This is a genomic window from Cupriavidus sp. HE11, from assembly GCF_056097175.1.
In genome coordinates this window covers 1,931,133-2,385,655 of sequence record NZ_CP184464.1, presented here as the reverse complement: position 1 = coordinate 2,385,655, position 454,523 = coordinate 1,931,133, and the positions used below count along the sequence as shown (strand labels likewise).

Annotated in this window: 413 protein-coding genes, 2 tRNA genes, 7 pseudogenes and 3 riboswitches (2 of these 425 cut by a window edge); of the genes and pseudogenes, 162 read left to right on the top strand and 260 right to left on the bottom strand. The window is 66.0% G+C overall.

All coding sequences use genetic code 11. From position 1 onward, the window contains the following. Nucleotides 1-2,598, bottom strand: partial view of a DUF3683 domain-containing protein gene (locus tag ACOABP_RS11070; RefSeq protein ID WP_474225024.1) — the 5' portion only. Its footprint begins 1,377 nt before the window's first position; the window shows 2,598 of its 3,975 coding nt (coding positions 1-2,598); the start codon lies at nt 2,596-2,598; the stop codon falls past the left edge of the window. 200 nt (nt 2,599-2,798) lie between these two features. Beyond that, entirely contained in the window at nt 2,799-3,377 is a 579-nt protein-coding gene (locus tag ACOABP_RS11065; RefSeq protein ID WP_474225023.1) for a YqaA family protein, read from the bottom strand. Between the two features lie 256 nt (nt 3,378-3,633). Between ACOABP_RS11065 and ACOABP_RS11060 the strand changes: the two genes are divergently transcribed. The 9 genes from ACOABP_RS11060 (at nt 3,634) to ACOABP_RS11020 (ending at nt 13,626) form a co-directional block, all read left to right on the top strand. Further along, the gene (locus ACOABP_RS11060) at nt 3,634-4,128 is read left to right on the top strand and encodes a (2Fe-2S)-binding protein (protein WP_474225022.1); all 495 of its coding nucleotides are present in this window, start codon (nt 3,634-3,636) and stop codon (nt 4,126-4,128) included. A 12-nt stretch (nt 4,129-4,140) separates the two neighbouring features. Beyond that, entirely contained in the window at nt 4,141-6,525 is a 2,385-nt protein-coding gene (locus tag ACOABP_RS11055; RefSeq protein WP_474225021.1) for a xanthine dehydrogenase family protein molybdopterin-binding subunit, read from the top strand. Between the two features lie 15 nt (nt 6,526-6,540). Then, a complete protein-coding gene (locus ACOABP_RS11050; protein WP_474225020.1) occupies nt 6,541-7,341 on the top strand; it encodes an FAD binding domain-containing protein in 801 nt (266 codons plus the stop codon). 556 nt (nt 7,342-7,897) lie between these two features. Then, entirely contained in the window at nt 7,898-8,794 is an 897-nt protein-coding gene (locus tag ACOABP_RS11045; protein ID WP_474225019.1) for an AAA family ATPase, read from the top strand. Between the two features lies 1 nt (nt 8,795). Further along, nucleotides 8,796-10,055: a vWA domain-containing protein gene (locus ACOABP_RS11040; protein ID WP_474225018.1), complete on the top strand. Its 1,260-nt coding sequence runs from the start codon at nt 8,796-8,798 to the stop codon at nt 10,053-10,055. Then, the gene (locus ACOABP_RS11035) at nt 10,046-10,630 is read left to right on the top strand and encodes a CoxG family protein (RefSeq protein WP_474225017.1); all 585 of its coding nucleotides are present in this window, start codon (nt 10,046-10,048) and stop codon (nt 10,628-10,630) included. Before ACOABP_RS11040 ends, ACOABP_RS11035 begins: the two co-directional genes overlap by 10 nt. After that, nucleotides 10,603-11,652, top strand: a complete 1,050-nt coding sequence (locus ACOABP_RS11030; RefSeq protein WP_474225016.1) for an XdhC family protein — start codon at nt 10,603-10,605, stop codon at nt 11,650-11,652. The genes ACOABP_RS11035 and ACOABP_RS11030 overlap by 28 nt, the downstream gene beginning before the upstream one ends. Next, on the top strand, nt 11,649-12,254 hold the full coding sequence (locus ACOABP_RS11025; RefSeq protein WP_474225014.1) for a nucleotidyltransferase family protein: 606 nt from the start codon (nt 11,649-11,651) through the stop codon (nt 12,252-12,254). Before ACOABP_RS11030 ends, ACOABP_RS11025 begins: the two co-directional genes overlap by 4 nt. A gap of 203 nt (nt 12,255-12,457) precedes the next feature. Continuing rightward, a protein-coding gene (locus ACOABP_RS11020) for an IS3 family transposase (RefSeq protein WP_474224667.1) occupies nt 12,458-13,626 on the top strand; the annotation gives its coding sequence in 2 pieces (ribosomal slippage) (nt 12,458-12,725 and nt 12,725-13,626; 1,170 coding nt in all). A gap of 47 nt (nt 13,627-13,673) precedes the next feature. Here ACOABP_RS11020 and ACOABP_RS11015 read toward each other — a convergent pair. Genes ACOABP_RS11015 through otsB form a run of 3 tightly spaced genes read right to left on the bottom strand, consistent with a single transcriptional unit; the run spans nt 13,674 to nt 17,762 of the window. Further along, nucleotides 13,674-15,068 carry an alpha,alpha-trehalose-phosphate synthase (UDP-forming) gene (locus ACOABP_RS11015; protein WP_066739538.1) on the bottom strand — a complete coding sequence of 465 codons (1,395 nt, stop codon included), beginning with the start codon at nt 15,066-15,068 and terminating at the stop codon, nt 13,674-13,676. A 31-nt stretch (nt 15,069-15,099) separates the two neighbouring features. After that, entirely contained in the window at nt 15,100-16,965 is a 1,866-nt protein-coding gene (locus ACOABP_RS11010) for a glycoside hydrolase family 15 protein (protein WP_474225013.1), read from the bottom strand. Continuing rightward, nucleotides 16,962-17,762: a trehalose-phosphatase gene (gene otsB / locus ACOABP_RS11005; protein ID WP_474225012.1), complete on the bottom strand. Its 801-nt coding sequence runs from the start codon at nt 17,760-17,762 to the stop codon at nt 16,962-16,964. Before otsB ends, ACOABP_RS11010 begins: the two co-directional genes overlap by 4 nt. A gap of 188 nt (nt 17,763-17,950) precedes the next feature. Between otsB and ilvA the strand changes: the two genes are divergently transcribed. After that, nucleotides 17,951-19,486 carry a threonine ammonia-lyase, biosynthetic gene (gene ilvA, locus ACOABP_RS11000; RefSeq protein WP_474225011.1) on the top strand — a complete coding sequence of 512 codons (1,536 nt, stop codon included), beginning with the start codon at nt 17,951-17,953 and terminating at the stop codon, nt 19,484-19,486. A gap of 8 nt (nt 19,487-19,494) precedes the next feature. Then, the gene (gene queF / locus ACOABP_RS10995) at nt 19,495-20,328 is read left to right on the top strand and encodes an NADPH-dependent 7-cyano-7-deazaguanine reductase QueF (RefSeq protein ID WP_474225010.1); all 834 of its coding nucleotides are present in this window, start codon (nt 19,495-19,497) and stop codon (nt 20,326-20,328) included. 66 nt (nt 20,329-20,394) lie between these two features. Here the strand turns inward: queF and ACOABP_RS10990 are convergent, their stop codons facing one another. Continuing rightward, nucleotides 20,395-21,819, bottom strand: a complete 1,425-nt coding sequence (locus tag ACOABP_RS10990) for a carbohydrate porin (RefSeq protein WP_474225009.1) — start codon at nt 21,817-21,819, stop codon at nt 20,395-20,397. Nucleotides 21,820-22,068: 249 nt separating this feature from the next. Between ACOABP_RS10990 and ACOABP_RS10985 the strand changes: the two genes are divergently transcribed. From ACOABP_RS10985 to ACOABP_RS10955, 7 genes are all read left to right on the top strand, one after another. After that, complete coding sequence (locus ACOABP_RS10985) at nt 22,069-22,743, top strand: TetR/AcrR family transcriptional regulator (protein ID WP_474225008.1); 675 nt, start codon at nt 22,069-22,071, stop codon at nt 22,741-22,743. A gap of 20 nt (nt 22,744-22,763) precedes the next feature. After that, entirely contained in the window at nt 22,764-23,735 is a 972-nt protein-coding gene (locus tag ACOABP_RS10980; protein WP_474225007.1) for an HlyD family secretion protein, read from the top strand. Beyond that, nucleotides 23,732-24,763, top strand: coding sequence for an ABC transporter ATP-binding protein (locus tag ACOABP_RS10975; protein WP_474225005.1), 1,032 nt, complete (start codon nt 23,732-23,734; stop codon nt 24,761-24,763). The genes ACOABP_RS10980 and ACOABP_RS10975 overlap by 4 nt, the downstream gene beginning before the upstream one ends. Next, nucleotides 24,760-25,974, top strand: a complete 1,215-nt coding sequence (locus tag ACOABP_RS10970; protein WP_474225004.1) for an ABC transporter permease — start codon at nt 24,760-24,762, stop codon at nt 25,972-25,974. The genes ACOABP_RS10975 and ACOABP_RS10970 overlap by 4 nt, the downstream gene beginning before the upstream one ends. Before the next feature lie 17 nt (nt 25,975-25,991). Next, entirely contained in the window at nt 25,992-27,464 is a 1,473-nt protein-coding gene (locus tag ACOABP_RS10965; RefSeq protein WP_474225003.1) for an efflux transporter outer membrane subunit, read from the top strand. A 127-nt stretch (nt 27,465-27,591) separates the two neighbouring features. Further along, nucleotides 27,592-27,933, top strand: a complete 342-nt coding sequence (locus tag ACOABP_RS10960; RefSeq protein WP_474225002.1) for a hypothetical protein — start codon at nt 27,592-27,594, stop codon at nt 27,931-27,933. Between the two features lie 10 nt (nt 27,934-27,943). Beyond that, entirely contained in the window at nt 27,944-28,882 is a 939-nt protein-coding gene (locus ACOABP_RS10955) for a M12 family metallopeptidase (RefSeq protein WP_474225000.1), read from the top strand. Between the two features lie 63 nt (nt 28,883-28,945). Here the strand turns inward: ACOABP_RS10955 and ACOABP_RS10950 are convergent, their stop codons facing one another. The 3 genes from ACOABP_RS10950 to ACOABP_RS10940 all read right to left on the bottom strand — a co-directional run bounded on the left by ACOABP_RS10950 (nt 28,946) and on the right by ACOABP_RS10940 (nt 32,408). Then, a complete protein-coding gene (locus ACOABP_RS10950) occupies nt 28,946-30,145 on the bottom strand; it encodes a pyridoxal phosphate-dependent aminotransferase (protein WP_474224999.1) in 1,200 nt (399 codons plus the stop codon). Nucleotides 30,146-30,226: 81 nt separating this feature from the next. Next, nucleotides 30,227-31,072 carry a beta-keto acid cleavage family enzyme gene (locus ACOABP_RS10945; RefSeq protein WP_474224998.1) on the bottom strand — a complete coding sequence of 282 codons (846 nt, stop codon included), beginning with the start codon at nt 31,070-31,072 and terminating at the stop codon, nt 30,227-30,229. 10 nt (nt 31,073-31,082) lie between these two features. Further along, complete coding sequence (locus ACOABP_RS10940) at nt 31,083-32,408, bottom strand: aspartate aminotransferase family protein (RefSeq protein WP_474224997.1); 1,326 nt, start codon at nt 32,406-32,408, stop codon at nt 31,083-31,085. A gap of 183 nt (nt 32,409-32,591) precedes the next feature. On the opposite strand from ACOABP_RS10940, the gene ACOABP_RS10935 reads away from it, so the two are divergent. Further along, nucleotides 32,592-33,500, top strand: a complete 909-nt coding sequence (locus tag ACOABP_RS10935) for a MurR/RpiR family transcriptional regulator (protein ID WP_474224996.1) — start codon at nt 32,592-32,594, stop codon at nt 33,498-33,500. Nucleotides 33,501-33,506: 6 nt separating this feature from the next. Here ACOABP_RS10935 and ACOABP_RS10930 read toward each other — a convergent pair whose 3' ends face one another. The 5 genes from ACOABP_RS10930 to ACOABP_RS10910 all read right to left on the bottom strand — a co-directional run bounded on the left by ACOABP_RS10930 (nt 33,507) and on the right by ACOABP_RS10910 (nt 39,041). Beyond that, nucleotides 33,507-34,424, bottom strand: coding sequence for a glutamate/aspartate ABC transporter substrate-binding protein (locus tag ACOABP_RS10930; protein WP_474224995.1), 918 nt, complete (start codon nt 34,422-34,424; stop codon nt 33,507-33,509). A gap of 155 nt (nt 34,425-34,579) precedes the next feature. Next, complete coding sequence (locus tag ACOABP_RS10925; protein WP_474224993.1) at nt 34,580-35,929, bottom strand: MFS transporter; 1,350 nt, start codon at nt 35,927-35,929, stop codon at nt 34,580-34,582. 106 nt (nt 35,930-36,035) lie between these two features. Continuing rightward, complete coding sequence (locus ACOABP_RS10920) at nt 36,036-36,245, bottom strand: DUF2783 domain-containing protein (protein ID WP_474224992.1); 210 nt, start codon at nt 36,243-36,245, stop codon at nt 36,036-36,038. Between the two features lie 36 nt (nt 36,246-36,281). Further along, complete coding sequence (locus ACOABP_RS10915) at nt 36,282-38,036, bottom strand: FAD-dependent oxidoreductase (protein WP_474224991.1); 1,755 nt, start codon at nt 38,034-38,036, stop codon at nt 36,282-36,284. A 45-nt stretch (nt 38,037-38,081) separates the two neighbouring features. Next, nucleotides 38,082-39,041 carry an MBL fold metallo-hydrolase gene (locus tag ACOABP_RS10910; RefSeq protein ID WP_066739561.1) on the bottom strand — a complete coding sequence of 320 codons (960 nt, stop codon included), beginning with the start codon at nt 39,039-39,041 and terminating at the stop codon, nt 38,082-38,084. 253 nt (nt 39,042-39,294) lie between these two features. Between ACOABP_RS10910 and ACOABP_RS10905 the strand changes: the two genes are divergently transcribed. Together ACOABP_RS10905 and ACOABP_RS10900 are read left to right on the top strand one after the other, a co-directional pair. After that, on the top strand, nt 39,295-40,074 hold the full coding sequence (locus ACOABP_RS10905) for an IclR family transcriptional regulator (RefSeq protein ID WP_474224990.1): 780 nt from the start codon (nt 39,295-39,297) through the stop codon (nt 40,072-40,074). Continuing rightward, nucleotides 40,071-40,868 carry an IclR family transcriptional regulator gene (locus ACOABP_RS10900; RefSeq protein ID WP_474224989.1) on the top strand — a complete coding sequence of 266 codons (798 nt, stop codon included), beginning with the start codon at nt 40,071-40,073 and terminating at the stop codon, nt 40,866-40,868. The genes ACOABP_RS10905 and ACOABP_RS10900 overlap by 4 nt, the downstream gene beginning before the upstream one ends. A gap of 22 nt (nt 40,869-40,890) precedes the next feature. Here ACOABP_RS10900 and ACOABP_RS10895 read toward each other — a convergent pair whose 3' ends face one another. The 15 genes from ACOABP_RS10895 to ACOABP_RS10825 all read right to left on the bottom strand — a co-directional run bounded on the left by ACOABP_RS10895 (nt 40,891) and on the right by ACOABP_RS10825 (nt 57,162). Continuing rightward, nucleotides 40,891-41,850, bottom strand: a complete 960-nt coding sequence (locus ACOABP_RS10895; protein WP_474224987.1) for a D-2-hydroxyacid dehydrogenase family protein — start codon at nt 41,848-41,850, stop codon at nt 40,891-40,893. Between the two features lie 141 nt (nt 41,851-41,991). Continuing rightward, the gene (locus ACOABP_RS10890) at nt 41,992-43,734 is read right to left on the bottom strand and encodes a SulP family inorganic anion transporter (RefSeq protein WP_474224985.1); all 1,743 of its coding nucleotides are present in this window, start codon (nt 43,732-43,734) and stop codon (nt 41,992-41,994) included. 231 nt (nt 43,735-43,965) lie between these two features. Next, a complete protein-coding gene (locus tag ACOABP_RS10885) occupies nt 43,966-44,775 on the bottom strand; it encodes a carbohydrate ABC transporter permease (protein WP_474224984.1) in 810 nt (269 codons plus the stop codon). Beyond that, the gene (locus ACOABP_RS10880) at nt 44,772-45,656 is read right to left on the bottom strand and encodes a carbohydrate ABC transporter permease (protein WP_474224983.1); all 885 of its coding nucleotides are present in this window, start codon (nt 45,654-45,656) and stop codon (nt 44,772-44,774) included. The genes ACOABP_RS10885 and ACOABP_RS10880 overlap by 4 nt, the downstream gene beginning before the upstream one ends. 103 nt (nt 45,657-45,759) lie before the next feature. Further along, nucleotides 45,760-47,046 (bottom strand): ABC transporter substrate-binding protein, encoded by a 1,287-nt coding sequence (locus ACOABP_RS10875; protein ID WP_474224981.1) that lies wholly within the window; start codon nt 47,044-47,046, stop codon nt 45,760-45,762. Nucleotides 47,047-47,065: 19 nt separating this feature from the next. Then, the gene (locus tag ACOABP_RS10870; protein WP_474224979.1) at nt 47,066-48,070 is read right to left on the bottom strand and encodes an ABC transporter ATP-binding protein; all 1,005 of its coding nucleotides are present in this window, start codon (nt 48,068-48,070) and stop codon (nt 47,066-47,068) included. A gap of 45 nt (nt 48,071-48,115) precedes the next feature. Continuing rightward, a complete protein-coding gene (locus tag ACOABP_RS10865; protein ID WP_066739585.1) occupies nt 48,116-48,883 on the bottom strand; it encodes a DeoR/GlpR family DNA-binding transcription regulator in 768 nt (255 codons plus the stop codon). A 104-nt stretch (nt 48,884-48,987) separates the two neighbouring features. After that, nucleotides 48,988-50,436, bottom strand: a complete 1,449-nt coding sequence (locus ACOABP_RS10860; protein WP_474224977.1) for a PepSY domain-containing protein — start codon at nt 50,434-50,436, stop codon at nt 48,988-48,990. Nucleotides 50,437-50,446: 10 nt separating this feature from the next. Beyond that, nucleotides 50,447-52,582, bottom strand: coding sequence for a TonB-dependent receptor (locus ACOABP_RS10855; protein WP_474227814.1), 2,136 nt, complete (start codon nt 52,580-52,582; stop codon nt 50,447-50,449). A 120-nt stretch (nt 52,583-52,702) separates the two neighbouring features. Then, nucleotides 52,703-52,965, bottom strand: a riboswitch (cobalamin riboswitch). Between the two features lie 109 nt (nt 52,966-53,074). Then, nucleotides 53,075-53,824: an amino acid ABC transporter ATP-binding protein gene (locus tag ACOABP_RS10850; RefSeq protein WP_474227813.1), complete on the bottom strand. Its 750-nt coding sequence runs from the start codon at nt 53,822-53,824 to the stop codon at nt 53,075-53,077. A 28-nt stretch (nt 53,825-53,852) separates the two neighbouring features. Next, entirely contained in the window at nt 53,853-54,506 is a 654-nt protein-coding gene (locus ACOABP_RS10845) for an amino acid ABC transporter permease (protein ID WP_474224975.1), read from the bottom strand. 86 nt (nt 54,507-54,592) lie between these two features. Further along, the gene (locus tag ACOABP_RS10840) at nt 54,593-55,387 is read right to left on the bottom strand and encodes a transporter substrate-binding domain-containing protein (protein ID WP_474224974.1); all 795 of its coding nucleotides are present in this window, start codon (nt 55,385-55,387) and stop codon (nt 54,593-54,595) included. Between the two features lie 516 nt (nt 55,388-55,903). Beyond that, the gene (locus ACOABP_RS10835; protein ID WP_066739604.1) at nt 55,904-56,143 is read right to left on the bottom strand and encodes a DUF2789 domain-containing protein; all 240 of its coding nucleotides are present in this window, start codon (nt 56,141-56,143) and stop codon (nt 55,904-55,906) included. Between the two features lie 40 nt (nt 56,144-56,183). Beyond that, on the bottom strand, nt 56,184-56,381 hold the full coding sequence (locus ACOABP_RS10830; protein WP_474224972.1) for a hypothetical protein: 198 nt from the start codon (nt 56,379-56,381) through the stop codon (nt 56,184-56,186). Nucleotides 56,382-56,463: 82 nt separating this feature from the next. Further along, nucleotides 56,464-57,162 (bottom strand): hydrolase, encoded by a 699-nt coding sequence (locus ACOABP_RS10825; protein ID WP_474224971.1) that lies wholly within the window; start codon nt 57,160-57,162, stop codon nt 56,464-56,466. A 238-nt stretch (nt 57,163-57,400) separates the two neighbouring features. On the opposite strand from ACOABP_RS10825, the gene ACOABP_RS10820 reads away from it, so the two are divergent. From ACOABP_RS10820 to arsH, 5 genes and pseudogenes are all read left to right on the top strand, one after another. Beyond that, a complete protein-coding gene (locus tag ACOABP_RS10820) occupies nt 57,401-57,730 on the top strand; it encodes an ArsR/SmtB family transcription factor (RefSeq protein ID WP_474224970.1) in 330 nt (109 codons plus the stop codon). A 3-nt stretch (nt 57,731-57,733) separates the two neighbouring features. Further along, a complete protein-coding gene (locus ACOABP_RS10815) occupies nt 57,734-58,222 on the top strand; it encodes an ArsI/CadI family heavy metal resistance metalloenzyme (RefSeq protein ID WP_474224969.1) in 489 nt (162 codons plus the stop codon). 66 nt (nt 58,223-58,288) lie between these two features. After that, a pseudogene (arsB, locus tag ACOABP_RS10810) lies at nt 58,289-59,343 on the top strand (ACR3 family arsenite efflux transporter). A 9-nt stretch (nt 59,344-59,352) separates the two neighbouring features. After that, nucleotides 59,353-59,775, top strand: coding sequence for an arsenate reductase (glutaredoxin) (gene arsC / locus ACOABP_RS10805; RefSeq protein WP_474224968.1), 423 nt, complete (start codon nt 59,353-59,355; stop codon nt 59,773-59,775). Beyond that, nucleotides 59,772-60,536 (top strand): arsenical resistance protein ArsH, encoded by a 765-nt coding sequence (gene arsH / locus ACOABP_RS10800; protein ID WP_474224966.1) that lies wholly within the window; start codon nt 59,772-59,774, stop codon nt 60,534-60,536. Before arsC ends, arsH begins: the two co-directional genes overlap by 4 nt. Before the next feature lie 401 nt (nt 60,537-60,937). Here arsH and ACOABP_RS10795 read toward each other — a convergent pair. From ACOABP_RS10795 to ACOABP_RS10780, 4 genes and pseudogenes are all read right to left on the bottom strand, one after another. Next, nucleotides 60,938-61,321 (bottom strand): annotated as a pseudogene (locus ACOABP_RS10795) (sodium:solute symporter family transporter); the annotation flags it as partial. 641 nt (nt 61,322-61,962) lie between these two features. Continuing rightward, entirely contained in the window at nt 61,963-62,382 is a 420-nt protein-coding gene (locus ACOABP_RS10790) for a hypothetical protein (protein WP_474224964.1), read from the bottom strand. Beyond that, complete coding sequence (locus ACOABP_RS10785; RefSeq protein WP_474224963.1) at nt 62,379-63,035, bottom strand: VENN motif pre-toxin domain-containing protein; 657 nt, start codon at nt 63,033-63,035, stop codon at nt 62,379-62,381. The genes ACOABP_RS10790 and ACOABP_RS10785 overlap by 4 nt, the downstream gene beginning before the upstream one ends. 325 nt (nt 63,036-63,360) lie before the next feature. Beyond that, on the bottom strand, nt 63,361-67,428 hold the full coding sequence (locus tag ACOABP_RS10780) for a DUF637 domain-containing protein (RefSeq protein WP_474224962.1): 4,068 nt from the start codon (nt 67,426-67,428) through the stop codon (nt 63,361-63,363). 152 nt (nt 67,429-67,580) lie between these two features. Here ACOABP_RS10780 and istA (ACOABP_RS10775) point away from each other — a divergent pair, with 152 nt between their 5' ends. Further along, nucleotides 67,581-69,101: an IS21 family transposase gene (gene istA / locus ACOABP_RS10775; RefSeq protein WP_474224628.1), complete on the top strand. Its 1,521-nt coding sequence runs from the start codon at nt 67,581-67,583 to the stop codon at nt 69,099-69,101. After that, complete coding sequence (gene istB / locus ACOABP_RS10770) at nt 69,091-69,879, top strand: IS21-like element helper ATPase IstB (RefSeq protein WP_066736875.1); 789 nt, start codon at nt 69,091-69,093, stop codon at nt 69,877-69,879. Before istA (ACOABP_RS10775) ends, istB (ACOABP_RS10770) begins: the two co-directional genes overlap by 11 nt. Here istB (ACOABP_RS10770) and ACOABP_RS10765 read toward each other — a convergent pair. From ACOABP_RS10765 to ACOABP_RS10735, 7 genes are all read right to left on the bottom strand, one after another. After that, nucleotides 69,806-71,326 carry a hypothetical protein gene (locus ACOABP_RS10765; RefSeq protein ID WP_474224961.1) on the bottom strand — a complete coding sequence of 507 codons (1,521 nt, stop codon included), beginning with the start codon at nt 71,324-71,326 and terminating at the stop codon, nt 69,806-69,808. The two genes, istB (ACOABP_RS10770) and ACOABP_RS10765, sit on opposite strands and share 74 nt — an antisense overlap. Then, nucleotides 71,323-72,855 (bottom strand): site-specific integrase, encoded by a 1,533-nt coding sequence (locus tag ACOABP_RS10760; RefSeq protein WP_474224959.1) that lies wholly within the window; start codon nt 72,853-72,855, stop codon nt 71,323-71,325. Before ACOABP_RS10760 ends, ACOABP_RS10765 begins: the two co-directional genes overlap by 4 nt. A 207-nt stretch (nt 72,856-73,062) precedes the next feature. Further along, nucleotides 73,063-73,842, bottom strand: coding sequence for an IS21-like element helper ATPase IstB (gene istB / locus ACOABP_RS10755; RefSeq protein WP_474224958.1), 780 nt, complete (start codon nt 73,840-73,842; stop codon nt 73,063-73,065). Next, complete coding sequence (istA, locus tag ACOABP_RS10750; protein ID WP_474224957.1) at nt 73,839-74,852, bottom strand: IS21 family transposase; 1,014 nt, start codon at nt 74,850-74,852, stop codon at nt 73,839-73,841. Before istA (ACOABP_RS10750) ends, istB (ACOABP_RS10755) begins: the two co-directional genes overlap by 4 nt. A 70-nt stretch (nt 74,853-74,922) precedes the next feature. Then, the gene (locus ACOABP_RS10745) at nt 74,923-76,086 is read right to left on the bottom strand and encodes a tyrosine-type recombinase/integrase (protein ID WP_474224955.1); all 1,164 of its coding nucleotides are present in this window, start codon (nt 76,084-76,086) and stop codon (nt 74,923-74,925) included. Nucleotides 76,087-76,221: 135 nt separating this feature from the next. Then, nucleotides 76,222-76,776, bottom strand: coding sequence for a single-stranded DNA-binding protein (locus ACOABP_RS10740; RefSeq protein WP_474224954.1), 555 nt, complete (start codon nt 76,774-76,776; stop codon nt 76,222-76,224). Nucleotides 76,777-76,993: 217 nt separating this feature from the next. Then, a complete protein-coding gene (locus ACOABP_RS10735) occupies nt 76,994-78,244 on the bottom strand; it encodes an MFS transporter (protein ID WP_474224953.1) in 1,251 nt (416 codons plus the stop codon). 397 nt (nt 78,245-78,641) lie between these two features. Between ACOABP_RS10735 and uvrA the strand changes: the two genes are divergently transcribed. Beyond that, nucleotides 78,642-81,506, top strand: coding sequence for an excinuclease ABC subunit UvrA (uvrA, locus tag ACOABP_RS10730; protein ID WP_474224952.1), 2,865 nt, complete (start codon nt 78,642-78,644; stop codon nt 81,504-81,506). 57 nt (nt 81,507-81,563) lie between these two features. Here uvrA and ACOABP_RS10725 read toward each other — a convergent pair whose 3' ends face one another. Then, nucleotides 81,564-83,240 (bottom strand): Na/Pi cotransporter family protein, encoded by a 1,677-nt coding sequence (locus ACOABP_RS10725; RefSeq protein ID WP_474224951.1) that lies wholly within the window; start codon nt 83,238-83,240, stop codon nt 81,564-81,566. A 145-nt stretch (nt 83,241-83,385) separates the two neighbouring features. Next, a complete protein-coding gene (locus tag ACOABP_RS10720) occupies nt 83,386-83,958 on the bottom strand; it encodes an adenine phosphoribosyltransferase (protein ID WP_474224950.1) in 573 nt (190 codons plus the stop codon). A 119-nt stretch (nt 83,959-84,077) separates the two neighbouring features. Between ACOABP_RS10720 and ACOABP_RS10715 the strand changes: the two genes are divergently transcribed. Further along, nucleotides 84,078-84,656: a DJ-1/PfpI family protein gene (locus ACOABP_RS10715; protein ID WP_101680002.1), complete on the top strand. Its 579-nt coding sequence runs from the start codon at nt 84,078-84,080 to the stop codon at nt 84,654-84,656. Nucleotides 84,657-84,701: 45 nt separating this feature from the next. Further along, entirely contained in the window at nt 84,702-85,118 is a 417-nt protein-coding gene (locus ACOABP_RS10710; RefSeq protein WP_066739661.1) for a ribbon-helix-helix domain-containing protein, read from the top strand. 27 nt (nt 85,119-85,145) lie between these two features. Here the strand turns inward: ACOABP_RS10710 and ACOABP_RS10705 are convergent, their stop codons facing one another. Further along, entirely contained in the window at nt 85,146-87,125 is a 1,980-nt protein-coding gene (locus tag ACOABP_RS10705; protein ID WP_474224949.1) for a monovalent cation:proton antiporter family protein, read from the bottom strand. A 149-nt stretch (nt 87,126-87,274) separates the two neighbouring features. On the opposite strand from ACOABP_RS10705, the gene ACOABP_RS10700 reads away from it, so the two are divergent. The 11 genes from ACOABP_RS10700 to ACOABP_RS10650 all read left to right on the top strand — a co-directional run bounded on the left by ACOABP_RS10700 (nt 87,275) and on the right by ACOABP_RS10650 (nt 96,787). Beyond that, on the top strand, nt 87,275-88,258 hold the full coding sequence (locus ACOABP_RS10700) for a KpsF/GutQ family sugar-phosphate isomerase (RefSeq protein WP_474224948.1): 984 nt from the start codon (nt 87,275-87,277) through the stop codon (nt 88,256-88,258). A gap of 3 nt (nt 88,259-88,261) precedes the next feature. Next, nucleotides 88,262-88,891: an LPS export ABC transporter periplasmic protein LptC gene (gene lptC, locus ACOABP_RS10695; RefSeq protein WP_474224947.1), complete on the top strand. Its 630-nt coding sequence runs from the start codon at nt 88,262-88,264 to the stop codon at nt 88,889-88,891. Between the two features lie 64 nt (nt 88,892-88,955). Then, entirely contained in the window at nt 88,956-89,600 is a 645-nt protein-coding gene (lptA, locus tag ACOABP_RS10690) for a lipopolysaccharide transport periplasmic protein LptA (RefSeq protein WP_474224946.1), read from the top strand. A 23-nt stretch (nt 89,601-89,623) separates the two neighbouring features. Then, entirely contained in the window at nt 89,624-90,424 is an 801-nt protein-coding gene (gene lptB, locus ACOABP_RS10685; protein WP_066739674.1) for an LPS export ABC transporter ATP-binding protein, read from the top strand. Between the two features lie 177 nt (nt 90,425-90,601). Further along, nucleotides 90,602-92,083 (top strand): RNA polymerase factor sigma-54, encoded by a 1,482-nt coding sequence (locus ACOABP_RS10680; protein WP_474224944.1) that lies wholly within the window; start codon nt 90,602-90,604, stop codon nt 92,081-92,083. A gap of 50 nt (nt 92,084-92,133) precedes the next feature. Beyond that, nucleotides 92,134-92,487: a ribosome hibernation-promoting factor, HPF/YfiA family gene (gene hpf / locus ACOABP_RS10675; protein WP_066739680.1), complete on the top strand. Its 354-nt coding sequence runs from the start codon at nt 92,134-92,136 to the stop codon at nt 92,485-92,487. 499 nt (nt 92,488-92,986) lie between these two features. Beyond that, the gene (gene ptsN / locus ACOABP_RS10670; protein WP_066739687.1) at nt 92,987-93,442 is read left to right on the top strand and encodes a PTS IIA-like nitrogen regulatory protein PtsN; all 456 of its coding nucleotides are present in this window, start codon (nt 92,987-92,989) and stop codon (nt 93,440-93,442) included. A gap of 68 nt (nt 93,443-93,510) precedes the next feature. After that, nucleotides 93,511-94,482 (top strand): HPr(Ser) kinase/phosphatase, encoded by a 972-nt coding sequence (gene hprK, locus ACOABP_RS10665; RefSeq protein WP_092603200.1) that lies wholly within the window; start codon nt 93,511-93,513, stop codon nt 94,480-94,482. Between the two features lie 196 nt (nt 94,483-94,678). Next, nucleotides 94,679-95,023 (top strand): PsiF family protein, encoded by a 345-nt coding sequence (locus ACOABP_RS10660; RefSeq protein ID WP_474224943.1) that lies wholly within the window; start codon nt 94,679-94,681, stop codon nt 95,021-95,023. Nucleotides 95,024-95,162: 139 nt separating this feature from the next. Continuing rightward, nucleotides 95,163-96,077, top strand: coding sequence for an RNase adapter RapZ (gene rapZ, locus ACOABP_RS10655; protein ID WP_474224942.1), 915 nt, complete (start codon nt 95,163-95,165; stop codon nt 96,075-96,077). A gap of 56 nt (nt 96,078-96,133) precedes the next feature. Then, complete coding sequence (locus ACOABP_RS10650) at nt 96,134-96,787, top strand: LON peptidase substrate-binding domain-containing protein (protein WP_474224941.1); 654 nt, start codon at nt 96,134-96,136, stop codon at nt 96,785-96,787. 76 nt (nt 96,788-96,863) lie between these two features. Here ACOABP_RS10650 and mutY read toward each other — a convergent pair whose 3' ends face one another. The 3 genes from mutY to mutM all read right to left on the bottom strand — a co-directional run bounded on the left by mutY (nt 96,864) and on the right by mutM (nt 101,317). Beyond that, entirely contained in the window at nt 96,864-98,015 is a 1,152-nt protein-coding gene (mutY, locus tag ACOABP_RS10645) for an A/G-specific adenine glycosylase (RefSeq protein ID WP_474224940.1), read from the bottom strand. Nucleotides 98,016-98,086: 71 nt separating this feature from the next. Next, a complete protein-coding gene (locus ACOABP_RS10640; RefSeq protein WP_474224939.1) occupies nt 98,087-100,030 on the bottom strand; it encodes a dynamin family protein in 1,944 nt (647 codons plus the stop codon). A 381-nt stretch (nt 100,031-100,411) separates the two neighbouring features. Continuing rightward, nucleotides 100,412-101,317 carry a bifunctional DNA-formamidopyrimidine glycosylase/DNA-(apurinic or apyrimidinic site) lyase gene (mutM, locus tag ACOABP_RS10635; protein WP_474224938.1) on the bottom strand — a complete coding sequence of 302 codons (906 nt, stop codon included), beginning with the start codon at nt 101,315-101,317 and terminating at the stop codon, nt 100,412-100,414. A 271-nt stretch (nt 101,318-101,588) separates the two neighbouring features. Here mutM and ACOABP_RS10630 point away from each other — a divergent pair, with 271 nt between their 5' ends. The 7 genes from ACOABP_RS10630 to pth all read left to right on the top strand — a co-directional run bounded on the left by ACOABP_RS10630 (nt 101,589) and on the right by pth (nt 107,754). Beyond that, entirely contained in the window at nt 101,589-103,406 is a 1,818-nt protein-coding gene (locus ACOABP_RS10630; RefSeq protein WP_474224937.1) for a tetratricopeptide repeat protein, read from the top strand. Nucleotides 103,407-103,585: 179 nt separating this feature from the next. Beyond that, complete coding sequence (locus ACOABP_RS10625; RefSeq protein WP_474224936.1) at nt 103,586-104,200, top strand: outer membrane lipoprotein LolB; 615 nt, start codon at nt 103,586-103,588, stop codon at nt 104,198-104,200. Between the two features lie 8 nt (nt 104,201-104,208). Further along, a complete protein-coding gene (gene ispE, locus ACOABP_RS10620; protein ID WP_474224934.1) occupies nt 104,209-105,087 on the top strand; it encodes a 4-(cytidine 5'-diphospho)-2-C-methyl-D-erythritol kinase in 879 nt (292 codons plus the stop codon). A 65-nt stretch (nt 105,088-105,152) separates the two neighbouring features. After that, nucleotides 105,153-105,229 (top strand) — tRNA-Gln (locus tag ACOABP_RS10615). Between the two features lie 95 nt (nt 105,230-105,324). Next, nucleotides 105,325-106,278 carry a ribose-phosphate pyrophosphokinase gene (locus ACOABP_RS10610; protein WP_066739710.1) on the top strand — a complete coding sequence of 318 codons (954 nt, stop codon included), beginning with the start codon at nt 105,325-105,327 and terminating at the stop codon, nt 106,276-106,278. Nucleotides 106,279-106,442: 164 nt separating this feature from the next. Continuing rightward, a complete protein-coding gene (locus tag ACOABP_RS10605) occupies nt 106,443-107,054 on the top strand; it encodes a 50S ribosomal protein L25/general stress protein Ctc (protein ID WP_092603182.1) in 612 nt (203 codons plus the stop codon). A 103-nt stretch (nt 107,055-107,157) separates the two neighbouring features. Beyond that, nucleotides 107,158-107,754, top strand: a complete 597-nt coding sequence (pth, locus tag ACOABP_RS10600; RefSeq protein ID WP_474224933.1) for an aminoacyl-tRNA hydrolase — start codon at nt 107,158-107,160, stop codon at nt 107,752-107,754. Between the two features lie 120 nt (nt 107,755-107,874). On the opposite strand, the gene ACOABP_RS10595 is transcribed toward pth, so the two are convergent. From ACOABP_RS10595 to ACOABP_RS10575, 5 genes are all read right to left on the bottom strand, one after another. Further along, nucleotides 107,875-108,135: a YfhL family 4Fe-4S dicluster ferredoxin gene (locus ACOABP_RS10595; protein WP_066739904.1), complete on the bottom strand. Its 261-nt coding sequence runs from the start codon at nt 108,133-108,135 to the stop codon at nt 107,875-107,877. Nucleotides 108,136-108,201: 66 nt separating this feature from the next. Then, a complete protein-coding gene (gene coaD, locus ACOABP_RS10590; RefSeq protein ID WP_066739714.1) occupies nt 108,202-108,687 on the bottom strand; it encodes a pantetheine-phosphate adenylyltransferase in 486 nt (161 codons plus the stop codon). A gap of 237 nt (nt 108,688-108,924) precedes the next feature. Further along, nucleotides 108,925-109,557, bottom strand: coding sequence for a 16S rRNA (guanine(966)-N(2))-methyltransferase RsmD (rsmD, locus tag ACOABP_RS10585; protein WP_474224932.1), 633 nt, complete (start codon nt 109,555-109,557; stop codon nt 108,925-108,927). 73 nt (nt 109,558-109,630) lie between these two features. Beyond that, the gene (locus tag ACOABP_RS10580) at nt 109,631-110,995 is read right to left on the bottom strand and encodes a M16 family metallopeptidase (RefSeq protein ID WP_474224931.1); all 1,365 of its coding nucleotides are present in this window, start codon (nt 110,993-110,995) and stop codon (nt 109,631-109,633) included. Nucleotides 110,996-111,017: 22 nt separating this feature from the next. Then, complete coding sequence (locus ACOABP_RS10575) at nt 111,018-112,553, bottom strand: M16 family metallopeptidase (protein ID WP_474224930.1); 1,536 nt, start codon at nt 112,551-112,553, stop codon at nt 111,018-111,020. A gap of 60 nt (nt 112,554-112,613) precedes the next feature. On the opposite strand from ACOABP_RS10575, the gene ftsY reads away from it, so the two are divergent. Then, complete coding sequence (gene ftsY, locus ACOABP_RS10570) at nt 112,614-113,957, top strand: signal recognition particle-docking protein FtsY (protein WP_474224928.1); 1,344 nt, start codon at nt 112,614-112,616, stop codon at nt 113,955-113,957. Nucleotides 113,958-114,065: 108 nt separating this feature from the next. On the opposite strand, the gene ACOABP_RS10565 is transcribed toward ftsY, so the two are convergent. Genes ACOABP_RS10565 through ACOABP_RS10555 form a run of 3 tightly spaced genes read right to left on the bottom strand, consistent with a single transcriptional unit; the run spans nt 114,066 to nt 115,883 of the window. Further along, on the bottom strand, nt 114,066-114,497 hold the full coding sequence (locus tag ACOABP_RS10565; RefSeq protein ID WP_474224927.1) for a hypothetical protein: 432 nt from the start codon (nt 114,495-114,497) through the stop codon (nt 114,066-114,068). A gap of 32 nt (nt 114,498-114,529) precedes the next feature. Continuing rightward, nucleotides 114,530-115,177 (bottom strand): maleylacetoacetate isomerase, encoded by a 648-nt coding sequence (gene maiA, locus ACOABP_RS10560; RefSeq protein WP_474224925.1) that lies wholly within the window; start codon nt 115,175-115,177, stop codon nt 114,530-114,532. A gap of 4 nt (nt 115,178-115,181) precedes the next feature. Continuing rightward, nucleotides 115,182-115,883, bottom strand: a complete 702-nt coding sequence (locus tag ACOABP_RS10555; RefSeq protein WP_474224924.1) for a fumarylacetoacetate hydrolase family protein — start codon at nt 115,881-115,883, stop codon at nt 115,182-115,184. Nucleotides 115,884-116,058: 175 nt separating this feature from the next. Between ACOABP_RS10555 and ACOABP_RS10550 the strand changes: the two genes are divergently transcribed. The 5 genes from ACOABP_RS10550 (at nt 116,059) to ybiB (ending at nt 121,316) form a co-directional block, all read left to right on the top strand. Continuing rightward, nucleotides 116,059-116,694, top strand: a complete 636-nt coding sequence (locus ACOABP_RS10550) for an ANTAR domain-containing response regulator (protein WP_474224923.1) — start codon at nt 116,059-116,061, stop codon at nt 116,692-116,694. A gap of 459 nt (nt 116,695-117,153) precedes the next feature. After that, complete coding sequence (locus ACOABP_RS10545) at nt 117,154-118,464, top strand: CmpA/NrtA family ABC transporter substrate-binding protein (protein WP_474224922.1); 1,311 nt, start codon at nt 117,154-117,156, stop codon at nt 118,462-118,464. Nucleotides 118,465-118,565: 101 nt separating this feature from the next. After that, nucleotides 118,566-119,435: a nitrate ABC transporter permease gene (ntrB, locus tag ACOABP_RS10540; protein ID WP_474224921.1), complete on the top strand. Its 870-nt coding sequence runs from the start codon at nt 118,566-118,568 to the stop codon at nt 119,433-119,435. A gap of 14 nt (nt 119,436-119,449) precedes the next feature. Beyond that, the gene (locus tag ACOABP_RS10535; RefSeq protein ID WP_066739743.1) at nt 119,450-120,253 is read left to right on the top strand and encodes an ABC transporter ATP-binding protein; all 804 of its coding nucleotides are present in this window, start codon (nt 119,450-119,452) and stop codon (nt 120,251-120,253) included. Nucleotides 120,254-120,326: 73 nt separating this feature from the next. Continuing rightward, complete coding sequence (ybiB, locus tag ACOABP_RS10530; RefSeq protein ID WP_474227812.1) at nt 120,327-121,316, top strand: DNA-binding protein YbiB; 990 nt, start codon at nt 120,327-120,329, stop codon at nt 121,314-121,316. Nucleotides 121,317-121,365: 49 nt separating this feature from the next. On the opposite strand, the gene ACOABP_RS10525 is transcribed toward ybiB, so the two are convergent. After that, the gene (locus ACOABP_RS10525) at nt 121,366-122,238 is read right to left on the bottom strand and encodes a pirin family protein (protein ID WP_474224920.1); all 873 of its coding nucleotides are present in this window, start codon (nt 122,236-122,238) and stop codon (nt 121,366-121,368) included. A 354-nt stretch (nt 122,239-122,592) separates the two neighbouring features. On the opposite strand from ACOABP_RS10525, the gene rpoH reads away from it, so the two are divergent. Further along, complete coding sequence (gene rpoH / locus ACOABP_RS10520; protein WP_474224919.1) at nt 122,593-123,528, top strand: RNA polymerase sigma factor RpoH; 936 nt, start codon at nt 122,593-122,595, stop codon at nt 123,526-123,528. A 105-nt stretch (nt 123,529-123,633) separates the two neighbouring features. Here rpoH and ACOABP_RS10515 read toward each other — a convergent pair whose 3' ends face one another. The 5 genes from ACOABP_RS10515 to ACOABP_RS10495 form a co-directional block, all read right to left on the bottom strand. Continuing rightward, a complete protein-coding gene (locus tag ACOABP_RS10515) occupies nt 123,634-124,248 on the bottom strand; it encodes an SCO family protein (RefSeq protein ID WP_474224918.1) in 615 nt (204 codons plus the stop codon). Nucleotides 124,249-124,343: 95 nt separating this feature from the next. Continuing rightward, on the bottom strand, nt 124,344-125,270 hold the full coding sequence (gene cyoE, locus ACOABP_RS10510) for a heme o synthase (RefSeq protein ID WP_474227811.1): 927 nt from the start codon (nt 125,268-125,270) through the stop codon (nt 124,344-124,346). A gap of 8 nt (nt 125,271-125,278) precedes the next feature. Continuing rightward, entirely contained in the window at nt 125,279-126,382 is a 1,104-nt protein-coding gene (locus ACOABP_RS10505; protein ID WP_474224917.1) for a COX15/CtaA family protein, read from the bottom strand. 72 nt (nt 126,383-126,454) lie between these two features. Further along, complete coding sequence (locus ACOABP_RS10500; protein WP_474224916.1) at nt 126,455-127,090, bottom strand: SCO family protein; 636 nt, start codon at nt 127,088-127,090, stop codon at nt 126,455-126,457. A gap of 47 nt (nt 127,091-127,137) precedes the next feature. Then, entirely contained in the window at nt 127,138-127,857 is a 720-nt protein-coding gene (locus ACOABP_RS10495; RefSeq protein WP_474227810.1) for an SURF1 family protein, read from the bottom strand. A gap of 99 nt (nt 127,858-127,956) precedes the next feature. Between ACOABP_RS10495 and ACOABP_RS10490 the strand changes: the two genes are divergently transcribed. Then, a complete protein-coding gene (locus ACOABP_RS10490; protein WP_066739763.1) occupies nt 127,957-128,166 on the top strand; it encodes a twin transmembrane helix small protein in 210 nt (69 codons plus the stop codon). 176 nt (nt 128,167-128,342) lie between these two features. Here ACOABP_RS10490 and ACOABP_RS10485 read toward each other — a convergent pair whose 3' ends face one another. From ACOABP_RS10485 to ACOABP_RS10450, 8 genes are all read right to left on the bottom strand, one after another. Beyond that, a complete protein-coding gene (locus ACOABP_RS10485) occupies nt 128,343-129,203 on the bottom strand; it encodes a cytochrome c oxidase subunit 3 (RefSeq protein WP_474224915.1) in 861 nt (286 codons plus the stop codon). 96 nt (nt 129,204-129,299) lie between these two features. Further along, nucleotides 129,300-129,515 (bottom strand): DUF2970 domain-containing protein, encoded by a 216-nt coding sequence (locus ACOABP_RS10480; protein WP_474224914.1) that lies wholly within the window; start codon nt 129,513-129,515, stop codon nt 129,300-129,302. An 11-nt stretch (nt 129,516-129,526) separates the two neighbouring features. Beyond that, entirely contained in the window at nt 129,527-130,126 is a 600-nt protein-coding gene (locus ACOABP_RS10475) for a cytochrome c oxidase assembly protein (protein ID WP_066739774.1), read from the bottom strand. Nucleotides 130,127-130,199: 73 nt separating this feature from the next. After that, on the bottom strand, nt 130,200-130,346 hold the full coding sequence (locus ACOABP_RS10470; protein ID WP_197497556.1) for a cytochrome oxidase small assembly protein: 147 nt from the start codon (nt 130,344-130,346) through the stop codon (nt 130,200-130,202). A gap of 70 nt (nt 130,347-130,416) precedes the next feature. Continuing rightward, nucleotides 130,417-132,048, bottom strand: coding sequence for a cytochrome c oxidase subunit I (gene ctaD / locus ACOABP_RS10465; protein WP_066739775.1), 1,632 nt, complete (start codon nt 132,046-132,048; stop codon nt 130,417-130,419). 42 nt (nt 132,049-132,090) lie between these two features. Next, nucleotides 132,091-133,356 (bottom strand): cytochrome c oxidase subunit II, encoded by a 1,266-nt coding sequence (coxB, locus tag ACOABP_RS10460; RefSeq protein WP_474224913.1) that lies wholly within the window; start codon nt 133,354-133,356, stop codon nt 132,091-132,093. Continuing rightward, entirely contained in the window at nt 133,353-133,934 is a 582-nt protein-coding gene (locus ACOABP_RS10455; RefSeq protein WP_474227809.1) for a DUF2244 domain-containing protein, read from the bottom strand. The genes coxB and ACOABP_RS10455 overlap by 4 nt, the downstream gene beginning before the upstream one ends. A 264-nt stretch (nt 133,935-134,198) precedes the next feature. Then, on the bottom strand, nt 134,199-135,137 hold the full coding sequence (locus tag ACOABP_RS10450) for a methyltransferase domain-containing protein (protein ID WP_156546108.1): 939 nt from the start codon (nt 135,135-135,137) through the stop codon (nt 134,199-134,201). Between the two features lie 102 nt (nt 135,138-135,239). Here ACOABP_RS10450 and ACOABP_RS10445 point away from each other — a divergent pair, with 102 nt between their 5' ends. Next, the gene (locus ACOABP_RS10445) at nt 135,240-135,983 is read left to right on the top strand and encodes a ComF family protein (RefSeq protein ID WP_474224912.1); all 744 of its coding nucleotides are present in this window, start codon (nt 135,240-135,242) and stop codon (nt 135,981-135,983) included. A 51-nt stretch (nt 135,984-136,034) separates the two neighbouring features. Then, nucleotides 136,035-136,505: a tRNA (uridine(34)/cytosine(34)/5-carboxymethylaminomethyluridine(34)-2'-O)-methyltransferase TrmL gene (gene trmL / locus ACOABP_RS10440; protein ID WP_066739782.1), complete on the top strand. Its 471-nt coding sequence runs from the start codon at nt 136,035-136,037 to the stop codon at nt 136,503-136,505. 60 nt (nt 136,506-136,565) lie between these two features. Here the strand turns inward: trmL and ACOABP_RS10435 are convergent, their stop codons facing one another. The 5 genes from ACOABP_RS10435 to ACOABP_RS10415 form a co-directional block, all read right to left on the bottom strand. After that, nucleotides 136,566-137,549, bottom strand: coding sequence for a Bug family tripartite tricarboxylate transporter substrate binding protein (locus tag ACOABP_RS10435; RefSeq protein ID WP_474224911.1), 984 nt, complete (start codon nt 137,547-137,549; stop codon nt 136,566-136,568). A gap of 29 nt (nt 137,550-137,578) precedes the next feature. After that, entirely contained in the window at nt 137,579-138,604 is a 1,026-nt protein-coding gene (locus ACOABP_RS10430; protein WP_474224909.1) for an NAD(P)H-dependent glycerol-3-phosphate dehydrogenase, read from the bottom strand. A gap of 144 nt (nt 138,605-138,748) precedes the next feature. Beyond that, nucleotides 138,749-139,267, bottom strand: a complete 519-nt coding sequence (gene secB / locus ACOABP_RS10425; RefSeq protein WP_066739790.1) for a protein-export chaperone SecB — start codon at nt 139,265-139,267, stop codon at nt 138,749-138,751. A gap of 195 nt (nt 139,268-139,462) precedes the next feature. Beyond that, nucleotides 139,463-139,720: a glutaredoxin 3 gene (grxC, locus tag ACOABP_RS10420; protein WP_066739793.1), complete on the bottom strand. Its 258-nt coding sequence runs from the start codon at nt 139,718-139,720 to the stop codon at nt 139,463-139,465. Between the two features lie 85 nt (nt 139,721-139,805). Continuing rightward, the gene (locus tag ACOABP_RS10415; RefSeq protein ID WP_249640892.1) at nt 139,806-140,219 is read right to left on the bottom strand and encodes a rhodanese-like domain-containing protein; all 414 of its coding nucleotides are present in this window, start codon (nt 140,217-140,219) and stop codon (nt 139,806-139,808) included. Nucleotides 140,220-140,363: 144 nt separating this feature from the next. On the opposite strand from ACOABP_RS10415, the gene gpmA reads away from it, so the two are divergent. The 3 genes from gpmA to ACOABP_RS10400 all read left to right on the top strand — a co-directional run bounded on the left by gpmA (nt 140,364) and on the right by ACOABP_RS10400 (nt 143,776). Further along, on the top strand, nt 140,364-141,110 hold the full coding sequence (gene gpmA / locus ACOABP_RS10410) for a 2,3-diphosphoglycerate-dependent phosphoglycerate mutase (protein WP_066739801.1): 747 nt from the start codon (nt 140,364-140,366) through the stop codon (nt 141,108-141,110). A gap of 205 nt (nt 141,111-141,315) precedes the next feature. Beyond that, on the top strand, nt 141,316-142,926 hold the full coding sequence (locus ACOABP_RS10405) for a S41 family peptidase (protein WP_066739804.1): 1,611 nt from the start codon (nt 141,316-141,318) through the stop codon (nt 142,924-142,926). 97 nt (nt 142,927-143,023) lie between these two features. Continuing rightward, nucleotides 143,024-143,776, top strand: a complete 753-nt coding sequence (locus tag ACOABP_RS10400; RefSeq protein ID WP_474224908.1) for a HesA/MoeB/ThiF family protein — start codon at nt 143,024-143,026, stop codon at nt 143,774-143,776. Nucleotides 143,777-144,102: 326 nt separating this feature from the next. Here ACOABP_RS10400 and bfr (ACOABP_RS10395) read toward each other — a convergent pair whose 3' ends face one another. From bfr (ACOABP_RS10395) to ACOABP_RS10350, 10 genes are all read right to left on the bottom strand, one after another. Continuing rightward, nucleotides 144,103-144,582 carry a bacterioferritin gene (gene bfr, locus ACOABP_RS10395; RefSeq protein ID WP_066739810.1) on the bottom strand — a complete coding sequence of 160 codons (480 nt, stop codon included), beginning with the start codon at nt 144,580-144,582 and terminating at the stop codon, nt 144,103-144,105. Between the two features lie 158 nt (nt 144,583-144,740). Further along, nucleotides 144,741-145,046: a (2Fe-2S)-binding protein gene (locus ACOABP_RS10390; RefSeq protein ID WP_474224907.1), complete on the bottom strand. Its 306-nt coding sequence runs from the start codon at nt 145,044-145,046 to the stop codon at nt 144,741-144,743. Nucleotides 145,047-145,272: 226 nt separating this feature from the next. Then, entirely contained in the window at nt 145,273-147,030 is a 1,758-nt protein-coding gene (gene ptsP / locus ACOABP_RS10385) for a phosphoenolpyruvate--protein phosphotransferase (RefSeq protein WP_474224906.1), read from the bottom strand. 49 nt (nt 147,031-147,079) lie between these two features. Further along, a complete protein-coding gene (locus tag ACOABP_RS10380) occupies nt 147,080-147,349 on the bottom strand; it encodes an HPr family phosphocarrier protein (RefSeq protein ID WP_066739816.1) in 270 nt (89 codons plus the stop codon). Further along, on the bottom strand, nt 147,318-147,773 hold the full coding sequence (locus tag ACOABP_RS10375) for a PTS sugar transporter subunit IIA (RefSeq protein ID WP_066739820.1): 456 nt from the start codon (nt 147,771-147,773) through the stop codon (nt 147,318-147,320). The genes ACOABP_RS10380 and ACOABP_RS10375 overlap by 32 nt, the downstream gene beginning before the upstream one ends. Nucleotides 147,774-147,900: 127 nt before the next feature. Further along, complete coding sequence (gshB, locus tag ACOABP_RS10370) at nt 147,901-148,854, bottom strand: glutathione synthase (protein WP_474224905.1); 954 nt, start codon at nt 148,852-148,854, stop codon at nt 147,901-147,903. A 99-nt stretch (nt 148,855-148,953) separates the two neighbouring features. Continuing rightward, nucleotides 148,954-150,249, bottom strand: coding sequence for a glutamate--cysteine ligase (gene gshA / locus ACOABP_RS10365; RefSeq protein ID WP_474224903.1), 1,296 nt, complete (start codon nt 150,247-150,249; stop codon nt 148,954-148,956). A 537-nt stretch (nt 150,250-150,786) separates the two neighbouring features. Next, entirely contained in the window at nt 150,787-152,322 is a 1,536-nt protein-coding gene (amt, locus tag ACOABP_RS10360) for an ammonium transporter (RefSeq protein WP_474224902.1), read from the bottom strand. Between the two features lie 32 nt (nt 152,323-152,354). Next, complete coding sequence (locus ACOABP_RS10355) at nt 152,355-152,693, bottom strand: P-II family nitrogen regulator (RefSeq protein ID WP_066739826.1); 339 nt, start codon at nt 152,691-152,693, stop codon at nt 152,355-152,357. A gap of 64 nt (nt 152,694-152,757) precedes the next feature. Next, nucleotides 152,758-153,564 (bottom strand): TorF family putative porin, encoded by an 807-nt coding sequence (locus ACOABP_RS10350; protein WP_474224900.1) that lies wholly within the window; start codon nt 153,562-153,564, stop codon nt 152,758-152,760. Between the two features lie 524 nt (nt 153,565-154,088). On the opposite strand from ACOABP_RS10350, the gene ACOABP_RS10345 reads away from it, so the two are divergent. From ACOABP_RS10345 to ACOABP_RS10335, 3 genes and pseudogenes are all read left to right on the top strand, one after another. Then, on the top strand, nt 154,089-154,352 hold the full coding sequence (locus tag ACOABP_RS10345; RefSeq protein WP_066739835.1) for an accessory factor UbiK family protein: 264 nt from the start codon (nt 154,089-154,091) through the stop codon (nt 154,350-154,352). Between the two features lie 84 nt (nt 154,353-154,436). After that, nucleotides 154,437-155,992, top strand: a pseudogene (locus ACOABP_RS10340) (YifB family Mg chelatase-like AAA ATPase). A 5-nt stretch (nt 155,993-155,997) separates the two neighbouring features. Beyond that, on the top strand, nt 155,998-156,474 hold the full coding sequence (locus tag ACOABP_RS10335) for a hypothetical protein (RefSeq protein WP_474224899.1): 477 nt from the start codon (nt 155,998-156,000) through the stop codon (nt 156,472-156,474). On the opposite strand, the gene ACOABP_RS10330 is transcribed toward ACOABP_RS10335, so the two are convergent. Together ACOABP_RS10330 and ACOABP_RS10325 are read right to left on the bottom strand one after the other, a co-directional pair. After that, complete coding sequence (locus tag ACOABP_RS10330; protein ID WP_474224898.1) at nt 156,465-157,118, bottom strand: LysE family transporter; 654 nt, start codon at nt 157,116-157,118, stop codon at nt 156,465-156,467. The genes ACOABP_RS10335 and ACOABP_RS10330 overlap by 10 nt on opposite strands. Nucleotides 157,119-157,210: 92 nt before the next feature. Next, entirely contained in the window at nt 157,211-157,747 is a 537-nt protein-coding gene (locus tag ACOABP_RS10325; RefSeq protein ID WP_474224897.1) for a hypothetical protein, read from the bottom strand. Between the two features lie 242 nt (nt 157,748-157,989). Between ACOABP_RS10325 and ACOABP_RS10320 the strand changes: the two genes are divergently transcribed. From ACOABP_RS10320 to ACOABP_RS10310, 3 genes are all read left to right on the top strand, one after another. Beyond that, nucleotides 157,990-158,484, top strand: coding sequence for a thioredoxin fold domain-containing protein (locus ACOABP_RS10320; RefSeq protein ID WP_474224896.1), 495 nt, complete (start codon nt 157,990-157,992; stop codon nt 158,482-158,484). Between the two features lie 138 nt (nt 158,485-158,622). After that, nucleotides 158,623-159,159 carry a TlpA disulfide reductase family protein gene (locus ACOABP_RS10315; RefSeq protein WP_474224895.1) on the top strand — a complete coding sequence of 179 codons (537 nt, stop codon included), beginning with the start codon at nt 158,623-158,625 and terminating at the stop codon, nt 159,157-159,159. A 162-nt stretch (nt 159,160-159,321) separates the two neighbouring features. Beyond that, on the top strand, nt 159,322-161,433 hold the full coding sequence (locus ACOABP_RS10310; RefSeq protein ID WP_474224894.1) for an ATP-dependent helicase: 2,112 nt from the start codon (nt 159,322-159,324) through the stop codon (nt 161,431-161,433). A gap of 41 nt (nt 161,434-161,474) precedes the next feature. Here the strand turns inward: ACOABP_RS10310 and cmdF are convergent, their stop codons facing one another. The 4 genes from cmdF to ACOABP_RS10290 form a co-directional block, all read right to left on the bottom strand. After that, entirely contained in the window at nt 161,475-163,079 is a 1,605-nt protein-coding gene (gene cmdF, locus ACOABP_RS10305) for a tyrosine 2,3-aminomutase (RefSeq protein ID WP_474224892.1), read from the bottom strand. A gap of 185 nt (nt 163,080-163,264) precedes the next feature. Then, the gene (locus ACOABP_RS10300; protein ID WP_066739915.1) at nt 163,265-164,587 is read right to left on the bottom strand and encodes a sigma-54-dependent transcriptional regulator; all 1,323 of its coding nucleotides are present in this window, start codon (nt 164,585-164,587) and stop codon (nt 163,265-163,267) included. Between the two features lie 23 nt (nt 164,588-164,610). After that, a complete protein-coding gene (locus ACOABP_RS10295; RefSeq protein ID WP_474224891.1) occupies nt 164,611-166,620 on the bottom strand; it encodes a sensor histidine kinase in 2,010 nt (669 codons plus the stop codon). 130 nt (nt 166,621-166,750) lie between these two features. Continuing rightward, nucleotides 166,751-168,040 (bottom strand): dicarboxylate/amino acid:cation symporter, encoded by a 1,290-nt coding sequence (locus tag ACOABP_RS10290; RefSeq protein ID WP_474224890.1) that lies wholly within the window; start codon nt 168,038-168,040, stop codon nt 166,751-166,753. Nucleotides 168,041-168,496: 456 nt separating this feature from the next. Between ACOABP_RS10290 and ACOABP_RS10285 the strand changes: the two genes are divergently transcribed. The 7 genes from ACOABP_RS10285 (at nt 168,497) to ACOABP_RS10255 (ending at nt 174,213) form a co-directional block, all read left to right on the top strand. Further along, a complete protein-coding gene (locus tag ACOABP_RS10285; protein ID WP_066739868.1) occupies nt 168,497-168,817 on the top strand; it encodes a (2Fe-2S) ferredoxin domain-containing protein in 321 nt (106 codons plus the stop codon). Between the two features lie 99 nt (nt 168,818-168,916). Next, complete coding sequence (locus tag ACOABP_RS10280) at nt 168,917-169,561, top strand: alpha/beta hydrolase (RefSeq protein ID WP_474224888.1); 645 nt, start codon at nt 168,917-168,919, stop codon at nt 169,559-169,561. Nucleotides 169,562-169,604: 43 nt separating this feature from the next. Next, a complete protein-coding gene (locus ACOABP_RS10275; protein WP_066739872.1) occupies nt 169,605-170,810 on the top strand; it encodes a D-alanyl-D-alanine carboxypeptidase family protein in 1,206 nt (401 codons plus the stop codon). 31 nt (nt 170,811-170,841) lie between these two features. Then, nucleotides 170,842-171,150 carry a DUF493 family protein gene (locus tag ACOABP_RS10270; protein WP_066739874.1) on the top strand — a complete coding sequence of 103 codons (309 nt, stop codon included), beginning with the start codon at nt 170,842-170,844 and terminating at the stop codon, nt 171,148-171,150. A gap of 4 nt (nt 171,151-171,154) precedes the next feature. After that, nucleotides 171,155-172,348, top strand: coding sequence for a class I SAM-dependent rRNA methyltransferase (locus ACOABP_RS10265; protein ID WP_474224886.1), 1,194 nt, complete (start codon nt 171,155-171,157; stop codon nt 172,346-172,348). A 377-nt stretch (nt 172,349-172,725) separates the two neighbouring features. After that, the gene (locus ACOABP_RS10260; RefSeq protein ID WP_474224884.1) at nt 172,726-173,703 is read left to right on the top strand and encodes an NAD(P)H-dependent flavin oxidoreductase; all 978 of its coding nucleotides are present in this window, start codon (nt 172,726-172,728) and stop codon (nt 173,701-173,703) included. A gap of 30 nt (nt 173,704-173,733) precedes the next feature. Further along, on the top strand, nt 173,734-174,213 hold the full coding sequence (locus ACOABP_RS10255) for a YbaN family protein (protein ID WP_474224883.1): 480 nt from the start codon (nt 173,734-173,736) through the stop codon (nt 174,211-174,213). 33 nt (nt 174,214-174,246) lie between these two features. Here the strand turns inward: ACOABP_RS10255 and ACOABP_RS10250 are convergent, their stop codons facing one another. The 7 genes from ACOABP_RS10250 to ACOABP_RS10220 form a co-directional block, all read right to left on the bottom strand. Next, nucleotides 174,247-175,497 carry a phenylacetate--CoA ligase family protein gene (locus ACOABP_RS10250; protein WP_474224882.1) on the bottom strand — a complete coding sequence of 417 codons (1,251 nt, stop codon included), beginning with the start codon at nt 175,495-175,497 and terminating at the stop codon, nt 174,247-174,249. 19 nt (nt 175,498-175,516) lie between these two features. Next, a complete protein-coding gene (locus tag ACOABP_RS10245; RefSeq protein WP_474224881.1) occupies nt 175,517-176,332 on the bottom strand; it encodes an ABC transporter ATP-binding protein in 816 nt (271 codons plus the stop codon). A 76-nt stretch (nt 176,333-176,408) separates the two neighbouring features. Next, nucleotides 176,409-177,746 (bottom strand): ABC transporter substrate-binding protein, encoded by a 1,338-nt coding sequence (locus ACOABP_RS10240; RefSeq protein WP_474224880.1) that lies wholly within the window; start codon nt 177,744-177,746, stop codon nt 176,409-176,411. Between the two features lie 53 nt (nt 177,747-177,799). Then, nucleotides 177,800-178,876, bottom strand: coding sequence for a branched-chain amino acid ABC transporter permease (locus ACOABP_RS10235; RefSeq protein WP_474224879.1), 1,077 nt, complete (start codon nt 178,874-178,876; stop codon nt 177,800-177,802). A 12-nt stretch (nt 178,877-178,888) separates the two neighbouring features. Further along, on the bottom strand, nt 178,889-179,803 hold the full coding sequence (locus ACOABP_RS10230) for a branched-chain amino acid ABC transporter permease (RefSeq protein WP_474224878.1): 915 nt from the start codon (nt 179,801-179,803) through the stop codon (nt 178,889-178,891). A gap of 18 nt (nt 179,804-179,821) precedes the next feature. Further along, on the bottom strand, nt 179,822-180,787 hold the full coding sequence (locus ACOABP_RS10225; protein ID WP_474224877.1) for an ABC transporter ATP-binding protein: 966 nt from the start codon (nt 180,785-180,787) through the stop codon (nt 179,822-179,824). A 17-nt stretch (nt 180,788-180,804) separates the two neighbouring features. Next, nucleotides 180,805-182,769, bottom strand: a complete 1,965-nt coding sequence (locus ACOABP_RS10220) for an AMP-dependent synthetase/ligase (RefSeq protein WP_474224876.1) — start codon at nt 182,767-182,769, stop codon at nt 180,805-180,807. Nucleotides 182,770-183,009: 240 nt separating this feature from the next. On the opposite strand from ACOABP_RS10220, the gene ACOABP_RS10215 reads away from it, so the two are divergent. Next, on the top strand, nt 183,010-183,690 hold the full coding sequence (locus ACOABP_RS10215; protein ID WP_474224875.1) for a Crp/Fnr family transcriptional regulator: 681 nt from the start codon (nt 183,010-183,012) through the stop codon (nt 183,688-183,690). Nucleotides 183,691-184,162: 472 nt separating this feature from the next. On the opposite strand, the gene ACOABP_RS10210 is transcribed toward ACOABP_RS10215, so the two are convergent. The 4 genes from ACOABP_RS10210 to ACOABP_RS10195 form a co-directional block, all read right to left on the bottom strand. Next, nucleotides 184,163-185,017 carry a 3-hydroxybutyryl-CoA dehydrogenase gene (locus tag ACOABP_RS10210; RefSeq protein WP_474224874.1) on the bottom strand — a complete coding sequence of 285 codons (855 nt, stop codon included), beginning with the start codon at nt 185,015-185,017 and terminating at the stop codon, nt 184,163-184,165. 71 nt (nt 185,018-185,088) lie between these two features. Beyond that, the gene (locus ACOABP_RS10205) at nt 185,089-185,526 is read right to left on the bottom strand and encodes an HIT family protein (protein ID WP_474224872.1); all 438 of its coding nucleotides are present in this window, start codon (nt 185,524-185,526) and stop codon (nt 185,089-185,091) included. A 100-nt stretch (nt 185,527-185,626) separates the two neighbouring features. Next, nucleotides 185,627-188,914: a fused isobutyryl-CoA mutase/GTPase IcmF gene (icmF, locus tag ACOABP_RS10200; RefSeq protein WP_474224871.1), complete on the bottom strand. Its 3,288-nt coding sequence runs from the start codon at nt 188,912-188,914 to the stop codon at nt 185,627-185,629. 301 nt (nt 188,915-189,215) lie between these two features. Further along, complete coding sequence (locus ACOABP_RS10195; RefSeq protein WP_474224870.1) at nt 189,216-189,554, bottom strand: DUF2917 domain-containing protein; 339 nt, start codon at nt 189,552-189,554, stop codon at nt 189,216-189,218. A 178-nt stretch (nt 189,555-189,732) separates the two neighbouring features. Between ACOABP_RS10195 and ACOABP_RS10190 the strand changes: the two genes are divergently transcribed. Then, nucleotides 189,733-191,133 carry an aminotransferase-like domain-containing protein gene (locus ACOABP_RS10190; RefSeq protein WP_474224869.1) on the top strand — a complete coding sequence of 467 codons (1,401 nt, stop codon included), beginning with the start codon at nt 189,733-189,735 and terminating at the stop codon, nt 191,131-191,133. On the opposite strand, the gene ACOABP_RS10185 is transcribed toward ACOABP_RS10190, so the two are convergent. The 4 genes from ACOABP_RS10185 to aptA form a co-directional block, all read right to left on the bottom strand. Further along, a complete protein-coding gene (locus ACOABP_RS10185) occupies nt 191,134-192,543 on the bottom strand; it encodes an amino acid permease (protein WP_474224868.1) in 1,410 nt (469 codons plus the stop codon). It lies immediately after the preceding gene. Nucleotides 192,544-192,714: 171 nt separating this feature from the next. Beyond that, the gene (locus ACOABP_RS10180) at nt 192,715-193,590 is read right to left on the bottom strand and encodes a hypothetical protein (RefSeq protein ID WP_474224867.1); all 876 of its coding nucleotides are present in this window, start codon (nt 193,588-193,590) and stop codon (nt 192,715-192,717) included. A 316-nt stretch (nt 193,591-193,906) separates the two neighbouring features. Further along, on the bottom strand, nt 193,907-195,424 hold the full coding sequence (locus tag ACOABP_RS10175) for a CoA-acylating methylmalonate-semialdehyde dehydrogenase (RefSeq protein WP_474224866.1): 1,518 nt from the start codon (nt 195,422-195,424) through the stop codon (nt 193,907-193,909). A 31-nt stretch (nt 195,425-195,455) separates the two neighbouring features. Beyond that, entirely contained in the window at nt 195,456-196,787 is a 1,332-nt protein-coding gene (gene aptA, locus ACOABP_RS10170) for an omega-aminotransferase AptA (protein ID WP_474224864.1), read from the bottom strand. A 305-nt stretch (nt 196,788-197,092) separates the two neighbouring features. On the opposite strand from aptA, the gene ACOABP_RS10165 reads away from it, so the two are divergent. Further along, nucleotides 197,093-198,538, top strand: coding sequence for an aminotransferase-like domain-containing protein (locus tag ACOABP_RS10165; protein ID WP_474224863.1), 1,446 nt, complete (start codon nt 197,093-197,095; stop codon nt 198,536-198,538). Nucleotides 198,539-198,553: 15 nt separating this feature from the next. Here the strand turns inward: ACOABP_RS10165 and ACOABP_RS10160 are convergent, their stop codons facing one another. From ACOABP_RS10160 to leuC, 4 genes are all read right to left on the bottom strand, one after another. After that, a complete protein-coding gene (locus ACOABP_RS10160; protein WP_474224862.1) occupies nt 198,554-199,141 on the bottom strand; it encodes an acyloxyacyl hydrolase in 588 nt (195 codons plus the stop codon). Nucleotides 199,142-199,697: 556 nt separating this feature from the next. Next, complete coding sequence (locus ACOABP_RS10155; protein WP_474224861.1) at nt 199,698-200,576, bottom strand: alpha/beta fold hydrolase; 879 nt, start codon at nt 200,574-200,576, stop codon at nt 199,698-199,700. Between the two features lie 12 nt (nt 200,577-200,588). Next, on the bottom strand, nt 200,589-201,233 hold the full coding sequence (leuD, locus tag ACOABP_RS10150) for a 3-isopropylmalate dehydratase small subunit (RefSeq protein WP_474224860.1): 645 nt from the start codon (nt 201,231-201,233) through the stop codon (nt 200,589-200,591). A gap of 13 nt (nt 201,234-201,246) precedes the next feature. After that, entirely contained in the window at nt 201,247-202,662 is a 1,416-nt protein-coding gene (gene leuC / locus ACOABP_RS10145) for a 3-isopropylmalate dehydratase large subunit (protein WP_474224858.1), read from the bottom strand. A 138-nt stretch (nt 202,663-202,800) separates the two neighbouring features. Here leuC and ACOABP_RS10140 point away from each other — a divergent pair, with 138 nt between their 5' ends. Further along, nucleotides 202,801-203,718: a LysR family transcriptional regulator gene (locus ACOABP_RS10140; RefSeq protein ID WP_474224857.1), complete on the top strand. Its 918-nt coding sequence runs from the start codon at nt 202,801-202,803 to the stop codon at nt 203,716-203,718. 112 nt (nt 203,719-203,830) lie between these two features. Then, a complete protein-coding gene (gene dmeF / locus ACOABP_RS10135) occupies nt 203,831-204,829 on the top strand; it encodes a CDF family Co(II)/Ni(II) efflux transporter DmeF (protein ID WP_474224856.1) in 999 nt (332 codons plus the stop codon). Nucleotides 204,830-204,841: 12 nt separating this feature from the next. On the opposite strand, the gene ACOABP_RS10130 is transcribed toward dmeF, so the two are convergent. The 8 genes from ACOABP_RS10130 to ACOABP_RS10095 form a co-directional block, all read right to left on the bottom strand. After that, on the bottom strand, nt 204,842-205,825 hold the full coding sequence (locus ACOABP_RS10130) for a quinone oxidoreductase family protein (protein ID WP_474224855.1): 984 nt from the start codon (nt 205,823-205,825) through the stop codon (nt 204,842-204,844). 71 nt (nt 205,826-205,896) lie between these two features. Then, nucleotides 205,897-206,340: a GNAT family N-acetyltransferase gene (locus ACOABP_RS10125; RefSeq protein WP_066730745.1), complete on the bottom strand. Its 444-nt coding sequence runs from the start codon at nt 206,338-206,340 to the stop codon at nt 205,897-205,899. Between the two features lie 368 nt (nt 206,341-206,708). Beyond that, nucleotides 206,709-206,783 (bottom strand) — tRNA-Cys (locus ACOABP_RS10120). Between the two features lie 142 nt (nt 206,784-206,925). Continuing rightward, the gene (bfr, locus tag ACOABP_RS10115; RefSeq protein WP_474224854.1) at nt 206,926-207,405 is read right to left on the bottom strand and encodes a bacterioferritin; all 480 of its coding nucleotides are present in this window, start codon (nt 207,403-207,405) and stop codon (nt 206,926-206,928) included. Between the two features lie 212 nt (nt 207,406-207,617). Next, nucleotides 207,618-208,073, bottom strand: a complete 456-nt coding sequence (locus ACOABP_RS10110; protein ID WP_474224853.1) for a PA2169 family four-helix-bundle protein — start codon at nt 208,071-208,073, stop codon at nt 207,618-207,620. Nucleotides 208,074-208,260: 187 nt separating this feature from the next. Continuing rightward, nucleotides 208,261-208,857 carry a GTP cyclohydrolase II gene (ribA, locus tag ACOABP_RS10105; protein WP_474224852.1) on the bottom strand — a complete coding sequence of 199 codons (597 nt, stop codon included), beginning with the start codon at nt 208,855-208,857 and terminating at the stop codon, nt 208,261-208,263. A gap of 183 nt (nt 208,858-209,040) precedes the next feature. After that, the gene (locus ACOABP_RS10100; RefSeq protein ID WP_474224851.1) at nt 209,041-209,862 is read right to left on the bottom strand and encodes a hypothetical protein; all 822 of its coding nucleotides are present in this window, start codon (nt 209,860-209,862) and stop codon (nt 209,041-209,043) included. A gap of 301 nt (nt 209,863-210,163) precedes the next feature. Then, nucleotides 210,164-211,273, bottom strand: a complete 1,110-nt coding sequence (locus ACOABP_RS10095; RefSeq protein ID WP_474224850.1) for a 4-hydroxyphenylpyruvate dioxygenase family protein — start codon at nt 211,271-211,273, stop codon at nt 210,164-210,166. Between the two features lie 251 nt (nt 211,274-211,524). Here ACOABP_RS10095 and ACOABP_RS10090 point away from each other — a divergent pair, with 251 nt between their 5' ends. The 4 genes and pseudogenes from ACOABP_RS10090 (at nt 211,525) to ACOABP_RS10075 (ending at nt 215,714) form a co-directional block, all read left to right on the top strand. Further along, nucleotides 211,525-212,358, top strand: a complete 834-nt coding sequence (locus tag ACOABP_RS10090; RefSeq protein WP_474224849.1) for a shikimate dehydrogenase family protein — start codon at nt 211,525-211,527, stop codon at nt 212,356-212,358. A 56-nt stretch (nt 212,359-212,414) separates the two neighbouring features. Further along, nucleotides 212,415-213,740: an MFS transporter gene (locus ACOABP_RS10085; protein WP_474224848.1), complete on the top strand. Its 1,326-nt coding sequence runs from the start codon at nt 212,415-212,417 to the stop codon at nt 213,738-213,740. A 42-nt stretch (nt 213,741-213,782) separates the two neighbouring features. Further along, nucleotides 213,783-214,847: a porin gene (locus ACOABP_RS10080; protein ID WP_474224847.1), complete on the top strand. Its 1,065-nt coding sequence runs from the start codon at nt 213,783-213,785 to the stop codon at nt 214,845-214,847. Nucleotides 214,848-214,980: 133 nt separating this feature from the next. After that, nucleotides 214,981-215,714 (top strand): annotated as a pseudogene (locus ACOABP_RS10075) (LysR family transcriptional regulator). Between the two features lie 45 nt (nt 215,715-215,759). Here ACOABP_RS10075 and ACOABP_RS10070 read toward each other — a convergent pair. Next, nucleotides 215,760-216,527 (bottom strand): IclR family transcriptional regulator domain-containing protein, encoded by a 768-nt coding sequence (locus ACOABP_RS10070; RefSeq protein WP_066730723.1) that lies wholly within the window; start codon nt 216,525-216,527, stop codon nt 215,760-215,762. 146 nt (nt 216,528-216,673) lie between these two features. Between ACOABP_RS10070 and ACOABP_RS10065 the strand changes: the two are divergent. Beyond that, nucleotides 216,674-217,516, top strand: a pseudogene (locus ACOABP_RS10065) (sugar phosphate isomerase/epimerase family protein); the annotation flags it as partial. Between the two features lie 11 nt (nt 217,517-217,527). Here the strand turns inward: ACOABP_RS10065 and ACOABP_RS10060 are convergent. From ACOABP_RS10060 to glmU, 3 genes are all read right to left on the bottom strand, one after another. Beyond that, complete coding sequence (locus ACOABP_RS10060; RefSeq protein ID WP_474224846.1) at nt 217,528-218,418, bottom strand: DMT family transporter; 891 nt, start codon at nt 218,416-218,418, stop codon at nt 217,528-217,530. Between the two features lie 223 nt (nt 218,419-218,641). After that, a complete protein-coding gene (gene glmS, locus ACOABP_RS10055) occupies nt 218,642-220,480 on the bottom strand; it encodes a glutamine--fructose-6-phosphate transaminase (isomerizing) (protein WP_474224844.1) in 1,839 nt (612 codons plus the stop codon). Nucleotides 220,481-220,492: 12 nt separating this feature from the next. Beyond that, the gene (gene glmU, locus ACOABP_RS10050) at nt 220,493-221,857 is read right to left on the bottom strand and encodes a bifunctional UDP-N-acetylglucosamine diphosphorylase/glucosamine-1-phosphate N-acetyltransferase GlmU (RefSeq protein WP_474224843.1); all 1,365 of its coding nucleotides are present in this window, start codon (nt 221,855-221,857) and stop codon (nt 220,493-220,495) included. Between the two features lie 266 nt (nt 221,858-222,123). On the opposite strand from glmU, the gene ACOABP_RS10045 reads away from it, so the two are divergent. Continuing rightward, entirely contained in the window at nt 222,124-222,948 is an 825-nt protein-coding gene (locus ACOABP_RS10045) for a DUF6279 family lipoprotein (RefSeq protein WP_474224841.1), read from the top strand. An 80-nt stretch (nt 222,949-223,028) separates the two neighbouring features. Here the strand turns inward: ACOABP_RS10045 and ttcA are convergent, their stop codons facing one another. The 3 genes from ttcA to ACOABP_RS10030 all read right to left on the bottom strand — a co-directional run bounded on the left by ttcA (nt 223,029) and on the right by ACOABP_RS10030 (nt 225,366). Further along, entirely contained in the window at nt 223,029-224,000 is a 972-nt protein-coding gene (gene ttcA / locus ACOABP_RS10040; RefSeq protein ID WP_474224840.1) for a tRNA 2-thiocytidine(32) synthetase TtcA, read from the bottom strand. 133 nt (nt 224,001-224,133) lie between these two features. After that, on the bottom strand, nt 224,134-224,532 hold the full coding sequence (locus ACOABP_RS10035; RefSeq protein ID WP_066730711.1) for a dihydroneopterin aldolase: 399 nt from the start codon (nt 224,530-224,532) through the stop codon (nt 224,134-224,136). Nucleotides 224,533-224,556: 24 nt separating this feature from the next. Further along, nucleotides 224,557-225,366 carry an SDR family oxidoreductase gene (locus tag ACOABP_RS10030; protein WP_474224839.1) on the bottom strand — a complete coding sequence of 270 codons (810 nt, stop codon included), beginning with the start codon at nt 225,364-225,366 and terminating at the stop codon, nt 224,557-224,559. A 16-nt stretch (nt 225,367-225,382) separates the two neighbouring features. Between ACOABP_RS10030 and ACOABP_RS10025 the strand changes: the two genes are divergently transcribed. Together ACOABP_RS10025 and ACOABP_RS10020 are read left to right on the top strand one after the other, a co-directional pair. Further along, the gene (locus ACOABP_RS10025) at nt 225,383-226,561 is read left to right on the top strand and encodes a class I SAM-dependent methyltransferase (RefSeq protein ID WP_474224838.1); all 1,179 of its coding nucleotides are present in this window, start codon (nt 225,383-225,385) and stop codon (nt 226,559-226,561) included. Between the two features lie 20 nt (nt 226,562-226,581). Next, nucleotides 226,582-226,776, top strand: a complete 195-nt coding sequence (locus ACOABP_RS10020; RefSeq protein ID WP_474224837.1) for a DUF2905 domain-containing protein — start codon at nt 226,582-226,584, stop codon at nt 226,774-226,776. A gap of 331 nt (nt 226,777-227,107) precedes the next feature. On the opposite strand, the gene ACOABP_RS10015 is transcribed toward ACOABP_RS10020, so the two are convergent. The 4 genes from ACOABP_RS10015 to ACOABP_RS10000 form a co-directional block, all read right to left on the bottom strand. Continuing rightward, nucleotides 227,108-228,349 (bottom strand): multifunctional CCA addition/repair protein, encoded by a 1,242-nt coding sequence (locus ACOABP_RS10015; RefSeq protein ID WP_474224836.1) that lies wholly within the window; start codon nt 228,347-228,349, stop codon nt 227,108-227,110. A 2-nt stretch (nt 228,350-228,351) separates the two neighbouring features. Beyond that, complete coding sequence (locus ACOABP_RS10010; protein WP_474224835.1) at nt 228,352-229,041, bottom strand: glutathione S-transferase family protein; 690 nt, start codon at nt 229,039-229,041, stop codon at nt 228,352-228,354. Nucleotides 229,042-229,242: 201 nt separating this feature from the next. Then, complete coding sequence (locus tag ACOABP_RS10005; protein ID WP_474224834.1) at nt 229,243-230,265, bottom strand: complex I NDUFA9 subunit family protein; 1,023 nt, start codon at nt 230,263-230,265, stop codon at nt 229,243-229,245. Between the two features lie 96 nt (nt 230,266-230,361). Further along, on the bottom strand, nt 230,362-232,329 hold the full coding sequence (locus tag ACOABP_RS10000) for a lytic transglycosylase domain-containing protein (protein ID WP_474224832.1): 1,968 nt from the start codon (nt 232,327-232,329) through the stop codon (nt 230,362-230,364). 101 nt (nt 232,330-232,430) lie between these two features. Between ACOABP_RS10000 and ACOABP_RS09995 the strand changes: the two genes are divergently transcribed. Then, nucleotides 232,431-233,075 (top strand): 5-formyltetrahydrofolate cyclo-ligase, encoded by a 645-nt coding sequence (locus ACOABP_RS09995; protein WP_474224831.1) that lies wholly within the window; start codon nt 232,431-232,433, stop codon nt 233,073-233,075. Nucleotides 233,076-233,117: 42 nt separating this feature from the next. Here ACOABP_RS09995 and ACOABP_RS09990 read toward each other — a convergent pair whose 3' ends face one another. From ACOABP_RS09990 to ahcY, 5 genes are all read right to left on the bottom strand, one after another. Beyond that, on the bottom strand, nt 233,118-233,888 hold the full coding sequence (locus ACOABP_RS09990; RefSeq protein ID WP_474224830.1) for a Mut7-C RNAse domain-containing protein: 771 nt from the start codon (nt 233,886-233,888) through the stop codon (nt 233,118-233,120). Nucleotides 233,889-233,954: 66 nt separating this feature from the next. Then, nucleotides 233,955-234,317: a TfoX/Sxy family protein gene (locus ACOABP_RS09985; RefSeq protein ID WP_474224829.1), complete on the bottom strand. Its 363-nt coding sequence runs from the start codon at nt 234,315-234,317 to the stop codon at nt 233,955-233,957. 4 nt (nt 234,318-234,321) lie between these two features. Then, the gene (metF, locus tag ACOABP_RS09980; protein WP_066730695.1) at nt 234,322-235,152 is read right to left on the bottom strand and encodes a methylenetetrahydrofolate reductase [NAD(P)H]; all 831 of its coding nucleotides are present in this window, start codon (nt 235,150-235,152) and stop codon (nt 234,322-234,324) included. Nucleotides 235,153-235,198: 46 nt separating this feature from the next. Continuing rightward, nucleotides 235,199-235,546 carry a phage holin family protein gene (locus tag ACOABP_RS09975; RefSeq protein ID WP_066730693.1) on the bottom strand — a complete coding sequence of 116 codons (348 nt, stop codon included), beginning with the start codon at nt 235,544-235,546 and terminating at the stop codon, nt 235,199-235,201. A gap of 140 nt (nt 235,547-235,686) precedes the next feature. Then, entirely contained in the window at nt 235,687-237,105 is a 1,419-nt protein-coding gene (gene ahcY, locus ACOABP_RS09970) for an adenosylhomocysteinase (protein ID WP_066730690.1), read from the bottom strand. A 144-nt stretch (nt 237,106-237,249) separates the two neighbouring features. Next, nucleotides 237,250-237,322, bottom strand: a riboswitch (S-adenosyl-L-homocysteine riboswitch). Between the two features lie 101 nt (nt 237,323-237,423). Here ahcY and thiD point away from each other — a divergent pair. Together thiD and ACOABP_RS09960 are read left to right on the top strand one after the other, a co-directional pair. Then, nucleotides 237,424-238,254 carry a bifunctional hydroxymethylpyrimidine kinase/phosphomethylpyrimidine kinase gene (gene thiD, locus ACOABP_RS09965; RefSeq protein ID WP_474224828.1) on the top strand — a complete coding sequence of 277 codons (831 nt, stop codon included), beginning with the start codon at nt 237,424-237,426 and terminating at the stop codon, nt 238,252-238,254. 18 nt (nt 238,255-238,272) lie between these two features. Continuing rightward, on the top strand, nt 238,273-238,737 hold the full coding sequence (locus ACOABP_RS09960; RefSeq protein WP_474224826.1) for a PGDYG domain-containing protein: 465 nt from the start codon (nt 238,273-238,275) through the stop codon (nt 238,735-238,737). Nucleotides 238,738-238,748: 11 nt separating this feature from the next. On the opposite strand, the gene ACOABP_RS09955 is transcribed toward ACOABP_RS09960, so the two are convergent. The 7 genes from ACOABP_RS09955 to thiC all read right to left on the bottom strand — a co-directional run bounded on the left by ACOABP_RS09955 (nt 238,749) and on the right by thiC (nt 246,227). Beyond that, nucleotides 238,749-239,234 (bottom strand): PaaI family thioesterase, encoded by a 486-nt coding sequence (locus tag ACOABP_RS09955; protein ID WP_474224825.1) that lies wholly within the window; start codon nt 239,232-239,234, stop codon nt 238,749-238,751. A 189-nt stretch (nt 239,235-239,423) separates the two neighbouring features. Further along, nucleotides 239,424-240,592 (bottom strand): IS3 family transposase gene (locus ACOABP_RS09950; RefSeq protein ID WP_474224667.1). Its coding sequence is split into 2 segments (ribosomal slippage): nt 239,424-240,325 and nt 240,325-240,592, totalling 1,170 coding nucleotides; the frame shifts between segments, so codons are not numbered across the junction. A 191-nt stretch (nt 240,593-240,783) separates the two neighbouring features. Continuing rightward, a complete protein-coding gene (locus tag ACOABP_RS09945) occupies nt 240,784-241,914 on the bottom strand; it encodes a thiamine phosphate synthase (protein WP_474224823.1) in 1,131 nt (376 codons plus the stop codon). Next, a complete protein-coding gene (locus tag ACOABP_RS09940) occupies nt 241,911-242,759 on the bottom strand; it encodes a thiazole synthase (RefSeq protein ID WP_474224822.1) in 849 nt (282 codons plus the stop codon). Before ACOABP_RS09940 ends, ACOABP_RS09945 begins: the two co-directional genes overlap by 4 nt. Before the next feature lie 8 nt (nt 242,760-242,767). After that, the gene (thiS, locus tag ACOABP_RS09935) at nt 242,768-242,965 is read right to left on the bottom strand and encodes a sulfur carrier protein ThiS (protein ID WP_066730677.1); all 198 of its coding nucleotides are present in this window, start codon (nt 242,963-242,965) and stop codon (nt 242,768-242,770) included. A gap of 12 nt (nt 242,966-242,977) precedes the next feature. After that, nucleotides 242,978-244,186: an FAD-dependent oxidoreductase gene (locus ACOABP_RS09930; RefSeq protein ID WP_474224821.1), complete on the bottom strand. Its 1,209-nt coding sequence runs from the start codon at nt 244,184-244,186 to the stop codon at nt 242,978-242,980. Nucleotides 244,187-244,349: 163 nt separating this feature from the next. After that, the gene (gene thiC, locus ACOABP_RS09925) at nt 244,350-246,227 is read right to left on the bottom strand and encodes a phosphomethylpyrimidine synthase ThiC (RefSeq protein WP_474224819.1); all 1,878 of its coding nucleotides are present in this window, start codon (nt 246,225-246,227) and stop codon (nt 244,350-244,352) included. Nucleotides 246,228-246,352: 125 nt separating this feature from the next. Further along, nucleotides 246,353-246,455: riboswitch (TPP riboswitch) on the bottom strand. 175 nt (nt 246,456-246,630) lie between these two features. On the opposite strand from thiC, the gene ACOABP_RS09920 reads away from it, so the two are divergent. After that, nucleotides 246,631-248,334, top strand: a complete 1,704-nt coding sequence (locus ACOABP_RS09920) for an acyl-CoA dehydrogenase family protein (RefSeq protein ID WP_474224818.1) — start codon at nt 246,631-246,633, stop codon at nt 248,332-248,334. Between the two features lie 176 nt (nt 248,335-248,510). Next, nucleotides 248,511-250,052: a methyl-accepting chemotaxis protein gene (locus tag ACOABP_RS09915; protein ID WP_474224817.1), complete on the top strand. Its 1,542-nt coding sequence runs from the start codon at nt 248,511-248,513 to the stop codon at nt 250,050-250,052. An 80-nt stretch (nt 250,053-250,132) separates the two neighbouring features. On the opposite strand, the gene ACOABP_RS09910 is transcribed toward ACOABP_RS09915, so the two are convergent. Continuing rightward, on the bottom strand, nt 250,133-251,815 hold the full coding sequence (locus ACOABP_RS09910; RefSeq protein WP_474224816.1) for a GMC family oxidoreductase: 1,683 nt from the start codon (nt 251,813-251,815) through the stop codon (nt 250,133-250,135). Nucleotides 251,816-252,049: 234 nt separating this feature from the next. Here ACOABP_RS09910 and ACOABP_RS09905 point away from each other — a divergent pair, with 234 nt between their 5' ends. Continuing rightward, nucleotides 252,050-253,453, top strand: a complete 1,404-nt coding sequence (locus ACOABP_RS09905; protein WP_474224815.1) for a coniferyl aldehyde dehydrogenase — start codon at nt 252,050-252,052, stop codon at nt 253,451-253,453. A gap of 34 nt (nt 253,454-253,487) precedes the next feature. Here ACOABP_RS09905 and ACOABP_RS09900 read toward each other — a convergent pair whose 3' ends face one another. Then, a complete protein-coding gene (locus ACOABP_RS09900) occupies nt 253,488-254,375 on the bottom strand; it encodes a Kdo hydroxylase family protein (RefSeq protein WP_474224813.1) in 888 nt (295 codons plus the stop codon). Between the two features lie 137 nt (nt 254,376-254,512). Then, on the bottom strand, nt 254,513-255,676 hold the full coding sequence (metK, locus tag ACOABP_RS09895) for a methionine adenosyltransferase (RefSeq protein WP_066730659.1): 1,164 nt from the start codon (nt 255,674-255,676) through the stop codon (nt 254,513-254,515). Between the two features lie 268 nt (nt 255,677-255,944). On the opposite strand from metK, the gene ACOABP_RS09890 reads away from it, so the two are divergent. The 4 genes from ACOABP_RS09890 to ACOABP_RS09875 all read left to right on the top strand — a co-directional run bounded on the left by ACOABP_RS09890 (nt 255,945) and on the right by ACOABP_RS09875 (nt 259,496). Further along, nucleotides 255,945-256,838, top strand: a complete 894-nt coding sequence (locus tag ACOABP_RS09890) for a lysophospholipid acyltransferase family protein (RefSeq protein ID WP_474224811.1) — start codon at nt 255,945-255,947, stop codon at nt 256,836-256,838. After that, complete coding sequence (locus ACOABP_RS09885; protein ID WP_474224810.1) at nt 256,835-257,728, top strand: lipid A biosynthesis lauroyl acyltransferase; 894 nt, start codon at nt 256,835-256,837, stop codon at nt 257,726-257,728. Before ACOABP_RS09890 ends, ACOABP_RS09885 begins: the two co-directional genes overlap by 4 nt. Before the next feature lie 14 nt (nt 257,729-257,742). Further along, a complete protein-coding gene (dapF, locus tag ACOABP_RS09880; protein WP_474224809.1) occupies nt 257,743-258,609 on the top strand; it encodes a diaminopimelate epimerase in 867 nt (288 codons plus the stop codon). 77 nt (nt 258,610-258,686) lie between these two features. After that, the gene (locus ACOABP_RS09875; protein ID WP_474224808.1) at nt 258,687-259,496 is read left to right on the top strand and encodes a polyphosphate kinase 2 family protein; all 810 of its coding nucleotides are present in this window, start codon (nt 258,687-258,689) and stop codon (nt 259,494-259,496) included. A 33-nt stretch (nt 259,497-259,529) separates the two neighbouring features. Here ACOABP_RS09875 and ACOABP_RS09870 read toward each other — a convergent pair whose 3' ends face one another. Together ACOABP_RS09870 and pyrE are read right to left on the bottom strand one after the other, a co-directional pair. After that, nucleotides 259,530-260,858, bottom strand: a complete 1,329-nt coding sequence (locus tag ACOABP_RS09870; RefSeq protein WP_474224807.1) for a DUF3734 domain-containing protein — start codon at nt 260,856-260,858, stop codon at nt 259,530-259,532. 58 nt (nt 260,859-260,916) lie between these two features. Further along, nucleotides 260,917-261,594, bottom strand: a complete 678-nt coding sequence (pyrE, locus tag ACOABP_RS09865; RefSeq protein ID WP_474224806.1) for an orotate phosphoribosyltransferase — start codon at nt 261,592-261,594, stop codon at nt 260,917-260,919. 30 nt (nt 261,595-261,624) lie between these two features. On the opposite strand from pyrE, the gene ACOABP_RS09860 reads away from it, so the two are divergent. Further along, nucleotides 261,625-262,401 carry an exodeoxyribonuclease III gene (locus ACOABP_RS09860; RefSeq protein ID WP_474224805.1) on the top strand — a complete coding sequence of 259 codons (777 nt, stop codon included), beginning with the start codon at nt 261,625-261,627 and terminating at the stop codon, nt 262,399-262,401. A gap of 46 nt (nt 262,402-262,447) precedes the next feature. Here the strand turns inward: ACOABP_RS09860 and ACOABP_RS09855 are convergent. Next, nucleotides 262,448-262,543, bottom strand: a pseudogene (locus tag ACOABP_RS09855) (type II toxin-antitoxin system MqsA family antitoxin); the annotation flags it as partial. A 112-nt stretch (nt 262,544-262,655) separates the two neighbouring features. Between ACOABP_RS09855 and argC the strand changes: the two are divergent. After that, nucleotides 262,656-263,603, top strand: coding sequence for an N-acetyl-gamma-glutamyl-phosphate reductase (gene argC / locus ACOABP_RS09850; RefSeq protein ID WP_474224803.1), 948 nt, complete (start codon nt 262,656-262,658; stop codon nt 263,601-263,603). 110 nt (nt 263,604-263,713) lie between these two features. Here argC and ACOABP_RS09845 read toward each other — a convergent pair whose 3' ends face one another. Beyond that, a complete protein-coding gene (locus ACOABP_RS09845) occupies nt 263,714-264,646 on the bottom strand; it encodes a M48 family metallopeptidase (RefSeq protein ID WP_474227808.1) in 933 nt (310 codons plus the stop codon). A 116-nt stretch (nt 264,647-264,762) separates the two neighbouring features. Here ACOABP_RS09845 and ACOABP_RS09840 point away from each other — a divergent pair, with 116 nt between their 5' ends. Further along, nucleotides 264,763-266,043 carry a muropeptide transporter gene (locus ACOABP_RS09840; RefSeq protein WP_066735066.1) on the top strand — a complete coding sequence of 427 codons (1,281 nt, stop codon included), beginning with the start codon at nt 264,763-264,765 and terminating at the stop codon, nt 266,041-266,043. A gap of 35 nt (nt 266,044-266,078) precedes the next feature. Here ACOABP_RS09840 and ACOABP_RS09835 read toward each other — a convergent pair whose 3' ends face one another. The 6 genes from ACOABP_RS09835 to argB form a co-directional block, all read right to left on the bottom strand. Further along, nucleotides 266,079-266,897 carry an acyl-CoA thioesterase gene (locus ACOABP_RS09835; protein WP_474224802.1) on the bottom strand — a complete coding sequence of 273 codons (819 nt, stop codon included), beginning with the start codon at nt 266,895-266,897 and terminating at the stop codon, nt 266,079-266,081. Nucleotides 266,898-267,029: 132 nt separating this feature from the next. Next, on the bottom strand, nt 267,030-267,641 hold the full coding sequence (gene metW / locus ACOABP_RS09830; RefSeq protein ID WP_474224801.1) for a methionine biosynthesis protein MetW: 612 nt from the start codon (nt 267,639-267,641) through the stop codon (nt 267,030-267,032). Then, complete coding sequence (gene metX, locus ACOABP_RS09825) at nt 267,638-268,810, bottom strand: homoserine O-succinyltransferase MetX (RefSeq protein ID WP_474224800.1); 1,173 nt, start codon at nt 268,808-268,810, stop codon at nt 267,638-267,640. Before metX ends, metW begins: the two co-directional genes overlap by 4 nt. A gap of 288 nt (nt 268,811-269,098) precedes the next feature. After that, nucleotides 269,099-269,755, bottom strand: coding sequence for a nucleoid occlusion factor SlmA (slmA, locus tag ACOABP_RS09820; RefSeq protein WP_474224798.1), 657 nt, complete (start codon nt 269,753-269,755; stop codon nt 269,099-269,101). Further along, nucleotides 269,752-270,801 carry a pyrimidine 5'-nucleotidase gene (locus tag ACOABP_RS09815; RefSeq protein ID WP_474224797.1) on the bottom strand — a complete coding sequence of 350 codons (1,050 nt, stop codon included), beginning with the start codon at nt 270,799-270,801 and terminating at the stop codon, nt 269,752-269,754. The genes slmA and ACOABP_RS09815 overlap by 4 nt, the downstream gene beginning before the upstream one ends. A gap of 71 nt (nt 270,802-270,872) precedes the next feature. Further along, the gene (gene argB, locus ACOABP_RS09810) at nt 270,873-271,790 is read right to left on the bottom strand and encodes an acetylglutamate kinase (protein WP_066735077.1); all 918 of its coding nucleotides are present in this window, start codon (nt 271,788-271,790) and stop codon (nt 270,873-270,875) included. A gap of 156 nt (nt 271,791-271,946) precedes the next feature. On the opposite strand from argB, the gene ACOABP_RS09805 reads away from it, so the two are divergent. Continuing rightward, the gene (locus ACOABP_RS09805; RefSeq protein ID WP_474224796.1) at nt 271,947-272,168 is read left to right on the top strand and encodes a cysteine-rich CWC family protein; all 222 of its coding nucleotides are present in this window, start codon (nt 271,947-271,949) and stop codon (nt 272,166-272,168) included. 63 nt (nt 272,169-272,231) lie between these two features. Beyond that, a complete protein-coding gene (locus ACOABP_RS09800; protein WP_066735047.1) occupies nt 272,232-273,173 on the top strand; it encodes a LysR family transcriptional regulator in 942 nt (313 codons plus the stop codon). A 55-nt stretch (nt 273,174-273,228) separates the two neighbouring features. On the opposite strand, the gene ACOABP_RS09795 is transcribed toward ACOABP_RS09800, so the two are convergent. Continuing rightward, nucleotides 273,229-273,720: a copper chaperone PCu(A)C gene (locus tag ACOABP_RS09795; protein ID WP_474224795.1), complete on the bottom strand. Its 492-nt coding sequence runs from the start codon at nt 273,718-273,720 to the stop codon at nt 273,229-273,231. 204 nt (nt 273,721-273,924) lie between these two features. On the opposite strand from ACOABP_RS09795, the gene ACOABP_RS09790 reads away from it, so the two are divergent. Together ACOABP_RS09790 and ACOABP_RS09785 are read left to right on the top strand one after the other, a co-directional pair. Next, entirely contained in the window at nt 273,925-275,298 is a 1,374-nt protein-coding gene (locus tag ACOABP_RS09790; RefSeq protein WP_474227807.1) for an ATP-binding protein, read from the top strand. Then, nucleotides 275,298-275,933, top strand: a complete 636-nt coding sequence (locus ACOABP_RS09785) for a response regulator transcription factor (RefSeq protein ID WP_474224794.1) — start codon at nt 275,298-275,300, stop codon at nt 275,931-275,933. The genes ACOABP_RS09790 and ACOABP_RS09785 overlap by 1 nt, the downstream gene beginning before the upstream one ends. A 28-nt stretch (nt 275,934-275,961) precedes the next feature. Here ACOABP_RS09785 and ACOABP_RS09780 read toward each other — a convergent pair whose 3' ends face one another. Beyond that, nucleotides 275,962-276,288: a hypothetical protein gene (locus ACOABP_RS09780; RefSeq protein ID WP_474224793.1), complete on the bottom strand. Its 327-nt coding sequence runs from the start codon at nt 276,286-276,288 to the stop codon at nt 275,962-275,964. Between the two features lie 311 nt (nt 276,289-276,599). Between ACOABP_RS09780 and ACOABP_RS09775 the strand changes: the two genes are divergently transcribed. After that, nucleotides 276,600-277,157: a YcnI family copper-binding membrane protein gene (locus ACOABP_RS09775; protein WP_474224792.1), complete on the top strand. Its 558-nt coding sequence runs from the start codon at nt 276,600-276,602 to the stop codon at nt 277,155-277,157. Nucleotides 277,158-277,270: 113 nt separating this feature from the next. On the opposite strand, the gene hslU is transcribed toward ACOABP_RS09775, so the two are convergent. The 4 genes from hslU to ACOABP_RS09755 all read right to left on the bottom strand — a co-directional run bounded on the left by hslU (nt 277,271) and on the right by ACOABP_RS09755 (nt 281,536). Further along, complete coding sequence (gene hslU, locus ACOABP_RS09770) at nt 277,271-278,602, bottom strand: ATP-dependent protease ATPase subunit HslU (protein ID WP_474224791.1); 1,332 nt, start codon at nt 278,600-278,602, stop codon at nt 277,271-277,273. Between the two features lie 19 nt (nt 278,603-278,621). After that, nucleotides 278,622-279,158 (bottom strand): ATP-dependent protease subunit HslV, encoded by a 537-nt coding sequence (gene hslV, locus ACOABP_RS09765; RefSeq protein WP_066735031.1) that lies wholly within the window; start codon nt 279,156-279,158, stop codon nt 278,622-278,624. Between the two features lie 241 nt (nt 279,159-279,399). After that, a complete protein-coding gene (locus ACOABP_RS09760; protein ID WP_474224790.1) occupies nt 279,400-280,386 on the bottom strand; it encodes a tripartite tricarboxylate transporter substrate-binding protein in 987 nt (328 codons plus the stop codon). Nucleotides 280,387-280,624: 238 nt separating this feature from the next. Beyond that, nucleotides 280,625-281,536, bottom strand: coding sequence for an alpha/beta fold hydrolase (locus tag ACOABP_RS09755; protein WP_474224789.1), 912 nt, complete (start codon nt 281,534-281,536; stop codon nt 280,625-280,627). Nucleotides 281,537-281,686: 150 nt separating this feature from the next. Between ACOABP_RS09755 and ACOABP_RS09750 the strand changes: the two genes are divergently transcribed. From ACOABP_RS09750 to ACOABP_RS09725, 6 genes are all read left to right on the top strand, one after another. Further along, nucleotides 281,687-282,220 carry a Fur family transcriptional regulator gene (locus tag ACOABP_RS09750; RefSeq protein WP_474224787.1) on the top strand — a complete coding sequence of 178 codons (534 nt, stop codon included), beginning with the start codon at nt 281,687-281,689 and terminating at the stop codon, nt 282,218-282,220. 49 nt (nt 282,221-282,269) lie between these two features. After that, the gene (locus ACOABP_RS09745; protein WP_474224786.1) at nt 282,270-283,379 is read left to right on the top strand and encodes a CobW family GTP-binding protein; all 1,110 of its coding nucleotides are present in this window, start codon (nt 282,270-282,272) and stop codon (nt 283,377-283,379) included. A gap of 621 nt (nt 283,380-284,000) precedes the next feature. Beyond that, nucleotides 284,001-284,420 (top strand): RNA polymerase-binding protein DksA, encoded by a 420-nt coding sequence (gene dksA, locus ACOABP_RS09740; protein WP_008642844.1) that lies wholly within the window; start codon nt 284,001-284,003, stop codon nt 284,418-284,420. 217 nt (nt 284,421-284,637) lie between these two features. Further along, nucleotides 284,638-285,828 (top strand): GTP-binding protein, encoded by a 1,191-nt coding sequence (locus ACOABP_RS09735; RefSeq protein WP_474224785.1) that lies wholly within the window; start codon nt 284,638-284,640, stop codon nt 285,826-285,828. Beyond that, nucleotides 285,761-286,261, top strand: a complete 501-nt coding sequence (locus ACOABP_RS09730) for a hypothetical protein (protein WP_474224784.1) — start codon at nt 285,761-285,763, stop codon at nt 286,259-286,261. The genes ACOABP_RS09735 and ACOABP_RS09730 overlap by 68 nt, the downstream gene beginning before the upstream one ends. Before the next feature lie 108 nt (nt 286,262-286,369). Further along, nucleotides 286,370-288,562 (top strand): TonB-dependent receptor, encoded by a 2,193-nt coding sequence (locus ACOABP_RS09725; RefSeq protein WP_474224783.1) that lies wholly within the window; start codon nt 286,370-286,372, stop codon nt 288,560-288,562. A 243-nt stretch (nt 288,563-288,805) separates the two neighbouring features. Here the strand turns inward: ACOABP_RS09725 and ACOABP_RS09720 are convergent, their stop codons facing one another. From ACOABP_RS09720 to ACOABP_RS09605, 24 genes are all read right to left on the bottom strand, one after another. After that, nucleotides 288,806-289,357: a GNAT family N-acetyltransferase gene (locus tag ACOABP_RS09720; RefSeq protein WP_474224782.1), complete on the bottom strand. Its 552-nt coding sequence runs from the start codon at nt 289,355-289,357 to the stop codon at nt 288,806-288,808. Between the two features lie 2 nt (nt 289,358-289,359). Then, on the bottom strand, nt 289,360-290,295 hold the full coding sequence (locus tag ACOABP_RS09715) for an MBL fold metallo-hydrolase (RefSeq protein ID WP_474227806.1): 936 nt from the start codon (nt 290,293-290,295) through the stop codon (nt 289,360-289,362). A gap of 5 nt (nt 290,296-290,300) precedes the next feature. Continuing rightward, on the bottom strand, nt 290,301-290,552 hold the full coding sequence (locus ACOABP_RS09710) for a DUF1289 domain-containing protein (RefSeq protein ID WP_474224781.1): 252 nt from the start codon (nt 290,550-290,552) through the stop codon (nt 290,301-290,303). Continuing rightward, nucleotides 290,549-291,055, bottom strand: coding sequence for a YbaK/EbsC family protein (locus ACOABP_RS09705; RefSeq protein ID WP_474224780.1), 507 nt, complete (start codon nt 291,053-291,055; stop codon nt 290,549-290,551). Before ACOABP_RS09705 ends, ACOABP_RS09710 begins: the two co-directional genes overlap by 4 nt. 18 nt (nt 291,056-291,073) lie before the next feature. Beyond that, nucleotides 291,074-292,006, bottom strand: a complete 933-nt coding sequence (locus ACOABP_RS09700; protein WP_474224779.1) for a hydroxymethylglutaryl-CoA lyase — start codon at nt 292,004-292,006, stop codon at nt 291,074-291,076. A gap of 68 nt (nt 292,007-292,074) precedes the next feature. Continuing rightward, nucleotides 292,075-293,016, bottom strand: a complete 942-nt coding sequence (locus tag ACOABP_RS09695) for a 2-hydroxyacid dehydrogenase (RefSeq protein ID WP_474224778.1) — start codon at nt 293,014-293,016, stop codon at nt 292,075-292,077. A gap of 282 nt (nt 293,017-293,298) precedes the next feature. Beyond that, nucleotides 293,299-295,350 carry an acetyl/propionyl/methylcrotonyl-CoA carboxylase subunit alpha gene (locus ACOABP_RS09690; RefSeq protein WP_474224777.1) on the bottom strand — a complete coding sequence of 684 codons (2,052 nt, stop codon included), beginning with the start codon at nt 295,348-295,350 and terminating at the stop codon, nt 293,299-293,301. Between the two features lie 66 nt (nt 295,351-295,416). After that, nucleotides 295,417-296,457, bottom strand: a complete 1,041-nt coding sequence (gene bioB, locus ACOABP_RS09685) for a biotin synthase BioB (RefSeq protein WP_066734976.1) — start codon at nt 296,455-296,457, stop codon at nt 295,417-295,419. Nucleotides 296,458-296,494: 37 nt separating this feature from the next. Further along, nucleotides 296,495-297,244 (bottom strand): dethiobiotin synthase, encoded by a 750-nt coding sequence (gene bioD, locus ACOABP_RS09680; RefSeq protein ID WP_474224776.1) that lies wholly within the window; start codon nt 297,242-297,244, stop codon nt 296,495-296,497. Further along, a complete protein-coding gene (bioF, locus tag ACOABP_RS09675; RefSeq protein ID WP_474224775.1) occupies nt 297,241-298,461 on the bottom strand; it encodes an 8-amino-7-oxononanoate synthase in 1,221 nt (406 codons plus the stop codon). The genes bioD and bioF overlap by 4 nt, the downstream gene beginning before the upstream one ends. Next, nucleotides 298,451-299,821 (bottom strand): adenosylmethionine--8-amino-7-oxononanoate transaminase, encoded by a 1,371-nt coding sequence (gene bioA / locus ACOABP_RS09670; RefSeq protein WP_474227805.1) that lies wholly within the window; start codon nt 299,819-299,821, stop codon nt 298,451-298,453. Before bioA ends, bioF begins: the two co-directional genes overlap by 11 nt. Nucleotides 299,822-300,202: 381 nt before the next feature. Next, nucleotides 300,203-300,991, bottom strand: coding sequence for an enoyl-CoA hydratase/isomerase family protein (locus ACOABP_RS09665; RefSeq protein ID WP_474224774.1), 789 nt, complete (start codon nt 300,989-300,991; stop codon nt 300,203-300,205). A gap of 23 nt (nt 300,992-301,014) precedes the next feature. Next, nucleotides 301,015-301,941 (bottom strand): dienelactone hydrolase family protein, encoded by a 927-nt coding sequence (locus ACOABP_RS09660; protein WP_474224773.1) that lies wholly within the window; start codon nt 301,939-301,941, stop codon nt 301,015-301,017. Between the two features lie 46 nt (nt 301,942-301,987). Beyond that, nucleotides 301,988-303,595, bottom strand: a complete 1,608-nt coding sequence (locus tag ACOABP_RS09655) for a carboxyl transferase domain-containing protein (RefSeq protein WP_474224772.1) — start codon at nt 303,593-303,595, stop codon at nt 301,988-301,990. Nucleotides 303,596-303,665: 70 nt separating this feature from the next. Beyond that, the gene (locus ACOABP_RS09650) at nt 303,666-304,100 is read right to left on the bottom strand and encodes a YchJ family metal-binding protein (protein ID WP_474224771.1); all 435 of its coding nucleotides are present in this window, start codon (nt 304,098-304,100) and stop codon (nt 303,666-303,668) included. Then, the gene (locus tag ACOABP_RS09645) at nt 304,097-304,783 is read right to left on the bottom strand and encodes an HAD family hydrolase (RefSeq protein ID WP_474224770.1); all 687 of its coding nucleotides are present in this window, start codon (nt 304,781-304,783) and stop codon (nt 304,097-304,099) included. Before ACOABP_RS09645 ends, ACOABP_RS09650 begins: the two co-directional genes overlap by 4 nt. Further along, the gene (locus ACOABP_RS09640) at nt 304,780-305,439 is read right to left on the bottom strand and encodes a DsbA family protein (protein WP_474224768.1); all 660 of its coding nucleotides are present in this window, start codon (nt 305,437-305,439) and stop codon (nt 304,780-304,782) included. Before ACOABP_RS09640 ends, ACOABP_RS09645 begins: the two co-directional genes overlap by 4 nt. A 51-nt stretch (nt 305,440-305,490) precedes the next feature. Beyond that, a complete protein-coding gene (locus ACOABP_RS09635) occupies nt 305,491-306,621 on the bottom strand; it encodes an acyl-CoA dehydrogenase family protein (RefSeq protein WP_291451543.1) in 1,131 nt (376 codons plus the stop codon). Nucleotides 306,622-306,633: 12 nt separating this feature from the next. After that, the gene (locus ACOABP_RS09630; protein ID WP_474224766.1) at nt 306,634-307,314 is read right to left on the bottom strand and encodes an SDR family oxidoreductase; all 681 of its coding nucleotides are present in this window, start codon (nt 307,312-307,314) and stop codon (nt 306,634-306,636) included. 43 nt (nt 307,315-307,357) lie between these two features. Beyond that, on the bottom strand, nt 307,358-308,548 hold the full coding sequence (locus tag ACOABP_RS09625; RefSeq protein ID WP_474224764.1) for an acetyl-CoA C-acetyltransferase: 1,191 nt from the start codon (nt 308,546-308,548) through the stop codon (nt 307,358-307,360). A gap of 42 nt (nt 308,549-308,590) precedes the next feature. Then, nucleotides 308,591-309,262 (bottom strand): carbonate dehydratase, encoded by a 672-nt coding sequence (can, locus tag ACOABP_RS09620; protein ID WP_474224762.1) that lies wholly within the window; start codon nt 309,260-309,262, stop codon nt 308,591-308,593. After that, a complete protein-coding gene (aceK, locus tag ACOABP_RS09615) occupies nt 309,259-311,070 on the bottom strand; it encodes a bifunctional isocitrate dehydrogenase kinase/phosphatase (protein ID WP_474224760.1) in 1,812 nt (603 codons plus the stop codon). Before aceK ends, can begins: the two co-directional genes overlap by 4 nt. A 110-nt stretch (nt 311,071-311,180) precedes the next feature. Further along, nucleotides 311,181-312,362 (bottom strand): isovaleryl-CoA dehydrogenase, encoded by a 1,182-nt coding sequence (locus ACOABP_RS09610; protein WP_066734889.1) that lies wholly within the window; start codon nt 312,360-312,362, stop codon nt 311,181-311,183. Between the two features lie 136 nt (nt 312,363-312,498). Then, complete coding sequence (locus ACOABP_RS09605) at nt 312,499-312,924, bottom strand: MerR family transcriptional regulator (protein WP_474224758.1); 426 nt, start codon at nt 312,922-312,924, stop codon at nt 312,499-312,501. A 179-nt stretch (nt 312,925-313,103) separates the two neighbouring features. Between ACOABP_RS09605 and ACOABP_RS09600 the strand changes: the two genes are divergently transcribed. Continuing rightward, nucleotides 313,104-314,180, top strand: a complete 1,077-nt coding sequence (locus ACOABP_RS09600) for an MBL fold metallo-hydrolase (protein ID WP_474224757.1) — start codon at nt 313,104-313,106, stop codon at nt 314,178-314,180. 21 nt (nt 314,181-314,201) lie between these two features. Here ACOABP_RS09600 and ACOABP_RS09595 read toward each other — a convergent pair whose 3' ends face one another. From ACOABP_RS09595 to argS, 5 genes are all read right to left on the bottom strand, one after another. Continuing rightward, the gene (locus ACOABP_RS09595; protein ID WP_474227804.1) at nt 314,202-315,029 is read right to left on the bottom strand and encodes a helical backbone metal receptor; all 828 of its coding nucleotides are present in this window, start codon (nt 315,027-315,029) and stop codon (nt 314,202-314,204) included. Continuing rightward, nucleotides 315,029-315,826: an SDR family oxidoreductase gene (locus ACOABP_RS09590; protein ID WP_474224756.1), complete on the bottom strand. Its 798-nt coding sequence runs from the start codon at nt 315,824-315,826 to the stop codon at nt 315,029-315,031. Before ACOABP_RS09590 ends, ACOABP_RS09595 begins: the two co-directional genes overlap by 1 nt. 158 nt (nt 315,827-315,984) lie before the next feature. Beyond that, entirely contained in the window at nt 315,985-316,623 is a 639-nt protein-coding gene (locus ACOABP_RS09585; protein ID WP_474224755.1) for a thiol:disulfide interchange protein DsbA/DsbL, read from the bottom strand. 113 nt (nt 316,624-316,736) lie between these two features. After that, on the bottom strand, nt 316,737-317,474 hold the full coding sequence (locus ACOABP_RS09580; protein WP_474224753.1) for an SPOR domain-containing protein: 738 nt from the start codon (nt 317,472-317,474) through the stop codon (nt 316,737-316,739). A gap of 54 nt (nt 317,475-317,528) precedes the next feature. Then, a complete protein-coding gene (gene argS / locus ACOABP_RS09575) occupies nt 317,529-319,349 on the bottom strand; it encodes an arginine--tRNA ligase (RefSeq protein ID WP_474224752.1) in 1,821 nt (606 codons plus the stop codon). 185 nt (nt 319,350-319,534) lie between these two features. On the opposite strand from argS, the gene ACOABP_RS09570 reads away from it, so the two are divergent. Continuing rightward, nucleotides 319,535-319,855: a DUF1840 domain-containing protein gene (locus ACOABP_RS09570; protein ID WP_474224751.1), complete on the top strand. Its 321-nt coding sequence runs from the start codon at nt 319,535-319,537 to the stop codon at nt 319,853-319,855. A gap of 344 nt (nt 319,856-320,199) precedes the next feature. Here ACOABP_RS09570 and ACOABP_RS09565 read toward each other — a convergent pair whose 3' ends face one another. Next, entirely contained in the window at nt 320,200-320,619 is a 420-nt protein-coding gene (locus ACOABP_RS09565) for a DUF883 family protein (RefSeq protein ID WP_474224750.1), read from the bottom strand. A 72-nt stretch (nt 320,620-320,691) separates the two neighbouring features. Next, a complete protein-coding gene (locus ACOABP_RS09560) occupies nt 320,692-320,856 on the bottom strand; it encodes a DUF1328 domain-containing protein (protein ID WP_066734861.1) in 165 nt (54 codons plus the stop codon). A 282-nt stretch (nt 320,857-321,138) separates the two neighbouring features. Between ACOABP_RS09560 and ACOABP_RS09555 the strand changes: the two genes are divergently transcribed. Beyond that, nucleotides 321,139-322,530 carry a sensor histidine kinase gene (locus ACOABP_RS09555; protein ID WP_474224749.1) on the top strand — a complete coding sequence of 464 codons (1,392 nt, stop codon included), beginning with the start codon at nt 321,139-321,141 and terminating at the stop codon, nt 322,528-322,530. A 69-nt stretch (nt 322,531-322,599) separates the two neighbouring features. Here the strand turns inward: ACOABP_RS09555 and ACOABP_RS09550 are convergent, their stop codons facing one another. The 5 genes from ACOABP_RS09550 to ACOABP_RS09530 form a co-directional block, all read right to left on the bottom strand. Next, a complete protein-coding gene (locus ACOABP_RS09550) occupies nt 322,600-323,007 on the bottom strand; it encodes a response regulator (RefSeq protein WP_474224747.1) in 408 nt (135 codons plus the stop codon). 70 nt (nt 323,008-323,077) lie between these two features. Continuing rightward, nucleotides 323,078-323,710 carry a response regulator gene (locus ACOABP_RS09545; protein ID WP_061956399.1) on the bottom strand — a complete coding sequence of 211 codons (633 nt, stop codon included), beginning with the start codon at nt 323,708-323,710 and terminating at the stop codon, nt 323,078-323,080. Between the two features lie 315 nt (nt 323,711-324,025). Further along, nucleotides 324,026-324,415, bottom strand: coding sequence for a hypothetical protein (locus ACOABP_RS09540; protein WP_474224745.1), 390 nt, complete (start codon nt 324,413-324,415; stop codon nt 324,026-324,028). A 327-nt stretch (nt 324,416-324,742) separates the two neighbouring features. Beyond that, nucleotides 324,743-327,490 (bottom strand): methionine synthase, encoded by a 2,748-nt coding sequence (gene metH, locus ACOABP_RS09535; RefSeq protein WP_474224743.1) that lies wholly within the window; start codon nt 327,488-327,490, stop codon nt 324,743-324,745. 36 nt (nt 327,491-327,526) lie between these two features. Beyond that, nucleotides 327,527-328,591 (bottom strand): homocysteine S-methyltransferase family protein, encoded by a 1,065-nt coding sequence (locus tag ACOABP_RS09530; protein ID WP_474224742.1) that lies wholly within the window; start codon nt 328,589-328,591, stop codon nt 327,527-327,529. Nucleotides 328,592-328,831: 240 nt separating this feature from the next. On the opposite strand from ACOABP_RS09530, the gene ACOABP_RS09525 reads away from it, so the two are divergent. Then, nucleotides 328,832-329,224: a rhodanese-like domain-containing protein gene (locus ACOABP_RS09525; protein ID WP_474224741.1), complete on the top strand. Its 393-nt coding sequence runs from the start codon at nt 328,832-328,834 to the stop codon at nt 329,222-329,224. A gap of 71 nt (nt 329,225-329,295) precedes the next feature. Here the strand turns inward: ACOABP_RS09525 and ACOABP_RS09520 are convergent, their stop codons facing one another. The 4 genes from ACOABP_RS09520 to ACOABP_RS09505 form a co-directional block, all read right to left on the bottom strand. After that, on the bottom strand, nt 329,296-329,553 hold the full coding sequence (locus ACOABP_RS09520) for a BTH_I0359 family protein (protein ID WP_061956410.1): 258 nt from the start codon (nt 329,551-329,553) through the stop codon (nt 329,296-329,298). Between the two features lie 214 nt (nt 329,554-329,767). Next, a complete protein-coding gene (gene pcaD / locus ACOABP_RS09515) occupies nt 329,768-330,598 on the bottom strand; it encodes a 3-oxoadipate enol-lactonase (protein ID WP_474224739.1) in 831 nt (276 codons plus the stop codon). Nucleotides 330,599-330,644: 46 nt separating this feature from the next. Beyond that, the gene (locus tag ACOABP_RS09510) at nt 330,645-331,643 is read right to left on the bottom strand and encodes a DUF3108 domain-containing protein (protein WP_474224737.1); all 999 of its coding nucleotides are present in this window, start codon (nt 331,641-331,643) and stop codon (nt 330,645-330,647) included. 25 nt (nt 331,644-331,668) lie between these two features. Next, nucleotides 331,669-332,553, bottom strand: coding sequence for an IclR family transcriptional regulator (locus tag ACOABP_RS09505; protein ID WP_474224736.1), 885 nt, complete (start codon nt 332,551-332,553; stop codon nt 331,669-331,671). A 114-nt stretch (nt 332,554-332,667) separates the two neighbouring features. Here ACOABP_RS09505 and ACOABP_RS09500 point away from each other — a divergent pair, with 114 nt between their 5' ends. The 6 genes from ACOABP_RS09500 to rfaE2 all read left to right on the top strand — a co-directional run bounded on the left by ACOABP_RS09500 (nt 332,668) and on the right by rfaE2 (nt 338,412). Next, nucleotides 332,668-333,648, top strand: a complete 981-nt coding sequence (locus ACOABP_RS09500; RefSeq protein ID WP_474224735.1) for a fumarylacetoacetate hydrolase family protein — start codon at nt 332,668-332,670, stop codon at nt 333,646-333,648. A gap of 163 nt (nt 333,649-333,811) precedes the next feature. After that, nucleotides 333,812-334,636 carry an enoyl-CoA hydratase/isomerase family protein gene (locus ACOABP_RS09495; RefSeq protein WP_066734830.1) on the top strand — a complete coding sequence of 275 codons (825 nt, stop codon included), beginning with the start codon at nt 333,812-333,814 and terminating at the stop codon, nt 334,634-334,636. A 52-nt stretch (nt 334,637-334,688) separates the two neighbouring features. Then, complete coding sequence (locus ACOABP_RS09490) at nt 334,689-335,606, top strand: PhaM family polyhydroxyalkanoate granule multifunctional regulatory protein (RefSeq protein WP_474224733.1); 918 nt, start codon at nt 334,689-334,691, stop codon at nt 335,604-335,606. A 62-nt stretch (nt 335,607-335,668) separates the two neighbouring features. Continuing rightward, nucleotides 335,669-336,847 (top strand): patatin-like phospholipase family protein, encoded by a 1,179-nt coding sequence (locus tag ACOABP_RS09485; protein WP_474227803.1) that lies wholly within the window; start codon nt 335,669-335,671, stop codon nt 336,845-336,847. Nucleotides 336,848-336,980: 133 nt separating this feature from the next. After that, the gene (locus ACOABP_RS09480; RefSeq protein ID WP_066734823.1) at nt 336,981-337,826 is read left to right on the top strand and encodes a ferritin family protein; all 846 of its coding nucleotides are present in this window, start codon (nt 336,981-336,983) and stop codon (nt 337,824-337,826) included. A gap of 91 nt (nt 337,827-337,917) precedes the next feature. Then, on the top strand, nt 337,918-338,412 hold the full coding sequence (gene rfaE2, locus ACOABP_RS09475; RefSeq protein WP_066734821.1) for a D-glycero-beta-D-manno-heptose 1-phosphate adenylyltransferase: 495 nt from the start codon (nt 337,918-337,920) through the stop codon (nt 338,410-338,412). Between the two features lie 48 nt (nt 338,413-338,460). Here the strand turns inward: rfaE2 and ACOABP_RS09470 are convergent, their stop codons facing one another. From ACOABP_RS09470 to ACOABP_RS09460, 3 genes are all read right to left on the bottom strand, one after another. Beyond that, complete coding sequence (locus ACOABP_RS09470) at nt 338,461-339,255, bottom strand: SPOR domain-containing protein (RefSeq protein ID WP_474224731.1); 795 nt, start codon at nt 339,253-339,255, stop codon at nt 338,461-338,463. A 63-nt stretch (nt 339,256-339,318) separates the two neighbouring features. Then, entirely contained in the window at nt 339,319-340,146 is an 828-nt protein-coding gene (locus tag ACOABP_RS09465; RefSeq protein WP_474224729.1) for a type III pantothenate kinase, read from the bottom strand. After that, nucleotides 340,143-341,021 carry a biotin--[acetyl-CoA-carboxylase] ligase gene (locus ACOABP_RS09460; protein ID WP_474224728.1) on the bottom strand — a complete coding sequence of 293 codons (879 nt, stop codon included), beginning with the start codon at nt 341,019-341,021 and terminating at the stop codon, nt 340,143-340,145. The genes ACOABP_RS09465 and ACOABP_RS09460 overlap by 4 nt, the downstream gene beginning before the upstream one ends. 153 nt (nt 341,022-341,174) lie before the next feature. On the opposite strand from ACOABP_RS09460, the gene ACOABP_RS09455 reads away from it, so the two are divergent. Genes ACOABP_RS09455 through ACOABP_RS09435 form a run of 5 tightly spaced genes read left to right on the top strand, consistent with a single transcriptional unit; the run spans nt 341,175 to nt 346,189 of the window. Beyond that, the gene (locus ACOABP_RS09455) at nt 341,175-342,305 is read left to right on the top strand and encodes an MlaE family ABC transporter permease (RefSeq protein WP_474224727.1); all 1,131 of its coding nucleotides are present in this window, start codon (nt 341,175-341,177) and stop codon (nt 342,303-342,305) included. Then, nucleotides 342,302-343,162 (top strand): ABC transporter ATP-binding protein, encoded by an 861-nt coding sequence (locus ACOABP_RS09450; protein WP_474224726.1) that lies wholly within the window; start codon nt 342,302-342,304, stop codon nt 343,160-343,162. The genes ACOABP_RS09455 and ACOABP_RS09450 overlap by 4 nt, the downstream gene beginning before the upstream one ends. Beyond that, a complete protein-coding gene (locus ACOABP_RS09445) occupies nt 343,162-344,103 on the top strand; it encodes an MlaD family protein (RefSeq protein ID WP_474224724.1) in 942 nt (313 codons plus the stop codon). The genes ACOABP_RS09450 and ACOABP_RS09445 overlap by 1 nt, the downstream gene beginning before the upstream one ends. Before the next feature lie 44 nt (nt 344,104-344,147). Next, complete coding sequence (locus ACOABP_RS09440) at nt 344,148-344,855, top strand: ABC-type transport auxiliary lipoprotein family protein (RefSeq protein ID WP_474224723.1); 708 nt, start codon at nt 344,148-344,150, stop codon at nt 344,853-344,855. Nucleotides 344,856-344,905: 50 nt separating this feature from the next. Beyond that, complete coding sequence (locus ACOABP_RS09435; RefSeq protein WP_474224722.1) at nt 344,906-346,189, top strand: VanZ family protein; 1,284 nt, start codon at nt 344,906-344,908, stop codon at nt 346,187-346,189. Nucleotides 346,190-346,226: 37 nt separating this feature from the next. On the opposite strand, the gene pcp is transcribed toward ACOABP_RS09435, so the two are convergent. The 9 genes from pcp to ACOABP_RS09390 all read right to left on the bottom strand — a co-directional run bounded on the left by pcp (nt 346,227) and on the right by ACOABP_RS09390 (nt 353,704). Beyond that, complete coding sequence (gene pcp, locus ACOABP_RS09430; RefSeq protein ID WP_066734792.1) at nt 346,227-346,886, bottom strand: pyroglutamyl-peptidase I; 660 nt, start codon at nt 346,884-346,886, stop codon at nt 346,227-346,229. 10 nt (nt 346,887-346,896) lie between these two features. Beyond that, nucleotides 346,897-347,847, bottom strand: a complete 951-nt coding sequence (locus ACOABP_RS09425; protein ID WP_474224720.1) for a DUF979 domain-containing protein — start codon at nt 347,845-347,847, stop codon at nt 346,897-346,899. A gap of 3 nt (nt 347,848-347,850) precedes the next feature. Continuing rightward, the gene (locus ACOABP_RS09420; protein ID WP_474224719.1) at nt 347,851-348,597 is read right to left on the bottom strand and encodes a DUF969 domain-containing protein; all 747 of its coding nucleotides are present in this window, start codon (nt 348,595-348,597) and stop codon (nt 347,851-347,853) included. A 54-nt stretch (nt 348,598-348,651) separates the two neighbouring features. Continuing rightward, entirely contained in the window at nt 348,652-349,392 is a 741-nt protein-coding gene (pxpA, locus tag ACOABP_RS09415; RefSeq protein WP_092600375.1) for a 5-oxoprolinase subunit PxpA, read from the bottom strand. A 36-nt stretch (nt 349,393-349,428) separates the two neighbouring features. Continuing rightward, entirely contained in the window at nt 349,429-350,448 is a 1,020-nt protein-coding gene (locus tag ACOABP_RS09410) for a 5-oxoprolinase subunit C family protein (protein WP_474224717.1), read from the bottom strand. Further along, entirely contained in the window at nt 350,445-351,095 is a 651-nt protein-coding gene (gene pxpB / locus ACOABP_RS09405; protein ID WP_474224715.1) for a 5-oxoprolinase subunit PxpB, read from the bottom strand. Before pxpB ends, ACOABP_RS09410 begins: the two co-directional genes overlap by 4 nt. A 343-nt stretch (nt 351,096-351,438) precedes the next feature. Continuing rightward, nucleotides 351,439-352,428 (bottom strand): lipoyl synthase, encoded by a 990-nt coding sequence (gene lipA / locus ACOABP_RS09400; RefSeq protein ID WP_066734777.1) that lies wholly within the window; start codon nt 352,426-352,428, stop codon nt 351,439-351,441. A gap of 66 nt (nt 352,429-352,494) precedes the next feature. Beyond that, on the bottom strand, nt 352,495-353,214 hold the full coding sequence (gene lipB / locus ACOABP_RS09395) for a lipoyl(octanoyl) transferase LipB (RefSeq protein ID WP_474224712.1): 720 nt from the start codon (nt 353,212-353,214) through the stop codon (nt 352,495-352,497). Between the two features lie 121 nt (nt 353,215-353,335). Continuing rightward, a complete protein-coding gene (locus ACOABP_RS09390; protein ID WP_474224710.1) occupies nt 353,336-353,704 on the bottom strand; it encodes a DUF2917 domain-containing protein in 369 nt (122 codons plus the stop codon). 194 nt (nt 353,705-353,898) lie between these two features. Here ACOABP_RS09390 and ACOABP_RS09385 point away from each other — a divergent pair, with 194 nt between their 5' ends. After that, nucleotides 353,899-354,855: a transcriptional regulator GcvA gene (locus ACOABP_RS09385; protein WP_066734750.1), complete on the top strand. Its 957-nt coding sequence runs from the start codon at nt 353,899-353,901 to the stop codon at nt 354,853-354,855. Here the strand turns inward: ACOABP_RS09385 and ACOABP_RS09380 are convergent. The 7 genes from ACOABP_RS09380 to ACOABP_RS09350 all read right to left on the bottom strand — a co-directional run bounded on the left by ACOABP_RS09380 (nt 354,852) and on the right by ACOABP_RS09350 (nt 362,999). Then, nucleotides 354,852-355,967 carry a tyrosine recombinase XerC gene (locus ACOABP_RS09380; protein WP_474224708.1) on the bottom strand — a complete coding sequence of 372 codons (1,116 nt, stop codon included), beginning with the start codon at nt 355,965-355,967 and terminating at the stop codon, nt 354,852-354,854. The two genes, ACOABP_RS09385 and ACOABP_RS09380, sit on opposite strands and share 4 nt — an antisense overlap. A gap of 16 nt (nt 355,968-355,983) precedes the next feature. Continuing rightward, entirely contained in the window at nt 355,984-356,655 is a 672-nt protein-coding gene (locus ACOABP_RS09375) for a DUF484 family protein (protein ID WP_474224706.1), read from the bottom strand. Nucleotides 356,656-356,718: 63 nt separating this feature from the next. After that, nucleotides 356,719-357,861 carry a rod shape-determining protein RodA gene (gene rodA, locus ACOABP_RS09370; RefSeq protein WP_474224704.1) on the bottom strand — a complete coding sequence of 381 codons (1,143 nt, stop codon included), beginning with the start codon at nt 357,859-357,861 and terminating at the stop codon, nt 356,719-356,721. A 13-nt stretch (nt 357,862-357,874) separates the two neighbouring features. After that, on the bottom strand, nt 357,875-360,253 hold the full coding sequence (mrdA, locus tag ACOABP_RS09365; protein ID WP_474224702.1) for a penicillin-binding protein 2: 2,379 nt from the start codon (nt 360,251-360,253) through the stop codon (nt 357,875-357,877). 44 nt (nt 360,254-360,297) lie between these two features. Next, a complete protein-coding gene (mreD, locus tag ACOABP_RS09360) occupies nt 360,298-360,810 on the bottom strand; it encodes a rod shape-determining protein MreD (RefSeq protein WP_066734734.1) in 513 nt (170 codons plus the stop codon). Beyond that, nucleotides 360,807-361,817 (bottom strand): rod shape-determining protein MreC, encoded by a 1,011-nt coding sequence (gene mreC / locus ACOABP_RS09355; RefSeq protein WP_474224700.1) that lies wholly within the window; start codon nt 361,815-361,817, stop codon nt 360,807-360,809. The genes mreD and mreC overlap by 4 nt, the downstream gene beginning before the upstream one ends. 138 nt (nt 361,818-361,955) lie before the next feature. Further along, entirely contained in the window at nt 361,956-362,999 is a 1,044-nt protein-coding gene (locus tag ACOABP_RS09350) for a rod shape-determining protein (protein WP_019450345.1), read from the bottom strand. An 840-nt stretch (nt 363,000-363,839) separates the two neighbouring features. On the opposite strand from ACOABP_RS09350, the gene gatC reads away from it, so the two are divergent. The 5 genes from gatC to gatB all read left to right on the top strand — a co-directional run bounded on the left by gatC (nt 363,840) and on the right by gatB (nt 368,839). Further along, a complete protein-coding gene (gene gatC / locus ACOABP_RS09345) occupies nt 363,840-364,139 on the top strand; it encodes an Asp-tRNA(Asn)/Glu-tRNA(Gln) amidotransferase subunit GatC (protein WP_066734730.1) in 300 nt (99 codons plus the stop codon). A 52-nt stretch (nt 364,140-364,191) separates the two neighbouring features. Continuing rightward, a complete protein-coding gene (gatA, locus tag ACOABP_RS09340; protein WP_474224697.1) occupies nt 364,192-365,691 on the top strand; it encodes an Asp-tRNA(Asn)/Glu-tRNA(Gln) amidotransferase subunit GatA in 1,500 nt (499 codons plus the stop codon). Between the two features lie 28 nt (nt 365,692-365,719). Next, nucleotides 365,720-366,190, top strand: coding sequence for a hypothetical protein (locus tag ACOABP_RS09335; RefSeq protein ID WP_474224695.1), 471 nt, complete (start codon nt 365,720-365,722; stop codon nt 366,188-366,190). A gap of 26 nt (nt 366,191-366,216) precedes the next feature. After that, nucleotides 366,217-367,305 carry a dienelactone hydrolase family protein gene (locus ACOABP_RS09330; protein WP_474224693.1) on the top strand — a complete coding sequence of 363 codons (1,089 nt, stop codon included), beginning with the start codon at nt 366,217-366,219 and terminating at the stop codon, nt 367,303-367,305. 79 nt (nt 367,306-367,384) lie between these two features. Continuing rightward, on the top strand, nt 367,385-368,839 hold the full coding sequence (gatB, locus tag ACOABP_RS09325; protein ID WP_474224691.1) for an Asp-tRNA(Asn)/Glu-tRNA(Gln) amidotransferase subunit GatB: 1,455 nt from the start codon (nt 367,385-367,387) through the stop codon (nt 368,837-368,839). Between the two features lie 100 nt (nt 368,840-368,939). Here the strand turns inward: gatB and ACOABP_RS09320 are convergent, their stop codons facing one another. The 14 genes from ACOABP_RS09320 to ACOABP_RS09255 all read right to left on the bottom strand — a co-directional run bounded on the left by ACOABP_RS09320 (nt 368,940) and on the right by ACOABP_RS09255 (nt 388,789). Beyond that, complete coding sequence (locus ACOABP_RS09320) at nt 368,940-369,917, bottom strand: transglutaminase family protein (protein ID WP_474224689.1); 978 nt, start codon at nt 369,915-369,917, stop codon at nt 368,940-368,942. Beyond that, nucleotides 369,914-372,616: a circularly permuted type 2 ATP-grasp protein gene (locus ACOABP_RS09315; RefSeq protein WP_474224687.1), complete on the bottom strand. Its 2,703-nt coding sequence runs from the start codon at nt 372,614-372,616 to the stop codon at nt 369,914-369,916. Before ACOABP_RS09315 ends, ACOABP_RS09320 begins: the two co-directional genes overlap by 4 nt. 57 nt (nt 372,617-372,673) lie before the next feature. Beyond that, the gene (locus tag ACOABP_RS09310) at nt 372,674-376,096 is read right to left on the bottom strand and encodes a transglutaminase family protein (RefSeq protein ID WP_474224685.1); all 3,423 of its coding nucleotides are present in this window, start codon (nt 376,094-376,096) and stop codon (nt 372,674-372,676) included. A gap of 97 nt (nt 376,097-376,193) precedes the next feature. Continuing rightward, nucleotides 376,194-376,892 (bottom strand): tetratricopeptide repeat protein, encoded by a 699-nt coding sequence (locus ACOABP_RS09305; protein ID WP_474224683.1) that lies wholly within the window; start codon nt 376,890-376,892, stop codon nt 376,194-376,196. Between the two features lie 202 nt (nt 376,893-377,094). Continuing rightward, a complete protein-coding gene (locus ACOABP_RS09300; RefSeq protein WP_474224681.1) occupies nt 377,095-377,391 on the bottom strand; it encodes a hypothetical protein in 297 nt (98 codons plus the stop codon). Nucleotides 377,392-377,432: 41 nt separating this feature from the next. Beyond that, on the bottom strand, nt 377,433-378,128 hold the full coding sequence (gene kdpE / locus ACOABP_RS09295) for a two-component system response regulator KdpE (protein WP_474224679.1): 696 nt from the start codon (nt 378,126-378,128) through the stop codon (nt 377,433-377,435). 1 nt (nt 378,129) lies between these two features. Next, nucleotides 378,130-380,979 (bottom strand): DUF4118 domain-containing protein, encoded by a 2,850-nt coding sequence (locus ACOABP_RS09290; protein ID WP_474224677.1) that lies wholly within the window; start codon nt 380,977-380,979, stop codon nt 378,130-378,132. A gap of 312 nt (nt 380,980-381,291) precedes the next feature. Then, nucleotides 381,292-381,909, bottom strand: a complete 618-nt coding sequence (kdpC, locus tag ACOABP_RS09285; protein ID WP_474224675.1) for a potassium-transporting ATPase subunit KdpC — start codon at nt 381,907-381,909, stop codon at nt 381,292-381,294. A gap of 15 nt (nt 381,910-381,924) precedes the next feature. After that, on the bottom strand, nt 381,925-384,156 hold the full coding sequence (kdpB, locus tag ACOABP_RS09280; protein ID WP_474224673.1) for a potassium-transporting ATPase subunit KdpB: 2,232 nt from the start codon (nt 384,154-384,156) through the stop codon (nt 381,925-381,927). Between the two features lie 15 nt (nt 384,157-384,171). Next, nucleotides 384,172-386,016, bottom strand: a complete 1,845-nt coding sequence (gene kdpA / locus ACOABP_RS09275) for a potassium-transporting ATPase subunit KdpA (RefSeq protein ID WP_474224671.1) — start codon at nt 386,014-386,016, stop codon at nt 384,172-384,174. Beyond that, the gene (kdpF, locus tag ACOABP_RS09270; protein WP_066734673.1) at nt 386,016-386,105 is read right to left on the bottom strand and encodes a K(+)-transporting ATPase subunit F; all 90 of its coding nucleotides are present in this window, start codon (nt 386,103-386,105) and stop codon (nt 386,016-386,018) included. The genes kdpA and kdpF overlap by 1 nt, the downstream gene beginning before the upstream one ends. Continuing rightward, on the bottom strand, nt 386,105-386,275 hold the full coding sequence (locus ACOABP_RS09265) for a hypothetical protein (protein WP_474224669.1): 171 nt from the start codon (nt 386,273-386,275) through the stop codon (nt 386,105-386,107). The genes kdpF and ACOABP_RS09265 overlap by 1 nt, the downstream gene beginning before the upstream one ends. A 164-nt stretch (nt 386,276-386,439) precedes the next feature. Beyond that, a protein-coding gene (locus ACOABP_RS09260) for an IS3 family transposase (protein ID WP_474224667.1) occupies nt 386,440-387,608 on the bottom strand; the annotation gives its coding sequence in 2 pieces (ribosomal slippage) (nt 386,440-387,341 and nt 387,341-387,608; 1,170 coding nt in all). A gap of 209 nt (nt 387,609-387,817) precedes the next feature. After that, the gene (locus ACOABP_RS09255) at nt 387,818-388,789 is read right to left on the bottom strand and encodes a magnesium and cobalt transport protein CorA (protein WP_474224665.1); all 972 of its coding nucleotides are present in this window, start codon (nt 388,787-388,789) and stop codon (nt 387,818-387,820) included. A gap of 261 nt (nt 388,790-389,050) precedes the next feature. Between ACOABP_RS09255 and minC the strand changes: the two genes are divergently transcribed. The 4 genes from minC (at nt 389,051) to ACOABP_RS09235 (ending at nt 392,551) form a co-directional block, all read left to right on the top strand. Next, a complete protein-coding gene (gene minC, locus ACOABP_RS09250; protein WP_474224663.1) occupies nt 389,051-389,899 on the top strand; it encodes a septum site-determining protein MinC in 849 nt (282 codons plus the stop codon). A gap of 50 nt (nt 389,900-389,949) precedes the next feature. Then, nucleotides 389,950-390,762 carry a septum site-determining protein MinD gene (gene minD, locus ACOABP_RS09245; RefSeq protein WP_066734666.1) on the top strand — a complete coding sequence of 271 codons (813 nt, stop codon included), beginning with the start codon at nt 389,950-389,952 and terminating at the stop codon, nt 390,760-390,762. Nucleotides 390,763-390,779: 17 nt separating this feature from the next. Then, entirely contained in the window at nt 390,780-391,034 is a 255-nt protein-coding gene (minE, locus tag ACOABP_RS09240; protein WP_008645119.1) for a cell division topological specificity factor MinE, read from the top strand. Nucleotides 391,035-391,423: 389 nt separating this feature from the next. After that, on the top strand, nt 391,424-392,551 hold the full coding sequence (locus tag ACOABP_RS09235) for a porin (protein ID WP_474224661.1): 1,128 nt from the start codon (nt 391,424-391,426) through the stop codon (nt 392,549-392,551). Between the two features lie 12 nt (nt 392,552-392,563). On the opposite strand, the gene ACOABP_RS09230 is transcribed toward ACOABP_RS09235, so the two are convergent. Further along, nucleotides 392,564-393,370 (bottom strand): response regulator transcription factor, encoded by an 807-nt coding sequence (locus ACOABP_RS09230; RefSeq protein ID WP_474224659.1) that lies wholly within the window; start codon nt 393,368-393,370, stop codon nt 392,564-392,566. A 192-nt stretch (nt 393,371-393,562) separates the two neighbouring features. Here ACOABP_RS09230 and ACOABP_RS09225 point away from each other — a divergent pair, with 192 nt between their 5' ends. Further along, nucleotides 393,563-394,285 (top strand): response regulator transcription factor, encoded by a 723-nt coding sequence (locus tag ACOABP_RS09225; RefSeq protein ID WP_474224657.1) that lies wholly within the window; start codon nt 393,563-393,565, stop codon nt 394,283-394,285. Nucleotides 394,286-394,373: 88 nt separating this feature from the next. Here the strand turns inward: ACOABP_RS09225 and ACOABP_RS09220 are convergent, their stop codons facing one another. Together ACOABP_RS09220 and ACOABP_RS09215 are read right to left on the bottom strand one after the other, a co-directional pair. Continuing rightward, the gene (locus ACOABP_RS09220) at nt 394,374-395,363 is read right to left on the bottom strand and encodes a Bug family tripartite tricarboxylate transporter substrate binding protein (protein WP_474224655.1); all 990 of its coding nucleotides are present in this window, start codon (nt 395,361-395,363) and stop codon (nt 394,374-394,376) included. Nucleotides 395,364-395,539: 176 nt separating this feature from the next. Beyond that, a complete protein-coding gene (locus ACOABP_RS09215; protein ID WP_474224653.1) occupies nt 395,540-395,818 on the bottom strand; it encodes a hypothetical protein in 279 nt (92 codons plus the stop codon). Nucleotides 395,819-395,881: 63 nt separating this feature from the next. Here ACOABP_RS09215 and ACOABP_RS09210 point away from each other — a divergent pair, with 63 nt between their 5' ends. After that, nucleotides 395,882-397,225: a M20/M25/M40 family metallo-hydrolase gene (locus ACOABP_RS09210; protein WP_474224652.1), complete on the top strand. Its 1,344-nt coding sequence runs from the start codon at nt 395,882-395,884 to the stop codon at nt 397,223-397,225. A 60-nt stretch (nt 397,226-397,285) separates the two neighbouring features. On the opposite strand, the gene ACOABP_RS09205 is transcribed toward ACOABP_RS09210, so the two are convergent. Next, a complete protein-coding gene (locus tag ACOABP_RS09205; RefSeq protein WP_474224650.1) occupies nt 397,286-398,503 on the bottom strand; it encodes an MFS transporter in 1,218 nt (405 codons plus the stop codon). Nucleotides 398,504-398,752: 249 nt separating this feature from the next. Here ACOABP_RS09205 and ACOABP_RS09200 point away from each other — a divergent pair, with 249 nt between their 5' ends. Next, nucleotides 398,753-399,571, top strand: coding sequence for an AraC family transcriptional regulator (locus ACOABP_RS09200; RefSeq protein WP_474227802.1), 819 nt, complete (start codon nt 398,753-398,755; stop codon nt 399,569-399,571). Nucleotides 399,572-399,613: 42 nt separating this feature from the next. Here the strand turns inward: ACOABP_RS09200 and ACOABP_RS09195 are convergent, their stop codons facing one another. Together ACOABP_RS09195 and ACOABP_RS09190 are read right to left on the bottom strand one after the other, a co-directional pair. Beyond that, nucleotides 399,614-400,861 (bottom strand): M20 aminoacylase family protein, encoded by a 1,248-nt coding sequence (locus ACOABP_RS09195; RefSeq protein ID WP_474224648.1) that lies wholly within the window; start codon nt 400,859-400,861, stop codon nt 399,614-399,616. Between the two features lie 224 nt (nt 400,862-401,085). Further along, a complete protein-coding gene (locus tag ACOABP_RS09190) occupies nt 401,086-401,934 on the bottom strand; it encodes a fumarylacetoacetate hydrolase family protein (RefSeq protein WP_474224646.1) in 849 nt (282 codons plus the stop codon). Between the two features lie 235 nt (nt 401,935-402,169). Here ACOABP_RS09190 and gstA point away from each other — a divergent pair, with 235 nt between their 5' ends. After that, nucleotides 402,170-402,796 carry a glutathione transferase GstA gene (gstA, locus tag ACOABP_RS09185; RefSeq protein WP_474224644.1) on the top strand — a complete coding sequence of 209 codons (627 nt, stop codon included), beginning with the start codon at nt 402,170-402,172 and terminating at the stop codon, nt 402,794-402,796. Nucleotides 402,797-402,824: 28 nt separating this feature from the next. On the opposite strand, the gene ACOABP_RS09180 is transcribed toward gstA, so the two are convergent. The 7 genes and pseudogenes from ACOABP_RS09180 to ACOABP_RS09150 all read right to left on the bottom strand — a co-directional run bounded on the left by ACOABP_RS09180 (nt 402,825) and on the right by ACOABP_RS09150 (nt 409,215). Next, a complete protein-coding gene (locus ACOABP_RS09180; RefSeq protein WP_474224642.1) occupies nt 402,825-403,610 on the bottom strand; it encodes an oxygen-binding di-iron domain-containing protein in 786 nt (261 codons plus the stop codon). Nucleotides 403,611-403,742: 132 nt separating this feature from the next. Further along, on the bottom strand, nt 403,743-404,396 hold the full coding sequence (locus tag ACOABP_RS09175) for a glutathione peroxidase (protein WP_474224640.1): 654 nt from the start codon (nt 404,394-404,396) through the stop codon (nt 403,743-403,745). A 106-nt stretch (nt 404,397-404,502) separates the two neighbouring features. Continuing rightward, nucleotides 404,503-405,993 carry an MDR family MFS transporter gene (locus ACOABP_RS09170; RefSeq protein WP_474227801.1) on the bottom strand — a complete coding sequence of 497 codons (1,491 nt, stop codon included), beginning with the start codon at nt 405,991-405,993 and terminating at the stop codon, nt 404,503-404,505. A gap of 328 nt (nt 405,994-406,321) precedes the next feature. Then, nucleotides 406,322-406,762 carry a CBS domain-containing protein gene (locus ACOABP_RS09165; protein ID WP_474224638.1) on the bottom strand — a complete coding sequence of 147 codons (441 nt, stop codon included), beginning with the start codon at nt 406,760-406,762 and terminating at the stop codon, nt 406,322-406,324. A 187-nt stretch (nt 406,763-406,949) separates the two neighbouring features. Next, entirely contained in the window at nt 406,950-407,648 is a 699-nt protein-coding gene (locus ACOABP_RS09160; protein WP_474224636.1) for a DEAD/DEAH box helicase, read from the bottom strand. Nucleotides 407,649-407,943: 295 nt separating this feature from the next. Next, a pseudogene (locus ACOABP_RS09155) lies at nt 407,944-408,771 on the bottom strand (DUF72 domain-containing protein); the annotation flags it as partial. Nucleotides 408,772-408,882: 111 nt separating this feature from the next. Then, entirely contained in the window at nt 408,883-409,215 is a 333-nt protein-coding gene (locus ACOABP_RS09150; protein ID WP_474224634.1) for a nucleotide pyrophosphohydrolase, read from the bottom strand. Between the two features lie 126 nt (nt 409,216-409,341). On the opposite strand from ACOABP_RS09150, the gene ACOABP_RS09145 reads away from it, so the two are divergent. Together ACOABP_RS09145 and ACOABP_RS09140 are read left to right on the top strand one after the other, a co-directional pair. After that, the gene (locus ACOABP_RS09145) at nt 409,342-410,001 is read left to right on the top strand and encodes a methyltransferase family protein (protein ID WP_474224632.1); all 660 of its coding nucleotides are present in this window, start codon (nt 409,342-409,344) and stop codon (nt 409,999-410,001) included. Nucleotides 410,002-410,783: 782 nt separating this feature from the next. Further along, nucleotides 410,784-411,227 carry a hypothetical protein gene (locus tag ACOABP_RS09140; RefSeq protein WP_474224630.1) on the top strand — a complete coding sequence of 148 codons (444 nt, stop codon included), beginning with the start codon at nt 410,784-410,786 and terminating at the stop codon, nt 411,225-411,227. 339 nt (nt 411,228-411,566) lie between these two features. Here the strand turns inward: ACOABP_RS09140 and istB (ACOABP_RS09135) are convergent, their stop codons facing one another. The 5 genes from istB (ACOABP_RS09135) to dnaA all read right to left on the bottom strand — a co-directional run bounded on the left by istB (ACOABP_RS09135) (nt 411,567) and on the right by dnaA (nt 420,090). Then, on the bottom strand, nt 411,567-412,355 hold the full coding sequence (istB, locus tag ACOABP_RS09135) for an IS21-like element helper ATPase IstB (protein WP_066736875.1): 789 nt from the start codon (nt 412,353-412,355) through the stop codon (nt 411,567-411,569). Then, nucleotides 412,345-413,865 carry an IS21 family transposase gene (istA, locus tag ACOABP_RS09130; RefSeq protein WP_474224628.1) on the bottom strand — a complete coding sequence of 507 codons (1,521 nt, stop codon included), beginning with the start codon at nt 413,863-413,865 and terminating at the stop codon, nt 412,345-412,347. Before istA (ACOABP_RS09130) ends, istB (ACOABP_RS09135) begins: the two co-directional genes overlap by 11 nt. Nucleotides 413,866-414,200: 335 nt before the next feature. Further along, a complete protein-coding gene (gene gyrB / locus ACOABP_RS09125; protein WP_474224626.1) occupies nt 414,201-416,726 on the bottom strand; it encodes a DNA topoisomerase (ATP-hydrolyzing) subunit B in 2,526 nt (841 codons plus the stop codon). A gap of 184 nt (nt 416,727-416,910) precedes the next feature. Then, nucleotides 416,911-418,026: a DNA polymerase III subunit beta gene (dnaN, locus tag ACOABP_RS09120; protein ID WP_066734617.1), complete on the bottom strand. Its 1,116-nt coding sequence runs from the start codon at nt 418,024-418,026 to the stop codon at nt 416,911-416,913. Between the two features lie 330 nt (nt 418,027-418,356). Beyond that, nucleotides 418,357-420,090, bottom strand: coding sequence for a chromosomal replication initiator protein DnaA (gene dnaA / locus ACOABP_RS09115; RefSeq protein ID WP_474224624.1), 1,734 nt, complete (start codon nt 420,088-420,090; stop codon nt 418,357-418,359). An 862-nt stretch (nt 420,091-420,952) separates the two neighbouring features. On the opposite strand from dnaA, the gene rpmH reads away from it, so the two are divergent. The 11 genes from rpmH (at nt 420,953) to ACOABP_RS09060 (ending at nt 429,573) form a co-directional block, all read left to right on the top strand. After that, entirely contained in the window at nt 420,953-421,087 is a 135-nt protein-coding gene (gene rpmH, locus ACOABP_RS09110; protein ID WP_008650850.1) for a 50S ribosomal protein L34, read from the top strand. A gap of 142 nt (nt 421,088-421,229) precedes the next feature. Then, nucleotides 421,230-421,676 (top strand): ribonuclease P protein component, encoded by a 447-nt coding sequence (rnpA, locus tag ACOABP_RS09105; protein ID WP_474224621.1) that lies wholly within the window; start codon nt 421,230-421,232, stop codon nt 421,674-421,676. A gap of 8 nt (nt 421,677-421,684) precedes the next feature. Continuing rightward, a complete protein-coding gene (gene yidD / locus ACOABP_RS09100; RefSeq protein WP_474224619.1) occupies nt 421,685-421,984 on the top strand; it encodes a membrane protein insertion efficiency factor YidD in 300 nt (99 codons plus the stop codon). 21 nt (nt 421,985-422,005) lie between these two features. Then, the gene (gene yidC, locus ACOABP_RS09095) at nt 422,006-423,682 is read left to right on the top strand and encodes a membrane protein insertase YidC (protein WP_474224617.1); all 1,677 of its coding nucleotides are present in this window, start codon (nt 422,006-422,008) and stop codon (nt 423,680-423,682) included. Between the two features lie 127 nt (nt 423,683-423,809). Beyond that, the gene (tam, locus tag ACOABP_RS09090; protein WP_474224615.1) at nt 423,810-424,580 is read left to right on the top strand and encodes a trans-aconitate 2-methyltransferase; all 771 of its coding nucleotides are present in this window, start codon (nt 423,810-423,812) and stop codon (nt 424,578-424,580) included. A gap of 94 nt (nt 424,581-424,674) precedes the next feature. Further along, complete coding sequence (locus ACOABP_RS09085) at nt 424,675-425,448, top strand: CHAD domain-containing protein (protein ID WP_474224613.1); 774 nt, start codon at nt 424,675-424,677, stop codon at nt 425,446-425,448. Nucleotides 425,449-425,494: 46 nt separating this feature from the next. Beyond that, entirely contained in the window at nt 425,495-426,922 is a 1,428-nt protein-coding gene (gene mnmE, locus ACOABP_RS09080; protein WP_474224611.1) for a tRNA uridine-5-carboxymethylaminomethyl(34) synthesis GTPase MnmE, read from the top strand. Further along, nucleotides 426,919-427,428 carry a hypothetical protein gene (locus ACOABP_RS09075; RefSeq protein WP_474224609.1) on the top strand — a complete coding sequence of 170 codons (510 nt, stop codon included), beginning with the start codon at nt 426,919-426,921 and terminating at the stop codon, nt 427,426-427,428. The genes mnmE and ACOABP_RS09075 overlap by 4 nt, the downstream gene beginning before the upstream one ends. A gap of 101 nt (nt 427,429-427,529) precedes the next feature. Next, nucleotides 427,530-428,117, top strand: coding sequence for a TetR/AcrR family transcriptional regulator (locus ACOABP_RS09070; protein ID WP_474224608.1), 588 nt, complete (start codon nt 427,530-427,532; stop codon nt 428,115-428,117). Nucleotides 428,118-428,209: 92 nt separating this feature from the next. Beyond that, the gene (locus ACOABP_RS09065; RefSeq protein WP_474224606.1) at nt 428,210-428,770 is read left to right on the top strand and encodes an OB-fold protein; all 561 of its coding nucleotides are present in this window, start codon (nt 428,210-428,212) and stop codon (nt 428,768-428,770) included. Between the two features lie 221 nt (nt 428,771-428,991). Further along, a complete protein-coding gene (locus ACOABP_RS09060) occupies nt 428,992-429,573 on the top strand; it encodes an Sbal_3080 family lipoprotein (protein ID WP_474224604.1) in 582 nt (193 codons plus the stop codon). Between the two features lie 32 nt (nt 429,574-429,605). Here ACOABP_RS09060 and ACOABP_RS09055 read toward each other — a convergent pair whose 3' ends face one another. From ACOABP_RS09055 to ACOABP_RS09040, 4 genes are all read right to left on the bottom strand, one after another. Beyond that, complete coding sequence (locus ACOABP_RS09055) at nt 429,606-431,618, bottom strand: methyl-accepting chemotaxis protein (protein WP_474224602.1); 2,013 nt, start codon at nt 431,616-431,618, stop codon at nt 429,606-429,608. Between the two features lie 282 nt (nt 431,619-431,900). Beyond that, entirely contained in the window at nt 431,901-432,875 is a 975-nt protein-coding gene (locus ACOABP_RS09050) for a M14 family metallopeptidase (protein ID WP_474224600.1), read from the bottom strand. Between the two features lie 87 nt (nt 432,876-432,962). Beyond that, a complete protein-coding gene (locus ACOABP_RS09045; RefSeq protein WP_474224598.1) occupies nt 432,963-433,943 on the bottom strand; it encodes a Bug family tripartite tricarboxylate transporter substrate binding protein in 981 nt (326 codons plus the stop codon). 132 nt (nt 433,944-434,075) lie between these two features. After that, nucleotides 434,076-435,011 carry a LysR family transcriptional regulator gene (locus ACOABP_RS09040; RefSeq protein WP_474224596.1) on the bottom strand — a complete coding sequence of 312 codons (936 nt, stop codon included), beginning with the start codon at nt 435,009-435,011 and terminating at the stop codon, nt 434,076-434,078. Between the two features lie 106 nt (nt 435,012-435,117). Between ACOABP_RS09040 and ACOABP_RS09035 the strand changes: the two genes are divergently transcribed. Next, nucleotides 435,118-435,948: a MerR family transcriptional regulator gene (locus ACOABP_RS09035; protein ID WP_474224594.1), complete on the top strand. Its 831-nt coding sequence runs from the start codon at nt 435,118-435,120 to the stop codon at nt 435,946-435,948. Between the two features lie 66 nt (nt 435,949-436,014). On the opposite strand, the gene ACOABP_RS09030 is transcribed toward ACOABP_RS09035, so the two are convergent. The 4 genes from ACOABP_RS09030 to ACOABP_RS09015 all read right to left on the bottom strand — a co-directional run bounded on the left by ACOABP_RS09030 (nt 436,015) and on the right by ACOABP_RS09015 (nt 440,416). Beyond that, the gene (locus ACOABP_RS09030; protein ID WP_474224592.1) at nt 436,015-436,887 is read right to left on the bottom strand and encodes a metal-dependent hydrolase; all 873 of its coding nucleotides are present in this window, start codon (nt 436,885-436,887) and stop codon (nt 436,015-436,017) included. Next, entirely contained in the window at nt 436,884-437,885 is a 1,002-nt protein-coding gene (locus ACOABP_RS09025) for an alpha/beta fold hydrolase (RefSeq protein ID WP_474224590.1), read from the bottom strand. Before ACOABP_RS09025 ends, ACOABP_RS09030 begins: the two co-directional genes overlap by 4 nt. Beyond that, nucleotides 437,882-438,775: an SDR family NAD(P)-dependent oxidoreductase gene (locus ACOABP_RS09020; RefSeq protein WP_474224588.1), complete on the bottom strand. Its 894-nt coding sequence runs from the start codon at nt 438,773-438,775 to the stop codon at nt 437,882-437,884. Before ACOABP_RS09020 ends, ACOABP_RS09025 begins: the two co-directional genes overlap by 4 nt. A gap of 75 nt (nt 438,776-438,850) precedes the next feature. Further along, nucleotides 438,851-440,416: a flavin-containing monooxygenase gene (locus ACOABP_RS09015; protein ID WP_474224586.1), complete on the bottom strand. Its 1,566-nt coding sequence runs from the start codon at nt 440,414-440,416 to the stop codon at nt 438,851-438,853. Nucleotides 440,417-440,786: 370 nt separating this feature from the next. On the opposite strand from ACOABP_RS09015, the gene ACOABP_RS09010 reads away from it, so the two are divergent. The 7 genes from ACOABP_RS09010 (at nt 440,787) to ACOABP_RS08980 (ending at nt 449,111) form a co-directional block, all read left to right on the top strand. Beyond that, nucleotides 440,787-441,389 carry a hypothetical protein gene (locus tag ACOABP_RS09010; RefSeq protein WP_474224584.1) on the top strand — a complete coding sequence of 201 codons (603 nt, stop codon included), beginning with the start codon at nt 440,787-440,789 and terminating at the stop codon, nt 441,387-441,389. A 19-nt stretch (nt 441,390-441,408) separates the two neighbouring features. Then, nucleotides 441,409-443,004 carry a GMC family oxidoreductase gene (locus ACOABP_RS09005; protein ID WP_474224582.1) on the top strand — a complete coding sequence of 532 codons (1,596 nt, stop codon included), beginning with the start codon at nt 441,409-441,411 and terminating at the stop codon, nt 443,002-443,004. Nucleotides 443,005-443,218: 214 nt separating this feature from the next. Further along, a complete protein-coding gene (locus tag ACOABP_RS09000) occupies nt 443,219-444,160 on the top strand; it encodes a TetR/AcrR family transcriptional regulator (protein ID WP_474224580.1) in 942 nt (313 codons plus the stop codon). Between the two features lie 222 nt (nt 444,161-444,382). Beyond that, the gene (locus ACOABP_RS08995) at nt 444,383-445,279 is read left to right on the top strand and encodes a DUF1571 domain-containing protein (RefSeq protein WP_474224578.1); all 897 of its coding nucleotides are present in this window, start codon (nt 444,383-444,385) and stop codon (nt 445,277-445,279) included. A gap of 226 nt (nt 445,280-445,505) precedes the next feature. After that, nucleotides 445,506-446,894 carry a DUF2957 domain-containing protein gene (locus ACOABP_RS08990; RefSeq protein WP_474224576.1) on the top strand — a complete coding sequence of 463 codons (1,389 nt, stop codon included), beginning with the start codon at nt 445,506-445,508 and terminating at the stop codon, nt 446,892-446,894. A 60-nt stretch (nt 446,895-446,954) separates the two neighbouring features. Continuing rightward, nucleotides 446,955-448,238, top strand: coding sequence for a DUF2957 domain-containing protein (locus ACOABP_RS08985; protein WP_474224574.1), 1,284 nt, complete (start codon nt 446,955-446,957; stop codon nt 448,236-448,238). A gap of 21 nt (nt 448,239-448,259) precedes the next feature. Continuing rightward, entirely contained in the window at nt 448,260-449,111 is an 852-nt protein-coding gene (locus tag ACOABP_RS08980; RefSeq protein WP_474224572.1) for an OmpW/AlkL family protein, read from the top strand. Between the two features lie 80 nt (nt 449,112-449,191). On the opposite strand, the gene ACOABP_RS08975 is transcribed toward ACOABP_RS08980, so the two are convergent. The 3 genes in view from ACOABP_RS08975 to ACOABP_RS08965 are tightly spaced (at most 39 nt apart) and all read right to left on the bottom strand, a layout consistent with a single transcriptional unit that may run on beyond the window. After that, on the bottom strand, nt 449,192-450,670 hold the full coding sequence (locus tag ACOABP_RS08975) for an efflux transporter outer membrane subunit (protein ID WP_474224570.1): 1,479 nt from the start codon (nt 450,668-450,670) through the stop codon (nt 449,192-449,194). 2 nt (nt 450,671-450,672) lie between these two features. Further along, a complete protein-coding gene (locus ACOABP_RS08970; RefSeq protein WP_474224568.1) occupies nt 450,673-453,828 on the bottom strand; it encodes an efflux RND transporter permease subunit in 3,156 nt (1,051 codons plus the stop codon). A gap of 39 nt (nt 453,829-453,867) precedes the next feature. Next, nucleotides 453,868-454,523 carry the 3' portion of an efflux RND transporter periplasmic adaptor subunit gene (locus ACOABP_RS08965; protein ID WP_474224566.1) on the bottom strand. The gene runs 604 nt beyond the window's last position, so the window shows 656 of its 1,260 coding nt (coding positions 605-1,260); its start codon lies off the right edge, out of view; its stop codon occupies nt 453,868-453,870.

Below are 454,523 nucleotides of genomic sequence, written 5' to 3'. Positions count from 1 at the left end.
CGTGGCGCACACGGGCTTGCACTTGCCGCAGCGCAGGCAGTCCTTGACGCTGTCGGCAATGGCGCCGATGTCGCTCTGCTGCATGATGATGGACTCGTGCCCCATCAGGCCGAACGACGGCGTGTACGCGTTGCGCAGGTCGGCGCCCGGCAGCAGCTTGCCCTTGTTGAAGCGGCCCTGCGGGTCCACGCGCTGCTTGTACTCGCGGAATTCGCCGATCTCGTCCTCGGTCAGGAATTCGAGCTTGGTGATGCCGATGCCGTGCTCGCCCGAAATCACGCCGTCCAGCGAACGCGCCAGGTCCATGATGCGGGCCACCGCGCGGTGCGCGTCCTGCAGCATGTCGTAGTCGTCCGAGTTGACGGGCAGGTTCGTGTGGACGTTGCCGTCGCCGGCGTGCATGTGCAGCGCCACGAACACGCGGCCGCGCAGCACCTGCTTGTGGATCTTCTGGGCCTCGTCCAGGATCGGCTTGAACTCGCCGCCGTTGAAGATCTTGCGCAGTTCGGCGCGGATTTCGTTCTTCCAGCTCACGCGGATCGTGCGATCCTGCATCAGGTGGAATACCGTGGCGTCAGGCTGGCTCTGCAGGCGCTGCTCGAAGGCCGGACCCAGCAGGCCCAGGCCGTGGCCGATCAGCGACGCACGGGCCGACTGCAGCGGCGTATCGAGATGGTCCTGCAGGTAGCGCCAGCGCGCGCGGATCTCGCGCATCAGCGTCAGCGCATGCTGCACGCGGTCTTCCAGCAGCTCGGCGCTCGGAATCTCGTTGGCATCGTCGCTGCGGCCCAGCGGCAGGTTGCCGCGCGCGAAGAACGCTTCCAGCTCGTCCAGCAGCTTGAGCTTGTTCTTGGTCGACAGTTCGATGTTGATGCGCTCGATGCCGTCCGTGTACTCGCCCATGCGGGGCAGCGGAATCACCACGTCCTCGTTGATCTTGAAGGCGTTGGTGTGGCGCGCGATGGCGGCCGTGCGCGAGCGGTCGAGCCAGAACTTCTTGCGGGCCTCGGGGCTCACGGCGATAAAGCCTTCGCCGCTCTTGCCGTTGGCCATGCGGATCACTTCCGAGGTGGCGCGCGCCACGGCGTCTTCGTCGTCACCGACGATATCGCCAATCAGCACCATCTTCGGGAAGGCGTTGCGCTTGCTCTTGGTGGCGTAGCCCACCGCGCGCAGGTAGCGTTCGTCCAGATGCTCCAGGCCGGCCAGGATGGCGCCGCCCTCGCGCTTCGACTCCGCATCGAGGAAATCCTTGATCTCGACGATGCTGGGGATGGCGTCGCGCGGCTGGCCGAAGAACTCCAGGCACACCGTGCGGATGTGCTTCGGCATGCGGTGCAGGATCCAGCGCGCGCTGGTGATGATGCCGTCGCAGCCTTCCTTCTGCACGCCGGGCAGGCCGGCCAGGAACTTGTCGGTGACGTCCTTGCCCAGGCCTTCCTTGCGGAACTTGCGGCCCTCGATGGCGAGCGTCTCGGTGCGCAGTACCTTCTCGCCCGGGCGGCGGTTGCCGTCCGACCACTTCAGTTCGAACGTGGCCACGGGCACGTCATGGATCTTGCCCAGGTTGTGGTCCATGCGGGTGATCTCGAGCCAGTTGCCCTCGGGATCGACCATGCGCCACCACGCCAGGTTGTCCAGCGCCGTGCCCCACAGCACGGCCTTCTTGCCGCCCGCGTTCATCGCCACGTTGCCGCCGATGCACGATGCATCGATCGACGTCGGGTCCACCGCGAACACCAGGCCGGCCTTGTCGGCGGCGTCGGCCACGCGGCGCGTCACCACGCCGGCGCCCGAGAAGATCGTCGCCACCTTGTGCGGCACGTTGGGCAGGTCGGTCATCTCGACCGCATCCAGCTGCTCCAGCTTCTCGGTGTTGATGACGGCCGAGAACGGCGTCAGCGGCACGGCGCCGCCGGTGTAGCCGGTGCCGCCCCCACGCGGGATGATGGTCAGGCCCAGCTCGAAGCAGCCCTTGACCAGCCCGGCGATCTCGTCCTCGGTGTCCGGGGTCAGCACCACGAACGGGTATTCCACGCGCCAGTCGGTGGCGTCGGTCACGTGCGACACGCGCGACAGGCCGTCGAACTTGATGTTGTCCTTCTGCGTCACCTTGCCCAGCACGCGCTGGGTGCGCTTGCGCAGCGCATAGGCATCGGCAAATTCCTGCTTGAACGATTCGATCGCCTGCTTGGCGAACGCGACCAGCTGCTCCACACGGTGCGAACGGTCTTCGGCGGCGGGCTCGGCGTGCTCGGCACGGTCGGCGGCGCGGCGCTTCTCGATTTCGCTCAGGCGGTGGTGCAGCGCGCTGACCAGCATCTGGCGGCGCTTGGGGTTCTCGAGCAGGTCGTCCTGCAGGTAGGGATTGCGGCGGACCACCCAGATATCGCCCAGCACCTCGTAGAGCATGCGGGCCGAACGGCCGGTACGGCGTTCGCCGCGCAGTTCGTCGAGAATGCGCCAGGCTTCTTCGCCCAGCAGACGGATGACAATCTCGCGATCCGAAAACGACGTGTAGTTATAGGGGATCTCACGCAGGCGCGGAGGGGCGTCCTGCGTGGCGAGCTTGGCATCGAGCACGAGTGGGGCGTTCATGGGCGGGACCGCTTCGAAGCTGCGCACGGGGACGGTGCGCGATTTTCGTCATTAAAGGGCGATTGTACTTCAACGCCCAGTTTCGCCGCACCGCAGCAAGGCCGATTTGGGGAATAACCCCTGAAAATGTCCGGGATCAGCATGGATTGCATGCAATTTCACGCATTTCGGGCATTTCCGGGCTGTCGCCGGAAGGCCGGTCAGAACCACTGCCGGATCGCCTCGCCCACGCCATGCCAGAAGGAATCGGGGATCCAGAGCAGGCTGGCGGTCATCGCCAGGTAGCGCAGGAACTTGCCGATCGCCATATAGAACAGGCTTTGCCAGAACGGCATCCGCAGCCAGCCGGCCAAAGTGCACAGTGGATCACCAATGCCAGGCAACCACGAAAACAGCATCGTGGGCGGGCCATAACGGCGCATCCACCGGAAGTACCTGGCGTCCAGCCGGGGCTTGTGCCGCTTGCGCGGGTGCGTGCGGTGCTCGGCGTGTTCGCGCTCGTGCTCGTGCTCCTGGCGCCGTTGGCGGTAGCGCACCACCGCCAGCTTGGCAGCGTATCCGAGCCACCAGTCGATGGCGCCGCCCAGCGTGTTCCCGACCGTCGCCACCAGGATCGCCGGCCAGAACATGTGCGGATTGAGCTTGATATAGCCGAACACGGCCGGCTCCGAACCCAGCGGCAGCAGCGTGGCCGACACCAGGCTGACCACGAAAATGGCCGGCAGCCCTACCTTGGGCAGGGCTACGGTCTCGAACAGCCAGTCAATGAAGGCTTCCATGCGTGGGGACGTTGGACAGGCCGCTCAGGGCAGGGGAACCCGCATGGCAGCACCGAAGGTTTTGTGATTTACTTTTAGAGCCTGAGGCGGCGGATCGTTCATTCCGCCGCAAGACCGGGCAAACCCGGCAGCACCAATATCACGAAATAGCCGTCTCAACCAAGCGGCAGTACCGCGTCGTGGCCCGTCCCGCGCAGTCTACATTCGGGGATCGGCGGAGCTGGCCATGCGCGCACCACCCCACATGGAGACAAGCATGGCGATTCCGATCCGCCTGACGGTCAACGGCAAGCCCGTTGACGCGCAGGTCGAACCCAATACCCTTCTGGTCCAGTTCCTGCGCGAGCAGCTTCGCCTGACCGGCACCCACGTGGGCTGCGACACCGCCCAGTGCGGGGCCTGCACCGTCCATCTGGACGGCCGCGCCGTGAAGTCCTGCAACATGCTGGCAGTCCAGGCGGACGGGGCCAGCGTGACCACCATCGAGGGCCTGGCGGCCAACGGCGAGATGCATCCGATGCAGCAGGCGTTCCGCGAATGCCATGGGCTGCAGTGCGGCTTCTGCACGCCGGGCATGGTGATGGCAGCCACCTCGCTGCTCGAGCAGCAGCCCCACGCCGACGCCCAGGCCATCCGCCAGCAGCTCGAAGGCAACCTGTGCCGCTGTACCGGCTACCACAACATCGTGCGTGCGGTGCAGCAGGGGCAGGCCGCCATGCAGGGCGACCGCACCACGGTCAGCGCCGAATAAGGGAGGCCCGTCATGAACGCACCCGAAAAGCACCCGTTCATCGGCACGCCCGTGCGCCGCAAGGAGGATTACCGCTTCCTGACCGGCAATGGCCAGTACACCGACGACGTCACGCTGCCGCACCAGAGCTACGGCTACTTCGTGCGCTCGCCGCACGCGCATGCCCACATCCGCACCATCGATACGGCCGAAGCACTGGGCTCGCCCGGCGTGATCGCCGTGCTGACCGGCGACGACATGGCCGGCGACAAGGTGGGCGGCCTGCCCTGCGGCTGGCTGATCCACAGCATCGACGGCTCGCCGATGAAGGAGCCGCCCCACCCCGCCCTGGCCCACGGCAAGGTCCGCCATGTGGGCGACCAGGTGGCACTGGTCATCGCCGAAACGCTGCAGCAGGCACGCGATGCGGCTGAGAAGGTCGTGGTCGACTACGACGAACTGCCCGCCGTGGTCAGCCCGGCCGATGCCGCGGCTGCCTCCACGCTGGTCCACGACGACGTGCCGGCCAATACCTGCTACACCTGGGGCCACGGCGACAAGGCCGCCACCGACGCGGCATTCGCAAAGGCCGCCCACGTGACCACGCTGGAGATCGTCAACAACCGGCTGATCCCGAACGCCATCGAGCCGCGCGCCGTCAACGCCAGCTATACCCGCCAGGACGACAGCTACACGGTCTACGTGGCAAACCAGAACCCGCACGTGGAACGCCTGCTGATGGGCGCCTTCGTGCTGGGGCTGCCCGAATCGCGCCTGCGCATCATCGCGCCGGACGTGGGCGGCGGCTTCGGCTCGAAGATCTTCCTCTACCCGGAGGACGTGGCGCTGACCTGGGCATCGAAGAAGATCGGCCGCCCGGTCAAGTGGACGGCCGAACGGTCGGAGTCGTTCCTGACCGACGCGCACGGCCGCGACCACGTGACCAAGGCCGAACTGGCGCTCGATGCCGACGGCAAATTCCTGGCAATGCGCGTGCACACGGTCGCCAACATGGGCGCGTACCTGTCCACCTTCGCCAGCAGCGTGCCGACGATCCTCTACGCCACGCTGCTCGCCGGCCAGTACGCCACCCCGGCCATCTACGCCGAAGTCCAGGCCGTGTTCACGAACACGTCGCCCGTCGATGCCTATCGCGGCGCGGGCCGGCCCGAGGCCACCTATGTGGTGGAACGCCTGGTCGAGGCGGCCGCGCACGAAACCGGCACCGACCCCGCCACGCTGCGCCGCAAGAACTTCATCCGCAGCTTCCCGTACGCCACGCCCGTGGGCCTGACCTACGACACCGGCGACTACGAGCCCTGCCTGGCGCGGGCCGAGGAACTGGCCGACGTGGCCGGCTTCCCGGCGCGCCGCGACGCCGCAAAGCAGCGCGGCAAGCTGCGCGGGCTTGGCTACTCGTGCTACATCGAGGCCTGCGGCCTGGCCCCGTCGAACATCGCCGGGGCGCTGGGCGCCCGCGCGGGCCTGTTCGAAGTGGGCGAGATCCGCGTGCATCCCACCGGCACCGTGACCGTCTTCACCGGATCGCACAGCCACGGACAAGGCCACGAGACCACGTTCGCGCAGATCGTGGCCGACCGGCTCGGCATTGCCATGGACGCCGTGGAAATCGTGCATGGCGACACCGGGCGCGTGCCGTTCGGCATGGGCACCTACGGCTCGCGCTCGCTGGCCGTGGGCGGATCGGCCATCATGAAGGCGCTGGACAAGATCGAGGCCAAGGCCAAGAAGATTGCCGCTCACCTGCTGGAAGCGTCCGATGCGGACATCGAGTTCCAGGACGGCGTGTTCCGCGTGGCCGGCACCGATCGCACCAAGACGTTCGGCGAGGTGGCGCTGACCGCCTACGTGCCGCACAACTATCCGCTCGACAAGCTCGAACCGGGCCTGAACGAGAACGCGTTCTACGATCCCACCAACTTCACCTATCCGTCCGGCGCCTATATCTGCGAGGTCGAGGTCGACCCCGACACGGGCGAGTCGCACGTCGTCAAGTTCACGGCGGTGGACGACTTCGGCAACGTGATCAACCCGATGATCGTCGAGGGCCAGGTCCACGGCGGCATCGGCCAGGGCCTGGGCCAGGCGATGCTGGAGCAGTGCATCTACGACCCCGACAGCGGCCAGTTGCTGACCGGCTCCTATATGGACTACGCCATGCCGCGCGCCGGCGACCTGCCGGACTTCACGGTGGAGACCGCCAGCGGCACGCCCTGCACGCATAACCCGCTGGGCGTCAAAGGCTGCGGCGAGGCCGGCGCCATCGGATCGCCCCCGGCGTTCATCAACGCGCTGGTGGACGCGCTGTCGCCGCTGGGCGTGCGCGATGTGCAGATGCCCGCCACGCCGCACCGCGTGTGGCAGGCCATCCAGGCTGCCCAGGGCAGCGCCGCATAACGGAAGGAGACGACCATGTACGCATTCCAGTACGAACGCGCCACGGACGCCGCTTCCGCCGTGGCAAAGCTGAAGGCCGATGGCGACGCCAAGTTCCTGGCTGGCGGCCAGAGCCTGCTCGCTGCCATGAAGCTGCGCCTCTCGGCGCCGTCGACCCTGGTCGACATCGCGCGCATTCCGGGCATCGCCGATATCACGGTGCAGGGCGACGAGCTGGTGATCGGCGCCGCCGCGCGCCACGCCGACGTGGCCGCCAACGCCGAGGTCATGCGCCGCATTCCGGCGCTGGCGGCGCTGGCGTTCGGCATCGGCGACCGGCAGGTGCGCGCGATGGGCACGATTGGCGGATCGCTGGCCAACGACGATCCGGCCGCCGACTATCCGGCGGCCGTGCTCGGCCTGAACGCCACCGTCGTCACCGACCGCCGCAGCATCGCCGCCGACAACTTCTTCAAGGGCCTTTACGAAACCGCGCTGGCCCCTGACGAACTGATCACGGCCGTGCGGTTCCCGGTGCCCGAGCGGGCCGCCTACATCAAGTTCCGCAACCCGGCATCGCGCTTCGCGCTGGTTGGCGTGATGGTGGCGCGCACCGGCCAGTCGGTACGGGTGGCGGTGACCGGCGCGGCCGACAGCGTGTTCCGCGCCCCGGCGCTGGAGCAGGCGCTGACGGCCAGCTTCACCGTGGCGGCGGCACGTGCGGTGAAGGTCGATCCGTCGGGCCTCAATGGCGACCTGCACGCTTCGCCCGAGTACCGTGCGCACCTGATCCCGGTGCTGACGGCCAGGGCGGTGGAACAGGCACTGAAGGGATAGGCATTGCTACGTGCCTGCGCCCCTCTCCTGCCTGCGGGAGTGGGGCCAGGCGAGAGCTCGACCTGTCAGGCGCCACCGTGCCGGATCACACCGACGGCTGCGTCCGCCGCTTTGGTTTGCCCCCCTCTCCTGCCTGCGGGAGTGGGGCCAGGCGAGAGAGCTCGACCTGTCAGGCGCCGCCGTGCCGGATCACACCGACGGCTGCGTCCGCCGCTTTGGTTTGCTCCCCTCTCCCGCAAGGCGGGAGAGGGGCCGGGGGAGAGGGCACGGCCTGTCAGGCGCCGCCGTGCCGGATCACACCGACGGCTTCGTCCGCCGCTTTGGTTTGCTCCCCTCTCCCGCAAGGCGGGAGAGGGGCCGGGGGAGAGGGCACGGCCTGTCGGGCGCCACCGTGCCGGATCACACCGACGGCTTCGTCTGCCGCTTTGGTTTGCTCCCCTCTCCCCATGAGGGGAGAGGGAGCCGAGACACTACTGTCTGCGTTCATCTGGGCGCAGTTGGCGGCGGTGGCCGTTAAACAACCACGAGCTTCGTTAATTTGCTTGCTGCTGTGACAATGCTCCCGACTTCCATCGACCAGACCCTTGCCCGGCTCGAAGCCCAGCAGTACTTTGCCGATCGCGAGACCGCCACCGTGCTGTACCTGGCCCTGCGCATGCAGCGGCCGTTGTTCCTGGAAGGTGAGCCCGGCGTGGGCAAGACGGCGCTGGCGCAGGCCATGGCCGGCATGCTCGGCACGCGCCTGCTGCGCCTGCAGTGCTATGAGGGGCTCGATGCCGCCAGCGCGCTCTACGAGTGGGACTACCCGCGCCAGATCATGGCGCTGCGGCTGGCCGAAGCGCGCGGCGAGCGGCCCGAACAGCAATCGCTCTATCACGACGACTACCTGCTCAAGCGGCCGCTGCTCGAAGCGCTGCTGCCGGACCCCGCCAGTCCCGATGTGCCGCGCGTGCTGCTGATCGACGAGATCGACCGCGCCGACGAGCCGTTCGAGGCCTTCCTGCTCGAAGTGCTGTCCGAGTACCAGGTGTCGATTCCCGAAATCGGCGTGATCCGCGCCGAGCGGCCGCCGCTGATCGTCATCACGTCGAACCGCACCCGCGAGGTTCATGACGCGCTCAAGCGCCGCTGCCTGTACCAGTGGATGGGCTACCCTGGCCGCGACCGGGAGCTGCAGATCGTGGCCGCCCGCGCACCCGAGGCCGCGGTGGCGCTGCAGCAGCAGGCGGTGGACTTCATTCACCGGCTGCGCGGCATCGACCTGTTCAAGGCGCCGGGCATCGCCGAGGCCATCGACTGGTGCCGGGCGCTGGCCGCACTGGGCGTGACCGAACTCGATCCGCAATCGGTGCGCAACACGCTGGGCGTGCTGCTCAAGTACCAGGACGACCTGGCGCGGGCCGATGGCCCCACCATCGCGGAACTGCTGGCCGGCGCCGCGCCGGCGGGCTGACATGAAGCCGGACATGCTGCAGGACGTGCCGCCCCGCCCCATCGCATTGCCGATGCTGGCGCGCAACGTCACCCACTTCACGCGGCTGTTGCGCGATGCCGGTTTTGGCCTGTCGCCCGCCCATGCCGTCGACGCGCTGGAGGCACTGCGCCATGTCGATATCGGCGCGCGCAGCGAAGTGCGTGCCGCGCTGGCCGCGCTGATGCTGTCCGGCCCCGACCAGCGGCCGCTGTTCGATGCCGCTTTCGACCTGTTCTGGCGCGACCCCGACTGGGAAGGCAAGCTGCGCGCGATGCTGCTGCCGCGCGTGGATGCCGGGGCGCCCCCGCCCAGGCGCAGCAATCGCCTGGCCGATGCGCTGGCGGCCCGCCAGCCGGCCGCGGCAAGACCAGACCAGCCGATGCGCGAGGAGCGCTTCACGGCGCCGCTGACGTTCTCGGACCGCGAGCGACTCGCGAGCCGCGACTTCGAGACGCTCTCGGCCGACGAGTGGCGCGCCCTGCAGCATCTGGTGCGCACGCGCCGCGCCCACCTGGCGCTGCAGCGCACGCGCCGGCTGCGGCCTGCCATGTGCGGCACCCGTGCCGACCTGCGCGCCAGCGCACGGCTGGCCGTGCGCCAGCATGGCGAATGGCTGCGCTGGAAGTACCGCAAGCACGCCGAGCGCAAGCCGCCCGTGGTGCTGCTGCTCGACATCTCGGGCTCGATGAGCCAGTACTCGCGCGCCGTGCTGTACTTCTGCCACGCGCTGATGCAGTCGCGCGAGCGCATGCACGTGTTCCTGTTTGGCACGCGGCTGACCAACGTCACCCGGGCGCTGCGCGAACGCGACCCCGACGATGCCGTGACCCTGATCACCGAACAGGTGCGCGACTGGGCCGGCGGCACCCGCATTGGCGCGGCGCTGGCGGCCTTCAACCGGCAGTGGGCGCGCCGCACGCTATCTGGCCGCGCCACCGTGCTGTTCGTCAGCGATGGCATCGACCTGGAGCACATCGACCTGCTGGAACGGGAGATGGCCCGGCTGCGCCGCTTCGCGCACCGCATCGTGTGGCTCAACCCGCTGCTGCGCTACGCGGGCTTCGCGCCGCAGGCCCGGGGCATCCAGGCCATCCTGCCGCATGTGGACGCGCTGCGCCCGGCACACAACCTCGACAGCCTGCTGGCGCTGGAAACCCTGCTGGCGGACACCGGCCGGCCGCCGCCCATGCCACCGGACAGACCAACCGCCCCCCGACAAGGAAATCCGCCATGGAAATGAACCAGACCCAGCGCCTGCCCGTGCCGCAAGAGGTGGCATGGGAGGCGCTGAACGACATCGCCCTGCTCAAGCAATGTATTCCCGGATGTGAGAGCATCGAGCCCGATGGCGAAAATGCCTACCAGCTTGCGCTGACCGCCGCCGTGGGGCCGGTCAAGGCGCGCTTCAAGGGACGCATGGCCCTGCAGGACATCCAGGCGCCGCAAAGCTACACGATCCAGTTCGACGGACAGGGTGGCGCGGCCGGCTTCGGCAAGGGGTCCGCCAAGGTCACGCTGGCCCCCGAAGGCGACGAGACGCTGCTCACGTACGTGGTGCAGGCGCATGTGGGCGGCAAGATCGCGCAGATCGGCTCGCGCCTGGTGGATGCCGCCGCGCGCAAGATGGCCGATGCATTTTTCGCGCGCTTCACAGAGGCCGTGGGCGGCAGCCCTGGCGATGCGCAAGCGCCGGACAGTGACAACAACGACAACACCCAGAGCAACGGGGCCACCGGAGACGGCGACGAAGGCGGTGGCGAGGATCAGACGAAGAAGCGGAAAAGATCATGGACAGCGTGGATCTCGAAGTCCTGAAGAGCAGCGTGAAGTGGCAGCACGAAGGACACAACGTATTGCTGGTGACGGTGGTCAGGACATGGGGCTCGTCGCCCCGGCCTGAAGGCGCGATGCTGGCGGTGCGCGACGACGGCCTTGTGGTCGGCTCGGTCTCGGGCGGATGCATCGAGGACGACATCATTTATCGCGTACACAAGGAAGGCATCAAGGCGACACGCCCCGAAGCCATGAAGTACGGCATCAGCGCCGAGGAGGCGCATCGCTTTGGCCTGCCTTGCGGCGGCACCATCGAACTGGTGGCCGAGCCGCTGGCGCCGCACAGCGGCATTGCCGAGCTGCTGCAGGCCGTGGAAGGCGGCCGGCTCGTGGCACGCTCGCTGGACATGGCCAGCGGCCGGGCCACGCTTGGCCATGCCGTGGCAACCGACGGCCTGACGTTCGACGGCCAGACGCTGCTGACCATCCACGGGCCGCGCTATCGCATGCTGGTGATCGGCGCGGGCCAGTTGTCGAAGTACCTGTGCCAGATTGCCGTGGGCCTGGGCTTCCAGGTCACCGTCTGCGATCCGCGCGAGGAATACACCGAGACGTGGGATATCCCCGGCGTGACAATGGTGCGCACGATGCCCGACGACACGGTCGAGGCGATGAAGCTCGACGAGCGCTGCGCGGTGATCGCGCTCACGCACGACCCCAAGCTGGACGACCTGGCGCTGATGGAAGCGCTGCGCACGCCCGCGTTCTACGTGGGTGCGCTGGGGTCGCGCCGCAACAACCAGGCGCGGCGCGAGCGGCTCAAGGAGTTCGACCTGACCGACCTGCAGCTTGCCCGGCTGCACGGCCCGGTAGGCATCTACATCGGCAGCCGCACGCCGCCCGAGATCGCGATCTCGATCCTGGCCGAGGTGGTGGCCGCCAAGAACCACGTATCGCTGCCCGACATCCTGCAGGTGGAAGGCGCCAAGGCCGCCCGCGAAATCGCGGCCGGCGAAGCCGAGTGTCCGATTCTGCCCGGCGGTGTCCCCGCCGCCCAGTCATGAGCAAGTCCACCCGCGCCCCGCTGATCCTGAGCGACCTGCCCACCGGCATCCTGCTGGCCGCCGGCTTCGGCCGGCGCTTCGACCCCGCCGGCCTGCGCAACAAGCTGCTCGAAACGCTGCCCGATGGCCGCACCGTGGCCTGGCGCAGCGCGCGCACGCTGGCGGCCGGGTTGCCCAACTCGATTGCCGTGGTGCGTCCCGGCATGCCGGAGCTGGCCGAGGAACTGCGTCGCGGCGGCTGCAAGGTAGTGGAAGCCCCGGAGGCCGAGGCCGGCATGGGCGCGGCACTGCGCGCGGGCGTGGCGGCCTGTGCCGATGCGCGCGGCTGGGTGGTGGCACTGGCCGACATGCCGTGGCTGTCGATGGAACTGGTGCGCGCGGTGGCCCTGACGATCACCTCGCGCGACACCATTGCCGCGCCGTGGCGCGACGGCCAGCGCGGCCACCCGGTGGGATTCGGTGCGGCGTGGAAAGACGAACTGCTGAAGCTCGACGGCGACGAGGGCGCGCGGGCCCTGCTGAAGTCACAGCCGGTCACGCGCATCCTGACCGAGGACGACGGCGCGTTCCGGGATATCGACCTGCCAAAGGATCTTCACTGACTGGCAGTCTTCGCCCCTCTCCCGCCTGCGGGAGAGGGGCGGGAGAGAGGGCGGGCCGCTCCAAATGCGACGGGTCGGCAAGCAGAACCTCAACGCCCTCTCCCCCAACCCCTCTCCCATTGCATGGGAGAGGGGAGTGTAGTGGTCCAATTTCCTCAGACAGGTCGATAGGTGGAAAATCACGATCGACGAGGAAAGACGACATGACAAAGCAACGCCGCAAGTTTGACGCTGCCTTCAAGCTGGAGGTAGTCCGGATGATCCGGGATCAGGGCCTATCGGTCGCCGAGGTTTGCCACACGATGGCGATTGGCGAGACCGCCTTACGGCGCTGGCTGGTCCAGTACGACCTTGAAGTGGCTGGCGGCAAGGGAGTGGGCAAGCCGCTGACGCCTGAGCAGCAGCGCATTCGCCAGCTCGAAGAGGAAAACCGCCGCCTGAAGGAGGACAACCTGATCCTAAAAAAGGCATCGGCCTTCTTCGCCCGCGAACTCAAGTGATCTATCGAGTGGTTAGCGGATTGCAGAAGGAGGCGATCGCCATCAGTCGGGCATGCCGGGTGCTGGGCGTGAGCCGGGCGGGGTATTACGCGGCCGGGCGAGAGCCTGCCACCAAGGAGAAGGCCTTGCGGCAGGCGGTGTATGTGCGGGCGGCGTTCGAGGCCAGCGGACGTACCTACGGCAGCCGGCGCGTGGCGCAGGATTTGGACAGGCAGGGGGTGAAGATCGGGCGCTATCGGGCCCGCACGCTGATGCGCCAGGAGAATCTGCACCCGGTGTGGAAGCGCAAGTTCGTGGCGACGACTGACAGCCGGCATGGCAGGCCGGTGGCGCCGAACGTGCTGAGCAGGCAGTTCAGGCCCGCACAGCCCAACCGGGCCTGGGTGTCGGACATCACGTATGTGCGCACGGGGGAAGGCTGGTTGTATCTGGCGGTGGTGTTGGACCTGTATTCGCGCAAGGTAGTGGGCTGGGCCAGCGCAGCGGCCATGCCCGCCGCGCTGGTGGCGTCGGCCTTGAAGATGGCCATCCTGCAGCGCAATCCGGCGCCCGGACTGATAGTGCATTCGGACCGGGGCAGCCAGTATGCAAGCGAGGAGTACCAGGGATTGCTGGCGCGCCACGGCCTGGTTTGCAGCATGAGCCGGGCCGGCGATTGCTGGGATAACGCTGTAGCAGAACGCTTCTTCCTGAACCTGAAGATGGAGCGCGTCTGGCAGAGGCGGTACGTCGACCGGGCCGAAGCCCGGCGCGACATCACGCAGTACATCGTGGGTTTCTACAACCCGGTGCGCTTGCATTCGACACTGGGCTACACGTCGCCAACAGACTACGAGGACAAGTTCCAACAGACCACCCTAATACCTGTCTGAAAAAACTTGACCACTACAGAGCAACATCAATCGGGGTAACTACGCCATCAGCCCCCCTCCGTCTCCATCAGCGCCCGCAGGTACTCGCTGCTCCACCAGTGCACGTCCTGCAGCCGGATACGTTCCAGCAGCTTCTGGTGGCGGGCGCGGCGTTCGGACAGCGGCATGTGCAGCGCCTGCTGGATGGCCTGCGCGGTGGCGCGGGTGTCGTACGGGTTCACCAGCAACGCTTCCTTCAGCTGCTCGGCGGCGCCGGCGAAACGCGACAGTACCAGCACGCCCGGATCGTCGGGGTCCTGCGCGGCAATGTATTCCTTGGCCACCAGGTTCATGCCGTCGCGCAACGGCGTGACCAGCGCCACGCAACTCGCGCGGCACAGGCCCGGCAGCCGCCGGCGCGATGTGGACCGATGGATATACCGCACCGGCATCCAGTCGAGCTCGCCGTATTCCCCGTTGATGGCCCCGGTAATGCCTTCCATCTCGCGGCGCAGGTCGGCGTAGGCATCCACCGATTCGCGCGACGGCGCGGCAATCTGGATCAGCGTGGCACTCGACCGGTTTTCGGGGTACTCGGCCAGCAACGTCTGGTACGCCTTGAGCCGTTGCGGCAGGCCCTTCGAATAGTCGAGCCGGTCGATACCCAGCAACAGCCGGCGGCGCGCGTACTGGCCGCGCATCATCTCGTAGGTTTCCACCGCCTCGTCGCCGCGTCCGAGTTCGGCAAATTCGTCGACATCGATGCCGATCGGGAACGCCTGCGCGCGCACCGTCCGGTGGAATGCGCGGAAGCGGTACTCGCCCATCGGCTCCGCGCCGGCCTCGCCCTGCACATAGCGCGAGAAATGGTCCAGGTCGGCCTGGCTCTGGAAGCCGAGCAGGTCGTAGGCAAACAGCGCGCGCATCAGCCATTCGTGCTGCGGGATGGCTGCCAGGATCAACGGCGGTGGCAGCGGCACGTGCAGGAAGAACCCGATGCGCTGGCCGCAGCCGATGGCACGGAGTTCAGCCGCCAGCGGGATCAGGTGGTAGTCGTGGATCCAGATCACGTCGTCTGGCTTCAGCAGCGGCGCCAGCTTGCGCGCGAACAGCTGGTTCACGCGGCGGTAGGCGTTGAGATTGCCACCGGCATCGAAGTCCGCCAGGTCCACGCGGTAGTGCAGCACCGGCCAGAGCACGCCGTTGCTGTAGCCCAGGTAGTACGCGTCATGATCCTCCCGGCACAGGTCCACGGTGGCCAGCGTCACGTTGCCCGCCTGCACCTGGTGCATCTCGCCCTCGCCGGGCGTGCCGCCCTGCGCGGTTTCCAGCACCTTGCCGCTCCAGCCGAACCAGAGGCCGCCCGTCTTGTTGAGCGCTTCGGAAAGCGCCACGGCCAGCCCGCCCGCCGCGTGGTTGCGGGGGTCCGCGACCCGGTTCGATACCGCTACTAGTCTGCCCATATATCGCTTGTTGTTGTTGCAAGTCCTTTCTTCAGATCACGGTGTCCCAGGGTGCCGACAACCGCATGGCACCGTTGATCAGGCCGACCATCGAATAGGTCTGCGGGAAGTTTCCCCACATCTCTCCGGTGACCGGGTGAGTGTCTTCCGACAGCAATCCCAGCGGATTGCGCGCGGCCAGCATGGCCTCGAAAATCTCGCGCGCCTCCTCGCGCCGCCCGATGCGCGCCAGCGCGTCGATGCGCCAGAAGGTGCAGATATTGAATGCCGTTTCGGGCTTGCCGAAATCATCGGGCGCCTCGTAGCGCCGCATGTACGGGCCGTCGCACAACGACTCTTCCAGCGCCTTCACCGTGGACACGAAACGCGGGTCCTTCGGGTCAATGAAATTGACCTCGGCCATCAGCAGCACGCTGGCGTCGAGCTCCTTGCCGCCAAAGCTCTCGGCAAACGCCTGGCGCTTCTCGTTCCACGATTCGTCCAGGATGCGCTGCTTCATGTGGTCGGCATGGTCGTGCCAGTAGGCGGCGCGCGCGGGATGTTCGAGCTTTTCGGCGATCTTCGCCAGGCGGTCGCACGCCACCCAGCTCATCAGCGCCGAGGACGTGTGGATACGTGCCCGCGTACGCAACTCCCACATGCCCGCGTCGGGCGTGCCGAACACGCGCACGGCCTGCTCGCCCACGTCCTCCAGCCGGCGGAACTCGGCGGGGCCGCCGCGATAGAGCAGCCGGTGATCGTGAAAGGCCTGCGCGGCGGCCAGCACCACGTTGCCGTAGACGTCGTGCTGGAAGTGCTCCTGCGCCTGGTTGCCCACGCGCACGGGCCCCATGCCGCGATAGCCGCCCAGGTGATCGAGCATGCTTTCCGGCAGCTCGCGTTCGAGCCCGATGCCGTAGAGCGGCTGGATATGCCCGTCCTGCGACTGCATCACCACGTTGGACAGCCAGCGCAGATAGTCCTCCATGGTGCCGACTTCCGACAGGCTGTTCAGCGCACGCACCACGAAAAACGCGTCGCGCAGCCAGCAGAAGCGGTAGTCCCAGTTGCGGCCGCTGCCCGGTGCCTCGGGGATGCTGGTGGTCATCGCGGCCACGATCGCGCCGGTTTCCTCGTAGAGCGACATCTTCAGCGTGATGGCTGCGCGGATCACGGCATCCTGCCATTCGCGCGGCACGGCCAGCCGGCGGCTCCAGAGCCGCCAGTACAAGGTGGTTTCCTGTTCGAAGTCGCGGGCGATGTCGTCCACCCCATGCGTGAGCGTCTCGTCGGGACCGAGTATGAAGTTGTAGCCGCGCGTGACCAGGAACGGCGTGTTCGACAGCACGTAGGCCAGCGGCGCGTCGGTGGTCAGGCGCAGCGTCATGTCGTCGCCGACAAAGCGCGCATGGCTGCTGCCGCGCGTCACCTGCGGCTTGATGCGGCCCCAGTTGAAGCGGGGCGCCACCGTCACACGCACGCGCGGCGCGCCCCGGATCGGGCGGATGCGTCGCACCAGCGTCAGCGGGCGGAAGTAGCGGCCCAGCCGGAAGAAGCGCGGGCAGAAATCGGTGATCTCCAGGCAGCTGCCGTGCTGGTCGATCAGCCGCGTGCGCAGGATGGCCGTGTTCGGCTCGTACCACTGTGTGGCTTCCTGGAAGTCCTCGATCTCGATATTGAAGTGGCCGGCGTTCTCGCTGGTATCGAGCAGCGCATTGAAGACGGGATCGCCGTCGAAGCGCGGCATGCAGCACCAGACGATACGGCCACGGCCGTCGACCAGCGCCGAGAACGCGCAGTTGCCGATCATGCCGAGCGACAGCGACGGATCGGCCTGGCGGCAGGAGCTGTCCGAATCCGTGTTGACCGCCGGCGCCTCGGTGGCAATGGCGGGGTTGAGGTTGGCAGGGTCACTCACAACGGTTCCTCCCTTGCAGACGATGGGGGTGAGAGGGGATCGGCCGGGTCTTCGCGGCGCGCCATCAGATGGGTGAGCGCGTGCGCGGAGCGATGCAGCCAGTCGCGCAGGACGGCGGGCCCCGCCACGCTGACCGAGGCAGCCGTGGCGCGCTGGCCCACCAGCAGGCCGACGCCGCCCAGTTCGCGCACCACCGTGAAGCCGGCTTCGTCGGTCACGTCGTCGCCGGCAAACAGCGGCATGCGGCCGGCAAACGGCGCCGAGCGCATGAATGTGGCAATCGCCCCGCCCTTGTCCACGCCGGCCGGCTTGATCTCGATGACCATCTTGCCGGGCAGCGCGTCGAGCCCGACCGCATCGCGCAGCACATCGGCCACGGCAGCACGCACCAGCGGCTCCAGCTCCGGCACCTGGCGATAGTGGATGGCGACGGCCACCGACTTGCGCTCCAGCTGCAGCCCCGGATGCCGGAGCACCAGCGCTTCCAGTCTGGGCAGCAGCGGGCCGATGCCTGGCGCGGGCGGCCGGACGATGCTTTCGGCGCCATGACGGAATTCCGCGCCATGCACGCCGGCGGCCGGCAAACGCAGCGGTTGCAGGAAATAGTCGAGTTCGTCCACAGGACGTCCCGAGACGATGGCAAGCGCGCCGTCCAGGCAGGTGTGCAGCGCACGCAGCGTGCCAACCAGCTCGGGCTCCACCTGCACCAGGTCGGGGCGTGGCGCAAGGTCGGCCAGCGTCCCGTCGAAGTCCAGGAACAGCGCGGTGTTGGGTTCGATGAGAGGTAGGGGAGGCATCGCGTGAAACCGTAGCACGCCGATTTGACGAGCGTCCACCGGGCGCTGTCCTACAACAGTGGCCCTTGCGGCACCTGGGGCGCCATCATGCGAAGCTGGGGCCCACATGTGCGTCATCCATTATCATTGGCGGTTTCCGCCGATTTTTCCGGCTTTTTTTGCCACGGCCAGCGTGGCGCCCGCAGACCATGACCCGCACCCCCGCCAAGCCCGACTATTTGAAGAAGATCCTGACCGCCAAGGTCTACGACGTGGCCCAGGAGACCGAACTGACCTACGCCCCCGCCCTGTCGGCGCGCACGAACAACGCGGTCTGGTTCAAGCGCGAGGACACCCAGCCGGTGTTCTCGTTCAAGTTGCGTGGGGCTTACAACAAGATGGCGTCGCTGCGGCCCGAGGAACTCAAGCGCGGCGTGATCGCCGCGTCGGCCGGCAACCATGCCCAGGGCGTGGCGCTGTCCGCCGCCCGGCTGCAGTGCAAGGCCATCATCTGCATGCCCACCACCACGCCGCAGGTGAAGATCGATGCCGTGCGCGAGCGCGGCGGCGAATGGGTGCAGATCGTGCTGCATGGCGAGTCGTACAGCGACGCGTACGTCCATGCCGCCGAGCTGGAAAAGAAGCACAAGCTCACGTTCATCCACCCGTTCGACGACCCCGAGGTGATCGCCGGCCAGGGCACCATCGCCATGGAGATCCTGCGCCAGCACCCGGGCCCGATCCACGCGATCTTCGTCGCCATCGGCGGCGGCGGCCTGATTTCGGGCATTGCCGCCTACGTGAAGGCCGTGCGCCCGGAGATCAAGGTGATCGGCGTGCAGACGTTCGATTCCGACGCGATGAAGCGGTCGGTGGACGCCGGCAAGCGCGTGGAACTGAAGGACGTGGGCCTGTTCTCGGACGGCACCGCCGTCAAGCTGGTGGGCAAGGAAACCTTCCGCATCACGCGCGAGCTGGTGGACGACATCATCCTGGTGGATACCGATGCGATCTGCGCGGGCCTGAAGGACGTGTTCCAGGACACCCGCAGCATCCTGGAGCCGGCCGGCGCGCTGGCCGTGGCGGGCCTGAAGGCCTACGCCGAGCGCGAGAAGCTCAAGGGCCAGCACCTGGTAGCGATTGCCTGCGGCGCCAACATGAACTTCGACCGCCTGCGCTTCGTGGCCGAGCGTGCCGAGGTGGGCGAGGCCCGCGAAGCCGTCTTCGCGGTGACAATCCCCGAGGAACGCGGCAGCTTCAAGCGCTTCTGCGAACAGGTTGGCACCCGCAGCGTGACCGAGTTCAACTACCGCATTGCGGACACCGGCGTGGCGCACATCTTCGTGGGCGTGCAGATCGCCAGCCGCGCCGAAAGCGACAAGATCGCCGCCAACTTCCGCCGCCATGGCTTCGACACGCTGGACCTGTCCAACGACGAACTGGCCAAGCAGCATATCCGCTACATGGTGGGCGGTCACTCGCCGCTGGCGCATGACGAACTGCTGTACCGCTTCGAATTCCCCGAGCGTCCGGGCGCGCTGATGAAGTTCCTGTCGAGCATGAGCCCGAACTGGAACATCAGCCTGTTCCACTACCGGAACCAGGGCGCGGACACGTCGAACATCCTGGTCGGCATCCAGGTGCCGAAGAACGAAAAGCGCGAGTTCCGCAACTTCCTTTCCACGCTTGGCTACGTACACTGGGATGAGACCGACAACCCCGTCTACAAGCTGTTCCTGTCCTGAGACCGACCATGACGCTTCCTGAGCACTCGCCGCTGGGCAAGCCCTCGGCCTACAAGACCGAATACGACCCGACGCTGCTGTTCCCGATTCCGCGCCAGCCCAAGCGCACCGAGATCGGCCTGCCGGAAGGCAAGGCACTGCCGTTCTTCGGCGTCGATATCTGGAATGCCTACGAGGTGTCGTGGCTGAACCTCAAGGGCAAGCCGCAGGTGGCGCTGGCCTCGTTCATCATCCCGGCCGACACGCCGAACATCGTCGAGTCGAAGTCGTTCAAGCTGTACCTGAACTCGTTCAACCAGAGCAAGCTCGCGTCTGCCGAGGCGCTGCAGCAACTGCTGCACCACGACCTGTCCGAAGCCACGGGCGGCACGGTGCAGGTGCGGCTGGTGACCGAATCGGATCTGGGCACGCAGAAGATGGGCGAGCTGGACGGCCTGCTGCTGGACCGCCTGGACATCGAGACCGACGTCTACGAACCCGATCCGACGCTGCTCAAGGCCGACCAGGACGAATCGCCGGTGGAGGAATCGCTGGTGTCGCACCTGCTGAAGTCGAACTGCCTGGTGACCGGGCAGCCGGACTGGGGCAGCGTGCAGATCCGCTATGTGGGTGCACCGATCGACCAGGAAGGGCTGCTCAAGTACCTGATCTCGTTCCGCAACCACAACGAATTCCACGAGCAGTGCGTGGAGCGGATCTTTACCGACGTGATGCGCATGTGCAAGCCGGTGAAGCTGGCCATCTACGCACGCTATACGCGCCGCGGCGGACTGGACATCAACCCGTTCCGCACCAACTTCAACACGCCGTGGCCGGACAACCGGCGCAACGCACGGCAGTAATTTGCGCCTGCGCCGCCTTGCTCCCCGCCTCCGCATGGCGGGAGAGCGGGAGAACACAGGCCCTGCTCAAAACTCCGCGTGCGCGCGGATGCCGTAGAACCGGGCCGGACCACGGTCGCGGTTGTAGCCCGGATTTCGCACGTACTGGAAGTCCGGGCTCAGCGTCAGCGTCTTCCATACCGCCACGCTGTAGTAGATCTCGACGATCTGCTCCGGCCCGTAGCGCAGCGCGCCATCGCCCAGGAAGGCCCCCAGGCCGCCAGCGGCCAGGTAGTTGCGGTGACCCGATCCCAGCATGTTCACGGCCACGGCCAGGCCCACCTCGTCCTTGGGGCGGCCCCAGCGCGCGCCCTTCATCGTGCCGCCTGCCGATACCTGCCGGCCGATTTCGGTAAAGGCATAGGTCTCGGTCTTGTCATCGGACCAGTTGGCACGCAGGAACACGCCGGCGTCGTCCGCCACTTCCTGCAGGAAGGCCAGCCCGACGCCCCACTTGCTGTGCTCGCGGCGCACGTCGGCCACATCGGGCGTCACGCCGTTGGCCTGGCCGAACGCGATGGCGTCGTTGAACGCGCCCATGCGCGCCTTGTTGCGCCATAGCAGCAGGCGCGCCTGACCGGGCCGTTCCGCGATGGTGTAGCGCTTTTCCAGCTCCAGCATCTGGCCGTAGTGCTCGAACAGGCGGGTGTCCAGCTCGCGCCCGTTCGATTCCACCGGCTGCAGGAAATGGCCGACGCGGGCCGACCAGCCATCGCCGATGTATTCGAGCGCCGCGCCCCAGTTATAGCCGCGCGAGTCGGCGGGATAGTCCCACGAGCCGTGCGTCATGAACGACCAGTTCATGAACTGCGTGCGCGGGTCGGACCCATACGGATTCTGGTCGAACACGTCGATCACGCCGAAGTTGCCGGCGGTCAGCATCAGGCGCTGCTTGTCCACCGTACGCGCGAACTGGTTGAAATCGGCGTCCAGTGTCTCTTCGCCGCCGCCCATGCCCCAGTACTGCCGGATAAAGGCGCGGGCCCGATAGACCTTCGGGCTTGTGCTGGCGGTCTTGGCAAGCTCGCCGTTGGTCAGGCCGCCCATGCCGTGCAGCTCGGAGAACGGCACGCCCTGCGCCACTTCGGGGTTGAGGTGGAATTCGGCGCCCTTCCACAGCCGCAGGCCGAGGTCGAGCGTGGCGGTGAAGGAGTAGCTCTTGGCGCGGTCCGGCGTCAGGCTGTTGTCGCCCGAATAAGGGGCGCTGAACGCCGGCTTGCGCTGCCAGACATAGGTGGTCTGGCCGTGGAATGCGAACGGGCTTTCCATATCGTTCACCAGCGGCACGTTTGCGGCCGGCGTATTCACGGCAGCCACGTTCCCAGGCGTCGTTTCCTGCGCGTGCGCCGCCGTCCACGGCAATGCCGTACCCGCCACCATCCAGGCGGCAAGTTGACGGACAAAGCGCGGGCGCGGCCGCAGCAAGGCGGCCAGGAAACGGAAATGCTGCATAGGAAAACCCGGGATGCGGATGCACCACCCACGGGCACCCTTCTTGACTGGCGCGAGCATAGCCAAGCCGACATGACATGTCTACCTCGGTTTGCTGCACAGCAGCATTCCGCCAACGCTTGTTCTATCAACGTTTTGCGGTGACGCAAAGCCGACGTTGTAACCGTCCTTGTATTAATTAATTCGAAAATTAATATTCATCGGAATGCCATCCAATCCCGACCCCGAAGGTCTCCCGGACTGGTTCCGATGCCCAACCGCCCACCGACCGATCCCCCGCGCCGTCCCGGCCGCCCTGCCGCGCAGGCAGCCGACGCCGGCCAGCGCGACCGCCTGATCGACGCCGCCGTCACACTGTTCGCCAGCCACGGCGTGGCGGCGACTTCGACCAAGGCCATCGCCGCCGCCGCCGGGGTCACGCCAGCCCTGGTGCATTACTACTTTCGCGACCGCGACACGCTGCTCGACGCGATCTTCGAAGAGCGGCTCCAGCCCCTGATCGAACACGTGTTCGGTGCGCTGCAGGCCGGGCCGCCAGACCCAATCGCCCGCATCCAGGCGCTGGCCGAGCAGTTGATCCGCACCGCGTCGGCCACACCGTGGTTTCCGGGCCTGTGGATTCGCGAGATCGTCGGCACCGAAGGCCAGTTGCGCGAGCGGCTGCTGCAGCGCGTGGCCCTGCAGCGCGCGCATCTGATCGCCAGCCCGCTGGCCGCCGCCCACGCGCAGGGCCAGCTCAATCCCGGCCTGGCGCCCGCGCTGGTGATGGTGTCGCTGATCGGCCTGACGCTGCTGCCACTGGCCACCACGCATATCTGGCGGGCCCTGCCAGGCGCCGCCGACATCGACACCGACACGCTGGTGCGCCACGTCACCGCCCTGCTGGGTCACGGGCTGTCCGTGCCGCCCAGGAACCCTGCCTGAACCCGATATCCGGAGCCCGCATGATGCTTCCCGTCCCGAACCGCACCTGGCCCCTGCTGCTCGCCGCCGTGTCCGTGCCGATGCTTGCCGCCTGCAGCAACGACAAGCCCACCACCTGGCAGGGCTATGTGGAAGGCGAATTCGTTGCCGTGGCATCGCCGTTCGCGGGCCGGCTCGAAACGCTGTCGGTCGATCGCGGCCAGCAGGTCGGCACCGGCGCGCCGTTGTTCGTGCTGGAATCCGACGACGAGCGCGCCGCGCGCCAGCAGGCCGCCGAACAGGTGCGCGTGGCCGAGGCCCAGCTGGCCGACATCCAGACCGGCAAGCGCCCCGTGGAAGTGGCCGTCAACCAGGCGCAGCTGGTGCAGGCCCAGGCCCAGGCCGGACGCAGCGCCGCCCAGCGCAGGCGCGACGAAGCGCAGTTCGAGATCGGCGGCATCTCGAAGGCACAGCTCGACGAAAGCCGCGCCACGGCCGATGCCGACGCCGCCCGCGTGCGCGAACTGCAGCGCGATATCGACGTGGCCCGCCTGCCCGGCCGCAAGGACCAGCTGGCCGCGCAAGGCGCCCAGGTAGATGCCGCACGCGCCGCACTGGCGCAGGCCGAGTGGAAGCTGTCGCGCAAGTCGGTCAATGCCACGGTGGCCGGACTGGTCTACGACGTGCCGTTCCGCCCCGGCGAATGGGTGCCGGCGGGCAGCGCCGTGGTGCGCATGCTGCCGCCCGGCAACGTCAAGGTGCGCTTCTACGTGCCCGAGGCCGTGGTGGGATCGCTGAAGAACGGCCAGGCCATCACCATCCATTGCGATGGCTGCGCGGCGCCCGTGGCCGCCAAGGTCACCTATGTGTCGAACGAGGCCGAGTACACGCCGCCCGTCATCTACAGCAACGAAACCCGCCGCAAGCTCGTGTTCCTGATCGAGGCCCGCCCCAGCGCCGCCGACGCCCCGAAGCTGCGCCCGGGCCAGCCCGTGGAGGTGACGCAATCATGACCACGCAGTACACCAGCGGCAACGGCAACGACCACGGCAATGACAGCGGCAAGAACCACCGCAACGGCGAGCTGGTGATCGACGTGCACGACCTGAACAAGCATTTCGGCGACAAGCACGTGGTCAACAACCTGACCATGCAGGTGGCGCGCGGCGAGATCTTCGGTTTCCTGGGGCCGAACGGCAGCGGCAAGACCACCTCGATCCGCATGATGTGCGGCCTGCTGACGCCCGACTCAGGCTCCGGCACCTGCCTGGGCTACGACATTCTCAAGCAGGCCGCCGACATCAAGCGCAACGTCGGCTACATGACGCAGCGCTTCTCGTACTGGGAAGACCTGTCGATCCGCGAGAACCTCGACTTCGTCGCGCGCGTCTACGACATGCCCAACCGCAAGGATGTGGTGGAGCGTGCGCTGGAAGAACTGGGCCTGCAGTCGCGCGCCGAACAGCTGGCCGGCTCGCTGTCCGGCGGCTGGAAGCAGCGGCTGGCGCTGGCCGCGTGCCTGCTGCATGAGCCGCAACTGCTGCTGCTCGACGAACCGACCGCAGGCGTCGATCCCAAGGCGCGCCGCGACTTCTGGGAGCAGCTGCACCAGCTGGCGGCACGCGGCATCTCGGTGCTGGTCAGCACGCACTACATGGACGAGGCCGAACGCTGCCACAAGCTCGCCTATATCGCCTACGGCACGCTGCTGGCGCAGGGCACGTCGGATGAAGTCGTCGCCAGCCAGCACCTGAGCACCTGGAGCGTCGAGGGCGACAACCTGGCCGAGCTGTCCGCGCAACTGCAGGGCAAGCCCGGCGTGGACCAGACCGTGGCGTTCGGCACCGCGCTGCACGTGACCGGCAAGGACGCCGGCCAGCTGGAGCAGACGCTGCGGCAATACGCGGGCGCCGGCCATCGCATCGTGCAGACCGACACCAGCCTGGAGGACGTGTTCATCCACATGATGGGCGGGGCGCAGGACAATATGGCCGCGCCGCCCCAGAAGAAGGCCGCGCCCAGCCGCAAGGAGGCGTCATGAGCGCCACGCCCCCGCCGTCGCCAAATCAGTCGTCCACCCCACCGCCCCACCCTTCGCGCCAGTCCCGGCGTCCGACCCGCACGTCGTTCTCGCTGCAGCGCTGGTGGAGCATCGTGCTGAAGGAATTCCTGCAGCTGCGCCGCGACCGCATCACGTTCGGCATGATCGTCGCCCTGCCCATCGTGCAGTTGCTGCTGTTCGGCTTCGCCATCAACAGCGACCCCCGCCATATGCCCACGGCGGTGATCGTTGCCGAGCACAGCGATTTCTCGCGCACGTTTATCGCAGCGATGGAAAACACCACGTACTTCCGGATCGTGCGCACGATGCCTGACGAGGCCTCGGGCCGCGAGGCGCTGTTGCGGGGCGATGTGCAGTTCGTGGTCAACATACCGCACGACTTTTCGCGGCGGCTGCTGCATGGCGACCGTCCCCAGATCCTGGTGGAAGCCGATGCCACCGACCCATCGGCCACGGGTCAGGCCATCGCGGCACTGTCGCAGTTGCCGGAAACCGTCGCACGCATCGACCTCAAGGGCGCGCTGGCTCCGCTGGCCGGCGGCAAGTCTGCCTTCGACGTGAACGTGCATCGGCTGTACAACCCCGAAGGCATCACCCAGTACAACATCGTGCCGGGCCTGATGGGCACCATCCTGACCATGACGATGGTGATGATGACGGGCCTCGCCATGACGCGCGAACGCGAGCGCGGCACGATGGAAAACCTGCTGGCCACGCCGGTGCAGCCCATCGAGGTGATCTCCGGCAAGATCGTGCCGTATATCTTTATCGGCCTGATCCAGGCCACCATCATCGTGCTGGCCGCGCACTACGCGTTCGCGGTGCCATTCCTGGGCTCGGTGCTGGCGGTGTACCTTGCCACGCTGCTGTTTATCGCCGCCAACCTGACGGTGGGCATCACGCTGTCGTCGTTGGCGAGCAACCAGCTTCAGGCGGTGCAGCTGACGTTCTTCTACTTCCTGCCGAACATCCTGCTGTCCGGCTTCATGTTCCCGTTTGCCGGCATGCCGACGTGGGCGCAGTGGATCGGCAACGTGCTGCCGATGACGTATTTCAACCGGATGGTCCGCAGCATCATGCTCAAGGGCAGTGGCTGGACCGAACTCTGGCCCAACGTATGGCCCGTGGCACTGTTCACGGTCATCGTCATGGGTATCGCCGTGCGCTTCTACAAGCGCACGCTCGACTGAACACGCGGAGCCCCGCCATGCGTACGTTCCCGATCCTGCCCGCCTCGCTCGCCGCGCTTGCCGCGCTGCTGGTCACCGGTTGCACGGTAGGCCCCGACTTCCACAGCCCCGACGCCCCCACCGACGCGCGCTACACCGCCGGCCCGCAACCCTTGCAGATGCCGGCCGAGGGCTTCCCCACGCAAACGCTGCAGCCCGGCGACGTGCCCGTGCAATGGTGGACGCTGTTCGGCAATGCGCAACTCGACGAAACCATACGTGTCGCGCTCGCCAGCAGCCCCACGCTGATCCAGGCGCGCGCCCGCCTGCGCGAGGCCCAGGAAAACCTGGCCGCGCGCACCGGCGCCACGCAATTCCCGCAGGTCGATGCCAAGCTCAACGCCACGCGCCAGCAGGTGGACCTGAACTCCGTCGGCATCACGCAGTTTCCGAGCCCGGGGCCATTTACGCTCTACAACGCCAGCGTGCAGGTGTCGTACGCGCTGGACATGTTCGGCGGACAACGGCGCGAGCTGGAAGGCCTGCGCGCCGCCGTCGACTACCAGCGTTACGAGCTTGAGGCGGCCCGCCTGTCGCTGGCCGCGAATGTGGCGACTACTGCGATCCGCGAAGCCGGACTGCGCGCGCAACTGGCCGATACGGTAGCCATCGCCGAAGCACAGCAGCGCCAGCTGGGCATCATGCAGCAGCGGCTGAAGGTGGGCGGCGTGGCGCGCGTGGACGTGCAGCGCCAGCAATCCGAACTGGCGCAAACGCAGGCACTGGTGCCCGGGCTGTCGCAGCAGCTCGATGCCGCGCGCCACCAGCTGGCGGTCTACACCGGCCAGACGCCGGCCAGCGCACAACTGCCCGAGTTTCGGCTCGAGGACCTGCACCTGCCCGAGACCCTGCCGGTCAGCCTGCCCGCCGAACTGGCACGCCGCCGGCCCGATATCCGTGCCGCCGAGGCACTGCTGCACCAGGCATCCGCCGACATCGGCGTCGCCACGGCCAACCTCTATCCGCAGATCACGCTGACCGCCAGCGGCGGCACCCAGCAGATGCGCGCCCGCGACCTGTTCAGCAGCATGAACGTCTGGAGCCTGGCCGCCGGCGTGGTACAGCCCGTGTTCCACGGCGGCGAACTGCGCGCGCAGAAACGTGCCAAGGAAGCGGCGTACGAGCAATCGCTGGGCGCCTACCAGCAGGCCGTGCTGCAGGGGCTGCAGAACGTGGCCGACACGCTGCGCGCGCTCGACGCCGACGCCGGCACGCTCCAGGCCCGCGCCGACAACGCCCGGCAGACCCGCGACACACTGGCAATCGTCAACGAGCAATACCGGCTGGGTGGCGTCAGCCAGTTCACCGTCATCGACGCCGAACGCCAGGCCCGGCAAGCCACGCTGGACCTGTCCCAGGCCCGCGCGACGAGACTGGCGGATTCGGCGGCGCTGATGCAGGCGCTGGGCGGCGGGTGGTGGGGCGAGGAGGTGGCGGCGCGGGACCAGTGAGCGAATTCGATCTGCCTGGCGCAGCTATCTCAAGTCGACCTCACTTTTCGTAGTTATTCGATTGAACCCCTCAGGCGGCCGAAATAGGTTACCTGACACCTAAAACGTTAAAGAAGGGGATTCAATCATGAAGGCTCGATCCATCCGTCATCATCTGTTTGGCGGCATCCTGGCCATGACCGCCGCCACATCGGCAGTGGCTGGCAATGTCAGCGGCACCGTCTCCTCCATCATTGCTCGTCCGGGACTGACCTATTTCTTCGTGCATGGCACGAATATTGGCAGGCCATCGTGCGCATCCAACCACGCGTACTGGATGATCCCGGATGAATCATCCGACGCAGGCAAGCAGCAGCTTGCCCTCCTGATGACCGCCAAAGCAACCGGTCGCATGGTCACCGTTGAAGGAACGGGGCAATGCACCAAATGGCCGGATGGGGAAGACGTCATGCACGTCATCCTGCACTAAGGGGAGAAGCATGATGACGAAACGTCAGATGGTCGTCTGGCTGCCGGTGCGTGGACTCCTCCTTGGTACCGCGCTCGCCGCCGCGGCGTGCGGGGGTGGCGATGACGATGCGCCGGACATTCCATGTGCCGGATGTGAAATCATCAAACGTGCCCCCGGTCCGACCACGGAGCCCCCCAGCATCCTGCATCCGATCACACCGGAAAACGTGCCTCCCGGCTGGCCAGCCCCCCGAAACCGGATCGAGGGCGTTCCCGCGATATCGGCTCTGGAAGGCGGCGACCGGGGTTTCGCGCTTCGCAGCGCGATCTGGCCCGGCAGGGACATTGATGTGTGCTGGGAGATGGACGACCTCAGCTTCGAGGACACCATCGACGAGCGGACGATTGTCAGGAACGCTGCCAGTGGGTCGTGGCAGGCTGCATCGCTGCTACGTTTCCGCGGGTGGGGAATTTGTGACCGAGGCGCGGCACCTGTCCAGTTGATTCGCATCAACGTTCAGGACACTGTCCCTCACGTACGCCGACTGGGCAGTGGCCTGAACCACTTGCCCGCTGGTCTCGTACTCAACTTCACATTTGATAACTTCTCGTCGGCCTATTGCCAGGCAAGTGCGCAAACTCGAGCCGAATGCATCAATCATATGGCCGTTCATGAATTCGGACACGCACTAGGCTTTGCCCATGAACAAAACCGGACGGACACTCCGTCATCCTGCTACGGCGAATCCCAGGGCACGAATGGCGATTTGCCAATTGGGGCATGGGATATCGAATCGATCATGAACTACTGCAATCCCAGGTGGAGCAACGACGGCAGACTCAGCGGCACGGATGTCCTGACCGTGCAGACGTTCTATGGACATCCGAACCCGCCCCCACCGCCGCCGCTCGAACCACCGGCTACAACCACCGCGATGCTGCCGTATATTCTTGATGTCATGGAATAAAGAAAGGCCCCTCGGGGCCTTTTCTCGCTTTTGTGCGACATGGGTATCCACCCACGCTGTCGGTCATGCCTCCAAAAACCCCCGCAACCGCCTCACTCCCTCGTCCAGCCGCTGCACGTCGCACGCGTAGCACCATCTGACGAAACCTTCGCCCTCTTCGCCGAAGGCGCTGCCGGGGGCCAGTCCCAGGTGTGCCTCGCGCACCAGGCGTTTGCAGAGCGCCAGGCTGTCGGTGGCGCCTGCCAGCCTGAAGAAGACGTACATCGCGCCGTCCGGGGCATGCGCTTCCACGCCTGGCAGGCCGGAAAGCGCGCCGACCAGGTGGTCGCGCGATGTGCGCAGCCGCTGTACCAGGTCTTGCGTGAACGCCTCGCCCTGCTGCACGGCCACGATGCCAGCTTCCTGCACGAACGACGGTGCGCACGACGTGTTGTATTCGATCAGCTTGCCCAGGTCGTCCATCAGCGACGCGGGCAGCACCATCCAGCCGAGCCGCCAGCCGGTCATCAGCCACGCCTTGGAGAACGAGTTCACCGCGATCACGCGTTCGTCGCGGTCGGCGATGTCGAGGAACGACGGCGCGTTGCCGCCTTCGTTGCCGTAGTAGAGCCGTTCGTAGACTTCGTCGGCGATGATCCAGATGCCGTGGCGGCGGCAGTGGTCCAGAACGGCCTGCTGCTGGCTGCGCGGCATGACCCAGCCCGTGGGATTGTTCGGCGAGTTGATCATCACCGCGCGCGTGCCGGGGGTCAGGGCGCGCAACAGCTTGTCGATGTCGAGTGTCCAGCCGTTGTCGCCAAAATCGAGCGCGACGGTTTCCACGGTGGCGCCGAGGATGCGCGGAATTTCCACCAGGTTGGGCCAGAGCGGCGTGACGCAGACCACGCGGTCGCCGGGGCCGGCCACCAGCTGCGCGGCCAGCATCAGCGCGTTGACGCCGGCGCTGGTCACCGCGATGTTCTCGACCGCCGTGGCGCCGTGCAGCCGCGTGACATAGTCGGACAGCGCGGCGCGCAGCGGCGCGATACCAAGGTTGTGGGTGTAGAACGTGGCGCCGCCGGCCAGCGCCTGGGCGGCGGCATCGCGGATAAAGGCCGGGGTGACCTGATCCGACTCCCCGAACCAGAACGGCATGACATCGGGCAGGCCGATGCCGGCGTTGGCCACCTCGCGGATGCGCGAGGCCCGCAGGCCATGGACGATGTCCCGCGCCAGCGGCACGGCTTCAGGGGGAGAAGACAGGCGAGACGGACTGGCGGACATCGGCACTCCTGAAGCGGAAATGGATGAAGCGCCTAGCGTACCGGAATCCCGCCGGCCCTGCCGGGACGAATGACTGCGGGATTACGCGAAGCGCGCGCGCAGATCGTCGGCCGTCATCGCCGCATAGCCAAGGCTGTTCAGCGGCGTGCGTACGGCACGCAGCAGGCCGGCGTTGTCGGGTGCCGTGGCGCCATCGGGCAGCGTCATGTTGTTTTCGAATCCGATGCGTGCATGTCCGCCCAGCATCACGGCCGTCGCCGCGCAGTCGGCCTCCTGCTTGCCGAATGCGCAGACCGCCCATTCGATGCCGCTCTGGTCCAGACCCATCTCGTGCCACGTGGCCAGGAACGGCAGCAGGTCCGTCGGCGACGACTTCTGGCCGGCCGAGTAGCGGCCCAGCACGAACAGCACCCAGTGGCGGCCTTCGGGAATCGCTCCGCTACCGCGCAATGCGGCGTAGCGGCGCACATCGTTGGCGTCGTAGAGGATGTACTGTGCCACCACATGCTCGCGATGCATCCACTGGAAAAAGGCTTCAGCGGCCGGCAGCGCGGCATCGTCGGGCACCAGTTCGCGCACCGCCACCGACGCGGCTTCGGGACGCAGTGCCTGCACCATGGCGATCTGCTGGGCCGGCTGGTAGATGCCGACCGCCTCGGTGGTCAGTTGCAGCACCAGGTTCTGGCCGACGGCCTTGCGCACGGCCGCGATGGCCGGCTCGTAGTCGGCCACTTCAAGGCTGTGCGTGGCATCGGCCTTGCGCACATGCAGGTGGATCATCGCCGCGCCGGCTTCCACGCACTCGCGGGCGCACTGGGCCAGTTCGTCGGGGGTGATGGGCAGGCGGGCGTGGTCGGTGTGGGTCTTGCGCGCGCCATTGGGCGCCACGGCCAGGGCAAAGGGGCGGCGCAGGGTATCGGTCGTCATGCGTCGTTCCTCAGGCCGGCAGGACCTTGTTCACCGACTGCGCGAAGCGGTCGACGATATTGTCGATATCGGCCGGCGTGCAGATGAACGGCGGCGCGAACAGCACGTGGTCGCCATGGATGCCATCGACCGTGCCACCCATCGGGTAGACCAGCAGGCCATTCTCCATGCAGGTGCGCTTGAGCACGGCGTGGGTCTTCTTCGCCGGATCGAGCGTGGCCTTGGTAGCGCGGTCGGCCACGAACTCCACGCCGACGAACAGGCCGCGGCCACGCACGTCGCCCAGGTTCGGATGGCTGCCCAGCGCCTCGCGCAGCCGTGCGCGCAGTTGCTCGCCGCGCGCCAGCACGTTGTCGAGCAGCCTGTCCTCGGCAATCGTGCGTTGCACGGCCAGCGCGGCGGCACACGCGGTGGCGTGCCCGATATACGTATGACCGTGCTGGAAGAAGCCGCTGCCGCCGACAATGGCGTCGTAGATGCGCGCCGTGGACAGCATCGCGCCGATCGGCTGGTAGCCCGCGCCCAGGCCCTTGGCGATGGTCACGATGTCGGGTACCACGCCGTCTTCCTCGCAGGCAAACAGGTAGCCGGTGCGGCCCATGCCGGACATCACTTCGTCCAGGATCAGCAGCACGCCGTACTTGTCGCACACGGCGCGGATGCGCTTGAGGTAATCCGCTACCGGCGGCACCGCGCCGGCCGTGGCGCCCACCACGGTCTCGGCCACGAAGCCAGCCACCGAATCGGGCCCCAGTTCCAGGATCTTGGCCTCCAGCTCGTCGGCCAGGCGCTGCGCGTACTGCACGTCGGTCTCGCCCGCAGCCTGGTCGCGATAGGCATAGCACGGCGACACATGGTGCGCGGGTACCAGCAGCGGCAGGAACGGCTCGCGGCGCCACGCGTTGCCGCCAATCGCCAGCGCGCCCAGCGTGTTGCCGTGATAGCTCTGGCGGCGCGCAATGAAATGACGGCGCTGCGTCTGCCCGGTCTCGACGAAATACTGCCGCGCCAGCTTCAGTGCGGCTTCCACGGCCTCGGAGCCGCCCGAAACGAAATACACGTGGTTCAGGTCGCCCGGCGCGGCATCGGCCAGCGTCTGCGCCAGCGTTTCCGACACTTCGGTCGTGAAGAACGACGTGTGGGCATAGGCCAGCGTATCCACCTGCTGCTTGATGGCCTCGATCACGCGCGGATGGCCGTGCCCCAGGCACGACACCGCCGCGCCGCCCGAGGCGTCCAGATAGGCGCGGCCGTTGCTGTCGAACAGCTCGATACCCTTGCCGCCAACGGCGACAGGCAAGGTTTGCTTGGGATTGCGATGGAAGACGTGCGTCATGGTGGGCGTGCGAGAAAGCGCATGGGGCGCGAAACAGGTAGCCAGTATAGGAACAACCAACCGCACGCGCAACAACTGTTTCATTGATTGCTGCGAAAGAAACATACGGTTCCCGCACTTCCGCCAACACCGGGCGGCGACCTATGCAACAATCGTTGCAAATCCCGCTTTTTCATCACACCGATGTCCGCCAACCAGCCCACCCCTCCCGAATCGCTCGACGCCCTGCTCGAACAACTGCGCACGGAATTTCCGAACCTCAGCGCCCAGTTCCAGGGTGGCGCGCGCTATCTGCTGGACCATCCGCGCGACATCGCCATCCAGTCGATGCGCAAGGTGGCCGCCAATGCCGGGGTGCAGCCGGCAACGCTGGTGCGGCTGTCGCAATCGCTCGGATTCGAGGGCTGGCAGGGTCTGCGTGAACTGTTCGTGACGGCCGTGCGCGAAGGCGGCAACCAGCCGTATGCGCGCCGGGCACGCAAGGTGGTCAAGGATTCGGACAAGACCAGCGGTTCAGGCAAGATGCTGACCGAGATGATCGAGGTCCAGCACCACAACCTCGACGCGCTGCTTGCCAACAATGCCGACACCCTGCCCCGCGCCGCCGACCTGCTGGCCGCCGCGCCCATCGTGCATGTGGCCGGCTTCCGCTCCTGCTTTCCGATTGCGTTCACGTTCCACTACATCTACGGGTTGTTCCGCAGCTCGGTGCGGCTGATCCGCGGCGACGCCGGCACCCTGGAGATGGAACTGCGCGCGCTCAACGCCAAGGACGCCGTGCTGGTGGCCGGCTTCGCGCCCTACTCGCAGGAAAGCCTGCGCGTGGCCCAGGCCGCGCGCGAGGCCGGCTGCAAGGTCATCGCCCTGACCGACAGCACGGTGGCCCCGATCGCCCTGGAAGCCGACTGCACGCTGCTGTTCGCCATCGACAGCCCATCGTTCTTCCCGTCGATCACGTCGGGTGTGACGATGGTGGAAGCACTGGTCGAGCAGTTGCTGGCCCGCAAGGGCAAGGGGGCAATCCGGGCGCTGGAGCAGACGGAGGGGCAACTCCATCGCACCGGCGCCTACCTGCCGGAAAAGGGCCGCTGAACCACCTTACTCGAACGCCTCGTCATTGGGGTTGGCATAGGCCTTCCTGATCTGTTCGCTCTGCGGCAGGTCGAACGAGATGTTCTTGGGCGGCACCGGCTTCTGGAACCACTTGGCGTAGAGCGTGTTGATCTCGCCGCTGCGCATCAGGCCGGTCATGGCGTTATCCACCACCTGCTTGAAGCCCGGGTCGTCGCGGCGCATCATGAAGCCGTAGGCCTCGAACGATTGCGGCGTGCCCACCACGGCCCAGTCGTCGGGCTTCGGTGCCAGCGTGCGGGCGCCGGACAGCAGCACATCGTCCATCATGAATGCCGCCACGCGGCCAGACTGCAGGATCAGGAACGATTCGCCGTAGTCCTTGGCACTCTGGATTGTCATGTTGGCGCCCTTCTCGTCGTTGAGCCTGCGCAGGATGCGCTCCGACGTCGTGCCCGCATTCGTCACCACCGTCTTGCCGGCCAGGTCCGGGAAGTCGTGGATCGGGCTGCCCTTCTTGACCAGCAGCCGGGTGCCGGCCACAAAGTACGTGGTCGAGAACGCCACCTGTTGCTGGCGCGATTTCAGGTTGGTCGTGACGCCGCATTCCAGGTCCACCGTGCCGTTCTGCACCAGCGATTGGCGATTTTGTGATGTCACCGGGACCATGCGCACCTGCAGGTTCGGCGAGCCGGTTTCCTTCTTGACCGCGTCGACCACGCGGTCGCAGATGTCCTGGGCAAACCCGATCACCTTCTGGTTGCCGTCGTAGTACGAGAACGGAATCGACGACGTGCGGTGCCCGATCGAGATCGTGTTGGACGACTTGATCTTGCCGAGCGTGGGGCTGGCAGCCACTGCGGCCGCGTCGGCAGCCAGCGCCGAACCGGCGCCGCTCAACGTTGCCAGCAGCACGGCGGCACGGATCGGGAAGGACTGGGTCATGGAAACACTCCTGTTGAATGAAAGCGTCAGCTGTTGCAATGCTAGTCACCCAGCAACAAGTGTTCCATCATGGATTACCATGAAACAAATGGATTTTCCCCGGAGTCGGGCATGCAACGCCCGGCTTTGGGGAATGCGGCGGTGCGGCGAAGGGGTCAATGCGCCGCCGGGGTGCGCGGAATGCCCTTCCACATCGCCAGTCCACTAGCCAGCAGCAGGCCCGCCAGCAGGTACAGCGCGTTGTCCATGCTGCCGGTGTGCGTCTTGATCTGCCCGATTACCCATGGGCTGACGATGCCGCTGGTGATGCCGATGCTGGAAATGAACGCGATGCCCGTGGCGGCCGTCTGGGCCGGCAGATGGCTGGGCGGCAGCGACCAGAAGATCGGCAGGGCGGCAAAGATCAACACGGCCGCCACCGACAGGATCGCCAGCGATACCCCCAGGCTCGGCACGTGCAGCGTCAGTGCCGCCAGCGCCAGTGCGCCGCCTGCGGTGCAGCACAGGAAGTGCCCGTGGCGCTCGCCCAGCCGGTCGGACCGGCGCGCGATCAGGATCAGCCCCACGGCGCCGATCGCGTTCGGGATTACCGAATACAGGCTGATCGCCATCACGTCGCGGATGCCGAAGTCGCGGATCATCAGCGGCATCCAGAACGACAGCGTCAGCGAGCCGCAGGTCAGCGCGAAATAGATGAACGCGAACAGGTACAGGCGTGGATTGCGCAGCGCCTGGCCCAGCGCCTGCAGCGAATGGGCGTGGCCGCCCTTGCCCCGGGCCTCGCCCGCGTGCTGCGCCACCAGGTAGTCCTGTTCGTCCGGGGTCAGCCAGCGCGCCTGGCGCGGGCCATCGACCAGGCAGAACGCCGCCACCACCCCCAGCAGCACGGCCGGCGCGCCTTCGATGGCGAACATCCATTGCCAGCCGTACATGCCCAGCACCCCGGCCATGTCGCGCATGATCCAGCCCGATACCAGCCCGCCGAGCACCCCGGCCACTGCCACGCCGGCAAAGAAGATGGCCATCACGGCCGCGCGGCGGCGTGCCGGGAACCAGTAGGTCAGGTACAGCACGATGCCCGGGAAGAAGCCCGCCTCGAACACGCCCAGCAGAAAGCGCAGCAGGTAGAAGTGCGACGGTTTCGACACCATCATCATCCCGACCGAGGCCACGCCCCACAGCACCATGATGCGCGTGAACGTGCGCCGCGCCCCGAAGCGGGCCAGCAGCATGTTGCTGGGCACCTCGCAAAGCACGTAGCCGATGTAGAACACGGCGGCGCCCAGTCCGTACATCGCGTCGCTGAAGCCCAGGTCCTGCTTCATCTGCAGCTGGGCGAAGCCAATGTTGATGCGGTCCAGGAACGACACCACGTAGCAGACGAACAGGAACGGGATGATGCGCAGCCAGACCTTGCGGTACAGCGCGTCTTCCTGCGGCAGGGGCAGGCTGTGTGGCAGAACTTCGGGCAAGGCGTGGGCGGCGCCCAGGCTCTGGGTGTGCATGGTTGTCTCCGGATTCGGGGGGGGGGCAGCAGGCGCGAGTCGCCCCCGGGGCGTCGGGTTGCGCCCCTGCGGAGGTCGATCGCGGGTTGGGTGGTAGCTGGGCGCGCTAGGCTGGTGCTGGCGCTTCGGCGGCCGCACGGGCCAGGCGCATGGCTTCGGCCAGCGTGTCCTGATCGCCGATGTGGTTGGACAGCAGCAGGATCAGCCGCGCGTTGACGGCCTGGCTGGCGGCATCGTCGAGGTCGCGGTGCATGTCGATCAGGGCCTCGTAGAAGTCATCGGGGCGCACGAGGTTGGGGGCGGTATTGAGCGGCATCGGGCCTGTCTCCTTCGGATGGCTGCGTTTCGGGCTTCAGGCCAGGGCCGGTGCCTGCACCGGGGCGGATGGCGCCAGGTACGTCGATGCCGGTGCATTGCCGGTGGCACGGGCCAGCGCGGCGCCGATACCGGCCACATCGACACCGCGCCAGCGCGCGCATACGTGCTGGTCCGGCCGGATCAGGTAGCAGGTGCCGGCGCGGGCGTCGAAACGGTTGGCGGCCAGGCCCTCGGCATCGCGCAGCACCGTGGCGCCGGGCCAGGCCTGCGCCGATGCCGAGATGGCCGCGTCGGTCACAAACACCACGCGCAGCGGAACGCCGCCCTGCTGCAGCATGCGCAGCGCGTCGGCCTGCGCGGCATCGAGCCCGGCGGGCGGGCCGAACACCAGCGCCACGAACTCGTTGCCCAGATGCTGCAGCAGCCACGGCTTGCCAGCCGCATCGGCAACAGGGGCATCGACACACGCAGCGCCCGGCGCCATGGCTCCGCCAAATGCATCGGCATCGGCCGTGTTCAGCACCGAATCGCGCAGCACGGCCGGCAACGACAGGCGGCCGCTGTTGACCAGTTGCCGCGCGAACGCGTGATCGCGGGCCAGCGTCAGCACGGCATCGCGGAACACGCGGCTGACCGCGCTCTTCGGCGTGATGAAATCGGTGGAGCGCGTGGAATTGCGGATGTTCTCGTCGGCTGCGTACTCACGCTCGCTGGCGTAGGTGTCCAGCAGGCTGTCGGGCGCCTTGCCCTGCAGCACGTAGGCCAGCTTCCAGGCAAGGTTCTCGGCGTCCTGCACGCCGCTGTTGGCGCCACGCGCACCGAACGGCGACACACCATGCGCGGCATCGCCGGTGAACAGCACGCGTCCATGGCGGAAGCTGTCCATGCGCACGCAGGCAAACGTGTAGACGCTGACCCATTCCAGCTCGAACCTGGCGTCGGGACCCAGCAGCGCCTGCACGCGCGGAATCACGCGCTCGGGCGCACGCTCGGCCACGGGATCGGCATCCCAGCCCAGCTGGAAGTCGATGCGCCAGACGTTGTCGGGCTGGCGGTGCAGCAGCACCGACTGGTTCGGATGGAACGGCGGATCGAACCAGAACCAGCGCTCGGCCGGGAACGGCGCTTCCATCTTTACATCGGCAATCAGGAAGCGGTCGCGGAACGTGTGTCCGTGGCTTTCCTGGCCCAGCATCCTGCGCAGCGGACTGCGCGAGCCATCGGCCGCCACCACGTAGCGGCCGCACAGCGTGTAGCAGCCGTCGGGCGTCTCGATGGTCAGCGCCACATGGTCGGGGTGCTGCTCCACGGCCACGGCGCGGCTCTTCCAGCGGATGTCGATATTCGGCATCGCCCGCGCGCAGTCGAGCAGGTAGCCCTCGACGTAGTACTGCTGCAGGTTGATGAACGCCGGCCGCTGGTGGCCGGCCTCGGGCAGCAGGTCGAACGCGTAGATCTGGCGGTCCTGCAGGAACACCTTGCCCACGTGCCAGCGCACGCCCTTGTCGACCATGCGGTCGCCGCAGCCCAGCCGGTCGAAGATGTCCAGCGTGCGCTTGGCAAAGCAGATCGCGCGCGACCCGGTGGACAGCGTGCAGTCGTCATCGACCAGCACCACGGGCACGTCGTGGCGCGCCAGGTCGATCGCGGTGGCCAGCCCCACCGGCCCCGCTCCCACCACGATCACGGGATGCGGGCCATCGGCCCTGTGGCCGCCCTGCTGTTCGGCACAGGGCGCGTAGGCATACGTCTGCTTCTGGTAGTCGATGTCGACTTCGGTACTGCTCATGGTGTCTCCGTCCACTTGTGTGGTTGTGTTCTTTTTTCTCCCGGCTCACACCTGCAGCGCGGCCCACATTTCCTGATCGCGCTGTGCGGTCCAGATACGTGGATGCGTGATGCCCGACGCCTCGTCGTACGCCCGCGACACGTCGAACGGCAGGCAGTGCTCGTAGATGAACACATGGCCGAACTTGGGATCCATCGACTTGCGGGTGTGGGCCATGGCGGCCTTCAGGTCGAGCTTGTCGGCCACGGCTTCGCGGCCGGCCTGCAGCAGCGTGGACACGAAGTCCTTGGTATAAGCCAGGCCCTTGGTCACCTCGGCCGGGGTGGTCAGCGCGGGGCCGCGGCCCGGTACGAGCTTTTCAGGCTGCAGCGCGGCCAGCGCGTCGAGCGTGGCGGGCCATTGTTCGAGCTGGGCATCGCCGCAGTAGCACGCGGCGTCGTACTCCACCAGGTCGCCCGAGAACAGCACCTTCTGCTGCGGCAGCCACACCACGGTGTCGCCCTTGGTGTGTCCCGCGCCCAGGTGGGCAATGCGCACTTCCAGCTTGCCCATGAACAGCGTGATCTCGCGCTCGAACACCAGCGTCGGCCAGGTCAGGCCCGGCACGGTCTCCACGCCGGCGAACAGGCGCGGAAAGCGTTCGATCTCGGACTTCATGTCGGCCTCGCCGCGCTCGACGATCATCTCGTAGGTACCGCGGCTGGCGATGACCTGCTGCGCACCTTCGGCAAAGTAGGCCGATGCGCCCAGCACGCGCACCGCGTGGTAGTGCGACAGCACCACGTACTTGATCGGCTTGTCGGTGATCTCGCGGATGCGGGCGATCAGGTCCTGCGCCATGGCCGGCGTGGCGGTGGTGTCGACAATCATCACGCCGTCGTCGCCAATGATCACGCCCGAATTGGGGTCGCCCTCGGCCGTGTAGGCCCAGGCATTTTCGGAGAGCTGGGTGAAGGTGATCTGCTTGGCTTCCAGGTCGGCCTGGGATGCGAATGCTTTTGCCATGTCTGCCTCGTTGTCTTCTGTGTAGGAATGGGATCGGGGGGATCGGTGTAGAAGAATCTTAGGAAGACGACTATTTTTAGTCAATGGCAAATGCAATTGCTATTTGCTAAACAAGCCGCCAGGCCTTGTGACTGCGTGGGCGACCCGGGAAAACCCCGATCCGCCGGCGCCGCGCCATGCGCCTGACAGGCCGCCCGAAGGCGATGCATCGCGTACCATTGGGCTCTTTCGACAGACAGGGCATCAGGCAGGCATGGCACGACCCCCAGGCGAACCCGCCGGCAAGACCCAGCGCGGCATCCAGAGCGTGGAAGTGGGCGGCCGCCTGCTGCAGGCGCTGGCCGATGCACGCCGCCCGCTGGCCCTGGCCGAGCTGGCCGCCGCCGCGCAACTGGCGCCAGCGCAGGCCCACACCTATCTGGTCAGCCTGACGCGGCTCGGTCTGATCAAGCGCGATCATCTCGACGGCAGCTACGAACCCGGGCCGCTGGCATTGCGCCTGGGCATGCTGCATCTGGATCACACGCCCGCCTATCGCGCGGCCGTGCCGCGCGTGCAGGCGCTGGCCTCGGCCATCGGCTGGAACGTGGCCGTCAGCCTGTCCACGCCGCAGGGGCCAACCATCGTCCACTACGCATCGGCCGGATCGCCGCTGCACGTCAACCTGCATGTGGGCACGGTGATGGCGCTGGCTACCACGGCCACCGGCCGTGCGTATTGCGCCTTCCAGCCCGCACAGCACTGGCAGCCGATCTGGCGCCAGCAGCAGGCCGGCGCATCTGCGGATGCCTTGCCCGCGTTTGCGGAAGAGCTTGCCGCCGTGCGCCAGCGCGGCATGGAACGCAGCATCGATTCGCCCAGCCCGGCCGTCAGCAGCCTGGCGCTGCCGCTGGTCGGCGCCGATGGCGCGCTGCGCCTGGTGCTGACGGCCATCGGGTCCACCGGTGCCATCGACGTCGACTGGCAGGGCCCGGTGGCGCACGCGCTGCGCGCGGCCGTCGATGACATCGCACGGGCAATGGAACCCACATGACCGACGCGGAAGACAACAAACCCCAGCGCGGCATCCAGTCGCTGGACAACACCGGGCAGTTGCTCAATGCGCTGGCCGACGCCGGCCGCCCGCTCTCGCTGGGCGAACTGGCACGCGCGGCCGGCATGGCGCCAGCCAAGGCGTTCCCGCATCTGGTGAGCCTGCAGAAGATCGGACTGCTGGCGCGCAATGCCGATGGCGATTTCGAGGCCGGCATGCTGGCGCTGGAGATGGGACTGGTAGCGCTGCAGCGCCTGTCGCCCACGCGCGAGGCCGAGCCCGAGGTGGTCGCGTTGGCCCACGCCACCGGTCTGTCGGTGGCGATGGCGGTGTTCGGCCCGCTGGGGCCCACGGTGATCCGGCTGGAAGAAGCGTCGCGCCCGCAGCACGTCAGCTTGCGCGTGGGCACTGTGCTGTCGATGGTGAACACGGCCATCGGCCGCACTTTCGCCGCCCACCTGCCCGACGACGTACTGACGCAGGCGCTGGCGCAGGATGCGATCCGCATGGCCGGGGTGCCGGTGGATGCGGCAACACGCCAGGCCGCCACGCCGCGCTGGCGCAAGATTCACGACGACGGGATCGACAACGCGGTCAGCCGTCCCGTGCCCGGCATCGACACACTGGCCGCCCCGGTGTTCGATCACACCGGCGCGCTGGCTCTGGTCATCGCCGTGATGGGCAGCAGCGGCAGCTTCGACAGCGCACTGGACAGCGATGTGGCCCAGCTGGTCAGGCAGGCGGCCCGACGGCTGTCGTGGCGATTCGGAGCGATGGGCGCCACGGGCGGCTGACGCCCCACCAAATGTCTACCGCCTACGGCTGCCCGGCCAGCCAGCCCGTCAGTGCTTCGGTCACGCCCTGGGCAAACGTGGCAAACACCGGCTCGCAGACAAAGCCCATGTGCGGCGTAACCACCACGTCGCGGCGGCGGCGCAGCGGGTGATCGGGCGGCACGGGCTCCGTATCGAAAACGTCGAGCGCGGCCAGCGCCGGGCGCCCCTGGTCCAGGGCGTCGGGCAAGGCATCCATGTCGATCAGCGCGGCGCGCGACGTGTTGACCAGGATCGCGTCGGGCCGCATCCGCGCCATCCGTTCGGCGTTGATCAGCTGGCGCGTCTCGCCGGCCGGCACCAGATGCAGGCTGACCACGCGCGAGGTTTGCAGCAGTTCGTCCAGGCTGACGGCCGTGGCGCCTTCCGCTGCCGCCCGCTCGGGCGTCATGTGCGGGCTCCACGTCACCACTTCCATGCCGAAGGCCTGGCCCACCCGCGCCACCCGCTTGCCGATTTCGCCCAGCCCCACCAGGCCCAGCCGCTGGCCATGCAGCACGCCGGGCAGCGCCAGGCTGTCGGTGGATCGCCAGCCCCCGGCGCGCATCGTCGCCATCTGCGCCTCAAGCTGCCGCACGGCCGCCAGGATCAGCGTCCAGGTCATCTCGCACGTGCTTTCCTTCGACGGCCCCCAGTGCGTGTTGGCGACCGGAATACCGCGTGTCCGCAGCGCATCGGTGTCCAGCGTGTTGTTGCGCGTGCCCGTATAGACCACCAGCCGCAGCCGGCTGGCGGTGGCCAGCGTGGCGGCGTCGAGCGGGGTGCGGTCGCGCACCAGCACCAGGACATCGGTGTCCTGCAGCACCGCCGCCAGCGCATCGCCGCGCAGCGGATCGTGATGGAAGCTGACCTCGGCCTGGGCCTGGATGGCCGACCAGTCGGCCAGGCGCGCAAGCGCGCGTTCGTAGTCGCCAAGGACCGTGATGCGTGGGCGGGCTGCCATGTCTGTCTCCGGGGCGGGATCTGGACAGGCATCATCGCGGGAACCGGGCCCGCTGTGAATTGCAAAGTTGCTTTGGATTGATGCAAGCGCCGCATCAACGGCGCGCATCACGCCAGATCCCGGGGCGACATCGCCCGATCGTCATTCCCCCAGCTTCCGGGCGCCGATGCTGGTCATATAGTCGTCCACGGCGCTACCCACCGTGGGATGGAAGCAATCGTTGGGGAAAATCTCGGTCAGCTCGAAGCGCCGCAGCTTGTCGCGAACCGGGTCCTTCATTTCCGCGAAATGCAGCGCCACGCCGTCCTCGGCCAGGTTCTGGCTCAGTTCGCGCAGCATGTCGGCCGACGTGACGTCGACGCTGGTCACCGGCTCGGCCGCCACCACCACCCAGCGCACCGGCTTCGGCGCAGCGTCCACGGCTTCCGTCAGCCGCTGCTGGAACAGTTCGGCATTGGCAAAGAACAGCGGCGCGTCCCAGCGGAACAGCACCAGCCCGTCGATCAGCGCCGCATGCGGATAGCGCTTCAGGTCGTGATAGCCGCGCAGGCCCGGCACGCGACCCAGCACCGCGAAATGCGGCCGCCAGCCGTCCCACAGGAACTCGATCACGGCAAGGACCACGGCCAGGCAAATCCCCGGAATCGTGCCGAACACGGCCACCGCCGCAAAGCACAGCATCGACAGCCAGAACTCCCACTGCTGGATGCGGAAGATGCGCTGCAGGTCCTTGAACTCGAACAGGCCAATGGCCGCGGCGATCACCACGGCGGCCAGCGCACTGTTGGGCAGGTAGCGCAGCAGGTTGGGCGCCACCAGCAGCAAGGCCGCCACGGCAATGGCGCCCACCACGCCGGTCAGCTGCGTGCGGGCGCCGGCCGCCTCGGCCACCGGCGTGCGCGACGCGCTGCTGCTGATCGGAAATCCCTGGAACAGCCCGGCCGCCAGGTTGGCTACGCCCAGCCCCACCATCTCCTGGTTCGGATCCACCCGCGTGTGGGTGCGCGCCGCATAGGTGCGCGACAGCACGCTCGTGTCGGCAAACGCAATCAGCGCCACGGCGCAGCCGCCCAGCACGATCCGGACGATGTCGACGCCGCTGAACCATGGCAGCGCGAACATCGGCAGCCCTTGCGGGATCTCGCCCAGCACCTTCACCCCCTGGGTATCCAGCCGGAACACGCTGACCGCCAGGGTCGCCAGTACCACGGCGATCAGGATGCCCGGCACGCGCTCGAAGCGCTTGAGAAACAGAATCACCACCAGGCTGACCGCGCCCACCGCGAAGCTGTACCAGTTGGTCTTGCCGTCGGCAATGGCCTGCGCCAGCCACCACAGCTCGCGCAGCGGCCCGGCATCGTCGATCTTGATCGCGAAAAGCTTCGGCAACTGGCTGACCAGCACTGTCAGCGCGATGCCATTCATATAGCCGTAGCGGATCGGCTTGGACAGCAGCTCGGTAATGAACCCCAGCCGCAGCAGGCCCAGCACGATGCAGAACAGGCCCGCGACGATAGCCATCAGGCTGGCGGTGGCAACGGCGCGCATGGGGTCGCCGCCGGACATGCCCAGCACCACAGCCAGGATCGGCGCCGCCAGCGCCGAATCCGGCCCCAGCACCAGGATCCGGCTCGGCCCGAACAGCGCGTAGGCCAGCAGCGGGATGATCGTCGCGTAGAGCCCGTAGACGCCAGGCACGCCCGACGCCTCGGCATACGCGATGCCCACCGGCACCAGCATGGTCGTCAGCACCAGCCCGGCAGCCAGGTCGCGGGGCAGCCAGGCGGCCTCGTAGGTGCGCAGCATCGCCAGTCCGGGCAACCAGCGCAGCCAATGCGGGGCCGGTGCTTGGACAGGGGTGGGAGTAGGCGCGGTGGATGCCATGGGACCCTTTTTGTGGAAATGACACGCCGGAGATCGGTGTGATTCAGCATAGGTCCCGGGTGCGCCAAAGCAAGGCCACGCCCATGGCGGCGGCGACGGCCAGTGCGGGCAATCGCGCAATCGGTGTGCACTGCACAAAAATGGATGGTGCAGCACTGGCGCGACCACTGACCCGGCGGGCGCAGGCGATCGATGACGTCCCTCCCTGCTGGCCTACCCGGCCGGGGCTTGTCACTTGACGCCAGCCTGCATGAACGACTGCATGAACTGCCGCTGGAACAGCAGGAAGGCCAGCACCAGCGGCCCCACGCACAGCAGCGTGCCGGCCGACAGCACGCCCCAGTCGACACCGGTTTCGGGCGCGGCGAACAGCGCCATGCCCACCGTGACCGGCCGGCTGGCTTCGGTCTGCGTGACCACCAGCGGCCACAGGAAGTTGTTCCAGTGATAGCTGACCGACACCAGCGCGTAGGCCAGGTAAGTCGGCCGAGCCAGCGGCACGTAGACCTTCAGCAGGATGCCCAGCCGCCCTACGCCCTCGATGCGCGCGGCATCCTCCAGTTCCTGCGGCACTGTCATGAAGGTCTGGCGCAGCAGGAAGATGCCAAAGGCGCTGGCGATATAGGGCAGCGCCACGCCCAGCCAGGTGTCTACCTGGCCCGCACGGGCGATGGTCAGGTAGTTCTCGGTGATCAGCACCTCGGGCATCACCATCAGTTGCAGCAGCACCAGGCCGAACACCACGCCACGGCCGGCAAACCGCATCCGCGCCAGCGCGTAGCCGGCCAGGGTACAGACCGTCAGCTGCAGCACCAGCAGCAGCGTGACGATGCAGACCGTGTTGACCAGGTAGCGCGCGAACGGCGCCACGCTCCAGGCTTGCGGAAAGTTGCCCAGGCCCCACGGCGTCTGCAGGCTCAGCCGCATGGCCTCGCCGCCAGGGTGAAAGGCGCCCCAGCACAGCAGCAGCAACGGCGAGATCCACAACAGGCCGGCCACGGCGCCGGCAACGGGTAGCAAGGCTGCGCGAAGGATGTTCATCGGTAGTGGACGCGATTGCGGGACAGCCAGAACTGGATCGCCGAGCACAGCGCCAGAAGCGCCAGCAGCACGATGGTCAGCGCAGCGGCATAGTTCGCGTCCTGGAACTTGAACGCGATCTCGTACAGGTAGTACAGCAGGAGCGTGCTGGCGTTGTTGGGGCCGCCGCGTGTCAGCACGAACAGGTGGTCAACCAGCTTGAACGCATTGATAAGCGCATTGACCACCACGAACAGCGTGGTCGGTGCCAGCAGCGGCAGCACCACATGGCGCAGCCGGTACCAGGCCGACGGGGCCTCCAGCCGCGCGGCATCGAGCTGCTCGGTGGAAATGGACTGCAGCGCGGCCAGGTAGAAGATCATGAAGAAGCCCGCTTCTTTCCAGATGGTGACCACCATCAGCGCGGGCAGCACCGTATCGACATCGCCCAGCCAGTTGCGCCCGGCAATGCCCACCCACGCCAGCAGCCGGTTCAGCAGGCCGATATCGGGCGCGTAGAAGAACAGCCAGACATTGGCGGCGGCCACCATCGGCAGCATGGTCGGGGTGAAGAACGCCAGCCGCAGCAGGCCGCGCCCTGCGTAGCGCTGGTTGACCCACAGCGCCATCGCCAGCGCCAGCACCACCGACACGGGCACGGTCACCAGCGCATACCAGAGATTGTTGCGCACGGCCTGACGGAACACGGGGTCGTCCATCAGCGCCGCGAAATTGTCGAAGCCCGCAAACGCGGGCGGGATGCCGGGGGCCTGCATCTGCACGCTATGCCAGAGACTGCCCACGATCGGCCAGTAGGTGAACGCGGCCAGCAGCGCCAGTGCCGGCAATAGCATCAGCCAGGCTTGCGCGGCATGGCCGGAGGAAGGGGTTCTGGCTTTCATGATGTCGGCGCCGGGCCTGTCCCCAGGGGATGGGCACCGGCAGCAGGAAATCGTGCGGAAGATCGGGTAACGGTAGAGCCGGCCGGGGCCGGCTCCCCGGTCATCAACGCTGGTAGGGCTTCAGCACGCGGTCGGCCTGCGCCTGCGCGCCGGCCAGAGCGGCCTTGGGCTCCTGCTGGCCGGCGATGGCCGACTGCAGCGCGTCTTCCAGCAGCTTGCGCACGCGGCCGGCCTGGTGGGTCGACAGCTCGGCGGTAGCCACCGACAGCTGGTCACGCGCCACCAGCGACTGCGGCACCTTCGCGGCGTAGTCCTTCAGCGTCGGCGTCTCGTAGCTGGCCGGGCTCACGCCCATGTAGCCGGTTGCCACGCTCCACTGCGCCGAACGCTCTGGCGCGGTCAGGAACTTGACCAGGCGGAACGCGGCGCGCTGCTCGGCATCGCTGCCGCTCTTGAACAGGTAGAAGTTGCCGCCGCCGGTGGGCGAGCCCGGCTCGGTGTTGCCGGGCAGCGGCGCCACGCCGACGTCAAACCTGGCTTCCTTCAGCACGGCCGTCAGGTTGCCGGTGGAGTGCCACATCATCGCGGTCTTGCCTTCGACGAAGTTCTGGCGCAGCGTGCCCCATTCGATCAGGCCCTTGGGGCTGACGCCGTCCTTCGACAGCGACGTCCAGTACTCCAGCGCCTGCACCGCCTTGGGTGCATCGAACGTGGTGTGCGTGCCGGCCGGGTTCATCAGCGTCTGGCCGTTCTGCTTCGCCAGCGCGCCGAACATCCAGTAGGCGTAGCCGGTGGACGGGATCATCACGCCCCAGCGGCTGGTGTTGCCGCCGTCGCGCTTCACCAGCCTGGCAGCGGCCTCGCGCATCTCGGTCCACGAACGGGGCGGCTGATCCGCGTTCAGGCCGGCCTGGCGGAATGCGTCCTTGTTGTAGAACATCACGATGGTCGAGCGCTGGAACGGGATGCCCCAGGTCTTGCCGTCGGCGCGGCCGTTGTCCATCAGGCCCGGATAGAAGCTCTTCAGCCAGGCCTTGTCCTCGGCCGTGGTGGCGAAGTCGTCGAACGGGCGGATCACGCCCAGGTCCTTCAGCTCGTGCAGGTCGATCGAGAACAGCACCGACGTCTGCACCGGCGTGCCGGCCTTCAGCGCAGCCAGCGCCTTGGTGCGCGCATCGTCGTAGTTGCCCGCGTAGATGGCGTTGACCTTGACGTCCGGGTTGGCCTGCTCGAACTCGCCGACCAGCTTGTCCACGACCTGCGTCAGCGGGCCGCCAACCGAGACCGGGTAGTACATCGTGACCTGCGTGGGCGCCGCACTGGCCGCCAGCGACGCGAAGCAACTGAGGGTGCCGAGCGCGACGGCCAGGCATCGGGTCTTGAACGACATGAACGCTCCTAGTAGAAAGTCAGGGTAAAGCGGTGGACAAAACGTTGGAGGCCGCCGGCGCCGTGTCCAGCGCAAAACGATGCTCGCGCGCCGCCGGCCACTGCAGCATCAGGCTGGCGCCGGGTGCCGGGGCCACGCGCCCCGCGTGGCGCACCAGCAGCGGCTGGTCATGCAGCCGCACTTCGATCAGCGTGTCGGCGCCGTGGTATTCGGAGCGGACCACCTCTGCCGCATGTCCGCCGCCCAGTTCGATGTGCTCGGGCCGCACGCCCAGCCAGTGATCGGCGCCCGGCAGCCGGATCAGGTTCATCGGCGGCTGGCCGATAAAGCGCGCCACCACCGGCGTGGCCGGTTGCTCGTACAGTTCCGTGGGCGTGCCGGTCTGGGCGATCTGCCCCTGGTGCATCAGCACGATGCGGTCGGCCATGCTCATCGCCTCGACCTGGTCATGCGTGACATAGACCACCGTCAGGCCAAGCTGCTGCTGGAGCTTGCGCAGTTCCGCACGCATTTCCGCGCGCAGCTGCGCGTCGAGGTTCGACAGCGGCTCGTCCATCAGGCAAAGCGGATGCTGCGACACGATGGCGCGCGCCAGCGCCACGCGCTGCTTCTGCCCGCCCGACAGCGCCGCGGGCTTGCGCGCCAGCAGCGCGCCCAGCCCCAGCAGGTCGGCGGCGTGCCGCAGCCGGCGCGTCTGCTCGTCGCGCGCCACCTTGCGGGCGCGCAGGCCGAACAGGATGTTGTCGGCCACGCTCAGGTGCGGAAACAGCGCGTACGACTGGAACACCATGCTCAGCATGCGCTGCGCGGGCTCCAGCGCGGTGACATCGCGCCCGTCCAGATGGATGCGGCCGGCGCTGGGCAGGTCCAGCCCGGCAATCAGGCGCAGAAGCGTGGTCTTGCCACAGCCCGACGCGCCCAGCAGCGCGATGAACTCGCCGCGTTCGATGTCGAGATCGATGCCGCGCAGCACCTCGTGGTCGCCGAAGCGCTGCTGGAGCTGGTCGAGTCGCAGATAGGCCATGGGTTCAGGAAGGAAGGCGCTCGGCGCGGCGGCAGTGACGGGGGCTCAGCACAGGTGCAACGCCACGCCAGCGCGCTCGCACAGGCCCGGCAACGCCGGCAGCGCGTCGGTGGCCTCGGAGTCAGTGAACAGGTGATCGATCTGGTCCAGGCCGGCCACCCGGCATGGCGCATTGCGCAGGCACTTGCTGCTGTCAGCCAGCAGCACGCGCAAATGGCTGTGCGACAGCAGCACCTGGCTCAACTCGGCCTCCTCGGGCTGGAATTCGTAGAACGTGCCATCCGCGTCGATGCCGGCCGCGCTGCAGATCGCCACATGCGCCCGAAAACGTCGTACAAAGTCCAATGTGGCACTGCCCATCACATCGAAATCACCGGCACGCAGCCGGCCGCCGGCCACCCAGGTTTCGATGCGCGGCTTGTCGGCCAGCGCATGCACGGCGCCCAGGTTGTTGGTGATCACGCGCAGCGGCAGGTCGTCCGGCAGGGCTCGGGCAAAGTCGGCCACGGTGGTGCCATAGCCCAGGAAGACCGTGGCGTCGGCCTCGACCATGCCGATCGCCACCTCGGCAATGCGCCGCTTGCGCTCGACATGCGCGGTGCTGCGTTGCAGATAGCTGATGTTGTGCTGGCTGGCCGGCAGGCTCAGCCCGCCGTGCATCCGGCGCGCCAGCCCCTGCACGCTCAGTTCATTGATATCGCGCCGGATGGTCTGGCTGCTGACGCCAAATCGGCTCGCCAGTTGTTCGGTACTGAGGTAGCCGGCATCATTCAGCCAGCCAAAGATTTCACGTTGCCGCGGGGTCAGACTCATCGACGCTCGTTCGCTCACTTTGCATGTTCGAACGAAAATGTAAGCGCGCGATATGACGCTTCCGTGACAGCTTCCCCCTCCGCGCGAGGGGCACCCGCGCCGCCCTAGCGCCGCAAGCGCCGCCAGCCAACCACCACGCCGCTGACCGACATCACCAGGCCGACGACGGACAGCGCCCAGACCACGGCGTCCCACAGCGGACGATGCCGCGTCAACGTGACAAGGTCATAACTGTGGACGGCATTGAACAGCCAGCGGTACAGGCGCCGGCTGTCGTCGCTGCGGCCGATGACCTGCCCGGTCGCCGGATCAAGATAGGCCCAGGTGCCGTCCGGATCGTCGAAGCCAATCCGCAGCACCGGGAACCTACGCGCATGGTGATGGCTGTACCAGTAGGCATCGGGGTCGGTCTGGACGATTTGCGATGCGATCCGGGCGTCCGGCAGCAAGGTTGCCGACGCGCGCACCAGTGCATCGTGATCCCACTGCATGGCCGTGCCATCCTGTGGATCGACGGCCCGGACCGCACCGTCTTGCGACGACGCCAGCAACACCGGCTTGCCGCCCGTCCACGTCATGCGGACCTCGCGCACGCCGTCGCCCAGCGCCTGCCAGGCTGGCATCGGGAAAGACGCAGCGGTATGCCCGGCGTAGCGCTGCAGTGCCGCCCCATCGAACCCGCGCCCGTTGAACCATTGATTCGGATTGACCGACAGCCACCCTGATATCAACCAGCACAGCAGGAACAGCGCGCCGGCCAGCCCCGCCACGTGGTGCCAGGCCATCCAGCCGTGATACGGCGACGTACCGCCCATGCTGCCGTGAGCAAAGCGGCGCCGCACGCGCAGGCGCAGCCAGCCGATCCAGATCCCCGTGATGGCCACCGCCACGCATGGCCCCGACGTCCACAGCACCACCTGGCGCCATAGTGGCGGGTCTTGCCGGATCGGCGTGAAGTAGAGCCAGTGCGGCACGGAGCCCAGCCAGTTCCAGAAACGCTCGGCTCGGTGGGTATCGCGCATGACCTCGCCGGTTTTTGCGGAGACGTAAAGCTCGGTGCCCCGGCCATCATCAATGGCGATCCGGTGCAGCGGCCGCCAGGCATTGAGGCCGTTGGGCACGGTCCACTGGTCGCGCTCGGCTGTCTCCAGCCATTGCGCGGGCTTGCCGGCAAACCTCTGCGCGGTGGCCCGCGCCGTGGCGGCATCGACCTGCTCGATCACCTGACCGTCGACGGCCGACACCGTATGCGGCCGGCCCTTGCCATCGACCATGCGATAGACAGGCATGTCGCCGGCCATCTCGACCCGCAGGCTGCGCGGGAAGGCATCGAGCCCCGCCGCCGCCATCGCCGCATCGGGCGTAACGGCCACGCGCGACAACTCGATGCGCGGCAGGCTGGCCAGCCGCTCGGCATCGGTCAGCGCGGGAAATCCCACATACATCATGACCAGCCCGGAGCCAAACCACATCGCGATCAGCAGGCAGCCGGCGATACCCATCCAGCGATGGATCAGGTACAGCCAGCGCTTCAGCCTGAGCTTGCGCCACACGGTTGCGACCTCAGAAGTAGAAGTTGGCCGACAGCTCCGCCGAGCGCGGACGCCCCAGCAACCACTGCTGGCCGCCGTTCGAGAACGATTCGGCGTAATCGCGGTTGAACAGGTTGTACACGCGCAGCGTCAGCGCCGCCTGCTTCGACACACGCCACGACAGCGCGGTGTCGACCGTCGTGTAGCTCGGCACGCGCACCTTGTTGGCCGTGTCGGCATAGCGGCCGCCCACGTAGCGCAGGCCCGTGGCAAAGGTCCACTGCGGCATGAAGTTCCAGCTCAGCCAAGCGTTGGCGGCCTGCTGCGGCACGCTGGTCGGCACATTGCCCGCGCGCGACACCGCCACGCCGCCCACCGACTCGTTGAAGTCGTCATAGCGCGCCCGCAGCACGGTGCCGTTCACGTCCAGGCGCAGGCCGCGCACCACTTCCACGCTGGCCGATGCCTCCAGCCCGCGCGACGACTGCTCGCCCACCTGCTGGGTGATCGTCGGATTGACCGGGTCGCGCGACAGCAGGTTTTTCTTGCGGATCTCGTAGGCCGCAAACGTCCATTCGCCGCGATTGCCCCAGAACGCCTGCTTCACGCCCACTTCGAGCTGCTTGCCGGTGGCCAGGTCGAAGTTGCGCTGCGCGTCGGATGTGGTGATCAGCGCACCCAGCGGATCGGTGGCCGTGGCGTACTGCGCATAGACCGACAGGCTCGGCGTGAACTGATACACCGTGCCCACGCGCCACGTGGTGTTGGCGAAGGTCTTCTCCCAGCCCGTGTTGGCGACCAGATCGGTACGGTACAGCGTGGCGTGATCGAAACGCACGCCGCCAATGACCGACCACTTCGGCGTGAAGGCAATGCGGTGCTCGCCGAACAGTGCGTACTGCGTGGTGTTGGTGCGCAGGCGCGGCGACGTGACCACGCCCGGCGGGCTGAAGAACATCCCCGGATTGAAGTCGTACGCGTTGACCGTCGACGCTCCGCCGTACGGCGAGTTGTTCGAATGCGTGAAGTTGATCTTGTTGATGTCGAACCCGACCGTCGTGGCGTTGTCCATTCCGAACAGGCGGCTCTTGACCGTCATGTCGGCGCGGTTACCCACCTGTTCCTGGTCATGCAGGATTTCCAGGTAATCGGTGCGGCGCACCTGAGAGGTCGCCGGCAGGAACGTGTAGGTCTCGCTGTCGCGCCAGTGCCGATGGCTGGTCAGGTAATAGAACTGGTTGCGCACCGTGACGCGGTCGTTGGGCGTCCATTCGGCATTCAGGCGCGTCCAGCGGTCGCGATAGCTGATCTGGGCATCGCCGACGTTGTAGTTTTTCTTGCGCAGCGAGGTGTCCAGGCTGCCATTGACCAGCGGCACGCCGAAGTACTGCTGTGGATGCTGGGTGCCGTCGTCATAGGACAGCGTCAGGTTGAATTCCGGGTTGATGTCCAGCCGTACCGACGCCGACACCATCAGGTTGTTCGAATCGCCCCGGTCGACCCAGCCGGCCGAGCGGTTGTAGGCCGTGGCGAAGCGGTACGACAGGTTGTCGTTGACGCGGCCGCCGCTGTCGAACGCCACGCGGGCGGTCTTCTCGGTGCCGCCGGTGATCTGCAGTTCGTTCTCGATGGGGCCACGAATCGGCTTCTTCTGCACGACGTTGACCACGCCGCCGATGGCGCCTTCGCCATACATCACCGATGCCGGCCCGCGCAGCACTTCGATACGGTCCACCGACCAGGTATCGAACGGGAAGGTGACCGTGCCCGACGCCACGTACATGCGCGTGCCGTCGAGCAACTGCATGACCGAACCCTGACCCGAGAAGCCGCGCGCCGTCAGCGACGTGCCGCCGTTGCCGGGCGCCGGATTGCCGGTGATGCCGGTGGCGCGCGTCACGGCCTCGCGCACGGATTGGTCGCCGCGCGCACGGATGGTCTCGCCGCTGAGTATTTCGACGCTGGCGGGGGTTTCCAGCGGCGTCAGGCCCAGGCGGCTGCCGGTGTATTCGGGCTTCGACAGGGCCAGGCCGGGCTGGTCGATCTGGGCGGTCTCGCTGACGGTCACGGCCGGCAGGGTGCCGTCCTTCCGTTCGGAAGTGGCGTCCTGGGCGAATGCGCAAGGGAAATTGAGGCTGGCGACAGTGCCGAGCGAAGCGGCCAGCAGACGCGGCCGGTGCCCACGCGCCGGGCGTGTGCGAAGTTGGGCCGAGCGCGAGCGGCCAGCGGTATGCGCGGACAAGTTGTATTTCATCGTGAAGCCGGACGACCCCGCCCGGGCAATGGAAATCGATGATGACAACAGGCCGGTATCCGGGCTTGCAGGGCGGCGCTTTGCGCGCCGGGGATGCCATCGCCTTCCCGCGCCGCCTGAAGCTGGCGCAGTGGCTGCCGATCCCAGGGATCGGCCTGACGGTTCCCAACCTGCTTACCGTTGCGGGGGCAGCACAGGCATTGCCGGTTCTCGTCGAAATCTGGACGAGCGGCGACGCACCTGTTTCCCGTTTAACCGGCGATGGGATCGCCGGCACCTGCAGTCACGGACGGCACACGAGGGCCGTGTGCCGCGGTGCGCATTCTACATGCAACAGCTTTGATACAAACGCGACAAAAGGACACGCGCTGGGGGTGCCCCCACGCGTGCCCTCCGTGCGCGGCGTCAGAACACGCGCGTCAGGAATTCCCGCGTCCGCGCGTGGACGGGCGCTCCGAACAACTGTTCCGGCGCGCCTTCCTCGACCACCTTGCCGCCATCCATGAAGACCACATGGTTAGCCACTTCGCGCGCGAAACCCATTTCGTGCGTGACCACCAGCATCGTCATATGCTCGTCCGCCAGTTGGCGCATGGTCCGCAGGACTTCGCCGGTCAGTTCGGGGTCGAGCGCCGAGGTGGGCTCGTCGAACAGCATGATGTCCGGTTCCATCGCCAATGCACGGGCAATCGCCACGCGCTGCTTCTGGCCGCCCGACAGGCGCGACGGATAGCTGTCGCGCTTGTCGAACAGACCCACCTTGCGCAACAGGTCTTCGGCCAGCGGGATGATGCGGTCGCGCGACATGCCCTTGACCGTCATCGGTGCCTCGGTCAGGTTCTGCAGCACGGTCAGATGCGGGAACAGGTTGAACGACTGGAAGACCATGCCCATTTTGGCGCAAATACGACGCAGGTCGGCACCCTTGGCATAGCGCACGCCGTCGCCGTCGGTGGCCGCCAGCACTTCGCCTTCGATTTCCAGCGTGCCGCGGTCGATGACTTCCAGATGGTTCAGGCACCGCAGCAGCGTGCTCTTGCCCGACCCCGACGGACCGATCACGGCGGTCACGTCGCCCTTGCGCAGCGACAGCGACACGCCCTTCAGCACTTCGAGCGGGCCAAATGACTTGTGGATGTCCTGGGCCGACACCATCAACGGTCGCCCGCTCACGCCGGCGGTCTTATTGATCGTATCGTGCATAGCGTTTTTCCAGGCGTTGGAAGAGCCACGTCAGAACCAGCGTCATCACCAGGTAAAACAGGGCGGCGACCAGGAACGGGGTTGTCGTGAAATCACGCTGCACGATGCTGCGCGCGGTGCGCAGGATGTCGTTGAGCGCCAGCACGTAGATCAGCGAGGTGTCCTTGACCAGCGTGATGGTCTCGTTGCTCACCGGCGGCAGCACGCGGCCGATCATCTGGGGCAGCACGATCCGGCGCATGGTCTGGAAATAGCTCAGGCCCAGCGTCTTGCTGGCCTCGTACTGGCCGCGCTCCACCGACTGGATGCCGGCGCGGAAGATCTCGGCGAAGTACGCCGCGTAGTTCAACGCGAACGCAACCACGGCAGCGGGGAAATCGGGTAGCCGGATGCCGACATAGGGCACGAACGGCAGCGCGAAGTAGATGAAGAGCATCTGCAGCATCAGCGGCGTGCCGCGCATCAGCCAGATATAGCCATTCACAAGGCCACTGACCGGCGCCCACGCCGAGATTCGCAGCAGGGCCAGTGCCAGGCCCAGCGGCACCGACAGGCCCAGCGTGATGGCGAACAGGGTCAAGGTGACCTTGGCCCCTTCCACCATCGGAGGCAGGAGAGAAAGAACGTAGTCCATGCTGAAACGTTACGCCGCAAGTGCAACAGGGCCGGTGCAAATTGCTGCGTTTCCCGAACCCTGCGCTGCCTGCGAGTTGGCTGTCCTTACTTCGTGATGTCCGCGCCGAACCACTGGGTGGCGATGCGTGCGGCCGTGCCGTCCTGCTTCATCGAGGCCAGCGTCTTGTTCAGCTTGTCCAGCAGTTCGGCGTCGTCCTTGCGCACGCCCACGCCGTAGTCTTCGGTACCGAAGTTCTCGGTCAGGATGCGGTATTCGCCGGCGCGCTTGCTGGCGAGGTAGCGGCCCACCACTTCGTCGACCACCACGGCGTCGAGCCGGCCGGCCGACAGGTCCATCAGCGCCGTCACGTTATCGCCAAACGACTTCAGTTCCTTCAGGCTGGCGGCCACGGTCGCCTCTTTCTTGATGGCGTCCACGGCGCTGCTGCCGTCCTGCGCGCCGACGATGCGGCCGGCCAGGTCGGCCTTGGTCTGGATCGGCGACTTTTCGGTCACGATGACGATCTGGTGGTTCGTCATGTACGGTGCCGTAAAGCTGATGTTCTTCTTGCGGTCCTCGGTGATCGTCAGGCCGTTCCACAGCACGTCAACGCGCTTGCCGTTCAGTTCCGCTTCCTTGGCGCTCCAGTCGATCGGCTTGAATTCCACCGTCATGCCAAGCCGCTGCGCCGCTTCCTTTGCCATGTCGATGTCGAAGCCAACCAGCTGGTTGCTGGCATCGCGAAAGCCCATCGGCGGGAAGTTGTCGTCCAGGCCCACCACGATGCTGGTGCTGGTGCTGGCGCTGGCGGGCTTTGCCGCCGGCGTCGGATCGCTCTTGCCACAGGCGGCCAGCAACGAAAGACCGGAAATCAGGAGAACGGCTGCTATTTTTTTCATGATGTCGAGGAGAGATTAAGGGCGCGGCAACATGTGCCGCCGCACCGATGGCAGGATCGCCGCCATCGGCGCCCATTGGCGCCCATCGGCGCAATTGGCCGCGCACGCCCGGTCCGCGCCCCGCCGCGCCGCGCACGATTGCCCCACCGCGCCGGGTTGTCAGCCGGCATGGTCGGGAAAGCGGGAATTGGGCGCGGAATCGGCAAGGCGATCCGCAGAGGTCGCTGAACGCGTGAGCAATCGGTCACTTGGCATGCCGACCACCGGCTTGTCCGATGGGTAATGCCGGGTGACCAGCCAACAGGCCGTCATTCTACAGGGACGCACAGCGCGGCAGGCCGTGAATGCCGCCGCGCCCGATGTCACCCCCCGCCATATTGATACCTGAAAGGCACCTGCCGCAGCATGTCATGGTCGTCGGCGAGGGTTTTCGACAGGCCCAGCGAGCACAACCGCTTGCCGCAGTGGAACATTGCCGTCTACGTGCAATGCAATCCCGATATCGACATCGAACGGTCAGGCAGCACCGCGCAACGCAAGATTCAGTTGGTCGACGACGGATGCCCAGTCGGCGTCGTCGGTGAACTCGTCCCGCAGCAAGGCGGCTTGAGACGGCGTCCAGAATGGCGCCTCGCACAGCTCGACGCTGCGTGGCACAGGCGAATGTGCGGCGATGAAATCGGCGATGGCGGCTTCGTCGGCGGGCAGCCCGAGTTGGGCGAACAGGTCGGCGAAGGTCGGAAACTGCTGGGTCATTTTTCGATTCTCTTTTGTACGCACACGGCCTCGTTGGTCATCAGGCCTGGGCGATCAGCGCCAGGCCCGCCGTCTGCGGGCGCTTGTTGAAGGCGCTGCGTGCGACCAGGGCGCAAACCGCCAGCGTTCCAGCCAATACGCCCAGGGACGACGAGGTGTGCCCGTGGGATGAAAATCCAGTCGCAAAGGCGACGGCGGCCATTTCCAGCTTACGACCAATTTTGTGATGGGATGTCATAGCGGTTGCCGCCTGTTCGCCTGTTCGTCTGCGCTTGTTCAGGGTGGCCCGGCTCTCGATGCCGCGCCACCAACCCTGGATATCAGTACTCGATCACCGGTGCATGCACCGGGGCAATCGACGGGTGCGCGGTCTGCGTGCGCTGCGCGGCCTTGTGGACCATCGTGTAGGCGTAGTCGATGCCCATGCCGTAGGCGCCCGAGTGTTCCTTCGCCAGGCCCGTCACGGCGTCGTACGTTTCCTTGTTCTTCCAGTCACGCTGCCATTCCAGCAGCACCTGCTGCCACGTCACCGGCACCACGCCGGCCTGGATCATCCGCTGCATGGCGTAGTCGTGCGCTTCCTTGCTGGTACCGCCCGACGCATCGGCCACCATGTAGATCTCGTAGTCGCCTTCGAGCATCGCGCTCAGGGCGAACGTGGTGTTGCAGACTTCGGTCCACAGGCCCGCCACCACGATCTTCTTGCGGCCGTTGGCCGCCAGGGAGTCGCGCACCTTCTGGTCGTCCCACGAATTCATCGAGGTGCGTTCAAGCGTTTCCTTGCCCGGGAAGACGTCGAGCAGTTCGGGATAGGTGTAGCCGGAGAACGATTCGCTTTCCACGGTGGTGATGGTGGTCGGCACGTCGAAGATCCTGGCTGCCTTGGCCAGGCCCACCACGTTGTTCTTCATGGTCTGGCGGTCCATCGACTGCACGCCGAAGGCCATCTGGGGCTGGTGGTCGATGATGATCAGCTGGCTGTTGCGCGGGGTCAGGACTTGCAGCTTGGCGTTCGACATGGTGTGCTCCGGAATAAAGGATGATTCAATAAGTTTGAGGTTTATCGGGCGGCGCTGGCTTCGCTTCGTTTGTTTCGCTGCGTTGCTGCGCTGTCCATGTGCAGAACTATAGCGACCGCCACCCCAGAGAAAGTGGGCTATCGTCGTCATAGTTATTCAAAATAATTGAATTGACGGATACCACTCCTAGACAGCAACATGAGTTGCGATATTTTCATCATTCGACTATATTCGAATAATGGAAACAGATAACGCCCTGGAAGCGCTTGCTGCGCTGGCCCACGCCGTCCGCCTGGCCGTCTTCCGTCTGCTCGTACAGGTGGGCCCCCAAGGCCTGCCAGCCGGCCGCATTGCCGAACTGATGGAAATGCCAGCGTCCTCGCTGTCCTTCCACCTCAAGGAATTGCACCGCGCGGGACTACTGGGAAGCCGCCAGGAGGGCCGCTCGATCATCTATATGGCTCGCTTCGAGACCATGAACGCCCTGCTGGGCTACCTCACCGAGAACTGCTGCGGCGGTGTGCCATGTTCGCCGGCTCCCGCCTGTTGCGCCGCCACGGATTCCTGAACCATGAAACGCTTCCACGTCCACGTGAGCGTGGCCGACCTGCCGGCAAGCATCCGCTACTACTCTGCCCTCTTCGCCGCCGAACCGACCGTCATCCGGGACGACTACGCCAAGTGGGCACTGGACGACCCGCGCGTGAACTTCGCGATCTCCAATCGCACCGGGAAGCTCGGCGTGGACCACCTGGGCATCCAGGCGGAGACGGACGCGGAGCTTGCAGAAATGCAGGCACGACTGACCAGCGCCGAGTTGCCCACACAGTCACAGTCCGAAACGAACTGCTGCTACGCGACGTCGAACAAGCATTGGTCGGTAGACCCCACCGGCATTGCCTGGGAGTCGTTCCACACGCTCGGTGGTGCCCCGACCTATGGCGAGTCGCGCGATCGTAGCGCCGAAGCAGCAGCCTGCTGCGTGCCCGTCCAGTTGAACGCCGTGCCAACGCCATCCGCCAGGACCGCCTGCTGCGCGCCGGAATCCGGCTGCTGCTGAGTTTTTTGCGGCGCGCCAATGCCGGCCCCCGAATGAGGCGGCACGTGCCCGTCCGCATCACACATCATGTCTGAACAACTCGATATCGCATCGGCCGACACTGGGCATCGCCCCGCAATCGGCTTCTTCGAGCGCTATCTGACCGTCTGGGTGGCGCTTTGCATCGTCGCCGGCATCCTGCTCGGCCAATGGCTGCCGCCAGTCTTTCAGGCCATTGGCGCCATGGAGATCGCACAGGTGAACCTGCCGGTAGGTGTGCTGATCTGGATCATGATCATCCCGATGCTGATCAAGATCGATTTCGGCGCCATGGGCCAGGTCGCGGGACACTGGCGCGGCATCGGCGTGACGCTCTTCGTGAACTGGCTGGTCAAGCCGTTCTCCATGGCGCTGCTGGGCTGGATCTTCATCCGTCACCTGTTCGCGGGCTGGCTGCCAGTGGATCAACTCGACAGCTATATCGCCGGCCTGATCCTGCTGGCGGCGGCACCCTGCACGGCGATGGTGTTCGTCTGGTCGCAGCTCTGCAAGGGCGATCCGTACTTCACGCTATCGCAAGTGGCGCTCAACGACGCCATCATGGTCGTGGCCTTCGCGCCAGTGGTCGCATTGTTGCTGGGGCTGTCGTCGATCACCGTGCCGTGGGACACGCTCATTACGTCGGTCGCGCTCTACATTGTGGTGCCGGTGCTGATCGCGCAGGTCATCCGCGGGGCGAAGCCACCTACAAGCGTGTAGTTGGCGCGCTGGGCCCTTACTCGATCACCGCCCTGCTCGCGACGCTGGTGTTGCTGTTTGGCTTCCAGGGCAATGCCATCGTCGAACAGCCATTGATCATCCTGCTGCTGGCCGTACCGATCCTGATTCAGGTCTTGCTGAACTCCGGCCTGGCCTATCTGCTCAACCGCAAGCTCGGCGTGGCCCATTGCGTGGCCGGGCCGTCGGCGCTGATTGGCGCGAGCAACTTCTTCGAGCTGGCCGTGGCCACCGCCATCAGCCTGTTCGGCTTCCAATCCGGCGCGGCGCTCGCCACCGTCGTCGGCGTACTGATCGAAGTGCCGGTGATGCTGTTTGTCGTTGGCGTCGTCAACCGCTCGCAGCACTGGTACGAATCGCACTGAGGCATCCCCATGACCGTCACCATCTATCACAACCCGGCGTGCGGTACGTCGCGCAACACGCTGGCCATGATCCGCAATGCGGGCATCGAGCCCACCGTCATCCAGTACGTGAACACGCCACCCGACCGGCAGACCTTGCAGGCGATGATCCGCGATGCCGGGCTCACCGTGCGCGAAGCGATCCGCGAGAAGGGCACGCCCTATGCCGAGCTTGGCCTTGGTGATCCAGCACTCACCGACGACCAGTTGCTCGATGCCATGCTGACCCATCCGATCCTGATCAACCGGCCCTTCGTCGTCACCGAGTTGGGCGTGCGGCTGTGCCGGCCGTCGGAGCTGGTGCTGGACATCCTGCCGGCGCCGCAGCAAGGCGCCTTCACCAAGGAAGACGGCGAGGCTGTGGTCGACACGCAAGGCCGGAGAATGCGATGACCCCGGATCTGCCAAATATCGTCCCTGCGGTGTTCGATACGCCCGACCTCCGCAAGCTGGAGCCCGCACGCGTCAGCACCCACCCGCCACGAATCCTGCTGCTTTACGGCTCGCTGCGCGAGACGTCGTACAGCCGGCTGCTGGTGCAGGAAGCCGAACGGATCCTGCAGCACTTTGGGGCGGAGACGCGTGTCTTCGATGCGCGCGACCTGCCGATGGCGGACAGCGTGCCGGCCGATCACCCTAAGGTGGTCGAACTGCGCAAGCTGTCCGAATGGTCCGAGGGCCAGGTCTGGTGCAGCCCCGAGCGCCACGGCACGATGACGGCTGTCTTCAAGAACCAGATCGACTGGCTGCCGCTGGAAATCGGCGGGATTCGCCCGACCCAGGGCCGTACGCTGGCGGTGATGCAGGTCAGCGGAGGCTCGCAATCGTTCAACGCCGTCAACGCGCTACGCGTGCTGGGACGCTGGATGCGCATGGTGACCATTCCGAACCAGTCGTCTGTTGCCAAGGCTTATCAGGAATTCGACGCCAACGGCCGCATGAAGCCGTCGTCCTACTACGACCGCGTGGTTGACGTCATGGAAGAACTCTACAAGTTCACGCTGCTGGTGCGCGACCGCAGCGACTATCTGACCGACCGCTACAGCGAACGCAAGGAAGCCGCTGCTGCCAACGCCACGGCGCTGGCAGCAGCGGCGATGCGCCACGAGAGCGACGCCCAAACCGGCGACACCGATAGCGGCGAAGTGGAATGACCGGGACGAAACGGCCCTGATTGGCGTCCTGCGCGGGCCAGCAGGCCCAAAATTGCCCGATCCAAAAGAAAAACCCCGCTTTCATGCGGGGTTTTTCCTTCTTGCGACACCTGCCTATGGGCGATCAAAGCACTTACCCGTACCAAAAATCGTTGGTAGTGAGCAAGACCGAGACAATTCTTGCCGCTTGCATGTGCCTCGCGAGCGGATTGTTGATAGCACACTCATTTTACGCCTTATACTTCACTTATGCATATCAAGGTGGGCCGTTTGTTGGTTGCGGGGCAGACAGACCTCAACGACAAGGTCACGCCCCGGGAACCCGAGCGCACGAACTAGGCGCAACTCGCGTGCGTCTGCTCGCTCCCACCCGCAATTGGCCGCCTACATATAGCTAGTGTGCTTCGGCCTGTCCGGCACCGGATGCCCGTCTCCGAACGCAGTTCCTGCGCCTCGAACCGCCTTGTCCACACGGGCTCGCGCCGACTTGTCGGTCACCGAGAACAGCCAGATACCGAAGAAGCCGACCGTCATCGAGAACAGCGCCGGCGACGTGTAGGGGAACGGCGCGGTCTTGAAGTGGAACACGTCCACCCAGACGGCCTGCGACAGCACCGTCAGCACCACGACAGCAGCCCCAGGAAGCCACCCACCATCGCGCCACGCGTGGTGCAGCCCTTCCACAGCACCGACAGGAACAGCACCGGGAAGTTGGCCGACGCCGCCACGGCAAATGCCAGCGACACCATGAACGCGACGTTCTGCTTCTCGAACACGATACCCAAGGTCTACAACACCGCATCACTCACGCACGACTGACGAAACTGGATTCTGACGATCGCACTGCCTGATCGGATCGCGATATTTCTCGTTTCGGTATATCAGACAAGCTGAACTTCGATAGCGAAGGACAGCTCTTGAAGGCTGGCCGGGCTACTCGGGAGCAGGGAAATTTCTCCTGGACTTCGTGCGCGTCGCTGGCGAGAGCCGCGCTCCCATGGTCGCGTATTGGTGAGACGTATGGAACTTTCGGCGCTAAGGAACTTTGATGGCGCAATCCGCCGTCCATTCGACGGCACCACTCGAAGCCTGAATCGCTGCACCCGGACCGCGAGGACCGCTGTGCCTACATGCTCAACGCAGGGCGACTCAACGCATGAACGACCGTTGTATCCCGGCAGTTGCCAAGTAAGAGTCGGCGAGCCCACCGTCCGCTCAGGGTCGATTATCGCCCTATATCCAGCACCCGACGTGTCCCACGTTCGCGACGGCCCGCAAACCTAGATGCAGCCTGGCTTTGCGGGCGACGATTGCCCCGACGCGGGTACGGGTGGGAGTTTTTGCCCCAGACGCGCTATTCGACCGAGCTAGTAACAACTGCTAGAGTCAACAGCAGCTGACCCGCCCTTGCCCGTGACGTCGCAACCTATTCTTCGATGATGCTTCCCGAATCGTCTTGAAACGCGTAGAAACCTTCAAACAAGGCATCTGGCCACTGATCGTCTGTCAATGGGCACGCCTCCAATTGCCGAATCCTTCCATCCGGGCCCAGCCACACAATGAAGCTAACCAGACCCTCTGTGGGATTACGACGTCGAGCGTTGACCACAGGTGGATATTCCCTTACGGGAAGTCCATCTAAGGCCCTAGGGACGACAACTGGATGAGCATCGTTGGCACAGTAGAAATCAGTGGTGAAGCCACTTCCGGTTGATCTACGTCCTACAACTGTCAGATACGGCAGCTGATTTCGCATCTCCCGAACCCAAGCCGCCTTTCCGCGCAGAGCAAGCTTCATCACTTTCAGTTCGAACTCTTCTGGCTTGATTCCCATATCTTTTTTCACGGTAACGGGTACTTCGGGTTGGCTGTATTACCTGAGAATGTACCAATTCTGAAAGCACCATTGACTGTAACCCCGCGTACCCAAACCGGTGTCCCACCCACGTTGATCCACTTGGTCACTACGCCAGGCTGTCCCGCCAATTGCTGCGCAGCGACATCTACGGCCGCAAACGCAGCTTCATTGCTGCCGTACTGCGTAACCAAAGATCCGAGTTCATGAGTGGGGTCGTCAAAAATATGGGTAAGCTTCGTCGCTGAGTTTCCATACTTCGCAAGCGCATTTGCAGTTCCTGCCGCCGCTCCAGCGACCCCAGTTTCAAGTGCCTCAGTTGCAGCATTCCGCACTGCGCCGCCGGTGCCACCGAGGCCGCCGAGGCCGCCGCCCATGTCGCCCTGGATGGCCATCATCGTGGTGGTCAACTGACCTTCTGGCGAGGCCATCCAGTCCATGAATGCCGATCCCAAGCTCGTCAGTTTTTCCTTCACCCCGCTCCAGCACTCGTGCATGGAGCAGTTGTTCAGCGTCTCGTTCTGCGCCGCATTGGCTGCCGCCAGCGGATCACGCCCCAGTGCTGATGCGATTCCACCACCAGCCAGCATTGACAGCGCCGTAATCACCGCCGTTTGTTCCGGCGATGCTGCACCGCTGCCCACCACCGCAGCACCGATGAATGGTGTAAGGGCAGCAGAAGATGCTCCCCCAATGGCACCAACTACGCAGGCCGCAGAGACGACGAACCCGGCCGAAGCCGGGTCATGTATTACTGAAAGTCGCTAGCCTCAACGGTAGCCAGTACATACCGGCTGCTCTCGTCCAAGAACGCTTCCACTTCGTATGCTATTGGCGCGAGAGCGTCACCGTGCACGAGAACGACTGTGACTAGTTGCCCCATTGGCAAGATAACGACCTCGTGTGCGCCTATTACGGTGCCTTCCACTGCCCTAGGCAGGCGAAATGTATCGTTTTCTCTCAATATTTTCATTTCTTTGCAGGTATCCCCGTTACGAATCGAACAGTACCTGAGTTGTCCTTCATGAAGACAAACGTGGTATTGATGGTCTTTCCATTGGCTCCAGTAATTGGGATGACTTGCTCATAGGTCTGACCGAACTGACCGGTTTTCGTCGGCACTGCCGTGGCAGGATCGAATCGCAGTTGCGACGCCAGATCCTGCCAATTACTTTGATCAAAGCCCAAGGCTTGGCTGAACCAGTTCGCCTTTGTTTGGTTCTGCGGGTGCGTTGAGTTAAGGAGATAGCCGCTCAGCTTACTCTCGAGATTGGATGTTTCAAAGCCAGCCGCACTGCCCGCTGCAGCTAGACCATCCGCCGCTGTAACACTACCGGCTCTGGCCAGCGCACCTTCAGTCTGACCAATCGGCCCAATGTTGGCCGGCATGACGCTGTACATTTCCATCAACTGGAACGCTGTCAGCATGCCTGGATCGGTAGACCAGCTTGCTACCCAGTTCTTCACAAGCTGGGTACAGCTATCAGGGTGACCAAGGCAATTGTTCAACGTTTCATTCTGAGCTGCGCCCGCAGCCGCCACGGCGTCTTGCCCAAGTGCTGCCGCCACGCCGGCCCCTGACAGCATCGAAAGGCTTGTAATGGCTGCTTTCTGCACATCGGTCAAATTTGGATCGCCGCCGCTTATCAAGCCCGCGTACACCGGTGACAGCAATGCCCCCGTTGCGCCGCCAATGGCACCCGATTCGCAATTACTGCCGGCCGCCGCTCCGGCGGCGCACCCTAATGCGGCATGGGCGATCACGCTTTGCCAAGACCCAGCTACGGTAGACGTGCCGATTTGATTTGCCCCTAATGCGGCGATATCGGTCGTCACGCTTTTCAAGAGCGCTTGCCCAAAACTCCCGCCGTTGAAGGCAGTGTTGACGGTCGCAGTGATCAAGCCACGTTCGCCAACGTTCAATGCCGTACTACCGTAGTTTGCCAGTGTCGTTTCTGGCGAAGCTTGCGTTGCAGTACCGAACGTGTTGATTCCGCTGTTGCCGACGAAGCCAGCGATCAACCCTGCCGTGATACCTGCAGTTGCTGCCGTCTTCAGGCCCGAATCAATATCGTACTTGCCAGTGCCGATCAACTGAGTTGCCGCATTGGCCGCGAAGCCTGTAACACCCGCCGCCAGCCCATACGAAACAGCGCTAGCGACCTCCATCAGCGCCGGGCTGATCGCCGCGAAAGCGATCGGATCAATCAACGCATCGAATGCAGCAAGAATTTCGGGCCCGAGCACAATTGACAGAGCCACTGCTGCAATCGCCGCAACGACCATGGCGATGATGCCAAAGCCGCCCTTCTTTTCCTTGATGAACTGCGTATGAATGTCGTCGGCGACCGTGCCTTCGGTGTAGTTCAAGCCCAGGCTTTCCTTGAGCTGCGCCACCAGTGCGGCGCTGGCGTCCGCGTCGACCGACCCGTCTGCGCGAGTCACGCGGAACGCGTCATTGATGGCGCGGATGCTGTCGGCTTCGATGTCCATGTGCATCGCCGACAGGAAACCACCGGGTTGCACCACGGTACCGGTCACCACGTTCCAGCCGCCCTGCGCCTTGTAGGCGTTGGTGCCAATCGACACCACGTTCGGGCTCAGGTCGATGCTTTCGGCCTTGACCGTCAGCGTGTCGCGCGCGACGACCTGGCCGGTGTTGCGAAGCTGACCTTCAACGGTCAGCTTGATGTTCTCGCCGCTGATCGTGCCACCCGTAGGCATCGCCAGCGCCTGTGCATAGCCCTCAGGCAGATAAACCTGCGGCACGAGCGCATTGACGCTCTGGCAGACCGTGCTGGCCAGCATGCATCGGGGATCGGGCACCGCCTGTTCGACGTACCACAGCATCGGCGCGTCCAGCGCCTTTACCTGATCAACGCTCAGGGCCTGGCCCAGCGCCAGGTTATGTTCCTTCGCGTAATCGGCAGCGTTCTTGTAGAGCACCAGCTTTTCCTGGTCGGAGACCGACAGGTTATTCTGGCTGTCCCAGGACAAGCCGCTGATAAAGCTCTCCTGCCCCGTCTGCGCCAACGCGGCCTGCCGCAGCTGTTGCGCCTCGGTATACGGGTCGTAGTAGAACGTCACGTTGCCCGGACGCAGTTCCGGAGGCAGTTGGCCCAACAGGCTGTCTGGCGTCACGCCAGCCAGCACGCCAGTAGCCGGTTTCGGGTTGACGTACTGCGCACGGTCGCTCGACGTCGTGGGTGTGGTTATCGGCGTACCATCCGGCTTGGCATTGAAATGCCAGTCGACGGCAGGAGGTGTCGTGGCCGTCGGTGCGGTCGGCGTGGCCACCACCACCGGCGTGAATTGCCACGGAGCGGTCGGGTCCGACGTGACCGGCGTCGTGGGCGGTAGCGAACCGGCCGGCACGGGCGCCGGGCCGAGCGGGATGACCTGCTGTGGAGGCGCGGTCGGCGGCGTCGGCTGGTTCGGACTGGTGATGCCGTTGACCATTGACCCACCGGTCAGGTCGACGGCTTCGCCCAACAGATTGCCAGTATTCACGATCTGACCGCCGGAATTGACGGTCAACGCATCGCCCGCCTGGATGCCGGACGCGATGCTGCCGAGCACCGAACGGCCGCCGGTATCGTGCCAGCGATCTCCGCCACTGCGATCTTCCTGCCAGCGCCCAATCCAGTCGGCATTGAGCGCGATGGCGGTATTGTCTACCCCGCCGCTGGCCTGCACGTTGACATTGCGGCCGCCGCTGATCAGGGCCCCATTGTTGCTGAGCGATCCGGTCTGGATCGTCACGTCGCGCGCGCCGGAAATTACCGCGGCCGGACCGGCGGCGGCGTCCTCGGTGGCGCGGCACTGGCTGTTGCCATAGGTGCCGCCAGGATTGCAGCCGCCCGCATATGCCGGGTTCTGACCGCCATAGCTCTTGTTCAGCTTGATCGGATCGAGCGACTGGTTGACCAGCGCCGCCGCCGTGATCGAGACATCGGCGGAGATAGACTGGATCGCACCGGCCCGGTTGGTCACGGTGCCGCCGGTCGTGATGTCGACATTGCCCTGAGCCGCGAGCGTGGCATTGAGGTTCTGCACGCCACCAGCATTGATTGTCAGCGTGTTGCCCGCGGCGATAGTGGACGGCGTCTGCTTCCAGTCGACCGACTGCACGGTCTGGTAGCTGTCATCCGGGCAATCGCCACCGGGCACACAGCCCAGCTTCGTTGAAACGCTGACTTCGTATACGCCCTTGTTGGTGAAGGTGCCAGGGGTGGTGATCTTGACATTACCGGCCGCGGCGATATCGCCCGCGTTGGTAAGGTCGCCGGTGCCGTTCAGGGCCAAGTTGCTGCCCGACGTGATTTGGCCCGCCTTGCCCAGTTGGGAAGTCACCGACGATTGGCTGGGTGTAGCGACTTGTGCACCGTTAGCATCGATGCCGATCGCCATCGGCACCGCCGTGTACCGCGGGGCACCACAACTATCACCCGAGCATGATGGCGGCAATTTGCCATACATGAGTTGATCGAAGCCGGACATGGAACTGCTGCCAGGCTGCGCCATAGCCTTCAGTTGCGCCATGAAGGCATTCAGGTCGGCCTGATTCACGGTATCCGTGACGCTGTTCAGCAGGGTGGCGGAGCGGCCGTTATCGAGATTCCCAACGTTGAGCGTGACGTCCTTCGCGCCCGAAACAATGCCACCCTTGTTCGACAGCGCGCCAGCCGTGATGCTCAGATCGCCGCCACTGACGATCTGGCCCGCAGTCCCATCCTTCTGACTGACGATGGTGCGGTCGACGGTCGGCAGCGCCAGGACCGGCACAGGGATATTACTGACGGAGTCACCTGAGCCCGGATCGGTACCCAGGTGCCATTGCGGCAAGTAGTAGGTCGAGCCGCTTTCTCCATCGCCATAGTGGGGGATGTAGCCAAGAACCGGCGAGATGGTCTTGCCGTCAGCGTTGCGCGCCAGGTCACCCAACGTGACGTTGGTCGGCAGCCCTGTCGTCGTGTTTCCCGAACAGGACACACCACCGCAATCTGGGATGATCAGCGGCGCGTAGCTGCCGATCACCGCCGAGTTGACCAGCGCCTCGTTGCTGACCTTGCCGGTCGTGCTCCCTGTTGATTTGCACTGAGAACTGACCCACCTGACCCGGTAATTTGCATCGAATGTTGACCCACGTGTAGAACACTGTCCTGCTCGGCAACGGGCGGGAGTTCGGAGTGATCGACGTGGCCATTTTGAGCATCATTCGACGCTGGCACCTGCGCGACCAGATCCCGCTTCGCGAGATCGCCAGGCGCCTTGGTATTTCCCGCAACACCGTTAGGCGTTACCTGCGTGCAGACGTCACGGTGCCTGCCTATCCGACGCGACACAGCCCCAGCAAGCTCGACGGCTACGCCGCCAAGCTGTCGGCCTGGCTTAAGACCGAAGCCAACAAGCCGCGCAAGCAACGGCGTACTCTCAAGCAAATCCACGCTGACTTGTGTGCACTCGGATTCACCGGATCCTATGACCGCGTGGCGGCTTTCGCACGCCGCTGGCGCCAGGAGCTACAGCAGCAATCGAAGGCCGCGAGCAAAGGCACGTTCATTCCTTTGCGTTTTGCCGAGGGCGAAGCCTTTCAGTTCGACTGGAGCGAGGACTGGGCAGTCATTGCCGGCGAGCGTACAAAGCTGCAAGTCGCGCAATTCAAGCTCAGCCATAGCCGGGCATTTTTCCTACGCGCATATCTCCTGCAGACTCACGAGATGCTGTTCGATGCCCATCAGCACGCCTTTACTGCCTGGGGTGGCATCCCGCGGCGCGGCATCTACGACAACATGAAGACGGCGGTGGATCGGGTTCGGCGCGGCAAGCTGCGCGACGTGAACCTGCGCTTCAGCACCATGGTCAGCCATTACCTGTTCGATGCCGAGTTTTGCAATCCGGCCTCTGGCTGGGAGAAGGGGCAGATAGAGAAGAACGTCCAGGACAGCCGCCATCGCATCTGGCAGCGGATCCCGTCATTTGGCTCGCTCGACGCGCTCAACGACTGGTTGGCCGATCAGTGCGTGCTGCTTTGGCAACAGACCCGTCACCCCGAGCTCGACATGACGATATGGGAAGCGTGGTCTCAGGAACGCCCCCATCTCATGCCCGTAGGTCAGGCGTTTGATGGCTTCGTGGAGCACACCAAGCGCGTCTCGCCGACCTGCCTCGTACACTTTGATCGCAACCGTTACAGCGTGCCAGCCTCATATGCCAATCGGCCCATCAGCTTGCGTGTTTATGCCTCGCGCCTGGTGTTCGTTGCCGAAGGGCATGTCATTGCCGAGCACGTACGCTGCATCAGTCGAAGCCACGGCCATGGCAGCACGATCTATGACTGGCGTCACTATCTGGCCGTTCTGCAGCGCAAGCCCGGTGCACTACGCAACGGCGCGCCATTCGCCGAGCTTCCCGATGGATTCAAGCGTCTGCAGCGCATCTTGCTGAAGCGAACCGGTGGCGATCGCGAGATGGTGGAGGTGTTGGCGCTGGTCCTGTTGCACGATGAGCAGGCAGTGCTGATGGCCGTTGAGCTTGCGCTGGAGACCGGCGCGCCTTCCAAGCAGACAGTCCTCAATATTCTTAGCCGTCTGCTGCAGGGCGAGCCCATTTCGCCCATTACCGCCCCGCAGGCGCTGGCATTACGCGTCGAGCCCGAGGCCAATGTTGGCCGCTACGACACGCTGCGGGAGGTCAATCATGCAGCATGAGGTCATGGTGGAGATGCTCAAGGCGCTGAAGCTTCATGGCATGGCGCAGGCGCTTGGCGATCTGGCGGAACAGGACTCACCCGCTTACCAGGCTGCGGTGTCCATTCTGTCGCGGCTGCTCAAGGCCGAACTCTCGGAGCGCGAGGTCAGGTCCCTGGCCTACCAGATGAAGGTGGCCAAGTTTCCGGCGTATCGGGATCTGGTCGGCTTCGATTTCAGTTGCAGTGAAGTGAACGAGGCTCTTGTGCGGCAACTCCATCGATGCGAGTTCCTCGAGTCGGCCCACAACGTCGTCTTGGTAGGTGGACCGGGTACGGGCAAAACGCACATTGGGACCGCCATCGGCGTGCAAGCTGTGGAGCATCACCATCGCCGGGTCAGGTTCTTCTCGACGGTCGAACTGGTCAACCTGCTGGAGCTAGAGAAGTCGACCGGCAAACCAGGCCACATGGCCACGCGACTTATGTACACGGATCTGGTGATCCTGGACGAATTGGGCTATCTACCATTCAGCCAGGCTGGAGGCGCCATGCTGTTTCACCTTATCAGCAAGCTATACGAGCGCACCAGTGTGATCATCACGACAAACCTGAGCTTTGGCGAGTGGTCGGCCGTGTTCGGTGACGCCAAGATGACCACCGCCTTACTGGACCGCCTCACACATCACTGCCACATCGTGGAGACAGGCAACGACAGCTACCGCTTCAAGCACAGCACCACTCAACCCAAGAAGGAGAAACGGACCGCCAAGCAAACACCGCCTCAAGACGAAGCATGAACCCAGGGTGGGTCAATTTTCGATGCAAATGCTGGGTCCGTTTTCCGTGCAAATCAACAAGGTAGTGACGCAACATGTGAGTGGTAATTTCAATCGGCGATCCATCGTCTTCCACGTAGTTGAAACGATCAAATATGCTCGCTCTACCGTCATGCCGGAAAAGCATCCGCGCGATCGCCCCATAGCCGATACATGAAAACATACATTGGTAAGGATTACGCCTAGCATGCAGTTCGCGACATCGGCAAATTGCAATTGAATCTTTGCATAGGAGAGTTGGTGCACCGGGCACATACGGCATGGTAGCTGGGAGCATGGATATGATCTTCTGCTCCACATCCTCAAATCGATAACAGATATGCCTACCCTCTCGGCTTACGCTTTTCAGCTGATGATGATTGGTCCACATCCTTGCGCCGTCAGTGGCCTCGCGCTCTCCATACAGTATGATCGCAATGTCGGCGAGACGCAGTATCTCCTGACCACGAAGATGGGCGGCACCTTCGTGCAGATAGACTTCCTTGGGGTTAGTTGTGTACCAAGCGGCAATTTCTTGGGCGGCCGACGAAATTCTGAGCAAATTTTCCACGGCTTGTAGGGCCACCGGAGCCATATTGGTAGGAAACCATTTGATAGTGTCCCGTGTCCCCTTCGATCCCGGCCATCGAATTCCTAGCTTTCCCGCGTAGTCTCCATCCCCCCTTTCGATGCAATTCCGATCCAGTCTCAATACCTCATTGATGCGTTCCGGCGCACAAAGCATAAGCGCGGCATTGCTTGAGACCAGGACATCGATAGGTGTCACAGCCTCCTGGAAAATCGCGGCCAGTGCACGCAGGGCCGCCGCTGATGGTAGTTTCTTTTGCCTGGCTTCGATGGCCTCTTGTGAGATTCTTGACCAAAAACTTCTGGGGTAACCTATCCCATGCATCCATCGTTGCCGGAGAGAAATGATCTCCGTTGCATGCATCATTTGTGCAATACGTTCAAGCTGGCAACCAACTTGGATTGCGACGCTTTTCGAAAGATGTTTCGTCGCGAGTTCGACAGCTGTATCCAGAACTTCGCAGTTCACGGCGGTGGGATGCGCGCCCTTGTTCCATTCGCGCAACGCTGCTTCCAGATGTCGCAGTGCGGCGACTCTATGGTTCTGCGACTTTACCGGGCGACGGGCTTGGAGATAAACGAGCGTGGCTTTGGCAAATGCTAGGAAGGGCTCCGGCAGCGGTGGTTCGTTGGCGCGCGTGCGTGCCGCCTCCAAGGTGGTAAACACCGCTCGATGAACGGAATTTGTACCCTTGAAATAACCAATGTCCCATACATTCTCGTCGAACTGTCGATCGGCGTTCAGAACTTTGGACTTACGGCACATTTGGACGAATTCCGCCAAGTTGACGCTGGCACTAGCTTCGCTTCTGGGTGTGAAGTGGAGAACCTTGGAGCTCACGTCGAGCCACCGTTTGCTCGAAAAGTGCGAGCCTTGGAGCACTCTGCCAAAACTTCCTTTACGGCCTCGATTGCATCATCGTTTATGGCCGCCATGCGCTCGTCATCAGCCCACTTACTGCGCTCGCCCTGGAGTCGCTTCAGCACTTGCTCGTGAGGTCCGTCGAGCCACGGCTCGAATCTGAAACACGTGTAGCAGGCCACTGGCTTGTTGAACGCGCAATGGGCACCGAGACCCGCGCAGCTTGCGATAGGCTGGCTGGAGACCCGAAAGTCGATGATTCGGCTGCCCAGAGCACCTTTGTGCGTGGAATGCTCCTCGTCCTGAATCAACCGCCCCCTAAATGCCATTGCCAGTGGCGCCAACTGACGCCCTATTGCCTTGTCAATGTTCTCAACAATGGCAGGGGACGCTTCGAAATAACAATCTACGTTCCGCGTGTCTATGTGCCCAAGTCTCGAGGCAACTACTGCCCGGCTGGCACCTTCCTCTACAAGACGGGTACCGAGTGTGTATCGAAATCTCTTCGTGTTCACGGGAAGGGGGGAGAAGTCGAGTCGCTCAGTCTGCGGAGAAATACGGGCGATGTTCCGGGAAAAGGCTCGGGAAAGAGTTCCCGCCAGACAGTGTCCGAAGAACAGACCCCCTTCTGGGCGATAGTTCTCCCAGGACAGTTCACTGCTTACAATGCATTGAGGGAACATCGGCGCTTGTTTCTCCTGTAAGGGCAAGCTTGCGATGTATTCCTTGATTAGACGTCCCGTTTGCGGGCTAAGCACCACCTCTATGAAAGACTTACGAGGGTTTTTCTCCCGCGTCTTAACCTGCGGAAGCATCAATACAAATCTCCCATCCGGCTCATGTAGGTCTCCAACCTTCAGGGATGCATATTGAGAAATCCGCCCGCCGCTTGCGACGAGTAGCCGCGTGAGCGCAACGACCCAAAGTGGGATATCACCAGCGCCGTAAGCTGCGTCGACCGCTTTGTAGAGCGCCTTGTACTCGGTTTCGCTAAAGGGACCTTTCACCGGGTCGTGCCTCCGAACCGCAGCCCCTTTTTCGTTACCTGGTATGCGTTGCTCCCGGAGATACTCCGCACAATCGGCGTCGACGCCGGCAGCGCCAAGTGCTTGCCATGTTCTGAGTACGACTCTCAATGTCCCGACGCGCCATTTGTTAGCCTCGTCGAGGCTAGCGGCATAATCTGACACGTTCGCGATTGAGATAGACTTGAGTTCCGACCCGCCTCTGCGGAAGGCAAGAAAGTGCAGAAGCGCGCTGAAGAGAGTCGCCAAAGAGCTTGTGGCACTCTGTTTGGCAAACACGAAGAAGGTGTACTTGATAGAGTGGTGGATGGTATGCCCAAGGTAAGCGACCCTGCGAAAATCCAGATGCACTCGAAAAGGACCATCGATCCACGACCAGACCTCGTTCTTCGGTGAGAAAGTGATACCACTCCTTGTCAGTGCCGTTTCGGGAAGAATGTGAACGGGCGGCGCACTCTTACTTGTCGCGCTTGAGAGTGGCATCGAGATTCTCCTGTAACCTTAACGAGAGTTCCTGCCCCCTTCGATTGTGATACCGCTGGGTGTAAGTAGCTGCCGTCTTCGAGTTATCGCTCCAGCTGTCAACGCCGATTTAAAACTGACCCACTTTTGGCGTGATCGCCGAAGTAAATCTGACCCACCCGGGCCTCTCTGGCCGCACGCCAATATCTGGTGGTGCGACCCCGTCAATTACACCTGCATCGCCTTCCTGACCGCCTGGCCGGCCTTGCGTTTGTCCTTGAGCCGGAAGCTCTCGCCCATGATCTGTACGATGTGGGCGTGATGCAGCAGGCGATCCAGCATCGCCGCAGTCAGCGTTTGATCGTCAGCGAACGCGCCTGCCCACTGTGTGAACGGCAGGTTGCTCGTGAGGACCATCGACCCGCGCTCATAGCGCTTGGCGACGACGTTGAAGAACAGATTGGCCTCGTCCCGCCCAAACGGCAGGTAGCCGATTTCGTCGATCACCAGCAGCTTCGGACCCAGCACCGCCCGGTTAAAGTATTCCTTGAGTCGGCCCTGCGACTTGGCTGCTGCCAACTGCATCATCAGGTCGGCTGCGGTGATGAAGCGGGCCTTGTGGCCGGCCATCACCGCACGCTGGCACAGCGCCAGCGCAATATGCGTCTTGCCCACGCCGCTAGGACCTAACAACACCACGTTCTCCGCACGCTCGACGAAGGTCAGATGGCCCAACTCCACAATCTGCGCTTTGGGTGCGCCGGCGGCCTGAGCCCAGTCGAACTGCTCCAGCGTCTTGATGGTAGGCATCGTCGCCAGCCGGCCCAAAGTCGTGCGCTTGCGTTCCTCCCGGGCCTGGTGCTCACCGGTCAGCACGGCCTCGAGGAAGTCCGCGAAGCTCTTCTCATGACGCGCGGCGTCCTGCGCCAGCGCCGGCCAATCGCTAGCCAACCGGACTAACTTGAGCTGGTCGCATAGCGCGACGATACGATCGTGCTGCAGGCTCATTGCGCAACCTCCAGCAACGCGTCGTACACGGCTAGCGGGTGCTGCAGGCTCTCTATGGGCATGGCCACACGCTGAGCCTTCTGTAGAGGTGCGTTGAGTGCTGGCGCCGCCAGCATGACCGCTCTCTCCTCAGCAAGCCGCACGGCCGGCACAGCCCTCGTGGTGGCGTGGATTCGGGCGTTTGCGACCTCGTCGAGCCAGCGGCGTACGTGCATATTGGCCACGTTCGCGTCCAGGCGAAGTCCGCTGGCTTCCAGCGTCGCCGCCAACGGCACCACGAAGCTGCCCTTGAGGTAGGCGTTAAAGCGCTCCACCTTCCCCTTGGTCTTGGCACGATATGGCCTGCAGAGCCGGGGCGTGAAGCCGCAGGCCTCGGCCAGTTCCATCAGTTCGCTGTTCCATCGGTGCAGGCCTTCGCCGTATGCGTCGCGCTCAATGACCACCGCCTTGGTGTTATCGAAAAGCACGTGTTCCGGGACGCCACCGAAGTAGTCGAATGCCTCGCGCAAGCCGGCGCACAGCGTACGCGCATCCTCGCCGGCCGTGGCGACGAACTTGACGAAGCTCGCTCGGCTGTAGCCCATCGTTGCGACCAGCGCCAGCAGCGGGTCGCGGCCCCGGCGAACGTATGTGAAGTCGGCCTGCATCTGCTTGCCCGGCGCCGTCTCGAACCGGATCAACGGCTCGGGTTCACTCGTCTTGAGGGGTGCCAACCATGCCTTGAGCTGGCTAATGCCACCGTCGTATCCCCGCTCGCGTATCTCACGCAGCAGCACTGTTGCCGGAATCCATCGGGGCCGTGCCTGCGCGATCCGCTCCTGCAGATACGCCTTGTATTCGTCCAGTTTGCAGGCGCGCGGCTCCCGCGGACCATACCGTTGTGCTGTCTGATCTCGCAGGTACCGGCGTACCGTGTTGCGAGAACACTCCAACTGCCTGGCGATCGCTCTGACGCTCTCGCCCCTTCGGGCCATGACTCGAATCTCCACTGCTTGCTCCTGGGTCAGCATCGGCAGCCCTGAAAAAGCCGCCATCGTCACCCAAGTGGGTCAGATTTACTTCGGCGCAGGGGGGGCAGTTTTACATCGGCGCTAACATCCAGCCCTGTTGATTGTTGCGAGCGCGCTCCTCCGCCACCTCTGGAATCCGCATCTCATCAGCCATCTCGGAAAATCGCTCATTCCATGTATGCCGGGCCACGTGAGCTGTCAGGTGAACCGACAAGCCGGGACAAGCTTCCCTCAATTTCCTGAAAAGCTTGTCAAGGCTTTGAGTCGATAGCGCATTGCCATCTTCCGAGACGAAAATCTGAGGTACGGCACGAGCCCTTTTTATTTTTCTGCGCTCTACGAGATGAGCCTGCAACGCTCGCATTAGGGCCGGCAGAAGTTCAACTTCTCTGTCGTAGGTTTTTGCGTTTGGTTGAGTTGTGCGCGCATCTTCTTTCGCATCGGCCCGGCGTACGATGCGTAGCTTTGGCTGGTGTGAATGGATGTCCCTGATCTGCAACCCCAGCAACTCGCCAGCTCGCATGCCTGTCGCGAAAAGGAGAACAACAATCTGCCAGTTTCGTTGGCGGACGAACTCTCGCTTCCACGGATTTCCGGGGGATTCCGGGTGCGCAACAGCTAAAACGCGGGATTGCTCCTGCTTGCTAAGCCCGGCGCGGGCACCCAACTTGGCCCGCCTCGACACCATGGGAATATGTTTTCGGAAAGCGGTAAGGGTTCTGCGTGTTTCGGCCTCAAGTTCGCAACGCTCGTCCCGATTAAGCGTGACTGCAACGTAGTTTGATATGAAATCGAGGTAGTCAGCTATGTACCTCAAACGGGAAGCATGAGTCTGCAGGTCGACAGGCCGACGTTCATCTTGCCCCCTTTTCTTGCGCATGGTGATGCGGTTGATGTTAACGACGTTGGAAACTGCCCCAGTCTTACACGCTTCATCATCCAGATCACCAATTCGGTACTGCGCTGCCGACACTAACTGATCGAGTTCTGCGAGGGTGAGAAATTGTCCTTCCTTCAGTCGAGCCAAGAGCCCTACATTAGTGGCGTCCATCTGCCGGTACAAAAGGGCAAGAGCGCAGCAAACGAGATGTATCGTGTTAGCTGAACGGCCCTTTCTCCGGTACCTGTCGAGGTACACGGTGACCTCATGAACCGGCAGCCCAAAGGGCACCTGCAGGACGGAGTGGCGCTCGCCGTTCTCGAAACGGATGCGCTGAGCGACATATTCGGCCATTTACCCACCTCTTGCTCATAGTGCGGGTTTAGATCCGATCCAGCCTAGGTCATAAAGCCGAGTGTGGGTAAGAAAAAAAGCCCGCCTCTGAACAGAAAGCGGGCTTCAATCAACAGAAAAAGCGATAGGTAAGACCTAGAACGGAATATCGTCGTCCATGTCCTCGAAGCCGTTCGACGGGGCCTGCTGCTGACGGCGCTGGCCGCCTTGCTGGCCGGCACCACCGCCGCCACCGCCCTGGGCGCGGCCGCCGCCGTAGCCACCGCCACCGGCGCCGCCTTGCGATTCGCGGCTGTAACCACCACCGCCGCCGCCAGCACCGCCGTAGCCGCCTTCATCGCCACCGCCGCCACCCTGGCGAGCGCCCAGCATCTGCATCTGGTCAGCCACGATTTCGGTGCTGTACTTGTCCTGGCCCGACTGGTCCTGCCACTTGCGGGTGCGGATGCGGCCTTCGATATAGACCGACGAACCCTTGCGCAGGTACTGGCCGGCGATCTCGGCCAGCTTGCCAAAGAAGGCGATGCGGTGCCATTCGGTCGCTTCCTTGAACTCGCCACTCTGCTTGTCCTTGTAGCGGTCGGTCGTTGCGAGCCGGATATTGGTCACGGCGTCGCCGCTGGGCATGTAGCGGGTTTCGGGGTCGGCACCCAGGTTGCCGACGAGAATGACTTTGTTGACCGATGCCATATAGAAGTTCTCCAAGGACCGCGCCCTTTCAGCGCGGCGTTAAACGTAGTGCGAGATTCGCGAAATTGTGAGTTGAGACCGACGGGCCGGCGACCCGCGTCCCCACCGTAAACGACATCACGCGCCGTTCGGAGGCTCCGTCGGGCGCGTGTCGAATGCTACCGCTGATACGGGGAAAAAGCGTGTCGGGCTTTTGCGGATAGGTGAAAAAGTGTGTCTAAGCCGCCACTGCCGGGGCGCCATCCTTGCTGCGGGCCGGCGGCGCCTTCATGCTCCAGGCGATTATAAGCCAGACCAACAGCACCGCCGCGCAGCCCACGAACACCGCCGGGCGGCCTTCGTGCTTGAGCAGCCAGCCGCCCACCACGCCGCCCAGGAACAGGCCCATCGCCTGCGTGGTGTTGTAGACGCCGAGTGCCGCGCCCCGGCTGGCGGCCGCGTAGCGCGACACCAGCGACGGCTGCATGGCTTCCAGTACGTTGAACGCCACGAAGAACAGCAGCAGCACGCCGACGATCGGCCACAGCCCGTGAACGGTGGCGAACATCAGCTGCACGGCAGTCATCAGCGCCACCGACGCCAGCAGCACCGGGCGCACCTTGCCGTAGCGCTCGGCGGCCATCATCGGCGCCAGCATCAGCAGGAACGACACCAGCACCACGGGCAGATACACCTTCCAGTGCTGGTCCAGCGGCATGCCGGCGTCGCTGAGCATCGCCGGCACCACCATGAACATCGCCACCTGGCTGGCATGAAGCGCCAGCACGCCCACGTTCAGGCGGATCAGGTCGGCATTGAGCAGCACCTTGCGGAACGGCAGTTGCACTGGATGCGGCGGCGGCGGTGTCGGCACCAGGAACAGCGTCACGCCGATGGCCAGCACGCCCAGCACGCCCATCAGCCCGAAGATGCCGGACATGCCGATGCTGTGCAGCAGCGGCGAGGCAATCACCAGCGACAGCGCGAACGTCAGGCCGATGCTGCCGCCAACCATCGCCATGGCTTTTGTTCGATGCCGCTCGCGCGTCAGGTCGGCGATGCAGGCCGTAATGGCCGCCGAGATCGCGCCCATGCCCTGCAGCGCACGGCCGACGGTGATGCCGGTCAGCGTGTCGGCATAGGCGGCGATCAGCGCACCGGCCACGAACAGCAACAGGCCGGCCACCATCACGGGCTTGCGGCCCACGCGGTCGGACAGCCAGCCCAGCGGGATATGCAGGAAGGCCTGCATGAGGCCATAGATGCCCATCGCCAGGCCCACGCGCTGGGCGTCGTACCCGTCGGGCAGCGTCCGCGCGTATTCGGCAAAGACGGGCAGGATCAGAAACAGTCCCAGCATGCGCAGGGCGAAGATGCTGGCCAGCGACAGGCTGGCGCGCAATTCGCCCCGGGTCATGCGGTCGCGCACGGGTTCGGCGCGGGTGGACTCGTTGGAAAGACTTGGTGTGGAAGGGGGGTTCGACGGCATTGCGGTCGTATGTGGAATTCTGGCTCGGTCGCTGGCTCGGTCAGCCTGGCAGCTTCGACACGCAATGGCGCCCGCAAGTTGCCCGGACATTGCCTTGTCTGGCATCGCAGACATCCATGCAACAGACGTTGCCGCGATGCCCGCGACCCCGCCGGCACCTCGCCGTCTAAAGCCCGTTTGGCGCCGGGCAACCCCGGAAACCGAAGTTCGGTATATTAGCAGGTTTGCTTCTCGCGCTTGTTCCATCACGTCCGGCTTCGGCCTGGCGCGAAATGTGCGCGAAGCGGCAGGTTGGCGCCCTTTTGCGGGGCGCCCCGGGCATCTGGCCAGGCACATCGAATTTCCGCGGGACCGACCTGCCCCACCGCAGGCCGCCCACCGGGCGAATGAACGGTATATGGAAGAAATCAAGATCCGTGGGGCGCGTACCCACAACCTGAAGAACATCAACCTGGACCTGCCGCGCAACAAGCTCGTGGTGATCACGGGCCTGTCCGGCTCCGGCAAGTCCTCGCTGGCGTTCGACACGCTCTACGCCGAGGGCCAGCGCCGGTACGTCGAATCGCTGTCCGCCTACGCCCGCCAGTTCCTGCAACTGATGGAAAAGCCCGATGTCGACCTGATCGAAGGGCTCTCGCCCGCGATCTCGATCGAGCAGAAGGCCACGAGCCACAACCCGCGTTCCACGGTCGGCACGGTCACCGAGATCCACGACTACCTGCGCCTGCTCTACGCCCGCGCCGGCACGCCCTACTGCCCCGACCACAATATCGCGCTGCAGGCCCAGAGCGTGTCGCAGATGGTGGATGCCGCACTGGCGCTGCCCGAAGACACGAAGCTGATGATCCTGGCGCCCGTGGTGTCCGACCGCAAGGGCGAGCATTCCGACCTGTTCGACTCGATGCAGGCGCAAGGCTTCGTGCGCTTCCGCATCCGCTCGGGCGGTGGCACGGCCCACGAGGCCGAGACCAGGGTCTACGAGGTGGACAGCCTGCCGAAGCTCAAGAAGACCGAGAAGCACTCGATCGACGTGGTGGTGGACCGCGTGAAGGTGCGCGCCGACATCAAGCAGCGCCTGGCCGAATCGTTCGAAACCGCGCTGCGCCTGGCCGATGGCCGCGCCATTGCGCTGGAGATGGATACCGGCCACGAGCACGTGTTCAGCTCGCGCTTTGCGTGCCCGATCTGCTCGTATTCGCTGCAGGAACTGGAACCGCGCCTGTTCTCGTTCAACAACCCGATGGGTGCCTGCCCGCACTGCGACGGCCTGGGCCAGATCACGTTCTTCGATCCGAAGCGCGTGGTGGCCTTTCCGAACCTGTCGCTGGCGTCGGGCGCCATCAAGGGCTGGGACCGCCGCAACCAGTTCTACTTCCAGATGCTGCAGAGCCTGGCGGCGTTCTACGAATTCGACACCGAGACCGCGTTCGAAGACCTGCCTGCCGAAGTGCAGCAGGTGGTACTGCACGGCTCCGGCGAGCAGGAAATCCCGTTCACGTACATCAACGAGCGCGGCCGCACCACGGTGCGCTCGCATGCGTTCGAGGGGATCATCCCGAACCTGGAGCGCCGCTATCGCGAAACCGATTCGGTGGCCGTGCGCGAGGAACTGGCCAAGTACCAGAACAACCAGGCCTGCCCGGCCTGCCACGGCACGCGCCTGCGCACCGAGGCCCGCCATGTGAAGATCGGCGAGGACGAACAGGCGCGCGCGATCTACGAGATCAACGGCCTGCCGCTGCGCGACGCGCTGACGTGGTTCCTGACGCTGAACCTGCACGGCGCCAAGCGCGAGATTGCCGACAAGATCGTCAAGGAGATCTCGGCACGGCTGAACTTCCTGAACAACGTGGGGCTCGACTACCTGTCGCTGGAGCGCAGCGCCGACACGCTGTCGGGCGGCGAGGCGCAGCGCATCCGGCTGGCCTCGCAGATCGGCTCGGGCCTGACCGGCGTGATGTACGTGCTGGACGAGCCGTCGATCGGCCTGCACCAGCGCGACAACGACCGCCTGATCGGCACGCTCAAGCACCTGCGCGACATCGGCAATTCCGTGCTGGTGGTGGAGCACGACGAGGACATGATCCGCGCCTGCGACTACGTGGTGGACATCGGCCCCGGGGCCGGCGTGCATGGCGGGATGATCGTGGCCGAAGGCACGCCCGCGCAGATCGAGCAGTCGCCGGCATCGCTGACCGGCCAGTACCTGTCGGGCCAGCGCAGCATCGAGGTGCCGAAAAAGCGCGCCGCGCCCGACGAAGAGCGGCTGCTGCGCATCGTCAACGCCACGGGCAACAACCTGCGCAACGTGTCGGCCGAGATCCCGGTGGGCCTGCTGACCTGCGTGACCGGCGTGTCGGGCTCGGGCAAGTCCACGCTGATCAACGACACGCTCTACAACGCCGTCGCGCGCCACCTGTACGGCTCGACGGCCGAACCGGCGCCGCACGACCAGATCGAGGGGCTGGAGAACTTCGACAAGGTCATCAACGTCGACCAGAGCCCCATCGGCCGCACGCCGCGCTCGAACCCGGCCACCTACACGGGCCTGTTCACGCCGATCCGCGAACTGTTTGCCGGCGTGCCGGCGGCCAAGGAGCGCGGCTACGATCCGGGCCGGTTCTCGTTCAACGTCAAGGGCGGCCGCTGCGAGTCGTGCCAGGGCGACGGCGTGATCAAGGTGGAGATGCACTTCCTGCCCGACGTCTACGTGCCGTGCGATGTCTGCCACGGCCAGCGCTACAACCGCGAGACGCTCGAAGTGCTGTACAAGGGCAAGAACATCTCCGAGGTACTGGACCTGACCGTGGAGCAGGCGCACGAATTCTTCAGCGCCGTGCCCGTGGTGCGCCGCAAGCTGCAGACGCTGCTGGACGTGGGCCTGGGCTATATCCGGCTTGGACAATCGGCTACGACGCTATCGGGCGGCGAGGCGCAGCGGGTGAAGCTGTCGCTGGAGCTGTCCAAGCGCGACACGGGCCGTACGCTTTACATCCTCGACGAGCCGACCACGGGGCTGCATTTCCATGACATCGAACTGCTGCTGGCCGTCATCCAGAAGCTGCGCGACCATGGCAATACGGTAGTCATCATCGAGCACAACCTCGACGTCATCAAGACGGCCGACTGGCTGATCGACATGGGACCGGAAGGCGGCGCGGGCGGCGGCCAGGTGATCGCCAAGGGCACACCCGAGACCGTGGCGGCCAGCAAGGCGAGCTTTACCGGCAAGTACCTGGCACCGCTGCTCAAGCAGAAATAAGGAAAGACAGGGCCGCGGCCGTCCAGGCGGACGGCGCGGCGGGCACGGCAGGTACCGCTAGCGTGCCTCCGCCACATCGCCAATCTTGTCCGGCGTGTCTTCCTTCATGCGGCTGCGGTTCATCAGCCCGGCCTGCTCCAGCACCGGATAGGCGGTGGCGCAGAACAGCGAGTTGAGCCGCTTCATTTCGCTGATCACGTCCAGGTGCAGCGAACTCGTTTCAATGCTTTCGACGGTCTGCACGGCCACGCGCTGCAGGTGCGAGCGCGCGTACTTGCGCTCCAGGTCGCGGAAGTTGGCCTTCTCGGCCATCAGCTGCTGCGCGCTGCGGATATCGCCGGTCAGGAACACCGACAGACCCAGCCGCAGGTTGCCCACCACGCGCGCGTGCATCTCGGCAATTTCGTGCATGCCGGCCTCCGAGAACGACAGGTTGTGCGCGATCTTCCTCTCGCGGGCATCGACGATGACTCGCTCGATCAGATCCCCCGCATGCTCCAGGTTGATGGTCAGCGAGATGATCTCGGTCCAGCGCTGCCCGTCGCGCTCGTCCAGCGCCTCGGTGCTGATCTGGGTCAGGTAGAGCTTGATCGCGGTGTACAGGTCGTCCACCTCGTTGTCGATCCGGCACGTGGCGTTGGCCAGCTTCAGATCGTTGGTGCGCAGCACGCGTAGCAGGTTGTCCAGCATCAGCTCCACGCGGTCGCCGATGCGCAGCACCTCGCGGGCGGCGTTGGACAGCGCCAGCGTGGGCGTGGACAGCGCGGCGGGGTCCAGGTGGCGCGGCGTCACCTGGCTGTCGCCCGTGTTGCGGCCGGGCAGGATGGCTTCGCACAGGCGGGCCAGCGGTGCCGTGGCGCCCAGCAAGACCACGGCCAGCGCCACGTTGAACAGCAGGTGGAAATTGACGATCAGCCGCTGCGGGTCGGCATCGAAATGGGCCAGCAGGTCCTCGGCCTGGGTCAGCAGCGGCAGCGCGATCACGCAGCCAAGCAGCCGCGACAGCAGGTTGCCCAGCGTCACGCGCTTGCCGGGCTGGTTGTTGCCCGACGTGGTCAGCAAGGCCGAGATGCCCGATCCCAGGTTGGCGCCCAGCACCAGCGCCATCGCCACGTGGATCGACACCACGCCGGCCGACGCCAGCGCGCCGCAGAACAGCACCACGGCCAGGCTCGAATAGCAGAGGATGGTCAGGAAGGCGCCGATCAGCATGTCCAGCGCGGCATCGCCGGTCAGGGTGCTGAACAGCACCTTGACGCCGGCAGCCTGCACCACCGGGCGCGTGGCGATCGAGATCAGCTCCAGCGCCAGCGTGATCAGGCCCAGCCCGATCAGCACCCGGCCCACATGTCCGGCCTTGTTGCCCTTCCAGCTCAGATGCAGGATCACACCGACGAAGATCAGCAGCGGCGACAGCCATGACAGGTCGAGCGAGAACACCTGCACCATCACGGCCGTGCCCACGTTGGCGCCCAGCATGATGGCCAGCGCCGGGGCCACGGCGATCAGGCCCTGGCCCACGAACGAACTGACGATGACGGCGGTGGCATTGCTGCTCTGCACGAGCCCGGTCACGCCCAGGCCGGCGACAAATGCCTTGAAACGGTTCGACACGCTGGCGGAGAGCACGTGGCGCAGATTGGCGCCGTACACGCGCAGGATGCCGACCTTGACGATGTTGGTGCCCCAGACCAGGAGCGCCACGCCGGAGAGAAGATGAAGCAGTACGCCCATTGTGCGTCCCTTGTGACCGGTGCCGGCGGGTGGCAGGAGGCGTGCCGCCCGGTCATCGCGTTGTTATCAAGGGGGCATTATGCGCCCCGCTGTCACACGGGGCAATTGGACGGGGTCTGACGCCCGCTGAAGCGTTGCGTCGGCGTCAGTGCCCTTCGAACTTGCAGACCGTGAACAGCGGCAGGCCGCTGCCATGCAGCAATTTCGATCCGCCCAGCTCGGGCAGGTCGACGATTGCCGCACCCTCCACCACGGTGGCGCCCAGGCGTTCCAGCAGCTTGCGGCCGGCCATCATGGTGCCGCCCGTGGCGATCAGGTCGTCGATCAGCAGCACGCGGTCGCCGGCCTTGCAGGCGTCGGCATGGATTTCCACGGTGGCGCTGCCGTATTCGAGTTCGTATTCCTCTGCCACGGTCTGGAACGGCAGCTTGCCCTTCTTGCGGATCGGCACGAAGCCCAGGTTCAGCTCGTACGCGATGATCGAGCCCAGGATGAAGCCGCGCGCGTCGATGCCGGCCACCAGGTCCAGTTGCTGGTCCATGTAGCGATGAACGAACACGTCGATCAGCACGCGCAGCGTCTTGGGGTCCTGCAGCAGCGGCGTGATATCGCGAAACTGGACGCCGGGCTGGGGCCAGTCCGGCACGGTGCGGATGCGGTCACGCAGGTAGCCGGTGACATCGCCGAGATCGGGGGACTGAATGATGGGATCTGCCATGGGAATCTGTCTGGAATGAGTTCATGCGGTAACGGGCTACCACCCGCGCCCCGCCTTGCCGCCGCACAATGGCCCGGCTGCTTGGGCGTCCGCAACCCGTAACCATACAGGAGACAGCTATGGCAAAGAAGATTCTGATGCTGGTCGGCGATTTTGCCGAGGACTACGAGACCATGGTGCCGTTCCAGGCACTGCAGATGGTGGGCCACACGGTCCACGCGGTCTGCCCCGACAAGAAGGCCGGTGACGCCTGCGCCACCGCCATCCACGACTTCGAGGGCGACCAGACCTATACCGAGAAGCGCGGCCACAATTTCACGCTCAATGCCACCTTTGCCGACGTCAACCCGGCCAGCTACGACGCGCTGGTGATCCCGGGCGGCCGCGCGCCCGAATACCTGCGCCTGAACGACCGGGTGATCGAGATCGTGCGCCACTTCGCCCAGGCCAACAAGCCGATCGCGGCGGTCTGCCACGGCGCCCAGCTGCTGGCCGCCGCCGATGTGCTGGAAGGCCGCACCTGTTCCGCCTACCCGGCCTGCGCCCCCGAAGTGCGGCTGGCCGGCGGCAAGTACGCCGATATCCCGGTGGACCAGGCCCATACGGACGGCAACCTGGTGACGGCCCCGGCGTGGCCGGCACATCCGGCCTGGCTGGCACAGTTCCTTGCCGTGCTGGGAACGCGGATCGTAGAGTAGAGGCTTCCGAACGCGGCCACCCGGCCGCGGCTCACGGGAGTTCGCATGTGTGAAATCTTCATCCGGGCCAATCCGGATTCGTACCAGACCCAGTCGCGGTCGCTGCGCCTGCACGGCGTGGCGACCAGCATCCGGCTGGAAACGCTGTTCTGGGAAGTGCTGGAAGAGCTGGCGCAGCGCGACGGCATGAGCGTCAACCAGTTGCTGGCGCGGCTGCACGACGAACTGGCCGAGCATCGCGGCGAGGCGTCGCTGTCCGCCAACTTCGCCTCGTTCCTGCGAGTGTGCTGCATGCGTTACTTATTGCTGCAGAACGAGGGCCGCATCCCCGCCGATACCAATGTGCCGATCCGGTCACTGGATGCGCGCGCGGTGCTGAGTGACCTGCCCGCCTCGTGGGTCGATGGTGGCGGCCCGCGCCGTCCGGCAGCCCAGGACGGACGGCAAACCCGCACCGCCTGACCGGCTCCGCCCGGGAAATTCGGGCGATTACTGCCGCACCAGCCGCTCTTCCGCCGATTCCAGCGCCTCCGGCGTGCCGCGCAGCACGACGATGTCGCCCGGTTCCAGCACGGTCTCGGGCTGGGGATCGAAGGCCCGGATGCCACGCCGGCGCACAGCGGTGACTTCCACGCCGATGCGCTCCAGCCCCAGCGTGCCCAGGCGCCGCCCCACCGCCGTATGTTCGGGCCCGAGCGATACCGAATGCAGCCGCACCGTATCGCGCTCGACCATGTCGTCCTCGTCGTCGCGGCCATGGAAGTAGCCGCGCAGCAGGCTGTAACGCGCATCGCGCGCCTGCTGCACGCCGCGCACCACGCGCCGCATCGGCACGCCCAGCAGCACCAGCGCGTGCGACGCCAGCATCAGGCTGCCCTCGATGATCTCCGGCACCACCTCGGTGGCCCCGGCCTTCTGCAGCGTATCAAGCTCCGAATCGTCCACCGTCCGCACGATCACCGGCATGGCGGGCGCCAGTTCCTGCACGTGGTGCAGCACCTTCACCGCCGACGGCGTATTGGCGTAGGTAATCACCACCAGCGCGGCCCGGTGGATACCGGCGGCGATCAGCGATTCGCGCCGCCCGGCGTCGCCATAGACCACGGTATCGCCGGCCGCTGCGGCCTCGCGTACCCGGTCGGGGTCCAGATCGAGCGCCACATAGGTAATGCCCTCGCGCTCCAGCATATGCGCCAGGTTCTGCCCGCTGCGGCCATAGCCACAGATGATGGCGTGCTTTTCGGTCTGCAGGCTCTGGGCGGCGATACGGGTCATGTTCAGCGACTGCATCAGCCATTCGTTGGCGGCAAAGCGCAGCACGATGGCGTCGCTGTACTGGATCAGGAACGGCGCGGCCAGCATCGACAGCAGCATCGACGCCAGGATCACCTGGATCAACACCGGGTCCACCAGCCCCATGCCGTCGATCTGGTTCAGCAGCACGAAGCCGAATTCGCCTGCCTGCGCCAGCCCCAGGCCGGTACGGATGGCCACGCCCTGGCGCGACCCGAACAGCCGCGCCAGCCCGGTGATCAGCACCAGCTTGAACAGGATCGGCACCACCAGCAGGCCCAGCACCAGCCAGATATGGTCGAACACCACGCGCACGTTCAGCAACATGCCGATGGTGACGAAGAACAGCCCCAGCAGCACGTCGCGGAACGGCTTGATGTCTTCTTCCACCTGGTGGCGGTACGGGGTCTCGGAGATCAGCATGCCGGCCATGAACGCGCCCAGCGCCATCGACAGGCCCAGCCGCTCGGTCAGCGCGGCCATGCCCAGCGTGACCAGCAGCAGGTTCAGCATGAACAGTTCCTGCGACCGGCGCGCCGCCACAATGTGGAACCAGCGGCTCATCAGCTGCTGCCCGACAAAGAAAATCAGGCCCAGGGCCACCACGATCTTGACCGTGGCCAGCCCCAGCGCCCAGGCCAGGTCGCCCGGGTCGCGCGACAGCGCGGGGATGATGATCAGCAGCGGCACCACGGCCAGATCCTGGAACAGCAGCACGCTGATGATGTTGCGGCCGTGCTCGCTTTCCAGTTCCATGCGCTCGGACAGCATCTTCACGACGATGGCCGTCGACGACATGGCCAGTGCGCCGCCCAGCGCCACCGACGCCTGCCAGGTCAGCGGAAACGCCCAGCTGAACAGCCAGCTGGCCGGCAGCACGGCCAGCAGCGAGAGCACCACCTGCGACCCGCCCAGCCCGAACACCAGCCGCTTCATGGCGCGCAGCTTGCTCAGGCTGAACTCCAGGCCGATCGAGAACATCAGGAAGACCACGCCGAATTCCGCCAGGTACTTGGTCTGGCCCGTATCGCTGGCCAGCCCCAGCGCATGGGGGCCGATCAGGATGCCAACCGCCAGGTAGCCCAGCATGGGCGGCAGTTGCAGCATGCGGAAGGCCACCACGCCAAAAACGGCGGCGGCCAGCAGCACAAGGGTCAGTTCCAGCGGAGAATGCATTCGGCAGGCTTCAAAAACGCCGGCCGGGCACGCGCCTGAGCCGGCATCTGCACCCCGCCGGCAAAAGACGGCAAGCGCGGCGGTCGTCACGGCTGCCGGGCGGATTGCCGGGCCAGACGCCATCGCATTCGTTGGTATACTCCAGCGCCATGATAGCCAATTTCGATGCGAATCGAGCACTCGAGCTCGCTCGCCACACCCTCCAGATCGAGGCCGACGCCGTTTCGGCGCTGGCCGGCCGCCTGACCCCCGCCTTTACCCGGGCCGTCGAGATGATTCTCGGCTGCACGGGCCGCGTGGTGGTCTCGGGCATCGGCAAATCCGGCCATATCGGCCGCAAGGTGGCCGCCACGCTGGCGTCCACCGGCACGCCGTCGTTCTTCGTCCATCCGGCCGAGGCCAGCCATGGCGACCTCGGCATGATCACGCGCGACGACGTGCTGATCGCCTTCTCGAATTCCGGTGAAACGGCCGAACTGCTGTCGATCGTCCCGATCGTCAAGCGCATCGGCGCCGGCCTGATCTCGATCACCGGCAACCCCGAATCGAACCTGGCCAAGCTGTCGGATGCCCATCTGGACGGCGCCGTGGCGCAGGAAGCCTGCCCGCTGAACCTGGCCCCCACCGCAAGCACCACGGCCGCGCTGGCCCTGGGCGATGCGCTGGCCGTGGCCGTGCTCGATGCGCGCGGCTTTGGCGAGGAAGACTTCGCCCGCTCGCACCCGGGCGGCGCGCTGGGCCGCAAGCTGCTGACCCACGTGCGCGACGTCATGCGCAGTGGCAACGCGGTGCCGGAGGTGCGCGAAAATACGCCGCTGGCCCAGGCCCTGATGGAAATCACGCGCAAGGGCATGGCCATGACCGCCGTGGTGGATCCCGACGGCCGCGCCGTGGGCGTGTTCACCGACGGCGACCTGCGCCGCCTGCTGGAAACCCCGCGCGACTGGAAGACCGTGCCGATCGGCGAGGTCATGCACCACAATCCGCGCACGGTCCATCTGGACCAGCTTGCCGTGGAAGCCGTGCAGATCATGGAAACGAACCGCATCAACCAGCTGCTGGTCGTCGATGGCGACGGCCGCCTGGTGGGCGCGCTCCATATCCATGACCTGACGCGCGCCAAGGTCATCTGAACGATGCCGGACTTCCTGTCCAGACTCACCGGCCTGATCATGCGGCTGCTGCCGCTGCTGCTGATGGCCATCGTCGCCGGCAGCACGTTCTGGCTGGTGCAGCTGAACTCGCCGCGCGAGGCCAGCGAGCAGTCGCGCGCCAAGCGCCATGAGCCCGACTACTGGATGGAGCGCTTCTCGTCCACCGAGCTGGCCGAGGACGGCACCACCAAGCTGCGCTTCACGGGCGTGAAGATGGTGCACTTCGAGGACGACCAGACCTACGAGGTGACCACGCCGGCCATGCGCTCGTACGAGCCGGACCGCCCGCCCGTTACGGCCAACTCCGACCGCGGCACCATGAACGCCGAGGGCTCGATCATCGATCTCTACGGCAATGCGTTCGTGGTCCGTCAGGCCGGCGTCGACCCGTCCAAGGACCCGCGCATGACCGCGGCATCGCAATACTTCCAGTTGCTGGTCAATGACGACATCGTCAAGACCGACAAGGCGGTACAGCTGACGCGCGGCCCGTCGGTCATGAATGCAAACGGCATGATCTTCAACAACGTCACCCGCGAAGTACAATTGCTGGGTAACGTACGCGGCACGATCATCATGAACTCGCCGCAGGGGCAGGCCAGGACCCAGTGACCCCGGGGGACGCAAACGCTCCGGCGCATCCTGGCCGCCGTCTTTATCTCACCACTCGCCAAACATGACTGCATCCCTGACGACATCGCCCTGTCGCCGCCTCGCGCCCGCCCTGCTGGCTGCCATCGCCGCTCTCGGCCTGACGCTGGCCGCGCCGGCCTTTGCCGAACGCGCCGACCAGGGCAAGCCGCTGGTGCTGGAGGCCGACAACGCCAGCTACGATGACGTCAAGCAGATCTACACCCTCACGGGCAACGTGGTGCTGACCAAGGGCACGATGGTGCTGAAGTCCGACGCGGCCGAATTGCGCACCGACCCCGAGGGCTACCAGTACGCCATCGCCACGGCCAAGCCCGGCCATCAGGCGTATATCCGCCAGAAGCGGGATGGCGTGGACGAGTACATCGATGGCTGGGGCGACCGCATCGAATACGACGGCAAGTCCGAGATCAACAAGCTGATCGGCCATGCCCGCGCGGCGCGCGTGTCCGGCGTCGGCGCGAAGATCATCGACGAAATCCGTGGCGCGGTAATTACCTACGACAGCCGCAACGAGTATTACACCGCCACCGGTGGCGACGCCAACACCACGGCCGGCAATACGTCGGGCCGCGTGCGCGCGGTGCTGTCGCCCCGCGCGGACGCCAGCGCCCCGGCCGCGTCCAGCGCGCCGCTGGACCTGAAGCCGTCCACCGCGCCCAAGCCTTAACGTTTTACCTCCAGCCAGTCCTGATGAACGATACCGCCACGCTCGCCGCCTCTGCCCCGTCCAACGCATCCGCCGTCCGCACCGACAGCAGCACACTGGTCGTGCGTCACCTGAAGAAGCGCTACGGCACGCGCACGGTGGTCAAGGACGTATCGCTCGATGTGAAAAGCGGCGAGGTGGTGGGGCTGCTTGGCCCCAATGGCGCGGGCAAGACCACGTCGTTCTACATGATCGTGGGCCTGGTGGCGCTGGACGAGGGCGACATCGTCCTCGACGACGAGCACATCAGCGGCCTGGCCATTCACGAACGCGCCCGCATGGGCCTGTCCTACCTGCCGCAGGAAGCGTCGGTCTTCCGCAAGCTCAACGTGGAAGAGAATATCCGCGCGGTGCTGGAGCTGCAGCTGGAGAACGGCAAGCCGCTGCCGAAGGCCGAGATCGAACGCCGCCTGGATTCGCTGCTGGACGACCTGCAGATTGCCCACCTGCGCAACAACCCCGCGCTGTCGCTGTCGGGCGGCGAGCGCCGCCGCGTGGAAATCGCCCGTGCGCTGGCGTCGTCGCCGCGCTTCATCCTGCTCGACGAGCCGTTTGCAGGCGTGGACCCGATCGCCGTAGGCGAAATCCAGCGGATCGTGAGCTTCCTGAAGGCGCGCAATATCGGCGTGCTGATCACCGACCACAATGTGCGCGAAACGCTGGGCATCTGCGACCACGCGTACATCATCAGCGAAGGCACCGTGCTGGCCGCCGGCCAGCCCGAGGAAATCATCGCCAACGAGTCGGTGCGACGCGTCTACCTGGGCGAAAACTTCCGCATGTAAGCCCCCGGCCGCCCTTGCGGCCGCTCTTCCGACGGGCCATCCGGCACGTCATCGGCAGGTCATTTCTACCGCACTTGCCAACGGTTTTTCCAAAGCCGTTTCCGATCAGGAAGCCGAAGCGATAGGTTGTAGCAAATTCCGTTCCAACAACGGAAAGATGCGCATAGAATAGGTCGCATGAAACCTTCGCTTCAGCTCCGCCTCTCCCAGCATCTGGCCCTGACGCCGCAACTGCAACAGTCCATCCGGCTGCTGCAGCTTTCCACGCTCGAACTGCAACAGGAAGTGGAACAGGCGCTGACGGAAAACCCGCTGCTTGAACGCGAGAACGACTGGATCGAAAGCCCGCTGCGCGTGGCGGCGGACGGCTCCGTCAACCTGCAGAGCGCCCCGGCGCCGGCCCCGGCCGAGCCGCAGGCCAACGGTGACGACCGCGCCGAGCACGCGGCTGGCGGCGACGAAGAAGGTTTTAGCGATTCCGCGAGCGAAGACTATGGCAGCGACTGGAGCCTGGACGACTTCGCTCGCCGTCCGCAGAACGACGAAGACGAAAAGACGCCGATGCAGTTACGCGATGCGGACCCCACGCTGCGCGAATACCTGATGGAACAGCTGACGCCGCTGAAGATTTCGGCGCGCGACAAGGGCCTGGCCATTTTTCTGATCGAATCGCTCGACGACGACGGATACCTGAGTGCGTCACTCGAGGAAATCTGCACCGAACTGCCCGAAGAGCTGGAATTCGAGATCGAGGAAGTGCAGGCCATGCTGACGCTGCTGCAGAGCTTCGATCCGCCGGGCGTGGGCGCGCGCAATGCCGCCGAGTGCCTGAGCCTGCAACTGAAGCGGCTGCAGCATCCGCAACGCGAACTGGCCCTGTCCATCGTCAACCATCATCTTGAACTGCTGGCCGTAAGGGATTACACGCGTCTCAAGAAAGCGCTGCAGGTTGACGAAATTGCACTAAAGGCGGCGCACGATCTGATCCGCTCGCTGGCACCGTACCCGGGGCATGCGTACAGCCGCCCCGAAGCGGATTTCGTGGTGCCCGACGTGTTCGTGCGCAAGAGCGGCAGCAGCTGGATTGCACAGCTGAATCCGGACGTCATGCCGCGCCTGCGCATCAACGACATGTACGCGCAGATTTTGCGCGGTGCAAAAGGAGAAGCGGGTGCGGCGGGCCTGCAGCAGAAGCTGCAGGAAGCCCGGTGGCTCATCAAGAACATTCAGCAGAGATTCGACACGATCCTGCGTGTGGCGCAGGCAATTGTGGAGCGTCAGAAGAACTTCTTTTCGCACGGCGAAATAGCAATGCGCCCCTTGGTTTTGCGGGAAATAGCCGATACACTCGGTTTACATGAGTCGACCATTTCCCGGGTGACTACGAACAAATACATGGCCACGCCAATGGGTACTTTCGAGTTGAAGTACTTCTTTGGTAGCCACGTCTCCACGGAGACGGGCGGCGCGGCCTCATCCACGGCGATCCGCGCGCTGATCAAGCAACTGATAGGAGCCGAAGACCCCAGGAATCCTCTTTCCGACAGCCGCATCGCCGAATTGCTGGGCGAACAGGGCTTTGTGGTCGCACGCCGCACGGTGGCCAAATACCGCGAAGCGCTGAAGATCCCCGCAGTGAATCTCCGCAAGTCTTTGTAGCCGAGCCGCAACCGCCTGCCTGGTGCGGCTCTTTCAGAAGGAGAAGCGCTATGAACTTCAAGATCAGTGGACACCACCTCGACATCACGCCGCCGCTGCGTGAGTATGTGGAAACGAAACTGGAGCGAATTGTCAGACATTTCGATCAGGTCATTGGCGTGAGCGTGCTGCTATCTGTCGACAACCACAAGGAAAAGGACAAGCGTCAGTACGCGGAAATCAATCTTCATCTCAAGGGCAAGGACATCTTCGTCGAAGCGCACCATGAAGACCTGTACGCCGCGATCGACTGTCTGGTCGACAAGCTCGACCGGCAGGTGATCCGCTACAAGGACCGCGTGCAAGGCCATGACCGGGAAGCGGTCAAGTACCAGATGGCTGAAGCCCAACTACAGCAACAATAGGCTGGCAACCCGTGAACTGCCCCTCCAGGTGGACTTGAACATCCCCCGAAAGGACTGATAGGAAGAGAGCAAAGCCGCGCAGATGCGCGGCTTTTTTGATGGGTGCACGCTCCCGGCAGGCCGAAACTCTCCGTTACCTTCGCGCCACGGCAGAAACCATTTGATTCACCGGGGGTGTTCGCATCTTGCGCGGCTCGGTGTATGCTGCGCCATACAATAACGACAGGCAGAACGGTCCCGGTGACCCGCACGGCATACCGCATGACGGAAGATCATGCAGGCGCTGGCGGCAATACCCGGGTGGGCAATCCGGCCGGCCAACCGCGGCACCACCCGCGGCGCCGGCGCTGCAGCGCACAAGCGCGCTGTAGCCCTGCTCTATAATGAGCCGGACGCTCCAATGCGTGCGTCCACCAAGCACTCGATATCCTGAATTGCCCCATCCGGCGGGACGGCATTTGTGCGCCGTATCGCCAACCTGACTTCTCGTGCATCGCCCATGAATCGTTTGGCCAAATTGCTGCCACCCGGCAACATCCACCTCGACGTCACCGTCACCAGCAAGAAGCGGGTCTTCGAGCAAGCCGGGCTCCTGTTCGAGAACAACCATGGTGTGGCCCGGGCCACCGTCACGGACAACCTTTTCGCGCGCGAATCGCTTGGCTCGACTGGCCTGGGTGCCGGCGTGGCCATTCCGCACGGCCGCATCAAGGGCCTGAAGCAGCCGCTGGCCGGCTTCATGCGCCTGGCCGAACCGATTCCGTTCGAATCGCCCGACGGCAAGCCGGTCTCGCTATTGATTTTCCTGCTGGTGCCCGAACAGGCCACGCAGCAGCACCTCGAAATTCTCTCGGAAATCGCACAATTGCTGTCGGATCGCGAGATGCGCGAAGGCCTGGCCACGCTGCCCACGCCCGAAGCCGTCCACCAGTTGCTGACCGAATGGCATCCGTGACGATCCGCCGGCTGGCCTGGCTGGCCGGCTGAAGCCATACCCCGCCCCCTCGTAGAAAGTCATCCCGCATGGAACTCACCGGCGTCACCTCGCAGTCGATCTTCGACGACAACGCAGCCGACATCAAACTGTCGTGGGTCGCCGGTCTGGAAGGGGCCGACCGTGCCTTCGATGTCGAATTCGCTCGCGAAGCCACTTCGGCCGCCGACCTGGTGGGCCACCTGAACCTGATCCACCCGAACCGGATCCAGGTACTGGGCAAGCCCGAGATCCAGTATTACCAGCGACTGGACGACGAACCGCGCAAGCGCCAGATGGGCGAGCTGATCCTGCTGGAGCCTCCGTTCCTGGTGGTGGCCGATGGCATGGAGCCCCCGCCCGACCTGGAATTGCGTTGCACGCGCTCGTCGACCCCGCTGTTCACGACGCCGGTGTCCTCGGCGGCCGTGATCGATCACCTGCGCCTGTACCTGTCGCGCATCTCGGCACCGCGCGTGACGATGCACGGGGTGTTCCTCGACATCCTGGGCATGGGCGTGCTGATCATGGGCGAATCGGGCCTGGGCAAGAGCGAACTGGGTCTGGAACTGATCTCGCGCGGCCATGGCCTGGTGGCCGACGATGCCGTCGATTTTGTCCGGCTGGGCCCTGATTTCATCGAAGGCCGCTGCCCGCCCCTGCTGCAGAACCTGCTGGAAGTGCGCGGCCTGGGCCTGCTCGATATCAAGACGATCTTTGGCGAAACGGCGGTGCGCCGGAAGATGAAGCTCAAGCTCGTGGTGCAACTGGTGCGCCGCAACGACGGCGAGTTCGAGCGGCTGCCGCTCGATTCCCAGTACCTCGATGTGCTGGGGCTGCCGATCCACATGGTGAAGATCCAGGTGGCAGCCGGCCGCAACCTGGCCGTTCTGGTGGAAGCCGCCGTGCGCAACACGATCCTGCGCCTGCGCGGCATCGACACGCTGCGCGACTTCATGGACCGCCAGCGTGCTGCCATGCAGGCCGACGTGGTGTCGCGGGGCCAGGGTCGCCTGCTCTGAGCCATCGCCGCACCCAAACCGTGCAAACGCCCGCTTCACGCGGGCGTTTTTCATTTGCTTACAAGCCTGGCGCGACCCCTCGTCAACGAACTGCTGGTGGACGCCGTTTTGTGCTGTAATGGGCGCCGAGCCCATGTTCCGCCAGACGCCGGCATGGCGCGCGGCCACGATGTGTTTCCACAGCCAGGAGAGAAGCATGAAGAAGCTGATCGCGATGTGTGTGCTGGTTACCCCCCTGTTCGCCACGGGCGCGTTTGCCCAGGGCGCTTCGGCCCCGGCCGCTGCCGAGAAGTCCGGCAAGACCGCGCAGCAGGAAAAGATGGCCGCCTGCTCCAAGGCCAACAAGGGCAAGAAGGGCGACGAATACAAGAAGGCACAGAGCGAGTGCCTGTCGGGTAGCGGCCCCGCACCGGCAGCCGCCGCCGAGCCGAAGACCCAGCAGGAAAAGATGGCCGCCTGTTCCAAGGCCAACAAGGGCAAGAAGGGCGACGAATACAAGAAGGCGCAGAGCGAGTGCCTGTCGGCCAAGCCGGCAACCTGATCGGCCCATGGCAGCCCGATAGGCGACCCGCTTACGGCGATTTCCCCCGCGAAAATGGCGAATCCTCTGCGATTCGCCATTTTTGTCTGGGACAACCTGTCATGACGCGGTTACCTTGCGGTGCTATCCTTGCGTCGCTATGCGGATCATTCTCATCACCGGAATTTCCGGCTCCGGCAAGTCTGTCGCCCTGAACGTCCTGGAAGATGCAGGCTACTACTGCGTCGACAATCTGCCGGCCCAGTTCATCCCCGAGCTTACGGCCTATCTGGCCGACCAGGGGTACTCCCATCTTGGCGTGGCCACCGACATTCGCAGCCGCGAGTCGCTGGCGCGGCTGCCGGACACCGTCCGCGAGCTTTCCGCCCATCACCAGGTGCAGGTGCTGTTCCTGACGGCGAATACCGATGCGCTGGTGCAGCGCTATTCGGAGACGCGCCGCCGCCACCCGCTGTCGACGCGCGTCGGCGACGGGCCGGGGGCTGTCCAGGAAGGCGCCAACGCAGCCAGCCCCGGCGCAACGGTCAGCACGTCGCTGATCGAGGCCATCGAAATGGAACGCGAGTTGCTCAGCCCGTTGTCCGAGTCGGCCCATCGCATCGATACCAGCAATGTGCGCACCAACACGCTGCGCAGCTGGGTCAAGGAGCTGATCCGCAACGACAGCGCCAGCGGCCAGTCGCTGACGCTGCTGTTCGAATCGTTCGGCTTCAAGCACGGCGTGCCTAGCGATGCCGACATGGTGTTCGATGTGCGCTCGCTGCCAAACCCGTACTACGACCTGGCCCTGCGGCCGCTGACCGGCCGCGACGCCCCGGTGATGGACTTCCTGCAGGGCCAGCCAATGGTGCTGGCGATGGCCGAGGACATCCGCGCCTATGTCGAGAAGTGGCTGCCGAGTTTCATTGCCGACAACCGCAGCTACCTGACCGTGGCCATCGGCTGCACGGGCGGCCAGCATCGCTCGGTGTTCATTGCCGAACGACTCGCCAACTATTTCCGGGCCCATGGTAATGTGCTGGTCAGACACCGCGAATTGGCCCCGGCCGGCTGACACGCGGGCTTGAGGGACGGCCCCGGCGCCGTCCCGCCACTGGAGCGGCCCATCGCATGTCGACACTTTCCCCCGACACCGCATCCCCCGGCGCCATCATCGAGGCGCTGCCGCTGTTTCCCCTCAATACGGTACTGTTCCCCGACGGACGCCTACCGCTGCGTGTGTTCGAGAAGCGCTACGTCGACATGGTGCGCAACTGCATGCGCGATGGCACGCCGTTCGGCGTCTGCCTGATTTCCAGTGGCGACGAGGTGGCGCGCCCGGGCCAGGACACGGTACCCGAGGAAATCGGCTGCCTGGCGCAGATCGTCGACTGCAACATGGAACAACTGGGCGTGCTGCTGATCGAGACGCGCGGACGGCACCGCTTCCGCGTCCTGTCGCACGCCACGCGCGACGATGGCCTGCTGGTGGCCCAGGCCGAAGTGCTGCCCGGGGATGTCATCGACTGCAAGCTCGAACTGCTGAGCGAATGCCTGGAGGCGCTGCGCCGCATCGTGGCATCGGTGCATAGCGAACAGCCCGACAAGTCCAGGCTGCCGTTTGCCGAGCCCTATCTCTGGGACAACCCCAGCTGGGTTGCCAACCGGCTCTGCGAGCTGCTGCCGGTGCCGCTCAAGGCCAAGCAGATGCTGATGGCACTGCCCGATGCCGGCATGCGCATCGAGATCGTGCATCGCTACATGCGGCAGCATCACATCGTCTGATTGCCGTTCGAGCGCTCCAAGCGCATCGTGGCCATCAAGGCCGTCAGATCGTCAAACCCTTCAGAAACACAGGGATTCAGAAAAGTCCGATGCGCGCCTGGTCTTCGAGCAGGCGCCGCACAGGTGCGGGCGTGCCCAGCGCGTCCAGGTCGTCCAGCGACAGCCAGCGCGTCTCGCCATTGGCACGCAGCGTTGCCGCGTCCAGGTCCACGCGGATCGCACGGATCAGCAGGCGGAAATGCGTGAAGACGTGTGTGAGTTCGCCCGTCAGATGCGCGCGGACGGGCTGGCCGAATTGCCGCGCCGTCTCCAGCGCGGCATCCTCGGCGGCTTCGGCGTCGAACGGCAGGCTGTCCACCGCCATCTCGGGCAGGCTCCACAAGCCACCCCAGATGCCGCTGCCAGGTCGCAGATTGACGAGTACATCGCGCCCATGGCGCACGATCAGCATCACGGTGCTGCGTTCGGGAATCGCGGCACGCGGCTTGGGTGTCGGCAGCAGCGCCGTCAGGCCGTCCCGGCGGGCCACGCAATCCACGGCAAGCGGACAGCTATCCGCATCGCCCAGGCACGCCGGCTTGCCACGCGAGCAGATCGTCGCGCCCAGATCCATCAATCCCTGCGTATAGGCCACCATGTCTTCGGCCTGATTCTGGCCGGCGGGCGGCAGCGCCTGTTCGGCCAGCGCCCACATGCGCGTCTCGATGGCGCGCTCGCCGGGATAGCCATGGATACCGAACACCCGCGCAAAGACGCGCTTGACGTTGCCGTCGAGGATGGGCGAACGCACGCCTGCGCTGAAGGCGGCAACGGCCGCCGCCGTCGAGCGCCCGATACCCGGCAAGGTGACCAGCACGGCCGGATCGGTCGGAAACACGCCGCCGTGGTCTTCCATGACCACCTTCGCGCACCGATGCAGGTTGCGCGCACGCGAGTAGTAGCCCAGGCCGGCCCACAATGCCATCACCTCGTCGGCCGGCGCAGCAGCCAGCGCGGCCACGGTGGGCAGTGCCGAGACAAAGCGCTGGAAGTACTCGATCACGGCCGCCACCTGGGTCTGCTGGAGCATGATCTCCGAGAGCCAGATGCGGTATGGGTCGCGCGTGTTCTGCCACGGCAGGTCATGCCGGCCATGCTGGCGCTGCCAGGTGACCACACGCATGCCGAAATCGGCAGGCACGGCGGTTTCATCAAGGAGCACGGGAGCGGCGGCAGGCTTGCGGGGCATTGCGGGGTGTCTGGAAAAGAAAAAGCGCCGCTCGAAGGCGGCGCCACATGATACCAACGATGACGGAACGGCTATGCCGCGCGCACCGCGGCCTCCACCGGCACATCGAGCAGCTTGCGCGTGAAGGACTCGATCCTGGTGCTGCGGTCGTCCAGCCCGTTCAGTACATCCTCCAGCTCGGCGATGCGGCTTTCCAGCGTGTCGGTGGCTTCGTGGATGCGTTCGATCGAATCCACGCGGCGGCGCAACTGCTTCTGGTGCTCGCGCACCTGCGCTTCCAGCGGCGTCATCACCGACTTGAGCCAGATCTCGATATCGCGGTTCAGGTCGCGGAAGTTCTCCAGCACGCGGCTGGCCATGGTCGCGAAGGCGTTCTGCACCAGCTGCGGACGCGACCGCGTCAGCATGTTCACGGTGCCGAAGTGCGCGTTGACCAGCGCCAGCGTCTCCTGCAGCTCGGCCGTGTAGCGCGACGTCACGAACTGCATCGGCGACGGCAGCGTGAAGCCATGCTCGGCATTGAAGCGGCGGTACATGCTGTCCACCAGCTGGTGCAGGCCGGCGATCTTCTGGTCTGCATCCTGGATCAGGCCGGTCAGCTGGCCGAACAGCGCCTCCATGTCTTCGCGCAGGCCGCGCGAGAAGAAGCGTTCCTTCATCTGCTCGCGCTTGTCGCGCATCGTGCGGCGCACGTCGCGCAGCTGCAGGCTCTTGATGATGTCGGCGCTGTGGCGGCCGAACACCAGGCGCAGCGCCTGGAACTTGGCGATGCTCTGCTCGAACTCTTCCTTCTCGCTCTGCACGCGCATCAGCATGTGCTTGACCATCGCGTGGTTCTTGCCGCGCAGACCGCGCAGTTCGAACAGCTGCTCGACGATATCGCGCCTGCGGCTCTGCAGCAGTTGCTGCGCGCCGCGCGACATGTCCTGCACCAGGCGATGCACCTGGTCGGACACGATCTCGCGCCGCTGCGGAATCAGCTGGTCGGACAGCACGTGCTCGAACTGCATCAGGTTGCTGCGAACCAGCATGGCCTGATCGTGCGTGACCTTGGCCACCAGGCCCTTCTGCGCCGACACCGGATAGACGCGGCGCTCCTCGATACCCAGCGTCTGCGCCGTGGTGCGAACCTGGCGCGAGATTTCGCCGGCAATCTGGGGCGACGACTTCAGCGGGTCCCACAGGCCGTCGATCTTGTTCAGCACGGCCAGGCAGCCGCGGCGATGGCCGGCGCCCACATGGCTGCGCCAGAGTGCGAGGTCGCTCTTGGTCACGCCAGCGTCGGCGGCCAGCACGAACACCACCACGTGCGCGTCGGGAATCAGCCGCAGCGTCAGTTCCGGCTCGGTACCGATCGCGTTCAGGCCCGGCGTGTCCAGGATCACCAGCCCCTGGCGAAGCAGCGGGTGCGGGAAGTTGATCACCGCATGGCGCCAGCGCGAGATTTCTACCATGCCGTCGGCGTCTACCGAATACGCGGCATCGGGATCGTTCTCGTTGTACAGGCCCAGCGATTCGGCCATGGCCGGCGTCACGCGCGTGGTTTCCACCACGTGCTGGAAGGCGGCCAGCATGCCCTCGGGCGACGACGGATCCAGCGGCACCGTGGTCCAGTGCGAGTTGGACGAGCCGGGCTCCATGAAGTCGGCCGTCGAGGCGTCCTGCAGGCGCGTTTCGATCGGCAGCAGCCGGATGCATGGCTGCTCGTTTTCGTCGTAGCGCAGCTCGGTCGGACACATCGTCGTCCGTCCGGCGGACGAAGGCAGGATGCGGCGACCGTAGTCGGCAAAGAAGATGGCGTTGATCAGCTCGCTCTTGCCGCGCGAAAACTCGGCAATGAACGCCACCTTGAGGCGGTCGCTCTTGAGCACGCTCTGGATGCGCTGGGCGCGGTCGTCCGCGGTAGCGTCATGCAGGTCGTACTGTTGCAGCCAGGACTGGAATTCGGCGAGTGACTGAAGGACCCCGGTTCTCCAGGCGCCATATTGTTCGAATTGATGGGCGAGGCTCGTCATGAGTGATTCGCTGTGTCGGCTCGGATTTATGGTTTTGGGCGCGTATCGCACGACTGGCGCCGGGCTTGTCCGTTGACCCGCGGACCCGAAGCCAGTCGTCCCGCCAGATGCCCTTGTCATATGGGCGAATCCGGCAGTTTTTGTAACTTTTTATGACTGCGCACACGATACAGGTTTCCGGACACATTTTGTGGAATTCGCGTCCCTTGTTGCGGTTCTGTGCCCGGAGTGTTGCGCCGACCCATCGGCAATGTATTGCAACAATATTTCCGCATCGGATTGCCATCGTCGGCTTCGTGCCGGCCGGACCCTGCGGTTGCTTCCTCAACCCCGCCTGGGGCCGGCCCCCGTGCTGGCCTCAGTGCTGCCCCCGTGCTGGCCTCAGTGCTGGCAGTGCGGGCAGTAGAAGGTCGAACGCTGGCCCTGGACGATCTGCCGGATCGGAGTGCCGCAAACGCGACATGGCTCGCCGGCGCGGTCATAGACCAGGCAGTCCAGCTGGAAGTAGCCGCTGCTGCCGTCGCTGCCCACAAAGTCGCGCAGCGTGCTGCCGCCCCGCGCGATGGCTTCGGTCAGCGTTTCGCGCACGGCGGCGGCCAGCTTGTCGCAGCGCGCCAGACTGATCTTGCCGGCCGGCGTGGTGGGACGGATGCCCGCCCGGAACAGGCTTTCGGAGCAGTAGATATTGCCCACCCCGACGACAATCTCCCCGGCCAGCAGCGCCTGCTTGATCGCCACCGACCGGCCACGCGTGAGCCGATGGAACCAGGCGCCGTCGAAACGCGGGTCGAATGGCTCGATGCCGAGCCGGCGCAGCAGCGGGTGTTCGGAGAGTGCCGCTTCGGCCAGCGGCGTCCAGATGATGGCGCCGAAGCGGCGCGGGTCGCGGAATCGCAGCACCATGGTGGCACCGTCCTGCGCCTCGCCCGGCGCGTCGGCCGGTGCCAGTGCGATATCGAGGTGATCGTGGGCCCCGGCCGGCGGTGCATCGGGATACACGCGCAGCGTGCCGGTCATGCCCAGGTGGACAAGCAGCCAGCCCGGGGCGTCGTCCCCGGGGGCAAGGCTCCTCTCGCCAGCGGGCGCCGCCGGCAGGCATTCGAGCAGCAGGTATTTGCCGCGCCGTTCGATACGGCCGATCACCCGGCCGGTCAGGCGCGCCTCGAGCTCGGGCTCCACAGGCCAGCGCAGCCCGCGATGACGCACGGTCACGTGAACGATGCGGCGACCCACCACATGCGGCAGCAATCCGCGCCGCGTGACTTCGACTTCCGGTAGTTCTGGCATGCGCCCCGTGTCTCCCGGCCGGCATCCGGCCCAGCTTTCTCAACCTCGCAGAACCTATGGGCAGCTTTTGCGCTCCAATGACGCAGGGAATCCCTGCCGCCAGGCCAGCATTGTGCGGGTTCCCATACGTAAGCGCCCTGCGAGGCAAGCAGCGCATTGTAGCGGCAGGCTACAATGGCCCCATCCATTCCCACGCCCCGTGCGCCGGAGCTTTGATTTCATGCCGGACCAAATCTTGCCCTCTCAAGCCATGCGCCCGGAAGCCATCCCCATGAATACATTCCGTTTCCGTCGCCATGCGCGCGCCCTGGGCGTGGCCGCGTGCCTGGCGTTTGCTTCGCTGGCCCACGCCGCCCCGGCAACGGCCGCGCAGGACGATGACGAAGTCATCGAAGTGCCTGCGCCGTCAAATGCCAAGGCAGCACGTACGCCGCTGCCGGATGTCGCGCTGACGCCGGACATCCTGTACCGCGTGCTGGCAGCCGAAATTTCGATGCAGCGCGGGCTGGTGGGACCGGCCTACCGCACCTACATGGATCTGGCCCGCGAAACCCGCGATCCGCGCCTGGCGCAACGGGCCACGGAAATCGCCTTCAATGCGCGCGTTGCGCAGCAGGCACTCGACGGGGCGCGCCTCTGGGCCGACCTGGCACCGAAATCGCCCGCGGCACGGCAGGTCCTGTCGACGCTGCTGGTCCTGAACGGACGCTGGGAGGACGCTGAACCGCTGCTGGTGCAGCAACTGGCGGCGGCCCCGGCCAACCATCGCGGCGAAGCGATCCTGCTGCTGCAGCAGCAGATGGCGCGCACCAGCGATCCGGCCGGTGCGGTCGGCGTGCTCCAGCGCATCACGGCCAACGACGCAAAGCTGGCGGAAACGCACTTGGCCCTGGCGCGTGCGCGCGAGGCCGCCGGCGACAATGCCGGCGCACTGGCCGAGCTGGACCAGGCGCTGCGCATCAAGCCCGACCTGGAACCCGCCGCGCTGATGGCGGCCGAACTCCAGGCCGAATCGGCCACCGACAAGTCGATCGAGGTGCTCAAGCGGTTCCTGGCCAAGTCGCCGTCGTCGGTCAATGGTCACATCACGCTGGCGCGCCTGTACCTGCAGAAGAACGACATGGAGGCCGCGCGCGCCGAATTCGAGGTGCTGCGCAAGGTGGCCCCGAACGATCCGCGCGTGCCGCTGGCACTGGGGCTGACCAGCCTGCAGGCCCGCAGCTATGACGAAGCCGAACGCTATCTGAAGGAATACCTGCAGATGGCCGAGAAGTCGCCGGCCGCCAGCCCCGACATCGCGTACCAGTACCTGGCCCAGATCGCCGAGGAGAAGAAGGACTACGCGGCGGCCATCGGCTGGCTCGACAAGATCGAGGACAGCCGCCTCGCCACCGCGGCGCAGGCCAAGCGCGGGCAGTTGCTGGCGCGCATGGGCAAGCTCGACGATGCCCAGGCCGTGTTCGGCGACCTGCTGGCCGATGCCGAGGATATTTCCGATCCGGTGCAGCGCGCCCAGCGCATGACCGCGATCCGCCAGGCCGAAGTGGGCGCGCTGCTCGACGTCAAGGCCTACGATCGCGCCCGCAAGGTGCTGAACGAACGCGTGAAGGTCGAGCCCGACAATGCGGACTGGCTCTATGAACTGGCGATGCTCGACGAGCGCGAGAAGCGCTACGACAGCATGGAAACGGGCCTGCGCAAGGTCATCGCCCTTCAGCCGGAGCAGAAGCAGGGCTACAACGCGCTTGGCTATTCGCTGGCCGACCGCAACGAGCGCCTGCCCGAAGCGCGCAAGCTGCTGGAACGCGCATCGGAGCTGGGCCCCGACGATCCGTACATCATGGACAGCCTCGCGTGGGTAAAGTATCGCCAGGGTGAACTGCAGCCCGCCGCCGACCTGCTGAAGACCGCCTACAGCAAGGCGCCCGAAGCCGAGATCGGCGCGCACCTGGGCGAGGTGCTCTGGCAGCTTGGCCAGCACGAGGAAGCCCGCAAGACGTGGACCGAGGCCGCCAAGGTGGAACCCGAGAATCCCACGCTGATCGACACGCTGCGCCGCTACAACCAGAGCGTATCGCTGTCCAAGTAGCCTGCATGGCGTACCATGCCTAGCCGCCCGGGCCCCGCGCCCGGGCGCTGCTTTCTGACGACTGACCGTGCGTCGCGGCATGGAACGACCGGCCCTGCCAGCGCCTTGGTCGACGCCGCAATCGCCGCCTTGTGTCGCCAGCAAATATCCAACGCCGTTCAACTTCCGCCAACTTGCACATGCTCCGATCCCGACGACTGGCCCTGCTCTGCGTGGCCGCCCCGCTCTGGCTTGCCGCGTGCAGCACCATCACGCCATCCCGCAGTTTCGACGCCGGCGAGGCGGCGCGCAGCGAGCACTACACCGGTCGCTTTGCCGCCAACTACACGCGCTACGGCCGCAGCGAGGGCGTGCAGGGGAGCTTCCGCTGGCAGGAACAAGGGCGCAACGTGCGACTCGACCTGATCTCGCCGCTGGGACAGACGCTGGCCGTGGTCACCAGCACCCCGTCCGGCGCCACGCTCGACCTGCCCAACGAAAAGCCGCGCAATGCACCCGAGGTGGACAGCCTGATGGAGCAGGCGCTGGGCTTCTCGCTGCCGGTCGCCGGCATGCGCGACTGGCTGCACGCGCGCCCCGCACCGGGCGCGCCGGCCAGCGTCACGCGCGACACGAACGGACGCCCCGACACGCTGAAGCAGAATGGCTGGACCGTGCGCTACCTGGCCTGGCAGGACACCCCCGAAGGCGCCTCCACCCCATCGACCCAGCCGCGCCGCATCGACATGGCGCGCGACGGCAACGAAGCGCCGCTGTCCGTGCGGCTGGTGATTGACCCGAAATCCGAACAATGACGCAAGCCATGACCGCAGGCACCACCCTGCCGCCCGCCGAACTGCGCAACTGCCCCGCGCCGGCCAAGCTCAACCTGTTCCTGCACGTGACGGGCCGCCGCCCTGACGGCTACCACACGCTGCAAACGGTGTTCCAGTTGATCGACTGGTCGGACACCCTGCACTTCCGCCGCCGCGACGACGGCGTGATCGCGCGTGTCACCGACATCCCGGGCGTGCCGGCCGACACCGACCTGGTGGTGCGTGCGGCGCGCGCGCTGCAGCTGGCCTGCGGCACGCGGTTCGGTGCCGACATCGCCATCGACAAGATCCTGCCGATGGGCGGCGGCATCGGCGGCGGATCGTCCGACGCAGCCACCACGCTGCTGGCGCTGAACCATCTCTGGGGCGCGGGCGTGCCGCGTGAAGAACTGATGCGCATCGGCCTGGCGCTGGGCGCCGACGTGCCCGTTTTCGTGTTCGGCCAGAACGCCTTTGCCGAAGGCGTGGGCGAGGAACTGACGCCCGTGGACCTGCCCGACAGCTGGTTCGTAGTTATCCATCCGCGCCAGCATGTACCGACTGCTGCAATTTTTTCGGATGAGCGCTTGACAAGGGATTCCCCGATCTCTATAGTTGCGGACTTCGCTGCTTGCACAAACAAATTCGCTTTCGGTCGCAACGACTTGCAAGCGATAGCAACAGCGAAATTCGGCGAAGTTGCCCGAGCCCTTGAATGGCTGAGACAATACAGTCCGCATGCAAGGATGACCGGTTCCGGAGCCTGCGTATTTGCCCGTTTCGAAGACGAGCACGATGCGCAGAAGGTGATGGAAAGGTTGCCGTCCGATTGGGATGGCAGGTGTGTGAAAAGCTTGTCTCACCACCCGCTCGCAACATTCGCATAGCAGGTTTTCGTTTGGCGAAGTACTGAAGTAAAGTTCGGTTCGGCGACAGACGTTAAAGGTTGTGTAGGGGAGTCGCCAAGTTGGTCAAGGCACCGGATTTTGATTCCGGCATTCGAAGGTTCGAATCCTTCTTCCCCTGCCATTACTTCCTATAGTGTCCTGAACGGACATGCAGATATCGCTACCGGCGCTGGCCGGTGGCGCAAAGCTCCCCCAGCAGCAAGACAGGTGCCCCGAATGAGCGTCGAAGGCTTGATGGTATTTACCGGCAACGCCAACCCTAAACTCGCGGAGGCTGTCGTACAGCACCTCGGCATTCCGCTGGGCAAGGCCCTGGTTGGCCGTTTCTCCGACGGTGAAGTTCAGGTCGAAATCCAGGAAAACGTTCGCGGCAAGCACGTCATCGTGCTGCAGTCCACCTGCGCGCCGACCAACGACAACCTGATGGAACTGATGGTGATGGTCGATGCGCTCAAGCGCGCCTCGGCACGCAGCATCACCGCCGCCATGCCTTACTTTGGCTATGCGCGCCAGGATCGCCGTCCGCGTTCCGCCCGCGTGGCCATCTCGGCCAAGATCGTGGCCAACATGCTCGAAGTTGCCGGTGTGGACCGCGTCCTGACGATGGACCTGCACGCCGACCAGATCCAGGGCTTCTTCGATATCCCCGTCGACAACATCTACGCTTCGCCGGTACTGCTGGGTGACCTGCGCGAGAAGAGCTACGGCGACCTGCTGGTGGTTTCGCCGGACGTCGGCGGCGTGGTGCGTGCCCGTGCGCTGGCCAAGCAGCTCGACTGCGACCTGGCCATCATCGACAAGCGTCGTCCCAAGGCCAACGTGTCCGAGGTGATGAACATCATCGGTGAAGTGGCTGGCCGCAACTGCGTGATCATGGACGACATGATCGATACCGGCGGCACGCTGTGCAAGGCTGCCCAGGTGCTGAAGGAACGCGGCGCGCTGAAGGTGTTTGCGTACTGTACGCACCCGGTGCTGTCGGGCGGTGCCGCTGCCCGCATCGCGGCTTCGGAACTGGACGAAGTGGTGGTCTGCGACACGATCCCGCTGTCCGACGAAGCCCGCCAGTCCGGCAAGATCCGCCAGGTTTCGACCGCCCCGCTGCTGGCCGAGACCTTCACCCGGATCGTCAAGGGCGACTCGATCATGTCGCTGTTTGCCGACCACTGAGCGGTAAACAAGCGCAGGGCTTGCAAAAGCCTGCTAGAATTTTGGGTTTACCGCATTGGCCACCTCAGGGTGGCCAATGTGATTCATGCGGTACGGTTTGATTGTCGTATCGTCAGTCGAGGCTGTCTGGTCGCGGACGGCCTTCTTCACATCTGGAGTTGAACATGAAAGTAGTCGCTTTCGAGCGTAGCGTACAGGGAACGGGTGCGAGCCGCCGCCTGCGCAATTCGGGCAAGACCCCCGGCATCATCTACGGCGGCGCCGCCGAGCCGAAGATGATCGAACTGGATCACAACGCCCTGTGGCACGCCCTGAAGAAGGAAGCGTTCCACTCGTCGATCCTGGACCTGGAAGTGGCTGGCAAGGCTGAAAAGGCCCTGCTGCGCGCATTCCAGATGCACCCGTTCAAGCCGATGGTGCTGCACGTTGACTTCCAGCGCGTGTCGGCCACGGAAAAGATCCACGTGAAGGTGCCCCTGCACTTCATGAACCAGGAAACCGCTCCTGGCGTGAAGCTGGGCCACGGCATCGTGAACCACATCCTGAACGACCTGGAAGTGTCGTGCCTGCCGGCCGACCTGCCCGAGTTCATCGAAGTGGACCTGGCCGCAGCCGAGCTGAACCAGACCATCCACCTGTCGGACCTGAAGCTGCCGAAGGGCGTGACCGCCATCACCCACGGCGACGACAACCCGGCCGTGGCCAGCATCTCGCTGCCGGCTGGTGCCCAGTCGTCCGAAGCTGCTGAAGGCGAAGGCGAAACGCCGGCTGCCTAAGCTGCCTGCGCTTCACGAAAAGACCGCCGGTTCGCCGGCGGTTTTTTTTCGTACGCCGTTTTCGCGTATCCTTTCACGCCTGCTTTTTCGCTTTCTTCAGCCCATGATCAAGCTCATCGTCGGCCTCGGCAATCCCGGGGCGGAATACGAGGCCACCCGTCACAACGCCGGTTTCTGGCTGGTCGACCAGCTCTCCCGCGCGGGCGGCACCACGCTGCGTGTGGAAGGCCGCTTCCACGGCCTGGCCGGCCGTGCGCGCCTGTGGGACCAGGACATCTGGCTGCTCAAGCCGTCCACGTTCATGAACCGCTCGGGCCTGTCCGTGGTGTCGCTGGCGCGCTTCTACAAGATCCTGCCTGACGAGATCGTTGTGGCACATGACGAGATGGACCTGCCGGCCGGCTCGGTCAAGCTCAAGCGCGGTGGCGGCTCGGGCGGCCACAACGGCCTGAAGGACATCTCGGCCCACCTGACCACCCAGGATTACTGGCGTCTGCGCCTGGGCGTAGGCCATCCGCGCAATGCGCCGGGCGGTTCCGCCGGCGGACGTGACGATGTGGTCAATTTTGTGCTGAAGCCGCCACGCAAGGAAGAACAGGAAGCCATCGACGAAGCCATCGACCGCTGCATGGGCCCACTGGGTATCCTGGCGCGCGGCGAGAGCGAGCGCGCGATGATGGAATTGCACACGGGCCGCTGATCCGCCACGCGGTGTCGCGCCATGAAAAAACCCCGCCGGCCTTGCGGTCGTGCGGGGTTTTTCGTTTCTGCTTGTCTGCTTTGTGGGGCCGGAACGAAGTGGCCGGATGTGCCTCCGGCTTCAGGCCGCGTGCTTGGCCGCCGTGAGCAGCCGGTAGCGTTGCATCAGCACCTCGTGCGTTTCGATGCGGTTCGGATCCTTCGGAATGCAGGCCACAGGACAGACCTGCTGGCATTGCGGTTCATCGAAGTGGCCGACGCACTCGGTGCACTTGTTGGGGTCGATCTCATAGATCTCGGGCCCCATCGAGATGGCTTCGTTCGGGCACTCGGGTTCACAAACGTCGCAATTGATGCAGTCGTCGGTGATCAGTAGCGCCATGATGGTTCCTTCCAGCGACCCGCCCGCGCCCGGACTGGCCACGTCGGCGGAATCGAAGCCCGTATTTTATTCCGGTTTGCCAATCTTCTCCTGAAGCCAGCGCTCCACGGAGGGGAAGACAAACTTGCTGACATCGCCACCAAGCACGGCGATCTCGCGCACGAACGTGCCGGAGATGAACTGGTACTGGTCGGACGGCGTCAGGAACATCGTCTCGACATCGGGCAGCAGGTAGCGGTTCATGCCGGCCATCTGGAATTCGTATTCGAAGTCCGAGACCGCGCGCAGCCCCCTTACGATCACGCGCGCATTGTTCTTGCGTACGAAATCCTTGAGCAGGCCCGAAAAGCCTTCCACCCTGACGTTCGGGTAGTGGCCCAGCACTTCGCGGGCAATGCCGATGCGCTCTTCGAGCGAGAAGAACGGGCGCTTGTTCGGGCTGTGCGCCACGCCGACCACGAGTTCGTCGAAGATATTCGACGCACGACGGACGAGATCCTCGTGTCCCCGGGTCATGGGATCAAAAGTACCGGGATAGACGGCGACGACCATGTTTCCTCCTTTGGGGCTGCCCGTTGCCGGCCCGCGATGCCGGGGCCGCTCTCGAATACTGCCTGCGTGACGGGCGTTGGACAAACAACAGCGGCGTAGTGTAACCCCAAACGCAGCTTTTGGAAGTCCGCCCGGCCGCCTTTTTGCCGCATTGCAGCAGGGCCGCAAACGCTTGCCCGGCGCGGCAAACCGCCTGGCAGTCGTCATATGACCAGCGTTATCCGAAGGTACCCGTTCCTAGTCCGCCCCGTTGCCGGCGCGATGCTGCAGCAGGTGGAAATGCACGGCGCCGGCGCGCGCCTGGCGAATGATCTCCAGCGACGCCGGCACCGGCGCGTCGGCGCCGATCAGTGCCTTGTCCGATTCGACGTAGACCACGCCGCCCGGCCGGGTCAGGCGCGCCGCGTGTTCCAGCGCGGGCCCGATCCAGTCTTCGGCAAACGGCGGATCCAGGAACACCACGTCAAAGCCGGCGGCCGGCATCTGCGCGGCTGCGGCGAATGCGTCGGCCTGGACGATCCGTACCTGCGAGGCGTCGAGCTTGTACTGGTTGTCGCGCAGCTGCTTCGCCACGCGCGGGTTGGCCTCGACCATCGTCACCGCCGCCGCGCCACGCGAGGCGGCCTCGAATCCCAGCGCCCCCGAACCCGCGAACAGGTCCAGGCATGTCAGGCCGGCCAGGTCCTGACCCAGCCAGTTGAACAACGTTTCCCGGACACGGTCAGGCGTGGGACGCAGTCCTTCGGCTTCAAGCACCGGCAGCAACGAACGTTTCCAGCGGCCGCCGATGATGCGCACCTGGGCCGGTGTCTGGCGGGACAGAGAAGTTCGCCCGCGCGGTGCGGGCGAAGGTCGGGATTGCGGATTCATGCCGTGATTGTAGAGCCTGCCTCGCCCCGGCACAGCGCCGCGACGTGCCCTGCCCCACGATCAGGCAGGAAGATCACTTTTCCGGGCCACCGACGATGACCGTCGCCATGGCGTCCGGATGCACATGGCGCTGGAAGGCCGCACGCACCTGATCGCGCGTCACCTTGTTGATCTGGGCGGTCCACGTGTCCAGGTAGTCGAGCGGCAGGCCGTACCAGCCGATGTTGGCGACGTTGGTCAGCAGCTTGCGGTTGCTGTCGATACGCAGCGGGAAGCCATTGACCAGGTTGTCCTTCGCCGCCTTCAGCTCGGCGTCGGTCGGGCCCTGCGCCACGTACTGGGCCAGGATCTGACGCACCAGGCCGAGCGCCTCGTTGGTGTTTTCCTTCTTGGTCTGCAGCGTGATGCTGAACGGCCCCGGCTGCTTGGAAGGCGCGAAGTAGCTGTCCACGCCGTAGGTCAGGCCCCGCTTTTCGCGCACCTGGTCGGTCAGGCGCGAGCTGAAGCCGCCGCCGCCCAGCACGTAGTTACCCACCAGCAGCGGAAAGTAGTCGGGATCGCCACGGGCGATGGCCGGCGCGCCGATCGCCACGCTGGCCTGCTGCGCCGGGTGCGGAATACGCTTCTCGCTGGCCGGGATCGTCATCTGCACGTCGGGCAGTTTCGGTGCCGCCGTGCCATCGGGCAGGCCACGCGTCATGTCCTCGGCAATCTGCTCGGCCTGCTTGCGGTCGATGGCGCCGATAAGGGTCACCACGGCGCGTTTGGCCGTGTAGTTGTCGCGCCAGAACTTCAGCAGGTCATCGCGCGTGATCGCCCCCACCGATTCCGGCGTGGCGGAAACGCCATACGGATGGGTAGGATAGATCGCCTTCGACAGCGTCTTGTCGGCGATCACACCGGGGCGCGTATCGCCCTCGCGAATGGCCGTGATCAGGCGCTGCTTCTCGCGCGCCACCACCGCGTCGGGATAGGCCGGCGCCTTGATCAGCTGCCCCGCCAGGCGCAGTGACTGCTCACGTTCCGACGAAGCCGTCAGCGTACGGAGGCCAATGCCACCCCGGTCACCTCCGGCGGCGCCGCCAAAATCGGCGCCGGTATCGGCAAAGGCGTCGGCAATCTGGGCCTCGTTGCGGGCGGGTTGCCCGTCCTGCGCGTTCGCGCCCTTGTCGAGCAGCGCCGCGGTCAGCGTGGCCAGGCCGGACTTGCCGGGCGGGTCATAGCGGCTGCCGGCGTCGAAGTCGATATTGACGTCGAGCATCGGGATCGACGGACTCGGCACGAAAAACACCTTGGCGCCGGTGGATGCCGTCCAGCTTTCAATGGGAATGGCGGCCTGGGCAACGGTGCCGGCCAGCAGCGCGGCGGCCCCGCAGGCGGCGCCAGCCAGGCGGCGCAACAGACGCGGAGACGCAATGGTCATGACGGACAGGGACATTCTTTCTCCTTGGACTCTGTCCTCAGTGGCGCAGGCCTTCGGGGGCTGCGGCCTTCGGCTTGTTGGGGTCGATCGGCTGCGGCAGCAGCGTTGCCACGGTCAGGTTGTCGTCGCTGAAATACTTGGCGGCAACCGCCTGCACCTGGGCCGGCGTGACTTCCTTGACCTTGTCGAGCATGCGGTCGATCTGGCGCCACGAGATATTCGAGATCTCGGCCACGCCGATCTCCATGCCCTGCCCGAACACCGAGTCGCGCTTGTAGATCTGCCCGGCCACGACCTGCGCCTTGACGCGCTTGAGTTCTTCCTCGGACACGCCGTTCTTTGCGATGCGCTGCAGTTCCTCGCGCAGCGCCTTCTCGATTTCCTCGGTGGTGTGGCCGCTGGCCGGCGTGCCGTCGAGCACGAACAGCGATTCGTTGCGGTTGATGCTGTCGTAGCCCACGTTCACGTCGTCCCCCAGGCGCTGCTGACGCACCAGTTCGCGCGTCAGACGGGCGTTGTCGTAGCCGTTGAGCACGGCCGACAGCACCTCCAGCGCATACGGATCGACGTCCTTTTCCACGTCGTGCAGACGCGGTACCTTGTAGGCCAGCACGATGTACGGGTTCTCGGCCGGCGCCTTGACCCAGATCCGCTTGATGCCCTGCTGCGGCGCCTCGAGCTGCGTCTTGCGCAGCGGCAGCGGGCGTGGCTTCAGCTTGCCGTAGTAGCGTTCGGCCATTGCCCGCACCTCGTCGGCCTTGACGTCGCCGGTCACCACCAGCAGCGCGTTGTTCGGCACGTACCAGGTCTTGTACCAGTCCTGCACGTCTTCCACGCGCATGTTGACCAGGTCGTCCATCCAGCCGATCACCGGATGCCGGTACGGCATGGCCGTATACACGGTGGCCAGCAGCTGCTCGTAGACCTTGCCGCGTGAGGAATCGTCGGTCCGCAGGCGGCGTTCTTCCATCACCACCTTCATCTCGCGGTCGAACTCTTCCTTCTTGATGATGAGGTTGGCCATGCGGTCGGCCTCCAGCTCCATCATCCGGGGCAGGTACTGCTTGGCGATCTGCTGGTAGTAAAGCGTGAAGTCGCGGTTGGTCAGCGCATTCTCGCGCCCGCCCAGCAGGGCGATCTGGCGCGAGAACTCGCCGATCGGCACCTTGGGCGTACCCTTGAACATCATGTGCTCGAGCATGTGGGCCACGCCCGTGGTACCGCTGACTTCGTCGCTGCCGCCGGCCCGGTAGTAGATCTGGTGCGCCACCGTGGGCGCGCGATGGTCTTCCTTGACGATCACGCGCATGCCGTTGGACAGGCGGAATTCGGTCGTGCCGGCCTCTGTCTGCCCCACCTGGCCGGCCGTGGCCATGCCTGACGGTGGCCCCTGCGGGGTGGTCGCCCGGGCGGTTTCCCCCTTGGCCTGCGCCCAGGCGGTGCCCGCCAGCGGGCCGGCAAGCGAGGCGACGATCAGGGTGGAAAGAAGGCGCCGCGAGAATCTGGCGGCGCCGGTGGACGGCGATACGATGCGGGCGGCGCCCGATCCGGACAAGTCAGCGCAATGGTTCATGCGACCCCGTCTGCTAGAATTTTGGCGATTGATTCTACCGGGGTATTGACCCCTTTCCCAATGTTTAGTTTCTGGAAGAAGCGCAAGGCCGAGCCGGCTCCCGCGCCCGTCGAGCCGCCGGCCGCTGCGCCTTCGCCCGCACCCTCGCCGGCACCAGCCCCTGCGCCGACCCTGGCGCCGGTCCCCTCGCCGGCCCCTGCGCCTGTCCCCGCGCCTGTCCCCGCGCCCGCACCGCTTCCCGCCCCGACACCTGCTCCGGCCCCCGTGCCGGTGCCAGTTCCCGTCCCGGTCCCGGCGCCGGTGCCGGTTCCCGTGCCAGTCCCGGCGCCGATGCCCGCCCCCGCGCCGGCTCCGGCTCCAGCCCCCACCCCGGCGCCCGTTCCGGTTCCGGTCCCAGTGCCCGTGCCAGCCCAGGTGCCGCCGCCCCCGCCCGCCCCGGTCGCCTACGAGCCGCCTGTGGTCGAGGAAATGGAACTGGTGCCGCCGCCCGTGCAGACGGCCGAGGCCAAGCGCGGCTGGATGTCGCGCCTGAAGGCCGGCCTGTCCAAGACCAGCCGCAATATCGGTGTGCTGTTTGTCGGCGTGAAGGTTGACGAGGCCCTGTTCGAAGAACTGGAAACCGCGCTGCTGATGTCGGATGCCGGCGTCGAGGCCACCGAATACCTGCTTGGCGAACTGCGCCGCCGCGTGAAGAGCGACCGGATCGAGACGGCCGACGGCGTCAAGGCCGCGCTGAAAGACCTGCTGGTCCAGCTGCTCAAGCCGCTGGAAAAGACCATGGAACTGGGCCGCGAGCAGCCGCTGGTAATGATGATCGCCGGCGTGAATGGCGCGGGCAAGACCACCAGCATCGGCAAGCTCTGCAAGCACTTCCAGAGCTACCACCAGTCGGTGCTGCTGGCCGCCGGCGACACGTTCCGTGCCGCCGCGCGCGAACAGCTGACCATCTGGGGCGAACGCAACAACGTGACCGTGGTGGCCCAGGAAAGCGGCGACCCGGCCGCCGTGATCTTCGACGCCGTGAACGCCGCGCGCGCCCGCAAGATCGACATCGTGATGGCCGACACCGCCGGCCGCCTGCCCACGCAGTTGCACCTGATGGAAGAACTCAAGAAGGTCAAGCGCGTGATCGGCAAGGCCATGCCCACGGCCCCGCACGAGTGCCTGCTGGTGATCGACGCCAACACCGGCCAGAACGCCCTGGCACAAACGCGCGCCTTCGACGACGCGCTGGGCCTGACCGGCCTGATCGTGACCAAGCTCGACGGCACGGCCAAGGGCGGCATCCTGGCCGCCATCGCCCGCCAGCGCCCGGTGCCGGTGTATTTCATCGGCGTGGGCGAGAAGGTGGAAGACCTGCAGCCGTTCAAGGCCGAGGAGTTTGCGGAGGCGTTGCTGGGGTGATTCCCAGGCAGTAATCCGACCCTGCAAAGGCAAAGCCCCGCTGACGCGGGGCTTTGCTTTTGTTGATAGCGTCTCGCCCTAATCGAACAAGGCCTTGTCCGAATTACGCTAGCCGCCGCCCTCACGGGCGACTTCTTGGCGCTGGAGGCCGCATACGAACAGTGAGATCCAGAGCGCCACCAGCGGTCCTGAATACGCAGTCGCCAAAGCCAATTTCCATTCACGCTGAAATCCCAGAATGGATATCGCCACATTGGCTGCGTACATTCCTATCGCGGCAAATGCCGCAGTGGCGTAGCGATCCTCGCGCAGGAATCGGATAAACACATGGCGCGGCGCGAAAAATCCGAACACTACGCCAGCGTAGACACTACTCTTCGCAGCACCGAAAAATGCCGGTTGCCGTTGATCTCTTTCAATAACGGCGTAAATCATAGCGAGGCAGGCATCAGAAATCCTGCTTTTGTCACTGTCTGGTGCAACTACATCAGCGTGTAGAACAAAAAAAGCCCGGCATCCTTGCCGGGCTTCCTGGATCAAGCAGATCGGACTATTCCAAACTGGCCAAACGCCTATTCGCTATCCGGCTGCACCCCCGGTGCCGCCTTCTTGAACGCGTCCAGTTCCATGCAGTTCGCGTGGATCTTCGCGATGGTCGGGAACGGGGTCAGGTCCACGTTGAAGCGCTGTGAGTTGAAGACCTGCGGCACCAGGCACAGGTCCACCAGCGTCGGCGTATCGCCAAACGCGTAGCGGCCCACACGGCCCAGTTGCTGCAGGTTCACCTCCAGCGACGCGAAGCCCTGCTCGATCCAGTGCCGGTACCAGGCGTCCTTGGCTTCCTCCGACACCTTCAGCTCGTGCTTCAGGTACTTGAGCACGCGCAGGTTGTTCAGCGGATGGATCTCGCAGGCGATTTCCTGGGCCAGGCCACGCACCACGGCGCGGTCGAACGGGTCTTTCGGCAGCAGCGCCGGCTCGGGATGGGTCTCGTCGAGGTATTCGATGATCGCCATCGACTGGATCAGCGGACGGCCGTCGACCACCAGCGTCGGCACCACGCCGTCGGCATTCAGCGCGCGGTACTCGGGCTTCAGCTGCATGCCGCCTTCCTTGAGCAGATGCACGCCCTTGTAGTCGTACGGCAGGCCCTTCAGGTTCAGGGCGATGCGTACGCGAAACGAGGCCGAACTGCGGAAGTAGCTGTGGAGCGCGAGCATGGCGTCAGACCACCTTGACGGTCAGGTCGCCCACACCGGCCACGTGGCACTGCATGACGTCGCCCTTGACCACCGGGCCCACGCCTTCGGGCGTGCCGCTGTAGATCAGGTCGCCCGGCTGCAGGTCGAACAGCTTCGACAGGTACGACACCATCTCCGGTACCGACCAGATCAGGTCCGACAGGTCGCCGCGCTGCTTTTCCACGCCGTTCACGGCCAGCGTCACGGCGCCCTTTTCGGGGTGGCCGATGGCGGACACCGGCACGATCGGGCCGATCGGCGCCGACTTGTCGAACGCCTTGCCCGTTTCCCAGGGGCGGCCGGTCTTCTTCGACTCGTTCTGCAGGTCGCGGCGCGTCATGTCCAGGCCGATGGCGTAGCCGTAGACGTGGCTGGCAGCCTGCTCAACGGGGATGTCCTTGCCACCCTTGCCGATGGCCACGACCAGTTCCACCTCGTAGTGGCAGTTGCCGGTGCCCGGCGGGTACGGGAACGTGCCTTCGGTGTTATCGGCCACGTAGCTGACCGCGTCGGACGGCTTGCAGAAGAAGAACGGCGGTTCGCGGTCGGGATCCGAGCCCATTTCACGCGCATGCGCGGCATAATTGCGGCCCACGCAATACACCCGGCGCACGGGGAAGCTTGCGCTGCTGCCACGGACCGGGACCCCGACGGGGGCCTGGGGGGCAAATACGAACTCGGTCATCCAAACTCTCCTGCTTTCTCTTTTTTGATGGAATGCCGCGCCGGTGCATTCGGCGTGCCCCGATCGAAAATCGGGGGCGCGGCAGGGGCAAAGCATACACCCGGCGTACGGTGGCATACAGTGAAAGCAAACCCGGCGCGAATCTTGCATATTGCAGTGCAACCAAGCGACCGCCATGAACCGCCGCACCTCGCCCCCACCTGCCAGTCCACCGCCGGCCGCAGGCCCCCGCACCCTGAGCATCCTGCTGGTGCGGGATCCGCATGACGTCGATCCGCTCAACGTGGAGACCATCCGCGCCGGATTGGCGCAGGCCGGCTTCACGACGGTGCAGACCGTGGATGCCGACTTGCGGCTGCCCGACGTGATCGCGGCCACGCTGCCCGACCTGGTCATCATCGCGTCCGAATCGGCCGCCCGCGACACCATCGAGCATGTCTGCGTCTCCACCCAGCACGCGCCGCGCCCGATCGTGCTCTTTACCGACAACGACGATTCCCAGCGCATCAAGGCCGCGCTGTCGGCGGGCATTACCGCCTATATCGTCGACGGATTGCGCGCCGAACGCGTCAAGACCGTGCTGGACGTGGCCTATGCCCGGTTCGAACTCGACCAGCAGTTGCGCGCGGAACTGGACGCCACCAGGCTCAAGCTGGCCGAACGCAAGACCGTGGAACGCGCCAAGGGCCTGCTGATGGAGTCGCGCGGCATCACCGAGGACGAGGCCTACAAGCGACTGCGCTCGATGGCGATGGAACGCGGCATCAAGCTCGTGGAAGCCGCCCAGCGCGTGATCGACGTGATGGGCTGACGCCCATCCGCACCGTTCGGTCTGCACCGTTCGTTCCGCCCTCCCTTCCGCACCCGCCCCCACGCCAGCCCGGTGCATGCACGGGCCAGGCGCTGCACCACTACCCGCAGGCTCGCCCCCCTTCCCGCACGATTTCGAACGGTCGCTCCGCTTCCAGGCGGTAGCGAGGGGCCCTTGCATGCACCGCCCGCATGCCTGGCGCCTCTGCCTGGTGAAAAGCGACGCCAGCCGCACGGATTTGTGCACCGCAATGTGCATGGCATGGCGCTTGCGTAGTCGCTGGCAAGGCCAACGACGGCCGGCATCACCCTGTACCCGGCATCACCACAACATGTTTGCACGCGTGCCAACGACGGCACGCGCGGCAGCGGACAACGGCGTCCTGCACCGCACCTCCCGGCTTCTGGCGAATCCTGGGGCTGCGGTCAGGACGCCTTTTTTCTTCTCGGAGCCATCGCAATGCCCTCTCGCCTCAAGATTGCCAAGCCCAACGTCGCCGACAACGCCGCCGCCGACCATGCGCCCGCCAGCCACGGCCGCCGCCGCGCGCTGGCCACCATTGCCGGCGCCAGCGTGATGACGCTGGTCGACCCGCTGGTGCGCAGCGGTGCCTGGGCAGCCGGCTCCGACGCGCCCGAGAAGTCCGAGGTCAAGATCGGCTTTATCCCGCTGACGGACTGCGCATCGGTGGTCATGGCGTCGACACTGGGCCTCGACAAGAAATACGGCATCAAGATCACCCCGAGCAAGGAAGCATCGTGGGCCGCGGTGCGCGACAAGCTGGTCAATGGCGAACTGGACGCCGCGCACGTGCTCTACGGCCTGATCTACGGCGTGCAGCTCGGCATCGGCGGCCCGAAGAAGGACATGGCGGCGCTGATGAACCTGAACCACAACGGCCAGGCCATCACGCTGTCGCAGAAGCTGGCTGAAAAGGGTGTCAAGGATGGCGCCACCCTGAAGGCGCTGATGACCCGAGAGAAGCGCGAGTACGTGTTCGCGCAGACCTTCCCCACGGGCACGCACGCCATGTGGCTCTACTATTGGCTGGCCGCCAACGGCATCAATCCGATGCAGGACGCGAAGGCCATCACCGTGCCGCCGCCGCAGATGGTGGCGAACATGCGCGTGGGCAACATGGACGGCTTCTGCGTGGGCGAACCATGGGGCGCGCGCGCCATCGCCGACAAGATCGGCTTCACGGCCGAAACCACGCAGGCCATCTGGAAGGACCACCCCGAGAAGGTGCTCGGCACCACATCGGATTTCGTCCAGAAAAATCCGAATACGGCCCGTGCAATGGTGGCGGCGATCCTGGAAGCATCGAAGTTCATCGACGCCTCGGCCTCGAACCGTCGCAAGACCGCCGAGACCATCGCGGCCAAGTCCTACGTCAACACCGACATGGACATCATCCTGGACCGCATGCTGGGCCGCTACAGCAATGGCCTGGGCAAGACCTGGGACGACCCCGATTCGATGAAGTTCTACCAGGACGGCCTTGCCAACTACCCGTTCCTGTCCGACGGCATGTGGTTCCTGACGCAGCACAAGCGCTGGGGCCTGCTGAAGGATCACCCCGACTACCTGGCCGTGGCAAGGCAGGTGAACCGCATCGACGTGTTCAAGCAGGCCGCCGCCGCCGCGCAGGTGCCGCTGCCCAAGAGCGATTTCCGCACCGCGAAGCTGATCGACGGCGTGACCTGGGACGCCACCAAGGACCCGAAGGCCTACGCCGACGGCTTCAAGATCAAGGCAGGCGCCCTCTGATCCCATACGCGTTGTTCGCGACCTGATCGCCCTTTGGAAAGGAGCCTGCCGTGAATGCCATCGCCCCTGCCGTTACCCCCACTTCTCCGCAAGGAGCCGCCATGGATGCCGATGTCCTCGATACGGAAGCCAAGGAACAGACGCGCCGCCGCGCCCAGGAGCTTGCCGTCCAGGCCAGGCAGGCCGCGCGGCGTGAGGCCGTTGCCGGCTTCGTGCTCAAGTGCGTGCCGCCGCTGGCCGGTTTCGTGCTGTTCCTGCTGGTCTGGCACGGCGTCGCCACGCTGATCCCGGCGCTGCCCACGCCCGGGGCCACATGGAATGCCGCCGTGCCGCTGTTTGCCGATCCGTTCTATCGCAACGGCCCGAACGACCAGGGCATCGGATGGAACGTGCTGGCGTCGCTGGCGCGCGTGGCGGCCGGCTTTGGCCTGGCCGCCGTGATCGGCATCCCGGCCGGCTTCCTGCTGGGGCGCTTCGCGTTCCTGAACGCGATGGCCGCGCCGGTGATCAGCCTGCTGCGTCCGGTGTCGCCGCTGGCGTGGCTGCCCATCGGCCTGCTGCTGTTCAAGGCCGCCAACCCGGCCGCGATCTGGGCCATCTTCATCTGTTCGATCTGGCCGATGGTCATCAATACGGCCGTGGGCGTGACGCGCGTGCCGCAGGACTACCTGAACGTGGCGCGCGTGCTCGATCTGTCCGAATGGAAGATCTTCCGCAGCGTGCTGTTCCCGGCCGTGCTGCCGTACATGCTGACCGGCGTGCGACTGTCGATCGGCACCGCGTGGCTGGTGATCGTGGCCGCCGAGATGCTGACCGGCGGCACCGGCATCGGCTTCTGGCTGTGGGACGAGTGGAACAACCTCAAGGTCGAGCACATCGTCATCGCCATCTTCATCATCGGCGTGGTGGGCCTGGTGCTGGAGCACCTGCTGCTGGCCCTGGCGCGCCGCTTCAGCTACGGCAACGCCTGAACGGAGCCCCTGTCATGGAAAAATTCGTCAGCATCGAAAACGTCGGCCAGACGTTCAAGACGCGCAAGGGCCCGTTCGTGGCGCTACGCGATATCAACCTGTCGATTGCCGAAGGCGAGTTCATCACGCTGATCGGGCATTCGGGCTGCGGCAAGTCCACGCTGCTGAACCTGATCGCCGGCCTGACCACGCCCACCGCCGGCGCGCTGATCTGCGCCGGGCGCGAGATCGCCGGGCCGGGGCCCGAGCGCGCGGTGGTCTTCCAGAACCATTCGCTGCTGCCGTGGCTGACGTGCTTCGAGAACGTCCACCTGGGCGTCGAGCGCGTGTTCGGCGCCACGGAGACCAAGGCGCAACTGAAGGCCCGCACGCACGACACGCTGGCGCTGGTGGGCCTGACCCACGCGGAAGCCAGGTATCCGCACGAGATCTCGGGTGGCATGAAGCAGCGCGTGGGCATTGCCCGGGCACTGGCGATGCAGCCCAAGGTGCTGCTGATGGACGAGCCGTTCGGTGCGCTCGATGCGCTGACCCGTGCCCATCTGCAGGACGAGCTGATCAAGATCGTGGCGCGCACGAAGAGCACCGTGGTCATGGTCACGCACGACGTGGACGAGGCCGTGCTGCTGGCCGACCGCATCGTCATGATGACCAACGGCCCCGCGGCCACCATCGGCGAGATCCTGAACGTCGATATCCCGCGCCCGCGCGACCGCGTGGCGCTGGCCGACGACAGGACCTACCACGCCTGCCGGACGGCCGTGCTGGACTTCCTGTACCGCAAGCAGCGCAACCCCGCGCTGCAGGAGGCGGCTTGAGCCTCCGCGGGACGTTTCGCCGACGGAATCGTGGGCTATCATGAACCCCAACCCCACGATTCCGGCAGTCATCATGACCACTGCAGCAGATTCGCCATTTTCGGCGGCAAAGTACATCAAGGAAATCGGCCGCGGCGTCAACGGCGCCCGCGCGCTGCCGCGTGAAGACGCCCAGGCGCTGTTCGACGCCATGCTGGCGGGCCGCGTTTCCGATATCGAACTGGGCGCCGTGCTGATGGCGTACCGCATCAAGGGCGAGGCCCCGCACGAACTGGCGGGCATGCTGGAGGCCGCGCACCAGCATTGCCAGCCGCTGGCCGCGCCGCCCGACCGGCCCGTGGTGGTCATCCCCAGCTACAACGGCGCGCGCAAGCAGCCCAACCTGGTGCCGTTGCTGGCGATGCTGCTGGCGCGCGATGGCGTGCCGACGCTGGTGCATGGCGTGCGCGCATTCCAGGGCCGCGTCACCAGCCTGGCCCTGTTCGACGCCCTGGGCGTGCCGCTGTGCGCCACCACCCAGGCGGCCCAGGACCAGCTGCGCGCGGCATCGAACCCGCTGGCCGTGCTGCCCATCGACGTGCTTTCGCCCGCGCTGTCCGCGCTGCTCGACAAGCGCGCCATCATCGGCCTGCGCAATTCGTCGCACACGATCGTGAAGATGCTGCAGCCGGTGGGCGCGCACACGCCGGCCGATGCTTTGCGCCTGTACAGCTACACCCACCCCGAGTACCGCGAAACGCTGACCGACTATTTCTCGCATGAACCGGCCAACGTGCTGCTGGGCCGGGGCACCGAGGGCGAGGTCGTGGCCGATGCCCGCCGCAGCACGCGCATCGACTGGCTGCACGACGGCCATCAGCGCACGATGGTAGACCCGGTGGGCGGTTCCATCGCCGAAGTGCCGGCGCTGCCGGCCGGTACCGACGTGGCCGACACCGCGGCCTGGATCCGCAAGGTGCTCGACGGCGCGGAGCCGGTGCCTGCGCCCATCGCCACCCAGATCGCCACGATCAAGGATTGCCTGCAGCAGGCCACGCGCGTGGCCTGGGCCAGCCCGGTCTGACCGGCTGCCGGTGTGGGGCGGCCGGCATGCGTCGGCCCCGCCGGGCTGCCTAGCGCCGTACCGGCAACGGGATGCGCTCGGTTTCGCCGGGCACGTGCGGGAACTTGTCGTCCTGCCAGCGCTGGCTGGCTTCCTCGATGGCTTCCTTGCTGCTGGCCACGAAGTTCCAGAAGATGAAGCGGCGGCCGTCGGCCGGGTCGCCGCCCAGCAGCATCACGCGCGACGGCATGGTGGCGGTGATCGTCACCGGCTCGCCCGGCGTCAGCACCACCAGGTGCTCGGCCGGCAGGGTCTCGCCATCCATTTCCAGGTTGCCGTCCACGGGATAGACGCCGCGCTGCACATGTTCCGCCGGGATCACCAGGCTGGCGCCAGCATCCATCTCGATTGCCACGTAGAGCGTGCGGCTGTACACGCGCACCGGCGATTCGGCGCCGAACGCATCGCCGGCAATCACCGTCATCCGCACGCCGGGCAGTTCCAGCTTGGGCAGCGTGGCGCCCGGATGGTGGTGGAACGATGGCGGATCGTTCTCATGGGCCAGCGGCAGGGCCACCCAGGTCTGGATGCCGTGCAGGCGCGGGCCAGCCTCGCGGGCGGCGTCCGGCGAGCGTTCCGAATGGACGATGCCTGTACCGGCCGTCATCCAGTTCACGTCACCCGGCCGGATCACCTGCTCGCTGCCCAGGCTGTCGCGGTGCATGATCTCGCCCTCGAAGAGGTACGTTACGGTAGCCAGGCCGATATGTGGATGTTGGCGCACATCCATACCCTGCCCCGGCGCCATCTCCACCGGGCCCATGTGATCGAAGAAAATGAACGGCCCCACGGTCTGGGTCGTGGCGGCGGGCAGCAGGCGGCGTACGGTGAACTCGCCGATGTCCCGCACATGCGGCTTCAGCAAGTGTTCGATAGCAGACATGGAAACCTCTCCAATGAATGGTGCAATGCGGCTGGAAAACAACTTCAGTGTAGCGAATCCCGCAATTCACCATCCCGAAATTGCAGTGAATTCATCGGAAACCGATTGACCAGCGCCTTCTCTAATATCCCTGTCGGGAGAACGCTGGCCCGCCAGGCCTTGTGGATCCTGGGACCGGGCCGGACACGCCCACCGCTCAACACTATCGGAAGATCGATAGCGATGTGACGGAACTATCAACCCCATAGACCCTCTAACTTAGCACTCGTCCGGTTCGAGTGCTAATATGCGTTGCAATGCGGTGTCCTTCCAGGACACACCGGCAACCCACCGCCGGATGCGAAAGGAGTCATAGTGAACGCAGTCCTGTCTGCCGATCAAACCCAAGTTTCTCGCCGTCTGCCGACGGCGCCCCAGAGTGCCGCCGCGAACAGCCTTGCGCTGACGTTTCCGGGCACGCTGGGCAATCTGGAAAGCTATATCCAGGCGGTCCATCGCATTCCGATGCTCACCCCCGAGGAAGAGCTGAGCCTGGCCCGCGACCTGCGCGACAACGAATCCGTCGATGCCGCCCGCCGCATGGTGATGTCGCACCTGCGCCTGGTCGTGTCGATTGCCCGCCAGTACCTTGGCTACGGCCTGCCGCACGCCGACCTGATCCAGGAAGGCAATATCGGCCTGATGAAGGCCGTGAAGCGCTTCGACCCCGAGCAGGGCGTGCGACTGGTGTCGTACGCGATGCACTGGATCAAGGCCGAGATCCACGAATACGTGCTGAAGAACTGGCGCATGGTCAAGGTGGCCACCACCAAGGCCCAGCGCAAGCTGTTCTTCAACCTGCGCAGCCACAAGCAGGGTGCGCATACCTTCACGCCCGAGCAGATCGCGGCCGTTGCGCGCGAACTGAACGTGAAGCCCGAGGAAGTGATGGAAATGGAAACCCGCATGTCGGGTGGCGATCTGGCGCTGGAAGGCCAGGTCGACGATGGCGAGGAAGAATTCGCCCCCATCGCCTACCTTGCGGACAACCACAACGAGCCGACCAAGGTCATCGAGGCCAAGCACAACGACCGCCTGCAGGTCGAAGGCCTGGAAGAGGCGCTGGGCAAGCTCGACCCGCGCAGCCGCCGCATCATCGAAGCGCGCTGGCTGGATGTCAACGACGACGGCTCGGGCGGCTCCACGCTGCATGAGCTGGCCGACGAATTCGGCGTGTCGGCCGAGCGCATCCGCCAGATCGAGGCGGCCGCGATGAAGAAGATGAAGGGTGCGCTGGCGGCATTTGCCTGATCCACGTTCCCGCGGCAACGCGAAATGCAAAAGGCCGGTCGATTGACCGGCCTTTTTGTTTGCCAGAGACGCCCGGCATCACCGCCAGCCGCCCGCCGGCGTCCGTCAGGACATCAGTGCCTTCAGGTCGTGGGCAATCGGCTCCGGGCCCTGGCCGTGGCGGATAAACAGCCGCAGCTGGCCGTTCTGGTCGAACACATAGCTGCCGGCCGAGTGGTCCATCGTGTAGTTGTTTGGCGACGAACCCGGCACCTTGGCGTAGTACACCTTGAAGTCCTTGGTCACCTGCTTGAGCGCAGCCTCGTCGGCCGGGCGCAGGCCCAGGAAGCGTGCGTCGAACGCCGGCACATACTGGCCCAGCAGCGCACCGGTATCGCGATCCGGATCCACCGTCACGAACAGCACCTGCACCTTGTCGGCATCGGGGCCCAGCTGCTCCATCACCTGCTTGAGCTCGACCATCGTGGTCGGGCAGACGTCCGGGCAATGCGTGTAGCCGAAGAACATCAGCACCACCTTGCCCTTGAAGTCGCCCAGCGTGCGGGTCTTGCCCGTGGGGTCCTGCAGGGCAAAGTCCTTGCCGAAATCACTGGCGCCCGAGATATCGACGTTCTTGAACGACGGCTTCGGCTGCCCGCAGGCGGCCAGGAGCGCGGTGCAAAGGGCGAGCAGGCAAAGGCGACGGAATGTGGCGAAAAAGCCAGGTGCGAGATTCGGCATGCGTCGGAGCGATGGGAAGCAAGATACGCCCGGAAGTATCGCCGATCACGCCGGCCGTGACCTCCGGGCGCGGCAAGATGCCGCAGGCAGACCGATCAGACCTGCGGCACGAACTTGAAGTAGTGATCCACCAGCAGCGCCGCAAACAGCAGCGACAGGTACAGGATCGAATAGCGGAAGGTGCGTTGCGCGAGCTGGTCCGAGTAGTTGCGGAACAGCTTCCAGGCGTAGCCCAGGAACACCAGGCCCAGACCCAGCGCGGCGGCCAGGTAGATGACGCCACTCATGCCATAGACGAACGGCAGCAGCGTGGCCGCGATCATCACCAGCGTGTACAGCAGGATATGCAGCAGCGTATAGCGCTCGCCGTGGGTGATTGGCAGCATCGGCAGGCCGGACTTGGCATAGTCGGCCCGGCGATACAGCGCCAGCGCCCAGAAGTGCGGCGGCGTCCACGTGAAGATGATCAGCACCAGAAACCAGGCCTCGGCCGGCACGGTACCCGCCACGGCGGCCCAGCCCAGCGCGGGCGGCATGGCGCCCGACAGCCCGCCGATCACGATGTTCTGCGGCGTGGCCGGCTTCAGCAGGATCGTGTAGACCACTGCGTAGCCCAGGAACGTGGCGAAGGTCAGCCACATCGTCAGGTCGTTGGCAAATACGTGCAGCAGCCACATGCCGGCGCCGCCCAGGATGGCCGAGAAGATCAGCGTCTGCGTGGTGGTGATCTCGCCGGTGGCCGACGGGCGCCAGGCCGTGCGGCGCATCAGCGCGTCGATCTTCTGTTCCACCAGGCAGTTGATGGCAAAGGCCGCGCCGGCCAGCAGCCAGATACCGGCGGCACCGCCGATCAGCACTGACCAGGGCACCATGTCCGGCGTAGCCAGGAACATGCCGATGACGGAGCAGAACACGGCCAGCTGCGTCACGCGCGGCTTGGTCAGGGCGGCATATTGACGGGCCAGGTGACGAATCCGGCCCACGGAAGAGTGGGGGTGGGTAGCGGTAACCACGGGGGGCATCTTGTCCTTCATGTGGCGCGCGCCGCAATTGCGGATTGGGCGGCGGCGCCTGCGGAGCGGGTCGCGAGGCCGATATTGTAGTTGAGACGGAGCAACAGCATCAGCAACAGGGCTGCTCCGCCGTTATGTGCCACCGCCGCCACCAGCGGCCAGTCGAACACGATGTTGGACATGCCGGTGGCAAGTTGTAGCGCCAGCACGGCCAGCAGCCACTTGCCGTGGCGCGCCAGCCCTTCCAGCCTGCGCGCCCGCAGCCCGAACCACAGCAGGTAGCCCAGCACCACGAACGCAAAGCCGCGATGCACCCAGTGGATGGCCACCAGCGCGGCGTGCGGGATGTAGTCGCCATCGGCCGTCATGCCCAGCTGGCGCCACAGCGTGAAGCCGTGGCGGAAGTCCATCTCGGGCACCAGCTGGCCGTTGCAGAGCGGGAAATCGGTACAGGCCAGCACCGCGTAGTTGGTGCTGACCCAGCCGCCCAGGAAAATCTGGATCACCAGCAGCACGATCGCCAGCAACCCCGCCCAGCGCAGCGATGCGGCCTGCGGTGCCACGCCATGCGGGCGGTCGTTGCGCGAGCCCAGCCAGATCAGCGACGCCAGCAGCAGCATGGCGAGCATCAGGTGCGTGACCACGATGATCGGCTGCAGCTTCATGGTGACCGTGAGCATGCCGAAGGCGCCCTGCACGCAGACCAGCACGAACACCCCCGTGGCAAACCAGGGCGACTGCCTCAGTTCACGCCGCTTTACCCACGCCAGCACCATCAGCGAGATGATCAGCACGCCCACCGCCATGGCGAAATAGCGATGGATCATCTCGATCCAGGCCTTGACCAGCGTTACCGGGCCGCTTGGCAGTGCCGTCTCGGCGGCGCGGATCGGCTCCATCGCCGCGTGCGGGTTCGAATGTCCATAGCAACCGGGCCAGTCCGGGCAGCCCAGGCCAGAGTCGGTCAGCCGCGTGAAGCTGCCGAACATGATCAGGTCCAGCGTCAGGAACGCCGTGATCCACACGAGCTTGCGATATTTGTCACGGCTGCCGCGCACCATCACATAGGACAGTGGCAGCAGGGCGATCAGGATGCCGATGATGGCGAGCTGAAGCAGCATTTCGGTACAGCCGGTAATTCAATGAAAAACGATCAGGTCAGATCGGTTGGCGCATCAGGTACGTCAGGCGCGTCAGCCGATGCGGGAATACTTGAGCAGCTTCTTGAGGTCGCTGCTCACCTTCTTGGGGTCGGGATCCTTCGGCCAGCGCATCATCAGGTTGCCGAGCGGGTCGACCAGGAAAATCGTGTCCTCGACGCGGCTGCCTTCCTGGGCCGGCAGCCATTGCGCGATGGCCGCATGGTCCATGCGCAGGAAGCGCACGCCTGCATACGGTTCGTTGTAGGCGGTAGATAGCCGATCGTCCACTTTACCGGCATCCTGGATCAGCCAGACCGGCACGATCCGCTCGCGGTCCTCGCCCTGCCCCGCGCGGATCTGGCGCATGGTGAACAGCTTGCGCGCGCAGGCCTCGTCACAGGCGGAAGGATCGGTCATCAGCATCAGCCACTTGCCGCGCATCGACGTCAGCGGCACCGCCTCGCCGCGCTCGTTCACCAGTTCCGCCGCCGGCATCGGGCGCTGCGGGTCCACCAGCGAACCATAGTTGGTGCTGCCGCCCGTCGGCTTGATCACGTAGTAGGTGAAATACGAGAACAGCACCGGCGATGCGCACACCAGCAGCAGCATCAGCATTTGCAGACGGCCACGGCGCGTGCGGGCGTCGATGCGGGGGTCGGGGGTGGCCGAGGGGTCTTGCTGCGGCATGGAGGATGTCTGTACGTTCATCGTTCGATCAATCTGATCACTGTCGATCATTCGGTTGCCGTGGCCTGCCCGGCATCGCGCCGGGCGCGGCGCCAGCCCATCACGGCCACCAGTACCACGGTCAGCGCGGCCAGGCCGAACCACTGCGCGGCGTAGCCATAGTGGCGGTCGGCGCCGAAATCGGCGGGCGCCCAGTCGCGCGCTAGTCCGTCGCCATTGTTGGTCGACTGTTCCAGCACCACAGGCAGGAGTGGCGCACCGATCTCACGCGCGTACGCGGCAAGGTCGATATTCTGACGTATCTTGCGGCCGGCCTCCGCGGCGGGGTCCTGGCCCAGGCTGTACACGCGCGGCACGGCGGCCAGCGCGGTACCTTCGATGGTGACTTCGCCGGCCGGCGTCGGGAATGGTGCGATGCGCGTGCGGTCCTGCGCGTCGCGCGGCAGCCAGCCGCGCAGCACCAGCACCTGGCCGCCATCGCCCAGCTTCAGCGGCGTCAGCACCAGAAAGCCGGCACGGCTGTCGGTACCGTTGCCGTGCGGCCGGTTATCCAGCAGCACGGTCCGGCCATCGTCAAAACTGCCGCGTGCACGCACGCGGCGGTCCACCAGCGCTGCGGGGTCGGCCTGGCCTGCTGCCAGGTCCACCGGCGCCTGGGCCCCCAACGCGGCCAGGCGGGCGGCGCGGTCGGTCTTCTCGTGGGCGCGGCCCAGTTGCCAGTTGCCCAGCGCGCAGGTCACCGCGATCACCACCAGCGCGGCAATCATCGGCACCGGGCCTGGCGCACGCCAGCGCCTGCGGGTCGTCACGGGTTTCCTCCGGCGGCGGCGGTGCCATAATGGGCGCTTGCCGAAAAGAGCCCCCACATGCGCTTTGTCATCATCGTCGCCTTCATCCTGATCATTGGCAGCCTGTCTTCCGCGCTGTTCTTCATGATGCGCGACCGTGGCCGCACGCCCAACATGATGCGCTCGCTGATGCTGCGCGTCGGCTTCTCGATCGCCCTGTTCCTGTTCATCCTGTTCTCGCACTGGATGGGCTGGATTCAGAGCACCGGCATCCATATGTCGCCCTGAGCCGTCCGGATACCAAGCAAAAAGCGCCGCTGAGACTGACCTCACGCGGCGCTTTTTGTTTGTGGCCGGCAAGAGAGGGTGGGCGTCCCAGGATGCCACCGTCGCAACTTGCACCGCTGCGCCCTCTCACCCGGCCCCTCGCCCACACGTGGGAGAGGGGAGGAAACCACCCGTTCCTACAACCAGTACACGACCACGTACAGGCCCAGCCAGACCACGTCCACGAAGTGCCAGTACCAGGCGGCGCCTTCGAACGCGAAGTGATGGTCCGGGGTGAAGTGGCCCTTGAGCACGCGGCCCAGCACCACCGCCAGCATGATCGCGCCCATCGTCACGTGGAAGCCGTGGAAGCCCGTCAGCAGGAAGAACGTCGAACCATAGACACCCGACGTGAGCTTCAGGTTCAGTTCGTGATAGGCGTGCATGTATTCGTAGACCTGCAGGCACATGAAGATCGCGCCCAGCAGGATGGTCAGCGCCAGGCCCTGGATCAGCTGGTTGCGCTTGCCGGCCAGCAGTGCGTGGTGCGCCCAGGTCAGCGTCACGCCCGAGGTCAGCAGCAGCGCCGTGTTGATCGTGGGGATCGGCCACGGACCCATGGTCTGGAAGCTCTCCACGGTGCCCGCCGGGCCCGTGTTCGGCCACACGGCCGAGAAGTCCGGCCAGATGATCTTGTTGTTCAGGTCGCCCAGCCACGGCATGGCGATGGTGCGTGCGTAGAACAGCGCGCCGAAGAATGCCGCGAAGAACATCACCTCCGAGAAGATGAACCAGCCCATCGACCAGCGGAACGACGTGTCGATGTTCTTGCCATACAGCCCGCCCTCGGATTCGCCGATGGCATCGCCGAACCAGCTCTTGAGCACGAACAGGAACCACACCAGGCCGAAGCCGCACAGGTACGGCGCCCACGGCTGCCCGTTGACCCAACCGGCGGCTCCCGCGCCGGTCATCAGCAGGCCGAACGCCGCCGTGATCGGATGGCGCGACGGGCCCGGCACGAAGTAGTACGGGGCGTTTGCGCGATTCGCACTCATTCTTCTATCTCCAGCTCAAAGTCTCGATTCATGTTATCCGCCCGTCCGGCCCCGACATCTGGCCGGCGGCGTGCTCGCTTTGTATCTGCTGCCCTGCTATGCCTGGCTGACCACGACGCGCACGATGGCGATCAACACCGCCACGAACGCTGCCGCCGCAATCAGCCCGGCGATGATCACATGCACCGGGTTCAGGCGCGCCATGTCGGATTCGTGCTCCGACCCCTTGCGCAGCCCGATGAACGACCACAACACCGCGCGCACCGTCTGCACGAATGACGCCTTGCGATGCACCGGATCGTCCGTCGCCATGCCCAGCCTCCTCAACTGCCCTTCTGCGTTGCCGTCACCCCGGCTTCCGGGGCCTGCGCCACCGGCGCGCCGATCTCGAAGAACGTGTACGACAGCGTGATGTTCTTCACATCCTTCGGCAGCTTCGGATCGATCACGAAGACCACCGGCATCTCGCGCGCCTCGTTCGCCTTGAGCGTCTGCTGCTTGAAGCAGAAGCACTCCACCTTCTTGAAATACTCCGTGGCCTGCTTGGGCGCGTAGCTCGGGATCGCCTGCGCCGAGATGTCGCGCGACTGGCCGTTGGCCACTTCGTAGACGATCGTCGTCAGCTCGCCCGGGTGCACTTCCATCGAATGCTTGACGGGCCGGAATGCAAACGGGCCGCGCGTATTCGAATCGAACTCCACGGTAATCGTGCGGGACGTGTCGACCTGCGTGTTCTTGACCGCCGCGCCGGCGCCATACAGGTCGCGCGTGGTCACCACATTCAGGCCGGTGATGTCACAGATCGCCTTGTACAGCGGCACCAGCGCGTAGCCAAAGCCGAACATCAGCGTCACCACCACCAGCAGCCGCATCATCATGCCGCGGTTGAAACGCTTTTCCAGGGCCTTGTCCTGCGCATCCACGCCTTGTCTCCTGCTGGTTCCGCTGATTTCCGCGACTTCCGCAAATTCCCGCTAACTCGTTTTCCTGCTTTGGTCAGCCGCCAAGAAACACCATCTTGGCAACAAACCCCAGGAAAAAGACCGCCACGATCGACAACAGGATCCATCCCAGGCGCCGGTTGGCGGCTTTCTGAGTGGCTTGGCGTTCCAGTTGCGACGGGCTTTTTGCTGAGGGCTGCATGTTTGGGATCTCGCTGGCCGGACGCCTTCGGGGCATCCGGCCAATTCGTAAAATTACGACAACACTGCGCTTACTTCACAACCGGCGGTTCCTCGAAGGTATGGAACGGAGCCGGCGACGGCACGGTCCACTCCAGGCCTTCGGCGCCATCCCACGGCTTGTCGCCGGCGGCCTGGCCGCCACGGTACGACGGCAGCACCACGGCGAAGAAGAAGTACACCTGCATCAGGCCGAAGCCCAGCGCGCCCAGCGACGCCACGGCGTTGAAGTCCGTGAACTGGGTCGGATAGTCGGCATAGCGGCGCGGCATGCCGGCCAGGCCCAGGAAGTGCATCGGGAAGAAGGTCACGTTGAAGAAGATCAGCGAGCCCCAGAAATGGATCTTGCCGCGCATCTCGTCGTACATGAACCCGCTCCACTTCGGACCCCAGTAGTAGAAGCCCGCGAACAGCGCGAACAGCGAGCCCGCCACCAGCACGTAGTGGAAGTGCGCCACGATGAAGTACGTGTCCTGCAGCTGGATGTCGATCGGGGCGACAGCCGGCATCAGGCCCGTGAAGCCGCCGATCGTGAACACGAAGATGAAGCCGATCGCGAACAGCATCGGGGTCTCGAACGTCATCGAGCCGCGCCACATCGTGGCAATCCAGTTGAAGATCTTCACGGCCGTGGGCACCGCGATCAGCATCGTCGCGTACATGAAGAACAACTGGCCCGTCACCGGCATGCCGGTCGTGAACATGTGGTGCGCCCACACGATGAACGACAGGATGGCGATCGAGGCCGTGGCGTACACCATCGAGCTGTAGCCGAACAGGCGCTTGCGCGCGAAGGCCGGCACCACGTGCGAGACGATGCCGAACGCGGGCAGGATCATGATGTACACCTCGGGGTGCCCGAAGAACCAGAAGATGTGCTGGTACATCACCGGGTCACCGCCGCCGGCGGCCGAGAAGAAGCTCGTGCCGAAGTGGCGGTCGGTCAGCACCATCGTGATGGCGCCAGCCAGCACCGGCATCACGGCGATCAGCAGGTAGGCGGTGATCAGCCACGTCCAGCAGAACATCGGCATCTTCATCAGCGTCATGCCGGGGGCGCGCATGTTGAGGATGGTCACGATGATGTTGATCGAGCCCATGATCGACGACGCGCCCATGATGTGCATGGCGAAGATCGCCATGTCCATGCCCGGGCCCATCTGCACCGACAGCGGCGCGTAGAGCGTCCAGCCGGCGGCGGTGGCGCCGCCCGGTGCAAAGAACGAGCCCACCAGCAGCAGCGCGGCCGGCGGCATCAGCCAGAAGCTGAAGTTGTTCATGCGCGCGAACGCCATGTCGGACGCGCCGATCTGCAGCGGGATCATCCAGTTCGCGAAGCCCACGAACGCGGGCATGATCGCGCCGAACACCATGATCAGGCCGTGCATCGTGGTGAACTGGTTGAACAGTTCGGGGCGGAAGAACTGCAGGCCCGGCTCGAACAGCTCCAGGCGGATCAGCAGTGCCAGCACGCCGCCCGACAGCAGCATCGTGAACGAGAACAGCAGGTACAGCGTGCCGATGTCCTTGTGGTTGGTCGCGAACAGCCAGCGGCGCCAGCCATGCGGATGATCGTGCGCGTGATCGTCATGGCCGTGACCATGGTCGTGATCGTGCGCGTGGTCGTGCGGATGGCCCAGTGTCTCCGGGGTAGCGGTACTCATCGCAATGACTCCATCAATTCCTGAATGCGGGGCTGCCGCGGGTCAGCCTGCGACGCGGTTGCCCGCGAGGCTGGCCTGCTTGTCGTTGGTCGGCGTGGCGGCCTTCTTGGGGGCCGTGTCGCCGGCTGCGGCTTGTGCACCGCCGCCTTCCGGGAACTTGCCAGCACGGGCTTGCGCGAAGTCCGCCGGCTGGATCACTTCACCGGTCTTGTTGCTCCAGCTGTTGCGCGTGTACGTCATGACCGCGGCCAGCTCGGTGTCCGAGAGCTGCTTCCACGACGGCATGCCGCCCTTGCCTTCCAGCAGGATGTGCATCTGGCCAGCCTTCGGGCCGTTCACGATCTTCGAGCCGTCCAGCGCCGGGAACGCGCCCGCGCCCTTGCCGGTCGGCTGGTGGCAGACCGCGCAGTTCGACGCATAGACCTTCTCGCCGCGGACCTTGATCTCGTCCAGTGTCCAGGTCTTGTTGGGATCGTCGGCAGCCGCGGCCATCAGCTTCTTCTTGTCGTCGACCCACTTGGCGTATTCGCCATCGGACACCACGCGCACCACGATCGGCATGAACGCGTGTTCCTTGCCGCACAGTTCCGCGCACTGGCCACGGTAGATGCCGGTCTTCTCGGCACGGAACCACGTGTCGCGCACGAAGCCCGGGATCGCATCCTGCTTGACGCCGAACGCCGGGATCATCCAGGCGTGGATCACGTCATTGGCGGTCGTGACGATACGGATCTTCTTGTTGACGGGTACCACCAGCTCGTTGTCCACCTCCATCAGGTAGGTGTTCGACTTTTCCTGCTGGTTGTTGATCTGCTCGCGCGGCGTGGTCAGCGTGGACACGAACGAGATGCCCTCGCCCTGGCCCTTGAGGTAGTCGTACCCCCACTTCCACTGGTAGCCGGTGGCCTTGATCGTGATGTCGGAGTTCGTGGTGTCCTTCATCGCCACCACGGTCTTGGTCGCCGGCAGCGCCATGGCGATCACGATCAGGAACGGCACGATGGTCCAGACCACTTCCACGGTGATGCTCTCGTGGAACGAGGCCGACTTCGCGCCCTTGCTCTTCCGGTGCTTGAAGATGGAATAGAACATCACGCCGAACACGGCGATGAAGATCACCGTGCAGATGATCAGCATCATCCAGTTCAGCCAGTGAATCTGTTCGGCGATTTTTGTAACGGGTTCGGCCAGGTTCAGCTGTCGGACGGCGGGGCCACCCGGCATGTCACTGACCGCGGAGGCCGCCTGGCTGACAAGCAGGGACGTGCCTGCAAGACATGCTGCGGATGCCTTCTTCCACATTTTCATTGTTTATCTACCCAATTTACAGATTCAAATCTGTCCCCGCCCTGCCCCGCACCGCGTCCGGTCTGGACGCCATGCAGGGCCGCCGCGAGCTCCTGCGCGAACTTGCGCCGCCGGTGCGGGTCCAGATACGACCCCACCCGCACGGTGCGCTTGCCCGACCGCAGAATCACGAGCGCCCGGAACGATTCACCCAGTTCAATCCGCACCCACTGTGGATTGAATACTTCCCGCGTGACCCGACTGGCGCTGGCTGTCTCCACGACCAGCATGCCGTCGGTCACACTCACGCGTTCATGATCCGTCGCATGGCGCGCATACGCCAGCAGGGCAATCCCCAGCCCGGTCAGTTCCAGGCCAGCAAACGGCAGCACGAGCCAGGCCCCATGCCACACGGTCAGAAACGCCGCGATGGCAATGGAAAAACATGCGATGGAGAAGTAGAACCAGCCGACCTGGCGCGGAGAGAGAGAACAATTCCGCTTCATCAGCCAGTCGTTGACCGGCAAGGGGGTGCGTCCGTCGAGATTTCCGCCGGAGTCACCTACTGCCGTCTGGAATGCGATACCCAAGTCTTGCATCGCCAACCACTCTGCATCGGATGCACGCCCGGGACGAAATCCGTCCCCAGGAGCGCACGTGCGGAGTGCCTTCCAGGAACGTTCTTGTGCCAGGGGACCACTGCGACAAACCGGCCCATTATATGGCGCTTCGCATACCTGAACAACATAGGATTTGACCGAAGTGCTTGCCATCCGCACAAATTTGTGCATGAGCTTTTTAGCCCCGATAGGCAACACAAACGATAAACCCCGATTGTCGGGCAACCGTACTGCTGGCGCGCTTCAGCGGCGCGTTTGCGCGCGGCCGATCTTGTCGATGGGGATGATCGCGCGGCCCTGATCGTCAGTTGCCTGTTTGCCACGCGCCGGGATTTTCCATGCATGGCCGTAGACAATCTCGAACGTCAACGGGATCACTCCATCCTGGTTGCGCATGCGATGCAGGGCGGCAATCACGGCGCGATGCCATTTGCGGCCACGCAGCCCCACCGGGCCCGGACGGCGCATGCCGCCGAAGGCGCGCACCTCGTCCAGCAGCTTCTCGGGCGATTCGTAGGTGACGGTCAACGTCTCCATGTCCATCACGGGCGTGGACCAGCCGCTATGCACGAGCATGTCGCCAATGTCGTGCATATCGACAAAGCGCAGCGTGTGCGCGTCCAGGTCCACCTCGGCGAACGCGGCGCGCAGTTCCTTCAGCGTATCGGGGCCGAACAACGAGAACATGACAAGCCCGTCGTCGGCCGTGACCCGATGCCATTCCGGAAATACGTGGTGCGGCTCGGGATGCCAGTGCAGCGCCAGGTTCGACCACAGCAGGTCGAAACTGGCGGCGCCAAAGGGCAGTGTGGCAAGATCGCCCTGCACCAGGTCGAACATCGGGCGCTTGCCCAGCAGGCGGCCGACCCAGCCGGGCCGGCGCTGCGGATCGCGCTCGCCGGCCTGCTGCAGCATCGCGCCGGAGATATCGATCCCGGCAATCTGCGCATCGGGAAACCGGGCGCGCAAACCCGCCAGCCCCTGACCATGGCCGCAACCGATATCGAGCGCGCGGCCAGGCGACAGCTTGACCACTTCCATCCGCTCCTGCATGCGCTGGCCTATCTCGCCAAGCAGGAAATCGAGCTGGCCGAAGCGCGGGCTACGGCGGTCGAAGGCAAGCCGGGTCAGCCGCGCGGGCGGCAACCAGGCATCTGGGGAGTCGGAGGCATGCAGGGACACGGACAGACGGGGCAGCAAGGGTCGGATCGGCAGGTGCGGCAAAGTGTCGCACCATCGGAGACCGCACGGGGCGGGCCGCCGGAAGTATACGCGCCGGGGGCCATGCGTGCCGGAAGGGCCTTTGCCCGGCAGGCCGCGCGTCTGTGGCACGCGGCGCTGCCATCGGGCTGCCTGGTCTGCGCGGCGGTGCAGCGCGATGTGGTGTGCGCCGACTGCGCCGGCACGCTGATGCGGCCTGTAGCGCGCCGCCCCCGGTGCGCCACGCCGGGCAGCCACGGGTGCTGCGGGCGGTGTGCCAATGTCGATCCCGTTGATGATCCGGTAGGCGATCCGCTAGATGCCACGCTGACGCTCGGCGACTATGCCGCCCCCTTCGACAAGCTGGTGCTGCGGCTCAAGTTCGGCGCCCGGCTGCCCGCTGCCGGATGGATTGCCGCGCGCCTGGCGCAAGTGTCGCGCGCCAGCCACACGCAGGGCAATCTTCCCGACCTGCTGGTGCCGATTCCACTGTCACCGGCCCGCCTGGCGGAACGAGGCTTCAACCAGGCGTGGGAAATTGCGCGGCCACTGGCGCGTCACCTGGGCGTGCGTGCATCGGCCACGTTGTTGTCGCGCCACCGCGACACCGCCAGCCAGCGCACCCTGGACCTGCCCGCGCGGCTAGCCAATCAGCGACAGGCGTTTGCGGTCAGCGACGCCGTGGCGCCGCACGAGCTAAAGGGGCTGCATGTCGGCCTGATCGACGATGTAATGACCACTGGCGCCACGCTGCGCGAGGCCGCCCGCGTGCTGAAAGCGCATGGCGCGGCCCGGGTTACCGCGCTGGTGGCCCTGCGCACTCCGTGACACGATGGAGCGCTCGCGGTAAGCTGCGCTCCGTTTTTTGGCTGCCATCCCATGTTCAACGTCGTCCTTGTCGAACCCGAAATTCCGCCGAACACCGGCAATGTGATCCGCCTGTGCGCCAATACGGGCGCGCAGCTGCATCTGGTCAAACCGCTGGGATTTCCGCTGGAAGACGCGCGCATGCGCCGCGCGGGGCTGGACTACCACGAGTACGCGACGATGCGCGTACACGAAAGCTGGGACGCGCTGATGGCGGCTGAACAGCCCGACCCGGCACGCATGTTCGCGCTGACCACGCACGGCTCCACGCCGTTCGGCCAGGTAAGTTTCCAGCCGGGCGACTGGTTCGTGTTCGGATCGGAAACGCGTGGCCTGGCGCCCGAGCGGCGCGAATGGTTTCCGGCCGCGCAGCGCATCCGCCTGCCCATGCGCCCCAACAACCGCAGCCTCAACCTGTCGAATACGGTGGCCGTGGTGGTGTTCGAGGCCTGGCGCCAGAACGGTTTTGCAGGCGGCGCCTGAGCCGTTGTCACCATCCGGGCGCTTCCCCCGCCCGGGCCTGCCCCGCCGCCCTGCCCGCCCTCAGTCCTCGGGCTGCACGTTGGCGGCGCGGATCACCTTGTCCCAGCGCGCCTTCTCGCTGATCATCGTCTGCCGCAGCGATGCCGGCGCCGTACCGGCCGGCACGAAATACTGCGCACGCATCTTGTCGCGCACGTCGGCGCTGCCGATGATCGTGACCAGTTCGCGATAGAGCCGGTCCACCACTGGCGCGGGCGTGCCTGCCGGCGCCAGGATCGCCTGCCACGAAATCGCCTCGAAGCCGGGATAGCCAGATTCCGCCACCGTCGGCACCGACGGCAGCACGCCGGTACGCCCCGACGACGTCACCGCCAGCAGCCGCAGCTTGCCGGCCGTTACCAGCGGCATGGCAATCGCCGGCACCATGAACCCCGCCTGCACCTGTCCGCCGACGATCGCCGTCGTGATCTGAGGAAAGCCCGCATAGGGCACGTGCTGCAGGTCGATGCCGGCCATGGCCTTGAGCTGCTCCATCGCCAGGTGTGCCGCACTACCGTTACCCACCGATCCATAGTTCAGCACGCCCGGCTTCGACTTCGCCAGCGCCACGAATTCGCGCAGGCTATGCACCGGCAGGCGGGCATCGATGACCAGCACGTTCGGCGACGTAGCCACCAGCGTCACCGGCGCCAGCTGCTTCATCGGGTCATAGTTCAAATGGCGATACAGCGACGGCGCCGTCACCAGCGGGCCGTTGATCGTGAACAGCAGCGTGTAGCCATCGGGCGCCGCCTTGGCGACCAGCCCCGTGCCAATGTTGCCGCCCGCGCCCGGCCGGTTTTCGACCACCACGGGCTGGCCCAGCACCGCAGCCAGTTTTTCGGTAACGATGCGGGCGATCAGGTCCGGCGACGATCCAGCCGGAAACGGCACGACCATGCGGATCGGCTTGGACGGCCAGGCGTCGGCCATCGCGATGCGGGGCAGCGCCCCAGCGGCTGCGCAGGCAGCCAGCGCCTCAAGGGCGCGGCGTCGGGAGACCATGGTGCTTGTTCGTGTACTTGTTATTGTGCTTACTCGTCGCGGGCATCGCGCTGCAGCAGCCGCTCCACGGCATCGGCCGCCGGCAAGCCCTCGAACAGCACCGCGCACACGGCGCGCGTGATCGGCATTTCCACGCCCTTGCGTGCGGCCAGGTCGGCCACCGCCTGCGCGCAGCGCACGCCTTCGGCCACATGACCCAGGTCATGCAGGATCTGCTCCAGTGTCTTGCCGCTGGCCAGTTGCTGGCCCACCTTGCGATTGCGCGACAGGTCGCCCGTGGCGGTCAGGATCAGGTCGCCCATGCCCGCCAGGCCCATGAAGGTTTCCATGCGGCCACCCAGCGCCAACCCCAGGCGCGTCATTTCGGCCAGGCCGCGCGTCACCAGCGCGGCGCGCGCGTTGAGACCCAGCCCCAGTCCGTCACTGGCGCCCGTGGCGATCGCCAGCACGTTCTTGACCGCACCGCCGACCTCGACGCCGATCAGGTCGTCGCTGCCATAGATGCGCATCGCGTGATGATGGAATGCCGCCTGGGCGAGGTCGGTCAGCACGTGCGTGGAGCCGGCCACGGTCAGCGCGCACGGCAAGCCCTGCGCAACTTCCCTGGCGAAGCTCGGCCCGGTCAGCACACCATATTCGATCTCGCCCGGCGCCACGCCCAGCGCGTCGAGTTCCTCGCGCACCATCTGGTGCGGCAGCGCGTGGGTCCCGGCCTCGAAACCCTTGCACAGCCACAGCATGGCCAGCGGGCCGCGCCGGCGCGCCGCCAGCCTGCGCGTCATCTCGCGCAGGCCCGATACCGGCGTTGCCACCACCAGCAGGCCCTGTGCATCGGCCAGCGCATGGTCGACGGCACGGTCGAAATCGGCCTCGCAGGCCAGCCGGGGCGACAGCGTCACGCCAGACAGATAGGTGGCGTTGGTACCGGTCGCGGCAATGGCGGCCAGCTGGTCCGCATCGCGTCCCCAGAGCACCACGTCGTGGCGGGTGTCGGCGGCAGCGTGGCTGGCCAGTGCGGTGCCCCATGCACCGGCGCCGAGGATGGTCAGTTTCATGGCAGATCGAAGATCGGGCCGCACGGTTGCGCGGTCATGCAGCCAGTATGGATGTCACGGCAGGATGTCGCGGGACCGTGAGCTGTCAGAAAGCGCAAACGGGGCCGAAGCCCCGTTTTTCGTCTAATCCGGCCGTGGCGCGGATCAGTGGCGAGCCTGGCTGCCGTCCGGCAGCACGATGCCCGAGTCGCCGCCCTGGGCTTGCGCTTCTTCCATGGCAGCCTGCAGGCGTTGCTCGTACAGCGCCTGGAAGTTGATTTCCGACAGGTGAATGGCCTGGAAGCCGGCACGCGTGATCACGTCGGCAATGTTGCCGCGCAGGTACGGGTACAGGATGGTCGGGCAGGCGATGCCCAGCAGCGGGTCCAGCTGTTCGGCCGGCACGTTGCGGATGTCGAAGATACCGGCCTGGTGGGCTTCCACCAGGAACGCGACCTTGTCCTGCACCTTGGTCGTCACGGTGCCCGTCACCACCACTTCGAAAATGCCTTCCTGCAGCTGGGCCGCGCCCACGTTGACCTGCACTTCGACCGACGGGGCTTCCGATTCGAGGAAGATGGCCGGCGAGTTCGGCTGCTCGAGCGACATGTCCTTCAGGTACACGCGCTGGATGTTGAAGAAGGGCTGATCGTCCTGCTGGGTGGCTTGTTGCTGGTCGCTCATGAAAGGCTTCCGGATGGATCGGTTTGGGCGCGCTGCGCCATGCGCAGCCGGGTGCCGAAGCCCCGGCGGCTGTTTGGAAAGCGCATATGGTACATGACGCCGATGTCGAATTCACCGTGCCGCGGCATTATCAGAATCGTCGCCTGATCTGCTGCAGCGCAGCGAAACCCGGCGCACCAGGTGCCCGGAGTGGCCTCAGGCCGCCAGCAGCGGTACCAGGCCGCCCTGGCGATCCAGTGCGGAAAGGTCGTCGAAGCCGCCCACATGTGTCTCGTCGATATAGATCTGCGGCACGGTGCGACGGCCCGTACGGGTCATCATTTCCTCACGCCGGCCAGGCTCGCGGTCGATCAGGATCTTCTCGATCGTTTCCACGCCACGCTGCTTGAGCAGGCGCTCGGCCATCTGGCAATAGGGGCAAACTACCGTGCTGTACATGACGACGCGGGCCATGCGGAATCTCCTTGACTGAAAAAACAGCGGCGCGGACCGCCCAGGGCAGTACCGCGCCGCGTGCTGCATGTTGAATGGGGCTGATTTACTTGATGACCGGCAGGCCGGCCTGCTGCCAGGCAGCCATGCCGCCTTCCAGCGCATACACCTCACTGTAACCGGCTTCCTTCAGCGCTGCTTGGGCCTTGCTCGAGCGCTGGCCGTTCTGGCACACCACGATGATGGGGACCGCCTTGTCCTTTGCAAGGCCGGCGGCGCGGTTGCCGATATCGGCAAGTGGCGCGCTCTTGGCCTGAGGCAGGTGGCCCTTGGCAAATTCGGCGGCGTCGCGGATGTCTACCACCACGGCATTGCGCTTGTTGATGAGCTGCGTGGCGGCAGCCGTATTGACGCGCTTGCCGCCCGTGCCGGCCTTGATTTGCGGCCAGGCCAGCAGGCCGCCCGAGACCACGGCGATCGCGATCAGGGCCAGGTTGTTGTAATCGGCGAAGAAATTCACGTTGGCATTCCGTTGGGTTGGGTCGGCGGCATTATAAAATACGCGGTTTCGCGCCAGCGCCGATTATTTCGGGTGGCGCCTGCCACGCCCGGGCGTGACGCAGGCGCCGCGCGCCGCAGGTTACTCACTACCCTGGAAGCTGCAATGTACAAGCTCGTCCTCATCCGCCACGGCGAATCCACGTGGAATCTCGAAAACCGCTTCACCGGCTGGGTTGACGTCGACCTGACCGATACCGGCGTGGCCCAGGCCAGGCAGGGCGGCCAACTGCTGAAGGAAGCCGGCTTCACGTTCGATGTGGCCTACACGTCGGTGCTCAAGCGCGCCATCCGCACCCTCTGGCACGTCCAGGACGAAATGGACCTGATGTGGATTCCGGTTCGCAACGAATGGCGCCTGAACGAGCGCCACTACGGCGCCCTGGCCGGCCTGAACAAGGCGGAGACGGCCAGGAAGTACGGCGACGACCAGGTGCTGGTGTGGCGCCGCAGCTACGACACCCCGCCGCCCGCGCTGGAACCGACCGACGAACGCGCCTCGTTCAACGACCCGCGCTACGCCAATGTGCCGCGCGAGCAGGTGCCGCTGACCGAATGCCTGAAGGATACGGTGGCCCGCGTCATGCCGCTGTGGAACGAATCCATCGCTCCCGACATCAAATCCGGCAAGCGCGTCGTGATTGCCGCCCACGGCAACAGCATCCGCGCGCTCGTGAAGTATCTGGATCAGATTTCGGATGACGATATCGTCGGCCTCAACATCCCCAACGGCACCCCGCTCGTCTACGAGCTGGACGCCGACCTGCGCCCCCTGCGCCACTATTACCTGGGCGACCAGGAAGCGATCGCCGCTTCGCTGGCCGCCGTGGCCAACCAGGGCAAGTCCCGCTGACCGCCGCCGGTGCGCCCACGCGCCGGCCCGGGCGGCATCCGGGTAGGCGCGCCACGGGCTTGTGTGGCCGCCCCCACCATGGTGTGGTGGCCCGCAGGTCTTTTTCTGCGCACCCTCTTATACTGTCGGTCAATCCGCGCCGGACGTAACCCGTCCGGCCAGGAATTTCCCTTTCGCATCATCCACAAAAGTTCAGGCTGCCCTCATGCGTAAGACGCTCAAGAACATTAGCCTCGTCTCAGTCGGCGTCGTCGCCGGCGTGCTGGCCACGCTGCAAATCTCGGCCACCGCGCAGAACAGCTCGGGGCCGCTGCCGCTCGACCAGCTGCGGCTGATGTCCGACATCTTCGGGCAGATCAAGCGCGAGTACGTGGAGCCGGTCGACGACAAGAAGCTGCTGACCGAAGCCATCAAGGGCATGGTCGCCAGCCTCGACCCGCACTCGGCCTATCTGGACGAGAAGGACTTCAAGGAACTGCAGGAAGGCACCCGCGGCCGCTTTGCCGGCCTGGGCATCGAGATTTCGCAGGAAGAAGGCCTGGTCAAGGTCATCAACCCGATCGAGGACACCCCCGCCTTCCGCGCCGGTATCCAGCCGGGCGACCTGATCACCCGTATCGACGACAAGCCCGTACGCGGCCTGCCGCTGGAGCAGGCGGTCAAGCGCATGCGCGGCGAGCCGGGCACCAAGGTCACGCTGACCATCTACCGCAAGAGCGAGGAACGCACGTTCCCGGTCTCGATCACGCGCGCCGAGATCCGCGTGCAGTCGGTCAAGACCAAGATGCTCGACAACAACACCATCGGCTGGGTGCGCCTGACGAGCTTCCAGGAACGCACCGTGGCCGACCTGGGCCGCCGCCTGAAGGACATGGCGGACAAGAACCCGAACCTGAAGGGCATCATCCTGGACCTGCGCAACAACGGCGGCGGCGTGCTGCAGGGCGCAGTGGGCGTGGCGGCAGCGTTCCTGCCGGACGACGCCACCGTGGTGTCGACCAATGGCCAGGTGCCCGATGCCAAGCGCGTCTACAAGGCCACGTTCAACAACTACCGCCTGTCGTCGGTCGAGGACGATCCGCTCAAGGACCTGCCCGCGCAGTTCAAGAAGCTGCCGATGATCGTGCTGACCAACGCCTACTCGGCATCGGCCTCGGAAATCGTTGCCGGCGCGCTGCAGGATCACAAGCGCGCACTGATCATGGGCAAGACCACGTTCGGCAAGGGTTCGGTGCAGACCGTGCGTCCGCTGACCAACGACACCGGCATCAAGCTGACGATTGCGTACTACTACACGCCGTCGGGCAAGTCGATCCAGGCCAAGGGCATTCGCCCGGACATCCCGGTCGACCAGAACCCGGAAGGCGATCCGGATGACGCACTAATCACTCGCGAAATCGACACCGAGCGTCACCTGCACAACAAGCAGGAGTCGGAAGAGCCGGAAATGAACGAGCGCGAACAGCGCCGCGTTGAGGAACTTCGCCGTCTGGAAGAGGAAAACGCGAAGAAGACGCCGGAAGAGCGCGAGAAGGATCGCAAGAAGAAGCCTGTGGAATTCGGTTCGGCCGAAGACTTCATGCTGCAGCAGGCCATCGCCCAGCTCGACGGCAAGCCGGTGCAGAAGTCGAAGTCGCGCCTGGAGGCCACCGGCACGGCCGGCAAGCCCGACACCAAGGAAGAAAAGACCGGCAAGGCCCCGGCGAAGCCTGCCGCCAAGCCGGCTCCGGCACCGGCCAAGCCTGCGCCAGCCAGCCAGCCGCCCGCGAGCGCGCCGATCGGCCAGCCGCTGGGCACGCCGACCGGTCAGAAGTAACGGATCCGCGCCGCCGCCCCTGGCGTGCGGCGCTATCCCCGAAATCCTGCGGCCCGCGGCATGCCACCGTCGGGCCGTTTTCATTTGTCGCCGAACCATGAATGACGATCAGCTGCTGCGCTATTCGCGCCATATCCTGCTGGATGAACTGGGCATCGAGGGCCAGGAACGCCTGCTGGCCGGGCATGCGCTGGTGATTGGTGCCGGCGGGCTCGGCGCGGCCGCGCTGCCCTACCTGGCATCGGCTGGCGTGGGGCGCATCACCATCGTCGACGACGACGATGTCGACCTGACCAACCTGCAGCGCCAGATCCTGCACACCACCGCCAACGTGGGGCGCCCCAAGGTGGAATCGGCACGGGAAGGGCTGCTGCGCATCAACCCCGATGTCGATGTCCGGCTGGTGGCGCAGCGCGTGGGCGATGCCGAACTTGATGCGCTGGTGGCGCAGGCCGACGTCGTGCTCGATTGCTGCGACAACTTCGGTACGCGCCAGGCCGTCAACCGGGCCTGCCTGAAGCATCGCCGGCCGCTGGTCTCGGGCGCCGCGCTGCGCTTCGACGGCCAGGTCAGCGTGTACGACCTGCGCAACCCCGAAGCCCCGTGCTACGGCTGCCTGTTCCCGCCGTCGGAGCCGGCCCCGGAAGCGGCCTGCGCCACGATGGGCGTGTTCGCGCCGCTGGTCGGCATGGTCGGCACGGTACAGGCCGCCGAGGCGCTGAAGCTGCTGACCGGTATGGGCGAGACGCTGGCCGGCCGGCTGCTGATGGTCAATGCGATGACGATGGAATGGACCACGATGCGCCTGGCGCGCACGCCCGGCTGCGAGGTCTGCGGGCAGGCGCATTGACAGCGCGTGCATGGAAGCAAAAGGCGGGGATCAGGCAGAGGGAAGAAGACTGGAACCGGCCTGGAATCGGCCTGAAGGCGGTCTGGAATTGCCCTGAAACCAGCTTGGGATAACGCCCGGAAACCTGGCGACCCGCGGTGGAGCCCCCTCCCCGCCGGATCGCCATTTTTTTGGCGCGATGTGACTGGATGAAGACAAGAATCCGAATGAGAAGGGTTACCAACCTGCCTCGCACCGGGGCGCGGCGCCATCCTGCGCCACGCGCTTGCCCGGCCGCGCCTGCCAGTTGATCGGTCAGGCCGCGGCTGGGTCGGAAGCCAGCGCGCTTATTGCTCGCCCGGCTCCAGTTGCGACTGCAGGTAGTTCTGCAGGCCAACCTTGTCAATCAGGTCCAGCTGCGTCTCCAGGTACTCGATATGCTCTTCGGTGTCCGTGAGGATATCGACCAGGAGTTCGCGGCTGACGTAGTCGCCAACGGATTCGCAGTACGCAATGCCTTCCTTGACCGTGGCGTGCGCGGTCTGCTCCAGCTTCAGGTCGCACTTGAGCATTTCGGGCGTGTCTTCGCCGATCAGCAGCTTGTGCAGGTCCTGCAGGTTGGGCAGCCCGTCAAGCATCAGGATGCGGTCGATCAGGCGATCGGCGTGCTTCATTTCGCCGATCGACTCCTTGTACTCGACATCACCGAGCTTCTTCAGGCCCCAGTGGCGGTACATGCGTGCGTGGAGGAAATACTGGTTGATCGCGGTCAGCTCGTTCCTGAGCTGGGCGTTCAGATGCTGGATGACCTTCTTGTCACCTTTCATTCGGGGCTCCTGTTACCGACAACAAACGGACCCGGCGAATGGACAAAGGCGAAGGAACGCAACGAGATACAACGGTCGGGAACGACAAAACGCGCCGCGGACGAATCCGTGGGCGCGCTTTTCAATCCACGCGTTGTTCGGTGAGAACGCTTCCTGAATCAGGCAACCAGCGCGGTACGCTGATCGTTCGCGACTGCCGGGTCACGAGCGTCCATTATGGCATGTGACGCAGCCGGCGAACAGGCTGAAATTTCGACGACCCGGATGGTCGAGATGGTGGAGGCCTTGATGGTCTGCACGGCAGCAACGCCTTCGCAAAGCACCTGCTTTGCACAGTCGCGGCAACGGCCGCAGCAGGTTCCCACGCCTAGCGTTTCGGCCAGCTCGTCGAGCGTGGTCACGCCAAGATGAGCGGCACCATGGATCTCATGGTCGGTAACCTGATTGCAGATGCAGACGTACACAACTTGCCTCCTGGGGGCTGGCGGCACCGGCATGCCGCACGCGATGAGAGGCAGAATAACAGAGATCGAAAATGATAACAATTCCCATTAATGCACATGGGAAGGGTCGCGCACAGTCTCTGCAAAATGATGGAAAAAGGCTTCTGGAACGCCACTTTCCGCGCAGGAAAGTGGCGTCTGGACCGCTGACAACGCAGACAAAAACCCTAATGAATCAAGGGTTGTGCTATGCCGACAACAGTTTCAGGGCCGCCGCCTGCTCGTCGGGCTCGTAGCAGGTCAGGATCTGGTCCACCACCTTGCACAGGCGCTCGCAGTCGGCGTGGATGACCTCCTGCTTCACCCGCAACAACTGGGCCGGATGCATCGAGAACTCGCGCAGGCCCATGCCCAGCAGCAGTCGGGTCATCGCCGGATCGCCAGCCATTTCGCCGCAGACCGCCACCGGCACGCCAGCGTGGTTGGCGTCACGGATCGTGCGTGCAATCAGCTGCAGCACGGCCGGATGCAGGGGGTCGTACAGATGGGCCACGGCGTTGTCGGCACGATCGATCGCCAGCGTGTACTGGATCAGGTCGTTGGTGCCGATCGACAGGAAGTCCATCCGCTTGAGAAACAGCGGCAGCAGCAGCACGGCCGCCGGAATCTCGATCATGGCCCCGATCTTGATGCCCGGGTCGTACGGCTGGCCGCGCTCGTCAAGCTGGCGCTTGGCCTGCTCGATCAGGTCCAGGGTCTGGTCGATCTCGCTCGCATGGGCCAGCATCGGAATCAGCAGCCGTACCGGCCCGAACGCCGACGCCCGCAGCAGCGCGCGCAACTGGGTCAGGAACATGGCCGGCTCCGACAGCGACCAGCGGATGGCCCGTAGTCCCAGCGCCGGATTCAGCGCGGTCTCGAAGTCTTCGCCCAGGCCGTCCAGCGGCTTGTCGGCGCCCACGTCGATCGTGCGGATCGTCACGGGCAGGCCGTGCATGGCCTCCACCGCGTTGCGGTAGGCCAGGAACTGCTCGTCCTCATCGGGCATTTCTTCCCGGCGGTTCATGAACAGGAATTCCGAGCGGAACAGGCCCACGCCGACCGCACCGGCGGCCAGCGCGGCGCCGGCATCCTCGGCCAGTTCGATATTGGCCAGCAGTTCGATCTCCAGCCCGTCCAGCGTGACGGCGGGCATGTGCCGCAGCCGCTGCAGGCGCTTTTTCTCCAGCGCGCGCTCGCTCTGCCGGTGGCGATATTCCTCGAGGATGATGGCCGACGGATCGACGATCACCAGGCCGGCATCGCCGTCGATGATGATCCAGTCGTCCTGGCGGATCAGTTCGCTGGCGCTCTTGACGCCCACGGCGGCCGGGATGTCCAGGCTACGCGCCACGATCGCCGTATGCGACGTGCGGCCGCCCAGGTCGGTCACGAACCCGTGGAATACCGTGTGCTTGAACTGCAGCATGTCGGCCGGGCCGATGTCGTGGGCCACCACGATCACGCCGGGCGCGGCCTCCCCATCGGGGGCCAGTGCCGGCACCGGCGCCGGTGCCAGCACTGGCGCGCCGGCCAGCACCTTCAGGATCCGCTCCACCACCTGCTGGATATCGGCCTTGCGCTCGCGCAGGTATTCGTCCTCGATCTCGTCGAACTGGCGCATCAGCTCTTCGAGCCGCGTGGTCAGTGCCCACTCGGCGTTGTAGCGGCGCTGCCGGATCAGTTCCTCGGGCTCGCGCGACAACGCCTCGTCATCGAGGATCATCGCGTGCACATCCAGGAACGCGCCCATTTCCTCGGGCGCGTCGCGCGGCAGGTCGCGCTTCAGGGTCACCAGTTCCGCCCGCACGGCTGCGCGCGCCGAGCGTAATCGCTCCACCTCGGCGTCGAGACGGTCTTCGTCGACCAGATAGTGCGAAACATCCAGCGCCGCCGGCGCGAGGATATGGGCCCGCCCGATGGCGACCCCACGAGAAACCGGAATGCCGTGCAAGGCAAAGGGCATGACCCGCTCCGTCAGGAACGTTAAGGAATTCTGGTTGTGGCGCCGGGCCTCACTCGCCTTCGCCGAAGCGGTTGGCGATCAGCGCCAGCAGCGCGTCCATCGCCTCCTGCTCGTCGGGGCCGTCGATCTCGATCGTGACCGTCGAGCCAATGCCGGCGGCCAGCATCATGACACCCATGATGCTCTTGGCATCGACCTGGCGGCCGTTCCGGGACATCTTGACCTGGCTTTTGAAATTGCCCGCCAGCTGCGTCAGCTTGGCGGATGCGCGGGCATGGAGCCCGAGCTTATTGATGATGGTGGTGTCCCTCTGCAGCATATTTGTCGGGATGATTTGCGGTTTGATTCTGGACAGCGGTCGTACCAATCTGCAGCACACCTTGCGAGCCGCCGGCCAATGCCTTGGTAGCCAGCTGGTCGAGTTTTTCGGCGCGATAGCAGATGGCACGCACGAGCATCGGCAGGTTCACGCCTGCCAGCACCTTCACCCGGCCCGGCTCGGCCAGGCGCGCGGCAATGTTGGCGGGCGTGGCGCCAAAGATATCGGTCAGCACCAGGGCACCGTTGTCTTCGCATACCGCGGCCAGGCTGCGTTGTGCCTCCGCCAGTACCGCGGCCGGATCGGCGTCTGCGACAACGTCGATGGCTGCCAGCCGGGGGGGCTGGCCACAGTAGACGTGGGCAGCGCAATCACGCAGTGCCGAAGCCAGCGGCGCATGCGCGATGATCAGAATTCCTGCCATGATGGTGAATCCGTTGGACTGCCCAAATTGTAGCAGGCAGCCTTACGGCCTCTCCCCGTGTTTGCGCGCACCCCCGGGACTGTGGCGCCTTCGCATCAGCCCGGCGTGCCCTTCCCTGCCTGCGGCCTCAACGGCGGTCGCTGGCTACGGCCTCTTCCAGTGCGTCGATGAACATCGCACCCACGTTGAAGCCGGTCTGTTGCGTGATTTCCTGGAAACAGGTCGGACTCGTCACATTTACCTCGGTCAGGTAGTCACCGATCACGTCCAGCCCCACCAGCAGCAGCCCCTGCTTCGACAGCCCCGGCGCCAGTGTCTCGGCGATCTCGCGGTCGCGCGCGCTCAGCTCCTGAGCCTTGCCCACGCCGCCGGCGGCCAGGTTGCCGCGGATCTCGCTGCCTTGCGGAATACGCGCCAGCGAGTACGGCACCGGCTTGCCGCCGATCAGCAGGATGCGCTTGTCCCCCGCCTTGATTTCGGGGATGTAGCGCTGGACCATCAGCGTGCGGGCGCCGTTGTCGCTCAGCGTCTCGACGATCGAACCCAGGTTCATGCCATCGGCGCCCACGCGGAAGATGCCCATCCCGCCCATGCCGTCCAGCGGCTTGACGATGATGTCCTTGTGTTCGGCGTGGAAGGCGCGGATACGGCCCGCGTCGCGCGTGACCAGCGTCGGCGTGACGAACTGCGGAAACTGGGCAATCGCCAGCTTCTCGGAATGGTCCCGGATGGCCTGCGGCTTGTTGAACACCCGCGCGCCCTGCTTCTCGGCCAGTTCCAGCAGCCAGGTGCTGGTGACGTATTCCATGTCGAACGGCGGATCCTTGCGCATCAGCACCGCATCGAACGTCGTCAGCGGCAGCAGCGCGGCTTCGCCCAGGCGGAACCAGTCGTGCGCATCGTCCAGCAGCGCCAGCGGGCGCGCCACGGCCTCGACCACGCCGGCCGACAGCGACACCTGCGACTGCAGGCAGAAGAACAGCTCGTGCCCACGCGCCGCCGCCTCGGTCATCATGGCGTAGGTGGAATCCTTGTACGTCTTGAAGGTTTCCAGCGGGTCGGTGATGAAAAGGATACGCATGATGGCTCGTCGCGTTGGCGTCAGGTGAAAAGCGTCCGGCGGGTTTCGATCAACCCTGCCGGACCGGGGGCGTGCGTGACAGGCGGCAGGCGCCGCGGGTCAGAGGATCGGGTTGGGATCGGTCTTCTCAAGCTCCACCGAGGCCGCCAGCAGCGCCAGGCGGGCCACCACGCCATACATGTAGAAGCGGTTCGGCACGGCCGCGCCGGGCTTGGCGTGGCTGTCCGGGATGCCGTTCGGGGCGAACGCCAGCGGCACGAAATGCATGCCCGGCGCATTCAGGTTCTCGTCGTTGCCGCGGCCCGTATGCACGCGGTAGAAACCGCCCACCACATAGCGGTCGATCATGTAGACCACCGGCTCGGCCACGGCCTCGTTGACCTTCTCGAACGTGTGCACGCCTTCCTGGATGATGACGTCGGAGACCTCCAGGCCTTCCTTCACGACGCTCATCTTGTTGCGTTCCTTGCGGTTCAGGCCCTTGACCTCGGACGGATCGCGCACGGTCATGATGCCCATGCCGTAGGTGCCGGCATCGGCCTTGACCACCACGTACGGCGTTTCCTTGATGCCGTATTCGCGGTACTTCTTGGCGATCTTCTTGAGCACGCCTTCCACGGAATCGGCCAGTTCTTCCTCGCCGATGCGCTCGTGGAAGTTCACGCCCGACTGGCGCGCGAAGTACGGGTTCACCATCCACGGATCGATATCGATCAGCTTGGCGAACTTCTTCGCCACTTCGTCATAGGCGGCAAAGTGGCTGCTCTTGCGGCGCGTGGACCAGCCCGCGTGCAGCGGCGGCAGCAGGTACTGCTCGTTGATGTTCTCCAGGATCGGCGGAATGCCGGCCGAGAGGTCGTTGTTGAGCAGGATCGAGCAGGGATCGAAGTCCTTGAGCCCCAGGCGGCGGCCCTTGGTGCCCAGCCGCGCCAGCGGCTCGACCACCAGCGTCTGGCCGTCGGGCAGCTCGATCGGGGTCGGTTCGGTGATTTCCTCGGACAGCGAGCCCAGCCGCACGTTCAGGCCCGCCTGGCGCATGATCAGCGACAGCCGCGCCACGTTCTGCAGGTAGAACATGTTGCGTGTGTGGCGTTCGGGGATCAGCAGCAGGTTCTTGGCGTCCGGGCAGATCTTCTCGATCGCGGCCATCGCGGCCTGCACGGCCAGCGGCAGCATCTCGGGCGCCAGGTTGTTGAAGCCGCCCGGGAACAGGTTCGTGTCGACCGGGGCCAGCTTGAAGCCGGCATTGCGCAGGTCGACGGAACAGTAGAACGGCGGGGTATGTTCCTGCCATTCCAGCCTGAACCAGCGCTCGATGGACGGCGTGGCGTCCAGGATCTTCTTTTCCAGTTCGAGCAGCGGACCGTTCAGCGCGGTGATGAGATGCGGGACCATATCCATCCTAAGGAATCAGCTTTATTGTCCGCCCCGATTGTAAGGGAACGGCTATCGGGCTGCAGGCTCGCCTTGTATAACCTTATACGGAGCCTGGCCGGGGATGGGGATATGGGGCTGATCGGCGGTTTTCAAACCCCGGCGGCGGCACGCGGCGCCAACGGGCGGGGCCAGGGCCGGCCAAGGGCAGAGAGGCAAAAAAAAGCGCGGCATGGTGCCGCGCTTTCAAATGGCCTGACAGATACGGGGAGCGTTCTGCAGGTGGAGGAAACTGCCTCAGTGGCACTCTATGCGTCCACCCCATTAAATACAATTGAGACTTTTTAAGATCCGATTTAAGCACCCTGCGAATTTGCCCGGGAGCCCTTGTCCCACCGTGGGCGCGCCTTCCGGGCGGTTCCGCAGCGCGGAATGTTGGTCAGCAATCACACACGCATTTCACCCCACCGACAAGAAAAAAGCCCCGGCGCAAGGCCGGGGCAAAACTCCTGAGAGAAGATTCCCAATCAGCTCTCCAGCACAACTCTGTCGTGGATATCAACCTTCATAGGCCGTTTCGCCGTGCGAGGTGATATCCAGGCCTTCGCGCTCTTCCTCTTCCGGCACGCGCAGGCCAATCAGCATGTCCACCAGCTTGTAGGCCACCAGGGCCACCACGCCCGACCACACCACCGTGGTCAGCACGCCTTCAAACTGGATCCACAGTTGGCCGGCGATCGAATAGTCGTCGGCAACCTTGTTGGCCACGTAGTCGTAGATGCCCACGCCGCCCAGGCTCGGAGCCGCGAACACGCCGGTCAGCAGCGCGCCGACGATACCGCCCACGCCGTGCACGCCGAACACGTCCAGCGAATCGTCCATGCCCAGCATGCGCTTCAGGACGGTAACGCCCCACAGGCACAGCAGGCCAGCGATCAGGCCCATCACGATCGAGCCCATCGGGCCGACGAAGCCGGCGGCCGGGGTGATCGCCACCAGGCCAGCCACGGCACCCGAGGCACCGCCCAGCATCGACGGCTTGCCCTTGCCGATCCACTCACCGAAGGTCCAGGCCAGCACGGCGGCGCAAGTGGCGAGCAGCGTATTGACGAAGGCCAGCGCGGCACCGCCGTTGGCTTCCAGGCCCGAACCGGCGTTGAAGCCGAACCAGCCGAACCACAGCAGCGAGGCGCCCACCATCGTGAACGTCAGGCTGTGCGGACGAATCGCCTCGCGGCCGAAGCCGATGCGCTTGCCGAACATGAAGGCACCCACCAGGCCCGCCACGGCGGCGTTGATGTGCACCACCGTACCGCCGGCGTAGTCAAGCGCGCCCTTCTGGAACAGCCAGCCAGCCTTGGCCGTGGCTGCGGTTGCGGCAGCGGCGTCGGTGTAGGCGTCCGGACCCGGCCAGAACCAGACCATGTGGGCCATCGGGATATAGGCGAACGTGAACCAGATCACCACGAACACCAGCACGGCCGAGAACTTGGCACGCTCGGCGAAGGCGCCGATGATCAGGCCGCAAGTGATGCAGGCAAATGCGCACTGGAACGCGAAGAACACCAGTTCCGGGATCACCACGCCCTTGCTGAAGGTGGCCGTCACGGCGTCGACGTTCAGGCCCTTCATGAAGAGCCGGTCTGTGCCGCCGAAGAATGCGTTGCCTTCGGTGAACGCGAAGCTGTAGCCATAGATGGCCCACAGGATCGCCACCAGCGAGAAGATCACCAGGCACTGCATCAGCACCGACAGCATGTTCTTCGAGCGGACCAGGCCGCCGTAGAACAACGCCAGGCCAGGCAGCGTCATCAGGATCACGAACGCCGTAGCCACCAGCAGCCAGGCGGTATCGCCCTTGTTGGGCACGGGGGCCGGGGCGGCGGCGGGCGCGGCTTCGGCCGGCGCGGCAGCTGCCGGAGCGGCGGCCGCTGCAGCCGGGGCCGCTGCGGGGGCGGTGGCCGCTGCCGGGGCCGAGGCCTCGGCGGCGGGCTTGTCCTGCGCCACGGCATGGGTGGACAGGCCGAGGCCGGCCGTGCCGAGCGCCAGCGTCATCGCGCCGGCCGTCAGGAATCGCTTGAACCAGGTTTTCATGGGTCTAACCTCTGTCTCTCGTAGTTCTGTTGTCACAGCGCGTCGCCGCCGGTCTCGCCGGTGCGGATGCGGATGACCTGTTCAACCGGGGCGACGAAGATCTTGCCGTCGCCGATCTTGCCGGTGCGGGCCGACTTCTCGATGGCCTCGATGGCGCGTTCCACCACGTCGTCCGGCACCGCCACCTCGATCTTCACCTTGGGCAGGAAGTCGACGATGTATTCGGCGCCGCGATAGAGCTCCGTATGGCCCTTCTGGCGGCCAAAGCCCTTGACCTCGGTTACCGTGATGCCCGACACGCCCACGTCCGAGAGCGCTTCGCGCACCTCGTCGAGCTTGAACGGCTTGATGACTGCAATGATCAGTTTCATTGGGGTTCTCCTTGAGACAGCCCGATGGGTTCAGGCCGCCCGGCTGGGATGTGTGCTGTTTGAGTTAGAAAGTCTTGGTGATCGATGCCCAGGCTGCTGCCTTGCCCAGGTAGCGGCCACGGTTGGCGCTGGTGTAGAACGACTCCTTGGCGTTGGTGTCCACATAGGCCACCGACAGCGCAAAGCCCTTGCCCAGGTCCTTGGTCAGGCCGATCTTCCAGTCGGTGTACGACGCGTCGCTGTGATGCGTCACGCCCTGGTAGCCCACGTGCGCGTTCAGCGTCAGGTCCCAGAAGTTCAGCGGCACGTTGGCGGACAGGTCGACGTAGTAGCTGTTCTTGCTGTCGTCGATGCCGAACAGGTTGGTCACCGCGTGCGAATACTTCAGGAACACCGGGCCCCAGCCGATGCCGGCATAGAGTTCGGTGGTGTACGGGCGGGTGGTCGTGTAGCCGCCCGGGTAGTAGTACTGCAGCACGCCGACGTCGTAGTTGAATTCCTCGCCGCCCACCGCGAACTTGTTCTTGTAGCCGCCGTAGAAGTCCATTTCCACCGGTGCCGAAACCGACGAGTCCGAATCCTCGAGCCAGCTGATGCTCGAGTTCCAGTTGCCGACGTAGAACCCGCTCTCGTGCGAATAGTCGAACCCGCCCTGGATGGCCGGACGCAGGTTGGTCTGACTGATACCGCGATAGCGGTAGTCAGACACCAGCGACACGTTGGCGCTGAACGTGTGGGGCGATGCCGGCTCGGCGGCGGGTGCGGCTGCTGCAGGCGCGGCGGCGTCCGGGGCGGTCTGCGCGAACGCCACCGGGGCTGCCAGGCTGAACAGGACCGCAGCGGCGCTGACTGCGAGGCTCGACGTCTTCATCTGGTTCTCTCCTTTTCCTTGAAATCTTCGCGGGCTCGTTTTGAGGGATCTGCTCTATTGCTTTGTGGTCTTGACGCTCCTGGCAACCAGTACTGCAACTGCCGTGCCAGCTATCCCCGCCCTGTCCCGGCGCATGCCGGCATCGGGCGTGGCGAGACTCCGGAACCACACGACGGGATGTCGGGCGGTACCCGCCGGCACCCCCGAAAAGCGTTAAAAGATGTGACCAGCCCTTGTCAGAGCTTTCATGGCGGGCGCCGAAGCGCCATAATCCGCGTCATGAAGGGTCAAGTGCTGCGTGCTTGGCGTACAGGGGGAGCGCGCCGGCCCGTCCGGAGATGGCGTGGCGCGATACGCCCCAGTCAGGTGCATTGCCCTGCCGGGCCGGTGTGCCGGACGCCACAAGTCATCGCCCCAACGCGGTGCATGACTGGCCAGATCGCCACAAGCCGGACGCCTGGCGGGTGCCTGCCCGGCGCGGCCTGACCCGAACGATCCAAATTGGTCACAACAGGAGCTTCACCATGAAACCGACCGATCTCTTCAACGACCTGCAGCAGAAGGTCAGCGAGGCGCTGCGCAATTCGCCGGCCAAGGACATCGAGAAAAACGTGCGCAGCATGATGACCCAGGGCTTTGCGCGCCTGGATCTGGTCACGCGCGAGGAATTCGACGTGCAATCGCAGGTGCTGGCGCGTACCCGCGCACGGCTGGAGGAACTGGAAGCCCGCGTGGCGGCTCTCGAAGCCCGTGCCGGCGTCAATCCGCCGCCATCGACCGGGGTATGACCCGCAGGCGCCAGCCGCCTACCCGCATCGCCACAAAGGCCACCGTATCCCGGTGGCCTTTTTCTTTAACAAATCCGCAAACGTATGAGCCTTGCTGTCTTGCGCAGCCGTGCCCTGAACGGCATCGACGCGCCGCCCGTGTCGGTGGAGATCCATCTTGCCAACGGCCTGCCGGCGTTCAATATCGTCGGCCTGGCCGATACCGAAGTGCGCTTGCTTTCGCTTTGTTAGGTCGGGCACGCAGCATCTGGAGGATAAGAGGCCAATTTTGACAACGGCATTGCGGAGTCCACAAAACCGTCAACCTGGCCCCCGCCGACCTGCCGAAGGAATCTGGGCGCTTCGACCTGGCCATCGCGCTGGGCATCCTGGCGGCCGGCGGCCAGTTGCCGGTCGACGGGCTCGATGCGTTCGAATTTGCCGGCGAGCTGTCCCTGGCCGGCGACCTGCGGCCAGTGCGCGGCGCCCTGGCGATGGCGATGGGCCTGGCGCGCGACAACCGCGCAAGGATGGCCGCCGGCCAGCCTGCGCGCGCGTTCATCGTGGCGCTGGAAAACGGCCCGGAGGCCGCGCTGGTGGAAGATCTGGCGGTGCACGCCGGCGCCACGCTGCGCGAGGTGTGCCATCACGTGGGACTGCTGCCGGAGCAGGCGCTGCGGCGCGCCCGGCCGCCAGAGCGGGGGGCAGACGCAGGCAATGCGCCGGACATGGGCGACGTGCGCGGGCAACTTCAGGCACGGCGCGCCATGGAAGTGGCCGCGGCCGGCCAGCATTCCGTGCTGCTGGTGGGCCCACCGGGCACCGGCAAGTCGATGCTCGCACAGCGGTTTCCGGGGCTGCTGCCGCCGATGACCGAGGCCGAGGCGCTCGATGCCGCCGCCGTGCTGAGCCTGACGCCGGGCGGCTTCCAGCCATCGCAATGGGGCCGGCGGCCGTTCCGCAGCCCCCATCACACCGCGAGCGCGCCCGCCATGGTGGGCGGCGGCGGCAATCCGCGCCCCGGGGAAATCTCGCTGGCCCACCATGGCGTTCTGTTTCTGGACGAATTGCCAGAGTTCGAACGCCGGGTGCTGGAAGTCCTGCGCGAGCCGCTGGAAACCGGCCACATCACGATTTCACGCGCCGCGGCGCAGATCGACTTCCCGGCGCGCTTCCAGTTCATCGCGGCGATGAACCCGTGCCCGTGCGGCTACCTGGGCCATCCCACCCGCATGTGCCGCTGTACGCCCGACCAGGTGCAGCGCTATCAGTCGCGCATTTCAGGCCCGCTGCTCGACCGCGTGGACCTGCAGATCGAGGTGCCGGCCCAGGGTCAGCGCGAAATCCTGGACGGCCCGCCCGGCGAACCGAGCGAAGCCGTCCGCGCCCGCGCGGTGGCCGCCCGCGATCGCCAGCTGGCGCGCCAGGGCGTGCCCAACAGCGAACTGGCGGGCCGCGCCATCGACACCCGGTGCCCGCTCGACAACGCCGCGCAAACCCTGCTGCGCGGCGCGATGGACAAGCTGGGCTGGTCGGCACGTGCGTACTTCAGGGTGCTGAAAGTGGCCCGCACCATCGCGGACCTGGAAGGCACCGAGGTGCTGAACGCCGCGCATGTGGCGGAGGCAATCCAGTATCGGCGGGTGTTGCGGACGGGGTGAGACAAATGAACGCTTGGAATTCGGATATGCAGGATCTGTGGAACCTCGTTGGAAACCCCTGGTGGTGGACGGTATTCGCCACCATCCTCCTTTCCGGCATCGGTGGCGGACTGGCGCGCTTCGTACAGATGCGCGCAACGCCATCCGTGGAGCAGGAGGCTTATGTCGACGCATTGGCAGAGGCCGATTTCGTCATCGGCGCCGATCCCGGCAATCCACTGAAAAAAAACAAAAGGCCCGCCATGGGCCTTTGTCATTCATTTCACACCGGTGGTTCCAGCGGCGGCGGGGGCGGCTCCTCGATGGGAGGCTGGTCCGCCGGAAAGCCGGGCGGGGGCGGCTCGTCGGGAGGCGGTTCGCGGTGGGCAGTCAGGTCGACATCGTGCATCTGGGGCTCCATATACGCCGGGTCACTCCCCATTGAAGCAAACGCTGCCGCACTACGCCAGCCGTTCAGGCCGCCATCGTCGATTCAGGTGTGATGCCGGCGCACAAAAAACAGCGCCGTGCCCACCGCGACCAGCACGCCGCCGAAGAACCGGTTTTGCCAGCGCACTGCGCGTGCGTTGCGGAACAGGCCCTGCATGCGCGACGCCAGCAGCGCGTAGCCGTGCATCACGATCAGGTCGACAAAGCACATCGTGGCGGCCAGGATCGCCAGTTGCACGCCCAGCGGATGGCCCGGGTCGATGAACTGCGGCAGCACCGCCACCATGAAGATGATGCCCTTGGGATTGGTGACATTGGTCAGCAGGCCCGTGGCAAAGCGTCGCCGACGGCTCATGGTGGACACGCGTACCGCGCCGGACGGGCCGTTGGCGCCGTCCTGCGGACCGGTCTCGACCTTGGCGCGCCATTGCTGGACACCCAGGTAGATCAGGTACATCGCGCCAATCGTCTTGACGACCAGGAACGCTTCCTCGGACGCCAGCAGCAGCGCGCCCAGGCCGCCTCCGGCCACCAGCAGGATGATGACCAGGCCGGTCTGCAGGCCCAGGATCGTGGTCGACGTCTTCTTCAGGCCATAAGACAGGCCATGGCTCATCGACAGCACCGCACCCGAGCCTGGCGAAACGGCGATCACCCAGCACGCGGCAAAATAGGCCAGCCACACTTCCCAACGCATCACTTCACTCCTGGAGGTAACAACGGTTCAAAGCGGATCAAAGCTGTTTGGAGCGATCGATCCATCAAGTCAGTCACGGCAGAAACACGAAATCAGAACGGGTGGAACCCGGTCAGGAATTGCTCGACCTGCTCGGCCTGGCGCGTATCGCGGGCGGCGTCGCCGGCTTCCAGCACCACCGCCTGGTACACGTGGGCGCCCGACGCCACCAGCCGCGCGGTCAGTCGGCGGGGGGCCTTGTCCTGCGGCGACACGCCGGCCACCGACAGTTCCACGCCGTCAAGCGGCACGGGCGGCTGGGCCGCCGACATCACCGTGATCTGTCGCGACCGGGCCGGCGCGTCGGGGTGCGCGCCAAGGTTGGCAATCAGCCCCGCCTGCATGGCGTCCATGGCCTCGCGGCGCAGCGCGGCATCGTCGCTAGGCAGCGTGACCACGCCCACCGCGAATAGCGTACCGTCGATGTTCGCGGCCTCCATGGTCATCGGCAGCTTGTGGCCGGCAATCGATACATCGCGCGCGGCGCTGGTCGGCTTGGCCGGATACAGTGCAGCGTACTTGCCATCGCTCGACACAATGGTTCGCCAGTCATAGCGCGGCGAGCAGCCCGCAAGCGACAGCCACAACATGGCAAGCAGCGGCAGCAGGCAATGACCGGGGCGAAACAGTCCGAGACGGGACGAACTGGGCGAACTGGACGAACGGGGGCGGAGCGTGGTCGGGGGCATCGGAATGGGGGCGCATTCGTGCGCAAGCCGGTATTATCCGGGAAGCCGCGCCCCCACGCATGCCCCAAGGGTGACTTTCATCGCCGCTTTGGCTCCCGTGGCTGCCTTGCCCCCATGCGCCGGCCGTTTCCCGTGAGGTGACCATGCCCTTCCGTTCCCTGCCCCGCCTTGCCGCGCCATGGCTTGCCAGCCTGGCCGTACTCGCCAGCTTCGGCGCCGCGGCGGCCACCGCGCACCTGCCGCCTGTAACCGATGTCGGCGCCCAGTCGGCCGCCGCGGCCAAACAGGGCGAGCCGCTGGTGGTGCTGGTCAGCCTGCCCGGCTGCACGTACTGCGAGACCGTGCGCCGCAACTACCTGGGGCCCCAGGTGGCGTCCGGCGACATTACAGCGCGGGAAATCGACATGACGGCCGACACCCCGATTCGTGATGTCGACGGCACCATGACCACCGCCAAACGCTGGGCGCAGGCCCACAACATCTCGGTGGCGCCGACCGTGCTGTTCCTGGACCCCCTCGGCCGCAACCTGGCAAAGCCGCTGCGCGGCATGCAGCCCGATTTCTATGGCGCCTATCTGGAACAGGCCATCGACGAGGCCCGCGCCAAGGTGGCCGCCCGATCAGGCACATCCCGGTAAGCGAAGCATCCGACCCAATATTGAACAAATTGCGACGAATTGCCGCAGCGGCGGCGCGCTTGTCCAGCACGGGTGCCGGCCTCCGGCGCCCGCAGTAGAATAGCCGTTGTCCGATGGCTGTCCCGGTACCGTAATCCCATGTCCAACACTGCTATTTCCGCCACTTCCCCGCGCAAGCTCTGGCCGATCGCCGTTGCGGTCGTGATCGTCGCCCTGCTCGGCTTCTTCGGCTATCGCGCCATGTCGCCGGCCAGCAAGGTGCCCGACGCCACCTTTACGCTGCTGTCGGGCCAGAAGGTCAGCACGGCCGACCTGAAGGGCAAGGTCTACCTGGTCAACTTCTGGGCCACCAGCTGCGCCACCTGCGTCAAGGAAATGCCGCAGATGATCGACACCTACAAGCAGTTCAAGGACAAGGGCCTGGAATTCGTGGCCGTAGCCATGAACTATGACCCGCCGATGTACGTGGCGAACTACGCCAAGACGCGCGAACTGCCGTTCAAGGTGGCGATGGATTCGGACGGCACGGCCGCCAAGGCGTTTGGGGATGTCCAGCTCACGCCGACGACCTTCGTGGTCGACAAGAACGGCAAGATCCTGAAGCGCTACGTGGGCGAGCCCGAATGGGATGCGCTGCACAAGCTGCTGGACGGTGCCCTGGCAAGCGCAGCCTGATTCCACGCCCGTTCCAGCCGGAACCCGACGAAAAGGTGCCCATGCGGCACCTTTTTTGTTGCCCGAACGCCGCGCGGAAACGTCCGGCTTGCCAGTCGAAGCTGTATGGATATACAGTGGGCGCCAGATTTTTCTCAATCCCTGCCCTCTGCCATTCCCGCTGTGCTACCGGATCTCGCCCCTGAAGCCGACGTGCCCGCCGACCTCACCCAGGACACGGACGACGCGGCCGCCTACCTGTCCAAGCTGAATCCGGAGCAGCGCGCCGCCGTGGAGTACGCGGGCGAGGCGCCGCTGCTGATCATTGCCGGCGCGGGCTCGGGCAAGACCAATACACTGGCGCATCGCGTCGCGCACCTGGTGGTGGGCGGCGCCGATCCGCGCCGCATCCTGCTGCTGACGTTCTCGCGCCGCGCGGCATCCGAGATGGGCCGCCGCGTCGAACGCATCGTCGACCAGGCGCTGGGCATACAGTCCGGCGCGGGGCGCGCGGCGCTGCAGTGGTCGGGCACGTTCCACGCCATTGGCGCCCGCCTGCTGCGCGAGTATGCCGAGACGCTGGGCCTGGCTCCGAGCTTCACGATCAGCGACCGGGGCGATTCGGCCGACCTGATGCACGTGGTGCGGCATGACCTGGGGCTGTCCGAGCAGGCATCGCGCTTTCCGCGCAAGGAAACCTGCCTGTCCATCTATTCGCGGGTGGTCAACACCCAGTTGCCGATCGAGGTGGTGCTCAAGACGCAGTTCCCACGCTACGCGATGTGGGCCGATGCGCTCAGGGCGCTGTTCGCCGGCTATGTGGAGGCCAAGCAGAAGCAGCAGGTGCTCGATTACGACGACCTGCTGCTCTACTGGGCGCAGGCGATGACCGAACCGGCGCTGGCGCAGGACATGGGTGCGCGCTTCGACCACGTGCTGGTCGACGAGTACCAGGACACCAACGCGCTGCAGGCGTCGATCCTGCTGGCGCTGAAGCCGCAGGGGCGCGGCCTGACCGTGGTGGGCGACGACGCGCAGTCGATCTACGCCTTCCGTGGCGCCACCGTGCGCAACATCCTCGATTTTCCGACGCAGTTCACGCCGGCGGCCGAACAGGTCACGCTGTCGCAGAACTACCGTTCCACGCAGCCGATCCTGCAGGCCGCCAACGCGGTGATCGGCCTGGCGGCCGAGCGGTTCACCAAGGACCTCTGGTCGCTGCGCGAGTCGGCCGAAAAGCCCGGCGTGGTGGTGGTCAACGACGAAGCCGACCAGGCGCGCTTTGTCGTGGAACAGGTGCTGGCGCGGCGCGAATCGGGCCTGGCGCTGATGCATCAGGCGGTGCTGTTCCGCGCGGCCGACCATAGCGCGCAGGTCGAGATCGAACTGGCCCGGCGCAATATCCCGTTCGTGAAGTTCGGCGGTCTGAAATTCCTGGAATCGACGCACGTGAAGGACGTGATGGCCGTGGTGCGCTGGCTGGAAAACCCGCGCGACCGCATGGCCGGATTCCGCACGCTGCAGTTACTGCCAGGCATCGGCCCGAAAACCGCCGCCCGCGTACTCGAAGGGCTGGAAGCCGCCACCGAGCCGCTGGTGGCGCTGGAAGCGTTCGAAGCCCCGCCCGCCGCCGCCCCCGCATGGGACGACCTGCTGGCGCTGGCCCGCGCGCTGATGGCGCCCACGTCGCCGTGGCCTTCCGAGTTCGAACAGGTGGTGGCGTGGTACGTGCCGCATCTGGAGCGCATGCACGACGACGCCGCCGCGCGTCAGGCCGATCTGCAGCAGATCGAGCGTATTGCCGCCACTTATGCGTCGCGCGAGCGCTTCCTGACTGAACTGACGCTCGACCCGCCGAGCGCATCGAGCGACGAATCCGGCGTGCCGTCGCGCGACGAGGACTACCTGATCCTGTCGACCATCCATTCGGCCAAGGGCCAGGAATGGAAGGCCGTGTACGTGCTCAATGCCGTGGACGGCTGCATGCCGTCAGACCTGGCGACTGGCACCACCGAGGAAATCGAGGAGGAGCGCCGCCTGCTCTACGTGGCGATGACGCGTGCGCGCGACCATCTCGACGTGATCGTCCCGCAGCGGTTCTACGTCCACAACCAGGTGGGCTTTGGCGACCGCCACGTCTACGCGTCGCGCACGCGCTTCCTGCCGAACCGCGTGATGCCGAATTTCTACAGCCGGTCGTGGCCGCCCCCGCCGATGCCGGGCGAAGGGCAGCAGGCCAGGCCGGCGCTGCCGCAGGTTGATCTCGCCTCCCGCATGCGCAACATGTGGAAGTAGGAGACCGGACTCCAGATCCGGGAGCGAGATCGGCGTCTGAACTAGACCAGTTCCACCCCCGCCTGGCGCACCACGTCCACCAGCGCCCCATCGCGCAGCAGCGCGGCCACGCGTTCGATCTCGTCGGTCATGTAGCGGTCCATATCCAGGAACGGCACGTGCTCGCGCACGAAGTCGAACACGGCGCGGCCGGCTGGCGACAGGTGCTCGACGGCGCCCGCCAGTTCGGCGGCCTGGCAGGCGGCCAGCAGTTCCAGCGCCAGGATGTACTGGTTGTTGTCGAGGATGCGGCGCGCGTTGCGGGCCGAGATCAGGCCCATGCTGACCACGTCCTGGTTGTCACCGTTCGACGGCACGCTCTGGATGCTGGCCGGGCTGCAGATGGTGCGGTTCTCGGCCACCAGCGCCGTGGCCGGGTACTGGGCCCCGGCAAAGCCGCACGACAGCCCTTCATTGGCGGCGGCCAGGAACGCCGGCAGGCGGTTGTTCAGGTGCGGGCTCAGCAGCCGGTTCAGGCGGCGCTCGGCCATCACGCCCAGTTGCGTGGCGGCGATAGCCAGGAAGTCCATCGCGAATGCCACCTGCTGGCCATGGAAATTGCCGCCATGGAACAGCGAGTCATCGTCAAAGAACAGCGGATTGTCGTTCGATGAATTGAGTTCGCGCGTCACCACGGTGGCGCAGTGGTCCAGCGTATCGCGCACGGCGCCCAGCACCTGCGGAATGCAGCGCAGCGTGTAGGCCTTCTGGATGAATACGCCAGTGCCGGTGTTCTTTTCGTCGCCGGCGCGCTGCTTCATCTCGGCGCTGAGCGTGTCGTGGCCGGCCAGCCGCGTCGAGCCGGCCAGCAGCGCGCGCAGGTTGGCGGCGGAACTGACCTGCCCCGGGTGCGGCTTGGCGATGTCGTGGCCGTGCGCCATGAAGGCATCGGCCGATGCCGACAGGCCTTCGAGCGCCAGCGCCGCGATGGCTTCGGCCTGCCGGACCTGCGCACGCAACGTCTCCAGCAGCAGGCACGACACTCCGGTCATGGCCGATGTGCCATTGATCAGCGCCAGCCCCTCCTTGTACGCCAGTGTGACCGGCGCAATGCCATGCGCCTGCAGCACCTCCGCGGTGGGTGCCGTGCCGCCGTCGGCAGTCAGCACCTTGCCTTCACCGATCAGCGTGATGGCAACGTGCGACAGCGGCGCAAGGTCGCCACTGGCGCCGAGCGACCCCACCTGCGGCACGGCCGGCGTGATGCCGGCCGCCAGATACTTGAGCAGTTGCTCGATCACCACGGGACGCACCGCCGAATAGCCACGCGACAGCGCGTTGGCGCGCGCCACCATCATCGCCCGCACTTCATCGCGCGAGAACAACGGCCCCACCCCGGCGCAATGGCTGCGCAGCAGGTTTTCCTGCAGGGCACGCCCATGCTCGATATCCACCCAGTTGTGGACAAGTTCGCCAAACCCGGTGGACACGCCGTAGATCGGCACGTTGGTGGCGGCCACCTGCTCGAACCGGGCGCGGGCATCGCGCACCTTGTCGAGCACGTCGGCCGGCACTTGCGCGGTCAACTTGCCTTGGGCGATGGCGGCAACGGCATCGGGGCGCAGGCGATAGCCATCGATGTGGGCGGGATGTGCGGCGTGGGGCATAGGTCGGGACGGTAGCAATGGAGGCGCTTGCCCTCTCCCCCGCCGCTCTCCCGCGCGGGAGAGGGGGCAAACCGCCAGCATCTGATATGCACTTGGGCTCTCCCCTCTCCCGCATGGCGGGAGAGGGGCTGGGGGACAGGGCCGGGCCTGAGTGTACCGAGCCCCGATTCGTCCCGCTGCAGCCGTTACAGTCCGTAGCGTTTGATCTTGTCGTAGAGCGTCGCCTTGCCCACCTGCAGCAGGTCGGCGGCCTGGCTCACGGCGCCGCCGGTGCGCGCAAGCGTATCGGCGATCACGGCGCGCTCGTAGCGCTCCATCCGCTCGCGCAGCGGGATCGATTCGTCGCCGCCTTCGGCCTTGCCGGCATGGCCCCCTTCGGGCACGCCCAGCACCAGCCGGTCTGCCGCGTTGCGCAGTTCGCGCACGTTGCCGGGCCACGGGCGCTGCATCAGTTGCTGACGCTGCATCTCGGACAGGATCGGCGCGGGCCGCTGGTAGCGCACGGCGGCCACCAGCATGAAGTGCTCGAACAGCGGCACGATGTCCTCGCGGCGCTCGCGCAACGGCGGCAGCGGAATCGTCACCACGTTGAGCCGGTACAGCAGATCCTGCCGGAACGTGCCCTGCGCCACCAGCGACTCCATGTCACCCTTGGCGGCGGCGACGATCCGCACGTCGATCGGCAGCGACGCGTTCGAGCCCAGCCGCTCCAGCGTGCCTTCCTGCAGCACGCGCAGCAGCTTCACCTGCAGCGCCAGCGGCATGCTCTCGATCTCGTCCAGGAACAGCGTGCCGCCCGACGCATGTTCGAGCTTGCCGATGCGGCGCTTGCCCGCACCGGTGAACGCGCCGGCCTCGTGGCCGAACATCTCGCTCTCGAAGATCGATTCCGGCACCGCGCCGCAGTTCAGCGCGATAAACGGCGCGTCGCGGCGCGTGGACAGCGCGTGCAGGCTGCGCGCCACCAGTTCCTTGCCGGTGCCGGTCTCGCCGTTGATCATCACCGGCACGTCGGTCTCGGCCACGTTGGCGATCAGGTCGCGCACCTGTGCCATGGCGGGCGAGCGTCCGATGATGCGCGTGCCCGCTGCCGGGCCAGCCAATTCGCGGCGCAGCGCCACGTTTTCCAGTTCCAGCGCGCGGCGTTCCAGCGCCCGGCGCACGGTGTCGGTCAGGCGATCTGCGCCGAACGGCTTCTCGATGAAGTCGTAGGCGCCCTCGCGCATCGCCTGCACCGCCATCGTAATATCGCCATGCCCGGTCACCAGGATCACCGGCAGCCCCGGCGCCACGTTGCGGCAATGGTGCAGCAGGTCCAGGCCCGACGCGCCGCCCAGGCGCACATCGGTCACCAGCACGCCCGGAAAGTCGGCGCTCAGGTGCGGCATCGCGGCCTCGGCCGATGGCAGCGCCAGCACCGCGAAGCCGGCCAGTTCCAGGCTCTGCGCGGTGGCCTGGCGCACCAGCGGTTCGTCCTCGACAAACAGCACGCGCAGTCCGTCTTGCATCGCAATCATTTCGCTTTTCCTCTTCACGCCGCCACGGGCTGGCGCGCCCGCCGCAACGTCACCACAAACTCCGCGCCGCCACCTTCGGCATTGCCAGCCACGAGCTGGCCGCCGAATTCGCGCACGATCGACGACGAGATAGCCAGCCCGAGCCCCAGGCCCTGGCCGATTTCCTTGGTCGTATAGAACGGCTCGAACAGACGCGGCAATGCATCCGGCGCAATGCCGGTGCCATTGTCGCGCACCGCGATGCGCACCTGCTCCTCGGTGGCGGCGACGCCGATTTCCACCCGGCCATCGGCCTTGCCTTCGGCGGCGATGGCGTCCAGCGCGTTGCCCACCAGGTTCAGCAGCACCTGCTCGAGCTTCAGTTCGTCGGCCCAGACCGCCAGGTCGGCGGCCTCGCCGTCCAGCCCGCGCACGCGCAGCATCACCTGGCCCAGGCGCGGGGCGATCAGCTGGAGCACGTGGTCGATCGCCGCCCGCACGCGCACGGCGTTGCGCCGCTGGCGCGCCTTGCCGGCGAACAGCTTGAGCTGGCCCGTGATCTTGCCCATGCGCTCGGTCAGGTCGGCGATGGCCGACAGGTTGCCCGTAGCCGCATCGAGCTGGCCGCGCTCCAGCAGCACGCGGGTGTTGTCGGAGAACGTGCGCAGCGCAGCCAGCGGCTGGTTCAGTTCGTGGGTGATGCCCGCCGCCATCTGGCCCAGCGCGGCCAGCTTGCTGGCCTGCACCAGTTCGTCCTGGGTCGCGCGCAGTTCGCCCTCGGCGCGCGTGCGCTCGGCCACCTCGCCTTCCAGCTGTTCGTTGATCGCCATCAGGTCGGCAGTGCGCGCTTCGACGCGGCGCTCCAGTTCGTCGTAGGCGGCTTCCAGCAGGCGGCGGCTGTACAGCATGTCGCGGGCGCGCTGGCGGCGCTGGCGCAGGTTCACCAGCAGCAGGCAGATGCAGGCATATGCCAGCGCGGCGCCGATGGTCGCGCTGCGGGCATTGGCCAGCACCGGGTCGAGCGGCGCCATCACCTGCATGTTCCAGCCCGCCGGCCCGACGGAGCGATTGATCTCCAGGTAGCGGTCGCCACTGGCGTCGGCCAGCCCGAAGTGAAGTCCGGCGCCATCCACGCCGTCTGGCGCACCGTCGCCGTCGCGCCGGTCGGTCGGCCCCACCCGCACCAGCCGCTGGCCGTCGGACAGCGTGTTGTCGGCCAGCCAGCGCATGACGGGCGATGTCAGCGACTGCATCGGCAGCGGCGTGACGTCCACATCATGGTATTGGCGCGTGCGGTGCAGCTCGGCCTGCAGGTCGGGCGGCAATGGCCGCAGCGTGCGGTACTGCCAGCCCGGCACCGACGACAGGAAGATCACGCCATGGTCGTCGGACACCATCAGCGGCTCGCCCCGGCCCGAGCCGGCGCGCTGGAACCATTCCAGGTTCAGCTTCACCACCGTCACGCCGATCACCTTGCCGCCGGCCTCGATCGGCTGGGCGATGTAATAGCCCGGCTCGTCGCTGGTGACGCCAATGGCATAGAAGCGGCCCACCTCGCCACGCGAGGCCATCTGGAAGTACGGACGGAAGCGGTAGTCGGTGCCCACGAAGCTGCCCGGCTCGCCATGGTTGCTGGCGGCCAGCGCCAGGCCGTTCGCCGCGATCACGTAGGTGGCGGATGCCCGTGCGCGCCGGTTGACCTCCACCAGGTAGTCATTGACGGCGGCAATGCGTGCCGGGTCTTGCGGCGACGCCAGCAACGCACGCACGGACGGGTGCAGCGACACCAGCGCAGGCAGGAATTCGTAGCGGTCGAGCGTGGATTCGAGCGTGCCCGCGTACCGGTCGGCACGCATGGCGGTGGATTGCTGCAACGCGACGATGCCGCGCTGCACCGACAGCAGCCAGGTCAGCGTACACAGCACCAGCAGCCCGGCCAGCAGCGCAATGGCGAAGCCCCACCAGCGCGAACTGTTCTCCGGCGCATGCACGGAGTCAGGCGGTGCGGGGTCATGCACGGCAAGGAAATCGTCGGAATGGGGCATCGGCGCGCGCGAAAGCTCTGGCGCCGATGATACCCGCTGGCCGCCCTGGGGGGCTGCGGTGCCAGCGGGGGAATACGGAGCGGTGCCCGCGACGCCGTCCAGCGGGTCGCCGGGCACCTGGCCAGCCATGTCAGACGCTGGCGTCGGCGAGTTCGACGTTGTCATCGCCACCACCACGCAGTACGCGGTTCAGGCGGGCGCGGTCAAGCTCGCGTTCCCAGGCCGACACCACCACGGTGGCCACGCCGTTGCCGACGATGTTGGTCAGCGCGCGGCATTCGCTCATGAAGCGGTCGATACCGAGGATCAGCACCATGCCGGCCACGGGGATGGTCGGCACCACGGCCAGCGTGGCCGCCAGCGTGATGAAGCCCGAACCGGTCACGCCGCTGGCGCCCTTGGACGTCACCATTGCCACGGCCAGGATGGTCAGCTGCTGCATCAGCGTCAGTTCGATGTTCGTCGCCTGCGCGATGAAGATCACGGCCATCGTCATGTAGATGTTGGTGCCGTCCAGGTTGAACGAGTAACCGGTAGGCACCACCAGGCCAACCACCGACTTCGAGCAGCCCAGCTTTTCCATCTTCTCCATCAGGTGCGGCAGCGCGGCTTCCGACGAACTGGTGCCCAGCACGATCAGCAGCTCTTCCTTGATGTACGCGACGAAGCGGATGATCGAGAAACCGGTCAGGCGCGCCACGGTACCCAGCACCACCAGCACGAACACGATGGCGGTGAAGTAGAACGTGCCGATCAGCTTCAGCAGCGGAATCAGCGAGCCCAGGCCGTACTTGCCGATCGTGAAGGCCATGGCGCCGAACGCGCCGATCGGGGCCACCTTGGTGATCACGTGCACGATGTGGAAGAACACCTTCGACACCTGGTCAACCATGTCGTGGATGATCTGTGCGCGGTCGCCGATGATGGCCAGGGCCGAGCCGAAGAACAGCGATACCAGCAGGATCTGCAGGATGTCGCCATTGGCGAACGCGCTGAAGATCGTGTCCGGGATGATGTGCATGAAGAACTCGACCGTGCTCTGGCCGTGGGCCTTCGACACGTACTGCGAGATCGTCTTGGTGTCCAGCGTGGCCGGATCGATGTTGAAGCCCACGCCGGGTTTCAGCGCGTGCGACGCCAGCAGGCCGATCAGCAGCGCGAACGTGGACACGATCTCGAAGTAGAGCAGCGCCTTGCCGCCCACGCGGCCAACCTTCTTCATGTCGCGCATGCCGGCAATGCCGGACACCACGGTACAGAAGATGATCGGGCCGATGATCATCTTGATCAGCTTGATGAACGCGTCGCCCAGCGGCTTCATTTCCACGCCGGTAGCCGGCGCGAAATGACCCAGCAGGATGCCCACGGCAATCGCGAACAGGACCTGCACGTACAGGATCTTGTAAAAGGGTTTCCTCATGATGTCTTCCTCGGTGTTTTGACCGGTGCCGGGCGCTCGGTAGGCGCCCACGTTGCACGCCTGGCCCGAAACCACGGGCGGCGCGTCTGGAAGTAACTATTTGCAACAGCCGTGCCACGGGCCATGGCGACGCCAAGTCATTGATTTGCAAGGAAAGTCTCTGCGGAAGGCCTGCGGATGGCTCCGGGATTCCGGAAATCCGGAATCGGTGCCTCCGGGAATTCGGACGCCTGCCGGCGAATTTCGGCCCGAAAAGTGCCGCGATCGCCATCCGGAGGACCATTTCCGGCGGCCAGGGCACCGGCCGGCCCGGCGCATCGGGATTTCCGGAATTCCGGGCAGCGCCGCCGCGCGGAACGGGGGGCGCGACCACGTATAATTCCGAGCTTCCTAGATTCATGCCGCGCCAGCCGCCCGCATTACCGGGTCTGGCGCCACGCAGTCCAGTTCGCCGCCATGAGCAGCTTCTACAAACACCACGTTTTCTTCTGCCTGAACCAGCGCGACGACGGCAAGGCCTGCTGCGCCGACCACAATGCCAAGGCGATGCAGGAATACGCCAAGAAGCGCTGCAAGGAGCTGGGCATCTCCGGCGCCGAAGGCCGCGTGCGCATCAACAAGGCCGGCTGCCTGAACCGTTGTGAACTCGGGCCGGTGCTGGTGGTCTACCCCGAGGCCGTCTGGTACACCTTCGTCGACGAGCAGGACATCGACGAGATCATCGACAGCCATCTGATTCACGGCAAACCCGTTGAACGCCTGATGGTCGATCGCTGATCCGGTACCCGCCGGGCCGCGCCGGGCCTGATGCCCGGTTTTTTGTTGTGCTGCTTTTGACGTGCTGTTTTTGTCGCCGTATTTTCCTGCTCCCTCGCCATGAACGCGCATACCCAGGTCACCACCATCGCCGGCCCCGTCGGCGCCATCGACATCTCGATCGATCTGCCGCAGAACGAGCCGGTGCGTGGCCTGGCGCTGGTGGCGCATCCCCACCCCCTGTTTGCCGGCACCAAGGACAACAAGGTGGCGCAAACGCTGGCGCGCACGTTCGTCGCGCTGGGCTACGCCACGGTGCGGCCGAATTTCCGTGGCGTGGGCGGCACGGCCGGCGAGCATGACCAAGGCATCGGCGAGCAGGACGACCTGCTGGCCGTGATCGACTGGATGCGCACGCAGGCCGCGTGGTCGCCCGAGGTGGCCGCGCTGCCGCTGGCGCTGGGCGGCTTCTCGTTCGGCAGCTTCGTGCAGACGCACGTGGCGCGCCGCCTGGCCGAAGCGGGCACGCCCGCGCAGCGGCTGGTGCTGGTGGGCACGGCCACCAGCCGCTGGGAAGTGGCTGCCGTGCCGGCCGACACGATCGTGATCCACGGCGAACAGGACGACACCGTGCCGCTGTCCAGCGTGCTGGACTGGGCCCGTCCGCAGGAACTGCCAGTCATCGTCATTCCTGGCGCCGACCACTTTTTTCACCGCAAGCTGCACCTGATCAAGCAGCTTGTCGTCAACGCGTGGGAACGGTGAACCGTCCCGTCCGCGCCATCCCTTTATTGTTGGAACACTACCCATGCTGAACAGAGCCACGCCGCATTTCGCATCCGCCCTTGCTCCTGTCGCCGTAGCCGCGACGCTTGCCACCGTGCTTGCCGCCGCCCCCGCCGCCGTCCTGGCACAGGGCGTGCCGATGCCGCAGGTGGCCGCCAAGTCGTGGATGCTGTACGACGTGACCAGTGGCCAGGCCCTGGCGTCGCAAAATGCCGACCTGCGCATCGAGCCCGCGTCGCTGACCAAGCTGATGACCGCCTACCTGGTATTCGAGGCGCTCAAGGAAAAGCGCCTGACGCTTGACCAGACCATCACGCCGACCGAGATCGTGCGCAAGGTCAAAAGCGATGAGTCGCGCATGTTCATCGAGGCCGGCAAGCCGGTCAGCGTGAACGACCTGCTGATGGGCCTGATCGTGCAGTCGGGCAACGACGCCTCGCTGGCGCTGGCCGAGGCCGTGGGCGGCTCCGAAGACGGCTTCGTCGCGATGATGAACCGCGAGGCCCAGCGCATGGGCATGAAGGGCACGCACTTCACGAACACCGATGGCGTACCCGATCCGAATCACTACACCACGGCTGTCGACCTGGCCACGCTGTCCACGCGCCTGATCAAGGACTTCCCCGAGTACTACGGAATGTACTCGCAGAAGGAGTTCACCTATAACAAGATCAGGCAGCCCAACCGCAACCGCCTGCTGTACATCGACCCGACCGTGGACGGCCTGAAGACCGGCCACACGAAGTCCGCCGGCTACTGCCTGATCTCGTCGGCCCAGCGCCCGCTGGCCAATGTGCCGAATGGCTCGCGCCGCCTGGTGTCGATCGTGATCGGCACGGCCACCGAGCAGATCCGCACCCAGGAAAGCCTGAAGATCCTGAACTACGGCTTCCAGTTCTTCGACACGCTGCGCCTGTACGACAAGGGCCAGGTCCTGGCGACGCCCGACATCTACAAGGGCAAGGCCAGCACCGTGAAGATCGGCGTCGCCAACGAGACGTTCGTGACGGTGCCCAAGGGCACGGGCGGCCGCCTGAAGCCGGTGCTGGAGCGCCAGGAACTGCTGATCGCCCCGATCGCCGCGGGCCAGCAGGTGGGCACGGTCAAGCTGATGGACGGCAACAACAAGGTGGGCGAGTTCCCGGTGGTGGCACTGGAGGAAGTGCCGGAGGCCGGCTTCTTCGGCCGCCTGTGGGATACGATCCGCCTCTGGTTCAAGCGCAAGTAAGCGCAATCAAGCGCGCACAAGGTTACGCAAGATGACGACAGATTCCAGCAACGGTCCGCTGATCCCGGGCGATATCCCGCCCGAGCAGTCGCTGATCGAGTACCCGAGCGAATTCCCGATCAAGGTCATGGGCGCCATGCAGGACGGCTTTGCCGAGGCCATCGTGACGCTGATCCAGGAGTTCGATCCCAACTTCCACGCCGGCAAGATGGAGATGCGTCCGTCGCGCAACGGCAACTACCTGGGGCTGACCGTGACCGTGTATGTCACGAGCCGCGAGCACCTGGACAACGTGTACCGTGCGCTGACGTCGCACCCGATGGTCAAGGTGGTGCTGTAGCCACATGAATGTCATCACCCTGAAGCCCGGCAAGGAAAAATCCCTGCTGCGGCGCCACCCGTGGGTCTACGCCACGGGCATTGCCTCCACCGAAGGCCGCTGCGAGGCGGGCTCGACCGTGGTCATCCGCAGTGCGGACGGCCGCTTCCTGGCGCGCGGCGCCTATAGCCCCGAGTCGCAGATCCGGGCGCGCGTATGGACGTTCGACGAAAACGAGCCGGTCGACCATGCCATGTTCAAGCGCCGCGTGTCGGCCGCGCTGGCACACCGCAAGCGCTGGGTCAGCGACACCAGCGCGGTGCGCCTGATCTTTGGCGAATCCGACCGCCTGCCTGGGCTGATCGTCGATTACTACGGCCAGGGCGAGACCGGCCAGCTGGTGTGCCAGTTCAACGCCGCGGGCGTGGAGCAATGGAAAGACGCACTGGTACAGGCGCTGGTCAAGGAAACCGGCTGCCCGAACGTGTACGAGCGGTCTGACGCGGCCGTGCGCCAGCGCGAAGGCCTGGAACTGGTCACCGGCGTGCTGGCCGGCGCCGAGCCCGATCCGCAACTGTCGGTGACCGAACACGGCGTGCGCTACTACGTGGACGTGCGCAACGGCCACAAGACTGGCTTCTACGTAGACCAGCGCGACAACCGCAAGCTCGTGGGCGACCTGGCCGAGGGGCGCGACGTGCTGAACTGCTTCTGCTACACGGGCGGCTTCTCGCTGGCCGCGCTGCGTGGCGGTGCGAAATCGGTGACGTCGATCGATTCGTCGGGCGAGGCGCTCAAGATCGCAGCCAGCAACGTGACGCTGAACGGCTTCGACCCCGAACGCGCCACCTGGCTCGACGCCGACGTGTTCAAGATGCTGCGCGAATTCCGCGCCGAGGGCCGCCAGTTCGACCTGATCGTGCTGGACCCACCCAAGTTCGCCCCGTCGGCCCAGCATATCGACCGTGCCGCGCGCGCCTACAAGGAAATCAACCTGGTGGGCATGCAGCTGCTGCGCCCGGGCGGCCTGCTGTTCACGTACTCGTGCTCGGGTGCCATCAGCATGGAGCTGTTCCAGAAGATCGTGGCCGGCGCCGCGACCGATGCGCGCGCCGATGCACGCATCCTGCGCCGCCTGTCGGCAGGGACCGATCACCCGATGTCGGCCGCCTTCCCCGAAGGCGAATACCTGAAGGGCCTGCTGCTGGAAAAGGTCTAGGCAGGGCCGGAAAATTCGTCAGATTACGGGTTTTCCGGAATTGCCTCGGAACTGTCTTCTGGTGGTCATATTCGCCCCCTAAGATTCGTCTCACGGTAAGGCATTGGCAGGTGTCGAACCGTCTCTTCTTATCAGTCTTCGTGGTAATCGCCCCGCTAACCCAGCGGGGCTTTTTTTTCGCCATCGCATGCCGTGTGCGCCGCGCGAGCCAGCGATGCCACAGGTGCCACACCCCCGGCCGAACCCCTGACGGGCGGCACCGAGGCCGCGCTCTACCGTGGCACCACGGCAGGCGAAACTCCCTATAATCGAACGACCGTGCATTTTGCACCGCTTGTCCGCGTCATTTCATCAGACGGATCCGAGGAGACTGTTCCATGCCTGCCGCCAAACATATTCCGCCAGTCCTGCAGAACCTGGCCCTGCCCGTCATCGCGTCGCCGATGTTTATCGTCAGCTATCCGGAACTGGTGCTGGCGCAGTGCAAGGCCGGCATCGTGGGGTCGTTCCCGGCGCTCAACGCACGCCCGGCCGAGCTGCTCGATGAATGGCTGACGCAGATCCAGGAAGAACTGGCGTCGTTCCAGGCCGCCAATCCCGGCAAGCCCGTCGGCCCGCTCGCCGTGAACCAGATCGTGCACGCTTCCAACGCGCGGCTGGAACACGATGTGAAGGTCTGCGTGGAACACAAGGTGCCGATCTTCATCACGTCGCTGCGCGCGCCCCCCAAGGAAATGATCGACGCTGTGCACAGCTACGGCGGCATCGTGCTGCATGACGTCATCAACATCCGCCACGCCGAAAAGGCCATCGAGGCCGGCGTGGACGGCCTGATCCTGGTGGCGGCCGGCGCCGGCGGCCATGCCGGCATGCTCTCGCCGTTTGCGCTGGTGGGCGAAGTGCGCAAGATCTTCGATGGTCCGATTGCGCTGTCCGGATCGATCGCCACCGGCGACGCGGTGCTGGCCGCGCAGGCCATGGGCGCCGACTTTGCCTATGTGGGCACGCGCTTTATCGCATCGCAGGAAGGCCATGCCAGCGCGGAGTACAAGCAGTCGATCACCAGCTCGGCCGCGTCGGACATCATCTACACGAACCTGTTCACGGGCGTGCACGGCAACTACATCCGCGAGAGCATCGTCAATTCGGGCCTGAACCCCGACGACCTGCCCGTGGCAGACAAGAGCAAGATGGATTTTTCGAGCGGCAGCTCGAAGACCAAGGCCTGGAAGGACATCTGGGGTGCCGGCCAGGGCGTGGGCCAGATCCACGACATCCCGACCGCCGGCGAGATCGTGGCGCGCATGAAGGCCGAGTACGACGCGGCGCGTGCCCGGCTGGGGCTGGTAGCATAAGGGCGTTTTTGCGCCCCTTGCCCTGAACCGTTGCCTGCTCCCGACCCCGAAACACCCATCGACCCGGCCGACCTGCCCGGAACGCTCACGCATCGGGAACGCGTGATCCGCGCGTTCTGGGTGACGCTCGGCGTCATCAGCCTGGTGCTGGGCTTTATCGGCATCTTCCTGCCGCTGCTGCCGACCACGCCGTTTGTGCTGCTGGCGGCAGCCTGCTTTGCGCGGGGTTCGGAAAAATTCCACCACTGGCTGATCACGCACGAGCGCTTCGGGCCGCTGGTGCGTGACTGGCAGGCCCACCGCAGCATTCCGTTTCGCGCCAAGTGCCTGGCGCTGTCGATGATGTGGACGTCGATGAGCATCACGGCGTGGCTGCTGCGCGCGCGGCCGGTGTCGTCGCTGACGCTGATCGCCATTGGCATCGCCGTCACCGTCTGGATGGTACGGCTGCCCACGCGGCCGCCCGGCGGCTATCCCGAAGCCAGCGACGGTCCTTCATCGCAGGCATAGCGCCACCGGCCCGCAGCCGTCGCCCGGCGGCAGTCAGTCGTAGCTGCGTGCGTCCTCGATCGATTTGCCATCCTGGGGCAGCGATCCTGGCGCGGCAAAGCGCACCTCTCCACGCAGCCGCATCACCTCCCGCATCGAATCGGCCACGGCACGCGCCAGGCTTTCGTCGACCCGGGTGGCATCGCAGTGAAGCGTCATCACGTCCGAGCCGATCGCGCCGCTCACCACCAGCCGCGCAGCACGGATTTCGGGATGGCGCCGCACCACCTCGGCCACCTGCCCCGGATGCACGAACATGCCCTTGACCTTGGTGGTCTGGTCGGCACGCCCAAGCCAGCCCTTCAGGCGGATGTTGGTGCGGCCGCACGGACTGGCCCGGTGCGGCGATTCGGCCACGATGGCCGACAGGTCGCCGGTACCGAAGCGGATCAGCGGGTAGTCGCCATTGCCAAGCACGGTGACCACCACCTCGCCGACCTCGCCTTCGGGCATCGGCTTCGTGCCGCCCGGCTCGACGATCTCGACCAGCACGCCCTCGTCGACCACCCAGCCGTCGCCGCCTTCGGTCTCGAACGCGATCAGTCCGACATCGGCCGTGCCGTACATCTGGCGCGCGGTGACGCCGTGGTCCTGCAGCCAGGTGCGCAGCGCGGGCGGGCAGGCCTCGCCCGACACCAGCGCCTTGGACAGGCTTGCGCACGGCAACCCCATCTCGTCGCCCTTCTCGATCAGCAGTTTCAGGAATGACGGCGTGCCCGCGTAGGCCGACGGCTGCAGGCTCGCCAGCGCCTGCACCTGCGATTCGGTCTGCCCGACTCCAGCCGGAAACACGCAGCAGCCCAGCTTGTGGGCGCCCGATTCCATCATCATGCCGGCGGGCGTGAAGTGATACGAGAACGTGTTGTAGACCAGCTCGCCGGCCCGGAAGCCGGCCGCGAACATCGCGCGTGCCGTACGCCACCAGTCGGCGGCAAAGCCATCGGGCTCGTGGATCGGCCCCGGCGACTGGAACACATGGCGCAGGCCGGCCAGCGGCGTGGCATTGAGCCCGCCCAGTGGCGGAGCCATGCGCTGGCGCGCGCTCAGTTCGGACTTGCGCGTGACGGGCAGCAGCGCCAGCGCATCGCGCGAGGTGATCTCGTGCGCGTCGAAATCACACAGGATCTCGGCAAAATACGGTGAATGTGATTGTGCATGCGCGACCTGGCGCGCCACGGCGGCAATCAGCGCGGCCTCGCGTTCCGCAGGCGCGCGCGTCTCCAGCGAATCGAAGTACTCAGCCATATCGGTGTCCAGGGCAGATTCAGGCCAGCCAGCGTTTGCGGCGGCGATAGCTTTTCACGTCTCGGAACGATGTGCGCGCGCCGCCTTCGGCATCGTTGGCGGCCACGCCCAGGTAGAACTCCTTGACGTCCTCGTTGGTGCGCAGCGATTCGGCTTCGCCGTCCATCACGACCCGGCCGTTTTCGAGGATGTAGCCGTAGTCGGCATAGCGCAGCGCTACCATCGTGTTCTGCTCGGCCAGCAGGAAGCTCACGCGCTCGCGCGCGTTGAGGTCGCGCACGATCTCGAAGATTTCCTCAACGATCTGCGGCGCCAGGCCCATCGACGGCTCGTCCAGCAGGATCATCGACGGCTTGGCCATCATCGCGCGCCCGATCGCACACATCTGCTGCTCGCCGCCCGATGTGTAGCCGGCCTGCGACTTGCGGCGCGTCTTCAGGCGCGGGAAGTAGGCGTAGATCTTCTCCAGCTCGTCGCGCGTTTCGCCGCGCGACAGGCCGCGCGTGTAGGCCCCGGTCAGCAGGTTTTCCTCGATGGTCAGGTGGGCAAAGCAATGGCGCCCTTCCATCACCTGGATCACGCCGCGCTTGACCAGGTCGTTTGGCGTCAACTGGTCCACGCGCTGGCCGCGGTATTCGATCGATCCCTTGGTGACGTCGCCACGCTCGGCGTGAAGCAGGTTCGAGATCGCCTTGAGCGTGGTGGTCTTGCCCGCGCCGTTGGCGCCAAGCAGCGCCACGATGCGGCCCTCGGGCACATCGAGCGACACGCCCTTGAGCACCAGGATCACGTGGTCGTAGATGACTTCGATGTTGTTGACGGATAGAAGAGTCATGTCCGCATCCCTGAGTGTTTTGCTCCCCTCTCCCGCCTTGTGGGAGAGGGGAGACAACCACCGGCACACTGAAGTCTTACGACTTCATGCAAGCCGGCGTGATGCCCTTTTCCTTCGCGTACTGCGCGGCCGTGGCCTTGAACAGCGGGTGGATCAGGTTCTTGTTGCCCTCGATCCAGTCCGACACCACCACCCACTTGGTGCCGTCCCACTGCTGGATCTTCACCTTGCCCGATCCCTCGTGGTTGTCGCAGCTGGTCTTGATCTCCGGCAGCAGGCCGGTGGCGCCCAGTTGCTGCAGGCGGGCGCTGGTCAGGTTGAGGTTCTCGAACGCCCAGCGCATCTCGTCGCCGGTCATCACCTTGCCCTTGCCGAACTTGCCCTGCGCCACGCGGATGGCTTCCACCGTCACCACCGCCGCCGACACGCCGCGGTTATAGAGCACCGAGCCCACCTTGTTGCGGTCCTGCATATTGCCCTTGTTGGCGCCGTACACCACCTTCTCGATATCGGCGATCAGCGGCACGCCCTTGCCGGCCACGTTCCACGTCGCGCTCATGTAGCCCTTGGCGGCGTCGCCGGCCGGCGTGGTGTCTTCCTCGGACCCTGCCCACCAAGACCCGATCATCTTGTCGCGCGGGAAGCCCACCTTCTGGGCTGCCTTCAGCGCGGTCTGGTTCATCACGCCCCAGCCCCAGAAGATCACGTAGTCAGGATTTTCCTGGCGGATCTTCAGCCACTGCGCGCCCTGCTCGTTGCCCGGGTGCGCCACCGGAATCTCCACCAGGTTGAACTTGCCGAGCTTGGCCTCGGCCTCCAGCGCGACGATCGGCTCCTTGCCGTAGGCCGAGTCGTGATACAGGTAGACGATCTTCTTGCCGGCCAGCGACCCGCCGTTCTTCGTCGCCAGGTACTTCACGATGGCCGACACCTGCATCTGGTAGGTGGTGACCAGCGGGAACGCGTACGGGAACACCGAGCCATCGACGGCGTCGGTGCGGCCGTAGCCCATCATCACCAGCGGCACCTTGTCGGCGGCGGTCTTGTCGACCAGCGCGTACGAGATACCGGTGGACATCGTGTGATACGCGGTGCCCTTGCTCTGGCCGTTCTTGGCCTTCAGGCGCTCGTAGCATTCCACGCCCTTGGCGTTGTTGTACTCGGTCTCGCACTCTTCCCACGACAGCTTCACGCCGTTGACGCCGCCCTCCTTGAGGTTGACGTAGTTCAGGTAATCGACAAAGCCGCCATAGAACGATTGTCCGTTGGAGCCATAGGGGCCGACGCGATAGCTGGGCAGCGCCACGAACTGGTCATTGGCCTGCGCCAGCGCCGGCAGGGCTGGCGCCAGCAGGGCAGTCGCGACGCTGACCACCAGGGCGGCGCGCTGCACATTGCGGAATACGGTTGTCATCACAGTCTCCTTCACCTCGAACGGGCGTTGTTATAGAAATGACGCAGCGATACCTAGTGCGGAAATGGCCAGAGGCGCAGCTTCTCCTTGGCAATCTGCCAGAGTCGGGCCAGGCCATGTGGCTCGACGATCAGGAAGAAAATGATCAGCGCGCCGAACACCATGAGCTGGATGTGCGACACCGTGGCGTTCGTGAACGGCAGGTGCAGCAGCGCAGCCAGCGCCGGCAGTACGTTATCGAGAAAGATCGGCAGCAGCAGGATGAACGCCGCGCCCAGGAACGACCCCAGGATGCTGCCCACGCCGCCGATGATGATCATGAACAGGATGCGGAACGACAGGTCCAGCGAGAAGCCGTCCGGTTCCACCGAACCCAGGTAGCAGAACGCGTACAGCGCCCCGGCCACGCCGCAATAGAACGAGCTGACGGCAAAGGCCAGCAGCTTGGTGCGCATCAGCGGGATGCCGATCACTTCGGCGGCCACGTCCATGTCGCGCACGGCCATCCAGGCACGCCCCGTGGCCGAGCGCACCAGGTTCTTGGCCAGCAACGCCAGCACCGTGACGATGGCAAGCACGAACAGGTATTTCTTTACCGGGGTATCGATCGCCACGGCGAACAGGTCCAGCCGCTGCGCCGTGATCACGCCCGACGAACTATTGTTCGAGAACCAGGGAAACTTGGTCAGCGCCCACACCACGAAGAACTGCGCCGCCAGCGTAGCCACGGCCAGGTAGAAGCCTTTGATGCGCAGCGACGGCAGCCCGAAAGCCACGCCCACCAGCGCCGCCGACAGTCCGGCCAGGATGAAGGTCAGCAGTACCGGGATGCCTTCGATCCGCAGCTGGAAGTTATAGGCCGCGTACGCGCCCACGGCCATGAAGGCGGCCGTGCCCAGCGACAGCTGGCCGGCATAGCCCGTCAGGATGTTCAGGCCCAGCGCCGCCAGCGAAAAGATCAGGAACGGCGTCAGGATGGCGTTGAACCAGTACTCGCTGCCCGTGAACGGGATGACGACAAACGCCACGGCCATCAGCAAAGCAAAGAAAATACGATCTTGCCGGATCGGGAAAATCTGGCTGTCGGCGACGTAGCTGGTCTTGAACTGTCCGGATTCGCGGTAGAGCATGGTTGTTCTCCGTCAAACGCGGTCGATGTGTTTCTCTCCGAACAGCCCCTCGGGCCGAACCAGGAGAAACAACAAGGCAAACACGTAGGGGAACCACCCTTCGATCCCCCCGAAGTTGCCGCCGAACATCGACTGGAACACCGGCGGGATATAGATCTCGGCCAGCTTCTCGGATGCGCCGATGATCAACCCGCCGACGATGGCGCCGGGCACCGATGTAAAGCCGCCCAGGATCAGCACCGGCAGCGCCTTGAGCGCAGTCAGCGTCAGCGCAAACTGCACCCCGTTGCGCGATCCCCAGAGCATGCCCGCCACCAGCGCCACAAAGCCGGCCACACCCCAGACGATGGCCCAGATGTTCTGTAGCGGAATGCCCAGCGACAGCGCAGCCTGGTGATCGTCGGCCACCGCGCGCAGTGCACGGCCCACCTTGGTGTACTGGAAGAACAGCGCCAGCACGGCCACCAGCACGGCGGCAATCAGCGCGGCGGCCAGGTCGAACTTCGACACCACGATATTGAAGTGGGTCAGGATCGATTCGATGGGCTCGTCGACGATGCCCAGCTCGATCGGCCGTACCTCGTTGCCGAACAGCAGCGGCCCCAGGCCTTCCAGGAAGAACGACAGGCCGATGGTCGCCATGAACAGCGTGATCGGCGGCTGGTTCACCAGCTTGCGCAGCACGAGGCGCTCGGTGCTCATGCCCACGATGATCATGACGATAAAGGCGCCGATCACGGCCGCCCACATCGGCATGCCCTTGTCCATCAGCCCCACCACGGCCAGCGCGGCAAAGTAGACCATCGCGCCCTGCGCAAAATTGAACACACCCGACGCCTTGTAGATCAGCACGAAGCCCAGCGCCACCAGCGAGTACATCAGCCCCGAGAGCAGTCCGCCGATCAGGATTTCGAAGAAGAATGTCATCGTAGTTTCCTGATTTCTTCAGTGCGAGGTGCCAAGGTAGGCCTTGATCACATCCGGATTCGCCTTGACCTCGGCCGGCGTGCCGTCGCCGATCTTCTTGCCGTAGTCGAGCACCACCACGCGATCCGAGATGTCCATGACCACGCCCATGTCGTGCTCGATCAGCACGATGGTGGTGCCGAACTGGTGGTTCACGTCCAGGATGAAACGGCACATGTCCTGCTTTTCCTCGACGTTCATGCCAGCCATCGGCTCGTCCAGCAGCAGCATCGACGGCTCGGCCGCCAGCGCGCGCGCCAGCTCCACGCGCTTCTGCAGCCCGTACGGCAGGCGCCCTACCGGGGTCTTGCGGATGGCCTGGATTTCCAGGAAGTCGATCACTTCCTCCACCTTGCGGCGATGGCGCATTTCCTCGGCACGCGCTGGCCCCCACCACATCGCGTGCGCGAGCAGCCCGGTGCGGAACTGCGTGTTGCGGCCTGTCATGATGTTGTCGAGCACGGTCATGCCCTTGAACAGCGCGATGTTCTGGAACGTGCGCGCGATGCCCTGGCGGGCAGCCGCCGTCGGATGCATCTTGCGGCGCTCCTGGCCGCGAAACACGATGCGGCCCTGCTGCGGGTGATACACGCCGTTGATCACGTTCAGCATCGAACTCTTGCCGGCGCCGTTGGGGCCAATGATGGCGCGTATCTCGTGCTCGCAGACGTCGAACGAGATATCGGTCAGCGCCTTCACGCCGCCAAACGACAGCGAGATGTTCTGCAGGTCCAGGATCACGTCGCCGCGCGTGCTGGTGCGGGCCGGGGCGTCGGGCCGATGGGCGTCGCCGGTGCGCAGGGTGTCGCCATGCACGGTGTCCGCATGGCCCGGCGGAACGATGGTGCCGGGCGAAGCCATGGAGCCCGTGGCATCGACGCGCGCCATGCTGCCACTTCCGCCACCACTTCCGCCGCCCTGCCACGCTGTCTGGGTTGCCGTCATCTGTGCGTCTCCCTGTCTCACGCCGCGCGCACCCCGCCCACGGGCGGAAAGCGCTTGACGTCCACCAGCTTCAGCGTGGCCGACACACTACCCTCGCGGCCATCCTCGAACTTCACGCGCGTGTCGATGAACTGCTCCGGCTTGTCCGCATACAGCGCGTCCACCAGCACCGCGTATTTCTCGGCGATAAAGCCGCGCCGCACCTTGCGCGTGCGTGTCAGTTCGTCGTCATCGGGGTCCAGTTCCTTGTGCAGGATCAGGAAGCGCGCCACCTGCGAGCCGGTCAGCATTGCGTCGCCGGCCAGGTCGGCGTTCACCTGCTCCACGCATTCGGCGATCATGGCGATCACGTCGGGCTGGCCGGCCAGGTCCACATAGCCGGCATACGGCAGGTGCCGGCGCTCGGCCCAGTTGCCCACCGCATCGAAATCGATATTGATGAATGCGCAGACGCGGTCGCGGTCGGTGCCGAACGCCACCGCCTCCTTGATATACGGAAAGAACTTCAGCTTGTTCTCGATGTACTTGGGCGCGAACATCGAACCGTCGGCCAGCTTGCCCACGTCCTTGGCGCGGTCGATGATCTTCAGGTGCCCGTCGGCATCGATCACGCCAGCGTCGCCGGTCATGAAATAGCCATCGTCGTTGATGGCCTCGCGCGTGGCGTCGTCGCGCTTGTAGTAGGCCTTGAGCAGCCCCACGCCGCGCACCAGCACCTCGCCGTTGTCGGCAATGCGGATTTCCATGCCCGGCGCTGCCGGCCCCACCGAGTCGAACTTGACCTGGCCATCGGGCTGCAGGCACACATAGGCGCAGGTCTCGGTCTGGCCGTAGAACTGCTTCAGGTTGATGCCGATCGAGCGGTAGAAGCGGAACAGGTCCGGCCCGATGGCCTCGCCCGCCGTGTAGCCCACGCGGATGCGGCTCATGCCCAGCACGTTGCGCAGCGGGCCGTAGATCAGGATTTCGCCAATTCCGTAGCGTAGGCGTTCCAGCACCGACACCGGACGCTTGTCGAGGATGTCCGCGCCGCAGCGGCGCGCCACCCCCATCGCCCAGTGGAACAATCTTCGTTTGAGCCAGCCCGCGTCTTCCATGCGGATCATCACCTGCGTCAGCAGCCCTTCATAGATGCGCGGCGGGGCGAAGTAGTAGGTGGGGCCGATCTCGCGCAGGTCGGTCATCACGGTTTCGCGCGATTCCGGACAGTTCACGGTGAAGCCGGCCACCATCGCCTGTGCATAGGAAAACAGGTTGTCGCCCACCCATGCCATCGGCAGGTACGACAGCACGTCGTCATCGGCGCTCAGGCCATCGAACTGGCAGCCATTGCGCGCCGCACCGATCAGGCCCGCGTGCGCATGGCAGACGCCTTTCGGCTTGCCGGTGGTGCCGGATGTATAGAGGATGATCGCGGTGTCGTCGGGCGCGCCCGCCTGCACCTGCGCATCGTAAAAACCTGGATTTGCCTGATCGAATTCGCGGCCGATTTCCTGCACGCGGGCGTACGACAGCAGCGACGGATGATCGTAGTCGCGCAGTCCGCGCGGGTCTTCGTAGATGACATGGCGCACCGCGCGGCCACGCGACGCCAGTTGCGATTCCACTTCGAGCAGCTTGTCCACCTGCTCCTGGTCTTCGACGATGGCGAACTCGATCTCCGCATCGTCGAGCACGTAGACCATCTCGCCCGCGATGGCGTCCTGATAGAGCGGCACGGGCACGCCGCCCAGCGCCTGCGCGGCGGTCATGGCCCAGTACAGGCGCGGACGGTTGTCGCCCACCACGGCCAGGTTCATGCCGCGGCGGAAGCCCAGCGCGGCCAGCCCGCAGGCCAGCGCCCGCACCTCGGCCGCTGCCTGCTGCCAGCTGTAGGTCTGCCAGATACCGAGATCCTTCTCGCGATAGGCCGGATGGTCGGGCCGCTGCTGGGCATGCGCCAGCAGCCATCGCGGGAAGGTCGTTGCCGACGATTCCTGCATCGCTGTCTCCTCTCCCCTTCGGATGGCCTAGGGACCATGCCGGGTATCAAGCCGCCAGACCGGTCGCTATACTGGGCGCCTTGTCCGGTGCGACGATTGCCGCACCGCATCACGCCCGCCTTGCCTTGTTGGGTGAGGAATGCTGGCAGGGGCGGTTCCGGGTGATCGTAAGATAGCCGATGCCTTTCCGCCGGGTTGTCGCGCCGGCGACAATTCCGGGTTAATCCCTACGGGAGTGCAATGCCTGCCGCTGACTCCTTCTCGTTCATCGACCGCTGCGCCTGGGCCGCCGACCTGAGCCCCGAGCAGCGCGACCGTGTCAAACGCGTGATGACCGTGCGCGAGTACGCACAAGGTGACTACGTCTGTCACAAAGGTGAAATGGCCGAGCACTGGCTGGGCGTGGTCGAGGGCATCGTCAAGATCACCACCGTCTCGCCATCGGGCAAGTCGGTCACCTTCACAGGCGTGCCCACCGGCGGCTGGTTCGGCGAAGGCGCCGTGCTCAAGCAGGAAATCCGCAAGTACGACGTCATGGCGCTGCGGCGCTCGCGTATCGCTTTCGTCCCACGCGAATCTTTTCAGTGGTTGCTGGATACCAGCCTGCCGTTCACGCGCTTTCTGCTGATGCAGTTCAACGAGCGTCTTGGACAGTTCATCGCGGCGGTGGAATACGAACGGCTGCTCGATATCGATTCGCGCGTGGCCCGCGCGGTGTCATCGCTGTTCAACGAACACCTGTATCCGGGCATCGGCTCGACGCTGGAGATTTCGCAGGAAGAGATCGGACTGCTGGCCGGCATCTCGCGCCAGCGCGCCAACCAGGCGCTCAAGGTGCTGGAACAGCAGGGCCTGGTGCGGGTGGACTACGGCGTGATCGACGTGCTCGATCTGGAGGGATTGCGGCAGTACGGGGAGTGATATCGCTGCTGTGGTGCTGCGGGGCTGCGATGCCGCTCCCCTCTCCCACTTGCGGGAGAGGGGAGCAAACCATCGGTGATCGGAAGTGCCCCGTGCCGCCGCTCTCCCCTCTCCCACTTGTGGGAGAGGGGTTGGGGGAGAGGGCATCGAGGTGCTGCTTGCCGACCTGTGGCAATCTGAACGCCGCGCCCTCTCCCCCGACCCCTCTCCCGCGTTGCGGGAGAGGGGAGCAAACCATCGGTGACCGGAAGTGTCCCGTGCCGCCGCTCTCCCACTTGTGGGAGAGGGGTTGGGGGAGAGGGCATCGAGGTGCTGCTTGCCGTCCTGTGGCAATCTGAACGCCGCGCCCTCTCCCCCGGCCCCTCTCCCGCGTTGCGGGAGAGGGGAGCAAACCATCGGTGATCGGAAGTGTCCCGTGCCACCGCTCTCCCACTTGCGGGAGAGGGGAGCAAACAAGCAGTGGGATCCAGGCTTACTTGCTGTACACGTACACGCCGCGGCCCGTCTTGCGGCCCAGGTAGCCCGCGGCCACCATCTCGCGCATCAGCATTGCCGGACGGTACTTCGGATCGGCGAACTCGGTATAGAGCACCTCCATCACCGCCAGCATCGTATCCAGGCCAATCATGTCGGCCAGGGCCAGCGGGCCGATCGGATGGTTGCAGCCCAGCTTCATGCCCTCATCGATTTCCTCCGGCGATGCCAGGCCCTCGCCCAGCACGCAGAACGCCTCGTTGATCATCGGGCAGAGGATGCGGTTGACCACGAAGCCCGGGCTGTTCTTGACCGTGATCGGGTACTTGCCCAGCTGCTTTGCCAGCGTCTCCACATCGGCGTGCGCGGCGTCGCTGGTCTGCAGGCCGCGAATCAGTTCCACCAGCGCCATCATCGGCACCGGGTTGAAGAAGTGCATGCCGATAAAGCGGTCGGCGCGCGACGTCACGGCGGCCAGCTTCGTGATCGAGATCGACGACGTGTTCGACGCGATGATCACGTCCGGGCCGACGATGCTGTCGATCTGCTTCAGGATCTTGACCTTGAGATCGTAGTTTTCCGTAGCGGCTTCGATCACGATGTCGGTGCGCTTCAGATCGTCATACGACGTGCTGCCATGGATGCGCGCCAGCGCGGCTGCCTTGTCGGCCTCGGTGGCCTTTTCCTTCTTGATCAGGCGGTCCATGCTGCCGGCCACCGTGGCGATGCCCTTCTGCACCGCCGCGTCGCTGATATCGACCATCACCACGTCCAGGCCCACCACCGCGCATGCCTGCGCAATGCCGTTGCCCATCGTGCCGGCACCCACGATGCCCACTGTCTTGATTGCCATGTCTCGCTTCCTTGCTTGTCAGTGATTTGCTTGATTCGATAAATTGGGGGCGATGCGGCGCGTCCGTCCGCTCAGCCCTGCAGCTTCGCCAGGGCAGCCACCACGCGCGCAGCGTGCTGCTTGAGCACTTCCATGTCCTGCTGCTGGCGTGCATGGCCGCGCAGGGCCTGGTCGGTATAGCGCGGCACGATGTGGAAATGCACGTGCGGCACGGTCTGGCCGGCCGCTGCGCCGTTGAACTGGCTGATGACCACGCCGTCCGGCTGGAACGCCTCGCGCACGCCGCGTGCGACGATCTGGGTCGCGCGGATGGCCGCGGCGGCACCCTTCTCGGACAGCCCGAACAGGTCCACCGCTGCTTCCTTCGGCACCACGAGCGCGTGGCCGTCGGACTGCGGCATGATGTCCATGAACGCGATCGCGTCGGCGTCCTCGTAGATCTTGAAGCACGGGAGCTCGCCGCGCAGGATGCGGGCGAAGATATTGTTGCTGTCGTACTCGGCTTGCATGGGTATCTCGGGAATGGATGGCCTGACGGCGACGGAGCAAAGAGTGTAGCCCCAGCGCTCCGTGCCGTGAACCAATCCCCCCGATTTTCAGGCCCGGTTTTTACATGTTGCGACGATACTGCCCGCCCACCTCGAACAACGCGTGCGTGATCTGCCCCAGCGAGCACACGCGCACCGCATCCATCAACACCGCGAATACATTGCCGTTGTCGATCACGGCCTGGCGCAGCCGCTCCAGCATGGCTCGCGCTTCGCCGCCATGGCTGCCGTGGAATTCCGCCAGGCGGGCCAGCTGGCCCTGCTTTTCCGCCTCGCTCGACCGCGCCAGTTCCAGCGTTTGTGGCGTCGGGTCGCCATTCGGATTCCGGAAGGTATTCACGCCGATGATGGGCAGCGTGCCGTCATGCTTGAGCTGCTCGTAATACAGCGACTCCTCCTGGATCTTGCCGCGCTGGTAGCCGGTTTCCATCGCGCCCAGCACGCCGCCGCGTTCGGCGATGCGCTCGAATTCCTGCAGCACCGCCTCCTCTACCAGATCGGTCAGTTCCTCGGTCAGGAAACTGCCCTGGTTGGGGTTCTCGCACTTCGCCACGCCCCATTCGCGGTTGATGATCAGCTGGATCGCCAGCGCCCGGCGCACCGACTCGGCCGTGGGCGTGGTGATGGCTTCGTCATAGGCATTGGTGTGCAGCGAGTTGCAGTTGTCGTAGATGGCAATCAGCGCCTGCAGCGTGGTGCGGATGTCGTTGAAGTCGATCTCCTGCGCATGCAGCGACCGCCCCGACGTCTGGATGTGGTACTTCAGCTTCTGGCTGCGCTCGTTGGCGCCGTACTTGTCGCGCATCGTCACGGCCCAGATGCGGCGCGCCACGCGGCCCAGCACACTGTATTCGGGATCCATGCCGTTCGAGAAGAAGAACGACAGGTTCGGCGCGAAGTCGTCGATATGCATGCCGCGCGCCAGATAGGCCTCGACGTACGTGAAGCCATTGGCAAGCGTGAACGCCAGCTGCGAGATCGGATTCGCGCCGGCTTCGGCGATGTGATAGCCCGAGATCGACACCGAGTAGAAATTCCGTACCTGGTGATGGACAAAATATTCCTGGATATCGCCCATCACCTTCAGCGAGAACTCGGTACTGAAGATGCACGTGTTCTGGCCCTGGTCTTCCTTGAGAATGTCCGCCTGCACGGTGCCGCGCACGTTCTGCAGCACCCAGGCGCGGATCTTCGCCTCTTCGTCGGCAGTCGGCTCGCGCTTGTTATCGGCTCGGAATCTGTCCAGATTCTGGTCGATGGCCGTGTTCATGAACATCGCCAGGATAGTCGGCGCAGGCCCATTGATCGTCATCGACACCGACGTGCCCGGGCTGGTCAGGTCGAAGCCGTCATACAGCACCTTCATGTCGTCGAGCGTGGCAATCGACACGCCCGAGTTGCCCACCTTGCCGTAGATGTCCGGCCGCTCGTGCGGATCTTCGCCATAGAGCGTGACCGAGTCGAACGCAGTGGACAGGCGCTTGGCGTCCATCCCTTCGGACACCAGCTTGAAGCGGCGATTGGTGCGGAACGCATCGCCCTCGCCCGCGAACATGCGGGTGGGATCTTCACCCTCGCGCTTGAAGGCGAAGACGCCGGCCGTGTACGGAAAGCTGCCCGGCACGTTCTCGCGCATCAGCCATTTCAGGATCTCGCCTTCGTCCTCGAAACGCGGCAGCACCACCTTGCGGATCCTGGTGCCCGACAGCGTCGTGGTAATCAGGCCGGTACGGATTTCCTTGTCTCGGATTTTTACGACGTACTCGTCGCCGCTATAGGCGGCCTGCATCTGCGGCCACATTGCCAGCAGCTTGCGCTCCACGCTGCCCAGCGACGTGTCGCGCTCGGTGGCGAGCGCTTCGAGTGCCTGTCCGTCGGCATCGCTGTTCGACGATTTCAACATCGCCCCGGCCGCGCGCAGCTGCTGACGCTCGCGCGCCAGGCGGCTCTGCCCGGCCACGCGACGGTGATAGGCGCGCACGGTATCGGCCAGTTCGGCCAGATAGCGGTTGCGCGCAGGCGGCACGATCACGTTCTGGCCCGTGGAGATTCGGCCGGCCAGCTTCGGCAATGCCCCCGGCTTGAATTCCAGGCCACGCTCGGCCAGCGACGCCACCAGCCCCTGGTAGAGCATGGTCACGCCGTCGTCGTTGAAACGCGATGCCTGCGTACCGTAGACCGGCATCTCGTCGGCCTTCGCATGCCATTGCTCGCGGTTGCGTTGCACCTGCTTTGCCACGTCGCGCCAGGCATCCTGCGCGCCCTTGCGGTCGAACTTGTTGATCGCCACGAAATCGGCAAAGTCGAGCATGTCGATCTTCTCAAGCTGGCTCGCCGCGCCGAACTCGGGCGTCATCACGTACAAAGACAGGTCCACATGCGGCACGATGGCCGCGTCGCCCTGGCCGATGCCCGACGTCTCCACGATCACCAGGTTGAAGGACGCGGCCTTGCACGCGGCGATCACGTCGGGCAGCGCCTGCGAGATCTCCGAGCCGGCATCGCGGGTGGCCAGCGAGCGCATGAAGATGTTCGGATGGTTGATCGCATTCATGCGAATGCGGTCGCCCAGCAGCGCGCCGCCGGACTTGCGCCGCGACGGATCGATCGAGATCACGGCGATGGACAGCGCGTCCTGCTGGTCCAGGCGGAAGCGGCGGATCAGTTCATCGGTCAGCGACGACTTGCCCGCGCCGCCCGTGCCGGTGATGCCCAGCACTGGCGTGGTGGACGCCCTGGCGCGCTCCTGCAGCGCATCGACCAGCGCCGGTGCGGCCTTGTCGTTTTCCAGTGCGGTAATCAGTTGCGCCAGCACGCGGCGGTCGCCGCCGGCCACGGCATCGAGCGTGGATGGCGCGTAGCGCGTCAGGTCGATATCGCAGCGCTGCACCATGTCGGCGATCATGCCGGCCAGGCCCATGCGCTGGCCGTCTTCCGGGCTGTAGATGCGCGCCACGCCGTAGGCCTGCAGCTCGCGGATCTCGTCGGGCACGATCACCCCGCCGCCGCCGCCGAACACCTGGATGTGCTCGCCGCCGTGCTGGCGCAGCAGGTCGATCATGTACTTGAAGTATTCGACGTGCCCGCCCTGGTAGCTGGAGATGGCAATGCCCTGCACGTCTTCCTGCAAGGCGGCGGTCACCACCTCGTGGACGGAGCGGTTGTGTCCCAGATGGATCACTTCGCAGCCATGCGACTGCAGGATGCGCCGCATGATGTTGATCGATGCGTCATGGCCGTCGAACAGCGACGCTGCGGTGACAAAGCGCACCTTGTTGGCCGGGCCATTGCCTTGAGCCGCCTGGGGCCGGGCGGCCGCCGTCCTGCTCACATCAGAAAGATCAGTCATTGTCTCCACCGCTCTGTTATGTGGCTGGCTGCCCATGCTGGCGATGCGCCGGCGGTTCTGCGACCGCGCTGACAGGGGCCGGACGATTATATGACGTTTACGTTAACGTAAGTCCAGGGGCGCGGGAAAGCACCAAGGACCATGGCTGGCATCGTCGCACAGCGGCGGGGACGGAAAAAGGGGAGAGAAGCGGGAAAGAAGCAGGAAGAAGGGCCCGGAAGCCGCCCCCTTCGCCGCGGGAGGTCGGCGAAGGTGACGATGGCGGCTCCGGATCCCAGGAGAAAGTGCGTCCGGCGCCCGGTCAGGCGTGGATTTGCGGGCAGTCGCCGAAGGCGTCGGTCTTGCGGGCGTCCCAGCGGCGCCCGAGCTGGCGCGCAATAAACGCGGCGCGGCGCAGCGACCATGGCGCGGGGGTTTCGGTCAGCAGGAAGCGGGTGGCCGGGGCCTCGCCGGACAGCCAGACGCGTTCGCCTTCGGTCAGCGCATACGCATCGCCGGGACGCAGCCAGATATCGGCCAGATGCCCTTCCAGGGTCAGCCACAGGGTGCCTTCCAGCGCGGTCACGCTCTGGCCGTGGCGCGCGCGCCAGCTCACGGGGTGGCCCGGTTCGTCGAGTTCGAAAGTCCTGAGTTCACGCATGGGTGTCTCCTTGTCTTGCCGACACAGCCGCTCTGGATCCATGGATCGGAGGCAAAAAGGGGGCGCTGCGCCACGCTTCCATTATTCATGGCGGGGACTACAATCCCATGCACAGTTCCGAACAGTTTTCGTTGAACTGTTCAGTAGTTTTGACTGACAGTTGCCGCCCCCGTCACCCATGAAACTCGTCATCGACCCTTCCACCGGCGTCCCCCTGACCGAACAGATCGTGCTGGGCGTGAAGGACTGGATCCGTTCGCGCGAGGCCACGCCGGGCGCCCGCCTGCCGTCGATCCGCGCGCTGGCCGCCGAACACGGCATCAGCCGCTTTCCGGTCATCGAGGCGTATGACCGCCTGGTGTCGCAGGGCCTGGTCGATTCGCGCCAGGGTTCGGGCTTCTACGTGGCCGAGAGCGCGCTGACCGGGCGTCGCGGGCGCGGGTGGTCGGACCCGAGCCTGGCCGAAGACCTGTCGCTGCATATCATCGACCAGTTCCACCATCCCAGCGGCACGCTGAAGCTTGCGGGCGGCTTCGTGCCCGAGGAATGGCGCGATGTGGAGGGGCTGACGCAGGCGATTCGCCATATCACCCGGCACGACATCGACAGCGTGATCCACTACGCCACGCCGCTGGGCCACCCGGCGCTGCGCAAGCATGTGCTGACGCGCACGCGGCAGGTGGGGATCGAGGCCGAACTGTCTCAGGTGCTGATCACCTCAGGCGCCAGCCAGGCGCTGGACCTGATCGTGCGCCATCTGCTGAAGCCCGGCGACACGGTCTTCGTGGAAGACCCCGGCTACTACAACCTGTTCGGGCTGCTGCGCATGCATGGCGTGCAGCTGGTGGGCGTGCCGCACACGCCTAACGGCCCTGACCCCGAGGCATGCGAGCGCCTGCTGCGCGACCACAAGCCCAAGCTGTTCTTTACCAACAGCGTGCTGCAGAACCCCACCGGCTCCACGCTGGCGCCGCCGGTGGCGTTCCGCCTGCTCGAACTGGCGCGCCGGCACAACTTCCGTTTTGTCGAAGACGACATCTTCTCGGACTTCCAGCTCAATTTCACCGACCGCCTGGCCACGCTGGACCAGCTCGAGCACGTGATCTATATCGGCGGATTCTCCAAAACGGTGTCGGCCGCGCTGCGCGTGGGCTATATCGTCGCCGACAAGGCGCTGATCAAGGACCTGATCGACGTGAAGGTATTGACCAGCGTGGCGGGATCGCACTTTGCCGAAGCCGTGACGGCGACGATGCTGGAGCGCGGCGCCTATCGCAAGTACGTGGAGCGGCTGCGCGTGCGCACGCGCGAGGTAACGGCCGATGCCGTGAAGATCCTTGGCCAGTACGGCTGGGAGGTGTTCTGCGAGCCTGCCGGAGGCAACTTCCTGTGGGCCCGCGCGCCAGGCATCGACGATTCGCGCGAGCTGGTGGCGATGGCCGAGACCCAGGGCATCTCGCTGGCGCCGGGGCACTTCTTCCGCCCCGGCGGCGAGACATCGGCATGGGTGCGCATCAATTCGGCCTACGCGGGCGAGCCGCGCTCGCGCGCCTTCTTCGAGCAGGCCGGCGCGCGCTGATCAGCCCCGGGCGTCGCCGCCGTGGTTGTGCAGCACGGCGTTGCGGCGCGAGTACGCGAAGTAGATCACCAGCCCCAGCGCCAGCCAGCACAGGAACGCGATCCACGTCAGCTTCTGCAGATGCGCCATCAGGAACACACAGAACGCCACGGACAACAGCGGCACCACCGGCACGCCGGGGCAGCGGAACGTACGGGGCAGGTGCGGATGCGTACGGCGCAGCACCAGCGTGGCAATCGAGATCAGCGTGAAGGCCGACAGCGTGCCAATGTTGATCAGCTCGGCCAGCACGTTCAGCGGCACGAACCCGGCGATGGTCGCGAACACGATGCCCACCGTCCACGTGGCCGTGAACGGCGTTGCGTGGACCGGATGAACGGCCGACAGCGCCTCGGGCAGCAGGCCATCGCGCGACATCGCAAAGATGATGCGCGTCTGGCCGTAGGTCATCACCAGGATCACCGTGGTCATGCCCAGGATGGCGCCAAGGTCCACAAACCCGGCCACCCAGTTCTGCCCCGCATACTGTAGCGCCAGCGACACCGGATGATCCACGCCCTCGAACTTCATGAACGGCACGATGCCGGTCATGATGGCCGCCACGGCTACATAGAGGATGGTGCAGACCGCCAGCGAACCGATGATGCCAATGGGCAGGTCGCGGCCCGGATTGCGCACCTCCTCGGCCGCCGACGTCACGGCATCGAAACCGATGAACGCGAAGAACACCAGCGCTGCCGCGTTGAAGATGCCGGTGAAGCCGAACGGCGCGAACGGCTGCCAGTTGACCGGCTTCACATGCCAGACGCCCACCGCGATGAACAGCAGCACCACGGTGATCTTGATGGCCACCATCACGTTGTTGAGCCGCGCCGACTCGCGCACGCCGTACGACACCACCCAGGTAATCGCCAGCATGATCAGGATGGCGGGCAGGTTCACCAGCGTATGAACGCCCGGCACCGAGCCCGGCGCGGCCGTGATCGCGGCAGGCAGATGCAGGCCGAAGCCGGCGATCAGCGACTGGAAGTAGCCCGACCAGCCCACCGACACCGCCGAGGTCGCCAGCCCGTATTCAAGCAGCAGGTCCCAGCCGATCATCCACGCGATGATCTCGCCCAGCGTGGCGTAGCTGTAGGTATAGATCGATCCGGAAACAGGAATCGCCGACGCAAACTCCGCGTAGCACAACGCTGCAAAGCCGCAGGCCATGGCCGCGATCACGAACGACACGGTCAGCGCCGGGCCGGCGGTCAGCGCGCCGGTGCCGGTCAGCACGAAGATGCCGGTGCCGATGATGGCCCCGATGCCCATCAGCACCAGATCCACCGGCCCAAGCACCTTGCGCAATCCGTCATGCTCGCTGACATCCAGCATGGATTCGATGTTCTTGGTGCGGAAGAGACTCATGGGCGGCTCCGGGCGACAGTCCGTGCATTGACTATAGGTTGTACAAGTCGCACCGGCGTCCAGGGCCGCACATCTTTTGGATGGCGGGGGGGCGCCGGCGGAAAGGGCGCGATGATACGCGCCGGAGCCGCGGTTGTCATGGCACCGCGCGTGGCGGCGCCGTCGCACGTGTCAGCTTGGCCGCTTGCAGTCCAGCACCGCCGCGCCGTACTGCGCCCCGGTTGCAAGATTCAGCTTCCACGGCACAACGACGATGTGACTGTCGTTGCTGCCGGCTCCCACGCTGATGCTGTATTCCAGTTCCCTGGACGTAGCGCCCAACAGGCCCATGTACGAGGTCGAACGAATGCCGTTCGTAAACGTGGTGGCAAAATTCAGCGCGGTCTCGTTGCCATTGGCCTGCTTGAGCTTGAGGTCGGCACTGACCGAAACGACACCCCCTGCAATGGTCATCGTCGCGTTGCCGCCCAGCGTTTCACCGTTGCCGGTCGCGATGCGGGGCGATGTCAGGTATGGCGTGCAGGCGAGCACGCCGTCCGACGCCACTGTTTCCGTCCGGTTGAATACCACGTAGGACAGTCCGCTTGGCGCCGTCACTTCCTTGCCGGTGGTGGCATTGACGATCGAGCCGGCCCAGCTACCCATCGCAAATGCGGCGTTACCTGCCATGCCGCCGACGCGCGATCCATCGGCCACGCGATATGCGCCAATCGTGCGATATGCGCCGTTTGATTCCTGCAGCACGCCATCGAGGCCGCCCTGCAGCGTGCCGAGACCCATCGACGCATACCGGGCATCGCTGCCGGGCACGAACGGCGCATCCACCTTCCCGGCAACGATCGTGGCCTGCGGCGCCGTGCCGCCGCCACCGCCCGTACCACCGCCCGTACCACCGCCCGTACCACCGCCCGTACCACCGGACGCGCCAACGGCTGTCCCACCCGCCTTGCCGCCATTGTTGTCGTCGCCACCGCCACACGCAGCCAGCGCGAACGCGCACATGGCGACTGCGCCCATGCGCAGCAACTTTGCTTGCTCCAGCTTCATCTGATTATTCCCAGTACAGTTCCCCTCGCGCGCCAAGCAACGGCCCTGTCGTGACCGAGGGACCTGCGGTAACGGCCATCGCCGCGCAAACGGGAATGAGATCCCCTTGCCGACACGGTCCGGGCCGTGACGGGTCGCGAAAGCGTATCGGTCGCTTCGCAGTCAGGAATTGAGGACCGTCAACGCGCGCAAGAATGTCGCAAACTCATACGAGTGCAACGAATTGGCATGAACATGGGGCGAAAAAAAGGCGCCCCGGTCAGGCGCGCCTTCAAGACGACGATGCCATCCGGCATCGGGGAAATCAGGGCGGCGATTACTTCGCCACCGGCATCGTGAACTCCGCGCCCTTGGCGATGCTGTCGGGCCAGCGCTGCATCACGCTCTTGTAGCGCGTGTAGAAGCGCACGCCTTCCTCGCCGTAGGCGTGGTGGTCGCCGAACAGCGAGCGCTTCCAGCCGCCGAACGAATGCCAGGCCATCGGCACCGGAATCGGCACATTGATGCCGACCATGCCCACCTGGATCTGGCGCGCAAACGCGCGGGCGATGCCGCCGTCGCTGGTGTAGCACGACACGCCATTGCCGAATTCGTGGCGATTGATCAGGTCCACCGCCTCGGCAAAGTCGTGCACACGCACCACCGACAGCACCGGGCCGAAGATCTCTTCCTTGTAGATCGTCATGTCCGGCTTGACGTTGTCGAACAGCGTGCCGCCGACGAAAAAGCCGTTCTCGTGACCGTCCACCTTGTGGCCTCGGCCATCGGTCACCAGCCTGGCACCCTCGGCCACACCCTTGGCGATATAGCCCTCGACCTTGGCCTTGTGCGCGGCCGTGACCAGCGGGCCCATCTCGGCGTCGCCTTCCATGCCGTTGCGGATCTTCAGCGACGCGGCGCGCTCGGCCAGGCGCGGCACCAGCTTGTCGGCAACATCGCCAACCGCCACGGCCACCGAGATCGCCATGCAGCGCTCGCCGGCCGAGCCGTAGGCCGCGCCAATCAGCGCGTCGACGGCCTGGTCCAGGTCGGCATCGGGCATCACCACCAGGTGGTTCTTGGCGCCGCCCAGTGCCTGCACGCGCTTGCCGTGCTTCGTGCCTTCCGTGTAGATGTACTCGGCGATCGGCGTGGACCCGACGAACGACAGCGCCTGCACGTCGGGGTGCGCCAGCAGTGCGTCCACGGCCACCTTGTCGCCCTGCACCACGTTGAACACGCCATCGGGCAGGCCGGCCTGCTTGAGCAGGTCGGCGATCAGCAGGCTCGGCGACGGGTCGCGCTCCGACGGCTTCAGCACGAACGTGTTGCCGCACGCCAGCGCTACCGGGAACATCCACATCGGCACCATCACCGGGAAGTTGAACGGCGTGATGCCGGCCACCACGCCCAGCGGCTGGCGCAGGTTCCAGTTGTCGATGCCGCCGCCGATGTTGTCGGTGAAGTCGGTCTTCAGCAGGTTGGGGATGCCGCAGGCGAACTCCACCACCTCGATGCCGCGCGTGACTTCGCCCTTGGCATCGGAAAACACCTTGCCGTGCTCGCGCGTGATCAGCGCGGCCAGGTCGTCGTGGTGGCGATCCAGCAGTTCCTTGAACTTGAACAGGATGCGCGCGCGGCGCAGCGGCGGCATCTCGGCCCAGGCCGGCCAGGCCGCCTTGGCGGCGGCCACGGCGGCGGCCACGTCATCGGTGGTACCCATCGCCACGCGGGCCGCAACCGCGCCCGTGGCCGGGTTGAACACATCGGCAAAGCGGTCCATGCCCGCGCGTTGCACGGTGCCGCCGATGTAGTGATGGATCTCGGCAATCTGCCGGTTTTCTGCGATGTTCACTGCGGTCTTCCTCTATGTCTCGGGGCAGGTCTTACTTCACGCTCTGCAGGGCCTGCTTCAAGGTATCGAACAACTGGTCGATCTCGGCCTCGGAAATGATCAGCGGCGGCGAGAACGCCAGGATATCGCCGGTGTAGCGTACCAGCACCCCCAGCTCCAGGCATTTCAGGAACGCCTCGTAGGCACGCGCGCCCGGCGCGCCGGGGCGCGATTCCAGTTCCACGCCCGCCACCATGCCCAGGTTGCGGATGTCCTTCACATACGGCGCGCCCCGCAGCCCATGCACGGCCGCTTCGAATTTCGGCGACAACTCGGCCGCGCGCTCGAACAGCCTGTCGCTCTTGTACAGGTCCAGCGTGGCGATACAGGCCGCCATCGCCAGCGGATGGCCCGAGTACGTGTAGCCGTGCGGCAGCTCGATACCGCCCTGCGGCGTGGCGTTGATCACGGCGTCATGCACCTCGCGGCGCACGGCCACGGCGCCCATCGGCACGGCGGCGTTGTTGATGGCCTTTGCCATCGTGATCAGGTCAGGCGTGACCTTCAGGCGCTCTGCCGCGGTGGCGGCGCCCAGGCGGCCGAAAGCGGTAATCACTTCGTCGAAGATCAGCAGGATGCCGTGCTTGCTGGTGATCTCGCGCAGCTTCTCCAGATAGCCGACCGGCGGGATCAGCACGCCGGCGGAGCCCGCCATCGGTTCGACAATCACGGCGGCGATGTTCGATGCGTCGTGCAGCGCGATCAGCCGTTCCAGGTCGTCGGCCAGGTGGGCGCCCCATTGCGGCTGGCCCTTCGAGAACGCCGCCTCGGCAATGTTCAGCGTGGCGGGCAGGTGGTCGGTGCCCGGCATCACGTTGGCCGACCACATCTTGCGGTTCGGTCCGATACCGCCCACGCCCAGGCCGCCGAAGCCCACGCCGTGGTAGCCACGCTCGCGGCCGATGATGCGCGTGCGCTGGCCTTCGCCGCGCGCCCGGTGGTAGGCCAGGGCAATCTTCAGCGCCGTGTCGACCGATTCCGAACCCGAGTTCGTAAAGAAAATACGATCCAGACCCTTGGGCATCAGCGCAGCCACCTTGGTGGCGGCCTCGAATTCCAGCGGATGGCCCATCTGGAACGGCGGCGCATAGTCCAGCGTGGCCGCCTGCTGCGCGATCGCCTCGACGATCTCCTTGCGCGAATGGCCGGCTGCCACGCACCAGAGACCGGCGCAACCATCGAGCACCTTGCGGCCATCGTGGGTCGTGTAGTACATGCCGCTGGCCGATGCCAGCAGGCGCGGGGCGGCCTTGTACTGGCGATTGGCCGTAAACGGCATCCACAGGGCTTCGAGATCGGGAATCACGGTCTTGGCGGCGTCCATACGTTCTCCTGGTGCGGTGTGCAGGGTGGCGCGCGGAATGCGACGCCGAGGTTTCCGGCAACTCTACCGGCGGGGTCTGGCGTAAAGAATATACGGTAACGAGATCGTCGCCTTACCGTACAGTTTAGTCATCGAAAACCGTACAGGTCAGTGCGCCGTGGCGGGCGTTGCAAGGCCTCCGGCGATACGCTGTTGCAGCGCTGAAACCGATCAGGCACGCGGGATTCACGCTGCGACGCACCAATTCGGGCACCCGGCCGACGTAGCCAGTACACTGTACAGGTTTCGCACCTTGCAGCCGCCCCATGCTGAACCTGAACCTCGCACGTAGCCGCCGTGGCGGAGAGACCCTGACCGAGCAGATCGTGGCCGGCATTGCCGCGCTGGTGGACCAGCGCGCCCTGCGCGCGGGCGCCCTGCTGCCATCTGTACGCCGCTTTGCGCAGCAGCACAGCGTCAGCACGTTCACCGTGGCCGAGGCCTATGGCCGCCTGACCGCGCTGGGCTACCTGACGGCCCGGCCGGGCTCCGGCTACACCGTGGCCCACCGGCATACGCCGGCTGGCCAGGCACGCACTTCGCAGTGGGAGGCTCCGGCGCTCAATGCCGCCTGGCTGCTGTCCGATGTCTTCGCCGACCATTCCGTGCCGATCAAGGCTGGCGCCGGATGGCTGCCCGGTGACTGGCTCAACGAGGAAGGCCTGCACCAGGCCATGCGCAGTGCGGCGCGCGTGCCGGCGGCGCAGGTTTCGGGCTACGGCCATCCGTATGGCTTCGGCGCGTTGCGCGAGCACATCGCCACGCACCTGAGCCAGTACGGCATTCCCGTGCAGGCGCAACAGGTGGTGCTGACCCAGGGCGCCACGCAGGCGCTGGACCTGGTGGTGCGCACGCTGCTGCGCCCCGGTGACACCGTGCTTGTGGAATCGCCCTGCTATTGCAATCTGTTGCAGATTTTGCGGCTGGCCGGCCTGCGGGCGATTGGCGTCAATCGCACCGATGCGGGCCTGGACACCGATGCGCTGGAAGACGCCATCCGGCAGCACGCGCCCCGGGCGCTGTTCGTCAACACGGTGCTGCAGAATCCGACCGGCGCCAGCCTGACCAGCATGAACGCGTTCCGCGTACTGCAACTGGCCGAGCAGCACCGTCTGCTGGTGGTGGAAGACGATATCTACCGCGAACTGGCGCCAGCCGGGTCGCCGATGCTGGCGGCCATGGACGGCCTGTCGCAGGTGGTGTACGTCAACGGATTCTCGAAGACGATCACCCCGTCGCTGCGCGTGGGCTACCTGGCGGCCAGCCCGGACCTTGCCAAGGCCTTCGCGCAGACCAAGATGGCAGTGGGACTGACCTCGTCAGAGGTCACCGAACGGCTCGTGTATTCGGTGCTGACCAGCGGCCACTATGGACGGCACGTGGCCGCGCTGGCCGAACGGCTACGCGCGCAACAGGATCGCGTGGCGGAAAAGATGGAAGCGCATGGACTGGAGATCATGCTGCGGCCCGACGGCGGCATGTTCGCCTGGGCCCGCCTGGCGCAGGCCGGCGGCGAGTTGGCACTGACAGGCAACCAGCTGGCAACGCTGGCGCTGGAGCACGGCATCTGGCTGGCGCCCGGCTCGTACTTCGAGCCCGATGAAACCGATTCGCCGTGGATCCGCTTCAATGTGGCTACCGGGGACGCGCCCCAGCTATGGGCATTCTTCGATGCCCTGCGCAGCGGCCGGGCCCAGGCCCGAGCCGCCTGACGCAGGCTTGCGCAATCAGAAGCGATAGCGCACGTAGCCCGTGTAGAAGTTGCTGCCCGGGTTCGGTTCCTTGATGCCGGCGTTGGAGATGTGCTGGAACCGGAAGCCCACTTCGGTGTTGGCGTTCTTGCCAAAGCCCACGCCCACGCCAAGCATGTCGGAGAACTGGAAGGCACTGCCCATGCGGTGCTGGTCGGACGTGCCGGTGTGCGTCAGCATGCGCACGCCGACCGACGCTTCGGCGAACGGCACGAAATAGCTGCCGCGCTTTTCGACGCGCAGGATCGGCGAAATACCGAATTCGAACAGGTTCTGCTGGTTGGTGCCTCCGCGGGCGTCCCAGCCGGCCACGTTGAACTCGGCCTGCAGGCGGAACAGCCAGCCTTGCGGGTTGCCGTACTGGATCGGCGTGTTGAAATTGACGCCAAGTTCGTACTTGTTGACATCGTGGCTGGTGTCGCGGGCAACGGCCACGTGCACGGCCGGATGGGCCCAACCCACCAGTTCTTCGGCACTGGCTGCCGAACTGGCCCCCGCCAATGCTGCGGCGACGGCCAGGGTACGGATGGCGAACAGGGATCGGGGTGACTTGGCGAGATGCATGCGGCGTTCTTGTTGTTCTGTCTTCATGAATGAAGGCATCGAAGAGAGAGTGACTCGGCAACTAGACGAAATCGACTGCCGGCCCCGCCGAAGCACCTTGGCGCTCGGGAGGGGTCAGGCCCAGAGCCTCTCTACCACCCAACTCGCGGCAACACAGATCCCGAGCCAGATGGCGAGGCAGCTTGCAATAAATCGGTACGTCATTGTGGGAATTAACAGCTGAGGAGAAATTTTTAATGGAATTTTTGCGACGAATTATACATACATTCACGAATGCATGTAAATCGTGTCGCGGCAGTCGATGGATTGACCACCCCGCGTCCATCAGAATTCCTCCAGTCCGCGATGATGCCAGCCCCCGGAGAACTGTGCAGACGGAAGGTTAAACAGTCGTATCAAGGAAACGAAAGGCACAGATCGACGCAATGTGGCGTTTGCGATACCACAATGTGTGGAGCATCGAGCCGTCGGGACCAGCCCCTGGGTGGCCGCCGCGCACAGCCGGGTGGCTGCGGCGGGGAAAGAAATCTCTGATGAATCAGATAGTTGTCGATAATCAGCCGCGCAGGAACGGCAGCACTTCGGCCAGCAATTGCTCGGGGACTTCCTCGGCAATGTAGTGCCCGCAGGGCATGGCATGGCCTGTCACTTTGTGCGCGACCTTGCACCATTCTTCCAAAGGTGAAAAACACTGTTCCACGGCACCGTTGGCTCCCCACAACGCCAGCATGTCGCATTCAACCTTTCGGCCGGCCTCGATATCGGCGCGATCGTGCTCCAGGTCGATGCCCGCGCTGGCCCGGTAGTCTTCGCACAGCCCATGTGCCGCACCGGGCAGCTTCAGACAACGCAGGTATTCGGCCAGCGCCGCGTCGGTGAACGGCGTCATGCCCGCGCTGCGGCCGCCCATGGTCTGGCGCAGATACAGCGCCGGATCGGCCTCGATCAGCGTTTCCGGGAATGGCGCAGGCCGGATCAGGAAGAACCAGTGGTAATAGGCGCGCGCGAACGCCTCGGTCGTCTGCGAGTACATGGCCAGCGTCGGGGCAATGTCCAGCGTGACCAGTTTTTCCACGGCCTGCGGATGATCGACCGCCAGCCGGTGGGCCACGCGTGCGCCCCGGTCGTGCGCCAGCACCCGGAACCGCTCGAAGCCAAGCTTGCGCATGACGGCCAGCTGGTCGGCCGCCATCACGCGCTTGCTGTAGTTGCTGTGATCGGGCAAACCCGCCGGCTTGCCGCTGTCGCCATAGCCGCGCAGGTCGGTGGCTACCACCGTGAAATGGCGCGCCAGCTCGCCCGCCACCTTGTGCCAGATCACGTGGGTCTGCGGATGACCGTGCAGCAGCAGCAGCGGCGGCCCCTCGCCGCCCACCACGGCGTGGATGGGCACGCCATCATGGTCGATGCGGTGCGTTGCGAAACCTTCGAACATCGTGTTGTCTCCTCAGCCGGCCAATCGGGCCATGGTAGTGGCAGCCACATCGCGAAGCCAGGGGTTGGCCGCGTGATGCCGGCCGGCGAAAGCCGCGATGGCATCGGCGTGGATCAGCGACATGCCGATGATGTCCAGGCCACGCCGGAACATGTCCAGGTGCCGGGCCGACATCGTGAACGGTGCCGTGAAGTCTCCGGCCGCCACGGTCATCGTGTCCAGGTCGATGCGGATCGATGCCGGTGCCGCCGGGTTGCCCGCCGCGCCCATCAGCACATCCACCTGGGCCTGTGGCAGCATCACCAGCAGCAGCCGGTTGTTCATCGCGTTCGAATAGAAGATCTCGCCGAAGCTCGGCGCGATGACCGCGCGGATGCCGTACTGCTGCAGGCCCCAGACGGCATGCTCGCGGCTGGAGCCGCAGCCGAAGTTGGGGCCGGCCACCAGCACGCGGGTATCGCGCCAGGCAGGCTGGTTCAGTACGAAGTCCGGGCGCGGCTCGCCATGCTCGTCGAAACGCATGTCGTAGAGCAGGCCACGGTCCAGCCCGGCCTTGTCGATGCCCCGCAGGAACTGCTTGGGCATGACCTGGTCGGTGTCCAGGTTCGGCAACGGCAGCGGTGCGCCCGTGCCTTCGATCAGGGTGAATGCGGACATTGTGGGTCTCCGGTCAGCGGGATTGGCCAAGCTGGCGCACATCGGTGATGCAGCCCGTGATGGCAGCCGCGGCGGCCATGGCGGGGCTCATCAGGTGGGTGCGCCCCGCCCGGCCCTGGCGGCCTTCGAAATTGCGGTTGGTGGTGGACGCGCAGCGCTCGCCCGGCGCCAGCATGTCATCGTTCATCGCCAGGCACATCGAGCAGCCAGGCTTGCGCCATTCGAAACCGGCTTCCAGCAGCAGTGCGGCAATGCCCTCGGCCTCGGCCTGCTCGCGCACGGCGCCGGACCCCGGCACCACCATCGCGCGCACGCCGTCCGCCACCTTGTGGCCGCGCACCACGTCGGCCACGGCACGCAGGTCTTCGATGCGGCCGTTGGTACAGGAGCCGATGAACACGCGCTGCACCGGCAGGCCCTGCAGATGGCTGCCGGGAGCCAGGCCGATATAGTCCAGCGCGCGTTCGGCCGACGCCCGCGCGATGGCATCGACGGCGTCGGCCGGATACGGCACGGCGGCGCTGACGGGAATCGCCTGGTCGGGGCTGGTGCCCCAGGTCACGTAGGGCTCCACCACCGAGGCATCGAACACCAGTTCGGCATCGAATGGCGCGTCGGCGTCGGTCGCCAGTTGCGCCCACGCGCTGCGCGCGGCCTGCGCCATCGACGCATCGATATCGGCGGCGCGTTCGAGCACATAGCCCACCGACGTGGTGTCGGGGGCAATCAGCGCGCCGCGCGCCCCGGCTTCGACCGTCATGTTGCACAGGGTCATGCGTGCTTCCATCGACAGCGCGTGGATGGCGCTGCCGGTGAATTCCACCACGTAGCCGCGCGCACCCTGGGCGCTGATGCGCGAGATGATGTGGAGAATCAGGTCCTTCGACGTGGTGCCAGGCGGCAGCAGGCCTTCCACGCGGATGCGCATGTCCCGCGCCAGCCGGTAGACCAGCGTCTGCGTGGCCAGCACGTGTTCCACTTCCGACGTGCCAATGCCAAACCCCAGCGCGCCAAAGGCGCCATACGTGGTGGTGTGGCTGTCACCGCACAGCACGACCATGCCCGGGCGGATCATGCCGTGCTCCGGCGTGATCACGTGTTCGATTCCCTGCAGCGGGTCATTGGTATCGAACAGCGGAATGCCGTGCAGGTCGCAGTTGCGCTTGAGGTTGCGTGCCTGCAGGGCCGACGCCGGGTCCTGGATCACGCGCGGCGACTCCGCGTGCGTGGGGATGATGTGATCGACCACGGCCAGTTGCTGGCCCGGCGCCGGCACCTTGCGGCCATGCTCCGCCAGCCCCGCGAATGCCTGCGGGCTGGTGTACTCGTTCATGATGTGCAGATCGGCGTAGAGCAGCACGTTGTCAGCGTCGAGCGTGACCACGGTGTGCGACTCCACGAGCTTGCGATACAGCGTGCGTCCGGCCATGTTGCTTGCCTGCCTGTTGTGGGGGATGGAATGACAGGCAGTCTAATCGCGGAATCCATAGCTATAATTTCGCGAACTGCATTTCATTCGTGCCGTGAATTCATTAGTCATCCAGACCGGATTCCGCACGATCCCGCCATGGACACCTTTTCCGATCTCGCCTTCTTCATCCTGCTGGTCAAGCGCGGCAGCCTGGCCGGTGCCGCGCAGCAACTGGGCCTGACGCCTTCGGCAGCCAGCAAGCGCCTGGCCGCGCTGGAGGCCCGGCTGGGCGTGCGGCTGCTGAACCGCACCACGCGGCGGCTGTCGGTGACGCCCGAGGGCGAGGCCTATCTGGATCAGGGCGGGCGCATCCTGGCCGAACTGGAGGAACTGGAGCAGGGCCTGGGCGGCAGCCGCGTGGCGCCGCGCGGGCTGCTGCGGGTGAATGCCACGCTGGGCTTCGGCCGCCGGCATATCGCGCCGGCCGTGGGTAACTTCCTGCAGGCGTATCCGGACGTCGAAGTCCAGTTGCAACTGACCGATCGCGCGCTGAACCTGGCCGAGGAAGGATTCGACGTCGGCATCCTGGTGGGCGACCTGCCCGACGCCCGGCTCAACGCGCGCAAGCTCGCGCCGAACAGCCGGCTGCTGTGCGCCGCGCCGGCCTACCTGGCGCGCCATGGCGAACCGGCATCGCCGCGCGCGCTGCAGCAGCACCGCTGCATCGTGATCCGCGAGAGCGAAACCGCGTATGGCACCTGGCACCTGCAGGCGGCCGGACGCCAGGAGACGGTCAAGGTGCGCGGGCCCGCAGCCACCAACGACGGCGAGGTGGCCGTGAACTGGGCGCTGCAGGGACACGGCATCCTGCTCCGATCCGAATGGGAGGTGGCCCCGCTGCTGCGCTCCGGGCGACTCAGGCAGGTGCTGCCCGAATGGTCCGCGCCGCCGGCCGATATCTACGCGGTGTACCTCTCGCGCGACAAACTGTCCGCCCGCGTGCGCGCATTCGTCGATTTCATGGCCGAGCATTTTGGCGGCTACGACACGACGGCCGACTATCACGGCTGGTAGCCGGCCCTGTGCGGGTAACAACAACCTTCTGGCCGCCATGGTTGTCAGATGACTGTCGGCGTGCGGCTGCTACCCTAGCCATTGCCTTCCTCCCCGCACTACGGACTTCGCCATGCACACGCACAATTTCTCGTCGTGGACCCATTCCCACGTCTTCGACACCGGCAACCAGGCCGCCGAACGCGGCACGCGCCTGGTGATGTGGATCACGCTGGCGATGATGGCGATCGAGATCGCCGCCGGCCTGGGCTTCAATTCGATGGCGTTGCTGGCCGACGGCTGGCATATGAGCTCGCACGCGGTCGCCATCGGCCTGTCGGCGTTTGCCTATGCCGCCGCCCGGCGGCTGGCGCTGGACGCGCGCTTCACCTTCGGCACGTGGAAGATCGAGGTGCTGGCCGCCTTTGCCAGCGCCGTGTTCCTGCTGGGCGTGGCCGGCCTGATGGCCTTCGGGTCGGTCGAGCGGCTGTTCAGCCCGGCACCGATCCACTACCGCGAGGCCATGGCCGTGACCGCCATCGGCCTGCTGGTCAACCTGGGCTGCGCGTTGATCCTGGGCGGCGCCCATCATGGGCACGGACATGACCACGGGCACGATCACCACCATGACCACAGTCACGACCACGGCCACCAGCATCACGACATCAACCTGCGTTCTGCCTACCTGCACGTGATTGCCGACGCCGCCACGTCGGTGCTGGCGATCGTGGCGCTGGCCGGCGGCTGGTGGCTGGGCTGGAACTGGCTCGATCCGGTGATGGGCCTGGTGGGCGCCGTGCTGGTGGGCCGCTGGGCCATTGGCCTGCTGCGCCAGAGTGGCACGGTGCTGCTGGACCGCGAGATGGACCACCCCGTGGTGGAAGAGGTCCGCGAAGTGCTGGACGGGTTCGCCCATGGCGAAGGCCACACGCGCGTGGCAGACCTGCACGTCTGGCGCGTGGGGCGCGAGCAGTTTGCCTGCATCGCCAGCCTGGTCACGCACGACGCCACGCTGACGCCGCAAAGGGTGCGGCAGGCCCTGTCAATCCACGAGGAACTGGTGCACGTGAGTGTCGAGATCAACCAGTGCGGCGATGGCCCGGCACCGGGCCGTGCCCCGCATCGCCACTAGTCGCTGACCGCCTCAGGGCTGCAGCAGGATCGCGCCGGTCGTCTCGCGGCGCTCCGCGGCTTCATGGGCGTGCGCCACATCGGCCAGCGGGAAGCGTGCGCCGATATCAACCTTCACATGGCCGGCGGCGATGGCATCGAACAGGTCTTTGGCATTGGCGCGGAAGCGCGACGCATCGGCGTTGTGCGGGAACACCGACGGCCGGGTCAGGAACAGGCAGCCCTTCTTGTTGAGCAGTTCGGGCTCGATGGCCGGTGCCGGCCCAGACGCCGCGCCGTACAGCACCACCATGCCGAAGGTCTGCGCGCAGTCGAGCGAACCCAGGAAGGTGTCCTTGCCCACGGCATCGTAGACCACGGTCACGCCGCGCCCATCCGTGGCATCGCGCACCTGCTTGACCCAGTCGCCATGGCTGTAGTCGATGGCGATATCGCAACCGGCCGCCCGCGCGCGCTCGCACTTGGCCGCCGAGCCGGCCGTGCCGATCACGCGCGCACCGAGCGCCTTGGCCCAGCCGCTGAGAATCTGGCCTACGCCGCCGGCCGCCGCATGCACCAGCACCGTATCGCCGGGCTTCACCGCGTGGGTGTGGCGTACCAGGTACTGCGCGGTCATGCCCTTGAAGATGGTGGCCGCGGCCTGTTCGTCGCTGATGTTGTCGGGCAGCTTGACGAGCTTGTCGGCGGCCACGTTGCGCCCCTCCGAATAGGCGCCCAGGCCGGCGTTCATGTAGGCCACGCGGTCACCCACGGCCACATCGGTCACGCCCTGGCCAACGGCCTCGACCACGCCGGCAGCCTCGAAGCCGAGCCCGGTACCGGCCGGCAGCGGATAGGTGCCACGGCGCTGGTAGATATCGATGAAATTGAAGCCAATGGCCGTATGCCGCACGCGCGCCTCGCCGGGGCCCGGCTCCGGCAGTTCTACCGATTCCAGCCGCATGACTTGCGGCAAACCAAATTCGTGAAGGCGGATGGCGCGGACGGTCGTCGGCATGGGGTCTCCTCGATGCGCTGGCAGAAAGTGAAGGCCCGATTATTGACGCTTTTGCGAAACCTTGCCGGCGCTCACGCCAGTTCGGCGCTCATGCACAGCGCGCTGGTGTCGCGCAGCCGCCTGAACTCCTGGCTCTCCAACACCTCGGTCGGCAGCTTGGACGCGTGAATCAGCGAGAAACCGTAGCGCGCGAAGTAACTCGGGCACGTGGACGTGAGCAAGACGGCGCGTCGGCTGCCATTGGCGCGCGCCCGCATCATCACGGCGTGTACCAGATGGCTGGCGACACCCTGGTCGCGCCATTCGCGCAGCACGGCCACCGACCGGATAATCGCCGTATCGCCAAAAAGCTCGGCACAAGCGCAACCCACCAGTTGCGCATCGAGCACGGCCACATGAAATTCGCCGACGAGTCGCGGCAGGTCGTCCACCGGCAAGCCGCACCGCTCAAGAACGGTGCCGATGGCGAGCGTATCCGAAGGCTGAGCCATACGGATTCGCATGTCTTTAATCATTTGGAGCCTCTGTTTCTCTCATCACGTTGCGACGGATACGCCATGGAAGCCCTGCATGGTGAAACCTGGTGCGCCAACTGCCGTGCGCCAACGACCGGTAGTCGTACGACAACGGCACCAAAGAGAGCGGTGAATTGCTGACGATTGGTGCATGCGCGCCTCACAGTATCGCAATCGCGTCCGAGTTTCCAGAGGGAAATCACCGGATGCGACGCGTGCCATGCACAGTCGAAAAACGAGCATGAAATGCGCCAGGCCGGCTGGACAGTATCGGCGCGTTTCGTGAAGAAAATGCGTGGGCGAAGAAACCGTCGCAAGCGATGCGGCGTCAGCGGAAACGGGAGGGAAACGGAAGGAAAATCAGGGAGTGGAGGCGGGGATACGGAATCGAACCGTCGTAAACGGCTTTGCAGGCCGTCGCATAACCACTCTGCCACCCCGCCCCGGGATGCCGGCCCGAACGGGCCGATCTGTGGTGCGGGGCGCAGTGTAGCCGAACTGGGAAAAGTCTGCAGGGCGTGGGTCCGTCCTGCCTGCTGCGGTTTTGCCTGGCGGCGGCGGTGGCATCACGGCACGGCGGCCCGGCTACTCCTCCGGGCTACCCATGGCCGACTGCAGGTAGTTCTGCACGCCAACCTTTCCGACCAGTTCGATCTGGGTCTGCAGCCAGTCGATATGGTCTTCGGTGTCATCCAGGATGTCAGTCACGATTTCGCGCGAGACATAGTCGCCCACCGATTCGAAATACTTGATCGCTTCCTTCAGGCTGGCCTGCGACACCAGTTCGAGCTTGAGATCGCAGCCGAGCATTTCCTCGGTGTTCTCGCCGATCATCAGCTTGTCCAGGTCCTGCAGATTGGGAAGGCCGTCGAGCATGAGAATACGTTCGATCAGACGATCGGCATGCTTCATTTCCTCGATCGACTCTTCATACTCATGTTTGCCCAGCGCCTGAAGCCCCCAATGGCGATACATGCGGGCATGCAGAAAATACTGGTTGATTGCCGTCAGTTCGTGCTTGAGCTGACCGTTGAGCAACTGAATTACCTTTTTGTCTGCTTTCATGACCTTGATCCCCAATACGTCCCGGCGACGATTTTCATGGTAATCCCCTGATCCGGAACTTCAAGCCCGGCGCGGCTTTCCGGCCAGCCATCAATGACGGAATGGCGAAATTCCTCGCAATGACGATTATGCGAGTGATACTGATTCCGATTTCGACGAAATAAAAAGGCGCCTCTCGATGGAGGCGCCTTGCGTCATATTGACCGGATCATTCATTCACCGCTCGCGCGATAGCGATTGCGCAAATCCCGAATCAGGTCGTGATTACGCAGCACGCCCTGGTATTGCCGCTCGATCAGCGCGCGAATATCGAACGTGAGATCGGTTTCCTGCAGCGCATCGGCATACTTCTTCTTGGCAACGTCCTCGCCCTTCTCGGTCTCTTCCAGAATGGCCAGATCGGAGCGATCAGTTACTGCGGTGCGCAGGCTGATCCAGCCGCGATGCAGCGCACCGGCCATGCTGCCGTGATCTTCAGGCTTGCCGCCCAGAGCGGCAACCTGGCCCTGGAGTTCGCGCACTGCCGCGCCGATCTCGGTGGCCCGACTGGAAAACAGAGTCTTCAGTTCCGGATTCCTGGCATCGTCGGCAGCCTTGCGAAACCCCTCCTCGCCATCGCGCGAAACTTCGATCAGGTCGTTAAGCACAGAGACATTGTTGTCAGCCATAACGGACTCCTCTCATCACAACGCGCGCGCACCGCGCGACGCGCATGGAACATCCCGCGCGGCGCATGACGCGGCGCGGCCCTTTGTTCCACGATAGAGGAGTGGCCCCGGCCGGGCTGTCGGGGGGCCTCGCAAGGCGTTGTCGGCCTATGCCTACAGGCCGGCAACGTGCCGGGCGCCTGCCAGGTCAGTCCAGCAAGTGCCCCATGCGCGACCGCTTGGTCGCCAGGTACTTCTCGTTTTCGGAGTTGGCCGGCACGATGTGACGCATCTGCTCCGTCACCCGGATGCCCGCGTCTTCCAGCGCCTTGATCTTGATGGGATTGTTGCTCATCAGCCGCACCGACGTGACGCCCCACTGGCGCAGGAAATCGGCGGCAAATGCATAGGTCCGCGAATCGATCGCCTGGCCCAGTGCCAGGTTGGCATCGACGGTATCCAGGCCGGTGTCCTGCAGCGCATAGGCGCGGATCTTGTTCGACAGGCCGATGCCGCGGCCTTCGTGGCCGCGCAGGTACAGCAGCACGCCGCGGCCTTCCTCAGCAATCTTCTTCATGGCGAGGTCAAGCTGCTCGCCACAGTCGCAGCGGCACGAGCCGAACACATCGCCGGTCAGGCACTCGGAATGCAGGCGCAACAGCACGTTCTCGCCCGAGATGTCGCCCATCGAGAGCGCAAGATGTTCGGTGCCGGTGTCCACGCCCTGGAAGGCATGGGCGGTGAATTGGCCATAGCGGGTCGGCAGACGGGCGGAGCCGATCAGCTCACTTTCTAGGTCTTTCATATTGATGTTCGCTGGAGGCGCCATGGGGCCCGCGGGGCATGATGCAGGCGCGGGGCAGGCGCGCCACGGAGCGCCGATTGGGAGAGGCGCCGACGCGGCATGCCGGCAAGGATACCGCGAAATGCATTCCGCCATCCGCCGAGGGGTTACCGGGCGGTAGGCCGCACATGGGCCGGGGCGGGGTCAATCGGGGACAAATAGCCCGCTCGAACGCGCGCGCCGGACGCGAACCGGCTGGTTGTTCCGGCCAATCAGGGTAAAGCGATATCTGAACTCGGCCGGCGTCAGGACTGCCGTATCGGGCACATGCCTGCGGCAACGATAGCGCTGGATGCCCCGCTCGGTCAGGAGGAAATCCAGGCGTTGGCGCCAGGAGGATGCCTGGAGGTCGTCCCGCATCGAGCGATCGGTGAAGCCTGTCGCCGCTTCGATCAGTTCAAGCAGCCGGCGCAGGCGGGCAATACTGTCAGCCGGACTTGTGGAAGGGAGCATGTTCGCGGTGTCCGGGTTCTCGGACGCATCCTGAACTGCGCCAAATTTCCACAATGGCTCGTGATGCGCAAGACGGTTCCTGAATGCGTGCAGTTCGAAGACGAACGCCAGCGCTCGACGACGGATCTTCGCGTCACGCCATTGCGCCACCGGGGCACTAAGCGGATGAAACGGAAATATGGCCGGCAGGATCAGATTCGCGTGCGCGTGATCGATATTGCGAAGGACAGCGGGCCAGAAACCCAGCGAAAGGCTTGCCACCATCTCATCCGCGTCAAGTGCCCCCCTGGATCGGCGCTGGCGCACCTCTTCGATGCGCCGTTGTGTCGTCGGGCTCAGCGTCTTCCAGATCTGGTCATACCAGTGCGTGCTCGTGCTTCGGCCTCTTGTGTAAAACAATGACATCGCGCGATGGATGCTGTTGCGCAGCACGATCTCGAAGTATGCGAGGTGCGACGCGAAGCATGATGAGACCTCACCATTCCACAAATACAAACCGATGGCTTCGTCCATCGTTTTTGTCTTGAAGTATCTTCGGTAGCTGCTCAGGCGTCGCGACGAAACGACGCGCTCGAAATTCTCGTTAGATGATGTTCGCATGGCAATTGACAGTGTCCGGACGGTTCCATAGGATTGCGCCTGAGACGTCGATCGGCATACCCCGCAAGGGCGCCCCGGCGTAAGGAGTAAAAGGCCTCCCAATCGGGAGGCCTTTTGCTTTGTAGCGCGCCGGAAATGCCGCGACTATGAGACAACGGCGCAATCGCAAATGGATTTGCGTGGACATCGCCCCACCGTCAGATCCGCCGGAAGATCACCCTCGATACAGCGCCTCAAGAACAGGCAGGTTGCCCTCGCCAAATCCATGGTGGCCGTCGCGCTGGACGATCTCGAAGTAGAACTCGCCTGCCTCGCGCTTCGCGAATGCCTGCAGGAATTGCTCGGCGCCGTTGTCGGGTCGCACGACGCCGTCGGCCAGGATGCCATGGCGGCGCAGCGCGTCGACGTCAAGCCGATGCCCCGGCAGCCGGGCGTCCAGCGTGTCGTAGTAGGACGCAGGAGGCTCCACGAACGACACGCCATTGCGCGCCAGAATGCCTGCGCTGGCTACCAGGTCATCCGTCGCCAGCGCGATGTGCTGGATGCCCTCGCCATGGGCATCAGACAGGTAGTGACGCATCTGGTCATGGCGCGGGGTGCCCTTCTCGTACAACGGGATGCGGATCTGGCCGCACGGCGACAGCAGCACGCGCGCGTCGCTGGCCAGTTGCCATTGCGGATTGACCTCATGGATCTCGCGGAACCCGAGCACACGTCGATAGAAATCCATCCATTCATCGAGATGCCCGGCATCCACCGCCTGGGCCAGATGGTCCACACGTAGCAAGCCCGCATCGGCATGCGGCGAAGCGGGTGGCAAGGGGCGGAAGTCGACGTCGTAGATCGAGATATCGCCAACGTCGCCGGGCCGGCCCTCCTTGCCGCGCCAGCGGTCCACAAAGTAGATCAGGGACTGGCCGATGCCCTGGATCGCCGGGATATTGAGTTCCATGGGCCCCACGGTACCGCCCTCGAACGGCCACGCGCCCGCCTCCACCGCACGCGCGTAGGCGGCGGCGGCGTCCTGCACGCGCAGTCCCAGCGCGCAGATCGACAGGCCGTATTCCGATGCGTAGCGCACCGCGAACGAGTCGGGCTCGGCATCGACGATGAAATTCATCTCGCCCTGCCGGTATAGCCGCACGTTCTTGTGCCGATGCTGCGCAATCGCAGAAAAGCCAAAACGTTCGAAGGTCCGGCCAAGCTGGACGGGGTCGGGCGACGCGAATTCGATGAATTCGTAGCCCTGGACGCCCAGCGGATTGTCCCAGGTCTCGAAGCCATCCACGCTGGGCGCGAACACGTTGGAGGCGGCGTCTGTCATGGGTCTTTCCTGTACGAATATGGGCATGCCGATCATGCCTGCTGCGGCTTGCAGGCACCCCTCCGTAGAAACCCCAGCTCCGGTCATTGATCGCCCATCAGCGTTCATTAATCGCGCGAAGTCGGCTTCAGTACGCTTGGCCCCGGGGGCCCCGCGCAACTACTGTTACGTCATGACAAGGCCCCCCGGCGGCCACGCATAGACAGATCGCACGACGATCCCCTGACGACCACCTTCGCCCCCGACCTCCCATGATCAATGGCAAGACACTTCTCATCGCGCACCTCGGCTATCCGACCGAGTCGTTCAAGGCGCCGATGATCTACAACCCCTGGTTCGCCAGCCAGGGGATCAACGCCGTGGTGGTGCCGATGGGCGTCCGGCCCGACGACTATCCCGCCTTCTTCCGCGCACTGTTCCGCCTCACGAACATCCGGGGGGCGCTGGTCACCATGCCGCACAAGGTGACCACCGTGGAACTGGTGGACGAACTCACGCCCACCGCGCTCATCGCCGGCGCATGCAATGCCGTGCTGCTGCGCGATGACGGCAAGCTCGTGGGCGACCAGTTCGACGGCGCCGGCTTCGTCAACGGCATCCGCCGCAAGGGCTGCCAGCTGCCGGGCGCCCGCGCGATGGTGTCCGGATGCGGCGGGGTCGGCTCGGCCATCGCCGCATCGCTGGCGGCCGCCGGCGTGGCCGAACTGGCGCTGTTCGACACCCGCGAGGCATCGGCAGACGCGCTGCGCCAACGTCTGTCCGCCCACTATCCGGCCTTGCGCGTGGTCACGGGACACAACGACCCGCATGGCTACGACGTGGTGGTCAACGCCACGCCGCTCGGCATGAACCCCGGCGACCCGCTGCCGTTCGACGTGTCGCGCATCGCGCCGGGCGCAACCGTCGGCGAAGTCGTGATGAAGTCCGAATACACGCCGTTCCTGGAGGCCGCCTCGGCACGCGGCTGCAAGGTCCAGGTCGGTACCGACATGCTGTTCGAGATGATCCCGGCCTATCTGGAATTCTTCGGCTTCGGCACCGCCACGCCCGATGCCCTGCGCGAGGTCGCCACCATCCGCTACTGATGGCGCCGCGCCAACCCACTACACAAACATCACCCATCCACGGTGGAGACAGACAGATGACAACCATTCACAAGCCGCTGGCCGCGCCCCCCGCCATCGACGGCTCGATGCTGGGCAAGATCCGCGCAAGCATGGCGATCGGCAAGGTGCGCTGGGGCATGCTGGCCCTGGTGTTCTTCGCCACCACGCTCAACTACATCGACCGCGCGGCGCTGGGCGTGCTGCAGCCGGTACTTGCCAAGGCCATGTCCTGGACGGCACAGGACTACGCAAACATCAATTTCTGGTTCCAGGTGGGCTATGCGATCGGCTTCGCGCTGCAGGGCCGTTTGATCGACATGGTCGGCGTCAAGCGCGCCTTTGCACTGGCGGTACTGCTGTGGAGCATCGCCTGCGGCGCGCACGCGTTCGCGGCCAGTGCGGTCGGCTTCATGATCTGCCGCTTCTTCCTGGGGCTGACCGAGGCCGCCAACTACCCGGCCTGCGTCAAGACCACGCGCATGTGGTTTCCCGCTGGCGAACGGGCCATGGCCACGGGCATCTTCAATGCCGGCACCAATGTCGGCGCGATGCTCACGCCGGTCATGCTGCCGCTGATCCTGCAGGCCTGGGGCTGGCAGGCGGCGTTCCTGGCGGTGGGTACGCTGGGTGCCATCTGGCTGGTGTTCTGGTGGCTCAGGTACGCCAACCCGGACCAGCATCCCACGGTCAGCGCCGCAGAGCTGGCCTATGTCACCCGCGACACCGAGCCCGCTCCGCAACGCATTCCGTACTCGCGCATCCTGCGCATGCGCGGCACCTGGGCCTTTGCACTGGCCTACGCCATCACCGCACCGGTGTTCTGGTTCTATCTCTACTGGTTGCCGCCGTTCCTGAACCAGCAGTACCAGCTTGGCATCAGCGTCACGCAGATGGGCATTCCGTTGATCGTGATCTATCTGTCGGCAGATATCGGCAGCGTCGGCGGCGGTGCGCTGTCGTCGTGGCTGATCAGCCACGGCATGCCGGCCGTCAAGGCCCGGCTGCTGTCGATGCTGATCTTCGCGGTGTGCATCGCATCGATCGTCTTCGCGGCCGGCGCCAGCAGCCTGTGGATGGCGGTGGCCGCCATCTCGGTCGCCATCGGCGCCCACCAGGCGTGGACGGCCAATATCTGGAGCATGGTGATGGACTACACGCCCAAGCACGTCATCAGCTCGGTGTTCGGCTTTGGCGGCATGATCGGGGCCATCGGCGGCATGTTCATGACGCAGCTGGTTGGCTATGTGCTCACCGCCACCCACAACAACTACGCCGTGCTGTTCACGATGATTCCCTGCGCGTACTTCATCGCGCTGGCCTGGATGTTCCTGATGGCTCCCCGCCAGGTGCCCACGGAATAACCGCCCCTTCAACGCACGGGAACCTACCCTCAGGGAATCTCCATGAAGAAGCAACTGATGACGCTGCTCGCGTGTGGCGCGGGCAGTGCGGGGGCGTTCGCCCAGACCACCGGCGGTGTGACGCTGTACGGCCTGCTCGACACCACCATCCGCTACAGCACGAACGAGGACGCCGCCGGCCGCGGCAAGGTACAGATGACCGATGGCGTGCTGACCGGCAGCCGCTGGGGCATTCGCGGCACCGAGGACCTTGGCAACAATCTCAAGGCCTGGTTCATCCTGGAGTCGGGCTTCAACCCGGATGTGGGCACCAGCCAGCAGGGCGGCCGGCTGTTCGGCCGCACGGCCGTGGTGGGCTTCGACGGCGACTACGGCAAGCTGGCGCTGGGCCGCCAGTACACGCTGGCGCACGAAGTGCTGTCGTCCTACGAGGCCATGGCCTTTGCCAACAACTCCATCGTCGGCTACCAGGGCGGCAACTACACCGGCCTGCGCTACGACAACACGCTCAAGTACATCAAGAGCTTTGGGGGGCTGCAGGTGGCCGCCGCGTACACGTTCGGCGAGGTGCCGGGCAGCATCAAGAACAGCTCGGCCGCGGCAGGGTCGCTGGTCTACAGCTACGGCCCGTGGGAGGTGGGCACGGTCTACCAGCAGACGCAGAACGTGACATCGGCATTCTTCGGCGCGGTGCTGGCGGCACAGGCCAGCAAGCAGACCGTCTGGGGCCTGGGTGGGACGTACAAGGGCACCCGCGCGCAGTATTACCTGGGCTATACGAACAACCGGCTCGACGTGGCCGACTATCGCAACAACGTCGGCTACATCGGCACCCGGTATTCGATCACCGATGCGCTGAGCTTCATCGGCACGCTGCAGTATGACTGGCTCCGGCACGCTGGCCAGGGCGGCAAGCGGCTGACCACGGCTGGCATGCTCGACTACGCATTCAGCAAGCGCACCGACGTCTATGTCGAGGTGGACTATACCCACCTGCAGGGACAGTGGATCGCCCTGAACAGCTCGCCGAACTTCGCCAATAGCGGCAATACCTACGGCAATGCCACGCGGCTGGGTGTGATGGCCGGCGTGCGGCACAAGTTCTGACCGGGCCGGGCGCACAGACTGCCGCGCGGCCGCAGTGCCCCTCCTCGCCGGTGGCTGGCGCGCTGGCCGGCCCTGGCGTATCGTTGCCCACTTGCGCCTGCCACCCGGCCTGCCCCGCCCACCCGCCGCCATCATGGATACCCCGACCGCGCCGAATGCGCCGAACGCGCCGAACGCGCCGAACGCGAACAACGATCCGTTCCTGAGGGATCTCCGCCTGTTCTGCACCGTCGCGCGGCGTGCCAGCTTTATCGCCGCCGCCAACGACATGGGCCTGTCGCCGGCCCACGTCAGCAAGCGCATCGCCATGCTCGAAGCCATGCTCGGCGCCCGGCTGTTCCACCGCACCACGCGGCGCGTCAGCGTATCGACATCCGCATCGGCGAGGTGGAGGAACCCCACCTGATCGCCACGCGCATCGCCCCCGGCCAACGCATCCTGTGCGCCGCGCCGGCCTATGTGGCCCAGCGCGGACTTCCTGCCGAACCGGCCGACCTGGCCCAGCACGACTGCCTGCTGCTGCGCGAACGCGACCAGGCGTTCGGCGTCTGGCGCCTGCAGGCAGAGGGCCGCAGCGCCACGGTCAAGGTCACGGGGCCGATGGCCTCGAACCACAGCGACGTCACGCGCCAGTGGGCGCACGACGGCTTTGGCATCATCATGGCCTCGGCCTGGGACGTCGCCGACAGCCTGCGCGCCGGCGAACTGGTGCGCGTACTGCCCGACTGGCATCTGCCAGCTGATATCTGGGCGGTGACGAGCGCACGGGCATCGGTGTCGCCGCGCATGCGGGTCTGCCTGGACTTCCTGCGCACGCACCTGACCGAAGGCCCCTATTCGCTGCGCAACACGCCGGGCGATGCCTGACGGCGGCTGACGAAGGCTGACGGCGCCTGAATCCGACTGGCAGCCCTACAGCACGCGCATGATCGACAGCGCCGTGTCCTGCAGCACGTTCAGCACGCGGCCCAGCGCCTGCTCGGCTGTCTCGTCGCCAATCTGCATGTTGACCGACAACGCGGCGATGACGCGTCCGTGGCGGTCGCGCAGCGGCACGGCCACGCCGCGCACGCCGATCTGCAACTGCTGCTCCACCACCGCGTAACCCTGCGCGCCGGCCTTGCGGATGTCCTGCAGCAGGCGGTCGTGCTGCAGGATCGTGTACGGCGTATAGGGCGTCAGCACCACGGTTTCCAGCCAGTTCCGCACGTTCTCCTCGGGCAGCGACGCCAGCATCATCACGCCGGCCGACGCCAGCGGCGCGGGCACGCGCGCCCCCAGCACGAAGCCCGTGCTCATCACGCGGCTGGTGCTGGTACGCGAGATGAAGACCAGTTCCCAGTCATCGAGCACGCTCAGATAGGCCGCCTCGCCCACGGCGGCCGTGATCTGCTGCAGGAACGGCTGCACCGCACGCGGCAGCCGCGCCGAATCGAAATAGGACCAGCCCACCTTGAGCACGCGCGGCGTCAGGCTGAACAGCGTGCCCTCGCTGGTGGTGTAGCCCAGGTGCTCCAGCGTCAGCAGGTAGCGCCGTGCCGCCGTGCGCGTCAGACCCGTCAGCTGCGCGGCCTGCGTTGGCGTCAGCCGGGGATGGTCGTTGTCGAAGGCCTCCAGGATGGCCAGCCCCTTTTCCAGCCCGGCGATCCAATCGCGCCGGTTCAGCGGTTCTTCGCTCATGGTGTAAACCCGCAGTCTGCGCGGCAGTCGATCATGATGGCGCGATTGTCGCACGCAGTGGCGCGAATAGTGGTTGTTTGGTCCACGGGCGGCACCTACCCTGCCTCTATCGCAGCCTTGCAGCCGCCGTTTTCCATCCGATTGCCATGCGCCACCTTCGCCCTCACGCCACGTCCATCGCTACCATCTCCCTGTCCGGCACCCTGCCGGAAAAGCTTGAAGCCGCCGCAGCCGCCGGGTTCGACGGCGTCGAGATCTTCGCCAAGGACTTGCAGGATTTCTCTGGCACCGCCGCGGACCTTCGCCGTTACGCGGCGGGTCTGCATCTCGACATCCTGATGTACCAGCCGTTTCGCGATTTCGAGGGCATGCCGGCCAGCCAGTTCGACGGCAATATGGCGCGGGCGGCACAGGCGTTCGATGCCATGGAGGCACTGGGCACGGATCTGCTGCTGGTGTGCAGCAACGTGCAGGAAGCCGCCAGCGACGATCCGGAACGCGCGGCGGCCGACCTGTGGCAACTGGCCGAGGCCGCCGGGCGGCGCGGCCTGCGCATCGGCTACGAAGCGTTGGCCTGGGGCCGTCACGTGCGCCACTGGCGCCAGGCCTGGGATATCGTCCAGCGTGCCAGCCACCCGGCGCTGGGCCTGATCCTGGACAGCTTCCACACACTGGCGCTGGCCGCGTCGCAGAACGAACCGGTGGCCGAAGCGCTGCGTGGCATCGACGCCATCCCGGCCGAGCGCCTGTTCTTCGTGCAACTGGCCGATGCGCCCCGCATGGCGCTGGACGTGCTGTCCTGGAGCCGGCACCACCGCAATTTCCCCGGCCAGGGCGAACTGGACGTAGCGGCCTTCTGCCGGGCAGTGCAGGGAACCGGCTATCGCGGCCCGCTATCGCTGGAGATCTTCAACGACGTGTTCCGCGTGACCCCGCCGCTGCCAGTGGCACGCGACGGCCTGCGGTCGCTGCAGTGGATCGAAGAGCAGGCTGCCGGGGATCAGGCCGCCACCACCGCCACCCTGCGCTCGTAGAACATCGCCGCCGTGCCGCCCAGTCCGCTGACGGCAATCGCGGCCACGCCCAGCAGTGCCCAGCCGTCGGGCACGTAGCCGAAGATCAACCAGCCGCCGATCATGGCGAACGCGATCTGCAGGTAGAGGAACGGCGTCAGCACGGCCACCGGCGCGCGCGAATAGGCCAGGATCAGGAACAGGTGGCCCACCGTGCCGGCCAGGCCCATCGCGCCCAGCAGCAGCCAGTGGATGCCATCGAGATGACCGGCCCAGCCCAGCGGCAAGGCCAGCGTCAGCGCCCCCGTGGCAATCAGGCCGGTCAGGAAGTGGGTGGTGCCCGCGCCGTCGGCGCGCGTCAGCACGCTGGTAATCAGCTGATAGGCGGCGCTGGTCACGACGATGCCCAGCGGCAGCAGCATGGCGGGTTCGAACCCCGCCGCGCCTGGCCGCACCACCATGATGGCCCCGGCGAATCCGAGCAGCAGGAAGGCCCAGCGCAGCACCGACACATACTCGCCCAGCAGCACCGCAGCCACGACGGCAATCACCATCGGCGTCAGCATGGCTACGGCCGTCACCTCGCCCACGGGCAGGTAACGCAGGCTGAAATAGACGCACACGCTCGACAGCAGCAGCGTGGCCGCGCGCAGCACCTGCAGCACCAGCCGATGGGTGCGCAGCAGCGTCCGGCCGCGCCGGGGCAGCAATACCGCTCCCGTCAGCATCATCTGCACCGCGTAGCGCGCCCAGAGCGCCATGACCACCGGCACCGTGCCACTGATGATCTGCGTCATCGTGTCGAGCGTGGCAAAGCGCGCCACGGCGGCCGTCATCAGCAGCACGCCGTGCAGGGTGGTGGAAGCAGGGGAAGTCATGACAGCCGGGAGCGGAAGCGGGAGAGGTTCCGCCAGCTTACCTGCGGGGGGCACCGCCGATCATGTGCCGCAATGGCAGTAATGAGTGCGTTGCCAGCGAATAATCGCCGGCCGGAATCTGGTATGACGACGTGGCAGGGCAAAGACAAAGGCCGCCCGAAGGCGGCCTTTCCGGCGATGGCTCGCTGGCCCGGAGGCGCGATGGCGAGCCGGACGGCGGGAATTACTCCACCGTCACCGATTTCGCCAGGTTGCGCGGCTTGTCCACGTCGGTACCGCGCGCGCAGGCCGTGTGGTACGCCAGCAGTTGCAGCGGCACAACGTGCAGGATCGGCGACAGCGCGCCGTAGTGCTCGGGCATGCGGATCACCTGGATGCCGTCCGACGACTGGATATGCGTGTCAGAGTCGGCAAACACGTACAGGCGGCCGCCGCGTGCGCGCACTTCCTGGATGTTCGACTTCAGCTTTTCCAGCAGCGCGTCGTTCGGGGCCACCGTCACCACCGGCATGGCTTCCGTCACCAGCGCCAGCGGGCCGTGCTTCAGCTCGCCTGCCGGATACGCTTCGGCATGGATGTACGAGATTTCCTTGAGCTTGAGCGCGCCTTCCAGGGCAATCGGATAGTGCAGGCCACGGCCCAGGAACAGCGCGTTCTCGCGACGGGCAAAGTCCTCCGACCAGGCGATGATCTGCGGCTCCAGCGCCAGCACGCCATGCAGCGCGGCGGGCAGGTGGCGCAGGTTGGTCAGCGCGTCGGCTTCCTGCTGCTCGGTCAGGTGGCCGCGCACCTTGGCGAGTGCCAGCGTCAGCATGTACAGCGCGGCCAGCTGCGTGGTAAACGCCTTGGTCGATGCCACGCCGATTTCGGTGCCGGCGCGCGTCAGGAAGCGCAGTTCCGTCTCGCGCACCATCGCGCTCGTCGCCACGTTGCAGACGGCCAGCGTATGCGTGTGGCCCAGCGAGCGGGCGTGGCGCAGCGCGGCCATCGTGTCGGCGGTCTCGCCCGATTGCGAGATCACCACCACCAGCGCGCGCGGGTTCGGCACGGTGTCGCGGTAGCGGTATTCGCTTGCCACTTCCACCTGGGTCGGGATCCGGGCGATCGATTCCAGCCAGTACTTGGCCGTGCAGCCCGAGTAGTAGCTGGTGCCGCAGGCCAGGATCAGGATGCTGTCGATATCGGCAAACACCTGCGCGGCGTTCTCGCCGAACAGTTCCGGCGTGATGGCGGCAATGCCTTCCAGGGTATCGCCCAGCGCACGCGGCTGCTCGAAGATTTCCTTCTGCATGAAGTGGCGGAACGGGCCCAGCTCCACGGCGGCGGCATGCGCTTCCACCACGCGCTCCTCGCGCTGCACCTCGGCGTCATGCACGTCGCGGATCGTGGCGCCGGCGCGGGTCAGCTCGACCACGTCGCCCTCTTCCAGATAGATGATGCGGTTGGCGGTGCCGGCCACGGCCAGCGCATCCGACGCCAGGAACGACTCGTCGGTGCCCAGCGCCACCACCAGCGGCGAGCCGGCGCGCGCGCCGACCACCACGTCGGGCTGGTCCTTCGCCACCACGGCAATCGCGTAGGCGCCATGCAGGCGCTTGGTCACCGCGCGCACCGAGCCGAACAGGTCGCCACGCGTGGCGCTGCTGGGGTACGTGTAGGCCTGGTGGATCAGGTGGGCCACCACTTCGGTATCGGTCTGCGACTCGAAGCCATAGCCCACGGCGCGCAGTTCCTCGCGCAGCGGCTCGTAGTTCTCGATGATGCCGTTATGCACCAGCGCAATGGTCTCGTCCGAGAAGTGCGGGTGTGCGTTGACGGTATCGGGCTTGCCGTGCGTGGCCCAGCGCGTGTGGGCAATGCCCAGATGGCCGCCCAGGCCCGACGACTGGGTCTGGGTGTCGAGGTCGGCCACGCGCGACACGGTACGCGCACGCTCCAGGATCGCGTCGCGCACCACTGCCACGCCGCAGGAGTCGTAGCCACGGTATTCCAGGCGACGCAGCCCTTCGACCAGGACGGGAACGATATTGCGGTGCGAAACCGCGCCGACGATGCCACACATAACTGAACCCCTTTATTTTTTCGGTTGCTTGACCGGACGCTGCCAGGCGTCGATCGTCATCTGTTTTGCGCGCGACAGCGTGAGCTTGTCGGCCGGTGCTTCCTTGGTCAGCGTGGTGCCCGCGCCAATCGTGGCGCCACGGCGCACGGTGACGGGCGCCACCAGCTGCGTATCGGACCCGATGAAGACATCGTCCTCGATCACGGTGCGGTGCTTGTTCACGCCATCGTAGTTGCAGGTAATCGTACCCGCGCCGATGTTCACGCGCTGGCCGACGGTCGAATCGCCCACGTAGGCCAGGTGGTTGGCCTTGCTGTGGCTGGCGATCTGGCTGTTCTTGACTTCGACGAAGTTGCCGATATGCACATCCTGGCCCAGCTCGGTGCCGGGGCGCAGGCGGGCGTAAGGGCCGATACGGCCATCCGGCCCGATCTTTGCTTCCTCGAAATGGCAGAACGGTTGCACGCGTGCGCCAGCGCCGACGGTGGTGTTGCGGATCACGCAGTGCGCACCGATATGCACGCCATCTTCCAGGTGCACGCGGCCTTCGAACACGCAGCCTACGTCGATGGTCACGTCGCGGCCGCAGGTAAGCTGGCCCCGCACGTCGATGCGCGCCGGATCCAGCAGCGTCACGCCCGCTTCAAGCAGGCGTTGGGCGATATTGCGCTGGTGGATGCGTTCGATCTCGGCCAGCTGGACCTTGCTGTTGATGCCCAGCGTTTCCCACACTTCGGCGGGCTGGGACGACACGATCTCCACGCCGTCGGCGGCGGCGCGCTCGATGGTGTCGGTCAGGTAGTACTCGCCTTGCGCGTTGTCGTTGCGCAGCGTGGACAGCCAGCGGCGCAGGTGGGCGGTCGGGCAGACGATGATGCCGGTGTTGATCTCGCGGATGGCGCGTTCTTCGTCGCTGGCATCCTTCTGTTCGACGATGCGTACGACATTGCCGGCAGCATCGCGCACAATACGGCCATAGCCGGACGGATCGGCCAGTTCGACGGTCAGCACACCCATGCGTTCGTTGCCGGCGGCCTGCACCAGGTGACTGAGCGTGGCGGTCGACGTCAGCGGAACATCGCCGTAGAGCACCAGCGTGGGCTGGGCGTCATCGAGCAGCGGCAGCGCCTGCATGACAGCGTGGCCGGTACCCAGTTGCTGGGCCTGCTCGGCAAATGCAACATCGTCGGCGCCCACCGCCTGGCGCACATGCTCGGCCCCGTGGCCGACCACGACGACCAGCCGGGACGGCGACAGCGTGCGGGCCGTGTCGAGCACGTGAGCCAGCATCGGTTGGCCGGCTACCGGGTGCAGCACCTTGGGCAGCGCTGAGTTCATGCGCTTGCCCATGCCCGCGGCAAGAATGACGATATTCACAAGGAGGTTCCTAAGTGAGTGTGTCTGAGAAAAAGCTGAAGAATCCGAGCCTGGGAGCACTGTGGCCGATGTGGCTGAACCGTTGCCACGACTGGGCTGGCGGGCGATTCGCCGGCCCCGGAAACATGCGCGCCGATTCTAGCACGCGGGCCTGTGCCGCATCGGGTCGATCACCTCGCGTTACCGTTGTTCACATTTGGTCACGCGGCGTTTTTGCATGGTTTGCAGCATTTACCGTGATTCTGGCGTTGGCTGGATGCAACGCGATGAAGCTCGGCTACCAGCAGGGCGACCGCCTGGCCTACTGGTGGGTGGATCGCTACGTCGATGTTTCCGACGCCCAGGAGCCGCCCACCAAGGAAGCCATCGCACGCTTCTTTGCCTGGCACCGGCGCGCCCAGTTGCCCGAAATCGCCACGGTGCTGACCCGCGTACGGGGCGAAGTCGGTGGCGAGGTCAGTCCGGCCATGGTGCGGCAGGTCCAGCAGGACTCCCAGCGCCTGGGTCGCCAGGCCTTCGACAATGCGGTACCCGACCTGGCCGACCTGATGCTGACGCTGACGCCCGACCAGATCCAGCGGATGGAAAGCAAATTCGCCGAAAGCAACGCCAAATACCGCAAGGAATTCCTGAAATCCGACCCTGCGGCCCGCACCGATGCCCGCTTCGACAAGATCATGAGCTACGCCAAGCTGATCTACGGGTCGTTCTCCAATGACCAGGAACGGGCCATCCGGGACGCGATGGCGCCCTATATGCAGAGCGCCGACGCGCGCTACGCCGAGCGCGTCAAGCGCCAGCAGGAATGGGTGGCCCTGGCCCGACAACTGTCCACGACCCGCCCGCCCAAGCCCCAGGCCGAAGCCATGCTGCGCAAGTACGCCGACGACTGGCAACGGCCTGGCAGCGGCGAGCAGCGCAGTACCTCGGCCGGCGTGGACCTGACCGTCAGGATCGCCAATATGACCACGCCGGACCAGAAGGCGCATGCCGTCAAGCGCTTTGACGGCTGGATCAACGATACGCGTTCACTGGTGGCCGAAAGCGGCGTGTCGCCCCAGGCACCCCAGACACCCCAGGCCGCCAGGTAACGCCAGCCAGCCTGACTCCATCAACGAAAAAGCCCCGGGGCCATGCCACGGGGCTTTCTTCTATGGCGCAGCGGCGCCAATCAGGCCGCAGGCTGGCCCGCCGGCTCCGAAACGGGTGCGGCAACAGGCTCCGAGGCTGCCTCTCCCGCCTTCTGGATCTTGTCGAAGCGCACGAATTCCATGCGATTCGGCTCGACGTTCCCGGTGAACTGAAGCGCCTGCTGGCTGAAGGTGGTCTCGCCGAACAGCGATGCCTCGTCGACCTTGGCCAGGCCGGTGGCCAGGCCCGTGAACGGGAACAGCTCGGTATCGGCCAGATGCGACGGCACCACGTTGCGCAGCGCCGAGAAGATGTTGTCGATGCGGCCCGGGTGCTCGCGCTCCCACTGCTGCACCATCTCGCTCACCTTCTTGCGCTGCAGGTTTTCCTGCGAGCCGCACAGGTTGCACGGGATGATCGGGAATTCCATGGCACGCGCGTACGACGCGATGTCCTTTTCCGCGCAATAGGCCAATGGACGAATGACGATGTGCTGGCCGTCATCGGTGGCCAGCTTGGGCGGCATCGCCTTCATCTTGCCGCCGAAGAACATGTTCAGGAAGAACGTGTTGACGATGTCGTCACGGTGGTGGCCCAGCGCGATCTTGTTCGCGCCCAGTTCCTTGGCCGTGCGGTAGATCACGCCCCGGCGCAGGCGCGAGCACAGCGAGCAGGTGGTCTTGCCCTCGGGCACCTTCTCCTTGACGATCGAGTACGTATCGGCCTCGACGATCACATATTCCACGCCCGTCGACTTCAGGTACTCGGGCAGGATGTGCTCGGGAAAGCCCGGCTGCTTCTGGTCCAGGTTCATCGCGATCAGCTTGAACTGGATCGGCGCCCGCTTCTGCAGCGCCATCAGGACCGACAGCATCGTGTACGAGTCCTTGCCGCCGCTCATGCAGACCATGACGGTGTCGCCGTCCTCGATCATGCCGAAGTCGCCGATGGCCTTGCCGGTCTGCGACTGCAGACGGGTTTCAAGCCGATAGAAGTTAGCCGAGTGACTCATAAGACGTACCTGTAACGGGGTGGGCGCTGAATAATGGCCACGTCCCCGATAGAAATGCCGGAATTGACGGGGCGATATTCTACTGGACCGGCCCGTCCGGCGCTGTGCGCGTCCCGAGTCGCCCCGGTCTTCGTCAGGCCGGCTTGATGTGGAACACCTCTACGCCAACCGAATCGCAGTCGGGGTAGACGTCGGGCTTCTCGGTCGAAACGCGTACGGCGCGCACCTTGGGATGCTGCAGCATGGCGCGCGCCACGTCGTCGCACAGCGTCTCCTGCAGGTGGATATGGCCCTGGGCCATGCGGGCCGCCACCGTGTTGCGCATGAAATCGTAGTCGACCACTTCCTCCAGCCGGTCGGCCTGGGGGGTGGTTTCGGACAGCGACACGAACAGGTCGATGTTCACCAGCACGCGCTGTTCGCCCTTTTTCTCGAATTCATGCACGCCGATGTTGATCTGCACTTCGTAGTTGCGCAGGAACATGCGACGGCAGTCTTGCAGGCTGGGATGGGAAAGGGCGGCAAAGGTCATGGCAGGGTCAATCAAGGTACGGCTTCATTCAGTCAGGAACATCACGTCGCGGGCCAGCGGCATCAGGTGCTGGCCTCCGTCGACGTACAGCGTGGTGCCGGTCACGGCGCGGGCCACGGCCAGGTAGGCCACGGCCTGGGCGATATCGTCGGGCGTGCTCGACTTGCCCAGCGGCGTCATGCCGTGGGCCCGCACGAAGCCCGGGTCGGACTGGTCGCCGGACACCAGCGTGATGCCCGGCGCCACGCCCACCACGCGCAGGCGCGGGGCCAGCGCCTGCGCCAGCTGCACCGTGGCGGTCTGCAGCGCAGACTTCGACAGCGTGTACGACAGGAAATCGGGGTTCAGGTTGTTGAGCTTCTGGTCCAGCAGGTTGATCACCACGCCGCGCTGCTCGGTGTCGTTGCCGTCGGCGCCAAGCGCCTTGTGCATCTCACGCGCCAGCAGCAGCGGGGCTGCCACGTTCGTGCGCATATGGGTATCGAGCGATCCGTACGAGAAGCTCGTGGCCACGTCGTACTGGAACAGCGATGCATTGTTGACCAGGCAGGTCGGCGCGCCCAGCACATCCACGCAGGCGGCTACCAGCTTGCCCGTGGCGGCTTCGTCGGACAGGTCGGCCTGCAGCACGGCGGCGCGGCGGCCCAGCCCGCGGATCTGCGCGGCCAGCGCCTCGGCTTCGTCGCGCGACCGGTTGCAGTGGACGGCCACGTCCCAGCCCTGCGCGGCAAGCTCCAGCGCGATGGCGCGGCCCAGCCGGCGCGCCGCGCCGGTCACCAGCGCCACGCCGCGCGATTGGACGCCAGCGGCGCCCTGAGTGTTCGAATCTGGCATTGCTACAATTCGCGGTATGCAGAAAGTCGCTAGTCTACCCCTTCCCTCCGCCGATGCGCTTGACGCGTCCAAGGCCCTCTCCATCGTTATCGGCGACGCCATCGCGGCCTCGGGCGGCTGGATCGGCTTTGACCGCTACATGTCGCTGGCGCTCTACGCCCCCCGGCTGGGCTATTACAGCGGCGGCGCGGCCAAGTTCGGGCGCGGCGCCGACGACGGCAGCGACTTCATCACCGCCCCCGAACTGACCCCGTTCTTCGCCCGCACGCTGGCCCGCCAGTTCGCGCCGCTGATCGGCATGTCCCTGCCGCGCGTGATGGAATTCGGAGCCGGCACCGGACGGCTGGCCGCCGACCTGCTGCTGGCGCTGGAGTCCGATGGCGCGCTGCCCGAGTCGTACAGCATCGTCGAACTGTCCGGCGAACTGCGCGCACGCCAGCAGGACACGCTGGCCCGGCGCGCGCCCCACCTGGCCGGCCGCGTGCAATGGCTGGACGCCCTGCCCGACAGCTTCGAGGGCGTCATCGTCGGCAACGAGGTGCTCGACGCCATGCCCGTACGGCTGTTCGCCCGTATCGGCGGCCAGTGGCACGAGCGCGGCGTGGTGCGTCAGGGCGATACGTTCGCGTACGAAGACCGGCTGCTCGACGCCGCCGCCGTGCCGGCGCAACTCCACGAGATTCCCGGCGACCACGACGTGGTCACCGAGACCCATGCCGAAGGCGAGGGCTTCACGCGTGCCGTGGGCGCCCTGCTCAGGCGTGGCGCGGCATTCTTCATCGACTATGGCTTTCCGGCATCGGAGTACTACCACGCGCAGCGCGTGGGCGGCACGCTGATGTGCCACTACCGCCATCATTCGCACCCCGATCCGTTCCTGTACCCGGGGCTGCAGGACATCACGGCCCACGTCAATTTCAGCGGTATCGCCGAGGCGGCGACCGACGCCGGGCTGGCCGTGGCGGGCTTTGCCTCGCAGGCGCGATTCCTGATGAATGCCGGCATTACCGACCTGATGATGTCGCTGGACCCATCCGATGCACGCAACTTCCTGCCGCAGGCCAACGCCGTCCAGAAGCTGCTCAGCGAGGCCGAAATGGGCGAGCTGTTCAAGGTCATCGCGCTGACACGCGATCTCGACGACGCCGTGCCGCTGGCCGGATTCGCCCGCGGCGACCGCAGCTACGCACTCTGACCGATCAACGGGCCATCACCATGTTGCGCTGGACCTTCACCATCTTCCTGTGCGTGATCGTGCTGTCGTCGGCGTTGCCGTGGCTGCAGAAGATCGGCCTCGGACGCCTGCCCGGCGACTTGCGCTTCCGGCTGTTCGGCAAGGAATATGTATTGCCGTTCGCGTCGACGATCCTGCTGTCGCTGGTGGCGCTGGTGATCGGGAAGATCCTATAGCGCTGCACGGCTTGAAACGCCCGCCCTCTCCCTAACCCTCTCCCGCCAGCGGGAGAGGGGACGCGCCCCCGGCAATCTGCGTAACCTGCGGTTTGCTCCCCTCGCCCGCTGGCGGGAGAGAGCAGTGCCCCCGGCAATTTGCGTAACCTGCGGCTTGCTCCCTCGGCCGCCTGCGGGAGAGAGCAGTGCCCTTGGCAATTTGCGTAACCTGCGTTTTGCTCCCCTCGGCCCGCCTGCGGGAGAGGGCAGTCCCCTCGGCAATCTGCGTAACCCGCGGTTTGCTCCCCTCGCCCGCCTGCGGGAGAGGGGCCGGGGGAGAGGGCAAGCGGATCTAGTCCGACAACCCCAGTTTTTCCGCCACCGCCGCCACGCGCGCCTTGTGCACCTTGTCCTTGATCAGGTCGACACGATCCGCGCACGCTTTCGCGATCGCCCCGGCATCGACCGATGCCGCCGCCTCCCGGGCCGCCAGCAGCCGCGCGGTCTGCGGATAGTCCCGATCCTCGAATCCCAGCCTGCCACGGGCATCGGCCTCGCATGCCTGCAGCGCTTCGGCAAACCGGTCGGGCTTGCGCAGCGCGTCGCTACGCTCCACCAGCCGCGTCAGCGCCGCCGCACCGAATTCGACCGAGCGATGAATGTTGCCGTGCTCGCGCGCCACCAGCAGTGCCAGTTCGCGGCAGTCGTTCGGCACGCGCAGGCGCTTGCAGACCGCTTCCAGCAGGTCCACGCTGCGCTGCTCGTGGCCGATATGGCGCGGCAATACGTCTTCCGGCGTGGTGCCCTTGCCCAGGTCATGGGTCAGCGCCGCAAAGCGCACCGGCAGCGACGCACCCTGCGCGGCGGCGTAGTCGACCACCATCATCACGTGCACGCCGGTATCCACCTCGGGGTGGTAGTCGGCGCGCTGCGGCACGCCCCAGAGCCGGTCCAGCTCGGGCAGCAGCCGCGCCAGCGCGCCGCATTCGCGCAGCACGTCGAACATGCGCGATGGCCGGGCTTCCATCAGGCCGCGCGCCAGTTCCTGCCAGACGCGCTCGGGCACCAGCGCATCGACCTCGCCCATTTCCACCATCCGGCGCATCAGCGCAACCGTTTCGGGCGCCACCGAGAAATCATGGAAGCGCGCCGCAAAGCGTGCCGCGCGCAGGATGCGCACCGGGTCTTCGGCAAATGCATCGGACACATGGCGGAACAAACGCGCCTGCAGGTCCTGCCGGCCGCCGTACGGATCGACGATCGGGCCCACCAGGTTGTCGTGGTCGTCCACGGCCTGCGCCATCGCGTTGATGGTCAGGTCGCGGCGCACCAGGTCATCTTCAAGCGTGACATCGGGCCCGGTGTAGAACGCAAACCCCTTGTAGCCGACGGCCGTCTTGCGCTCGGTTCGCGCCAGCGCGTACTCGGCCCTGGTCTGCGGATGGAGGAAGACCGGAAAATCCTTGCCCACCGGCTTGTAGCCGGCGGCCTCCATCTGCTCCGGCGTGGCACCCACCACCACGTAGTCGCGATCCTGGCTCGGCAGGCCCAGCAGTTGGTCGCGGATGGCCCCGCCGACGGCGTACACCTGCATGGTCAGCCCGTGACGATGATCGCGTCGGCCCGTTCAGGCTGCGTGCGGTAGGGTTCGTCGGCCGGCACGAAATCGCGCTCCTCGCGGGCGCCCGCCACCCATTCCTGCATGGCCGGCAAGGCGAGGATGAAGTCGGCGTACGCCTTGGCGGCCTCGGGCAGATGCACGCCATAGGTGGCAAAGCGGCTGACCACGGGCGCGTAGAACGCGTCGGCAATCGTAAATTCGCCAAACAGGAACGGCCCGCCGGCGCCGTAGCGCGCACGCAGGTCTGTCCAGATCGCGGCGATGCGATCCACATCCTGCTGCACGGCCACGTTCCAGCCCAGGCCCGGCAACACGGCGGTAGCGTTCATCGGCATCTGGCTGCGCAGGTTGCCGAAGCCCGAGTGCATCTCGGCGCAGACCGACCGCGCCGTGGCGCGTGCGGCCACGTCGGCCGGCCACAGCGTCTTTTGCGGAAACCGTTCGGCCACATATTCGGAGATCGACAGCGAATCCCACACGGTCACATCGCCGTCAATCAGTGCCGGAACCTTGCCGGCGGGCGAATAGCGGGCGATCTCGGCGCCGAAATCCTTCGTGAACAGGCGCAGCGGAATTTCCTCGAATTCGATGCCGGCGTGGCGCAGCAGCAGCCACGGCCGCAGCGACCAGGACGAATAGTTCTTGTTGCCGATGACGAGCTTCATCGTGAAATCCTTGGGGGCGAAAACAGAGGCAAACGAAAGGCGAAAGGCGAAAGCGGATGACGCGGGCGCCGGCATGCGGCCGGGCGTCCCGAGCCACACATTCTATCGGCCCGGCGCACGGCCTCCAAATGAAATGCGCTCGCAAGGGCTGTGAGCGCCAATCACATCGGCGCAAGTTCCGTGCCCCCGGACGATGGCGCTTCAGCGATGCACGCTGCCGCGCATGGACTGGAAGAACGTGTCGCGGCTGCGCCCGGCCAGCACGTCGGTCATCACCACCTCCAGGCTCACGGGGTGCACGCCGAGTTCCTCCGCCATGGGCTCGCCGAGCACGTTGTCCAGGCGCATCGAATCGAGGTTGTCGCGCGACAGCACCGCGCCGCCCGGCATGTGTTCGAGCACCGCGGCCTGCATGCGCGCCAGCGCGTCGGGCAGCGCGATGATCGGTCGCGGATGGCCCGACGCCCGGCCCGCGAACTTGACCAGTTCCTCCAGCGTGTACACCTGCGGGCCGCCCAGTTCGTAGGTTTGCCCGACCGTCGTCCCATTGGCCATCGCGTTGACGAAGGCCTGCACCACGTCCATCACGAACACGGGCTGGAAGCGCGCGTGGGCGCACGCCAGCGGCACCACCGGTGCCATCTGCTGCAGCTGGGCGAACAGGTTCAGGAAATGATCGTCGGGACCGAACACGACCGACGGCCGGAAGATGGTCCAGTCCAGCCCGCTCTCGCGCACGATGCGCTCGCCTTCGCCCTTGCTGCGCAGGTACATCGACGGCCCCTGCGTGTCGGCGCCAAGCGCGCTCATGTGGATCAGGCGGCGAACGCCGGTGCGGTTGCAGGCCTCCACCAGCTGACGCGGCAGGTCGACATGCGCGGCGGCAAACTGCGGCCCGTATGGGTCGGCGCGGTCGCCGTGCAGGATGCCCACCAGGTTGACGACGATGCCATCGACGCCAAGCGGGCCGATGGCGTCATCGAGCGAGGCCGCGTCGGACAGGCCCAGTTCGGCCACTTCCACGCGCGGCAGCAACAGCAGGTGCTGCGCGTGTTCGATGCTGCGCGCCCCGACCACGATGCGGTCGGGGGCAATGGGACTATCGGGATTGGTGGCCGGATCGAGCGGCGCGCCGGAGGCGGACGCCGCGCCGGCCAGGCGGGACACGAGGTGGCTGCCGATGAAACCGGCACCCCCGACAACAAGGACGTTGCTGGTCTTCATTCTGGGCTCCGTGACGTTTCGTGTGACGCTTGCGTGATGCACGCGTCCCGAAGGTCACGGAGCCAGCACCCCGTCCCGATGCAGGGTAACGCAGGGTCAGGGCAGGCTGGTCGTCGTGACCGAGGACGGCGCGACCACCCCGAGCCGGTCTTTCAGCGACTGGGGACGGCCACTCATCAATGCAGCATAGTACGTAGCGTTGGAAAGCACATTCTTGACATACGTTCGCGTTTCCGTGAACGGGATCGTCTCTGCAAAGATCGCGCCTTCCACGGGCCGCGACAGGCTCGAACGCCACGATTTCGGGCGTCCCGGGCCGGCGTTGTAGCCGGCCGACGCCAGCGTCCATGAACTGTCGAGGTCCGTCAGTACCATGCTCATGTAATTTGTACCGAGCAGGATATTGATGTTCGGATCGCCCATCATCGACGGCGAGAAGTCGGCCATGCCGATCTTCTTCGCCACGTATTTGGCCGTGGCCGGCATCACCTGCATCAGGCCGTGCGCACCCGCCGACGACCGCGCGTTCATGATGAAGCGCGATTCCTGGCGGATCAGGCCGTACGCCCACGCCATGTCCAGGCCCACGTCGTCGGTGGCGCGCTGCATGATGTCGCGATACGGCATCGGGAAACGCTGGGCGAAATCATGTTCGGCCTTCGTACGATCCGACGTGTTGACCGTGCGATCCAGCAACTCGATCTTGCGCGCGTACTCGGCGGCGGCGATCAGCTCGCGGTCGCTCATGCCGCGCAGTTCCCAGTTCCACTCGCGGTTGCCCTCGAAGCGCAGGTTCAGGTCATAGAACTTCTGCGCGCGGACAAAGCCCGGGCGCGTGCGCATTGCCATGGCCTCGGCGTCGCTGACCGTGGTGCGGGCCGGCAGCGTGATCCGGTTGCCCAGTTCCTCGCTGGCCAGCTGGCCGTAGAAGTTGAACTGGCCGGCAATCGACTGGAATTGCGCCTGTGCATCGGCGGTGCGGCCGTCGGCCTTGAGCGCGCGGCCGTACCAGTATGTCCAGGCCGGGTCCTTGGCACGCAGCTCGGAACGCATCAGTTCGACCGACTGGCGCACCTGCTTCCAGTCGCCCTGGCGCAATGCGGCGCGTACGCGCCATTCCTGGGATTCGTCAGACAGCCACTGGTTGCCGCCCAGGTCCATCTGGCGGCGGTAGTAGCTGGCCGCTTCCGGCATCAGCTTCTTGGCCGCGAACTGGCCGACCACACCCCATGCGGCGCCCTGTTCGTCACGCGACAGGCCACCGGCAATGGTATTCAGGTAGGACGCGGCCTGCGACGGGTCGTTGCGGGCCATCTTGACCACGGTGGCCAGCGAATCGCTGTCCACGCGCGCATCGGGCACGGCGGCCGCAATCTTGGCCGCCAGCGTCGTGTAGTTCTGCTCCAGCGCCTGGCGTGCCTGGAACGCCACGTCGCTGCGCTGGATCTGCTGGCTCTGCGCCAGGTAGCTCACCAGGTCCACGCAGCCGTCGCCGTAGTAGCGCGGATCCACCAGCGTGGCGCGCGCCTCGGCGGCCACGTTCTGGCCCTTGAGCGCCTTCGACAGCAGCGCGTAGCACTCCACCTGCGTGTCGTCCTTGAGCACGAACTGCGGGTACTGGATGTCGAAGTTGGCCCAGTCGCGCTTCTTGCCCAGCACCAGCAGCCAGTCGTTGCGCATGCGGTCGGCAATCGCCTCGCCCTGGTAGCGCTGCAGGAAGGCCGCCACTTCGGCGTCGGGGGCGTCGATGCGCGCCTGGCCGCCGGCGTCGAACATCTGCGGCTTGATGCGGAAGTACTCGACGTACGAGGGGATCGGGTAGTCGACCAGCGTGGCCGAAATGGCGGCGGCGCGGTCCACGTCATTCTTGCGGGCGGCTTCGCGCAGCGCCACGAAGGCGTCGTCCGGGTTGGACGGAATCATCGTCGGCGCAGCCGGCTGCTGCGGGGCCGGACGCGACGGTGCCGGCTTTTTCTGCGCGTATGCCGGCATCGCCAGCACCGCGCCTGCGAACGCGAGCCAGGCGATGCGGCCGGCCCGGCGCAGATATACTCCCTTCGACATTCTTGGCTATCCCTTATGTGGTGGCACGTGCCCATTCACGAAGACAGGCACGCATCCTTCATTTGTTTCTGATTGTCTGATCGCGGTCATTATTGCACGCCATGCCCCCATCCCAAGCCCCGGACAACGGGCCTGACGCCCGTCAATTCCGCGCTGGCACGGACCAGCCTGCCGACCTGCCCGCAGACCCTGCCCATGACCGCCGCGCCCTGCGCCGCGACCTGCTGGCGCGGCGTGCCGCGCTGCCCGATCGCGCCGCGTCCGATGCCGCCATCGACCATGCGCTGGGGCCTCTGCTGGAACGCCTGGGCGTACGGAAACTGGGGTTCTACTGGCCGATCCAGCAGGAATTCGACGCGCGCGGCACGGTGACCCGCTGGCTGGGCGCGATGCCCGGCCGCGTGGCCGCCCTGCCCGTGGTCTCGGCCCCGGGCACGCCGCTCGATTTCCATCTCTGGACTCCTGACACGACGATGCGCGCCGGCCACTACGGCATCCCGGTACCCGATGGCACCGAGGCCGTGACGCCCGACGCGCTGCTCATTCCCTGTGTCGGTTTCAGCGCCAACAAGTTCCGCCTCGGTTACGGCGGCGGCTTCTACGACCGCACGCTGGCAGCCCTGGCCGGCCTGGGCGCCACCCCCATCGCCATTGGCATCGGCTTCGGCGCCTGCGAGATCCCGCTCGTGGCGCAGGCGCACGACCTGCCGATGGACTGGCTGGTCACCGAAGCGGGGGTGCGGTAGCTCGCGCGGCCACCTGGTCGTCGCCTGGTCGTCGCCTGGCGGTCAGCCTGGCGCGGCGTCCGGGGCTGGCGCCCGGTCGCGGGTCAGCCCGTCCACCAGTTCGCGCATCCGTTTCCAGTGCGAGCCTTCCCAGAACACCCTGCGGCATTGCGGGCACGTGACAAAGCGGTCATGGCGCTCGAAAACGCCGTCCGGCACGCGGCCCTGTGCGTCTGGCTTGTCGATTCGCCGCAGCGGCACGTTGCAGGTCAGGCATAGCGAGAACGGCCGGGCGCTGCGCGCCAGGTCGAGCCGCGCGAAGATCTCCTGCGCCTGCAGCGTCGACTTGATCGCCCGCACGTAGCAGCCGTGCGTGATCTCGCGGCGCTTGAGCAGTTCGCGGTCGCGCGTCAGCACGATACGCTGCTCGTCGGCCGCGATGCGGGCAATCTCGCTGTCTTCGAAGTGGTTGTCGTAGAGGGTGTCGAAGCCGCTCATGCGCAGCAGGTGCGCCAGGCCGCCCAGGTGGGCATCGGCGATGAAACGGATGCTGCGCAGCGGATGCTCGCGCACGCGCAGCAATGGCGTGACATCGAGCGATTCGAATTTTGGATAGACGGCTACGCGGTCGCCGTCTTCGACAAGGCGCTCGAACAGCGCCGATTCGCCATTCACGAGGATCAGTTCCACCTCGGTATGCGGCACGCCCAGCGCCTCGATCATGTGCTTGACCGTGGCGGCGCGCGCACAGGGGCACGACAGGTCCCGGCGGCGCTGCGATGGCGCCAGAAAGTCGTTCAGTTCCTCGTAGAAACGGAAGATGGCGGTGACCATGGCGGCGAGTATGCCACCATCGCCCGGGGGCTGCCGATCGCTGGCGATTGGGCTATGCCGGTCCGCCTATCTGGCATTGCCGAGCCGCAGCGCCGCCTCCACCGCCATGCGCGCCCACGGCGTCATGGCCGCTGGCGACTCCAGGCACGCTGCCGGCAGGCTCAGGTAGTGACGCATCGTCACTTCGCGCCGGGCCGACCGATAGCGGAACGGCTCGCTGCCCTCGGCTTCGAACCGGGGCAGCGTGGCGTCGTCCGCCTTCAGGAAGCACTGGCCGCCGCTGACCAGCGCGAACATCAGCCCGTCGTAGAACAGGCCGTGGCCGCCGAACATCCGCCTGGCCGTGACCGGCCCGATGCTGGCCGCCAGCGGTGCCATCAGCTCCAGCAGATGCTCGATGAACGGGTCCGGGCGGCGCGCGGCGGGCATGCGCTCAGAGCTTCAGCCGTTGCCAGATGGCCTTGGTGGCGCCAGCCGTATTCAGCGTGTAGAAGTGCAGGCCGGGCACGTCCGATGCCAGCAGGCGTTCGCACAGCGCCGTCACCACGTCCAGGCCGAACGCGCGGATCGACTCCTTGTCGTCGCCGAACGATTCGAGCCGCTTTGCCACCCAGCGCGGCACTTCGGCGCCGCACATCTCGGAAAAGCGCATCAGCTGCGAGTAGTTGGTGATCGGCATGATGCCCGGCACGATCGGCACTTCCACGCCCATCGCGCGCACGTCGTCGACAAAGCGGAAGTAGGCGTCGGCGTTGAAGAAATACTGCGTGATGGCCGAATTGGCGCCAGCCTTCACCTTGCGCACGAAGTTGTCCAGGTCGTGGCGCGGCGAGCGGGCCTGCGGGTGGTACTCGGGATAGGCGGCCACCTCGATGTTGAACCAGTCGCCTGTCTCCGCGCGGATGAACTCCACCAGTTCGTTGGCGTAGCGGAATTCGCCGATCTCGCCCATGCCCGACGGCATGTCGCCGCGCAGCGCCACGATATGGCGGATGCCGCCGTCGCGATAGGTCTTGAGGATGTCGCGGATGCTCTCGCGCGACGATCCCACGCACGACAGGTGCGGCGCCGCCTCGATGCCCTCGCGCTGGATTTCCAGCACGGCGTCGAGCGTGCCCTGCTGCGTGGTGCCGCCGGCGCCGAACGTTACCGAGATGTACTTCGGCTGCAGCGGAGCCAGCTGGGCGCGCGTGTTGCGCAGTTTCTCGGCGCCCTCCGCCGTCTTGGGCGGGAAGAATTCGAAGCTGTAGTAGCGATCAGTCATGGTTGGCACGCCGCACGCGCGGCGCCCCGAAGAATTTCAGTCGCGCTTAGTCCCGGCCGCCAAGCAATACGCTGGCGAGAATCGTCGAGATCACGCTATAGAGAATCGAGCCAAGCAGCGCGGAGCCAAACCCTGCCACGACAAACCCCTGCAGCAGGTTGCCGACAAACAGGAACAGCAGCGCGTTGATGACGAAGATGAACAGCCCCAGCGTCACCAGCGTCACCGGCAGGGTCAGGATGACCAGGATCGGCCGGATCAGCGTATTGACCAGGCCCAGCACCAGTGCGGCAACCATCGCCGCGCCAAACCCGCGCAGTTCGATACCGCTGATCAGGTAGCTCACCAGGAACAGCGAAGCGGCGTTGATGATCCAGACGGCCAACAGTCTCATTGGGACTCCTTGATATTGGATGACATGGGAACTGCGCGACCTGCCGAAGCCCGCCACGCAGTTGGCTCAACGCCCGCTCCCCGGCCCCTCTCCCGCCAGGCGGGAGAGGGGAGAAAACCATGGGGAGAAACCCGGGCCGATCAGTAGCGGTAGTGGTCGGCCTTGTACGGGCCTTGCTTCTGCACGCCGATGTAGGCCGCCTGCTGCTCGGTCAGTTCGGTCAGCTGCGCGTTCAGCTTCTTCAGTTGCAGGCGCGCCACCTTCTCGTCCAGGTGCTTCGGCAGCGTGTACACGCCCACCGGGTACTTGCCGCTGTCGCGCTCGGCCCACAGTTCGATCTGGGCGATCGTCTGGTTGGCGAACGAACTGCTCATCACGTACGACGGGTGGCCCGTGGCACAGCCCAGGTTCACCAGGCGGCCCTTTGCCAGGATGATGATCTTCTTGCCGTCCGGGAACTTGACGTGGTCCACCTGCGGCTTGATCTCGTCCCATTCGTACTTCTCGACCGAGGCGATGTCGATCTCGTTGTCGAAGTGACCGATGTTGCAGACGATGGCCTGGTCCTTCATCCTGGCCATGTGGTCATGCGTGATCACGTGGTAGTTGCCCGTGCAGGTCACGAAGATGTCGCCGTGCTCGGCGGCGTAGTCCATCGTCACCACGCGGTAACCTTCCATGGCAGCCTGCAGTGCGCAGATCGGGTCGATTTCGGTGACCCACACCTGGGCCGACAGCGCGCGCAGGGCCTGGGCGCTGCCCTTGCCCACGTCGCCGTAGCCCGCCACGATGGCAACCTTGCCGGCGATCATCACGTCGGTGGCGCGCTTGATGCCGTCCACCAGCGATTCGCGGCAGCCGTACAGGTTGTCGAACTTGCTCTTGGTCACCGAGTCGTTCACGTTGATGGCCGGGAACTTCAGTTCGCCGCGCTGGGCCATCTGGTACAGGCGGTGCACGCCCGTGGTGGTTTCCTCGGTCACGCCGCGGATGGCTTCCAGGTTGCGGCTGTACCAGGTGGCGTCCTTGGCCAGCTTTTCCTTGATGGCGGCGAACAGGTAGGTTTCTTCCTCGCTGGTCGGCTTGCTGATCAGCGAAGCATCCTTCTCGGCGCGGGCGCCCAGGTGCAGCAGCAGCGTGGCGTCGCCGCCGTCGTCCAGGATCATGTTCGGCGTGCCGCCGTCGGCCCAGTCGAAGATGCGGTGGGTGAAGTCCCAGTATTCCTTCAGCGACTCGCCCTTGAACGCGAACACCGGCGTGCCCGATGCGGCGATGGCGGCGGCGGCGTGGTCCTGGGTCGAGAAGATGTTGCACGAGGCCCAGCGCACATCGGCGCCCAGTGCCTTGAGCGTCTCGATCAGCACGGCGGTCTGGATCGTCATGTGCAGCGAACCGGCGATGCGGGCGCCCTTGAGCGGCTGCGCGGCGGCGAATTCGTCACGAATGGCCATCAGACCCGGCATTTCGGTCTCGGCGATGGCGATTTCCTTGCGGCCCCAGCCGGCCAGGCCGATATCGGCGATCAGGTAGTCTTGCTTCAGGTCAGTCACAGCGTTCATGTTCACTCCGATGTAAGAGTGGCGCATACGCGGGACGGGAGACGGTTCAGGCCCATGACTTTGGGGCCTGGGGCCACGTCACGGGTTGCCTCCAGTGAGGCCATGACGGGCAGACAGGTCGACTCGCGCCCCGTGCGAACCACGGAACAGCGAGCGCCGTTGAGACATTCCGAGCCTGGCGGATGGCAGGGCATCCGTTGCAACGCTCCTCGGAGTGGCGGTATTGTAGCGTGCCTGTCCGCGCCGAGCGGGCAGAAATACCAGAATTTTTCCCGCTTTTTTGTTTCCGACTGTTCCCGTCCCGTTCCTGCCTTGCACATGCTCCCCACGCCACCTCGCACCCTGACCATCGCCGGTTCCGACTCCGGCGGCGGCGCCGGCATCCAGGCGGACCTGAAGACATTTGCCGCGCTCGGCTGCTTCGGCATGAGCGCGATCACCGCCATCACGGCCCAGAACACGCTGGGCGTCACCGGCGTGCACGCCATTCCGGCCGACATGGTGGCCGCGCAGATCGACGCCGTCGCCAGCGACATCGGCGTGGATGCCGCCAAGACCGGCATGCTCGGCACGGCAGCCATCGTCGAGGCCGTGGCCGGCGCGGTGGACCGGCACGGCATCCGCAAGCTGGTGGTCGACCCGGTCATGATCTCCACCTCTGGCGCCACGCTGTCCGACGACGCCACCAGCCAGGCCATGGTGAAGCTGCTGTTTCCGCGCGCCATGCTGGTCACGCCGAACCTGCCGGAAGCCTCGTACCTGCTGGGGCGCCGCATCGCGCGCCGGGCCGAGATGGAGGCCGCGGCGGCCGACCTGCTTGCCATGGGCTGTCAGGCCGTGCTGCTCAAGGGCGGCCACCTGGAAGACGACGGCCCCGGCGCCACCGGCCTGGACGACCTGCTGATGCTGGCCGATGGCACCACGCGCGTCTACACGCATCCGCGCATCGATACCCCCAACCTGCATGGCACCGGCTGCACGCTGGCGGCGGCCATCGCGTCACAACTGGCGCGCGGCGACGCCCTGCCCGATGCCGTGGGCACCGCGCTGGACTACGTGGCCCGAGCCATCGCGGCCGGCGCGCAACTGCGCCTGGGGGCCGGCAATGGCCCGCTTAACCACAGCTTCGCCCCGCGCCAGCTGGGCTGACCCGGAATCGGATTCGACATGGAAACCCTGAAAGACATCGACCTGCGCGATGACCCCGCCGCGCGCTGGTACGTGAAGGACGAAACCGTGCAGGTGGCATTTGCCGCCGAGCCCGGCGAACTGATCAGCCGCGAAGGGCCGAACCGCTACCTGCGTGCCGATGCCGTCGTGACCGGCGCCACCGGCGACCGCTGGGTGGTGTCGCGCGAGCGCTTCGATGCGCGATACGTGGCCGTGGGTCCGAACACGCACGGTGAAGCCGGCCCGTATCGCAACAAGCCGGTGCCGGTGCTGGTCAAGGAGATGCCGGCCGCCTTTGCGATCGAACGCTCGGCCGGGGGCGATGTGCTGACCGGCAAGCCCGGCGACTGGCTGATGCAATACGCGCCCGGCGACTATGGCATCACCGAGCGCGCAAGGTTCGAGGCGGTCTATCGTCCGACCCAAGGCCCGGCGGACCCTGCGGACGATCCGGCAGCTTGATTCCCGCCGGCTTAGTTCCCGCCGGCCAGCTGCACCAGCTTGAACGACGCGCGGGCCACGCAGCAGACGGTACCCGACGCGTCGCGGGCCTCGCCTTCGCAGAAGGCAATCTTGGCGCCCCGGCGCAGGACGCGCGCCTCGAACGTCAGCTCGCCGCGCGCGGCGGCCAGGAAATGCGTGGACATGTCGATCGTGATCACACCCACATCCAGCGGGGCATGCGAGCGCGCCGCACCGCTCAGGGTGAAGTCGAGCACGGCCATCAGCGTGCCGCCATGCACGTCACCACGGCTGTTCACCACGTTCGGGCTGGCCGGCAGACGCGTACGGCATAGCCCTTCCTCCATATGCACCGGCTGCAGGCCCAGCAGGCGCATCAGCGGAATCTCGATACCGAAATAGGGCTTGTCGGGGGTGCCCGGGGCGGCGGGGATGATCTCGTTCACTGCTGTTTCCTCTCTGCGGGTTCCGTTCCGTAGTGCGGAACCTCTATCCATTGGTGACTGGATGGAGAGGATATGCGGATTGGCGGGATACGACCAGCCAGAGTGGCCGGTCAGCGCCCAAACTGTGAGCGTTTGAGACGCCCGGCCCTCTCCCCCGGCCCCTCTCCCGCATGGCGGGAGAGGGGAGCCAACCAGCAGCCTTTGCGCTGCCCCGGGGGTTCTTGTAGTGGTCAAGTTTTTTCAGACAGGTATTAGGGTGGTCTGTTGGAACTTGTCCTCGTAGTCTGTTGGCGACGTGTAGCCCAGTGTCGAATGCAAGCGCACCGGGTTGTAGAAACCCACGATGTACTGCGTGATGTCGCGCCGGGCTTCGGCCCGGTCGACGTACCGCCTCTGCCAGACGCGCTCCATCTTCAGGTTCAGGAAGAAGCGTTCTGCTACAGCGTTATCCCAGCAATCGCCGGCCCGGCTCATGCTGCAAACCAGGCCGTGGCGCGCCAGCAATCCCTGGTACTCCTCGCTTGCATACTGGCTGCCCCGGTCCGAATGCACTATCAGTCCGGGCGCCGGATTGCGCTGCAGGATGGCCATCTTCAAGGCCGACGCCACCAGCGCGGCGGGCATGGCCGCTGCGCTGGCCCAGCCCACTACCTTGCGCGAATACAGGTCCAACACCACCGCCAGATACAACCAGCCTTCCCCCGTGCGCACATACGTGATGTCCGACACCCAGGCCCGGTTGGGCTGTGCGGGCCTGAACTGCCTGCTCAGCACGTTCGGCGCCACCGGCCTGCCATGCCGGCTGTCAGTCGTCGCCACGAACTTGCGCTTCCACACCGGGTGCAGATTCTCCTGGCGCATCAGCGTGCGGGCCCGATAGCGCCCGATCTTCACCCCCTGCCTGTCCAAATCCTGCGCCACGCGCCGGCTGCCGTAGGTACGTCCGCTGGCCTCGAACGCCGCCCGCACATACACCGCCTGCCGCAAGGCCTTCTCCTTGGTGGCAGGCTCTCGCCCGGCCGCGTAATACCCCGCCCGGCTCACGCCCAGCACCCGGCATGCCCGACTGATGGCGATCGCCTCCTTCTGCAATCCGCTAACCACTCGATAGATCACTTGAGTTCGCGGGCGAAGAAGGCCGATGCCTTTTTTAGGATCAGGTTGTCCTCCTTCAGGCGGCGGTTTTCCTCTTCGAGCTGGCGAATGCGCTGCTGCTCAGGCGTCAGCGGCTTGCCCACTCCCTTGCCGCCAGCCACTTCAAGGTCGTACTGGACCAGCCAGCGCCGTAAGGCGGTCTCGCCAATCGCCATCGTGTGGCAAACCTCGGCGACCGATAGGCCCTGATCCCGGATCATCCGGACTACCTCCAGCTTGAAGGCAGCGTCAAACTTGCGGCGTTGCTTTGTCATGTCGTCTTTCCTCGTCGATCGTGATTTTCCACCTATCGACCTGTCTGAGGAAATTGGACCACTACACTTCCCTCTCCCGCTGGCGAGAGAGGGGAGCAAACCAGCAGCCTTTGCGATGCCCTGGGGGTTCTCCCCTCTCCCGCTGGCGGGAGAGGGGCGGGGGAGAGGGCGGGCCGTGCAACCGGCGACGGTCAGGCAAACAGCGCGTTGAGGCCGGCCACCGCCGTCGGCACGTCGCCAGCCTCGGTAATGGCCCGCACCACGGCGGCGCTGCCCACGCCGACATCGAGCACTTCGCGCATATTGCCGGCGTTCACGCCGCCAATGCCCACCAGCGACGGAATCACCGGTTTCATCAGCGTCACATACGACTGGAAGCGGCCCATGCCCTGCGGCTGGGTCGGCATGATCTTGGTCGTGGTCGGGAAAATCGCGCCCAGCGCCAGGTAGCTCGGCCGGATCGCCGCCACACGCAGCATTTCGGCGTAGCCGTGCGTGGACACGCCCAGGCGCAGGCCCGATGCGCGGATGGCATCGAGGTCGGCTTCGTCCAGGTCTTCCTGACCCAGGTGGATGCCATAGATACCGCTGTCGCCGCCACAAGCCGCGTGATGGTCGACCGCCACGCGCCAGTGGTCGTTGATGAACAGGCGCGACTTCGAGCCCTTGGCCGCGTTGGCCGCCCGCACCACTTCGGCCTTCACCTCGGCGGCATCGTCGGACTTGAAGCGCAGCTGCACGGTTGGCACCTGCAGTGGCACCAGCTGCTCGATCCAGTCGGCGCTGGGCATGACCGCATACAGGCCCAGATCGGGCGGGCACGGCGCGAAGGCCGGCGCCGGCTGGTCAGGCGAGACCAGCGCGGCATGGCGCACGCGTGGAAAGCGCGCGAAATCGCCAGGCCAGGCGGTGCTGCCCGCCGCCCAGGCACGGGCGATGCACAGCGCGTCGTGCGCGGGGAAATGCAGCGACAGCGCCGCCGCCAGCACCGCCACGAAGCCGGGCGAGTGCGCGGATTCGTCGTCGGCCTGCGAATCGAGCACCCAGGTGCCCATCGGCGAGCGCACGGTGTCGATCCAGCGGCCGCCTTCGCGCTCCGACACGATCAGCACGGCATTGGCGGCCGCCACGCAATCGATGACGTCGGCGGCGGCTTCGCCATCCGACAGCACCACGTCGTGCCGGCCCAGCGTGGCCGGCGCGTTCGCCAGCGGCCATACCTGCCACGGCGTCTCGTCGCGGCCAAACATCGCGGCAAAGCGCCGCATCAGGTCTTCGAACAGTGCGACGTCGATGGCCGCGGCAACACCCTGGCGCGTCATGCGCGGTCCTCCGCGCCTTCGGCGTGCCAGAACGGCATGCCCACTACCGGCGTGCTGGCCTGCGCCACCTCGCGCTCGGGCATCGGGCCGGCCAGGTACGCGGTACGGCCGGCGTCCACGGCCAGCGCAAACGCGCGCGCCATGTTCACCGGATACGCGGCCTGTGCCACGGCAGTGTTCAGCAACACGCCGTCGTAGCCCCATTCCAGCACCTGCGCCGCATGCGACGGCAGGCCCAGGCCGGCATCGACGATCAACGGCGTATCGGGCAGGCGGTCGCGCAGCGTGCGCATGGCGTGCGGATTCACCGCGCCACGGCCGGTGCCGATCGGTGCCGCCCAGGGCATCAGCGCCTGGCAGCCTACGTCAAGCAGGCGGCGGCACAGCACCAGGTCCTCGGTGCAGTACGGCAGCACCTTGAAGCCTTCCTTGATCAGCGTCTCCGCCACGGCGGGCAGGTTCAGCGTATCGGGCTGCAGCGTGTAGTCGTCGCCGATCAGTTCCAGCTTGATCCAGTCGGTCTCGAAGACCTCGCGCGCCATCATCGCGGTGGTGATGACTTCCTGCGCGGTGAAGCAGCCGGCGGTATTGGGCAGCACCGGCACGCCCAGCGTGCGCAGCATCTGCCAGAAGGTGTCGCCGCCCAGCGTCTGGCCGTCGCCCTGGCCCACGGCGGTCTGGCGGCGCAGCGCCACGGTGATCATGGCCGGGTGCGAGGCCTCCACGGCCGCCTGCAGCGTGGCCGGCGACGGATAGCGCGCGGTGCCCAGCAACAGGCGCGAATCGAAGGATTCGCCGTACAGCACGAACGGGTCGCGCAGGGTTTCAGCAGGTTCGAATGTCATGGCTGTGCTTAGCCTCCCGTTACGGGTTGCACGAGGTCAATCTGGTCGCCCGCATTGAGCGACGTGGCCGCATGCGCGGCGCGCGGGACGAACTGGCCGTTCACCGCAGCCGCGAACGGCGGCACGATGGCCGCGGCGGTCACGGCATCCGCCAGCGTGGCGGCGTCCGACAACTCCAGCGGTTGGCCATTGAGCAGGATTTGCATGATGAATATCGGTTAGTGCAGCGTGCCACCGGCATCGGCCAGCACGTTCGGCGCGATCTGGGCGGACTCGCTCATGGGCGCGATCATGCCGGGCCAGCGCAGCGCGGCCGGCACGGCATGGGCGGCAGGGTCGCCGTCGAGCATCGCGCGGACGACGTGGCACGCGGCCTCGGTCACCGCCGGCGCGATCAGCCAGCCATGGCGGTACAGGCCGTTCACGCGCACCACGCGCGACTGCTGGTCCACGCGGATCGCGGGCAGGTGGTCGGGGCGCGTCGGGCGACGCTGTACGTTCAGTTCCAGCACGCGCGCCTCGCCAAAGGCGGGATGCAGCGAGTGCGCCGCCGAGAGCAGCTCCAGCGCGGAGCGCACGCTCATCGGCGAATCATCCTCGCTTTCGATTTCGGTGGCGCCGATCACGTAGAGGTCGTTCGGCTTCGGCGCGATATAGATCGGGTAGCGCGGATGCAGCAGGCGCACCGGCCGGTGCAGCTTCACGTCAGGCGCATGCACGCGCACCACTTCGCCACGCAGGCCGCGCAGGCCCGGCAGCGCCCGGCCTTGCGGGCCGGCGGCGTCGGTCCACGCCGCACGGGCGCCAAGGCCGCGGCAATCGAGCACGACACCGGCCTGGATACCCAGCGCGGGCAGCGCTTCGGCGTCGATCTCGCCCGCTTCCCACACGCAGTGCAGGCCTTCCTCGATGGAGCACGACAGCAGCGCGCGCATCGCGCCACGGTTGTCGAGCTGGCCTTCGCCCTGCAGCAGCAGGCCTTGCGGGAAACGCCCGGCCAGCGCGGGCTCGATCTGGCCCACGCCATTGCCGTCCAGCGCGCGCAGGCGCGCCTGCACCAGGTCGGGCGGCGCCACGGCGCGCATGCGTCCGGTGAACAGCGACACCTCGCTGCGGTCCCGCGCATGCCACACCACCAGCGTGCCATCTTCCTGGAAGAACACAGGCTCGGGCAACTCCTGGATCCAGGTGCGCCACAGGTCGACGCTGGCGATGCCAAGGTCGACGATTCGCCGTTCAGCAATGGCCGATTCGGCCAGCGGCGCCAGCATGGCCGCGGCCACGTGCGCGGCCGAGCCGCTGCCATCGGGGCCGCCACGCTCCACCAGGGCCACGCGGGCGCCTGCGCGCACCAGCTGCCAGGCGGACAAACGCCCGGCCAGGCCGGCGCCAAGAATGGCGACATCGAAGGACTGTACTGCTGTCATGGGCTTGTATGCCGGCGGCATTGGCCAAGTGAGTGGCGCCGACCGGCCTCCTGTTCGGTGAATACCGCCGCGCCGCGTGGGGGCGCCGCGCGCGGGACTCTGGGTGCTACGGGTACTGCCGGGCGGCGCCGCGTGGGCGGCCGCCCGTCCTGCAAGACAACGCTTACGAGTAGATCTTCGAGCCCGACTTCACGAACTCGATCGACTTCTCTTCCATCCCCTTCTGGGCCGCCGGCAGCGATGCCGCGTAGTCGCGCACTTCCTGCGTGATCTTCATCGAGCAGAACTTCGGCCCGCACATCGAGCAGAAGTGGGCGATCTTGGCGCCTTCGGCCGGCAGCGTGGCATCGTGGAACGAACGCGCGCGCTCCGGATCGAGGCCCAGGTTGAACTGGTCTTCCCAGCGGAACTCGAAACGTGCCTTGGACAGCGCATTATCGCGCAACTGCGCGCCGGGCCAGCCCTTTGCCAGGTCGGCGGCATGGGCGGCGATCTTGTACGTGATGATGCCTTCGCGCACGTCTTCCTTGTCCGGCAGGCCCAGGTGTTCCTTCGGCGTGACGTAGCACAGCATGGCCGTACCCATCCAGCCGATATTGGCGGCACCGATGCCGCTGGTGATGTGGTCGTAGCCCGGCGCGATGTCGGTGACCAGCGGTCCCAGCGTGTAGAACGGGGCTTCGTAGCAGTGCTTCAGTTCCTCGTCCATGTTGGCCTGGATGCGCTGCAGCGGCACGTGGCCCGGGCCTTCGATCATCACCTGCACGTCGTGCTCCCACGCCTTGGCGGTCAGCTCGCCCAGCGTGCGCAGTTCGCCGAACTGGGCATCGTCGTTCGAATCGGCGATGCAACCCGGACGCAGGCCGTCACCAAGGCTGAACGACACGTCGTACGCCTTCATGATTTCGCAGATCTCGTCGAAGTGCGTGTACAGGAAGTTTTCCTTGTGGTGCGCCAGGCACCACTTGGCCATGATCGAGCCGCCGCGCGACACGATGCCGGTCACGCGGTCTGCCGTCATCGGCACGTAGCGCAGCAGCACGCCGGCGTGGATCGTGAAGTAGTCCACGCCCTGCTCGGCCTGCTCGATCAGCGTGTCGCGGAACATTTCCCAGGTCAGGTCCTCGGCGATGCCGCCGGTCTTGTCCAGCGCCTGGTAGATCGGCACCGTGCCGATAGGTACCGGCGAGTTGCGCAGGATCCATTCACGGGTTTCGTGGATGTGCTTGCCGGTGGACAGGTCCATGATGGTGTCGGCGCCCCAGCGGATCGACCAGACCATCTTTTCCACTTCCTCGGCCAGCGACGACGTCACCGCCGAATTGCCCAGGTTGCCGTTGATCTTCACGCGGAAGTTGCGGCCGATGGCCATCGGCTCCAGTTCCGTGTGGTTGATGTTGGCGGGGATGATCGCGCGGCCGGCGGCCACTTCGCGACGCACGAATTCCGGCGTCATGTCTTCCGGACGCAGCGGCAGCGCGGCACCCAGCGCGTTGCCCGGGTGCTGGCGCAGCAGCGCCTTGTACTCGGGCTTGTCGTACAGCGCCTGCAGGTTCAGCGATTCGCGCAGCGCCACGTATTCCATCTCGGGCGTGATGATGCCCTTGCGTGCGTAGTGCATCTGCGACACGTTGGCACCGGCCCTGGCACGGCGCGGGTTGGTCAGCTGGGCAAAACGCAGGTGTGCCGTGGCGGGGTCGTTGGCGCGTGCCAGTCCGTACTCGGACGACAGGCCCGACAGCATTTCGGTGTCGTTGCGCTCTTCGATCCACTTGGCGCGCACGGGCGGCAAGCCGGCCTTCAGGTCGATATGCACGTCGGGGTCGCTGTACGGGCCCGAGGTGTCGTAGACGGGGATCGGCGGATTCGCCATCTCGCCCTTTTCGGTACGCGTGGCGGTCTGCAGGATCGTGCGCAGCGGCACACGGATATCGGGGCGGCTGCCGGTCAGGTAGGTCTTGCTGGAAGCCGGATAGGCGAATTTCTGGTCGAGATCGCTTTCCAGCGACTCAAACGATGCGGCGGGGGCAGTACGGGCCATGGGTGTCGTCCTCTCTCTTGCGGGGATGGACGAAACCAGGAGCCCTGTGAGCCGGCCTGCCCGGCATGGCCGGCGGCGGCGTCCCGTTGCGGAAAAAAGCGGTTTTCCCGCGGGACAAGAGGCAAATCGGTTTTTGTGAAACTTCCCACGCCGGTACTAGCCGGATCGGGTTCGAAGGGACTCTCTCAGCGCGCCCGGCCCATCCGGACGGCACCCCTGTTTCATCCAACGGGGTGAATTTAAGCACAAGCCCAAGCCCCGCGCCACCCGAAATTCGGTTCGAGGTGTCGTGCCTCACGGTATCGGAATCATGGTGCCTTGCAGCATTGCGAACGGAGAAGTTGCCGTACCATGGCCGCAGCCCGCCGAAGTGCCGAGAAGCATTGCCGCCCCAGGAGATGCCATGACCGCCACACCCGCCGCCGACGTTGATCACGCGCAAATTGCGCAAGCCGCACAAACCCATGGCGTGTTCAACCAGGTGCCCGACCTTGCCCACTACAACCTGTTCGACACCGACCCCGGCCTGCGTACCGCGCTGGACCGGCTGGGCGGCACCTGGCACGCCGATGCGCTGTCGGGCTACGGCGCCCGGCTTGGCGACCCCGAGGTACAGGCCTGGGCCGCCGATGCGAACCGCCTGACGCCGGAGCTGCACACGCACAGCCGCACCGGCGAACGGATCGACCAGGTGCAGTTCCACCCCGCCTGGCACCACCTGCTGGCCCTGCTGCGCAGCCAGCAGCTGCAGGCCCTGCCCTTTGCGCAACCGCGCCCCGGCGCGTGGGTGGCGCGCACGGCCGGCTATTTCCTGCAGGCCCAGGTGGAGTCCGGTTCGCTGTGCCCCACCACCATGACGTTCGCCAGCATCCCGGTGCTGAGCAAGGAGCTGGCGCTCTATCGCGATCTGCAGGCGCGGCTGTTCTCGACCGAGCACGATCCGCGCGACCTGCCGTGGCGCGACAAGACCGCCGTGATGATCGGCATGGGCATGACAGAGAAACAGGGCGGCTCCGACGTCCGCGCCAACACCACGGTGGCCTTCCCGGTGCGCGGCGAAGGCCGTGGCGCCGAGTACGCGCTGACCGGACACAAATGGTTTTTCTCGGCGCCGATGTGCGATGCCCACCTGGTGGTGGCGCGCATGGGCGCGGCCGATGGTCCCCTGTCGTGCTTTTTCGTGCCGCGCTTCCGCGACGACGGCAGCAAGAATCCGATCCAGATCCAGCGGCTCAAGGACAAGCTGGGCAACAAGTCCAATTCCAGCAGCGAGGTGGAGTTCCGGGGCGCCACCGGCATCCTGATCGGCGACGAAGGACGCGGCATTCCCACCATCATCGAGATGGCCACCAATACCCGGCTCGACTGCGTGATCGGCAGCGCCGCACTGCTGCGCGCGGCGCTGGTGCAGGCGCTGCATCACGCGCGACACCGCATGGCATTCGGCCGGCTGCTGGCCGACCAGCCGCTGATGCGCAATGTGCTGGCCGATCTGGCATTGGAATCCGAGGCAGCCACGCAGATGATGATGGCGCTGGCGCACGCATTCGAGCAATCCGACCACGACCCCCAGGCCGCCGCCTGGAAGCGCGTGATGACCCCCGCCGCCAAGTTCTGGATCTGCAAACGTGCGCTGGAAGCCACTGGCGAGGCGATGGAGGTCTGGGGCGGCAACGGCTATGTCGAGGAAGGCCCGATGGCGCGGCTGTATCGCGAGGCACCCGTCAATTCGATCTGGGAGGGCTCGGGCAACATCATGTGCCTGGACGTGCTGCGCGCGCTGCAACGCAATCCCGACGATGGCGCGCGCATCCTGCAGGACCTGGCGCGGCTCTCGAACGGCCATGCCGCCGTGCGTGCGGAGCTTGCATCACTTCAGGCGATGCTGCATGGCCCGGCCGATACGCTCGAAGCCAGTGCGCGCCGCTTTGCGCAGGGCCTGGTGCTGACCGCGCAGGCCGCGCTGATGATCGCCCATGCGCATCCGGAATCGGCCGAACAGTTCGTGGCAAGCCGCCTGGGTCGCCAGCATGGCCGCGTGTTTGGCACGCTGGATGCCGATATCGTCACCCTGGGCCGTATCACGGGGCGCGCCTGGCCCACCTGATACTTATAGTGTGCGGACATCGCACATTGCGTGTTGCGAGGCATATCCCCCACCTTCAGGGGATATGGCATGTGCCGTAAACGTTGTGGCGACGGGCTCCGGCTCGCCTGCGAAAACCTCCCAAGTCGTCACAACGGACGGTCCACGCCAAGTAACGTGGCCGCCATGCCACCCCCATGAATATCAGCAAACGTCTGCTTCTTACGCTGTCCCTCGCATTACTCGCGCTACTTTTCGTTGGCCTCGGCGGTATATGGCAACTGTCCAAGGCCGAGGACCGTTTCGAGTATTTCAACGACAACACGCTTGCCAGCGTGCGTGACCTGAACACCGCCAGCAATGCGTTCGCCATGACACGCGTGGCCCTGTACCGCCACGCGCTGGCCGAAGACAAGGCCGCCCAGGCCGAAGCCGATGCGGCGCTGGAAAAGTCGCTCAAGCGTTTCGATGACCTGATGGCGAAATACGAGCGCGAGGACATCTCCGACGATTCGGATCGCAAGCTGCTCGAAGCCGATCGCGCGGCGGCCCAGCAGTTTCGTGGCCTGATTCCGGCATTCCTGGAGCGTTCGCGCGCCGATGACCGGGCCGCCACGCTGCAAATGCTGTCGTCGGGCGACCTGAACAAGGTCTCCAGCATCGTGCGCAAGTCCCTGGACGAGCACCTGGACTACAACACGAAGCTTGGCGAGCAGGCCGTGGCCTTCAACAAGGCGCAGTACCACACGTCCGTGCGCGTATTCATCATCGTCATCCTGGTAGCCATCGGGCTGACCGGCTTCCTGGCTTTCGGCCTGTACCAGCGCATCCGCACCAGCCTGGACGAGATCCAGGGCACGCTGGAGCACGTCAGCAAGACGCTCGACCTCGATCACCGCGCGCCGGTTGATCGTCTCGACGAGATCGGCCTGACCGCCCAGTCGTTCAACGCGCTGATCGACCGCGTGGCAGGCACGCTGCGCGAAGTGCGCCGCTCCACCGATTCGGTGAGCGTGGCCGCGGCGCAGATTGCCGCCGGCAACGTCGACCTGTCGTCGCGCACCGAAGAGCAGGCCGCATCGCTGGAAGAAACGGCGTCGAGCATGGAACAGCTCACCGCCACCGTGCGCCAGAACGCCGAGAACGCCCGCCAGGCATCGACGCTGGCATCGAACGCCGCGCTGGTGGCCGATGAAGGCAACCAGTCGGTGCAGCAGATGGTGGGCACGATGGGTGCCATCAGCAGCAGCTCCGAGCGTATCGCCGAGATCACCAACCTGATCGAAGGCATCGCCTTCCAGACCAACATCCTGGCGCTGAACGCGGCCGTGGAAGCGGCGCGTGCCGGCGAGCAGGGCCGCGGCTTTGCGGTGGTGGCCGGCGAGGTGCGCAGCCTGGCGCAACGTTCGTCGAGCGCGGCCAAGGAAATCAAGGAACTGATCGAGGCATCGGTCGACACGGTGCGCACCGGCTCCGGCCAGGCCGAGGAAGTAGGCAAGACGATGACCGATATCCGCCAGGCCGTGAAGCGCGTGTCGGACATCATCGCCGAAATCTCGGCGGCCTCGCAGGAGCAGAGCGCCGGCATCGAGCAGGTGGGTCACGCCGTGGGCCAGATGGACCAGGTCACGCAGCAGAACGCCGCGCTGGTGGAAGAAGCCGCTGCCGCCGCCCAGTCGCTGGACGAACAGGCCGGCCGCCTGCGCGACATGGTGGGCCAGTTCCAGATGCGCGGTTAAGCCTGGGCGTAAGTGGTGCCTGGCTCCCGTCTTCCGCCACGCGGGAGACGGGAGCCAGCAATACGCGGGTCGCGCCAGACTCAGTCCGCCACCGCCGCCTCCCGGATCCGCAGCGTCACATGCGGCGCGTAGCGGATCAGGTCGTGGGCGCGCTCCCCGATCATGATCGCCGGCGCATTGGTATTGCCGCCAACCAGCGTCGGCATGATCGATGCATCCACCACCCGCAGCCCCTCCACGCCACGCACCCGCAGTTGCGGGTCCACCACGGCCAGCGCATCCATGCCCATGCGGCACGTGCCCACCGGGTGATAGATCGTGTCCGCATGCCGGCGAATCAGCGCGCGCGCCGCGTCATCGTCGCTGCCGTCGAGCCGCAAGGCCTCCGAGTACAGTTCGCGCCCGCCGAAGACCGCCAGCGGCGCCTGCATGAAGATCCGCCGCACGATGCGCAGGCCTTCCAGCATCGATTCCATGTCTTGCGGATCGGACAGGTAGCGCGGATCGATGCGCGGCGCTTCCCGCATGTCGGCCGATGCCAGCCTGACCTCGCCACGGCTGCGCGGGCGCAGCACGCAGACATGGCACGAATAGCCATGCCCAAGATTGATGCGCCGCATATGGTTGTCCGCCATCCCGACCACGAAGTGCAGTTGCAGGTCGGGTTCGGCCAGGTCCGGACGGCTGCGCACGAACGCGCCCGCCTCGGCAAAATTCGACGTCATCATGCCGGTCCGCTCGCGCCGGTAGCGCAGGTACTCGGCCACGATGCGCCTTGCCCCTCCCAGCGAAATGCCGAACAGGTCGGACGCCGCCACGCGCTTGTGGAGGATGATGTCGAGATGATCCTGGAGGTTGCCGCCGACGCCGGGCAGGTCATGCACCACATCGATACCGTGCTCGCGCAGATGGCCGGCCGGGCCAACGCCTGACGCCATCAGCAACTGGGGCGATCCGAACGCCCCGGCCGACACGATCACTTCGCGGCGCGCCCGCAGCATGATTTCCTGGCCATCGCGCCAGGCCAGCACGCCCACGGCGCGGCGCTTTTCGAACACGATGCGCAATACCTGCGTGCCGGTCATCACATGCAGATGGCCGCGGCCGCCATTGCAGTTGCGGTCCCGGGCATTGCCGCCGTGCAGGTAGGCGCGCGCGGCGTTCCAGCGCTCGCCATTGTGCTGCGTGACCTGATACCAGCCCACGCCTTCCTGCTCCTCGCCGTTGAAATCGTCGTTGCGCACGATGCCCGCATGCTGCGCGGCATCGATGAAATGCTGGCCGAACGGGTTCGGCGAACGCAGGTCGCTGACGTGCAGGGGGCCGGTGCCGCCGTGCAGCGGATCGTCGTCATGGCCGGCCACGCGTTCATTGCACTCGGCGCGGCGGAAGTACGGCAGCACATCGTCCCACGACCAGCCGTCGCAGCCGGCGACGGCCCAGCCATCGTAGTCGGCAGGCCGTCCGCGCATATAGATCATGGCGTTGATCGACGACGACCCGCCCAGGCCGCGCCCGCGTGGCTGATATCCGCGCCTGCCGTCCAGTCCGGGCTGGGGCGCGGTCAGGTAGCCGTAGTTGCGCGCGCCGGCACGCGGCAGCATGGCCGCGCAGCCGGCAGGTGTGCGTACCAGCACATGATGGTCATGGGCGCCGGTTTCCAGCAGCGCAATGGTGTCGTTGCCGCTGTCGGCCAGCCGCCCCGCCAGCGCACAGCCTGCCGAGCCCGCGCCCACGACGAGATAGTCAAAGGTGGTTTCCATCTGTCTCCTCGCGTGTCCGGTGCCGGTCCATTCCCCGGCGGACGTCCCGCCGCGAAAGTCCAGTGTAGGCGCTGCCGCCGGGGTGGTGAAGCGGGGCAGGCCCCGAAACCGCCCGGCCAGCGCGCGCCGCCGCACGCCCCGCGTTTGGGAGGTGTCCTCCATTGCGATAACGGGCGCTCTGCCTTATGGTGCGCGATGGCCCACGGAAAACAGATCCCGCCAAGGAGACCGCCGATGAGAGAAGTGCCCGCCATGTCCACGGTGTTCAACGCCATGCATGCCGCGTCGCGGCACGACCAATCGCCGGCCTGGGCGATCCGGGCCGACCGGCTGCGGCGTCTCAAGGCACTGGTGCGCGACAACCACGACGCCATCGCGGCGGCCATCAGCGCCGATTTCACGAACCGGCCGCGCCAGGAGACGGCGCTGCTGGAGGTGTTCCCAGGCATTTCCGGCATCGATGACGCACTGCGGCATGGCAAGCGCTGGATGCGCGTGCGGCGGGTGAAGACCGGGCTCTGGTTCAAGCCGGGCAAATCGCGCCTGGTGCCGCAGCCGCTGGGCGTGATCGGCATCGTGGTGCCCTGGAACTATCCGCTCTACCTGACCATCGGGCCACTGGCCGGCGCCCTGGCGGCCGGCAACCGGGCCATGGTCAAGCTGTCCGAATACACGCCCCGGTTTTCCGAACTGTTCGCGCGGCTGGTACAGGCCACGTTCGCGCCGGACGAAATAGCGGTTGTCAACGGCGACGCCGAGGTGGCCGCCGCCTTCAGCACGCTGCCGTTCGACCATCTGCTGTTCACCGGCTCCACCAGCGTCGGTCATCACGTGATGAAGGCCGCCGCCGCGAACCTGACGCCGGTGACGCTGGAACTGGGCGGCAAGTCGCCGGCCATCATCGGCCCGGGTGCCGATTTCGAACGCGCCGTGGAGCGCATCCTGGTGGGCAAGCTGCTCAATGCGGGCCAGACGTGCATTGCGCCAGACTATGTGCTGGTGCCGGCCGACCAGCGCGACCGTCTGGTGGAAACCGCGCGGCGCGTGGTGAGCCGGCTTTATCCCGATATCGCGCGCAACCCCGACTACACCAGCATCATCAGCCCGCGCCATTTCGACCGCCTGGTATCGCTGATCGACGCTGCGCAGGCCGCTGGCGCACGCGTGGTGCCGCTGACCGATGCCGGCCCCAATGCCGCCGTACGCCAGTTGCCGCCCGTACTGCTGACCGACGTACCCGACGATGTGCGCGCGATGCAGGAGGAGATTTTCGGGCCGGTGCTGCCCGTGGTGGCCTACCGCAGCCTCGACGACGCGATCGGCTTCGTCAACGCGCGTCCGCGGCCGCTGGCGCTCTATGTGTTCGACAAGGGGGGCGACGTGGTGGACCGCGTGATGCGCCAGACCGTGGCCGGTGGCGTGACCGTCAACGACACGCTGTTCCACATCGCCCAGGACGATTTGCCATTCGGCGGCGTGGGCCCCAGCGGGATGGGCAACTATCACGGCGAGGCCGGCTTCGAAACGTTCTCGAAGCTCAAGCCCGTGTTCTACCAGGCCGGCCTGAACGGCGCCGGGCTGCTCAAGCCGCCCTATGGCAAGCGCTTCGAGTCGATGCTGAAGATGTTGCTGCGGTGACCGTGGCGCCGCCGGTCCAGGCGGCCCGGTTGCTTCAGGCGGCCAGCATCGGCTTGCCCAGCATGCGCGACAGCACGGCTTCGGGCGAATGGGTGCGGTCGCCAATCGCGGCCGGGTCCAGGTAGATCGTCTGCTCCATCATCGCCTTGCCGCGCATGGCGGCGTGCAGCAGCTGGTCGCTGAACACGATCCAGGTGGCGCCCGGCGGGAACTGGAATTCCTGCTGCGGCACGGTCTTCTGGTAGTCCAGGTCGGCCTTGGCCAGGTCGTGCAATTGCAGCATGCGGTGATCGTATTCGCTGCGCTCGCGCTTGGTGATGTGCAGCGTCTTCATCAGCCAGGCTTGCCCCGGCCACATGCCATGCGTCTTCGGCACGAATCGCGTAGCAAAATCGCCAAACGGCTCGCCCACGCGCCACACGCGCGGCGCTTCGGGGTCGATGTTGTGGAACACGCGCAGCAGGCGCTTGCCCAGCATCGGGTTCGACGGGAACGAATCCACATGCAGGCGCGTATCGTCCTTGCGCCAGCTCACCGGGCGGCCCGCGATCTCGCTCGGGCGCAGCGACGTCCCGACACGCGTCATGTGGCCCACATACTCGGGGAACAGCGTACGGATCAGCAGCTCGCTCGACGTGGCATAGCGATGGATCAGGTTGTAGAGATCGGTCAGGTCCTGCCCGGTGCCGGCCGCGCCGCGCACGGCGTTGTCATTGGCACGCAGGTTGATGTTCTTCGACTTGCCATCGGAATAGCGCGGGTCCAGGAAGCGTTCCTCACCCGGCTGGAAGCGGAAGGCCAGGTCCGGAAAGTACAGCACGGCGCCCTGCTCCAGTTCGCGGCGCAGCGTGGCGCGCGTCTCGGGCGTTACCTCGGGCGACCAGTCGGTGTAGGGCTGGGTGCGGATCAGGTCCAGGGACATGGCAATTCCGATAAATTCAGGTTGACCGGATTCTACCCCCATGCGGATGCCCGACCCGGTGACGCCGGCGCAACAAAAAACCCCGCGGGCCCGTGGGGACCGGCGGGGTCATGCAGCCTTGCAGGCGCGTGGCGCGCTTACAGGCCGGCGGCGGCGCGCAGTGCGGCGGCCTTGTCGGTGGCTTCCCACGAGAATTCCGGCTCCTCGCGGCCAAAGTGGCCGTAGGCGGCAGTCTTTTCGTAGATCGGGCGCAGCAGGTCCAGCATCGCCACGATACCCTTCGGACGCAGGTCGAAGTGTTCCTGCACCAGCTGGGCGATCTTCTCGTCGGAGATCTTGCCGGTGCCTTCGGTGTACACGGTCACGTTGATCGGGCGGGCCACGCCGATGGCGTAGCTGACCTGCACCTGGCACTGGCGCGCCAGGCCGGCGGCCACCACGTTCTTGGCCACGTAGCGGGCAGCGTAGGCAGCCGAGCGGTCAACCTTCGACGGGTCCTTGCCCGAGAAGGCGCCACCACCGTGCGGCGAAGCACCGCCGTAGGTGTCGACGATGATCTTGCGGCCGGTCAAGCCGCAGTCGCCCTGCGGACCACCGATCACGAAACGGCCGGTCGGGTTCACCAGGTACTTGGTTTCCTTCAGCATGTCGGCCGGCAGCACTGGCTTGATGATCTCCTCGATCACGGCCTCGCGAATCTGCGCCTGCGAAATGTCCGGCGAATGCTGGGTCGACAGCACCACGGTGTCCACGCTGTGCGGACGGCCGTCCACGTAGCGCACGGTCACCTGCGACTTCGCATCGGGACGCAGCCAGGGCAGGCGGCCATCACGGCGCAGTTGCGACTGGCGCTCGACCAGGCGGTGCGAGTAGTAGATCGGGAACGGCATCAGTTCCGGCGTCTCGTCGCAGGCGTAGCCGAACATCAGGCCCTGGTCGCCAGCGCCCTGGTTCAGGTAGTCGTCCGATGCGCGGTCCACGCCCTGGGCGATGTCCGGCGACTGCTTGTCGTACGCCACCAGCACGGCGCAACCCTTGTAGTCGATGCCGTAGTCGGTGTTGTCGTAGCCGATGCGCTTGATGGTGTCGCGTGCGACCTGGATGTAGTCGACGTTGGCGGTCGTGGTGATTTCACCTGCCAGCACCACCAGACCGGTGTTGCAAAGCGTTTCGGCCGCCACGCGGGCGTACTTGTCCTGGGCAAGGATGGCGTCCAGGACGGCGTCCGAAATCTGGTCGGCGACTTTGTCGGGATGGCCTTCGGAAACAGATTCCGAAGTAAAAAGGAAATCGTTCGACACGATCTAGTTTCTCCAGGTTGGCTATTGCGCGCCACCCTCGGAAACGGTGCGGCGACGCTTTAGCGGTATTTAGGCCACTCCCGTAAGAGCAGCATCGCCCCGCAAGTTGTCAGTTAACTCGGCGATGGCAGGTATTATACCGCCCTGCTGCTTCCGTTGCAGGCCGCTAATCCGTCAAATAACGGCAGGAAACGGGCGTTTCTCAGAAATCCCTGACTGCTTCTGCGGTTTTTTCCGCTTTTTCCGGCTTCGTCTTGCCCGCACCGACATGACCTTTCTGTTCTGGCTTATCTCCCGCCTGCCACTGCGCGTTCTGCACGCCATCGGCGGTGCATTGGGGCTGCTGGTGGCGCGTCTGCCTGGCCGCTACGGGCAGCGCCTGGTGGCGAATTTTCGCCATGCCTTCCCGCACGCCACCGAGGCCATGATTGCGGAGTCGGCACGCCACACGGGCCGGCTGATCATGGAGATGCCGTACTTCTGGAGCCGCAAGGCCATCACCGTGCGCACGGACAATTTCGATGCCATGTGGGCGGAAGTGATCCGGCTCGGCGCGGCCGGCAACGGCCTGATCGTGCTGACGCCGCACCTGGGTTGTTTCGAGGTACTTCCGCGGCACTTCTCGCAAATGGGCCGCGTGACGTGCCTGTTCAAGCCGCCGCACCAGCCGTGGCTGCGCGCCTTTGTCGAAAAAATGCGCACCCGGCCCAATATGGCGATGGCACCGGCCACGCCGCGCGGCGTGCGCATGCTGGTCAAGGCGCTCAAACGCGGCGAGAACGTCGGCATCCTGCCAGATCAGGTACCGAGCGGCGGTGAGGGCACCTGGGCGCCGTTCTACGGCAAGCCGGCCTATTCGATGACACTGGTGCATCGGCTGCAGCAACTGACGCGAGCCCCCGTGGCTATGATCTACGCCGAGCGCCTGCCGCGCGGCGCCGGGTACCGCGGGCATATGCGCATCCTGTGCGACGGCGGCATGCTGCCGGATGACCCGGCTGCAGCGTCCGCCGTCATCAATGCAACGATCGAAGAGTTGATCGTGATCGACCCGACGCAATATTTGTGGGGATATAACCGCTACAAGCATCCGGCCGGGGCCGTGCTGCCGCCTGAAATGGACCACGCCACACCGGCGGTCACCAACAACGAGAATCAATGAGCCGCATCTTTACCTGGCTCGGCATCGGCCTGCTGACGGTGCTGGGCAAACTCCCGTACGCCTTTGTGGCCCGCTTTGGCGAGGCGCTGGGCAGCGTCCTGTACCTGGTGCCGAATCCGCGCCGCGACGTGGTACGCGCCAACCTGCGCCTGTGTTTTCCGGAGCGCAGCGACGCCGAGATCGAGGCCATGGCGCGCGAAACCTACCGCAAGGTGTTCCGCAGCTTTGCCGAAGGCGGCATCTTCTGGACCTGCGGCGAAGCCAAGATGCGCCGCCTGGTGCAGATCAAGGACCACGGCAACCTGCCGGCCCTCGACGGCACACCGCATATCCTGGTGACGCTGCACCTGTCGGGCCTGGAAGCGGGCGCCATCCGCCTGACCATGCACCTGCGCGACAACGTCGGCCGCTCCGGCGCATCGCTGTACACGGTGCAGAAGAACCGGCTGTTCGACGATTTCCTGAAGGTGGCGCGCGGCCGCTTCGGCGCCAACATGATCTCGCGCAACGACAGCGTGCGTAACATCCTGCGGGTGCTGAAGAAGGGCGAGGCACTGCAACTGATTTCCGACATGGACTTCGGCGAGCGCGACTCGGAATTCGTACCATTCTTCGGTGTGCAGGCGCTGACGCTGACGTCGGTCTCGCGCCTGGCGCGTCTGGCCGGCGCCCGGGTGGTACCGATCTATACCGAGCAGTTGCCCGACTACCAGGGCTACGTGCTGCACCTGCTGCCGCCCTGGGACGACTATCCCGGCGAAAGTGTCACGGACGACACCCGGCGCATGAATGCGTTCTTCGAAGAGGCGATCCGTCCGCGCATCGCCGACTATTACTGGGTACACAAGCGCTTCAAGCACCGGCCGCCCGGCGAACCGGACATCTACTGATTACAATCGGCACCATGAAACTCCAGTTCACCAAGATGCACGGCGCCGGCAACGATTTCATCGTGCTGGACGGCATCCACCAGAAGCTCGACCTGACCGATGCGCAGTGGCGCGCGCTGGCAAGCCGCCATTTCGGCATCGGTGCAGACCAGATCCTGATCGTCGAGAAATCCGCGCGCGATGACGTGGACTTCCGCTACCGCATTTTCAACGCCGACGGCGGCGAGGTGGAGCACTGCGGCAACGGCGCCCGCTGTTTCGTCCGCTTTGTCACCGACAAGGGCATGACCGACAAGCGGTCCGTGCGCGTGGAAGTCATGAACGGCGTGATCACGCTGACGCTGCAGGACGACGGCCAGGTCACCGTGGACATGGGCGCGCCCGAGCTGACGCCGGCGCGTGTGCCGTTCGTAGCCGACGGCCTGCCGACCCGCACCGAGGGCGACGACACGCTGTACGGCCTCGAAGTCAACGGCCGCACCGAATGGATTTCCGCCGTGTCGATGGGCAACCCGCACGCCGTGCAGGTGGTGGATGACGTCGAGCAGTTCCCCGTGCTGCAGGACGGCCCCGTGATCGAGCACCACAAGTCATTCCCGAACCGCGTCAACGCCGGCTTCATGGCCATCGTCGATCGCCACACGATCAACCTGCGCGTGTTCGAACGTGGCGCGGGCGAAACGCTGGCCTGCGGCACCGGCGCGTGCGCCGCCGTGGTTGCCGGCATCCGCCGTGGCCTGCTCGATTCGCCGGTCAGAGTGCATACGCATGGCGGTGACCTCAGCATCGCCTGGCAGGGCGTGGGCCAGCCGGTGCAGATGACCGGCCCGGCCACGACCGTGTTCGAAGGGTCTATTGACCTGGCGACGCTCCCTGCCTGACCATTAGGGCTCGCCCCCGCACTTGGCGGGGACCGTGTGGAACGCGGGGCAACACCGGCCCCGCCACCGGAGAGCCCATGAGCCTGGACGATTTCGGTATCACCTCGGGCAAGCAGTTCAAGCTTGCCAACTTCGACGCCGGCAGCAAACCGCTGTCCACGGGCAACAAGGCGTCCGACACCGCCCACCTTGCCGAGTTGAGCACCCAGCTCGACGCCGTGCAGGACATCTTCTACGCCGAACACAAGCACAAGCTGCTGATCGTGCTGCAGGGCATGGACACCAGCGGCAAGGACGGCACCGTGCGTTCCGTCTTCCGCAGCTTCGATCCGTTAGGCGTTCGCGTCGCCAGCTTCAAGGCGCCCACGCCCGAGGAACTGGCGCGCGACTACCTGTGGCGCGTGCATGCCCAGGTGCCGCGCAAGGGCGAGATCGTGATCTTCAACCGCAGCCACTACGAAGACGTGCTGATCACGCGCGTGCATGGCTGGATCGACGACGCCGAATGCAAGCGTCGCTACCGGCAGATCCGCGAGTTCGAGCAGATGCTGGTGGAAACCGGCACCACCATCGTCAAGTGCTTCCTGCATATATCGAAAGGCGAGCAGAAGCAGCGGCTGGAGGAACGGATTGCCGATCCGCAGAAGCACTGGAAGTTCGACATGCAGGACCTGGCCGAACGCAAGTTCTGGAAGGAATACCAGGACGCCTACGAGGACGCCATTGCGGCCACGGCCACGCCCGAGGCCCCGTGGTACATCGTGCCGGCCGATTCGAAAAGCCACCGCAACCTGATGGTGGCGGAAATCCTGCAAGTCACCTTCGACAAGCTGCGCCCCGACTACCCGCCCCCGAAGCCCGAACTGGCGAAGGTGGTGGTCGAATAAGGGTGGAGGCCCGCGTCAGGCCGGGCCGCGCCCTCAGTCGCCGTTGCCGCGATGCACGTCATGCGTGACAAACGGCCGTTCGGGGCCGGGCATCGCCAGCCAGTGCGGATGCTTGAGCGTGTCGCGGATATCCTCAAGCCCGCTGGACCAGTGCTCGTGCATCGTCAAAACGCCAAACTGGTAGTCCTTGGCGCTGCCTTCGAAGCTCTTGTCGCGATAGATCAGCTGGATCACATTGCGGCGGGCGTCGCAGGCGTGGTCGGCGGCGCGCTTGTACCACGGGTCGTCGCGCCTTGACGGCGGCACCAGCGCCATCAGCTCGCTCAGCATGCGGCGATAGTTCTGCTGTTCGCGCATGACGTCCGTGATGGCTCGCGTGCGGCTGGAGAACTGGATGTCCTTCTGGCGCTCGGCCACATCCAGCAGGTTGTGCGGCAGCTTGCCGCGTGCACTCCACAGGTCCACCTGGAAGATCAGCGCGTCGCGCCGCGGCTGGGCGGACAGCACTTCCTGCAGCGGCGTGTTCGATACCAGGCCGCCATCCCAGTAGTATTCGCCATCGATCTCGATGGCCGGAAAGCCCGGCGGCAGCGCGCCCGAGGCCATGAAATGCTCGGCGCGCAGCGTCATGCGGGTATTGTCGAAGTACGCGAAATTGCCGGTGCGAACATTGACGGCGCCCACCGACACGCGCATTTCCCTGGGCCGGTTGATCCGGTCGAAATCAACAAAACGCTCCAGCGTGGCCTTCAGCGGCGCGGTGTCGTAGTAGCTGGCGCTGCCCGGATCGTCGAAACGCGACCACAGGTCGGCGATGTTGCGCGGCGAGAAGAAGCCACGCTGGCCTTCCAGCAGCGCGCGCGTGGCGTTGATGCCGTCGAACCAGATCCGCATGGGCTCCGGCCACATCGGCGCGGCTTCGGTGAGCAGGTCCAGCGGCAGGCCGGGCAGCCACGGCTGGGCGCAGATGTATTCCCAGAACGCCCGCAACTGCGCGACACGCGTTTCGGGCGGATTGCCGGCGATGACCGCCGCGTTCAGCGCGCCGATCGAGATCCCGGCAATCCAGTTCGGATGGATGCCGCCTTCGGCCAGGCCCTGGTACACGCCGGCCTGGTAGGAACCGAGCGCTCCGCCGCCCTGCAGCACCAGGGCGCGGATCGCGTAGGCTTCATGGGGCGGGCCTTCGTGTGGCGGCGCGTCGGGCGCGCAATGTTCGAGCGGCGGGGCCTTGCGCCGGCCTGCGGGCCGTTTGGCCTTGGCCGGTGTGGCAGCGTCGGCCGCCGAATCCTGGGGCGGCGCGCCCTGCTCGCCAATCTCGCGCTTGATCGCATCCTGGTTCTGCCGCCGCTTTTCCGCCACGCCCATGCTCCCCTGAAAATGAAAACGGCCCCATGCGGGGCCGTGTGCAACACAACTGTCAGACGCCGTACCTCTGACGATAGGCAGCGACAGCGTCGCGAGAGTTCCCGAGCGCCGGGTCCTGCGAGGCATCCAGATACGCCAGCAGGTCTTTCAGCGACGCGATGGCGATCACCGGCACGCCGTATTCGCGCTGCACGTCCTGCACGGCCGAATGCGTGCCGATATTGTCGGCGGTGCCGCTCTTTTCCATGCGGTCCAGTGCGATCAGAACGGCCGCAGGCTCGGCGCCCGCAGCGCGGATCATCTGCATCGATTCACGCACCGAGGTGCCGGCCGAGATCACGTCGTCGACGATCACCACCTTGCCTTGCAGCTTGGCGCCCACCAGCGTGCCGCCTTCGCCGTGGTCCTTGGCTTCCTTGCGGTTGTAGGCAAACCCGACATCGCGGCCCATGCCGGCCAGCGCGACGGCCGTGGCCGAAGCCAGCGTGATGCCTTTGTAGGCCGGCCCGAACAGCACGTCGAACTGCAGTCCCGAGTTGATCAGGGTCTTCGCGTAGAATTGCGCCACCTGGCCCAGCATCGCACCCTGGTTGAACAGGCCTGCGTTGAAGAAATACGGCGACTTGCGGCCAGCCTTGGTCACGAACTCGCCAAAAGACAGCACGCCTGCATCCAGTGCAAAGCGGATAAAGGTCTGGCTCAGGTCGGCCGGCGTCGTCTGCTGCGTCATCTTTTCTCTCTGAATTCAAAATTTCCCGAGATGTTACGGATTATCAGCGCCAACCTCAACGGCATCCGTTCGGCCCACAAGAAGGGCTTCTTCGAGTGGATGGGCAAGCAGAACGCCGACATGGTCTGCGTTCAGGAACTCAAGGCGCAGGAAGCCGACATGACCGAGGCGTTCCTGGCGCCACATGGTTATCACGGCTTTTTCCACTATGCCGAAAAGAAGGGCTACAGCGGCGTCGGCCTGTACACCCGTCACCAGCCCGAGCGCGTGGTCACGGGGTTCGGCTGTGCCGAATTCGACGCTGAAGGCCGCTATGTTGAAGTGCAGTATCCGCACCTTGCGGTGATTTCGGTCTATGTGCCGTCCGGATCGAGCGGCGAAGAGCGCCAGGCCGCCAAGTTCCGCTTCATGGAAACCTTCCTGCCCCACCTGCTGCAGTTGAAAGCCAGCGGACGGGAAGTCGTGCTGTGCGGTGACGTCAACATCGCGCACAAGGAAATCGACATTAAGAACTGGAAGGGCAACCTCAAGAACTCCGGTTTCCTGCCCGAGGAACGCGCGTGGATTGGCGCCCTGTTCGATACGCATGGCTACGTCGACGTGTTCCGCCAGCTCGATCCGCGCCCCGAGCAGTACACCTGGTGGAGCAACCGCGGCCAGGCTTACGCCAAGAACGTCGGGTGGCGTATCGATTACCACCTGAGCACCGCGAAGATCGCCGCCACGGCCAAGGCCTGCGCGATCTACAAGGACGAAAAGTTCAGCGACCACGCCCCGTTGTCGATCGACTACGACTTTCCGCTGTGATTTCCGGGCCCCGGCGCAATGCCGGGGTTGCCGACCGATTCCGGTTTCAGATCGTATGGATCTCGTCGAGCAGGTTCGGGTGGCGGTCGAGCCGCTTCAACAGCTTGGCGAGGGCCAGCGGGGGCTTGGTGCGGCCGGATTTCGACGGCCTCCTTTTGGCGTAAACCCTGCGTCCGGCATCCAATCTCGCTACAATGCAGGTTCTCCGCCCCCAAGGACAGGAGACTCTTCGCATTTTTAAAAGTGAGTCCGCCATGGTTTTCAAAGTGTTCGTCGATGGTCAGGAAGGCACCACCGGTCTCCGGTTGCTTGACTATCTCTCGGGTCGCTCCGATGTGGAGCTGTTGCGCATTGCCGATGACAAGCGCAAGGACCCGCAGGAGCGAGCACGCTTCCTGAATGCCTCGGACGTCTCTTTCCTGTGCCTGCCCGATGTGGCCTCGCGCGAAGCCGTGTCGCTGGTGACGAACCCGAATACCTGCGTGATCGACGCCAGCACGGCGTTCCGCACCACCGACAGCTGGGCCTATGGCCTGCCCGAACTGACCCGTGGCCAGCGCGAGAAGATTCGCGCCAGCAACCGCATCGCCGTGCCGGGCTGCCACGCCAGCGCCTTCTTGCTGGCCGTGCGTCCGCTGGTGGAAGCAGGCCTGATGCCGGCCAACTACCCGGTGACGGCGTTCTCGCTGACCGGCTACAGCGGTGGCGGCAAGTCGATGATTGCCGAGTTCGAAGCCGGCGGTAACCCGAAGCTGAACAGCCCGCGCCCGTACGCGCTGGCCCTGGCGCACAAGCACCTGCCGGAAATGCGCGTGCAGGCCGGCCTGGCGCAGGCGCCGATCTTCAACCCGATCGTCGGCAACTTCCTGAAGGGCCTGTCGGTGACGGTGCCGGTGTATCCGTCGCTGCTGGGCGCGCAGGCCGATGCCGAGGCCATCCTCGACATCTACCGCAAGCACTACGAGGGCGAGCAGTTCGTCCGCGTGCATCCGTACAACAGCGACGACAACCTGGACCACGGCTTCTTCGACGTCCAGGCCAGCAACGACACCAACCGCGTGGACCTGTTCGTGTTCGGCAACGAAGAGCGCCTGAACCTGGTGGCCCGCCTGGACAACCTGGGCAAGGGTGCGGCCGGCGCGGCTGTGCAGTGCATGAACGTGCGCATCGGCGCGGACGAAGCCACGGGTCTGAAGGCCTGAGCGCTCGAAAGCGTGATGACTGGGGCAGTCCTGCCCCGGACGTAAAAAAAACCGGCTCCTTGGAGCCGGTTTTTTATTGGCCGCCAGCCAGCAATGGTGCGGCTTCGCGGCTACTTCAGCGGACGCCGCTGGTCTTCGTCGCCCGCATCCACCGGCGCACCGCCCAGTCCGGCCATGTTGGCCTGGTGAGGCGCCAGCTTGTCCATCGGCATGTTCATGGTTCTGGCGTAGATCGGCAGCACTTCGTTCATGTGCGCCTCCAGCACCGCGATGCGGCTGCGGCCCGACGGATGGGTCGACGAGAATTCGTCGCCCGCCTGCAGGAACTTGCCCATCTTCTGCCACAGCGTGATCGCGGCGCGCGGGTCGTAGCCGGCGCGGGCGGCGATATCCATGCCGATCAGGTCGGCCTCGGTTTCCTCCTGCCGGGAAAACCGCAGCGACAGCATCTTCGCGTTGGAGCCGATATCCATGTTGCCGAGGTTGCCGAAGCCGGTCAGCTGCGACACCACGTTGGCACCCAGATTCGAGATTTCGGCCTGCGCGGCGCGCTGGCGCGCGTGCTCTTCCAGCGCGTGGGCGATCTCGTGCCCCATCACCACGGCCACTTCGTCGTCGGTGAGCTTCAGTTCGTCGAGCAGCCCGGTGTAGACGGCCATCTTGCCGCCCGGCATGCAGAACGCATTGATCTGTTTGGCCCGGATGACGTTGATTTCCCAAGGCCAGCGGCCGGCGCGCGGGTTCCAGAGCACGGTCTGCGGTAGCAGCCGGATGCCGATCTCGCGCAGGCGCTGCACCTGCGGATCGTCATCGTCCAGCAGCGTATGTTTGGCGATGGCTTCCTGCTTGACCTGTTCGTACTCGCGGGCGGCCTGCTGGTCGATGACTTCCATCGGCACGATCTCGCGCACCTTCGAGTAGCGCCGCTCCACGCGCACGCCGTCGTCGGGGGCCGCCACCAATGCCACATCCTGCGCCAGCACGGGCAGTGCCAGCGCGAAGGCCGCAGCAGCCAGCGCGAAGCGCAGGCCGGACTGACGCATGGTCTCGGGCACGATGGGATTCACGGCGGGGCTCGATGCGTAATTTGTCGTGACAGGTTCGCGGGCAGCACGAACGGTGATGCAATAATACACGCCAGCCTTGGCGCCACCCCATCATGAATTTCCAGACCTATCTCGATATCTTCCGCAACCGCCGTATCGGCGCCATGCTGACGCTCGGTTTTGCCTCCGGCCTGCCGCTGGCGCTGACTTCCGGCACGTTGCAAGCCTGGATGACCGTGGAAGGGCTCGACATCAAGACGATCGGCTTCTTCTCGCTGGTGGGCCAGGCCTATATCTTCAAGTTCCTGTGGGCCCCGCTGATGGACCGCTACACGCCCCCGATGCTGGGCCGGCGACGCGGATGGCTGCTGGTGACGCAGCTCGCGCTGGTGGGCGGCATCGCGGCGATGGCGTTCTGCCCGCCGCACCAGGCCCTGTGGGCGCTGGCGGCGCTGGCGACGCTGGTAGCCTTCCTGTCCGCATCGCAGGACATCGTGTTCGATGCCTACAGTACCGACGTGCTGCGCCCCGCCGAGCGCGGTGCCGGCGCCGCGGTCAAGGTGCTGGGCTACCGGCTGGCGATGCTGGTGTCGGGGGGCCTGGCGCTTTACCTTGCCGACCGGGTGCTGGGCTGGTCGAACATGTACCTGCTGATGGCCGCGCTGATGAGCGTGGGCCTGCTCACGCTGATGTGGGCGCCCGAGCCGGACACCCCGGCGCGCGCGCCCCGATCGCTGGAAGAGGCCGTGCTTGGCCCGCTGCGCGACTTCTTCGGCCGCCAGGGCGCCTGGTGGCTGCTGCTGCTGATCGTGCTGTACAAGCTTGGCGATGCCTTTGCGGGCAGCCTGTCGACCACCTTCCTGATTCGCGGCCTGGGGTTCGATCCAGGCGAGGTCGGCATCGTCAACAAGACGCTGGGGCTGGCCGCCACGATCATCGGCGCGCTGTTTGGCGGATCGCTGATGGTGCGGCTAGGGCTGTACCGGTCGCTGATGCTGTTCGGCATCCTGCAGGGGGTGTCGAACCTGGGCTACTGGGTCCTGTCGGTGACGCCGCCGCACCTGTGGACCATGGCTGCCACCATCGCGGTGGAGAACATCTGCGGCGGCATGGGCACCGCGGCCTTCGTGGCGCTGCTGATGACGCTGTGCAACCGCTCGTTCTCGGCCACGCAGTACGCGCTGCTGTCGGCGCTGGCGTCGATTGGCCGCGTCTACGTGGGCCCGACATCGGGCTACATGGTCGAGGCGTGGGGCTGGGCGCCGTTCTACCTGGGCACCGTCATCGCGGCCGTGCCCGGCGTGGCGCTGCTCTGGGCGATGCGCAACACGGTCCATCGCTACGAAGCGCAGGCACGCGAGCCGGCGGAAGCCGGGGCGGCCCGGCCGGCGTAAGGCAGGCTGGGGCCGGACCGAGCAGGTCCCTCGCCCTATTCCTTGTAGTAAACGATCTGGTGCGAGGTAGCCAGCAGCACGCCGTCGGGGCTCCAGATCTCGGCGGTCTGATCGAAGAAGCCCTGCCGGAACACACGCGCCTGGGCGCTGCCCAGCACATGGCGGTCGCCCAGCGCGGCCAGCGTGGCCGCATCGGCGTGGAAATACGTGGTCAGCGATACCGTGCCGGCCGGCACGAAGCCCGCGCGCTTGAGGAAGATGCGCGGATAGAACGCATCGCACCAGGCCGCAATGGCCGCATAGTCGGGCGTGCGCGCCGGTTCGTCGCGAATCCAGAACTGCGTCAGGCTGTCCGGATTCTCGGTGCCCGGCGCGGCCGTGGGCTTGGCGCCCCGCACCGCGCGCATGTCGTAGCTGTCAATCCATTTCACCGGCGCAAATCCGCCCATTTTCGGCAGCGATCCGGCGGCGGGCACCTGGGGCATCGTCGCTTCGCCACAATTCCACGTTTCGCGACGCACCGCGAACACGGCACTACCGGTGGTGGTGACTTCGCCGTTCTGCAGAACTTCCAGATGCCAGTGCTGGGTCGACCGGTTGGTGCGCGACGGCCGCGCGACGATCTCGAAAGCGCCTTCCGCAATCGGGCCGGCAAAGTTGACGGTCAGCGCGCTGGGATCGCCCAGCCGCTCGGGGTGGATCAGCGCCGCCTGCAGCATGGCCGCCGCCGTGGCGCCGCCGAACGGCCCGATCATGTTCCAGTAGGCCTGGCTGGTGTGTCCCCGGAAGCGGTGTTCGCCGGCCGGTTCCAGTTGCAGGGCGTGATCGAGCGGATGCAGGGGCGCTTGCGTCATGGCGTTGGATGCGGAAAAAAGTACGGTCGTTCGGTAACTTGCGTACGGTATGCCCGCTAGAGGCTTGCGTCAAGCTAGGGACATTCGGATTCCGCCCTGCAGCGCGCCGGGGCGAAATCCGGGGTGCCGAAGTCAGGTCGACGTCACCCGGTACACCGCCAGGCTGCCGCGCCAGTTGACGCCCCAGTTCACGGTCACGCCTTCGTGCATCACCACGCGGTCCAGCACGCGCAGGCCCACCTTGGGCGCCAGTTCCTCGAAGTCACGAATCGTCAGCACACGCACGTTCGGGGTGTTGTACCACTGGTACGGCAGCGATTCCGACACCGGCATGCGGCCCTGGAACACCGACAGCCGGTGCGGCCAGTAGCCGAAGTTCGGGAACGAGACGATGCACTCGCGCCCCACGCGCAGCGTGTCGCGCAGCACCTGGGCGGTGTTGTGGATGGTCTGCAGCGTCTGCGACAGGATCACCGTGTCGAAGCTCTGGTCCTCGAACAGCGCGAGGCCGCCTTCCAGGTTCTGCTGGATGACGTTGACCCCCTTCTGGGCGCAGGCCAGCACCTCTTCGTCACGGATTTCGATGCCGTAGGCCTTCACCTCCAGCTCGTCCTGCAGCACGCGCAGCAGGCTGCCATCGCCACAGCCGGCGTCGAGCACGGTGGAATTCGGCTCCACCCAGCGGGCAATCGCGCGGAAGTCCGGACGCAGGGCGAGGATATTGGGATTGGCGGCGGCGTTCATGCACCGATCTCCTCGGCAATGCGCTCGTAGTAGGCGCGCATCAGGTTGTGATAGCGCGGGTCTTCCAGCAGGAAGGCGTCGTGACCGTGCGGCGCGTCGATCTCGGCGTACGACACCTGCCGCTTGTTGTCGAGCAGCGCCTTGACGATCTCGCGGCTGCGGTTCGGCGCGAAACGCCAGTCGGTGCTGAAACTCACCACCAGGAATTTCGAGTGCGTCTGCGCCATCGTCTTGGTCAGGTCGCCCTGGAAGGCCAGCGCCGGGTCGAAATAGTCCAGCGCGCGCGTGATCAGCAGGTACGTGTTGGCGTCGAAGTACTCGGCAAACTTGTCGCCCTGGTAGCGCAGGTAGCTTTCCACCTGGAACTCGACGTCGAACGAGAACTGGATGTCCTCGGCCTTCAGCGTACGGCCGAATTTCTCGGCCATGTCCTCGTCGGACAGGTACGTGATATGGCCGATCATGCGCGCCACGCGCAGCCCGCGCTTGGGCTTGACGTTGTGCGCGTAGTAATTGCCGCCGTGGAAGTCGGGGTCGGACAGGATGGCGCTGCGTGCCACCTCGTTGAACGCGATGTTCTGCGCCGACAGCTTCGGCGTGGAGGCCACCACGATACAGTGACGCAGGCGGTCCGGGTACATCAGGCTCCAGGCCAGCGCCTGCATGCCGCCCAGGCTGCCGCCCATCACCGCCGCGAATTGCTCGATGCCGAAGTGGTCGGCCACGCGCGCCTGCGCGTTGACCCAGTCTTCCACGGTCACCACCGGGAACAGCGCGCCGTAGGGCGTGCCCGTGGCCGGGTTGGCGCTCATCGGCCCCGTGGAGCCGAAGCACGATCCCAGGTTGTTCACGCCGATGACGAAGAACCGGTTGGTATCGAGCGGCTTGCCGGGGCCAACCATGTTGTCCCACCAGCCGATATCGCGCGGATTGTCGGCAGCGATGCCGGCCACGTGGTGCGAGGCGTTCAGGGCGTGGCACACCAGCACGGCATTGCTGCGCGAGGCGTTGAGCGTGCCGTAGGTCTCGACCATCAGGTCGTAGCCGGCGATCTGGCTGCCATTGCGCAGCTTCAGCGGCTCGGTGAAATGCAGGCGCTGGGGCGTGACGACGCCGACGGAATCGGTCGGCACGTCGAGTACGCCAGCGGGAGGAGCGACATCGGTCATGGAGCAGGCCCGCGTCAAATCAGCAGGCGAAAAAAAACCCGACCGGCCAATGCGTAGGTTTCGCAGCCAAGTCGGGCTTTTCGCGGGGGATCCCGCGTGTCGGTGCTGGAGCGTGGATGATCCATCCGCGAGGCACCGACCCAACCTCTTTAGCCGCATTTATATTGGCAACCGGAGAATCTTCCCCAGGTGCCGCGCGCCCGCAAGCCAGTCATCAAATCGGCGCGACCCGCACATTATAGTGCAAAGCGCCGGCCGCACGCATGACCGCTTGCCGGCGCGGGGTATTTACCCCAGCAGCACGCGCAGCTGCGCGTCGATATTGTCGCTTGGCAGCTTGCGGAAGCCGCTGCGGGCGTAGCGGTGCCAGTGGCCCTGCACCGTGGCGGTAATCAGCGCCACGCGCGCCGGAATATCGGCATCGGCCGGAAACGCGGCCTGCGTGACCGCCACCTTCAGGCACTGGCGCAGCGATGCCTCGATGCGGTCCACCATCTGGTTCATGCGTTCCTGCAGGCGTTCGTGCTCGCCCACCAGCGCCTCGCCGGTCAGCACGCGCGTCATGCCGGGGTTCTTCTCGGCAAACGTCAGCAGCATGCGCACGATGGCCTGCACCTGGCGCAGGCCATGTTCTTCCTGCGTGGTGATCTGGTTGATCAGGCCGAATACCGTCTGCTCGATAAAGCCGATCAGGCCTTCGAACATCTGCGCCTTGCTGGCGAAGTGGCGGTACAGCGCCGCCTCGGACACCGACAGCTTCGCGGCCAGCGCGGCCGTGGTGATCTTTTCCCCGCGCGGATGCTCGAGCATGCCGGCCAGCGTCTGCAGGATCTGGATGCGGCGTTCGCCCGGGCGCGGGCGCTTGCGTGCCGGGGTCTCCGGCTCGATGGCCGATGCGGCAACTGGCATGAAAGCCTCTGCCTCGCGAGCGATGGTTTGCGTCATGACCCGATTCTCCGCTTTTGTCGTAGGAGTTGATGCATCAATTGTACTTTTATGTCCACATATCCCGGGCGATTCACCACGCGCGCCCGCATTCTTGGGGCGTGATCGGGCTGCATCTGTGGCGCCGTTGCCGCAGTCTGGGTGCTTGACTCGCCGCCCGCCCCATCATTGGCCGGGCCCGCCGAGGGGTCCTGGCTCTCGGCGGCGACCAGCGTCACCGAGCGCTCCTGGGCCGTATGGCCCACATGCTGGCGATCTTCGGCCGCCAGCATCGACCGCGTGGCCGCATCGCGCGCCGCACCGGCCTGCGCCGGCACCACATGGGGCCGCGACGGCGCCAGCGTGCGCAGGAAGCCGGTGACCCAGGCGGTACGGATACCCATGGCCGCATAGTGCTTCAGGTGCGACACAGTGTCCTCCACCAGCACCACGCGGTGTGGCGCCACACCGATCTGCGCCAGCAGGCGGCGCAGCATGCGCCGGTCCGGCTTGGGCCGCAGGTGACCATGCACCCACATGTCCTCGATGGCCACCACACGCTCGAAACAGCGGTCGATGCCCGCCACGGCCATCACCGCCAGCGCGTAGTCGCGCGGCGCATTGGTCACCAGGATCTTGCGGCCCGGCAACCGGCTCAGCCCGGCCACCAGTCCGCGGCGCACGCGCACCATGTCGGCCAGTTCGGGGAAGTCGTGCGCGGCGCGCAGGAAGTCCGCCGGATCCACCTGGTGATGGCGGATCATGCCCAGCAGGGTGGCGCCGTAACGCTGCCAGTAGTCCACGCGCACGCGGCTGGCGGTGGCCTCGTCGCTGCCCAGCACCCGAGCCACGTAGGCGGTCATCAGCCGGTTGATGGCCGGAAAGATCGCGTGCGAGGCATCGTGCAGGGTGTTGTCGAGGTCGAACAGCCACACCGTATCGCCGGACGTATCCCCCACCGCGCCTCGCAGCAGGTGCCGGCGCGGACGGTGGGCGGATGCCTGTCCGGACGAAAGACGGCGTGCGCGATCCCTGCCGCGACGCTGGGTGGGCTGACGGATAAACACGCCTGGATTGTGAACCTGAATGGAGAGTAAGACCGGGAACCCGCGCCGGGCGGGCTCCCTGACAAGCGCGCTCAGTGCGAGCGGATCATCGTGCCGAAGGCCTGTTCGGTCAGGATTTCCAGCAGCAGCGAGTGCTCGATGCGGCCGTCGATGATGTGGACCGAATGCACGCCGCTCTTGGCGGCGTCCAGCGCCGACGAGATCTTCGGCAGCATGCCGCCGGAAATCGTGCCGTCGGCGAACAGTTCCTCGATCTCGCGCGCCGACAGGTCGGTCAGCAGGTTGCCCTTCTTGTCCATCACGCCCGGGATGTTCGTCATCATGACGAGCTTCTCGGCCTTCAGGATCTCGGCCATCTTGCCGGCCACGACGTCGGCGTTGATGTTGTACGCCTGGCCGTCGTCGGAGAAGCCGATCGGCGAGATCACCGGGATGAACGCGTCATCCTGCAACGCCTTCACCACGGCCGGGTTGATGGCCTCGATATCGCCCACGTAGCCGATATCGATGAACGTGCCGGGGTTCTCGCGATCCGGCATCTGCAGGCGCTTGGCGCGGATCAGGCCGCCGTCCTTGCCGGTCAGGCCCACGGCCTGGCCGCCGTACTGGTTGATCAGCATGACGATGTCCTGCTGGACTTCGCCGCCGAGCACCCATTCCACCACTTCCATGGTTTCCTCGTCGGTGACGCGCATGCCCTGGATGAACGTGCCGACCTTGCCGACCTTCTTCAGCGCCTCGTCGATCTGCGGACCGCCGCCGTGGACCACCACCGGGTTCATGCCCACGAGCTTCAGCAGGATCACGTCGCGCGCAAAGCCGTGCTTGAGCTTTTCCTCGGTCATCGCATTGCCGCCGTACTTGACCACAATGGTCTTGCCGTGGAACTTGCGGATGTAGGGGAGTGCCTCCGCAAGGATTTCAGCCTTGAGGGAGGGGGCGATGGCCGCTACCGACGTGGTGGCAGGCCCAGGATTGTCAGCGTTCATGGCTTCGGACATTCCGTGTGATCTGGAGCAGGTATCATGACGAACCGTCCGCCTGATAAGGCGGTACGGGGCGAGCCGGCATTGCGGGCAGGCGCCGATTCTACAAGAAACCGGCGGCGGCATTGCAATCGCGGCAATGCAACAAGGATACACGCCATGACCGACCCCTCGACGATCCAGACCGGCCGGCTGCGCCCCGTGGAGCGTTGCAGCACCTGCGGGGCCGCGTTCGTCTGCGGGTATGCGGCCGGCCTGCCCGAGTGCTGGTGCGCCAGCCTGCCGCTGCTGCCGGCGCGGCAGATCGTGCCGGGCCGGCATTGCCTGTGTCCCGACTGCCTGAAACGTCGTCAGGCTGAGACACCTCTCAATTCGCCGTGAAAATTTTCGCTCCTGCGTTCGGCGAATGACAAAACGGACGCAGTCCGGTTTAACATTCGCGACATGAATAGCCTACGCGGAATCGACCTCAACCTGCTGGTGGTGCTGGAAGCACTGCTGGCCGAACGCCATATCTCGCGCGCCGCGCTGCGGCTGCAGCTGAGTCAGCCGGCCGTGAGCCATTCGCTGGCGCGGCTGCGGCAGTTGCTGGACGACCCGTTGCTGGTGCGGGGCCAGGGCGGGCTGGTGCTGACGCCGCGCGCCCATGAGCTGACCGGCCCGCTGGCCGAGGCGCTGGCGCAGGTGCGCATCCTGCTGGGCCCGGGCGGCTTCCAGCCGGCCACGGCGCGGCGCACGTTCCGCCTGGCGATGTCCGACTACGGGGCGCTGGTGGTGCTGCCCCGGCTGCTGCGCGCCCTGCGCCGTGCGGCGCCCAATATCGACCTGGTGGTGACGCAGTCCAGCCGCGAGACGATGACCGCCCAGATCGCCGATGGCGAACTGGACGTGGCGCTGGCCGCCTTCTCGTTCGAACCCGAGGGCGTGCGCACGGCGGTGCTGTTCGATGACGATTTCGCCTGCGCGGTGGACGCAGCCACGGTGCGCGACACCGGCCGGCTCGACCACGTGGCCTACCTGGCGCGCTCGCATGTGCTGGTTACGGCAGCCACCGAGCGTGCCGAGGCCATCGACGCCGCCGTGACGCGGCTGGGCGGGCGACGCAAGATTGCCTGCTCGGTGCCGCACTGGAGCGTGGCGCCGGGGCTGATCGTCGGCACCAACATGGTCCTGACCACGGCACGGCGCAGCCTGGAAGCGCTGGCCGACGGCCGTCTGGCCGTCTTCGAGGCGCCTTTTACGATTCCCGGCTTCAGCTACAGCATGATCTGGCCCGAAAAGGCCGATGCCGATCCCGGCCATACCTGGCTGCGCGAACGCGTGCGCGAGGCCGCCACGGCAGCCGACGCGGACGCCGAAGCCGCCGCCATCAGCCTGCGCGGCTAGGCATCACCGCCCCCCGGCCACCCTGGCCGGGCCTGCCAGGCCAGACCGGGCCGGATCAGTGCTTGTGGTCCATATGGCCGGCGCCGGACTGGGCCGGCGCGGTCACGTCGCGCACCTCGGCCTTGACGGTCTGCTCCGTCACCTTGCCGTTCTGCTCGATCTTCAGCGTGATGGGTACCGTATCGCCGGCCTTTAGCTGCTGCTTCAGGCCCATCAGCATCACGTGGTAGCCGCCCGGCTTGAGCTGCACGTCCTGCATCTTCGGCAGGTCCAGCGACGGGATCTGGCGCATCCGCATCACGTTGTTGTCCATCTTCATTTCATGCAGTTCGGCCGTGGCGACCGGGGACGACACGCCCACCAGCTTCGCCGCTTCGTGCGCGTGCAGCGTCATGAACGCGCCGGACGCGGTCTGGGCCGGCACCGTGCCGCGCACCCAGGCGTCGCTGACGTCGACCTGCGCCATGGCCTGGGCGCTGACCAGCAGGCCAGCCAGGCCAAGGGTGACGATGGAAGCGGCGCGTGCCGCGCGGACTTTGGCTTGCATTGGGAACATCTCCACGATTCGGATCGAAGGCGACAGGATTGAGGGCGATCATTAGACCATGGCTGGCCGGACACTGCCCGTCGCCCGGTCCGCCGCCCGTCCGTCTCCCGGTAGCCAGACAGTCTGGCAGCCCCGCGCCCGCCCCAGAATGCGGCACGGTGTCGCATGACGGGCAACCTGCTGCAGCATTGCTACACTCGCGCCATGCACGCCTCGATCGACCTGTCCCCCACCCCGCTGCCGGCCATTTTCGGCATGCCGGCGCAACGCCATAGCCTGGTCAGCCTGCGCCGCCTGTGCTGGCTGCGCTGGGCGCTGCTGGCCGGCCAGGCCATGCTGCTGGTGTCGTGCGAGTCGGTCGCCGGCATCATGCTGCCCTACAAGCCGCTGCTGTTCCTCTTCACGATCCAGACCACGTTCAACCTGTATTCGGTGGCACGGCTGCGCTGGCATGCCACGCGGGGCACCATGCCCGGCGACGGCGAACTGATGGTGCAGATGATGGTAGACCTGACCGCGCTGTCGGCCATCCTGTTCTATACGGGGGGTGCCACCAACCCGTTCGTGTCGTTCTACCTGCCCGGGCTGGCGATCGCGGCGGCCATCCTGCCCTGGCGGCTGGTAATGGTGCTGGCGGTCTACGCGCTGTCCTGCTACTCGCTGCTGCTGCTCGAATACCTGCCGTTGCACCTGCACAACCCCGACAACGCGGTGAACTACCACCTGGCCGGGATGTGGCTCAACTTCGTGGCCAGCGCCGTGATGATCGCGTTCTTCGTGGCGCGGCTGTCGAACGTGCTGCGCCAGCGCGACGCCCAGCTCAACCATGCGCGCGAACTGCTGCTGCGCGAGGCGCGTGTCGAGGCGCTTAACGACCAGGCCGCCGCCGTGGCGCATGAAATCGGCACGCCGCTGGCAACGCTGGCCGTGATCGCCGGCGAACTGCGCGCCGATGCCGAAGACGCCCAGCGCGGCGCCACCACCGTGGCCGGCTACCTGCCCGACCTGCGCACGATGGAGCAGCAGCTGGAGCTGTGCCGCTCGATCCTGGCGCGGCTGCGCGAAGACCACGAGACGCTGGCCCCGCAGCGCATCGACGCATGGATCGCTTCGTTCGTGGAACGCTGGCAGTTGCGCCATCCGCAGGCCAGCCTGCAGGCCGACGTGCTGCCCGATGCCGCCGCGCAAGCCGTGGACACGGCGCGCGTCAGCCAGATCCTGACCATCGTGCTGGACAATGCCGCGCGCAGCCAGTACGGCGAGGGCAGCGCCACCCGACAGGCCCCGCCGCTGTCGCTGACCGTGTCCGTGGATGCCAGCGCGCTGGTCTGGCGCGTGACCGACCACGGCAGCGGCATTGCGCCCGCGCTGCGCGCGCAGCTTGGCGAAGCACCGGTAGCCAGCGGGCACGGCGGCCAGGGCATCGGGCTGTACCTGGCGCAAAGCGCCGCCCGCCAGCTCGGGGGCGGACTGGCATGGCTCGACAACCCTGCCGGCGGCACGGTGACCGAGCTGCGCCTGCCGCTGGCCGGCACGGCCGCGCAACCCATCTCACTGCAATCCGATTTCCAACCGTAATGACCGACGCACCTGCCGACGTACCTGCCGACGTAGCCGCGGCATCCGCCGCAACCGGCGCCCCCGAAGCCACGCCCTTTCTCGTGATCGACGACGATGAAGTGTTCTCCGGCACGCTGGCCCGCGCGCTGACGCGCCGCGGCTACGCCGTGCAGGTGGCACACAACGGCGGCAGCGCGCTGGCCCTGGCCGCGAAAACACCGTTTGCCTATGTCACGCTGGATCTGCACCTGGGGCCGCCACCCGAGGCCAGCGGCACCGCGCCGGCGGAATCGGGGCTGCATCTGGTGGCGCCGCTGCGCCAGGCGCTGCCCGATGCGCGAATCCTGGTGCTGACCGGCTATGCCAGTATCGCCACGGCCGTGGCGGCGGTGAAACAGGGGGCCGACGAATACCTGGCAAAGCCAGCCAACGTCGATTCGATCCTGACCGCGCTGATGGCAGGCGTTTCGGAAGAGGCGGCCGAGGCCGCGCTGGAAGAACCGGTGCCGCTATCGGTGGCCCGGCTTGAGTGGGAGCATATCCAGCGGGTGCTCACCGAACACGGCGGCAATATCTCCGCCACCGCACGGGCGCTGAACATGCATCGCCGCACGCTGCAGCGCAAGCTGGGCAAGCGTCCGGTATCGCGCTGATCCTGACTTTCCGGCCTGGCCGGCTGCGTTACAGGCGCAGTTGCACGTAATCCCAGCCGAGGTCGTCGTCCGACGCATCGGCCATGCGCACGGCATCGCTGGCATGGCGGTCGGCCAGCGTCACGAGCGCGCCCGAGGCCATGGCCGTGGCGGCCACGACGGCGCGGCGCTCGGTCTGGTCCGCGGTCTTCGCCACGTTGCCGGACGGCACGGCCGCCGCGTGGGCGTTGGGCATCACGCCGGGGCGGATGCAAAGGAACACGGTGGCGGCGGTAATGGCGGCCACGACGCTGGTGGTGGCCATCGCCACCCGGCGCTTGCGCACCCGGTTGCGCTTGAAGAAGGTTGTACGCATGGCTGACTCCCTTTGGGTTTAGGTGGTTATGCAGGATGCGGTGGCTCCCGCATCGGTCCCATCGACCAGCAAGGTGACCAACAAGGTGCGCAAGGGTCGCATTTACTTGAGGATCGGCGCCAGTGTGCTTACCAATGCTTACGAGGGTTACGGGTGCGACAACGGGCCGGCCGCATTTGAAACACCGCTGACTTGTAGTGGCGTTGGAGTTGCCGCCGGCCGCGGCGCTGCGGCACCACGTCGCACGTCCGCGCCGTGTGCGCAAAGTTAGACTGATGCACTTTGTCACACAGTCAGACGACTCCCGCTCCATGATCCCGCGCTTCCTTCGTGCCGCCCTGCCCGCGGCCTTGTCCGTTGCCCTGCTGGCCGCAACGCCGCTGGCCTCTGCCCATATCGTCTTCGAACAGAAGCAGGCGCCCGCCGGCAGCTACTTCAAGGGCGTGCTGATGGTGGGCCACGGCTGCAATGGCAGCGCGACGAAGTCGGTGACGGTAACCATCCCCGATGGCGTGCAGGGCGCGCATCCGCAACCGAAACCGGGCTGGCAGCTCGACGTGCAGCGCGCGAAGCTGGCCAAGCCCTATGCCTCGCATGGCAAGACGGTCGAGGAAGACGTGCGCACGATCCGCTGGTATGGCAACACGCTGGCCGACCAGCATTTCGACGAATTCCGCCTGCTGATGAAGCTGCCCGAACAGGGTGGCAAGCTGTACTTCCCGGTGGTGCAGGAGTGCGAGAACGGCAAGTCGGAATGGACCCAGATTCCGGCCGAAGGCCAGAACCCGCGCGAACTGAAGTCGCCGGCGCCGGCGCTTGAGGTCATCCCGGCGGATGCCCACGCCGGCCACGCGGGCCACGCGCACTGAACCGGGCGGGGCGACGTCCCCCGCGCAGGCAAAAAAAGAGCCGGACAGCTGTCCGGCTCTTTTGCTTTAGCGTTTTGGCGTCTGGGCGGGATGTGCCCGCGACACCGTCGCCGTTACAGCACGTAGCGCGACAGGTCCTCGTTGCCCGCCAGGTCGCCCAGGCGTTCGTCCACGTACGCGGCATCGATCGTCACGGTATTGCCCGACGACTTCGTCGCGTGGAACGACAGGTCTTCGAGCAGGCGCTCCATCACCGTGTAGAGACGGCGCGCACCGATGTTCTCGACCTTCTCGTTGACCGAGAATGCGATCTCGGCCAGGCGGCGGATGCCGTCCGGCGCGAACTGCAGGTCGACCTCCTCGGTCTTCAGCAACGCCTGGTACTGCTTGGTCAGGCTGGCGTCGGTCTGCGTCAGGATGGCCTCGAAATCCTGCACCGACAGCGATTCCAGTTCCACGCGGATCGGGAAGCGGCCCTGCAGTTCCGGGATCAGGTCGCTCGGCTTGGACAGGTGGAACGCGCCCGACGCGATGAACAGGATGTGGTCGGTCTTGATCATCCCGTACTTCGTGTTGACGGTGGTGCCTTCCACCAGCGGCAGCAGGTCGCGCTGCACGCCCTGGCGCGACACCTCGCCGCCGCCCACATCGCTGCGGCTGGCGATCTTGTCGATCTCGTCCAGGAACACGATGCCGTTCTGCTCGACGTTGGCGATGGCCTTGTGCTTGAGCTCTTCCTCGTTCAGCAGCTTGGCGGCCTCTTCGTCGATCAGCAGCTTGAACGCTTCCTTGACCTTCATCTTGCGGCGCGCCTTCTTGCCCTGGCCCAGGCCCGCGAACATCGTGCGGATCTGTTCGGTCATGTCTTCCATGCCCGGCGGGCCCATGATGTCCATGTTCGGCATGCCGGCGGCCACTTCAAGCTCGATGTCCTTGTCGTCGAGCTCGCCCTGGCGCAGCTTCTTGCGGAACACCTGGCGCGTGTTCGAGTCCTTGTCCTCGTGCTGCTGGAAGCCGATATCGCGCGGCGGCGGCAGCAGCACGTCGAGCAGGCGGTCCTCGGCGGCGTCCTCGGCCTTGGTGCGCACCTTCTTCATTTCCGATTCGCGCGTCTGCTTGACGGCCATCTCGGCCAGGTCGCGCACGATCGTGTCGACGTCGCGGCCCACATAGCCCACTTCGGTGAACTTGGTGGCCTCGATCTTGATGAACGGCGCATCGGCCAGCTTTGCCAGGCGGCGCGCGATCTCGGTCTTGCCCACGCCCGTGGGTCCGATCATCAGGATGTTCTTGGGCGTGATTTCCTGGCGCAGCGGCTCTTCCACCTGCTGGCGGCGCCAGCGGTTGCGCAGCGCCACGGCCACGGCTTTCTTGGCCTTGTTCTGGCCGATGATGTGCTTGTCGAGTTCGGAAACGATTTCCGACGGGGTCATGGTTTGCGACATGGGAATCCGTTGGGGCGCGTCAGTCGATGGTCTCGATGACGAAGTTGGTGTTCGTGTAGATGCAGAGTTCGCCGGCGATGGTCAGGGCCTTCTCGACCACGTCCTTCGGCGACAACTCGGTGTTCTCGACCAGCGCCTTGGCCGCCGACTGCGCGTACGCGCCGCCCGAGCCAATGGCCGCGATGCCGCCCTCGGGGTCGAGCACGTCGCCGTTGCCGGTGATGACCAGCGTGGTGTCCTTGTCCGCCGTGATCAGCATGGCTTCCAGGCGGCGCAGCGCGCGGTCCGAACGCCAGTCCTTGGCCAGGTCCACTGCCGCGCGGGTCAGGTTGCCCTGGTACTTTTCCAGTTTCGCCTCGAAGCGGTCGAGCAGCGAGAAGGCGTCGGCCGTGCTGCCGGCAAACCCGACCAGCACCTTGCCGTTGTAAATGCGCCGGACCTTGCGGGCCGTCCCCTTCATCACGATATTGCCAAGCGTGACCTGGCCGTCACCGCCCAGTGCGACCTGATTGCCGCGGCGGACGCTGACGATGGTGGTGCCGTGATACTGTTCCATGGTGCCTTTGCGTGAGAGGTGTTCAGCGGCGTAGGTGGCGCCACATGACCGGCTTTCAAGAGGCGGCTATGTCGGCCACGGTCTTCCAATATAGGAAATCGCCGAATCGGGCGTCGGAACATGTCCGACTGGCCCCGGCATCACTCCACGCGGCGACAGGTCCACCGCAAATGGAAAAAGGCCACGCATGGCGTGGCCTTTCCGGCACCGGGGCTACCCGGCAACCCATCAGATGGGGTTATCAGTCAGCGTACACGCCGGCCTTCTTGATCACCGGCGTCCACTTGTTGATTTCCGACGTCAGGAACGTGCGCAGCGAATCCGGCGTGGCGCGCTGGGCCGGTACGGCTTCGGCACCCAGTTCGGCCATCTTGGCGCGGAAGGTCGGGTCCTGCACAGACTTCTGCAGCGCAGCCGACAGCTTGTCGATGATCGGCTTCGGCGTGCCCTTCGGCGCGTACATGGCGTGCCAGATCTTCACTTCCACGCCCGGCAGGCCTTGTTCGGCGGCGGTCGGGATGTCCTTGAACGCTTCCACGCGGCGCGACTGCATCGCGGCGTACGGCTTCAGCGCGCCTGCCTTGAGCTGGCCGGCGATGTTCGTGGTCTGGTCGCACATCAGGTTGACCTGGCCGCCGAGGATATCGGTCAGCGCCGGGGCGGTACCCTTGTACGGCACGGTGGTCAGTTCGGTCTGGATCGCGCTCTGGAACAGCAGGCCGCACAGGTGCGAGGCCGAGCCGATACCGGCGTTGGCCAGCGACAGCTTGCCGGCGTTGGCCTTGATGTAGGGGATCAGGTCCTTGAAGGTGGCAGGCGGCAGTTGCTTGTTGCCAACCATCACCATCGGCACGTCGGCCACTTCACCGACCATCTCGAAGTCCTTGAGCGGATCGAAGCCCAGGTTGCGGTACAGCGCCGGGGCCGTGGACATGCCGATATGGTGGATCAGGATCGTGTAGCCGTCGCCCTTGGACTGCGCCACCTTCTTGGCACCGATGGTGCCGCCGGCACCGCCCAGGTTTTCGATCACGATGGTCGTGCCCAGATGCTTGGACATGATCATCGTCAGTTCGCGCGCCACCTTGTCGGTCGGGCCGCCTGCGGCAAACGGCACCACCGCCTGCACCGGCTTGCTGCCCGGGTATTCCTGCGCTTGCGCTCCCGTGAAGGCACCCACGCCGGCAACGGCCAGCGCGGCTGCAATATTCAATGCAACTCGTTTCATTACGTCTCTCCTGTTCCCTCTTGGATTCCCGTTCCAACGCTGTGGGTGCCGCCGGGTTTCGTCGTTGTTCACGACCCCGATCGCGTCGATCCATATCGGAAAAACGCGGTGACCATCGGCACGATGTATGGATTCCAGACAGCGTCAAACCCCGCCGACAGGCGGAGCCGGAGGTGGATGTTAGCAATCGCGAACAAGCACCAGATATAGGGGCTAACCCGTGAGAAAGTGGCGTTTCTTACGAGAATGTAATGAAACTGAGGATTTCTTCGAGAAGCGGGTCGGGGGCTTCTTCAGGCAGGTAGTGACCGCACGGCAGCGTGCCGCCCGTGACGTTCGTGCCCACTTCCTGCCAGAGCTGCAGTGGCTCGAAGCAACGCGCCACGACGCCGTGCTCGCCCCACAGCACGCGCACCGGCATCTGCAGCTTGCGGCCGGCTTCGCGGTCGGCGCGATCGTGGTCGAGGTCGATGGTGACGGCGGCGCGATAGTCCTCGCACATCGCATGCACGCGCGCCGGTTCGCGCATTGCGGCCACATAGGCCGCCATGGCATCGGGCACGAACGGGCTTGGACCCGTGCCCGGGTGGCGCAGGCCCAGCAGCCTTTCGATCAGGAATTTGGGTTCGGCGTTGATCAGCGTCTCGGGGAACGGCGCCGGCTGGATCAGGAAGAACCAGTGCCAGTAGGCAGCGGCAAACGCCATGTCGGTGGCTTCGTACATGGCCAGCGTCGGTGCGATATCGAGCAGCATCAACTGGCTGACCGCATCGGGATGGTCCATGGCGAGCCGGTGCGCCACGCGGGCGCCGCGGTCATGAGCGCACAGCGCGAATTGCCGGTAGCCAAGCTGGCGCATCACCTCGACCTGGTCCTGCGCCATCGCGCGCTTGCTGTAGACATCATGCGTGGCGCTGCCCGGCGGCGCGCTGCTGCTGCCGTAGCCGCGCAGGTCGGTGGCGATGACGGTGAAGCGATCCGCCAGAGCCGGCGCCACCTTGTGCCAGATCAGGTGGCTCTGCGGGAAGCCGTGCAGCAGCAACAGCGGCGGCCCCGAGTCGCCCCGGACGCCGCCAATCTCGACCTCGCCCACCTTCAGGCGAAACCACTCGAAGTTGGGGAACAGCAGCGCGCTGGCGTCGTTCTGCATGACAAAGTCTCCGGTTTTCGTCTGGCTTGCCTGCCGATCATAGGCGCTTTTCCCACCGCCCAGACACCGCCACGCGCCGCACGCCATCGCAAAAACCCTGTTTGTGCAACTGAATTGCAACTCGCCGGGGCCTATGGTTAAATCATCGGCATGAACCGCCCCACCCCCCATTCGCATGCCTCGCCGGCTCCAGATGACGCGGCCGCCGACAGCCTTGACGCGGCGCAGGCGCGCCTGCGCCAGCTTGGCGCGCGTGTGACGCAGCCGCGCGTGGCCATCCTGGCGTGCCTGATCGACGCCCAAGCGCCGCTGACGCATCAGGAAGTCATCGACCGCCTGCCGGCCGATGGCGACGTGGACCGCGTGACCGTGTATCGGGTGCTGGACTGGCTGGTGGATCAGGGCCTGGCGCAGAAGCGTGCCGGCAACGACCGCGTTTTCCGTTTCACGCTGCTGGAACATGAGGCCGCACGGGCCGAAGTGCATCGCCAGCACAGCCACTTCCATTGCACGCGCTGCGACCGCACGTTCTGCCTGGAATCGGCCGGCAAGTCCGTGGCGCCCAAGGTGCCAAGCGGATTCGCGGTCGAGCACGTGGAACTGACGGTCAACGGGGTCTGCGCGGAATGCGGCAAGGTGCGCACGGAGCCCGGCAGCCAGACCGCCGGCCACGCCGATCATTGAATAGACACGGGCGATCTCTCTATCCCGGCTTTCCTCGGAGCAGAACAATATGTCCAAACTGATTCCGGTCACGATCCTGACCGGCTTCCTCGGCAGCGGCAAGACCACGCTGCTCAAGCGCATCCTCCACGAACAGCACGGCATGAAGATCGCCGTGATCGAAAACGAGTTCGGCGAGGAGAACATCGACAACGAGATCCTGGTGCAGGACGGCCGCGAGCAGATCGTGCAGATGAGCAACGGCTGCATCTGCTGCACGATCCGGGGCGACCTGGTGCAGGCGCTGTCCGACCTGGTCACCCAGCGCGACGAAGGCAAGTTCGACTTCGACCGCGTGGTGATCGAGACCACCGGCGTGGCAAACCCTGGCCCGGTGGCGCAAACCTTCTTCATGGACGAGGAAATTGCCTCGCGCTACCTGCTGGACGCGGTGATCACGCTGGTCGACGCCAAGCACGGCAACCTGCAGCTGGACAAGCAGGAAGAAGCGCAGCGCCAGGTGGGCTTTGCCGACGCGATCTTCATCACCAAGTCCGACCTGGTCGGGGCACCCGAAGTCGATGACCTGCGCCACCGCCTGCAGCACATGAACGCCCGCGCGCCGATCCGCACCGCCAATTTCGGCGAGACGCCGATCGACACGATTTTCGACCTGCGCGGCTTCAACCTGAACGAGAAGCTGGAGATCGACCCCGACTTCCTGCGCGCCGACGAGCACGAACATGCGCACGAGCATGGCGAACACTGCGGCACCGACTGCGGCCACGACCACGACCACGACCACGACCACGACCACGATCACGACCATGGTCACGATCACGGCCACGGCCACGCGCACGACCACCATCATCACCACCACCACACCGACCGCATCGCGTCGTTCGTCTTCCGCAGCGACAAGCCGTTCCACTACGGCAAGCTGGAGGAATTCCTGTCGGGCATCCTGTCGGTCTACGGCGAGAAGCTGCTGCGCTACAAGGGCGTGCTCTATATGGAAGGTGTGGACCGCAAGGTGGTGTTCCAGGGCGTGCACCAGCTGATGGGAAGCGACGTGGGTGCCAAGTGGGACGACGAAACCCCGGGCACCAAGATGGTGTTCATCGGCGTGGACCTGCCGCGCGACGCCATCCTGAAGGGCCTGGCCGCCTGCCTGGCCTGATTTTGTTCCGGGCGCACCGCCAGGTGCGCCCGCCGCCGCTTGGCGGCCTGGGCGCGGAGCCACCCCCGGCAGCGCCCGCTACCCTCCCCTTGGGTGGGAATATCGGGAAAACTCCTGTCTCTTGTCGGTCTTTCTCCCATATCTCCGAAAAATTTGTTCAAGTACAATAGGCCGGATTTGATACGGGCGGCGCACCTCTGGGCGCGGCCGGTATCTGCAGGGCGGCGGTCGTCGTCAGCATGAGGCACAGCCGCCAGCAGGCGCGGTCGTTGGCTTCGTGCGGAGACCGCCCTCCGCCTGGGGACCAACGATCGGTGCGCCGTCACTCTTCGACGCGTTGAGAGAGGTGTCCCCATGACAGCCGCAACAAAAACCAAGGAAAGCCGCAGCAAGACAGGTACCGCTGCGGCGGAGACGCTCAAGGCACAGCCCGAAAAGGCGACGCCAGCTCCCCGCGGCAGTACGGCGCACGCCGATGCGGGCGAGGCCAAGGGAGGCACGCGAAGCAGCAAGACTGCAGCCAGCCAGAGTGAAACAGCCGCCCCGCGCAAGCGGACGGCCACTGCACCCGAGCGGACGAAGACGCCGCCGGTCGCATCAACAAGAGAATCAGCAGGAACCATGAGCAGCAACAAACTTCTGACTGAAGCTGAAATCCTGAAGATGAGCGACAAGGATTACATGAACGAGGCGCAGCTCGCCTTCTTCAAGAATCGCCTTGAGCAGCTTCGCGACGAGATCCTCAAGAATGCGGACCAGACCACGGAACACCTGCGCGAGACGGTCATCGTGCCGGATCCGGCAGACCGCGCGACGATCGAGGAAGAGCACGCGCTGGAACTGCGCACGCGCGACCGCGAGCGCAAGCTGCTGAAGAAGGTGGAACAGTCGCTGCAGCGCATCGAGTCCGGCGACTACGGCTGGTGCGAGGAAACCGGCGAGCCGATCGGCGTGCCGCGCCTGCTGGCCCGCCCGACCGCCACGCTGTCGCTGGAAGCCCAGCAGCGCCGCGAACTGCGCCAGAAGCTGTTCGGCGACTGATCGTCTTCGGCGGTCACCCGCGCGGCTGACCTGCTCCGACGCCCAACGGCCCGGTCTTCCGGGCCGTTTTGCTTTGCGCACCGGCATCGCCCCGTTTGCGATTGCCTTTGTGGCGTCACGGCTACGGCACTACCATTGCGGAATACCGCCAGCCTGTTGCCGCAGCCGGCTTTCTGTTACAGTCGCAACTTTGTTGCAATAACAACGTCCTTCCGTCATGGCCGCTCGCCTGCCCGTCACTGTGTTGTCCGGATTCACCGGCGCCGGCAAGACCACCGTGCTGCATCAGCTGATGTCGCAGGCGGGGGTACGCCTGGCCGTGGTCGACAGCCGTGCCGACCTGCTGGCCGAAGTGGACCGTCTGGCCCAGACCGGCCAGTACGACTTTGCAGTGATCGAGGCCGATCCGACCGACGAACCGCTGGGTATCGCCGAAGGCTTCGCATTCGAGGACGCGCACGGCGAGCAGGCGCCCGGCGTGGCGCACCTGGATACATTGGTCACCGTGGTCGATGCCAGCCGCTTCCTGACGGACTATCACGACGCCGATTTCCTGTCGGCGCGCGGCCTGGCCGCGCACGATGACGACGACCGCACCGTGGTGGATGTACTGATCGACCAGGTCGAAGTCTGCGACGTCATCGTCATCAACAAGATCGACCTCGTCGACGCCGGCCAGCTAGGCCGCCTGCACGTGGTGCTGCGCGCGCTGAACCCGCGCGCCAGCATCGTCGATGCCAGCCATGGCAACGTGCCGGCCGCGCAGTTGCTGGGCACCGGCCGCTTCGACATGGAAGCCACGCCCAACGCGGCCGGATGGCAGGCGGCGCTGCAGAACGATGCCGTGCCCGATGCCGCCGGCATCGCCACGCTGGTCTATCGCCGTCGCCGCCCGTTCCACCCGCAGCGGTTTGCCGACCTGATCCACACCGAATGGATGCGCGAGCATGGCGACGTGCTGCGTTCCAAGGGCCTGTTCTGGCTGGCCAGCCGCATGGATATTGCCGGCGACTGGAGCCAGGCCGGCGGTGTATGCCGCCCCGGCGCGGCAGGTGCCTGGTGGGCCGCGATCGACGCCGGGGAATGGCCCGCCGAGGGCCTGGCCCGTGCCGCCATCGAGGCCGACCTGCTCGAAGACGGGCTGCCCGCAGCCTATGGCGACCGCCGCCAGGAACTGGTGCTGATCGGCGCCGACCTTGACGTGCCCGCGCTGGAGGCCCGGCTCGACACCTGCCTGCTGACCGACGACGAAATGGCGGCCGGCCCCGAGGCCTGGGCGGCGTATCCCGATCCATTCCCGGACTGGGGCGATGCGTTCGACGACAACCATGACCATGACCATGACCACCATCACGGCCATGATCACGATCACGGCGACGGGCCGTGCGACTGCGGGCATGCGCACTGATTTCCCGCTCCTCTCCCGCTGGCGCGCGCGCGGCATCGGCTTCTGGCCGGCGCTGTGCCTGATCTGCTGCCTGCTGCTGGCGCAGCACGTGGGCCTGGTGCACCGCGTGGTGCACGGTGGACTGCTGAACGCTCCGCAGGCCGCCGCCGCGATCGCGTCCGTCAACGTCGACAATGCCGCCGATGTTGCGGAGGACACCGCCGGCGCCGACACCGGCCATACCGAACCGTTTACCCTGAAGCTTGGCCTGCACTCGTGCGTGCTGTTCGATGGCGCCACGCTGGCCGACACCCACTTCGGCAGCTTCGTGCTGCCGTCTCTCGCCTTCGGCAAGCCAGTCAAGCCGGCCAACCTGGCCTGGCGCTGGCCCGACCTGCCGGCAGCACGCGCCTTCCATTCCCGCGCCCCTCCAGCCGCATTCGCATTCGCCTGACTTGCAGCCGCGCGTGCGGGGTAATACCCCGCGCCCGCGCACGCCTGACCGGGCGCGCCGCGCATTGCCGTGGCCGCGCTCGCCCATACCGAATTCGAATCGCGAGCCATGTACTCGAACTCCAACCGTACTCTGGTGGTGCGTCGCACCCCGCTGGCGGCGCTTGCCGCATTGATCACCGCAGGCCTGTCCTCGCACGCCATCGCCCAGGCAGCCACGCCGGCCGCCCCCGAAACCGCACCGGCCGCCCCAGCCGCTGCTCCGGCCGCCGCTGCACAGCCCGCAGCACAGGTCACCGCACCGACGCTGAAGGAGGTGGTGGTCACGGCCAACCCGCTCGGCAGCGACCTGAACGACATGGTGGCCCCGGTCTCCACGCTGGGCGGCGACGCACTGGCCGTGCGCCAGGCCAGCACGCTTGGCGAAACGCTGAACAGCATGCCGGGCGTCACATCGAGCTACTTCGGCCCGAATGCCAGCCGGCCGGCCATCCGCGGCCTGGACGGCGACCGCATCAAGGTGCTGCAGAACGGCGGCTCGACCCTCGATGCGTCCACCCTGTCCTATGACCATGCGGTGCCCATCGACCCGCTCGTCGCCGAGAAGATCGAAGTGGTCCGTGGCCCGGCCGCGCTGATGTACGGCGGCAATGCCGTGGGCGGCGTGGTCAACGTCATCGACAACCGTATTCCGCGCGACCCGATTACCGGCGTGAGCGGCGCGGCCGATGTCAGCGGCACGATTGGCGGCGACAAGGGCCGCAATGCCAGCGGCATGCTGGAAGCCGGCAACGGCAAGTTCGCGGTGCACGCCGATGCATTCGTACGCCAGACCAGCGACCTGCGCATTCCGGGCTACGCCCGTAGCGGCACCCAGCGCGCCACCCAGCCGCTGCCCGAAGGCGAGAGCGAGGCCTACGGCAAGATCCCGAACACCAACGCCCACCAGGAAGGCGGGTCGATGGGCGGCTCGTACACGTGGGCCGACGGCTTCGTGGGCGCCAACTGGTCGACCTACCGCAATGACTACGGCACGCCGGCCGAGGCAGACGCGCGCATCAAGATGCGCCAGGACCGCTTTGCGCTGGAGGGCGAATCGCGCAACCTGGCCGGCGCCACCAACGGCATCTTCGAATCGGTCAAGGGCAAGTTCAGCTACACCGACTACGAGCACCGCGAGATCGAGGGCGGCGAGACCGGCACGACCTTCAAGAACCACGGCTGGGACGCCCGCCTGGAAGCCACGCACGGCAAGATCGGCAACATGACCGGCGTGATCGGCACGCAGTTCGGCCATACCGATTTCTCTGCGCTGGGCGAAGAAGCGTTCGTGCCGAGCACGGCCACCGACAACGCCGCGTTGTTCGTGTTCGAGGAACTGCCGCTGATCTCGTCGGGCGACCTGAAGCTGAATTTCGGCGGCCGCCTGGACCACAGCAAGGTGAAGGCCAGCGCCAACGGCAACGACCGCTTCAGCGATGCCGAGCGCAGCTTCAATGCCGGCAGCGCATCGGCCGGCCTGCTCTACAAGCTCAACCCGGTGTGGACGGTGACGTCGAACCTGTCGTACACCGAGCGCGCACCCACGTTCTACGAGCTGTATGCCAACGGCCCGCACCTGGCGACGGGATCGTTCGAAGTGGGCGACCCGAACGCGGCCAAGGAACGCGCCACGTCGATCGATCTTGGCATGCGCTTCAAGCAGGGCAACCATAGCGGCAGCGTGTCGGGTTACTACAGCCGCTTCCAGAACTACCTGGCGCTGCTGAACACGGGCGGCTATCGCGACGCCGAAGGCAATGTGGTGGCTGCCGGCAGCGACGGCGCGCTGCCCGAGCTTCAGTACATGGGGGTGCCGGCCACGCTGTACGGCTTCGAGGCCGAAGGCAAGACGCGCCTGCTGCAGAAGATGCTGACCACCAGCGACTCGCTGGACTTCGAAGCACGTGCCGACTATGTCCACGGCGAGAACCGCAGCAACGGCCAGCCGCTGCCGCGCCTGTCGCCGCTGCGCCTGGGCGGATCGCTGGTCTACGCCGCCGGCCCGTGGGGCGCACGCGTCAACGTGGACTGGAACGCGCGCCAGACCCGCGTGCCGACCGGCGATACGCCGTCCGACGCCTACACGATGCTGGGCGTGGCCCTGACCTACAAGATGAAGCTGTCGGGCACCCAGACGCTGTTCTACCTCCGCGGCGACAACCTGACCAACACCGAGGCACGCAGCGCCACGTCGATCCTGCGCGATATCGCGCCGCTGCCGGGCCGCAGTGTGCGGATCGGGATGCGCACGCAGTTCTGAGCGGGCTGCCCGTTGGTTGGCTCCCCTCTCCCACGCAGTGGGAGAGGGGTTGGAGGAGAGGGCATAGAGGCTCTGCCTGCCGACTTGTCGACATTTGAAGCGCCGCGCCCTCTCCCCCGGCCCCTCTCCCGCCTTGCGGGAGAGGGGAGCAAACCCGTGCCGCGGAAGAAGGGAGCAAACCCGTGCCACGGGAGAGGGGAGCAAGCCCGTGCCGCGGGACAGCGAAGGCCGTAACCTGAAGCGCTACCGACCCATCGAAAATGACTCGGGCACCAGCGAATACACCGCCGCCGGCACGGGCCGCCCGCGCAGGATCAGGCGGTTACGGGCGATGCACTCAAAGCCGGCACCGATCTTCTCGGCGACGGCGCGGCTTGCGAGGTTGGTCTCGACTGCCACGATCTCCAGCCGGGTAAGCCCCAGCGTGTGAAAACCGTAGCAGGCCATCATCGTCGCCGCGCCCGACGCCAGGCCCTTGTGCTGCTGGCTCTGCCGGATCCAGTACCCCAGGTTGCCGGTGTTGTCCTCGCGGCGGATCTGGTTGATGGCAACGCCGCCATAGAGTTCGCGGCCATCGGACGAAAACACGCCGATGTCGTACGCCGCGCCCTCGTCCATCATCGTCGCGCATCGCTCGAACCACTCGCGCGCGTCATAGATGCTGTAGTCGGGCCGCGCCCACGGCATCCACAACCCCACCGTCGGCATCGACTCGCGCACGGCCATCACAAACTGGGCCTCGTCGCTGGCGCGGAACGGCCTGAGCTGGAATGCCTGGCTGCGCAGCGGCTGCATGGTCAGTCCCGGTTGGCAACCAGGTTGCCGTCGCGCTGCAGGGCGCCCACTTTCTCCAGCGCCTGCAGGGTCTGGTCGAACACCACATCCAGCGCCTGACCGGGCGTGAAGCGCGCATGCATACGCTGCATCAGCGGCGTGGCAGCGAACCACGCGAACAGGTCGTCGCGCGGCAGCGCCTGGACCTCCAGCAACTTGAACTTGGCAAGCACGCGCATCGCGTGCGTGGCGTTGCGCAGCGGATCGGCCTGCAGGTAGTCGAGCCGGCTGCGCGCACGCGCCACGGCGCCGGCCACATCGTCGAACAGGCGGCCATGGCCGGGAATCACCAGCCGGACGTCGAGCTTGTCGATCAGCGCCAGGATGGCGCCCTGCTCGGCAAAGCCGCTTTCGCCATCAAGCTCGGGAAAGATCACGCCAAAGCCGTTCTCCCACAGCGCATCGCCGGAAATCAGGATGCGCTGCGCGGGCGCGAACAGCATCACCGCGTGCGGGTCGTGGCCCGGCGCGGCGATGACCCGCCAGTCGATACCGCCAAGCCGCAGCGCGTCGCCGTCGCGCAGCACGTCGGCGAACGTGAATCGCGCGCATTGCTGGCCCGTGGCGTCGAAGGTCAGGGCATCGGTATCCCAGGCCGATACCGCCGCAGCCTCCGCTGCGGGGATGGCCGTGCGCGGCTGCCAGCGCTGCTGCAGCGCCGCGTTGCCGCCGCAGTGGTCGGAATGCAGGTGGGTATTGATGACACGCCGCAGCGGACGCCCGTCGAGCGCGGCTTCCACCAGCGCCACGGTCTGGGCGGCATGCGTGACATAGCCGGTGTCGACCAGCGTGGTGTCCTGCGTGGCATCGTCGATAAACAGCACGTTGTTCGCGGACAGCCAGCCGCGCTCGAACACGCGCATGGTGGCGGGCAGCGCCAGCGCGCCGGTTCCGCTCATGGCGCTCATGTCGCGCTGCCTTCGCAAAGCCGGGGCACGCGCGCCGGCAACAGCGCCCAGACGCGCCGGCGCTCTGCGTCGTCGGCACCCGACCACGCCGCGATTTCCGCGATGGTCCGCAGGCAGCCCTCGCAGAAGCCGCTGTCGCTGTCCATCTTGCAGATGCTGCGGCACGGCGACGGCACCGGCGACACGATCTGCGCCGCGGCCGCACCGCGCACCAGATCGGCCAGCAGCCGGCGGCGGGCGGGCGTCATGCCTGGGCCTGCTGCTGCGCCTGCGCCACGTCGGCCACTTCGGCGCCGGTCATGGCCTGCAGCTGTTGCGGCGTCAGGTTGAACACCGCGTGGGGATGGCCGGCGGCCGCCCATACGCTGTCGTACTGGAACAGGTCCGCGTCCAGCAACATCACCGGCTTCACCGCATGGCCGATCGGGCACACGCCGCCAATCGCATAACCGGTCTTCTCGCGCACGAACTTCGCGTCGGCCTTGCCCAGCTTGCCCACGCGGGCGGCCACCTTCGACTCGTCCACGCGATTGCTGCCGCTGGCAATGACCAGCACCGGCACATCGTCCTCCACGCGGCGGAAGATGATCGACTTGGCGATCTCGGCCACGGTGCATCCCAGGCCGGCGGCCGCTTCGGCCGAAGTCTTGCCGGTGGCCGGCAGCATCACCACCGGCCGGTCATGGCCGATGCCGGCCAGCAGGTCGGCCACGCGTTGCGCGGATTCGGGGAGCGTCGGGTTTTCGCTCATGCTTGTTGTTCTCCTGATTCAGACACAGACCGTGGCATCGGCCGCCGCCGCCCACTTGGTCAGCAAAGCCTTGCCCACGCGCGAGCTGTTGGCCCGGCCGATGGCCTGCGAGATATAGTCGCCGGCCCGTACCACGGCTTCCAGATCGATGCCGGTGTGCAGGCCCATGCCGTGCAGCATGTACAGCACGTCTTCGGTAGCCACGTTGCCGGTGGCACCCTTCGCATAGGGGCAGCCGCCCAGGCCCGCCACCGACGCGTGGAAGATGGCGATGCCCACTTCCAGGCTCGCCAGGATGTTCGACAGCGCCTGCCCATAGGTGTCGTGGAAGTGCCCCGACAGCCGGTCGATGGCAAATTCGGCCGACGCGGCACGCATCACCTCCTGTACCTTGAGCGGCGTGCCCACGCCGATGGTATCGGCGATGTCGATCTCGTCGCAGCCCAGTTCGCGCATGCGGCGCACCACGTCCACCACGGCATGCACCGACACCTCGCCCTGGTACGGGCAGCCCAGCGCGCACGAAATGCTGCCGCGCAGGCGGATACCCTTTTCCTTGGCGGCCGCCGCCACCGGCTCGAAGCGCGCGATCGACTCGGCAATCGAGCAGTTGATGTTCTTCTGCGAGAACGCCTCGCTGGCCGCGCCGAAGATCACCACTTCGTCGGCACTGGCCGCCACGGCGCCCTCGAAGCCCTTCATGTTCGGCGTCAGCACCGAGTACAGCGTGCCGGGCCGGCGTTCGATGCGGGCCATCACCTCGGCGCCGTCGGCCATCTGCGGCACCCACTTGGGCGACACGAACGACGCGGCCTCGATATTGACGAAGCCGGCGTCGGTCAGCTTGTTGATCAGCGCGACCTTCACGTCGGCCGGCACCATCGCTTTCTCGTTCTGCAGGCCGTCGCGCGGCCCCACTTCGACGATCTTCACGTATTGGGGGATGGTCATGCTTGTCTCCTCGATCCTCTCGTCAGCCTGGTGCGGGCCGCGCCGTGGCCATGCTGGCCTGTCGTGGCCTAGTAGCCGCGCTGCAGGTCCACCACGCCCGCGATCGGCTTGCCTTCCGCCAGCAGGCGGATCTTGCCGGCGATCTGGGCGATGCTGTCCTCGCGCAGCGTCAGTGCGGAAATATGCGGCGTGATCGTGATGCGCGGCTCCTGCCAGTACGGATGATCGGCCGGCAGCGGTTCCGTACGGAACACGTCCAGCGTGGCACCGGCAATCTGCCCGTCCTGCACGGCTGCCAGCAGGTCGGCTTCCACCAGGTGCTGGCCGCGCGCCACGTTGATCACGTAGGCGCCCTTGCCCAGCTTGTAGAGCAGGCTGGTATCGATGATGTCCTCGGTGTCGGGCGTCAGCGGCAGCACGTTGACCAGCACCTTCAGGCCGTTCAGGAAGGCTTCCTGGCCATCCGCGCCGTGGAACGACTGCACGCCTTCGACCGTCCTGGCCGAACGGCTCCAGCCGCGCACCGGAAAGCCGAAGCTCGCCAGCGTTCGCGCGATGTGCGACCCGAGCGTGCCGATGCCCATCACGCCGATCGTGAAATCGGCGCGGCGATGCGGCTTCAGGAATTTCCACGTGCCGGCCTTTTCCTGCACGTCATAGGCGTCGAGCTTGCGGAAGTAACGCAGCGCGGCGGCGGTCACGTACTCGCTCATCTGGGCGGCCATGCCGGCGTCGTCCAGGCGTACGATCGGCACGCCGGCCGGCAGCGCCTCGGGGTCGTTGTCGCGCAGGCGCAGGATGCCGTCCACCCCGGCGCCGAGATTGAAGACGGCCTTCAGGTCCGTGCGGCCACGCAGCATTTCCAGGGGCGGACGCCACACCACGGCGTAGTCCACGCTCTGGCCCTGGCTCTCTTCCCAGGTCAGGCATTGCGCTTCGGGCAACACTTCGGCAAAGCCCTCGATCCACGGCGCGTAGCGGCCATCCGGCACGTACAGCTGCAACTTCATCTCGACTCCATTCTTATACGGGTTAGGCCAACGATTATGCGCGCTTTCCCGGGCGCCGTTGCCCGGCTGTGCGATTACCGGCAGGAGGATGCGCGGCCCGGCTTTGCCCGCCTCTCCGATGCGCACCAGACCGGCGGTTTGGCTCCCTCCCCCATGCAATGGGAGAGGGGTGGGGGGAGAGGGCATCGAGGCGCTGCTTGCCGACTTGTTGACGTTCCGTTCGCACCGCCGCGCCCTCTCCCCCAGCCCCTCTACCGCCAGGCGGGAGAGGGGAGCAAACCGTCAGGCAGTAGCTTCTTCCGCCTGCGCAAACGCCAGCAGCTGGGCGCCTTCGGTCACCTGCTCGCCCACGCCGTAGAGCACCTCGCTGACCACGCCGTCGGCCGGGGCCGCGATGGTGTGCTCCATCTTCATGGCCTCCATGACCAGCAGCGGCGTGCCGCGCGTGACGCGGGTTCCCGGCTCGACCATCACGGCGATCACCTTGCCCGGCATCGGCGCGGTCAGCTTGCCGCCCTCGCCCTCGGCTTCCCCGGCGTGGGACAGCGGGTCGAGCCACTCCAGCACCGTATGGCGGCCGGCGTGGAACACGTGGAAGGTGTCGCCCTCCAGATGCACCTGGCCGTGGGTGCGGCGCGTGCCCAGGTCCACGCGGATATCGTCGGCGTTGAAGGTGTAGGCGAATGGCGCGGCCTGGTCGGCGTAGATCAGCGTGCTGCGACGCTGATCCGGTATTGCGCGTGCATCGCCCTTGAGCACCACCTCCAGCTTGTGGCCGGCGCCCTCGAAGTACAGCTTGCGCACGTCGCGCGCGTTCAGGCGCCAGCCGCCCGCGTGGGTCCACGGCGAATGGCGGTCGGCCTCGTCCACGCGGCGCTCGCGCGTCTCGCGTTCGAGCAGCGCTGCCACAGCCAGCGCGATGGCCTCGATACCGACCGACTTCTGCGGCGGGAACAGCACGGCCTGGTTGCGCTCGATCAGGCCCGTGTCGAGATCCGCCGTGCGGAATGCCTCGGACTTCACCAGCCGCTGCAGGAACGCCACGTTCGTCGACAGGCCCACCACGTGATAATGGGCCAGCGCCTGCGCCATGCGCGACAGCGCTTCGTCGCGATCACGCCCCCAGACGATCAGCTTGGCGATCATCGGGTCATAGAACGGGCTGATGGTGTCGCCCTCGCGCACGCCGGCGTCGATCCGCACGCCGGCCGGGCCGTGGGCGTCTCCGCCGCGCATGAACTGCACAGCCGGCGGCGTGCGCAGGAAGCGCAGCGTGCCGGTCGACGGCAGGAAGCCCTTGTCCGGATTCTCGGCGTAGATGCGCGCCTCCAGCGCATGGCCGTCGATCTTGAGCTGGTCCTGCATCAGCGGCAGCGGCTCGCCGGCGGCCACGCGCAGTTGCCATTCGACCAGGTCCTGGCCGGTGATCATCTCGGTGACCGGATGCTCCACCTGCAGGCGCGTGTTCATCTCCATGAAGTAGAACGAACCGTCCTGGTTGGCGATGAACTCCACGGTACCGGCGCCGACGTAGCCCACGGCCCGGGCGGCGGCCACGGCGGCGTCGCCCATCGCGCGACGGCGTTCCTCGGTCATGCCCGGCGCCGGCGCTTCTTCGAGCACCTTCTGATGGCGGCGCTGCACCGAGCAGTCGCGCTCGAACAGGTAGACGCAGTTGCCGTGCGTGTCGGCAAACACCTGGATTTCGATATGGCGGGGACGCGTCAGGTACTTCTCGACCAGCACCTTGTCGTCGCCGAAGCTGGCCGACGCCTCGCGCTTGACCGATGCCAGCGCGGCCTCGAAGCCGTCGCCGGCCTCCACCACGCGCATGCCCTTGCCGCCGCCGCCGGCGCTGGCCTTGAGCAGCACCGGATAGCCGATGCGGTCGGCCTCGCGGCGCAGCAGCGCCGCATCCTGATCCTCGCCGTGATAGCCGGGCACCAGCGGCACCGCGGCCTTTTCCATCAGCTGCTTGGCCGCGCTCTTGCTGCCCATCGCGTGGATGGCGGAGGCTGGCGGGCCAATAAAGACGAGGCCAGCCTCGGCGCAGGCGCGCGCGAAATCCTCGTTCTCGGACAGGAAGCCGTAGCCCGGGTGGATGGCCTGGGCGCCGGTTTCCTTTGCCATCTCGATGATGTGGTCCGCGCGCAGATAGCTGTCGCGCGCCGCCGCACCGCCGATATGCACGGCTTCGTCGCAGAACGCGACGTGCCGCGCGTCGGCATCGGCGTCGGAATAGACGGCCACCGTGCGGATGCCGAGCCGGCGGCACGTGGCCGCCACACGGCAGGCAATCTCGCCACGGTTGGCGATCAGGATCTTGTTGAACATGGCTCCTCCCTTTGTCTCCGGGTCAAGGCGAGCCAGGCTCCTTCAGATCGGCAGGTTGTACGTCGCTTACCCCGCGTAACCTTCGGCGCGGATATCGAGACGTGCCAGCAGGGCGCGGTCGCGCTCGGCTTGCGGATTGCCGGTCGTCAGCAGCTTCTCGCCATAGAAAATGGAATTGGCGCCGGCCATGAAGCACAGCGCCTGCAACGCTTCGTCCATGGCCTCGCGGCCGGCGGACAGGCGCACCATCGCGCGCGGCATCGTGATGCGTGCCACGGCGATCGTGCGTACGAACTCGAACGGGTCCAGCGCTTCGGTGCCCGCCAGCGGCGTGCCCTCCACCTGCACCAGGTTGTTGATGGGCACCGACTCGGGGTACGGGTCCATGTTGGCCAGCTGCGCGATCAGGCCGGCACGCGCCTCGCGCGCCTCGCCCATGCCCACGATGCCGCCGCAGCAGACATTGATGCCGGCATCGCGCACATGACCGATGGTGTCCAGGCGGTCCTGGTACGTGCGCGTGGTGATGATCTTGCCGTAGAACTCGGGCGACGTATCGAGGTTGTGGTTGTAGTAGTCCAGGCCCGCGTCCTTCAGGCGCTGTGCCTGTTCGGCCTTGAGCATGCCCAGCGTCACGCAGGTTTCCAGGCCCATTGCCTTCACCTCGCGCACCATGTCGATCACGGGCTCCAGGTGGCGGTCCTTCGGGCTGCGCCAGGCAGCGCCCATGCAGAAGCGCGTGGCGCCGTTGGCCTTGGCGGACTTGGCGGCGTCGAGCACGGCTTCCAGGTCCATCAGCTTCTCGGCCGTCACGCCGGCGTCATGGTGCGCGCTCTGCGGGCAGTAGCCGCAATCTTCCTCGCAACCGCCGGTCTTGATCGACAGCAGCGTCGACAGCTGCACGGTGTTGGCGTCGAAATTCTCGCGATGCACCTGCTGCGCACGGAACAGCAGGTCGTTGAACGGCAGCGCGAACAGCGCGGCCACGTCGTCCACACGCCAGGCGTCACCTTCCTTGGGCGCGGCGGCGGCAATGTTGCGGGCCGACTGGCGCAGCGATTCGGCGGAGATGGTGGCGACGGTTTGGGTTTCAGCGATTTGAGTCATGTTCGGGGAATACGTATTCGGTTTCACGATGCGCGGGTCAGGCGTGACGCGGCGCGGCGAAGTTGGAGGCTGCAACCGGCGGCATGCTGGCCAGCAGCGGCGCAAGGTCCAGGTGCTGGGCGGCAACGGCCGGCGCCACTTGCCAGGGCAGTTCGCCCAGCATCGGTGCGTCCAGCGCGTCCTGCAGCGTGACGATGTTCTCGGTGGGCAGCAGCATGTCGGGGTCGATGCGGTTGGCAATCCAGCCGGCCAGCCTCAGGCCGCGTGCGCGCACCGCCTCGGCGGTCAGCATCGCGTGGCTCAGGCAGCCCAGCCGCACGCCCACCACCATGATCACGGGCAGGTCCAGCATCACGGCCAGGTCGGCGGTATTCCACCGCACCGCGCCCACGTCCAGCGGCACGACAAAGCCGCCCACGCCCTCCACCACCACGGCATCGGCCTTGGTGCACAGCGAGTCGAACGCGGCACGGATCGGCCCGCGCGTGATGCGCTCGCCTTCCAGCGCGGCGGCCAGGTGCGGCGACGCCGGCGTGCGGAAGAAGAACGGGCACATCTCTTCCTGCGGCACGATCACCGAGCCCGCCGCACGCAGCTGGTCGACATCGTCGTTCTGCCAGCGGTCATCGAGCCACTCGCCGCCGGCTGCCACGGGCTTCATGCCCACCGTGCTGTAGCCGGCCCCGTGCAGGGCGTGCAGCAGCGTGGCGGTGGCGTGGGTCTTGCCCACGCCGGTGTCGGTTCCCGTGACGAAGCAGGCAAAGCGCTCCGGCTTGTTGGCAATCATGCGGCCTCCTTGTGCCGGCGCGGCATGGCGCGTGCGATGGCGTCGAGCAGGCGCGCCACGTCGGCGGCCGTATGCGAGGCCGACAGCGTGATGCGCAGCCGCGCCGTGCCGGCCGGCACCGTGGGCGGACGAATCGCACCCACGCGGATGCCGTCGGCCTCCAGCGCCGCCGACAGCGCCAGCGATGCCGCGTTGTCGCCCACGATCAGCGGCTGGATCGCGGTATCGCTGTCGCCCAGCGTCCAGCCCGCCTGCGCGGCCAGCGCCGCCAGGCCCTGGCGCAATTGCGCGATCAGGTCGGCGAGGTGCGCGCGCCGGCTGTGCCCTTCCTCGCCAGCGATGATTTCCAGGCTGGTCAGCAACGCGTGCGCCACGGCCGGCGGCGCGGCCGTCGTATAGATATACGGACGCGCCGTGTTGACCAGGTGTTCGATGACCGTCTCGTGCGCCGCCACGAAGGCACCGGCGACGCCGGCGGCCTTGCCCAGCGTGCCGATATAGATCAGCCGTTCGGAGCGCAGGCTCAGGTGCTCCAGCACGCCATGGCCGTTGTCGCCCAGCACGCCAAAGCCGTGTGCGTCGTCGACGATGATCCATGCGTCGTGGCGCTCGGCCAGCGCCAGCAGCGCGGCCAGCGGTGCCAGGTCGCCATCCATGCTGAACACGCTGTCGGTGACGATCAGCTTCAGCTTGCCCTGGCTGGCCTGCAGCAGCGCATCGAGCGCCTGCGTGTCGCCGTGCGGGTAGCGCTGCACGTCGGCCTTGGCCAGACGCGCGCCATCGATCAGCGACGCATGGTTGAGCGTCTCGCAGAACAGCGTGGCATCGGCCGTGCCCAGCGATGTCAGCACCGCCAGGTTCGCCATGTAGCCGGTGCAGAAGTACAGCGCCTGCGCCTGCGGGATATATGGCGCCATCCAGCGCGCCAGTTCGTGCTCCAGCTGGGCATGGGCCAGCGAGTGGCCGCTGACCAGGTGCGAGGCGCCGCTGCCGGCGCCGTAGCGGTGCGCGCCGTCGGCCAGTGCATGGGCGATCGACGCGTGATTGGCAAGCCCCAGGTAGTCGTTGCTGCAGAAGGTCAGCAGCGGCGTGGGCGTGGCATCGACAGCGCCGACCGACTGGTGCGGTGCGCAAGCGGTATGGGCGATGCGCCGGCGGCGCGTCAGCGCCTTGGCTTCACGTTCCGCAGCGGCGCGTTTCAGGTGGTCAAGCAGCATGGCGTGCCTCCTCGTCAGGTGCCAGTACTGCCTGCAGCGTGACCAGCAATTGCTCGCCGAGCCAGTTGGCCAGCGCGGCGTCGAATACATAGGGCGGCATCACATACAGCGTGTTGCCGATCGGCCGCGCCAGCACGCCGCGCTCGCGTGCGGCCAGGTGGAAGCGCGCGGCAAAGTCGGGGCCGGCCGCCTCGGGGTCGATATCGGCAGCCCAGATCATGCCGCGCTGGCGCACGTGGCTCACGCGGGGGTCTGCGGCAATGCCGGCCATCGCTTGGGCCAGCCATTGCGCACGCTCGCGGTTGCGGGCCAGCACGTCGTCGGACGCGAACAGGTCCAGCGTAGCCAGTGCCGCACGGCAGGCCAGCGGGTTGCCCGTGTACGAATGCGAATGCAGGAAGCTGCGCGCGATGTCGTCGGCCACGAAGGCGCGCTGGATTTCCGGGCGCGACAGCACCAGCGACAGCGGCAGGTAGCCGCCCGTGATGCCCTTCGACAGGCACAGGAAATCGGGCCAGGCATGCGCCGGCACAGCCTCGCCGCCGCGCGCCTGTTCCCACGCGAAGAATGTGCCGGTGCGGCCGCAGCCTACGGCGATCTCGTCGGCGATCAGGTGCACGCGATAGCGGTCGCACAGCGCACGGGCACCTTCCAGATAGGACGGGTCGTACATCGCCATGCCGGCGGCGCCCTGCACCAGCGGCTCGACGATCAGCGCGGCGATCTGGCCGGCGCGCTCGCGCAGCAGCGCTTCCAGCTCGGCCAGCGCGCGTGCTGCCACATCGGCGGCAGACTCGCTGCGGCCGGCCTGGCGCGCATCGGGCGACATCACCACATGGGCGCGGCGCGTGAGCGGGTCGTAGGCGTCGCGGAAGATCTCCACGTCGGTCACGGCCAGCGCGCCCATGGTTTCGCCGTGGTAGCCGTGGCGCAGGCACACGAATTCGCGCTTGGCCGACAGGCCCGTGTTGCGCCAGTAGTGGAAGCTCATCTTGAGCGCGATTTCCACGGCCGACGCGCCGTCAGACGCATAGAACGCATTGCCCAGTACGCCGCCGGTCAGCGCTTCGAGCCGCTCGGCCAGTTCCACGGCCGGTGCGTGGGTGCAGCCGGCCAGCATCACGTGCTCAAGCGTGTTCAGTTGCGCGACCAGTGCGGCGTTGATCGCCGGGTTGGCATGGCCGAACAGGTTGACCCACCACGAGCTGATGGCGTCGAAATAGCGGCGGCCATCGGTATCGATCAGCCACGGCCCTTCGCCACGGGCGATAGCCAGCGGCGGCTCGTTGTCGGCCGCGTCAGGGCGCAGGCGCGTGCACGGATGCCAGACGGCCTGCTGGCTGCGTGCCGCAAGCGTCATGTCATCGACGGCGGCGCCGGCGGTATTGGGGACAGGATGTGTCAAGGGGACCCTCCTTTGATTGCCAGGTCCGCCCATGCCGGCGCCAGTCACGGCAAGGCCGGGACGCGCTGGGGCTGCGGGCGGATTGGGGAAGCTCATGTTAGGAAGGTCGGTCTTGTCTTGGCAAACCGGGCGCAGTCAGCGCGTTAGCATCAGGTTGAGCGAAATAGCGCGATGTTGCCGGCCGCCGTGCCGTGCATGGCACCTGGAATCGCGCTTCTCGCGGGTAACGTCTGGCAAATGTCTGCTAAAAAATTCTGTTGTGGCTACCGTCTTTGCAAGCTTCTGGTTGCTCCCCTTTCCCAATGGTGGGAGAGGGGCGAACACCTGCGGCCAGCCCTACTGCGGTTTCCACGATGGCGCGCGCTTTTCCAGGAACGACCGCACGCCCTCGCGCCCTTCCTCGGACGCCCGGATCGCCGCGATCCGGTTGGCGGTATCGGCCAGCAGGTCGCTGTCGATCTCGCGGCCGGCCACATCCTGCACCAGCCGCTTGCTCTCGCGCACGGCATTGGGGCTGTTGCCCGCCAGCGTGGCGGCGATCTCGGCCACCTTTTCGTCCAGGTCCTGCGGCGGCACCACCGCGTGCAGGAATCCCAGGCGCAGCGCCTCGGCGGCATCGAACCGCTCGGCGGTAATGAAATAGCGGCGCGCCGCCTGCTCGCCCATCGCACGGATCACATAGGGGCTGATCGTGGCGGGCAGCAGGCCCAGCTTTGCCTCGGACAGGCAGAAGTTGGCCGTGGCCGACGCCACCGCGATATCGCAGGCCGCCACCAGGCCCATGCCGCCGGCGTAGGTGTCGCCCTGGACTCGCGCGATCACGGGCTTGGGGCAGACCCAGACCGTGTGGAGCATCTGCGCCAGCGTCAGCGCATCGGCACGGTTCTCGTCGTCCGAGTAGCCGGCCATCTTCTTCATCCAGTTCAGGTCGGCGCCCGCGCAGAACGCGGGGCCATTGCCGGTCAGCACGATGGCCCGCACCTCGGGCGTGTCGCCCAGCGCCCGGAAGGCGCCCGTCAGCTCGGCAATGACCGTCTCGTTGAACGCATTGCGCACATCGGGCCGGTTCAACGTGACCGTGGCGATATGGCGCTCGGCGGTCACTGAAAGCGTCGTGAATTGCATGTCTCCTCCTGGTGCCTGGATTGTCAGGATGTCTGGCCGGCGGTCTTCGTTCTGGCGGGCTGGGTCCGTTCGGGGATCTCGTCGAACGGCAAGCCCAGGTGCCGGAAGAACGCGTCCACCTCTGGCAGCCACACGGCCACGCCGGCATGGTTGCTGAACAGGCGGTGCGAATCGCCGTCGAACTCGCCCACGTCGACGAAGCGCGCATCCTTTGCCGCTCCGCTGGCGCTGGCCTTGTAGCTGTTGAACATGCGCTCGGGCAGCGGCCACGGCCAGTAGCTGTCGTTGTCGCCGTAGATCCACAGCGACGGATAGCGCGCCCCGCGCCCGTAGTCGCCAAATGCGTCGATCAGGTTGTTCTCCCAGCCCACGCAGTTATCGTTGCGCAGGCCGCCCGCGAAATTGACCACGCCCACCACGCCGGGGTAGCCCATGGCCGACAGCGCCATGGTCGACAGGCCGCCATGCGACTGGCCGATGACGACGATGCGCGTGGCATCGACATAGGGCTGCTGCACCAGGTAATCCAGCGCCGCCACCACGTCCTCGGCCTGCATCATGCCGTTGCCGCGCACGTCGCAGCTGCCGCCCACGTACTGCCCACCCGATTTGGAAAACCCCTGCCGCATCGGCAGCGCCACCACATAGCCGCGCCGCACGAACTCGGCCGTCTGCGCGGCAAATCGCGCGCGGCCCTGGAACGCGGGCTTGCCCGGCGACTTGCCGTGGTTGATCACCACCATCGGGAACGGCCCTTCGCCGGCCGGCCGGAAGATCGTGGTCTCCAGGTCGACGGTGGCTTCCATTCCCACCTTCGGCACCATTACCACCTGCTCGACCGACTGCGCCGGCATCGCCACCTGCGCGATGGCCGGCCCGCACCACACGATGCAGGACAACGCGGCCAGCGCAACCACTGCGCGGCAGGTGGAGGGAACAACACGGGACATGACAACAACCAACCTTCCAGAAAAAACCAATCAAACTACAAAAAAACTACATGCGGAACACGCCGAACTTCATGTCGCCGATGGGCGCATTGAGGCTGGCGGAAAGGCCGAGGCCCAGCACGGTACGCGTCTGCGCGGGGTCGATGACGCCATCGTCCCAAAGCCGCGCGCTGGCGTAGTACGGATGGCCCTGGCGCTCGTACTGGTCGCGGATCGGGGCCTTGAATGCTTCTTCCTCGTCGGCGCCCCACTGGCCGCCTTTCGCCTCGATGCCGTCACGGCGCACCGTGGCCAGCACGCTGGCCGCCTGTTCGCCACCCATCACCGAGATGCGCGCGTTCGGCCACATCCACAGGAAGCGCGGCGAATAGGCGCGGCCGCACATGCCGTAGTTGCCGGCACCGAACGAGCCACCGATGATCACCGTGAACTTGGGCACCTGGGCCGTGGCCACGGCCGTCACCATCTTGGCGCCGTTGCGCGCGATGCCTTCGTTCTCGTACTTGCGGCCCACCATGAAGCCGGTGATGTTCTGCAGGAACACCAGCGGAATCTTGCGCTGGCAGCACAGCTCGATAAAGTGCGCGCCCTTGAGCGCCGACTCCGAGAACAGGATGCCGTTGTTGGCGATGATGCCCACCGGGTAGCCCCAGATCCGCGCAAAGCCGCAGACCAGCGTGGTGCCGTAGCGCGCCTTGAATTCGTCGAATTCCGAGCCATCGACGATGCGGGCGATGACCTCGCGCACGTCGTACGGCTTGCGCGTGTCGGTGGGGATCACGCCATACAGTTCTTCCACCGGGTACAGCGGTTCCTGCGGTTCGTGCAGGCGGATCTGGTCCGGCTTGCGGCGATTCAGGTGCTGCACGATATTGCGGGCCAGCGACAACGCGTGATGGTCGTTCTGCGCGAAGTAGTCGGCCACGCCCGACAGCCGGGTATGCACATCGGCGCCACCCAGGTCTTCGGCGCTGACTTCCTCGCCCGTGGCCGCCTTCACCAGCGGCGGGCCGCCCAGGAAGATGGTGCCCTGGTTCTTGACGATGATCGACTCGTCGCTCATCGCCGGCACATAGGCGCCACCGGCCGTGCACGAGCCCATCACCACGGCGATCTGCGGAATGCCCTTGGCCGACAGGTTCGCCTGGTTGTAGAAGATGCGGCCGAAGTGGTCACGGTCCGGGAACACGTCGTCCTGGTTCGGCAGGTTGGCGCCGCCCGAATCCACCAGATAGATGCACGGCAGGTTGTTCTGCTCGGCGATTTCCTGTGCGCGCACATGCTTCTTGACCGTCATCGGGTAGTACGTGCCGCCCTTGACCGTGGCGTCGTTGCAGACGATCACGCACTCTTGCCCGGCTACACGCCCGATGCCGGTGATGACGCCCGCGCCGGGGGCTGCATTGTCGTACATGTCGTACGCGGCCAGTTGCGACAGCTCCAGGAACGGCGTGCCCGGATCAAGCAGCTGCTGCACGCGGTCGCGCGGCAGCAGCTTGCCGCGGCCCAGGTGCTTGGCACGGGCATCCTCGCCGCCGCCTTCGGCCAGCTTCGCGACCTTCTGCCTGAGGTCGGCCACCAGCGCCTGCATGGTCTCGGCATTGGCCTTGAACGATTCCGAGCGTGCGTTCAGTTTGGTTTCCAGCGTGGGCATGTCTCTTCCTGTGTTCTCTTGCTTGTCGTGCCAGTTCAGCCGGTAACGTGCGCCGCGCGGGCGCCGCACGTCATTCCTTTCCTTCCTGTTCCTTCAGGTCGCCATCCACGTAGAGCCAGCGGGCCGGCGTGCCGGACTCGCGCGGCTCGAAGACAAAGCGGCTCAGCTCTTCCAGCCGGTGGGCGCGCCCGCCCACCTTGTAGCGCGCCACGAAGGCCACCGTGGCGTGCGTGTCGTCCTGCTGCACGTGGGACTTCACCGTCAGCCCGAGCCAGCGCGTACCGGCATCGGCCGACAGGTCCTGCGGACACGTCGATACATGCCAGGTCTGCCGCAGCCAGCTTTCGTCGCCCAGCACATAGGCGCTATAGCGCGAGCGCATCAGCGCCTCGGCCGTGGGCGGCACCGCCTCGCCACGGTGAAAGCGGCCGCAGCACGTGGCATAGGCGCCATTGCCGCAGGGGCAAGGTTCCGCGCTGGCACCGGACTGGCGCTTTGTGGTCATCCGATCAGCTCCGGCAGGTCGCGCATGTCGGTGAAGATGGTCTTCACGCCCACCGCCCGCAGTTCGTCGGCATCGGTGCGCGCGGCATAGCCGAACACGGTCATGCCCGCGGCCACGCCGGCGGTGGCGCCGGTGGGACTGTCTTCCACCACGGCGCAGCGCGACGGCTCCACGCCCATCGTGCGCGCGGCCAGCAGGTAGACGTCCGGTGCGGGCTTGCTGTGATCGACCTCGGTGGCCGAGAAGATATGCTCGCGCTGGTCCTGCGGGTCGACGAACAGCTCCAGCAGGTCGGTATGCGTCAGCTGCAGCTTGACCTTGATACGGTCCGCGCCCGATGCCACGCACACCGGCAGGCCACGCGCCTTGATCGACTCGATGGTCTGGCGGATATGCGGCACGGCTTCCAGTTCCTCGATCAGCGCGGCGTCGCGCCGCACGAACCATTCGGACAGGAAATTGCGCGGCAGCGGCTTGCCGAGACGGGCCTCGATATTGCCCAGCTCGTCGCGCACCGCACGGCCCAGGAACCACTTCATGGATTCCTCGAGCGTGATCTCGATGCCAAGCTCGTTGAGCACGCGGTTCAGCACGCGATGGACGATCGGTTCGCTGTCGACGAGAACACCGTCACAGTCGAAGATCACGCAATCGAAGCGTGCGGCCTGGTTTGCTGCGGTCATGCGGGTTTCTTTTCCTTGTTGAGTTCGTTGCCGCCGACGGCGCGCAGTTCGGTCTGCCGCCGGCTCTTCAGGTGGGCCTCGATCTGCTCGAAGCGGTCGAAGCCCCAGAACGGTTCGCCGTCGATGATCACGAACGGCGAGCCAAAGACGCCCTTGGCCATCGCCACGTCGATCTCGGCCTTCAGCTGGTCCTTGATCTCGTAGCTCGTGGCGCCCTCGTTCATTGCCACCGGGTCGACGCCCAGTGCCTCGGCCAGCTTCGCCAGCTCGGCCGGCTCGGCGATGTTCAGGTCGTCGACGAACAGCGCGCGGTACACGGCCTTGGCGAACGCGGCGGCCAGGTCGGCGCCGTGATGGTTCTGCAGCCACAGCATGGCGCGGGCGGCGTGCTGCGTCGGCAGCGGGAAGTGCGTCGGGCGCTTGTAGTCGATGCCGTGGAACTGCGCGGTGCGCTCGAAATCGCGCCAGCAATACTCGCCCTTGAGCGGGATCGACGGCAGCGGCGACGAGCCGGTGGTCTTGAACACCACCCCCAGCAGCACCGGATGCCACATCACGCCGCGGCCGTACTTCTGGGCCAGCTCGTCGATGCGGGTGCTGGCAAAGTAGCCGTAGGGCGAGGAGAAGTCGAAGTAGAAATCGATCGGTGCGGTCATCGCGAGGGGCTCCGGTTTGGGTGCGACGGTTTCAGGGGAACGTCTGGTATGTCAGCCAAGCGCGCGGGCGATCAGGATCTTCTGGATGTCGCTGGTACCTTCGTAGATCTGGCACACGCGCACATCCCGATAGATCCGTTCGACCGGGAAATCGTTCACATAGCCGTAGCCGCCGAACACCTGGATCGCGTCCGAGCATACGCGCTCGGCCATTTCGCTGGCGAACAGCTTGGCCATGGCGGCTTCTTTGAGGCAGGGCCGGCCGGCGTCCTTGAGCGAGGCGGCGTGCCAGACCATCTGCCGCGCCACGTCGATCTGGGTCGCCATGTCGGCCAGGCGGAACTGCACGGCCTGGTGCTGGAACAGCGGCTGGCCGAAGCTCTCGCGCTCCTTGGCATAGGCCAGCGCGGCGTCGAATGCGGCGCGCGCCATGCCGATACTCTGCGACGCAATGCCGATACGGCCCCCTTCGAGCCCCGACAGCGCCATCTTGTAGCCCGCCCCTTCCTCGCCCAGCAGGCAGTCGGCGGGGATGCGGCAGTCCTCGAACACGATCTGGGCGGTGTCCGACGAATGCTGCCCGAGCTTGTCTTCCAGGCGGGCCACGATATAGCCGGGCGTGGACGTCGGCACCACGAAGGCGCTGATGCCGCGCTTGCCGGCCGCCTTGTCGGTCACGGCCATCACGATCGCCACATCGGCATGCTTGCCGCTGGTGATGAACTGCTTCACACCGTTCAGCACGTAGTGGTCGCCATCGCGCGTGGCCGTGGTGCGCAGCGCTGAGGCGTCGGAGCCGACATGCGGCTCGGTCAGGCAGAACGCGCCAAGCATCTCCCCACGGGCCAGCGGCACCAGCCAGCGCTGCTTCTGCGCATCGTTGGCAAAGGCCATCAGCATGCTGCAGACGGGGCAGTTGTTGACGCTGATGACGGTGGACGTGCCGCCGTCTCCGGCCGCAATCTCTTCCAGGATCAATGCCAGCGACAGGTAGTCGAGCCCGGCCCCGCCCAGTTCCTCGGGCACGGCCACGCCGTAGGCGCCCAGGCGCGCCAGTTCCTTGTGCACGTCCTTGGGGAAGGTCTTGTCGCGATCCCACTGCGCGGCCTGCGGCGCAATGACGTCCTGCGCAAACTGGCGCACGGCGTCACGAATCATTTCCTGCTCGGGGGTCAGCAGCATGAGCGTCGGTCCTTACCAGGGGATAGCCGTGCCATCGTAGTTGTGGAAGCTGCCGTTGTCGTTGTGCGTCAGGCCGGCCAGCGTGCGACGCATGCCGGTCACGCTCTGCTGCGGCGTCAGGTCGGCGTTCGGGCCGCCCATGTCGGTCTGCACCCAGCCCGGATGCAGCGCCACGCAGATCGCATGGCGCGCGTCCAGCGACACGCTCTTGAGCACCGCGTTGGCCGCCGCCTTGCTGATGCGGTACATCCATGCGCCGTTGCTGTCCATCCCGCCGATACTGCCCATCTTCGATGACAGTACGGCCAGCACGCCGCCCCGGCCGTGATTGCCGGTCTCGACGAACGGCAGCACCAGTGGCAGGGCCATCATCGGCCCCAGCACATTGGTGTGCATCACGGCGTCGAACTCCTGCTGCGCGATGGGCTGCGCGCCTTCGGTGCGCGGGCCGATCACGCCGGCGTTGTAGATCGCCACGTCGAACGACTCGCCATCGAGCTTCCAGCCCAGGCCCGCCACCGCACCGGCGTCGGTCAGGTCGATCTGGTGGGCTTCGGCGCCCAGCGCCTTGAGCGCTTCCACGCCTTCGGCGCTGCGCGCGGCAGCTACCACGCGCCAGCCATCGGCGCGGTACTGCCGGACGAATTCAAGGCCAAGACCTCGGGAAGCACCAAGAACGAGCGCGGTAGGCATGGCGAAACTCCTGCTTGTTGTAGTGTGTGGTGGTCAGTGCCGATCAGACGAGTTCGATCCCGACAGCGGTGGCTTCGCCCCCGCCGATGCAGAGGCTGGCCACGCCACGCTTGCCGCCGGTCTTGCGCAGCGCGCCGATCAGCGTGGTCATGATGCGCGCGCCCGACGCCCCGATCGGATGTCCCAGCGCGCAGGCCCCGCCATGGATGTTGACCTTGTCATGCGGAATCTTGAGGTCGTGCATGGCGGCCATCGGTACGACGGCGAACGCTTCGTTGATCTCGAACAGGTCCACGCTGTCGGTGGTCCAGTCCAGCTTGCGGTACAGCCTGGCGATGGCCTCGACCGGCGCGGTCGTGAACCAGCCCGGCGCCTGTGCGTGCGACGTATGGCCCAGCATGCGCGCGATCGGCAGCAGGCCCAGTTGCTTCGCGGTGGACTCGCGCATCATCACCAGCGCGGCGGCGCCGTCGTTGATCGACGAAGACGATGCGGCGGTGATCGTGCCGTCCCGGGCAAAGGCCGGCTTCAGCGACGGAATCTTGTCCACCTTGATGCGGCGCGGACCTTCGTCGGTGTCGATGACCGTGTCGCCACCCTTGCCCGACACCGTGACCGGCGTGATCTCCCAGCGGAAATCGCCAGCCTCGGTGGCGCGCTGGGCGCGGCGCACCGATTCCATCGCAAAGGCATCCTGCTGCTCGCGCGTGAACTGGTATTTGGCGGCACAGTCCTCGCCGAACGTGCCCATGGCGCGGCCCTTGTCGTAGGCATCCTCCAGGCCGTCCAGCATCATGTGGTCGTAAATCATGCCGTGGCCGATACGGTAGCCGCCACGGCCCTTCGGAATCAGGTACGGCGCGTTGGTCATGCTTTCCATGCCACCCGCCACGGCGATATCGAACGAGCCGGCCAGCAGGCCGTCGTAGACCGACATGGCCGCCCGCATGCCCGAGCCGCACATCTTGTTGACCGTGGTACAGGCCACGTCCAGCGGCAGCCCCGCGCCCAGCGCGGCCTGCCGCGCTGGCGCCTGGCCCTGCCCGGCCGGCAGCACGCAGCCGAATACCACTTCCTGCACCTGCTCCGGCTTGATACCGGCACGCTCCACGGCGGCGCGGATGGCCGCGGCGCCAAGCTGGGGTGCCGTCAGACTGCTCAGTTCGCTCTGGAACGCACCCATCGGGGTGCGCGCGGCGGAAACGATGACGATCGGGTCGTTCGGGTTTTGCATGTCTGTGTCTCCTCGAAGCAGGTAGGCTTCAGTCGTAGTCGATCAGCGAATCGATGCTTGTGGCGGATCGCCGTATTGCTGCAGGGCGGCCGCAATCTGCGCCTGCAATTCGTCATTGTTGCTGGCGGCCATGCCCAGGTCGCGCAGCAGTCCGTCGGACACGCCGTAGATCCAGCCATGCACGGTCACCTGCTGCCCACGGTCCCAGGCGTCCTGCAGCACGGTGGTCTGGCAGATGTTGTTGACCTGCTCGATCACGTTCAGCTCGCACAGGCGCGTGTGGGCGTCGTCCTCGCGCAGCACGGTGCCCAGGTAGGCCGAATGCTTGTCGGCCACGTCCTGCACGTGGCGCAGCCAGTTGTCGCACAGGCCCACGCGCTCGCGCTTGAGCGCCACCTTGACGCCGCCGCAGCCATAGTGGCCCACCACGGTGATGTGGCGCACCTTCAGCACTTCCACGGCGAACTGGATCACCGACAGCGCGTTGAGGTCGCTGTGCGAGATCACATTGGCGATATTCCGATGGACGAACACCTCGCCCGGTGCCAGGCCCAGGATCTGGTTGGCAGGCACGCGCGAATCGGAGCAGCCGATCCACAGGTATTCGGGCGCCTGCTGGTTGGCCAGGCGGGTGAAGAATGTCGGGTCTTCCGCGTTGACGCGATCTACCCACTCGCGATTGTTGCGGAACAGTTGGGCGATGGCATCACTCATGCTGCCCTCCTTGCGTTGTCGATTGTTGCTGCGCCGTAGCGGTGAATGAAGCGTTCTTGTTGTGGATAGGCAAAGAAGTCATGTACATGGCCGGCCAGCAGCCGGTCCTTGTGTTGCTGCCACATGGCAGCGTCAAAGAAATCGGAATGGTGCCGCAGGAACGCGGCCCGCACGCGCGGATCCCCGAGCAGGAACGTGCGATAGGTCTCCGGGAAGATGTCGTGCGGATGTACGGTGTACCACACCTCGCCGGACATTTCCTCTTCCTCGTTGCGCGGCTCAGGTACCCGCCGGATATTGCAGTCGGTCAGGTACTCGATTTCGTCGTAGTCGTAGAACACCACCCGGCCGTGCCGGGTGACGCCGAAATTCTTGTAGAGCATGTCGCCGGGGAAAATGTTCGCGGCAATCAGCTCCTTGATGGCATCGCCATATTCCTGGATGCCGTGGTCCACCTGGGCGTCGGTGCCTTCCTGCAGCCAGATGTTCAGCGGGGTCATGCGCCGTTCGATATACAGGTGGCGCACCACGATCTCGTCGCTGCCGTCGCTGCTGCGCTGGTATTCGAGCATCGACGGCACATGCCGGGTCAGCTCGCGCAGCAGCGCGTCGTCGAAGCGCGACAGCGGGAAGGCCACATCCGAATATTCCAGCGTATCGGCCATGCGGCCCACGCGGTCGTGTTGCTTCACGAGCTGGTACTTCGATTTCACCAGGGCGCGCGTGGTTTCCTTGGGCGCCGGGAATTCGTCGCGGATCACCTTGAATACATAGGGGAACGACGGCAGCGTGAACACCAGCATCACCAGCCCCTTGATGCCGGGCGCCACCACGAACTTGTCCGACGAATGCTGCAGATGGTGCAGGAAGTCGCGGTAGAACAGGTTCTTGCCCTGCTTCTGCAGCCCCAGCGAGGTGTAGATCTCCGCCCGCGACTTGCGCGGCAGCAGGTCGCGCAGAAAGGTCACGTACGCCGACGGGATCTCCATGTCGACCAGGAAATAGGCATGTGCGAACGAGAACAGCACCAGCAGCTGTTCGGGGCGCAGCAGCACCGAGTCGAGCACCAGCTTGCCGGACGGCCCGTGCACCACCGGAATCGCCATCGGATACGTCTGGTCGCCGTTCAGCACCCGGCCGATGATGAACGCCGTCTTGTTGCGGAAGAACAGCGAGGACAGCGTATGCACCTGGAAATTCGCGGCCACGCGGAATTCCCCGGCGTGCTCGTCGAGCGCGCGCAGCACGTAGCCGACGTCGCGCTTCAGGTCCTCGAACGGCACGTCGAGCTGGAAGTTGTGGACGATCCGCTCGAAGCAGGCGGCCATGCCCTCGCGGCTGCCCGGGTAATAGGCCCGATAGGTGGGCCGGGTGGGCGATTCCTCGTTCTCGATGTACTCGGTCGAGACGGCCGGGCGCACGAAGATGAAGTCGTTGTTGAAGTACGAGCGATGCAGGATGCGCGTACAGACCGAGTTGAAGAAGGTCTCGGCCAGTTCGGGCTGGTGGTGGTTGGTCAGCAGGCCGATGTAGTGGAGCTTGATCTGCTGCCAGATATCGTCGTCGATACGCTCGGCGTCGTACTCGTCCTGCAGCGTCTCCACGGCCTCGCGCACCCGGTCGTTGTAGAACGCGATGCGGTCGCGCTGCAGCGCCTGCAGGCCATGCCAGTCGCAGGCCTCGAAGCGAGCCTTGGCCGTGACGCCGGCCTCGCGGAACAGGCGGTAGTGCTTGTCGAATCCGTCCAGCATGGTCCGCGCCACATCGTAGGCAATCTGCGAAGCGAGCAGCTTGGGAAAGGGGGACATGACTCGAAAGTTCCGGACGAACGGGAGAACGGCTGGCAGTCGAAATTGTAATGGCGTTCGGTACTTACCCTCGGGTAATCCCAGAACGCCTCCGGGATCACTTTTCGGGCTTACATCGTCTCCGCGAACAACTCGCGGCCAATCAGCATGCGGCGGATTTCCGAGGTGCCCGCACCGATCTCGTACAGCTTGGCATCACGCCACAGGCGCCCCACCGGGTATTCGTTGATATAGCCGTTGCCGCCCAGGATCTGCACCGACTCGCCGGCCATCCACGTTGCCTTTTCGGCGGTGTACAGGATCACCGCGGCGCAGTCCTTGCGCACCTGGCGCACGTGGTCGGTGCCCAGCGCGTCCAGGTTCTTGCCCACTGTGTACAGGTAGCTGCGGGCCGCCTGCAGCGTCGTGTACATGTCGGCCACCTTGCCCTGGATCAGCTGGAATTCGCCGATGCTCTGGCCGAACTGCTTGCGGTCGTGGATATACGGCGTGACCACGTCCATGCACGCCTGCATGATGCCGACCGGGCCGCCGGAGAGCACCGCGCGTTCGTAGTCCAGCCCGCTCATCAGCACCTTGGCGCCGCCGTTTTCGGCCCCGAGGATGTTCTCCACCGGCACCTCGACGTCCTGGAACACCAGTTCGCCCGTGTGCGAGCCGCGCATGCCGAGCTTGTCCAGCTTCTGCGCCACCGAGAACCCCTTCATGCCCTTTTCGACGATAAAGGCAGTCATGCCGCGCGCGCCCAGGTCGGGCTCGGTCTTGGCGTAGACCACCAGCACGTCGCAGTCGGGGCCGTTGGTGATCCACATCTTGGTGCCGTTCAACACGAAGCGGTCGCCCTTGAAATCGGCACGCAGCTTCATGCTGACCACATCGGACCCGGCGTTCGGCTCGCTCATGGCCAGCGCGCCAATCCATTCGCCAGATACCAGCTTCGGCAGGTACTTCGCCTTCTGCGCGGCCGTGCCATTGCGGTGGATCTGGTTCACGCACAGGTTCGAATGGGCGCCGTACGACAGGCCCACCGACGCCGACGCGCGGCTGATTTCCTCCATCGCGATCATGTGGGCCAGGTATCCCATGTTGGCACCGCCGTACTCCTCGGCCACGGTGATGCCCAGCACGCCCAGGTCGCCCATCTTCTTCCAGGCGTCCATTGGGAACTGGTCGGTGCGATCGATCTCGCCGGCGCGCGGCGCCAGTTCGGCCTGGGCCCAGCTGCGCACCGATTCGCGCAGCATCTCGATGTCTTCGCCAAGGTCGAATTTGAGGCCCGGAAGTTCGGTCATGGTGTTGTCTCCTGGTTCTGTCGCTGGATCTGCCGTGGATCGCGCAGGGTTCGGTATGGGTATGTCGGAGCTATTTTATTGACGTTTACGTAAACGTCAATTGGAGTTGCCACGAAGCGTCGACTTCGCGGCAGGATCAGGCCGTGCGGGTGTGGCCGGCGTCATGGTGTGCCGCCAGCAGCGCCTTGCACTGGCGTTCATGCTGGTCGATTTCGGCCAGCTGGGCTTGCAGGTCGTCCAGTTGCCGCTCCAGCGTGCCGCGGTGCTGGGCCAGTAGGTGCAGGAAGCGTTCGAGCTGAGGCGCCGTATCGCGTGGCGATTCGTAGAGATCCAGAATTTCGCGGATTTCATTGAGAGTGAGCCCTAACCTCTTACCGCGCAGCGTAAGCTTCAGCCGCGTGCGTTCGCGGCCGTTGTAGACGCGCTTGCGGCCGCTGGGCCCTTCCCGGTCAGGCGACAGCAGGCCCTGGTCCTCGTAGAAGCGGATCGCGCGCGGCGTTACTTCGAATTCGCGTGCAAGATCGGTAATCGTGTAGGTGGCGGAAGTTGGCTGGGCCGACATATGGCGTCCTGCTAAAAAATGAACGATCGTTCGCGGATTCGTTGCATGATCAACTTTTTCGTCTAAGATGACCGTGCATGATTTGCGAATTGACGTTAACGTTAGCGTCAACTGCTGCGCATGACAATCCGGACAAGAGCGTGCCCGTCGAGCACGCCGTTATTGACGAGACAAACCCCATGAACGCACTCGAACATCAGCTCCAATATCCGTTTGGCGACACCATGCCCGAACCGGGCACGCGTCAGGAAGTGGCGCCGGGCGTGTACTGGCTGCGCATGCCGCTGCCCTTTGCGCTGGACCACATCAACCTGTGGCTGCTGCGCGACCGTATCGACGGCCGCGATGGCTGGACCATCGTCGATTGCGGCATCACCAACGACACCATCCAGGCCCACTGGGAGACCGTTTTCGCCAACGAGCTGGAAGGCCTGCCCGTGCTGCGCGTGCTGGTCACGCATTGCCACCCCGACCACGTGGGCCTGGCGCACTGGATCTGCAAGCGCTGGGACGTACGGCTGTGGATGAGCCTGGGCGACTACATGTCGGCCCGCGTAATGGCCGGCGGCTCGGGCGTCGGCTCCAATGCCGGCGGCGACTTCGCGGCCAGCCACTTCGCGCGCCATGGCCTGACCGACCCCGACAATCTCGAAAAGCTGCGCGCCCGCAAGAGCTACTACCCGTCGCTGGTGCCCGACCTGCCCACCCAGTACCGCCGCCTGATGGACGGCGACACCGTGCAGATCGGCGCCGACCCGGCCACCGCGTCGTGGCGCGTCATCACCGGCTACGGCCACGCCCCCGAGCACGTGGCGCTGTACAACGCAGCCACCAACGTGCTGATCTCGGGCGACATGGTGCTGCCTCGTATTTCGACGAATGTGAGCGTGTTCGACATGGAGCCCGAAGCCAACCCGCTGCAGCTCTATCTCGATTCGCTGGGCAAGTACGACGACCTGCCCGACGACGTGCTGATCCTGCCGTCGCACGGCCGGCCGTTCCGCAATCTTCATACGCGGATCCTGCAGCTGCGCGAGCACCACGTCGACCGCCTGGCCGAAACGCTGGCCGCGTGCGCCGAAAAGCCGTGCAACGCGCACGATATCGTCGGGGTGATCTTCCGCCGCCAGTTCGACATCCACCAGCTGACGTTCGCGATGGGCGAAGCGCTGGCGCACTTGCACGCGCTGTGGCATCGCGGCGAACTGGTGCGGCAGGTGGGCGACGACGGCGTCGTCCGCTTTACCAAGGCCTGAGCGGCCTTGGCTGGCTGAGCGCTAGAAGCCCTCAGCCAGCGTCTTGAGGTAGCGCGCGCCGGCCACGGCGCGGCTGCCGTACCACGACAGCATTTCGCCATCCACCAGCAGCACCGGCTTGCCGATCTGCCGCTCCAGCGCGTCGGCATGGTCCTCGGTGAAGCGGTACGGCTCGGTGGACAGCAGCACGGCATCCAGGTCACGCACCAGGGCATCGCTCCAGCGGAAGGTCGGATAGCGCTCGCCGGCCGCGTTCGGGCGGCTGCAATCGCCATCGACGCACGCCTGCGGCGCCGCATCGGGCCACGTAGCCCAGTTCACCAGCGCCAGCATCTGGCTGATATAGGTGTCGCGCGACACCGTCATCCATGGATCCTGCCAGATCGCATAGAGCACGCGGCGTGCCGGCCATGGCCTTGCGCGCAACGCGTCGAGCGCGGCCCGCAGTTCGGCCGCCAGGCGTTCCGACTCGGCCTGCCGCCCGAAGATGCCGCCCAGCAGCGCATAAAGCGCGAAATTGTCCTCTGGCCGGCATGGATGCGTGACGATCACGTGCGGCACGAAGCTTCGGATTTCCTCCACGGTCTCGCGCCGGTTCTCGTCGATATTGACGATCACATGCGTCGGCGCCAGCGCGCGCAGGCGGTCGAGCTTGACGTCCTTGGTGCCGCCCACCTTCGCCACGGCGCGTACAGCCGGCTCCGGATGGATGCAGAAGCCGGTGCGCGCCACGATCCAGTCAGCCAGCCCCAGGTCGAACAGCAGTTCGGTGATCGACGGCACCAGCGACGCGATGCGCACCGTGCCATCGGCCGGACCATGCACCTGTCCCACCGCATCGGTCCACATCATGCGCTCCGCGACTGGCGCGGCTTGCGCGGCGCGCGCCGGAACAGCGCGTCGTAGAGCCAGCGCGGCATCACGTGCAGCACCGACGCCACAACACCCATCTGCCACGGAATCACCGCAAAACGCGCGCCCGCGCCGATCTTGCGCACAGCCTTGCGGGCGAACACATCGGCGTCCATCAGGAACGGCATCCTGTACGGATTGTGCGCGGTCATCGGCGTACGGATATAGCCCGGCGCGATCGTCACCACGCGAATCCGCTCGTGCGACTGCTCCAGCCGCAGGCTCTCCAGCAGCTTGATCACGGCCGACTTCGACGCGCTGTACGCCCCGCCACCGGGCAGCCCGCGCACCCCTGCCACACTGGCGATACCGACCAGCGTGCCGCGCCAGCCGTCCGGCCCGGGCGGCTGCGCGCGCATGGGCTCCAGAAATGGCTGGAATGTGGTCAGCGTGCCGAACCAGTTGGTATCCATCACCGTGCGGAAGACTTCCAGGTCCTCGCGCTCGCTTGCGACGGTACCCACCGATACGCCCGCATTGGCGACGACCACATCGGGACATCCCACATTCGCCAGAAAGTCGGCCGCCGCCACGTTCATGGCGTCGGCGTCGCGGACATCGACGGCGTAGACCCGTACGGTGGCGGGATTGGGCAGGCTGGCGGCAAAGGCGCGAAGCGCGTCCTCACGTCGGCCCACCAGGCCAAGTATTGCGCCCTGCGCGGCATAGGCTCGGGCCAGGGCCTGTCCAATGCCGCTGGACGCGCCGGTCAGGAAGATTTTCTGGGGATTCATGGGTGGGAATATAGCGCGGGTGGCCGCCCGGGCTGGGTGCAAGGGCAGGGACTGGCGCGGCAATCTGTCGCAGATTGGCACACGCGCCAAAAGCAAAACAGCCCGGTGCATCGGCTGCACCGGGCTGTTGGTGTCGATCCGGCCGGGACGGCGGTCGATCAGAGCTTCTTGTCGCGCACACCCGTGACCAGGAAGTCCATTGCCTGGATGGCAGCGGACTTGGTGCCGGCGATCGACGGCGAGGTCTCGTACTTGCCTTGCACCACCACGGTCGGCACGCCATCGATCTTGTAGGCGTCGGCGATCTTGTTGGCGCGCTGCGCGTTGGTGGTCACCGAGAACGAGTTGTAGGTGTCCAGCCACTGCTTGCGGTCGATACCGTTGGCGGCCATGAAATCGGCGATCTCGTTGGTGTCGACCATGCGCTTGCGCTGCTTGTGGATGGCGTCGAACACCTTGGTGTGCATGGCGTCGACCTTGCCCAGCGATTCCAGCGCGTAGAAGATCTTCGTATGCGGCAGCAGGTCGTCACGGAAAGCCACCGGCACGCGCTTGAACACCACGTCCTTGCCCTGCTTCTTGATCCACGCTTCGAGCTCGGGCTCGAAGTCGTAGCAGTGCGGGCAGCCGTACCAGAAGAACTCGGTCACCTCGATCTTGCCGGCCGGCACCGGCTGCGGGGCTTTCAGAACCGTGTAGTCCTTGCCTTCCGTCGGCGCGGCCATGGCGGCGGGCGCGGACATCAGCAGGCCGCCTACGGCGGCAGCGGTGGCGATCAGTGCGGCGATTTTCTTCATGTCAGAAGGGCCTTACGGGTTGAACGTGCTCGACGAGCGATTGGATAGCGTCTAAGACCGGGACGGCGGCACATGGTTCGCACCCGCACCCCCGGTCAGAATATTTCGCTGGATTACTGTTTCGTGAAACGGATCACCGAGGCATCGAAACCGGCCGACTGCAGGCGGTCGCGCGCACGGTTCATGTCCTCGATCCGGTTGAACGGCCCCAGGCGGACGCGGTACATCTTCACGCCGTTGACGTCGCGATCGGTCACCTTGGCCTCGAAGCCCTGCATCGCCAGGTTGGCCTTCTGGCGGTCGGCGTCGTCCTGCGAGCGGAACGCGCCGACCTGCAGCAGGTAGCCCACCTTGTTGGCGTCGGCCTGGGCAATCTCGGCGATGGGATCGGCCACCGGCTTCTCGGCAGGACGCGCGGCCGGCTTTTCCGCCGGTTTTTCGGCCGGCTTGCTGGCCACCGCGCCGGTGCTGGCCGGCGCCTCGGCCGGACGGCTGGTCGCCACGGGCGGCTGCGCGGCCGGCTGTTCGGGCTGGCCCACCGGCTTGGCGGGCGTCTTGCTCCACAGCGGCTTGTTCGGATCGGCCGGCTCGGCGCCCGGCTGGGCCTGCTGCGCCTGCTGGGTCGGGTTGGGCAGCGCGCTGGCGACGTTGCCCGGCTCGGTCGGACGCGGCGCCGGGCCGTTGTTGCCATTGCCCTTGAACGGCGCCGGCGACTTGGTGATGTACAGCGCGATGACCACGGCAATGGCCAGGCCGACGATCAGCCCGAGCACCAGGCCCAGGAACGTGCCGCCACGCTGCGTCTGGCGATGGCGGACGGCGCGCAAGGCGCGCTTTGCATTGTGTTGCATGTAGTCCTCTTCGGTGTTGCCGGGGATTATAGAGCCAGTCCGATGACGCGAAGTTCAGGCCGCAGGCGTTTCCTGCTCCGGAGCACGGTCCATCCGTTGCGGCGCCGAGACGCCGATTACCGCCAGGCCGTTCTTGAGCACCTGCCGGGTGGCGGCCAGCAGCGCCAGGCGGGCCCGCTTGACCGTCTCGTCGTCCACCAGCACGCGGTCGGCGTTGTAGAACGCATGGAAGTCGCCGGCCAGGTCGCGCAGGTAGAACGCCACGGCGTGCGGCGCCAGTTCGCCGGCGGCGGCGGCCAGCATGTCCGGGAACTCGGCCAGGCGGCGGCCCAGCGCGATGGCCTGCGGGCTCACGTCGGCGGCGGTCACGGCCGCCAGGTCCACGCTTGCCAGCTCAGGCAGGCGTGCCTGCCAGTCGGCGCCGCCCCAGGCTTCGAAGATCGAGCAGATGCGCGCGTGGGCGTACTGCACGTAATACACCGGGTTCTCGTCGTTCTGCTTCAGCGCCAGGTCCACGTCGAACACGAACTCGGTGTCGGCCTTGCGCGACAGCAGGAAGAAGCGCACCGCGTCGCGGCCGCGCGTGAAGTGCGCCGGCCAGTCGGCCACGCCGGCTTCCAGGCAGCCGCGGATGGTCTCGTCGCCGCCGTTGCTCCATTCGATCAGGTCGCGCACGGTCACGTACGAGCCGGCGCGCTTGGAGATCTTCACCTCCTCCCCGTTCTTCATCACGGTGACCATCTTGTGCAGCACGTAGTCGGGGTAACCCTGCGGAATGCCGATGTCCAGGCCCTGCAGGCCGGCGCGCACGCGGGCGATGGTGCCGTGGTGGTCGCTGCCCTGCACGTTGATGACCTTGGCGAAGCCGCGCTCCCACTTGGTGGTGTGGTAGGCCACGTCCGGTACGAAGTACGTGTACGTGCCGTCGCTCTTCTTCATGACGCGGTCCTTGTCGTCGCCGTCGTCAGTGGTGCGCAGCCACAGCGCGCCTTCGCTCTCGTAGGTCTTGCCCTTGCCGATCAGCGACTGCACGGCGGCTTCCACACGGCCGTCGCTATACAACGACGATTCCAGGTAGTAGCGGTCGAACTTCACGCCAAACGCCTGCAAATCGATGTCCTGCTCGTTGCGCAGGTAGGTCACGGCGAACTTGCGGATCGACTCCAGGTCCTCGACGTTGCCCGAGGCCGTCACCGGCTCGCCGTCCGAGGCCGAGACCGTCTTGCCGGCCAGGAAGTCGGCGGCGATATCGGCAATGTAGTCGCCGTTGTAGGCCGATTCGGGCCAGCCGGCGTCGCCCGGCTTCAGGCCGCGTGCGCGTGCCTGGACCGACACGGCCAGCGTGTGGATCTGCACCCCGGCGTCGTTGTAGTAGAACTCGCGATGCACGGCCCAGCCTTGCCAGGCCAGCAGGTTCGCCAGCGCGTCGCCCAGCGCGGCCTGGCGGCCGTGGCCGACGTGCAGCGGGCCGGTCGGGTTGGCCGACACGAACTCCACCAGCACCTGGCCGTGCTCGCCGGCCGGGCGCGCGCCGTAGCGGTCGCCGTCACCCAGCACCGCGCGCAGCACCTCGGCGCGGGCGGCCGGGCTCAGGCGCAGGTTGATGAAGCCGGGGCCGGCGATCTCCAGGGCCGCCACCAGCGCCGATGCGCGCGGATCGGCCGTGACCGCGTCCACCACCTTCTGCGCCAGTTCGCGCGGGTTGGTCTTCAGCGCCTTTGCCACCTGCATGGCGATGTTGCACGCCAGATCGCCGTGAGCGGCCTGCTTGGGGCGCTCGAACGTGACCGCGGGCAGGGCGGCGTCGGCCGGGGCGAGCGCGCGCACGGCATCGGTGAACGCGGCGGCGAGTTGGGAGGTCTGAACAGGCAGCATGGATATCTGGGCCTTGGAAAGCTGGAATGCGTCCGGGCTCGGAGGGGCTGGAAAGTGAAGGCCCCGCCGCGTGCACCGGCAGTGGAAATCGGGAAACGCGGAATTTTATCAGGTGCTATGCTGACATCATGCGACGACCTGTGCGCCCAGCGCCAGTCATGTCGCCACTCGTGAAAGGAAACATCATGCTGATCACCTTCAAATCCCACGCGGCGCAGGACCTGATCATGATGAAGGATCTTGCCATCACGCTGCTTGGCATCATCGGCAAGCATCTGGGCGAACGCGGGGTGATCACGACCGAGGAAATGCCGGCGGCAATCCGCAAGCTGGAAGCCGCCGTGCAGGACGCCAAGAAGGTCCATCCCGCCGACACCACGGTACACCCTGGCCCGGACGACGACCGGGAAGACGAGCCGCTGCACCTGGGACAGCGCGCCTACCCGTTCCTGGACATGTTGCGCCTGTCGCAGAAGGAAGGCACCGACGTGATGTGGGGCGTCTGAGCCTGCATCGCCCCCCGGGCCTGATCGTTACCCACCGGCGCGCCCCGTAACAGCGCCGGTGCCCGCCTCTGAACGGCGGCCTGCCCGGGCCGCCAGCCCCGATTCGCCCAACCGCAGAAAGCCAATTGTAAGGTTGCGCGCCATGCATGCGTGGCGCGCAAAAAAGAACCCGGACACCGCTTGGTGCCCGGGCGTCCCGGATCAGGGATATATCCGGAAAGGGGGTTGCTGCAGGGGTAAGGGGAGAGACCCTTGAATTCGTACTGCCAACCTGCGTGTCTGTGTGCATCCCGTGGCGCCGGCGACCTGGCCGCCACGTGCGCCCTGGATCGCCCCGAACCGCGCTAGTCGCCGTTGCGCCGGCCGGCCAGCATCAGCCCGATACACGCACCGATCAGCGCGGCCACGCCTACCGCCTTGAGCGGCGACTCCACCACGCGCTGGCGGCCATTGTCGACGGCCACGTCCATCTGGTCGCGCGCCCAGTGCACGCCGTCGCGGCCACGCTCGCGCATGCGGTCGGACAATTCGTGGGCCCGGGCCCGCAGGCGGCGGCCGGCGGCCATGCCTTCGGCGGAGCCTTCGTGCGCCAGTACGTCGATGGTTTGCTGGAGTTGCGTGATCAGCGCCTTCACCTCGTCCGACACCGGCCCCACCGCATCGCGGGTATCGCGGGCGGCATGCCGGAGTTGGCGTACGGCCGAATCGGCGCTGTCTTGCAGATGGTTGATTTCCTTGCGGATCTTTGGATTCTGCGTGAGCATGGATACTCCTTTGTCCAGTCCCTGGCGGAGTTGCCCGCCGGTCCCCCGGTCAGGCAACGCGTGCTGCTGCGCTTACCGTCGGCGCACCAGCCCCATCACGGCCGCTACCAGCGCCACGACCAGGAAGATAAAGAACAGGATCTTCGCGATTTCCACCGCGCCGGCTGCAATACCACCGAAGCCGAAGATGGCCGCCACCAGGGCGACAATGAAAAAGACGAGTGCGTAGTACAGCATGACCAGTCTCCCGAGGTTAGCGAGCGCAACCGGCCTGGCGGCTGGTGGTGCGTTCGGCTTGCGCCACGGTGCGCAAGCTCATAGCCTCATCGTAGGGTTCCACCCTTTGACCGCACACCGAAACCAGACCGATTCAGATGTCAGCCAAGTCCTACAGCGGGCGCCGCTTCGCGCCGGATGCGATACGCGTGGCGTGCCGGTACGATTGACCACTACATGACGATGTGATTCCATGGCCGCTCTTCCGCCCCGCCGCGGCAGCGCATCAACCAGTGACTTCCGATGGCCAAGCATTCCCTACTCCTGAGAAACACCCTGCTGCTCGCCGGCGGCATCGTGCTGACACTGGCCGTGCTGATCGCATCGGAGACCGGAAACCTGCGCCTGCGCGAGGGCTACACCGAAGCCATCCGTTCGCAGCAGCTGCAAAGCGACCTGGGCGAGCTGATCGCCGAGCTGGTCAACGCCGAAGCCGGCCAGCGCGGTTTCCTGCTGACCGGCAAGGAAAGCTACCTGGACCCGTACTACAAGGCGCTGCCCCATATCAGCGAGCTGATGTCGCGCATCCGCCAGCACTACGCCAATGATCCCGAAGGGCTGCGCCAGTTCGGCGAGGCCTCGCAGTTCGTCACGCGCAAGCTCAACGAGATGGCGCTGACGCTGGTCTACGGCAAGCGCGACGTCGACGTGGCGCTGGACATGATCCGCACCGACTTCGGCAAGCAGACCATGGAAAGCGCCCGGCGCGGACTGGAACACCTGCAGGTGCGCGAATCGGGCACGGTCACCCACAACCTGGAGGCGGCCGAGCACGACCTGCAGCTGTCCCGCTACGGCATCGGGCTGCTGACCGCGATCAACATCCTGCTGCTGGTGGCCGTGGGCATGGGCCATCAGCGACGCATGACGATGGCCGAGGCGGCGCGCGAACAGCTCGAAGAGGAAAGCGCCCGGCTGGACCGCAAGGTGCGCGCGCGCACGCGCCAGTTGTCGGCATTGGCAGCCCACCTGCAGCGCGTGACCGAGGACGAGAAGACGCGCCTGTCGCGCGAACTGCACGACGAACTGGGCGCCATCCTGACCGCCATCAAGCTCGACCTGCACTGGGTAAAGATGCGGGTGCAACAGACGCACCCCGAGGCGCGCGACAAGATCACGCGCGTGATGCAGCATGCCGACCAGGCCATCCAGATCAAGCGCCGGCTGATCGAGGACCTGCGCCCCACGGTGCTGCTGAACCTGGGGCTGCGCGAGGCCATCGTGCAGCAGGTGGAAGACGTGGGCGCCCGCAACCAGTGGGAAACCCAGGTCGACCTGCCCGAATCGCTGCCGCCGCTGCGCGACAACGCGGCCATCGCGTTGTACCGGATCGTGCAGGAATCGCTGAACAACGCCAGCAAGTACGCCGAGGCGCAGCACATTTCCGTATCGCTGGCCTGCACCACGCAACAGCTCACGCTGGCGATCCGGGACGACGGCCGCGGCCTGCCGCCCGATTTCGACGCCGGCAGCATCGCCGGCCATCATGGCCTGCTGGGCATGGAACAGCGGGTGCTGGCGCTGGGTGGAACGATGCACGTGGATTCGGTGCCCGGCCACGGCGTATCGATCCGCGTCGAGGTGCCGCTGACCACATCGGTGCTGGCGCCGCCCGAGGAAACCACCGAAGTCTGAACGCCCGGCCGTTGCCATCCGGGGCCGGCGGCAACGGCAAGGCAACGTCCAGGCTTCGTCAAACGGCTATCAGGAGGCGGAGGTGGCGTAGTCCTCGATCACGCGGAACACCTGTTCCAGTTCGAGCGACTTGTCGAAGAAATAGTCGGCGCCGGCCTCGGCGCACTGGCGCCGGTACATCGATACCTGCGCATGGTTGGTGTAGACGATGCGGATGCCTGACAGCCCGGCCTTCTGCATTTCACGCAGCACGTTGATGCCGTTGCCCTGGCGCAGCTGCAGGTCGACGATCGACACATCGTACTGGCCGTGGGTGGCCAGCTTCACCGCGCCGCTTTCGGTATCGGCCCAGTCCACCGACTCGACGAACGGGAAGGCCGTCAGGTATTCCAGCAGCATGCCCCGCAATACTTCGGAGTCCTCGATCAGGAGGACCCGTAGCGAACGGTTCGAGGAGGCCGCGGCTTGCTCCGGCATGGCGCTTGGCAACTGTCAGGCGAAGAGATAGACGATTAACGGTTCTGGCACGAGGAATCCGAAGTCCGGCCTATTCCACGAGCCCATTCTTGATGGCGTAGTAGGTCAGGTCGGCATTGGTCTTCATGCCCATCTTCTCCAGGATGCGGGAGCGGTAGGTGCTCACGGTCTTCACGCTCAGGAATAGTTCGTCGGCAATCACCGACACCGACTGCCCGCGCGACAGCTTGCAGAAGATCTGGAACTCGCGCTCGGAAAGGGTCTGGTGTACCGGTTGTTCGGTCGGCTTGTCGAGCCCACCGATCAGCAGGTCTGCCACGGTGGGGCTTACATAGCGGCGGCCCTGGGCCACCGTGCGGATGGCCTTGACCAGGTCGTCCGGCGCGGACTCCTTGGTCAGGTAGCCCGAGGCGCCGGCACGGATCAGGTTGATCGCGTACTGGTCTTCGGGATAGGTGGACAGGATCAGCACCGGCAGGTTGGGCAAACGCTGCCGGATCAGCTTCAGCACATCGATGCCGTTGCGATCCGGCATGGAAATATCGAGTACGAGTACGTCGAACTCGCTGTCGCGCAACTGCGCCATCACTTCGTCGCCGCTGGCGGCTTCGCCCGTCACCTTGATGTCGGGTTCCTCGGAAATGAACTGGCGCAGACCGGCGCGCACGATCTCATGATCGTCGGCGATCAAGACGCGGATCATCGGTGTCTCCACGGTGAAGGGGGGTGGCCCGCCTGCCGAAGCACGGCCCGGGCCGGTTTCCTGCATTGTAGTGCCGGCGCGACGCCGAATATGTCGGTGTCAGGCTGACATGACGCGCCACGGCGACACCCGCAAGACGGGTCGAAGCGCGCTGCGGGGCGGGCGCAGGCAAATGGAAAATGCTGCAGTGCGGCGCATCCCGGGAACGGCGCGCCCAAACGCAAGACGGACGCCCGAAGGCGTCCGTCCGTCCATTTGCTTTCAGCGGGGATGGGGACGGTCTGGAGGGGCCCGCCCCGGCATCCCGTCCTGCGGCTACTGGATCCTGGTACCGGCATCGGCGCCGGCCCCGGCGTTGGCGCCCAGGTCACCCTTCTTGGACTTGGCCTTGGCATGGCCGGTGTGCTTGCCCTTGCTTTCCTTCTCGGTGGGCGTCGACGACATCGAGGTGTCGGCGCCCGCCTTTCCGCCCAGGCTGGCCTTGCTGCCCGGATCCGCCGAACTCGGGCTGGCCGGGGTCACCGCGCCACCGGCCGCGCCGCCGGCGTTCACACCGGCATTCGGGCTGGCATTCTGCGAGGGTGCGTTCACGGAGGCGCCGACGCCCGCTTGGGTGCCAACCGTGGCACCGGTGCCTTGGGCCATCGCAAAGGACGAGGCGGCGGCAATCGACAGGGCGGACAGGGAGATCAGCAGCTTCTTCATGGGAGAGACTCCTTTACTGAATGCTCCGCAGCGAAACATTCGCTGCGGCATTCACGCGGTGTCACGTGAACTGGGTTCCAGTCTATGGAGCCGCTCCGTGCCGGTCTGTGAGCACTTGTCAGGTTCTGTAAGCAGTCATGAAGACATTGCGAACATTGTCGACCGGCGCCCCACAGGCCGTGCCGGATAACGGATTCGTCGTATTTCCCTTACGTTTCAACGGCGGTTGCAACGGCCACGGCAGCGGGCGGGCCATGAAAAAAACGGGGCGCCGCTGTCACGCGGCGCCCCGTTCATTGCAACTGCTTACAGCTGCAGCGAAGCCGCTTACAGGTTCGGCGCCAGAGCGCGCTCCAGCGCCGTGCGGTCTTCACCGCGACGCGTCACCATGTCGTCAAGCTGGTCCTGGCCGATCTTGCCCACGCTGAAGTACGTGGAGTCCGGATGCGACAGGTAGAAGCCGCTCACCGACGCGGCCGGCGTCATCGCCAGCGCCTCGGTAATGCCCATGCCGATTTCGGCGGCGTCCAGGAATTCGAACATCGGTCCCTTGACGGTGTGCTCCGGGCAGGCCGGATATCCCGGCGCCGGACGGATGCCGCGGTACGCCTCGGCGATCAGCTGGTCGTTGTCCAGCGTCTCGGCGGCGTCATAGCCCCACAGGTCGGTCCGCACGCGCTGGTGCAGGCATTCGGCAAAGGCCTCGGCCAGGCGGTCGGCCAGCGCCTTGAGCATGATCGCGCTGTAGTCGTCGTGATCGGCTTCGAACTGCGCTTCCTTCTTGTCCACGCCAATGCCGGCCGTGACCGCGAACACGCCGATATAGTCGGCCACGCCGCTCGCCTTCGGCGCGACGAAATCGGCCAGGCAGCGGTTCGGACGCTTCACGCCGTCAACCACCGGACGCTCGCTCTGCTGGCGCAGGTTGTGCCAGGTCAGCGCCACCTTGCTGCGCGACTCGTCCGTGTAGATCTCGATATCGTCGTCGTTGACCGTGTTGGCCGGCAGCAGCGCCATCACGCCGTTGGCGGTCAGCCAGCGGCCCTGGATCAGGCGGGCCAGCATGCTCTTGCCGTCGGAATACACGCGGCGCGCCGACTCCCCCACGATCTCGTCGTTGAGGATGTCCGGGAATTTGCCTGCCAGGTCCCAGGTCTGGAAGAACGGGCCCCAGTCGATGAAATTCGCCAGCTCCGACAGGTCGTAGTTGCGGAACACGCGCCGGCCGATGAACTTCGGCTTCGGCGGCACGTACTGGCCCCAGTCCAGCGGCGTCTTGTTGGCACGCGCCTCGGCCAGCGACACCATCGGCGTGGCCTTCTTGTTGGCGTGCTGGGCGCGGATGCGATCGTAGTCGGTCTTCAGGTCGTCCAGGTACTTCGCGGCGCCCTCGTCGGACAGCAGGCTCGACGCCACGCTGACCGAGCGCGAGGCATCGGGCACGTAGACCACCGGGCCTTCGTAGTTCGGCGCGATCTTGACCGCCGTGTGCACGCGCGACGTGGTGGCGCCGCCGATCAGCAGGGGGATCTTCTTCACGCGGAAGTAGTCGTCGCGCTGCATCTCCGATGCCACGTAGGCCATTTCCTCGAGCGACGGCGTGATCAGGCCCGACAGGCCCACGATGTCGGCGCCCTCGACCTTGGCGCGCGCCAGGATCTCGTTGCACGGCACCATCACGCCCATGTTCACGACTTCGAAGTTGTTGCACTGGAGCACCACCGACACGATGTTCTTGCCGATGTCGTGCACGTCGCCCTTCACGGTGGCGATCACGATCTTGCCGCGTGCGCGCACGTCGCCGCCGGCTTCGGCCAGCAGGCGCTTTTCTTCCTCGATGTACGGCAGCAGATGCGCCACGGCCTGCTTCATCACGCGGGCGCTCTTGACCACCTGCGGCAAGAACATCTTGCCCGCCCCGAACAGGTCGCCGACGATGTTCATGCCGTCCATCAGCGGGCCTTCGATCACCTCGATCGGACGGCCGCCGCGCGCCTCCACCTGCTGGCGCACTTCCTCGGTGTCCTCGACGATGAACGTGGTGATGCCATGCACCAGCGCGTGGGCCAGTCGCTCGCCCACCGGAACCGGTGCCTCGGGCGTGCCACGCCAGGCCAGGTTTTCTTCCTTCTTCTGGCCGCCGCCCTTGAAGCGGTCGGCAATCTCCAGCAGACGGTCGGTGGCGTCGTCACGGCGATTCAGCACCACGTCTTCCACGCGCTCGCGCAGTTCGGCGTCGAGCTGGTCGTACACGCCGAGCTGGCCGGCGTTGACGATGCCCATGTCCATGCCCGCCTCGATGGCGTGGTACAGGAACACGGTGTGGATGGCCTCGCGCACCGTGTCATTGCCACGGAACGAGAACGACACGTTCGACACCCCGCCGCTCACCTTCGCGTACGGCAGGTTCTGCTTGATCCAGCGCGTGGCCTCGATGAAGTCCACCGCGTAGTTGTTGTGCTCCTCGATGCCCGTGGCCACCGCGAAGATGTTCGGGTCGAAGATGATGTCCTCGGGCGGGAATCCCACCTCGTTGACCAGCACGTCGTAGCTGCGCTTGCAGATCTCGGTCTTGCGCTCGAACGTGTCGGCCTGGCCCTTCTCGTCGAAGGCCATCACCACGCTGGCGGCACCATAGCGGCGGATCAGCGTGGCGTGGTGGCGGAACTGCTCCTCGCCTTCCTTGAGCGAGATCGAGTTCACCACGGCCTTGCCCTGCACGCACTGCAGGCCGGCCTCGATGACGTCCCACTTCGACGAGTCGATCATGATCGGCACGCGCGCGATATCCGGCTCCGATGCAATCAGATTCAGGAAGCGCACCATCGCCGCCCTGGAATCGAGCATTGCCTCGTCCATGTTGATGTCGATGATCTGCGCGCCGTTCTCCACCTGCTGGCGGGCCACGGCCAGCGCCTCGTCGAACTGGCCGTTCAGGATCATGCGGGCGAAGGCCTTGGAACCGGTGACGTTGGTGCGTTCGCCAACGTTGACGAACAGCGTGTCGTCGTCGATCAGGAACGGTTCCAGGCCGGACAGGCGCATCGGACGCGGGGGCAGCTTACTCTGGCTCATGATGTCTCTTCTCTAATGCTCGGTGCGTGCGATGTTTCAGGCGGCCTGTTCGGCGTCTTCACGGTACTGGCCCGGCCAGGCACGCGGCGTCTTGTCGGCCACGCGCTTGGCGATGGCGGCGATGTGGTCGGGCGTGGTGCCGCAGCAGCCGCCCACCAGGTTCACCAGGCCCGACGCGGCGAATTCCTCCACCAGCGCCGACGTGACCTCGGGCGTTTCGTCGAAGCCCGTATCGCTCATCGGATTCGGCAGCCCGGCGTTGGGGTAGCACGACACCGCGGCGTCGCACACCTTTGCCAGTTCGGCGATATACGGGCGCATCAGCGTGGCGCCCAGCGCGCAGTTCAGCCCGAACGTGACCGGCTTGGCATGGCGCAGGCTGTTCCAGAACGCTTCCACGGTCTGGCCCGACAGGATGCGGCCCGATGCGTCGGTCACGGTGCCCGAGATCATCACGGGCACGCGCTCGCCGGTGTCCTCGAACAACTGGTCGATGGCGAACAGCGCGGCCTTGGCGTTCAGCGTGTCGAAGATCGTCTCGACCAGGAACACGTCGGCGCCGCCTTCGAGCAGACCCTTGCCCTGTTCGTAGTACGAATCGCGTAGTTCCTCGAAGGTGACGTTGCGCGCGCCGGGGTCGTTGACGTCGGGGCTGATGCTGGCCGTCTTCGGCGTCGGGCCGAAGGCGCCGGCCACGAAGCGCGGCTTCCCGGGCGTGCTGTACTTGTCGCAGGCGGCGCGCGCCAGGCGGGCGGCCTCGACGTTCATCTCGTAGGCCAGGCTGGCCATCTTGTAGTCTTCCTGCGCCACGCCCGTGGCACCGAACGTGTTGGTCTCGATCAGGTCGGCGCCAGCGGCCAGGTATTGCTCGTGGATCTCGCTGATGACCTGCGGACGCGTCAGCAGCAGCAGTTCGTTGTTGCCCTTCACGTCGATCGGATGGTCGGCGAAACGCGTGCCGCGGTACTCGGCCTCGCCCAGCTTGTAGCGCTGGATCATCGTGCCCATCGCGCCGTCGAGAATCAGGATACGTTCACGCAGCAGCCGGGGCAGGCTGGCGGCCCGGGTATAGGGGCGGGGGGCGGATTGGACAGCGCTCATGGTGGGGCCTGGATGTGATGCGCGCGCCCGGCCGGCAGGCCGAATGCGCAAATTTGGGCAAGAGAGCGATTTTATCAGGTAGATCAAGGGATTGCGGGCGGGCACCTGGCTCCGGCCCGCCGCGTCCGGCACGGTTGTCAGCGGCAGACGCCGCGCCTACACTGGGAGACGTATTCGCCACGAACGGGCGTTCGCCTTCGTGCGCTATCGTTCGCTTTCGTCCAGTTTTCGTCAGTTTCCATGCAACACTTGAGCCCCAACGACGCCCTGGCGCTGCTCGGCACCGAGCCCGACGCGCTCTTCATCGACTGCCGCAGCGAGATGGAATACCTGTTCGTGGGCCATCCGCAAGGCGCGCACAACGTGCCCTGGAACGACGGCCCGGACTGGGAAGTCAACCCACACTTCGTCCAGGCAGTGAAGAAGCTGGCCGGACAGGTCTCCGCCCGGCCCGTGGTGCTGATCTGCCGCAGCGGCAACCGGTCGTCGGCCGCCGCGCGGGCGCTGGAGGGCGCCGGATTCACCACGGTCTACAACGTGCTGCATGGCTTCGAGGGCGACCTTGACGCCCACCGCCATCGCAATACCGTCAATGGCTGGCGGCACGAAGGGCTGCCCTGGGAGCAGTACTGACGCCCCGGCAGCGCCAATGAAAAACGCCCGCTCGAAAGCGGGCGTTTTCGTCTGGGCCGTGCCGGCAATGCTCAGTGCATCACCAGCGGATTGTTCATGACGGTGTCGAACTTGCCGAGAAACTCGTCAACTTCCTCCACGGATGGCTCGCTTTCAATCAGACGCGTCACGTCGGCGCGGAAGGTCTCGGCCATATGACCGCCGAGGAAAATTTCGCGTTTCAGGTTCTTGTCGACGATTTCGTAGCCGCCCGAGGCAAGGGTCGCATGCTCGACATCTGCTCCAAACTCGACAATGCAGTAATTGTCGCTGTTGTAGATCATTTGCATCGCACTACCTCCTGGCGTATGGTTGGCGCCGGTCCCAAACCTGCCGGGATGACGCGATTTCCTCTCCAAGCTGAGGGTAGTCGTCCGGAATTCAAGTTGTACTACCCGGACGAGCCTTTGCGTGCCACTTCTGCCCTCTTACCTTTGGGCATCGGCGCCTGCTACAAGTTTCTTGAGCGCCGAGCACTACTGTGTTGCGATCTTCCCAATGGCGTTACGGAATATCACACTGCCCGCCACATGCCGCATGCCCCAGGAACGCGTCGAAGATCGCATGGAAGCGTTCCGGTTGTTCGATAAACGACAGGTGCGCTGCATCGGGCAGCACCTCCAGCTTCGCACCGTGGATTTTTTGCGCAATGGATTGGGCCATCGATACTGGCGCGCCTTCGTCCTTGTCGCCCGTCACAACCAGGGCAGGACAATGGATACGGCCGATCGCGTCCGCCAGGTCGAAGGCCACGATGGCCTGCGCCACCCCCACGTAGCCCTGCACCGGCGTGGCCAGCAGCATGCGGCTGATTCGTTCGACCACGTCGGGATGCTGCGCGCGGAACGGCGGCGTCAGCCAGCGTTCCATCGTCGTCGGCACCATGCCCGCCATGCCGTGCGCCTCGGCCTGTCCGATCCGGTTGGCCCACATCGGATGGGCTTCCATCGGCGTGTGGTCGATGGTGTCCATCAGGGTCAGCGACAGCAGCCGGTCGGCGTGACGCACGCCCAGGGTCTGGGCCACCATGCCGCCCACCGAGACGCCGCATACGTGGGCCTGCCCGATGTCGAAGGCGTCCATCAGCGCCACGGCATCGTCGGCCAGCCGGGCCATCGTATAGGCACCCACCGGGGCATCGCTACCGCCGTGCCCACGCAGGTCGAAACGCAAAACGCGATAGCGACTGGACAGGTGACGCGCGGTGTCGTCCCACAGCGTCAGATTCGCACCGAGCGCATGGATCAGGACCACCCATGGCCCTTCGCGGCCATCGATGCGAGCCTGCAGCTGGACGTCGCCAGCCCGTATTCGCTGCGCCAATGTGTCAGGCATGTTTCAGTCTCCCGCGTGGTCAACACGTGTCACCGCGGCATCGGCATTACCGCCCTTCACTACTACGATAGACCAGATCGATCTGAGTGCCATCGGGCTCCGTCTGACGAAGGCGTGCGGGCATCCAGTTCAGCGCGGGCGCGAGCCAGATTTCCACGCGGCGCTTGTCGTTTGGGTGACGTGGAAGCCGCACGAAGTGTCGCGCCCGCACCACGTCGGTGCCGATATCGATATCCTCGTCGCCCACGTACTGGATCTGCATCGGCTCTACCTCGCGGGTGTCGGCCACGTTGAACGACTCGACCACGCCGGGCGTGGCATAGCGCTGCGGGTCGCCGCGCACCCAGCCCACCAGTTGCAGGAAGATGCTGAAGCGGTCCTGGAAGGCGGTGGGCATCGGCACCTGGCCGCCACGCGTTTCAAACACGACGGTATTCGCTGCGCGATCGAAGCGTGCCACCTCCACCTTGCTGCGCCGGGCTTCCTCGTAGCGCGTGGGCGCCAGCCCGCGATCGGAAATGTCGCCAGAGCTCTGGAACGCAAAGCGGAACCAAAGCACGCGTGTTTCAACAGCGAGCCGGTAGTGCCGGCCGTCCTGCTCCCATCGGATGATGCCGTCGGGGTTCTGCACGCCATTGACGAAGCTCGCGTAGCGCAGCGTGACCGAAGGGGGGGCCGCATAACGTGGCCCGGGTGGCGTGGGTGGCGCGGCTGTCTCGGCCGGCGGCGATGGCGCGCTGGCAGCGCCCGTGCCGGTTCCGCCGGCGCCGGTGGCGGCGGTCGTGTCGCCGCTCTCGGCCGTTGCCAGCGCGGGTGCGGATGGCTCTTCAGCGGGCTCGGGGGCTGGAACGGGTGTTTGAGTCTGCGGCGCCGGCCTGGGCGCGGGGTGGGGCCGTGCTGGCGGCGCGGGTGGCTCGGGCGGGGGCAGCAGCACCGCCTCGATGGCCGGCGTCTCGCCCGGGTCGGGCAATGCCGGGATCGGCACGCGCACCAGGCCGAACAGCAACAGCGCGTGCGCGACCGCCACCAGTGCGATCACCACCATCCATCGGCGCAGACGCCGGGGACGCTTACGAGGGGTGTCCGTCCCTTCCGGACGGCTGGCTGTCGCCAAGATAACCAAGTTCCGACGAAATCTGTCGCGCGATATCGCGCACACGGCGGTCTACTGCTCCGCCCCATTCTGCATCGAATACGCTCTGGGCGCCCAGCACGATCAGCGCCATCGACAAATGCCCGTTGGCGTCGAATACCGGCGTCGAGATCGCGTTGATGCCCGGCAGCACGCCGCCGCGCGTGCGCGCCGCGCCGCGCTTGCGCACGTCGGCGCAGATCGCGTCGTATTCGGCCAGCGATGCGGGCATGTCAGGCAATGCGACATCGCCGCGGGTGGACAGTTCGCGCTCGATCAGCGGCAACGTCTGGCGCCGCGACAGATACGCCCCATAAAGCCGGCCGGTGGCGGAGTTGAGAAGCGGCATCACATCGCCCAGCCGCAGGCTTACGCTGACCGGATGGCTGGATTCTTCCCAGTGGACGATGGTGGGCCCGTGGTTGCCCCACACGGCGATGCCCGCGGTCTGGTCGATCTCGTCGCGCAGTTGCGACAGGATCGGCCGGGCCTTGCGCACCGGGTCCAGCCGGTTCAGGCCCGCCAGGCCAAGCTGCAGCGCGAACGGGCCGAGGTCGTAGCGCTGGCTCACGGCGTCCTGCGTCACGGCGCCCAGGCGCTGGAAACTGACCAGGTAGCGGTGGGCCTTGGCCGGGCTCATGTCGGCGGCCGCGGCCAGGTCGCGCAGCATCATCGCGCGCGACGACGCGGCCAGCGCCTGCAGCAGCCGGAATCCCACCTCGATGGACTGGATGCCGGCGCGTTTGGCGTCCTCGCGGGCGTCGTCACGGGCGTCGTCGTGTGCCTGGTCTTCCCGGGAGTCGTCGTCGTCCACAGCGGTCATGCGTGAGTCGGGAAACAGGAATGTGATGCCGGCCATTCTATACGCGGCCGGCCGGCGACCCGGGCCGCTCCGGTAGACTACCGGCCATTCATTCCTGCCAATGTTCGATTTCGCATGAAACTCGCCACCCTGAAGGACGGTTCGCGTGACGGCCAGCTCGTCGTTGTCTCGCGTGATCTGAAGACCGCGCACTTTGCCACCGATATCGCCGGCAAGCTGCAGACCGCGCTGGACGACTGGCACTTCTACGCGCCCCAGCTGCAGGACCTGTACGACGCGCTGAACGCCGGCCGCGCGCGCCATCCGTTCCCGTTCCAGCCGCAGGACTGCATGGCCCCGCTGCCGCGCGCCTACCAGTGGGCCGACGGCTCCGCCTATGTGAATCACGTGGAACTGGTACGCCGCGCCCGCGGCGCCGAGATGCCGCCCGAGTTCTGGACCGACCCGCTGATGTACCAGGGCGGATCCGATGACTTCATCGGCCCGCAGGACGACATCGTCTGCCCGAACGAGGCATTCGGCATCGACTTCGAGGCCGAGGTGGCCGTGATTACCGGCGACGTGCGCATGGGCGCCACGCCCGAGCAGGCCGCCGACGCCATCCGCCTGGTGGTGCTGGCCAATGACGTGTCGCTGCGCAACCTGATTCCGGCCGAACTGGGCAAGGGCTTCGGCTTCTTCCAGAGCAAGCCGGCCACCGCGTTCTCGCCCGTGGCGGTCACGCCCGACGAACTGGGCGACGCCTGGCAGGACCGCAAGGTGCATCGTCCGATGGTGGTCCACTGGAACAGCCGCAAGGTGGGCTCGCCCGACTGCGGCACCGACATGGTGTTCGACTTCGGCCAGCTGATCGCCCACATCTGCAAGACCCGCAACGTGCGCGCCGGCAGCATCGTGGGCTCGGGCACCATCTCGAACGTCGACCGCAGCAAGGGCTACGCCTGCATCGCCGAAAAGCGCATGATCGAGACCATCGAAAAGGGCAAGCCCGAGACCGACTTCATGAAGTTCGGCGATGCCGTGCGCATCGAGATGTTCGATGCCGACGGCAAGTCGATCTTCGGCGCCATCGACCAGGTGGTGGCCGCCCGCTGACCGGTGCGGCGTTCCGCTACGCCATGCGGCCGCATCGGGCCAAACCCCGGCTTGCGGCCCACCGGGCAGTTGCGCCTATAATTTCCCGACCACCCGGTCGGGAAATCGGCCGGACCATTGCCTTGCCTGGCGCCACCGCGCGCCAACTGCCGGAATCCGCCCCATGACCGCCGACGCCAACACGCTCTCCCCACGCCTGGCCCGCTACCAGGCCCTGACGCTGCGCCGCCATGGCCCGGTGCTCGAAGTCATCATGGGCGCCGCGCAGTCGGCCAACCAGAAGCTGGCCACGGCCGACGCCAGCATGCACCGCGAGCTGGCCGAGATCTGGCGCGACATCTCGGCCGACCCGGACATCCGGGTGGCCCTGATCCGGGGCGAAGGCAAGGGCTTCTCGGCCGGCGGCGACCTGGCGCTGGTCGAGGACATGGCCAACGATTTCGAAACCCGCACGCGTGTCTGGCACGAGGCGCGCGACCTGGTCTACAACGTCATCAACTGCGACAAGCCGATTGTCTCGGCCATGCACGGCCCGGCCGTGGGCGCGGGGCTGGTGGCCGGGCTGCTGGCCGATATCTCGATCGCGTCGAAGACCGCGCGCATTGTCGATGGCCATACCCGGCTGGGCGTGGCGGCCGGCGATCATGCCGCCATCGTGTGGCCCCTGCTGTGCGGAATGGCAAAGGCCAAGTACTATCTGATGCTGTGCGAGTCGGTCAGCGGCGAGGAAGCCGAGCGGATCGGCCTGGTATCGCTGGCGGTGGAGGAAGACGAACTGGTGGCCAAGGCGTTCGAGGTGGCCAACCGGCTCGCCGCAGGATCGCAGACCGCCATCCGCTGGACCAAGTACGCGCTGAACAACTGGCTGCGCATGGCCGGTCCCGCGTTCGATACCTCGCTGGCGCTCGAATTCATGGGCTTTGCCGGCCCCGACGTGCACGAAGGCATGGCGAGCCTGCGTCAGAAGCGGCCGCCCGAATTCCAGTAACCGGCCGCCACGCCTGGCATCGGGCGGCCCCGACAGATGGAGTGCCGCGACCATGTTCGGACAGATCCCCGATTTCTCCAACAGCTTCGAATTCTTGCGCAAACTCTGGGCCACCGGCAGCGGCATGCCCAGCGGCCTGATGCCAGGCCTGGGCGCGATGACGCCACCCATGGATCTCGATGAGGTGGACAAGCGCATCCACGACCTCAAGGCCGTGGAAAGCTGGCTGCAGCTGAACACCAACCTGCTGCGCACCACGATCCAGGGCCTGGAGGTGCAGCGCGCCACGCTGGTGGCGCTGCAGACGTTCGGCAACGCGCTGTCTCCGGAGGCCATGCAGAACGCGATGGAAAACGTCGCGCGGGCGGCCAACTCGCCCAGCGCCCATCCGCCCCAGCATCACCAGCCGTTCGGCACCAGCCAGACCGTTTCCGAAGCACAGGCCGACGCCGAGAACGACGAGCCCGAGGACGATGACGCGCCACCTGACGGCACCGAAGCCGCAGCCCAGGCCGACGGCGGCGCCGATCCCGCATCGGCCCAGCCCGGCGCGGCGCCGCTGCCGCCCAATGCGTCGCTGTGGTGGAACCTGCTGCAGCAGCAGTTCTCGCAGATCGCCAGCAGCGCCGCGGCGGCCAGTGCGGCGGCAGCCGGTGCCTCGCCGTTTGGCGGCATGACCGGCTTCGGCGCGGCAGGAGCCCCCGGGGCCGAAGGCGTGGAGCCGGGCGTGAAGGGTGATCCGCCGGCGCAGCGCAAGCCGGCCACCAATGGCAGCGCCAAGCCTGCGGCGCGCAAGGCCGCCGCGAAGAAACCGGCGGCAAGGAAGCCTGCAACGAAAGCCGCCGCGAAGAAAACCGCTGCAACAGGTACGGCGAAGGGCGCCGCCGGAAAGGTCCCGGCCAAGGCTGCCGCCAGGCCGGAACCCGGCACGCCGCCCGCACCGGGCACGCCCGAGGACAGCTTCGAGTGACCACGGCCACGCCCGCCACCGCCTTCGCGCGTGCCAGCCAGCGCCAGAGCACGGCGCTGGTGATGATGGGTGGCGGCGCCCGCGCCGCGTACCAGGCCGGCGTGCTGTCCGGCATCGCCAGGATCGCTGCGCGCCACGGGCTGGGCCATTGCCCCCTGCCGTTCGGCATCATCGCCGGCACCTCGGCAGGGGCCATCAATGGCGCCGGCCTCGCCACCGGGGCTGCCGATTTCCGCACCGCTGCCGATACGCTGGCGGCGCTCTGGCACAGCCTGCATGCCGACGATGTCTACCGGACCGACGTGGTCCAGATGGGCGTGTCGGGCGCGCGCTGGCTGTCGTCGCTGGCCTTCGGCTGGATCACGCGCCGTGCGCCGCGCGCGCTGTTCGACAACGCGCCGCTGGGCAGCTTCCTGACCGAACTGTTCGAGCCCGGGCGCGTGCAGGCCAGCCTGGACAGCGGCGCGCTGCACGCATTCGCCGTGACGGCGCTGTCGTACAGCACCGGGCGCCACATCACGTTCTACCAGTCGCACCGGCGTATCCATCCGTGGCAGCGCAGCCAGCGCCTTGCCGTGGAGGCCGCCATCGGCGTGGACCACCTGCTGGCGTCGTCGTCGATCCCGTTCCTGTTCCCGGCCATGCCGCTTGAGATCGAGGGCCATCACGAGTGGTTCGGCGACGGCACCATGCGCCAGATGTCGCCGCTGTCGCCAGCCATCCACCTGGGCGCCTCGCGCATCCTGGCGATCGGCGCGGCCTCGCGCCAGCGCGCGGGCTGGTTCGACACGGTGCCTTCGGGCGGCTATCCGTCGCTGGCACAGGTGGGCGGCCAGGCCCTGGCAAGCATCTTCCTGGACGGCCTGCAGGCCGACATCGAACGGCTCATGCACATCAACCGGCTGCTGTCGCGCATGCCCGAGATGGCCAACGATGCCGAAGGCTGGCGCCCCGTGCAGGTGATGACGATCTCGCCCAGCGAGCCCATCGAAGCCATTGCCGCCGAGCACCTGCACCGGCTGCCGCGCACCGTGCGCGCGCTGCTGTCGCCGCTGGGCGGCACCGAGGCGCGCGGCGCCGCATTTGCCAGCTACCTGCTGTTCGAACCCGAGTTCACGCAGGCGCTGCTGGCGCTGGGCGAACGGGATGCCGCCGCCCAGGCCGACGAGATCGCCGCCTTCCTGTACGGCGTAGTACCGGAAACCAAGCCCACGGCACAAGAAATGTCAGAAGTGTCGTAGTGACGCCACTTTCAACGCCTGCCAGGCACTCCACCTGTTGCAATCCATCGCATCAGGGCTAAAACGGAGTAGAGAAAACATTCGAGAATGATTCTTGTCTGGTAGAATCCGCCCGTAATTTCAAAGGCTTAGCATGCTCTACCCCGAACTGTTCAAATCGTTGGAAGCGGTCCGCTGGCACATGGACAAGGACATCCCCTGGGATACCTTCGACCCGAGCCTGCTCACCGACGACCAGGCGAAGACCATCCGCATGAATGCGATCACCGAGTGGTCGGCCCTGCCCGCCACGGAGATGTTCCTGCGCGACAACCGCCACGATTCCGACTTTTCGGCCTTCATGAGCATCTGGTTCTTCGAAGAGCAGAAGCATTCGCTGGTGCTGATGGAGTACCTGCGCCGCTTCCGCCCGGACCTGGTGCCGACCGAGGAAGAACTGCACGCCGTGCGCTTCGAGTTCGACCCGGCCCCGCCGCTGGAAACGCTGATGCTGCACTTCTGCGGCGAGATCCGCCTGAACCACTGGTACCGCCGTGCCGCCGAATGGCACTCGGAACCGGTCATCAAGCACATCTACCGCACGCTGTCGCAGGACGAAGCCCGCCACGGCGGCGCCTACCTGCGCTACATGAAGAAGTACCTGGCCCAGTTTGGCGATTCGGCGCGCGCCGCGTTCGCCAAGATCGGCGTGCTGATGGCATCGGCCCGTCGCACGGAAAAGCCGCTGCACCCGACCAACCTGCACGTGAACAAGGCACTGTTCCCGAACGACACCGTGCAGTCGCGCCTGCCGGATCCCGACTGGCTCGAGCACTGGCTCGACGAGCAGATCCGTTTCGACGAGGTCTGGGAAAAGAAGGTGATCGAGCGGATCCTGCACAATATGTCGCTGCTGTTCGAGCGCACGTTCGAATCGGTGCAGGACCTGAACCGCTACCGCAAGGAACTGAACGCGAACCTGCAGGCCGCCCAGGCCTGAGGATTTCCGGTTCCAGCCGCTGCGACGAGACCCCATCGGCTACGATGGGGTTTTTCATTTGGGGCTCCGCCGCCCTCTCCAGACCCGACTCATGACCGCACCCGCCTTCGAATCCAAGCTGGTACCCGCCGACGACATCGCCGCGCTGCACGCCGCCGTCGCTGCGCTGCCGCGCCCGCTGGTCTTTACCAATGGCGTGTTCGACATCCTCCATCGCGGCCACGCCACGTACCTGGCGCAGGCGCGCGAACTGGGCGCCAGCATGGTGGTGGGCGTGAACAGCGATGCGTCAGTGAAGATGCTGGGCAAGGGCGACGACCGCCCGCTCAATCATGAAGCCGACCGCATGGCCCTGCTGGCCGCACTGGGATCGGTGGACCTGGTGGCGATGTTCCGCGAGCAGACGCCGGTGGAGCTGATCCGCCTGGTGCGTCCGGACATCTACGTGAAGGGCGGCGACTACGATATCGACACGCTGGAGGAAACCCGCCTGGTGCGCAGCTGGGGCGGCCAGGCCTACGCCATCCCGTTCCTGCACGACCGCTCCACCACCAAGCTGCTGACGAAGGTGCGCCAGCACGGCTGACATCTGGCTCCCCCCTCTCCCGCAGGCGTGAGGGGGAAAAATCTGCCCCTACCCGGCCCGCGCGGCACTGCCCTCGCCGCGCGCCTGCGTCATCCCCTTGCAGGACTGCAGCAGCTCGGCGCCATAACGCAGGCGCACTTCATCCATGCGGGTCCGCACTGCCTCGTCGGCATGCGCCACGCGCAGCCACTGGCGCGAGATGGCGCGCGGCGCGTCGCTGACCAGCGCGGTGCGCACTCCCATTCCCCGCAGCGTTTCCAGGAATTTGTCGGCCCTTTCGCGCTCGCGGAACAGGCCCAGCGACACCGTGTACGACTCGGGGTCATCGGCGCTCACCACCGACACATCGGTCACCTTGCGGCGGCGCAGTTCGGCCAGCTTGCGGTCGGCATTCTCGCGCGAGGGCTGGGCCGGCAGGTGCACCCACCACCGCACCTGTTCGCTGCGTTCGAACTGCTCCACAACCAGCGGCGAACCGGCTGCGATGGCGCCCAGGTCTTCCCTGGCGCGTTGCACGGCCTGCGTCGTGAAGCCGCCCATCTCCATGCAGGTATCGGCCGGCGCGGCAGCGGTCAGCGTCACGCTGCCGGGCGCCACCTTGCCAGCGGGTGCGGCGCCACCCGGAATCTCGCTGCGTGGTACGGGCGCCGATGCTTCGGCCGGCTGGGGCAGCACTTCCAGGCGTTCGCGGCGCACCTGCTGATCCACGCGTTGCGGCTCGCGCGGGCTCTCCAGCGTGCCGCCAAGCGGATGCGGCCCGAACACGCCCAGCACGGCGGCCAGCATCAGCAGATTGGCGATCAGCAGGATCAGCAGCAGGACGGTCAGGCCTCTCCGGGACATTTGGCGCGAATCAGTCGAATGAGTGTGAACGGCAAAAGATAGCCGACGATGATGGCAATGGGCTCAGGCGGGCAGCGCCATCGCATGCAACCCAAGCAGCACAAGATTATCGTGCATCTCGAACGGCATCGCGAGCGCCCCGGCCACCGCGTGACGCGCGCCGCCGGACAGCAGGCAGCGCACTGCACCGCGTTCGGCCAGCGTACGCCATGTGCGCTCGATGGCACCGGCCTGCGCGGCCAGGCAGCCGGCGGCAATGGCATCGTGAGTGTTGTCTGCGCCCAACGCCCGCACCGCGCGCATGGCACCGGCGCCGGTATCGAGCACGTCCAGTTCCGGCAACTGCGCGGTATTGCGCGCCAGCGTGCCCAGCATCAACTGCAGGCCGGGCAGGATCAGGCCGCCCTCGAATCGCGCGCCGTCGGGCGTGGGGGTCACGATGTCGAGCGTCGTGGCCGTGCCTGCCGTGACGATCAGCAACGTCTGGCCCGGCAGCCAGCGATGCGCACCGATACTGCCGACCCAGCGATCCACCCCCAGCTGCGTCGGCTCGCGATAGCCGTTGACCAGCCCGCCACACACCGCCGTGGTGCGTACCCATGTCAGCGCGGCACTGCTGCCAAAGGCGTCCACCAGCAACGCATCGACCTTGCCGGCCAGCGTTGGCCCGGCCACGTTCGCGATCCACACCGCCGGTGCGCGGCCGCCGGCCAGCCGCTGCCACGTGCCCAGCAGCGCGGCCCGCTCGGCGGGCACGGTGTGCGTGGCCGCGCCGGCGTGCTGCCAGGGCGTGGGGAGCGCGCCCGCCAAAGGTGCCTGCGCGGCAGCGTCATCGTCGCACCAGGCCCATTTGAGCCGCGTATTGCCGATATCGATCAGCAGCGTGCTCATGCGCTGGCTCCGCGCAGCGACACCTCGCCGCTGGCAATCCGTTGCAGGCCTTCGGCCGTTTCCAGCAGCAGGTGGCCGTCGCTATCGACGCCCCGCGCCAGCCCTTCGGCCAGCACCTGGCCGTCATGCAGCAGCCGCACCGGTTCATTGCGGAAGGCATCGCGGGCCGACCACGCCGGGGCCAGCGGCGCAAAGCCCTGCGCCAGGAACGTCGCACGCATGGCCGCCAGCCGGTTCAGCACCGCCGCCAGGATGCGCGTAGGGTCGCGCTGCGCGTCGAACGACGCCATGGCCTCGGCCACGCCCGCCAGTTCGCGGCCCAGCGCCGCTTCCATATCCGGATCGCGCATCAGGTTCAGCCCGATGCCGATCACCGCCCACAGCCGCTGCGGCCCGGCCGGTACCGATTCGATCAGGATGCCGGCCAGCTTGCGGCCGTCGATCTGCAGGTCATTGGGCCACTTCAGGCCCACGCGCGTCCCGCAAGCGGCATCGCAGTCTTCCAGCGCCTGGGCCACGGCCAGTCCGACGGCCAGGCTCAGGCCGCTAAGGCGTGCCGGCGCCAGCGCCAGCGGCATCGCCACCGAGAACATCAGCCCGGCTCCTTGCCAGGGGCGCCCCTGCCGGCCACGCCCGGCAGTCTGGCGGTAGGCCACGCGCACGCGGGCAGCGTCATCGGCCCAGGGTGCCGTGCGGCTGGCCTGCGTCAGGTCTGCATTGGTCGAGCCCGTTTCCTCCACGACCTCGACCTGCCAGGACCGCGCGGGGCCGCCGTCGAGCGCCTGGCGCAGGGTGTCGGTGTCGATCCGCCATGCCGGCAGGGCAGCGGCATCGACAGCACGGTGGGCGGCAGAGGAATCGGAAATGTCTGGCATGGGGACGGCAAGAATCAGGAATCAATCCGGCGGGGCGGCATATGGCGCGGAGTCTGGCGAGATTGTAGCCGTGGCCGTGTCAGCGGATGTCCGGTCGCGTGACCCCGGTTGGTAGCATAGAATCGAGACTCCGCCATCACATGATCATCGCTTTTGGATCGCCAGCCGACGCCCGCCATTGATATCTCGCGCCAGGACGGAGCCTGCAGCATACAACTGCAAGGGGACTGGACTGCTCTTGCGCTTGCCGGCTGCCATGAGGCACGCGGCCTGCGCGCCCAGCTGCACGAACTGACCGAGGCGCCCCAGCACGCCGAATGGTCGCTGGCCGGCGTGACCCGGCTCGACCATATCGGCGCGCAGCTGATCTGGCAGGCCTGGAACGGCCGCATGCCCGAGCGCGTGGAACTGAACGACGGCCAGCGCAGGGTGTTCGAGCGTATCCAGAACCTGCGCACCGACGGCTGGCGCAAGACCATGGTCGACCGTTTCAATCCGGTGACCCTGCTGGGCACCCGGCTGCTGTCGTTCTTCGCCCAGCTGGGCGTCGGCATCACCATGCTGGGCCAGCTTGCGTTCGACCTGCTGCGTTTTGCGCGCGCGCCGCATCGCGGCCCGTGGCGCGAGATCTCCGCCAACGTCTACAACGTTGGCTACAAGGCACTGGGGATCACGGCGCTGGTCGGGTTCCTGATCGGAATCGTGCTGTCCTACCTGTCGGCCAACCAGCTGCGCACGTTCGGCGCCAGCACCTTTATCGTCAACATCCTGGGCATGGCCGTGATCCGCGAGCTGGGGCCCGTGCTGGCCGCCATCCTGATTGCCGGCCGCTCCGGCTCGGCCATCACCGCCCAGATCGGCGTGATGCGCGTGACCGAGGAACTCGACGCGATGAGCGTGATGGGCATCTCGCACGGCTTCCGGCTGATCATGCCGCGCGTGATCGCGCTGGCCATCTCGATGCCGCTGCTGGTGGCGTGGACCGACGTGATGGCACTGGCCGGCGGCATGGTGGCCGCGCGCTACCAGCTCGACATCAGCTACGCGTTCTTCCTGCGCCAGTTGCCCGACGCGGTGCCGGTGGCCAACCTGTGGCTGGGCCTGGGCAAGGGCGTGGCGTTCGGCATGCTGATCGCGCTGACCGCCTGCCACTTCGGGCTGCGCATCAAGCCCAATACACAGAGCCTGGGCCAGGGCACCACGGCATCGGTGGTGACGTCGATCACCGTGGTCATCCTGGCCGACGCGGTCTTCGCCATCCTGTTCAAGAACGTGGGCCTATGAATACCATCGCCACGCCGGAAGTCGGCCCCGACACCCCGCGCGAGAAGATCATCGAGGTGCACAACCTCGTCAAGCGCTACGGCGACAATGTCGTGCATGACGGCCTGAACCTCGACGTCTATCGCGGCGAGGTGCTGTCGATCGTAGGCGGCTCGGGCACGGGCAAGACCGTGCTGCTGCGCCAGATCGTGGGGCTGGAGCGGCCGACATCGGGCACGATCAAGGTCTTCGGCGAGAACCCCGCCAGCCTGAGCCCCGCGCAGCTGCAAACGCTGCGCAACCGCTGGGGCCTGCAGTTCCAGCGCGGCGCGCTGTTTTCGGCGCTGTCGGTCATCGACAATATCGCGCTGCCGCTGCGCGAAATGCGCGCGCTGCCCGACAACCTGATCTGCCAGGCATCGCTGCTGAAACTGCAGCTGGTGGGCCTGTCGGCCAAGGACGCCGACAAGATGCCGTCGGACCTGTCGGGCGGCATGATCAAGCGTGTGGCGCTGGCGCGCGCACTGGCGCTGGAACCCGAGCTGGTTTTTCTGGACGAACCTACTGCGGGCCTGGATCCGATGGCGTCCGACGACTACGTGGCCCTGATCCGCGAACTGCGCCGCGAGCTGGGCCTGACGGTGGTCATGATCACGCACGACCTGGACACGCTCGTGGCGCTGTCCGACCGCGTGGCCGTGCTGGCCGACCGCAGGGTGCTGGCCGCCGCGCCCATTCCCGAGGTGATCAAGGTCGATCATCCGTTCATTCGCGAATACTTTCTGGGCGACCGCGCCCAGCGCGCGCTGCAGGCGCTGCCCGCCCTCAAGGGCCCTGGCAGCCCGGCCGCGCCAACTGGAAATACTGGAGACACCTGATGGAAAACAAGTCAAACGCCTTCCTGGCAGGCGTGTTCACCATCGGACTGGCGATCCTGGTGCTGTTCTCGCTGTTCTGGTTCAGCAGCGACCACGCCGTGCGCGTGCCGTACGACCTGATCACCCGGTCGACGGTCAACGGGCTGGGCCCCCAGGCCGACGTGAAGTATCGTGGCCTCGATGTCGGCAAGGTGTTGTCGATCAAGTTCGATCCGCAGGTGCCGGGCCAGATCATCGTGCGCATCAGCGTCAACCAGGACACGCCGATCACGCGCACCACCTACGCCACGCTGGGCTTCCAGGGCGTGACCGGCATCGCCTATGTGCAGCTGGACGACACCGCGCGCGAGGACGGCGCCAGCTCCAGTTCGCCGCCGCTGCACACGTCGGCACGCGAGCCCGCACGCATCGTGATGCGCCCCGGCTTCTTCGAGGAACTGGAAAAGCGCGGCGACTCGCTGCTGACCCAGACCGAGACGCTGATGTCATCGCTCAACGAGATGTTCCAGACCACCAATCGCGACGAACTGATGGCCGCAATCAGGTCGGTACACAAGACCGCCGACGACTATTCGAAGCTGGCCGCGTCGCTGCAGCCCGCGGCCGCCCGCCTGCCGCAGGCCGTGGACAACCTGAACGCCACGCTGGCCTCCACGCGCCGGCTGGCCGATGACCTGGCCAACCCGCATGGCACGGTGATGAGCACCGTGAACCGCGTGGGCGAAAACATGCAGGGCGCCGCCGATTCGGTGCAGCAGGCGGCCGGCATCTTCACCCAGGAAACGCTGCCGCAGATCAACGGGCTGGCGCGCGATGCCCGCCAGGCCACGCGCAGCATCGACCGCGCAGCCGGCCAGTTCAACGACCAGCCCAGCAGCGTGCTGTTCGGCGGCTCGTCCGTGGCGCCCGGACCCGGCGAGCCGGGCTTCCACGCCCCCTGAACCGTCGCCGCGCCATGCGTCAGATCCACCGTCGGGAATCCACCATGAGAACCGCTTCCGCCCTTGCCTCGCTGGTCATGCTGACGGCGCTGACCGCCCTGTCCGGCTGCAGCGTGCTGTCGCCCGCCAAGCCCAGCACCACCTACGACCTTGGCCCCCTGGCCGCCGCGCCGTCCCAGCCGCCTGCCCGCCTGCCCAAGCTGCGGGTGGCCGAGACCGATGGCCCGACATGGATGGACGGCCGGGGCATCTATTACCGGCTGCAGTACACCCAGGCCCAACGGCTGCAGGCATACGCCACGCAGCGCTGGGTAGACGCCCCGACGCGGCTCTTCGACGACCGCCTGCGCGACGCCGTGTCCGCGCGCGGCGAACTGACGTGGTACGGCGACACCACCGTACCGGCGATCAAGGTGGACCTGCTCGGCTTCGAACAGGTCTTCGACTCGCCCACCAGCAGCCGCGGCGTGGTGCGCGCGCGGGCCACGGTCTTCCACAAGGGACTGATCGGACAAAAGACCTTCGTGGCCGAGCAGCCGGCGCCCAGCGCCGACGGCGCGGGCGGCGTGAAGGCGCTGTCGGCCAGCAGCGACGCGGTCATCGCCGCCATCCTCGACTGGACCGCCAAGCTGCCCCTGGAGGCCGCCACCGCAGCCGGCCCGGCGCAGTTGCCGCGCGTGAACCCGCCCGGGCGCAACGCGGTGCCGCTGCCGCCCGACGAGACACCCAAGCCCACGCCACCACGCCAATGAGACACGAAGCGCCTATAGTGCGAATCAGGCCGTAAGGTTTTACGCAGTCAATGGCACCGGATACGCCCCTGCCTCCTTCGCCCCCGACGCCCCCGCTGGCTCCGCCGCAACAGGAACTGGAGGGCTGGATGCCCCGACATTCGCCCCTGGCGCGTGTGGGGCTGATCTGCTTCACGCTGCTGGTGGTCTACGCCAGCCTGTATCCGTTCTCGGGCTGGATAAGCAACGGCATCTCGCCGTTCGCGTTCCTGACCGCCCCCAAGCCGCGCTACATCACCGAATTCGACCTGCTCACCAATGTGCTGGGCTACTGCCCGTTCGGCGCGCTCGTGGTGCTGTCGCTGCATCCGCACGTATCGGGCGCGCGCGCCACGCTGATCGCGCTGGTGGCCGGCGCGCTGCTGTCGTCGGTCATGGAAGCGCTGCAGACGTGGCTGCCTACCCGGATATCGTCGAACATCGACCTGATCACCAACGCGCTGGGCGCGCTGCTGGGCGCCGCCGTGGTGGCGCCGTTCACGAGCGCGCTGATCGACCGGGGCAACCTGACCCGCCTGCGCATGGCGTGGTTCGAGCCACATGCCAGCTTCGCGATCGTGCTGATCGTGCTCTGGCCGTTCGCGCAGGTGTTTCCGCAGGAGCACCTGTTCGGCATGGGGGGCATCGTGCGCGAATGGCTGACCGATCCCGACTCATGGCCGATGGTGTGGGTGCAGGCCTATTTCCCGGCACTGATTGCGTGGCAGGACAGCATCAACCTGCGGCCCGACGACCTGCAGAACCAGTTGCTGCTGGAAACCATGGTGACGGCATCGAGCTGGATCGGCACCGGGCTGTTTGCGTCGCTCGCCATGCGGCGCACCGCGCCGATGCTGCGCATCCTGGCCGGGCTGCTGACCGCCGCACTGATCATCAAGGCCAGCGTCGCGGAGCTGCAGTTTCCCGACGACAACGCGTTCAACTGGCTGTCCGAGGGCGGGCGCTTCGCCCTGCTGACCAGTTCGCTGGTGCTGGTCCTGCTGCTGCGCCTGCCGCGCTGGCTGCGCGCGGTGCTGGCCGTGGTATCGCTGATCGGGCTCGTGGTGCTGACCAATATCCTGCCGCCGAACCCCTACGCGTGGATTTCGGAGCAAGGCTGGCGCATGGGCCGCTTCGTCCACTTCAACAGCCTGGCGCAATGGCTGGGCTGGCTATGGCCGTTCCTGGCCTTCTTCTATGTGGTCTGGCGCTTCGAGCAGATCACGCTGCGGCGGCGCCTGCAGAAACGCGCCCAGCGGCGCGCCACGGCGCGGGCTGTGGCAGCGGCGACACAAGACCGGCAGGAATCGAAATAGCACCGCCGGCCAGTCATCGACTGCCCGCCGGCAGCGATCAGTGCAGCTGGCCGCCCTGCTCGCGGATATCGGTATCGGTCGCCAGCGATGTGGCAACGGCCACGCGCAGGCCGGCGATCAGCGTGTCGAGCGCCAGGCTTGGCGCGCCGGGATGCCGTGCGGCCTGCTCGGGCAGATAGGGAATGTGGATGAAGCCACCGCGCGTGGCCGCCGTGGTCTGGCGTTGCGCCAGCGCGTGCATCAGCCCGTAGAACACGTGGTTGCAGACAAAGGTGCCAGCAGTCTGCGACACCATCGCCGGCACGCCGGCGGCGCGCATGTCGCGCACGATGGCCTTGATCGGCAGCGTCGAGAAGTACGCGGCGGGGCCATCCGGCGCGATGGTGTTGTCGATGGGCTGGGCCCCGGCGTTGTCGGCAATGCGGGCATCGTCCACATTGATCGCCACGCGCTCGATCGACATCTCGGTGCGGCCGCCGGCCTGGCCCACGGCAATCACCACATCCGGTTTTAGTGTTTCTACGAGTGCCGCCATCGCATCGATGGCATTGCCGAATACGCACGGCAACTGGCGCGCGACGATCACCGCATCGCCCACGCGCTCGCCATCGAGCGCCCGCACCGCCTCCCACGAGGGATTGATCGGCTCTTGTTCAAACGGCTCGAAGCCGGTCAGCAGGACGGTACGGACGGACATGGCAGTTTCCTTACATCAGGAAGTAAAGCAGGAAGATGTTGGCGATCAGGATGCCAAACGCGGTGGGTAACTGCGCGCGGATCACGGCGTTCTTGTCTTCCAGTTCCAGCAGCGCGGCCGGCACGATATTGAAGTTGGCCGCCATCGGCGTCATCAGCGTGCCGCAGTAGCCCGAGAACATGCCGATGGCCGCCATCACGGCCGGGTTCCCGTGGAACACGCCCACCAGGATCGGCACGCCGACGCCACCCGTCATCACCGGGAACGCGGCAAAGCCGTTGCCCATGATGACTGTGAACAGCGCCATGCCCACGCAGTAGACCGTCACCGCCACGAACTTGAAGTCCATGTTGATATACGACGTGGTCAGGTGCGCCACGGCCTTGCCCACGCCGGCATCGGCAAACACCAGGCCCAGCATCGCCAGCATCTGCGGCAGCACCAGCGCCCAGCCCAGCGCCTCGATCAGGCGGCGCGATTCGCGCATGCTCTGCGCGGGCGTGTCGCGCGTCAGCCAGCAGACCACGAACAGCGACACCAGGCAGCCCACGCCCAGCGACACGAACGTGACGTTCTTCGGATCCAGCAGCGGCAGCCCGGCAATCTTGAAGTCCTTGAACAGCACCGTGCCCAGCACCGTGATCAGCGGAATCAGCAGCGCAGGGATGAACAGCTTGTTGCCCAAGCGCCTGGCGCTGGCGCGGCGCTTCTCTTCGGACAACGTGCCGTGCTTGCCATGGCCCACGCCGCCAAACCCGGCGATCAGCGCCATTACCACGGCACCCACGCCGACGATGGCCGGCGGGATCTTGTCGCCGATCAGGAAGATGATGGCGTAGAGCAGCCAGAACAGGCCCGTGGTCAGCCGGCGCGGATGCGTCTTGTCCGCGAACGTCATCAGCGCGGTAATCAGCAGGACAAAGCCGGCCAGCCAGTAGAGATACTCGATCGAGATAATCATCGCTTACTCCCCTTTGGCTGCGGCTGCAGCAGCGGCGGTGGCCGGCGTGCCGGCCGGTTGCTTGCCGCCGAGCTCGCGGGCCAGCCAGCCATCCAGGCGCTTCAGGCGCACGGCGTGGATCAGGAAGGCGCAGATTGCGGTGGGGATACCCCACACGGCAATGTGCAGCGGCTCGACATCGATGTTCGACGACAGCAGGAACGTGTGCATCAGCGCGATGGCACCGAACGCCACGAAGATGTCCTCGCCGAAAAACAGGCCCACGTTGTCGGTGGCCGCGCAGAATGCCAGCACGCGCTGGCGCACCGGCTCGGGCAGGTGGCCGAAGCGCGTTTCCGCCGCGCCTTCGGCCATCGGGGCCAGCAGCGGACGCACCATCTGCGGATGGCCGCCCAGGCTGGTCAGGCCCACGGCGGCGGTCAGCTCGCGCACGGCCAGGTAGACGATCAGCAGGCGGCCGACCGTGGCCGATGCGATGCGCGAAATCCACGCCTGCGCATGCTCGCGCAGCCCGTGGCGTTCCAGCAGGCCGATCACCGCCAGCGGCAGCAGGATGATCAGCGGCAGGTTGCGTGCCTTGACGAAGGCCGTGCCGATGGCAGTAAAGATTTGCACGACCGGCATCGACGCGGCCAGCCCCGTGACAATGGCGGCTGCCGCCACCACCATCATGGGATTGAACCGCAGGACGAAGCCAAGGATGATGACGCCGACCCCGAGCAGGGGCCAAAGATTGACAGCCGATTCCATAGGAAACACCTGATTACGAGTGGAGCAAAGCCTGCGCCTGCCGGGGGGTGCCCGTCAGTTGCCGGCCCGGATGGCGATGCCTTCCGCGCCGAGCCGTTCCCGGATGCGGCGCGCAAAGGCAAGCGCGTGGGCGCCATCGCCGTGCAGACACACGGTTTCGGCGCGAATCGGTACCCAGGTGCCGTCGATCGCGCGCACCTGCTTGTCGCGGATCATCGACAGCGTCTGGTTCAGGGCAACGTCTTCGTCGTCATGCAGCGCACCGGGCGTGCCACGCTTGACCAGCGTGCCGTCGGGGTTGTAGCCGCGGTCGGCAAACACCTCTTCCTTGACGCGCAGGCCCGCGTCGCGCGCCATGGTGATCATCTGGCTGTTGGCCAGGCCGAAGAAGACAAGGTCGGAATCGTAGTCGCGCACGGCGCGGATAATCGCGTCGCACAGCCTTGCATCGCGCACCGCCATGTTGTACAGCGCGCCGTGCGGCTTCACGTGGGCCAGCTGGCCGCCCTGCGCGCGCACCATGGCGTCGAGCGCGCCAATCTGGTACAGCACGTCGGCGTAGACCGCTTCGGGGTCGCGCTGCATTTCGGTACGGCCGAAGTTCTCGCGATCCGGAAAGCTCGGATGCGCGCCGATGGCCACGTTGTTGTCCAGTGCCCACTTCACGGTCTGCAGCATCGTCGCCGCATCGCCCGCGTGCCAGCCGCAGGCCACGTTGGCGGAACTGATCAACTGGATCAGGGCTTCGTCATTGCCGCAGCCTTCGCCAAGGTCGGCATTCAGGTCGATTTGCATGGGGACGTTCTCCGGATGTGTGGGGCGATTTAAGAGTTATGCGACGAACCGAGTTGTCGTGCGGCGGCGCGCGGCAATCAGCATGCCGGCGCCCTGCCAACGCAGCGCCTGGTCGATCTGGCGCAGGTAGCGGTCCACCTCGGCCTGGGCGGCGGCGGCCTCTTCGACCGACACCTGCTGGAAGCGCACCGTGGCGCCCAGCGGCACCTGGGCCAGACGCCACAGGTCGGCGCCGATCACGGTGCCGATCTTCGGATAGCCACCCGTGGTCTGCGCGTCGCTCATCAGGGCAATCGGCTGCCCGTTGGGCGGCACCTGCATCACGCCCGGCACCACGCCATGCGACAACAGGTCGCCCGAGCGGTCGGCGCGGCGCGCCAGCGCAGGACCCTGCAGGCGCAGGCCCATGCGGTTGCTCTGCGGCGTGATCGACCAGTCCGACGACCACAACGCCGCCTGCGATTCGGGCTCGAAATCGGGATATTCGGGGCCGGCCAGCATGCGGATCACCAGCGCATTGCCCTCGCGCCGCAGCGGCAGCGCCCAGCCCGGCGCGGCCACGCCAACCCAGTCCTGCTCGGCATCGATGCCGGGGCGGCCCACGGGCAGGTGGTCGCCCTCCTTCAGCACGCGGCCTTCGAAGCCGCCGAAGCCGGACTTGAGATCGGTGCTGCGGGATTGCATGACCAGCGGCACGTCGATACCGCCAGCCACGCAGAGATAGGTGCGCGAGCCACCGCGTGGCGCGGGCAGCGTCAGCGTTTCGCCACGGCGTACGTCGAACGCATGCCACGACCAGACCGGCACGCCATCGACGTTCGCGCTGCACTCGGCGCCGGTCAGCGCCACGCGCATGTCGGCCTCGAAGCGCAGCGCCGCGCGGCCCAGCGTAAATTCGATGGCGGCCGCATTCGGATCGTTGCCCAGCAGGCGATTGCCCACCTTCAGCGCCAGCCCGTCGGCGGCGCCCGAGCGGCCCACGCCGAAGCGGCGGAATCCCGTACGGCCCTGGTCTTGTACCGACGCCTGCGCGCCAGGTCGAAGGATCTCGATCACAGCAACACCTCCTCGGCAACAAAACGCACGGTGTCGCCAGGCGCGAACAGCGATGGCGGATCGCGGTCAGCCACGAACAGCTGTGCCTCGGTGCGGCCGATCAGTTGCCAGCCACCGGGCAGCACGGCCGGATAGATGCCGGTCTGCTCGCCACCAATGCCCACGGCACCGGCCGGCACGGCCAGGCGCGGCTCGCGGCGCCGCGGCGTGGCAAGTTCGGGCGCCAGGCCGCCCATATAGGCAAAGCCAGGCTGGAAGCCCAGGAAATAGACCACGTATTCGCCGGCGGCGTGGCGGCGCACCACTTCCTGCAGAGTCAGGCCGGTATGCGCGGCCACATCGGCAATATCGGGACCGAACTCGCCACCGTAGCGCACCGGAATTTCCACGAGCTTGCCCGTGGTGTTGCGCGTCTCGCCCGACGCCCACGCGAGCTTCAGGTTGCGCTCCAGCGCCGCCACGTCGGCCGCGTCGTCAAAGGTCAGCGTGAGGTTGTTCATGCCCGGCACCACATCCACCACGCCACGCCAGTCGGCAGCACGTTCAGCCATGGCCCAGATGCGGCGCTGAACATCCAGCGAGGCTGGCGGCGCGACGCTATAGAGCAGCGCCTGCTCGGCCAGACGGTGAACGGTGCATTGGGGCATGGAGGGCTCGCTGGTTGGGGGCGGGGCTTCGATCCATGCAGTGTAGGCGCCACAGGGACCGCGACATGTCTCGCCGATGAACCCGATGTGACTCAATCGAATTTCATCAACGATTTATCGATAAATTCATCATATCGAAACATGGCAACGCCCGGCACTCGGGGTAGACCCTATGTAGTTATGCACCATTTGGCGGAAGTTGGCGCCACAAGGGTGATTAAGTGGCGATTACCAGACTGCGCACGAAAGGGAACTGAAAGGCGCGTTGCAGACATCCGGCGCAAAAAAAACCGGCCAGGGGATGCCTGGCCGGTTTCTTGTGAGAGAGAGACGTCCTGGGGGATTACGCAAACCCCGCCTGATGCGCCTGCTGGTCGGCGTGGTACGAGCTGCGGACCATGGCGCCGACGGCGGCGTGGGTGAAGCCCATCTTGTAGGCCTCTTCCTCGAACATCTTGAAGGTGTCCGGATGCACGTAGCGCATCACCGGCAGGTGGTGGTTCGACGGGGCCAGGTACTGGCCGATCGTCAGCATGTCGATGTCATGCGCGCGCATGTCGCGCATGACTTCCAGGATTTCCTCGTCGGTCTCGCCCAGGCCCACCATCAGGCCCGACTTGGTCGCCACGTCCGGGTTGCGGCGCTTGAATTCCTGCAGCAGCTTCAGCGAGTGCGCGTAGTCCGCGCCCGGGCGAGCCTGCTTGTACAGGCGCGGCACCGTTTCCATGTTGTGGTTCATCACGTCCGGCGGTGCCGTCAGCAGGATGTCCAGCGCCTTGTCCAGGCGGCCACGGAAGTCGGGCACCAGCACTTCGATGCGGGTGTTCGGCGACAGTTCGCGCGTCTGCGAGATGCAGTCCACGTAATGCTGGGCGCCGCCGTCGCGCAGGTCGTCGCGATCCACGCTGGTGATCACCACGTAGTTCAGCTTGAGCTGGGCGATGGTGCGTGCCAGGTTGCCGGGCTCGTTGACGTCAAGCGGGTCAGGACGGCCGTGGCCCACGTCGCAGAACGGGCAGCGGCGCGTGCACTTGTCGCCCATGATCATGAACGTGGCCGTGCCCTTGCCGAAGCATTCGCCGATGTTCGGGCAGCTGGCTTCCTCGCACACGGTGACCAGGTTGTTGGCGCGCAGGATGTCCTTGATCTCGTAGAACCGCGAGTTGCCGGTGGCGGCCTTGACGCGGATCCAGTCCGGCTTCTTGAGCTTTTCGGCCGGCACGATCTTGATGGGGATGCGTGCGGTCTTCTCGGCCGACTTCTGCTTCTTGGTAGCGTCGTATTCAGGCGTTTGCGGGGCTTCGCTGGACGTGGCGATCAGTGCGTCGCTCATACTGTTCTCCGCACGCGCAGCCGCGTGCATGTTTGGCGTTGATTCGGGGCCGGGCGTGCCACGGGTTCAGGCAGCCTCGGCAGCGGCATTCCCGTGGGCCTGGGCGCTCGCCTCGCGTGCGGTCAGGACCTCGCACAGGGCCGCCGCCAGGCGTTGTGCGATTGCGGGTTGTTGTGCCGCGGTGACGGGCAGCGGGCCGGCATCGTGCGCCGCCACGAAGGTGGCGCCCGCGGTGGCCATGTCGACCGTTTCCAGTCCGGCATAGCCGCAGGGGTTGATGCGCAGGAACGGGTCCAGGTCCATCTGCACGTTCAGGCTGACACCGTGGTAGCTGCAGCCGTTGCGGATCTTGAGGCCGAGCGCGGCAATCTTGGCGCCCTGGTGCGGACCATCGGACAGATAAATGCCGGGGGCGCCGGGCTTGCGTTCGGCTGCGAGATTATACGCCGCGAGCGTGTCCAGTACCGCCTGCTCGATGTCGTTCACAAGCTCGCGCACCATGAGGTGCCGGCGCCGCAAATCGAGCAGCAGATAGGCCACGACCTGGCCGGGTCCGTGATAAGTGATCTGACCGCCACGGTCGATCTTCACGACCGGAATCGCGTCGTCGGGGGCCAGCAGGTGTGCGGGGTCTCCGGCCTGCCCGAGCGTATAGACCGGCGGGTGCTCGACCAGCCAGATCTGGTCGGGCGTCTCGGGCGTGCGTGCGGCGGTGAATGCCCGCATCGCGTCGAAACAGGGCTCGTACGGCTGGCGGCCCTGATCGATGACTTGGATCGGATGCATGCCCGAGAGTGTAACGAAAAGGGCCGGTCTGCGCTGGGACAGACCGGCCCTGATCTGGGTCATTCCGGGTCATTTGCCGTCGGGCGGCGGCCATACAAGCCTCGGCCGCCGCGCCCCGGGATCATGAGGCGTGGATCTTGTCCTGCCCCGGCGTCCATTCCGTGCCTCGAACCAACCGGCGCGCGGCGCGGAACACCAGGTGCGGCAGATCGGCCAGGGTCAGGGCCGGGCGCCGTGCCTCGGCGATCAGCGCCAGCCGCACCGGACCGCTGGCGCGCGTGTCGACGCTGAGCACGATCTCGTCGCCGCGCCGCAACAGCAGGCTGCCGCCGCAGCGCAGCCAGTAATCCTCGGAATCATTCTCGCAGGTCACCCATACATCGACACCCCTGGCATCTTCCACAAACAGGCGCTGGGCGGCATGCACCGACAGCGGCGCAACTTCGCCGGGGTTCAGCGTAAAGACGGTCGTTGTGAGTAGGGCTTTCATGATGGCTTCTCCGTGAGTCCGGGGTCCCGCTGTGTTGTCGGAGTGGCCGAAACTGGCTTGGTCGTTGGACCAGAACAGTTGAGGGCGTTGTCTGGCGGGGTCCGGTGAGTGAATTCTAGTGATGACCCCGGCGCTGGCAAAACGATATATATTCTTGTGTCTTGTTAGCTCATCTCACATAGACGAGGCCCATCATGGTCTGGAGCGGTACCTGGAACCCGGACGATCCCCGTAGCTGGAAACGCGAATTTCCGCGCCTGCCGGCGCTGGCTGCCCTGCGCACGTTCGAGGCGGCCGCGCGTCACGAGAGCTTTTCGCGTGCCGCGGCGGAGCTGTTCGTCACCCACGGCGCGGTCAGCCACCAGATCCGCGCCCTGGAGGAAGAACTGGGCCAGCCGCTGTTCGAGCGGCGCGGCAAGCGCGTGATGCTGACGGCAAACGGCCGGCTCTATGCCGAACGGGTGCGCGACGCACTGCTGCAGATCGCCGACGCCACGCGTGCCCTGCAGGCCGGCAACCGCGAGAAGCGGCTGACCATCAGCACCATGCCGTCGTTTGCGGCGCGCTGGCTCACGCCGCGCATCGGCAGCTTCATCGAGCAGCATCCGGAATTCGATGTGGAACTGCTGTCGTCGAACTCGCTTGTGGACTTTGCCAGCGAGGAGGTGGACGTGGCGCTGCGCATGGGTGGCGGCCAGTATCCGGGCCTCTATGTCGAACGCCTGCTGGACGATGTGTTCTTCCCAGTCTGCAGCCCCGGCTTCAACGGCGGACGCCTGCCCGAGCAGCCCGCGCACATGGCCGGCATGCCGCTGCTGCGCGGAGAGGGCGATCCGTGGAAACCGTGGTTCGAGGCGGCCGGACTGGCGTGGCCGGAACCGACCAAGGGCCTGATGATGCAGGATTCGTCGCTGCTGCTGCAGGCCGCGGCCGAAGGCCAGGGCATTGCGCTGATTCGCTCGTCGCTGGCCTATAACGACCTGCTGTCGGGCCGCGTGGTGCGGCTGTTCGAAGTCAGCATCCCGTGTCCGTGGCTGCTGCATTTCGTCTGCACCCACGCCAGCCTGGCCACGCCGAAGGTGCAGGCGTTCCGGCAATGGCTGCTGCCGGAAATGGAGCGCTTCCGGAACATCCTGTCGCAGTGGACCTAGCCTTCGGTGCCGGCGCTGCCGCCCTCTCCGGCGCCGGTCGCATCGGCTTCATCGGCCCCATCGGGCCGCCCCGGCGCTGATCCGGGTACGCTTTTCTTCAAGCGCCCGGCGCGGGGATGGGCCTGATCGTAGACCTTGGCAAGGTGCTGGAAGTCGAGCGACGTATAGACCTGCGTGGTGGTGATACTCACGTGGCCCAGCATCTCCTGCACCGCGCGCAGGTCGCCCGACGATTGCAGCACGTGCGTGGCGAATGAATGCCGCAGCATGTGCGGATGCACGTTGGACGGCACGCCGGCGGCCAGCGCCTGTTGCTTGATGCGCGTCTGCACCGTGCTGCCCGACAGCCGCTTGCCGCGCGTGCCCAGAAACAGCGCGTGCAGGTCCTCGGGCAGTGCCCCGGGCCGCAGCAGCGTCTCGCGCACCGCCAGCCACGCCTTCAGGGCCGCCAGCGCCTTGCTGCCCACTGGCACGGTCCGGCGGCGCGATCCCTTGCCGATCACGGTCACCTCGGCGCCCTTCAGGTCGAGCCAGCCAGCCGACCGGTACTCGCCGTCCTCGGTATAGCGCACGTCGAGCTGGATCAGCTCCGACAGCCGCAATCCACTGGAATAGAACAGCTCGAATACGGCCTGGTCGCGGATCGCTTCGGTCGTGTCGCCGCGCCTGTGCGCCACCAGCGCCACGGCGTGTTCCACCGATAACGCCTTGGGCAGCGGCTGCCCGCGCTTGGGCGCCCGCACCCCGTCAACCGGATTGGCGGTCACGCCATGGCCGTGCCGCGCCGCCCACAGAAAGAAGCCGCGCCAGCCGGACAGCGTACGCGCGATGGTGCGCGCCGACAGGCCGCTGCCGTGCAGGCGGGCGGCGAAGGATCGGATATGGCGGGTTTCCAGCGACAGCAGCGGCACGCCCGCGGCAAAGCGCGTGGCCGATTCCTGCAGCACGGACAGATCGTGCGCGTAGCTGGTCAGGGTGTGGTCGGCGAGCTTGCGGTTGGTCGCCAGCCAGTCCAGGTAGCGCAGCACCAGCGGATCGGGAGCCGGCTTTGGCGCCACGGCGGTATCCGTGGTGGCTGCGGCCTCATCCTTGCCTGGCTGGCGCTTGCGCATGGCGGAAGGGTGCGATTCAGTCGCGCAGGCGGTTCAGGGCGGCGCCGGCCACTTCGCCGATCTGCGCCAGATACGCGGTGCCCATGCCTTCGTGGAAGCGGCGCGGTTCGGACGAACCAAGCACCAGCAGGCCGAACGCGGCACCCGGGCCATCGTCGCCGGGGCGGGCCGGCACGCGCAGCGTCACCATGGCCAGCGACGCGATGTCGTCGCGCTCCAGCAGGCTGGCGGCCTCGAAGCCGCTGTTGGCACCGCAGTACGGCACGCGCAGGCCTTCGGCAAACAGGCGCAGATCGTCGCTGGCGCCCTGCGCCACTTCGATATGCGCGAACGCCTCGCCCACATTCCACAGGCGCAGCGCCACGGCCGGCACATCGAATACCTGCTGCAGGCCGTCCTGCACCGCATACGGCAGCGCGTGCGAATCCGCTTCGGCCAGCAGGCGCAGTTGCCAGGCATGCATGCGCTGCTGCGTGCGGTCGTTCTCGTGGCCGTGGCGAACCAGGTCGGCCAGCTTCAGTTCCAGACCCTTGTTCTTCTCGCGCAGGATTTCCATCTGGCGCTCCTGCAGCGACACGGCCCGGTGGCTGTGCGGGCTGGTCAGTTGCACCGTGGCCAGCAGTTCGGCATGGTCCTCAAAGAACTGCGGGTTGCTCTGCAGATAGGCTGCGACGTCCTGGGCGTTCATAAGCTTCTACCGATAAGATTTTTTCGGTTGGCAGTGTAGCAAAGTGACGTTGGCGCGAGCAGATCAGGTCTGGATGAGCCGCTTCTGCCGCGAAATGCTCATCAGGATGCCAATCCCCATGCCCAGCGTCACCAATGCCGTACCACCATAACTCAACAGCGGCAGCGGCACGCCCACCACGGGCAGGATCCCGCTCACCATGCCCATGTTCACAAAGGCATAGGTGAAGAAGATCAGCGTGATCGAGCCAGCCAGCAGCCGCGAGAACAATGTCGGCGCGTTGGCCGCAATATAAAGTCCGCGGAAGATCAGCAGCAGGTACAGCACCAGCAGCACGGCATTGCCGATCAGGCCGAATTCCTCCGAGAACACCGCAAAGATGAAGTCGGTGTGCTTCTCGGGGATGAACTCAAGGTGGGTCTGCGTGCCCTTGAGCCAGCCCTTGCCGGTCACGCCGCCCGAGCCGATCGCGATGATCGACTGGATCGTGTGGAAGCCCTTGCCCAGCGGGTCGGTGGTGGGGTCCAGCAGCGTGCACACGCGGTGCTGCTGGTAATCGTGCAGGACCGGCCAGCTCACGCCCGGCGCGCAGATCTGGCTTTCATAGCTGATCAGCAGCGTGATCGCCACGATGCCCAGGCCCAGCAGCGGCAGGATGATCTTCCAGGACAGCCCGGCGAAATAGATCACGTACAGGCCGGCGGCCAGCACCAGCAGGCCGGTGCCCAGGTCGGGTTGCTTGGCGATCAGGCCCACGGGCACGCCCAGGATGATCAGCGCCACCACGAAGTCGAACCATCTGATCACCCCTTCCCGCTTCTGGAAGTACCACGCCAGCATCAGCGGCATCGAGATCTTCATGATCTCCGATGGCTGGATCACCATGCCCACGTTGAGCCACCGTCGTGCGCCCTTGCGGATCAGGCCGAACATCGCCACGGCGATCAGCAGTGCCACCCCCACTGTGTAGAGCGGGACGGCGATCCGCATCAGCAGCTGGGTTGGCATGTAGGCAATCACTATCATCACGACGTAGGACAGCAGGATGTTGCGCAGCTGGTCCTCCACGCGGCCCGGCATGTCGATGGCGGCCGAATACAGCGCCACGATGCCCGTGGCGAACAGCAGGAAGACGATCAGGGCCAGCGGCTTGTCGAAACCGGTCAGGGCCGTCTTGATCGTCGATGCGACGCGGCGTTTATCCATGGCGCGTCTCCTTTTACTCTGAAACTTGTTTGCCGGCCGCATCGGCCTGGGCAAGGTTGGCGGTCCTGGCCGGGCGCGTACGCGGCGCCGGGGCCGGGGCGGACGCCGGCGTGACGCGCGGCGGCGGTGCCTTGGGCGCCGATGCCGGCAGCTTGCTGTGGCCCAGCGCTTGCAGCATGCGGTCGTCGAGCGTGGTCACGGCGGAGGCTGGCGCGATGGCAGCCGGATCGAGCTGCGCGGCGATCGACTCGGACGCACCGGTCGCCCTGGCCGCCGGCACCGGCACGGATGCCGCAGCCACGGCACTGGCGCCTGGCGCGCTGGCAGCGGCGGCAGCGCCCGAGGCGGCCGCCACGGTGGCCGGTGCGGTCTGCATCACCGTCGCCGTTGCCGCATTGGCGGTATCGCCCGTGGTGAACACGCTCGGCGTATCCACGGGCGGCCGGTTACCGGCGCGCAGCGCTTCCTCGGGCGGCGGCGCGGTGGCCTGCAGTTCCTCGGGCCACTTGCGCAGCAGGTAGTAGTCCATCACCTTGCGCGCGATGGGGGCGGCCACGGCAGCACCAAAGCCCGCGTTCTCCACGATCAGCGCCAGCGCGATCTTCGGATGGTCGGCCGGCGCGAATGCCGTGTACAGCGAGTGGTCGCGCTTGCGTTCGTCGATGGCGTGGTGGTTGTATTTCTCGTTCTTGCCCAGCGTGTAGGTCTGGGCCGTGCCGGTCTTGCCGGCCGACTCGTACGCCGCGCCGGCGAACACCCGCGCCGCCGTGCCGTTGTGCGTCACGGCCACCATGGCGCGCTTGATCACGTCGATATCGGCCTGCTTGAACGGCAGCCGGTAGCTTTCCTTGGGCACGGTCAGCGACCGCTTGCGCGACACCGAATCCTCGACGGCCTTCACCAGGTGAGGCTTCATCGCCACACCGTCGTTGACCAGGATCGACACCGCGTTGGCAAGCTGCAGGATCGTGAAGCTGTTGTAGCCCTGGCCGATGCCCAGCGAGATGGTCTCGCCGTCATACCATTTCTGCTGCTCGGGCTTGCGGTAGGCCTTGCGCTTCCATTCCGTGGACGGCAGGATGCCGCGGCTTTCGCCCTCGATGTCGATGCCCGTGACCTGGCCAAAGCCCAGCGGCTTCATGAAATCGTGGATTGCATTGACACCCATGTCGCGCGCCAGCGCGTAGTAATAGGTATCGCACGACTGCACGATCGACGCCTGCATGTCCACCCAGCCATGGCCGCCCGGCTTGTCGTCGCGGAACGTGTGGTTGCCCAGCGTGAAGAAGCCCGGATCGTGCATGCCCCAGGCAGCCGTGCGCTTGCCCGTGGTCAGCGCGGCCAGCGCCATGAACGGCTTGTACGTGGAGCCCGGCGGATAGGTGCCCCGCAGGGGGCGGTTCAGCAGCGGCTTGTCGGGCGATCCGTTCAGTTCGTCCCAGGTCTTGGAGTCGATGCCTTCGACAAACAGGTTCGGGTCGAAGGTCGGCTTCGACACGAAGGCCAGGATGTCGCCGGTTTCCGGTTCGATCGCCACCAGCGCGCCGCGGCGGTCGCCAAATAGCTGTTCGGCCAGTTGCTGCAGCCGGATGTCCAGCGACAGGATCAGGTTGTTGCCCGGCGTGGCCGGCGACGTGGACAAAGTACGAATCGGACGGCCGCCAGCGCTGACTTCCACTTCCTCGAAGCCGGTCAGCCCGTGCAGTTCGGTCTCGTAGCTTTGCTCCAGGCCAATCTTGCCGATGTAGCTGGTGCCCTTGTAGTTGTCGGCGTCGCGGCGCGGGTCGTACTTGGCGGGATCGGCGTCGTTGGCCTCGTCCATCGCGTCGATCCGTTCCTGATCGCGCTGCGAGATGCGGCCCAGGTAGCCCACCACGTGGCTGGCCGATTCGCCCAGCGGGTACTGGCGGAACAGGCGCGCACGGACGTCCACCCCGGGAAAGCGGAAGCGCTGCGCCGAAAACTTGGCGACTTCCTCGTCGGTCAGCTGGCTGCGGATCGGCAGGCTCTCGAAGCTGCGCGATTCTTCCAGCAGGCGTTTGAAACGGCGGCGGTCACGCGGCTGGATATCGACCAGCCGGGCCAGTTCGTCGATGGTGTTGTCGAGCGTGTCGGTCAGCTTGGACGGCGTGACTTCGAGCGTGTACGCCGAAAAATTACGCGCCAGGATCACCCCGTTGCGGTCCATGATGATGCCGCGGTTCGGCTCGATCGGCGCCACGGAGATGCGGTTGTCCTCGGCCTTGGCCGAGTACTGGTCGTGCTTGTACCACTGCAGCCACAGGAAGCGGGAAAGCAGCAGGCCAAAGCAGATGACCGTGAACAGGGCGGCCGCCGCCACGCGGATGCGGAAGCGGCCGATTTCCAGTTCGACGTTGCGGATTTCGGTCATGGCGGTACTGCGGGCGGCGTGGCGGTGTCAGGGAATGGGATGGGCTAGATCGGGCGCGTCTCGTCGACGTCGGCCGATCGGCGCTGCGGCGCCAGCAGCAATGCGGTGGCCATCGGCCAGAGCACGGCTTCGATCACCGGCGCCACCAGAAGTTGCCAGCCGGGCAGCGGCGCACCCATTGCCAGGCGGATCACCACCGGCACGGCATGGGTGATGAACAGCAGCGGCATCACATGCAGCGCCTGCGTATAGACCGAGAACCACAGCACGCGGCGGTGGATCGTGATCGCGAAGTACGCCAGCAGCGTGTAGGCCAGCGCGTGCTCGCCCAGCAGGCGCGCATCGTGCACATCCATCAGCAGACCTAGCAGAAACGCCACGCCCATGCCCACCTTGCGCGGCTGGTGGATGTTCCAGAACACCAGCACCAGGGCCACCATGTCGGGGATCCACAGCGTGGTGCCCCAGGGCATCAGGTTCCACAGGAAAGCCAGCACGAAGGTCAGCGCGATAAACGCGGGATTGACCGGTCGCAGCAGGTATTGGGATGTCGTCACTGGGAACGCTCCGGGGATTTCTGCTTGTCGGCGGGCTTGTCGGTGGCCTTCTCGGCGGGCTTGTCGCCTGCCTTGTCAGCAGCCTTCTGCTCGGCACCGGCACGTGCGGCCGCCGAACGGGCGCCCCTCTCGGCCTTGGTCGGGGCAGTCTCTTCCTGCGGGCGCGGGCCAAGTCCGGACTCGTAGCGCACCACCAGCAGCTGGCGATGCGAACGCACGCCGGCCACGGGTTCGCAGTACACACGCGAGAATGCGGTGTCGGCCTTGCGCTCGATCTGGACGATCTTTGCCACGGGCAGGCCCGGCGGATAGGTGCCGTCCAGGCCGGACGTCACCAGCAGGTCGCCCTGCTGCAGGTCGGCCGACGCGGCCATGAAGCGCAGATCCAGCAGCCCGGCGCGCGAGCCGCCAAACGCCACGCTGCGCAGGCCGTTGCGCACCACCTGCACGGGAATGGCCTGGTCCTTGTCGGTCAGCAGCGTCACTTCGGACTGGAACGGCGACACGCGCGTGACCTGGCCGATCACGCCGCGCTCGTCGATCACCGGATAGCCGGCGCGCAGGCCTTGCGCGCTGCCGTGGTCGATGACGATGCGCTGGCTGTAGGGGTCGCGGGCGTCGTAGAGGATCTCGGCCGCCGTGACCGGCGTGGCCGACTGCTGCTGCAGGTTCAGCAGCTTGCGCAGCTGGTTGTTCTCGGCCTCGAGCTGGGCCTGGCGTACGGACGCGTTGGCCTGCTCCACGGCGCTGTGGCGCAGTTCGCGGTTTTCATTGGCCAGCGTGACCGACGACTGGGCGTAGTCAAAGACACCGCGCAGTGCGTCGCGCGGCACCAGCACCAGGCGTTCCACGGGCATCAGGACGGTGGCGGCCACCTGGCGCGCGACGCGCATGGCGTCGAAGCGCGCATCGACAATCAGCAGTGCCAGCGCGATCGCCACGAAGACGACCAGGCGTGCAACGGCAGACGTGCCTTGCTTGAAGAGCGGCGGTGGAGAGTAATCCATTTACCGGTGCGCAGGCGAAACCATTCCGCCAGCGCGTCCGCACGCCCCTTGGGGGGTATGGCGGTCCGGGCTGGCGGGGGAAGACATCAAAGGGCGCGGGGACGGGGCGACTCGGGTCACCACGGTCCCTGCCTCGTATTACTCGTAGGAGAAGATGCTGCCGAGCTTGTCCATGCGCTCCAGCGCCATGCCCGAACCGCGCACCACGCAGGTCAGCGGATCTTCGGCCACCAGCACCGGCAGGCCGGTTTCCTCGGCCAGCAGGCGGTCCAGGTCGCGCAGCAGTGCGCCGCCGCCGGTCAGCATCATGCCGCGTTCGGCAATATCGGCGCCCAGTTCGGGCGGCGTCTGTTCCAGCGCGATCTTCACGGCCGACACGATCTGGTTCAGCGGATCGGTCAGGGCTTCGAGGATTTCGTTGGACGACACGGTGAAGGCGCGCGGGATACCTTCGGACAGGTTGCGGCCCTTCACTTCCATTTCGCGGACTTCGGAGCCCGGGAAGGCCGAGCCGATTTCCTTCTTGATCGCTTCGGCGGTCTGTTCGCCGATCAGCATGCCGTAGTTGCGGCGGATGTAGTTGACGATGGCTTCGTCGAACTTGTCGCCGCCCACGCGCACCGAACCCTTGTAGACCATGCCGCCCAGCGAGATGATGCCCACCTCGGTGGTGCCGCCGCCGATGTCCACGACCATCGAGCCAGACGGCTCCGACACCGGCAGGCCGGCGCCGATCGCGGCCGACATCGGCTCCTCGATCAGGTACACCTGGCTGGCGCCGGCGCCCAGCGCCGATTCACGGATGGCGCGGCGTTCCACCTGGGTGGAACCGCACGGCACGCAGATGATGATGCGCGGGCTCGGACGCAGCAGCTTGGTGTCATGCACCATCTTGATGAACTGCTTGAGCATCTGCTCGGTCACGGTGAAGTCGGCGATCACGCCGTCCTTCATCGGGCGGATGGCCTCGATGTTGCCAGGCACCTTGCCCAGCATCTGCTTGGCTTCCTTGCCCACCGCTGTAATCGTTTTCTTGGCGTTGGGACCGCCTTCCTGACGGATGGCCACGACCGACGGCTCGTCCAGGACGATGCCCTTGTCGCGCATGTAGATCAGGGTGTTGGCGGTGCCCAGGTCGATGGCCAGGTCGTTGGAGAAATAGCTGCGGAGAAATCCGAACATCAGGAATCCTGTCTTCTGTTGGTTCGCGGGTATGCGAAGCGGCCGGTGCCTGTAGCGGCCCGGCCACGAATACGTTTGCAAGGGTGATGGTTCACGGCTCCCCCGGTGCGTGCGGCTGACGCCGGCACCAGCCGGCTCGCCCGGTACCCCTGGCGCGGACAAGCCCCGGTGCGCCAGCGGGAATCCGCTTCGCCGGCGCATGCCTGCACGCCGGACCTACGGGAACCTTTGATTAGACTCTGCGCGAAAGTTCGCGGACAGATGCGCGGGACAGGACGGGAACACGCCTGACGATGGCAGTAGCCTAATCGGAGGAACCAGTTTCTTACGACTGAAAATACGATGAAAACGGGCCGCTAATTCGCGGCATTGCCATGATGCTGGCACATTACTGTTGCATGGTTGCGACGCCAGCCCCGGTATGCCGCCCGATCCAGCACATTGGCGACCTGGCAATTCCACCCGGTTACCGAATCTGGATGTTGCAACTGTGCCGACGGCATCACCGCCTGCCCGCTTTGCCGCGACCCAAGTGGAGCGCGCGTTGCGGGAAGACTGCAGCGCGTAATGATACCTTATAATTCCCGCTGTTTCGGGGCGTTTGGACCCTGAAAAACTTGTAACTTCGACGATCCTGGGGTGCCCCCCGGGCGCACCAGTCCGGCACGCCTTGGCCACCCCGCCAGTTGCCGGGCTCATGGCGTCCTTCCAGGCACCCCGACGGCCACCCGACGACGGTTGGGTGGACGCCGGCTCCGAACCGGCTTCCACCCCGTCTTCCCCGGCCGCAACATCTCCAGTCCGCAGGACTGAATCCGGCGAGAAGCGCCGCACCACGCCATGGCTCTCGAACTTTCCGACGTCAAGCGCATCGCGCACCTGGCCCGCATCGAAACCAGCGATGCCGAGGCCGAGCAAACGCTTGTGCAGCTGAACAACTTTTTCTCCCTGGTGGAACAGATGCAGGCGGTGGACACCACCGGCATCGAGCCGCTGGCCCACCCGCTGTCGGCCGTGCGCGACATCGCCCAGCGCCTGCGCGACGACGCCGTGACCGAGTCCGACCGCCGCACGGACTACCAGCGTCCTGCCCCGGCCACCGAGAACGGCCTGTACCTGGTGCCCAAGGTCATCGAGTGACGGCAGCGCGCCGCCCTGCCCTGTCGCCCATCCAGACGCCATCCGACCCGATATGACCTTTTCCGCTGATCAACAGACCTCGCTGCGCCAGATTGCCGACGCGCTGGCCGCCCGTTCCGTGTCCGCCGAGGAACTCGCCCGCGACTACCTGGCCCGCATCGACGCCGCCAAGGGCCTCAACGCCTTTGTGGACGTCAACCCCGACCTGACGCTGGCCCAGGCCCGCGCCGCCGACGAGCGCCGCGCCAACGGCCAGGCCACGCCGCTGACCGGCGTGCCGATCGCCCACAAGGATGTCTTCGTGACGCGCGGCTGGAAGTCCACCGCCGGCTCGAAGATGCTGGCCGGCTACGAAAGCCCGTTCGACGCCACCGTGGTGGAACGCCTGGGCGCCGCCGGCATGGTCACGCTGGGCAAGACCAACATGGACGAATTCGCGATGGGTTCGTCCAACGAGAATTCGTACCAGGGTGCCGTGCGCAACCCGTGGGACACCAACCGCGTGCCGGGCGGCTCGTCGGGCGGTTCGGCCGCTGCCGTGGCCGCTGGCCTGGCGCCGGCCGCCACCGGTACCGACACCGGCGGCTCGATCCGCCAGCCGGCGTCGTTCTCGGGCATCACCGGCATCAAGCCGACGTATGGCCGCGTGTCGCGCTACGGCATGATCGCGTTCGCGTCGTCGCTGGACCAGGGCGGCCCGATGGCCCATACGGCCGAAGACTGCGCGATGCTGCTCAACGGCATGGCCGGCTTCGACCCGAAGGATTCCACCAGCCTGACCCCGGAACTGGGCGGCGTGGACGAGGACTTCACGCGCCTGCTGGGTCAGCCGCGCGCCGGCGCCAGCGCCGACAAGCCGCTGGCCGGCCTGCGCATCGGCCTGCCGCGCGAGTACTTCGGCAAGGGCCTGGCCGCCGACGTGGAAAAGACCGTGCGCGCCGCGCTGGCCGAGTATGAAAAGCTTGGCGCCACGCTGGTGGACGTGTCGCTGCCCAAGACCGAGCTGTCGATCCCGGTGTACTACATCATCGCGCCGGCGGAGGCTTCGTCGAACCTGTCGCGCTTCGACGGCGTGCGCTACGGCCACCGCGCCGCCGAGTACCGCGACCTGCTCGACATGTACAAGAAGAGCCGTGCCGAAGGCTTCGGCACGGAAGTGAAGCGCCGCATCATGGTGGGCACGTACGTGCTGTCGCACGGCTACTACGATGCGTACTACCTGCAGGCGCAGAAGATCCGCCGCATCATCGCCGACGACTTCCAGCGCGCGTTCGCCGGGTGCGACGTGATCATGGGCCCGGTGGCGCCGAGCGTGGCCTGGAAGCTGGGCGAGAAGACCGCCGACCCGGTGCAGATGTACCTGGCCGACATCTTCACGCTGTCCACCAGCCTGGCCGGCCTGCCCGGCATGAGCGTGCCGGCGGGCTTTGGCGACGGCAACATGCCCGTGGGCCTGCAGATCATCGGCAACTACTTCGACGAAGCGCGCCTGCTGCAGGTGGCCCATGCCTTCCAGCAGGCCACCGACTGGCACCTGCGCCGCCCGGCCTGACCGCCCGCACGCCAACCGCCGAGCCACCATGCGCATGCACGCCCTGCCCCGCATCCCGCTGAGACTGGCCGCCGCCCTGGCGGTGGCCGTGACGCTGGCCGGCTGCCAGATCCCGTTCGTTGGCCGCTCCACGCCCATCGCGGCGCGCGACATCGACCTGGCCGGCAACTGCCAGCGCACCGAGGAAGACGGCTTCCGCGAGGACGCGCAGCTGCGCGTGGCCGACAACACCGTGCAACAGCTGCAGTGGAAGCTGTGGGTGGGCAAGCGCGGCTCGTGCAGCTTCAACCTGGCCGATTTCCGCCAGGTGCGCAAGACGCCGCACATCGAGCTGCGCGCCAACGACGGCAGCGCCTGCAAGCTGATGGTCTGGCAGGACCCGCGCCGCGTCACGCTGGCGCACGCAAGCTGCCAGGCGCACTGCACGCCCGGCATCTATGAAGAGGCGTGGCCCGTGATGTTCGAGCCGGGCACCGGCGAATGCGCACGCACGCGCTGACCCCCGGCTGAATTCGTCGATCGACCATGCCGCGCCTGCCCCCGCCCACCTCGCCGCCGAACGACTCGCCGCTGGTTCCGACCACGGTGGGACGCTGGCTGCGCGGGGCCCTGGCCGGCGTGGCCGTGGTGGTGGCGCTGATGCCTGCCGCACCGGCACAGCCGGCGGTGTCGATGGCGCCGCTATCGCCGCCGTCGCCCCTGACAGCGCCGGTGGCACCGGCCAGCGCGGCCGCCGTGGCAGCGCCGGCCACCGGGACCGAGCCCGCCACGGCGCGGGTGCGGCTGCCCGCCGACCCCGGCTCGCCGGCGCTGACCGCCTACTGGTTCATGCCGCGCGAAGGCACCGTGGCCCGCAGCCAGCTGCTGCCCGTGGTGGTGGCGCTGCATGGCTGTGGCGGCCTGATCGACATGAAGGTGGCGGCCAGACGTGCCGGCACGATCGAGGAAGTCATCGACCCGGCTGCCGGCCTGCAAAGCCGCTACCGCGAATACGCGCACTGGCTGACCGAGCGTGGCTACGCGGTGCTGATGCCCGACAGCTTCAGCCCGCGCGGCAAGGCGCAAGGCATCTGCACGGAATCGCTCGACGCGCGGTCCATCGACGACAAGACGCGCCGTGCCGACGCCATCGCCGCACTGCGCTGGGTGGCGAAGCAACCGGGCGTGGACACCCGCCGCATCGTGCTGCTGGGCTGGTCCAACGGGGCGCAGGCGGTGCTGGCCACCATCGACGCCAGCCGCCCCTGGCCGACCGATGCGCCGAGCGTCGACCGTGCCGTGGCGTTTTATCCAGGCTGCAAGCGCGCCGTGCAGCAGCACGATTTCAGACTGCGTTCGCCATTGCTGCTGATGATCGGCGGCGCCGACGACTGGACGCCCGCCACGCGCTGCGCAATGCTGCAGAATGCGGTGCAAAGCCGGCAGCCCAAGGCCCGCTTCCGCCTGGAGATCTATCCAGGCGCGTACCATGGCTTCGACGGCACCAGCGAGCTGCATGTGCGGCGCGACATCGCCGCACGCCATGGCTCCGGGGTCACCGTCGGCGGCGACGCCGTGGCGCGCGTGGCCGCGCTGGCCCAACTCGATTCATGGCTGGCGAGTTCCGATCCCTGACGACACAGACACCGCAGGGCCCGGAATCCGGCAACCGAACCAACATACTCAGAAAAGCACTTAGATTAGGAAAACCGCCATGCAATGGGAAGTGGTGATCGGCCTGGAGACGCACGCGCAGCTCTCCACGGCCTCCAAGATTTTCTCCGGCACCTCCACCGCGTTCGGGGCCGAACCCAATACGCAGGCTTCGCCCGTGGACCTGGCGCTGCCGGGCGTGCTGCCGGTGCTGAACCGCGGCGCCGTCGAGCGCGCCATCCAGTTCGGCCTGTCGATCGACGCCAGGATCGCGCCGCGCAGCATCTTCGCGCGCAAGAATTACTTCTACCCCGACCTGCCGAAGGGCTACCAGATCAGCCAGTACGAGATCCCCGTGGTGCAGGGCGGCCAGATCACCGTGCAGGTGGAAGGCAAGCAGGGCGTCTACGAGAAGACCATCAACCTGACGCGCGCCCACCTGGAAGAAGACGCCGGCAAGTCGCTGCACGAGGACTTCGCGGGCATGACCGGCATCGACCTGAACCGTGCCGGCACGCCGCTGCTGGAAATCGTGACCGAGCCTGACATGCGCAGTTCCGCCGAGGCCGTGGCCTACGCCAAGGCGCTGCATTCGCTGGTGGTGTGGCTGGGCATCTGCGACGGCAACATGCAGGAAGGCAGCTTCCGTTGCGACGCCAACGTGTCCGTGCGCCCGGTAGGCCAGGAGAAGTTCGGCACGCGCCGCGAGATCAAGAACCTGAACTCGTTCCGCTTCCTGCAGCAGGCCATCGACTACGAAGTGCAATGGCAGATCGCCGAAATCGAGGATGGCCGCGACATCGTCCAGGCCACGGTGCTGTTCGACCCGGACACCGGCGAGACGCGCGCCATGCGAACCAAGGAAGACGCGCATGACTATCGCTACTTCCCCGATCCGGACCTGATGCCGCTGGAGATCGACGCGGCCTGGATCGATCGCGTGAAGGGTGCGCTGCCCGAACTGCCGGCCGCCATGCAGGCGCGCTTTGTCTCGCAATACGGCCTGTCGGGCTATGACGCGAGCACCATCACCGCAACCAAGGCCCTGGCCAGCTACTTCGAGGCCGTGGTCAAGGAAGTGGGCACCGCCAGCGCCAAGCCGGCCGCCAACTGGCTGATGGGCGACGTGGCGTCGCAACTGAACCGCGACGGCATCACGATCGACGCCGCACCGGTGAGCCCGGCTCAACTGGCGAAACTGCTATCTCGCATTGCCGATGGCACGGTGTCGAACAACACGGCCAAGAAGGATGTGTTCCCGGCGATGTGGGCCGGCGAGTCGAACGGCGACGCCGACGCGATCATCGCCGCCAAGGGCCTGAAGCAGATGTCGGACACGGGCGAGTTGGAAAAGATCATCGACGACGTGCTGGCCGCCAACGCCAAGTCGGTCGAGGAATTCCGCGCCGGCAAGGAAAAGGCGTTCAACGCACTGGTGGGCCAGGCAATGAAGGCCACCAAGGGCAAGGCCAACCCGGCCCAGGTCAATGAACTGCTGAAGAAGAAGCTGGGCTGAGATCGCTGGATCGGGTCTCGCTTTAAAGAAACGGCCACGTTCGCGCGTGGCCGTTTTTTTTGACCCGATCAGTGGGCTGCAAATGTTGTGCGACGACGCGCTAGACCACGCCGGCAACCGGCACGACACTGACCTCCACCTCCACCGTATGCTCGCCGCCGCCGACGATCACGCCGTGCAGCAACGGCACGTCGCTGTAGTCGCGCGCGATGGCAAGCGTGACGTGGCGCGTGTCGGCCAGTACGTCGTTGGTGGGATCGAGGTCGATCCAGCCGTTGGCGGGGCACCATACGCCGGCCCAAGCGTGCGAGGCATCGGCGCCCAGCAGGCGCGGCTCGCCCGGCGGCGGGTCGGTGCATAGATAACCGCTGACATAGCGCGCGGCCAGGCCGATGGAGCGCAGGCAGCCGATCATCACCTGCGCGAAGTCCTGGCACACGCCGCTGCGCAGCGCAAAGGCCTCCAGCGCAGGCGTATGCACCTCTGTGGTCTCGCCGTGATACTCGAAATCGGCGTGGATGCGGTGCATCAGGTCGATGGCGCCGGCGGCCACGGTCACGCCCGGGGTGAAGCTCTGCAGCGCGTAGTCGCGCAGGTTGGCGTGCAGCGCCACGTTCGGCGAGGCATAGACGAACTCCGTCTCGGGATGAAACGGCTGGCCGGCGCGGTAGCGCAACTGCTGCGCCGCCTCTTCCCACGGCGTGCTCCGCGCCGCATCGAACGCGGCCCAGCGCGGCGTCAGCGTAACCGTGCTGCTGGTGACCAGGCGCATCGTCTCGTGCGGCACGTCGAGCATGAAGTGCAGCACATTGTTGCCGAACGCATCGGTGCGCATGTGCTGGTGCGACGGGGCCGGCTCCACATCGGTACGGTGCGCGCCAACCGCCTGCCACGGGTATGGCGGCGGCGTCACCACGGCACGCTGCTGCGCGTGCTCCACCGGCCATACGTACTGGTAGGTGGTGACATGGTGCACGTCCAGCGTGGTGGGCGCGCCGGGCGGCGTGACTGTCGCTGGCCGCCCGGGCAGTGCCGGCGGCCGGGCTTCGGCCGGTGGATCGTCCGGCTGGGTGCTCATGGCAGGTCCGTCTCCGGTGCCACGCCGGCATGGCTGAAGTAGCGGCCGCCGATTTCGTCGGACAGCTTCGCCATGCGCGCGCCAAGCTGGTCGCATAGCGCTGCCAGCTTCGGATGGCGATCCTTGTCGCGTTCGCACAGCAGCGAGCGCGACGGCAGCGCGCTGGCCGGCGGCAACAGTTCGGCCAGCGGCACGCGCGTATGGCCGGTGGCGCCCGTGGGCAGTTGCGCGAGCTTGTCGCGCAGGCGATCGAGCACGCCATAGAGGCCGCGCGGGTTGGTCGGCTCCAGCACCAGCAGGTCGACCAGCGCGGCCACGTCGCTGCGGCCCGGGAACAGCGACCGGTAGGTCAGCGTGCTGTCGAACAGGTGCAGCAGCATGTCGAAGCCGCTGCGCGACGCCAGCGCGCCGCTGCCCTCCGCCAGTTCCAGGAACAGCGCCAACGTGCCGAGCCGCTCGATATGGCGGCCGATAAACACCAGGCGCCACGCTTCGTCGCGTGTCATGCGGTCGCCCTGCGCGCCGCTGATCGCGCCCAGCTGCATCGATAGATGCTCCAGCGCGGCCAGCACCCTGGAACGGTCGTAGGCGCCCTCGCCGTGGCCCGCCGTGCCGGCCGGGCACGCGGCATCGGCCATGGCGTCCTGGAAGTCATTGCGCGCGGCCAGGATCGTGCGCCAATGGTCGTTGGACAGCCGGTTGCGGATCTCGTTGGCGGCGCGCGCGTGGCTGGCAAGCGTCGGCATCAGCCCCGTCACCGCGTTTGGATCGGCCAGCGTGGAGACCAGGCTGCGTTCGAACACGCGCAGCGACGCCTGCGGCGACGGCGTGTGCGGCGCCACCAGCCCGAACCACTGCGCCAGCAGGCCCAGCATGTTCAGCGTGCCGTCGTCGGTCTCGTCGTTCGATTCGATCGAGCCCAGGATCTGGCGGCACACGCGCACCACGTTCTCCGCGCGTTCGGCATAGCGGCCGGCCCAGTACAGGTTCTCGGCCGCACGGCTCGATACGGCCAGCGGCCGCGTCACCGCCGCGGTGCCCAGCGACGGCAGCGCCGTACGCGGCGAGGGCGATCCCGTCCCCGGGCGCGCATGGCTGGCCGGCGTGGGCATCGGCCCCTGCGCGGGCTGGTTCGACAGCACCCAGGTATCGGCACTGGTGCCGCCAAGCTGCATCGATACGGCTTCCAGATGAGGCGGTGCCAGTCGCGTGAAGCCGCCCGGCATGACCTGCCAGCCGCCATTGCCATCGGCCACCGCAAACACGCGCAACATGGCCGCCCGCGAACCGATCCGCCCGCCACCGTTGGTATCTGGCTCCCAGCACGGCGTATGCGAGAGCGGCAACGGTGCCTGCAGCGTATAACGATCTGGCGTTTCGGCGATGCGGTCGCGCCATGCGTCCAGTCGCTGCAAACCCTTTTCCATGCCCAGCGAGCCATCGGCCGGGGTGCGCGGATAGGTGGGCATCACGAACGCTTCGTCGAGCAGACGCAGCGCTTCTTCCTGCGCGGCGGCCTCGCCGCACCACCAGCTCATGACCGATGGCAGCACCAGTGGCTCGTCAAGCAATGCCTGCGCGATGCCGGGCAGGAAGCCATGGATGGCCGGCGACTCCAGGAAGCCCGATCCGGGCACGTTCGACACCACCACGTTGCCCGCGCGCATCGCTTCGAGCAGCCCCGGCACGCCAAGCATGGAATCGCTGCGCAGTTCCAGCGGATCGCAGAACACATCGTCGAGCCGGCGCAGGATCACGTCCACGCGCTCCAGCCCGCCAAACGTCTTCAGGTACACCACATCGTTGCGCACGGTCAGGTCCTTGCCCTCGACCAGCGTGATACCCAGATAGCGGGCCAGGAACGTGTGCTCGAAATACGTCTCGTTGAACGGGCCCGGCGACAGCAGCACGATCTGCCGCCCCGTGCCGGTCCCTGCCCCCGAACCCATGCCTGCGCCGGCGCCCTCTTCCGCCGCCCCCACCGGCACGGCCGGCGCCGCGTGCGCAAGCGTCGAGATCAGCTGCGCGAAAGCCGGCGGCAGGCGCCGCACGCGCAGTTCGCGAAACGCCTCGGCATACTGGCCCGAGATGATGAGCCGGTTCTCCAGCGCGTAGCCCATGCCCGAAGGCGTTTCGGTGCGATGCGCGATGACCGTCCAGCCATTGTCGGTATGCACCAGGTCCACGGCCATGGTCTGCAGGAAGCTGCCGCCCGGCGGCTGGTAGCCCTTGAGCGGGCGCAGGTAGCCGGGATGCCCGTAGACCAGCCCCGGTGGCAGCAGCCCGCGCCTGAGCAGCGTCTGCGGCCCGTAGATATCGGCCAGGATGGCGTTTGCCAGCGTGGCGCGCTGGGTCACGCCGGCCTCGATCACGGCCCAGTCGGCTTCCGACACCAGGAACGGAAAGACCTCAAGCTGCCAGGCCCGCGTGCCGCCGCCCTGGTCGGCGTAGACGTTGTACGTCACGCCGTTGTCGCGGATCCGGCGCGAGACGGCCGCCGCATGGGCGTTCAGCGCGGCAGGGCGAAGGTCGTCCAGGATGCGGAAGAAGCGCGCCCACGGCTCTCGCAGCGTGCCATCGGGCAGCCGCAGTTCATCGCGATGGCCGTCGGGGACGGGCTGCGCCAACCGGCCCGCCAGGGCGGCCGGCGCATCGGCAAGGTCCGATCCATCGAAAGGCAGCGACGACTGCAACGGCACGGCTGAAGGTTCTCCTGTGGGGTGGGCACGCCGGGCATGCCGGACACGCGAGATGCGCTAGGCAATGTCGCGCAGGTCCAGCGTGAACGGAAATTCCAGGCTGCGGCGTGGCGGCGGCGCCACCGACCGCCCAGGCGTATGCCCGATCGCGAAAAACCGCGCCAGGCGCCGGCTTTCCGCCTCGTACGCATTGACCGGGAATGTCTGGTAATTACGGCCGCCCGGGTGCGAAACATGATACTGACAGCCGCCCAGGCTGCGGTCCATCCACGTATCCACCACGTCGAATGTCAGCGGCGCGTGCGACGGAATGGTCGGGTGTAGCGACGACGGCTGCGCCCAGGCGCGATATCGCACCCCGGCCACGAATTCTCCGGCCCGCCCGGTGGGCTGCAGCGGGATGGTCTGGCCGTTGACCGTGATCACATGCCGGTTGTCGTTCATGCCCAGCACGCTGACCTCGATGCGCTCCACCGATGAATCCACATAGCGCACCGTGCCGCCGGGCGCGCCCTCCTCGCCCATCACATGCCACGGCTCCAGCGCAGTGCGCAGCGTCAGCGACAGCCCCGCCACGTCGACTTCGCCCACGCGCGGGAAGCGGAACTCGAAGTGCGGCGCGAACCAGCTCGACTCGAACACAAAGCCGGCAGCGCGCATTTCGGCCAGCACATCGTCGAAATCCATCTGCACGAAGGTGCCGAGCATGAAGCGGTCGTGCAGCGCCGTGCCCCAGCGCGTCAGCCTGTCCGTGTACGGCGTGCGCCAGAAGCGTGCCACCAGCGCGCGCAGCAGCAGTTGCTGCACCAGACTCATGCGCGCGTGCGGCGGCATCTCGAACGCGCGCAGTTCCAGCAGGCCCAGCCGGCCCGTGGGACCATCGGGCGAATAGAGCTTGTCGATGCAGAACTCGGAGCGGTGCGTGTTGCCCGTCACGTCGACCAGCAGGTTGCGCAGGATGCGGTCGATCAGCCACGGCGGCACCAGACCATTGCCCACCACTTCGCACAGGTCAAGCTGGCGGCGCAGTTCGTCGAACGCGATATCCAGTTCGTAGACCTGATCGTTGCGCGCCTCGTCCACGCGCGGCGCCTGGCTGGTCGGGCCGATAAACAGCCCCGAGAACAGGTACGACAGCGACGGATGGTTGTGCCAGTACGCGATCAGGCTCGCCAGCACGTCGGGCCGGCGCAGGAACGGGCTGTCGGCCGCCGTGGCACCGCCCAGCACGAAGTGGTTGCCGCCACCGGTGCCCGTGTGGCGCCCGTCGAGCATGAACTTCTCGGTGGACAGGTGCGTTTCGTGCGCGGCCTGGTACAGGTAGTCGGTGTGGTCCACCAGTTCCGGCCAGTTGGCGGCGGGATGGATGTTCACCTCGATCACGCCCGGGTCGGGCGTCACCTGCAGCAGCTTCAGGCGCGGATCGCGCGGCGGTGGATAGCCTTCGAGCACGATCCTGAAGCCCAGTTCGGCGGCGGTGGCTTCCACCTCGGACAGCAGCGCCAGGTAATCCTCCAGCACGGTCAGGGGCGGCATGAACACATAGAGAATGCCGCGCCTGTCTTCCATCGATTTCAGCTCGACAGCCGGGCCAGCCGCGCGGCTCGGGTGGCGAACTTCAACGCAGACCGCCGTGCGGATGGTGTCGCTGGCCGATTCTCCGCGCGCCGGCGCCACGGCCTGCGCGGCGGACTTGCCACCCGGGCGCGCCTGGCCCCGTGCCTCGGCCCGGCGTGCGGCCATTGCCGCCGGGCTGTAGGCGGCGGCCGGCGACTGCGCGCGCAGCGGTACCGCCGCCGGCAGCGGCGCGCGGGGTGCGAACGGGTCCTGTTCGAACTGCCACGGATAGTCGGCCTTCGATACCCATGGCAGCGAATCGAGTGGCAGCCGGTAGCCCATCGGCGAATCGCCGGGCAGCAGGTACATGCGTTCGTCGCGCACGAACCAGCGGCCGGTCAGCCAGGCGCCCTGATCATCGCGCGCCAGCGGCAGCACGTAGCCGGTGACGCTGGACAGGCCGGCGTCGAACACCCGCCGCAGCCGCGTACGCTCCAGTTCGTCGTCGAGCTTCGTCTCGAACGGATCGACGTTGACGGGCAGCCGGCGCTCGCGCCACAGGTAGTACCAGACATCCTCGTAGCCGGGCGTGACGGTGCCGGCGTCAAGCCCGAGCCGGCGCGTCAGGGTGTCGAGAAAGCGCTGGGCATCGGCCGACGCATAGTGGTCGGGCTCGCGCTCGTCGGCAAACAGCGACGGGTCCTGCCAGCAAGGCTGCCCGTCGGCGCGCCAGCAGATCGACAGCGCCCAGCGCGGCAACTGTTCGCCGGGATACCACTTGCCCTGGCCGAAATGCAGGAAGCCGCCCTCGCCGTACCGCGCACGCAGCTTGTGCACCAGTTCGGTAGCCAGCCCGCGCTTGGTGGGGCCCAGCGCATCGGTATTCCATTCCGCGCCGTCGCGGTCGCGCGCCGCGACAAAGGTGGGCTCGCCGCCCATCGTCAGCCGTACGTCGAGCGTCTGGAGCTGGCGGTCCACGGCCAGGCCGGCGGCGTCGATGGCTGTCCACTGCGCATCGGTATAGGGCTTGGTCACGCGCGGCGATTCGTAGATCCGCGAGATCGACATATGGTGCTTGAACGTCACTTCGCATTCGTCCACCGCGCCGCTGACCGGTGCTGCGCTGCTGGGCTCGGGCGTGCAGGCCAGCGGGATATGGCCCTCGCCGGCCAGCAGCCCCGATGTGGGATCGAGCCCGATCCAGCCCGCGCCGGGCAGGTAGACCTCGCACCAGGCATGCAGGTCGGTGAAATCGGCTTCGGCACCCACCGGGCCATCCACGGCCTTCACGTCGGGCGTCAGTTGCAGCAGGTATCCGGACACGAAGCGGGCGGCCAGCCCCAGATGCCGCAACGTCTGCACAAGCAGCCAACCGGTGTCGCGGCACGATCCCGACGCGTTTTCCAGCGTGGTCTCGGGCGACTGCACGCCCGGTTCCATGCGGATCAGGTAGCGGATCTCGCGCTGCAGCCGCTGATTCAGGTCCACCAGGAAATCCAGCGTGGCACGCGGCGCGCGGTCGATGCTGTCGACAAAGGTGGCAAGGCGCGGCGTCAGCGGGTCTTTCGCCAGGTAGGGCGCCAGGTCATGCGCCAGCCCGGCATCGTACGCAAACGGAATCTTCTCGGCGGACGGCTCCAGGAAGAAATCGAACGGGTTGTAGACCGCCATCTCGGCGATCAGGTCCACCGTGACGCGGAATTCCGTGGTTTTCTCAGGAATCACCAGGCGGGCCAGGTAATTCGAGAATGGGTCCTGCTGCCAGTTGACGAAATGCTGCACCGGTTCGATGCGCAGCGAATAGGACAGGATCGGCGTGCGGCAATGCGGAGCCGGCCGCAGGCGTACGACTTGCGGCGACAACTGCACCGGACGGTCATAGCGGTAGTGTGTGACATGACTCAGCGCGACGTGCGTGACCACTGGCGACCCCCGGGGTTGTGTGTAGCGTCAGGCTTAGCAAGAGTTGTACCGCCTGCCCGTTCTTGCGGACGGGGGGGCGTCCGGCAACCGCGCCGGCCTACATCTGGTTCTTTGCGCGCAGGCCTTCTTCGAGCAGCGACCGCAGCTTTGCCAGCGCGCCGGGATCGCCGTGCGAGGCCGCCCGGGCGTACCAGATCTTGGCCTGCTCGATGTCCTTGTCCACAATGCCCGGATAGCCCCGCTCGTAATAGCTGCCCACGATGTACTGCGCCCCGCCGTCTCCGGCGGCGGCGGCCTTCGAGTACCAGGTGAAGGCGCGGCCGTAGTCCAGCGGCACGCCGCGCCCCGTGAAGTAGTTGGTCGCCAGCGCCATCTGCGCCTGGATATGGCCACCCTGCGCCGCCCGCTCATACCAGCGGTTGGCCTCCTCCAGAGACTTCGGCACCAGCTCGCCGCGCTCGTACAGATCCCCGAATGTGTACTGCGCATGTGTCATCTGGTTGTCGGCGGCGCGCCGCAGCCAGACCAGCGCCTCTTGCGGCCTGGCTGTCGTGCCTTCGCCACGCAGCAGCATCATCGCGTAGTTGAACTGGGCCAGCCGGTTGCCCTTCTGGGCCGCCTCGGCAAAGCCCTTGATCGCGGCATCGAAATGGCCGGCTTCGTAGGCGGCAACGGCTTCGCGGGTCTGGGATTGGGCGGGAGCGGGAGGCTCGGTGGCCGCGTGGGCGTGTAACCCGGCCGCCGCCGCGAGAACCAGCGTGACCAGACGGATCTTCGAGGCGACGGTTGCAGGCATGGTGAACTCCGAAGGCCGGCAGGGCAGGCTGGATAGCGAGGGCGATGAATTCAGTGTAGCTGGCGATTCATCGACGCGTTTATTCTCATGATTGATTTCAACATGTATTCATACGCAATCTACATTCTTTTTAAGAATACATTGCACGAACGTGCTGGCACCCAGCCGATGCCCCTCCGGGGTGCCAGCACGCAGGAAAGGATCAGCCAGCGTTTTCCAGCGCCGTGATGCGCGTCGCCAGGGCAGCGATCTGCCGCCCGACGCCGACGCTGGCCGCGCCAATGGCAACGCTATAGGGCGCCGATGCATTGGCCAGGTGCCCGAAGGCCGACGCACTTTCGGCCGCAGCCGCGGCCTTGAAGCCCGCGGCCGTCGCGTTGAGCGCCGAAGCCACGGTGGAACTGCCCAGCGCCGTGCCGTTGTCGCCGGTGGCGGCACTCCGGGCGCCCAGCGCCGTCGACCATGCGGCCGCGGCGCAGGTAGGCCAGGACGTATCCATGGCGCCCCCCCCTGCTACCTGTGATGGCGCGTCCGCGCCCTCTATCCCGCGAACCGGTATCCGACGCCCACCTCGGTCAGCAGGTGCGCCGGCTGCGCCGGATCGGTTTCGAGCTTGTGGCGCAGATGGCCCATATAGACGCGCAGGTAGTGGCTGCTTTCAGAGTGGGCGGGGCCCCAGACCTCGCGCAGCAGTTCGCGGTGGGTCATGACCTTGCCGCGATGAGCGATCAGCACCGCCAGCAGCCGGTACTCGATGGGCGTCAGATGCACCTGCGTGTCGCCACGCGTGACCAGCCGGTTCGCCAGGTCCACACGGACATCGCCGAACGCCACCTGCGGCGTGCCCTGCGGGTTCGCCTTGGCATGGCGGCGCAGCAGCACGCGCACGCGCGCCACCAGTTCGCCCACGCCGAACGGCTTGGTCAGGTAGTCGTCGGCACCGGCATCGAGCGCGGCAATCTTGTCGGCCTCGTCGGTACGCGCCGACAGCACCAGCACCGGCACTTCGGTCCACGTGCGCATTTCGCGGATCAGCGTCATGCCGTCGCCATCGGGCAGGCCCAGGTCCAGGATCACGATGTCCGGCTGGCGCGTGCCGGCGTCGATCAGGCCGCGCCTGAGCGTATCGGCCTCGTGCACGGTGCAGCCCTCGGCCTGCAGCGATTCGCGCACGAAGCGGCGGATATGGGGCTCGTCCTCGACCAGCAGCACGGTCGGCGAATAATCGAATGGCATTTCAGTTCGGATCGGGAAGGATGGCGTCGACCGGTTCCGGCTCGATCGCGGGAGGATTGCCGCGCGGCAGCGCCAGCGTGAAGCGCGCGCCGGGCCCGGCCGACGCCACCCAGATGCGGCCGCCGTGGGCCTGCATGATGGCGTCGCACACGGCCAGCCCCAGGCCCACGCCGGCGGTGGCCGATTCGCGCTGGCCGCGCGTGAATTTCTCGAAGATGTGGCGCTCCTGGCCCGGCGCCACGCCGGGGCCTTCGTCCTCGACAATCAGATGCACTTCGTCGTCGAGCAGTTCGCCACGAATACGCACGACGGTGCCGGGCGCGGTGTACTTGGCCGCGTTCTCCAGCAGGTTGCACAGCACGCGCTCCATCAGCACGCCGTCGCATTCCACCAGCGGCAGCGCGGACAGGTCGTCCACCTGTACGCGATGCGCCTTCAGTGCCTCGCGCATCGACGCCAGCGCCGCGCCCACCAGTTCCTCCAGCGACTGCCAGCCGCGCTGCAGCGCCACGTCGTGCTGCTGCAGCCGGGCCATGTCGAGCAGGTTCACCACCATGGTGCGCATGCGCAGCGCCTGGCCGCGCATGGCGTCCACGGTCTCCGCCACGTCGCCAGCCAGCGGGGGCGTGGCACGCTGCAAGGTCTCGGCCATGCCGATCAGCCCGGTCAGCGGCGTGCGCAGGTCGTGCGACACGGCAGCCAGCAGCGAACTGCGCAGCCGTTCCGATTCGATCGACACCAGCGCGCGCTGCGCCACTTCCACGTAATGCAGCCGCTCGATGCCGATGGCGATCAGCGTGGCGAATACATCGGCCTGGCGCCGCAGTTCGGGCTCGGCCAGCGCATGCCAGGCGCGCGGCTCCACAGCCAGCACGCCACGCGTCTGCATCGGCGCCTTGAGCGGCAGGTACAGCACGGTGCTGCCGGGCAGGGTATGGGTGCCGGTGCCGGCCGGCTGGCCGTGGTCGAACACCCACTGCGCCAGCACCGTGTCGATGGCTTCGCCCTTGTCTGTCTTCCCGCCCGGGGTGCCGCCGGCCACCGGCACCAGCCGGCCCTGTTCGGACATCAGGAAGAACGTCACGTGCGCATCGAACGCGGCACGCATGAAGCGGCTGCCGATTTCGACCACCTGCTCGGTGGTCAGCGCGGCAGACAGTTCGCGCGCCAGTTCGTACAACGTGCGCGCATCGGTTTCGCGCCGCACGGCCACCTGCGCCTGCTCGCGCAGGCCGGCCGTCAGTTGCCCGATGACAAGGCCAACCGCCAGCAATACGAAGAACGTCAGCAGGTATTGCACATCGCTGACAGCGAACGACATGCGGGGCGGCACGAAGAAGAAGTCGAACGCGGCCACCGCCAGCACCGATGCGAATGCCGCCGGCCCCCGCCCGTGGCGCAGCGCCACGCCAACCACACCGGCCAGGAACAGCATTGCAATATTGACCAGGTCGAACCACGGGCGGGCCAGCATCGACAGCACCGTGGCACCGGCGCACCACACCACGGCAAACGCGTAGTCGCGCCGGCGCATGCGCGCCAGTTCGGCCCTGGCCTCCAGCGCGGCCTGCGCGTCGGCGTCGTGACGCGGCTCAACCATCTGCGGCGCGCGCGGCCGCAGGTCGGCACGCGTGGTGTCGGCTGCCACCCGGATCACATCGATCTCGGGACACCCTGCCGCCAGCGCATCGGCAAACGTCTGCTTGCCGATCAGCCGGTTGCCCGCCCCCACCACGGGCGACAGGGCACGCGCCAGCCACATGCGCGCCTGGTCGATCAGCGTGCCCTCGGCACGCCAGTCGGTACGGGCGCGCCCCACCAGCACCTTGGTCAGGTTGTGGCGGCGCACGTAGCCGGCCACCGCCTTGACCATGTCATGCCCGGCCAGTGTCTCGGTGCGGGCACCCAGTTCCTCGGCCAGTTGCATGGCTCCGCGTACGCGCACGCGCACGGGGTCGGCCAGCGGCATCAGCCGTGGCGTGGCGATGGTGACCACATGCCAGTCGCAATCGAGCTGGCTGGCCAGGCGCCGCGCGCTGCGCACCACCTGCTCGGCATCGTCGCCGGTACCAATGCACGCCAGCACGGCCTCGCGCGTGCGCCAGACCGGCTGGATCGCCTCGGCATGGCGGTAGGCGCGCACGTCGTCATCGACGCGATCAGCCGTGCGCCGCAGCGCCAGTTCGCGCAGCGCGATCAGGTTGCCCTTGCGGAAGAAATGGCGGGCCGCGTGGCGCGCCTGGTCGGGCAGGTAGACCTTGCCCTCGCGCAGCCGGCGCAGCAGTTCGTCGGCGGGCAGGTCGACCAGCACCACATCGTCGGCACCATCGAACACCGCGTCTGGCACCGTCTCCCAGACACGCACACCGGTAATGCCGCCGACGGCCTGGTTCAGGCTGTCCAGGTGCTGGACGTTGACCGTGGTCCAGACATCGATGCCGGCGGCCTGCAGTTCCTGGATGTCCTGCCAGCGTTTGGGGTGGCGGCTACCCGCCGCGTTGGAATGCGCGAGTTCGTCGACCAGCACCAGCGCCGGACGCCGCGCCAGCGCACCATCGAGATCGAACTCCTGCAGCACGCGGTCCCGATAGGGCACATCACGCAGCGGCAGCCGTTCCAGGCCATCGAGCAGAGATTCGGTTTCGGCACGGCCGTGGGTTTCGACCACGCCGATCACCACGTCCACGCCCTGCCCGCGCAAGGCCCGCGCCGCCGCCAGCATGGCAAAGGTCTTGCCCACGCCGGCCGATGCACCAAAGTAGACCCGCAGCTTGCCGCGTGCGGCGCGCGCGCCCTCCGCCTGCATGCGTTGCAGCAGGGCGTCGGGGTCCGGGCGGGCGGTGTCGGTCATCGTGCGGGGATTGTGCCACGCAGGCGTGTCTCGTGGATGGAGACGCCGGCCCTCTCCCCCGGCCCCTCTCCCGCGCGCGGGAGAGGGGAGACAGACAACGGGGTTTCCAACGTCCTCGGTGTGCTTCTCTCTCCCGCCTGCGGCGGAGCGGAGACAGACAGCGGGGTTTCCAATGCCCTCGGTGTGCTCCCCTCTCCCGCCTGCGGCGTAGCGGAGACAGGCAGCGCGCGCTCCAATGCTCTCGGTGTGCTCCCCTCTCCCGCCTGCGGGAGAGGGGCGGGGGAGAGGGCAAGCGGATCAACAACCACGAGCCTACTTCGCGGCATCGAGCGCCAGATTCAGCTTCAGCACATTGACGCCCGGCTCGCCAAGCACGCCCAGCGCGGGCGCTTCGGTATTCGCCGCGATCAACGACTCGACGCGCTCCACCGGCAGGCCACGCACCCGCGCCACACGCGCCGCCTGGTAGCGGGCCGCCGCCGGGCTGATCTGCGGATCGAGGCCGCTGGCCGACGCCGTGACCAGGTCCACCGGCACTGGCGCCTTGTTATCGGGATCGGCTGCACGCAGCGCATCGATACGTGCTTTCGCCGCGTCCGTCAGCGCAGGGTTGGTCGGCCCCAGGTTCGATCCCACCGAAGCCGCGCCGTTGTACGGCATCGGCGTCGTGGCCGACAGGCGGCCCCAGAAATACTTCGGATCCGAGAACGGCTGGCCGATCAGTTCGGAGCCGACTGTCTTGCCGTCCCGTACGATCAGCGACCCGGCAGCCTGGTGCGGGAACAGCGTACGTGCGATGCCGGTGACCACGCCCGGGTAGAGCAGGCCGGCGACGATGGACAGGCCGACGAACACCGTCAGCGCGGGGCGCAGCATGCCGGTCTGGCGAGCCGGCTCGGCGGGCATATTGATATGGGCTTGCGAAGGCATTGCGGTTCTCCGTACTCAGATCCAGCCAAACATCGTCAGGAACATGTCGATCAGCTTGATGCCGGCAAACGGCACCAGGATGCCGCCCAGCCCATAGATCAGCAGATTGCGGCGCAGCAGGATGGCGGCGCCCAGCGGGCGATACACCACCCCGCGCAGCGCCAGCGGAATCAGCGCCACGATGATCAGCGCGTTGAAGATCACGGCCGACATGATGGCGGACGCCGGCGTGGACAGGTGCATCACGTTCAGCAGGTTCAGCTGCGGATACGTGGTGGCGAACGCGGCCGGAATGATCGCGAAGTATTTCGCCACGTCGTTGGCGACGCTGAAGGTGGTGAGCGACCCGCGCGTCATCAGCATCTGCTTGCCGATCTCGACGATCTCGATCAGCTTGGTCGGATTGCTGTCCAGGTCGACCATGTTGCCGGCCTCGCGCGCAGCCTGGGTGCCGCTGTTCATCGCCACCGCCACGTCGGCCTGCGCCAGCGCGGGGGCGTCGTTGGTGCCGTCGCCGGTCATCGCCACCAGCCGGCCCTGCCCCTGGTATTCGCGGATCAGCGCCAGCTTGGCCTCGGGCGTGGCTTCGGCCAGGAAGTCGTCGACGCCCGCCTCGGCCGCGATCGATGCCGCCGTGAGGCGGTTGTCACCGGTGATCATCACGGTGCGGATGCCCATCTTGCGCAATTCGCCAAAGCGCTCGCGGATGCCGGCCTTGACGATGTCCTTCAGCTCGATCACGCCCAGCACGCGCACGCTGTCCTCGGTGCCTTCGGCCAGTGCCTCGGCCACCACCAGCGGCGTGCTGCCGGCGCGCGCCACGTCGTCGACGGCCTGCATGACCGCTTCGGGAAACTTGCCGGCGCGCTCGGTCACGTAGCGGCGCACCGCGTCGGCCGCGCCCTTGCGCACGCTGCGCACGACATTGCCTTGCGCCACATCGACGCCGCTCATGCGCGTCTGCGCCGTGAACGGCACGAAGACCGGGGCGGCCAGCCCGCGCGCACCCATTTCCGGCGCGGCCACGCCGGGCTGCTGGCGCGCCAGCGCGACGATGCTGCGGCCTTCGGGCGTTTCATCGGCCAGCGACGACAGCCAGGCGGCTTCGGCCAGTTGCCGTTCGTTCACGCCCGGGGCGCAGATAAAACGCGCAGCCTGGCGATTGCCGTGCGTGATCGTGCCGGTCTTGTCCAGCAGCAGCACGTCGACGTCGCCGGCGGCTTCCACCGCGCGGCCCGACGTGGCGATCACGTTCGCCTCCATCATGCGGCTCATGCCAGCCACGCCGATGGCCGACAGCAGGCCGCCAATCGTCGTCGGGATCAGGCACACGAGCAGCGCCACCAGCACCGTCACCGATACCGGCACGCCAGCCTTGGTCACCAGCACCGCGTAAAGCGAGTACGGCTGCAGCGTGGCCGTGGCAAGCAGCAGCACCAGCGTCAGGCCCACCAGCAGGATCGTCAGCGCCAGTTCGTTCGGCGTCTTCTGGCGCTTGGCGCCTTCGACCATGCTGATCATGCGGTCGATGAAGCTCTCGCCGGGATTGGTGGTGACACGCACCACGATCCAGTCGGACAGCACGCGCGTGCCGCCCGTGACCGACGAGAAGTCGCCGCCCGATTCGCGGATCACCGGCGCAGATTCGCCCGTGATGGCGCTCTCGTCGACCGAGGCCACGCCTTCGATGACCTCGCCGTCGCCAGGGATCATCTCACCGGCTTCCACCAGCACGATGTCGCCGCGACGCAAATCCGTGGCGACGCGCGGCTCGGTGGCGCCTGTGGCACGCGCGTCGCCGCGACCGGGGCGCACCACGCGCGCCATGGTGGTGGTCTTGAGCCCGCGCAGCGCGGCGGCCTGCTGCTTGCTGCGGCCTTCGGCCAGCGCTTCGGCGAAGTTGGCGAACAGCACCGTGAACCACAGCCAGACCGCGACGGCCAGGATGAAGCCGGCGGACTCGCCACCTTGCGTGGGCGCGAGCCACGCACGCAGGAACAGGATCGTCGTCAGGATGCTGCCCGCGTAGACGACGAACATCACGGGGTTGCGCAGCTGCGCACGCGGCGTGAGCTTGCGCAACGCATCGACGATGGCCGGCTTGACCAGCTCCGGCGCGAACATGCCTCGCGCGGGACGCGGGTGATGCGGCACGCTGACTGCCGTGGTGGCAGCGGTGCCTGCCGGACCCGTGGAACGTGACGGCGCGGCGGGGGTGTTACGCGTCGCCGGGGATTGTTGTTGCATGAGAATCTCCGCGAATTACTTGGCAGCCGCCGTGACTGCGGCGGGCTGCAGTTGCTCTGCGACCGGGCCCAGCGCCAGCGCGGGCACATAGGTCAGTGCGCCAACCAGCAGGACCGAGCCCACCAGCAGCACGACGAACAGCGGGCCATGCGTGGGCATCGTGCCGGACGTGGCCGGCGTGCGGCGCTTGGCAGCCAGCGATCCGGCCATCGCCAGCACCGGCACGATGATCCAGAAACGGCCGAACCACATCGCCGCAGCCAGCAGCACGTTGTAGAACGGCGTGTTGGCGGACAACCCGGCAAAGGCGCTGCCGTTGTTGTTGGCGGCCGACGACAGCGCGTACAGGATTTCCGAGAAGCCGTGCGTGCCCGGGTTGAACACCCCGGCACGGCCCGGTTCGGCCATTACCGCGATAGCCGTGCCGACCAGCACCAGCAACGGCGTGACCAGGATCGCCACGGCGGTCATCTTCATCTCGTAGGCCTCGATCTTCTTGCCCAGGTACTCGGGCGTGCGGCCGATCATCAGGCCGGCGATAAAGACCGCCAGCACCGCGTAGACCAGCATGCCGTACAGGCCCGATCCCACGCCGCCGAAGACCACTTCGCCCAGCTGCATCAGCAGCATCGGCACCAGCCCGCCGATGGCCGTGAACGAGTCATGCATGGTGTTCACCGCACCGCACGACGCCGCCGTGGTGATCGTCGCGAACAGCGCGCTGGCCGAGATGCCGAAGCGCACTTCCTTGCCTTCCATGTTGCCGCCGGCCTGCAGCGCCGATGCGGCATGATCGATCGGCAGCGCCGACAGCGCCGCGTTGACCTGCTGTTCGGACGCCATGGCCGCCAGCGCCATGACCACGAAGATCACGGTCATCGACGCCAGCACGGCCACGCCCTGGCGACGGTCCCGGACCATCTCACCAAACGTGAAGCACAGCGCGGCCGGGATCAGGAAGATCGCCAGCATTTCGATCAGGTTGGAAAGCGGCGTAGGGTTCTCGAACGGATGGGCCGAGTTGGCGTTGAAGAAGCCACCGCCATTGGTGCCCAGCATCTTGATCGCTTCCTGCGACGCCACCGGCCCCATGGCAAGGGTCTGCGTGCCGGTCCTTGCGTCTTCCGTCACGGGCTTGCCGTCCTTGTCCAGCAGCGGCTGCCCGGCCGCGTCGACCTTCGGCTGCGTGTATTCGACGGCCGACACCAGCGACACATCCTTGTAGCTGTCGAAGTTCTGGATCACGCCCTGGCCGACCAGCGCCACGGCGGTGACGATCGACAGCGGCAGCAGCACGTACAGCGAGGTGCGCACGAGATCGACCCAGAAGTTGCCGATGGTCTGCGCGCTGTGGCGGGCGAAGCCGCGAATCAGCGCGAACACCACGGCAATGCCGGTGGCCGCCGAGACGAAGTTCTGTACGGTGAGCGCCAGCATCTGCGTCAGGTAGCTCATCGTGGATTCGCCGGCATACCCCTGCCAGTTGGTGTTGGTCACGAAGCTGACAGCGGTGTTGAACGACGAGTCCGGCGACACGGCGCCAAACCCCTGCGGGTTCAGCGGCAGCATGCCTTGCAGGCGCTGGATGGCATACACGGCAATCACGCCGATCACGTTGAACACGATCACGGCGATGGCGTACTGCTTCCAGCCCATTTCGGCATCGGCGCGCACGCCGGCCACGCGGTACAGCACGCGTTCGAGCGGACGGCCCCATGCCGTCAGCCCATAGTTGCCCTCTTCGATGGCGCGGCGCATGTAGCGTCCCAGGAACGGGCCCACCACGAAGAGCACGGCGAGGAACAGGGCGAGCAACCCCAGGAACTGGGCAAAGCCCGGGGAGAAGGTTGACGTGGGCATCAGAATTTCTCCGGCCGGAACAGGGCAACAAGCAGGTAGATGAAGATGACGACGGCCAGGCCGCCGCTGAGCAGGTCGGTCCAGTCCATCACAGCCTCCGGTCGGATGCCGAATGCTTCGGTTGGCCGGGCAGCGCCACGGTGTCGTCGGCGCCGCCGCGCCCGGTGGGCAGGTTCGCGCCCAGCGCGGCGCACAGGGCCAGCAGCGCGCCCGTCAACGCGCCAAAGGCCAGCAGTATGAGGAAATAGATCCCGTCCATGATGTGTGTGCAGGCGATGCGCCTGCAGAGTGATTCACGGATACGAGGTTAGGGATCGGAGGGTAAAAACGGGGTAGAGAGGCGCAGAGGGGGTGTAAACGAAATATAAAAATGGCCGAATGCCCCCGGCGTGGATCGGATTTCTCTGTAGTGGTCAAGTTTTTTCAGACAGGTATTAGGGTGGTCTGTTGGAACTTGTCCTCGTAGTCTGTTGGCGACGTGTAGCCCAGTGTCGAATGCAAGCGCACCGGGTTGTAGAAACCCACGATGTACTGCGTGATGTCGCGCCGGGCTTCGGCCCGGTCGACGTACCGCCTCTGCCAGACGCGCTCCATCTTCAGGTTCAGGAAGAAGCGTTCTGCTACAGCGTTATCCCAGCAATCGCCGGCCCGGCTCATGCTGCAAACCAGGCCGTGGCGCGCCAGCAATCCCTGGTACTCCTCGCTTGCATACTGGCTGCCCCGGTCCGAATGCACTATCAGTCCGGGCGCCGGATTGCGCTGCAGGATGGCCATCTTCAAGGCCGACGCCACCAGCGCGGCGGGCATGGCCGCTGCGCTGGCCCAGCCCACTACCTTGCGCGAATACAGGTCCAACACCACCGCCAGATACAACCAGCCTTCCCCCGTGCGCACATACGTGATGTCCGACACCCAGGCCCGGTTGGGCTGTGCGGGCCTGAACTGCCTGCTCAGCACGTTCGGCGCCACCGGCCTGCCATGCCGGCTGTCAGTCGTCGCCACGAACTTGCGCTTCCACACCGGGTGCAGATTCTCCTGGCGCATCAGCGTGCGGGCCCGATAGCGCCCGATCTTCACCCCCTGCCTGTCCAAATCCTGCGCCACGCGCCGGCTGCCGTAGGTACGTCCGCTGGCCTCGAACGCCGCCCGCACATACACCGCCTGCCGCAAGGCCTTCTCCTTGGTGGCAGGCTCTCGCCCGGCCGCGTAATACCCCGCCCGGCTCACGCCCAGCACCCGGCATGCCCGACTGATGGCGATCGCCTCCTTCTGCAATCCGCTAACCACTCGATAGATCACTTGAGTTCGCGGGCGAAGAAGGCCGATGCCTTTTTTAGGATCAGGTTGTCCTCCTTCAGGCGGCGGTTTTCCTCTTCGAGCTGGCGAATGCGCTGCTGCTCAGGCGTCAGCGGCTTGCCCACTCCCTTGCCGCCAGCCACTTCAAGGTCGTACTGGACCAGCCAGCGCCGTAAGGCGGTCTCGCCAATCGCCATCGTGTGGCAAACCTCGGCGACCGATAGGCCCTGATCCCGGATCATCCGGACTACCTCCAGCTTGAAGGCAGCGTCAAACTTGCGGCGTTGCTTTGTCATGTCGTCTTTCCTCGTCGATCGTGATTTTCCACCTATCGACCTGTCTGAGGAAATTGGACCACTACACTCCCCTCTCCCGCGCGCGCGAGGGGTTGGGGGAGAAGGCGCAGCGGTGCAATCTGCAGCTCGTCCCGGCTTGAGACTCCCGCCGTCTCCCCACCCCTCTCCCGCTTCATGGGAGCGGGGAGCCCATAACGGCGGCCCTCGGCTCAGATCCAGCCCGCCCGGTGCAGCTTGCGCCAGAGCAGCCCGCACGCCGTGACGGTAAAACCGATCACCACCGGATACGCGTAGTGCCACTGCAGTTCCGGCATGAAGCTGAAATTCATGCCGTACAGCGAGAACACCACCGTCGGCACCGCCAGGATGGCGCCCCAGCCGGCCAGCCGTTTCACCACCTCGTTCTGGGTCACGGTCACCAGCGCCAGATTGACCTGGACAGCGGTGGTCAACATCTCGCGCACCACGTCGAGCGACCGCACGATGCGGCTGCAGTGGTCCTCGATATCGCGGAAGTAGGCGCGCAGTTCCTTGGGCACCAGGTCGTCATGCAGCCTGATCAGCTGGCTGCAGATGTCCTCCACCGGATACACGGCATTGCGCAGCCGTAGTACCTGGTGCTTGACGTGGTACAGCCGCTGGATGGCCTCGCGGTCGAACTCGTCGCGAAAAATGCCGCGCTCCAGTTCCTCGAAGGCGTCCTCCAGCCGCGTGACGATGGGCAGATAGTGGTCGACCACGAAATCCATCAGCGCGTACAGCACGTAGCCGGGGCCATTGGCCAGCCCCTGCGGATCTTCCTCGCATCGCTCGCGCACCGGCGCATAGGTGGAACTGGCGCCGTGGCGCACCGACACCACGTAGTTCGGGCCGACGAACAGGTGGGTTTCGCCCACCACCACGTCCTCGCCCGCCAGCTGCGCGGTGTTGAGCACCACGAACACCGAATCGCCATACGTTTCGAGCTTGGGCCGCTGATGGGCGTCCAGCGCGTCTTCCACGGCCAGGTCATGCAGCCCGAAGGCCTGCTGCACCCGGCGCAGCAGCGTCAGGTCCGGCTCGTGCAAGCCCAGCCAGACGAACGTGCCCGGTTCCGTCAGCACCTGGCCGATATCGGCGAAATCCACCTTGCCAAGCTTCTTGCCATGGCGATAGGCCGCGCAGTTGACGATGGCGCCCATGGCTCCTCCGCTTTCGAGATGCGCAATCGTAACAAGCACAGCACAAGCGCGCGATAGGCGTTGCGCTGACATCAGGGTGTACCCGTATTCGCCTTCGATCCGGGGCGCGGTCGATGTCCGCACCGCCCCGCCCGCCACATGCGCGCGCCCCTGTGCGGGGCATATGGTCCGCATCGTCCACCCCCGGCAGGCGGGCCAAGATTTGTTACAGTTCCCGAGAAATCCGACGTTAGAATGTCCCATTTCCACGGTCACCCGGCTATGTCTCAGAAGAAATCGCCACGTTTCGAGCTGCGCAGTGGCAATGTCGACGCCCTCCTTCTCGCCCTGCAGACCGCGGACATGGACGCGCTGCGGGATGACCTTCTCTCCCGCTTCGAATCAACCCCCGATTTCTTCTCCGACGATGTGGTGGCGCTGGACCTGCGCCGCCTGGACGGCGACAGCGCGCTGGCGCTGGACCGCGTGATCGACACCCTTTCCACCCTGAATGCCCGCGCCATCGGCGTGGTGGCGCGCCCCGACCAGCGCAGCTGGGCGGGCGGCTTCGGCTTGCCGCTGCTGGACAGCCAGGGCCGGCGCGGCGGCCGCGACGATGCCGCCAGGGACAAGCCGGACACGGAAAAAGGTGCCGACAAGGCCGCCGATGACGCGCCCGCAAACACCGCCCCGACTCCGACAATTGGCGCCGAATCGGGTACGGCCAACGGCAAGGCATCGGAAATCGCCGAAATCATGGCCGCGGCCAACGCCGCAGCCGCCACGCCGCGCGCCATCCCCACGCTGCTGATCGACAAGCCGCTGCGCTCGGGCCAGCAGGTGTACGCGCAGGGCGACGTGGTGATCCTGGACCTGGTCAGCTACGGCGCCGAGGTCATCGCCGAAGGCAACATCCATATCTACGCCCCGCTGCGTGGCCGTGCGCTGGCGGGCGTCAAGGGCAACCCGGACGCACGCATCTTCTGCACGTGCCTGGAGCCCGAACTGATTTCCATCGCCGGCATCTACCGGACCGCCGAGCAGACGCTCCCGGCCGATGTGCTCGGCAAATCGGCCCAGGTACGGCTGGCCGACGAAAAACTGATTCTTGAACCGCTGCGGATGAAATAACCGCCGCCGCGCCCATCACGACGAACAACTTTCATACCGGACCAAGAGCCATGGCAAAAATCATCGTAGTGACCTCCGGCAAGGGAGGCGTCGGCAAGACCACCACCAGCGCGAGCTTCGCCGCCGGCCTGGCCCTGCGTGGCCACAAGACTGTCGTGATCGATTTCGACGTCGGCCTGCGCAACCTCGACCTGATCATGGGTTGCGAGCGCCGCGTGGTGTATGACCTGATCAACGTGGTGCAGGGCGAAGCCAACCTGCACCAGGCGTTGATCAAGGACAAGAAGTGCGAGAACCTGTTCATCCTGCCGGCGTCGCAGACGCGCGACAAGGACGCGCTGACGCGCGAAGGCGTGGAAAAGGTCATCAACGACCTGAAGGCCATGGACTTCGAGTTCATCGTCTGCGATTCGCCGGCCGGCATCGAGACCGGCGCGCTGATGGCCATGTACTTTGCCGACGAGGCACTGATCGTGACCAACCCCGAAGTCTCGTCGGTACGTGACTCGGACCGCATTCTCGGCATCCTGGCCTCGAAGACCAAGCGCGCCAGCGAAGGCGAGACGATCAAGGAACACCTGCTGATCACGCGCTACAACCCCAAGCGCGTGCACGGCGGCGAAATGCTGTCGCTGACCGATATCCAGGAAATCCTGCGCATCAAGTTGATCGGCGTGGTACCGGAATCGGAAGCCGTGCTGCATGCTTCCAACCAGGGCACGCCGGCCATCCATCTGGAAGGCACCGACGTGGCCGACGCCTATGGCGACGTGGTGGACCGCTTCCTGGGCAAGGAAAAGCCGCTGCGTTTCACTGACTACCAGAAGCCGGGCCTGCTCTCGCGCATCTTCGGCAACAAGTAAAAGGAGGGCTCATCCATATGTCGATCCTGTCCTTCCTGCTCGGGGAGAAGAAGAAGTCCGCGTCGGTCGCGAAAGAGCGGCTGCAGATCATTCTCGCCCACGAACGGTCCGGCCATTCGGCGCCGGCCGATTACCTGCCGGCCCTGCAGCGCGAGCTGGTGGCCGTTATCTCGAAATACGTGAAGATCAGCGACCAGGATCTGCGCGTCAGCCTGGAGCGCCAGGACAACCTGGAAGTGCTCGAGGTCAAGATCGAGATTCCGCAGGCCTGAGCTTTGCCGGCTCGTCGATGCGAGCCGGGGCCTGACCCTTTCGAGGGATAACCCTTCCCCACGTTCGTTGGGGATATTGCAGCGCAGCAACCGCCCCGCGTGGCGGTTGTGTCGCGTGCTGCCTTCCGCCTGCTTTCCCGCTTCCCGCCTGCCTTGCACCGCCCTGGCGCATGGTGCCTTGCACCATTTCGCGAGCCTTCCGACATTGTGTAGCGGCAAACCAACGAAATTGCACCAAATGTCTCTTTGGAACGGGCCTTCGCTTCGGTTTTATGTCCGAAACATCCGCCTTTTGTTAAATTTTCGCGGCGTTTAGTGCAAACGTTATCCACAAAGACGGACGCGCCGTGATCCGGGGCGATCCGACCACAAGACAGAAAAGGAGCACCATGAAGAAATCGCTACTGGCCCTCGCCGTTGGTTCGCTGTGCGCAAGCAGCGCATTCGCGCAAACGTCCGTCACGCTGTACGGTATCGTTGACGCAAGCATTCACTACACCAACAACGCCGACGCTCAAAACCACAGCCAAGTGGCAGTGGACAACGGCGCGATCACCCAGAGCCGTTGGGGCCTGAAGGGCTCGGAAGCCCTGGGCAACAACCTGAAGGCCATCTTCCAGCTGGAAAACGGCTTCAACCTCGACAACGGCACGATGAGCTCGTCGGGCCAGATCTTCAACCGTCAAGCATACGTTGGCCTGGCCGGCGACTTCGGCGCGGTCAAGCTGGGCCGTCAGTACACCGAAGGGTTTAACTTCTTCGGCGACTACGATCCGCTGACCATCGGTAACTACAACGGCAACTCGTGGATGTACTACAGCCTCACGCAGCTGCGCCGTAACAACGTGATCAGCTACAGCGGCTCGTTCAGCGGTCTGGACGTTGGCCTGAGCTACGGCTTCGGCGAAACCCCGGGCAGCTTCACGAAGGCCAGCGGTTCGGGCGCCGGCACGAACTCGCCGTACTTCGGCGCACGTGTGGCCTACAACTGGGGTCCCCTGGGCGTGGGCGGTGTGTACCAGGAAATCCGTGACAGCAACGGCAACAAGCAACAAATGTGGGGCGCTGCCGGTAAGTACACGTTCGGTCCGGCCAAGTTCTTCCTGGGCTACATCGGTGGCAAGGACAAGACCGGCGTGATCGACAACACGCTGAACAACGCCCTGGTCGTGACGACCACCCGCTGGAACAACCCGACCGGCGCTCAACTGGCTGGCCTGGCTCCGGCTAACCCGCGCAAGGACACGCTGGGTTACGCAGGTGTGACGTACAACGTCACGCCGGCCCTGGCCCTGACCGGCGCCTTCTACGGCGACTACGTCGAGAACAAGAACGGCATCAACGACAACAACGGTCGTCGCTACACCGCCGCGTTCATCGCCGAGTACTCGCTGTCGAAGCGCACCCAGGTCTACGGTGCCGCCGACTGGAACAAGGTTTCGGGCGCTACCGAAACCGAACTGCCGGGTCGTGGCAACCAGACCAGCTTCGGCGTGGGCATGCGCCACATTTTCTGATCGGTCACTCGGTCAACTGTTTTGGGAAAGGCACCTTCGGGTGCCTTTTTTTTCGTCCGGCGCCTGGCTGGCGCTCCTGCGCCGTTGCGCCATGGCATCTCCCGCCGCCTGCCCGTCCAGCAGTTCCAGCCGGTAGCCGTAGGTGTAGACCGGCACCACGCGCACGCCGTTTTCATCCCACAGCCCGAGCTTGTTGCGCACGCGCGAGATATGCGTGTCGATGGTGCGCGACATCGGCGAGAACTCGCGGCCCCAGACCGCCGTCACCATGTGGTCGCGCGGCACCACGCGGTTGGCATTGCGGAACATCAGCAGCGCCAGTTCGAATTCCTTGGGCGTGAGCGGCACCACCGCACCGTCGCGCGTGGCCTGGTGCGTGACGATGTCGAATGCGTAGCAGCCCCAGGCCAGGCGGTCGTCGTCGCGCTGGCGCGTATCGGGATAGACCCGCCGCAGCAGCGCCTGGACGCGTGCGGACAGTTCCACCGACCGGATCGGCTTGACCATGTAGTCGTCGGCGCCGGCGGCCAGCGCAGCTGCGATATCGGCCTCGGCCGGGCGCCGGGCCACGAACATCACCGGCAGCCGCGGGTCCAGGTGCGTGCGCACCCAGTGCAGCACTTCGAGCCCGGACACGTGCGGCACATCCCAGTCCAGCAGCAGCAGGTCGAACGTCACCTTGCGCAAGGTCAGCAACATGCGGCGACCGTCGGTAAAGGTCACGCATTCATGGCCGGCGCCGTTCACAATGGCGCGGATCATCGCCGCCTGGGCGCTGTCGTTCTCCAGCGAGGCCACCCTCAGTCCTGTCTTCGTCATGCGTCGTCGCGCCCCCGTTCCGGGGCGCCGTTGAATGATTCCAACGGCCATTAGATGCGGAGTTGCGCACAAACCCTATAAGACGATGCTCATTTTTGGGTCCGCCACAAATGTTTACTTCGTCCGCAACGGGCGGCGACCTACCATGGGCCGCAGTAAATGACCGGCAAGGACCTGCAAGGAATACCCAACGTGAAGATCGCCGCGCTTGAAGACAATCCGGCCCGCATCATGGTGCTGGAGCGCGCCCTGCATCGGGGCGGGCACCATCTGGCACGCTTTCGCTGCGGGCCGCCACTGGTGGACGCCATCCATGCCGAGCCTTTCGACATGCTGCTGCTGGACCGCGACGTGGCGGACGCCGATGCCGAGGAATTGCTGGACTGGGTAAGACGCACGCTCGGACACGGCCTGCCCGTGATGATGTTTGGCGCCAGCGATGCCGAATCGGACGTGGCGCGCTGCCTGATGGCCGGCGCCGATGCCTATGTGCCACAGCCCGTGCGTGACGGCGAACTGCTCGCGCGCATCGAGGCCCTGGCCCGGCGCGCCGCCGCGCAGCCGGTGCGGCCGGCCACTGTGCCCGCCGGCGTGCTGGAAAACGGCCCCGACCAGCTGGTCTGCGGCGAATATCGCTTCGCCGTGTCCGAGCGGCAGGTCTGGGTGAAAGGCGTGCCGGTAACGCTGTCGCCCAAGGAATATGCGCTGGCGCTGCTGCTGTTCCGGCATCTGGGCACGCTGGTGGCGCGCCGGACGATGATCGACAAGGTCTGGCGCGGTGCCAACATGGACGAACAGTCGCGCACCATCGACAGCCATCTGTCGCGCATCCGGACCAAGCTGGCGCTATGGCCCTTCAATGGCGTGATGCTGCGCACGGTCTACCGGCTGGGCAGCCGGCTCGACGTGGCTTGAAGAAAATATGATGAAGGTGCGGAGGGTACGATAAGGAGGCGACAGGACGTGCGCCCTGCCCCCAGCCCGGTCAATCCACTCAGTCCGCTCAGTCCGCCTTGATGCCGGCTTCCTTGACGATGCGGGCGTTCTCCTGCGATTCGGCGTGGATGGCCTTGGCAAACTGCGCTGCCGAGCCGCCGGTGGGCACCTCGCCACCGCGCATCAGGCGGTCCCGCACCTCGGGCTCGGCCAGTGCCTTGTTCAGTTCGGCGTTGAGCTTGTCGATGATGGCCGCCGGCGTCTTGCCCGGCGCGAAGATGCCGAACGTCGACGTCAGGTTGGCCTTCGGATAGCCCAGTTCGTCGAAGGTTGGCACATTGGGCAGGCTGTCGAGCCGCTTGGGCGCGCCCACGGCGATGGCCCGCAGGCGGCCAGCCTGCATATGCTGCGTCAGCATCGGGCTGGCGTTGGTGCTCATCACCTCGAACTGGCCGCCCAGCGCGTCGTTCATCTGCTGGCCCGCGCCCTTGTACGGAATCAGCGTGATATCGGCCTTGGACTTCGAGCGGACCTGCTCCAGCATCACGTGGCCCACCGTACCCAGGCCAGACGTGGCCCAGCGCACCGAACCCGGCTTGGTCTTCGACTGCGCGATCAGGTCCTGGAACGTCTTGCCAGTAAAGCTCGGCGTGGCGATCACCAGCACGGGCGAGTACATCACGCTCATGACCGGTGCCACATCGCGCTGCGGGTCATAGTTGACGCGGCCCACATGCGGGTTGAGCGTCAGCGGGCTGGTCGACGCGAAACCGAGCGTGTAGCCATCGGGCGCGGCCTTGGCCACGGCGTCGATGCCAATGCTGCCACCGGCGCCGGCCTTGTTTTCCACCACCACCGACGTACCCATCTGCACCGAGAGCTTCTCGCCCAGCGCGCGCGCCACGGCATCGCTGATGCCGCCCGTGGGATAGGCCACGATCATGCGGATCGGCCGGCTCGGGTAGTTGTCGGCGGCAAGGGCGGGGGTAGCGGCGGAGGCCATCAGCGTGACAGCGAGGTAAGCGGCGCGCAGCGGCAAAAGGCGGAAAACGGCCATGATCGGGCTTCGGAAGCGGGAAATACGTGGGATGGGCGCCTGTGCGGCGCGTAGGGAACAGCGTCTGGCAGCCAGACGGCATGCGTCGGCGAAGTCCAGCCAGCCGCTATTTTAGCTGATCGGCTACGTCGCCCATGCCGGGCGGGCGGCTATCGCACCGGCGGGTGCCGCAATGGCTATCGCACCAGCGGGTGCTCGGGCACCCACGACACGAAAAGCTCATTGGCCCGGTCGTAGAGCCGCCACGCCGTGCCGCATTCGCGGCAGGTGAACGACATCATGCTGAAGGGCACGCCGGCGGCGCTCTGGCTGACCAGCGGCGCGGTGTTGCGCAGCGTCAGGCACGGATGCGGCTCGCGGCGGCGCGGATCTTCGGCCAGGGCAAGGCAGTGGGCGCAGGCGGGGCGGGCAGACATGGCGGGCGATGCGGAGGACGGGGGCACGGCGGACTTCATGACCGAGATGATGCCGCAAAACCGATGCCAGGGTACTGGACCGGTGCGCGTTGCGCGCGCAACATGTGGGCTTCACACCACCAGAAAGAAAAGAGGAGTCGTTTCGTGTCTGCCCCCCACCCCGTGTTTCGTCATCGTCTTGTCACCCTGTCGTCGGTTGCGCTGGCCGCCGCGCTGTTCGCGGGTACCGCGGCAGCCGCGCCGGTCGAGCCCGTCTATCAGCTTGCCCAGCAGGAAAAGCCCGCGCTGATCAACACCATGAAGGACCTGGTGTCGATCGAGTCCGGCAGCAAGGACATCGAAGGCCTGGACCGCATTGCCAACCTGATCCGCGACCGGCTGGCCGCCATGGGTGGCGACGCGAAGCTGGTGGAGCCCACCGAGGTCTACCGGATGGAGGACACGCCCGAGAAGGTGGGCAAGATGGTGCATGCCACGTTCAAGGGCACGGGCAAGCGCAAGATCATGCTGATCGCCCACATGGACACCGTGTACCTGCGCGGCATGCTGGCGCAGCAGCCGTTCCGCGTCGAAGGCGACAAGGCTTATGGCCTGGGCATTGCCGACGACAAGAACGGCGTGGCCGTGATCCTGCACACCGTGGCGATCCTGCAGAAGATGAACTTCAAGGATTACGGCACGCTGACCGTGCTGATCAACGGCGACGAGGAAATCAGCTCGCCGGGTGCCCGCGCGATGCTGACCAAACTGGGCTCGGAGCAGGACGCGGTGTTCTCGTGCGAGGCCACGCGCGTGACCGGCGACCGCCTGTCGCTGGCAACCAGCGGCATCGGCGCCATCGCGCTCAAGGTGGAAGGCAAGTCGTCGCACGCGGGCAGCTCGCCGGAACTCGGCCGGAACGCGCTGTATGAGATGTCGCACCAGATCCTGCAGATGCGCGACCTGTCGAATCCGGACACCGGGCTGAAGGTCAACTGGACGCTGTCGCAGGCCGGCACCAACCGCAACGTGATTCCGGCCGTGGCGACCGCCCAGGCCGACGTGCGCGTGCTGCGCACCGCCGACTACGACGGCCTGGAAAAGACCCTGCAGGAGCGGACTCGCAAGACGCTGATCCCCGACACCAGGGTCGCGGTCAAGTTCGAGCGCCGCCGGCCGCCGCTGGAGGTCACGCCGGCCGCCCGTGCCCTGGCCGCACACGCCCAGGGCATCTATGCGGAAATCGGTGAAAAGCTGGCGGTCTACGACACGGCCGAAGGCGGTGGCACCGACGCCGCGTTTGCCGCGGCAGCCACCAAGGCCCCGGTGATCGAGCGCTTCGGCCTGCGTGGCTTCGGCGCGCATTCGAACGACGCCGAATACGTGGACCTGAACTCGGTGACGCCGCGCCTGTACCTGCTGACGCGCATGATCATGGATGTGTCGCAGGACAAGGCCGGGAAGTAAGAAGCGCCCGGCGCTTTGCACCCCTCTCCCGCGCGGGAGAGGGCAATACAGTCAGGGCAGTCAGGCTGCCTTGGCCCGCGCCCGCAGGTCAGGCAGGAACACCGCCAGCAGGCCCAGCAGCGGCAGGTAGGCGCAGAACTGGTAGACCGATTCGATGCCATGCGCGTCGGCCAGCTTGCCCAGCACGGCGGCGCCAATGCCGCCCATGCCGAACGCAAAGCCGAAGAACAGGCCCGATACCATGCCCACCTTGCCCGGAATCAGCTCCTGGGCGAACACCAGGATGGCCGAGAACGCCGACGCCAGGATAAAGCCGATGACAACCGTCAGCACGGCCGTCCAGAACAGGTTGGCGTGCGGCAGCATCAGCGTGAACGGCGCCACGCCCAGGATCGACGCCCAGATCACGCGCTTGCGGCCGATGCGGTCACCGATCGGGCCGCCCAGGATGGTGCCCGCCGCCACCGCGAACAGGAACAGGAACAGGTAGACCTGCGATGTCTGGCGCGTCAGCCCGAACTTCTCCATCAGGTAGAACGTGTAGTACGTGTTCAGGCTCGCCATATAGAAATACTTCGAAAAGATCAGCAGCAGCAGCACCGTCATGGCGCGTACGACGGTGGACGCCGGCAGCTTGCTGACCGCACCGGGAGCGGCCTTCTTCTTCGCGGCGCGCTCGGCCAGATGCCGGCCGTACCAGCCGCCGATCTGCCACAGCACCGCAATGGCCAGCAGCGCCGCCAGCGAGAACCACGCCACGCTGCCCTGCGTATGGACGATCCACGCGGCCAGCAGCGGACCCATGGCACTTCCGCCATTACCGCCCACCTGGAAGATCGACTGGGCCAGGCCGTGCTGGCCGCCCGACGCCAGGCGCGCCACGCGCGACGACTCCGGATGGAAGATCGACGAGCCGGTACCCACCAGGGCCGCCGCCACCAGCAGCACGCCGTAGCTTGGCGCCACCGACAGCAGCAGCAGCCCGCCCAGCGTGAAGCCCATGCCGATCGCCAGCGAATGGGGCTTGGGATGCTTGTCCGTGTACAGGCCCACGATCGGCTGGAGCAGCGACGCGGTGATCTGGTACGTCAGCGTCAGCAGGCCAATCTGGGTGAAGCTCAGGTTGAAGCCGCCCTTGAGCATCGGATAGATGGCAAGGATCAGCGACTGGATCATGTCGTTGAGGAAGTGCGCGAAACTGATCGCGTACAGCACGCGAAAGCGCGTGCCCTCCTCGCGAGGCGCCGCAGCGGCGGCGGAATTGACGGTTGTGCTCATGGTCGGGGGCGCATTGGCCGGTTCTCTTCTCTGGAATCTTCCCGGTGCCCGTTTCGACGGGATTGAGGAAGTGTGACGATGCTAATTGGCAAATCCGCGCCTGTCCTGCGAGAATGAGGCCGCAACCTTGGAGAAAAGGACATGCCGGGTACCCAGCGACCGCCGCAACGCCGCAAGCCGTCCGAATCACCGAAGTCCCCCGCCGCCCGCATCGCCTGGGTCGACCGCGATACCCCGGGCAGCAAACCCCTGCCCGCCGACGCGCCGCGCGACCCCGCCATGGACGCCCGCGCCGACACCTATGCCGAGCGCCCCGCCTATATCCAGTACGACCGCAGCCCGATGCCGGTCGCGGCCATGGCCGCCGACTACGTGCCCGGCCATGTCACAAAGCCCCACCAGCACCCGCATGCCCAACTGATCCATGCCATGCATGGTGTGATGGTGGTCTCGACGGCCGAGGGGCAATGGACCGTGCCGCCCACGCGTGGCATGTGGATGCCGGGCGGCACCACGCACTGGATCCGCATGGTGGGCCGCGTGCAGATGCGCACCGCCTATATCCGTCCCGATGCCGCACCCGACCTGCCCACCCAATGTACCGTTCTGGGCATTTCTCCGCTGCTGCGCGAACTGATCCTGGCGGCCATCGACGTGCCGCCGCTCTACACCATGGATTCGCGGGATGGCCGCCTGATGCGGCTGCTGCTCGATGAGGTGAAGCTGGTGCCCACGCTGCCGCTGCACCTGCCGCGCCCCACCGATGCGGACCTGCGCAAGATCTGCGACCAGATCGTGGGCGAGCCCGATACCGACCTGACCCTGGCCGACTGGGGCACGCGCCTGGGCGTGGATCCCAAGACGATCCAGCGGCGCTTTGCCCGCGAAACAGGCATGACGTTCGGCCAGTGGCGCCAGCAGGCGCGGCTGCTGGCCGCGCTGGAACGCCTGGCGGCCGGCGACAAGGTGGTGGATGTGGCGCTGGACATGGGCTACGACAGCCCGAGCGCGTTTGCGACGATGTTCAGGCGGCAGTTTGGCGTGCCGCCGAGCGCCTTCTTCAAGTGATTCGCCCTGCCCTGGCGGCTTGTCGATCGCACGAGTCGATCATTATTCCGCCAGATATCGTTCCACCAGACGCGTCCAGTACGCCGCGCCCACGGTCAGGTTGTCGTCGTTGAAGTCGTAGCCGGCGTTGTGCAGCAGCGGCTGGTTGGCGCCGTTGCCCATCCGCACGAAGCAGCCCGGACGCTGCTGCAGGAAATACGCGAAGTCCTCGCTGCCCGCGATGCGATGGAAATTGCCGATCGCACGCTCCGGGCCCACCAGTTCCTCGGCCACCTGCCGCGCGAATTCGGTCTCCGCCTCGCTGTTGACCAGCACCGGATAGCCGCGCACGTAGTCGATCTCGGCCGTGGCGCCATAGCCTTCGGCATGCGCCGTGACCAGCTGGCGGATACGCGCTTCCATCGACGCGCGCACCTCGGCGCTGAACGACCGCACGCTGATTTCCATGCGGGCGCTGTCCGGGATCACGTTTGGTGCGTGGCCCGCGTGCAGCGTGCCGATGGTGACCACGGCGGTCTCGTTCGGATCGACGTTGCGCGCCACGATCGACTGCAGGGCCATCACCAGGCTGCCGGCCACCAGGATCGGGTCGATCGACTGGTGCGGGCGCGCCGCGTGGCCGCCCTTGCCCCGGATGGTGATCGTCACCGTGTCGCACGCGGCCATGAACGGCCCCGCGCGGAACATGAAGGTGCCGGCTTCCACGCCAGGGTGGTTATGCAGCCCAAAGATGGCGTCGCACGGAAACCGTTCGAACAGGCCATCGGCCAGCATGCGCTCGGCTCCGCCGCCCGCGCCGATCTCCTCGGCAGGCTGGAAGATCAGGTTGACGGTGCCGTTGAAGTGGCGCGTGCGCGCAAGCTGGCGCGCCGCGCCCAGCAGCACGGCGGTGTGGCCGTCGTGCCCGCAGGCGTGCATCTTGCCTTCATGCACGCTGGCGTACGGCAGGTTCGTGCGTTCGTGGATCGGCAGTGCGTCCATGTCGGCACGGATGCCGACACTGCGCTTGCCACTGCCTGATCGCAGCGTGGCCACCACACCGGTGCCGCCCACGCCGCGCGTCACGGCGTAGCCCCACCCTTCGAGCTTGCTGGCGACAAGCTCCGCGGTGCGGACTTCGTTGAAGGCGAGTTCGGGATGCTGGTGGATGCTGCGGCGGATGTCCTGCAGTTCGTCACGCGAGTCGAGCGTGTCATGCAGGGTGCAGAAGGTGCGGGTGGGACCGTTCCTGGCGAGGCTGACCGAGACGGTCTTCAATATCGACTCGATTTCGGGGGCGTGTTCAGACATGGCATTGCTCTTATTTGGCAGACATCATGTAGGAACAGTATTTCACGCACCCCGCAGAGGTAAAACCCTGAATGCCGATTTCGTGCGAAAGCGCCCCAAATGGCCTTAAAACTGTTGCCCTTAACGGACGCTTTGTTTAAAAACGCGACGCTTTGCAAGACGATGTTTCAGCGGGGAACCTCGTGAAGCCACGAGTTCGCCCCGCATTTTTCACATCGCAGAATCTAGCGTTCGCCGTACGCCACGACTTCCTGGCGCTGTTCGCCCAGGCCCTCGATGCCCACGCGCATCACATCCCCGGCCTTCAGGTAGCGCGGCGGCTTGAACCCCATGCCCACGCCGGGCGGCGTGCCGGTGGCGATCAGGTCGCCGGGTTCCAGCGTCATGAAGCGGCTCACGTAGCTGACCACGGTAGCCACATCGAAGACCATCGTCGCGGTGCTGCCCTTCTGCATGCGCTCGTCGTTGACGTCCAGCCACATGCCCAGTTTCTGGGCATTGGGCACCTCGTCGCGGGTAACCAGCCACGGCCCCACCGGGCAGAACGTGTCGCAGCCCTTGCCCTTGTCCCACGTGCCACCGCGCTCCAGCTGGAATTCGCGCTCGGACACATCGTTCACCACACAGTAGCCCGCCACATACTCCAGCGCATGGGCCTTCGCCACATTGCGCGCCGTGGTGCCGATGACCACGCCCAGCTCCACCTCCCAGTCCGACTTCTGCGACTCGAACGGCAGCATCACGGCGTCGTTCGGGCCGTTCAGCGACGTATTCGCCTTCAGGAACACGATGGGTTCGGCGGGCAGCGGCATGCCGGCTTCTGCGGCATGGTCCGCGTAGTTCAGGCCGATGGCGATGATCTTGCCGATGCCAGTCCAGGGCACGCCATGGCGTTGCCCCTCCACCACGGGCAACGTCGCCGGGTCGATCGCCGCCAGCCGGGCCAGCGCCGCCGGCGCGAGTTCGCCCGGTCCGATATTGCCGATCACGCCGGACAGGTCGCGCACGCGGCCGTCACGATCAACCAGGCCCGGACGCTCGGTACCGGGGTTTCCTACGCGAACTAGCTTCATCTTGTCTCCTCTCCTCGGGTGGTCAGGTCAGCCTCGCGAGCATATCGCAAGCCAGAGGCGGGCGTGCGGCCTCGGCGCGCCCGTCCCTCGTCGGCATCCGCCGGTCACGTCATGCAGGTCATGCATCTTTGCATACCCGCTGTGCATCGCCACGCATTGTGGGGGGCCGGCCTGCTGCCTAGACTGCCCTCACAGCACGCCGCAGCCCGCGCCGTGCCCTTCCCCAAGGAATTCCATGAAGCTCTACTACTCGCCCGCCGCCTGCTCGATGGCTGTCCATATCGCCTTGCGCGAAGCCGGCCTGCCCGTCACGCTGGCCCGCGTCGACCTGATCCATCACACGCTGGCCGAGCCCGAGAACGGCACCAACGACTACTACGCCATCCACCCGCGCGGCTACGTGCCACTGCTGCAGCTCGATGACGGATCGCGCCACAGCGAGGCATCCGCCCTGCTCCAGTTCATCGCCGACCAGGTGCCCGAGCGCCACCTGCTGCCGGCACCCGGCACACAGGCCCGGCTCAAGGCCGTGGGCTGGCTGACACTGATCTCGACCGAACTGCACAAGGTGTTCAGCCCGTGGCTGTGGCACAAGGAAACCGACGCCAGCACCGTCGAAGCCTGCAAGACAAAGCTGCACAAGCGCTTTGCCGAACTGGACGGCCACCTGGCGTCGCGCGACTACCTGCTGGGCAACCAGTTCAGCGTGGCCGATGCGTACTGCTTCACGATCGTCGGATGGGCCCGGCTGCTGCACCTGTCGCTCGACGCGTACCCCAGGCTGCAGGAATACCTGTCGCGCGTGGCCGCCCGCCCGGCCGTGCAGGCAGCGATGCGGGCCGAAGGCCTGGTGCGCGACTGAGGACGGGTCGGGTCGCCCCCCGGGGCCGTCAGCCCAGGACCTGCGTGGGTACGCGATAGTGGCTGGCGTCGATCAGGTCCAGCCCGCACTGGAGCTGGTCGACCCAGTTGATGAACCGCGCCACCATCTCGCGCCCCCGGAACGACGGCCCGTGCTGCGGCACGATCCACTGGATATCGAGCGTGCGCGCCATGGCGGCCCAGAGCCGGCACGCGCGGTTTCCGCTCATGTAGCGGCGGTGGAAGCCCAGCATGCGTGCCGCGTGGGCGTCGAAGTCGGTCACCTCCCCGCCGGCTTCGTCCGAAGACGTCATCGACGCCCCCAGATCGCCCGAGAACAGGATCTTGCTGACCGGATCGTAGAACTGGAAGTTGCCCTCGGAATGCAGGAAATGGGCCGGCGCCGCCATGATCGACGACTTGCCCAGCGGCACCACCACGCCCGTATCGGGAATTGGGACGATGCGCCCGGCCGTCTTCCCGGTCTGGCAGAAATGCGGCAGGAAGCGGGCCCAGACCTCGGAAATCAGCACGCGGCTGTCGGATGCCGTCAGCCAGCGCCCCACCGATGCCACGATGTCCGGATCGGCGTGCGACGCCAGCACGTAATCGAGCTGCTTGGGAGGGAAATAGCGGCTGATGGTCATGTATAGCTCGCTATACGTCATCTGCCCGCCCGGATCGATCAGGGCCGCATGCCCGTGGTCGACCACCAGAAACTGGTTGCTTTGTACCGCCTCTCCGTGCGTGTCGTCGACCAGGTCCGTAAATGCCAGGCAGACGTGCCCGCTGGATTCGTAAAGCACCTTGCTCATGACTCCCTCTTCCGCTTGTGGTTATTTTTAAGCGGCGAAAGTACTCAGTTGCGCGGTGTTTTCAATTGATGTGAATCAAGAATCCTTTAAAGCGCCTGGAACTGGCCGGACGCAAGCCCGGCCAAACGCGCCTCAGCGCGTGGACAGCAACTCTTCGATCTTGGCGACAAACTGCTTGTCGTCGGGCTTGACCATGCTGTTGTAGCTGCCCACGACCTGGCCCTTGCGGTCGATCAGGTACTTGTAGAAATTCCACTTCGGCGCGGTGCCGGTTTCCTTCGACAGCATCACGTACATCGGATTGGCTTCATCGCCACGCACATGGGACTTGCCGAGCATCGGGAACTTGACGCCGTAGGTGTTGTAGCAGAAGTCCGAGATTTCCTTGGCCGAGCCGGGCTCCTGCGAGAAGTCGTTCGACGGGAAGCCCAGCACCACCAGACCGCGCTCGCGGTACTTGGCGTAAAGCGCCTCCAGGCCTTCGTACTGCGGCGTGAACCCGCAATAGCTGGCGGTGTTGACCACCAGCACGACCTTGCCGGCGTACTGGCACAGGTTCTGGGGCGATTCGTCCTGCAGACGCGGGAACCGGAAATTCAGCGAAGCCGGGCAGTTGCCCGCCGGCTGCGCCGCTACCGTGGCTGGCTTGTCAGCGGCGCGGGCAGGATGCGGCAGCATGGCGGCCGCGGCGGCCAGGCCCAGCGCGCCCAGCAGGGCCGTGCGCTGAAGGTGTTGCCGCATCCGATCCACGTGGACTGCAGTTGCCAGGGTGCGTTCGCGAGACATGGGTACAGACTCCGGTTTCCGTTGGTGCAGCAAAGTCTACGCGCTCGTGCGCTTCTCGTCATGACGCGGGGCGGCAGCGGCGGCCGCCCCTGGCCCCGGCATGTCCTTAGTCCATGTGAATCTTGGCCGCGTGTTCGGTCACGCTGCTGCGCAGTTCCAGGTCCGGCATGCGCCGCACGATGACCAGCGCAATGATGGCCGCCACCGCGCCCGCCGCGTAGATCAGGTGGAAACCCGATTCCACGCCGCCCGCCAGCACCTGGCGTACGGCCGGCGACAGATGGGTCATGGCCTCGCTGCCATGGCGCAGCGAGCCCAGGTCCAGCGCCTGGGTGACGCCCGAGCGCGCCAGCGCATCCCGGAATTCCATCGCCAGCAGCGTGCCCGCCAGGGCGCCGCCCAGGGCGCTGCCCAGCGAGCGGATCACCAGCAGCGCGCCGGTGCCGGCACCCATGTCGCGGCGCTCCAGCGCGTTCTGCACGGAGATCAGCGTACCCACCATCGACATGCCCAGCCCGATACCGGCAATCGTCATCGCCACCAGCACCAGCGCGGTGGGCACGGCGGCGGTGATCGTTGCCATCGACACCAGCCCCACGGCGGCGGCCACATAGCCCCCGGTCAGGATTTCGCGCATGCGGCCCAGACGCGGGGCCAGCCACGCCACCACGAAATTGCCGGCCACCGTGGACAGCAGGAACGGCACCACGAGCAGGCCCGATGTCGATGCATCGGCATCGCGTACCAGCTGGAATTGCAGGGGCAGCGCGAAGATGCACAGGAAGATATTGAGCGCGGCCAGCGCCGACGCGCCCACTCCCATCACATAGGCGCGGTTGCGGAACAGGCGCGGCGGCAGCATCGGATCTGCGGCGCGGCGCTCCTGCCAGGCCAGCAGCGCCACGGCCAGGAGCGTCAGCAGCAGCAGGCCGCCCATTTCCAGCGAGATCCAGTCGAACGCCTCGCCCGCCCAGCTCATCGCCAGCAGGAAGGCGACGATGGCAACCGCCAGCAGGCTCGCGCCCAGCCAGTCCACCTGCGGGCGCCCGCCGCGCGCGCGCAGGTGCGCCAGGCCGCGATAGCACATCGCCATCGCCAGCAGCCCCAGCGGCACGTTGATCCAGAACAGCCAGCGCCACGACATGTGGTCGGACACCCAGCCGCCCACCAGCGGCCCCGCAATCGACGAGACGGCCCACACCGTGGCCAGATAGCCCTGGTAGCGGCCGCGCTGGCGCGGTGCCACCACATCGGCGATGGCCGCCTGCGCCAGCGACATCAGCCCACCACCGCCCACGCCCTGCAGCGCGCGGAACAGGATCAGCTGCGTCAGCGTCTGCGCCAGCGCACAGGCCACCGATGCGGCGATAAATAGGGAAATCGCCAGCATCAGCAGGCGCCGGCGACCGAAACTGTCAGACAGCTTGCCGTACAGCGGCGTGGTGACCGTCGACACGATCAGGTAGGCGGTGACGATCCACGACAGGTGGCCGAAGCCGTTCAGATCATTGGCGATGGCCGGCACTGCCGGAATCACCACGGTCTGGTCGAGGGCGGCCAGCAGGATACAGAGCACGATGCCGCCGATCACGCGCATGATCGCGGCGTGATCGTGGATAACCGGAGCAGCGTCCAGCGCGGCGGACTGTGAAGGTGAGGGCGATGACATGCGAATGGGTGCGGACGAGGGACGAGCGGCGCCTTGGGTGCCGCGGAGACCACAAAAAAATCCGGCCGCATGACATCGATGCGGCCTTATTCAGTAACCGCATAATTATATGCATGCTTAGTATTTTTGCGCTGGAGCAGTTTGCCCGCTGGATCGGGGCAATGGGACAAAAACGACAGGCCAGGCGACGCCCCGGACACGTCCGTTCACATGTCCGGGGGATGCAAGGTGGATACGGGGCCGGAGGATGCGCCGGCTAGCGGGAGCCGCCCGTGATGTAGTGTTCCAGCTGTTCGATGGTGAAGCGCTGCTCGCTGATGATGTCGTTGACCAGGTCGCCAATCGACAACATGCCCAGCAACTCGTCGCCTTCCATCACGGGCAGGTGACGCAGGCGATGCCTGGTCATCAGCGCCATGCAATCGTCGGTACCCTGGTCGGCGCGCACATAGATCACGGCCGTGGTCATGATCTCCTTGACCAGCGTTTCGCGCGATGTGCGTTGCATCAGGATCACCTTGCGCGCGTAATCCCGTTCACTCAGGATGCCGACAATCTTGTCGTGCTCCATCACCAGCAGCGCGCCGATGCCCTTGTCGGCCATCAGCTGCAGTGCCGCGTACACCGTCGCCGTGGGTGGAATGCTGAAGATGGCGTGATTTGCCTTGTTTTCCAGAACCTGCCGTGCGGTCTTCATGTCACCGACTCCTTGTTGCCGTTTTGGAAACAGTCGCTGCCCAGACGCGATCGATATGCGGTGCTGCGCAAAAGCCCGCGCCCCCCGGGGGTCTGGCCGCGTCTAACCAGATTAGCAAAGGAAAGCGCCGCCTTACAGGGTGACTTTCACGAATCTTGGTTGCCAGCGTTGGCATGGCCGCACGGCGTCAGGCTACGGGCCCATGAATTGCCGCCAACCGGATGGCACGCGGCTTGCGCTGCCATTGCCGTGCCAGGCGCGCGATGTCGGGTGGCGGATCGGCATCGGGCGACGCATGGAACAGCAGCGTCTGGCGCGATTTTGGACACCGGCTGGCCACGAAGGCGATGTCGTCGGCAAACCCCATGTCCAGCATCGTGTCGGCGGCTTCGAAGACAACCGTGTTCACCGCGCGCAGGTCCAGGCTGGCCGCGTCGATATGGTCGAGCATGCGCCCCGGTGTGCCCACAACGATATGCGCGCCATGGATCAGGCTATCGATCTGTGATCGAATCGGCATGCCGGTGCAGAGCAGCGCCACCTTGACCTGCCCAGCCACCCGCGCAAGTTGGCGGATGCGTCGTGCCACTACCTCGGCGCGGTCGCGCGTGGGACACAGCACCAGGGCCTGCACGTCGAAGCGCTGCGGATCGAGCCGGTGCAGCAGGGCGATCGCCAGCGTCGTGGCACTGCCACCGCCCTGGCGAACCTGCACGATCAGGTCGTGTCCGGCCAGCGCCAGGGGCAGGGCAGCGGACTGCAACGGCGTCATCGCAACGTGGCCCGATTGCGCGAGCGCGTCGAGCCACATCGGTTCCAGTGGCAGCGCCGAAAACGGGTCGCGCCGAGGCGCTATCGCCGGGGATGAGGGCTGGCTGGCACGCATGGCGTCACACTGCGGCGCGACTGGAGGGTCTCTTCGCAGCTGCCTTCCTGGCGGTGGCGGTTTTCGCGGGAGGCTTTGGCGTGGTGGCGGCTGTGGTGGCCTTTTTGGTGGCTTTTTTCGCCGTGGCTGTCTTTGCTGTGGCCTTCTTGGCCGTGGCTGCCTTCGTCGATGCGGACTTCGCCGGCGCAGTCTTTGCGGGCGCCTTTTTTGCGGCGGCCTTCTTTGCCGGTACCTTCGCCGATGTTTCAGCGTCCGCCGCCTTCGACACCGCCACCTTCACGGGAAGCACCTCGGTCGGTGTCCAGCCCAGCCGCTCCAGCAACGCTCCGGCCGCAGAAGGCGCACGCTCCTTGGCACCGTTGATAAAGAACAGATAGACCGCCTTCGGCTTGAGCTTTGCCCCCGGTTTGGCTTCCACCGCGGGCAGGTCGTCGGGTGCCTTGCCTTCGGCCCAGCTTGCCACGCGCCCAGCCCACTGATCCAGATCCTTCGGCGCGTAGCCGGTCGCCAGCTTTTCCTGTGCATTCATCAGGCGCGCGTAGACGAAGTCGGCGGTCAGATCGGCAAACGATGGGAATTTTGGCGAATCGGTGAATACCGTGGCCGCCTTGAACTTGCGCGCCAGCCTCAGGTATTCGTCGCACATGAAACTGGCGTGGCGCACCTCCAGCACGTGGCGTAGCGACACGCCTTCCACCGCGTCCGGCAACAGGTTCAGGAACGCCTCGAAATCGTCGGCCACGAACTGCTTGGTCGGCGCGAACTGCCAGACGATGGGGCCAAGCTTGTGACGCAACTCGGCGATGCCGCTATCGATAAAGCGATGGATCGAATCGGCGCCCTCGGCCAGGATGCGCCGGTTGGTGGCAAAACGCGACGCCTTGACGGCGAACACGAAGTCATCGGGCGTGGCATCGCGCCAGTTCGCAAACGACGTGCGCTTCTGCGTGCCGTGATAGGTACTGTTGATCTCGATCGCGGTCAGGTGGCGGCTTGCATATTCCAGCTCGCGCGCCTGCGGCAGGCCCGCCGGGTAGAAGTTGTCGCGCCATGGCGCAAAATTCCAGCCACCGATACCAATGTGGACATTGCCTGATGACTTGCCCTGCTTGCGCACTGCCATGGCTCCGATCTCCGCGAGAGACGATGGAGCAAGTCTAGCCGCATTTGCTGCACGCGGCTGTCAGGATGCGGACACGTGATTCGCGCGCGACCTGCTGTATCGCGCCCCTGCCTACTTTCCCTCGTCCGGCGCCGGATACTTGCGCGCGTTCATCTCCATCTTGGCGCGCACGGCCGCATCAAGGTCAACGCCAAGCGCCGTCACCAGCTGCGTCAGGTAGATCGTGATATCGGCCAGTTCCTGCTCCACGTGCGCACGCTCGGTCGTCGACATGATGTCGCGCGACTCTTCCTCGGTCTGCCACTGGAAGATTTCCACCAGCTCGGCCACTTCCACGCTGAGCGCCATCGCCAGGTTTTTCGGGCTGTGATACTTGCCCCAGCCGCGCGCCTCGCCAAAGGCAAGGGCGGCTTGCTGGAGGTTCTTGAGATCGATAAGAGCCATGGTCTGTCTGGTGCGAATTCGGTTCAGGCGGCATTGTCCCATTGATCGCCGCCGCGTCACGCACTCGACACCGGCATGCCGGCAGGCATACCCTGCCAGGTGAAGCCCACTGCAGACGGAGGCCCTATGCGACCCACTCCCGGCCCGGCGTTCTTCACCATTGCGGGTTCGCTCGCATACCTGGCGCTGCCCATCGCCGGCTGGGGCGGCGTCGGCGCCTACTTCGCCAACCCCGTCCGCACCGCCGCCGCAGCCGCCACCATGGGCATGGCCGTTATCGCGATCTTCTCCGGCGGCAACCTCAGCGCCGGGGAGCGCGAGGATCGCGACAACCGCTGGGTGCTGATCGCGTTTGGCGTGCTCGGACTGCTGGCGGGCTACGTGCCGGCACTGACTGATCGGCTCAACTTCTGGACAATCGGTGATGAAGCGGTGCGCTGGACCGGCCTGTTCCTGTTCGTCGTCGGCAGCACGCTGCGGCTCTGGCCGGTGTTCGTCCTCGGCAAGCGGTTCAGCGGTCTGGTGGCCATCCAGCCCGGCCACACGCTGGTGACCACCGGCATCTACGGCGTGATCCGGAATCCGAGCTACCTGGGGCTTGTGGTCAGTTCGCTGGGGTGGGTGCTGGTGTTCCGGTCGGTGCTCGGCGTGCTGCTGACAGCGCTGACGCTATGGCCCCTGCTCGCGCGCATCCGGGCCGAGGAGACTCTGCTACGGGAGCAGTTCGGAGACGAATACGCACGCTATTGCGCGCGGACCTGGCGGATGTTACCGGGGGTGTGGTGAAGGCAGCCGGCGATCAAGCCTCGACGCCTCGACGCCTGCCATCGTCATCCGGGCCATCCCCAACGGAAACGCGTTGCGCGAAGAGATCCGCAATCTGGTGGACGTCCGGCGCAAGCGAAAATCCGTGCGCGAGCTCGACATAGTTTGACCAGCGCGAGCAGCCCCGGAGGGCATCGTAAAAGCACCAAAAAAAATCCCGGCCTGGAGCCGGGATTTTTTTGCGTCTGCCAACTGTAGACGGATACAAAAGCTAAGAAAGAGAGCCTTGCTGGGCAAGGATTTGCGGGGAGGGCGCACCCATAAGGCGAGAAAACGGAACCCGTAAAATGAGAAATTCCGCCTGTGGCCTTCTCGAGCCTGGTGCCGGGCGAGCGGCTGATTGAACCTGTCCCATCAGCGGACGACGTTCGCGCTCGCACGCAGTTTTTCAAAAAGTCCGCTTGAAGTAAGCAAATTCTAGCGATTTTCGCGGGTGATGGGAATCTGCTGCGTGCGCACCGAAAAACCCTCTATCCAGTCTCAGGCCGGTGATTTCGGGGGCGGGGCGAGACGGCCGCGCGCCCGTAACAACCGAGCTGGTGAGAGCCCATGAAATCGACCAGTGACTTTCGGGTTGACCGAAACATGTGCGACTTCGGGCATCGACGGTCGTGACTCGTCCGAAAAATGTGCGATTCGTCTGGAAGACTGTCCGAAAATTGTATGTTTCTGGCGCTCCAGCGTCCGTCGTGACAGGTCGAGACGTCTGCGTGCGCCCGTCGCAACCGACCTGGAGGGCATTCATGAAATCGACCCGCCTATGTCTCGCCTGTGGCAACGCGTTCGTGCCGCTGCTGCATGTTCCCCACCAGCGTTATTGCTCCTCGAAAGCCTGCCAGCGCGCTCGTCGACGTGACTGGCAAAACCGCCGGCTTCGTACCGACAACGATTATCGCGATAACCAGGCGCGGGCCCAGGCGAAGTGGCGCTCGACCCACTCAGGCTATTGGCGCGAATATCGAGCTGCACATCCAGTGTATTGCGAGCGCAACCGGAGCATGCAGCGGCTACGCAATTCACGGCGGACTTTCAAGCCGATTGCAAACATGAACGTCTTCGGGCGCCATCGCCAGCTGGGTTCGGGCTTCTACGTGCTGCGCCATGCAGATGAGGCGGGCGTTGCAAAAATGGACGCGTGGACCGTCCACATCGCCGTGCTGTCTGCACCCACAGCGCCACCCATATGATTGCAAAGAGATGACGTGATTCACCCTGGCGTCGTGCCTGCTAACCTTGCCTCACCAAGGTTCGCTTTCAAACGCCACCACCTGATGTGAAGCTGTGGTGCTCGCATTTGAGGCTTCCTTGTGCTCGGTGCCTTCCGCGGTCTATGTCTGAGTTGCGGAGTGAGAAATGTCATCCAATAACGCGGGTGCAGCAGTCGTAGCCGACTCCTTGGCAGGACGGGCAGCGGAGTATGTCCGCATGTCGACCGAACATCAGCAGTATTCGACCGAGAATCAGCGCTGTTGATTTGCACGGAAAACGGACCCAGCATTTGCATCGAAAATTGACCCACCCTGGGTTCATGCTTCGTCTTGAGGCGGTGTTTGCTTGGCGGTCCGTTTCTCCTTCTTGGGTTGAGTGGTGCTGTGCTTGAAGCGGTAGCTGTCGTTGCCTGTCTCCACGATGTGGCAGTGATGTGTGAGGCGGTCCAGTAAGGCGGTGGTCATCTTGGCGTCACCGAACACGGCCGACCACTCGCCAAAGCTCAGGTTTGTCGTGATGATCACACTGGTGCGCTCGTATAGCTTGCTGATAAGGTGAAACAGCATGGCGCCTCCAGCCTGGCTGAATGGTAGATAGCCCAATTCGTCCAGGATCACCAGATCCGTGTACATAAGTCGCGTGGCCATGTGGCCTGGTTTGCCGGTCGACTTCTCTAGCTCCAGCAGGTTGACCAGTTCGACCGTCGAGAAGAACCTGACCCGGCGATGGTGATGCTCCACAGCTTGCACGCCGATGGCGGTCCCAATGTGCGTTTTGCCCGTACCCGGTCCACCTACCAAGACGACGTTGTGGGCCGACTCGAGGAACTCGCATCGATGGAGTTGCCGCACAAGAGCCTCGTTCACTTCACTGCAACTGAAATCGAAGCCGACCAGATCCCGATACGCCGGAAACTTGGCCACCTTCATCTGGTAGGCCAGGGACCTGACCTCGCGCTCCGAGAGTTCGGCCTTGAGCAGCCGCGACAGAATGGACACCGCAGCCTGGTAAGCGGGTGAGTCCTGTTCCGCCAGATCGCCAAGCGCCTGCGCCATGCCATGAAGCTTCAGCGCCTTGAGCATCTCCACCATGACCTCATGCTGCATGATTGACCTCCCGCAGCGTGTCGTAGCGGCCAACATTGGCCTCGGGCTCGACGCGTAATGCCAGCGCCTGCGGGGCGGTAATGGGCGAAATGGGCTCGCCCTGCAGCAGACGGCTAAGAATATTGAGGACTGTCTGCTTGGAAGGCGCGCCGGTCTCCAGCGCAAGCTCAACGGCCATCAGCACTGCCTGCTCATCGTGCAACAGGACCAGCGCCAACACCTCCACCATCTCGCGATCGCCACCGGTTCGCTTCAGCAAGATGCGCTGCAGACGCTTGAATCCATCGGGAAGCTCGGCGAATGGCGCGCCGTTGCGTAGTGCACCGGGCTTGCGCTGCAGAACGGCCAGATAGTGACGCCAGTCATAGATCGTGCTGCCATGGCCGTGGCTTCGACTGATGCAGCGTACGTGCTCGGCAATGACATGCCCTTCGGCAACGAACACCAGGCGCGAGGCATAAACACGCAAGCTGATGGGCCGATTGGCATATGAGGCTGGCACGCTGTAACGGTTGCGATCAAAGTGTACGAGGCAGGTCGGCGAGACGCGCTTGGTGTGCTCCACGAAGCCATCAAACGCCTGACCTACGGGCATGAGATGGGGGCGTTCCTGAGACCACGCTTCCCATATCGTCATGTCGAGCTCGGGGTGACGGGTCTGTTGCCAAAGCAGCACGCACTGATCGGCCAACCAGTCGTTGAGCGCGTCGAGCGAGCCAAATGACGGGATCCGCTGCCAGATGCGATGGCGGCTGTCCTGGACGTTCTTCTCTATCTGCCCCTTCTCCCAGCCAGAGGCCGGATTGCAAAACTCGGCATCGAACAGGTAATGGCTGACCATGGTGCTGAAGCGCAGGTTCACGTCGCGCAGCTTGCCGCGCCGAACCCGATCCACCGCCGTCTTCATGTTGTCGTAGATGCCGCGCCGCGGGATGCCACCCCAGGCAGTAAAGGCGTGCTGATGGGCATCGAACAGCATCTCGTGAGTCTGCAGGAGATATGCGCGTAGGAAAAATGCCCGGCTATGGCTGAGCTTGAATTGCGCGACTTGCAGCTTTGTACGCTCGCCGGCAATGACTGCCCAGTCCTCGCTCCAGTCGAACTGAAAGGCTTCGCCCTCGGCAAAACGCAAAGGAATGAACGTGCCTTTGCTCGCGGCCTTCGATTGCTGCTGTAGCTCCTGGCGCCAGCGGCGTGCGAAAGCCGCCACGCGGTCATAGGATCCGGTGAATCCGAGTGCACACAAGTCAGCGTGGATTTGCTTGAGAGTACGCCGTTGCTTGCGCGGCTTGTTGGCTTCGGTCTTAAGCCAGGCCGACAGCTTGGCGGCGTAGCCGTCGAGCTTGCTGGGGCTGTGTCGCGTCGGATAGGCAGGCACCGTGACGTCTGCACGCAGGTAACGCCTAACAGTGTTGCGGGAAATACCAAGGCGCCTGGCGATCTCGCGAAGCGGGATCTGGTCGCGCAGGTGCCAGCGTCGAATGATGCTCAAAATGGCCACGTCGATCACTCCGAACTCCCGCCCGTTGCCGAGCAGGACAGTGTTCTACACGTGGGTCAACATTCGATGCAAATTACCGGGTCAGGTGGGTCAGTTCTCAGTGCAAATCAACAGATTGTCGTTAAGCTGGCCGCATTATCCCAGACAAGAGTGCATGGGACTGTACGGCCTGTGCATGGTTTGTGCGATGACGCAGATTGTGCAGGTACTGACAGCGATTCGGGAACGGGCGGGGCCCGACGATGAATCATCAATAAATCCAACCTATCAATGCAAAAGACCCATAAGTTTCTCAACTTATGGGTCCAAGATTCTCAGGTTATGCGCCTATCTACACCAACAACTCAAACGTCGATATTTCGCGCGACCAGCGCGTTGCTCTCGATGAAGTTGCGGCGCGGTTCCACTTCGTCGCCCATCAGCGTCGTAAAGATCTGGTCTGCCGCGATGGCGTCTTCGATCTGTACCTTCAGCAGGCGGCGTTGCGTCACGTCGAGCGTGGTTTCGAACAGCTGCTCGGGGTTCATTTCGCCCAGACCCTTGTAGCGCTGGCGCGAAACGCCGCGTTCGGCTTCGGTCAGCAGCCACTGCATGGCCTGGTGGAAGTCCGCCACGGTCTGCTCGCGCTGCTTTTCGCCTTCGCCACGCTTGACCTTGGTGCCGTCCGGGATCAGGCCCTGGAACGTGGTGGCCGCGCGCGACAGCGCCGCGTAGTCGGCACCGTGCACGAAGTCCGCATCCAGGTGCGACAGGCGCACGTTGCCGTGGTGGCGACGGGCAATCATCAGGCGGTGCTTGTCGGTCTTCTCGTCGAATTGCGCGTAGACGTCGGCCGTGCCGTCATCGTTCACGGCGGCACCGATCAGCGTCTTGGCATGCATTTCGGCAAGCTTGGCCTTCAGCGCCACGGCCGATGCCTCGGCAGCGGCAGCACTGTCGAGATCCAGCGCCACGCCGTCGGCGATCGCGCGCAGTGCCTCGACATCGACGATGCGCGACAAGCGGCCGATCACGCCTTCGGCCAGCTGGTACTGGCGGGCCAGTTCGCTCAGCGCGTCGCCATTGATCTCGCTGCCGTCCGGACGCACCAGGCCGGCCTTTTCCATCGCAAGCTTCAGCATGTACGCGTTCAGCTCGGTATCGTCCTTGATGTAGCGCTCTTCCTTGCCGTGCTTGATCTTGTACAGCGGCGGCTGCGCGATGTAGACGTAGCCGCGCTCGATGATGTCCGGCATCTGGCGGTAGAAGAACGTCAGCAGCAGCGTGCGGATGTGCGAGCCGTCGACGTCAGCATCGGTCATGATGATGATGCGGTGGTAGCGCAGCTTTTCGAGGTTGTAGTCTTCCTTGCCGATGCCCGTGCCCAGCGCGGTGATCAGCGTCAGCACTTCCTGGCTGGACAGCATCTTGTCGAAACGCGCACGCTCCACGTTCAGGATCTTGCCCTTCAGCGGCAGGATTGCCTGGAACTTGCGGTCGCGGCCCTGCTTGGCCGAGCCGCCTGCGGAGTCACCCTCCACCAGGAACAGTTCGGACTGCGCCGGGTCCTTCTCCTGGCAGTCGGCCAGCTTGCCCGGCAGGCCCATGCCGTCCATCACACCCTTGCGGCGCGTCATTTCACGCGCCTTGCGGGCAGCTTCACGGGCACGCGCGGCGTCGACGATCTTGCCGCAGATGATCTTGGCGTCGTTCGGCGTTTCCAGCAGGAAGTCCGTCAGCGCCTTGCCGACCAGTTCTTCCACGGGCAGGCGCACTTCGGACGAGACCAGCTTGTCCTTGGTCTGCGAGCTGAACTTCGGCTCGGGCACCTTCACCGACAGCACGCAGGCCAGGCCTTCGCGCATGTCGTCGCCGCTGGTTTCGATCTTGGCCTTCTTGGCGATCTCGTTTTCTTCGATGTACTTGTTGATGACACGCGTCATCGCCGCGCGCAGGCCCGTCAGGTGGGTACCGCCGTCGCGCTGCGGAATGTTGTTCGTGAAGCAGAGCACCTGCTCGTTGTAGCCATCGTTCCACTGCATGGCCACTTCCACGGAAATGCCGTCCTTCTCTGCGTTCGCATAGAAGATGTTCGGATGCAGCGTGGTCTTGGCGCGGTTGATGTACTCCACGAAGCCCTTCACGCCGCCCGAGAACGCGAAATCCTCTTCCTTGCCGGTGCGCTGGTCCAGCAGCTTGATATGCACGCCGTTGTTCAGGAACGAGAGTTCGCGGATGCGCTTGGACAGCACCTCGTAGTGGAACTCGACGTTCGTGAAGATTTCCTCGTCGGCCAGGAAGTGCACCTCGGTGCCGCGCTTGTCGGTGGCGCCAACGATCTTCATCGGCGAGACTTCCACGGGCTGGCCGTCCGGGCCGGCCACGGTCTCGATGATGCGGTTCTGCACCTCGCCCTTGGCGAATTCGATCAGGTTGACCTGGCCGTCACGGCGCACGGTCAGGCGCAGCCACTTCGACAGTGCGTTCACGCACGACACGCCCACGCCGTGCAGGCCGCCAGACACCTTGTAGCTGTTCTGGTTGAACTTGCCGCCGGCGTGCAGTTCGGTCATGGCGATTTCCGCCGCGCTGCGCTTCGGCTCGTGCTTGTCGTCGAACTTGACGGCCGGCGGAATACCACGGCCGTTGTCGACGATCGAGATCGAGTTGTCGGTATGGATCGTGACCTGGATCTCGGTGCAGTAGCCGGCCAGGGCCTCGTCGATCGAGTTGTCGAGCACCTCGAACACCAGGTGGTGCAGGCCGGTGCCGTCCGACGTATCGCCGATATACATGCCGGGACGCTTGCGCACCGCTTCCAGGCCTTCCAGGATCTGGATCGAAGAGGCGCCGTAAGTGTTTTCCTGCTGCGGTTTCTGCTGATCGGTCATGTTTTCCTACTCACGATACTCACGGCAAATGCGGAGAAATCCGAACCTGCGCCGGGCGGCGGCGGGTGCGGAACGTCCGCAGTTGCGGGTTACTTAAAAACGGCAAAAGGGGCGGATCCCGTAGACCCGGCCCCTGCTGCGATGTGTGCCCGATTGTGTATGGATGGCGACTCGGTGCTGGCCATCAAATGCGCATCGGCATCACGACGTACTTGAAGTTGTCGTCTTCCGGCACGGTAATCAGCGCACTCGAATTGGAGTCGCCGAGGCTGACCTGCACCTGCTCGCTCTTGAGGTTGCCGAGTACGTCGAGCAGGTAGGTCACGTTAAAGCCGATATCGAGCGCGTCGCCCGAATAGTCGAGTTCCAGTTCTTCCTGCGCCTCTTCCTGGTCGGCGTTGGTCGAGCTGATCTTCAGCACGTGCGTATCCAGAATGCAGCGCACGCCCTTGAACTTGTCGGTGGTCAGGATCGCGGTACGCTGCAGCGCCTGTTGCAGCTGCACGCGGTCGATCGCGAACGCGTTCTTGTAGCCCTTGGGGATCACGCGCTGGAAGTCCGGGAACTTGCCCTCCACCAGCTTGCTGATCAGTTCCACGTTGGCAAACGAGAACTTGACCTGGTTCGCGGCCAGCTGCACCTGGACGGGATCGTCGGTGTCTTCCAGCAGGCGCTGCAGTTCCAGGATGGTCTTGCGCGGGATGATCACTTCCTGGCGCGAGCCCACGCCGGCAGCTTCGTTTTCCAGCTCCACGCCGCAGTACGCCAGGCGGTGGCCGTCCGTGGCGACGGCCATGACCTTCTTGCCGTCCACTACCAGCAGCATGCCGTTCAGGTAGTAGCGGATGTCCTGCTGGGCCATCGCGAAATGCACCATCGCCAGCAGATGCTTGAACGTCTTCTGCGGCAGGCTCACGCTCGCGTTGAATTCGGCGGCTTCGGCAACGGTCGGGAATTCCTCCGCGGCCAGCGTCTGCAGTGCAAAGCGGCTCTTGCCCGATTGCACGGTCATGCGCTTGTCGTTGAGCGACAGCGCCACGTCGCCGTCGGGCATCGCGCGCAGGATGTCCAGCAGCTTGCGCGCGGCCACGGTGGTGGCTACGTCGTCGCTGCCCACGCCGCACTCGGCGTGCGTGGTGATCTGGATCTCGATGTCGGTCGAGAGGAAGGATACGTTCGAGCCGGACTTGCGAATCAGCAGGTTGGCCAGGATCGGGAGGGTGTGGCGGCGCTCCACGATGCCGCTCACGATTTGCAGCGGACGCAGCAGATTGTCTCGCGAGGTTTTGACCAATTGCATTGAATTTATCCTTCGTCGTTTGTCGTCGGCGACCGCGGAATCAGGTAAAACTCCGATATCCAATTTCCACTTTGGAATCAAAGAGTTAATGCCGGATTGTACCAAGGATAAGCCGCTGCGGTGAAGCGGGGCGAATCCGGCGGGGCGCCGGACTGTGCACAAAATGCCACGCTCCGGGCGTCTACGTCCGCCAATTCGTCCCGACTCACCGCAAAGCCTTATCTGAGGCCGGTTTCCCGCGATGCAACCGTTGCTTCGGCGCCCGCTTGCCGCCGGACGCGCACCCAGTAGTATGCCAGCCCGGCAAGGCCGCCCTTCAAAACCCGCGAATCAGCCCTTGAGCGTCTGTTCCAGCACGTGCAGCTCGTGGTTCAGCTGCGCGTCCTTGCCACGCTCGTCGGCGATCTTGCGCACGGCGTGCAGCACCGTGGTGTGGTCGCGTCCGCCGAACAGCTCGCCGATTTCCGGCAGGCTCTTCTGCGTCAGTTCCTTTGCCAGGTACATCGCGATCTGGCGCGGCCGCGCGATGTTGGCGGGCCGCTTCTTCGAATACATGTCCGCGACCTTGATGTTGTAGAAATCGGCGCAGGTCTTCTGGATGTTCTCCACGGAGATCTGGCGGTTCTGCACGGTCAGCAGGTCCTTGAGCGCCTCGCGCGTAACCTCGATCGTGATGTCCTTGCCATGGAAGTTCGAGAACGCCAGGATCTTGCGCAGCGCGCCTTCCAGCTCTCGTACGTTGGAACGCAGGTGCTTCGCGACGAAGAACGCCACCTCTTCCGGCACGCTCACGTTTTCGGCCGCGGCCTTCTTCATCAGGATGGCGACGCGCATTTCCAGCTCGGGCGGCTCGATCGCCACGGTCAGGCCGGAGTCGAAGCGCGAGATCAGCCGGTCGTCGATCCCGGTAATTTCCTTCGGATAGGTATCGCTGGTGATGATCACCTGCGCGCGGTTGGCGATCAGCGCCTCGAACGCGTAGAAGAACTCTTCCTGCGTGCGGTTCTTGCCCGAGAAGAACTGGATATCGTCGATCAGCAGCAGGTCCAGCGAATGGTAGTACCGCTTGAACTCGTCGAACGCCTTCCGCTGATAGGCCTTCACCACGTCCGACACATATTGTTCGGCATGGATGTAGCGGATGCGTGCGCGCGGGTTCTCCATCAGCATGAAGTTGCCGATGGCGTGAATCAGGTGGGTCTTGCCCAGGCCGACGCCGCCATAAAGGTACAGCGGGTTGTACGACTTGCCCGGATTGTTCGCCACCTGGATGGCCGCGGCGCGGGCCAGCTGGTTGGCCTTGCCGGTCACGAAGTTGTCGAACGTCAGGATCGGGTTCAGGCGCGAACGCTCGTGCACCGTGTCGGTCGGCTGCGCGCCGGCGACGGCCGGCTGCTGGACCGGCACGCGGAAGGAACGGGCGCTGGCTTCGGTCGCATCCATCTGGGCCACGTCGATGTCGCCCATGTCATGCATCGGCACATTGGCGCCTGCCTGGAGCGGATGGCCGGTCGGCGCAGCGCCGCGATGCGGCATGGCACCCGGGCCGGCCGGGTAGGGCGCCTGGCTGGCCGGCGCGCCGTAGCCCGGTTGTCCGCCGTTCGGCTGGCCGGCATGCTCGTGATAGCCGCCCGCCTGGAGCGATTGCGGATGCGGTGCCGGGGCATGGCCATACCCCTGGCCGGACATGCCGGCCGGCATGCCCGCCGATGCGCCGGGGTAGCCTGCGCCACCCGTACCCATTGCAGCGGGCGTCATGCCATCGTGGCCGCCCTGCTGCATGGCCTGTTGCGTATAAGTGGCCGCACGGCCCGAGGCCGCGGGATCCAGGACAAAGTGAACGCTAACCTGCGTTTCCCAGTATTCGCACGCAAGCGCGGTGATCCGCCCCGAAAACTGGCTCTTGACCCAGTCGAGCTTGAAGCGGTTCGGCGCGGCAATCCGCAGCGCGTGCGCTTCCTCGTCGAAGGCGACGGGCGCCAACGGCTTGATCCAGGTTTTGAATTGTTGGGGCGTCAGTTCGCGCTCGAGTTGCGCGGCTGCTGCCTGCCAGAAATCTTGCATGTGTTCTTCTGAGTGACCGTGCCATCGCGCCGATGGCACGTCACGGGTGGACGCGGCGCTTGCGTTCCGGAACCCCTGCACATGCCTTTTGCGTCATTTTTCAAACGCGAAAGGCAATACACCGTCCACGAATGCAGTGCATCGCAACGGCAGTTCAAACGGGTATACATCACGGTATACCGAGGCAGGCAGTCCCGGGTTGTGCGTGCGCCACGCGGCCCGTGTAGTGTTTGGACCCGGATTGTACCCCCCGGTCCAAGTTATCCACAAAGGATAACCCTGTGGACAAGTTGTGAAAAATCAGTGGATTTGTGTGCACAACCGGAGCGGAAGGCGCGCCAGGCAAGGGGCTCCGGGACCCGATAATCCATCGGAAACAAGGACTTGACCCCTGGAGGTACCACCGATAGGTGACCGGGAATACCCACAGAGTTACCCACCGATCGTTGTGGACAATGGTGCACCGGCGTTCACGGCGGCTTGCGCCTCACATGTGGCGCACATGCAGGAAGTGGCCATCCGGCGCCTTGACACTCGCGACGAAAATCGGTTAAATGGCGGGTTCTGCGATGCGGCAGGGGATCACGTATGCGCATCGCCGGGTCTGGCCCGTTCCGCTACATGTAAACAATGTGCGGCATCAGGCAAGCGGCCTGATCCCCGCCAGCGCTTCCGGCCCACACGGCCTGAGCCAGCGGCGGCCGGCAGCAAGACAGAACCAGAATCGTCGGCATGGCCGCAGCAACCTCGGTGGATACCGAGCGTCCGCATTGCGGCAGCCCCATGCGAACCATACGCGGCGGCCAAGGCGCCCCGGCATCGGCCGGCGCCCGGAAAGCCCGGATCAACCAGAGAGTGCAACATGAAACGTACCTACCAACCTTCCGTTACCCGCCGCAAGCGTACCCATGGTTTCCGCGTGCGCATGAAGACCCGCGGCGGCCGTGCCGTGATCAACGCTCGCCGCGCCAAGGGCCGCAAGCGCCTGGCAATCTGAGGGCCGGGCGACCGGCCCGGATGGCAGGCAGCGTGACGGTTCGCCGTCCGCGTTGCTGCTGTCGTCCGGCCCAGCGCCTCGCACTCAGGATGGCCAGGACCGCCGCCGCCGAAGCCCGGCTTGTCCGCTAGCTTTGAACAGCGTGTCGACCCATGCCTTTCCCAAAGCCGCGAGGCTGACAAAGACGGATGAATTTTCATCCGTTTTTGCATTGCGGCCTCGGCGTCGCAGCACGCATTTCGTGCTGTACGTAAGGGCCAATGGCCAGCCTCAGGCGAGGCTCGGCATCGTCGTGGGCAAGAAGTTTGCGCCGCGCGCCGCCGAGCGCAACCTCGTGAAGCGCATGGTGCGGGAACTGTTTCGCAGCCGGCAGGACCAATTCGCGGGCCGCGATATCCTGTTGCGGTTGCAGGCAAAGTTTCCGCGTGCGGACTTTGCCAGCCGGTCGGCCATACGGCGTGCCTGCCGGGCCGAGCTCGGCAGCTTGCTGGATGTGGCCGCCAGGCCACTACCACCTGCGCCAACCGTCCCGGCAACCGGCGAGCCGCCTGCATCGGCCCCACCTGCCGCGCCTCCCGCGCCAGCCTGACCATCATCATGAAGCGAATCCTGCTTGCCCTGCTGCGCATCTACAAGATCGCCCTGAGTCCTTACCTGGGCTCGCAGTGCCGCTTCCTGCCCACTTGTTCCGACTATGCCCGCGACGCCATCATCAGCCATGGCCCCGCGCGTGGCACGTGGATGACCGCGTGCAGACTCTGCCGTTGCCATCCTTTCGCAAAGGGCGGGTATGATCCCGTGCCCGAGCCTGTAGTACACGGAAAGGCCTCCGCGGTGCCTCCCGCAGCCACCGCATCCGGCCGCCCGTCCATCACGGTCCGGCTCCCCAGACCCTGATTCCCCAGACCATAGCGAGACATGGATATCAAACGCACCATCCTGTGGGTCATCTTCTCGATGTCCCTCGTGCTGCTCTACGACAACTGGCAGCGCGCCAACGGCCACGCGTCGATGTTCTTCCCGAGCGCCAACACGCAACAGCAGGCCGCCCCGGCTGGTGGCGCCAGCGGTGCCACGGCGCAGGGTGACGTGCCCAAGGCCAACGCCACTGGCGCGTCGGCACCGGGCGCCGTGCCGGGCGCGCCGCAGGCGGCTGCCCAGCCCGCTGGCGAGAAGGTCATCGTCACCACTGACGAAGTGCGTGCCGAGATCGACACCGCCGGCGGCATCCTGTCGCGCCTGGAACTGCTCAACGAGCACGAGAAGGACGGCAAGCCGGTTGTTCTGTTCGAACGTGACGCACAGCGCACCTATCTGGCCCGTTCCGGCCTGATCGGCGGCGATCTGCCGAACCACACCACGGTGTTCACGGTCGCCCCGGGCGCCCGTGCGCTGGCACCGGGCCAGGACAAGCTCGACCTCGTGCTGACCGCCGAAAAGGGCGGCGTGAAGTTTGTGAAGACCTACACGTTCCGCAAGGGCAGCTATGTGGTCGACGCACGCTTCGACGTGACGAACGCCGGCACGGCGCCGGTTTCGCCGACGCTGTACCTGGAACTGGCACGTGACGGCACCAAGGTGGAACAGTCGCAGTTCTACAGCACGTTCACGGGCCCGGCCATCTACACGAACGCCGACAAGTACCACAAGATCACGTTCGACGACATCGCCAAGGGCAAGGCCTCCGTGCCGGCCGCCACCGACAACGGCTGGGTGGCGATGGTGCAGCACTACTTCGCTTCGGCCTGGATTCCGCAGAACGGCAAGCAGCACAGCTTCTACGCCGAGCAGATCGATCCGAACCTGTACCGCGTGGGTATCCAGCAGCCGCTGGGCCAGCTGGCCCCGGGCGCCACGGTGAGCACCGATGCCCGCCTGTTCGCCGGCCCGCAGGAAGAGCGCATGCTCGAGCAGATCACGCCGGGCCTGGAACTGGTCAAGGACTATGGCTGGCTGACCATCCTGGCCAAGCCGCTGTTCTGGCTGCTGGAAAAGCTGCACGGCTTCCTGAACAACTGGGGCTGGTCGATCATCGCGCTGACCGTGCTGATCAAGCTGGTGTTCTTCCCGCTGTCGGCTGCCAGCTACAAGTCGATGGGCAAGATGAAGGACCTGCAGCCGCGCATGACGGCCGTCCGCGAGCGCTACAAGGGCGACCCGCAGAAGATGAACCAGGAAATGATGGCGCTGTACCGCACCGAGAAGGTCAATCCGCTCGGCGGCTGCCTGCCGATCGTGATCCAGATTCCGGTGTTCATTGCGCTGTACTGGGTGCTGCTGTCGTCGGTGGAAATGCGCGGTGCGCCGTGGCTGGGCTGGATTCATGACCTGTCGGTGCCGGATCCGTTCTACATCCTGCCGATCGTGATGGCCGTGTCGATGTTCGTGCAGACCAGGCTGAACCCGACCCCGCCGGACCCCGTCCAGGCCAAGGTCATGATGATCATGCCGCTGGTGTTCTCGTTCATGTTCTTCTTCTTCCCGGCCGGCCTGGTGCTGTACTGGGTTGTGAACAACATCCTGTCGATTGCCCAGCAGTGGCAGATCAACCGCATGCTCGGCAAGGGCAAGGCCGCGGCGGTAGCCAAGAGCTGACCTCCCGGTTGCAAACCCGACCCACGAAAAACCCGGCTGCCAGCCGGGTTTTTCTTTTTCGGCGTATCCTTGCAGTCTTATGTCTTATATAAGACTTAAGCTCACTAACAGGACAAGGGGATACACCATGACATGGTCGGCCAGCCAGTACGTGCAATTCGAGGATGAACGGACCCGCCCGGTGCGGGACCTGGTCGGGGCCATCCCCACCGTCAGCGCCACGCGGGTGGTCGACATAGGCTGCGGGCCGGGCAATTCCACCGAAGTGCTGGCGGCCCGGTACGCCAGCGCGGAGGTCGCGGGCCTGGACAGCGACGCCGACATGATCGCCGCCGCGCGCAAGCGCCTGCCGAACCTGCACTTCGATATTGCCGACGTCACGCAATGGGCCGATGGCGGGCCCTGGGATGTGATCCTGGCCAACGCCGTGTTCCAGTGGGTGCCCGATCACGCCAGGCTGTTCCCGTCGCTGATCGGCAAGCTCGCGCCGGGCGGCAGCCTGGCCGTGCAGATGCCGGACAACCTCAACGAGCCGCCGCACCTGCTGATGCGCGAAACGGCGCTGGAAGGCCCCTGGGCGTCCAAGCTCGCAGCCGCCGCCGATGCCCGCACCGCGCTGGCCTCGGAGCGCTGGTATTACGAACTGCTCAAGCCGCACTGCTCGCGCGTGGATATCTGGCGCACGATCTACCAGCATCCGCTCAAGGGCGGCCCCGCCGCCATCGTCGAATGGTTCAAGGGCAGCGGTCTGCGGCCCTTCCTGGCGCCGCTGGACGATGCCGAGAAGGCCGAGTACCTGCGGCAGTACGAGGCCAGGCTGGCCAAGGTGTTTCCGGCAATGCCCGACGGCACCGTGCTGCTGCCGTTCCCGCGCGTGTTCATCGTGGCCACGCGCTAGAAATCCGATGGTGGCGGACGGCGACCGCGTGCGCCATCGCCTACACTAGACGGACGTTGCGCAGTTACTCTCTTTCCACTTCGGAAACATCGCAATGAGCCGTCAGTCCGTGCTGCACCGGAAGATGCGTCCCGCCGCCGCGTTCGTTGCCCTGGGCGAATCGGGGCTGGGGGCCGTTCACGATCGCCTGGACGCACTCCAGCATCGCGACGAAGTGGAGGATGTCCATGAGTTGCGCGTCGCCGTACGCCATCTGCGCGCGGTGGCGTGGGCCTTCGGCCCGGTGCTGCCCCGCCAGGTAAAGGCGCGCTGGAAGCAGGCCCTGCGCGATGTGGCCGATGCCGCGGGCGATGTGCGCGACTGGGACGTCTTTATCGCCGAGACCCTGGCCCCGGCGCTGGTGAAGCAGCCCGAAGACGCGTTGCTGGTAGCACTGATCGAGACCGCCCAGGCCAGGCGCACGCTTGCCCACGCCGAGATGATGACAAGATTGTCACGCTACCGGCAGGCACCACTGCCCACGTTGAAACGCGACCTGCTGCATCTTGCAGGGCAGGACGCCAGGGGCCGACTCGAAACCTTCGCACCGAAGCGCATCCGCAAGGCCCGCGAGAAGGTTCGCGAGCGGGCCCGCATTGCCCGCGACGGGAAGACCGAGCACATTCACAAGCTGCGCATCGGCAACAAGCGCCTGCGCTATGCCATCGAGGCACTGTCCGATGTCCTGCCTGGCCGCTATCGCAAGCGTCTGCGCAAGAAGCTGGTGGCGCGGCAGTCGGAACTGGGCGCCGTGATCGACGGCGCCGTGGCGCGCCGGCTGATGTGCGAGTGCCTGTCGGTCGAACCGCCCAGCGACGCGCCGGCATGAGCCGCAGCCAATCCGGTCCGCGGGGCGATCTGCGACAATACTGCACATGACTGCAACCCAGCTTCCCATTGCCGCCATCGCCACCGCACCGGGCCGCGGCGGCATCGGCGTCGTACGCGTATCCGGCCCCGATGTCGCCAGCGTCATGCGTGCCGTCTGCGGCCGCGCGCTGCAGCCGCGCCATGCCACCTACCTGCCATTCCTGGACGGCCACGGCAAGGTCATCGACCACGGCCTGGCGCTGTACTTTCCGGCACCGAATTCCTACACCGGCGAAGAAGTGCTCGAACTGCAGGGGCACGGCGGCCCGGTAGTCATGCAGATGCTGCTGGCGCGCTGCCTGGAAGCCGGCAAGGACATCGGCCTGCGCGTGGCCGAGCCCGGTGAATTCACGCGCCGCGCCTTCCTGAACGACAAGCTCGACCTGGCCCAGGCCGAAGCCGTGGCCGACCTGATCGAAGCCAGCACCGAGGCCGCCGCACGTTCGGCCGCGCGTTCGATGGAGGGCGAGTTCTCGCGGGCCATCCACGCGCTGGTCGAGCAGGTCATCCACCTGCGCATGCTGGTGGAAGCCACGCTCGACTTCCCCGAGGAGGAAATTGACTTCCTGGAAGCGTCCGACGCCCGCGGCCAGCTCACGCGCATTCGCGAAAGCCTGGCCGGCGTGCTCAAGCAGGCGCGGCAGGGATCGTTGCTGCGCGAAGGGCTGTCGGTCGTGCTGGCCGGGCAACCGAATGTCGGCAAGTCGTCGCTGCTCAATGCGCTGGCGGGCGCGGAACTGGCCATCGTCACGCCGATCGCCGGCACCACGCGCGACCGCGTGCGCGAGACCATCCAGATCGACGGCATCCCGCTCCATATCATCGACACCGCCGGCCTGCGCGACGACGCTGCCGACGAAGTGGAGCGCATCGGCATCGAACGCACCTGGGACGCGATCCGCCGCGCGGACATCGTGCTGCATCTGGTGGACGCGGCCGACTACCTCGAACACGGCATCTCGGAAATCGACGATCACATCGACGACCGCCTGAGCGGCCAGCTCCCGCCCGGGTCGCCGATCGTGCGCGTAGTCAACAAGATCGACATGGCGCCGTCGGCCGGCGAGATGGGCTTCGGCGGCAACCGCCCGCACGTGGTGGTGGCCAACGGCCCCAACCCCACCGAAATCTGGATCTCGGCGCGCACCGGCGCCGGCATCGACCTGATGCGCCGCGAACTGCTGCGCCTGATCGGCTGGCAGTCCGGCAACGAGGGCACGTTCCTGGCGCGCGAGCGCCATCTCACCGCACTGCGCAACGCCCAATCGCACCTGGACTGCGCCGTGGAACGCGCCAAACAGAACGCCCAGGCCCTGGACCTGTTCGCCGAAGAGCTTCGCCTCGCACAGGATCACCTGAACAGCATCACGGGCGAATTCACCAGCGACGACCTGCTGGGGACAATCTTTACGCGGTTCTGTATCGGCAAGTGAGCGGCCTGCAGCCTCCGGGGGCGCCCGCAGGCCGCCCCCTCACTCCCGGCGAGCAGTCGCTCGCCCGCTCGGTATTCGCGGATACCGTCGACTACGCCACCGTCCGCGTTCATCATCGCAACTACGTTTTCTGGCAGGGTGCGAACTACATCATCACGCCCAATGGCCATATCTACCTGGGCCGGAATCTGCGCGGGCTGGATGACTTCAGTGTGGCTGGCCTGGCGATGCAGGGGTTGTTTATCCACGAGATGACGCATGTCTGGCAGCACCAGCAAGGTATCAACGTGCTGCTGCGTGGTGGGCTGGAGCAGGTCCGGCACTTCTGCGGTTTCAACCAGTACCGGTACCGGCTGGAATCGGGCAAGGCGCTCGGACAGTACAAGCTCGAACAGCAGGGCGAGATCGTGCGCCACTACTTCCTCGCACAGCGTGGACAGCCCACGCCGTACAGCGCGACGCAGTATCTTGCTGCGCTTGGCAGCCAGGGGCCGACCATCGTGTGATGCGTCGCGTGCATCGCAAGCGAAGGAAGCCTCCATGCCCGCGCGTTGACTTGCATGACGATGTGGCGGACCATCGGCCACATCGCCAACTGGAGCAGATCATGCCGCGCGTATCGAAAGCGGAAGCGGAGAAGAACCGCGCCATCATTGAGCAGGTGTCCTCGCGGCTGTTTCGCGAGCAGGGCTTCCACGGCATCAGCGTGGCCGACCTGATGGGCGCCGCCGGGCTCACGCATGGCGGCTTCTACGGCCATTTCGAATCGAAGGATGCGCTTGCGGCCATCGCCTGCACCCGGGCATTCGAAGAGTCCGAGGCGCGCTGGCGCAAGCGTGTCGGCGAGGCGCCTGACCATGCCACCGCACTGTCGTCGCTGATCGATGGCTACCTGTCCGCCCGCAATCGCAACAATGCCGGTGCCGGCTGCCCGGTGGCGGCGCTGGCCAACGATGTGGCGCGCGAGTCCGACGACAAGCCGGTGCGTGCCGCCTTCCACGAAGGGCTGGAAACGCTGCTCGACATCCTGACCGACGTGCAGCCCGACGCCGCTGCCGACGCGCGCCGCAGTGCCGCCCTGGCGCAGATGGCTACGCTGGCCGGCGCGTTGATCCTGTCGCGGGCCACGCAAGGCACGCCGCTCTCGAACGAAATTCTGGCCGCCACGCGGGCCCGGCTGCTCCCGGAAGACTGACACGGCGTCAGGCGCGCTACACTGGCGGACTTCGCCGTCCTGCAGTCCCTTGCGAAGTCCCTGAAGATCCAGTCGCCCCAGAAGCCCGCCCGATGTTGAGCCGCACCAGACAAACCCTTATCGCCGTTGTTGCTGTCGTCGTCCTTTTCCTGCTGTGGTTCGTTGGCAATGAGAAGCAAGACGTGGCGCCGGTTGCCACCGTCTCCGTCCCCGACGAACCCGCCAGCTTGCCGCGCGGCATCCCGCGCAACGGCACGCTCGACCCGATCAGCATCGATCCGAACCGTCCCGCCGACCGTCTGCCCCAGTATCAGGCCGAAGGCCTGGCAGACGACTATCGCAACGACGCGGTGGCAGCGGACGACCGCTATCGCGGCCGCTACTTCATCGTCGAAGGCGTAGCCAGCGGCGTACGCCGCGACGGCGACAACCTGGTGCTGGAAATCCGGACCGACAACCCCGGCGAAGTGGTCCGTGCGGCGCTGCTCCGCCAGCAGATCTGCGGCCCGGGCACCCGCGCCTGCGAGGTGGAAGCGCGTGCCACGATGGTCCGGCGCGGCCAGAAGGTGGCCGTCGAGTGCACGGGCGCCGGGCAGGCCGAAGGCGGCACGCCGCTGCTGTCCGAGTGCCTGATCCGGGGCGGCGCCAACTGATCCGGCGGATCGGCGACGGATGCCGTTCACATGCCTCATGGGCAACTTTAGCGATTTGCGGCATCTGTCCCCCGCTGTTCCACGCATTGACTGCCCGCCGGCACGCCTACATTACGCAGGCATGCTGCCGGCAATGCGTCCCTGAACCGCGTCTCGAAGCTCCAAGCCCGAAGCGGATCCGGACGGCCGGCACCCTCGCCGACGCGCATCCAGGATCCAAGATGAAGAGAGCAACGATAGCCGCCACGCTGGCCCTGCTGGCCACGGGCTGTTCCACCTACCAGAGCGTGACGCCGGTCGACCGCGCAGACCAGGTCGACCCCATCGCCGGCTACCAGAACGGTGCCTATGGCGGCCCGGCGCAGTTCCGCGTGGACGGCAACCGCGTAGTGGGCGCCGATGGCGCGCTGTTCTGCGTGATCACCCACCAGGTCAATGGCAACGCCTATATCGACGACTTTGCCAATTCGCTGCGGGCGCGCAACTTCGAGGTGAAGATGCTGCCGCCGCAGTCGTCGGTGGCATCGTGCCCGATGACGGCCGTCTACACGGCCCAGCGCCAGACCTTCATCACGCCGTTCCTGGTGTCGGCCGACATCACCGTGTTCCGCAACGGCGAACGCGTGGGCAAGGCCGTGTTCAACGCCAACCGCAGCGCGGGCGGCATCAACCTGAGCCACCTGATCCAGCCCGATGCCAAGATCGACGAACTGGTCGACCGGCTGTTCCCGGGCCTGAAGCCCCAGCCGGCGCCGGCACAGGTATCGCCCGCCCCGGCACCGGCCACGGCCCCCGCGGCCTGACGCCGCAGGGTCGACACCGATACATCGGCTGGTCAGGCCAGCCGGAATACCTCCACCGCCTGGCGCAGTTCCTGCGCCTGGTGATGCAGGCTTTCGGCCGCTGCGGCCGCTTCTTCCACCAGGGCCGCGTTTTGCTGCGTGACGCCGTCCATCTCGGCCACCGCGCCGCTGACCTGGGCCAGCCCTTGTGACTGCTCGCGCGACGCCACGCTGATGTCGCCCATCAGCGCCGCAATGCCTTCCACGCGGCGCACCACATCGTCGATGGCCGTGCCGGCTTGCTGAACGGCCTCGTTGCCACTCTTCAGGTCGGCCACGGTCCGTTCGATCAGCTGCTTGATTTCGCCCGCCGCACTGGCGCTGCGCTGCGCCAGGCTGCGCACCTCGCCAGCCACCACGGCAAAGCCGCGCCCGTGCTCGCCCGCGCGGGCCGCTTCCACGGCGGCATTGAGCGCCAGGATATTGGTCTGGAACGCGATACCGTCGATCATGCCGATGATGTCCACCACCTGCTGCGCATTGCGATGGATATCGGCCATCGTGCCGACCACGCGCCCCACGGTGCTGCCGCCCGCGCGCGCCGCATCGGCGGCGCTGGCCACGGCCGCGTTGGCGTCGTGCGCATTGTCGGCGTTCTGCTTCACCGTGGCGGACAGTTGCTCGATGCTGGCGACGGTACGCTCCAGGCTGCCGGCCTGCGACGCCGTGCGCGCGGACAGGTCGGCGTTGCCGCTGGCAATCTGGCTGGTGCTGCCGGCGATGGCGCCAATGCTGCCGCGTACCTTGTCGACGATGCCGGTCAGGCCCTGGCCCACGCCGTCGATGGCGCGCATCAGCTGGCCGATCTCGTCGTTGCGGCGGGTATCCAGCCGCGTGGTCAGGTCGCCGGAAGCCAGGCGGCCTGCCGCGTCGGCGGCCTCGCCCAGCGGATGGCTGACCATCCGGCGCAGCAGCCACCAGAACGCTGCCGACACCGCCAGCGCGACCAGCAGGCCGAACGCCAGGAAACGGTTGCGGCTGGCTACGAGTTCATCGCGCAGCGATGCCATCGGCACCGTGCCCGCGATCAGCCATTGCCAGTCGGGATAGGTCACGAACGCGGTCAGCCGCTCGGTGGGGGCGCTGTTGCCGATGGCTACCGTGCCGACCACCGCACCGTCCCTGGCGGCAATCATGTCGCGAATCCACGGCTTGCCGTCGACATCCTTCGCGTCGATCTGCACCGTGCCTTCAGAGCCCGAGCGGTCCACCATGACCTTGCCCTGGTCGGCGCCGGCCTTGGCGTCGATGACGATGAACTGACCATCGGCCCCGATCGTCTTGCGGCGGATGCGGTTCTTCAGTGCGGCCAGTTCGGCCTCGACGTTCACGCCTACATACAGCGCGCCAACGATCTTGCCGCCGGCATCGCGCACCGGCTCGTACTTGCTCATATAGGGCTTGCCAAACAGCCAGGCCAGCGACCGGTACGACTTGCCCGACGCCACTGCCGCATAGGCCGGGCTGGCGCGGTCCAGCAGCGTACCCACCGCACGCTGCCCGTCCTGCTTCTTGAGCGACGTGGTCACGCGAACATAGTCGTCGCCGGTACGGGCGAACACGGTCGCCACGACGCCGCCGGTATTGGCGAAAAAGCGATCCGGTACTTCGAAGCTGTTGTTCAGCAGCAGGTCGCCGCTGCGAAAGGCCGGTGTGGGCTTGCCGGCCACTTCGATGGACTGGGACGGGTCCACCGCGTACGGGCCGGGCAGCACCGATGCAAAGTTCAGCAGGAACCGGTCGGCCTCCTGCAGCATGGTGTCATCGAGCTGGGCCACCAGTTCGCGCAGGGTCTGGCTTTCGGCGCTGATGGCGTCGCGGGCCTGCGACTCGAGCTGGTTCATGCTGCTGAGCGACAGCGCCAGCGAGAACGCGCAGAAAGCAATGATCTGAACAGCCAGCACAACCAGCGCAATGCGCGTGCCGATGCTCCAGCTGCCGGCGAGCGCGCGCACGCGGCCCGCCGCTGCCTGCTGGGGCAGGGTAAGGGAAGAGGTAGAAGACAAGGGGCGCTCCGTGAATAACGCCATGCGCCGTTGTGACGCACGGGCGACGTCTGCTCTGACGGCAGATCGTCACATCGCAGTTATCGGATGACGCGACAACGCCCTTGAATTAAAGAAATGCTTAATCTAGCTGTCGCCGACATATATCACGGCATGACAGGAAAAACGGGCACCGGACGCTACCTCTTGTGGGGGCCGCTTGCCGGTGCTTACCGCTGAAACACCCCTCTGCAACCAGTTTCAGTGTTTTTGTTGTTGTCTTTTCGTTGTGCGCGGTGCGACTCAGCTTTCAAGCTGGCCCAGCCGCACCACCGTCACGCCCGGCCGCAGCTGGCGCAGCGACGGCATCACCAGCACGCAGTTGGCGTACGGCGTGGTCACGGGCTCGCCATCGCGCCAGCCGATCACGGTGCCGGCGTCGGCAAACGTTTCCAGTCCTGTGTAGGGCCCCGCAAAGCGGAAGTCCATGCTGCTGGCCACCACCGGCTCGGTCACGCGCACCACGCGCTGGGCGGTGGGCAACGGCCGCAGCCATCCGGCCGGCAGGTCGGCTTGGTCGATGATTCCGGCATTGAGCAGGAAACGCGCGGTGCTGTCGCGTGCCACATCCACGGCACCGGCTTCCCAGTGCTGGCCGCATTCGATCAGCAGTGCGTTGCGCGCGCTGGCGGCATCGCCAAAACCTGCGTAGTCGCGCATGCGGCGGCCTTCGGGATGGCCCTCGTCGACGATGATGTCTGCCGGTGCCCCCACGGCGCGCGACAGCGCGATGCCCTTGTCCAGCGGGCCCGATACGATCAGCGGACGGCTTTTTTCGTGCATCGAATGCAGGTCGAGCAGCAGGTCAACGGTGTCGATGACCGGGCGCATGGCCCGGGCGCGGCGCAGTTCGGAGGAATCGCGCGACGGGTCGTCGAGCACGGCGGCCGTCCACACGCGGTTGAAGTCCTGGTCGACAAAGCGCGAGGCGTCGGGCCTGGCCGCATCGAACGTGGCATAGGCATCGACGTTGGCAAACGCCAGCGTCAGCCGGCCGCGCCGGGGGTGCAGGCCGTGATCGAGCAGGCCCGCCACGGTAATCGCGCCGCACACCTCGTTGCCGTGCGTCAGGGCATTGATCATCACATGCGGACCCGGCAGGCCGCTGTCGAACGTATGCACGTACGCGATGCCCGTGTTGCCTTCGGCATAGGGGCGGATATCGGAAAACTCGACTTCGACCGGATATGCGTCGAAGGAGGGAGCGCTCTGTGTCATCTGGACTTCCTTGGCTGCCCCTGACGGGCCAGCTATAACTAACATCTATTAATGATGGCAATAATACTTTTCCATCATTCGTAATATTTATTCCCGGATATCGGCGGTCTGCACGATCGTCTTGTACTTGGCCGTTTCGCGCTTCACGAAGCTGCCGAACTGGGCCGGATTGGCCGGCTGCACCTCGACGCCGGCCTCGGCCAGCTTCTTGCGCACGTCCGGCAGGGCCAGCACGGCCTGCATTTCAGTATTCAGCCGATCGATAATTGGCTTAGGTGTAGCACTCGGCGCCATCAATCCAAACCATACTCCCATATCCACGCCCTTCAGCGCCGGGGTCTCTGCCAGGGCCGGCACGTTGGGCGCCACGCTGGCGCGCTTGGCCTCTGTCACGCCGTACGCGCGCACGCGGCCGGCCTGGATATGGGGCAGTGCCGACGACAGCACCATCACCGCGAGGTCGATCTGGCCACCCAACAGATCGGTGGCCATGGCCGATGCGCCCTTGTACGGCACGTGCGTGATATTGACCTTGCCCTGCTGCTTGATCAGTTCGCCTGCCAGGTTCAGCGGCGTTCCCACGCCCGACGACGCGTACGACAGCGTGCCCGGCTTGGCCTTCGCCAGCGCCATCAGTTCGCTGGCATCCTTGGCCGGCAGTTGCAGCTTGCCGACCAGCACCATCGGCTGGGTGCCGACAAAGGTGATCGGCGCCAGGTCTTTCTCGCCGTCGTAGCGCACGGCCGGATTGGTCAGGCGGGCAATCGACACCTCGCTGCCCGAACCCATCAGCAGCGTGTAGCCGTCGGCCTCGGCCTTGACCACCTTCTGCGCGCCGATGGTGCCGCCTGCGCCACCCAGGTTCTCGATCACCACGCTCTGGCCCAGGCGCTTGCCCAGCTCGGGCGCCACGGTGCGCGCCACCAGGTCGACGCTGCCGCCTGCGGTGTAGCCCACCACCAGCGTGATCGGCTTGGTCGGATAGCCACCGGCCGCCAGGGCGCTGGCCGAAACGAGGGCACTACTGGCAAGGGAAACGGCGGCAAGCGCGCGCAGCATCGGGTTCATGATTTCTCCGGGCAGGTCTGTGAATGTTTTCCGGCGATGGTAGAGAGCGCGCACTGCTGCGGCATGCGGCTTTGGCAATAGCGGTTGCCGTTTCGGCAATGGTCGGGAATGGTGCGCGAGAGCGCACACGCACTACTTTGAGGCGGCTTGCCAGAACGCTTCGGCCAGCGCCCGCATCGGCGCACGCGGCCGGTACAGGCGGATGTCCAGGGCGAGGTCGGCGCTGTCGCCACCGTGCAGGTCGGCCCGCACCAGCCGGCCCGCGTGCAGGTCGTCGGCGATCAGCCGCGCGGGCAGCCAGGCCAGGCCCATGCGCTGACGCACCATCTCGTGGACCGACTCCGCGAAGTCGCTGACCGCGATCACATCGAGCCAGCTTGCCAGCTTGCGTCGCGCAACCTCCTGGTTGACCATGCGGCCCATGGTCAACGTCTCGGCGTAGGCGATCATCGGCACCGGCACCGGACGCGCACCGGCCTTCGGCTTCTGGAGCCGGAATTCGGGCCCGCCGCGCGCCGTGGCGGCCGATACGCAGACCAGCCGCTCGACACCCACGGCGTGGAAACGGTAGTGCGCATCGTCGAGCATGATCGGCAGGTCGTGCGGGCTGTAGCAGAGCAGGAAGTCGGCGTCGCCTTCGGTGAACATCTCCAGCGCGTCGTGCGTGGCGTGCGTGGACAGTCGCGTCCGGAAGCCCGCGCCAACCGGATCGTCACGCAATGCATCGCGCAGGCCGGCCAGCCATGCGGGCACCATCGAACGAGCCAGGGTCTTGCCCGTGGCAATGATGATGGTGCTGGCATCGGCCCGGTGCGCCGCACGCAGCGCCACGCGCGTGTCGTCGAGGGTGCGCAGCGCGGTCTGGGCGGCCTCCAGGAACTGCCGGCCCTCGTGCGTGAGCCGCACGGGAAACACACTGCGATCGATCAGCGGTGCGCCGGCCCACACTTCCAGCGCCTGCATGCGACGTCCGAACGCCGGCGGCGTGACGTTGCGCAGCTCGGCGGCACGCGCAAGGCTGCCAGCCTGGGCCAGACAGACGAAATCTTCGAGCCAACGGATATGCATGGGGACCGGGAACGTTGTTGGCGCATTGTAACGTCGCTGTCACGATGCGCTGCGGCGACCTGCTCCAAGCCCATGCCGCTGCGCCGCCTCGGTTAGAATTTTCGCCATGTCTTCCCCCAAGCGCGGCGCCAGCCCATCCTCCTCCGCTGCCGGCCCGTCCGATGCAACGCCATCGGACCGCGCCGCCTTTCCCGAATACACGATCGACGAACTGGCGCGCGCGGCCGGCACCACGGTGCGCAATATCCGCTCGTACCAGGACCGTGGCCTGATCGATCCGCCCGAGCGGCGCGGCCGCGTGGGCATCTACACCCAGACCCATCTTGGCCGCTTGCGGCTGATCCATCATCTGCTGGCGCGCGGCTATACGCTGGCCAACATCATGGAGCTGCTGAAGGCCATCGTCGAAGGCCACGACCTGCGCTCGATCCTGGGCCTGGAGACCGCGATCAGCAGCCCGTGGAACAGCGAGGCGCCACGCCACTATTCGTATCTGGCACTGGCCCGGCTGTTCGGCCGCGCCATCTCCCGCCCGGCGCTGGCAAAGGCCATCTCGCTGGGATTGCTGGAGCCTGACGGCTTTGGCTATCTGGCGCGCAGCCCGCGCGCCCTGGTGGCCGGCGCGGAGATGGCCCGCGCGGGTTTTCCGCTCGAAAACGTGCTGGACATCATCGACCATGCACGCGGCCACTTCCAGGCCGTGTCGGATCGCATCGTCGGCATGGTGGTACGCGAACTCGACAAGTTCGGGGAAGGGCAGCTGCCACCGGCGTCGGAAGTGCCGCGCATCGTCGACGTGCTCTGGCGCATTCGCCCGCTGGCACTGGTGGCGCTGGAGACCGAGATGATGCGGTCGCTGGAGATCTCGGCGAACAAATACCTGGGCGATCGGGTGGCGGCGATTCTCGAACACCTGAACGACAAGCCCGCCGAATAGCCGGGGCCCGATAACCAGGCGCCTCTCCCGCGCACGGGAGAGGCCAATCCCCTCTGCAATCGTCGGTTACGCCGCACTGCGAATCGACGGCGCGCGCGTACTCGCTCCTGCTCGAATAGCCGTATCTTCAATTTCAGCGATCAACGGCATGATGCGGCTCAGTTCGGCGCGGTTGTCCTCGTCCCACGGATGGAAGCCCGGGCGGAAGTAATCGAACCATTCCGGAATCATCTTGCGCAGCACGCCGGGCGACCCCCACAGGAAGTTCACCACGCGGCCGAAGCCCAACAGCTTGTTGCGGCACGTCTTGTCGGCCATCACCAACCGCACGTGGAACACGAACACCAGCGCCCAGAACGTGACGGTGGTGGTCAGCATCGTGAACGTGCGCAGGAAATAGCGATACGGCCCCGGCTTCATCACCGTGTTCCAGACGTCGTAGGCCACGGCCTTGTGTTCGGTTTCCTCCAGCGCGTGCCACGTCCACACCTGCCGGTAGCCGGGCTCGGACTCGCCCATGTGGCGCGGGTCGGACAGCATGCCGCCGGCCAGCATCGCCGTGTAGTGTTCGAGCGCGATGGTGTGCGCCAGCTGCCACGACTTCGGCAGGATCCTGCGCAGCAGGTTCAGCAGCTTCGCCACCGCGTTGTCGAGCCTCGACGCGGGCAGCCCCGCATCGTCCAGCAGCCGGTTGTAGAGGATGTGCTCGCGCGTGTGCATGGCTTCCTGCCCGATAAAGCCGGCCACGGCCTGCCTGAGTTCGGGGTCGGTCACGCGGTCGCGGTAGTTGCGCACGCTGTCCATGAAGAAGCGTTCGCCGGCCGGGAAGAAGATCGACAGGGCGTTGATGAAATGGGTCACGTGCTGCCCGCGCTCGTGCCAGTCGCAGATGCGTTCCGGCGGGAGATGGGGATGCACGTCTCGGCGGACTGGCATCATGATGTGGACTCCTGAGGCTGGGGGGTTGGCACCACGCGGGCACCGTCCAGAAAACGCAGCAGGTCGGCCGCCACGCGCTGCGGGTCTTCTTCCATCGGCACGTGGCCAAGACCCGCATAGCGGTGCAGCGTCACGTCGGGGATGCGTGCCGCGAACTCCGCGGCATGCGCGGGCGGGATCCAGCGGTCGCGGTCTCCCCACAGCACCAGCGTGGGTTGACGCACGCCGCGCAGCCGCTCGGTGTCGAGCTGATCGAAATCGAGCTTCGGCACCATGCGGCCCACCGCTTCGCGGCTGCCTGCTGCGTAAAAGAAATCGACGTAGCGGCGGAACGTGGCCTCGGGCACGCGCGTCGCATCGCCATACACATCGCGCGTGGCCGCGCGGATGATCCACTCGGGCAGCAGCCATGGCGCCGACCAGCGCACCGCCGCGTGGCGGAACAGGTCGATATAGATCGGCAGCTTCATCGGAAAGCCCGCCGCGTCGATCAGCACCAGCCGGTTCACCATCGCCGGGCGGCGCGCGGCGAGATCCCATGCGACCAGTCCGCCCAGCGAGTTGCCGATGAACGTGGCACGCGCCAGGTTCAACGCGGCCAGAAAGCCGTCGATAAAGCTGCGGTAGGCGTCGATATCCATCGTCGCGATGCGGCCGCGCGCATCATGCAGCGGCCCCGTCAGTCCAAACGGCGCGAGGTCCAGGCGAATCACGCGATAGCGCTGGCGCAGCGCCGGCATCAACCCTTCCCACGTGTGCAGCGATGCGCCGAAACCATGGATCAGCACCAGCGGCTCGCCCTCGGGCACTCCTTCCTCGGTGTAATGCACGAGCGCGCCCATCACCTGGATCCAGCGCGACGCAGGCAGCGCATAGCGGCGCGCCAGCGTGTCGCGCGACAGGCTGACCAGGCCCACGCGGCCCTGGCCGAACCAGCGCGTGAACGTGCCCGGTGGCGACTGCAACGCGGCCTCGCGCGACAGCGCGGCGCGCGTCATGCGCGCTCTCCGCCGCGTGCCGGTGCCGTGGCGGCATCCGGTACAAGCTGCTTGCGCTTGCGTCGCGTCTCGCGCACCACCAGCGACTGGTAGGCAGCCGGCAGCAGGCGCGCCATCGCATCGGCGGCCAGCGCATCGGGACCGATCAGCACGCGACGTTTGTTGGCACGCACGCCGTCCAGGATCACGCGCGCGGCCTTGTCGGCCGTGGTGATGAAGAACTTCTCGAATTCCTCGCGTCCCTGCTGGGCGTCGCGCACCAGCAGGCCGTTGACACTGGGCGATACCCGGCTGGCCCGCGCGATATTGGTCTTGATGCCGCCCGGGTGAACGGTGGTGGCCGACACGCCGCAGTCCATCAGGTCCAGTTCCTGGCGCAGCGCCTCGGTGAAGCCGCGCACCGCGTACTTGCTGGCGTTGTAGGCGCCCATGCCCGGCTGCGCGAACAGGCCGAACACGCTGGACGTATTGATCACGTGACCCTCGCCGCTGGCCTTCAGGTGCGGCAGGAAAGCCTTGGTGCCGTACACCACGCCCCAGAAGTTGATGCCGATGATCCATTCAAGGTCGTCGTAGCTCATGCCCTCGACCGTGCTCGACAGCGCCACGCCGGCGTTGTTGAAGATCAGGTTCACGTGGCCGTGGTCGCGCACCACGGCATCGGCCCAGGCGTAGACCGCAGCACGATCGGCCACGTCGACCGTGGCGATGGTGGCGCGCACGTCCGGCGCCAGGCGCTGCACGTCGGCCAGCGTCTGCGCCAGCCCTGCTTCGTTGCAATCGGACAGCGCCACGTGGCAGCCCGCCTGCGCGAGCTGCGTCGCCAGGCAGCGGCCCATGCCCGAGCCGGCGCCCGTGATCGCGGCAACCCTGTTGCGGAAATCCTTCATGCATGTCTCCTTTGGTCTTGTGTCTTGCGTCTTGCGTCTGGTGACTTGCGGGGTGCGAGCCGAGAACGGCTGGCCTCAGGCGCGGATCGGCCCGGCATGCGCGGCGTCCGCCAGCGGTTCGACGCTGGTGTGGCGCACGGGCCAGCGTTCGTAGTCGCTCATGCGGAACGACTGCGTGGCGCGGCGGAACTGGAACGTGAAGCCTGGCCACAGCGTGGTGTTCTTGTTGCTGCGCGGATCGATGTACCAGCTTGCGCAGCCGCCTGCGGCCCAGATCGCGTGCCCGAGCTTCTGCTGGATGCCGCGATTGAACGCGGCCTGCACTGGTGGGCGCACGTCCACGGCCTGCACGCGCTCGTGGCGCATCTGGCGCAGCGCATCGAGCACGTAGCTCACCTGCGACTCGATCATGAACACCATCGAGCTGTGGCCCAGTCCCGTGTTGGGGCCAACGATCAGGAACAGGTTCGGGAAGCCGGCCACCGTGGTGCCCAGGTACGCCTCGGCGCCATCGCGCCAGGCATCGAGCAGGTCGCGGCCCTCGCGGCCGACGATCACCCCACGCGGCAGCGGATCGGTGGCATGGAAGCCGGTGCCAAGGATGATCGCGTCGGCGGCACGGCGCGTGCCGTCGCGCAGCACCACGGCATCGGCCTCGACGTGATCGATGCCCGTGGTCACCACATCGACATTGCTGCGCGTCAGCGCTGGGTAGTAGTCGTTCGAGATCAGCACGCGCTTGCAGCCGATCGTGTAGTTCGGCGTCAGCGTCTGGCGCAACACGGGGTCGCGCACCTGCTTTTTCAGATGGCGGCGCGCCACGCGTTCCACGGCCTTCATGAGCTTCGGATGCACCACGAAGCCAAGCACGCGCGATTCGAGCATCCAGTACAGGCTGGTGCGCATCAGCGCCTGCGTGAATGGCAGATGGCGGAACAGCCAGCGCTCGACGCCCGTCACTTCGCGATCGGGCTTGGGCATGATCCACGGCGGCGTTCGCTGGTACAGGTCGAGCCGCGCCACCTGCGGTGCGATCTGCGGCACGAACTGGATCGCGCTGGCACCAGTGCCGATGACGGCCACGCGCTTGCCGGCCAGCGGATAGTCATGGCGCCATTGCTGCGAATGGAACACGGTGCCGGCAAAGCGATCGAGCCCGGGGATATCGGGAATCGACGGCCGGCTCAGGCCGCCCATGCCCGCGATCAGCACACGGGCGCGCACGCGGCGGCCATCGCGCATCTGCAGGCGCCAGAGCGCGGCGGGCGCGTCCCATTCGGCGTGCGCCAGTTCATGGCCCAGCCGCAGGTGCGGACGCAGGCCAAAGCGGTCGGTGCAGTGTTCCAGGTAGCGGCGGATCTCGGGCTGGGTCGAGAATATGCGCGACCAGTCGGGGTTGGGCGCGAACGAGAACGAATAGAGATGCGATTGCACGTCGCAGGCGCACCCCGGGTAGTGGTTGTCGCGCCAGGTGCCGCCCACCGCATCGGCCTTCTCGAAGATCAGGAAGTCGCCGACGCCCGACTGCTTCAGGCGGATACCCATGCCGAGCCCGGCAAAGCCGCTGCCGATGATGGCGATATCGCATGCCTGCTCCGCTTCGGTCGGAAGATGAGCCTGCAGGTCCAGAGGTGCATTCATGGGGCCGCTTTCCGGTGCGGTGTAACGAGACATCGTCGTTCCACGACTTCTCATTGACACCGTTGATCGTGACATTGAACGATGTCATCGTAGGCACCGGTATCTGGCCGGTCAATGCGACGGTTTGAAGAATGGCTCTATTTTTGGCCCTTTTCCAGCGTCGTTAGCATCACATTAAACGGCGTTCGCGCCGAGAGACCGGCATAGGGCGCGGTGGTCAGTCGTGCGTTTGAAACCTATGCGCCAGTGCGAAATAGTTTTGAGCGTTTCGGCAGAATCGCAACGCCGCCACGTTCGGGGCGTACCCGGCGCTGCGCGGCCACGCCATCGGCCGCCAGAGCCGCACAGAAAAACCAGTCACGGAGACACCATGCCCACCCCTGCCCGCGCTGCCGCACCGCCCGAGCCGCATCCATCGCCTGATCCGTCGCGCCGCCTGTTCCTGAAAGTGGGCGCGGGCTTCTCGGCGGCCATTGCCTGCTCGGCGCTGTTGCCCGCGCTGACCGGCTGCTCGCCGGCGGACACACCGCCGCAACCCGGCATGGCCTTCCTGCGGCCCGCCGATGTCGCGCTGTTTGCCGCGCTGCTGCCGGCCGTGGCGATCGATCTCCAGACACTGGACGCCACCGCGCGTCGCCAGCGCATCGACGCGGCCATCAGGAACGTCGACGGCACGATTGCCGCCATGGGCCAGAACGGCCAGCACGAACTGCGCAAGCTGCTGGACCTGCTTGCCAGCACGCCGCTGCGCTGGGCCCTGGCTGGCGTGCGGGCTTCGTGGGACCAGGCCACCCCCGAACAGGTGAGCGCCTTTCTGGCGCGCTGGCGCGGCAGCCGCTTTGCCACGCTGAATGCCGGTGGCGTAGTGCTGGTAAAGCTGACCAGCGTGGCCTACTTCGTACTGCCTGACACATGGGCCGCCAGCGGCTATCCCGGCCCCAATCCCGCGGTCTACCGCGCCCTTCACAGCTAGGCCCGCAGCGGAATTCCACATGCCGATCAACGATATCTACAGCGCCGGCATCGCGTCCGGCTGGAAGGTGCTCGACGCCGCCACGTTCACCGCGCCCCGCACGCTCGAAGCCGATGTCGCCATCGTCGGCACCGGCGCAGGCGGCGGTATCGCCGCCGAGGTGCTCAGCGACGCAGGGCTCACGGTACTGCTGCTGGAAGAGGGCGGGCTGCACACGTCCGACAGCTTCCGGGACATGGACGAAGCGCGCGCCTATCGCGATCTGTACCAGGAGGCCGCTGCACGCGCCACGTCGGATGGCGCCATCTCCATCCTGCAGGGCCGCGCCGTGGGCGGCAGCACCACGGTGAACTGGTCATCGAGCTTCCGCACGCCGCCGCAGACCCTGGCGCACTGGGCCGCCGAACACGCAGTCACTGGCCACGGCGAGGCGGACATGGCCCCGTGGTTCGCGCAGATCGAGGAACGCCTGGGCATGGCGCCATGGGCGATGGACCCGAATCCGAACAACGCGGTGCTGCGGCGTGGCTGTGAAAGGCTGGGCTGGGAATGGCACGTGATTCCGCGCAACGTGAAGGGCTGCTGGAATTCCGGCTATTGCGGGCTGGGCTGCCCGGTCAACGCCAAGCAGTCGATGCTGGTGTCGACCATTCCGAACGCGCTGGCGCGCGGCGCCACGCTGGTGCACCGGCTGCGCGTGCGCACCATCGACCATGACGGCAAGGTCGTGCGCGGCCTGACCGGCGATGCCCTGGGACAGGACGGCTACACCCCGACCGGCGTCGGCGTCAGCGTGCGGGCCCGTTACGTGATCGCTGCCGGCGGGGCCATCAACACACCGGCACTGTTGCTGCGGTCGCGCATCCCCGATCCGCATGACCGGATCGGTCGGCGCACTTTTATTCATCCGGTGAATTTAAGTATCGCCGAAATGCCAGAGAAAATTGATCCTTATTATGGGGCGCCGCAATCGGTGGCTTCGGACCATTTCCAGTGGCGCGACGGCGCAACAGGGCCGATGGGGTACAAGCTCGAAGTACCGCCAATGTTCCCGGGCATCAGCGCCGGCGTGTTCAACGGCATGGGCCAGGCATTGCAACGCGAGATGGCCGCGTTGCCGCATACCAACGCCATGCTGGCCCTGCTGCGCGATGGCTTCGTGCCCGACAGCCCGGGCGGGCGCGTAAAAATTGCAGACGACGGCAGCCCCGTGCTGGACTATGAAGTGAGCGACTACGTATGGGATGGCGTGCGGCGCGCCTACCTGAGCATGGCCGAGGCCCAGTTTGCGGCCGGTGCCCGGCGCGTGAGACCAGCCCATCTCGATGGCAATTCCTACACGACCTGGGCGCAGGCGAGCAAGGCCATCGGCCTTCTGCCCCTGAAGAAATTCCGCGTGTTGCTGTTCAGCGCCCACCTGATGGGCGGCTGTGCGATGAGCGAAGACCCTGCGCGCGGTGTGGTGAACAGTGCCGGACGCCATCATCATCTGCAGAATCTGTACGTGTTCGATGGTTCGGCATTTCCGACAAGCATTGGTGCCAATCCCCAGTTGTCAGTGTTCGCATTGACGGCGCAGAATGCCTCTGCGTTGCGCAAGACCATCATGGCGTGACCAGATTCCTGCCAGGCAACGCGGTGCGTGGCAGGGGCTTGCAATTTAGAGCAAGTCTTCGAAAAATGGTCTTGTGAAACGCTCGGAGCGCTAGATAGGCTCCCTACAACCGTTTGAAGCATCCGTATGCCATCAGAGCAAGGAGCGGACGGTCGTGGATTTGTAGTTTTTTTTTGCAGGGGTCCACAGCGGTTTTTCAGCGAGAGACGCCCCCATGAAGACCGGGAAAACCACGGCAGGAGATACCAAGGCTCGCATCCTCGATGCGACCGAGAAGTTGTTCATTGAGGTTGGCTATGAAGCGACTTCGCTCAGGCAGGTAACGTCCCGAGCGATCGTCAATCTGGCCGCCGTCAACTATCACTTCCGCAGCAAGGAAATCATGATGCAGTCGGTGCTGAGCCGCCGGCTGGATCCGCTCAACACGCGGCGGCTTGCGTTGCTGGATGCCTGCGAGGCACGCTGGCCCGGCAACGCCATCCGTTGCGAACACGTGATGGGGGCCTTGTTCGTGCCCGCGCTGCAAATGGCACGCGAGCCCGATATCGGCGGCCCGTCGTTCCTGCGCCTGCTTGGGCGCGTGTATTCCGATACCTCACCGTTCATCCAGTCCTGGCTGATGGGGCATTACGCACCCGTGTTCGGACGCTTCTTCGAAGCGTTTGCGCGCGCGCTGCCTGACGTGCCACGACAGGAACTGGGCTGGCGCCTGCACTTCGCCCTCAAGGCGCTGGCGGGCGTGCTGGCCGGCGACGAACTTGGCAACCTGATGCCGGCGTTCACGCAGGGCAAGCGAATGAGCGATGCGCAGGTACTGGCGCAACTGACATCGATGGTGGTGGCTGCCCTCAAGGCACCGTCGCCAGCGGTGCAGGAGCTTGGCGCCCTGCAGGAGGTATTCGAAATCGGCGAGGCCCAGCACGCCGACGAACAGGCCAGCATCGCTGCGCTGGCCGCCACGGCCGAAAGCGAAGCCCAGGAGCTTGCCGCCGCCACGGCTGCGGCAATGGGCCGTGCGCGGCGCAGCGCGCGTGCCGCACGCAGCGAAACCACGACGCGTCCGCCAACCGCCAGCATGGCGGTGCGCCGCGAGCACTGCGCCACCTTCCCCAGCAATCCGCTCGACGACTGGATGCGTACCCGCCCCAGGACATAGCGGCACGCCGTCGCGGTCTCCACCGGGACCGCGACGCGCGCTGCGGCGAGCCGCGACGGTAACCGTCGCCTTCATCACCCCCCTGTCGATCCACCACGCCAACCGCGCGGTGTGACCCGCTGCGCGCCGCGGTTCCGGTGCGCATCCAGCCTGCCGTGTTCCGCACGGCCGGAAGGACCCCGTCTTGCCCGAAGAAAAAGCAAAACACACTGGAGACTCGCAATGAAGCAGATATTCGTGATCGCCGCGTTTGGCGGCATCCTCGGATTCCTCGCCACGCCGCCCGGCAGCCTGTTCGAAGCTCACGCCCAGGGCGCACCGGCCGCACAGCCGGCTCGCGCGCCGACGCCTTTCGACGGCTTGCCGACTTCACAACAGACCGCACTGTTCGCCAGGCAGATTGCCAGCGGCGAACTGGCGTCGATGTCCGACACGCAGGTGCTGGCCGTGTTCGACGCCCTGCAGCCCGAGGCGTTGCTGACGTGGGCGCGGCAGGAAATCAACCGCTATCCCGAATACGAATACTGGATGACGCGCCAGGAGCGCCTTAACGGCCAGTGGCAGGACAAGCCCGCGCGCATGATGATCCGCTACCGCCATCTGCCACGCCAGCTCTACGCGAAGTGGCTGCCCAACGGCGTGCAGGCCGGCCAGGAAATCATCTACGACGAGACCCGCCGCAAGGAAGAGATGTACGGCCACCTGGGCGGCATCATGGGCTTCACGTCGATCTGGACCGCCATCGACGGCACGCTGGCGAAATCGCAATCGAACCATACCGTGCGCGATCTCGGCTTCCAGTTCGTGCTGTCGATGCTGGAGCGCGATGCCAGGACGCTGCGCGCCGCGGGCCTGTCGGAGAAATACACGCGCGCGGAGATCGTGCAGGAACAGGGCACGCGCATGGTGGCGCTGACCTGGGATCTGCCGGAAGGCGCGCCCAAGTACTACGCCAGGAAGGTGCAGCTGACGTTCGACCTCAGGCATCCATGGCCGCGCACCGAAACGGCATGGGACACCGACGGCAACATGGTCGAGAAGATCGTCTTCGAGAAGGCCGTGAAGAAGACGTTCGATGCATCGGCATTCGACCCCGCCAACAGCGAATACAAGTTCTGATGCAGCCGGCGCCAGGCACCACCCCCGTTTGAATGTGCGCACAACGGGCCGCGCACGCGGTTTGAACAGCAGCGCGAGGAGCTTGGCGGACAACGGCAGACGGCGCAGCGCCAATGTTTGGAACGAGCGCTCTATTGCGCCAAGGCGCTTGAAACGCGAGATTCCGACCACCGTGCGACACCTCGGCCAGTGCCGGTGCGCCCGTCATAAGAACGAGGAGACCTCCATGAAACAGTCGAACTTTCGACGCACCGCTTTTGCCTTGGCTGGGGTAAGCCTGACGATCGCGCTGACCGCCTGCGGCGGTGGCGACGGCGACCCTGGCGGTACCACGCCGCAAGCCGCCGCGCAGCAATGCGCCACCAATGGAACGTGCACGCCGTCGGGCCCCACGGTCAACCAGCCGGTGGCCGCGATCTGCCCCAGCATGCTGGACTTCAACACCACGTACACCGGAGGGTCCGGTGCGGGCGAGTTCGTAAAGATCCAGCTCGACAGCACGAAGGGCACGTATCGCATCCAGTTCCTGGAATCGCCGGTCCCGCAGACCACTGCCGATATCTACCCCACGCGCGCCGGCGTCACTGTCACCGGCACGATGTCGCATCCCACCCGGCCGTTGCCCACCGAAGCCCAGAACAACTGCGCATACGAACTGAAGACCGCGACGGCATCCGACGGCAAGTCGCAAGCGCTCATCGATCCGGCCAATCCCCCGATCCTGTTCGTCGGCAATGGCGTTGCCGGCGGCGGCATCCCGGGTGCCACGATCAAGTACAACGGCCTCGGCGGCACCGACGCCGTCCCCGGCTTTGGCGCCATTCCTGCCACGACCTTCGCGATGTATCCGGTGCTGGCCTTCGCCGAAACCGAGACTGACTTCAGCAAGGTGGCTGGCAGCTACAACGTGCTGGGCTACCACCTGATTCCGTCAGGTGGAGATCCGGTCTCGACGGACCATTTCGTGCCCACGGTCGCCAACAAGGTGGAGACCATCAACGCCGACGGCACCTGCACGGTGGCTTCGGGCAACTGCGTGACCACCGGCAAGGCCTGGAAGCTGCGCGCAGGCACCGACGGCGCTTTCGAGAGCTTCGACTCCAGCGGCCTGAAACCGTATCCGTTCTTCTTCACCCAGACGTTCGCGGCCGGCAACCAGACGCTGGCCAAGGGTGTGCTGATCGTGGGCAAGCTCGAAGGCAAGCTGGTGCCGTTGCTGGTGCGCGTGGGCTACGCGCGCGTCGACTTCTCGGACCTTACCAACATCATCCTCAGCGTCGACGACGAATCCGGCATCGCGCTGCTGTCGCCAACCACCGCCACTACCGCCACCGCACTCAAGGGCGGATACATCGGCTCGGGCAGCGACTTCAGGTACGTCGCGTCGTCGTTGCATGACAACGTCGGGGCCTGGCTCGATCCGCAAGACTCGTCGCTCACGCCGATCGGTGGCTTCCAGATGGATCTCACGCAGGCCACGCGGCCCGGCGTGGTGAGCACCGTCGACAACAGCGGCCAGACCGGCGCGCTGATCACCACCGGCCCCGTGTACGCCCACCTGTTCGGCAACGCCGCCAGCCCGACCTTCCGCGTCAGCGCGGTGGCAAACCGCTAACGGACACCGCGCGCCCGGATCCCTGCCTCACACATAAGAAAGCACCAAGGAGACTTCATCATGCAGCTGCCGCAATCGCTTCGTCCGTACACCGCCGGCGCCACCACGCAGCGGCCCTGGCTACCGCACCTGGCGCTGGCCCTTGTCACCACCGCCTTGCTGGCCGCGTGCGGCGGCGGCGGTGGCGATGGCGGCGGCAGCAGCACGCCCGCTGCGGTAACGCCGCGCCTGTGCCCCGCATCGGTCGACTACTCGACGCCATATATCGGCGGCACGGGCTCCGGCGAACTGGTCAAGGTGCAGATCGACACCACGCAAAAGACATGGGCCGTGACGTTCCTCGATTCGTCGGTACCGCGCAGCACCGGCACCGTATCGCCCACGCGCTCGGACCCCACCGACGGCAAGAACGTGATGACCGGCACGCTGGCTCAGGAAACCGGGCTGCCGACACAGAAGCTGAACCAGTGTGCGTTCGTGCTGCAGGGCGCCAGCCTGGACCCGGCCCGGCCGGCCAAGCTGTTCCTGGGCGAGGGCGTGATGGGCGGCACCATCCCCGGCGCCCGTATCCAGTTCAACGGGCTGCTGGGCGCGGGTGCGGTGCCCGACACCACGTTCCCCTACTTCCAGTTCATCGGCTTCGCGCAGACCGAGACCGATCTCGGCAAGATCGCCGGACTCTACAACGGCTCGGGCTTCCACGAGATTCCGTCAATGAACTTCGCGCAGGTGGCGCAGGACTACAAGATGTCGCTGGCGGCCGACGGCTCGTACACGGTCTGCGACAACAAGGCCGGTGGCACCTGCAAGCAGAAGGGCAACAAGTTCGCGGCGCAATCGAATGGCACGCTGCTGTCGACCAACTATGAGGGCGAACAGGCGCCGACGCTTGGCAATGTGATGGGGCGCGCCTACCTCATTGTCGGCAAGCTGCGCGGACAACTGGTGCCGGTGATGATCCGCGTCGGCTACGCCAGTGCCGACAAGCTGCCGCTGGGCGCCGACGACGAGATTGGCATCGGCATGATGGCACCGGCCGTGTCCGCCACCCAGGGCACCGTCAACGGCGAGTACGTGGGCGTCGACAGCAATTTCGACTACAAGACCACGGCGTTGGTTGGCGCGGACGCGGCCATGCTCGACCCGTTCCATGCATCGGACGCCACGCGTGCCATTGCGCTGAAGCTCGACTTCTCGCAAACCACGGCAGGCGTGATCACCACCACGCGCAAGGAAGGCACGCCCGGCATCACCGGCAAGCTGATGTTCACGGGCGGCGTGTTCGGATTCCTGGAGGACCGCAACGGCAGCCCGTATTTCACCATCGGCGCGTTCGTCGAATAACAAGAAACGGGGAGACAGACAATGCAGAACAAGCGACTTGCCCTGAAGCACCTTCTGCCCGTGGCAGCCACCGTTGCCGCATGCCTTACCACGCCCGCGCATGCCCAGAAGGCGGGCGACAACGTGGTGTCGGCCGGCTGGTTTCACATCCAGACGTTCGGCACCAGTGGGCCGCTGACCACCAATGTCGTGGATGTGCCGATCAACTATCCGCTGGGCCTGCCTTCGTCGTTCTCGGCACCGGGCAGCGGCCTGTCGTCGTCGAATTCCGACACGCTGGGCCTGACGTTCAGCCATTTCGTGACCGACCACATCGCCATCACTGCCGTGGGCGGCATTCCGCCCACGTTCAAGATCTACGGCCACGGTGAGCTGATCCCGCCCGGACCGGCCGGCGCGCTGGGCCGCCAGAGCCTGGGCGATCCGTCGCTGAATCCGATCATCACCCAGGCACGGCAGTGGAGCCCGGCGGCCATGGTGCAGTATCACTTCCGCTCGCCAGGCGTGACGTTCCGGCCGTTTGTCGGTGTCGGCGTGTCGTACAACTTCTTCACCGATGTCAAGGTGAACCCTGCGTTCGCGCAGTCGGTCAACAACAACCTTGGGGCCATCCTGGCTGCGGGCGCCGGTATCCCGGGACCAACGTCGGTCAGTGCCGATGCCTCGTCGTCATGGGCACCGATCTTCAATATCGGCGGCACGTACAATTTCAACGAGCACTGGGGCGTGACCGGGGCCGTGACGTACATTCCGCTGAAGTCGGAATCGACGATGACGATCAAGGCTTCGGACGGCACCGTGCTGTCGACGTCGAAGACCACGCTGCGGCCCAATCCGCTGGTGTTCTTCCTGGCGGCGACGTACAAGTTCTGAGCGCCGCATCGCGCGTGCAATAAAAAAAGGGCGGGGCCATCACGGCCTCGCCCTTTTCGCTTCCGCCTGCGGCGGGTGCGTTACTGCGTGGTCTGCGTCGCCGGTTGCGGCGCCACCTGCGCCACCGCTCCGGTTTCCTTCAGCCCGCCGCCCAGCGCGCGATACAGGTCGATCGCGTTGGTCAGACGCAGCTGACGCGCCTGCACCAGCGCCTGCTCGGCCGAGAACAGCTGGCGCTGCGCATCAAGCTCGTCGAGGTAGCTCGCCACGCCGCTGCGGAAACGCAGGCGCGACAGCTCGTAGCGCGCGGCTTCCGCATTGCGTTGCTGCTCCTGGCCCGCCACCTGCTCTTCGAGCGTGCCGCGCGCCACCAGCGCATCGGCCACTTCGGAAAACGCGGTCTGGATCGTCTTCTCGTAGTTGGCGATCTGGATGTTCTTGCGCACGTTGGCCAGGTCCAGGTTCGACAGGTTGCGTCCGTAGTCGAAGATCGGCAGTGTCAGTTGCGGCGAGAACGACCATACGCCAGCACCGTGATCGAACAGGTTGGTGAACGACGTGCTGATGTTGCCGGCGTTGGCCGTCATCGTGATCCGCGGGAAGAAGGCCGCGCGGGCCGCCCCGATGTTCGCGTTGGCGGACAGCAGCGCCTGTTCGGCCTGGCGGATATCCGGACGCTGCGTCAGCAGTTCCGAAGGCAGGCCCTCGGGAATGTCGCTGATGATGCGTTCGTCCGACAGGCGCATCGGCGCCGGCAGGTTCGGGATCTCGGCGATCGGCTTGCCTACCAGCACTTCGAGCGCGTTCTGCGCCTGGGCACGCTGGCGTGCCAGCTGCGCGGCAGATACGCGTGCCTGGGCCACCAGCGATTCATTGTCGCGCAGGTCCAGCGCCGAAGTGGCGCCAGCATCGAAACGCTTCTTCGACAGTTCGTACGTGCTTTGGCGCGCTTCCAGCGTCTCGCGCGCCAGGTCGTACTGCTCGGCGGCGGCGCGCTCGGCCAGGTAAGCCTTGGCAACTTCGGAGACCAGCGAGATATACGCGGCGCGATGTGCCTCCTCGGTGGAGAAGTACTGCGCCAGCGCGGCATTCGACAGGCTGCGTACGCGGCCGAAGAAGTCCAGCTCCCACTGCGTCACCGACAGGCCCACCTGATAGATGTTGCCGGTGAACGACTGGGAGACGCCCGAAGTAGCCCCCGAGAAACGGCCGCGCTGGAAGCTGGCGTTGCCGTTCACGGTCGGCAGCAGGTCGGCCCGCTGGATCTGGTACTGCGCACGCGCTTCCTCGATACGCAGCGCGGCCGTACGCAGGTCGCGGTTGTTTTCCAGCGACGTGGCAATCAGCGTCTGCAGGCGCGGATCGGTGAAGAACTCGCGCCAGCCGATATCGGTGGCCTTGCGCGTTTCACCGCTCTTCACCTCGGCCGTGGCATAGCCTTCCGGCGCGGCCGGATAGCTGCCTGCCACGGGGGCGGCGGGACGGTCATAGTGCGGCGCCAGCGTGCAGCCGCTCATCACCCCGGCCACCAGCAGCAATGTGGTCAAAGTCTTGGTCATTGTCAGATTTCCTTCTGGCTGCTTTCCAGGCGTGCCTGCTCACGTTCGTGCTGGGCCTTGCTGCCCTTGAACCGGCTGCGAACCACCACGAAGAATACCGGCACCAGGAAAATCGCCAGCACCGTTGCCGTGATCATGCCGCCCATCACGCCGGTACCGATGGCGCGCTGGCTGCCCGAGCCCGCGCCGGTGGAGATGGCCAGCGGCAGCACGCCCAGGATAAACGCCATCGACGTCATCAGGATCGGGCGGAACCGCAGGTGCACCGCTTCAAGCGTGGCGTCGACCAGGCTGCGGCCCTGCGCCTGCAGGTCCTTGGCGAATTCCACGATCAGGATGGCGTTCTTCGCCGACAGACCGATCGTGGCGATCAGGCCCACCTTGAAGTACACGTCGTTGGGCATGCCGCGCAGCGTCACGCCCAGCAGCGCGCCGATCACGCCCAGCGGCACCACCAGCAGCACCGAGACCGGGATCGACCAGCTTTCGTACAGGGCGGCCAGGCACAGGAACACGATGATCAGCGACAGCGTGTACAGGATCGGTTCCTGCGAGCCGGCCAGGCGTTCTTCATACGACTGGCCCGACCACTCGAAACCGAAGCCCGGCGGCAGCTTGGCGAAGTTTTCCTCCATCACGCGCATCGCCTCGCCGGTGGACTTGCCCGGCGCGGCCTGGCCCGCCAGCTTCACCGCCGGCATGCCGTTGTAGCGCTCCAGGCGCGGCGAGCCCATGATCCACTGCGACGTCGAGAACGCCGAGAACGCCACCATGTCGCCGTTCGCGTTGCGCACGCGCAGCTTGCCCAGGTCGTCAGGCAGCTGGCGATCCGAACCCTGCGCCTGCACGATTACGCGGCGCACGCGGCCTTCGTAGATGAAGTCATTCACGTACGACGAGCCAAACGAGATCGACAGCGTCTGGTTGATGTCGGCCACCGCCACGCCCAGCGCGCGCGCTTTCTCGCGGTCGATGTCGATGCGCAGCTGCGGCGCGTCTTCCTGGCCTTCCGGACGCACGCCCACCAGTGCCGGCGACTTCGCGGCCATGCCGAGCATCATGTTGCGTGCTTCCATCAGCTTGGCGTGGCCCTGGCCGGTACGGTCCTGCAGACGGAAGTCAAAGCCCGACGAGTTGCCCAGCTCGGAGATGGCCGGCGGGTTCAGCGGGAAGATGATGGCGTCCTTGATGAACGACAGCGCGCCGAACGCACGGCCCACCAGCGCCTGCGCGGTCTGGTCCGCACCCGGACGTTCCTTCCAGTCCTTCAGGCGCACGAACGCGATACCGCCGTTCTGGCCGCGGCCGAAGAACGAGAAGCCAGCCACCGTGATCATCTGGTCCACCACCTTCGATTCCTTCTGCAGGTAGTAGTCCTCGATCTGCTTGAGCACGCCGATCGTGCGCTCTTGCGTGGCGCCAGTGGGCAGCTGCACCACCGTGATCATGTAGCCCTGGTCTTCGTCAGGCAGGAACGACGACGGCAGGCGCTGGAACAGCAGCACCACGCCGGCGATGATCACCGCGTAGACGATCAGGTAGCGGCCCGAGCGCTTGAGAATGCGCGCCACGATGCCCTGATAGCCGGTCGATGCCGTGGCAAACGTCCGGTTGAACCAGCCAAAGAAGCCCTTCCGCTCGTGGTGATGACCCGCTTCCACCGGCTTGAGCAGCGTCGCGCACAGGGCCGGCGTCAGCGTCAGGGCCAGGATGGCCGAGAACACCATCGACGAAATCAGCGACAGCGAGAACTGGCGGTAGATGTTGCCGACCGAACCCGAGAAGAACGCCATCGGGATGAACACGGCGGTCAGCACCAGCGTGATGCCGACGATGGCGCCCGTGATCTGGCTCATGGCCTTGCGGGTGGCTTCGCGCGGCGAGAGACCTTCCTCGCTCATGATCCGCTCGACGTTCTCGACCACCACGATCGCGTCGTCCACCAGGATACCGATGGCCAGCACCATGCCGAACATGGTCAGCACGTTGATCGAGAAGCCAAACGCCAGCATCGCGCCGAACGTACCGAGCAGCGCCACCGGCACCACCAGCGTGGGAATCAGCGTGGCCCGGAAGTTCTGCAGGAACAGGTACATCACCAGGAACACCAGCACCACGGCTTCCAGCAGCGTCTTGACCACTTCCTCGATCGAGATCTTCACGAACGCGGACGTGTCGTAGGGAACGCTGAATTCGTAGTCGGGCGGGAAGAAGCGCTGCAGCTCTGCCATCTTCGCGCGCACGGCGGTGGCGGTAGCCAGCGCGTTGCCCGTGGGCGACAGCTTGATGGCGATGGCCGATGCCGGCTTGCCGTTGATGCGGGCCAGCGTCGAATAGTCGGCACCGCCCAGCTCCACGCGGCCCACGTCCTTGATGCGCACCGACGAGCCGTCCGGATTCACGCGCAGCAGGATGTTGGCGAACTGCTCGGGCGTGGTCAGCCGGCTTTCGGTGTTGACCGTGGCATTCAGCTCGGTGCCGCGCGGCGACGGCGTACCGCCGAGTTCGCCCACTGCCACCTGGATGTTCTGCTCCGATACGGCGGCGGTCACGTCCAGCGGCGTCAGGTTGTAGCCCGTCAGCTTGGCCGGATCCAGCCAGATCCGCATCGCGTACTCGGTGCCGAACAGGTCGGCGGCACCCACGCCGGGCACGCGGCGGATTGAATCCACCACCTGCGCCGACACGAAGTTGCCCAGCTCGATCGCGTCGGATTTACCCGACTTCGACGAGACCGTGATGAACATCATGTAGTTGTTGCCGGCCTTGTCGACCCGCACGCCCTGTTGGCGCACCTCCGCCGGCAGACGCGCTTCCACGCGCTTCAGGCGGTTCTGCACCTCCACGGAGTTCAGGTCGGCGTTCGAGCCCGGCGCGAATGAGATGTTGATCGTGGCCAGCCCCGACGATTCGCTTTGCGATTCGTAGTAGAGCAGGTTGGGTGCGCCGTTGAGCTCCTGCTCGATCGGCGTGATCACCGAATCCTCGATCGTCTTGGCCGACGCACCGGGGTAGGTGGTGGTCACCGTGATGATCGGCGGGGCGATATTGGGGTACTGCGCGATCGGCAGCTGCACGATCGACAACAGACCGCCCAGCGCGATGATCAGCGCGAGCACCCACGCGAACACCGGCCGGTCGATAAAAAACTTCGCCATGAAACTGGCTCCCTTTTATGGCTTTGGTCGAGGGCCCGATCAGCCCTGCTTGGCGGTCGACTTGTCGTCGGCCTTGGCGTCCTTGCCGTCCGCGGCGGGCTTGTCGCCCTGCGCGGTGGCAGCCGGCGCCGATGCCGGGGCATCGGCCGTCTTCGGTGCCTGGAATGGCACGGCCTTGGCGGGCGCACCCGGGCGCACCTTCTGCAGGCCTTCCACGATCACCTTTTCGCCGCCCTTCAGGCCTTCGGTCACGACCCAGCGGTCGCCAATGGCCTGCGGCGCCTTGACCGGCAGCGCGGCCACGTTGCCGTCGGCGCCCACCACCAGCACGCTGGCGCCCTGGGCACTGCGGATCAGCGCGCGTTGCGGCACGGTCAGTGCGTTCTCGTCGATGCCCTGCTCGATCTTCACGCGCACGAACGTGCCCGACAGCAGTTCACGCTTCGGGTTCGGGAATTCGGCCCGCAGCGTGATGGCGCCGGTGGTCGGGTCCACGGTCATGTCCGAGAACAGCAGCTTGCCCGTGGCGGCGTATTCCTTGTCGCCGGCCTCCGGATACAGATGCACCTTGGCGCCACCGTTCACGCCCTTGACCTTGCCCGATTCCATGGCGGCACGCAGGCGCGCCACTTCCGAAGCCGGCTGGGTAAAGGTCACCCAGATCGGATCGACCTGCTCGACCGTGGTCAGCTTGG

Excerpts from the sequence above, each read along its gene's own strand:
- ACOABP_RS09190 (WP_474224646.1), bottom strand. The coding sequence starts at position 401,934 with ATGAAGCTAGTTCGCGTAGGAAACCCCGGTACCGAGCGTCCGGGCCTG.
- ACOABP_RS09990 (WP_474224830.1), bottom strand. The coding sequence starts at position 233,888 with ATGGTCACCGCCATCTTCCGTTTCTACGAGGAACTGAACGACTTTCTG.
- ACOABP_RS10235 (WP_474224879.1), bottom strand. The coding sequence starts at position 178,876 with ATGCTCTACCGCGAATCCGGACAGTTCAAGACCAGCTACGTCGCCGAC.
- ACOABP_RS09025 (WP_474224590.1), bottom strand. The coding sequence starts at position 437,885 with ATGACGCGCGCCGCGCTGTCGCGCGAGGCCGCGTTGCAGTCGCCACCG.
- ACOABP_RS10345 (WP_066739835.1), top strand. The coding sequence starts at position 154,089 with ATGAAACCGACCGATCTCTTCAACGACCTGCAGCAGAAGGTCAGCGAG.
- ACOABP_RS10035 (WP_066730711.1), bottom strand. The coding sequence starts at position 224,532 with ATGACCTTTGCCGCCCTTTCCCATCCCAGCCTGCAAGACTGCCGTCGC.
- ACOABP_RS09775 (WP_474224792.1), top strand. The coding sequence starts at position 276,600 with ATGATCCCGCGCTTCCTTCGTGCCGCCCTGCCCGCGGCCTTGTCCGTT.
- ACOABP_RS10920 (WP_474224992.1), bottom strand. The coding sequence starts at position 36,245 with ATGCCGCTCAATACCGCCCCCAACCTCGTGCGCCCCGATGACTTCTAC.
- ACOABP_RS10160 (WP_474224862.1), bottom strand. The coding sequence starts at position 199,141 with ATGCATCTCGCCAAGTCACCCCGATCCCTGTTCGCCATCCGTACCCTG.
- ACOABP_RS10080 (WP_474224847.1), top strand. The coding sequence starts at position 213,783 with ATGAAGAAGCAACTGATGACGCTGCTCGCGTGTGGCGCGGGCAGTGCG.
- metH (WP_474224743.1), bottom strand. The coding sequence starts at position 327,490 with ATGAGCCAGAGTAAGCTGCCCCCGCGTCCGATGCGCCTGTCCGGCCTG.
- ACOABP_RS09015 (WP_474224586.1), bottom strand. The coding sequence starts at position 440,416 with ATGAATGCACCTCTGGACCTGCAGGCTCATCTTCCGACCGAAGCGGAG.
- kdpB (WP_474224673.1), bottom strand. The coding sequence starts at position 384,156 with ATGCAACAACAATCCCCGGCGACGCGTAACACCCCCGCCGCGCCGTCA.
- ACOABP_RS10140 (WP_474224857.1), top strand. The coding sequence starts at position 202,801 with ATGGACACCTTTTCCGATCTCGCCTTCTTCATCCTGCTGGTCAAGCGC.
- ACOABP_RS10700 (WP_474224948.1), top strand. The coding sequence starts at position 87,275 with ATGATAGCCAATTTCGATGCGAATCGAGCACTCGAGCTCGCTCGCCAC.
- ACOABP_RS09570 (WP_474224751.1), top strand. The coding sequence starts at position 319,535 with ATGCTGATCACCTTCAAATCCCACGCGGCGCAGGACCTGATCATGATG.
- ACOABP_RS09000 (WP_474224580.1), top strand. The coding sequence starts at position 443,219 with ATGAAGACCGGGAAAACCACGGCAGGAGATACCAAGGCTCGCATCCTC.
- ACOABP_RS10400 (WP_474224908.1), top strand. The coding sequence starts at position 143,024 with ATGAATGACGATCAGCTGCTGCGCTATTCGCGCCATATCCTGCTGGAT.
- dmeF (WP_474224856.1), top strand. The coding sequence starts at position 203,831 with ATGCACACGCACAATTTCTCGTCGTGGACCCATTCCCACGTCTTCGAC.
- ACOABP_RS09420 (WP_474224719.1), bottom strand. The coding sequence starts at position 348,597 with ATGGAATCGGCTGTCAATCTTTGGCCCCTGCTCGGGGTCGGCGTCATC.
- ACOABP_RS09005 (WP_474224582.1), top strand. The coding sequence starts at position 441,409 with ATGCCGATCAACGATATCTACAGCGCCGGCATCGCGTCCGGCTGGAAG.
- ACOABP_RS09640 (WP_474224768.1), bottom strand. The coding sequence starts at position 305,439 with ATGACCGCACCGATCGATTTCTACTTCGACTTCTCCTCGCCCTACGGC.
- coxB (WP_474224913.1), bottom strand. The coding sequence starts at position 133,356 with ATGAAAATGTGGAAGAAGGCATCCGCAGCATGTCTTGCAGGCACGTCC.
- ACOABP_RS09010 (WP_474224584.1), top strand. The coding sequence starts at position 440,787 with ATGCCCACCCCTGCCCGCGCTGCCGCACCGCCCGAGCCGCATCCATCG.
- ACOABP_RS09695 (WP_474224778.1), bottom strand. The coding sequence starts at position 293,016 with ATGAAGTTGCAGCTGTACGTGCCGGATGGCCGCTACGCGCCGTGGATC.
- ispE (WP_474224934.1), top strand. The coding sequence starts at position 104,209 with ATGACCGCAGGCACCACCCTGCCGCCCGCCGAACTGCGCAACTGCCCC.
- argB (WP_066735077.1), bottom strand. The coding sequence starts at position 271,790 with ATGAACGCTGACAATCCTGGGCCTGCCACCACGTCGGTAGCGGCCATC.
- ttcA (WP_474224840.1), bottom strand. The coding sequence starts at position 224,000 with ATGAGTCACTCGGCTAACTTCTATCGGCTTGAAACCCGTCTGCAGTCG.
- ACOABP_RS10000 (WP_474224832.1), bottom strand. The coding sequence starts at position 232,329 with ATGTCGAAGGGAGTATATCTGCGCCGGGCCGGCCGCATCGCCTGGCTC.
- ACOABP_RS09425 (WP_474224720.1), bottom strand. The coding sequence starts at position 347,847 with ATGATTATCTCGATCGAGTATCTCTACTGGCTGGCCGGCTTTGTCCTG.
- ACOABP_RS10955 (WP_474225000.1), top strand. The coding sequence starts at position 27,944 with ATGATGACGAAACGTCAGATGGTCGTCTGGCTGCCGGTGCGTGGACTC.
- ACOABP_RS10910 (WP_066739561.1), bottom strand. The coding sequence starts at position 39,041 with ATGGCAAAAGCATTCGCATCCCAGGCCGACCTGGAAGCCAAGCAGATC.
- aceK (WP_474224760.1), bottom strand. The coding sequence starts at position 311,070 with ATGTCCCCCTTTCCCAAGCTGCTCGCTTCGCAGATTGCCTACGATGTG.
- ACOABP_RS09995 (WP_474224831.1), top strand. The coding sequence starts at position 232,431 with ATGCCCCCATCCCAAGCCCCGGACAACGGGCCTGACGCCCGTCAATTC.
- ACOABP_RS10085 (WP_474224848.1), top strand. The coding sequence starts at position 212,415 with ATGACAACCATTCACAAGCCGCTGGCCGCGCCCCCCGCCATCGACGGC.
- istB (WP_066736875.1), bottom strand. The coding sequence starts at position 412,355 with ATGCAGCATGAGGTCATGGTGGAGATGCTCAAGGCGCTGAAGCTTCAT.
- ACOABP_RS10240 (WP_474224880.1), bottom strand. The coding sequence starts at position 177,746 with ATGACAACCGTATTCCGCAATGTGCAGCGCGCCGCCCTGGTGGTCAGC.
- ACOABP_RS10375 (WP_066739820.1), bottom strand. The coding sequence starts at position 147,773 with ATGGCAGGAATTCTGATCATCGCGCATGCGCCGCTGGCTTCGGCACTG.
- ACOABP_RS10625 (WP_474224936.1), top strand. The coding sequence starts at position 103,586 with ATGCTCCGATCCCGACGACTGGCCCTGCTCTGCGTGGCCGCCCCGCTC.
- ACOABP_RS11065 (WP_474225023.1), bottom strand. The coding sequence starts at position 3,377 with ATGGAAGCCTTCATTGACTGGCTGTTCGAGACCGTAGCCCTGCCCAAG.
- arsC (WP_474224968.1), top strand. The coding sequence starts at position 59,353 with ATGACCGTCACCATCTATCACAACCCGGCGTGCGGTACGTCGCGCAAC.
- ACOABP_RS10935 (WP_474224996.1), top strand. The coding sequence starts at position 32,592 with ATGTCCGCCAACCAGCCCACCCCTCCCGAATCGCTCGACGCCCTGCTC.
- ACOABP_RS09175 (WP_474224640.1), bottom strand. The coding sequence starts at position 404,396 with ATGTCTCGCGAACGCACCCTGGCAACTGCAGTCCACGTGGATCGGATG.
- ACOABP_RS10720 (WP_474224950.1), bottom strand. The coding sequence starts at position 83,958 with ATGGCAGATCCCATCATTCAGTCCCCCGATCTCGGCGATGTCACCGGC.
- arsH (WP_474224966.1), top strand. The coding sequence starts at position 59,772 with ATGACCCCGGATCTGCCAAATATCGTCCCTGCGGTGTTCGATACGCCC.
- ACOABP_RS10125 (WP_066730745.1), bottom strand. The coding sequence starts at position 206,340 with ATGATTAAAGACATGCGAATCCGTATGGCTCAGCCTTCGGATACGCTC.
- ACOABP_RS10650 (WP_474224941.1), top strand. The coding sequence starts at position 96,134 with ATGTCGACACTTTCCCCCGACACCGCATCCCCCGGCGCCATCATCGAG.
- rsmD (WP_474224932.1), bottom strand. The coding sequence starts at position 109,557 with ATGAATCCGCAATCCCGACCTTCGCCCGCACCGCGCGGGCGAACTTCT.
- rapZ (WP_474224942.1), top strand. The coding sequence starts at position 95,163 with ATGCGGATCATTCTCATCACCGGAATTTCCGGCTCCGGCAAGTCTGTC.
- kdpF (WP_066734673.1), bottom strand. The coding sequence starts at position 386,105 with ATGGACTGGACCGACCTGCTCAGCGGCGGCCTGGCCGTCGTCATCTTC.
- gstA (WP_474224644.1), top strand. The coding sequence starts at position 402,170 with ATGAAGCTCTACTACTCGCCCGCCGCCTGCTCGATGGCTGTCCATATC.
- ACOABP_RS09905 (WP_474224815.1), top strand. The coding sequence starts at position 252,050 with ATGAGAGAAGTGCCCGCCATGTCCACGGTGTTCAACGCCATGCATGCC.
- ACOABP_RS10895 (WP_474224987.1), bottom strand. The coding sequence starts at position 41,850 with ATGGCAGCCCGCCCACGCATCACGGTCCTTGGCGACTACGAACGCGCG.
- ACOABP_RS09495 (WP_066734830.1), top strand. The coding sequence starts at position 333,812 with ATGACCGCCGACGCCAACACGCTCTCCCCACGCCTGGCCCGCTACCAG.
- ACOABP_RS09625 (WP_474224764.1), bottom strand. The coding sequence starts at position 308,548 with ATGCAAAACCCGAACGACCCGATCGTCATCGTTTCCGCCGCGCGCACC.
- ACOABP_RS10660 (WP_474224943.1), top strand. The coding sequence starts at position 94,679 with ATGAAGAAGCTGATCGCGATGTGTGTGCTGGTTACCCCCCTGTTCGCC.
- ACOABP_RS09305 (WP_474224683.1), bottom strand. The coding sequence starts at position 376,892 with ATGCCTGCAACCGTCGCCTCGAAGATCCGTCTGGTCACGCTGGTTCTC.
- argC (WP_474224803.1), top strand. The coding sequence starts at position 262,656 with ATGGTTTTCAAAGTGTTCGTCGATGGTCAGGAAGGCACCACCGGTCTC.
- ACOABP_RS09330 (WP_474224693.1), top strand. The coding sequence starts at position 366,217 with ATGCCGCGCCTGCCCCCGCCCACCTCGCCGCCGAACGACTCGCCGCTG.
- ACOABP_RS09665 (WP_474224774.1), bottom strand. The coding sequence starts at position 300,991 with ATGCAATTCACGACGCTTTCAGTGACCGCCGAGCGCCATATCGCCACG.
- ACOABP_RS09940 (WP_474224822.1), bottom strand. The coding sequence starts at position 242,759 with ATGACATTCGAACCTGCTGAAACCCTGCGCGACCCGTTCGTGCTGTAC.
- ACOABP_RS09545 (WP_061956399.1), bottom strand. The coding sequence starts at position 323,710 with ATGATCCGCGTCTTGATCGCCGACGATCATGAGATCGTGCGCGCCGGT.
- dnaN (WP_066734617.1), bottom strand. The coding sequence starts at position 418,026 with ATGCAATTGGTCAAAACCTCGCGAGACAATCTGCTGCGTCCGCTGCAA.
- bfr (WP_066739810.1), bottom strand. The coding sequence starts at position 144,582 with ATGAAAGGTGACAAGAAGGTCATCCAGCATCTGAACGCCCAGCTCAGG.
- ACOABP_RS10015 (WP_474224836.1), bottom strand. The coding sequence starts at position 228,349 with ATGCAGGTGTACGCCGTCGGCGGGGCCATCCGCGACCAACTGCTGGGC.
- ACOABP_RS09785 (WP_474224794.1), top strand. The coding sequence starts at position 275,298 with ATGACCGACGCACCTGCCGACGTACCTGCCGACGTAGCCGCGGCATCC.
- ACOABP_RS10605 (WP_092603182.1), top strand. The coding sequence starts at position 106,443 with ATGAAAGTAGTCGCTTTCGAGCGTAGCGTACAGGGAACGGGTGCGAGC.
- ACOABP_RS09375 (WP_474224706.1), bottom strand. The coding sequence starts at position 356,655 with ATGAACGCCCAGGACGTCGCAGCCTATCTGCAGAGCAACCCGCAGTTC.
- gpmA (WP_066739801.1), top strand. The coding sequence starts at position 140,364 with ATGTACAAGCTCGTCCTCATCCGCCACGGCGAATCCACGTGGAATCTC.
- ntrB (WP_474224921.1), top strand. The coding sequence starts at position 118,566 with ATGGATGCCGATGTCCTCGATACGGAAGCCAAGGAACAGACGCGCCGC.
- ACOABP_RS09380 (WP_474224708.1), bottom strand. The coding sequence starts at position 355,967 with ATGCGCAAGCGCCAGCCAGGCAAGGATGAGGCCGCAGCCACCACGGAT.
- ACOABP_RS09215 (WP_474224653.1), bottom strand. The coding sequence starts at position 395,818 with ATGAAGTCCGCCGTGCCCCCGTCCTCCGCATCGCCCGCCATGTCTGCC.
- ACOABP_RS09920 (WP_474224818.1), top strand. The coding sequence starts at position 246,631 with ATGACCGCCACACCCGCCGCCGACGTTGATCACGCGCAAATTGCGCAA.
- kdpC (WP_474224675.1), bottom strand. The coding sequence starts at position 381,909 with ATGCCTTCGCAAGCCCATATCAATATGCCCGCCGAGCCGGCTCGCCAG.
- ACOABP_RS09435 (WP_474224722.1), top strand. The coding sequence starts at position 344,906 with ATGGCACCGGATACGCCCCTGCCTCCTTCGCCCCCGACGCCCCCGCTG.
- ACOABP_RS10215 (WP_474224875.1), top strand. The coding sequence starts at position 183,010 with ATGCCTGCCGCTGACTCCTTCTCGTTCATCGACCGCTGCGCCTGGGCC.
- ACOABP_RS10550 (WP_474224923.1), top strand. The coding sequence starts at position 116,059 with ATGAACCGCCGCACCTCGCCCCCACCTGCCAGTCCACCGCCGGCCGCA.
- ACOABP_RS11045 (WP_474225019.1), top strand. The coding sequence starts at position 7,898 with ATGCTCCCGACTTCCATCGACCAGACCCTTGCCCGGCTCGAAGCCCAG.
- thiS (WP_066730677.1), bottom strand. The coding sequence starts at position 242,965 with ATGCAAATCCTGCTCAATGGCCAACCGCTGGAGTTGTCGGACGCCGCC.
- ACOABP_RS10950 (WP_474224999.1), bottom strand. The coding sequence starts at position 30,145 with ATGTCCGCCAGTCCGTCTCGCCTGTCTTCTCCCCCTGAAGCCGTGCCG.
- ACOABP_RS10885 (WP_474224984.1), bottom strand. The coding sequence starts at position 44,775 with ATGAACATCCTTCGCGCAGCCTTGCTACCCGTTGCCGGCGCCGTGGCC.
- ACOABP_RS10610 (WP_066739710.1), top strand. The coding sequence starts at position 105,325 with ATGAGCGTCGAAGGCTTGATGGTATTTACCGGCAACGCCAACCCTAAA.
- istA (WP_474224957.1), bottom strand. The coding sequence starts at position 74,852 with ATGCTGACCCAGGAGCAAGCAGTGGAGATTCGAGTCATGGCCCGAAGG.
- rpmH (WP_008650850.1), top strand. The coding sequence starts at position 420,953 with ATGAAACGTACCTACCAACCTTCCGTTACCCGCCGCAAGCGTACCCAT.
- ACOABP_RS10220 (WP_474224876.1), bottom strand. The coding sequence starts at position 182,769 with ATGCAGGAATCGTCGGCAACGACCTTCCCGCGATGGCTGCTGGCGCAT.
- ACOABP_RS09485 (WP_474227803.1), top strand. The coding sequence starts at position 335,669 with ATGATGGGTGGCGGCGCCCGCGCCGCGTACCAGGCCGGCGTGCTGTCC.
- ACOABP_RS10505 (WP_474224917.1), bottom strand. The coding sequence starts at position 126,382 with ATGCTGCTTCAGCTCGCCATCATCGGCATCCTGATCGCCCTGCTGCCA.
- ACOABP_RS09145 (WP_474224632.1), top strand. The coding sequence starts at position 409,342 with ATGCGACCCACTCCCGGCCCGGCGTTCTTCACCATTGCGGGTTCGCTC.
- ACOABP_RS11040 (WP_474225018.1), top strand. The coding sequence starts at position 8,796 with ATGAAGCCGGACATGCTGCAGGACGTGCCGCCCCGCCCCATCGCATTG.
- ACOABP_RS08995 (WP_474224578.1), top strand. The coding sequence starts at position 444,383 with ATGAAGCAGATATTCGTGATCGCCGCGTTTGGCGGCATCCTCGGATTC.
- ACOABP_RS09690 (WP_474224777.1), bottom strand. The coding sequence starts at position 295,350 with ATGTTCAACAAGATCCTGATCGCCAACCGTGGCGAGATTGCCTGCCGT.
- ACOABP_RS10270 (WP_066739874.1), top strand. The coding sequence starts at position 170,842 with ATGACGACAGATTCCAGCAACGGTCCGCTGATCCCGGGCGATATCCCG.
- ACOABP_RS09635 (WP_291451543.1), bottom strand. The coding sequence starts at position 306,621 with ATGCTGCTGACCCCCGAGCAGGAAATGATTCGTGACGCCGTGCGCCAG.
- pcaD (WP_474224739.1), bottom strand. The coding sequence starts at position 330,598 with ATGCCTGACACATTGGCGCAGCGAATACGGGCTGGCGACGTCCAGCTG.
- ACOABP_RS09060 (WP_474224604.1), top strand. The coding sequence starts at position 428,992 with ATGAAGAGAGCAACGATAGCCGCCACGCTGGCCCTGCTGGCCACGGGC.
- ACOABP_RS09440 (WP_474224723.1), top strand. The coding sequence starts at position 344,148 with ATGAGAACCGCTTCCGCCCTTGCCTCGCTGGTCATGCTGACGGCGCTG.
- ACOABP_RS08975 (WP_474224570.1), bottom strand. The coding sequence starts at position 450,670 with ATGACCAAGACTTTGACCACATTGCTGCTGGTGGCCGGGGTGATGAGC.
- ACOABP_RS08970 (WP_474224568.1), bottom strand. The coding sequence starts at position 453,828 with ATGGCGAAGTTTTTTATCGACCGGCCGGTGTTCGCGTGGGTGCTCGCG.
- pth (WP_474224933.1), top strand. The coding sequence starts at position 107,158 with ATGATCAAGCTCATCGTCGGCCTCGGCAATCCCGGGGCGGAATACGAG.
- ACOABP_RS09745 (WP_474224786.1), top strand. The coding sequence starts at position 282,270 with ATGTCCAAACTGATTCCGGTCACGATCCTGACCGGCTTCCTCGGCAGC.
- ACOABP_RS09205 (WP_474224650.1), bottom strand. The coding sequence starts at position 398,503 with ATGAGCACAACCGTCAATTCCGCCGCCGCTGCGGCGCCTCGCGAGGAG.
- mutY (WP_474224940.1), bottom strand. The coding sequence starts at position 98,015 with ATGCCCCGCAAGCCTGCCGCCGCTCCCGTGCTCCTTGATGAAACCGCC.
- ACOABP_RS10930 (WP_474224995.1), bottom strand. The coding sequence starts at position 34,424 with ATGACCCAGTCCTTCCCGATCCGTGCCGCCGTGCTGCTGGCAACGTTG.
- thiD (WP_474224828.1), top strand. The coding sequence starts at position 237,424 with ATGCTCCCCACGCCACCTCGCACCCTGACCATCGCCGGTTCCGACTCC.
- ACOABP_RS09465 (WP_474224729.1), bottom strand. The coding sequence starts at position 340,146 with ATGAGCACGCTGCTGATCGATATCGGCAATACGCGGCTCAAATGGGCC.
- ACOABP_RS09595 (WP_474227804.1), bottom strand. The coding sequence starts at position 315,029 with ATGTGGACCGATGCGGTGGGACAGGTGCATGGTCCGGCCGATGGCACG.
- ACOABP_RS09705 (WP_474224780.1), bottom strand. The coding sequence starts at position 291,055 with ATGAGCGAAAACCCGACGCTCCCCGAATCCGCGCAACGCGTGGCCGAC.
- lptC (WP_474224947.1), top strand. The coding sequence starts at position 88,262 with ATGCCGGACTTCCTGTCCAGACTCACCGGCCTGATCATGCGGCTGCTG.
- metW (WP_474224801.1), bottom strand. The coding sequence starts at position 267,641 with ATGAACGCCGCCGCCAATCCCAATATCCTCGCCCTGCGTCCGGACTTC.
- ACOABP_RS09780 (WP_474224793.1), bottom strand. The coding sequence starts at position 276,288 with ATGCGTACAACCTTCTTCAAGCGCAACCGGGTGCGCAAGCGCCGGGTG.
- ACOABP_RS10545 (WP_474224922.1), top strand. The coding sequence starts at position 117,154 with ATGCCCTCTCGCCTCAAGATTGCCAAGCCCAACGTCGCCGACAACGCC.
- lipB (WP_474224712.1), bottom strand. The coding sequence starts at position 353,214 with ATGCATCCGATCCAAGTCATCGATCAGGGCCGCCAGCCGTACGAGCCC.
- ahcY (WP_066730690.1), bottom strand. The coding sequence starts at position 237,105 with ATGAACGCTGTGACTGACCTGAAGCAAGACTACCTGATCGCCGATATC.
- ACOABP_RS10515 (WP_474224918.1), bottom strand. The coding sequence starts at position 124,248 with ATGCCGAATCTCGCACCTGGCTTTTTCGCCACATTCCGTCGCCTTTGC.
- bioF (WP_474224775.1), bottom strand. The coding sequence starts at position 298,461 with ATGCTGCTTGACCACCTGAAACGCGCCGCTGCGGAACGTGAAGCCAAG.
- cyoE (WP_474227811.1), bottom strand. The coding sequence starts at position 125,270 with ATGCCCCCCGTGGTTACCGCTACCCACCCCCACTCTTCCGTGGGCCGG.
- ACOABP_RS10265 (WP_474224886.1), top strand. The coding sequence starts at position 171,155 with ATGAATGTCATCACCCTGAAGCCCGGCAAGGAAAAATCCCTGCTGCGG.
- gshA (WP_474224903.1), bottom strand. The coding sequence starts at position 150,249 with ATGGTCCCGCATCTCATCACCGCGCTGAACGGTCCGCTGCTCGAACTG.
- ACOABP_RS09450 (WP_474224726.1), top strand. The coding sequence starts at position 342,302 with ATGAATACCATCGCCACGCCGGAAGTCGGCCCCGACACCCCGCGCGAG.
- ftsY (WP_474224928.1), top strand. The coding sequence starts at position 112,614 with ATGTTTAGTTTCTGGAAGAAGCGCAAGGCCGAGCCGGCTCCCGCGCCC.
- aptA (WP_474224864.1), bottom strand. The coding sequence starts at position 196,787 with ATGGACGCCGCCAAGACCGTGATTCCCGATCTCGAAGCCCTGTGGATG.
- ACOABP_RS10405 (WP_066739804.1), top strand. The coding sequence starts at position 141,316 with ATGCGTAAGACGCTCAAGAACATTAGCCTCGTCTCAGTCGGCGTCGTC.
- ACOABP_RS09335 (WP_474224695.1), top strand. The coding sequence starts at position 365,720 with ATGCGCATGCACGCCCTGCCCCGCATCCCGCTGAGACTGGCCGCCGCC.
- ACOABP_RS09735 (WP_474224785.1), top strand. The coding sequence starts at position 284,638 with ATGGCCGCTCGCCTGCCCGTCACTGTGTTGTCCGGATTCACCGGCGCC.
- ACOABP_RS10960 (WP_474225002.1), top strand. The coding sequence starts at position 27,592 with ATGAAGGCTCGATCCATCCGTCATCATCTGTTTGGCGGCATCCTGGCC.
- ACOABP_RS09525 (WP_474224741.1), top strand. The coding sequence starts at position 328,832 with ATGCAACACTTGAGCCCCAACGACGCCCTGGCGCTGCTCGGCACCGAG.
- ACOABP_RS10535 (WP_066739743.1), top strand. The coding sequence starts at position 119,450 with ATGGAAAAATTCGTCAGCATCGAAAACGTCGGCCAGACGTTCAAGACG.
- ACOABP_RS09235 (WP_474224661.1), top strand. The coding sequence starts at position 391,424 with ATGAAGAAATCGCTACTGGCCCTCGCCGTTGGTTCGCTGTGCGCAAGC.
- secB (WP_066739790.1), bottom strand. The coding sequence starts at position 139,267 with ATGAGCGACCAGCAACAAGCCACCCAGCAGGACGATCAGCCCTTCTTC.
- dnaA (WP_474224624.1), bottom strand. The coding sequence starts at position 420,090 with ATGCAAGATTTCTGGCAGGCAGCAGCCGCGCAACTCGAGCGCGAACTG.
- ACOABP_RS09390 (WP_474224710.1), bottom strand. The coding sequence starts at position 353,704 with ATGAAAGCCCTACTCACAACGACCGTCTTTACGCTGAACCCCGGCGAA.
- ACOABP_RS09255 (WP_474224665.1), bottom strand. The coding sequence starts at position 388,789 with ATGGGCGCCATCGTCAACTGCGCGGCCTATCGCCATGGCAAGAAGCTT.
- ACOABP_RS10005 (WP_474224834.1), bottom strand. The coding sequence starts at position 230,265 with ATGAAGACCAGCAACGTCCTTGTTGTCGGGGGTGCCGGTTTCATCGGC.
- ACOABP_RS09160 (WP_474224636.1), bottom strand. The coding sequence starts at position 407,648 with ATGCGTGCCAGCCAGCCCTCATCCCCGGCGATAGCGCCTCGGCGCGAC.
- ACOABP_RS09350 (WP_019450345.1), bottom strand. The coding sequence starts at position 362,999 with ATGTTCGGATTTCTCCGCAGCTATTTCTCCAACGACCTGGCCATCGAC.
- ACOABP_RS09320 (WP_474224689.1), bottom strand. The coding sequence starts at position 369,917 with ATGAGCACCCAGCCGGACGATCCACCGGCCGAAGCCCGGCCGCCGGCA.
- ACOABP_RS09645 (WP_474224770.1), bottom strand. The coding sequence starts at position 304,783 with ATGACCGCAGCAAACCAGGCCGCACGCTTCGATTGCGTGATCTTCGAC.
- ACOABP_RS09800 (WP_066735047.1), top strand. The coding sequence starts at position 272,232 with ATGAATAGCCTACGCGGAATCGACCTCAACCTGCTGGTGGTGCTGGAA.
- ybiB (WP_474227812.1), top strand. The coding sequence starts at position 120,327 with ATGACCACTGCAGCAGATTCGCCATTTTCGGCGGCAAAGTACATCAAG.
- ACOABP_RS09605 (WP_474224758.1), bottom strand. The coding sequence starts at position 312,924 with ATGTCGGCCCAGCCAACTTCCGCCACCTACACGATTACCGATCTTGCA.
- bfr (WP_474224854.1), bottom strand. The coding sequence starts at position 207,405 with ATGAAAGCAGACAAAAAGGTAATTCAGTTGCTCAACGGTCAGCTCAAG.
- ACOABP_RS10435 (WP_474224911.1), bottom strand. The coding sequence starts at position 137,549 with ATGGTCTCCCGACGCCGCGCCCTTGAGGCGCTGGCTGCCTGCGCAGCC.
- gyrB (WP_474224626.1), bottom strand. The coding sequence starts at position 416,726 with ATGACCGATCAGCAGAAACCGCAGCAGGAAAACACTTACGGCGCCTCT.
- ACOABP_RS10865 (WP_066739585.1), bottom strand. The coding sequence starts at position 48,883 with ATGAGTCTGACCCCGCGGCAACGTGAAATCTTTGGCTGGCTGAATGAT.
- ACOABP_RS10740 (WP_474224954.1), bottom strand. The coding sequence starts at position 76,776 with ATGGCATCGGTCAACAAAGTCATTCTCGTCGGCAACCTGGGTGCCGAC.
- ACOABP_RS09140 (WP_474224630.1), top strand. The coding sequence starts at position 410,784 with ATGAAATCGACCCGCCTATGTCTCGCCTGTGGCAACGCGTTCGTGCCG.
- ACOABP_RS09840 (WP_066735066.1), top strand. The coding sequence starts at position 264,763 with ATGAATTTCCAGACCTATCTCGATATCTTCCGCAACCGCCGTATCGGC.
- dapF (WP_474224809.1), top strand. The coding sequence starts at position 257,743 with ATGAAACTCCAGTTCACCAAGATGCACGGCGCCGGCAACGATTTCATC.
- ACOABP_RS09845 (WP_474227808.1), bottom strand. The coding sequence starts at position 264,646 with ATGCGTCAGTCCGGCCTGCGCTTCGCGCTGGCTGCTGCGGCCTTCGCG.
- hslV (WP_066735031.1), bottom strand. The coding sequence starts at position 279,158 with ATGGAACAGTATCACGGCACCACCATCGTCAGCGTCCGCCGCGGCAAT.
- ACOABP_RS10020 (WP_474224837.1), top strand. The coding sequence starts at position 226,582 with ATGTTGCGCTGGACCTTCACCATCTTCCTGTGCGTGATCGTGCTGTCG.
- ACOABP_RS11060 (WP_474225022.1), top strand. The coding sequence starts at position 3,634 with ATGGCGATTCCGATCCGCCTGACGGTCAACGGCAAGCCCGTTGACGCG.
- ptsP (WP_474224906.1), bottom strand. The coding sequence starts at position 147,030 with ATGCCCTTTGCCTTGCACGGCATTCCGGTTTCTCGTGGGGTCGCCATC.
- ACOABP_RS09795 (WP_474224795.1), bottom strand. The coding sequence starts at position 273,720 with ATGCAAGCCAAAGTCCGCGCGGCACGCGCCGCTTCCATCGTCACCCTT.
- ptsN (WP_066739687.1), top strand. The coding sequence starts at position 92,987 with ATGAATCGTTTGGCCAAATTGCTGCCACCCGGCAACATCCACCTCGAC.
- ACOABP_RS10900 (WP_474224989.1), top strand. The coding sequence starts at position 40,071 with ATGACCGACGCGGAAGACAACAAACCCCAGCGCGGCATCCAGTCGCTG.
- ACOABP_RS10975 (WP_474225005.1), top strand. The coding sequence starts at position 23,732 with ATGACCACGCAGTACACCAGCGGCAACGGCAACGACCACGGCAATGAC.
- rfaE2 (WP_066734821.1), top strand. The coding sequence starts at position 337,918 with ATGACCGCACCCGCCTTCGAATCCAAGCTGGTACCCGCCGACGACATC.
- ACOABP_RS09385 (WP_066734750.1), top strand. The coding sequence starts at position 353,899 with ATGGTCTGGAGCGGTACCTGGAACCCGGACGATCCCCGTAGCTGGAAA.
- ACOABP_RS09955 (WP_474224825.1), bottom strand. The coding sequence starts at position 239,234 with ATGGATAGAGGTTCCGCACTACGGAACGGAACCCGCAGAGAGGAAACA.
- maiA (WP_474224925.1), bottom strand. The coding sequence starts at position 115,177 with ATGCTCGCGCTCCACAGCTACTTCCGCAGTTCGGCCTCGTTTCGCGTA.
- ACOABP_RS10480 (WP_474224914.1), bottom strand. The coding sequence starts at position 129,515 with ATGGCGACGGACGATCCGGTGCATCGCAAGGCGTCATTCGTGCAGACG.
- ACOABP_RS09560 (WP_066734861.1), bottom strand. The coding sequence starts at position 320,856 with ATGCTGTACTACGCACTCGTCTTTTTCATTGTCGCCCTGGTGGCGGCC.
- ACOABP_RS10060 (WP_474224846.1), bottom strand. The coding sequence starts at position 218,418 with ATGACTTCCCCTGCTTCCACCACCCTGCACGGCGTGCTGCTGATGACG.
- leuD (WP_474224860.1), bottom strand. The coding sequence starts at position 201,233 with ATGTCCGCATTCACCCTGATCGAAGGCACGGGCGCACCGCTGCCGTTG.
- ACOABP_RS09750 (WP_474224787.1), top strand. The coding sequence starts at position 281,687 with ATGAACCGCCCCACCCCCCATTCGCATGCCTCGCCGGCTCCAGATGAC.
- ACOABP_RS09180 (WP_474224642.1), bottom strand. The coding sequence starts at position 403,610 with ATGAGCAAGGTGCTTTACGAATCCAGCGGGCACGTCTGCCTGGCATTT.
- ACOABP_RS11055 (WP_474225021.1), top strand. The coding sequence starts at position 4,141 with ATGAACGCACCCGAAAAGCACCCGTTCATCGGCACGCCCGTGCGCCGC.
- ACOABP_RS09565 (WP_474224750.1), bottom strand. The coding sequence starts at position 320,619 with ATGCTCACGCAGAATCCAAAGATCCGCAAGGAAATCAACCATCTGCAA.
- thiC (WP_474224819.1), bottom strand. The coding sequence starts at position 246,227 with ATGGCCCGTACTGCCCCCGCCGCATCGTTTGAGTCGCTGGAAAGCGAT.
- dksA (WP_008642844.1), top strand. The coding sequence starts at position 284,001 with ATGAGCAGCAACAAACTTCTGACTGAAGCTGAAATCCTGAAGATGAGC.
- ACOABP_RS11030 (WP_474225016.1), top strand. The coding sequence starts at position 10,603 with ATGGACAGCGTGGATCTCGAAGTCCTGAAGAGCAGCGTGAAGTGGCAG.
- hprK (WP_092603200.1), top strand. The coding sequence starts at position 93,511 with ATGGAACTCACCGGCGTCACCTCGCAGTCGATCTTCGACGACAACGCA.
- lptB (WP_066739674.1), top strand. The coding sequence starts at position 89,624 with ATGAACGATACCGCCACGCTCGCCGCCTCTGCCCCGTCCAACGCATCC.
- ACOABP_RS10815 (WP_474224969.1), top strand. The coding sequence starts at position 57,734 with ATGAAACGCTTCCACGTCCACGTGAGCGTGGCCGACCTGCCGGCAAGC.
- ACOABP_RS09790 (WP_474227807.1), top strand. The coding sequence starts at position 273,925 with ATGCACGCCTCGATCGACCTGTCCCCCACCCCGCTGCCGGCCATTTTC.
- gatC (WP_066734730.1), top strand. The coding sequence starts at position 363,840 with ATGGCTCTCGAACTTTCCGACGTCAAGCGCATCGCGCACCTGGCCCGC.
- ACOABP_RS09470 (WP_474224731.1), bottom strand. The coding sequence starts at position 339,255 with ATGTCCCGGAGAGGCCTGACCGTCCTGCTGCTGATCCTGCTGATCGCC.
- glmS (WP_474224844.1), bottom strand. The coding sequence starts at position 220,480 with ATGTGTGGCATCGTCGGCGCGGTTTCGCACCGCAATATCGTTCCCGTC.
- ACOABP_RS10925 (WP_474224993.1), bottom strand. The coding sequence starts at position 35,929 with ATGCACACCCAGAGCCTGGGCGCCGCCCACGCCTTGCCCGAAGTTCTG.
- kdpA (WP_474224671.1), bottom strand. The coding sequence starts at position 386,016 with ATGCCCACGTCAACCTTCTCCCCGGGCTTTGCCCAGTTCCTGGGGTTG.
- ACOABP_RS11025 (WP_474225014.1), top strand. The coding sequence starts at position 11,649 with ATGAGCAAGTCCACCCGCGCCCCGCTGATCCTGAGCGACCTGCCCACC.
- ACOABP_RS09150 (WP_474224634.1), bottom strand. The coding sequence starts at position 409,215 with ATGGCTCTTATCGATCTCAAGAACCTCCAGCAAGCCGCCCTTGCCTTT.
- ACOABP_RS09915 (WP_474224817.1), top strand. The coding sequence starts at position 248,511 with ATGAATATCAGCAAACGTCTGCTTCTTACGCTGTCCCTCGCATTACTC.
- istB (WP_474224958.1), bottom strand. The coding sequence starts at position 73,842 with ATGAGCCTGCAGCACGATCGTATCGTCGCGCTATGCGACCAGCTCAAG.
- ACOABP_RS09040 (WP_474224596.1), bottom strand. The coding sequence starts at position 435,011 with ATGCATATCCGTTGGCTCGAAGATTTCGTCTGTCTGGCCCAGGCTGGC.
- ACOABP_RS10830 (WP_474224972.1), bottom strand. The coding sequence starts at position 56,381 with ATGACATCCCATCACAAAATTGGTCGTAAGCTGGAAATGGCCGCCGTC.
- ACOABP_RS09300 (WP_474224681.1), bottom strand. The coding sequence starts at position 377,391 with ATGGATACGTCCTGGCCTACCTGCGCCGCGGCCGCATGGTCGACGGCG.
- hslU (WP_474224791.1), bottom strand. The coding sequence starts at position 278,602 with ATGTCGCAAACCATGACCCCGTCGGAAATCGTTTCCGAACTCGACAAG.
- minC (WP_474224663.1), top strand. The coding sequence starts at position 389,051 with ATGTCTCAGAAGAAATCGCCACGTTTCGAGCTGCGCAGTGGCAATGTC.
- ACOABP_RS09085 (WP_474224613.1), top strand. The coding sequence starts at position 424,675 with ATGAGCCGTCAGTCCGTGCTGCACCGGAAGATGCGTCCCGCCGCCGCG.
- ACOABP_RS10445 (WP_474224912.1), top strand. The coding sequence starts at position 135,240 with ATGCGTGCCGGAAGGGCCTTTGCCCGGCAGGCCGCGCGTCTGTGGCAC.
- trmL (WP_066739782.1), top strand. The coding sequence starts at position 136,035 with ATGTTCAACGTCGTCCTTGTCGAACCCGAAATTCCGCCGAACACCGGC.
- ACOABP_RS10725 (WP_474224951.1), bottom strand. The coding sequence starts at position 83,240 with ATGGGCGTACTGCTTCATCTTCTCTCCGGCGTGGCGCTCCTGGTCTGG.
- ACOABP_RS09585 (WP_474224755.1), bottom strand. The coding sequence starts at position 316,623 with ATGAAGAAAATCGCCGCACTGATCGCCACCGCTGCCGCCGTAGGCGGC.
- coaD (WP_066739714.1), bottom strand. The coding sequence starts at position 108,687 with ATGGTCGTCGCCGTCTATCCCGGTACTTTTGATCCCATGACCCGGGGA.
- ACOABP_RS10110 (WP_474224853.1), bottom strand. The coding sequence starts at position 208,073 with ATGGCTGACAACAATGTCTCTGTGCTTAACGACCTGATCGAAGTTTCG.
- ACOABP_RS10090 (WP_474224849.1), top strand. The coding sequence starts at position 211,525 with ATGATCAATGGCAAGACACTTCTCATCGCGCACCTCGGCTATCCGACC.
- pxpB (WP_474224715.1), bottom strand. The coding sequence starts at position 351,095 with ATGCCCCAATGCACCGTTCACCGTCTGGCCGAGCAGGCGCTGCTCTAT.
- amt (WP_474224902.1), bottom strand. The coding sequence starts at position 152,322 with ATGAAAACCTGGTTCAAGCGATTCCTGACGGCCGGCGCGATGACGCTG.
- ACOABP_RS10735 (WP_474224953.1), bottom strand. The coding sequence starts at position 78,244 with ATGCCGTCGAACCCCCCTTCCACACCAAGTCTTTCCAACGAGTCCACC.
- metF (WP_066730695.1), bottom strand. The coding sequence starts at position 235,152 with ATGACTGATCGCTACTACAGCTTCGAATTCTTCCCGCCCAAGACGGCG.
- ACOABP_RS10205 (WP_474224872.1), bottom strand. The coding sequence starts at position 185,526 with ATGCAAGCCGAGTACGACAGCAACAATATCTTCGCCCGCATCCTGCGC.
- ACOABP_RS09860 (WP_474224805.1), top strand. The coding sequence starts at position 261,625 with ATGTTACGGATTATCAGCGCCAACCTCAACGGCATCCGTTCGGCCCAC.
- ACOABP_RS09890 (WP_474224811.1), top strand. The coding sequence starts at position 255,945 with ATGACCTTTCTGTTCTGGCTTATCTCCCGCCTGCCACTGCGCGTTCTG.
- lptA (WP_474224946.1), top strand. The coding sequence starts at position 88,956 with ATGACTGCATCCCTGACGACATCGCCCTGTCGCCGCCTCGCGCCCGCC.
- ACOABP_RS09030 (WP_474224592.1), bottom strand. The coding sequence starts at position 436,887 with ATGATGCCAGTCCGCCGAGACGTGCATCCCCATCTCCCGCCGGAACGC.
- ACOABP_RS10495 (WP_474227810.1), bottom strand. The coding sequence starts at position 127,857 with ATGATTGCCGCGCTGGTGGTGATCGCGGTGACCTGCGCGCTGGGCAAC.
- ACOABP_RS09490 (WP_474224733.1), top strand. The coding sequence starts at position 334,689 with ATGTTCGGACAGATCCCCGATTTCTCCAACAGCTTCGAATTCTTGCGC.
- ACOABP_RS10190 (WP_474224869.1), top strand. The coding sequence starts at position 189,733 with ATGAAACTCGTCATCGACCCTTCCACCGGCGTCCCCCTGACCGAACAG.
- ACOABP_RS09805 (WP_474224796.1), top strand. The coding sequence starts at position 271,947 with ATGACCGACCCCTCGACGATCCAGACCGGCCGGCTGCGCCCCGTGGAG.
- mnmE (WP_474224611.1), top strand. The coding sequence starts at position 425,495 with ATGACTGCAACCCAGCTTCCCATTGCCGCCATCGCCACCGCACCGGGC.
- ACOABP_RS09550 (WP_474224747.1), bottom strand. The coding sequence starts at position 323,007 with ATGCCGGAGCAAGCCGCGGCCTCCTCGAACCGTTCGCTACGGGTCCTC.
- ACOABP_RS10965 (WP_474225003.1), top strand. The coding sequence starts at position 25,992 with ATGCGTACGTTCCCGATCCTGCCCGCCTCGCTCGCCGCGCTTGCCGCG.
- ACOABP_RS10710 (WP_066739661.1), top strand. The coding sequence starts at position 84,702 with ATGTGTGAAATCTTCATCCGGGCCAATCCGGATTCGTACCAGACCCAG.
- grxC (WP_066739793.1), bottom strand. The coding sequence starts at position 139,720 with ATGGCCCGCGTCGTCATGTACAGCACGGTAGTTTGCCCCTATTGCCAG.
- ACOABP_RS10380 (WP_066739816.1), bottom strand. The coding sequence starts at position 147,349 with ATGCTGCAGAGGGACACCACCATCATCAATAAGCTCGGGCTCCATGCC.
- ACOABP_RS09600 (WP_474224757.1), top strand. The coding sequence starts at position 313,104 with ATGAACGCACTCGAACATCAGCTCCAATATCCGTTTGGCGACACCATG.
- cmdF (WP_474224892.1), bottom strand. The coding sequence starts at position 163,079 with ATGCCCCACGCCGCACATCCCGCCCACATCGATGGCTATCGCCTGCGC.
- ACOABP_RS09835 (WP_474224802.1), bottom strand. The coding sequence starts at position 266,897 with ATGACGCAAGCGCCCCTGCATCCGCTCGATCACGCCCTGCAACTGGAA.
- ACOABP_RS10640 (WP_474224939.1), bottom strand. The coding sequence starts at position 100,030 with ATGACGAGCCTCGCCCATCAATTCGAACAATATGGCGCCTGGAGAACC.
- ACOABP_RS10155 (WP_474224861.1), bottom strand. The coding sequence starts at position 200,576 with ATGTTCGAAGGTTTCGCAACGCACCGCATCGACCATGATGGCGTGCCC.
- ACOABP_RS09900 (WP_474224813.1), bottom strand. The coding sequence starts at position 254,375 with ATGTCCCTGGACCTGATCCGCACCCAGCCCTACACCGACTGGTCGCCC.
- ACOABP_RS09195 (WP_474224648.1), bottom strand. The coding sequence starts at position 400,861 with ATGTCTGAACACGCCCCCGAAATCGAGTCGATATTGAAGACCGTCTCG.
- ACOABP_RS09700 (WP_474224779.1), bottom strand. The coding sequence starts at position 292,006 with ATGACCATCCCCCAATACGTGAAGATCGTCGAAGTGGGGCCGCGCGAC.
- ACOABP_RS10870 (WP_474224979.1), bottom strand. The coding sequence starts at position 48,070 with ATGGCCTATCTGCGACTCGACCAGCTCCAGCAGCGCTTCGGCGACCAC.
- ACOABP_RS10500 (WP_474224916.1), bottom strand. The coding sequence starts at position 127,090 with ATGCCGCAGCAAGACCCCTCGGCCACCCCCGACCCCCGCATCGACGCC.
- ACOABP_RS09590 (WP_474224756.1), bottom strand. The coding sequence starts at position 315,826 with ATGAATCCCCAGAAAATCTTCCTGACCGGCGCGTCCAGCGGCATTGGA.
- ACOABP_RS10845 (WP_474224975.1), bottom strand. The coding sequence starts at position 54,506 with ATGGACTACGTTCTTTCTCTCCTGCCTCCGATGGTGGAAGGGGCCAAG.
- ACOABP_RS11035 (WP_474225017.1), top strand. The coding sequence starts at position 10,046 with ATGGAAATGAACCAGACCCAGCGCCTGCCCGTGCCGCAAGAGGTGGCA.
- ACOABP_RS10840 (WP_474224974.1), bottom strand. The coding sequence starts at position 55,387 with ATGAAAAAAATAGCAGCCGTTCTCCTGATTTCCGGTCTTTCGTTGCTG.
- ctaD (WP_066739775.1), bottom strand. The coding sequence starts at position 132,048 with ATGAGTACCGCTACCCCGGAGACACTGGGCCATCCGCACGACCACGCG.
- ACOABP_RS10990 (WP_474225009.1), bottom strand. The coding sequence starts at position 21,819 with ATGCAGCATTTCCGTTTCCTGGCCGCCTTGCTGCGGCCGCGCCCGCGC.
- ACOABP_RS10630 (WP_474224937.1), top strand. The coding sequence starts at position 101,589 with ATGAATACATTCCGTTTCCGTCGCCATGCGCGCGCCCTGGGCGTGGCC.
- ACOABP_RS09220 (WP_474224655.1), bottom strand. The coding sequence starts at position 395,363 with ATGGCCGTTTTCCGCCTTTTGCCGCTGCGCGCCGCTTACCTCGCTGTC.
- ACOABP_RS10705 (WP_474224949.1), bottom strand. The coding sequence starts at position 87,125 with ATGCATTCTCCGCTGGAACTGACCCTTGTGCTGCTGGCCGCCGCCGTT.
- ACOABP_RS09520 (WP_061956410.1), bottom strand. The coding sequence starts at position 329,553 with ATGCAAATGATCTACAACAGCGACAATTACTGCATTGTCGAGTTTGGA.
- ACOABP_RS10250 (WP_474224882.1), bottom strand. The coding sequence starts at position 175,497 with ATGGCTGAGTACTTCGATTCGCTGGAGACGCGCGCGCCTGCGGAACGC.
- ACOABP_RS09530 (WP_474224742.1), bottom strand. The coding sequence starts at position 328,591 with ATGAGCGCTGTCCAATCCGCCCCCCGCCCCTATACCCGGGCCGCCAGC.
- ACOABP_RS10010 (WP_474224835.1), bottom strand. The coding sequence starts at position 229,041 with ATGAAGCTCGTCATCGGCAACAAGAACTATTCGTCCTGGTCGCTGCGG.
- ACOABP_RS09505 (WP_474224736.1), bottom strand. The coding sequence starts at position 332,553 with ATGACCGCTGTGGACGACGACGACTCCCGGGAAGACCAGGCACACGAC.
- mutM (WP_474224938.1), bottom strand. The coding sequence starts at position 101,317 with ATGCCAGAACTACCGGAAGTCGAAGTCACGCGGCGCGGATTGCTGCCG.
- ACOABP_RS10915 (WP_474224991.1), bottom strand. The coding sequence starts at position 38,036 with ATGAGCAGTACCGAAGTCGACATCGACTACCAGAAGCAGACGTATGCC.
- slmA (WP_474224798.1), bottom strand. The coding sequence starts at position 269,755 with ATGACGCAAACCATCGCTCGCGAGGCAGAGGCTTTCATGCCAGTTGCC.
- ACOABP_RS09540 (WP_474224745.1), bottom strand. The coding sequence starts at position 324,415 with ATGAAGAAGCTGCTGATCTCCCTGTCCGCCCTGTCGATTGCCGCCGCC.
- ACOABP_RS09660 (WP_474224773.1), bottom strand. The coding sequence starts at position 301,941 with ATGTCCCGTGTTGTTCCCTCCACCTGCCGCGCAGTGGTTGCGCTGGCC.
- ACOABP_RS10330 (WP_474224898.1), bottom strand. The coding sequence starts at position 157,118 with ATGCGTTGGGAAGTGTGGCTGGCCTATTTTGCCGCGTGCTGGGTGATC.
- ACOABP_RS10455 (WP_474227809.1), bottom strand. The coding sequence starts at position 133,934 with ATGCAAGACTTGGGTATCGCATTCCAGACGGCAGTAGGTGACTCCGGC.
- ACOABP_RS08990 (WP_474224576.1), top strand. The coding sequence starts at position 445,506 with ATGAAACAGTCGAACTTTCGACGCACCGCTTTTGCCTTGGCTGGGGTA.
- yidD (WP_474224619.1), top strand. The coding sequence starts at position 421,685 with ATGAAGCGAATCCTGCTTGCCCTGCTGCGCATCTACAAGATCGCCCTG.
- icmF (WP_474224871.1), bottom strand. The coding sequence starts at position 188,914 with ATGACTGATCTTTCTGATGTGAGCAGGACGGCGGCCGCCCGGCCCCAG.
- ACOABP_RS09930 (WP_474224821.1), bottom strand. The coding sequence starts at position 244,186 with ATGACAGCAGTACAGTCCTTCGATGTCGCCATTCTTGGCGCCGGCCTG.
- ACOABP_RS10940 (WP_474224997.1), bottom strand. The coding sequence starts at position 32,408 with ATGACGCACGTCTTCCATCGCAATCCCAAGCAAACCTTGCCTGTCGCC.
- ACOABP_RS09230 (WP_474224659.1), bottom strand. The coding sequence starts at position 393,370 with ATGACGAAGACAGGACTGAGGGTGGCCTCGCTGGAGAACGACAGCGCC.
- ACOABP_RS09555 (WP_474224749.1), top strand. The coding sequence starts at position 321,139 with ATGGCCAAGCATTCCCTACTCCTGAGAAACACCCTGCTGCTCGCCGGC.
- ACOABP_RS09885 (WP_474224810.1), top strand. The coding sequence starts at position 256,835 with ATGAGCCGCATCTTTACCTGGCTCGGCATCGGCCTGCTGACGGTGCTG.
- ACOABP_RS09725 (WP_474224783.1), top strand. The coding sequence starts at position 286,370 with ATGTACTCGAACTCCAACCGTACTCTGGTGGTGCGTCGCACCCCGCTG.
- ACOABP_RS09985 (WP_474224829.1), bottom strand. The coding sequence starts at position 234,317 with ATGCCCGCCGCGCGCCGCCCGGACCCGTTCATCGAGCATCTGCTGGAG.
- ACOABP_RS10595 (WP_066739904.1), bottom strand. The coding sequence starts at position 108,135 with ATGGCGCTACTGATCACCGACGACTGCATCAATTGCGACGTTTGTGAA.
- ACOABP_RS09460 (WP_474224728.1), bottom strand. The coding sequence starts at position 341,021 with ATGCCAGACATTTCCGATTCCTCTGCCGCCCACCGTGCTGTCGATGCC.
- ACOABP_RS09630 (WP_474224766.1), bottom strand. The coding sequence starts at position 307,314 with ATGCCTACCGCGCTCGTTCTTGGTGCTTCCCGAGGTCTTGGCCTTGAA.
- gatA (WP_474224697.1), top strand. The coding sequence starts at position 364,192 with ATGACCTTTTCCGCTGATCAACAGACCTCGCTGCGCCAGATTGCCGAC.
- otsB (WP_474225012.1), bottom strand. The coding sequence starts at position 17,762 with ATGCCTCCCCTACCTCTCATCGAACCCAACACCGCGCTGTTCCTGGAC.
- mrdA (WP_474224702.1), bottom strand. The coding sequence starts at position 360,253 with ATGACCGAAATCCGCAACGTCGAACTGGAAATCGGCCGCTTCCGCATC.
- gatB (WP_474224691.1), top strand. The coding sequence starts at position 367,385 with ATGCAATGGGAAGTGGTGATCGGCCTGGAGACGCACGCGCAGCTCTCC.
- ACOABP_RS09510 (WP_474224737.1), bottom strand. The coding sequence starts at position 331,643 with ATGGTGGTGATCGCACTGGTGGCGGTCGCGCACGCGCTGTTGCTGTTC.
- yidC (WP_474224617.1), top strand. The coding sequence starts at position 422,006 with ATGGATATCAAACGCACCATCCTGTGGGTCATCTTCTCGATGTCCCTC.
- metX (WP_474224800.1), bottom strand. The coding sequence starts at position 268,810 with ATGACCGATGTCGCTCCTCCCGCTGGCGTACTCGACGTGCCGACCGAT.
- ACOABP_RS10025 (WP_474224838.1), top strand. The coding sequence starts at position 225,383 with ATGCAGAAAGTCGCTAGTCTACCCCTTCCCTCCGCCGATGCGCTTGAC.
- ACOABP_RS10970 (WP_474225004.1), top strand. The coding sequence starts at position 24,760 with ATGAGCGCCACGCCCCCGCCGTCGCCAAATCAGTCGTCCACCCCACCG.
- ACOABP_RS10555 (WP_474224924.1), bottom strand. The coding sequence starts at position 115,883 with ATGACCGAGTTCGTATTTGCCCCCCAGGCCCCCGTCGGGGTCCCGGTC.
- tam (WP_474224615.1), top strand. The coding sequence starts at position 423,810 with ATGACATGGTCGGCCAGCCAGTACGTGCAATTCGAGGATGAACGGACC.
- ACOABP_RS10350 (WP_474224900.1), bottom strand. The coding sequence starts at position 153,564 with ATGAAGACGTCGAGCCTCGCAGTCAGCGCCGCTGCGGTCCTGTTCAGC.
- ACOABP_RS10045 (WP_474224841.1), top strand. The coding sequence starts at position 222,124 with ATGAAGCTCGGCTACCAGCAGGGCGACCGCCTGGCCTACTGGTGGGTG.
- ACOABP_RS10285 (WP_066739868.1), top strand. The coding sequence starts at position 168,497 with ATGAGCAGCTTCTACAAACACCACGTTTTCTTCTGCCTGAACCAGCGC.
- pxpA (WP_092600375.1), bottom strand. The coding sequence starts at position 349,392 with ATGCAAATCGACCTGAATGCCGACCTTGGCGAAGGCTGCGGCAATGAC.
- ACOABP_RS09715 (WP_474227806.1), bottom strand. The coding sequence starts at position 290,295 with ATGAGCGGAACCGGCGCGCTGGCGCTGCCCGCCACCATGCGCGTGTTC.
- ACOABP_RS10295 (WP_474224891.1), bottom strand. The coding sequence starts at position 166,620 with ATGCCCCATTCCGACGATTTCCTTGCCGTGCATGACCCCGCACCGCCT.
- pcp (WP_066734792.1), bottom strand. The coding sequence starts at position 346,886 with ATGTCCGTCCGTACCGTCCTGCTGACCGGCTTCGAGCCGTTTGAACAA.
- ACOABP_RS09650 (WP_474224771.1), bottom strand. The coding sequence starts at position 304,100 with ATGACCACAAAGCGCCAGTCCGGTGCCAGCGCGGAACCTTGCCCCTGC.
- ACOABP_RS10320 (WP_474224896.1), top strand. The coding sequence starts at position 157,990 with ATGCCCTTCCGTTCCCTGCCCCGCCTTGCCGCGCCATGGCTTGCCAGC.
- bioD (WP_474224776.1), bottom strand. The coding sequence starts at position 297,244 with ATGATTGCCAACAAGCCGGAGCGCTTTGCCTGCTTCGTCACGGGAACC.
- ACOABP_RS09170 (WP_474227801.1), bottom strand. The coding sequence starts at position 405,993 with ATGCGCGTGATCGGCGGCATCGTGCTCTGTATCCTGCTGGCCGCCCTC.
- ACOABP_RS10980 (WP_474225007.1), top strand. The coding sequence starts at position 22,764 with ATGATGCTTCCCGTCCCGAACCGCACCTGGCCCCTGCTGCTCGCCGCC.
- ACOABP_RS09960 (WP_474224826.1), top strand. The coding sequence starts at position 238,273 with ATGGAAACCCTGAAAGACATCGACCTGCGCGATGACCCCGCCGCGCGC.
- ACOABP_RS09500 (WP_474224735.1), top strand. The coding sequence starts at position 332,668 with ATGAAACTCGCCACCCTGAAGGACGGTTCGCGTGACGGCCAGCTCGTC.
- ACOABP_RS10280 (WP_474224888.1), top strand. The coding sequence starts at position 168,917 with ATGAACGCGCATACCCAGGTCACCACCATCGCCGGCCCCGTCGGCGCC.
- ACOABP_RS09445 (WP_474224724.1), top strand. The coding sequence starts at position 343,162 with ATGGAAAACAAGTCAAACGCCTTCCTGGCAGGCGTGTTCACCATCGGA.
- ACOABP_RS10355 (WP_066739826.1), bottom strand. The coding sequence starts at position 152,693 with ATGAAACTGATCATTGCAGTCATCAAGCCGTTCAAGCTCGACGAGGTG.
- argS (WP_474224752.1), bottom strand. The coding sequence starts at position 319,349 with ATGCTGCCTGTTCAGACCTCCCAACTCGCCGCCGCGTTCACCGATGCC.
- ACOABP_RS10490 (WP_066739763.1), top strand. The coding sequence starts at position 127,957 with ATGCGCTTTGTCATCATCGTCGCCTTCATCCTGATCATTGGCAGCCTG.
- ACOABP_RS09020 (WP_474224588.1), bottom strand. The coding sequence starts at position 438,775 with ATGAAGGATTTCCGCAACAGGGTTGCCGCGATCACGGGCGCCGGCTCG.
- rodA (WP_474224704.1), bottom strand. The coding sequence starts at position 357,861 with ATGGATAAACGCCGCGTCGCATCGACGATCAAGACGGCCCTGACCGGT.
- ACOABP_RS10715 (WP_101680002.1), top strand. The coding sequence starts at position 84,078 with ATGGCAAAGAAGATTCTGATGCTGGTCGGCGATTTTGCCGAGGACTAC.
- ACOABP_RS10575 (WP_474224930.1), bottom strand. The coding sequence starts at position 112,553 with ATGAACCATTGCGCTGACTTGTCCGGATCGGGCGCCGCCCGCATCGTA.
- ACOABP_RS10095 (WP_474224850.1), bottom strand. The coding sequence starts at position 211,273 with ATGACAGACGCCGCCTCCAACGTGTTCGCGCCCAGCGTGGATGGCTTC.
- ACOABP_RS10165 (WP_474224863.1), top strand. The coding sequence starts at position 197,093 with ATGCTGAACCTGAACCTCGCACGTAGCCGCCGTGGCGGAGAGACCCTG.
- ACOABP_RS09035 (WP_474224594.1), top strand. The coding sequence starts at position 435,118 with ATGTCTTCCCCCAAGCGCGGCGCCAGCCCATCCTCCTCCGCTGCCGGC.
- ACOABP_RS09760 (WP_474224790.1), bottom strand. The coding sequence starts at position 280,386 with ATGAAACGAGTTGCATTGAATATTGCAGCCGCGCTGGCCGTTGCCGGC.
- ACOABP_RS10680 (WP_474224944.1), top strand. The coding sequence starts at position 90,602 with ATGAAACCTTCGCTTCAGCTCCGCCTCTCCCAGCATCTGGCCCTGACG.
- ACOABP_RS10580 (WP_474224931.1), bottom strand. The coding sequence starts at position 110,995 with ATGTCCCTGTCCGTCATGACCATTGCGTCTCCGCGTCTGTTGCGCCGC.
- ACOABP_RS10100 (WP_474224851.1), bottom strand. The coding sequence starts at position 209,862 with ATGGACGAAGCCATCGGTTTGTATTTGTGGAATGGTGAGGTCTCATCA.
- ACOABP_RS10850 (WP_474227813.1), bottom strand. The coding sequence starts at position 53,824 with ATGGTGTCGGCCCAGGACATCCACAAGTCATTTGGCCCGCTCGAAGTG.
- ACOABP_RS10325 (WP_474224897.1), bottom strand. The coding sequence starts at position 157,747 with ATGTTGTGGCTGTCGCTTGCGGGCTGCTCGCCGCGCTATGACTGGCGA.
- ACOABP_RS10225 (WP_474224877.1), bottom strand. The coding sequence starts at position 180,787 with ATGACGGCAACCCAGACAGCGTGGCAGGGCGGCGGAAGTGGTGGCGGA.
- ACOABP_RS10525 (WP_474224920.1), bottom strand. The coding sequence starts at position 122,238 with ATGTCTGCTATCGAACACTTGCTGAAGCCGCATGTGCGGGACATCGGC.
- ACOABP_RS10260 (WP_474224884.1), top strand. The coding sequence starts at position 172,726 with ATGCCTGCCGCCAAACATATTCCGCCAGTCCTGCAGAACCTGGCCCTG.
- ACOABP_RS09975 (WP_066730693.1), bottom strand. The coding sequence starts at position 235,546 with ATGAGACTGTTGGCCGTCTGGATCATCAACGCCGCTTCGCTGTTCCTG.
- ACOABP_RS08980 (WP_474224572.1), top strand. The coding sequence starts at position 448,260 with ATGCAGAACAAGCGACTTGCCCTGAAGCACCTTCTGCCCGTGGCAGCC.
- ACOABP_RS10130 (WP_474224855.1), bottom strand. The coding sequence starts at position 205,825 with ATGCCGACGACCGTCCGCGCCATCCGCCTTCACGAATTTGGTTTGCCG.
- ACOABP_RS10945 (WP_474224998.1), bottom strand. The coding sequence starts at position 31,072 with ATGACGACCGATACCCTGCGCCGCCCCTTTGCCCTGGCCGTGGCGCCC.
- istB (WP_066736875.1), top strand. The coding sequence starts at position 69,091 with ATGCAGCATGAGGTCATGGTGGAGATGCTCAAGGCGCTGAAGCTTCAT.
- ACOABP_RS09910 (WP_474224816.1), bottom strand. The coding sequence starts at position 251,815 with ATGGAAACCACCTTTGACTATCTCGTCGTGGGCGCGGGCTCGGCAGGC.
- ACOABP_RS10210 (WP_474224874.1), bottom strand. The coding sequence starts at position 185,017 with ATGGCAATCAAGACAGTGGGCATCGTGGGTGCCGGCACGATGGGCAAC.
- ACOABP_RS09730 (WP_474224784.1), top strand. The coding sequence starts at position 285,761 with ATGACCACCATCACGGCCATGATCACGATCACGGCGACGGGCCGTGCG.
- ACOABP_RS10275 (WP_066739872.1), top strand. The coding sequence starts at position 169,605 with ATGCTGAACAGAGCCACGCCGCATTTCGCATCCGCCCTTGCTCCTGTC.
- ACOABP_RS10180 (WP_474224867.1), bottom strand. The coding sequence starts at position 193,590 with ATGAAGCTGGAGCAAGCAAAGTTGCTGCGCATGGGCGCAGTCGCCATG.
- gshB (WP_474224905.1), bottom strand. The coding sequence starts at position 148,854 with ATGCGTATCCTTTTCATCACCGACCCGCTGGAAACCTTCAAGACGTAC.
- ACOABP_RS10905 (WP_474224990.1), top strand. The coding sequence starts at position 39,295 with ATGGCACGACCCCCAGGCGAACCCGCCGGCAAGACCCAGCGCGGCATC.
- ACOABP_RS10195 (WP_474224870.1), bottom strand. The coding sequence starts at position 189,554 with ATGCGTGAACTCAGGACTTTCGAACTCGACGAACCGGGCCACCCCGTG.
- ACOABP_RS09065 (WP_474224606.1), top strand. The coding sequence starts at position 428,210 with ATGTTGAGCCGCACCAGACAAACCCTTATCGCCGTTGTTGCTGTCGTC.
- ACOABP_RS10030 (WP_474224839.1), bottom strand. The coding sequence starts at position 225,366 with ATGCCAGATTCGAACACTCAGGGCGCCGCTGGCGTCCAATCGCGCGGC.
- leuC (WP_474224858.1), bottom strand. The coding sequence starts at position 202,662 with ATGGCCGGACGCACGCTGTATCGCAAGCTCGTGGAGTCGCACACCGTG.
- ribA (WP_474224852.1), bottom strand. The coding sequence starts at position 208,857 with ATGAAAGACCTAGAAAGTGAGCTGATCGGCTCCGCCCGTCTGCCGACC.
- ACOABP_RS09070 (WP_474224608.1), top strand. The coding sequence starts at position 427,530 with ATGCCGCGCGTATCGAAAGCGGAAGCGGAGAAGAACCGCGCCATCATT.
- ACOABP_RS10485 (WP_474224915.1), bottom strand. The coding sequence starts at position 129,203 with ATGAGTGCGAATCGCGCAAACGCCCCGTACTACTTCGTGCCGGGCCCG.
- ACOABP_RS10745 (WP_474224955.1), bottom strand. The coding sequence starts at position 76,086 with ATGGCCGAATATGTCGCTCAGCGCATCCGTTTCGAGAACGGCGAGCGC.
- ACOABP_RS11050 (WP_474225020.1), top strand. The coding sequence starts at position 6,541 with ATGTACGCATTCCAGTACGAACGCGCCACGGACGCCGCTTCCGCCGTG.
- ACOABP_RS10820 (WP_474224970.1), top strand. The coding sequence starts at position 57,401 with ATGGAAACAGATAACGCCCTGGAAGCGCTTGCTGCGCTGGCCCACGCC.
- ACOABP_RS09580 (WP_474224753.1), bottom strand. The coding sequence starts at position 317,474 with ATGCAACACAATGCAAAGCGCGCCTTGCGCGCCGTCCGCCATCGCCAG.
- ACOABP_RS10890 (WP_474224985.1), bottom strand. The coding sequence starts at position 43,734 with ATGGCATCCACCGCGCCTACTCCCACCCCTGTCCAAGCACCGGCCCCG.
- ACOABP_RS09480 (WP_066734823.1), top strand. The coding sequence starts at position 336,981 with ATGCTCTACCCCGAACTGTTCAAATCGTTGGAAGCGGTCCGCTGGCAC.
- minE (WP_008645119.1), top strand. The coding sequence starts at position 390,780 with ATGTCGATCCTGTCCTTCCTGCTCGGGGAGAAGAAGAAGTCCGCGTCG.
- ACOABP_RS10245 (WP_474224881.1), bottom strand. The coding sequence starts at position 176,332 with ATGACTCTTCTATCCGTCAACAACATCGAAGTCATCTACGACCACGTG.
- ACOABP_RS09755 (WP_474224789.1), bottom strand. The coding sequence starts at position 281,536 with ATGCAGAACGACGCCAGCGCGCTGCTGTTCCCCAACTTCGAGTGGTTT.
- hpf (WP_066739680.1), top strand. The coding sequence starts at position 92,134 with ATGAACTTCAAGATCAGTGGACACCACCTCGACATCACGCCGCCGCTG.
- queF (WP_474225010.1), top strand. The coding sequence starts at position 19,495 with ATGACGCTTCCTGAGCACTCGCCGCTGGGCAAGCCCTCGGCCTACAAG.
- ACOABP_RS10315 (WP_474224895.1), top strand. The coding sequence starts at position 158,623 with ATGTCCAACACTGCTATTTCCGCCACTTCCCCGCGCAAGCTCTGGCCG.
- ACOABP_RS09290 (WP_474224677.1), bottom strand. The coding sequence starts at position 380,979 with ATGACCGACACCGCCCGCCCGGACCCCGACGCCCTGCTGCAACGCATG.
- ACOABP_RS10760 (WP_474224959.1), bottom strand. The coding sequence starts at position 72,855 with ATGCCACTCTCAAGCGCGACAAGTAAGAGTGCGCCGCCCGTTCACATT.
- ACOABP_RS09720 (WP_474224782.1), bottom strand. The coding sequence starts at position 289,357 with ATGCAGCCGCTGCGCAGCCAGGCATTCCAGCTCAGGCCGTTCCGCGCC.
- ACOABP_RS09210 (WP_474224652.1), top strand. The coding sequence starts at position 395,882 with ATGTGGGCTTCACACCACCAGAAAGAAAAGAGGAGTCGTTTCGTGTCT.
- bioB (WP_066734976.1), bottom strand. The coding sequence starts at position 296,457 with ATGACTCAAATCGCTGAAACCCAAACCGTCGCCACCATCTCCGCCGAA.
- ACOABP_RS09050 (WP_474224600.1), bottom strand. The coding sequence starts at position 432,875 with ATGACACAGAGCGCTCCCTCCTTCGACGCATATCCGGTCGAAGTCGAG.
- kdpE (WP_474224679.1), bottom strand. The coding sequence starts at position 378,128 with ATGCCATTCGATTATTCGCCGACCGTGCTGCTGGTCGAGGACGAGCCC.
- ACOABP_RS11015 (WP_066739538.1), bottom strand. The coding sequence starts at position 15,068 with ATGGGCAGACTAGTAGCGGTATCGAACCGGGTCGCGGACCCCCGCAAC.
- uvrA (WP_474224952.1), top strand. The coding sequence starts at position 78,642 with ATGGAAGAAATCAAGATCCGTGGGGCGCGTACCCACAACCTGAAGAAC.
- ACOABP_RS10825 (WP_474224971.1), bottom strand. The coding sequence starts at position 57,162 with ATGTCGAACGCCAAGCTGCAAGTCCTGACCCCGCGCAACAGCCAGCTG.
- ACOABP_RS10230 (WP_474224878.1), bottom strand. The coding sequence starts at position 179,803 with ATGACATTCTTCTTCGAAATCCTGATCGGCGGACTGCTCTCGGGGCTG.
- lipA (WP_066734777.1), bottom strand. The coding sequence starts at position 352,428 with ATGAGCGACGCACTGATCGCCACGTCCAGCGAAGCCCCGCAAACGCCT.
- ACOABP_RS09265 (WP_474224669.1), bottom strand. The coding sequence starts at position 386,275 with ATGGACGGGATCTATTTCCTCATACTGCTGGCCTTTGGCGCGTTGACG.
- ACOABP_RS10875 (WP_474224981.1), bottom strand. The coding sequence starts at position 47,046 with ATGTCGTTCAAGACCCGATGCCTGGCCGTCGCGCTCGGCACCCTCAGT.
- ACOABP_RS09655 (WP_474224772.1), bottom strand. The coding sequence starts at position 303,595 with ATGCCCACGCTGGAAACCAAACTGAACGCACGCTCGGAATCGTTCAAG.
- can (WP_474224762.1), bottom strand. The coding sequence starts at position 309,262 with ATGAGTGATGCCATCGCCCAACTGTTCCGCAACAATCGCGAGTGGGTA.
- minD (WP_066734666.1), top strand. The coding sequence starts at position 389,950 with ATGGCAAAAATCATCGTAGTGACCTCCGGCAAGGGAGGCGTCGGCAAG.
- ACOABP_RS10430 (WP_474224909.1), bottom strand. The coding sequence starts at position 138,604 with ATGAAACTGACCATCCTCGGCGCCGGTGCATGGGGCACCGCACTGGCC.
- ACOABP_RS10985 (WP_474225008.1), top strand. The coding sequence starts at position 22,069 with ATGCCCAACCGCCCACCGACCGATCCCCCGCGCCGTCCCGGCCGCCCT.
- ACOABP_RS09710 (WP_474224781.1), bottom strand. The coding sequence starts at position 290,552 with ATGACGCCCGCCCGCCGCCGGCTGCTGGCCGATCTGGTGCGCGGTGCG.
- ACOABP_RS09945 (WP_474224823.1), bottom strand. The coding sequence starts at position 241,914 with ATGACGCGCCAGGGTGTTGCCGCGGCCATCGACGTCGCACTGTTCGAA.
- pyrE (WP_474224806.1), bottom strand. The coding sequence starts at position 261,594 with ATGACGCAGCAGACGACGCCGGCCGACCTGAGCCAGACCTTTATCCGC.
- ACOABP_RS10335 (WP_474224899.1), top strand. The coding sequence starts at position 155,998 with ATGAACGCTTGGAATTCGGATATGCAGGATCTGTGGAACCTCGTTGGA.
- mreC (WP_474224700.1), bottom strand. The coding sequence starts at position 361,817 with ATGGATTACTCTCCACCGCCGCTCTTCAAGCAAGGCACGTCTGCCGTT.
- ACOABP_RS10880 (WP_474224983.1), bottom strand. The coding sequence starts at position 45,656 with ATGAAAGCCAGAACCCCTTCCTCCGGCCATGCCGCGCAAGCCTGGCTG.
- ACOABP_RS10470 (WP_197497556.1), bottom strand. The coding sequence starts at position 130,346 with ATGCAGCCCTCAGCAAAAAGCCCGTCGCAACTGGAACGCCAAGCCACT.
- ACOABP_RS10300 (WP_066739915.1), bottom strand. The coding sequence starts at position 164,587 with ATGCAAGACGGACTGCGCGTGCTGTTTGTCGAGGACGAACCGCTGGTG.
- ACOABP_RS09045 (WP_474224598.1), bottom strand. The coding sequence starts at position 433,943 with ATGAACCCGATGCTGCGCGCGCTTGCCGCCGTTTCCCTTGCCAGTAGT.
- ACOABP_RS09610 (WP_066734889.1), bottom strand. The coding sequence starts at position 312,362 with ATGACCGAACTTCCGGGCCTCAAATTCGACCTTGGCGAAGACATCGAG.
- ACOABP_RS09165 (WP_474224638.1), bottom strand. The coding sequence starts at position 406,762 with ATGAAGACCGCACGGCAGGTTCTGGAAAACAAGGCAAATCACGCCATC.
- ACOABP_RS10185 (WP_474224868.1), bottom strand. The coding sequence starts at position 192,543 with ATGAGTCTCTTCCGCACCAAGAACATCGAATCCATGCTGGATGTCAGC.
- ACOABP_RS09875 (WP_474224808.1), top strand. The coding sequence starts at position 258,687 with ATGAGCCTGGACGATTTCGGTATCACCTCGGGCAAGCAGTTCAAGCTT.
- bioA (WP_474227805.1), bottom strand. The coding sequence starts at position 299,821 with ATGACGCTTGCGGCACGCAGCCAGCAGGCCGTCTGGCATCCGTGCACG.
- ilvA (WP_474225011.1), top strand. The coding sequence starts at position 17,951 with ATGACCCGCACCCCCGCCAAGCCCGACTATTTGAAGAAGATCCTGACC.
- ACOABP_RS10070 (WP_066730723.1), bottom strand. The coding sequence starts at position 216,527 with ATGAGCGAAGAACCGCTGAACCGGCGCGATTGGATCGCCGGGCTGGAA.
- ACOABP_RS10835 (WP_066739604.1), bottom strand. The coding sequence starts at position 56,143 with ATGACCCAGCAGTTTCCGACCTTCGCCGACCTGTTCGCCCAACTCGGG.
- ACOABP_RS08985 (WP_474224574.1), top strand. The coding sequence starts at position 446,955 with ATGCAGCTGCCGCAATCGCTTCGTCCGTACACCGCCGGCGCCACCACG.
- ACOABP_RS10290 (WP_474224890.1), bottom strand. The coding sequence starts at position 168,040 with ATGAGGAAACCCTTTTACAAGATCCTGTACGTGCAGGTCCTGTTCGCG.